421 protein-coding genes, 1 tRNA gene, 1 other RNA gene, 7 pseudogenes and 1 riboswitch (2 of these 431 running past the window's edge) are annotated in these 457828 nt (G+C 72.4%); of the genes and pseudogenes, 275 read left to right on the top strand and 155 right to left on the bottom strand.

Features of this window, described 5'->3' with window-relative positions:
- From HUT06_RS37620 to HUT06_RS37600, 5 genes are all read left to right on the top strand, one after another.
- Positions 1 to 4, top strand: partial view of a glycosyltransferase family 1 protein gene (locus tag HUT06_RS37620; protein WP_254715594.1) — the final stretch only. It extends 2162 nt beyond the left edge of the window; only the last 4 of its 2166 coding nucleotides appear in the window; the start codon falls outside the window, past its left edge; it ends in the stop codon at positions 2 to 4.
- 154 nt (positions 5 to 158) lie between these two features.
- On the top strand, positions 159 to 581 hold the full coding sequence (locus tag HUT06_RS37615) for a hypothetical protein (RefSeq protein WP_176200065.1): 423 nt from the start codon (positions 159 to 161) through the stop codon (positions 579 to 581).
- Between the two features lie 257 nt (positions 582 to 838).
- Positions 839 to 1357: a hypothetical protein gene (locus tag HUT06_RS37610; protein ID WP_176200064.1), complete on the top strand. Its 519-nt coding sequence runs from the start codon at positions 839 to 841 to the stop codon at positions 1355 to 1357.
- A gap of 7 nt (positions 1358 to 1364) precedes the next feature.
- The gene (locus tag HUT06_RS37605; protein ID WP_176200063.1) at positions 1365 to 2516 is read left to right on the top strand and encodes a glycosyltransferase family 4 protein; all 1152 of its coding nucleotides are present in this window, start codon (positions 1365 to 1367) and stop codon (positions 2514 to 2516) included.
- Between the two features lie 176 nt (positions 2517 to 2692).
- The gene (locus HUT06_RS37600; protein ID WP_176200062.1) at positions 2693 to 4273 is read left to right on the top strand and encodes a hypothetical protein; all 1581 of its coding nucleotides are present in this window, start codon (positions 2693 to 2695) and stop codon (positions 4271 to 4273) included.
- Here HUT06_RS37600 and HUT06_RS37595 read toward each other — a convergent pair.
- The 5 genes from HUT06_RS37595 to HUT06_RS37575 all read right to left on the bottom strand — a co-directional run bounded on the left by HUT06_RS37595 (position 4261) and on the right by HUT06_RS37575 (position 12765).
- Entirely contained in the window at positions 4261 to 5265 is a 1005-nt protein-coding gene (locus tag HUT06_RS37595; RefSeq protein WP_176200061.1) for a CDP-alcohol phosphatidyltransferase family protein, read from the bottom strand. The two genes, HUT06_RS37600 and HUT06_RS37595, sit on opposite strands and share 13 nt — an antisense overlap.
- Positions 5266 to 5437: 172 nt before the next feature.
- Positions 5438 to 8938 carry a bifunctional glycosyltransferase/CDP-glycerol:glycerophosphate glycerophosphotransferase gene (locus tag HUT06_RS37590; RefSeq protein WP_176200060.1) on the bottom strand — a complete coding sequence of 1167 codons (3501 nt, stop codon included), beginning with the start codon at positions 8936 to 8938 and terminating at the stop codon, positions 5438 to 5440.
- A gap of 176 nt (positions 8939 to 9114) precedes the next feature.
- Complete coding sequence (locus HUT06_RS37585) at positions 9115 to 10377, bottom strand: acyltransferase family protein (RefSeq protein ID WP_254715593.1); 1263 nt, start codon at positions 10375 to 10377, stop codon at positions 9115 to 9117.
- A gap of 13 nt (positions 10378 to 10390) precedes the next feature.
- Positions 10391 to 11809: an LCP family protein gene (locus HUT06_RS37580; protein WP_176200059.1), complete on the bottom strand. Its 1419-nt coding sequence runs from the start codon at positions 11807 to 11809 to the stop codon at positions 10391 to 10393.
- Positions 11810 to 11925: 116 nt separating this feature from the next.
- Positions 11926 to 12765, bottom strand: a complete 840-nt coding sequence (locus HUT06_RS37575; RefSeq protein ID WP_176200058.1) for a TIGR03089 family protein — start codon at positions 12763 to 12765, stop codon at positions 11926 to 11928.
- Between the two features lie 122 nt (positions 12766 to 12887).
- Between HUT06_RS37575 and HUT06_RS37570 the strand changes: the two genes are divergently transcribed.
- The 3 genes from HUT06_RS37570 to HUT06_RS37560 are packed head-to-tail and all read left to right on the top strand — an operon-like array spanning position 12888 to position 17210.
- Positions 12888 to 14948, top strand: a complete 2061-nt coding sequence (locus HUT06_RS37570; RefSeq protein WP_176200057.1) for a hypothetical protein — start codon at positions 12888 to 12890, stop codon at positions 14946 to 14948.
- A 40-nt stretch (positions 14949 to 14988) separates the two neighbouring features.
- On the top strand, positions 14989 to 16059 hold the full coding sequence (locus HUT06_RS37565) for a glycosyltransferase family 2 protein (RefSeq protein ID WP_302931866.1): 1071 nt from the start codon (positions 14989 to 14991) through the stop codon (positions 16057 to 16059).
- Positions 16060 to 16076: 17 nt separating this feature from the next.
- Complete coding sequence (locus tag HUT06_RS37560; RefSeq protein WP_176200056.1) at positions 16077 to 17210, top strand: glycosyltransferase family 4 protein; 1134 nt, start codon at positions 16077 to 16079, stop codon at positions 17208 to 17210.
- On the opposite strand, the gene trxA is transcribed toward HUT06_RS37560, so the two are convergent.
- Positions 17185 to 17508: a thioredoxin gene (gene trxA, locus HUT06_RS37555; protein WP_176200055.1), complete on the bottom strand. Its 324-nt coding sequence runs from the start codon at positions 17506 to 17508 to the stop codon at positions 17185 to 17187. The two genes, HUT06_RS37560 and trxA, sit on opposite strands and share 26 nt — an antisense overlap.
- Positions 17505 to 18473: a lysylphosphatidylglycerol synthase transmembrane domain-containing protein gene (locus tag HUT06_RS37550; RefSeq protein ID WP_254715831.1), complete on the bottom strand. Its 969-nt coding sequence runs from the start codon at positions 18471 to 18473 to the stop codon at positions 17505 to 17507. Before HUT06_RS37550 ends, trxA begins: the two co-directional genes overlap by 4 nt.
- A 65-nt stretch (positions 18474 to 18538) precedes the next feature.
- On the opposite strand from HUT06_RS37550, the gene HUT06_RS37545 reads away from it, so the two are divergent.
- The 5 genes from HUT06_RS37545 (at position 18539) to HUT06_RS37525 (ending at position 23721) form a co-directional block, all read left to right on the top strand.
- Positions 18539 to 19243, top strand: coding sequence for a class I SAM-dependent methyltransferase (locus HUT06_RS37545; protein WP_176200054.1), 705 nt, complete (start codon positions 18539 to 18541; stop codon positions 19241 to 19243).
- Between the two features lie 165 nt (positions 19244 to 19408).
- Positions 19409 to 20557 carry a glycosyltransferase family 1 protein gene (locus HUT06_RS37540; RefSeq protein ID WP_176200053.1) on the top strand — a complete coding sequence of 383 codons (1149 nt, stop codon included), beginning with the start codon at positions 19409 to 19411 and terminating at the stop codon, positions 20555 to 20557.
- 31 nt (positions 20558 to 20588) lie between these two features.
- Positions 20589 to 21656 (top strand): sugar phosphate nucleotidyltransferase, encoded by a 1068-nt coding sequence (locus HUT06_RS37535; RefSeq protein WP_176200052.1) that lies wholly within the window; start codon positions 20589 to 20591, stop codon positions 21654 to 21656.
- A 50-nt stretch (positions 21657 to 21706) separates the two neighbouring features.
- The gene (locus HUT06_RS37530) at positions 21707 to 23107 is read left to right on the top strand and encodes a serine/threonine-protein kinase (protein ID WP_176200051.1); all 1401 of its coding nucleotides are present in this window, start codon (positions 21707 to 21709) and stop codon (positions 23105 to 23107) included.
- Positions 23108 to 23304: 197 nt separating this feature from the next.
- Positions 23305 to 23721, top strand: a complete 417-nt coding sequence (locus HUT06_RS37525) for a hypothetical protein (protein ID WP_176200050.1) — start codon at positions 23305 to 23307, stop codon at positions 23719 to 23721.
- Between the two features lie 948 nt (positions 23722 to 24669).
- Here the strand turns inward: HUT06_RS37525 and HUT06_RS37520 are convergent.
- On the bottom strand, positions 24670 to 25923 hold the full coding sequence (locus HUT06_RS37520; RefSeq protein ID WP_176200049.1) for an IS4 family transposase: 1254 nt from the start codon (positions 25921 to 25923) through the stop codon (positions 24670 to 24672).
- Positions 25924 to 26316: 393 nt separating this feature from the next.
- On the opposite strand from HUT06_RS37520, the gene HUT06_RS37515 reads away from it, so the two are divergent.
- From HUT06_RS37515 to HUT06_RS44985, 6 genes and pseudogenes are all read left to right on the top strand, one after another.
- Positions 26317 to 27561 (top strand): HNH endonuclease signature motif containing protein, encoded by a 1245-nt coding sequence (locus HUT06_RS37515; RefSeq protein ID WP_176200048.1) that lies wholly within the window; start codon positions 26317 to 26319, stop codon positions 27559 to 27561.
- A gap of 403 nt (positions 27562 to 27964) precedes the next feature.
- The gene (locus HUT06_RS37510) at positions 27965 to 28738 is read left to right on the top strand and encodes a transposase (RefSeq protein WP_302931894.1); all 774 of its coding nucleotides are present in this window, start codon (positions 27965 to 27967) and stop codon (positions 28736 to 28738) included.
- 129 nt (positions 28739 to 28867) lie between these two features.
- Positions 28868 to 29444 (top strand): annotated as a pseudogene (locus tag HUT06_RS44990) (transposase); the annotation flags it as partial.
- 90 nt (positions 29445 to 29534) lie between these two features.
- Positions 29535 to 29954 (top strand): transposase, encoded by a 420-nt coding sequence (locus HUT06_RS44135; protein ID WP_217711149.1) that lies wholly within the window; start codon positions 29535 to 29537, stop codon positions 29952 to 29954.
- Positions 29951 to 30991, top strand: coding sequence for an IS3 family transposase (locus tag HUT06_RS37495; protein WP_176195100.1), 1041 nt, complete (start codon positions 29951 to 29953; stop codon positions 30989 to 30991). Before HUT06_RS44135 ends, HUT06_RS37495 begins: the two co-directional genes overlap by 4 nt.
- An 88-nt stretch (positions 30992 to 31079) precedes the next feature.
- Positions 31080 to 31456, top strand: a pseudogene (locus HUT06_RS44985) (ISL3 family transposase); the annotation flags it as partial.
- Here HUT06_RS44985 and HUT06_RS44130 read toward each other — a convergent pair.
- The 4 genes and pseudogenes from HUT06_RS44130 to HUT06_RS37480 all read right to left on the bottom strand — a co-directional run bounded on the left by HUT06_RS44130 (position 31440) and on the right by HUT06_RS37480 (position 32288).
- Positions 31440 to 31772 (bottom strand): transposase, encoded by a 333-nt coding sequence (locus tag HUT06_RS44130; RefSeq protein ID WP_217711610.1) that lies wholly within the window; start codon positions 31770 to 31772, stop codon positions 31440 to 31442. The pseudogene HUT06_RS44985 and the gene HUT06_RS44130 overlap by 17 nt on opposite strands.
- Positions 31773 to 31846: 74 nt before the next feature.
- Positions 31847 to 31903 (bottom strand): annotated as a pseudogene (locus tag HUT06_RS45725) (hypothetical protein); the annotation flags it as partial.
- A 38-nt stretch (positions 31904 to 31941) separates the two neighbouring features.
- Entirely contained in the window at positions 31942 to 32070 is a 129-nt protein-coding gene (locus HUT06_RS45435; protein WP_302931865.1) for a hypothetical protein, read from the bottom strand.
- A 14-nt stretch (positions 32071 to 32084) separates the two neighbouring features.
- The gene (locus HUT06_RS37480) at positions 32085 to 32288 is read right to left on the bottom strand and encodes a hypothetical protein (protein WP_176200044.1); all 204 of its coding nucleotides are present in this window, start codon (positions 32286 to 32288) and stop codon (positions 32085 to 32087) included.
- On the opposite strand from HUT06_RS37480, the gene HUT06_RS37475 reads away from it, so the two are divergent.
- The gene (locus HUT06_RS37475; protein ID WP_217711868.1) at positions 32199 to 32645 is read left to right on the top strand and encodes a transposase; all 447 of its coding nucleotides are present in this window, start codon (positions 32199 to 32201) and stop codon (positions 32643 to 32645) included. The two genes, HUT06_RS37480 and HUT06_RS37475, sit on opposite strands and share 90 nt — an antisense overlap.
- 79 nt (positions 32646 to 32724) lie before the next feature.
- On the opposite strand, the gene HUT06_RS37470 is transcribed toward HUT06_RS37475, so the two are convergent.
- Positions 32725 to 33306: a hypothetical protein gene (locus HUT06_RS37470; protein WP_176200043.1), complete on the bottom strand. Its 582-nt coding sequence runs from the start codon at positions 33304 to 33306 to the stop codon at positions 32725 to 32727.
- A gap of 79 nt (positions 33307 to 33385) precedes the next feature.
- Here HUT06_RS37470 and HUT06_RS37465 point away from each other — a divergent pair, with 79 nt between their 5' ends.
- Complete coding sequence (locus tag HUT06_RS37465) at positions 33386 to 34330, top strand: DNA-3-methyladenine glycosylase (RefSeq protein ID WP_368407001.1); 945 nt, start codon at positions 33386 to 33388, stop codon at positions 34328 to 34330.
- 315 nt (positions 34331 to 34645) lie between these two features.
- A complete protein-coding gene (locus tag HUT06_RS37460; protein ID WP_254715592.1) occupies positions 34646 to 35566 on the top strand; it encodes a LysR family transcriptional regulator in 921 nt (306 codons plus the stop codon).
- Position 35567: 1 nt separating this feature from the next.
- Here the strand turns inward: HUT06_RS37460 and HUT06_RS37455 are convergent, their stop codons facing one another.
- From HUT06_RS37455 to cofD, 4 genes are all read right to left on the bottom strand, one after another.
- Positions 35568 to 35813, bottom strand: coding sequence for a hypothetical protein (locus HUT06_RS37455; RefSeq protein ID WP_176200041.1), 246 nt, complete (start codon positions 35811 to 35813; stop codon positions 35568 to 35570).
- A 177-nt stretch (positions 35814 to 35990) separates the two neighbouring features.
- A complete protein-coding gene (locus tag HUT06_RS37450; RefSeq protein ID WP_176200040.1) occupies positions 35991 to 38540 on the bottom strand; it encodes a bifunctional FO biosynthesis protein CofGH in 2550 nt (849 codons plus the stop codon).
- Between the two features lie 127 nt (positions 38541 to 38667).
- The gene (locus tag HUT06_RS37445; protein WP_176200039.1) at positions 38668 to 39954 is read right to left on the bottom strand and encodes a coenzyme F420-0:L-glutamate ligase; all 1287 of its coding nucleotides are present in this window, start codon (positions 39952 to 39954) and stop codon (positions 38668 to 38670) included.
- Positions 39951 to 40904 carry a 2-phospho-L-lactate transferase gene (gene cofD, locus HUT06_RS37440; protein WP_176200038.1) on the bottom strand — a complete coding sequence of 318 codons (954 nt, stop codon included), beginning with the start codon at positions 40902 to 40904 and terminating at the stop codon, positions 39951 to 39953. Before cofD ends, HUT06_RS37445 begins: the two co-directional genes overlap by 4 nt.
- 160 nt (positions 40905 to 41064) lie before the next feature.
- On the opposite strand from cofD, the gene HUT06_RS45430 reads away from it, so the two are divergent.
- The 4 genes from HUT06_RS45430 (at position 41065) to HUT06_RS37420 (ending at position 47548) form a co-directional block, all read left to right on the top strand.
- Entirely contained in the window at positions 41065 to 42003 is a 939-nt protein-coding gene (locus HUT06_RS45430; RefSeq protein ID WP_176200037.1) for a hypothetical protein, read from the top strand.
- A gap of 299 nt (positions 42004 to 42302) precedes the next feature.
- On the top strand, positions 42303 to 42518 hold the full coding sequence (locus HUT06_RS37430) for a WhiB family transcriptional regulator (RefSeq protein WP_171064042.1): 216 nt from the start codon (positions 42303 to 42305) through the stop codon (positions 42516 to 42518).
- A 252-nt stretch (positions 42519 to 42770) separates the two neighbouring features.
- Entirely contained in the window at positions 42771 to 46064 is a 3294-nt protein-coding gene (locus tag HUT06_RS37425; RefSeq protein WP_176200036.1) for a glycosyltransferase family 2 protein, read from the top strand.
- Positions 46061 to 47548: a DUF5719 family protein gene (locus HUT06_RS37420; protein ID WP_176200035.1), complete on the top strand. Its 1488-nt coding sequence runs from the start codon at positions 46061 to 46063 to the stop codon at positions 47546 to 47548. Before HUT06_RS37425 ends, HUT06_RS37420 begins: the two co-directional genes overlap by 4 nt.
- An 11-nt stretch (positions 47549 to 47559) precedes the next feature.
- Here the strand turns inward: HUT06_RS37420 and HUT06_RS37415 are convergent, their stop codons facing one another.
- Entirely contained in the window at positions 47560 to 48009 is a 450-nt protein-coding gene (locus HUT06_RS37415; protein ID WP_254715591.1) for a metallopeptidase family protein, read from the bottom strand.
- A gap of 199 nt (positions 48010 to 48208) precedes the next feature.
- Here HUT06_RS37415 and HUT06_RS37410 point away from each other — a divergent pair, with 199 nt between their 5' ends.
- From HUT06_RS37410 to HUT06_RS37380, 7 genes are all read left to right on the top strand, one after another.
- A complete protein-coding gene (locus HUT06_RS37410) occupies positions 48209 to 48586 on the top strand; it encodes a DUF3499 domain-containing protein (protein ID WP_089331018.1) in 378 nt (125 codons plus the stop codon).
- 150 nt (positions 48587 to 48736) lie between these two features.
- Positions 48737 to 50092: a phosphomannomutase/phosphoglucomutase gene (locus HUT06_RS37405; RefSeq protein ID WP_176200034.1), complete on the top strand. Its 1356-nt coding sequence runs from the start codon at positions 48737 to 48739 to the stop codon at positions 50090 to 50092.
- 45 nt (positions 50093 to 50137) lie between these two features.
- Entirely contained in the window at positions 50138 to 50320 is a 183-nt protein-coding gene (locus HUT06_RS37400) for a Trm112 family protein (RefSeq protein WP_138636623.1), read from the top strand.
- Positions 50317 to 51456, top strand: a complete 1140-nt coding sequence (locus HUT06_RS37395; protein ID WP_176200033.1) for an SIS domain-containing protein — start codon at positions 50317 to 50319, stop codon at positions 51454 to 51456. The genes HUT06_RS37400 and HUT06_RS37395 overlap by 4 nt, the downstream gene beginning before the upstream one ends.
- Positions 51457 to 52422, top strand: coding sequence for a cation diffusion facilitator family transporter (locus tag HUT06_RS37390; RefSeq protein ID WP_176200032.1), 966 nt, complete (start codon positions 51457 to 51459; stop codon positions 52420 to 52422).
- A gap of 439 nt (positions 52423 to 52861) precedes the next feature.
- A complete protein-coding gene (locus HUT06_RS37385; protein WP_176200031.1) occupies positions 52862 to 54436 on the top strand; it encodes a sensor histidine kinase in 1575 nt (524 codons plus the stop codon).
- Positions 54437 to 54469: 33 nt separating this feature from the next.
- Complete coding sequence (locus tag HUT06_RS37380) at positions 54470 to 55144, top strand: response regulator transcription factor (protein WP_176200030.1); 675 nt, start codon at positions 54470 to 54472, stop codon at positions 55142 to 55144.
- On the opposite strand, the gene HUT06_RS37375 is transcribed toward HUT06_RS37380, so the two are convergent.
- Positions 55141 to 55692, bottom strand: coding sequence for a hypothetical protein (locus HUT06_RS37375; protein WP_176200029.1), 552 nt, complete (start codon positions 55690 to 55692; stop codon positions 55141 to 55143). The genes HUT06_RS37380 and HUT06_RS37375 overlap by 4 nt on opposite strands.
- 40 nt (positions 55693 to 55732) lie before the next feature.
- The gene (locus tag HUT06_RS37370) at positions 55733 to 56086 is read right to left on the bottom strand and encodes a MerR family DNA-binding transcriptional regulator (protein WP_176200028.1); all 354 of its coding nucleotides are present in this window, start codon (positions 56084 to 56086) and stop codon (positions 55733 to 55735) included.
- Positions 56087 to 56219: 133 nt separating this feature from the next.
- Between HUT06_RS37370 and ahcY (HUT06_RS37365) the strand changes: the two genes are divergently transcribed.
- The 4 genes from ahcY (HUT06_RS37365) to HUT06_RS45425 all read left to right on the top strand — a co-directional run bounded on the left by ahcY (HUT06_RS37365) (position 56220) and on the right by HUT06_RS45425 (position 61063).
- On the top strand, positions 56220 to 57650 hold the full coding sequence (gene ahcY, locus HUT06_RS37365; RefSeq protein ID WP_176200027.1) for an adenosylhomocysteinase: 1431 nt from the start codon (positions 56220 to 56222) through the stop codon (positions 57648 to 57650).
- Positions 57651 to 57944: 294 nt separating this feature from the next.
- Positions 57945 to 59201 carry an adenosylhomocysteinase gene (gene ahcY / locus HUT06_RS37360; RefSeq protein ID WP_176200026.1) on the top strand — a complete coding sequence of 419 codons (1257 nt, stop codon included), beginning with the start codon at positions 57945 to 57947 and terminating at the stop codon, positions 59199 to 59201.
- Positions 59201 to 59779, top strand: coding sequence for a hypothetical protein (locus tag HUT06_RS37355; protein WP_176200025.1), 579 nt, complete (start codon positions 59201 to 59203; stop codon positions 59777 to 59779). Before ahcY (HUT06_RS37360) ends, HUT06_RS37355 begins: the two co-directional genes overlap by 1 nt.
- Before the next feature lie 258 nt (positions 59780 to 60037).
- Positions 60038 to 61063, top strand: a complete 1026-nt coding sequence (locus HUT06_RS45425; protein WP_217711609.1) for a hypothetical protein — start codon at positions 60038 to 60040, stop codon at positions 61061 to 61063.
- On the opposite strand, the gene HUT06_RS37340 is transcribed toward HUT06_RS45425, so the two are convergent.
- Both HUT06_RS37340 and HUT06_RS37330 read right to left on the bottom strand, forming a co-directional pair.
- Complete coding sequence (locus HUT06_RS37340; protein WP_176200023.1) at positions 61060 to 62472, bottom strand: cellulase family glycosylhydrolase; 1413 nt, start codon at positions 62470 to 62472, stop codon at positions 61060 to 61062. The two genes, HUT06_RS45425 and HUT06_RS37340, sit on opposite strands and share 4 nt — an antisense overlap.
- Positions 62473 to 62594: 122 nt before the next feature.
- Complete coding sequence (locus tag HUT06_RS37330; RefSeq protein WP_217711608.1) at positions 62595 to 63713, bottom strand: RDD family protein; 1119 nt, start codon at positions 63711 to 63713, stop codon at positions 62595 to 62597.
- Positions 63714 to 63784: 71 nt separating this feature from the next.
- On the opposite strand from HUT06_RS37330, the gene HUT06_RS37325 reads away from it, so the two are divergent.
- On the top strand, positions 63785 to 64780 hold the full coding sequence (locus tag HUT06_RS37325; protein ID WP_176200022.1) for a stage II sporulation protein M: 996 nt from the start codon (positions 63785 to 63787) through the stop codon (positions 64778 to 64780).
- Between the two features lie 23 nt (positions 64781 to 64803).
- Here the strand turns inward: HUT06_RS37325 and HUT06_RS37320 are convergent, their stop codons facing one another.
- The 5 genes from HUT06_RS37320 to HUT06_RS37300 are packed head-to-tail and all read right to left on the bottom strand — an operon-like array spanning position 64804 to position 70085.
- Positions 64804 to 66096 (bottom strand): DUF58 domain-containing protein, encoded by a 1293-nt coding sequence (locus HUT06_RS37320; RefSeq protein ID WP_176200021.1) that lies wholly within the window; start codon positions 66094 to 66096, stop codon positions 64804 to 64806.
- Positions 66096 to 67067: a MoxR family ATPase gene (locus HUT06_RS37315; RefSeq protein WP_254715828.1), complete on the bottom strand. Its 972-nt coding sequence runs from the start codon at positions 67065 to 67067 to the stop codon at positions 66096 to 66098. The genes HUT06_RS37320 and HUT06_RS37315 overlap by 1 nt, the downstream gene beginning before the upstream one ends.
- A 56-nt stretch (positions 67068 to 67123) precedes the next feature.
- Entirely contained in the window at positions 67124 to 68347 is a 1224-nt protein-coding gene (locus HUT06_RS37310; protein ID WP_254715590.1) for a DUF4350 domain-containing protein, read from the bottom strand.
- A complete protein-coding gene (locus HUT06_RS37305; protein ID WP_176200019.1) occupies positions 68341 to 69018 on the bottom strand; it encodes a DUF4129 domain-containing protein in 678 nt (225 codons plus the stop codon). The genes HUT06_RS37310 and HUT06_RS37305 overlap by 7 nt, the downstream gene beginning before the upstream one ends.
- On the bottom strand, positions 69015 to 70085 hold the full coding sequence (locus HUT06_RS37300) for a hypothetical protein (RefSeq protein WP_176200018.1): 1071 nt from the start codon (positions 70083 to 70085) through the stop codon (positions 69015 to 69017). Before HUT06_RS37300 ends, HUT06_RS37305 begins: the two co-directional genes overlap by 4 nt.
- Before the next feature lie 303 nt (positions 70086 to 70388).
- Between HUT06_RS37300 and mtrA the strand changes: the two genes are divergently transcribed.
- The 7 genes from mtrA to HUT06_RS37265 all read left to right on the top strand — a co-directional run bounded on the left by mtrA (position 70389) and on the right by HUT06_RS37265 (position 79406).
- Positions 70389 to 71066 carry an MtrAB system response regulator MtrA gene (mtrA, locus tag HUT06_RS37295; RefSeq protein WP_021598338.1) on the top strand — a complete coding sequence of 226 codons (678 nt, stop codon included), beginning with the start codon at positions 70389 to 70391 and terminating at the stop codon, positions 71064 to 71066.
- Positions 71067 to 71251: 185 nt separating this feature from the next.
- Positions 71252 to 72877, top strand: coding sequence for an MtrAB system histidine kinase MtrB (mtrB, locus tag HUT06_RS37290; RefSeq protein ID WP_176200017.1), 1626 nt, complete (start codon positions 71252 to 71254; stop codon positions 72875 to 72877).
- Positions 72874 to 74664, top strand: coding sequence for an LpqB family beta-propeller domain-containing protein (locus HUT06_RS37285; RefSeq protein ID WP_176200016.1), 1791 nt, complete (start codon positions 72874 to 72876; stop codon positions 74662 to 74664). Before mtrB ends, HUT06_RS37285 begins: the two co-directional genes overlap by 4 nt.
- A gap of 203 nt (positions 74665 to 74867) precedes the next feature.
- The gene (locus HUT06_RS45420; protein ID WP_176200015.1) at positions 74868 to 75641 is read left to right on the top strand and encodes a ComF family protein; all 774 of its coding nucleotides are present in this window, start codon (positions 74868 to 74870) and stop codon (positions 75639 to 75641) included.
- A 745-nt stretch (positions 75642 to 76386) separates the two neighbouring features.
- The gene (raiA, locus tag HUT06_RS37275; protein ID WP_176200014.1) at positions 76387 to 77049 is read left to right on the top strand and encodes a ribosome-associated translation inhibitor RaiA; all 663 of its coding nucleotides are present in this window, start codon (positions 76387 to 76389) and stop codon (positions 77047 to 77049) included.
- A 373-nt stretch (positions 77050 to 77422) separates the two neighbouring features.
- Complete coding sequence (locus HUT06_RS37270) at positions 77423 to 78079, top strand: response regulator transcription factor (protein ID WP_302931893.1); 657 nt, start codon at positions 77423 to 77425, stop codon at positions 78077 to 78079.
- A 73-nt stretch (positions 78080 to 78152) separates the two neighbouring features.
- A complete protein-coding gene (locus tag HUT06_RS37265; RefSeq protein WP_176201867.1) occupies positions 78153 to 79406 on the top strand; it encodes a winged helix-turn-helix domain-containing protein in 1254 nt (417 codons plus the stop codon).
- 281 nt (positions 79407 to 79687) lie between these two features.
- On the opposite strand, the gene HUT06_RS37260 is transcribed toward HUT06_RS37265, so the two are convergent.
- A complete protein-coding gene (locus tag HUT06_RS37260; RefSeq protein WP_176200012.1) occupies positions 79688 to 80020 on the bottom strand; it encodes an HGxxPAAW family protein in 333 nt (110 codons plus the stop codon).
- Positions 80021 to 80203: 183 nt separating this feature from the next.
- Here HUT06_RS37260 and secA point away from each other — a divergent pair, with 183 nt between their 5' ends.
- Positions 80204 to 83074: a preprotein translocase subunit SecA gene (gene secA, locus HUT06_RS37255; protein WP_176200011.1), complete on the top strand. Its 2871-nt coding sequence runs from the start codon at positions 80204 to 80206 to the stop codon at positions 83072 to 83074.
- 63 nt (positions 83075 to 83137) lie between these two features.
- Here the strand turns inward: secA and HUT06_RS37250 are convergent, their stop codons facing one another.
- From HUT06_RS37250 to HUT06_RS37240, 3 genes are all read right to left on the bottom strand, one after another.
- Complete coding sequence (locus tag HUT06_RS37250) at positions 83138 to 83581, bottom strand: Rv3235 family protein (RefSeq protein ID WP_176200010.1); 444 nt, start codon at positions 83579 to 83581, stop codon at positions 83138 to 83140.
- 402 nt (positions 83582 to 83983) lie between these two features.
- Entirely contained in the window at positions 83984 to 85375 is a 1392-nt protein-coding gene (locus HUT06_RS37245; RefSeq protein ID WP_176200009.1) for a PTS transporter subunit EIIC, read from the bottom strand.
- A gap of 14 nt (positions 85376 to 85389) precedes the next feature.
- Complete coding sequence (locus HUT06_RS37240) at positions 85390 to 86139, bottom strand: GntR family transcriptional regulator (protein ID WP_176200008.1); 750 nt, start codon at positions 86137 to 86139, stop codon at positions 85390 to 85392.
- A 488-nt stretch (positions 86140 to 86627) separates the two neighbouring features.
- On the opposite strand from HUT06_RS37240, the gene nagA reads away from it, so the two are divergent.
- From nagA to ptsP, 7 genes and pseudogenes are all read left to right on the top strand, one after another.
- The gene (gene nagA / locus HUT06_RS37235; RefSeq protein WP_176200007.1) at positions 86628 to 87788 is read left to right on the top strand and encodes an N-acetylglucosamine-6-phosphate deacetylase; all 1161 of its coding nucleotides are present in this window, start codon (positions 86628 to 86630) and stop codon (positions 87786 to 87788) included.
- Complete coding sequence (locus HUT06_RS37230; RefSeq protein WP_254715589.1) at positions 87785 to 88825, top strand: SIS domain-containing protein; 1041 nt, start codon at positions 87785 to 87787, stop codon at positions 88823 to 88825. Before nagA ends, HUT06_RS37230 begins: the two co-directional genes overlap by 4 nt.
- A 22-nt stretch (positions 88826 to 88847) precedes the next feature.
- Positions 88848 to 89084, top strand: a pseudogene (locus HUT06_RS37225) (glucose PTS transporter subunit EIIB); the annotation flags it as partial.
- A gap of 32 nt (positions 89085 to 89116) precedes the next feature.
- On the top strand, positions 89117 to 89566 hold the full coding sequence (locus HUT06_RS37220; RefSeq protein ID WP_176200006.1) for a PTS glucose transporter subunit IIA: 450 nt from the start codon (positions 89117 to 89119) through the stop codon (positions 89564 to 89566).
- A gap of 18 nt (positions 89567 to 89584) precedes the next feature.
- Positions 89585 to 90262: an HAD family phosphatase gene (locus HUT06_RS37215; RefSeq protein WP_176200005.1), complete on the top strand. Its 678-nt coding sequence runs from the start codon at positions 89585 to 89587 to the stop codon at positions 90260 to 90262.
- 13 nt (positions 90263 to 90275) lie between these two features.
- Complete coding sequence (locus HUT06_RS37210; RefSeq protein WP_176200004.1) at positions 90276 to 90548, top strand: HPr family phosphocarrier protein; 273 nt, start codon at positions 90276 to 90278, stop codon at positions 90546 to 90548.
- Between the two features lie 2 nt (positions 90549 to 90550).
- Positions 90551 to 92233, top strand: a complete 1683-nt coding sequence (gene ptsP / locus HUT06_RS37205; RefSeq protein ID WP_176200003.1) for a phosphoenolpyruvate--protein phosphotransferase — start codon at positions 90551 to 90553, stop codon at positions 92231 to 92233.
- Positions 92234 to 92316: 83 nt separating this feature from the next.
- Here ptsP and HUT06_RS37200 read toward each other — a convergent pair whose 3' ends face one another.
- From HUT06_RS37200 to HUT06_RS37190, 3 genes are all read right to left on the bottom strand, one after another.
- The gene (locus HUT06_RS37200) at positions 92317 to 92832 is read right to left on the bottom strand and encodes a hypothetical protein (RefSeq protein WP_176200002.1); all 516 of its coding nucleotides are present in this window, start codon (positions 92830 to 92832) and stop codon (positions 92317 to 92319) included.
- A 70-nt stretch (positions 92833 to 92902) separates the two neighbouring features.
- The gene (locus HUT06_RS37195) at positions 92903 to 94549 is read right to left on the bottom strand and encodes a glycoside hydrolase family 3 protein (protein WP_176200001.1); all 1647 of its coding nucleotides are present in this window, start codon (positions 94547 to 94549) and stop codon (positions 92903 to 92905) included.
- A 355-nt stretch (positions 94550 to 94904) separates the two neighbouring features.
- The gene (locus HUT06_RS37190) at positions 94905 to 96194 is read right to left on the bottom strand and encodes an N-acetylglucosamine kinase (protein WP_254715588.1); all 1290 of its coding nucleotides are present in this window, start codon (positions 96192 to 96194) and stop codon (positions 94905 to 94907) included.
- Positions 96195 to 96255: 61 nt separating this feature from the next.
- Between HUT06_RS37190 and HUT06_RS37185 the strand changes: the two genes are divergently transcribed.
- Both HUT06_RS37185 and murQ read left to right on the top strand, forming a co-directional pair.
- Positions 96256 to 97233, top strand: a complete 978-nt coding sequence (locus HUT06_RS37185) for a MurR/RpiR family transcriptional regulator (RefSeq protein WP_240808349.1) — start codon at positions 96256 to 96258, stop codon at positions 97231 to 97233.
- Positions 97230 to 98126 (top strand): N-acetylmuramic acid 6-phosphate etherase, encoded by an 897-nt coding sequence (gene murQ / locus HUT06_RS37180; RefSeq protein ID WP_176200000.1) that lies wholly within the window; start codon positions 97230 to 97232, stop codon positions 98124 to 98126. Before HUT06_RS37185 ends, murQ begins: the two co-directional genes overlap by 4 nt.
- A gap of 145 nt (positions 98127 to 98271) precedes the next feature.
- Here the strand turns inward: murQ and HUT06_RS37175 are convergent, their stop codons facing one another.
- Positions 98272 to 99468, bottom strand: coding sequence for an acyl-CoA dehydrogenase family protein (locus tag HUT06_RS37175; RefSeq protein WP_176199999.1), 1197 nt, complete (start codon positions 99466 to 99468; stop codon positions 98272 to 98274).
- A gap of 60 nt (positions 99469 to 99528) precedes the next feature.
- On the opposite strand from HUT06_RS37175, the gene HUT06_RS37170 reads away from it, so the two are divergent.
- From HUT06_RS37170 to HUT06_RS37150, 5 genes are all read left to right on the top strand, one after another.
- A complete protein-coding gene (locus tag HUT06_RS37170) occupies positions 99529 to 100176 on the top strand; it encodes an HAD family phosphatase (protein WP_176199998.1) in 648 nt (215 codons plus the stop codon).
- A gap of 23 nt (positions 100177 to 100199) precedes the next feature.
- Positions 100200 to 100709: a hypothetical protein gene (locus HUT06_RS37165; protein ID WP_176199997.1), complete on the top strand. Its 510-nt coding sequence runs from the start codon at positions 100200 to 100202 to the stop codon at positions 100707 to 100709.
- Between the two features lie 244 nt (positions 100710 to 100953).
- The gene (pruA, locus tag HUT06_RS37160) at positions 100954 to 102585 is read left to right on the top strand and encodes an L-glutamate gamma-semialdehyde dehydrogenase (RefSeq protein WP_176199996.1); all 1632 of its coding nucleotides are present in this window, start codon (positions 100954 to 100956) and stop codon (positions 102583 to 102585) included.
- A 109-nt stretch (positions 102586 to 102694) separates the two neighbouring features.
- Positions 102695 to 103405, top strand: coding sequence for an HAD family hydrolase (locus tag HUT06_RS37155; protein ID WP_176199995.1), 711 nt, complete (start codon positions 102695 to 102697; stop codon positions 103403 to 103405).
- A gap of 296 nt (positions 103406 to 103701) precedes the next feature.
- The gene (locus tag HUT06_RS37150; protein ID WP_176199994.1) at positions 103702 to 105657 is read left to right on the top strand and encodes an acetoacetate--CoA ligase; all 1956 of its coding nucleotides are present in this window, start codon (positions 103702 to 103704) and stop codon (positions 105655 to 105657) included.
- Positions 105658 to 105660: 3 nt separating this feature from the next.
- Here HUT06_RS37150 and HUT06_RS37145 read toward each other — a convergent pair whose 3' ends face one another.
- Complete coding sequence (locus HUT06_RS37145; protein WP_176199993.1) at positions 105661 to 106317, bottom strand: Uma2 family endonuclease; 657 nt, start codon at positions 106315 to 106317, stop codon at positions 105661 to 105663.
- Between the two features lie 78 nt (positions 106318 to 106395).
- Positions 106396 to 106992 (bottom strand): hypothetical protein, encoded by a 597-nt coding sequence (locus HUT06_RS37140; RefSeq protein WP_176199992.1) that lies wholly within the window; start codon positions 106990 to 106992, stop codon positions 106396 to 106398.
- Between the two features lie 180 nt (positions 106993 to 107172).
- On the opposite strand from HUT06_RS37140, the gene HUT06_RS37135 reads away from it, so the two are divergent.
- Together HUT06_RS37135 and HUT06_RS37130 are read left to right on the top strand one after the other, a co-directional pair.
- Positions 107173 to 108768 carry a serine/threonine-protein kinase gene (locus tag HUT06_RS37135; RefSeq protein ID WP_176199991.1) on the top strand — a complete coding sequence of 532 codons (1596 nt, stop codon included), beginning with the start codon at positions 107173 to 107175 and terminating at the stop codon, positions 108766 to 108768.
- Positions 108769 to 108948: 180 nt separating this feature from the next.
- Positions 108949 to 113790 carry an NAD-glutamate dehydrogenase gene (locus tag HUT06_RS37130; protein ID WP_176199990.1) on the top strand — a complete coding sequence of 1614 codons (4842 nt, stop codon included), beginning with the start codon at positions 108949 to 108951 and terminating at the stop codon, positions 113788 to 113790.
- A 370-nt stretch (positions 113791 to 114160) separates the two neighbouring features.
- Here the strand turns inward: HUT06_RS37130 and HUT06_RS37125 are convergent, their stop codons facing one another.
- Together HUT06_RS37125 and prfB are read right to left on the bottom strand one after the other, a co-directional pair.
- Entirely contained in the window at positions 114161 to 115162 is a 1002-nt protein-coding gene (locus HUT06_RS37125) for a hypothetical protein (protein ID WP_176199989.1), read from the bottom strand.
- Positions 115163 to 115272: 110 nt separating this feature from the next.
- Positions 115273 to 116382, bottom strand: coding sequence for a peptide chain release factor 2 (gene prfB / locus HUT06_RS37120; protein WP_176199988.1), 1110 nt, complete (start codon positions 116380 to 116382; stop codon positions 115273 to 115275).
- Between the two features lie 249 nt (positions 116383 to 116631).
- Between prfB and HUT06_RS37115 the strand changes: the two genes are divergently transcribed.
- Positions 116632 to 117681, top strand: coding sequence for a hypothetical protein (locus tag HUT06_RS37115; RefSeq protein ID WP_176199987.1), 1050 nt, complete (start codon positions 116632 to 116634; stop codon positions 117679 to 117681).
- 34 nt (positions 117682 to 117715) lie between these two features.
- Here the strand turns inward: HUT06_RS37115 and HUT06_RS37110 are convergent, their stop codons facing one another.
- Complete coding sequence (locus HUT06_RS37110; RefSeq protein WP_176199986.1) at positions 117716 to 117901, bottom strand: hypothetical protein; 186 nt, start codon at positions 117899 to 117901, stop codon at positions 117716 to 117718.
- A gap of 410 nt (positions 117902 to 118311) precedes the next feature.
- Here HUT06_RS37110 and ftsE point away from each other — a divergent pair, with 410 nt between their 5' ends.
- From ftsE to HUT06_RS36965, 29 genes are all read left to right on the top strand, one after another.
- Positions 118312 to 119001 (top strand): cell division ATP-binding protein FtsE, encoded by a 690-nt coding sequence (ftsE, locus tag HUT06_RS37105; protein ID WP_021597771.1) that lies wholly within the window; start codon positions 118312 to 118314, stop codon positions 118999 to 119001.
- Between the two features lie 132 nt (positions 119002 to 119133).
- Positions 119134 to 120039, top strand: a complete 906-nt coding sequence (gene ftsX, locus HUT06_RS37100; protein WP_138638241.1) for a permease-like cell division protein FtsX — start codon at positions 119134 to 119136, stop codon at positions 120037 to 120039.
- A gap of 63 nt (positions 120040 to 120102) precedes the next feature.
- Complete coding sequence (locus HUT06_RS37095) at positions 120103 to 121314, top strand: S41 family peptidase (protein ID WP_254715587.1); 1212 nt, start codon at positions 120103 to 120105, stop codon at positions 121312 to 121314.
- Between the two features lie 25 nt (positions 121315 to 121339).
- A complete protein-coding gene (smpB, locus tag HUT06_RS37090; RefSeq protein WP_138638240.1) occupies positions 121340 to 121840 on the top strand; it encodes an SsrA-binding protein SmpB in 501 nt (166 codons plus the stop codon).
- Positions 121841 to 121849: 9 nt separating this feature from the next.
- Positions 121850 to 123781 (top strand): penicillin-binding transpeptidase domain-containing protein, encoded by a 1932-nt coding sequence (locus tag HUT06_RS37085; protein WP_254715586.1) that lies wholly within the window; start codon positions 121850 to 121852, stop codon positions 123779 to 123781.
- Between the two features lie 314 nt (positions 123782 to 124095).
- Positions 124096 to 124468: a transfer-messenger RNA gene (gene ssrA / locus HUT06_RS37080) on the top strand.
- A gap of 270 nt (positions 124469 to 124738) precedes the next feature.
- Positions 124739 to 125320 (top strand): TetR/AcrR family transcriptional regulator, encoded by a 582-nt coding sequence (locus HUT06_RS37075; protein WP_176199985.1) that lies wholly within the window; start codon positions 124739 to 124741, stop codon positions 125318 to 125320.
- A gap of 41 nt (positions 125321 to 125361) precedes the next feature.
- A complete protein-coding gene (locus tag HUT06_RS37070; RefSeq protein ID WP_176199984.1) occupies positions 125362 to 126528 on the top strand; it encodes an NAD(P)/FAD-dependent oxidoreductase in 1167 nt (388 codons plus the stop codon).
- A 186-nt stretch (positions 126529 to 126714) separates the two neighbouring features.
- Positions 126715 to 127728 (top strand): class I SAM-dependent methyltransferase, encoded by a 1014-nt coding sequence (locus HUT06_RS37065; protein ID WP_176199983.1) that lies wholly within the window; start codon positions 126715 to 126717, stop codon positions 127726 to 127728.
- Positions 127725 to 127997, top strand: a complete 273-nt coding sequence (locus HUT06_RS37060) for a hypothetical protein (protein ID WP_176199982.1) — start codon at positions 127725 to 127727, stop codon at positions 127995 to 127997. The genes HUT06_RS37065 and HUT06_RS37060 overlap by 4 nt, the downstream gene beginning before the upstream one ends.
- On the top strand, positions 127994 to 128734 hold the full coding sequence (locus HUT06_RS37055) for a hypothetical protein (RefSeq protein ID WP_176199981.1): 741 nt from the start codon (positions 127994 to 127996) through the stop codon (positions 128732 to 128734). Before HUT06_RS37060 ends, HUT06_RS37055 begins: the two co-directional genes overlap by 4 nt.
- Positions 128731 to 129936, top strand: a complete 1206-nt coding sequence (locus HUT06_RS37050; protein ID WP_176199980.1) for an NAD(P)/FAD-dependent oxidoreductase — start codon at positions 128731 to 128733, stop codon at positions 129934 to 129936. The genes HUT06_RS37055 and HUT06_RS37050 overlap by 4 nt, the downstream gene beginning before the upstream one ends.
- Positions 129933 to 131354, top strand: a complete 1422-nt coding sequence (locus tag HUT06_RS37045) for an aldehyde dehydrogenase family protein (protein ID WP_176199979.1) — start codon at positions 129933 to 129935, stop codon at positions 131352 to 131354. Before HUT06_RS37050 ends, HUT06_RS37045 begins: the two co-directional genes overlap by 4 nt.
- Position 131355: 1 nt before the next feature.
- Positions 131356 to 132837 (top strand): aldehyde dehydrogenase family protein, encoded by a 1482-nt coding sequence (locus HUT06_RS37040; RefSeq protein ID WP_176199978.1) that lies wholly within the window; start codon positions 131356 to 131358, stop codon positions 132835 to 132837.
- A gap of 4 nt (positions 132838 to 132841) precedes the next feature.
- Positions 132842 to 133714, top strand: a complete 873-nt coding sequence (locus HUT06_RS37035; protein ID WP_176199977.1) for an IclR family transcriptional regulator — start codon at positions 132842 to 132844, stop codon at positions 133712 to 133714.
- A complete protein-coding gene (locus HUT06_RS37030) occupies positions 133711 to 134499 on the top strand; it encodes a VOC family protein (protein ID WP_176199976.1) in 789 nt (262 codons plus the stop codon). Before HUT06_RS37035 ends, HUT06_RS37030 begins: the two co-directional genes overlap by 4 nt.
- A gap of 192 nt (positions 134500 to 134691) precedes the next feature.
- Complete coding sequence (locus HUT06_RS37025) at positions 134692 to 136206, top strand: ABC transporter substrate-binding protein (RefSeq protein ID WP_176199975.1); 1515 nt, start codon at positions 134692 to 134694, stop codon at positions 136204 to 136206.
- A gap of 14 nt (positions 136207 to 136220) precedes the next feature.
- On the top strand, positions 136221 to 137234 hold the full coding sequence (locus HUT06_RS37020; RefSeq protein WP_176199974.1) for an ABC transporter permease: 1014 nt from the start codon (positions 136221 to 136223) through the stop codon (positions 137232 to 137234).
- Entirely contained in the window at positions 137231 to 138118 is an 888-nt protein-coding gene (locus HUT06_RS37015) for an ABC transporter permease (RefSeq protein WP_176199973.1), read from the top strand. Before HUT06_RS37020 ends, HUT06_RS37015 begins: the two co-directional genes overlap by 4 nt.
- 32 nt (positions 138119 to 138150) lie before the next feature.
- The gene (locus tag HUT06_RS37010) at positions 138151 to 139101 is read left to right on the top strand and encodes an ABC transporter ATP-binding protein (protein ID WP_217711607.1); all 951 of its coding nucleotides are present in this window, start codon (positions 138151 to 138153) and stop codon (positions 139099 to 139101) included.
- Entirely contained in the window at positions 139094 to 140080 is a 987-nt protein-coding gene (locus HUT06_RS37005; protein ID WP_176199971.1) for an ABC transporter ATP-binding protein, read from the top strand. The genes HUT06_RS37010 and HUT06_RS37005 overlap by 8 nt, the downstream gene beginning before the upstream one ends.
- Entirely contained in the window at positions 140077 to 141084 is a 1008-nt protein-coding gene (locus HUT06_RS37000) for a class I SAM-dependent methyltransferase (protein ID WP_176199970.1), read from the top strand. The genes HUT06_RS37005 and HUT06_RS37000 overlap by 4 nt, the downstream gene beginning before the upstream one ends.
- A complete protein-coding gene (locus tag HUT06_RS36995) occupies positions 141077 to 141361 on the top strand; it encodes a hypothetical protein (RefSeq protein WP_176199969.1) in 285 nt (94 codons plus the stop codon). The genes HUT06_RS37000 and HUT06_RS36995 overlap by 8 nt, the downstream gene beginning before the upstream one ends.
- A 2-nt stretch (positions 141362 to 141363) precedes the next feature.
- Positions 141364 to 142212, top strand: coding sequence for a DUF4437 domain-containing protein (locus tag HUT06_RS36990; protein ID WP_176199968.1), 849 nt, complete (start codon positions 141364 to 141366; stop codon positions 142210 to 142212).
- 50 nt (positions 142213 to 142262) lie between these two features.
- Positions 142263 to 143006, top strand: a complete 744-nt coding sequence (locus tag HUT06_RS36985) for an alpha/beta fold hydrolase (RefSeq protein WP_176199967.1) — start codon at positions 142263 to 142265, stop codon at positions 143004 to 143006.
- Positions 143003 to 144469 carry an FAD-dependent oxidoreductase gene (locus HUT06_RS36980; RefSeq protein ID WP_176199966.1) on the top strand — a complete coding sequence of 489 codons (1467 nt, stop codon included), beginning with the start codon at positions 143003 to 143005 and terminating at the stop codon, positions 144467 to 144469. Before HUT06_RS36985 ends, HUT06_RS36980 begins: the two co-directional genes overlap by 4 nt.
- Positions 144466 to 144798, top strand: a complete 333-nt coding sequence (locus tag HUT06_RS36975) for a DUF3140 domain-containing protein (RefSeq protein ID WP_176199965.1) — start codon at positions 144466 to 144468, stop codon at positions 144796 to 144798. Before HUT06_RS36980 ends, HUT06_RS36975 begins: the two co-directional genes overlap by 4 nt.
- A gap of 43 nt (positions 144799 to 144841) precedes the next feature.
- Entirely contained in the window at positions 144842 to 145357 is a 516-nt protein-coding gene (locus HUT06_RS36970) for a GNAT family N-acetyltransferase (RefSeq protein ID WP_176199964.1), read from the top strand.
- Between the two features lie 71 nt (positions 145358 to 145428).
- Positions 145429 to 146652 (top strand): FxsB family cyclophane-forming radical SAM/SPASM peptide maturase, encoded by a 1224-nt coding sequence (locus HUT06_RS36965; protein ID WP_254715585.1) that lies wholly within the window; start codon positions 145429 to 145431, stop codon positions 146650 to 146652.
- On the opposite strand, the gene fxsT (HUT06_RS36960) is transcribed toward HUT06_RS36965, so the two are convergent.
- Positions 146649 to 149168, bottom strand: coding sequence for an FxSxx-COOH system tetratricopeptide repeat protein (gene fxsT / locus HUT06_RS36960; protein WP_254715584.1), 2520 nt, complete (start codon positions 149166 to 149168; stop codon positions 146649 to 146651). The genes HUT06_RS36965 and fxsT (HUT06_RS36960) overlap by 4 nt on opposite strands.
- A 650-nt stretch (positions 149169 to 149818) precedes the next feature.
- Here fxsT (HUT06_RS36960) and HUT06_RS36955 point away from each other — a divergent pair.
- From HUT06_RS36955 to fxsT (HUT06_RS36935), 5 genes are all read left to right on the top strand, one after another.
- Positions 149819 to 151474 carry a hypothetical protein gene (locus tag HUT06_RS36955; protein ID WP_368407000.1) on the top strand — a complete coding sequence of 552 codons (1656 nt, stop codon included), beginning with the start codon at positions 149819 to 149821 and terminating at the stop codon, positions 151472 to 151474.
- A gap of 352 nt (positions 151475 to 151826) precedes the next feature.
- Complete coding sequence (locus HUT06_RS36950) at positions 151827 to 153200, top strand: MFS transporter (RefSeq protein ID WP_176199962.1); 1374 nt, start codon at positions 151827 to 151829, stop codon at positions 153198 to 153200.
- Positions 153201 to 153364: 164 nt separating this feature from the next.
- Positions 153365 to 154858, top strand: a complete 1494-nt coding sequence (locus HUT06_RS36945; protein WP_176199961.1) for a hypothetical protein — start codon at positions 153365 to 153367, stop codon at positions 154856 to 154858.
- A gap of 18 nt (positions 154859 to 154876) precedes the next feature.
- Positions 154877 to 155899 (top strand): MoxR family ATPase, encoded by a 1023-nt coding sequence (locus HUT06_RS36940; RefSeq protein WP_176199960.1) that lies wholly within the window; start codon positions 154877 to 154879, stop codon positions 155897 to 155899.
- Positions 155896 to 160080 (top strand): FxSxx-COOH system tetratricopeptide repeat protein, encoded by a 4185-nt coding sequence (gene fxsT, locus HUT06_RS36935; protein ID WP_176199959.1) that lies wholly within the window; start codon positions 155896 to 155898, stop codon positions 160078 to 160080. Before HUT06_RS36940 ends, fxsT (HUT06_RS36935) begins: the two co-directional genes overlap by 4 nt.
- A 21-nt stretch (positions 160081 to 160101) precedes the next feature.
- Here fxsT (HUT06_RS36935) and HUT06_RS36930 read toward each other — a convergent pair whose 3' ends face one another.
- Both HUT06_RS36930 and HUT06_RS36925 read right to left on the bottom strand, forming a co-directional pair.
- Positions 160102 to 161313 (bottom strand): FxsB family cyclophane-forming radical SAM/SPASM peptide maturase, encoded by a 1212-nt coding sequence (locus HUT06_RS36930; protein ID WP_176199958.1) that lies wholly within the window; start codon positions 161311 to 161313, stop codon positions 160102 to 160104.
- A gap of 100 nt (positions 161314 to 161413) precedes the next feature.
- Positions 161414 to 161635, bottom strand: a complete 222-nt coding sequence (locus tag HUT06_RS36925) for a hypothetical protein (RefSeq protein WP_176199957.1) — start codon at positions 161633 to 161635, stop codon at positions 161414 to 161416.
- A gap of 380 nt (positions 161636 to 162015) precedes the next feature.
- On the opposite strand from HUT06_RS36925, the gene HUT06_RS36920 reads away from it, so the two are divergent.
- Positions 162016 to 163038 carry a hypothetical protein gene (locus tag HUT06_RS36920; protein ID WP_176199956.1) on the top strand — a complete coding sequence of 341 codons (1023 nt, stop codon included), beginning with the start codon at positions 162016 to 162018 and terminating at the stop codon, positions 163036 to 163038.
- Between the two features lie 17 nt (positions 163039 to 163055).
- Here the strand turns inward: HUT06_RS36920 and HUT06_RS36915 are convergent, their stop codons facing one another.
- Together HUT06_RS36915 and HUT06_RS36910 are read right to left on the bottom strand one after the other, a co-directional pair.
- Positions 163056 to 163493 (bottom strand): nuclear transport factor 2 family protein, encoded by a 438-nt coding sequence (locus HUT06_RS36915; RefSeq protein WP_176199955.1) that lies wholly within the window; start codon positions 163491 to 163493, stop codon positions 163056 to 163058.
- A gap of 25 nt (positions 163494 to 163518) precedes the next feature.
- On the bottom strand, positions 163519 to 164382 hold the full coding sequence (locus HUT06_RS36910; RefSeq protein ID WP_176199954.1) for a TIGR03619 family F420-dependent LLM class oxidoreductase: 864 nt from the start codon (positions 164380 to 164382) through the stop codon (positions 163519 to 163521).
- Between the two features lie 49 nt (positions 164383 to 164431).
- Here HUT06_RS36910 and HUT06_RS36905 point away from each other — a divergent pair, with 49 nt between their 5' ends.
- From HUT06_RS36905 to HUT06_RS44960, 12 genes and pseudogenes are all read left to right on the top strand, one after another.
- Positions 164432 to 165070: a Crp/Fnr family transcriptional regulator gene (locus HUT06_RS36905; protein ID WP_176199953.1), complete on the top strand. Its 639-nt coding sequence runs from the start codon at positions 164432 to 164434 to the stop codon at positions 165068 to 165070.
- A 66-nt stretch (positions 165071 to 165136) separates the two neighbouring features.
- Positions 165137 to 165886 carry a hypothetical protein gene (locus tag HUT06_RS36900; protein WP_176199952.1) on the top strand — a complete coding sequence of 250 codons (750 nt, stop codon included), beginning with the start codon at positions 165137 to 165139 and terminating at the stop codon, positions 165884 to 165886.
- Positions 165886 to 168045 (top strand): hypothetical protein, encoded by a 2160-nt coding sequence (locus HUT06_RS36895; protein WP_176199951.1) that lies wholly within the window; start codon positions 165886 to 165888, stop codon positions 168043 to 168045. The genes HUT06_RS36900 and HUT06_RS36895 overlap by 1 nt, the downstream gene beginning before the upstream one ends.
- A 43-nt stretch (positions 168046 to 168088) precedes the next feature.
- Entirely contained in the window at positions 168089 to 168955 is an 867-nt protein-coding gene (locus HUT06_RS36890; RefSeq protein ID WP_176199950.1) for an SDR family NAD(P)-dependent oxidoreductase, read from the top strand.
- Between the two features lie 11 nt (positions 168956 to 168966).
- Positions 168967 to 169809, top strand: coding sequence for an EI24 domain-containing protein (locus HUT06_RS36885; RefSeq protein WP_176199949.1), 843 nt, complete (start codon positions 168967 to 168969; stop codon positions 169807 to 169809).
- Between the two features lie 75 nt (positions 169810 to 169884).
- Entirely contained in the window at positions 169885 to 171243 is a 1359-nt protein-coding gene (locus HUT06_RS36880) for a hypothetical protein (RefSeq protein WP_176199948.1), read from the top strand.
- Between the two features lie 72 nt (positions 171244 to 171315).
- A complete protein-coding gene (locus HUT06_RS36875) occupies positions 171316 to 173442 on the top strand; it encodes an acyl-CoA dehydrogenase (protein ID WP_176199947.1) in 2127 nt (708 codons plus the stop codon).
- An 88-nt stretch (positions 173443 to 173530) separates the two neighbouring features.
- Positions 173531 to 175213: a hypothetical protein gene (locus HUT06_RS36870; protein ID WP_254715583.1), complete on the top strand. Its 1683-nt coding sequence runs from the start codon at positions 173531 to 173533 to the stop codon at positions 175211 to 175213.
- Complete coding sequence (locus tag HUT06_RS45415) at positions 175213 to 175344, top strand: hypothetical protein (RefSeq protein ID WP_274704639.1); 132 nt, start codon at positions 175213 to 175215, stop codon at positions 175342 to 175344. The genes HUT06_RS36870 and HUT06_RS45415 overlap by 1 nt, the downstream gene beginning before the upstream one ends.
- Positions 175345 to 175357: 13 nt before the next feature.
- Positions 175358 to 176221, top strand: coding sequence for a glycosyltransferase (locus tag HUT06_RS36865; RefSeq protein WP_176199946.1), 864 nt, complete (start codon positions 175358 to 175360; stop codon positions 176219 to 176221).
- Entirely contained in the window at positions 176218 to 177396 is a 1179-nt protein-coding gene (locus HUT06_RS36860) for a glycosyltransferase family 4 protein (protein ID WP_176199945.1), read from the top strand. Before HUT06_RS36865 ends, HUT06_RS36860 begins: the two co-directional genes overlap by 4 nt.
- Before the next feature lie 68 nt (positions 177397 to 177464).
- Positions 177465 to 179621: pseudogene (locus tag HUT06_RS44960) on the top strand (alpha-(1->3)-arabinofuranosyltransferase family protein); the annotation flags it as partial.
- A gap of 2254 nt (positions 179622 to 181875) precedes the next feature.
- Here HUT06_RS44960 and HUT06_RS44955 read toward each other — a convergent pair.
- Entirely contained in the window at positions 181876 to 183099 is a 1224-nt protein-coding gene (locus tag HUT06_RS44955; protein ID WP_254715582.1) for an acyltransferase, read from the bottom strand.
- Positions 183096 to 183872, bottom strand: coding sequence for a class I SAM-dependent methyltransferase (locus tag HUT06_RS36850; protein ID WP_254715581.1), 777 nt, complete (start codon positions 183870 to 183872; stop codon positions 183096 to 183098). Before HUT06_RS36850 ends, HUT06_RS44955 begins: the two co-directional genes overlap by 4 nt.
- 212 nt (positions 183873 to 184084) lie before the next feature.
- On the opposite strand from HUT06_RS36850, the gene HUT06_RS36845 reads away from it, so the two are divergent.
- Both HUT06_RS36845 and HUT06_RS36840 read left to right on the top strand, forming a co-directional pair.
- Entirely contained in the window at positions 184085 to 185215 is a 1131-nt protein-coding gene (locus tag HUT06_RS36845; RefSeq protein ID WP_176199943.1) for a DUF3068 domain-containing protein, read from the top strand.
- Positions 185216 to 185697: 482 nt separating this feature from the next.
- Entirely contained in the window at positions 185698 to 186807 is a 1110-nt protein-coding gene (locus HUT06_RS36840) for a nitronate monooxygenase family protein (RefSeq protein ID WP_176199942.1), read from the top strand.
- Positions 186808 to 186867: 60 nt separating this feature from the next.
- Here HUT06_RS36840 and HUT06_RS36835 read toward each other — a convergent pair whose 3' ends face one another.
- On the bottom strand, positions 186868 to 187266 hold the full coding sequence (locus HUT06_RS36835) for a hypothetical protein (protein ID WP_176199941.1): 399 nt from the start codon (positions 187264 to 187266) through the stop codon (positions 186868 to 186870).
- A 203-nt stretch (positions 187267 to 187469) separates the two neighbouring features.
- Between HUT06_RS36835 and HUT06_RS36830 the strand changes: the two genes are divergently transcribed.
- Positions 187470 to 188603 (top strand): hypothetical protein, encoded by a 1134-nt coding sequence (locus HUT06_RS36830; protein WP_176199940.1) that lies wholly within the window; start codon positions 187470 to 187472, stop codon positions 188601 to 188603.
- Positions 188604 to 188690: 87 nt separating this feature from the next.
- Here the strand turns inward: HUT06_RS36830 and HUT06_RS36825 are convergent, their stop codons facing one another.
- Positions 188691 to 189503 (bottom strand): crotonase/enoyl-CoA hydratase family protein, encoded by an 813-nt coding sequence (locus HUT06_RS36825; RefSeq protein WP_176199939.1) that lies wholly within the window; start codon positions 189501 to 189503, stop codon positions 188691 to 188693.
- 153 nt (positions 189504 to 189656) lie between these two features.
- On the opposite strand from HUT06_RS36825, the gene HUT06_RS36820 reads away from it, so the two are divergent.
- The 6 genes from HUT06_RS36820 (at position 189657) to HUT06_RS36795 (ending at position 196764) form a co-directional block, all read left to right on the top strand.
- Positions 189657 to 191216: an acyl-CoA synthetase gene (locus HUT06_RS36820; RefSeq protein WP_176199938.1), complete on the top strand. Its 1560-nt coding sequence runs from the start codon at positions 189657 to 189659 to the stop codon at positions 191214 to 191216.
- Positions 191206 to 192168, top strand: coding sequence for a Zn-ribbon domain-containing OB-fold protein (locus HUT06_RS36815; RefSeq protein ID WP_176199937.1), 963 nt, complete (start codon positions 191206 to 191208; stop codon positions 192166 to 192168). Before HUT06_RS36820 ends, HUT06_RS36815 begins: the two co-directional genes overlap by 11 nt.
- On the top strand, positions 192168 to 193205 hold the full coding sequence (locus HUT06_RS36810; RefSeq protein WP_176199936.1) for a thiolase domain-containing protein: 1038 nt from the start codon (positions 192168 to 192170) through the stop codon (positions 193203 to 193205). Before HUT06_RS36815 ends, HUT06_RS36810 begins: the two co-directional genes overlap by 1 nt.
- Positions 193198 to 194355, top strand: a complete 1158-nt coding sequence (locus tag HUT06_RS36805; RefSeq protein WP_176199935.1) for a thiolase domain-containing protein — start codon at positions 193198 to 193200, stop codon at positions 194353 to 194355. The genes HUT06_RS36810 and HUT06_RS36805 overlap by 8 nt, the downstream gene beginning before the upstream one ends.
- An 88-nt stretch (positions 194356 to 194443) precedes the next feature.
- On the top strand, positions 194444 to 196015 hold the full coding sequence (locus tag HUT06_RS36800; protein ID WP_176199934.1) for an acyl-CoA synthetase: 1572 nt from the start codon (positions 194444 to 194446) through the stop codon (positions 196013 to 196015).
- A 281-nt stretch (positions 196016 to 196296) separates the two neighbouring features.
- The gene (locus HUT06_RS36795) at positions 196297 to 196764 is read left to right on the top strand and encodes a MarR family winged helix-turn-helix transcriptional regulator (protein ID WP_217711606.1); all 468 of its coding nucleotides are present in this window, start codon (positions 196297 to 196299) and stop codon (positions 196762 to 196764) included.
- 25 nt (positions 196765 to 196789) lie between these two features.
- On the opposite strand, the gene HUT06_RS36790 is transcribed toward HUT06_RS36795, so the two are convergent.
- Positions 196790 to 197689 carry a LysR family transcriptional regulator gene (locus HUT06_RS36790; protein ID WP_176199933.1) on the bottom strand — a complete coding sequence of 300 codons (900 nt, stop codon included), beginning with the start codon at positions 197687 to 197689 and terminating at the stop codon, positions 196790 to 196792.
- Positions 197690 to 197809: 120 nt separating this feature from the next.
- On the opposite strand from HUT06_RS36790, the gene HUT06_RS36785 reads away from it, so the two are divergent.
- Positions 197810 to 198877: a YncE family protein gene (locus HUT06_RS36785; RefSeq protein WP_176199932.1), complete on the top strand. Its 1068-nt coding sequence runs from the start codon at positions 197810 to 197812 to the stop codon at positions 198875 to 198877.
- Between the two features lie 17 nt (positions 198878 to 198894).
- Here HUT06_RS36785 and HUT06_RS36780 read toward each other — a convergent pair whose 3' ends face one another.
- The 3 genes from HUT06_RS36780 to HUT06_RS36770 are packed head-to-tail and all read right to left on the bottom strand — an operon-like array spanning position 198895 to position 202276.
- Positions 198895 to 199470: a TetR/AcrR family transcriptional regulator gene (locus HUT06_RS36780; RefSeq protein WP_176199931.1), complete on the bottom strand. Its 576-nt coding sequence runs from the start codon at positions 199468 to 199470 to the stop codon at positions 198895 to 198897.
- Positions 199471 to 199514: 44 nt separating this feature from the next.
- On the bottom strand, positions 199515 to 201632 hold the full coding sequence (locus HUT06_RS36775) for a YhgE/Pip domain-containing protein (protein ID WP_176199930.1): 2118 nt from the start codon (positions 201630 to 201632) through the stop codon (positions 199515 to 199517).
- Positions 201633 to 201655: 23 nt separating this feature from the next.
- Positions 201656 to 202276, bottom strand: coding sequence for an ATP-binding cassette domain-containing protein (locus tag HUT06_RS36770; protein WP_254715580.1), 621 nt, complete (start codon positions 202274 to 202276; stop codon positions 201656 to 201658).
- Positions 202277 to 202614: 338 nt separating this feature from the next.
- On the opposite strand from HUT06_RS36770, the gene HUT06_RS36765 reads away from it, so the two are divergent.
- Positions 202615 to 202986, top strand: coding sequence for a hypothetical protein (locus HUT06_RS36765; RefSeq protein ID WP_176199928.1), 372 nt, complete (start codon positions 202615 to 202617; stop codon positions 202984 to 202986).
- A gap of 78 nt (positions 202987 to 203064) precedes the next feature.
- Entirely contained in the window at positions 203065 to 204690 is a 1626-nt protein-coding gene (locus tag HUT06_RS36760; RefSeq protein WP_217711605.1) for a serine/threonine-protein kinase, read from the top strand.
- Between the two features lie 39 nt (positions 204691 to 204729).
- Here HUT06_RS36760 and HUT06_RS36755 read toward each other — a convergent pair whose 3' ends face one another.
- On the bottom strand, positions 204730 to 205920 hold the full coding sequence (locus HUT06_RS36755; RefSeq protein ID WP_176199927.1) for a lipid-transfer protein: 1191 nt from the start codon (positions 205918 to 205920) through the stop codon (positions 204730 to 204732).
- On the bottom strand, positions 205917 to 206366 hold the full coding sequence (locus tag HUT06_RS36750) for a Zn-ribbon domain-containing OB-fold protein (RefSeq protein WP_176199926.1): 450 nt from the start codon (positions 206364 to 206366) through the stop codon (positions 205917 to 205919). Before HUT06_RS36750 ends, HUT06_RS36755 begins: the two co-directional genes overlap by 4 nt.
- 206 nt (positions 206367 to 206572) lie before the next feature.
- Here HUT06_RS36750 and HUT06_RS36745 point away from each other — a divergent pair, with 206 nt between their 5' ends.
- The 3 genes from HUT06_RS36745 (at position 206573) to HUT06_RS36735 (ending at position 208702) form a co-directional block, all read left to right on the top strand.
- Positions 206573 to 207340, top strand: a complete 768-nt coding sequence (locus HUT06_RS36745) for an SDR family oxidoreductase (RefSeq protein ID WP_176199925.1) — start codon at positions 206573 to 206575, stop codon at positions 207338 to 207340.
- Positions 207341 to 207349: 9 nt separating this feature from the next.
- Positions 207350 to 208309, top strand: a complete 960-nt coding sequence (locus HUT06_RS36740; protein WP_176199924.1) for an LLM class F420-dependent oxidoreductase — start codon at positions 207350 to 207352, stop codon at positions 208307 to 208309.
- Positions 208310 to 208402: 93 nt separating this feature from the next.
- Positions 208403 to 208702: a Fe-S cluster assembly protein HesB gene (locus tag HUT06_RS36735; protein ID WP_138641067.1), complete on the top strand. Its 300-nt coding sequence runs from the start codon at positions 208403 to 208405 to the stop codon at positions 208700 to 208702.
- A gap of 60 nt (positions 208703 to 208762) precedes the next feature.
- On the opposite strand, the gene HUT06_RS45410 is transcribed toward HUT06_RS36735, so the two are convergent.
- The 3 genes from HUT06_RS45410 to HUT06_RS36725 all read right to left on the bottom strand — a co-directional run bounded on the left by HUT06_RS45410 (position 208763) and on the right by HUT06_RS36725 (position 211243).
- Positions 208763 to 208894, bottom strand: a complete 132-nt coding sequence (locus HUT06_RS45410) for a hypothetical protein (protein ID WP_302931864.1) — start codon at positions 208892 to 208894, stop codon at positions 208763 to 208765.
- Positions 208895 to 209081: 187 nt separating this feature from the next.
- On the bottom strand, positions 209082 to 210182 hold the full coding sequence (locus HUT06_RS36730) for a hypothetical protein (protein ID WP_176199923.1): 1101 nt from the start codon (positions 210180 to 210182) through the stop codon (positions 209082 to 209084).
- The gene (locus HUT06_RS36725) at positions 210179 to 211243 is read right to left on the bottom strand and encodes a phosphotransferase family protein (protein WP_176199922.1); all 1065 of its coding nucleotides are present in this window, start codon (positions 211241 to 211243) and stop codon (positions 210179 to 210181) included. The genes HUT06_RS36730 and HUT06_RS36725 overlap by 4 nt, the downstream gene beginning before the upstream one ends.
- A 98-nt stretch (positions 211244 to 211341) precedes the next feature.
- Between HUT06_RS36725 and HUT06_RS36720 the strand changes: the two genes are divergently transcribed.
- From HUT06_RS36720 to HUT06_RS36690, 7 genes are all read left to right on the top strand, one after another.
- A complete protein-coding gene (locus HUT06_RS36720; RefSeq protein ID WP_176199921.1) occupies positions 211342 to 211995 on the top strand; it encodes an MBL fold metallo-hydrolase in 654 nt (217 codons plus the stop codon).
- A gap of 59 nt (positions 211996 to 212054) precedes the next feature.
- Positions 212055 to 212693: an HAD family hydrolase gene (locus HUT06_RS36715; protein WP_254715579.1), complete on the top strand. Its 639-nt coding sequence runs from the start codon at positions 212055 to 212057 to the stop codon at positions 212691 to 212693.
- Positions 212694 to 212870: 177 nt separating this feature from the next.
- On the top strand, positions 212871 to 213074 hold the full coding sequence (locus HUT06_RS36710; protein ID WP_176199919.1) for a PspC domain-containing protein: 204 nt from the start codon (positions 212871 to 212873) through the stop codon (positions 213072 to 213074).
- Positions 213075 to 213217: 143 nt separating this feature from the next.
- Entirely contained in the window at positions 213218 to 217297 is a 4080-nt protein-coding gene (locus HUT06_RS36705; protein WP_176199918.1) for a hypothetical protein, read from the top strand.
- A 142-nt stretch (positions 217298 to 217439) separates the two neighbouring features.
- Positions 217440 to 218036 (top strand): GNAT family N-acetyltransferase, encoded by a 597-nt coding sequence (locus HUT06_RS36700; RefSeq protein WP_254715578.1) that lies wholly within the window; start codon positions 217440 to 217442, stop codon positions 218034 to 218036.
- A gap of 41 nt (positions 218037 to 218077) precedes the next feature.
- Positions 218078 to 218458: a hypothetical protein gene (locus HUT06_RS36695; RefSeq protein ID WP_176199916.1), complete on the top strand. Its 381-nt coding sequence runs from the start codon at positions 218078 to 218080 to the stop codon at positions 218456 to 218458.
- Between the two features lie 44 nt (positions 218459 to 218502).
- Positions 218503 to 219000 (top strand): hypothetical protein, encoded by a 498-nt coding sequence (locus tag HUT06_RS36690; protein ID WP_176199915.1) that lies wholly within the window; start codon positions 218503 to 218505, stop codon positions 218998 to 219000.
- On the opposite strand, the gene lysX is transcribed toward HUT06_RS36690, so the two are convergent.
- The gene (gene lysX / locus HUT06_RS36685; protein ID WP_176199914.1) at positions 218997 to 222302 is read right to left on the bottom strand and encodes a bifunctional lysylphosphatidylglycerol synthetase/lysine--tRNA ligase LysX; all 3306 of its coding nucleotides are present in this window, start codon (positions 222300 to 222302) and stop codon (positions 218997 to 218999) included. The two genes, HUT06_RS36690 and lysX, sit on opposite strands and share 4 nt — an antisense overlap.
- Positions 222303 to 222487: 185 nt before the next feature.
- Between lysX and HUT06_RS44950 the strand changes: the two genes are divergently transcribed.
- From HUT06_RS44950 to HUT06_RS36670, 3 genes are read left to right on the top strand one after another with little or no spacing between them, the layout of a single operon-like run.
- Positions 222488 to 224554: a serine/threonine protein kinase gene (locus tag HUT06_RS44950; RefSeq protein WP_254715577.1), complete on the top strand. Its 2067-nt coding sequence runs from the start codon at positions 222488 to 222490 to the stop codon at positions 224552 to 224554.
- The gene (locus HUT06_RS36675; RefSeq protein ID WP_176199913.1) at positions 224554 to 226284 is read left to right on the top strand and encodes a serine/threonine-protein kinase; all 1731 of its coding nucleotides are present in this window, start codon (positions 224554 to 224556) and stop codon (positions 226282 to 226284) included. The genes HUT06_RS44950 and HUT06_RS36675 overlap by 1 nt, the downstream gene beginning before the upstream one ends.
- Positions 226285 to 226306: 22 nt before the next feature.
- Complete coding sequence (locus HUT06_RS36670) at positions 226307 to 227746, top strand: serine/threonine-protein kinase (RefSeq protein WP_176199912.1); 1440 nt, start codon at positions 226307 to 226309, stop codon at positions 227744 to 227746.
- Here the strand turns inward: HUT06_RS36670 and HUT06_RS45405 are convergent.
- The 8 genes from HUT06_RS45405 to HUT06_RS36630 all read right to left on the bottom strand — a co-directional run bounded on the left by HUT06_RS45405 (position 227656) and on the right by HUT06_RS36630 (position 235123).
- Positions 227656 to 228816: a DUF6114 domain-containing protein gene (locus HUT06_RS45405; RefSeq protein ID WP_176199911.1), complete on the bottom strand. Its 1161-nt coding sequence runs from the start codon at positions 228814 to 228816 to the stop codon at positions 227656 to 227658. The two genes, HUT06_RS36670 and HUT06_RS45405, sit on opposite strands and share 91 nt — an antisense overlap.
- 5 nt (positions 228817 to 228821) lie before the next feature.
- A complete protein-coding gene (locus HUT06_RS36660; protein WP_176199910.1) occupies positions 228822 to 229436 on the bottom strand; it encodes a DUF6230 family protein in 615 nt (204 codons plus the stop codon).
- A gap of 296 nt (positions 229437 to 229732) precedes the next feature.
- Positions 229733 to 230350, bottom strand: coding sequence for a two-component system response regulator (locus tag HUT06_RS36655; protein ID WP_176199909.1), 618 nt, complete (start codon positions 230348 to 230350; stop codon positions 229733 to 229735).
- Between the two features lie 88 nt (positions 230351 to 230438).
- On the bottom strand, positions 230439 to 231104 hold the full coding sequence (locus tag HUT06_RS36650) for a response regulator transcription factor (protein WP_138642147.1): 666 nt from the start codon (positions 231102 to 231104) through the stop codon (positions 230439 to 230441).
- Complete coding sequence (locus tag HUT06_RS36645; RefSeq protein WP_176199908.1) at positions 231101 to 232435, bottom strand: sensor histidine kinase; 1335 nt, start codon at positions 232433 to 232435, stop codon at positions 231101 to 231103. Before HUT06_RS36645 ends, HUT06_RS36650 begins: the two co-directional genes overlap by 4 nt.
- Positions 232436 to 232539: 104 nt before the next feature.
- On the bottom strand, positions 232540 to 233469 hold the full coding sequence (locus HUT06_RS36640; protein ID WP_176199907.1) for a cytochrome P450: 930 nt from the start codon (positions 233467 to 233469) through the stop codon (positions 232540 to 232542).
- 113 nt (positions 233470 to 233582) lie between these two features.
- Positions 233583 to 234230, bottom strand: coding sequence for a response regulator transcription factor (locus tag HUT06_RS36635; protein ID WP_176199906.1), 648 nt, complete (start codon positions 234228 to 234230; stop codon positions 233583 to 233585).
- Positions 234227 to 235123: an ATP-binding protein gene (locus HUT06_RS36630; protein WP_176199905.1), complete on the bottom strand. Its 897-nt coding sequence runs from the start codon at positions 235121 to 235123 to the stop codon at positions 234227 to 234229. Before HUT06_RS36630 ends, HUT06_RS36635 begins: the two co-directional genes overlap by 4 nt.
- Before the next feature lie 649 nt (positions 235124 to 235772).
- Here HUT06_RS36630 and HUT06_RS36625 point away from each other — a divergent pair.
- The gene (locus tag HUT06_RS36625) at positions 235773 to 236948 is read left to right on the top strand and encodes a Rieske 2Fe-2S domain-containing protein (RefSeq protein ID WP_254715576.1); all 1176 of its coding nucleotides are present in this window, start codon (positions 235773 to 235775) and stop codon (positions 236946 to 236948) included.
- Between the two features lie 174 nt (positions 236949 to 237122).
- On the top strand, positions 237123 to 237275 hold the full coding sequence (locus HUT06_RS36620; protein ID WP_176199903.1) for a hypothetical protein: 153 nt from the start codon (positions 237123 to 237125) through the stop codon (positions 237273 to 237275).
- Here the strand turns inward: HUT06_RS36620 and HUT06_RS36615 are convergent, their stop codons facing one another.
- The 9 genes from HUT06_RS36615 to HUT06_RS36575 all read right to left on the bottom strand — a co-directional run bounded on the left by HUT06_RS36615 (position 237276) and on the right by HUT06_RS36575 (position 247413).
- Entirely contained in the window at positions 237276 to 238196 is a 921-nt protein-coding gene (locus HUT06_RS36615) for a hypothetical protein (RefSeq protein WP_176199902.1), read from the bottom strand.
- 23 nt (positions 238197 to 238219) lie between these two features.
- On the bottom strand, positions 238220 to 238960 hold the full coding sequence (locus HUT06_RS36610; protein WP_176199901.1) for a sugar transferase: 741 nt from the start codon (positions 238958 to 238960) through the stop codon (positions 238220 to 238222).
- 2 nt (positions 238961 to 238962) lie between these two features.
- Positions 238963 to 240312 (bottom strand): lipopolysaccharide biosynthesis protein, encoded by a 1350-nt coding sequence (locus HUT06_RS36605; protein ID WP_176199900.1) that lies wholly within the window; start codon positions 240310 to 240312, stop codon positions 238963 to 238965.
- Complete coding sequence (locus HUT06_RS36600) at positions 240309 to 241655, bottom strand: O-antigen ligase (RefSeq protein WP_176199899.1); 1347 nt, start codon at positions 241653 to 241655, stop codon at positions 240309 to 240311. The genes HUT06_RS36605 and HUT06_RS36600 overlap by 4 nt, the downstream gene beginning before the upstream one ends.
- On the bottom strand, positions 241652 to 242887 hold the full coding sequence (locus HUT06_RS36595; protein ID WP_176199898.1) for a glycosyltransferase: 1236 nt from the start codon (positions 242885 to 242887) through the stop codon (positions 241652 to 241654). Before HUT06_RS36595 ends, HUT06_RS36600 begins: the two co-directional genes overlap by 4 nt.
- A gap of 7 nt (positions 242888 to 242894) precedes the next feature.
- On the bottom strand, positions 242895 to 244079 hold the full coding sequence (locus HUT06_RS36590) for a polysaccharide biosynthesis protein (protein ID WP_176199897.1): 1185 nt from the start codon (positions 244077 to 244079) through the stop codon (positions 242895 to 242897).
- Between the two features lie 2 nt (positions 244080 to 244081).
- Positions 244082 to 245227: a DegT/DnrJ/EryC1/StrS aminotransferase family protein gene (locus HUT06_RS36585; RefSeq protein WP_176199896.1), complete on the bottom strand. Its 1146-nt coding sequence runs from the start codon at positions 245225 to 245227 to the stop codon at positions 244082 to 244084.
- Positions 245228 to 245229: 2 nt separating this feature from the next.
- Positions 245230 to 246627: a hypothetical protein gene (locus HUT06_RS36580; RefSeq protein WP_176199895.1), complete on the bottom strand. Its 1398-nt coding sequence runs from the start codon at positions 246625 to 246627 to the stop codon at positions 245230 to 245232.
- A gap of 132 nt (positions 246628 to 246759) precedes the next feature.
- Complete coding sequence (locus tag HUT06_RS36575) at positions 246760 to 247413, bottom strand: response regulator transcription factor (protein ID WP_176199894.1); 654 nt, start codon at positions 247411 to 247413, stop codon at positions 246760 to 246762.
- Positions 247414 to 247638: 225 nt separating this feature from the next.
- Here HUT06_RS36575 and galE point away from each other — a divergent pair, with 225 nt between their 5' ends.
- The gene (galE, locus tag HUT06_RS36570; RefSeq protein WP_176199893.1) at positions 247639 to 248643 is read left to right on the top strand and encodes a UDP-glucose 4-epimerase GalE; all 1005 of its coding nucleotides are present in this window, start codon (positions 247639 to 247641) and stop codon (positions 248641 to 248643) included.
- 1442 nt (positions 248644 to 250085) lie between these two features.
- Positions 250086 to 251054 (top strand): hypothetical protein, encoded by a 969-nt coding sequence (locus HUT06_RS36565; RefSeq protein WP_176199892.1) that lies wholly within the window; start codon positions 250086 to 250088, stop codon positions 251052 to 251054.
- 301 nt (positions 251055 to 251355) lie between these two features.
- On the opposite strand, the gene HUT06_RS36560 is transcribed toward HUT06_RS36565, so the two are convergent.
- Positions 251356 to 253128, bottom strand: coding sequence for a serine/threonine-protein kinase (locus HUT06_RS36560; protein ID WP_176199891.1), 1773 nt, complete (start codon positions 253126 to 253128; stop codon positions 251356 to 251358).
- A 132-nt stretch (positions 253129 to 253260) separates the two neighbouring features.
- Here HUT06_RS36560 and HUT06_RS36555 point away from each other — a divergent pair, with 132 nt between their 5' ends.
- A complete protein-coding gene (locus HUT06_RS36555) occupies positions 253261 to 253626 on the top strand; it encodes a hypothetical protein (protein ID WP_176199890.1) in 366 nt (121 codons plus the stop codon).
- Between the two features lie 11 nt (positions 253627 to 253637).
- A complete protein-coding gene (locus HUT06_RS36550; RefSeq protein ID WP_176199889.1) occupies positions 253638 to 253940 on the top strand; it encodes a hypothetical protein in 303 nt (100 codons plus the stop codon).
- A gap of 6 nt (positions 253941 to 253946) precedes the next feature.
- On the opposite strand, the gene HUT06_RS36545 is transcribed toward HUT06_RS36550, so the two are convergent.
- Positions 253947 to 254324 carry a hypothetical protein gene (locus HUT06_RS36545; RefSeq protein ID WP_176199888.1) on the bottom strand — a complete coding sequence of 126 codons (378 nt, stop codon included), beginning with the start codon at positions 254322 to 254324 and terminating at the stop codon, positions 253947 to 253949.
- Complete coding sequence (locus HUT06_RS36540; RefSeq protein WP_176199887.1) at positions 254303 to 254689, bottom strand: ATP-binding protein; 387 nt, start codon at positions 254687 to 254689, stop codon at positions 254303 to 254305. The genes HUT06_RS36545 and HUT06_RS36540 overlap by 22 nt, the downstream gene beginning before the upstream one ends.
- Before the next feature lie 217 nt (positions 254690 to 254906).
- Between HUT06_RS36540 and HUT06_RS36535 the strand changes: the two genes are divergently transcribed.
- From HUT06_RS36535 to HUT06_RS36505, 8 genes and pseudogenes are all read left to right on the top strand, one after another.
- Positions 254907 to 255692: a helix-turn-helix transcriptional regulator gene (locus HUT06_RS36535; protein WP_176199886.1), complete on the top strand. Its 786-nt coding sequence runs from the start codon at positions 254907 to 254909 to the stop codon at positions 255690 to 255692.
- Positions 255683 to 255868: a DUF397 domain-containing protein gene (locus HUT06_RS36530; RefSeq protein ID WP_176199885.1), complete on the top strand. Its 186-nt coding sequence runs from the start codon at positions 255683 to 255685 to the stop codon at positions 255866 to 255868. Before HUT06_RS36535 ends, HUT06_RS36530 begins: the two co-directional genes overlap by 10 nt.
- 316 nt (positions 255869 to 256184) lie before the next feature.
- Entirely contained in the window at positions 256185 to 256370 is a 186-nt protein-coding gene (locus HUT06_RS36525; RefSeq protein ID WP_176199884.1) for a DUF397 domain-containing protein, read from the top strand.
- Positions 256371 to 256401: 31 nt separating this feature from the next.
- A complete protein-coding gene (locus tag HUT06_RS36520; protein WP_368406999.1) occupies positions 256402 to 256596 on the top strand; it encodes a DUF397 domain-containing protein in 195 nt (64 codons plus the stop codon).
- A gap of 30 nt (positions 256597 to 256626) precedes the next feature.
- Positions 256627 to 256818, top strand: a complete 192-nt coding sequence (locus tag HUT06_RS36515) for a DUF397 domain-containing protein (protein ID WP_176199882.1) — start codon at positions 256627 to 256629, stop codon at positions 256816 to 256818.
- A gap of 65 nt (positions 256819 to 256883) precedes the next feature.
- Complete coding sequence (locus HUT06_RS36510; RefSeq protein WP_176199881.1) at positions 256884 to 257303, top strand: DUF2809 domain-containing protein; 420 nt, start codon at positions 256884 to 256886, stop codon at positions 257301 to 257303.
- A 264-nt stretch (positions 257304 to 257567) separates the two neighbouring features.
- Positions 257568 to 257787: pseudogene (locus HUT06_RS44940) on the top strand (hypothetical protein); the annotation flags it as partial.
- Between the two features lie 11 nt (positions 257788 to 257798).
- Positions 257799 to 258113, top strand: coding sequence for a hypothetical protein (locus HUT06_RS36505; RefSeq protein WP_176199880.1), 315 nt, complete (start codon positions 257799 to 257801; stop codon positions 258111 to 258113).
- A 98-nt stretch (positions 258114 to 258211) separates the two neighbouring features.
- Here HUT06_RS36505 and HUT06_RS36500 read toward each other — a convergent pair whose 3' ends face one another.
- Complete coding sequence (locus tag HUT06_RS36500) at positions 258212 to 258775, bottom strand: hypothetical protein (RefSeq protein ID WP_176199879.1); 564 nt, start codon at positions 258773 to 258775, stop codon at positions 258212 to 258214.
- A 102-nt stretch (positions 258776 to 258877) separates the two neighbouring features.
- Between HUT06_RS36500 and HUT06_RS36495 the strand changes: the two genes are divergently transcribed.
- Positions 258878 to 259378 carry a GNAT family N-acetyltransferase gene (locus tag HUT06_RS36495; RefSeq protein WP_176199878.1) on the top strand — a complete coding sequence of 167 codons (501 nt, stop codon included), beginning with the start codon at positions 258878 to 258880 and terminating at the stop codon, positions 259376 to 259378.
- Between the two features lie 449 nt (positions 259379 to 259827).
- Here HUT06_RS36495 and HUT06_RS36490 read toward each other — a convergent pair whose 3' ends face one another.
- The 3 genes from HUT06_RS36490 to HUT06_RS36480 form a co-directional block, all read right to left on the bottom strand.
- The gene (locus HUT06_RS36490) at positions 259828 to 260406 is read right to left on the bottom strand and encodes an aminotransferase class IV (RefSeq protein WP_254715575.1); all 579 of its coding nucleotides are present in this window, start codon (positions 260404 to 260406) and stop codon (positions 259828 to 259830) included.
- 98 nt (positions 260407 to 260504) lie between these two features.
- Entirely contained in the window at positions 260505 to 261122 is a 618-nt protein-coding gene (locus tag HUT06_RS36485; protein ID WP_217711603.1) for a hypothetical protein, read from the bottom strand.
- An 8-nt stretch (positions 261123 to 261130) separates the two neighbouring features.
- Positions 261131 to 261655: a WHG domain-containing protein gene (locus HUT06_RS36480; RefSeq protein ID WP_217711602.1), complete on the bottom strand. Its 525-nt coding sequence runs from the start codon at positions 261653 to 261655 to the stop codon at positions 261131 to 261133.
- 549 nt (positions 261656 to 262204) lie between these two features.
- On the opposite strand from HUT06_RS36480, the gene HUT06_RS36475 reads away from it, so the two are divergent.
- Entirely contained in the window at positions 262205 to 262420 is a 216-nt protein-coding gene (locus tag HUT06_RS36475) for a MerR family DNA-binding protein (RefSeq protein WP_176199876.1), read from the top strand.
- Between the two features lie 7 nt (positions 262421 to 262427).
- On the opposite strand, the gene HUT06_RS36470 is transcribed toward HUT06_RS36475, so the two are convergent.
- A complete protein-coding gene (locus tag HUT06_RS36470) occupies positions 262428 to 263024 on the bottom strand; it encodes a TetR/AcrR family transcriptional regulator (protein ID WP_176199875.1) in 597 nt (198 codons plus the stop codon).
- Between the two features lie 134 nt (positions 263025 to 263158).
- Between HUT06_RS36470 and HUT06_RS36465 the strand changes: the two genes are divergently transcribed.
- The 3 genes from HUT06_RS36465 to HUT06_RS36455 all read left to right on the top strand — a co-directional run bounded on the left by HUT06_RS36465 (position 263159) and on the right by HUT06_RS36455 (position 265652).
- On the top strand, positions 263159 to 264643 hold the full coding sequence (locus HUT06_RS36465) for an NAD(P)/FAD-dependent oxidoreductase (protein ID WP_176199874.1): 1485 nt from the start codon (positions 263159 to 263161) through the stop codon (positions 264641 to 264643).
- 14 nt (positions 264644 to 264657) lie between these two features.
- Complete coding sequence (locus HUT06_RS36460) at positions 264658 to 264918, top strand: hypothetical protein (protein ID WP_176199873.1); 261 nt, start codon at positions 264658 to 264660, stop codon at positions 264916 to 264918.
- A 104-nt stretch (positions 264919 to 265022) separates the two neighbouring features.
- Positions 265023 to 265652 (top strand): dienelactone hydrolase family protein, encoded by a 630-nt coding sequence (locus HUT06_RS36455; RefSeq protein ID WP_176199872.1) that lies wholly within the window; start codon positions 265023 to 265025, stop codon positions 265650 to 265652.
- On the opposite strand, the gene HUT06_RS36450 is transcribed toward HUT06_RS36455, so the two are convergent.
- Both HUT06_RS36450 and HUT06_RS36445 read right to left on the bottom strand, forming a co-directional pair.
- Positions 265610 to 266542 carry an NAD(P)-dependent oxidoreductase gene (locus HUT06_RS36450; RefSeq protein WP_176199871.1) on the bottom strand — a complete coding sequence of 311 codons (933 nt, stop codon included), beginning with the start codon at positions 266540 to 266542 and terminating at the stop codon, positions 265610 to 265612. The two genes, HUT06_RS36455 and HUT06_RS36450, sit on opposite strands and share 43 nt — an antisense overlap.
- Before the next feature lie 86 nt (positions 266543 to 266628).
- Positions 266629 to 267723: a pyridoxamine 5'-phosphate oxidase family protein gene (locus tag HUT06_RS36445; RefSeq protein ID WP_176199870.1), complete on the bottom strand. Its 1095-nt coding sequence runs from the start codon at positions 267721 to 267723 to the stop codon at positions 266629 to 266631.
- A gap of 125 nt (positions 267724 to 267848) precedes the next feature.
- Here HUT06_RS36445 and HUT06_RS36440 point away from each other — a divergent pair, with 125 nt between their 5' ends.
- Both HUT06_RS36440 and HUT06_RS36435 read left to right on the top strand, forming a co-directional pair.
- Positions 267849 to 268607, top strand: coding sequence for an AraC family transcriptional regulator (locus HUT06_RS36440; protein WP_176199869.1), 759 nt, complete (start codon positions 267849 to 267851; stop codon positions 268605 to 268607).
- A gap of 182 nt (positions 268608 to 268789) precedes the next feature.
- Positions 268790 to 269848 carry a hypothetical protein gene (locus tag HUT06_RS36435; protein WP_176199868.1) on the top strand — a complete coding sequence of 353 codons (1059 nt, stop codon included), beginning with the start codon at positions 268790 to 268792 and terminating at the stop codon, positions 269846 to 269848.
- Between the two features lie 33 nt (positions 269849 to 269881).
- Here the strand turns inward: HUT06_RS36435 and HUT06_RS36430 are convergent, their stop codons facing one another.
- Together HUT06_RS36430 and HUT06_RS36425 are read right to left on the bottom strand one after the other, a co-directional pair.
- Positions 269882 to 270223, bottom strand: coding sequence for a hypothetical protein (locus HUT06_RS36430; protein WP_176199867.1), 342 nt, complete (start codon positions 270221 to 270223; stop codon positions 269882 to 269884).
- A 94-nt stretch (positions 270224 to 270317) separates the two neighbouring features.
- Positions 270318 to 271481 (bottom strand): cytochrome P450, encoded by a 1164-nt coding sequence (locus HUT06_RS36425; protein ID WP_176199866.1) that lies wholly within the window; start codon positions 271479 to 271481, stop codon positions 270318 to 270320.
- A 220-nt stretch (positions 271482 to 271701) separates the two neighbouring features.
- On the opposite strand from HUT06_RS36425, the gene HUT06_RS36420 reads away from it, so the two are divergent.
- The 6 genes from HUT06_RS36420 to HUT06_RS36395 all read left to right on the top strand — a co-directional run bounded on the left by HUT06_RS36420 (position 271702) and on the right by HUT06_RS36395 (position 277879).
- Entirely contained in the window at positions 271702 to 272310 is a 609-nt protein-coding gene (locus HUT06_RS36420) for a TetR/AcrR family transcriptional regulator (protein ID WP_176199865.1), read from the top strand.
- A 67-nt stretch (positions 272311 to 272377) separates the two neighbouring features.
- Entirely contained in the window at positions 272378 to 273007 is a 630-nt protein-coding gene (locus HUT06_RS36415) for a LysE family translocator (RefSeq protein WP_176199864.1), read from the top strand.
- A gap of 205 nt (positions 273008 to 273212) precedes the next feature.
- Positions 273213 to 274433, top strand: coding sequence for a CdaR family transcriptional regulator (locus tag HUT06_RS36410; RefSeq protein WP_254715574.1), 1221 nt, complete (start codon positions 273213 to 273215; stop codon positions 274431 to 274433).
- A gap of 32 nt (positions 274434 to 274465) precedes the next feature.
- The gene (locus HUT06_RS36405; RefSeq protein ID WP_176199862.1) at positions 274466 to 275074 is read left to right on the top strand and encodes a TetR/AcrR family transcriptional regulator; all 609 of its coding nucleotides are present in this window, start codon (positions 274466 to 274468) and stop codon (positions 275072 to 275074) included.
- Positions 275071 to 276465 carry an MFS transporter gene (locus HUT06_RS36400; protein WP_176199861.1) on the top strand — a complete coding sequence of 465 codons (1395 nt, stop codon included), beginning with the start codon at positions 275071 to 275073 and terminating at the stop codon, positions 276463 to 276465. The genes HUT06_RS36405 and HUT06_RS36400 overlap by 4 nt, the downstream gene beginning before the upstream one ends.
- A complete protein-coding gene (locus tag HUT06_RS36395; RefSeq protein ID WP_176199860.1) occupies positions 276455 to 277879 on the top strand; it encodes an aspartate aminotransferase family protein in 1425 nt (474 codons plus the stop codon). Before HUT06_RS36400 ends, HUT06_RS36395 begins: the two co-directional genes overlap by 11 nt.
- Positions 277880 to 277896: 17 nt before the next feature.
- Here the strand turns inward: HUT06_RS36395 and HUT06_RS44935 are convergent, their stop codons facing one another.
- Entirely contained in the window at positions 277897 to 279189 is a 1293-nt protein-coding gene (locus HUT06_RS44935) for a D-alanyl-D-alanine carboxypeptidase family protein (RefSeq protein WP_254715573.1), read from the bottom strand.
- Between the two features lie 441 nt (positions 279190 to 279630).
- Here HUT06_RS44935 and HUT06_RS44930 point away from each other — a divergent pair, with 441 nt between their 5' ends.
- The 4 genes from HUT06_RS44930 (at position 279631) to HUT06_RS36375 (ending at position 283504) form a co-directional block, all read left to right on the top strand.
- The gene (locus HUT06_RS44930; RefSeq protein ID WP_254715572.1) at positions 279631 to 279960 is read left to right on the top strand and encodes a hypothetical protein; all 330 of its coding nucleotides are present in this window, start codon (positions 279631 to 279633) and stop codon (positions 279958 to 279960) included.
- Positions 279961 to 281422: 1462 nt separating this feature from the next.
- The gene (locus HUT06_RS36385) at positions 281423 to 282004 is read left to right on the top strand and encodes an RNA polymerase sigma factor (RefSeq protein WP_176199858.1); all 582 of its coding nucleotides are present in this window, start codon (positions 281423 to 281425) and stop codon (positions 282002 to 282004) included.
- Between the two features lie 2 nt (positions 282005 to 282006).
- The gene (locus HUT06_RS36380) at positions 282007 to 283008 is read left to right on the top strand and encodes an LCP family protein (RefSeq protein ID WP_176199857.1); all 1002 of its coding nucleotides are present in this window, start codon (positions 282007 to 282009) and stop codon (positions 283006 to 283008) included.
- Positions 283009 to 283084: 76 nt separating this feature from the next.
- Entirely contained in the window at positions 283085 to 283504 is a 420-nt protein-coding gene (locus tag HUT06_RS36375) for a CBS domain-containing protein (protein ID WP_176199856.1), read from the top strand.
- A 101-nt stretch (positions 283505 to 283605) separates the two neighbouring features.
- Here HUT06_RS36375 and HUT06_RS36370 read toward each other — a convergent pair whose 3' ends face one another.
- On the bottom strand, positions 283606 to 284763 hold the full coding sequence (locus HUT06_RS36370) for an aminotransferase class V-fold PLP-dependent enzyme (RefSeq protein WP_254715571.1): 1158 nt from the start codon (positions 284761 to 284763) through the stop codon (positions 283606 to 283608).
- A 132-nt stretch (positions 284764 to 284895) separates the two neighbouring features.
- On the opposite strand from HUT06_RS36370, the gene HUT06_RS36365 reads away from it, so the two are divergent.
- The gene (locus HUT06_RS36365) at positions 284896 to 286770 is read left to right on the top strand and encodes an ABC transporter ATP-binding protein (protein ID WP_217711601.1); all 1875 of its coding nucleotides are present in this window, start codon (positions 284896 to 284898) and stop codon (positions 286768 to 286770) included.
- Between the two features lie 228 nt (positions 286771 to 286998).
- Positions 286999 to 287457, top strand: a complete 459-nt coding sequence (locus HUT06_RS36360; RefSeq protein ID WP_176199853.1) for a VOC family protein — start codon at positions 286999 to 287001, stop codon at positions 287455 to 287457.
- Positions 287458 to 287629: 172 nt separating this feature from the next.
- Here the strand turns inward: HUT06_RS36360 and HUT06_RS36355 are convergent, their stop codons facing one another.
- Genes HUT06_RS36355 through HUT06_RS36335 form a run of 5 tightly spaced genes read right to left on the bottom strand, consistent with a single transcriptional unit; the run spans position 287630 to position 290538 of the window.
- Complete coding sequence (locus tag HUT06_RS36355) at positions 287630 to 288064, bottom strand: SRPBCC domain-containing protein (protein WP_254715570.1); 435 nt, start codon at positions 288062 to 288064, stop codon at positions 287630 to 287632.
- Positions 288065 to 288119: 55 nt separating this feature from the next.
- Positions 288120 to 288920: an ABC transporter permease gene (locus tag HUT06_RS36350; RefSeq protein ID WP_176199851.1), complete on the bottom strand. Its 801-nt coding sequence runs from the start codon at positions 288918 to 288920 to the stop codon at positions 288120 to 288122.
- A gap of 6 nt (positions 288921 to 288926) precedes the next feature.
- Complete coding sequence (locus tag HUT06_RS36345) at positions 288927 to 289877, bottom strand: ATP-binding cassette domain-containing protein (protein WP_254715569.1); 951 nt, start codon at positions 289875 to 289877, stop codon at positions 288927 to 288929.
- Positions 289874 to 290185 (bottom strand): helix-turn-helix transcriptional regulator, encoded by a 312-nt coding sequence (locus HUT06_RS36340; protein ID WP_176199849.1) that lies wholly within the window; start codon positions 290183 to 290185, stop codon positions 289874 to 289876. Before HUT06_RS36340 ends, HUT06_RS36345 begins: the two co-directional genes overlap by 4 nt.
- Positions 290182 to 290538, bottom strand: coding sequence for a VOC family protein (locus tag HUT06_RS36335; RefSeq protein WP_176199848.1), 357 nt, complete (start codon positions 290536 to 290538; stop codon positions 290182 to 290184). Before HUT06_RS36335 ends, HUT06_RS36340 begins: the two co-directional genes overlap by 4 nt.
- Before the next feature lie 151 nt (positions 290539 to 290689).
- Here HUT06_RS36335 and HUT06_RS36330 point away from each other — a divergent pair, with 151 nt between their 5' ends.
- Both HUT06_RS36330 and HUT06_RS36325 read left to right on the top strand, forming a co-directional pair.
- The gene (locus tag HUT06_RS36330; RefSeq protein WP_176199847.1) at positions 290690 to 291610 is read left to right on the top strand and encodes an NADP-dependent oxidoreductase; all 921 of its coding nucleotides are present in this window, start codon (positions 290690 to 290692) and stop codon (positions 291608 to 291610) included.
- A gap of 92 nt (positions 291611 to 291702) precedes the next feature.
- Positions 291703 to 292980, top strand: coding sequence for a cytochrome P450 (locus tag HUT06_RS36325; RefSeq protein ID WP_176199846.1), 1278 nt, complete (start codon positions 291703 to 291705; stop codon positions 292978 to 292980).
- Here the strand turns inward: HUT06_RS36325 and HUT06_RS36320 are convergent.
- From HUT06_RS36320 to HUT06_RS36310, 3 genes are all read right to left on the bottom strand, one after another.
- Positions 292977 to 293786 carry a hypothetical protein gene (locus HUT06_RS36320; RefSeq protein ID WP_176199845.1) on the bottom strand — a complete coding sequence of 270 codons (810 nt, stop codon included), beginning with the start codon at positions 293784 to 293786 and terminating at the stop codon, positions 292977 to 292979. The two genes, HUT06_RS36325 and HUT06_RS36320, sit on opposite strands and share 4 nt — an antisense overlap.
- Before the next feature lie 490 nt (positions 293787 to 294276).
- Positions 294277 to 295038 carry an alpha/beta fold hydrolase gene (locus HUT06_RS36315; RefSeq protein ID WP_176199844.1) on the bottom strand — a complete coding sequence of 254 codons (762 nt, stop codon included), beginning with the start codon at positions 295036 to 295038 and terminating at the stop codon, positions 294277 to 294279.
- Between the two features lie 57 nt (positions 295039 to 295095).
- Positions 295096 to 295719 (bottom strand): TetR/AcrR family transcriptional regulator, encoded by a 624-nt coding sequence (locus HUT06_RS36310; protein ID WP_176199843.1) that lies wholly within the window; start codon positions 295717 to 295719, stop codon positions 295096 to 295098.
- 69 nt (positions 295720 to 295788) lie between these two features.
- Here HUT06_RS36310 and HUT06_RS36305 point away from each other — a divergent pair, with 69 nt between their 5' ends.
- Positions 295789 to 296211: a hypothetical protein gene (locus HUT06_RS36305; protein WP_176199842.1), complete on the top strand. Its 423-nt coding sequence runs from the start codon at positions 295789 to 295791 to the stop codon at positions 296209 to 296211.
- Positions 296212 to 296847: 636 nt separating this feature from the next.
- Here the strand turns inward: HUT06_RS36305 and HUT06_RS36300 are convergent.
- From HUT06_RS36300 to HUT06_RS36290, 3 genes are all read right to left on the bottom strand, one after another.
- On the bottom strand, positions 296848 to 298086 hold the full coding sequence (locus HUT06_RS36300; protein ID WP_176199841.1) for an HNH endonuclease signature motif containing protein: 1239 nt from the start codon (positions 298084 to 298086) through the stop codon (positions 296848 to 296850).
- A 1125-nt stretch (positions 298087 to 299211) separates the two neighbouring features.
- The gene (gene mca, locus HUT06_RS36295; protein WP_176201855.1) at positions 299212 to 300054 is read right to left on the bottom strand and encodes a mycothiol conjugate amidase Mca; all 843 of its coding nucleotides are present in this window, start codon (positions 300052 to 300054) and stop codon (positions 299212 to 299214) included.
- Between the two features lie 35 nt (positions 300055 to 300089).
- On the bottom strand, positions 300090 to 300959 hold the full coding sequence (locus HUT06_RS36290) for an alpha/beta hydrolase fold domain-containing protein (RefSeq protein ID WP_254715568.1): 870 nt from the start codon (positions 300957 to 300959) through the stop codon (positions 300090 to 300092).
- Positions 300960 to 302277: 1318 nt separating this feature from the next.
- On the opposite strand from HUT06_RS36290, the gene HUT06_RS36285 reads away from it, so the two are divergent.
- On the top strand, positions 302278 to 302679 hold the full coding sequence (locus HUT06_RS36285) for an NUDIX domain-containing protein (RefSeq protein ID WP_176199840.1): 402 nt from the start codon (positions 302278 to 302280) through the stop codon (positions 302677 to 302679).
- 90 nt (positions 302680 to 302769) lie between these two features.
- On the opposite strand, the gene HUT06_RS36280 is transcribed toward HUT06_RS36285, so the two are convergent.
- From HUT06_RS36280 to HUT06_RS36265, 4 genes are read right to left on the bottom strand one after another with little or no spacing between them, the layout of a single operon-like run.
- On the bottom strand, positions 302770 to 303654 hold the full coding sequence (locus tag HUT06_RS36280) for an ROK family protein (protein ID WP_176199839.1): 885 nt from the start codon (positions 303652 to 303654) through the stop codon (positions 302770 to 302772).
- A complete protein-coding gene (locus HUT06_RS36275) occupies positions 303651 to 304514 on the bottom strand; it encodes a carbohydrate ABC transporter permease (protein WP_176199838.1) in 864 nt (287 codons plus the stop codon). Before HUT06_RS36275 ends, HUT06_RS36280 begins: the two co-directional genes overlap by 4 nt.
- Positions 304511 to 305455, bottom strand: a complete 945-nt coding sequence (locus tag HUT06_RS36270) for a carbohydrate ABC transporter permease (RefSeq protein WP_254715567.1) — start codon at positions 305453 to 305455, stop codon at positions 304511 to 304513. Before HUT06_RS36270 ends, HUT06_RS36275 begins: the two co-directional genes overlap by 4 nt.
- The gene (locus HUT06_RS36265; RefSeq protein ID WP_176199837.1) at positions 305456 to 306703 is read right to left on the bottom strand and encodes an extracellular solute-binding protein; all 1248 of its coding nucleotides are present in this window, start codon (positions 306701 to 306703) and stop codon (positions 305456 to 305458) included.
- A gap of 421 nt (positions 306704 to 307124) precedes the next feature.
- Here HUT06_RS36265 and HUT06_RS36260 point away from each other — a divergent pair, with 421 nt between their 5' ends.
- Together HUT06_RS36260 and HUT06_RS36255 are read left to right on the top strand one after the other, a co-directional pair.
- Positions 307125 to 307952, top strand: coding sequence for an SRPBCC family protein (locus HUT06_RS36260; RefSeq protein ID WP_176199836.1), 828 nt, complete (start codon positions 307125 to 307127; stop codon positions 307950 to 307952).
- A 71-nt stretch (positions 307953 to 308023) separates the two neighbouring features.
- A complete protein-coding gene (locus HUT06_RS36255) occupies positions 308024 to 309175 on the top strand; it encodes an SRPBCC family protein (protein ID WP_176199835.1) in 1152 nt (383 codons plus the stop codon).
- A gap of 75 nt (positions 309176 to 309250) precedes the next feature.
- On the opposite strand, the gene HUT06_RS36250 is transcribed toward HUT06_RS36255, so the two are convergent.
- A complete protein-coding gene (locus tag HUT06_RS36250) occupies positions 309251 to 312274 on the bottom strand; it encodes an AAA family ATPase (RefSeq protein ID WP_176199834.1) in 3024 nt (1007 codons plus the stop codon).
- Between the two features lie 346 nt (positions 312275 to 312620).
- Here HUT06_RS36250 and HUT06_RS36245 point away from each other — a divergent pair, with 346 nt between their 5' ends.
- Entirely contained in the window at positions 312621 to 313970 is a 1350-nt protein-coding gene (locus HUT06_RS36245) for a CdaR family transcriptional regulator (RefSeq protein ID WP_254715566.1), read from the top strand.
- 36 nt (positions 313971 to 314006) lie between these two features.
- Here HUT06_RS36245 and HUT06_RS36240 read toward each other — a convergent pair whose 3' ends face one another.
- Together HUT06_RS36240 and HUT06_RS36235 are read right to left on the bottom strand one after the other, a co-directional pair.
- The gene (locus HUT06_RS36240; RefSeq protein ID WP_254715825.1) at positions 314007 to 314852 is read right to left on the bottom strand and encodes a dienelactone hydrolase family protein; all 846 of its coding nucleotides are present in this window, start codon (positions 314850 to 314852) and stop codon (positions 314007 to 314009) included.
- Positions 314853 to 315030: 178 nt separating this feature from the next.
- A complete protein-coding gene (locus HUT06_RS36235) occupies positions 315031 to 315870 on the bottom strand; it encodes an SAM-dependent methyltransferase (RefSeq protein ID WP_217711600.1) in 840 nt (279 codons plus the stop codon).
- A 207-nt stretch (positions 315871 to 316077) separates the two neighbouring features.
- Between HUT06_RS36235 and HUT06_RS36230 the strand changes: the two genes are divergently transcribed.
- The 4 genes from HUT06_RS36230 (at position 316078) to HUT06_RS36215 (ending at position 320410) form a co-directional block, all read left to right on the top strand.
- On the top strand, positions 316078 to 317532 hold the full coding sequence (locus tag HUT06_RS36230; RefSeq protein ID WP_176199831.1) for an FAD-dependent monooxygenase: 1455 nt from the start codon (positions 316078 to 316080) through the stop codon (positions 317530 to 317532).
- 204 nt (positions 317533 to 317736) lie between these two features.
- Positions 317737 to 318171 carry a helix-turn-helix domain-containing protein gene (locus HUT06_RS36225; RefSeq protein ID WP_176199830.1) on the top strand — a complete coding sequence of 145 codons (435 nt, stop codon included), beginning with the start codon at positions 317737 to 317739 and terminating at the stop codon, positions 318169 to 318171.
- Between the two features lie 36 nt (positions 318172 to 318207).
- The gene (locus HUT06_RS36220; RefSeq protein ID WP_176199829.1) at positions 318208 to 318630 is read left to right on the top strand and encodes a VOC family protein; all 423 of its coding nucleotides are present in this window, start codon (positions 318208 to 318210) and stop codon (positions 318628 to 318630) included.
- 85 nt (positions 318631 to 318715) lie between these two features.
- On the top strand, positions 318716 to 320410 hold the full coding sequence (locus tag HUT06_RS36215; protein WP_176199828.1) for a bis-aminopropyl spermidine synthase family protein: 1695 nt from the start codon (positions 318716 to 318718) through the stop codon (positions 320408 to 320410).
- Between the two features lie 103 nt (positions 320411 to 320513).
- Here the strand turns inward: HUT06_RS36215 and HUT06_RS36210 are convergent, their stop codons facing one another.
- Both HUT06_RS36210 and HUT06_RS36205 read right to left on the bottom strand, forming a co-directional pair.
- Positions 320514 to 321260: an SDR family NAD(P)-dependent oxidoreductase gene (locus tag HUT06_RS36210; protein ID WP_176199827.1), complete on the bottom strand. Its 747-nt coding sequence runs from the start codon at positions 321258 to 321260 to the stop codon at positions 320514 to 320516.
- Complete coding sequence (locus HUT06_RS36205) at positions 321260 to 321955, bottom strand: SDR family NAD(P)-dependent oxidoreductase (protein WP_176199826.1); 696 nt, start codon at positions 321953 to 321955, stop codon at positions 321260 to 321262. Before HUT06_RS36205 ends, HUT06_RS36210 begins: the two co-directional genes overlap by 1 nt.
- Before the next feature lie 192 nt (positions 321956 to 322147).
- On the opposite strand from HUT06_RS36205, the gene HUT06_RS36200 reads away from it, so the two are divergent.
- The 12 genes and pseudogenes from HUT06_RS36200 to HUT06_RS45715 all read left to right on the top strand — a co-directional run bounded on the left by HUT06_RS36200 (position 322148) and on the right by HUT06_RS45715 (position 335637).
- The gene (locus HUT06_RS36200; RefSeq protein ID WP_176199825.1) at positions 322148 to 323191 is read left to right on the top strand and encodes a PucR family transcriptional regulator; all 1044 of its coding nucleotides are present in this window, start codon (positions 322148 to 322150) and stop codon (positions 323189 to 323191) included.
- 691 nt (positions 323192 to 323882) lie between these two features.
- Positions 323883 to 324695, top strand: a complete 813-nt coding sequence (locus HUT06_RS36195; protein ID WP_176199824.1) for an SAM-dependent methyltransferase — start codon at positions 323883 to 323885, stop codon at positions 324693 to 324695.
- Positions 324696 to 324791: 96 nt separating this feature from the next.
- Positions 324792 to 325718 carry a helix-turn-helix transcriptional regulator gene (locus tag HUT06_RS36190; protein WP_254715565.1) on the top strand — a complete coding sequence of 309 codons (927 nt, stop codon included), beginning with the start codon at positions 324792 to 324794 and terminating at the stop codon, positions 325716 to 325718.
- A 432-nt stretch (positions 325719 to 326150) separates the two neighbouring features.
- The gene (gene hpnC, locus HUT06_RS44120; protein WP_217711599.1) at positions 326151 to 327008 is read left to right on the top strand and encodes a squalene synthase HpnC; all 858 of its coding nucleotides are present in this window, start codon (positions 326151 to 326153) and stop codon (positions 327006 to 327008) included.
- 4 nt (positions 327009 to 327012) lie between these two features.
- On the top strand, positions 327013 to 327873 hold the full coding sequence (hpnD, locus tag HUT06_RS44115; RefSeq protein ID WP_217711598.1) for a presqualene diphosphate synthase HpnD: 861 nt from the start codon (positions 327013 to 327015) through the stop codon (positions 327871 to 327873).
- The gene (gene hpnE / locus HUT06_RS36180) at positions 327870 to 329264 is read left to right on the top strand and encodes a hydroxysqualene dehydroxylase HpnE (RefSeq protein WP_176199823.1); all 1395 of its coding nucleotides are present in this window, start codon (positions 327870 to 327872) and stop codon (positions 329262 to 329264) included. Before hpnD ends, hpnE begins: the two co-directional genes overlap by 4 nt.
- Entirely contained in the window at positions 329261 to 330271 is a 1011-nt protein-coding gene (locus HUT06_RS36175) for a polyprenyl synthetase family protein (RefSeq protein WP_176199822.1), read from the top strand. Before hpnE ends, HUT06_RS36175 begins: the two co-directional genes overlap by 4 nt.
- Before the next feature lie 82 nt (positions 330272 to 330353).
- Positions 330354 to 332219 carry a squalene--hopene cyclase gene (gene shc, locus HUT06_RS36170; protein ID WP_176199821.1) on the top strand — a complete coding sequence of 622 codons (1866 nt, stop codon included), beginning with the start codon at positions 330354 to 330356 and terminating at the stop codon, positions 332217 to 332219.
- The gene (ispH, locus tag HUT06_RS36165) at positions 332216 to 333754 is read left to right on the top strand and encodes a 4-hydroxy-3-methylbut-2-enyl diphosphate reductase (protein WP_176199820.1); all 1539 of its coding nucleotides are present in this window, start codon (positions 332216 to 332218) and stop codon (positions 333752 to 333754) included. The genes shc and ispH overlap by 4 nt, the downstream gene beginning before the upstream one ends.
- Positions 333751 to 334755 carry an adenosyl-hopene transferase HpnH gene (gene hpnH, locus HUT06_RS36160; protein WP_176199819.1) on the top strand — a complete coding sequence of 335 codons (1005 nt, stop codon included), beginning with the start codon at positions 333751 to 333753 and terminating at the stop codon, positions 334753 to 334755. The genes ispH and hpnH overlap by 4 nt, the downstream gene beginning before the upstream one ends.
- Positions 334756 to 334829: 74 nt before the next feature.
- Positions 334830 to 335225, top strand: a pseudogene (locus HUT06_RS45720) (SAM-dependent methyltransferase); the annotation flags it as partial.
- Positions 335226 to 335307: 82 nt separating this feature from the next.
- On the top strand, positions 335308 to 335637 hold the full coding sequence (locus HUT06_RS45715) for an SAM-dependent methyltransferase (RefSeq protein ID WP_368406998.1): 330 nt from the start codon (positions 335308 to 335310) through the stop codon (positions 335635 to 335637).
- On the opposite strand, the gene HUT06_RS36150 is transcribed toward HUT06_RS45715, so the two are convergent.
- Positions 335624 to 336361: a C40 family peptidase gene (locus HUT06_RS36150; protein WP_176199818.1), complete on the bottom strand. Its 738-nt coding sequence runs from the start codon at positions 336359 to 336361 to the stop codon at positions 335624 to 335626. The two genes, HUT06_RS45715 and HUT06_RS36150, sit on opposite strands and share 14 nt — an antisense overlap.
- 8 nt (positions 336362 to 336369) lie before the next feature.
- Positions 336370 to 336512: riboswitch (cyclic di-AMP (ydaO/yuaA leader) on the bottom strand.
- A 367-nt stretch (positions 336513 to 336879) separates the two neighbouring features.
- Between HUT06_RS36150 and HUT06_RS36145 the strand changes: the two genes are divergently transcribed.
- Positions 336880 to 337668: a metalloregulator ArsR/SmtB family transcription factor gene (locus HUT06_RS36145; protein ID WP_176199817.1), complete on the top strand. Its 789-nt coding sequence runs from the start codon at positions 336880 to 336882 to the stop codon at positions 337666 to 337668.
- Positions 337669 to 337743: 75 nt separating this feature from the next.
- On the opposite strand, the gene HUT06_RS36140 is transcribed toward HUT06_RS36145, so the two are convergent.
- Positions 337744 to 338064, bottom strand: coding sequence for a hypothetical protein (locus tag HUT06_RS36140; RefSeq protein ID WP_176199816.1), 321 nt, complete (start codon positions 338062 to 338064; stop codon positions 337744 to 337746).
- 355 nt (positions 338065 to 338419) lie between these two features.
- Here HUT06_RS36140 and HUT06_RS36135 point away from each other — a divergent pair, with 355 nt between their 5' ends.
- On the top strand, positions 338420 to 338956 hold the full coding sequence (locus HUT06_RS36135) for a hypothetical protein (RefSeq protein ID WP_176199815.1): 537 nt from the start codon (positions 338420 to 338422) through the stop codon (positions 338954 to 338956).
- Between the two features lie 96 nt (positions 338957 to 339052).
- Here HUT06_RS36135 and HUT06_RS36130 read toward each other — a convergent pair whose 3' ends face one another.
- From HUT06_RS36130 to HUT06_RS36120, 3 genes are all read right to left on the bottom strand, one after another.
- Positions 339053 to 340018, bottom strand: a complete 966-nt coding sequence (locus HUT06_RS36130) for a glycoside hydrolase family 16 protein (RefSeq protein WP_176199814.1) — start codon at positions 340016 to 340018, stop codon at positions 339053 to 339055.
- Positions 340019 to 340173: 155 nt separating this feature from the next.
- Complete coding sequence (locus HUT06_RS36125) at positions 340174 to 340848, bottom strand: response regulator transcription factor (protein ID WP_176199813.1); 675 nt, start codon at positions 340846 to 340848, stop codon at positions 340174 to 340176.
- Entirely contained in the window at positions 340845 to 342140 is a 1296-nt protein-coding gene (locus tag HUT06_RS36120; RefSeq protein ID WP_176199812.1) for a sensor histidine kinase, read from the bottom strand. Before HUT06_RS36120 ends, HUT06_RS36125 begins: the two co-directional genes overlap by 4 nt.
- Before the next feature lie 97 nt (positions 342141 to 342237).
- On the opposite strand from HUT06_RS36120, the gene HUT06_RS36115 reads away from it, so the two are divergent.
- Both HUT06_RS36115 and HUT06_RS36110 read left to right on the top strand, forming a co-directional pair.
- The gene (locus HUT06_RS36115) at positions 342238 to 343335 is read left to right on the top strand and encodes an RICIN domain-containing protein (protein WP_176199811.1); all 1098 of its coding nucleotides are present in this window, start codon (positions 342238 to 342240) and stop codon (positions 343333 to 343335) included.
- Positions 343336 to 343516: 181 nt separating this feature from the next.
- Positions 343517 to 344047, top strand: coding sequence for a hypothetical protein (locus tag HUT06_RS36110; protein WP_176199810.1), 531 nt, complete (start codon positions 343517 to 343519; stop codon positions 344045 to 344047).
- A 76-nt stretch (positions 344048 to 344123) separates the two neighbouring features.
- Here the strand turns inward: HUT06_RS36110 and HUT06_RS36105 are convergent, their stop codons facing one another.
- The gene (locus HUT06_RS36105) at positions 344124 to 344873 is read right to left on the bottom strand and encodes an NAD(P)-dependent oxidoreductase (RefSeq protein WP_302931892.1); all 750 of its coding nucleotides are present in this window, start codon (positions 344871 to 344873) and stop codon (positions 344124 to 344126) included.
- 273 nt (positions 344874 to 345146) lie between these two features.
- Here HUT06_RS36105 and HUT06_RS36100 point away from each other — a divergent pair, with 273 nt between their 5' ends.
- On the top strand, positions 345147 to 345635 hold the full coding sequence (locus tag HUT06_RS36100) for a GNAT family N-acetyltransferase (RefSeq protein WP_176199809.1): 489 nt from the start codon (positions 345147 to 345149) through the stop codon (positions 345633 to 345635).
- Between the two features lie 379 nt (positions 345636 to 346014).
- Here HUT06_RS36100 and HUT06_RS36095 read toward each other — a convergent pair whose 3' ends face one another.
- Positions 346015 to 346176, bottom strand: coding sequence for a hypothetical protein (locus HUT06_RS36095; RefSeq protein ID WP_176199808.1), 162 nt, complete (start codon positions 346174 to 346176; stop codon positions 346015 to 346017).
- Between the two features lie 4 nt (positions 346177 to 346180).
- Complete coding sequence (locus tag HUT06_RS36090; protein ID WP_176199807.1) at positions 346181 to 346429, bottom strand: hypothetical protein; 249 nt, start codon at positions 346427 to 346429, stop codon at positions 346181 to 346183.
- Positions 346430 to 347596: 1167 nt separating this feature from the next.
- Here HUT06_RS36090 and HUT06_RS36085 point away from each other — a divergent pair.
- Positions 347597 to 347869: a hypothetical protein gene (locus tag HUT06_RS36085; protein WP_176199806.1), complete on the top strand. Its 273-nt coding sequence runs from the start codon at positions 347597 to 347599 to the stop codon at positions 347867 to 347869.
- A 36-nt stretch (positions 347870 to 347905) separates the two neighbouring features.
- Positions 347906 to 348814 (top strand): tyrosine-type recombinase/integrase, encoded by a 909-nt coding sequence (locus HUT06_RS36080; RefSeq protein WP_176199805.1) that lies wholly within the window; start codon positions 347906 to 347908, stop codon positions 348812 to 348814.
- A gap of 132 nt (positions 348815 to 348946) precedes the next feature.
- Here the strand turns inward: HUT06_RS36080 and HUT06_RS36075 are convergent.
- Positions 348947 to 349018, bottom strand: a tRNA-Arg gene (locus HUT06_RS36075).
- 125 nt (positions 349019 to 349143) lie between these two features.
- Between HUT06_RS36075 and HUT06_RS36070 the strand changes: the two genes are divergently transcribed.
- The 13 genes from HUT06_RS36070 to HUT06_RS36010 all read left to right on the top strand — a co-directional run bounded on the left by HUT06_RS36070 (position 349144) and on the right by HUT06_RS36010 (position 363374).
- Positions 349144 to 349506 carry a response regulator transcription factor gene (locus tag HUT06_RS36070; RefSeq protein ID WP_138635947.1) on the top strand — a complete coding sequence of 121 codons (363 nt, stop codon included), beginning with the start codon at positions 349144 to 349146 and terminating at the stop codon, positions 349504 to 349506.
- Positions 349507 to 349527: 21 nt separating this feature from the next.
- Positions 349528 to 350154, top strand: coding sequence for a hypothetical protein (locus HUT06_RS36065; protein ID WP_176199804.1), 627 nt, complete (start codon positions 349528 to 349530; stop codon positions 350152 to 350154).
- Positions 350151 to 351542, top strand: coding sequence for a diaminopimelate decarboxylase (gene lysA, locus HUT06_RS36060; protein ID WP_176199803.1), 1392 nt, complete (start codon positions 350151 to 350153; stop codon positions 351540 to 351542). The genes HUT06_RS36065 and lysA overlap by 4 nt, the downstream gene beginning before the upstream one ends.
- Entirely contained in the window at positions 351539 to 352843 is a 1305-nt protein-coding gene (locus HUT06_RS36055; RefSeq protein ID WP_254715563.1) for a homoserine dehydrogenase, read from the top strand. Before lysA ends, HUT06_RS36055 begins: the two co-directional genes overlap by 4 nt.
- A gap of 102 nt (positions 352844 to 352945) precedes the next feature.
- The gene (gene thrC, locus HUT06_RS36050; RefSeq protein ID WP_176199802.1) at positions 352946 to 354013 is read left to right on the top strand and encodes a threonine synthase; all 1068 of its coding nucleotides are present in this window, start codon (positions 352946 to 352948) and stop codon (positions 354011 to 354013) included.
- Between the two features lie 21 nt (positions 354014 to 354034).
- Positions 354035 to 354955, top strand: coding sequence for a homoserine kinase (gene thrB / locus HUT06_RS36045; protein ID WP_254715562.1), 921 nt, complete (start codon positions 354035 to 354037; stop codon positions 354953 to 354955).
- Positions 354956 to 355411: 456 nt separating this feature from the next.
- Entirely contained in the window at positions 355412 to 357511 is a 2100-nt protein-coding gene (gene rho / locus HUT06_RS36040; RefSeq protein ID WP_176199800.1) for a transcription termination factor Rho, read from the top strand.
- Positions 357512 to 357770: 259 nt separating this feature from the next.
- On the top strand, positions 357771 to 359150 hold the full coding sequence (locus HUT06_RS36035; RefSeq protein WP_254715561.1) for a sensor domain-containing protein: 1380 nt from the start codon (positions 357771 to 357773) through the stop codon (positions 359148 to 359150).
- Positions 359151 to 359227: 77 nt separating this feature from the next.
- Positions 359228 to 359881 carry a response regulator transcription factor gene (locus tag HUT06_RS36030; protein ID WP_176199799.1) on the top strand — a complete coding sequence of 218 codons (654 nt, stop codon included), beginning with the start codon at positions 359228 to 359230 and terminating at the stop codon, positions 359879 to 359881.
- A 175-nt stretch (positions 359882 to 360056) separates the two neighbouring features.
- A complete protein-coding gene (gene rpmE, locus HUT06_RS36025; protein WP_021598595.1) occupies positions 360057 to 360275 on the top strand; it encodes a 50S ribosomal protein L31 in 219 nt (72 codons plus the stop codon).
- A 141-nt stretch (positions 360276 to 360416) separates the two neighbouring features.
- The gene (prfA, locus tag HUT06_RS36020) at positions 360417 to 361481 is read left to right on the top strand and encodes a peptide chain release factor 1 (protein WP_176199798.1); all 1065 of its coding nucleotides are present in this window, start codon (positions 360417 to 360419) and stop codon (positions 361479 to 361481) included.
- A 52-nt stretch (positions 361482 to 361533) separates the two neighbouring features.
- Entirely contained in the window at positions 361534 to 362394 is an 861-nt protein-coding gene (prmC, locus tag HUT06_RS36015; protein WP_176199797.1) for a peptide chain release factor N(5)-glutamine methyltransferase, read from the top strand.
- Between the two features lie 116 nt (positions 362395 to 362510).
- The gene (locus tag HUT06_RS36010) at positions 362511 to 363374 is read left to right on the top strand and encodes an L-threonylcarbamoyladenylate synthase (RefSeq protein WP_176199796.1); all 864 of its coding nucleotides are present in this window, start codon (positions 362511 to 362513) and stop codon (positions 363372 to 363374) included.
- A 126-nt stretch (positions 363375 to 363500) separates the two neighbouring features.
- Here HUT06_RS36010 and HUT06_RS36005 read toward each other — a convergent pair whose 3' ends face one another.
- The gene (locus tag HUT06_RS36005) at positions 363501 to 363932 is read right to left on the bottom strand and encodes a hypothetical protein (RefSeq protein ID WP_176199795.1); all 432 of its coding nucleotides are present in this window, start codon (positions 363930 to 363932) and stop codon (positions 363501 to 363503) included.
- Positions 363933 to 364061: 129 nt separating this feature from the next.
- Here HUT06_RS36005 and HUT06_RS36000 point away from each other — a divergent pair, with 129 nt between their 5' ends.
- From HUT06_RS36000 to HUT06_RS35935, 14 genes are all read left to right on the top strand, one after another.
- The gene (locus HUT06_RS36000) at positions 364062 to 365057 is read left to right on the top strand and encodes a DUF2207 domain-containing protein (protein WP_176199794.1); all 996 of its coding nucleotides are present in this window, start codon (positions 364062 to 364064) and stop codon (positions 365055 to 365057) included.
- A 246-nt stretch (positions 365058 to 365303) separates the two neighbouring features.
- Positions 365304 to 366461 (top strand): glycosyltransferase family 4 protein, encoded by a 1158-nt coding sequence (locus tag HUT06_RS35995; RefSeq protein ID WP_176199793.1) that lies wholly within the window; start codon positions 365304 to 365306, stop codon positions 366459 to 366461.
- A 255-nt stretch (positions 366462 to 366716) separates the two neighbouring features.
- Positions 366717 to 367133: a hypothetical protein gene (locus tag HUT06_RS35990; RefSeq protein ID WP_176199792.1), complete on the top strand. Its 417-nt coding sequence runs from the start codon at positions 366717 to 366719 to the stop codon at positions 367131 to 367133.
- 84 nt (positions 367134 to 367217) lie between these two features.
- Entirely contained in the window at positions 367218 to 367442 is a 225-nt protein-coding gene (locus HUT06_RS35985) for a hypothetical protein (protein ID WP_089330863.1), read from the top strand.
- A 70-nt stretch (positions 367443 to 367512) separates the two neighbouring features.
- Positions 367513 to 368307 (top strand): F0F1 ATP synthase subunit A, encoded by a 795-nt coding sequence (gene atpB / locus HUT06_RS35980; RefSeq protein WP_176199791.1) that lies wholly within the window; start codon positions 367513 to 367515, stop codon positions 368305 to 368307.
- Between the two features lie 100 nt (positions 368308 to 368407).
- Positions 368408 to 368644 carry an ATP synthase F0 subunit C gene (gene atpE / locus HUT06_RS35975; protein ID WP_089330861.1) on the top strand — a complete coding sequence of 79 codons (237 nt, stop codon included), beginning with the start codon at positions 368408 to 368410 and terminating at the stop codon, positions 368642 to 368644.
- Between the two features lie 32 nt (positions 368645 to 368676).
- Complete coding sequence (locus HUT06_RS35970; RefSeq protein ID WP_171068786.1) at positions 368677 to 369234, top strand: F0F1 ATP synthase subunit B; 558 nt, start codon at positions 368677 to 368679, stop codon at positions 369232 to 369234.
- Complete coding sequence (locus tag HUT06_RS35965; protein WP_176199790.1) at positions 369231 to 370052, top strand: F0F1 ATP synthase subunit delta; 822 nt, start codon at positions 369231 to 369233, stop codon at positions 370050 to 370052. Before HUT06_RS35970 ends, HUT06_RS35965 begins: the two co-directional genes overlap by 4 nt.
- Positions 370053 to 370120: 68 nt before the next feature.
- Positions 370121 to 371755 carry a F0F1 ATP synthase subunit alpha gene (atpA, locus tag HUT06_RS35960; RefSeq protein WP_176199789.1) on the top strand — a complete coding sequence of 545 codons (1635 nt, stop codon included), beginning with the start codon at positions 370121 to 370123 and terminating at the stop codon, positions 371753 to 371755.
- Between the two features lie 5 nt (positions 371756 to 371760).
- Complete coding sequence (locus HUT06_RS35955) at positions 371761 to 372657, top strand: F0F1 ATP synthase subunit gamma (RefSeq protein WP_176199788.1); 897 nt, start codon at positions 371761 to 371763, stop codon at positions 372655 to 372657.
- Between the two features lie 2 nt (positions 372658 to 372659).
- Entirely contained in the window at positions 372660 to 374090 is a 1431-nt protein-coding gene (atpD, locus tag HUT06_RS35950; RefSeq protein WP_176199787.1) for a F0F1 ATP synthase subunit beta, read from the top strand.
- Positions 374091 to 374172: 82 nt separating this feature from the next.
- Positions 374173 to 374559: a F0F1 ATP synthase subunit epsilon gene (locus HUT06_RS35945; protein ID WP_176199786.1), complete on the top strand. Its 387-nt coding sequence runs from the start codon at positions 374173 to 374175 to the stop codon at positions 374557 to 374559.
- Between the two features lie 149 nt (positions 374560 to 374708).
- Positions 374709 to 375173, top strand: a complete 465-nt coding sequence (locus HUT06_RS35940) for a DUF2550 domain-containing protein (protein WP_176199785.1) — start codon at positions 374709 to 374711, stop codon at positions 375171 to 375173.
- A gap of 127 nt (positions 375174 to 375300) precedes the next feature.
- A complete protein-coding gene (locus HUT06_RS35935) occupies positions 375301 to 376887 on the top strand; it encodes a M28 family peptidase (RefSeq protein WP_254715560.1) in 1587 nt (528 codons plus the stop codon).
- Positions 376888 to 376915: 28 nt separating this feature from the next.
- Here the strand turns inward: HUT06_RS35935 and HUT06_RS35930 are convergent, their stop codons facing one another.
- Positions 376916 to 377857, bottom strand: a complete 942-nt coding sequence (locus HUT06_RS35930) for a DUF4097 family beta strand repeat-containing protein (RefSeq protein WP_176199784.1) — start codon at positions 377855 to 377857, stop codon at positions 376916 to 376918.
- 126 nt (positions 377858 to 377983) lie between these two features.
- The gene (locus tag HUT06_RS35925; RefSeq protein ID WP_176199783.1) at positions 377984 to 378598 is read right to left on the bottom strand and encodes a cob(I)yrinic acid a,c-diamide adenosyltransferase; all 615 of its coding nucleotides are present in this window, start codon (positions 378596 to 378598) and stop codon (positions 377984 to 377986) included.
- 92 nt (positions 378599 to 378690) lie between these two features.
- On the opposite strand from HUT06_RS35925, the gene HUT06_RS35920 reads away from it, so the two are divergent.
- The 7 genes from HUT06_RS35920 to HUT06_RS35890 all read left to right on the top strand — a co-directional run bounded on the left by HUT06_RS35920 (position 378691) and on the right by HUT06_RS35890 (position 385909).
- Positions 378691 to 380283 carry a GMC family oxidoreductase gene (locus tag HUT06_RS35920; RefSeq protein ID WP_176199782.1) on the top strand — a complete coding sequence of 531 codons (1593 nt, stop codon included), beginning with the start codon at positions 378691 to 378693 and terminating at the stop codon, positions 380281 to 380283.
- A gap of 338 nt (positions 380284 to 380621) precedes the next feature.
- Entirely contained in the window at positions 380622 to 380774 is a 153-nt protein-coding gene (locus HUT06_RS35915) for a hypothetical protein (RefSeq protein ID WP_176199781.1), read from the top strand.
- Between the two features lie 49 nt (positions 380775 to 380823).
- Entirely contained in the window at positions 380824 to 381750 is a 927-nt protein-coding gene (locus tag HUT06_RS35910) for a serine hydrolase domain-containing protein (protein WP_254715559.1), read from the top strand.
- Positions 381747 to 382817, top strand: a complete 1071-nt coding sequence (locus HUT06_RS35905) for a DUF6745 domain-containing protein (RefSeq protein WP_176199780.1) — start codon at positions 381747 to 381749, stop codon at positions 382815 to 382817. The genes HUT06_RS35910 and HUT06_RS35905 overlap by 4 nt, the downstream gene beginning before the upstream one ends.
- A 10-nt stretch (positions 382818 to 382827) precedes the next feature.
- On the top strand, positions 382828 to 383271 hold the full coding sequence (locus HUT06_RS35900; protein WP_176199779.1) for a hypothetical protein: 444 nt from the start codon (positions 382828 to 382830) through the stop codon (positions 383269 to 383271).
- A 649-nt stretch (positions 383272 to 383920) separates the two neighbouring features.
- The gene (locus HUT06_RS35895) at positions 383921 to 385300 is read left to right on the top strand and encodes an HNH endonuclease signature motif containing protein (protein ID WP_254715824.1); all 1380 of its coding nucleotides are present in this window, start codon (positions 383921 to 383923) and stop codon (positions 385298 to 385300) included.
- A gap of 147 nt (positions 385301 to 385447) precedes the next feature.
- Entirely contained in the window at positions 385448 to 385909 is a 462-nt protein-coding gene (locus HUT06_RS35890) for a hemerythrin domain-containing protein (RefSeq protein WP_176199777.1), read from the top strand.
- Between the two features lie 13 nt (positions 385910 to 385922).
- Here the strand turns inward: HUT06_RS35890 and HUT06_RS35885 are convergent, their stop codons facing one another.
- The 5 genes from HUT06_RS35885 to HUT06_RS35865 form a co-directional block, all read right to left on the bottom strand.
- The gene (locus tag HUT06_RS35885) at positions 385923 to 386483 is read right to left on the bottom strand and encodes a helix-hairpin-helix domain-containing protein (RefSeq protein WP_176199776.1); all 561 of its coding nucleotides are present in this window, start codon (positions 386481 to 386483) and stop codon (positions 385923 to 385925) included.
- A 151-nt stretch (positions 386484 to 386634) separates the two neighbouring features.
- Entirely contained in the window at positions 386635 to 387126 is a 492-nt protein-coding gene (locus HUT06_RS35880; RefSeq protein ID WP_176199775.1) for a GNAT family N-acetyltransferase, read from the bottom strand.
- Positions 387127 to 387174: 48 nt separating this feature from the next.
- A complete protein-coding gene (locus HUT06_RS35875; RefSeq protein ID WP_176199774.1) occupies positions 387175 to 388674 on the bottom strand; it encodes an aldehyde dehydrogenase family protein in 1500 nt (499 codons plus the stop codon).
- A gap of 64 nt (positions 388675 to 388738) precedes the next feature.
- Positions 388739 to 390094 carry a carotenoid oxygenase family protein gene (locus tag HUT06_RS35870; protein ID WP_176199773.1) on the bottom strand — a complete coding sequence of 452 codons (1356 nt, stop codon included), beginning with the start codon at positions 390092 to 390094 and terminating at the stop codon, positions 388739 to 388741.
- Entirely contained in the window at positions 390091 to 390684 is a 594-nt protein-coding gene (locus tag HUT06_RS35865) for a hypothetical protein (protein ID WP_176199772.1), read from the bottom strand. The genes HUT06_RS35870 and HUT06_RS35865 overlap by 4 nt, the downstream gene beginning before the upstream one ends.
- Before the next feature lie 98 nt (positions 390685 to 390782).
- Between HUT06_RS35865 and HUT06_RS35860 the strand changes: the two genes are divergently transcribed.
- Positions 390783 to 391316: a PadR family transcriptional regulator gene (locus HUT06_RS35860; RefSeq protein ID WP_176199771.1), complete on the top strand. Its 534-nt coding sequence runs from the start codon at positions 390783 to 390785 to the stop codon at positions 391314 to 391316.
- A 45-nt stretch (positions 391317 to 391361) separates the two neighbouring features.
- Here HUT06_RS35860 and HUT06_RS35855 read toward each other — a convergent pair whose 3' ends face one another.
- The gene (locus HUT06_RS35855; protein ID WP_176199770.1) at positions 391362 to 392183 is read right to left on the bottom strand and encodes an NAD(P)H-binding protein; all 822 of its coding nucleotides are present in this window, start codon (positions 392181 to 392183) and stop codon (positions 391362 to 391364) included.
- Positions 392184 to 392267: 84 nt separating this feature from the next.
- Between HUT06_RS35855 and HUT06_RS35850 the strand changes: the two genes are divergently transcribed.
- Positions 392268 to 392897 (top strand): TetR/AcrR family transcriptional regulator, encoded by a 630-nt coding sequence (locus HUT06_RS35850; protein ID WP_254715558.1) that lies wholly within the window; start codon positions 392268 to 392270, stop codon positions 392895 to 392897.
- A gap of 28 nt (positions 392898 to 392925) precedes the next feature.
- On the opposite strand, the gene HUT06_RS35845 is transcribed toward HUT06_RS35850, so the two are convergent.
- From HUT06_RS35845 to HUT06_RS35825, 5 genes are all read right to left on the bottom strand, one after another.
- Positions 392926 to 393747, bottom strand: a complete 822-nt coding sequence (locus HUT06_RS35845) for a site-2 protease family protein (protein ID WP_176199768.1) — start codon at positions 393745 to 393747, stop codon at positions 392926 to 392928.
- 152 nt (positions 393748 to 393899) lie between these two features.
- Complete coding sequence (locus tag HUT06_RS45400; RefSeq protein ID WP_176199767.1) at positions 393900 to 394484, bottom strand: TetR/AcrR family transcriptional regulator; 585 nt, start codon at positions 394482 to 394484, stop codon at positions 393900 to 393902.
- A gap of 30 nt (positions 394485 to 394514) precedes the next feature.
- Entirely contained in the window at positions 394515 to 394922 is a 408-nt protein-coding gene (locus HUT06_RS35835) for a DUF3224 domain-containing protein (RefSeq protein WP_176199766.1), read from the bottom strand.
- Positions 394923 to 395114: 192 nt separating this feature from the next.
- A complete protein-coding gene (nucS, locus tag HUT06_RS35830) occupies positions 395115 to 395795 on the bottom strand; it encodes an endonuclease NucS (protein ID WP_176199765.1) in 681 nt (226 codons plus the stop codon).
- A 33-nt stretch (positions 395796 to 395828) separates the two neighbouring features.
- Positions 395829 to 396836: a HEAT repeat domain-containing protein gene (locus tag HUT06_RS35825; protein WP_176199764.1), complete on the bottom strand. Its 1008-nt coding sequence runs from the start codon at positions 396834 to 396836 to the stop codon at positions 395829 to 395831.
- A gap of 363 nt (positions 396837 to 397199) precedes the next feature.
- Between HUT06_RS35825 and HUT06_RS35820 the strand changes: the two genes are divergently transcribed.
- On the top strand, positions 397200 to 397388 hold the full coding sequence (locus HUT06_RS35820; protein WP_176199763.1) for a hypothetical protein: 189 nt from the start codon (positions 397200 to 397202) through the stop codon (positions 397386 to 397388).
- Between the two features lie 90 nt (positions 397389 to 397478).
- The gene (locus HUT06_RS35815; protein WP_176199762.1) at positions 397479 to 397865 is read left to right on the top strand and encodes an SCO5389 family protein; all 387 of its coding nucleotides are present in this window, start codon (positions 397479 to 397481) and stop codon (positions 397863 to 397865) included.
- 101 nt (positions 397866 to 397966) lie between these two features.
- On the opposite strand, the gene HUT06_RS35810 is transcribed toward HUT06_RS35815, so the two are convergent.
- Complete coding sequence (locus HUT06_RS35810) at positions 397967 to 398950, bottom strand: LLM class flavin-dependent oxidoreductase (protein WP_176199761.1); 984 nt, start codon at positions 398948 to 398950, stop codon at positions 397967 to 397969.
- A 56-nt stretch (positions 398951 to 399006) separates the two neighbouring features.
- Between HUT06_RS35810 and HUT06_RS35805 the strand changes: the two genes are divergently transcribed.
- From HUT06_RS35805 to HUT06_RS35790, 4 genes are all read left to right on the top strand, one after another.
- Positions 399007 to 400578, top strand: coding sequence for a 3-hydroxyacyl-CoA dehydrogenase family protein (locus HUT06_RS35805; RefSeq protein ID WP_176199760.1), 1572 nt, complete (start codon positions 399007 to 399009; stop codon positions 400576 to 400578).
- Between the two features lie 64 nt (positions 400579 to 400642).
- A complete protein-coding gene (locus HUT06_RS35800) occupies positions 400643 to 400954 on the top strand; it encodes an ATP/GTP-binding protein (protein ID WP_176199759.1) in 312 nt (103 codons plus the stop codon).
- Positions 400955 to 401003: 49 nt separating this feature from the next.
- Positions 401004 to 401726 (top strand): alpha/beta hydrolase, encoded by a 723-nt coding sequence (locus HUT06_RS35795; RefSeq protein WP_176199758.1) that lies wholly within the window; start codon positions 401004 to 401006, stop codon positions 401724 to 401726.
- Between the two features lie 90 nt (positions 401727 to 401816).
- Entirely contained in the window at positions 401817 to 402608 is a 792-nt protein-coding gene (locus tag HUT06_RS35790; RefSeq protein WP_176199757.1) for an alpha/beta fold hydrolase, read from the top strand.
- A 37-nt stretch (positions 402609 to 402645) separates the two neighbouring features.
- On the opposite strand, the gene HUT06_RS35785 is transcribed toward HUT06_RS35790, so the two are convergent.
- The 3 genes from HUT06_RS35785 to mce form a co-directional block, all read right to left on the bottom strand.
- Positions 402646 to 404076 carry an AI-2E family transporter gene (locus HUT06_RS35785; RefSeq protein ID WP_254715557.1) on the bottom strand — a complete coding sequence of 477 codons (1431 nt, stop codon included), beginning with the start codon at positions 404074 to 404076 and terminating at the stop codon, positions 402646 to 402648.
- A 178-nt stretch (positions 404077 to 404254) separates the two neighbouring features.
- Positions 404255 to 405580 (bottom strand): DivIVA domain-containing protein, encoded by a 1326-nt coding sequence (locus HUT06_RS35780; protein WP_176199756.1) that lies wholly within the window; start codon positions 405578 to 405580, stop codon positions 404255 to 404257.
- Positions 405581 to 405909: 329 nt separating this feature from the next.
- Positions 405910 to 406344, bottom strand: coding sequence for a methylmalonyl-CoA epimerase (gene mce / locus HUT06_RS35775; RefSeq protein ID WP_138641696.1), 435 nt, complete (start codon positions 406342 to 406344; stop codon positions 405910 to 405912).
- A gap of 107 nt (positions 406345 to 406451) precedes the next feature.
- On the opposite strand from mce, the gene HUT06_RS35770 reads away from it, so the two are divergent.
- Positions 406452 to 407651, top strand: a complete 1200-nt coding sequence (locus tag HUT06_RS35770) for an acetyl-CoA C-acetyltransferase (RefSeq protein WP_176199755.1) — start codon at positions 406452 to 406454, stop codon at positions 407649 to 407651.
- A 163-nt stretch (positions 407652 to 407814) separates the two neighbouring features.
- Here HUT06_RS35770 and HUT06_RS35765 read toward each other — a convergent pair whose 3' ends face one another.
- Complete coding sequence (locus HUT06_RS35765) at positions 407815 to 408504, bottom strand: DUF4230 domain-containing protein (protein ID WP_176199754.1); 690 nt, start codon at positions 408502 to 408504, stop codon at positions 407815 to 407817.
- 142 nt (positions 408505 to 408646) lie between these two features.
- On the opposite strand from HUT06_RS35765, the gene HUT06_RS35760 reads away from it, so the two are divergent.
- A complete protein-coding gene (locus HUT06_RS35760) occupies positions 408647 to 408961 on the top strand; it encodes a DUF3817 domain-containing protein (RefSeq protein WP_176199753.1) in 315 nt (104 codons plus the stop codon).
- An 82-nt stretch (positions 408962 to 409043) separates the two neighbouring features.
- Here HUT06_RS35760 and HUT06_RS35755 read toward each other — a convergent pair whose 3' ends face one another.
- Positions 409044 to 410345, bottom strand: coding sequence for a hypothetical protein (locus HUT06_RS35755; protein ID WP_176199752.1), 1302 nt, complete (start codon positions 410343 to 410345; stop codon positions 409044 to 409046).
- On the bottom strand, positions 410338 to 411330 hold the full coding sequence (locus tag HUT06_RS35750; protein WP_254715556.1) for an ATP-binding cassette domain-containing protein: 993 nt from the start codon (positions 411328 to 411330) through the stop codon (positions 410338 to 410340). The genes HUT06_RS35755 and HUT06_RS35750 overlap by 8 nt, the downstream gene beginning before the upstream one ends.
- A 450-nt stretch (positions 411331 to 411780) precedes the next feature.
- Here HUT06_RS35750 and HUT06_RS35745 point away from each other — a divergent pair, with 450 nt between their 5' ends.
- Together HUT06_RS35745 and HUT06_RS35740 are read left to right on the top strand one after the other, a co-directional pair.
- Complete coding sequence (locus HUT06_RS35745) at positions 411781 to 412719, top strand: tetratricopeptide repeat protein (protein ID WP_217711595.1); 939 nt, start codon at positions 411781 to 411783, stop codon at positions 412717 to 412719.
- A gap of 242 nt (positions 412720 to 412961) precedes the next feature.
- Entirely contained in the window at positions 412962 to 414365 is a 1404-nt protein-coding gene (locus HUT06_RS35740; protein ID WP_176199750.1) for an NAD-dependent malic enzyme, read from the top strand.
- Between the two features lie 19 nt (positions 414366 to 414384).
- Here the strand turns inward: HUT06_RS35740 and HUT06_RS35735 are convergent, their stop codons facing one another.
- Positions 414385 to 415026 (bottom strand): hypothetical protein, encoded by a 642-nt coding sequence (locus tag HUT06_RS35735; protein ID WP_176199749.1) that lies wholly within the window; start codon positions 415024 to 415026, stop codon positions 414385 to 414387.
- A 162-nt stretch (positions 415027 to 415188) separates the two neighbouring features.
- On the opposite strand from HUT06_RS35735, the gene HUT06_RS35730 reads away from it, so the two are divergent.
- The 4 genes from HUT06_RS35730 (at position 415189) to HUT06_RS35715 (ending at position 419032) form a co-directional block, all read left to right on the top strand.
- Positions 415189 to 415764: a YqgE/AlgH family protein gene (locus tag HUT06_RS35730; RefSeq protein ID WP_176199748.1), complete on the top strand. Its 576-nt coding sequence runs from the start codon at positions 415189 to 415191 to the stop codon at positions 415762 to 415764.
- 10 nt (positions 415765 to 415774) lie between these two features.
- Complete coding sequence (locus HUT06_RS35725; protein WP_176199747.1) at positions 415775 to 416041, top strand: DUF3039 domain-containing protein; 267 nt, start codon at positions 415775 to 415777, stop codon at positions 416039 to 416041.
- Between the two features lie 192 nt (positions 416042 to 416233).
- Positions 416234 to 417244 carry a zinc metalloprotease gene (locus HUT06_RS35720; protein ID WP_254715555.1) on the top strand — a complete coding sequence of 337 codons (1011 nt, stop codon included), beginning with the start codon at positions 416234 to 416236 and terminating at the stop codon, positions 417242 to 417244.
- 36 nt (positions 417245 to 417280) lie between these two features.
- A complete protein-coding gene (locus tag HUT06_RS35715) occupies positions 417281 to 419032 on the top strand; it encodes a DEAD/DEAH box helicase (protein WP_176201843.1) in 1752 nt (583 codons plus the stop codon).
- A gap of 43 nt (positions 419033 to 419075) precedes the next feature.
- Here the strand turns inward: HUT06_RS35715 and HUT06_RS35710 are convergent, their stop codons facing one another.
- Complete coding sequence (locus tag HUT06_RS35710; protein ID WP_176199746.1) at positions 419076 to 419474, bottom strand: VOC family protein; 399 nt, start codon at positions 419472 to 419474, stop codon at positions 419076 to 419078.
- Entirely contained in the window at positions 419471 to 420232 is a 762-nt protein-coding gene (locus HUT06_RS45395; protein ID WP_176199745.1) for an ArsR family transcriptional regulator, read from the bottom strand. The genes HUT06_RS35710 and HUT06_RS45395 overlap by 4 nt, the downstream gene beginning before the upstream one ends.
- A 55-nt stretch (positions 420233 to 420287) precedes the next feature.
- Between HUT06_RS45395 and HUT06_RS35700 the strand changes: the two genes are divergently transcribed.
- Positions 420288 to 421592, top strand: a complete 1305-nt coding sequence (locus HUT06_RS35700) for an APC family permease (protein ID WP_302931863.1) — start codon at positions 420288 to 420290, stop codon at positions 421590 to 421592.
- Positions 421593 to 421608: 16 nt separating this feature from the next.
- On the opposite strand, the gene HUT06_RS35695 is transcribed toward HUT06_RS35700, so the two are convergent.
- Complete coding sequence (locus tag HUT06_RS35695) at positions 421609 to 424185, bottom strand: FtsX-like permease family protein (protein ID WP_176199744.1); 2577 nt, start codon at positions 424183 to 424185, stop codon at positions 421609 to 421611.
- Positions 424186 to 424306: 121 nt separating this feature from the next.
- On the opposite strand from HUT06_RS35695, the gene HUT06_RS35690 reads away from it, so the two are divergent.
- Entirely contained in the window at positions 424307 to 425227 is a 921-nt protein-coding gene (locus HUT06_RS35690; protein WP_176199743.1) for a hypothetical protein, read from the top strand.
- A gap of 43 nt (positions 425228 to 425270) precedes the next feature.
- Here the strand turns inward: HUT06_RS35690 and HUT06_RS35685 are convergent, their stop codons facing one another.
- From HUT06_RS35685 to HUT06_RS35675, 3 genes are all read right to left on the bottom strand, one after another.
- Positions 425271 to 425798 (bottom strand): gluconokinase, encoded by a 528-nt coding sequence (locus HUT06_RS35685; protein WP_176199742.1) that lies wholly within the window; start codon positions 425796 to 425798, stop codon positions 425271 to 425273.
- A 2-nt stretch (positions 425799 to 425800) separates the two neighbouring features.
- Positions 425801 to 426382, bottom strand: a complete 582-nt coding sequence (locus HUT06_RS35680; RefSeq protein ID WP_176199741.1) for an isochorismatase family protein — start codon at positions 426380 to 426382, stop codon at positions 425801 to 425803.
- Between the two features lie 62 nt (positions 426383 to 426444).
- Positions 426445 to 427791, bottom strand: a complete 1347-nt coding sequence (locus HUT06_RS35675; protein ID WP_176199740.1) for a nicotinate phosphoribosyltransferase — start codon at positions 427789 to 427791, stop codon at positions 426445 to 426447.
- A gap of 120 nt (positions 427792 to 427911) precedes the next feature.
- Between HUT06_RS35675 and clpS the strand changes: the two genes are divergently transcribed.
- From clpS to HUT06_RS35610, 14 genes are all read left to right on the top strand, one after another.
- Positions 427912 to 428208 carry an ATP-dependent Clp protease adapter ClpS gene (clpS, locus tag HUT06_RS35670; protein ID WP_089326695.1) on the top strand — a complete coding sequence of 99 codons (297 nt, stop codon included), beginning with the start codon at positions 427912 to 427914 and terminating at the stop codon, positions 428206 to 428208.
- Positions 428209 to 428212: 4 nt separating this feature from the next.
- A complete protein-coding gene (locus HUT06_RS35665) occupies positions 428213 to 428752 on the top strand; it encodes a DUF2017 domain-containing protein (RefSeq protein ID WP_176199739.1) in 540 nt (179 codons plus the stop codon).
- A 52-nt stretch (positions 428753 to 428804) separates the two neighbouring features.
- A complete protein-coding gene (locus HUT06_RS35660) occupies positions 428805 to 429224 on the top strand; it encodes a Mov34/MPN/PAD-1 family protein (RefSeq protein ID WP_176199738.1) in 420 nt (139 codons plus the stop codon).
- 43 nt (positions 429225 to 429267) lie between these two features.
- The gene (locus HUT06_RS45390) at positions 429268 to 429399 is read left to right on the top strand and encodes a hypothetical protein (protein ID WP_302931862.1); all 132 of its coding nucleotides are present in this window, start codon (positions 429268 to 429270) and stop codon (positions 429397 to 429399) included.
- 93 nt (positions 429400 to 429492) lie between these two features.
- Positions 429493 to 429765: a MoaD/ThiS family protein gene (locus HUT06_RS35655; RefSeq protein WP_176199737.1), complete on the top strand. Its 273-nt coding sequence runs from the start codon at positions 429493 to 429495 to the stop codon at positions 429763 to 429765.
- Positions 429766 to 429786: 21 nt separating this feature from the next.
- Complete coding sequence (locus HUT06_RS35650) at positions 429787 to 430734, top strand: PLP-dependent cysteine synthase family protein (RefSeq protein ID WP_089326635.1); 948 nt, start codon at positions 429787 to 429789, stop codon at positions 430732 to 430734.
- Positions 430735 to 430887: 153 nt separating this feature from the next.
- Complete coding sequence (locus HUT06_RS35645; protein WP_176199736.1) at positions 430888 to 431679, top strand: thioesterase family protein; 792 nt, start codon at positions 430888 to 430890, stop codon at positions 431677 to 431679.
- A gap of 182 nt (positions 431680 to 431861) precedes the next feature.
- Positions 431862 to 432767 carry a glutamate racemase gene (gene murI, locus HUT06_RS35640; RefSeq protein WP_176199735.1) on the top strand — a complete coding sequence of 302 codons (906 nt, stop codon included), beginning with the start codon at positions 431862 to 431864 and terminating at the stop codon, positions 432765 to 432767.
- Between the two features lie 31 nt (positions 432768 to 432798).
- A complete protein-coding gene (locus HUT06_RS35635; RefSeq protein ID WP_176199734.1) occupies positions 432799 to 433548 on the top strand; it encodes an MBL fold metallo-hydrolase in 750 nt (249 codons plus the stop codon).
- A 74-nt stretch (positions 433549 to 433622) separates the two neighbouring features.
- Positions 433623 to 434342, top strand: a complete 720-nt coding sequence (rph, locus tag HUT06_RS35630; protein ID WP_176199733.1) for a ribonuclease PH — start codon at positions 433623 to 433625, stop codon at positions 434340 to 434342.
- Positions 434339 to 434959, top strand: coding sequence for an RdgB/HAM1 family non-canonical purine NTP pyrophosphatase (rdgB, locus tag HUT06_RS35625; protein WP_176199732.1), 621 nt, complete (start codon positions 434339 to 434341; stop codon positions 434957 to 434959). The genes rph and rdgB overlap by 4 nt, the downstream gene beginning before the upstream one ends.
- A 118-nt stretch (positions 434960 to 435077) precedes the next feature.
- Complete coding sequence (locus HUT06_RS35620) at positions 435078 to 435689, top strand: hypothetical protein (RefSeq protein ID WP_176199731.1); 612 nt, start codon at positions 435078 to 435080, stop codon at positions 435687 to 435689.
- A gap of 16 nt (positions 435690 to 435705) precedes the next feature.
- Positions 435706 to 436218 (top strand): SigE family RNA polymerase sigma factor, encoded by a 513-nt coding sequence (locus HUT06_RS35615; protein WP_176199730.1) that lies wholly within the window; start codon positions 435706 to 435708, stop codon positions 436216 to 436218.
- On the top strand, positions 436215 to 436691 hold the full coding sequence (locus HUT06_RS35610; RefSeq protein WP_176199729.1) for a hypothetical protein: 477 nt from the start codon (positions 436215 to 436217) through the stop codon (positions 436689 to 436691). Before HUT06_RS35615 ends, HUT06_RS35610 begins: the two co-directional genes overlap by 4 nt.
- A gap of 20 nt (positions 436692 to 436711) precedes the next feature.
- Here the strand turns inward: HUT06_RS35610 and HUT06_RS35605 are convergent, their stop codons facing one another.
- The 4 genes from HUT06_RS35605 to HUT06_RS35590 form a co-directional block, all read right to left on the bottom strand.
- Positions 436712 to 437647 carry a sensor histidine kinase gene (locus HUT06_RS35605; RefSeq protein ID WP_176199728.1) on the bottom strand — a complete coding sequence of 312 codons (936 nt, stop codon included), beginning with the start codon at positions 437645 to 437647 and terminating at the stop codon, positions 436712 to 436714.
- Positions 437647 to 438561, bottom strand: coding sequence for an MEDS domain-containing protein (locus HUT06_RS35600; protein ID WP_176199727.1), 915 nt, complete (start codon positions 438559 to 438561; stop codon positions 437647 to 437649). Before HUT06_RS35600 ends, HUT06_RS35605 begins: the two co-directional genes overlap by 1 nt.
- Before the next feature lie 113 nt (positions 438562 to 438674).
- Complete coding sequence (locus tag HUT06_RS35595) at positions 438675 to 439673, bottom strand: sensor histidine kinase (RefSeq protein ID WP_254715554.1); 999 nt, start codon at positions 439671 to 439673, stop codon at positions 438675 to 438677.
- A 156-nt stretch (positions 439674 to 439829) separates the two neighbouring features.
- Positions 439830 to 440501 carry a 1-acyl-sn-glycerol-3-phosphate acyltransferase gene (locus tag HUT06_RS35590; protein ID WP_176199726.1) on the bottom strand — a complete coding sequence of 224 codons (672 nt, stop codon included), beginning with the start codon at positions 440499 to 440501 and terminating at the stop codon, positions 439830 to 439832.
- Positions 440502 to 440692: 191 nt separating this feature from the next.
- Between HUT06_RS35590 and HUT06_RS35585 the strand changes: the two genes are divergently transcribed.
- The 11 genes from HUT06_RS35585 (at position 440693) to HUT06_RS35535 (ending at position 455018) form a co-directional block, all read left to right on the top strand.
- Positions 440693 to 441703, top strand: a complete 1011-nt coding sequence (locus tag HUT06_RS35585; RefSeq protein WP_176199725.1) for an ABC transporter permease — start codon at positions 440693 to 440695, stop codon at positions 441701 to 441703.
- A gap of 35 nt (positions 441704 to 441738) precedes the next feature.
- Positions 441739 to 442437, top strand: a complete 699-nt coding sequence (locus tag HUT06_RS35580) for a TetR/AcrR family transcriptional regulator (RefSeq protein WP_217711594.1) — start codon at positions 441739 to 441741, stop codon at positions 442435 to 442437.
- The gene (locus tag HUT06_RS35575; protein ID WP_176199724.1) at positions 442418 to 443077 is read left to right on the top strand and encodes a DNA-binding response regulator; all 660 of its coding nucleotides are present in this window, start codon (positions 442418 to 442420) and stop codon (positions 443075 to 443077) included. Before HUT06_RS35580 ends, HUT06_RS35575 begins: the two co-directional genes overlap by 20 nt.
- Before the next feature lie 114 nt (positions 443078 to 443191).
- Entirely contained in the window at positions 443192 to 445441 is a 2250-nt protein-coding gene (locus tag HUT06_RS35570) for a LuxR family transcriptional regulator (RefSeq protein ID WP_176199723.1), read from the top strand.
- 109 nt (positions 445442 to 445550) lie between these two features.
- A complete protein-coding gene (locus tag HUT06_RS35565; RefSeq protein WP_176199722.1) occupies positions 445551 to 447548 on the top strand; it encodes a sensor histidine kinase in 1998 nt (665 codons plus the stop codon).
- Positions 447549 to 447617: 69 nt separating this feature from the next.
- On the top strand, positions 447618 to 448031 hold the full coding sequence (locus HUT06_RS35560) for a helix-turn-helix domain-containing protein (RefSeq protein ID WP_176199721.1): 414 nt from the start codon (positions 447618 to 447620) through the stop codon (positions 448029 to 448031).
- A gap of 49 nt (positions 448032 to 448080) precedes the next feature.
- Entirely contained in the window at positions 448081 to 449007 is a 927-nt protein-coding gene (locus HUT06_RS35555) for a ferritin-like domain-containing protein (RefSeq protein WP_176199720.1), read from the top strand.
- A complete protein-coding gene (locus HUT06_RS35550; RefSeq protein WP_217711593.1) occupies positions 449004 to 451307 on the top strand; it encodes an HAD-IB family hydrolase in 2304 nt (767 codons plus the stop codon). Before HUT06_RS35555 ends, HUT06_RS35550 begins: the two co-directional genes overlap by 4 nt.
- Entirely contained in the window at positions 451304 to 452521 is a 1218-nt protein-coding gene (locus HUT06_RS35545; protein WP_176199719.1) for a zinc-binding dehydrogenase, read from the top strand. Before HUT06_RS35550 ends, HUT06_RS35545 begins: the two co-directional genes overlap by 4 nt.
- Entirely contained in the window at positions 452518 to 454095 is a 1578-nt protein-coding gene (locus tag HUT06_RS35540) for a lactate racemase domain-containing protein (RefSeq protein ID WP_176199718.1), read from the top strand. Before HUT06_RS35545 ends, HUT06_RS35540 begins: the two co-directional genes overlap by 4 nt.
- On the top strand, positions 454092 to 455018 hold the full coding sequence (locus HUT06_RS35535) for a lysophospholipid acyltransferase family protein (protein WP_176199717.1): 927 nt from the start codon (positions 454092 to 454094) through the stop codon (positions 455016 to 455018). The genes HUT06_RS35540 and HUT06_RS35535 overlap by 4 nt, the downstream gene beginning before the upstream one ends.
- Positions 455019 to 455091: 73 nt before the next feature.
- Here the strand turns inward: HUT06_RS35535 and HUT06_RS35530 are convergent, their stop codons facing one another.
- The 4 genes in view from HUT06_RS35530 to larE are tightly spaced (each overlapping or abutting the next) and all read right to left on the bottom strand, a layout consistent with a single transcriptional unit that may run on beyond the window.
- Positions 455092 to 455817 (bottom strand): LarC family nickel insertion protein, encoded by a 726-nt coding sequence (locus tag HUT06_RS35530; RefSeq protein WP_176199716.1) that lies wholly within the window; start codon positions 455815 to 455817, stop codon positions 455092 to 455094.
- Positions 455814 to 456413 (bottom strand): nickel pincer cofactor biosynthesis protein LarB, encoded by a 600-nt coding sequence (gene larB / locus HUT06_RS35525; RefSeq protein WP_176199715.1) that lies wholly within the window; start codon positions 456411 to 456413, stop codon positions 455814 to 455816. The genes HUT06_RS35530 and larB (HUT06_RS35525) overlap by 4 nt, the downstream gene beginning before the upstream one ends.
- Positions 456410 to 457066 (bottom strand): nickel pincer cofactor biosynthesis protein LarB, encoded by a 657-nt coding sequence (gene larB, locus HUT06_RS35520; RefSeq protein ID WP_176199714.1) that lies wholly within the window; start codon positions 457064 to 457066, stop codon positions 456410 to 456412. The genes larB (HUT06_RS35525) and larB (HUT06_RS35520) overlap by 4 nt, the downstream gene beginning before the upstream one ends.
- On the bottom strand, positions 457063 to 457828 hold the 3' portion of the coding sequence (gene larE, locus HUT06_RS35515; RefSeq protein ID WP_176199713.1) for an ATP-dependent sacrificial sulfur transferase LarE. It continues 53 nt past the right edge of the window; only the last 766 of its 819 coding nucleotides appear in the window; its start codon lies beyond the right edge, outside the window; the stop codon is at positions 457063 to 457065. Before larE ends, larB (HUT06_RS35520) begins: the two co-directional genes overlap by 4 nt.

The raw sequence follows: 457828 nt of genomic DNA, 5'->3' as shown, positions 1-457828 counted from the left end.
ATAGACCCCGGAAACGACCCGCCTCCCCGGCCGCGCGGCCGGGGGCCGGCCCCGGCTATCTCGCCGACTGGCAGCGATCGACCTTGGTAACGCCGTAGTGTCGTGCCCTGCTCCGGTGTGAGCGCCGAGGACCGGACCGCAGCGACGAGGAGGACGATATGCCGGAATACGTCAGCGTCGGGGTCAAGGACGCGCAGAACCTGCCGCCGGGCAAGTGGGTCACGGTCAGGTGGGACTACGAGTACTCCGACTCGGGCCACCACCACCGCACCGAGGGCGGCCCGTCCGTGGTCGAGGGCCCGGCGCGGTACACCCTCAACGCCAACGTGCGGATCGAGGACGTCCCGCCGGGCACCCGGGTACAGGCGCGCGCCATCGAGCGCGCCGACTCCGACGGCGACGAGGAGAACGGGCCGATCGCCGAGTACGTCGCCGCCGACGGGAGCACCTACATCAACTACTCGCTGCCGGCGGACGCGGTGAGTTCGGGCCGGCGGGTCCGGTTCCAGGTCGTCCAGCACGGCTCCGGCACCGGGCGGCTCGTCGGCGGAAACGCGAAGGCGCTCGCCTGGCGCGTCTGAGCGCCGTCCACGGGACCGGTCAGGCGGTGCCGCCCACGGAAGTCCGTGCGGCGGCACCCCGGCCGGGCCCCCGCCGAGCCCGCCCTGAACTTGCGAAATGCCACTCACTACCCGGACTGAGGTATTTTGCAGCGACTTGTCATTTATTGCGGGTCGTGGGGATTAAGATCTTGATCCCGGGCCATCGGTCGCCGCCCTTCGACGGCGTGACGATGCGACCACGGGGTCGCACCATGTCGGGCGAAGGGGGCGGGACCATGGCGCACGCGGAGATCTCCGAGGTGTGGCCCCGGGACGGCCGCATTCTGATCAAAGGCGAAGTCGTCGAGTCACCGCCCTTGCCCGTGGGAGCGCGCTGGCGGCTGAGGCTCGCGTCCCGGCCGCAGCCGGGCGCCGCACGCCCCTCGCTGGGCAGGCGGGTGCTGGCCAGGGCCCGCGCCACCATCACGCGGGCGGCGCCGTCCCCGTCGGTGCTCACGATCCCGGCGACGACCGACGGCAACGGCTTCGAGGTGGAGATCCCGCTCGGGATGTTCGCCCCGCGCGACGCGCCGCCGAAGCGGCTGTGGGACCTGTACCTCGTCACGGTGGCCGACGAGCGGGACGTGACGCTCCGGCTGGGCCGCCACCTCGACGACATGCCCGGCAAGAAGCGCATCGTCACCTTCCCGCAGCAGACGGTCGAGGGATCCGCGAAGGTCGCCGTCCGTCCCTACTACACCGACGGTGACCACCTCTCGATCCGCTGCGCACGGCGCGACCCGAAGGAGCAGTGAGGGGACCTTGCGAATCATCTACCTGCTCTACAACGCCCACGGGGTCGGCGGGACCGTCCGCACGATCTTCACCCAGGCGAACACGATGGTGGAGCGCGGCCATGAGGTCCACATCGTCACGATGTGGCGGTCGAGCGAGAACGTCCCGTTCCACCTCGACCCGCGGGTGCACCTGCGGCCCCTCGTGGACGGCCGCCCCGGCACCGACCACACGCCGAAGGACCCCGCCGCCGAGGACACCTCCTGGCACGCGCTCTTCCCGGAGAAGATGGCGGCGACGGCCGAGAGCCGCGCCCGCGTCAACGCCCTCATCGAGTACCTGCGGACGGTCGACGACGGCATCCTGGTCTGCACCCGTCCGACGATCACGCTGATCGCCAAGCACTTCAGCGACCCCCGGCTGGTGCGGGTCGTCCAGGAGCACGCGCACCTGTCCTGGCACAACAAGGAGTGGCGGGCCGCGATCGACTCCGCCTACCCCGACTTCGACGCCCTGGTCACCCTGACGGAGGCCGACCACGCCTCCTACTCCGAGGCGTTCCCGGGGATGGGCCGCATCGCGCGGATCCCGAACCCGCTGCACTCGCTGGACGTCCCGCAGTCGGACCTGAGCCGCAAGATGGTGGTCTCCGCCGGCCGGCTGGACCGGGCCAAGGGCTTCGACCACATGATCCGGGCGTTCGCGACCGTCGCCGAGCGGCACCCCGACTGGACGCTGCGCATCTACGGCAGCGGCGCGGAGGAGCAGCGGCTCCGCAAGATGATCCTCGACCTGCACCTCTACAACCACGTGTTCCTGATGGGGCCGACCAGCAAGGTGGACGAGGCGCTGGCCAAGGCGTCGGTCTTCGCGATGAGCTCGCGGTCGGAGGGCTTCGGGATGGTGCTGCTGGAGGCGCTGAACTGCGGCCTGCCCGCGGTGAGCTTCGACTGCCCGGTGGGGCCGCGCGAGATCCTGACGTCCGGCGAGGACGGCCTGCTGGTGCCCACCGGCGACACCGACGCGCTCGCCGAGGGGCTGAACCGCGTGATCGAGGACGCGGACCTGCGCAGCGAACTCGCCCTCGGCGCCCGCAAGACCGCGGCGCGGTACGGGCCCGACGTGATCGGCGACATGTGGGAGCGGCTCTTCGCCGAACTCCAGGCCGCGAAGGGCTGACCGCGAAGGGCTGACCGCGAAGGACTGGAACGGCCCGGCAAGAGGCCGGACGAAAGGCCGGATGGGCCGCCGCGCGTGCGGCGCCCGTCCATTCCGAGGTGATTTTCCGGACCGGACATGGGCGTCCGGGCCGTTGGCATAACGTGGTGCCGCAAGGCCACCCTGGCGGGGAGACGATGGGACAGCGTCCGAAATTGCCCGTGCTGGTGCGAGCCGCCGGAGGAGCACTCCTCGCCCACGGACTCTTCCTGATCGTCCTCGCGGGGGCGTTCGCGGTCCGCTGGGTCACGATGGAGGGCTACCCGTCCCCCCTGTGGTTCGGGGACTCGCACTCCTACCTGGAGGGCGCGCTCAACCCGACGCCCTCGGTGCTCCGGCCGAGCGGGTACTCGCTCTTCCTGTGGGGGCTGGGCCCCTTCCACAGCTTCACCGTCGTGCTGTGGACGCAGCACGCGCTCGGCCTCCTCACCGGCGTGCTCGTCTACGTCCTGGTGTGGCGGGCCATCCGCGCCGGGGCGCGGCGCCGGCGGTGGCCGGCCAGCATCATCGCGACCCTGGTCACCGTGCCGGTCCTGTACGACGCCTACCAGATCCAGCTGGAACACCTGGTGATGGCCGACGGGCTGTTCACGTTCCTGCTGTTCGCCGCCGTCGCGGTCGTCCTGTGGCGGGTGCGGATGCGCTGGTGGACGGGGGCGCTGGCCGGCCTGCTGGTCGCCTGCGGCGCGCTCGTCCGCTCGGTCGGGCTGCCGATGCTGCTGGTCGTGGTGTTCTGCATGGTGGTGCGCCGGGCCGGCTGGCGCGCCGTCACGGCGGCGGTGGCGGCGGCCGCGATCCCGGTCGTGGCCTACATGTCCTGGTTCAACGCCGTCCACGGCGAGTTCACCATGACCAACACCAGCAACGTCTGGCTGTACGGCCGCACCGCCGACTTCGCCGACTGCGCCGTCATCAAGCCGGAGCCGGAGATCGCCGGCTTCTGCCGCGACCACCTGCCGCCGCGCGAGGACGTCGCCCCGGCCTTCACCGCGCTGTGGGGGGCCGACTCGCCCTTCCGCCAGTACCCCGACGGGATCCGCGACCCGCAGGCCAACGAGCTGGCGGGCGAGTTCGCGAAGAAGGCCATCACCGAGCAGCCCGGCGACTACTTCGGCACCGTCCTGCGCGACACCTTCCGCGCGTTCGAGTGGGAGCGGCACGAGTACCCGACGCGCGGCACGGTCGAGGAGTACGAGTTCCCGCTGGGCGCGTCGCTGCGCGACTGGGACGCCCTGGTCGCCTACCCCTACGGCGGCGACACGGCACAGGCGCGCGTTGTCAGCCCGTACAGCGACTGGGTGCGCGACTACCAGGACCGGTACTTCGTGCGCGGTCCGGTGCTCGGCGGGCTGATGGCGATCGGGCTGATCGGGGTGCTGCTGCGGGTCCGCCGGTTCGGCGGTGCCGTCCTGCTGCCCTTCGGCACCGGGCTCGCGCTGCTGGTCGTCCCGGCGGCGACGGCCGACTTCGACTACCGGTACGTGCTGCCCGCGATCCCGTTCGCCGCGCTCGCCGCCGGGCTGGCCTTCGCGCGCCGGCCGCCCGTCCCCGAGGCCGAGGACGCCCCCGAGGAGACGGTGGAGGACGGGGAGCCGGACGCGGCCGGTCCCGACGACGAGCCCGCGAACGAGCCCGAGGCCAGAGAAAAGGAGACGTCCCCCGGGAAGGGCTCCCAGGGGACGTCCGCGGATCCGGAGCTGTCGGGTCAGGCCTGCTGACCGGCGGTCATCGCCGCTCGCTCGGGAAACCGGGCCTCCTGCTCGGCGATGACCGCCTGCACGTCGGCGAGCTTGCGGCCGTAGTCCCGGCTGGACAGCCAGAACTTGTAGATGATCACGAACTCGAAGAAGAGCATGCCGGCCGCGCTGACCGCCACCACCGGGATCACCGCGCCCGAGACGACCGCCGCGATGAGCGGCGCGACGATGAAGACGCCCATCTGGAACTCGATGCCGCTGATCAGGTGCGGGCGGATGCGGCCGCGCATCAGCACGTTGCGGATCCGCGCGTACCACGGGAACCGCTGGTTGAACCCCTGCTGCAGCGCGACGTTCGGGTTCTCCGCGACGACCTGGTCCTCCAGGTCGGCCTCGGAGGGCTCCAGGTCGGCCTGCGCCGAGCGGAGCCGGTCGTCGGCGGCGGCCGCGGACGGCCCGCCGTCCGCCCGCGCGGCCTCGTCCAGCAGTTCCTGCGCCCGCTCCTGCGCGGTGCGCAGCGTCGACCGCATCTGGTTGCGCACCTTGTAGATCTCAAGGGCGTCCATGTAGCGCAGCATGTCGAGGAAGACGACGGCGAGCGCGGTCCAGATGTAGGCGGTGTTCCCGGTGTCGTGGTACAGGCCGGCCATGAGGGCGATCGCGCAGGCGAGGACCCGGATGCGGTCGAAGATGTAGTCCAGCCAGGCGCCGAAGACCGAGCCGGTGCCCTTGAGGCGGGCGATCTTGCCGTCCATGCAGTCGAGCGTGAACGACAGGTGGTAGAGCAGGGCGCCGACGGCGAGCCAGAGCGGGGAGGCAACGGCGAAGCAGGCGCCGGCGGCCAGGCCGAGGATCAGTGCCCCGACGGTGAGCTGGTTGGGAGTGATGCGCGTCCGGTTGGCGGTGAACTTGACCAGCCGCGCGGCGAGGGGGTCGACCAGCAGGACCGTCCACCATGCGTCACGCGCTTTGTACGTCCGTTGCCGGACGTCGTCGAGCGTGAAGTCCGCCATTGAAGAGCCGTCCTTTCGTGATGGGAGAACCGGGCCCCGGCCGCGGGGTGGCAGACGCGGAACCGGCCGCTGACAAGGGACGATGACGCGCCCGGGCCCGCTCCCGAAGGGAGAATCTACTCCTCCCGGCAGCGGGCCCGGCGCGTCGTTGCCGACTTGTCACCGATGATCGTCAACCCAGCAGCCGGTCCGCGATCCGCGCGGCCGCCTGACCGACGTCCATCGCACAGTAGCGGTTCTGGAACGCCGTGTAGGCGCGAAGGTGGGTCGACGTGACGCCGTCGAGGTCGCGCAGCGCGCCGGCGACCTCGTCGACCTCCCGCAGCAGCGGGCCGGGCGCCTCGGCGGTGAGGTCGAAGTAGGTGCCCCGCAGCTCCTCCTGGTAGAACTCCAGGTCCGGGGTGAAGAACAGGATCGGCCGGCCGGTGGCGGCGAAGTCGAACATCACCGAGGAGTAGTCGGTGATCACCACGTCGGCGATCAGGTACAGCTCGGTGATGTCGGGGTGGCGGGTGACGTCGATGACGTCGCCGCCGATGCCGGCCGTCCGGTCGGCGACCATGTGGTGCTGGCGCACCAGGATCGTGTAGTCGTCGCCGACGGCCGCGGCGAGGCGCGCCGTGTCCAGCACCAGCTCGGCCTGCCGCCCGCGGGTGAGCCAGATGTCCTCGCGCCACGTCGGGACGTAGAGGGCGACCCGGCGCCCCGGCGGGACCCCGAGCCGCTCGCGCACCCGCCGCGCCCGCTCCTCCCGGTCGGGGGCGAACAGCAGGTCGTTGCGCGGGTAGCCGACCTCCAGGACGTCGCCCTCGTACCGGAACGCCTGCCGGAGCATGCCGGTGACGTGCGCGGACGGCGAGATGAGGTGGTCCCAGAGGGGGACGTCCTCCTCGTAGCGGCTCAGCTTGGTGGTGTTGCTCGCGATGCGGCCGTTCTTCACCAGGTCGTAGCCGATGTGCTTGTACGGCGTCCCGTGCCAGGTCTGGAGGTAGACCTGCCCGGGGCGCTTGCCGTAGCCCTGCATCTGCAGGCAGTTGTTCACGACGATGCGCGCCGACGCGGACAGCTCGTAGTACTCGCGGGTGCCGCGCAGCACCGTCCGGGCGCCCTCGGGCACGTCGAACTGGCCCTCGGCGGTGAACCAGACGTACTCCAGGCCCGGCTCGCGCCGCTGCATCTCCTCGAAGACGGCCCGCGGGTTGCAGGAGTACTGGCGGCCGAAGTAGCTCTCGAACACCACCAGGTCGCGCAGCGGCGCGGTGTTGGCGGAGGAGTAGTAGTGCCGCTGCAGCCTGCGCTGCGCGTAGGCGCCGCGCTCGTCGTCGCTCAGCGCCGTCCGGATCCAGAGGTGGAGCAGGTCGCCGCGGTGGGACTGCAGCGACAGCTCGTGCACGCCCACGAACCGCGGCTCGGGCAGCGCCCGGCGCGTCGCCCGGTCGATGCCCATGTTGATCTCGCCGTGCGCGCCGGGGACGTACAGGTCCCACCGGCCGGTCGGCAGCGGGAACCCGCTCTCGCGCCGGGCGTTGAGCAGCGCGGTGAAGGCGGGCCCGTCCCAGCTGAGCGGGACCTCGTGGACGTCGGAGGTGCGGCGCCGGCGCATGATCAGCCGGTCCGGCCGGGTGCCCTCGTCGCCGCTGGTGCCGGCCACCCGGATCGTGGTGCCGTCCAGCCACTCCACATGGGTGATCGTGGGCCGGGGGGCGCGCTCCACCAGCGTGAGGTTGCCGTAGTTGGTGGCGATGACGTCGTACTCGCGGCCGGCCACGTCGGCGCGCAGGTCGAGCAGGTCGGCCTCGACGGCGAGCCGCAGCCTGTCCTGGCCGCCGGCGGTGAGGGAGAAGTCCCACTCGATGCTGTCGGTGACGGCCGCGCCGGCGGCGGCCGCGTTCCCGGAGCCCAGCCCCTCGGCGAGCTGCCGGAGGTCGGCGACGGCGGTGAAGCCGAGGTGCCCGGAGGGGGCGTCGTTCGTCGCGGTCATCGGCCACGACACCGTCGTGGTGCCCTGCCGGTAGGCCGCGGTGATCGCGCCCTTGCGCACGAAGGCCGCGTCGGCCTGCCGGACCCGGCCGGACAGCAGCAGCCGCTCCCCGTCCACCTTGACGTCGGTCACCAGGGCGCGGACCGGCTGCACGCCGACGATCAGTTCCTTGGCCGGGGTGTACTTGGGCTTGATCAGCATCCCGGGGGCGACCTCGCGGTCCGGCGGCCACAGCCCCGCGCCGCGCGGCGTGGTGAGCCTGCCCCGGCGCTTGATGCCGTGGGTGGTCACCGTGACGAAGATGTGCCAGGTGCCCTCGTTCGACCCGAGCTGCGCGGGGTCGATCTCCACGGCGAACCCGGACCAGTCGTGGCAGGCGGTGGCCTGGCCGCTCTGCGCGGTGACGTCGGGCCGCCGGATCCGCTCCGGCTTCGGCCGCAGGATCTTCGGGACCAGCACCACCCGCCGCTTGCGGAACTCCAGCTCGATCGTGCTGTCGCCCGGGCCGGGGGCGTCCATCCGGTCGATGTAGGCGTGCCCCTCGATCCGCAGCTTCCCGTTGTGCCACATGATCTCGTCGACGCCGGTCTGGAGCTTCAGCTCGTCCGACAGCGCGTAGAGGTGGTCGGGGAAGCGCGGGTCGCCGAGGTAGGGGTAGTCGCCGTACCAGGTGTCGCCGCCGCCCTGCCGCTGGATCGCGCTGTGCCGCATCGGGTTGCTCTTGGCGAACGAGACGATGTCGATCAGCTCGTCCATCAGCCGCTCGCGGACGGCGTGGAACTTCAGCCGGTCGATGGCGGTGAGGTCGTTGAGCAGCTTCAGGTCGATCTCGTCGAGGAACTCGTTGACGAGCGCGAGGAACGACTCGCGGTAGGCGTCGTCGCCCTGGTCGACGACGTTGACGTAGATCCGGATGTCGTCGGCGAGCGCCGACCGGTCGTAGGCGTCCTTCAGGTCGGGCGCGTTCTTCGCCAGGAAGCTGGAGGCGGCGCGGACCGAGCGGATCCGGTCGGCGAGGTTGCCCGGCTCGGTACGGCGCTGCGTGATCGACCGGGTGCCGGTCTCGCGGATGCGCCAGTGGTAGACGACCTCGCGCAGGACGTCCACCTTGGAGGCGAGGACGTGCGCCGGGATCGTCACCGGGATGTCCTCGTACAGGCCGGCGGGGAACGTGAAGTCGTGCTTGTCCCAGAAGGCGCGGCGGAAGACCTTGTTCCAGGCGGTCCGGTCGCACAGCAGCTCGGGGAAGTCGCGGACGTGCGTCGCCTTGCGGTCGATCGGGAAGATGCGGTCGTGCATGGCCGACCGCTGCAGGCCGTTGATGCCGATCCGCCGCACGGCGCCGCAGGCGATGTCGGAGCCGGTCTCCTCCAGCGAGCCGACCATCAGGTCGAAGGCGTACCGGGGGATGATGTCGTCGCTGTCGATGAACGCGAGGTAGCGGCCCGAGGTGTGCGGCAGCCCCGCGTTGCGGGCCAGGCCGAGGCCCTGGTTCTCCTGGCGGACCAGCCGGAAGCGGGAGTCGCGGGTCTCGAACTCCTTGGCGATCGTCGCGCTCGCGTCGGTGGAGCCGTCATCGATCATGACGACTTCGAGGTCGCTCAGGGTCTGCTGGGCGACGGACTCCAGACAGGCCTCCAGATAGGCCTCGACGTTGTAGAACGGGACGACGATGCTCAGCAGCGGTGACAACCGGTTCTCCCCTGGGGGACGAGCGCCAAAATGTGGCGGGGTGGTGAAATCCGCTTCACTGCGGGATTAAGAGGCGGATAAGGCCGAGTTGATGATATCCGACATGGCACAAGCCGAGATTCGTCTCGGCGGAGAGCGCCGCCCGGTCGGCCGGCGGGTCGGGCTAGCGGGCCGGGCTAGCGGGCCGGGCGTCCGGCCGTCCGCCGGCCGCCCTTGCCGGCCGCTCCGCGCCCGGCGGGGCGGCGCAGGGACGTGAAGGCCCAGGTCATCTTGGGTTCCAGTGCCCAGCTCATGCACCGCACGACCAGCGGGCTGCACAGCACGGTGCCGAGCACGGCGGACGCGCCCAGGAGAATGATCGTCCCCGGAACGGTGTGCATCCAGGCGGAATCCCACCAATCCAGGTAGTCCAGCAGTCGAATGATGAACCCGTGCAAAAGGTACGTGTAGAGCGTGGTGGCACCGAGCGCGCTGAACCAGTGCCGCCCGCGCGGGACGACCGCGAGGAACGCCGCGACCAGCACCGTCGCGCAGCTGAACATCGCCAGCGTCATCACGGTGCCGGTGACGTTGCTGACACCGAGGTCCTCGTAGGGGGTCTTCCAGAAGACCCAGCTCTCCGTCATGCGGTCCTTGGCGAAGTACGCCATGGCCAGCCCGCCGGCCAGCACCGCCGCGCCGATCGGCCGGGCGATCGGCTTCTTGAGCAGCTCGAAGTGCTCGGGCTTCAGCGTGAGGCCGAGCACGTACAGCGGGAGGAGCCCGAGCACCCGGTGGATGTTGAACGTGCCGCCGAGATCGCTCATGTAGGACAGCAGCGCGAAGAGCAGGGCGATGCCCAGCGGCCAGCGGATCTGCTGCCACACCGGCGTGGACAGCCGCCAGAGGAAGAGGGCGCACATGAACCACATCAGCCAGTACGGCTTCAGCAGGCTGATCGTCAGCTCGCCGCCCTCGCCCAGCCAGGCGTAGATCTCGTACGCGACCTCGAACACCACGTACGGCACGCCGACGTGGGTGATGAGCTTGCGCGCCTTGCCGGTGGAGAACGTCCAGTTCCGGGAGAGGTAGCCGGTGATCACGATGAACAGCGGCATGTGGAACATGTAGATGAACAGGTACAGCGCCTTCGCGATCGGGACGTCCGACCGGACGTTGGCGATGACGTGGCCCGCCACCACCAGCAGGATCGCGAAGTACTTGGCGTTGTCGAAGAAGGGGTCCCGCGGCTTACGCGGGCGCTCGCCCTGCCCCGGTGCGGCCGTGCCCGCGCCAGGGCCCGCCGCCGTGCCGGGGGCGGGCGGCGCGGTGCCCGGCGCGGGCGGCGCCATGGCCGCCGTGCCCGGCGCCCGGGGGGCGGGGGGCACCGCCGCGCCGGTGGGCGGCGGCTCGTGGGCGGGCGGCGGCTCGGCTCCGGGGGGCCTGCTGGAGTAGGTCATGAGGCTGTCCGGGTCAGGAGTCCTTGCAGATGTTGTCGCTGGCCCGGATCTCGCCCTCCTGCTTCGGGATACCGGCGCCGGCGCTCTTCAGGACCGTCCAGTTCTTCCCGACGACGAGGTCGACGACGCCCGGCGTGCCGCCCTTGCGCGCGGTCGGCTGGGGCTTGCTCGGGATCAGGGCGGCGAGCGTCTGGGCCTGCTGGTCGGCACCGGCACCGTACATCACCTTGGTGGCCGGGGCGTCGGCCGGCGCGTTCCCGCCGACCGTCACCTGGAAGCCCTGCGACTCCAGGTCGTCGGCGACGCGCCCGGCCTGCCCCTGGACGCCGCTGCCGTTGTAGACGCGCACCCGCACCTGGCTGGGCGCGATCTTCGGCGTCCCGGCCTTCGGCTCCTTCGGGATGGTCTTGTCGTTGCGGACCGCGGCGAAGAACGGCTGCGCGGCGTCCCGGAGCGCGACGCGGTTGATGTCCTGCGGGTCGGGGCCGGACGGGACGGTCACGAACCGGAGCTTGCCGGAGGTCATGCCCTGCATCTCGCGGGCGATGTCCATCATGACGTCCGGGGTCAGCTCCTCGTCGGTGGTGAGCGACTTGGTGACCGCGTTCATCAGCGAGTAGAGCTTCTTGGGGTTGCTGAGCACGCCCGCGCTCATCGCCTGGTTGGCGAGGGAGCCCATGAACTTCTGCTGGCGCTTGATGCGGTCGGTGTCGGAGCCGTCGCCGAGGCCGTGCCGGACGCGCACGTACGCCAGGGCCGTCTCGCCCTTGATCTTGTGCGGGCCCTTGCTCAGCCGGAGCCCGGACTTCGGGTCGTTCACGGCCTTCGGCAGGCACACCGGGACGCCGCCGACCGCCTTGGTGATCGTCTTGAACCCGGTGAAGTCGACCTGCATGAAGTGGTCGATGCGGATGTTGGAGATGCTCTCGATCGTCTTGATGACGCAGGCGGCGCCGCCGTTGGTGAACGCCGAGTTGATCTGGGCGCGGGACTGCGCCGGGATCGTCCCGCCCTTGCGGCCCTTGCAGGACGGCATCGGGATCATCAGGTCGCGGGGGAAGCTGATCCCCATCGCCTGCCCGCCGCCGGGCGACAGGTGCAGCAGGATCATCGTGTCGGAGCGGGGCAGCTCGTTCTTCAGCCCGCGGCCGTACTTGCCGTTGGACCCCGCGCGGGTGTCGGACCCGAGCAGCAGGATGTTCATCGCGCTGTTCAGCTTCTTCGGCCGGTTGGGGCCGAGCTGCGCGTTGACGTCCTCGTGCGAGATGTTCCCGAACGCCTTGCGGTACAGGCCGTAGGCCGTCAGGGAGCCGGCCACCATGACCGCCGACAGCCCGATGCACACCCATCCGAGGATGCGCCAGCCGCGTCGCGGCGCCGGTTGGGGATCGGCGTCGTCGACGTACTCCATGTACATCGGATTGCTGTTCATCGGCTCCGTGGTCCGGGGTCTCAGCGGTTCTTGGAGGCGCGGGGGGTGATGGTCCCCCACACGGGATCGCCCGCTTTCCGGGGTCGGCGTCTGGACGAGGGCAAGGAGAGCGTAGGTCAGGACAGCCGGTACGGGGACCCGGATCCGTCATTCGGGCCCGGCGTTCCGGCCACCACCGTCACATGCTCCACGGTCAGGCGTTGATCTAGGATGGCTTTGTCAAAGTTTCGTTGAATTATGACGGAAGCACCCGAGGCTAGTGGTGCGAGTAGACCCGCCAGTACCCCCTCCAGTGTGGTGAACGGCACGTCAACCAACAGGCGGTCGCGTGCGTCCAGCTCCCATTTCTCGGCGGCCTCGCGGGCGGCGGCGACCAGCTCCCGCTGGCTGAGTGTGGTCTTTGTCACATTGAGCGCGGGGGTCCCGGGCGTCACATCCGGCCCGGCCGCGAAGCGGTCGCCGTGGCCGCGGACCTCGTCGGCGTAGTCGGTCACGCCGGGCGGGCAGTCGGCGAGCGGGCCGCCGAGCGCGTGCAGCGACAGGCCGACGATCTCTTCGGCCTCCGTGTCGCCGACCACGTCGTCCAGCACCTCCTGAGCAGCCGCCAGGATGTACGGCCCGGAGCCGCCGACGGGTTCGCCTGCTCGGCCCTTCACCGTCTCCGGGTCGACCGGTTCGGCGACGACGCCCGCCGACCAGCAGGCCATCAGCCACACCGCCGTCTGCCAGTGCGGCGGCAGCACGAGCACCGCGCGGGTGCCCGGCTCGGCGCCGAGCCCGTCCACGAGGAAGTTCGCCGTCTTGGCGACCCAGTTGTCGAACGTCTTCGCCGACAGCTCGACGCGCTCCCCGGTCGCGTCGTCGTAGAAGGTGACCAGCGGGTTGGCGGGCGCGTCCGCCACCCGCCGCCGCAGCAGCTCGGCGGGCGTGGCCGCGCCCGGGTCGGGTTCGCTCATGGCCCGAGCGTATGCCCGCATGATCGTGAGAGGCCCACCACCCGCCGGGTGGCGCTACGCTCCGCACGGGTGAACGACCACCGCACGCACCAATTCTGTGTAGACCACCACGGGGCGGGACGATGAACGCTGGCCGGCTGCTCGTCCGCGTCACCGTCGCCCCGGCGCTGCTCGTGGTGGCGTGGCTGGCGGTGTCGCTGCCGCTGCTGCTGGCGGGCGTGTTCCGGCCGGTCCCGGCGATCGCGCTGTTCGTGCCGGTCGCGGCCGCGGTGCTGTGGCTCGGCCTCCGGTCCCGTCCCGGCGTGGACGAAGCCGCGAAGCGCGGGAGCCTCAACGTCCCCGGCGGCGTGGAGTCGGTGCCGCGATGGGTCACCTGGAGCGTCCTGGCGATCACCGTCGCGTTCCTGGTGCTCCAGGTGGTGATGTGCGCGGAGCAGATCGTCGTCCGCCGCGACCCGGCGTCCTACGTCCAGTTCGCGACGTGGTTGGCCGGGCACGGGTCGCTGCCCATCCCGGAGTCGGCGGCGGCGTTCGGCGGGCCCGACCCCGTGCTCGGGTTCGCGAGCCCCGCCTTCTACGAGGACGGCGGCGCCGTCGTCCCGCAGTTCATGGCGGGCATGCCGCTGATCCTCGCGCTCGGCGGCTGGCTCGGCGGCACCCACGGCATCCTGCTGATGGCGCCGCTGCTCGGCGCGTGCTGCGTGCTCGCGTTCGCCGGGCTCGTCGCGCGGCTCGCCGGCCCGCGCTGGGCGCCCGCCGGGGCGCTGCTGCTGGCGCTGACGCTGCCGATGCTCTACGTCTCGCGCAGCACGTTCAGCGAACTGCCCGCGATCGTGCTGCTGCTGGGCGGCCTGTCGCTGCTGTACGACATGCGCCGCGAGGAGGGGCGCAGCGCCGACCTCAAGGCGTTCCTGGCGGGCGCCGCGCTCGGGCTGATCGTGCTCGTCCGGATCGACGGGCTGCGGGACGTCCTGCCGGTGCTCGTGTTCGCCGGCCTTCTCATCGGGCGCGGGCGGCGCACCGGCTACTGGGTGGCGGGCGGGCTGCTGCTCGGCACGGCCGCCGGGCTCGTCGAGGGCTTCACGCTGTCGCGGCCCTACCTCTCTTATCTCGGATCGTCGCTGAAGCCGCTGCTGGCCATCAGCGCGGCGATCCTCGTCGCCACCGTCGCCATGGTCGTGCTGCTGCGCGCGGACCGGACGGGCACGCGGCTGCGGCGGCTCGGCGCGGCGGTCGCGCACGGCCGGCTGCCCGGGGCCGCCGCCGTCCTCACCGTGCTGGTGATGGCGGGCTTCGCGGTCCGGCCGCTGGTGCAGACCGTCCGCCGGGTGCCCGCCTCACGCGACGACCAGCTGAACGTCCAGTTCATCGAGACGATCCAGCGGATCCAGCACCTGCCGGTGGACGGCACCCGCCAGTACTCGGAGCTGTCGCTCTACTGGGTCGTCTGGTACATCGGCGTCCCCGCGCTGCTGTTCGCGACGCTCGGCGCGGCGCTGCTGGTCCGGCGGCTGCTGCGCGGCCAGTCGCCCGAGTGGCTGCTGCCCTACGCGATGGTCGTCTGGACGACCGCGCAGGTGCTGCTGCGGCCGGGCATCACGCCCGACCATCCGTGGGCGTCCCGGCGGCTGATCGGCCTGGTCATCCCCGGCCTGCTGCTGTTCACGGTGTTCGCGTGCGCGTGGACGGTGCGGCGCGTCCGCCGTGTCGGGTACGGGCCGAAGATGGTGAACCGGGGCACGGTCATCGGCGTCGCGCTGATGCTGGTGCCGATCGTCCTGACGTCCGGCGGGTTCCTGGTGACCCGGACCGAGCAGCACGAGGTGGGCGCCGTGCGCGGCATGTGCGACGCGCTGAGGCCGGGCAGCTCCGTCGTGGTGGTCGAGCAGTCCACGGCCGACCGGTTCCTCCAGGTCGTGCGCGGCATGTGCGACCTGCCCGCCGCGCGGGTGAGCGGCGGCGCCACGACCGCCGACGTGCGGCGCGTCATCGCCGGCGTCACCGGGGCCGGCCGGCGTCCGGTGGTCATGGCGGCGAAGCGGGAGCAGGTCGCCCCCTACGGCACGCCGGAACGCGTCCTCCAGGTGCGGACGCGGCAGGACGGGCGCACCCTCACCAAGCCCCCCGGCGGGACGTGGGGGCTGTCCATGGAGGTCTGGATCGCGGAGCCGTCCGCGCCTTAGCGGCTGCCGAGGTTCGGCGGGGCGAGTATCCTCGCGCTGCGTGAGCACCCAGTCTGCCGAGCCGACGACCGAGACCGCGCCCGAGGCCGCGACCGCGAGCGCGCCCGCCGCGCAGCCCGCGGCCGAGCCCGTCCAGCCCGAGGCCGCCGCGCAGCCGGAGGCCGCCGCGCCGCCCGGGCCGGAGCCCGCGCCCGAACCCGAACCCGCCGAGCCCGACGCCGAGCCCGTCCACGTCACGATCGTGCTGCCCTGCTACAACGAGCAGGACCACGTGATCGCCGAGGTCGAGCGCATCACCAAGGCGATGGACGCCAGCGGCAAGACCTACGAACTGCTGGCCGTCGACGACTGCTCGACCGACGACACGCTCGCCCGGCTGCGCGAGGCGGAGCCGCGCTTCCCGAACATGCGGGTGATGGCGTTCCAGCACAACAGCGGCTCGGGCACCGTCCGGCGCATCGGCTCCCAGCAGGCCCGCGGCGACATCGTCGTGTGGACGGACGCCGACATGTCCTACCCGAACGAGCGGATCCCCGACCTCGTCGACGCCCTCGACACCGACCCGTCCATCGACCAGGTCGTCGGGGCGCGCACCACCGAGGAGGGCACGCACAAGATGCTGCGGGTGCCCGCCAAGTGGTTCATCCGCAAAATCGCCGAGCGGCTCACCAACTCCAAGATCCCGGACCTGAACTCCGGGCTGCGCGCGTTCCGCCGCGAGGTGTCGCTGCCGTACCTGCGGCTGCTGCCGCCCGGGTTCTCCTGCGTCACCACGATCACGATCGCGTTCCTGTCGAACCAGCACCCGGTCCGGTACATGCCGATCGACTACGCCAAGCGGGCCGGCAAGTCCAAGTTCCACTTCACCAAGGACGCCTACCGCTACATCCTGCAGGTGCTGCGGATGGTGATGTACTTCAACCCGCTCAAGGTGCTGATGCCGCCCGCGCTGTGGCTGATCCTCATCGGGCTCGGCAAGGGCGTGTTCGACATGGTGGTGCACTTCGGCTACTTCGCCAACAACACCATCATGATCTTCGTGACCGGGTTGATCATCGCGTCGCTGGCGCTGCTCGCGGACCTGATCGTCCGGTCCCGCGGCGACGTCTAGCGGTGGCGTCCAGCGGCATGCGCATCGCGATCGTCGGGCCGGCGTTCCCGTACAAGGGCGGCGGCGCCCGGCACACGACCGAACTGGCGCACCGGCTCGCGGCGGCCGGGCACGACGTCGCCATCGAGTCGTGGCGGGCGCAGTACCCGGCGTTCCTGTACCCGGGGCAGCAGACGATCGCCGAGCCGGAGGGCGAGCCGTTCCCCGGCACCCGGCACCGGCTCGACTGGCGGCGCCCGGACGGCTGGTGGCGGACGGGCCGCGCGCTGCGCTCCTGCGATCTGGTCGTCCTGGTGGTGCTGAGCACCGTCCAGGTGCCGTCCTACCTGGGGATCCTCTCGGGCATCAGGCGGGGGACCGCCAAGTCTTCGGGGGGCGTGGGGGGGCGCCCCCCCTCGGGAAGCAGGGTGGTGGCGCTGTGCCACAACGTCCTGCCGCACGAGCGGAAGCCCTACGACGAGCCGCTGATGAAGCGCCTGCTGCGGAAGGTGGACGGCGTCCTCGTCCACACCGAGGCGCAGGCGGAGGTCGCGCGCGGTCTGACGAGCCGTCCCGTGCGGGTGGCGGAGATGGCCGCGCACCTGCCGTCGGGCGGGGCCGCCGCGCCGGGCGACGAGAAGGTGCGCCGGCGGCTGCTGTTCTTCGGGATCGTCCGCCCGTACAAGGGCCTGGACGTCCTGCTGCGCGCGCTCGCCGAGGGCCCGGACGACGTGTCGCTGACCGTCGCGGGCGAGTTCTGGGGCGGGCTCGACGAGACCCGCGAGCTGATCGGCTCGCTCGACCTGGCCTCCCGGGTGGAGCTGCGGCCCGGGTACGTGCCCGCCGCCGACGTCCCGGGGCTGTTCGCCGCCGCCGACGCGCTCGTCCTGCCGTACCGGACGGCGACCGCGTCGCAGAACGTCTGGATGGCCTACGAGCACGGCCTGCCGGTGATCGCCACCGACGTGGGCGGTTTCGCCGGCCAGGTCAGGGACGGCGTCGACGGGCTGATCTGCGCGCCGGACGACGTCGCGTCACTGGCGGGCGCGCTCCGCCGCTTCTACGAGCCGGGGGAGCCGGAGCGCCTGCGCTCCGGCGTCCGCCCGGTCGACCACGGCCCGCTGTGGACCGCCTATGTCGACGCGCTCACAGGTGGGGTTCGATGTCCTTGAGCAGAGCGCGCTTCGGCTTGGCGCCGACGATCTGCTGGACGCTCTTGCCGTCCTTGAAGAGCAGCAGGGTCGGCAGGCCCATCACGCCGTACTCGTTCGGCGTGTGCGGGTTCGCGTCGTAGTCCATCTTCGCGATCTTGATCTTGCCGTCCTGCTCCTCGGCGATCTGCTCCAGGATCGGGGCGATCATGCGGCACGGACCGCACCAGTCGGCCCAGAAGTCGACCAGCACCGGGATGTCGCTCTTGAGGACCTCGTCCTCGAACGTCGCGTCGGTCACGGTAATCGGGGCCGTCACGGTCCCTCCTTCGTAGGCTGCGTACCCGTCACAAGCGCCTCGGTCGGTGGTTCATTCCCGGCCCGTGGAGCCGTACGCCCCAGCAGGAACGCGACCCCGGCGTTGATGAGGTCGGCGGCGGTCAGCAGCACCCGGGACGCGATGGCGACCACGACCGGCGCGCCCGCCGGCAGCACCGGCGTCAGCACCACCGTCAGCGCGGCCTCCCGCGCCCCGATGCCGCCGGGCGCGATGAAGACCAGGAACCCGGCGACGAACGCCAGCGCGTAGGCGCCGGTCGCGACGAACGGCAGGCCCGCGCCGTCGCCGCCCACCGCCATGCACAGCAGCCAGGTGTGCACGCCGAACAGCGCCCAGCCGAGGACCGTCCAGCCGATGGCCTTCAGCGTGGCGGCGAGGCTGACCGGGTGCTCCAGCGGCGGGCGGCGGATGAGCTTGAGCATCGTCCCGAGCGCCCACGTCACGATCTTCGGGTGCAGCAGCACCAGCAGGACGGGCGCCAGCAGGAACAGCCACCAGTACTCGTCCCGCGCGGTCTGCGACGTCAGCGGCAGCGTGACCGCCGCGACGGCCAGCCCGCACGCCGTGGACGTCGCCACCGCCAGCAGCGTCGACCCGAAGCTGCGCTCCGGCGGCACCTTGTGCTCGCGGGTCATCTCGATCTGCGTGACCAGCGCCCACACCTTGCCCGGGACGTACTTCCCGAGCTGGGAGATCCCGGAGATCCGGAAGATGGCGCGCACCGGCAGCGGCGACCCGAGCCCGCCGAGGAACTCGCGCCAGCCGAGCATCCAGACGAAGAGCCCCGCCAGCCCCGCGGCCAGCGCCGCGACGAGCGTCGGCCAGGACATCTGCTGGAACGCGCGGACCGTGTCGTCCCACTGGGACGCCACGCTGTAGCCGCAGAACGCCAGCGCCAGCAGCACCAGCAGCACCCGCAGCGCCCGCACGGCGACGACCTTCATCTTCACGGGCCCAGCGTAGGCGAACGCGGCCTCCCACCCGCGCGCTCGGCCTAGAGTTGGGGGCGATGAAGATTTCGGATGTGGTCGCCTTCATGGGGCACCAGGTGCACGTGTGCCGGTACCGGGAGGCGGGGACGCTGCTCGGCTGGATGGGACGCGACCTGCGCGGCAGGCGCGTCCTCGACGTCGCGGGCGGCGACGGCTACTGGGCCGGCCAGGCGCGCAGGCGCGGCGCCGACGCCGTCTCGATCGACCTCGCCCGCGGCAAGATGGCCTACGGCCGGACGCTCGCGCACGCGCCCGCGCTGATCGAGTGCGACGCCCTCAGGCTCCCGTTCGCCGACGGCTCGTTCGACGCGATCCTGTCGGTCTGCGCGATCGAGCACTTCGACGACGGCGGCAAGTCCCTCGACGAGATGGCGCGAGTGCTGAAGCCCGGCGGCCAGATCTTCATGTCCGCCGACGTCCTCAGCCGCGCCGACGCCTGGCCGAAGCTGCGCGACGCGCACAAGGCCAAATACCACGTGCAGCACACCTACACCCACGACAGCCTGCGCAAGCTGATGGACGAGCGCGGCCTCGACCTCGTCCGGCACAGCTACCAGTTCCGCACGGCCGCCACGGAGCGCCTCTACCTGTCGCTTTCCACCTACGGCGGCAAGGTCGGCTTCAACGCCGCCGCGCCGCTGACCCCGCTCGTCGCCCTCGCCGACCGCAAGGCTCCCAACGAGCAGGGCAGCATTGTGCTGGTTCAGGCGCGTAAGAGGTAGTTGCCGGGGGGTGTGGGGGTCCGCCCCCGCAGATAAAACGTAGCGGTCGGGTAGGGGCCCATCGTGAATCGCGTGGAACGAGGTCACCCGAGCGAGTGCCCGGCGGGCGTAGGCTCGGAACGTAAAGAGTGATCTACGCCACCGCGCTGGATGGGGGAGTGGACCGTGGCGCCTCGAATTCTCCTCGACGCCACCGCCGTGCCTGCCGACCGCGGCGGGCTCGGCCGGTACGTGGACGGGCTCCTGACCGCCCTGCACGCGCAGGGCGCCGACCTCGCCGTCGCGTGCCAGCGGGCGGACGAGAAACGCTATGAGGCCCTCGTCCCGGGGGCCCGGGTCGTCGCCGGCCCCGCGACGCTGGCGCACCGCGCCAGCCGCCTCGCCTGGGAGCAGTCGGGCCTGCCCCGCGTCGCCGAGAGCGTCGGCGCGGACGTCATCCACCTGCCCACCTACACGATGCCGGTGGGCGCGGCCCTGCCGACCGTCGTGACGATCCACGACGTGACCCTGTTCGCCGAGCCCGAGCAGCACGACCCGGTGCGCACGTCCTACATCAAGTCGGCGACCCGCAGCGCCGCCCGCCGCGCGACCCGGCTGATCGTCCCGTCCCGCGCGACCCGCGACGAGTTGGTCAGCGTCCTCGGCGCCGACCCGGCGCACATCGACGTCGCCTACCACGGCGTCGACCACGAGGTGTTCCACCGCCCGTCCGAGGCCGAGGTCAAGCAGGTCTCCGACCGGCTCGGCCTGCACGGCCGCCCGTACGTCGCCTACCTCGGGGCGCTGGAGCCGCGCAAGAACGTCCCGAACCTGATCCGCGGCTGGGCCCGCGCCTGCGCCGGCCGCGACGACCCGCCCGCGCTCGTCCTCGCGGGCAGCGGCGGCTGGGACGACGAGGTCGACGCGGCCCTCGCCACCGTCCCGCTCGGCCTGCGCGTGCTGCGCCCCGGCTACCTGCCGTGGCCGTCCCTGCCGGGCTTCTTCGGCGGCGCCCTCGTCGTCGCGCTGCCGAGCCGCGGCGAGGGGTTCGGCCTGCCCGTCCTCGAGGCGATGGCGTGCGGGGCGCCCGTCCTCACCACCCACCGCGGCCCGCTGCCCGAGGTCGGCGGCGACGCGGTCGCCTACACCGAGCCCGACGCCCCCGGCATCGCCTCGGCCCTGACCGCCCTCATCGACGACCCGTCCCGCCGCACCGACCTGGCCGAGGCCGCGCACGCCCGCGCGCAGGAGTTCTCCTGGGCGGCCTCCGCAACCGCCCACATGGCCTCATACCAGCGCGCAGTCGCCCAATACACCGCCACACGCACCCACTAGGCTCTCTCCTCAACCCGGAGAAAGGAACCGAGTGGAAGCGATCCTCCTGGTGGGCGGCCAGGGCACCCGCCTGCGCCCGCTGACGATCTCCACCCCGAAACCCCTGCTCCCCACCGCAGGGGTCGCGTTCCTGGCCCACCAGCTGGCCCGGGCCCACGCGTCGGGCGTCGAGCGGATCGTCTTCGCGACGTCCTACCGGGCCGAGATGTTCGAGGCGGCCTTCGGCGACCACGCCTACGGCGTCGACCTCGCCTACGTCAGCGAGCGCGAGCCGCTCGGCACCGGCGGCGCCATCCGCAACGCGGCGCGCGCGCTGACCTGCGGCCCGGACGACCCCGTCCTCATCCTGAACGGCGACATCCTCTCCGGCCACGACGTCCGCACCCAGGTGAAACTGCACGAGGAGGCCGGCGCCGCCGTCACCCTCCACCTCACCGAGGTCGACGACCCGTCCCGCTTCGGCTGCGTCCCTACCTCCCCCGACGGCCGCGTCACCGCCTTCCTGGAGAAGACCCAGCACCCGGTGACGAACCAGATCAACGCGGGCTGCTACGTCTTCCGCCGCTCCGCCATCGACACGATCCCCGAGGACGAGGTCGTCTCCGTCGAACGCGAGACGTTCCCGTCCCTGATCTCGTCCGGCGCCCTGGTCATGGGCCACGTGGAGTCGGCCTACTGGCTGGACGTCGGGACCCCCGAAGCCTTCGTCCAGGGCTCCCGTGACCTCGTCCTGGGCGCCCTCGCGTCCCCCGCCATGCCCGGCGACCCGGGCGAACGCCTGACCCTCACCGGCGCCCGCGTGGCCCAGGGCGCCGTAGTGCGCGGCGGCACCACGGTGGGCCGCAACGCCGTGATCGAGTCGGGCGCCACGGTGACCGGCAGCGTCCTCCTGGAGGACGCCTTCGTCGCCGAGGGCGCCACCGTCCGCGACTCCGTCCTGAGCCGAGGCGCCCGAGTCGGCCCCGGCGCCGTCCTGGACGGCGTGGTCCTGGGCGACGCCGCGATCGTGGGCCCGGGCAACGAACTGCGCCCCGGCCTCCGCGTCTGGCCGGGCATAGAACTCCCCCCGACCGCCATCCGCTTCTCCACCGACACCTGAGGAGCCCCGGGCGGGCACTGAGCGGGAACAGGTGAACGACGGGAGCGGCCTTGCCGGAGACGGAACAGTGGGCGGGTGGATTCCGCCTGGTACAAGAGTTGGCCTCGGGCGGGTTCGGCTCGGTATACCTGGGCCAGGACGCCTCCGGACGGCGCGCGGCGGTGAAGTTCCTGCACCCGCACCTGGCCGGCGACCCCCGGGTCCGCCGCTACTTCGCCCAGGAACTCGTCAACGCGCGCCGGGTCCAGGGCTTCTGCCTGGCCGAGATCCTGGACGCCGACGCCGAGGCGGACCGGCCCTGGATCGCCACCGAGTACATCGAGGGCCCCACGCTGACACAGGCGGTGCGCGAGCATGGCCCCCGTACCGGCGGTGACCTGCAGCGCCTCGCGGTGCAGACCATCACCGCGCTCAGCGCCGTCCACGCGGCCGGGGTGGTGCACCGCGACCTCAAGCCCGCCAACATCCTGCTGGGCCCGGACGGGCCGCGGGTGATCGACTTCGGCATCGCCCGCGTGCTGGACGCCGACACCTCCTCGGCCACCCGGATCGGCACCGTCGGCTACATGGCTCCCGAGCAACTGGAGGGGACGACCCTGGGGCCGTCGGCGGACCTGTTCGCCTGGGGAGCGGTCATGATCTACGCGGCGACCGGAGGCGAGGCGTTCGCCGGCCCCACCCAGGCCGCACGTATCAAACGAGTCCTGACCGGCTCGCCCGAGACCGGCGACCTGGCCGCGCCGCTCCTGGACATCGTCCTGGCGTGCATGGCCAAGGACCCGGCAGAGCGTCCCACCGCGCGCCAGGTCCTGGACATGCTGATCACCGGCCGTCCCGTCCCGCCGCCTGAGAACACTCGGTTCGACTACACCGACATCAGCCCCGTCCTGGACCCGGCGTCCTGGAACAACCACGACACCGATTCGACCCCCTTCACCGCGGACGCCCTGCTCGCCCGCAGGTTCACCGATGACAGGGGCGTCGAGTTCACCCTCGTGGGCGCCGGAGCCAGACCGTGCGGCCAGATGGTCACCGGCAACGGCCCTCTCACCGCCAAAGAGGTGTTCGAGGAGATCACCGCCCACGGTTGCACGCAGGTGATGGCAGGGCTCTACGAAGAGCAGGCTCCCCGTGCCGCGACCGGCCGTCCCCTCCGGGTCTCCGTCTCGCTCTTCCCGTTCCCGGACGACGCCACGGCCACGGCCATGTACGACTACCTCAACGGCCCCGCGCGCTGGCACCTCACCACATGGCACCAACCTGAGGGAGCCGACATCAGGCCCCTCATCCCGGGCCGCCAGTACTATCGCCAATCGCGCAACCGGGTGCACTTCCGCTACCTGGTCACCGTCATGGCCTACCGCTCAGACCTCACCACGGACGGCGAACTGGAGCCGTGGCTGACCGCGGCGTCCCTGGGAGCCGCCAACTCCGCCGGCCCACAGAGCTGACCGCTCCCGCGAGCCGCCTGACGGGCGAAGCGGCGCCTTCAGCGACACCGGTCTGTTGCGGAAGCGATCAGTGACAGTACGGTACTGGACGTGATCATGCGCGGCAGCGCGCACGAACGACGGTCTCTCCTCGCGTTCAGCACATCACCGCACGATGCGGCTGATTGGCACGCGCGGAACCAGGCAGAAGGAGCCCCATGCGCAAGTTCAAGCAGGCGGTAACGCTCGCCGTTGGCACCGCGAGCGCGGTCGCGGGAATGGTCGCCCTCGGCGGCCCGGCCTCGGCCGCGTACTCGCCCGCCGGTGTGTGCGGCAGCGGCTACTCGGTGATCGACCAGAAGACGATCTACGGCAGCGTCACCGCCACCACCTACCTTCTCTACAACGGGTCGAACAACTGCGTCACGACGATCACGAAGTCCTCTGACCAGGGCAAGAAGGCCAAGTTGTGTGCGGACCTTCAGCGGCGAAGCGACGGCAAGTACGTCTATGACTGCGGTACTTACGCCTACTACGCCGGCCCGCGTTACCTGTACGCCAAGGGCACCTGCATCAAGTGGGGCGGCTCGGTGGGCGACCTCGGCTTCACCAGCGCCTGGGAGCACTGCGGCTGATCTCAACGATCAGCACGGGCATGACCCGGCCGGGTGAACCGGCCGTGCCGCTGACCGCCGCCATCGGGAGAGATCCCCGGTGACGGCGGTCAACGCGCTTCCAGACCCACACAGCGGCTCCGGCGGCGGGGCCGCCCGCCAGGCCGCCGGAGGTTCGGGCTGTTTGTTTATGCGCGAACGCCGACCGCACGGCGAGTAGTAAGGCGGGAACTGGTAGCCGCGGTCGCACCCCGTCGGCGCCTCAGTTGTGCATGACGGGCTAGTAGGCCAGGTTGGTGCGGCGGAGGTAGCGGTGGGGGTTGGAGCATCAGTAGAAGGTGCGGCGGTGGACCCAGACGTTGAGGGTGGGGCAAGACGAGGACGGAGAGGGCATCGTCGGTGGTGCTGCACTGGCCCTTGAAGCACCAGACCGTCTTGCCGGGGACGAACGTGGTGTCGACCCGCTACCAGGTTTTTTGCGTTACCCGCCGAATGTCTCCGTCGCGATCAAGCTTTGATCGGCGTCTGCCAGAACTGGTGAAAAGGGTCAGTGGTGCAGTCTGAGCGTGCCGTTCCGGCATGCGATCGTTCTTGTCAGGGGCCAGGCCCGTCGACCACTGCAAGCACCTTAGTGTCGCCGGAGTGATCCGAATAGCCTGTTCTGTGTTCGTGGAATTGTGGTGGGGGCGGCGCTGCGTACGGGGCCGCCCCTCCAAAGTCAAGGGCGCCTTCGGTGTCGCTTCGCGATGGGACTCCGTCCCACCCCTTGACTCAATGCCACTTAGTTAGGCTGCGGAACCCAGAATCTTGATGGCGGGTTCTTCCGTGTGATAGGTGCAGCTGTCTGCGGGTCGTTTGACTCGGTAGGACGTGTACCGCTGGCGTTTGGTAACGCGTGGATGGCTTCGTAGACGCCGTGGCGGGTTCGGTCGTTCGACTATCTCGGCGATGGTGTCGGCGGTCGCGCGCTCAAGGTGCGGTGGGGGAAAAATCCGCCGGGCCTCCTACCTGCCGGCGGACGATGCGAAGTGAGCGGATGAACGACAACCGGTCTGGATCCAATTCCGCTTGATCCGCGGCCTCGGCCATGAGGTGCCGGACGCCGTAGTATGTCAGCAGCATCCCCCACAGTTCCTGCTCGACCATCTCGGGTGACTTCGAGCGCAACAACGCTCCGGCGCCCTTCTGGTGCGTTTTCATCTCGCCGATGGCCGCTTCGATCTCCCACCGCTCATGGTAAGCGGCGGCGAGTTCTGTCGCGGGCGCGTCCAGGGGGTCAAGGATGGTGGTGACGAGGGTGAACAGTTCATCCTCTCCACGGTTGGTCACTTCATATTCCACGACCCGGACGTACAGGCCGGGAAGTTCGGTCAGTTCCATAGTCCCGGCCGCCAAGCGTTTGGACGCGGCGGTGCGGGCTCTGCGGTTCGCCGAATATGACAGATAAGACCCATCGGGGAGCCATTTGATGACCGGAAGCAGAACATTGATCTTGGCGCGCAGCAACGCGTCCGCTCCAGCATCTCTGATCCGTTGCAGATGTTCGTTGCTGTACATGCCCCGGTCGCCGATGACCAGCATGTCCTCGGCCACGATCCCCGAGCCCAGCAGCCGGGTCGCCAGCGCGATCTCGGTATCGTGCTGCGCACCGAACTCAGCTCCGACGATGGCGTGGGTGCCGCATTCGGCCAGCCCGACCACCAGCACTTTGGGGAACACGCCTTTCTCGTCCTTTTTCTTCCCCGCATACCCGAAACGTTCGGCGTTCGCGGCGCTGTCGGGCACTTCGATGTCGAAGCCGTCAAGGGCCATCAGCCGCCACCGCCCCAGCCACGCGCCCTGGGTCGACCGCCGGGCACAGGGAACCGCGACACGGAAGAACAGATCACGCATCACCTCGGCCCCAAGCCGCCGACGTGCCTGGGTCAACGCACCGGACGACGGCACCACCCACTCGTTCCGCCAGATCCGCAACCCGCGCAGGCCCTGCACCAGCTTACGTATCACTTCCTCATACGCGTCCGCATGGAACAACGTCATCGCCATGACGAAATAGACCACGACACGCGCAGGCAGCAGCCGCACCCGCTTTTCCCGGCGTCCGGCAGCGGCGATCACCTCATCCACCAGCTCACGCGGCACCAAGCGCGTCAAAACCCCGATACCGATCTGATCTACCAGCACACCAGCCGAACCCGAACCACGCGCAGCAGCCTCATCCATCGTCGCACGGTAGATCGACCGCTACTTCCACGTCCACGAAAACCCAAAAATGAACTAATCCACAAACCACCCTGTGGATATGTGAAGAAGCCGACGCACCAGCACTAACTAAGTGGCATTGACCCTTGACTTCCGAGCCTCTGCGGCCCCTGAGCGCAGCTTTCGTCGGGCAGGCTCCGCCTGCCCTCTGCCCGACGCGCCGCCCCCACCCCAACCAGAACCACCAACCAGAAACACACAACGACAACACCCGGCAGGCCAACGAAATCGAAATGCCCGAAATGAGCCTTTGTAAATAACGGGATACCCGTTGATCGACAAGACCCGAAAAGAATCATGGAAGAATTTCGGCCTGAAGGGTGAAGCGGTGCCCGGCCGGATATCATTGGGGGTATGAGTTCAATCGCGGTCGATCTCGATGCCGCGTCCACCATGGAATTGGTGGACGCGGCATCGGCGATCGCCGCCGAACTCGCCTCCCGTGCTGCGCCCGATTCGGCGGCGGTGTGCATGGACCTCACCGAGACCCTCGCCGCCGCCACCGATCTGCATGAAGCCGCCCTGTCGCGATTGATCGGCACCGTCGACCGGACTCGCGAAGTGCAGCGGTGGGGTTTCCCCTCCACCCGTTCCTGGCTGCGGTCCCGCCTGGGCATGCGCGAAGCCCGCGCCAAGGAGCGCCTCATGCTGGCCCGGCACCGCGACCGCGTCCCCGAGACCACCGCGCGCTGGACCGGCGGCCACCTCTCCCACGGCTACGCCGCCACCATCGCCGACGCCACGGCCCGGCTCGATGACGATGACTGCGGCAGGGCCGAGACGATCCTGCTGGGCATGGTCGACCAGGGCTTCTCCGCCGGGAAGGTCGCCTCGTTCGGTAAGCGGATCGGTGAGGTCATCGCCGAACGGGACGGCACCGAGCAGGCCCCCGAAGACGTGGCGCGGGGGTATGAGCGGTCGTGGATCGACTCGACCCGCTCCCTGGACGGCGGCCGCTACATCAAGGGCTGGCTCAACGCCGAAGACGCCGCCATCTTCGACGGCACCCTCGCGCCCTTGGCCAAACCCGCCGGAACCGACGACCACCGCGACCTGTCCGAACGCACCGCCGCCGCACTCACCACAGTCCTGTCGGGCGGGCACAAGGCCACCCGCGTCACCGTCATCTGCGACCTGGACACCCTCACCGGCGCCACCACCCCCGCCCGTCTCACCGACGGCACCCCGATCCCCGCCGCCCAAGCCCGCCGCATCGCCCTGAACGCCGGAGTCTCACCCCTCCTACTCGGCAACGGCAACACCCCGCTCTACCTGGGCCACCGGGTCCGGTTCGCCACCGCTCCCCAACGCCAGGTCCTGGAAACCCTGTACGCCACCTGCGCCGTCGCGGGATGCGAGGTGCCCGGGACGCTGTGCGAGGTCGACCACGTCCACGGCTGGGCCCTCGGCCGCAGCCCCACCGACATCGACCAACTCGCCCTCACCTGCGGCTGGCACAACCGCTACAAACACACCCACCCCCACCACCTCCACATCACCAAAGCACTCGACGGCCGCTACACCTACCGCCTCCACCCACCCGGAACCAGAACCCTGCCCCAACCCGGCCGCCCACCACCCTGGCCCCAGGCCGCATGAACCCACACCCACACCGCCCGGACCCGCCCGCCCCGTCCGCGCGGGCCGGGTCTGGGTGGGATCCTCCTAAGGTTCGTGTGGGTGGGTGGTGATCCCGAAGGCGAGGGCCGGTGCCCCAGCCGGGAAGGATCACACGTGACCGATCACGATGAGGACGAGCCGCCGGGAAGGTGAGCTGGTCGAGAAGGCCGAGGCCGACGGGTGCTCTGACCGGCGACCACCGCAACGGCAGCTCGTCCGAGACGGTGTCGACCGAGGTCGGTCCCGTCCAGGTCCAGGTCCGGGTGCCGCGAGACAGACGGGTGAGTTCGAGCTGCGGATTGTGCCAAGCACGCCCGCCGGGTCGAGGGGGTCGGCGAGGCCATCGTCTCGCTGTACGCCAAGGGCCTGACCACCCGGGCAGATCCGCGCGCACTTGGCCGAGATCGACGAGGTCGAAGTGTCGCGTGACCTGATCTCGCGGGTCACCGACAAGGTGGTCGAGGAGATGGAGGCCTGGATGGCCCGGCCGCCGGACGGCATCTACCCGGTCGTGCTGATCGACGCCCTGTATGTGAAGATCCGCGAAGGGCACGTCACTGACCGCCCGATCTACGTGGCAGCGGGCATCCACTGCCACGGCGAGCGCGGTGTGCAGGACGTGCGCATCGCCTGCTGCGACGGCCTCAAGCGCCGGCCCGAGGCGATCGAGGAGATTTGGCCGCGGCCCACCATGCAGCCGTGCGTGGTCCACCTGGTCCGCTCGTCGCTGCGGTATGCCTCTCGGCCGCACTGGAGCGCCTCACCCGGACCTGCGGCAGATCTACACCGCCCCGGACCAGGCCGTCGCCGAGCAGCGGTTCGCCGATTTCGAAGCCGAGCGGGCGAGAAGTATCCAGCGGTCATCCGGCTCTGGCGAGACGGCTGGCCGACCTTCACGCCGTTCCCGGCATTCCCGGCCGGGACCCGCAAGATCGTCTGCACCACCAACGCGATCGAGAGCCTGAACGCCCGGTTCCGCCAGACCACCCGCCGGTGCGCGCACTTCCCCCGCCGAGCAGGCCGCCCTCAAGGTCCTCTACCTGGCATCCGCCAACCACTGAAAGGCCGACCCAACGTCACCGGCAATACCTCCGGGCGGAAAGCAGCGCTGAACACGCTGTCGCTGCACCACGGTGACCGCATCACCTTGAACTGAAAGCTGATAACCACCTCGCCCGCAGAATTTCAAGGTCTGTCCCGTAGCCGTTGGTGACGATGGTTGGGCGTCTGTGATCATCGGACGTGTTCGACGTCAGGTCTCTTGCACCAACGGTGTTCTCGGGGTTTGCGGCTGTTGCTGTCGAGGACGGTGTCGGACGGCGCTGACGCGGTGCTTGTCGTGCCGCGCACCAGGGACGATCCAGTGCCCTCTCCGTTGTGCGGGGCGCCGACGGCAGACCTTCCGCGAGCGGATCCCCGGGCTGTTGGAGCGCCATCAGCGTCGGACGGTGCGATTGACCAGCCAACTGTCAGAGGCGACACGGGAGTTATGCGGCCGTCTTGCTCGTGTCCTGGCCATACCGATCTCGCGCAGTACGGCTCAGCGTCTGCTGCGGCGCCTGCCCGTGCTCCAGCAGTCGGTGCCAGCAGTGATCGACGTCGACGATTTCGCGCTACGTCGTCGCCACCGCTACGCCGCGATCATCGATGCCCAGGCCGGCCGGTGCGTCGCGGTGCTGTCCGACCGCGAGGCGGCCACGTCGGCAGCCTGGCTGCGCGAACACCCCGATATTGAAGTGGTGTGTCGGGACGGATCTGCCGCCTACGCCGAGGCCGTACGCCGTGCTCTGCCTGAGGTGGTGCAGATCAGTGGCCGGTGGCATCTGTGGCGCAACCTGTGCGACAAGGGCTTGCTCGAGGTTCCCTCTGTGTCAGGCTCAGATGGGACACGAGGGGATGAAGTTCCCTAGCTGATGTAGACAGGGCGAGAACGGGTACTGAGCAGAGTGACGATGACCAGCCACGATCTTCCTTCCGGTGACGGGCCGCGGACCGGCCGGCCCAAGCGGCGGACCTTCAGTGCCGCCTACAAGTTGCGGATGGTCGAGGAGTACGACGCGGCCGAGCATGGCGACAAGGGCGCACTGCTGCGCCGTGAGGGACTTTATGAGTCCAGCGTTCAACTGTGGCGCCGGCAGCGCGACGCCGGTGAACTGACCGCTGCGGGAACGAGCCGCCCGGCCGCCAAGAAGGAGAAGACGCCGGAGCAGGCCGAGTTGGAGCAGTTGCGCAAGGAGAAGGCGCGGCTGGAGCGGCAGAACGCCGCCATGGCCAGAAAACTCAAGCAGACCGAGGCCGCCCTGGACATCATGGGAAAAGGTATCGCGCTCTTGGAAACAATGTCCGAGAGCGCGGACACCGAGAATTCGTGACCCGCTGCCGCCACGAAACCCTTTCCCTGCTGGTCGAGCATCTGCCGATTCGCTTCGCGTGCGCATTGTCGGGTGTGCCGCGCAGCAGTTTCTACCGACGGCGGAACCCGGCGCCGGGAAACAGTGAGCCGGCGGAGCGGCCGGCGCCGCCGAACGCGCTGAGCGAGAGCGAACGGGCCGAACTGGTCGAGATGCTCAACAGCGACCGGTTCGCCGACAAGGCACCCCGACAGGTGTGGGCTGCGCTGCTGGACGAGGGGGTGTACCTGGCGTCGGTGTCGACGATGTACCGGGAACTACGCAGGCGTGACCAGGTCCGGGAGCGGCGCGCCCACGCCCGGCACCAGGCGCGCACCAAACCGTATCTGGCCGCGCACGCCCCCAACCAGATATGGAGTTGGGATATCACGAAACTGCCAGGTCCGGGGCCACGCCAGTTCTATGACCTGTATGTGATGCTCGACATCTTCTCCCGCTACGTCGTGCACTGGGAGATCCACCTGCGCGAGTCAGGTGAGCTGGCCGAGCAGTTCATGCAGAACTCGTTCGCCGCCAACGGCGGGATCGTGCCCGGCACCATCCATTCCGACAACGGGACCTCGATGACCTCCAAGCCGGTGACGGCACTACTGGCAGACCTGGACATCATCAAGTCCCACTCCCGCCCGAAGGTGAGCAACGACAACCCCTACAGCGAGGCGCAGTTCAAAACCTTGAAGTACTGCCCGGTGTTCCCTGCCAGGTTCACCTCGCTCGACGAGGCCGAGACGTTCTGCCACCATTTCTTCGACTACTACAATCACCGGCATTACCACGCCGGGATCGGGCTCCACACGCCGTTCACCATGCATATCGGCACCGCACAGGCGATCCAGCACAACCGAGCCGCCACGATCGCAGCGTTCCGCGCGGCCAACCCGCGACGGTTCACCCAGCCGCCCACGCTGCCCAAGATCCCCACAGTCGCGCAGATCAACCGACCCGACGAAGACCCCACCGACCCGAGCAGCTCTGACCAGGAGAAACAGGCCGCCTAACGATCACTGGCCCCTGTCCCGTTTGACTTGACACCTACCGGTTCCCGCGCGCACGCCGCCTGCTGGCCACCATCAACCCGCCGCGCCGCAAGGCCGCGCCGAAGACGACCGGCCCGTCACCACCGCGCGCCGCGCCACTCGCCTGCTGCTCACCGGTCCGCAGAATCTGCGCCTCAAGGACACCGCCCTACTGGAGAAGATCGCCGCAGCCTGCCCGGAGATGATCCAACTCGCCACCCTCGTGCTCGACTTCGCCGCCCTGCTCACACCCGCGACCGGAAACGACCGCAAGTTCACATCTGGATCGGCCACCGCACGCAGCACGGCCCTACCTCACCTGCACGGATTCACCAACGGCCTCGAACTCGACCGAGCCGCCGTGAACGCCGGCCCACCCCTTCTGCATCACAACGGCCGCGCCGAAGGCGTCAACACCACACCAAACGACTCATGAGGCAGATGCACGTCTGCACAAGGGCCTGCGGCCAGACGTGGGCGACGGCGTCGGGGCAGGTCGGTCAGTCCGTCGCACACCACCATGCAGGCGTCGGCCACGCCCCCGGTTGCGCAGCTCGGTGAGGACCTGCAGCCAGTACTTGGCGCCCTCGCCGCCGCCGTCCCCGGCCCAGAGCCCGAGGATGTCGCGGGTGCCCTCGACGGTGACGGCCAGCGCCACATGGATCGGGCGGTTGGCGACCTGCGCGTCACGGATCTCGACCTGGATCGCGTCCAGGAAGATGACCGGATAGACGGGGCGGAGTCCAGCGGCCGGTTCTGCCACTCGACCATGCCATCGGTGACCTTGTCCGACCGGTGCCCGTTGCGGACGTTCCCGCCGCCCTCGCCCGTCCGTTCGTGGCGGTCCCGGCCCAGGTGGTCGGTGATCTCGCCCTCAAGGGCGGACTCCAGCACCCGCTTGGTCAGCTGCTGCAGCAGCCCGCCCTCACCGGTCACTCCAGGCCCTGCTCACGGGCCTGGGCCACCAGCCGGCCGACCAGCTCCTGATCGACCCCGGCCGCCTGCGTGGCCGGATTGTCGGACTCGGCCACCCCGGCCTCCGTGCTCACTTCGGTTGTCATGCGTCACTCCTTGATCAGGAGTTACACCAACTTGTTGGCTCGGCGACCGCACTGATCCGCCGGTCCAGGCGCCGGACCTCTGCGACCAGGTCCACGGCCAGCGCCCGCAGCGTGCGTCCCAGGGCGGCCTGCGGGCGCACGCCGCGCAGGGCTCTGGCGGCGATGTCCAGATCTCCGCCGCGGTTGAGGCGCCCGGCACCACGCTCACCGAACTGCACGGCATCGGGGACCTGCTCGCCGCCAAGATCCTGGCTCGCACCGCAGGCGTGGACCGGTTCCGCTCAGCCGCCGCCTTCGCCTCCTACTGCGGCGTCGCGCCGCTGGATGCCTCCTCCGGAGACGTCAAACGGCACCGGCCGTCACGTGCCGGTGATCGCCGGCTCAACTGCGCGTTGCACATCATGGCCATCACCCAGATCCGCCGCCAGACCGCAGGGCGCGACTTCTACCAGCGCAAACGCGCCGAAGGCAAGAGCCACAAGGAAGCCCTGCGCAGTCTGAAACGACGCCTGTGCGATGTCGTCTACCGGACCATGATCCGCGACACGGATACCTCTCTGCTCACCGCCGATTGACACAGAGAGGTGCCGAAACCGTACAGTCCCACGGGACAGAGCCGACTTTCAGACAGTCCCTTGATAGGTGGGCGTTGAGTTACGGCTTGGTCTCTGTGTCTGGTCTGGGGTGGAGTTCGTCCTGGCCGTTATCCGCTTCTCTGGCGGCACTTGTGCGCGGGAGTGGTTCTTCGGGGTCGGGGGGCCACAGCTCTGTTAAGGGTGTTGTGGAGTGGACGGTGGCGCCGGTGGCGGTGATGAAGTCTCGGAGCGCTTGGATTGATCCGGCCGCGTCCTGGGTGGCCTGTTCCAGGGTTTCCGCGTAGTGGATCTGGCCGGTGAGGTCGAATGCGCGTTGCGCCAGCGTCACGGTGTGCGGGTCGGTGTTTGCGATACGCACGCGTAAGAGGCTGAGATGGGCGGTCGAGCGTGCGCGGAAGGACGCCGAGTGTGCGTCGCGGGCGGACTGGGTGCCGGGGTGTTCGATGTGCTGGCGGATGTAGTGGAGTTCGGCGCGACGGTAGTAGGGGAGTGCGTTGGCCAGGGCGTCGTGGGCCGCCTCCCGGTCCTTCTGCTGCTCCCTTTCGCTGCGGCGGGTGTGGAGATAGAGGAACACGGAGGAGGGGATCGGCAGGCTGAGGGCGATGCCGAGTGCGATGGCCAGGGCTTCCGTGCCGCTCATGGGCCCAGTTTGCCCGGCGGTGGCACACTGGGGCGCGGCAGCGCGCAGTGCGGAAGGTCGAGTGGACGGTGGGTGGTCGGTGGCTCTGGTGCCGTCCGGTACGCCGTTCGCCCGTGCGGCCGGGGAGAAGACCGCTGGGCGTCTCCCCGGCCGGGTTCGGGAGTGGCGGCCGCCTTGGCCGCTCGATCTGCACGGGACGGTCTCGCCCCATCAGCGGGGGCCTCATGACCCGGCGTTCCGGGTCGAGGGCGGCGCTGTCTGGCGGGCGTCCCATACGCCGGATGGGGCGGGGACGCTGCGGCTGCGGTGGGTCGGCGACGTCGTCGAGGCGACGGCGTGGGGGCCCGGGGCCGAGTGGCTGCTGGACGGGGTGCCGGAGCTACTCGGGGTCGATGACTCGCCGGACGGGCTCATCGCGCGGCATGACGTCGTGCATGAGCAGGCGCGTCGGCGTGAGGGGCTGCGGATCGGGAAGTCGCGGCGGGTGTTCGAGGCGCTCGTGCCGGCCGTCATGGAGCAGAAGGTGCTCGCGCAGGAGGCGTGGCGCGGGTGGGGGTACCTGCTGCGGCGGTTCGGGGAGCCCGCGCCGGGGGCGCCGCACATGCGGGTCCCGCCGCCGCCCGAGGTGTGGGTCCGGATTCCCTCGTGGGAGTGGCACCGGTCCGGGCTGGAGGCCGTCCGGGCTCGGACGATCATCGGGGCCGCGCGGGTCGCGCAGCGGCTGGAGGAGGACGCCGGGGAGGCGCGGCTCAGGTCGCTGCCCGGGATCGGGGTCTGGACCGCGGCCGAGATCCGGCAGCGGGCGGTCGGGGATCCCGACGCCGTCTCCGTGGGCGACTACAACCTGCCCGGCCTGGTGGGCTGGGCGCTGGCGGGCCGCAAGGTGGACGACGCCGGGATGCTCGAACTGCTGGAGCCCTATGCCGGCCATCGGTACCGGGTCACCCGGCTGCTGGAATCGTCCGGGAGGCGCCCGCCGAGGCGCGGCCCCCGGCTGCCTGTCCGGGACTACCGGTCGTTTTGACCGGGTCCGCCGCTGAGCGGCGGCGCAGCCAGAAGTTGTTCGGGGTCCAGTCGAGGCCGTCGCGGCTGTCGGCGCCGAACAGGGGGCCGAGGACGGCGAGGGCGATGATGATGCCGAGCACGTACAGCATGGTCTTCTTCTTCCAGTGGGATCGCTGAAGGGGCGTTCCCGCGCGGGGCGATCGGTGGGGGCGGGGTGTCCGTCCCTTCCCGTCGCACCTTTAGTTTGACTCCGTCCATCGTTCAGGTCCAGCGACCTTTCCTGGAGGGATTGTGTAAGAATCGCTTCACTATGTTGGATCTGGGGCGGTTGCGGGTGCTTCGGGAGCTCAAGCTGCGCGGGACGCTCGGGGCCGTGGCGGAATCGCTCGGGTACACGCCTTCGGCGGTGTCCCAGCAGCTCGCTCAGTTGCAGAAGGACGTCGGTGTGCCGGTGGTGGAGCGGGCCGGGCGGCGGCTGCGGCTGACCACGGCGGGGGAGGTGCTCGCCGAGCACGCCGAGACGCTGCTGGCGCAGGCCAAGCAGGCCGAGGAGGCGACGGTCGCGGCGAGCGGGCGGGTCGCGGGGGTCGTGCGGCTCGTGGGGTTCCAGACGGCGCTGCTGCACGTGCTGGCGCCCGCCTTGCCGCGGTTGGCGGAGAAGTATCCCGAGCTTGTGGTCGATGTTCTGGACGAGGAGTTCCACCGGGTTCTGCAGGCGCTGGTGCTGCAGGAGATCGACGTGGTGCTGACCGACGAGTACTCGCATCTGCCGCGCCCCAGGCGACCTGAGCTGACGTCCGAGGTACTCGTCACGGAGATGATGCGCGTTGCCCTGCCCGAGGGGCATCGGCTGGCGCTGGACGGGGCTCCCGTGCGGATGGCGGATCTCGCGGATTCGCCCTGGGTGACCGGCCATGTCGGGACGAACCACGCCGATCTGTTGGAGCGGACGTGTGTGGAGCTGGGCGGTTTCCGGCCCGATGTGCGCTACCGGTCGAACGACCTGCTGATCATCTTCGCGATGGTCGCGTCGGGTGGCGCGGTGTGCCTGATCCCCGACCTGGCGCTCGCGGAGCGGGAGGAGGGCATCGTGGTGCGGGACGTGGCCGATGCCCCGGTCGACCGCCGCATGGTCATGTGGACGCGGGTCGGCGCCGAGGTGCGGCCGTCGGTGCGGGCCGTCCTGGAGGAGCTTCGGGAGTCGGCGGACGCGTTGGTGGAGCGGCGCCCGAGTACCGTTCGCGGCGCGCCCTGAGTCAGGTCTTCCAGGACGTGAGCGCCTTGTCGATCTCCTTGCGGGTGGGGAGGCGGAGCGACTTCGGCGGCTTGGGCGGGATCTTGTACTCGCCCGCGTAGGCGGTGTTCAGGGCGCCGTCCGGTGTGCGGAAGCCGGCGCGTTGGAGGGTGCTGCGGGCCGAGCGGGTGCCTAGGGCCGCCTGGAACGCCTCTGCGGCGTCGCGTCGGCGTGCCCTCGGTTGGCAGGAGGCTGTCAGGGTGGCCAAGGTCGCTGTTGAGCCGCCGCACTCGCGGAGGGTCTTGGCCACGTCTGCTTTCGCGTCGATTTTCGGCCCTTGTAGCCGGCCGGTGCGGCCGGGGTGACGGCGGAGAACAGACCGGACGCCCACGCGCCGCCGCCGGCGAGGCGCCACAGCGGGCGTCCGTCTTCGTCCACCCGTCCGTCATACAGGACTGAGCGGCAGCCGCTTCCCGAATTTGCCGATCCCGTCCGTGCGGCGGGCGGCTTCCAGACGTTCGGCCGGGACCTCGCCGTAGAGGGTGGTGCGCTGCCTGGCCGGACGCCCCGCGCGCGCCGCGATCGCCTCCAGTTCGCTGATGGGCTTGAACGAGCCGTTCTCCGACCCGGCCATGCGGCTGATGGTCTCCTCCATCAGCGTCCCGCCTAGGTCGTTCACGCCGCCTTGCAGGACGCGCGTGCACAGTTCGTCCCCGAGCTTCACCCACGACGTCTGGATGTTGGGGATCGCGCCGTGCAGCAGGATGCGCGCCAAGGCGTGGACGGCCACGTTCTCCCGCACCGTGGGCCCGGGGCGTGCCAGCCCGGCGAGGTAGATGGGTGAGTTGTGGTGGACGAACGGAAGCAGCACGAACTCACTGAATCCGCCCGTCCGCTCCTGGATGGACCTCAGCAGCTTGATGTGCGCCACCCAGTGCGACGGCGTGTCCACGTGCCCGTACATCATCGTGGACGTCGTCGGTATGCCGACCTCGTGCGCGGTGGTGACGACCTCGATCCACTGGTCGGTGGGCAGCTTCCCCTTGGTCAGCACCCAGCGGACGTCGTCGTCCAGGATCTCGGCGGCCGTTCCCGGTAGCGAGTCGACCCCGGCCTCCTTCGCGGCCTGCAGCCACTCCCGGATCGACAGGTCCGTCCTGGACGCGCCGTTCACGACCTCCATCGGGCTGTAGGAGTGCAGGTGGATGTCGGGTGCGCGCCGCTTCACCTCCCGCGCGAGGTCGAAGTAGGCGGTGCCGGGCAGGTCGGGGTGGATGCCGCCCTGCATGCAGATCTCGGTGGCGCCCGCCGCCCATGCCTCGTCCACCCGGTCCCCGACCTGCTCCAGGGACAGCGTGTAGGCGTCGGCGTCGGTGCGGCGTTGTGCGAACGCGCAGAACCGGCAGCCGGTGTAGCAGACGTTGGTGAAGTTGATGTTCCGGGTGACGACGTAGGTGACGTCGTCTCCCGCGACCTCGCGTCGCAGGTCGTTGGCGAGGGAGGCGAGGGCGTCCAGTTCGGGGCCCTCGGCGTGCAGGAGGGCGAGCGCCTCGTCGTCCGACAGTCCGGCAGGGTCCTGCTCCGCGCGCGCGAGAGCGGTCTTGACGTCGGCGTCGAAGCGCTGGGGCGCGGACATGCGCTCCTTCAGCGCGTCCCAGTCGCCGTAGACCTCGTCGAAGTCGTCGCGCCGGTCGCTGGTGCGGCCGGTCGTGTCGATCGTCGTGTGCAGGTCGGTGCGCCCGGACGCCTCGAAGCCGCCGTCCGGCTCCTGCCAGGGGCGTCCTTCGAGGACGGCGTCCTCCCGTGCCAGCCCGGTCGCCGGGTCGGCCAGGGCGGCGACGTGCCCGATCAGCCGCGGGTCGAGCCACGGCTCGCCGCGCCGCACGTACTCGGGGTAGATCGTCAGCCGCTCGCGCAGCGCGAAGCCCGACTCGGCGGTGCGCTCCGCCAGCTCGTCGATCTGCGGCCACGGCCGCTCCGGGTTCACGTGGTCGGGGGTCAGCGGCGAGACGCCGCCCCAGTCGTCGATGCCGGCGCGCAGCATCAGCGCGTACTGGTCGGCGACCAGGTTCGGCGGCGCCTGGACGCGCGCCTTCGGCCCGAGAACGAGCCGCGTCACCGCGATCGTCGCGGCCAGCTCCGCCAGTTCGGCGTCCGGCGTGTCCCGCATCTTCGTGTCGGGCTTCGCGCGGAAGTTCTGGACGATGACCTCCTGGATCGCCCCGTACTCCCGCATCGTCCGGCGGATCTCGAAGATCGCGTCCGCGCGCTCCTCGACCGTCTCGCCGATCCCGATCAGGATCCCGGTCGTGAACGGCACGTTCGTGCGGCCGGCGTCCTCAAGGACGCGCAGCCGGACGGCCGGGTCCTTGTCCGGCGACCCGAAGTGCGGGCCGCCGCGCTCGCTGAACAGCCGCGTCGCCGTCGTCTCCAGCATCATGCCCATGGACGGGGCGACCGGCTTGAGCCGCTGGAAGTCGCGCCACGTCAGCACGCCCGGGTTCAGGTGCGGCAGGAGCCCGGTCTCCTCCAGCACGCGGATCGCCATCGCGCGCACGTACGAGAGCGTGTCGTCGTACCCGTGCGCGTCCAGCCATTCGCGGGCCTGCTTCCAGCGGTCCTCGGGACGGTCCCCGAGCGTGAACAGGGCCTCCTTGCAGCCCATCGCGGCGCCCTGCCGCGCGATCTCCAGCACCTCGTCCGGGCTGAGGTAGGGCGCGTCGAGCCGGTGCGGGACGGTCGCGAAGGTGCAGTACCCGCAGCGGTCCCGGCAGAGCCGGGTCAGCGGGATGAAGACCTTGCGGCTGTAGGTGATGACGCCCGGACGGCCCGCGGCGTCCAGACCGGCGTCCCGGGTGCGGGCCGCGTAGGAGAGCAGATCGTCGAGCTGCGCCCCGCGGGCCTGCAGCAGTGTGGTGGCCTCGGATCGGTCGAGTGTCTTGCCGTCACGCGCGCGGGCCAGGGCCCGGCGTAGAGCGGAGCTCGTGGCGTCCATGCGGGCACTCTATGCCAATCGTCATATTTTGCGCCGCGCCGGGGTCCCGCCAAGGCCGGCGTGAGCCGCCCACCCACGCCAGCCCCGGCCGGTCCCGATCTATTCCCGCCCGGCCGCGACGGCCCGGCTACCGGACCTCGATGAACGCCTCGGCGCTGCGCGGCGGGCGCTCGCGCGGCGGCGCCGCGGCGTGCCCGACGCCGACCGCGCCCATCGGGTCCCACTCGTCCGGCAGGTCGAGGACGTCGCGGACGACGTCGCGGCAGAACATCGTGCTCGACACCCAGCACGAGCCGAGCCCCTCGACGGCCAGCGCGACCAGCAGGTTCTCCACCCCGGCGCCGGTCGCCACGACGAACATCTCCCGCTCGGCGCGCGACCGGCGCTCGTCGGGGTAGTCGTGCGAGCCGTCCATGACCAGGCACGGCACGACCAGGTACGGCGCCCGGCGCAGCACCTCGCCGCGCCGCAGCCGCTTGGTGATCGACTCCGCGGAGAAGCCGTCGCGGCGCAGGTCGGCCTCCCACGCGTCGCGCATCGCGTCCAGCAGCCGCGTCCGCGACTCCGCCGACTCCAGCAGGACGAACCGCCAGGGCGTCGTGTGGTGCGGCGCCGGCGCGGTGATCGCGGCGTCGACCGCGCGGCGCACCGCCGCCGGGTCGACCGGCTCGGCGGTGAACTCGCGGATCGTGCGGCGCGCGCGCAGCACGTCCGCCGACCCGAACCGGAACATGTCCTCGTCCGGGGGACGCACCAGCGCCCGCGCGCCCGGCCCGTCCTCGGCCGTGACCAGCCCGGACAGCCCCCGCACGACGGCGATCGGCACCCCGTCGAGCTTGCCCTTGACCAGCTCGCCCGCCGCGGCGATCTCGTCCGCCACGGCGGTGATCGTCGCGTCGAGGCGGTTGCCGTGGGTGTCGTCGCGGCCGCGCAGGTCGGCGAGCGGCTCCAGCCCGGCGACGCCGATGGCGGCGTCGGTCAGCCCGTTGCGCCACGGCCGCCCCAGCGTGTCGGTCACGATCACGGCGACGTCGGCGCCGGTCCGCTGCCGGACCCCGGCCCGGATGCGCCGCGCCGACGCGTCCGGGTCCTCCGGCAGCAGCAGCACCGTGCCGGGCCGGGTGTTGGACGCGTCCACCCCGGCCGCGGCCAGTACGAGCCCTTGGCGCGTCTCCACGATCCGTGTCTCGCCTCGTGCGTGCGCGCGTCGCGCGACCACCCGCACGGTCTCGGCCTCGATGGCCTTCTCCCGGTCGTCGGCGACCAGGACCCGTCCCTCGGCCTTGCTGACGATCTTGGACGTGACGACGAGCACGTCCCCGTCCCGCACCGTCCCCTCCGGGACCAGCGCGGCGATGTCGTCCCCCTCGGCGACCTCCGGCAGCCCCGGAACGCCGAAAACCTCGAGCCTCACTCGGCGTCCTCCGCCCGCTTCAACTCCATCGCCAGGTCGACGGCCGCCCGCGCGATCGCGGCCGTGGCCGCGGCGTCGCTCATCAGCAGCGGCCGGGACCGGACGTCGATGCCCTCGACCCGGACGTCCGCGTCCGCATCGTCGACGAGCCAGCCGTCCAGCAGCCCGAGCCCGTACAACTCGGCGACCGCCCGCGCCGACGTCTCGACGCCGATCGCCGTCAGGCACGCGTCGGCCATGCCCCGCACCGGCGCGCCGCCGATGATCGGGGAGACGCCGACCACGGTCTTCGCGGCCACGGCGTCCCGGATGCCGGGCACCGCCAGGATCGTCCCGATGCTCACCACCGGGTTGGACGGCGGGAACAGCACCGCGTCGGCGGCCTCGATCGCCGCGAGCACGCCGGGCGCCGGCTTCGCGTCCTCCGCGCCGACCGCCGCGATCGACAGCGCCGGGACGGACGCCCGCAGCCGCACCCACCACTCCTGGAAGTGGACGGCCCGCCGCCCTTTGTCGTCCTCGATGACCACATGGGTCTCGACCTGGTCGTCGGTCATCGGAATCAGCCGGACGCCCGGATTCCACCGGTCGCACAGCGCCTCGGTGACCGCCGACAGCTTGTAGCCCGCTTCGAGCATTTGCGTCCGGACGATATGGGTCGCGAAATCGCGGTCGCCGAGCCCGAACCATCCCGGGCCGGCGCCATAGGCGGCCAGTTCCTCCTTGACGGTGAACGTCTCGTCCGTCCGGCCCCAGCCCTGTTCCTCGTTGATGCCGCCGCCGAGCGTGTACATCACGGTGTCCAGGTCAGGACACACCCGCAGCCCGAACAGCGAGATGTCGTCCCCGGTATTGCCGATGACGGTGATCTCCGCCTCCGGAACCGCCTCCCGCAGGCCGCGCAGGAACCGGGCGCCGCCGATCCCGCCCGCCAGACACACGATCTTCATAATCCAACCCTACGGGGCGCCGTCCGCGCACGGAGATCTGCACCGAAGAGGCGCCGCGCGGACCGCGCGGTCCGCGACGCGGGTGCGGAGGTCGCCGCTCCGGACGAGACTGTGCAAAGCTTTGCCGTGTAATGGATTGCCTCAGTCTGGAGAATTCACCGTGAACAAGGAAGCCGTCCAGCGCCTGCGCGAACCGGCCGCCTGGGTACTGCTCGCCGCGGCGGGACTGCACTTGCTCGCGGGGCTGATCTCCCTTCTGGGCGGCGACGGCACGTTCACCGGCCGCGCGCTCGGCGAGACGCGGGGCGGGACGTTCCTGCAGATCGTCCTCGTCGGGATCCTCGTCCTCGCGGTGCTCCTGGTCACCTGGGGCGAGACGCAGACCCCGCAGGCCCGGACGATCACCATGGGGGCGCTCGGCGTCCTCGGCGGCATCGCCCTGTTCGGCGTCATCGCCTGGCTCAGCGGGATGCTCGCCGACTCCGAGTACACCTCGGCGGTGACGAAGCTGTCCGCGTTCCTGGAGGGCGCCGGCAAGCTCGCCGTCGTCGGAGCGGGCGGCTGGTTCGTCTTCACCGTGTTCCAGGGGATGCAGCCCGCGCGTCCGAAGGCCCAGCCGCAGATGCAGCCGGGCTACCCCGACTTCGGGTACCAGCAGGGCCAGCCAGGCCAGCCGGGCCAGCAGGGCCAGCAGCAGTTCGGGCAGCCGCAGCAGCAGTACGGCCAGCAGCAGGAGTACCAGCAGCAGGGCTACGAGCAGCAGCAGTACGGGCAGCAGCAGTACCAGCAGTACGGGCAGCAGCCGGGTGCCGAGGGCCAGCAGGCCGCCCAGCAGTACGGGCAGCAGCAGTACGGCCAGCCCCAGCAGTACGGCCAGCAGGACTACCAGCAGTACGGCGCCCAGGGCGGCTACCAGTCCGGCCAGCAGCAGCCCCAGCAGCCCCAGAACCAGCAGCCCGCCGCCGACGAGGAGATGGGCGAGTGGACGCGCGCCTACGGCGGCTCCGGCGGCGACCCCCAGGGCACCCAGCCCGCGCCCCCGCAGGGCGAGCAGGGCGGCGACTGGTACCGCGACAACCGGCCCCCGCCCCCGCAGTGACCCAGCGGGGACCGGGGTCGCCGACCCCGGTCCCCGAGCGCGGCGGTGACCGCCCGATTAACTGATCTTCATCCAAAGGTCAGCGAGCCCATCCCGGCATAAGCCGTTTTGTCGCCCAGGAAAGCTCTCCGGCTTGACGGGGCGGTCGCTACACGCGTGTAATTTCGTCCGTGTAGTTTCAATGCCTTCTCGGGGGAAGGAACCGGAGGGAAGGCATTGACCAGGGGGTTCCACGGGCAGGGAGGTGCGCTGTGAGCGAGGTGGTCATCCCGCTGGCGCACGGCACAGACGGCGAAGAGATGGGCTGGCAGGAGCGCGCCCTGTGCGCGCAGACGGACCCGGAGGCGTTCTTTCCGGAGAAGGGCGGCTCCACTCGCGAGGCCAAGAAGGTGTGCCGGGCATGCGAGGTGCGTACGGAGTGCCTGGAGTACGCGCTGCAGCACGATGAACGTTTCGGCATCTGGGGAGGCCTCTCCGAGCGGGAGCGGCGCAAGCTGAAGCGCCAGGCCGTCTAGGCGGGCGTCCAGGCCGCCCGGGGCCGTTCCGGGGCCGGGCCGTCCACACGGGCGGCCGGGCCGTCAGGGACGCGTTCCGCGGCGGCGGGACGCCCGCGGCCGTCTTGCCCGCCGGGCGTGTGCGCGTCCGGATCTCAGGGGAACCGGAGCGTGCGCCGGGCGGTCGCCGTACAGTTATCAGCCGTGCCGGCCCCGGCCGGCACGGCTGACGTCTTTCACCACGACCCTGTCGTCCCACAGATCGAGCGATCATTGGCCCCCACTCTCGATCGCCACGTCGTCACGGCGGTCCTCGTCGTCCATGACGGCGCCCGGTGGCTTCCGGACACGCTGAAGGCGCTGCTCACGCAGGCGCGGCCCGTGCAGCGCCTCGTGATCGTGGACACCGGCAGCCGGGACCGCGGGCCCGCCGTGCTCGCCGAGGTCGTCGGCGCGGGCACGGTCCTCACCCTGCCGCGCACCACCGGCTACGGGGAGGCGATCGCGGAGGCGCTGCGCCAGGACGCCGCGTCCGCGCCCGTCCCCGACGACGAACCCGGCACGCCGCGCACCGAGTGGCTGTGGCTGCTGCACGACGACTCCGAGCCCGCCCACGACGCGCTCGCCCAGCTGCTGCGCACCGCCGACGCCGACCCGAACGCGGCGGTGCTCGGCCCGAAGGTCCGCGACTGGGACGACCGGCGCGTGCTGCGCGAGCTGGGCGTCACCGTGGACGCCGCCGGGCGCCGCGAGCGCGGCCTCGACCGCGACGAGTTCGACCAGGGGCAGCACGACGGCGTCCGGGACGTCCTCGCCGTCGGCAGCGCCGGGATGCTGGTCCGCCGGGACGCGTGGGAGCGGCTCGGCGGCTTCGACGTCGAGTACGGCATCTTCCGCGAGGACCTCGACTTCTGCTGGCGGGCGCACGCCGCCGGGCACCGGGTCGTCACGGCCAGCGACGCCGTCGTCTACCACGCGGAGGCGGCCCGGCGCGGGCTCCGCGAGATCGGCATGACCGCCGAGCACCCGGCCCGCCGCGACCGCCGCAACGCGCTGTTCACGCTGCTCGCCAACCAGCCGTTCCGGGCGATGCTGCGGGCCCTGGCCCGCAACGTGTGGGCGTCCCTCGCGCACGCGCTCTTCCTGCTGGTCACCAAGCGGCCGGGCGCGGCCCGCGAGGAGCTGCGCGCGCTCGCCGACGTGCTGCGCGACCCCGGCCGGCTGCGGCGGGCCCGCGCCGCCCGCGCGGACGGCCGCACCCGCGTGCACCGCACCGTGCGGCGCTTCCAGCCGCGGTGGGTGGTGCTGCGCCGGGCCGCCGAGGCGGTCTCGGAGCGTCTCGCCGCCCAGGAGCGGGCCCGCGAGCAGCGCGAGGACGACGTCACGGTGGACGAGCCGGGCCCGGTCCGCCGGTTCCTCGCCCGCCCCGGCGTGCTGCTCGTCCTCGCGCTGACCGCCGTCGCGGTCGCCGCCGAACGGTCCCTGCTGACCGCCGCCGGGCGGCTCGGCGGGGGCGCGCTCGTGCCCGCCTGGGGCGGCGCGAGCGACCTGTGGGAGCAGTACCTGACCGGCTGGCACCCGGTCGGGCTCGGCAGCGACGCGGGCAGCCCGCCCTACGTCGGCGTCCTCGCGGCGCTGTCGACGGTGCTGTTCGGCAAGCCGTGGCTGGCCGTGTCGGTCCTGCTGCTGGGCAGCGTGCCGCTCGCCGGGCTCACCGCCTACCGCGCGTCCCGGCTGCTGATCACCGAGTCGCCGCTGACCGGGCGCCGGGCCCGCGCCGCCGGGCGCCGCGTCCCGGTCGCCGCCGTCCGCGCCTGGTTCGCGGCCGTGTACGCGCTGCTGCCCGCCGCGACCGGCGCCATCGCGGGCGGACGCCTCGGAACCGCCGTCGTCCTCGTCCTGCTCCCGCTGATCGGCCTGTACGCCGCTCGCCTCTACGGGGTGCCGCGTTCGGAGGCCGCCCGCTTCAACGCCGCTACCCGGCGCAAGCGCGCCGGGCGGGCCGCCTGGACGGTCGCACTGCTGCTGACCGTCGCGATGGCCTTCGTCCCGCTCGTCTGGCTTCTCGCCGTGCTGGCGGCCGTGATGGTGTTCGCGCTTCTCGACCGGCCGGGCCCCCGGCAGGGCCGCCGCAACCTCGGCATCGCGCTGGGCGTGCCGCCGCTGCTGATGCTCCCGTGGACGTTCGGCCTGCTGCTGCACCCGTCCCGCTTCCTGACCGAGGCGGGCCTGCACCGCCCGTTCGAGCCCGCGACGGCGGCCGACCTGCTGGCGCTCAACCCGGGCGGGCCGGGCACGCCCGAGCGGTGGGCGCTCGCGGGCCTGCTCGCCGTCGCCGTGCTGGCACTGCCGCTGCGCAGCCGCCGGGGCGGCGTGCTCGCGGGCTGGCTGCTGGCGGTGTTCGGGCTCCTCCTCGCCGTGCTGATCAGCGCCGTCACCGTCACCAAGGGCGCGGACGCCGCCCCGGCCTGGCCCGGCGCGGTGCTGCTGTTCGCGGGGGCGGGGGTGCTGCTCGCCGCGACCGCCGCCGTCCAGCGCGCCACCGAGGTCCTCGCGGGCAAGGACGTGATCTACCGGACGGGCGGCGCCGTCGTGGTGCTCGCCGCGCTGAGCGCGCCCGTCCTGTCCGCCTCGCTGTGGGTGGTCGCCGGTGCGGGCGGGCCGCTCGGCAAGGTCGACCCAGACACGGTGCCCGTGTTCCTGCGTGCGCCGGGCGGGCCCAGGACCCTCGTCCTGCACCGGGAGCCCACCGGACGGGTCTCCTACACGATTCTCCGGGACGAGCGTCCGAGACTGGGTGAAGCAGAGGTCCCGGTGGGCGGCGAGGCCCAGGAACGCTTGGACGACCTCGTAGCGGGCCTTGCCGTGGGACGCGAGGGCGACGACGGGCCCGCACTGACCCGTATGGGCGTCCAGTACATCCTCGTGCCGCACCCTCAGAAGGACCCGGTCACCAAGGTCCTGGACGCGTCACCGGAACTGACCCGCCTCAGCCGTACCGAGACGTTCGCCGTGTGGCGCCTCCAGGGGGCGTCCGCCCGGATGATGCTTCTGCAAGGCTCCACGGTCACGCCCCTGCCGGCCGGGCGGATCAACGCCCGCGTGCAAATCCCTCCGGGGACGGGGAAGCGCACCCTGCTGCTGGCCGAATCCGGTGACGGCGGCTGGCACGCCACCCTGAACGGGGAGGAGATCCGCGAATCGCACACCGTGGACGGCTGGGCGCAGGGCTATGACATCCCTCCGAGCGGAGGCGAGTTCAAGCTGACGCGCTCGGACAAGATGCGGCACACCTGGGTGGTCGTCCAGGGCGTCGCCGTCCTGGCGGTGGTCGTCCTGGCCCTGCCGGGCGCGCAGATCGACGGCCTGACGGCCAGCGGGGACCGGGAGCGGCGCCACCACGGACGGCGCGCGCGCCGCCGTGGACGCCGCCGCGCAAGCCGCTCCAACCGCGCCCAGATCAAGCATGAGACGCCCCCAGAGTCGCCTCTAGAGCCGCCCTCAGAGCCGCCCTCAGAGCCGCCCCCAGGGCTGGCCAAGGAGCCGAGCCCGGAGGAGGTGCCGTGACCCCCGTGAAGAAGGCTCTGCTGGAGAAGGCGGTGCTAGAGAAAGCCGTGCGCCTCCTCGGCATGCGCTATGCCACCGCCGCGCTGATGCTCGTCGCCGTCGCCGCTCTGTACGGGGCCGCGACCCTGTCGCGTCCGGGCGAGGCGTCCGAGAAGGGCCGTACGGTGCCCATCGGCCATGCCGTGATGGTCTGCCCAGGGCACGAGGGCGGGCGGCTGGCCGTCCAGTCCCTCTCCCAGAGAGGCGGCGGGACCGTGGAGATGGTGCCGTCGAAGGGCGGCTCCCCGCTCGGATCCATGTCGTCGCCGGGCCAGGGCTGGAACGCCGACACCAAGCCCAGCGGGGACGCCTACACCGTCCGGGCCACCGGCGCCATCGCCGCCGGCCTGGAGGCCGAGCAGACCACGTACTGGCCGGGCGGCCCCGACCGCGGCCTCGCCGGTGCGCGCTGCGCCGTCCCCGGCACCGACCTGTGGTTCATGGGGCCCGGCCCCGCCGCCGCCGACGAACTCGACCTGTACCTGACCAACGTCGACGCGCAGCCCGCGTCCGTGAACCTCACCGCCCTGTCCGGCGAGGGGCCCCTCGATACCCCGGACGGACGCGCCACCCCCGTCGCGCCCTACACCACCCGGGTCGTGCGCATCGGCGGGTCGCCGGAGGGCCTCGGCGACATCGTGAAGACCGCCTCCGACCTCACGCTGCGCGTGCGGACCACCAGCGGGCGCGTCGCCGCGTCGGTGCGCGCCCGGATCGGCGAGAAGCGCGGCATCGAGTGGCTGCCGCGGTCGCCCCGGCCCGCGACGTCCGTCCTCGTGCCCGGCGTGCCGGGCGGCGCCGGCAAGCGCCGCCTGCTGGTCTCCGTCCCCGGCGACGCCGACGCCCGGATCCGGGTGCAGGTGATCACGCCGGGCGGCGCGTTCGCCCCGCAGGGCCAGGACGTCCTGGACGCCCCCGCCGAGACCGTGACGTCCGTCCCGCTCGACGGCGCGCTGTCGGGGAAGGCCGCCGCCGTCCGGCTCACCGCGGACCGGCCGATCCTCGCGGGCTTCGCCGCCGACCGCGGCGCCGACATCGCCTACGGCGCGGCGACGGCGCCGCTCGCCGCGGCCGGCCCCGGCGTCGTCGCCGACAACCGGTTCGACTCCTCGCTCGTCCTCACCGCCCCAGGCGGCGCGGCGACCGTCGAGGTCAGGACCGTCAGGGCGGGCGTGTGGAGCGGCCCGCGGCGGATCAGCGTCCCGGCCGGGCGCACGGTCGAGACGAAGCTCACCGCCCCGAGCAAGGCCGGCGACGGCACCACCGCCACCGCCTACGGCGCCATGATCGTTCCGAAGCCGGGGTCGGGGCCCGTCTACGCGTCCCGCGTGCTCGCCACGGGCAAGGGCGGCGGCTACCTGTTCACCATTCTGCCGATCACCCCGGCCCGGACGGCGATCCACCTGCCCGGCACCGGCGACTCGCAGACCGCCCTGACCCCCTAGGCGAGCGGGCCTCAGTCGTCGGGCGAGTCGTAGCTCGGGTCGACGGACTCGGGGGACAGGCCGAGCAGCTCGGCCACCTCCTCGACGAGCAGGTCGCGGATCAGCCGGGACTGCTCCGCCTCACCGGAGGCGCGGGCCTCGACGGGCCGCCGGAACACCATGATCCGGACCGCCGGCTCGCCGGTGGGGACGGCGGTGGGCGGGGGCTGGAGGACGGTCTGGCCCAGCGGGACGGGGCCGTCGAAGCCGGGTTCGACGATCGGCACGTCGTCGACCGCGAACTCCACCTCGGCCAGTTCCGGGCCCCAGCGCTGGACGAGCCGCCGGACCTCGTCGTCGACGAGGTCGTCGAACCGCTCGGCGCGGGTCCGCGAGACCGGCGCCTGCGGGGGCGTCAGAGGCCCACGGATGCCGCGACCATGACGGTCGCGACGCCGTGCGCCTGCCACACGGGGTCGCACGCGTCCAGACTACCTCCGCCGTCGCCGCCGACTCGCGGGGAGACGCGGAGAACCATCAGCGCTCGCCTCGCCAGTTGTCGCACGGTGAGAGTTCGGCTCCGTACGGAATGTAGTTCTTACCCCGGAAATCGCCCGGTAACGGCGACACGTGCGCCGGGGTGGTGGCGGAGCCGGTGGGAGGGGGGTACGGTCAGCCATCGTGAGCCCCGTCCGCACCTGCTCCCGCACCGCCTGCAAGGCGCCCGCAGTGTTCACGCTCACGTACGTCTACCGCGACTCCACCGCGGTCCTGGGCCCGCTCGCCACGTACGCGGAGCCGCACTGCTACGACCTCTGCGCCGAGCATTCCGAGCGGCTCACCGCCCCGATGGGGTGGGAACTGGTGCGGCTCCCCGTCGAGGAGGAGACCGAGCCCAGCGCCGACGACCTGGAGGCCCTCGCCGACGCCGTCCGGGAGGCCGCCAAGCCCGCCCCCGGGCCCGGCCAGGAACCGGTCGGCCAGGGCACGGAGGTCGGCCGCCGCGGCCACCTGCGCGTGCTGCGCTCCGAGCCCGCGGGCACGCAGGGCCAGGAGTAGCCCGCTCCCGGCTCCCCGTCCGCCCGGCCCGCTCGCGGTCATGTCGGGGCCGGTGGCGTCCGCCCGTCCCGGTAGGCTCGTGAACCCGGTTTCCCGGGGCACAGGGTCTCTTGGCACATTCGGGCAGCGTTTCTCGAACAGGGAGCAGGAGTGGGCGACCTCGGCAAGATCTTCAAGGCGTACGACATCCGCGGCGTCGTCCCGGACGAGCTCGACCCCGCGATCGCCGAGGCGGCCGGGGCGGCGTTCGTGCGGGTCACCGGGGCGAGCGCGGTGGTCACCGCGCACGACATGCGCGAGTCGTCGGTCCCGCTGGCGGAGGCGTTCGCGCGCGGCGCGACGTCCCAGGGCGCGGACGTGATCGAGGCCGGGCTCGGCTCCACCGACCTGCTCTACTACGCCAGCGGCAGCCTCGACCTGCCCGGCGCCATGTTCACCGCGAGCCACAACCCGGCCCGCTACAACGGACTGAAGCTGTGCCGCTCCGGTGCCCGCCCGGTCGGCCGCGACACCGGCCTCGCCGAGATCCGCGAGATGATCGAGAACGGCGTCCCCGCCTACGACGGCAAGCCCGGCACGGTGCAGCGGCGGGACGTCCTGAAGGGCTACGCCGAGCACCTGAAGACGCTCGTCGACCTGTCGTCGATCCGGCCGCTGAAGGTCGTCGTCGACGCGGGCAACGGCATGGGCGGGCACACCGTCCCGTCGGTCTTCGAAGGCCTGCCGATCGAGCTGGTCCCGATGTACTTCGAGCTGGACGGCACCTTCCCCAACCACGAGGCCAACCCGATCGAGCCGGAGAACCTGCGCGACCTGCAGGCCAAGGTCCGCGAGACCGGCGCCGACATCGGGCTCGCCTTCGACGGCGACGCCGACCGCTGCTTCGTGGTCGACGAGCGCGGCGAGATCGTCGCCCCGTCCGCGATCACCGCGCTGGTCGCGACCCGGGAGCTGGCCAAGCACCCGGGGTCCTCGATCGTGCACAACCTGATCACGTCCAAGGCCGTCCCGGAGATCGTCGCCGAGCACGGCGGGACGCCGGTCCGCACCCGCGTCGGGCATTCGTTCATCAAGCAGACGATGGCCGAGACGGGCGCGGTGTTCGGCGGCGAGCACTCGGCCCACTTCTACTTCCGCGACTTCTGGTTCGCCGACTCCGGCATGCTGGCGGCCCTGCACGTCCTCGCCGCCCTGGGCGAGCAGGACGGGCCGCTGTCGGAGCTGCTCGCCGAGTACACCCGCTACGTCGCGTCCGGCGAGATCAACAGCGAGGTCGCCGACCAGGACGCCGCCGCTGCGAAGGTCAAGGACGCCTTCGCCGGCCGCCCCGGCGTCGGGATCGACGAGCTGGACGGGCTCACCGTGGCCGACGAGTCCGCCGGCTGGTGGTTCAACCTGCGGCCGTCCAACACCGAGCCGCTGCTGCGCCTGAACGCCGAGGCCGGCGACGAGGCGACCATGGCGGCGATCCGCGACGAGGTCCTGGCGCTGGTCAGGGAGAAGTGACGACCGGGCCGGGGAACACCGACTGGAGAGAGAAGTGACGCTGCCATGACGATGAAGCTGGACTCCTGGCTGCTGGAGATCCTCGCCTGCCCGAACTGCGGCGGCGACCTGCGCGCCGACGAGGGCGCCGACGAGCTGGTGTGCACCGGTTCGTGCGGCTACGCCTACCCGGTGCGCGACGACATCCCCGTCCTGCTGGTCGACGAGGCCAGGACGCCCGCCCCGTGAGTGAAGGGCTGGACCCTTCACGGCTGGAGGACGCCGAGGCGGTGGAGGCCGCCGACCCGGGCGGGATGCTGCGGCAGGTCGCCTCGTCGGCGGCGCAGGTGCGGGAGGCGCAGCGGGCGGCGGCCGAGGCGGGCGTCGCGGCGCTGGCCGAGGACGGCCGGCCGCGCGCGGTCGTGGTCGCCGGCGTCGGCGGGTCCGGCATCGCGGGCGACGTGCTCGCGGCGGTGTGCGGCGCGGGCTGCGCGGTCCCGGTGTTCACGGTCCGGGGCCACCGGCTGCCCGGCTGGGTCGGCGCGGCCGATCTGGTCATCGCGGTGTCGTGCTCCGGGAGCACGGCGGAGACCCTGGAGGTCGCCGCCGAGGCGGCCCGGCGCGGCTGCCGGCTGCTGTTCGTCGGCGCCCCCGAGTCGCCGCTCGCCGACCTGGCCGACCGTAGCCGCGCGGTGTTCGTCCCCGTGCGGTCGGCGGGGCAGCCACGTTCCACACTGTGGGGCCTGACGGTCCCCTTGGTCGTTGCCGCGCGCACACTGCGGCTCGTGGACGTCCCCGACGCGGTGCTGGAGTCGACGGCCGTGCTGCTGGAGGACGTCGCGCACCGGTGCCGTCCGTCCAGCGAGCCGTTCGTGAACCCGGCGAAGCGGATCGCGCTCGACCTCGCCGGGGACGTCCCGCTGGTGTGGGGCACGTCCGCCGTCGCGGCGACGGCGGCGTACCGGACGGCCTGCCAGCTCAACGAGAACGCCAAGTACCCGGCGGTCTTCGGGGAGGTGCCGGAGGCCGGCCACAACCAGGTGGCGGTCTTCGACGGCCGCTTCGCGGGCGGCGGCTCCCCGGCCGACCCCGATGACTTCTTCCGCGACCGCGCCGACGACCCCGAGCACGGCCTGCACCTCCTCGTCCTGCGGGACGTGGACGAGCATCCCCGGGTGCGCGCGCGGGCCGAGGCTGCCGCCGCGCTGGCCCGCGACCGGGGCGTGGCGGTCACCGAGATCCGCGCCGAGGGCGAGCATCCGCTGGAGAGAATCGCCTCACTCATCGCGTCGACGGACTATGTCACGGTTTACTTGGCTATCGCGCTGGGCGTGGATCCGGCGCCGGTGCCTGCCATTGATGAGCTCAAAGCGAGGATTACCTAGATGAGTGCTGAGGGTGGAACAAAGGCCATCGTCGCCGCGCTGGCCGCCAACCTCGGGATCGCGGCGTCCAAGGCCGTCGCGTTCGCGTTCACCGGTTCGTCGTCGATGCTGGCGGAGTCGATCCACTCGGTGGCCGACTCGGGCAACCAGGGCCTGCTGCTGCTCGGCCGCAAGCGGTCCGAGCGCGACCGGACGCCCGAGCACCCGTTCGGCTACGGCCGCGAACGCTACTTCTACGCGTTCGTCGTCGCGGTCGTGCTGTTCACGGTCGGCTCGGCGTTCTCGCTGTACGAGGGCTACCACAAGATCTCCCACCCCGAGGAGGTCAAGGCCCCGGCGTGGGCGTTCGGGGTGCTGACCGTCGCGATCATCCTGGAGGCGTTCTCCTTCCGCACCGCGATCCAGGAGTCGAACCTGGTCCGCGGCGGCCAGTCCTGGTGGTCGTTCATCCGCCGCGCGAAGGCCCCCGAACTGCCGGTCGTCCTGCTGGAGGACCTCGCCGCCCTCGTCGGCCTGTTCCTCGCCCTGTTCGGCGTCACGATGGCCGTGGTCACCGGCGACGGCGTCTGGGACGGCGTCGGCACCGTCGCGATCGGCGTGCTGCTCGGCGCGGTCGCCACGATCCTCGCGATCGAGACCAAGAGCCTGCTGATCGGCGAGGGCGTCGACCCCGACACCGAGCGGCAGATCGTCGAGGCGCTGGAGTCGGTGCCGGAGGTCGCGCGCCTGATCCACATCCGCACCGAGTACCTCGGCCCGGACGCGCTGCTGATCGCCGCGAAGATCGCCGTGCACCACGACGACACGGCGGCGGAGGTGGCGCGGGGCATCGACGCGGCCGAGGGCAAGATCCGGGCGCAGTTCCCCGTGGCGAAGCTGATCTACCTGGAGCCCGCGCTGGACGAGGCGTCCCGTACCGGGTCGGCGGACGCGGAGTCGGCTCCGGAGGCGCCCGCGTCGTCCTGACGTCCGTGGGGCGTCCTCAGGGCGCCCCACGCGTCCCATGGCTCGCACGCGTCCATGGCGGGCGTTCGTGATGGGCCTTCATCGGGCAAGGGACCCCTCGCCGGGCGGCCGCCGCACTGCCGGCCGTACCCCAGCCCAGGCGAGACCGGCGGACGCCTCCGTGGAGGCGGACCGCGGCCGTCCGGCGAGGTGCTTCCCTTGCCTCCCCGCCCGGACCCCTGAAAACCGGGCGGTTCTGGTGTGACCGCGGCGGCCCCGCCGAACCCCCTACGTCGGCGATGGCCACCGTCGCGGTCACGGTTAAGACACTACGTTCGCCGGTCGTGCCGGGACGTCCCCCTCAAGGAGGGAACCGGCGTGGTACTCCAGGTGGATCCGACTCCTCCCTATACATCCGCTCGGTGAGGTGGCCACCCCCCATAGCGGTCAGTATTGAGGGGTGACCTCCGATGACAAGGCCCGGACCGGACCCGACCCCGCGGGGTTCGGCCCAGCCGTCGCGCACCACGCGTGGCGGCTGTCCGGCCGGATCGTGGCGGGCGTCGGCCAACTGCTCCTGTGGATCCTCACCGGCATCGGCACCCTGCTGCGCCCGCTCGCGGCGCGGCTCGGCGCGCGGCTGAACGGCGGCGCATCACGTGCCCCCGGCGGGCCCGGCGCCCCGGGCGCTCCGGGCGCGCCCGCCGGTGCGACGGCGCCGCTGCCGCGCTGGATCAACGCCTGGCGGGAGGTCGCGGGCTCCTGGTACTTCGCCCCGCTGACCGGGCTCGCGCTGACGATCGCGGCGCTGGCCGAGCTGGCACCCCAGGTCGACTCGCCGCTCAGCCTCGCCGGCGGGTTCGCGGTCGCGGCGACGCTGCCGCTCGTCTGGCGCCGGGAGAACCTGCGCCCGGTCGCCGCCGTCGTGCTCAGCGCGGTCGCGGCGAGCCTGCTCACCGGCCAGATCCTGCTCATCACCACCGGCTTCGCCGCCCTCTACACGCTGTACGCGCTGGGCCGGCAGCTGCCCCGCCAGTCGACCGGCGTCCTCGCGCTCGGCAGCGTCGCCACGGTCGCCGTCGTCTACCTCGCCACCGGCACGCTCGACGACGTCCCGTGGCCCGCGACGGTCGTCGCCGTCCTCGCCGCCATCGGGCTCGGGGACGCGCGGCGCGTCGTGGAGTCCGCCGGGCGGACGGAGGCGGCCGCCGCCGAGCGCACCAACGAGACCCTCACCCGGCTCACCGCCGTCCAGCGGGAGCAGGCCGTCATGCGCGAGCGCGCCCGCATCGCCCGCGAGCTGCACGACGTCGTCGCGCACTCCGTCTCCATGATCGCGGTGCAGGCGGAGACGGCCCCGTACACGATGGACGACCTGTCGCCCGAGGCCCGCGCCGGCTACACCGAGATCGCCAAGACGGCCCGCGAGGCGCTGGTGGAGATGCGCCGGCTGCTCAGCGTGCTGCGCGCCGACGCCAAGCCCGAGCCGGACGCGGCGAACTCCCCGCAGCCGCGGCTGGACCGGCTGCCCGACCTGATCGAGCAGCACCGCGGCGCCGGCGGGCGGGTCGACCTCGCCGTGCACGGCGACGCGCGGGGGCTGTCCACGACGGTCGAGCTGTCGGCGTACCGGATCGTCCAAGAGGCGCTGACCAACGCGCGGCGGCACGCGCCCGGCGCCGGCGTGCACGTCGACCTGATGTTCCTCGCCGACCGGCTCGCGGTCCGCGTCCGCGACGACGGCGCGTCCGCGCCGACGCAGGTACTGAACCGGGACGCGGTCAATCCCCGTACCGCCGTATTGGACCCCGCGGGCCCGACCTCCGTGGACGGACGCACCGGACCGCCGCCGCCGGAGTCCGGTGGCGGACACGGGCTCGTCGGGATGCGGGAACGTGCGACCATGCTGGGCGGACGGTTCTCCGCCGGGCCGGCCGCCGAGGGCGGGTTCCTGGTGGAGGCCGAGCTTCCGCTGACGAGGGAGGGGAATTCCACCCGTGGACACGGCTCGCAGGCGCCCGGCGACCACCCCTGACGCGCCCGCCGCACGTCCGAAGGGGCGGCGGCCGTGATCAACGTGCTGATCGTCGACGACCAGACGATCGTGCGGGCCGGGTTCGCCGCCCTGCTCGCCGCGCAGGACGACATCACCGTCATCGGCGAGGCCGGCGACGGCCGCGAGGCGGTCCGGATCGCCGAGCGCACCCGTCCCGACGTCGTCGTCATGGACATCCGGATGCCCGGCATGGACGGCATCGAGGCGACCCGCCGCATCCTCGCCCTGCCGGGCGCCGAGAGCGTCCGGGTACTGGTCCTGACGACGTTCGACGTGGACGAGTACGTCTACGACGCGCTCGCCGTCGGCGCCAGCGGCTTCCTGCTGAAGGACGCGACCGCCGACGAGCTGGTGTCGGCCGTCCGGGTGGTGGCGCGCGGCGACTCGCTGCTGGCCCCGCAGGTGACCGGGCGCCTCATCCGCGAGTTCACCAAGCAGCGCCGCAACCGCCCGCAGGCCCCGGCGGAGCTGGCGACGCTGACCGCGCGGGAGACCGAGGTGCTGGTGCTGATCGCGGGCGGCCTGTCCAACGGGGAGATCGCTCAGCGCCTCGTCGTCAGCGAGCACACGGTGAAGACGCACGTGGCGCGCGTGTTCACCAAGCTGGGCCTGCGCGACCGCGCGCAGGCCGTGATGCTCGCGTACGAGTCCGGCGTGGTGGTGCCGGGGGAGAACGCCCCGAACTAGCCGCGGTAGGGCGGGTGGCCGCCGTGCGGCGGGTAGCCGGGCTGCGCGGGCGGGTAGCCCGGCTGAGCAGGCGGATACCCCGGCTGCGCGGGCGGGTAGCCGGGCTGCGGCGCATAGCCGGGCTGTGCGGGCGGCGCGTACCCGGGCTGGGCGGCGGGCGGCGCCGGCGGGTAGCCGGGTTGTGCGGGCGGGTACGCCGGCTGCGCGGGCGGATATCCGGGTTGCGGGTAGCCCGGCTGCGGGGCCTGGTAGGCGGGCTGGTGGACGCGCCGCCGCCCCCGTCCGGCCCCCGCGAGGAACACCACGCCGCCGAGCGCCACGAGCGGCCCGACGATCATCATGATGACGTTCTCGCGGCCGTTCTTGGACTTCTGCTCGTCATAGGTCCGCTCGGTGGAACTGCCGTTGCGGACGGTGGTGCACGTGTCGCCCGGCGACATCGTCCGGCTCCCGCATTTGACCCCGGAATCGCCGCTGGACGCGATGCCCCCGATGAAGAGGCCGATGCCCAGGACGATGCCGACGATCCCGTAGACAATGGATCGCAATTGCCCGCCTTCCCTCTGGTTAGGGCGGGAATGGTAGCGGTCAGCGCCGACGCAGCAGGCGCATTGCCTTCTCTTTCTCGAAATCGAGGGCGCGGGTCGGCGGGGCGGAGACGCGTCCGATCCGCTCGCCCAGTTCCCGGACGTGCGCCTGCACCTGCGGCTCGGCCAGGACGCGCAGTCCGAACGCCAGCTCCGCCGGGCCGATGTCGTAGCGCTTCTCCAGCGCGAGGGCGAGCGCCACGGCGCGCAGTTCGGCCTCGCCGAACCGCCGGTGGCCGCCGCCGGACCGGGCCGCCGACGCCTCCCGCGTGGCGGGCAGCAGGCCGAGGGCCTCCCGGTAGCGGAGCATGCGGGGCGAGGTGCCGAGCCGCCGGGCGGCCTCCGTGATGCGCATGGGGGTGATTCTGACAAATCTCTGTTAGAAAGTCGCGTCCGGCCGTGCCTTCCGGCGCCGCGCGCCCGTAGACTCGCGGCGTTGACCGGGTCCCACGGGTCCGTCAAGCCCACACCGAGGGAGCAACGAAAGCATGGACTACAAGGTCGCCGACCTGTCGCTGGCCGACTTCGGGCGCCGGGAGATCCGGCTCGCCGAGCACGAGATGCCGGGCCTGATGGCGGTGCGCGAGGAGTACTCCGCCGCCAAGCCGCTGCGCGGCGCGAAGATCATGGGCTCGCTGCACATGACGATCCAGACGGCCGTGCTGATCGAGACGCTGGTGGAGCTCGGCGCCGACGTCCGCTGGGTCTCCTGCAACATCTTCTCCACCCAGGACCACGCCGCCGCCGCGATCGTCGTCGGCAAGGACGGCACCGCCGAGGAGCCGAAGGGCGTCCCGGTGTTCGCCTGGAAGGGCGAGACGCTCGAAGAGTACTGGTGGTGCACCGACCAGGCCCTGCAGTGGCCGGACGGCACCGGCCCGAACATGATCCTGGACGACGGCGGCGACGCCACCATGCTCGTCCTCAAGGGCGTCGAGTACGAGAAGGCGGGCGCCGTCCCCACCGCGACCGAGGACGACCCCGAGGAGTGGGGCATCATCCTCGACACCCTGCGCCGCACCATCGCCGAGAAGCCCGGCCGCTGGACCGAGACCGCCGCCGCGATCAGGGGCGTCACCGAGGAGACCACCACCGGCGTCCACCGCCTCTACGAGATGGCGAAGGCCGGCACGCTCGCGTTCCCGGCGATCAACGTCAACGACTCGGTCACCAAGTCGAAGTTCGACAACAAGTACGGCTGCCGCCACTCGGTCATCGACGGCCTGAACCGCGCCACCGACGTGCTGATCGGCGGCAAGGTCGCCGTGGTCTGCGGCTACGGCGACGTCGGCAAGGGCTGCGCGGAGGCGCTGAAGGGCCAGGGCGCCCGCGTCATCGTCACCGAGATCGACCCGATCTGCGCGCTGCAGGCCGCGATGGACGGCTTCCAGGTCTCCGTCCTGGACGACGTCGTCGACAAGGCCGACATCTTCGTGACGACCACCGGCAACTTCAACATCATCACGGCCGCGCACATGGGCCGGATGAAGCACCAGGCGATCGTCTCCAACATCGGCCACTTCGACAACGAGATCGACATGGCCGGCCTCGCCAAGACCGACGGCATCGAGAAGATCGAGATCAAGCCGCAGGTGCACGAGTGGCGCTTCGCCGACGGCCACTCCATCATCGTCCTCGCCGAGGGCCGCCTGATGAACCTCGGCTGCGCCACCGGCCACCCGTCGTTCGTGATGTCCAACTCCTTCACGAACCAGGTCATCGCGCAGATCGAGCTGTTCACCAAGACCGACGAGTACCCGATCGGCGTCTACGTCCTGCCCAAGCACCTGGACGAGAAGGTCGCCCGCCTCCACCTCGACGCCCTCGGCGTCAAGCTCACCACCCTCACCAAGGAGCAGGCCGCCTACATCGGCGTCCACGTGGAGGGCCCCTACAAGCCCGACCACTACCGGTATTAAGAATTCGGGACCGGGGAGGGCGAAGCCCTCCCCGGTTGACCACTACCGGTAACCGGCTACCCGCCCGAAACGGCGGGTTCGCAGCTCTGTGCCCGACTGGCGGTCGGGATGCGGTCCGCATCTGCGGATCATGATCCGCAAGGGCTGGCCGGTGACAGCCCACGCCATCTCTGGCGACGCGGCGATGTCGATAACAGGCCCAGAACCGTTTGCCGGGCTGTGCCGGTGCCTTCAGCCCCGCCATCGCGGCGAGTAGTCTAACGGTAGCGCATTGTCGTGATGAAGATGAGGTCAATGAGCGATATCGCGGATGGTTCGCTGGCCTATGAGGGGGTCAAGCGGATCGGGTGGGCCGAGCGGAGCATGCCCGTGCTGCGGCAGATCCGGGAGCGGTTCGCTGAGGAGCGGCCGCTGGAGGGGTTCAAGGTCGCGGCGTGCATGCACGTGACGACCGAGACGGCCGGGCTGATCCGCACGCTCCAGGCCGGCGGGGCCAGTGTGGCGCTGGCGGCGTCGAATCCGCTCTCCACCCAGGACGACACTGCGGCGGCGCTCGTCCATGAGTACGGGGCGGAGGTCTTCGCGCGCGCGGGGACCGACCGTGAGGGCTACTACGCCCACATCCACCAGGCTCTGGAGACGGGGCCCGACTTCGTGCTGGACGACGGCTGCGATCTCGTCAACACGCTGCACATCGACCGGACGGATCTGCTCGGCACGGTGAAGGCGGGGTGCGAGCAGACGACGACCGGTGTCATCAGGCTGCACCAGATGGCGCTTGAAGGCGCGCTGAAGTTCCCCATGGTCGCGGTCAACGACACCGACACCAAGCACATGTTCGACAACCGCTATGGAACGGGCCAGTCCACCCTGGACGGGATCGTGCGCGCGACGAACACGCTGCTGGCCGGCAAGACCATCGTCATCGCGGGCTTCGGGTACTGCGGGCGCGGCCTCGCCGAGCGGGCCCGGGGCCTGGGCGCGCGTGTGGTCGTCACCGAGATCGACCCCGTCAAGGCGCTGGACGCGGCGTTGCAGGGTTTCGCCGTCCAGCCCATGGCGGAGGCCGCACCGGACGGCGACGTCTTCATCACCGTCACCGGGAACCGCGACGTCGTGAACGGCGAACACCTCGCGGTGATGAAGGACGGCGCCATCCTCGCGAACTCCGGGCACTTCGACGTCGAGATCGACGTGCGGGCGCTGAGCGAGATGGCGGTCGAGGTGCACCGCGGGATCCGGCCCCAGACGGACGAGTACGTGCTGGCGGACGGCCGGCGCCTCGTCCTGCTCGCCGAGGGCCGCCTGGTGAACCTGGCCGCCGCGGAGGGGCATCCGGCCGCCGTGATGGACATGTCGTTCGCCGACCAGGCGCTCACGTGCGCGTGGCTGGCGAGGTCCCACGCGACGCTGGCGCCGGCCGTCCACGAGGTGCCGAAGGAGATCGACACGGAGGTGGCCCGGCTCAAGCTGGCGTCGATGTCCATCTCCATCGACCTGCTCACCCCGGACCAGGAGGACTACCTGCACTCCTGGCGCATCGGGTCCTGATGCCGGCCGGGACGTACCTGCATCTCGGCGAGGGGCTCGCGGAGCGCTTCCAGTGCGCGCCGGGCCCCGGCGGGTGGCGGTACACCTCCCGGCGGGACGACGGCGTCCGCGTCGACCTGGTCGTGGACGCCCGGTGGCGGCAGATCCGCGTCGAGCTCGTCACGCCCGGCTGGTGGCTGCGCGGCGGGCTGACCGGGCCCGAGCTGGCGTGGGTGCGCGCGGCCGGCGAGGAGGGCACCGAGCACGCCGAGCGCGCGGCGGGGTTCCTCACCGACTCGCCGGGCTTCCTGGTCGCGGTCGCCCGCTCGCTGGACCTGGCCGACGGCGGCCGCGCCGACGTGCCGCTCGTCCGGGTGAGCGGTCCGTCCCTGGCGGCGCTGACCGGGCGGTGGCGCTGGCACCTGGCCGGGACGACCGAGCACGAGACCGACACCGGGCCGCTGCCCGTCCGCGAGTACGAGATCACCGACCTGGCCACGGGCGAGACCGAGGCCGTCCACCTGGCCGGGGACGTCGTCCTCGCCGCGCCCGGCATCGAGCTGTCGGACCTGGAGTCCCCGCCCAACCTCCGCGTCTGATCCCGTAATCGGCGAATTGCGGGATGGGAAATGACAATGCCATCCGGTCGCACTTTTTCGTGATGGCTCAGTCAAGGCGCAAAAACGTGAATTACCCCTTACCGGATTCGGTGGATCGGCTCGGGGTGGGGCGTTGGCGCTGGGTATCGCGCCGGGGGGCGGGCTGGTGGAGTCGTGCCAGGTGGGCGAGCGGGGCCGGGCGTTGCGATATGTTCCTAGCTCGTCAACCAAGATCGTGATGTTGTAGGAGTGTCGGACATGCACGGACAGGCGCCGGAAGGCCAGGGGCAGCGGCCGCCGGGGCAGCCGCCCGTTCCGCCGGGGCAGCCGCCCATGCCGCCGGGGCAGCAGGCTGTTCCGCCGGGGCGGCCGCCGTTCGGGCCGGGCGGGCAGCCGCCGTTCCCGCCGCCGGGGCCGCAGTTCGGGGCGCCGCCGGCGAAGAAGCCGTCGCCGCTCGTGTGGGTGGGCGTCGCCGCCGCGGCCGTCCTCATCGTGGGCTGCCTCGGCTTCATGCTCGTCAAGGGCACCGGGGCGCCGAGCGGGCCGGTGAAGGCGGGCGACTGCGTCGACACCGGGTTCGAGGCGGACGGCGGGAACCGCATCCCGGCGAGCCTGCGGGTGCGGTGCGAGGGCTCGGACGCCAAGGCCAAGGTCCTCAAGGTCACCGATGAGGGCAAGGCGACCGGCCTGCGCGTCACCTCGCGGTCCGAGCCGGACTGCCCGGCCGGGACGGACGGCGTCACCAACGTCCGCGGCGAGAAGACCGACGAGAACTACTTCGAGGCGTGCGTCCGCAACGTCAAGGGCCCGCACCCGGGCGACCCGGGCGCCGGTGGCGCGTTCCTGACCGTCGGCGACTGCGTGAGCAGCGGCTCGATCGGCTTCGGCAAGGAGCAGCCGTGCGCGAAGCAGGGCTGGTACGGCAAGATCATCGCGCGGGTCGACGCGGAGAAGTCGTGCCCGGCGCAGACGCTCGAGGTCATGAAGATGCGGTCGTTCAGCGGCTCCCTCGCCAAGCCGGTGCTGTGCCTCGGCCCAGGCGGCGGTGTGCTGTCCCCAGGCGAGTGCATCGACGACCCCTCCTTCAAGGTCGGTGACCTGGACAAGGCCGACTGCGGTTCCAGCCAGGCCGTCGCCAAGGTCGTCGGACGCGTCGCGACGCAGCAGGAGTGCCCCGCTGAGGCGACGCACTACATGACCAGTGAGGGCGCCTACCGTCCGGTGCTCTGCCTGAAGAAGATGCGCCCGACGCTGACCGAGAAGCTCCGCTCCCTGCCCGGCTAAGGCCGCACGGTGACGGTGTGGGCCGGCGTCTCTGGGTCGGCCCACACCGAGAGGACGCGGCGGGCGGGGTCCCACTGCGTCCGCCATGTTCCGTCAGGGTCGGACGAGGTGACCTTCGGCGCGGCGGGGAACCAGATCTCCGTGGGCCCGGTCACGCCGGCCTTGTTGCGCCAGCTGACGGTCAGCGTGCCCGAGCTCAGGGAGATGCCCGTGAGGGTGCCCGCGATGGCTCGCGGGTAGGGGCGGGCGAGGAGCTTGGAGAAGAGGGTCGGCGTTCCGTCTCCGTCGATGACGCCGGACGAGCCAGGGTCGTTCGACCAGTACGCCCAGCCGATGCCGAGCCCGTCCGCCATGGAGAGCCAGTCGCCGGTGAAGGCGGCCGCACCGGGGGCGTCCTGCCCCATGCCGCCGACCTCGCCGAGCCACATCGGGGTGCCGAGGCGGCGCGCGGCGGCCGGCATGTTCCGCTTCCACAAGGCGAACTGCGCTTGGACGAGCATCTTCGCCAGTCCGTCGTAGGAACCGCCGAGGTCGACCCCGCCGGGATAGAAGTGCGGTGCCAGGACGATGCGCGGGCCGCCCGCCCTGGGGTCGTGGACGGCGCCGAGCGATGTTTCCGCCCCTTCGTTGGGGCCGAGGGCCTGCGGCTCCACGAACACCCAGTTGTCGCCGTCCACCTCACGGATCGCGTTGACGATGCCCTGGTAGAAGGGCGTCAGGATGGGGCCTTCGAAGAAGCCGAACTGCCTCGTGCCGCCGAACGGCTCGTTCATGAGGTCGTAGCCCAGGACGGCGGGGTCGTCCGCGAAGCGCTGTGCGACGTGCTTCCACATCGCGGCGTAGCGCTGCATCAGTTCCGGATGCTTGCCGGTGTTGTTCCAGAAGTTGTCGTAGGCGCGCAGGACGGCGGGTTGCAGGTATGTCAGCACCCAGGGGTCCTGCGGGGTGCAGGGCAGGCCGTCGGTGTAGGTGGCCCAGGCCGGGGCGCCGTTGCCCGAGCCCTTGCAGGCGGCGGGGCCGTAGATGTCCTGGTGCATGTCGAGGATGACGTGCATCCCCTGCTCGCGGTACCAGGCCAAGCGTTCGGCGACGTCGTCCAGATACGCGTCGTCGTACCGGCCGGGCTCGGGTTCGACGTTCTTCCACTGGATCAGGTAGCGGACGGAGTTCGTCCCGAGGTCGCGCGCTTCGCGGGCGATGTCGTCCCGGGTCACCCAGGGCAGCCCGTTCGGGCCTTTGGCGCTGCCGGCCGTATTGAGGCCGTGCAGGACGAGCGTCCGGCCCTGGTCGTCGGTGATGGCGGGGAGCGGTGCCGTGTCCGCGCGCGCGGGCGTCGCGGTGAGGATGGCGGGGGTCACCGTGAGGGCGGACGCCAGGGCGATCCGGCCGAGGGCAGTACGGACGCGCATCCCGCCTCCTAAAACCCGAAACTTATTCGGATATTAGAAGGCGGTCGCGGCCCCGGATAGGCACACAAGTCCACAACGAACGGCCCCGGAGACGGCCGTGGTTGACAAACCCCGGCAGCCGCTCAGCGCCCTGTCGGGTACTGCCCGGTCGGAGGCTGCCCCGTGGGGTACTGGCCCGTGGGGTACTGGCCTGTCGGGTACTGGCCCGTCGGATACTGGCCGGTCGGATACTGGCCGGTCGGATAAGGCGGCCCTGCGGGCGGCGGGCCGGGCGCGTTCAGGACCTGCTGGTACGGCCCCGCGCCGTAGTTGGACGGCGGCAGGAACTGCGGCTGCCCCGGCAGCGGCGGCCGGAACGGCGGCGGCACCGGCGGCCCCGGCCGGACGGGGCCCGCCACGGGCGGCCCGGCCATCGCCATCACCGGTACCGGGCCCGCCACCGGCCCCGGGCCCCACACCGGCAGGCCGAGGCGGCGCATCCGGCGGGCGCGGCGCTCGGCGAGCCGCAGCTCTTCCCGGTGCCGGCGCTCGGCGAGCACCGCCGACAGCAGGATCTCCGGCCGCACCCCCGGCGGCGGGGGCGGGCTGATCACCGCGACGACCTGCCCGGCGATGCGCTGGCCCAGCGAGTCGCGCACCGCGGGCAGCAGCTCCCAGAACCGGGACAGGTACTGCCGGGCCGTCATCGCCAGCTCGTCCGACAGCATCGAGATCTCCAGCGACCGGGCCCACCAGGCGAGCTGCGGCGGCATCACCGCGACCGGGCCGAACAGGGCCGCCGCGGGGGCGCGCTCCTGGATGACGATCGTGCCCGCGAACAGGTCGCCGAGCCGCTTGCCGCGCCGGTTGCAGAACGAGGTGATCAGCGCGGGGGAGCCGTAGAACGTCCAGAACTCGATCACGCCGGCCAGCGCCCGGACGAGCGCCTGCCGGAACCGGATCGGCCCGCCGTCGTCGCCGACGACGCGCAGGCCCACGCCCATCTTGCCCAGCGTCCGGCCGCGCAGCAGCGTCTCGGACACGCACGGGTAGCCGACCAGGACGGCGACCGTGCCGAGCAGCGTCAGCCCGACCGTCCACGCGTCGTCCGCGACGAGCGACGTCATCGCCGTGACGTAGACGACGAGGTAGAGCAGCACGATCTGGAAGATCAGGTCGAGCAGGAAGGCGCAGCCACGGCTGGCCAGCCGCGCGACGCGGATGTCGAGCGCGACGGCCTCGCCGGTGACGAGTTCGGCCATGTCCTGCTCCTCCAATGCCGGGGACGCGTTCATTGTGCCGGTTCGGTAATGCGACACGTTAGTCTCGCCGGGTGGACGTCGACGCCTATGTGGCCGCGCACAACGCCGACTGGCTGCGCCTGGAGCAACTCATCAACCGCGGCCGCAGGCTGAGCGGCACCGAAGTGGACGAACTGGTCGAGCTCTACCAGCGCACCGCCACGCACCTCTCCGTCGTCCGCTCCAGCTCGCCCGACCCCCAGCTGGTGGGCCGGCTCTCGTCGCTCGTAGCGCGCGGCAGGGCCGCCGTGGCGGGCGCCCAGGCGCCGCTCTGGCGGGACGTCACCCGCTTCGCGACGGTGTCGTTCCCGGCCGCCGCCTACCGGATGAAGTGGTGGTGGCTCGGCGCCGCCGTCCTCGGCAACCTGCTCTCGCTCGCCCTCGCGCTCTGGATCGTCCACAGCCCGGACGTGCAGGCGAGCATCGCGACGCCGGACGAGATCCGCGAACTCGTCGACCACGACTTCGCGAACTACTACACGGAGCACTCCGCCGCGTCCTTCGCGTTCCAGGTCTGGGTGAACAACGCGTGGGTGTCGGCGGTCGCGCTCATCTTCGGGATCCTGCTCGGCATCCCCACCGTGTACGTCCTGCTGATGAACCAGCTCAACCTCGGGCTGACCGCCGGGCTGATGTTCGCCTACGGCAAGGGCGACATCTTCTTCGGCCTGATCCTGCCGCACGGCCTGCTGGAGCTCACGGCCGTGTACCTCGCGTGCGCGGGCGGCATGCGGCTCGGCTGGACGATCATCGACCCGGGGCCGCGCCGCCGCGGCCAGGCCCTCGCCGAGGAGGGCCGCGCGGCCGTCAGCATCGCCATCGGCCTCGTCGCGGTGCTGCTCGTGTCCGGCCTCATCGAGGGCTTCGTGACCGGCTGGGTGCACGTCACCTGGCTGCGCATCGGGATCGGCGTGGTCGCGGAGGTCGCCTTCCTCAGCTACGTGCTCGTCCTCGGCCGCCGCGCCACCCGCGCGGGCGAGACCGGCGACGCCGACCTCCGCCCCGACCTGGCCCCCGTCTCCGGCTGACCGGCCCTCAGCCCCCGCGCGCGTCAAAGGCGTCCGGCGGACTTCAGGGCGAGGTAGGCGTCGGCGAGGGCCGGGGCGATCTCGTCCGGCGGGGCGTCCACCACCTCGACGCCGTGGCCGCGCAGCTCGGCGGTGAGGCGGCGCCGCTCGGCGCGGGCGCGCTCGGCGGCGGCCGCGTCGTACACGGCGGCGAGGTCGCCGCGGGACCCGGCCATCTCGCCGACCCGCGGATCCGACACCGCCGCGATCATGACCAGGTGCCGCGCGGTGAGCTGCGGCAGCAGCGGCAGCAGCCCCTCCTCGATCGCGGCCGTGTTCAGCTCGGTCAGCAGCACGACCAGGCACCGCTGCCGGACCCGCGCCATCAGCGTCGACACCATCCCGGCGGCGTCGCATTCGAGCAGCTCCGGCTCCAGCGGCGCCATCGCGTGCACCATCGCGGGCAGCAGATCGGTGCGGGACGCGCCCTCCACGCGGGCGCGCACGCGCCGGTCGTAGGCGAGCAGGTCGACCCGGTCCCCGGCCCGGGACGCGAGCGCGCCGAGCAGCATCGCCGCGTCCATCGAGCAGTCCAGCCGGGGGATGTCGCCGACCCGGCCCGCGGACGTCCGGCCGGTGTCGAGCACCAGGTAGATGCGCCGGTCGCGCTCGGGCCGCCACGTCCGGACGACGACGTCGCCGCGCCGCGCGGTGGCCCGCCAGTCGATGGACCGGACGTCGTCGCCGTCCACGTACTCGCGCAGCGAGTCGAACTCGGTGCCCTGCCCGCGGATCAGCGCCACGTGCGCGCCGGTCAGCTCCCGCAGCCGCGCGAGCTTGGCGGGCAGGTGGCGGCGCGACGGGAACGCCGGCAGCGCCCGCACCGTCCACGGCGCGGAGCGCGACAGCTGCCGCGCGGCGAGCCCGAGGGGCCCGGCCGAGCGGACGACGACCGTGACGGCCTTCCGGTCGCCGCGCCGGGTCGGCGTCAGCGCCATCTCGACGCGGCGGCGCTCGCCCGCGGGCACGTCCACCCGGACCGTGCGGGGCGTGGCGCCCGCGCTCGGCGGCCACACGTCCCGCAGGCGGGCCTTCAGGCGCCGCCGGCCCTGGTTCTCGACGATCAGCGCCACCCGGGCGGTCTCGCCGAGCCGCACGTTGGTGTCGCCGTCCCGGTGGAAGCGCAGGGCGCGCACGTTCCCGGCGAGCACCAGGTCGGCGACGACGCCGAGCAGCAGGACGCCCCACACCGCGAACAGCGCCCACCAGCTCGGCACGACCAGCGGGACGAGCGCGCCGAGCAGGGCCAGCAGCCCCAGGCGCCCGGTCAGCGCCATCAGCGCGGCGCGGGGACGTGGGCGAGGATGCCCTCCAGCACGCCGTCGGCGGTCGCGCCCTCCAGCTCCGCCTCGGGACGGAGCTGCACGCGGTGCCGGAGCGTCGGCCTGGCCAGCGCCTTCACGTCGTCCGGGGTCACGTAGTCGCGGCCCGACAGCCACGCCCACGCGCGGGACGTCGCCAGCAGCGCCGTCGCACCGCGCGGCGAGACGCCGAGCTGCAGGGACGGGGACTGCCGGGTCGCGCGGCACAGGTCCACGACGTAGGCGGCGACCTTGGGGTCCAGGTGGACGGTCATGACGGCGGCGCGTCCGGCTGCGAGTTCGTCCGCGCCGGCGACCGCCTGCACCTCGGACAGGTCGCGCGGGTCGAACCCGCCTGCGTGCCGCTGCAGCATGGCGATCTCTTCGTCCCGGGTGGGGACGGGCACGGTGAGCTTGACGAGGAACCGGTCGAGCTGGGCCTCGGGCAGGGGGTAGGTGCCCTCGTACTCGATCGGGTTCTGGGTCGCGCAGACCACGAACGGGTCGGGCAGAGCGCGCGCGGAGCCCTCCACCGAGACCTGCCGCTCCTCCATGGCCTCCAGGAGGGACGCCTGGGTCTTCGGCGGCGTCCGGTTGATCTCGTCCGCGAGCAGGAGGTTGGTGAAGACGGGGCCTTCACGGAACTCGAACTCCGCCGTCCGGTTGTCGTACACCAGCGAGCCGGTGACGTCGCCGGGCATCAGGTCGGGGGTGAACTGGACGCGCTTGAAGTCCAGGTCGAGGGCCCGCGACAGCGTCTTGATGAGCAGCGTCTTGGCCGTGCCCGGGACGCCTTCGAGCAGCACGTGGCCGCGGCACAGCAGCGCGATGACGAGGCCCGTCACCACGGAGTCCTGGCCGACGACCGTCTTGGCGACCTCGCCGCGCAGCGCCGTCAGCGCCGCGCGGGCGGTGTCGGCCTGCCGCCGGGCCTCCTCGGACAGCACGACCTGCCCCGCGCTTCCGCCGGGCACGTCGTCCTTCCCGAGCTCTACAGGGGTGTTCAAGACTGCCGTACCTGCCTTTCCAGGTCGTCGAGGACGTTCGTGAGCGCGATGAGCCCGGCGTCGTCCAAGGGTTCGGGACCGTACAGGGCCGCCCCGACGTACGTCTCGTCGTAGGGCGTGCGGCGCGCCACCGCCGTGATGATCTCCTGCGCGGCGGACCGGTCCTGCGCGCTGCCGCGCGGCAGCCCGAGCAGCGGGACGAGCCGCTCCCGGGCGCCGGAGCGCAGCGCGTCCGAGGCGCGGTCGCGGGCGCGTCCGGCCCGGTACAGGCGGGCGCGGCCCTCCACCGTCTCCGCCGAGCGGACCACGACCGGCAGCGCCTCCGCCACCACCGGGCCGAGCCGCCGGCCCCGCCACAGCGCCACCAGCAGCACCGCGACCAGGAGTTGCAGGAAGAACAGCTTGACGCCGAACGGGAGCAGGTCGCCGAGGGACTGCTGCCCGGCGCCCTCGCCCGCCTCCGGCATGGCGGGGAAGAGCCACACCGTCGAGGCCCCCGTCCCCGCCCCCGCCAGGTTCATGGCGAGCGCGGCGTTGCCCTCCTCGGTGAGCCGCTGGTTCGTCAGCGGCGCGGCCGACCCCAGCACGGTCACCGTGTGCGCGTTCTCCCGCACCTGGACGACCCTGGCGCCGCCGTACTCGGCCGGGTAGCACGCCGTCCCCCGGCCGTTGATCTCGTAGGTGTCCGACTCGTGGAAGGCGACCTTGCCGGCGAGGGACGCGGCGGGCAGCGCGCAGCCCGGCGCGGCGGTCTCCTCGAAGCTCGGGCCGACCCGCCGCACCTCGGGCGCCAGGATGTCCAGCGCCGCCGCAGTCGGCCGGACGAGCAGCAGGTCCAGCGGCGAGGCGGTCAGCAGCCGCAGGTCGTCCTCGGTGAGCCGCTCGGTGCGCGTGACCACCAGGACGCCGCTGATTCCGGGCTCCATGGGGATGTCCGCGTAGTCGCGCGTGACGGTCACGGTCGTGTCCCGCTGGCGCAGGATCTCCGTGAGCGCCAGCGCGCCGTCCCGCTTCGGCGACTGCGGGTCGAGCGCGCCCGCCGACGTCGACGGGCGCAGCGCCGCCAGGATCACCGCGATCACCACCAGCGCGAGCAGCACCGCGAGCACGCCGCGCGCCGACCGCCAGCGGCGGCCCGCGACCTGCCGCGCGGACGGCTCCGCCGGCGCGCCCGCGGGGGCGCCGGAGGCCGCGGCTCCGGGCGGGGCCTGCATCACCATCGCGGGCCCCCTTCGTCGCCGGCCCCGGCCGGTGCGAGGTCATCGGCCTCCAGCGGCTTCGGCTTCGTCGCGCGCAGCCGCTCGTCCAGTGCCGTCATCCGCGCGTACCCCTCGGCCGTGCCGGGACGGTCGCCGTACCAGACGTCATCGAAGATCCGCACCCCGGCGGCCAGCTCGCCGGCCAGTTCCGGCACGGCCTCGCCCGCCTCCGCCGCCAGCTCGTCCGCCGTGCGGCCCGGCCGCGCCGACAGCACCGCCCGCTCCTCCAGGTCGCGCGCGATCGCGCGGAGCCGCTCCCGGATCGCCTCGGCCCACTCCCCGGCCTCCGCGTGCCGCTCGGCGGCCTGCCGGTGGTCGAGCGCCGTGGACGGCACGTCGTCCAGCAGGGCCTTGTCGCGGGAGCGCAGGTTGCGGCGCCCCCGCATCAGCCAGGCGATCAGCCCGATCGCGATCGCCAGCACCACGACGATGATCAGGATGGACACCCAGCCGCCGCCGGTGCCCTGCGCGTTCGGGTCCGGCGCCCGGTTGAACAGGCTGCCCAGCCACTCGGAGAAGTCGGCCCACGCGCGCTCCAGCCAGGACGGCTTGTCGCGCTGGTACACCTGTTTCTCCAGCTCGCGGCGGGCCAGCTCGCGGGCCTCGTCGCGGCCGATCGGGTCGAGGATCACGGGTTCGCTCCCGTCCACGGCCGGGCGGGCACCGGATCGGTCCGCCAGAGATCGATGAACCCGTCCTCCCGGGCCGCGTCGTCCGCGGGCCCGCTCGCGACGACCGCCGCGGCGGAGCGGCCCCGGCTGCGCAGCTCCAGGTCGAAGCCCTCGCGGCGCATCCGCCGGTCCATGTACAGCAGCGCGATCACCCCCGCGTCGAACGGCAGCACCACCGACCAGCTCACGATCCGGCCCAGCGTGTCGACCGCGAGCGCGCCCATCGTCGCCCCGTCGCCCGAGGCGTCGCCGAAGAAGACCAGCTGCACGAACAGGAACGGGATGCGCAGCGCGAAGAAGCCCATGAACACGGTCACGAGCAGCGCCAGCAGCAGCGTCCCGCACGTCCGGAACCACCGGCCCTTGGACAGCGTGACCGCCCGGCGCAGCGCGCCCGTGACCGTCCGCCGCTCCAGGACGACCGCCGGGACCGCCTGGACGAGCAGGATGTAGAGCCACACCATCAGGCCGATCCCGACCGGGAACCCGATCAGCCCGGCGACCACCCCGAAGGCCGGGTGCGCGTCCACGGCGATCAGCGCGAAGAACGGCACCACCGGCAGCGCCAGCGCGCCCAGCGAGACGCCCATGACGGCCGCGACGGTGCCGACCAGCCGGCCGAGCCGCGGCCGGGAGTCCCGCCACGCCTGCCTGGGCGCGATCGGCATGCCCACCAGTTCGCGGCCGAGGATCGGCGCCATCAGCCCCGCCATCAGCAGGATCCCGCCGGCCGACAGCACCAGCCCCAGCACCGTCAGCGTGACCTGCGCGCCGAGCGACTCCAGCAGCACGTCCGGGGTGACCTCGTCGCGGGCCTCGTTGCCGATGAAGAAGTACGCGGCGACGGAGCTCGTCACCTGGATCACCGTGCTGATCGCCACCGACAGGCCCAGCGTGGTGCGGGGGCGGCGCCGGATGCCGGCGATCGCGCCGTCCAGCATCTCCGAGATGGACATGGGACGGAACGGGACGCCCCGCACCACATCGGTGGCGCCGGCGTCGTCGTCCCAGCCGTCCGGTCCCGGCATACTCGGCTCCCTGCGGTCCCTGGTTCCCTGCGGTCTGCGTGCGGGGGTCTGCGGCGCTGCCGGGAGGGCCCGCCGGGCCCCGCGGCGATCGCCGGTAGGCCATCCTGTCACGGGCGGGATGTCAACCTTGCGCCGCTTTCGGGAGTCACCTCTACAATCCGAGCCGCCCACCCGATGCGGGGGAGCCATGTACGGCGCAAACGCGGGTAACCTTGCACGCCAAGGTATATCTCTCCCTGGCAAGGTGGCGCCGGAGCATCGCGCACCACTCCACCGAACCCCGACTTTGCGACGATGAGGGCCATGAGAGGACGTGTACTGGTCGTCGACGACGACCTCGCGCTCGCCGAAATGCTCGGCATCGTGCTGAGGGGCGAGGGTTTCGAGCCCTCGTTCGTCCACGACGGCGACAAGGCGCTCGAGGCGTTCCGGGAGACCCGGCCCGACCTCGTGCTGCTCGACCTGATGCTGCCCGGGGCCGACGGCATCGACGTGTGCCGGCAGATCCGCGCCGAGTCGGGCGTGCCGATCGTCATGCTGACCGCCAAGAGCGACACAGTGGACGTCGTGCTCGGCCTGGAGTCGGGCGCCGACGACTACATCGTCAAGCCGTTCAAGCCCAAGGAGCTGGTGGCGCGGGTGCGCGCCCGCCTGCGCCGCACCGACGAGCCCGCCCCCGAGACCCTGCAGATCGGCGACATCACCATCGACGTCGCCGGCCACTCGGTCAAGCGCGGCGACCGGCACATCCCGCTGACCCCGCTGGAGTTCGACCTGCTGGTCGCCCTGGCCCGCAAGCCCCGCCAGGTCTTCACCCGCGAGGTGCTGCTGGAGCAGGTGTGGGGCTACCGGCACGCCGCCGACACCCGGCTCGTCAACGTGCACGTCCAGCGGCTCCGCGCCAAGATCGAGAAGGACCCCGAACGCCCCGAGATCGTCGTCACCGTGCGCGGTGTCGGCTACAAGGCCGGGCCCGCCTGAAGGGCCCGACCCGCCCGCGGGCCCCGCGGCGCCGGCCCCCGCACGACGACTCCCCGAGGCGGCGCCCCCGCCCCGTCCCATCGCAGCGCTCCGTCACAGCGCCCCGTCCCCCGTGACACGCCGATGACCGTCCAGTACCAGCGCGGCCCCCTGCGCCGCCTCGCGGACCCCTCATGAAAGCGGACATGAGGCGGGCGAAGCGGTACGTCCGTCGTGCCCTGGGCAGGCTGCGGCGCCTGCTGAGCGGCGCCGTCGGCGCCGCCTACTTGCGCTGGCGCCGGTCGATCCAGGTCCGCGTCGTCACGTCCACGCTGTTCATCTCGGCGATCGTGGTGGCGATCCTGGGCGCGTTCCTGATGCAGCAGGTCTCGTCGGCGCTCATGGACGGCAAGGTAAAGGCGGCCCGGCTCCAGCTGGACGACGGCCTGGCGCAGGTCCAGCGCGATCTGGGCAACTCCGCCGGGGACGGCAGCAGGCTCAACTCGACCATCGACCGCCTGAAGTCGCGCAGCGGCCCGTCCGGCCTCTACGAGGTCTACATCCGCGACACCAACGAGCAGTACTTCGACGGGTACACGACGAACGAGCTGCGGCCTGAGAGCGTCCCGAAGCGGCTCCGCGAGGAGCTGAAGACCGCGCCCGCCGGTTCACGTGCCTACACCTACGGCAAGCTGTCCTACCTCGGGGGCAGGGCGGATGAACGCGGCCTCATCGTCGGCGGCCGCACCGGCCAGTTCGAGCTGTACTACCTGTTCCCCCTGACGCAGGAACAGCAGACCCTCACTACCGTCAGCCGCTCCCTGTCCGGAGTGGGCATCGTCCTGGTGCTGCTCTTGGCCGCGATCGCCTCACTGGTCACCCGCCAGGTCGTCATACCGGTGCGGTTGGCCGCGCAAGGGGCGCAGCGGCTCGCCGCAGGCCGTCTGGAAGAACGCATGAGGGTCCGCGGTGAGGACGACCTGGCGCGCCTCGCCCGCTCCTTCAACGAGATGGCCGCGAACCTCCAGGAGAAGATCGGCGAACTGGAGGACCTGTCGCAGGTGCAGCGCCAGTTCGTCTCCGACGTCTCCCACGAGCTCCGCACGCCCCTGACCACCATCAGGATCGCCGCGGACATGCTCTACGAATACCGCGACACCTTCGACGACCCCGCCGTCGGACGGTCCGCCGAGCTGCTGCAGAGCCAGCTCGAACGCTTCGAGTCCCTGCTCGCCGACCTCCTGGAGATCAGCCGCCACGACGCCGGCGCCGCCACGCTCGACGCCGAATCCCTCGACATGCGCGACCTCGTGCTGCGCGTCGTCGGCGACATCCAGGGCCTCGCCGAGCGCAAGGGCAGCAAGGTCGTCCTGCAGCTGCCCGGCGAACCCTGCATGGCGGAGGTCGACCGGCGCCGCGTCGAGCGCATCCTGCGCAACCTCGTCGTCAACGCCGTCGAGCACGGCGAGGGCGAGGACATCGTCATCTCCGTCGCCGCCGACCGCGACGCCGTCGCCGTCGCCGTCCGCGACCACGGCGTCGGCCTCAAACCCGGGGAAGGGCAGATGGTCTTCGACCGCTTCTGGCGCGCCGACCCGGCCCGCGCCCGCACCACCGGCGGCACCGGGCTCGGCCTGGCGATCTCCCGCGAGGACGCGCAGCTGCACGGCGGCTGGCTGCAGGCGTGGGGCGAGCCCGGCGCGGGCTCCCAGTTCCGCCTGTCGCTGCCCCGCGTCGCCGGAGCCGAGCTGCGCGGCTCGCCGCTCCCGCTCGTCCCGCCCGGCGCCGGCGACGCGCGGCCCCTGTTCGCGGAGTTGGAGGCGAGCGAATGAGCGCGTGCACCGGGCGCATCACCAGCCTGCTGACGCTCGCCGTGCTCGTCCTCGGCGGCGCCGGCTGCGCGAACGTGCCGAGCGGCGGGCAGGTCGTCAGCGGCAGGCCCGCCGAGCGCGCCGAGCGCGTCGACGACCCCTACGTCCGGCTCATCCCCGTCAAACCGCGGCCCGACTGGGGGCCCGCCGAGATCGTCTCGGGGTTCCTCGCCGCGTCCGCCAGCTTCGACGACGGCCACAAGGTCGCCAAGATGTACCTCGGCGGCCGGACATCATGGAACCCCGGCCTGCGCCCCTCGGTGACCGTCCTCGCGAGCCGCGTCACCGACCCGCACGTGATCAAGTCGGCCGGGAACCAGGCCGCCGTGCGGGTCACCGGCGAGGAGCTCGGCACCATCACCGCCGACGGCCAGTACACGGCGTCCCCGAAGGAGTTCGAGGCCGTCTACCAGCTCAGCAAGACCCCGCAGGGCGTCTGGCGCATCACCGGTCTGCCCGGCGACGAGAAGTCCGGCCTCCTGCTCACCAAGGACGACGTCGAGCGCGCCATGCGCACCGTCAACCTGTTCTTCTTCGCGCCCGACCGGCACACCCTCGTCCCCAACGGGGTCTTCCTCCCGGTCGCGAACCGGCAGGCGCTGCCGACCCAGCTCGTCCAGGCCCTGCTCGCCGGGCCCACGTCCTGGCTCGCCGGCGCCGTCGACAGCGCCTTCCCGGAGGGCACCCGGCTGCGCCGCGGCGTCCAGATCGAGAAGGAGGTCGCGACCGTCGACCTCACCAAGGAGGCCCGCGGCGGCGACGTCGACCGCATGTCCGCCCAGCTCAGCTGGACGATGCGGCAGCTGTCCGAGATCAAGCAGTGGCGCCTGCAGATCGACGGGGAGACCGTCGCCCCCGACGACATGGACGCCACCCAGCCCATGAACGGCTGGCAGGAGAACTCGCCCGACGGCGCCGCCTCGCAGGAGGGCGCCCACCAGAACGCCTACGTCGTCGGGCCGTCCGGCTTCATCGGCACCCTGGAGGGCGACCGCGCCCAGCCCCTCGTGACCGGCGCCGCCGGATACCTGTCCCACCCCGCCGTCGCCCCCGGCTACCAGGAGTTCGCCGGCCTCAGCAGCGACGGCACCCAACTGCTGGTCGCCGCCCCCGTCACCGGTGCGCCCAGCCCCCGCGTCCTGCTCACCGCCCACCGGGGCGCCCGCTTCACGGCGCCGTCCTGGAGCGGCGACGGCACCCTGTGGGCCGTGGAGAGCACGAAGGACGCGTCCTGGCTGTGGGTGCGCCGCCCCGGCAAACCGCCCGTGCGCGCCGCCCACTGGGGCCTTGGCGGCCGCCAGGTCCTGGCCTTCCACGTGGCCCGCGACGGCGTCCGCGCCGCCGTCATAGCCCGCATCGACGGCCGCCCCCAGGTGCAGTTGGGCCGCATAGCCCACGACCCGGACGGCTCCCTGGACGTCGGCTCGTTCCTCCCGGTGAGCTCCGAACTCCAGGACGCCGTCGACCTGTCCTGGCGCGACTACAACACCTTGGCCGTGTTGGGCCGCGCCAAGCGGGACTCCCAAACCCTGCCGTTCCTGATGCCGATCAGCGGCAGCGCCATCATCCCCCTGGGCGTCGGCTCTTTGGGCGAGCCCCGCACCATCGCCGCCGCCCCCGGCGCTCCGATCCTGATCGGCACCCGCTCGTCCGGCAAGGACCAGATCTGCCGCCAGAGCGCCCCAAGCAACTCCTACAGCCCCTGGCTATGCCCGACCCCCGCCAAGGACCCCAGCTACCCGCGCTGAACCACCCCAACTCCCGCTGAGGGAGCGGACTGCCGGCCCCATCGGTCAAGCCGCCCCCAACAGCGGGAACACCACGTTCCCCGCCGTCACCACCTGCCGTGAGGCGCCTGGGGCCGGATGCTCGAAGCCCTCGGCTCGCCGGAGTTATCCACAGTTACGGGAGTGCGGGGCGCCCAGCGGCCCGGAGCGGCACTGTCGACCGCATGAGATTCCTGCGCGACCTGATCGATCTGCTGCTGCCCGAGCAGTGCGCGGGCTGCGGGCAGGAGCCCGTGCTGCTGTGCGACACGTGCGCAAGGCCCCTACGAGCCTCTGCACGGCCCGTCAGAGCCGCGACGGCCGGCATCCCGCCCCCTTGGACGGTCGCCGCCTACGAAGGCCCCCTGCGCACGATCCTGGCCGCCTACAAGGAACGAGGCCGCACCGCCTTAGCCGCCCCCTTAGGCGAAGCTCTGGCAACAGCCGTCCAGGCAACCCTGACCGGCCCCTCGAAGGGCACGGCGGTCCCGCAGAAGGGCGCGGCGGTATCCCCGAAGGGCGCGGCGGTCCCCTCGAAAGGCGCGTCGACGGCGGGGGATGCGCGCTTGGAGGACGTTCAAGCGGGGCCGGTGGTGGTGTGGGTGCCATCGGGGCGGGGGGCGGTGCGGCGGCGAGGCCATGATCCGCTGCGCGGGTTGGTCGAGATCGCGGTGCGCCGTCTGTGGGCGGAGGGCGTGCCGGTGTCCATGATGGACGCGCTGCGGCAGCGCGGCCGGGTCGCCGACCAGGTCGGGCTCACGGCACGGCAGCGGGCGGCCAACGTGCAAGGGGCCGTGGAGGCGCGGCCATGCGTCGCCGGGCGGCGAGTGGTGCTGGTGGACGACGTGGTCACAACGGGCGCGTCCCTGGCGGAGGCGGCTCGCGCCCTACGCGCGGCAGGCGCCGAAGTGACCGCCACGGCCACCATCGCAGCCACCCCCCGCCACCGCCCCTGGTAACCCCTAACCCCCTGTGTGGCGACGGCGGCGGTTGTGTGGTGGTGAGGAGATCGGGCGAACGGTGACTTTCTTCACTTTTTGGGCGTGGGGCGGTGGTGAGCAACGGTGTGTAGCCGGGGGCGTCTGGCTTGTCCTGGATTGAGGGGGTGTATGGGGGCGTGCGGGTCACATCTCGCCATGAAGGAAGTAGAGATTTCTCAAACTCACCGCGAGGCCAGTGGTGCCTGACCTGGGCGGGCGCCGGCGGCGGGATCGCCGAGCCCGTCGGGGTTCCGGGGAGGTGGAGGGGCGTCAGGGGAACCCGCTGCGGCAGTCATCGATGACGGTCCGTGAGTTTTTCCTCCGTCCACCCCCCTGACATTCGTCGCGTAAGGGGTTAGCGTTCCTGACATGGCACCCGCCCGGGTCCGTGGTTGCGTTGGATCGCAGTGCTCGTCAGGAGCACGGCAGACGGTCCGGCTAGCCGATGCCAGGCGCAGGCGAAACGGCCCACGTAAGGCGACTTCTCGTCGACCGATCACGGTGCGCCTTAGAGGTAAGTCCTGCCCCAACGGGGGATCCGACATCCCCCGAACCGGGAGAAGGGCAGTAGTGGCGAGAGCGCCGCGAGCCCCTCAGCAGGCGGATGTGGGGACGAAGACCAGGTCGGCCGGGCGGGTGCGACCCACCGTCCTGTGGTGCCCGTTCGGGGCCGGCAGGTCCCCGGGCAGGGCGACAAGCGCAACCGGGAGAAGGGGGGTCCCGCGTGAACATCACCGTGAGGGGCCGGCACACCGACGTCAACGACAGGTTCCGTCGGCATGTCGACAACAAGCTGGCGAAGATCGAACGGCTCGACCAGAAGGTCATCCGCGTGGATGTGGAGGTGTCCGAGGAACGAAACCCACGGCTGGCCGACCAGCGTGAACGAGTGGAGCTGACGATCCGCTCCCGCGGCCCGGTGATCCGGGCCGAAGCCGCCGCCGACGACCGCTACGGCGCCCTCGACCTCGCGCTCGACAAGCTGGAGTCGCGGCTGCGCCGCGACGCCGAGCGGCGCAAGGGCCACGGTCTGAAGAACCACGGCAAGAACGGCAAGGGCCGCGCCAAGCTCGCGACGATGGAACCGCTCCCCGAGGCGCTGCCGGAGCCCGTCCCCGAACCCGTGGAGACCGCGCCGCCGGTCGAGCCCGAGCCCCTGTCCCGTGACGAGAGCCTCGTGCCGATCCCGATGGACGGCGACGGCCCCCTCGTCGTCCGCGAGAAATTCCACAAGGCCGAGCCGATGGGCATTGAGCAGGCACTGTTCGAGATGGAGCTCGTCGGCCACGATTTCTTCCTTTACCGCGACAAGGCCACCGGGCACCCCTCGGTCGTATACCGGAGAAGAGGCTGGGACTACGGCGTCATCAGGCTCGTCGAGGAGTGACTCTCCGCATCGGTGATGCGGCGGACGCGTCACGTCACCACCTGAACCGTGCCATGATCTGAAAAGGCGCATCAGCCGATCCGGCGCGTCCCGGGAACCTCCCGGGGCGCGCGGCGGTTGACCGGGAGACACCCCGGTCCGAAATCCCCCGGGTTCGTCCCCGGACCCCGTAAGTTCCCGAGGACGACCCGATGGACCACAACCCTCCGGTAGTTCCAGATCGCTGAATAGTGAAGGGGGGAAGCGGCGTCTCCTCCACGCCGCGACTCTGGTGAGCGAGAAGCCCGAGACTCGCGACGCCGCGGCGGTACCTCGTCAGACCGGCGCCCCCGCCGGCCGTGACGCCGCGCCGCCGGCCGGAGCGGCCGACCCCATCCGCGTGCTCATCGTCGACGACCATGCGCTGTTCCGCAGAGGCCTGGAGATGGTCCTCCAGGGTGAGGACGACATCGAGGTCATCGGCGAGGGCGGGGACGGGCACGAGGCCGTCGAGATGGCCGGCGACCTGCTGCCCGACATCGTCCTGATGGACATCCGGATGCCGCGCCGCAGCGGCATCGAGGCCTGCACCGCCATCAAGGACGCCGCGCCCAGCGCCAAGATCGTCATGCTGACCATCAGCGACGAGGAGGAGGACCTCTTCGAGGCGATCAAGGCCGGGGCCAGCGGCTACCTGCTCAAGGAGATCTCCATCGACGAGGTCCCGCAGGCCGTCCGCGCGGTGCACGGCGGTCAGTCGCTGATCAGCCCGTCGATGGCGTCCAAGCTCATCACCGAGTTCGCCGCGCTGGCCAAGCGCAGCGAGGAGCGGACGCAGCAGGTCCCCGCGCCGCGCCTCACCGACCGCGAGATGGAGGTCCTGCGCCTCGTCGCCCGCGGCCTCGGCAACCGCGAGATCGCCCGCGAGCTGTTCATCTCCGAGAACACCGTGAAGAACCACGTCCGCAACATCCTGGAGAAGCTCCAGCTCCACTCCCGCATGGAGGCCGTCGTCTACGCCGTCCGCGAGAAACTCCTAGAGATCACCTGACCCCCGCCCCCGGTCGGAGACCGGCAATCCGGTTTTGTCGGTGTTGTGACGTAGCATCGCGGGCGTGGTGGAGATGGCAGGCGGGACACAGGCCGGTGGCGAGGTCGGGCTCGGGGCGGACGAGGCGCGGCGGCTCCAGCTGCGTGCGCAAGGGTTTCTGGGCGCGCGTCCGAAAGGCGGGGTTCCGGCCATGCTGGAGCGGCTCGGCGCCGTCCAGCTCGACACGATCTCAGTCCTGGCGCGGTCTCATGAACTGGTGCCCTACGCGCGCCTGGGGACGGTGAGCCGCAGCGCCATTGAGGCCGCCTACTGGGGTGCGAGCGGACGTGGCTCCGGCGGAAACGGTTCAGGGCGGGCTCCGCGCGGCGGGTACGGGGCGTTCGAGTACTGGGCGCATGCGGCGTCCGTGATCCCGATGGCCGACTGGCCGCTGTTCGCGTTCCGGCGGCGCGCGTACCTGCGGCGCGGGTGGCGCTGGCACAAGGTGCCGGAGGGCGTCTGCGACGAGATCCGCGCCCGGCTCAAGGCGGACGGCCCGCTCACCACCAAGGAGCTCGGCGGCGCCAAGGCGAGCGCCGAGTGGTGGGACTGGAGCGACCACAAGATCGGCATCGAGTGGCTGCTGGACATCGGCGAGGTCGTCTGCGTCGAGCGGGTCGGCTGGCGCCGCGTCTACGACCTGGCCGAGCGCGCCGTCCCCTCCGAACTGCTCGCCCAGGACCTGGACGACGACGCCTGCCTGACCGCACTGGTCGCCCGCGCCGGACGTGCCCTGGGCGTGGCCACCCGCGGCGACCTCGCCGACTACTACCGGATCAAGCAGGACCAGGTCGACCGCGTGATCGAGGCGACCGGGCTCGTCCCCGCCGCGGTCGCCGGGTGGTCGCAGCGCGCCTGGGCCGACCCCGACGCGCTGGCGGCCCCGCCCAAGGGCAGGCACGCCACCACCCTGCTCTCGCCCTTCGACTCCCTCGTCTGGGACCGCGCCCGCGCGTCCCGCGTCTTCGGGTTCGACCACCGCCTGGAGGCGTACGTCCCGAAGGGCAAGCGCGTCCACGGATACTTCGCGATGCCGCTCCTCGCCGGCGGCCGCCTCATCGGACGGGTCGACCCGGCCCGGGAGGGACGCACCCTCATCGCCCGCCAGGCGTCCCTGGAGCCCTGGGCCACCCGCACCGCCGCGCGCACCGAGACCTCGGCGGCGGCCCTCGCCACCGCCCTCTGGCGCGCCGCGGCCTGGGTCGGCTGCGACGACGTCCGCGTGGAGCGCACCGCCCTCCCGCCCACCCTCGTGAAAGCCGCCCTGGCCACCGCCACCCCCCATTGAGCCCCCGCCGCCGTCGCCATACCTCGTTGAGCCCCGCCGCCACACTCCGTCCGGGCCGCGTCGCCGCATCTTGGGGGATGTCGCTGTGGCTGTAGGGGTGTGCCGTCGTAGTCCTTGGGGCGCCGGAGTGTGGGGTGGGGAATCGGGTTGGTGGGGTGGGGTGTTGTACGTCGTGTGAGGGTTTGTGTTGGCCGTTGTGTGGTTGACCGGGTGTCTGCCTGAGGGTTTTGGGCGGGCATGGCTGAGGCCGGCCACGTAGGGCCGGCCTCGGGCAGGGTGGGTCAGCCGTGGGGGGTTTGCTGGGTGTCGGTCGCCACCGGGGCCTCGATGGACTCGCCCTGGTCGCCGCCGCGGCGCTTGGCCGAGCGGGAGCCGAACAGGGAGTAGTCGACGATCTCGGGGATCACGCGGGGCGCGTCCACGACGACGTCCGCGAAGAGGTGGACCATCCAGCTGACGAGGAAGCCGGCGACCACGATGCCGACGCCGACCCAGAACATGATCCAGGCCGGGCCGAGGCAGAGCGCCACGCCGCCGACGACGAAGCCGATGAAGATCACGCCGACGGCGAGCCAGGAACTCGGCCGGCCGGCGTGCGAACCCTCTGAGGACATTGGGCCTCCCTCCCGTGAGGTGTGAGAGATCCTCTCCGGGACCCGGAAAGTCAAACGGAACGCACTGTGGATTGCGCTGCGGAGTGACCTAGACCATTCTGGGTCTCGCCTACGATGGCATCGTACGTGTGGTGTGCGTGCCGCCTTGAGCGGTGAACCACGATCTGCAAGGAGCCTTCGAGAGTGCCGCCAGTCATCGACAAGATCCTTCGTGCGGGCGAGGGAAAAACCCTGCGCAAGCTCAAGAAGCTCGCGGATCAGGTCAACTCGATCGAGGAGGACTTCCTCGAGATGAGCGACGCCGAGTTGCGCGAGCTGACCGACAAGTACCGGGAACGCATCGCCGACGGCGAGTCCCTGGACGACCTGCTTCCGGAGGCCTTCGCGACCGCACGCGAAGCCGCCAAGCGCGTCCTCGGCCAGCGGCACTACGACGTCCAGATCATGGGCGGCGCGGCGCTTCACCTCGGGAACATCGCCGAGATGAAGACGGGTGAGGGCAAGACCCTGACCTGCGTGCTCCCCGCGTACCTGAACGCCCTGTCCGGCGACGGCGTGCACGTGGTCACGGTGAACGACTACCTGGCCAAGCGCGACGCCGAGTGGATGGGCCGCGTCCACCAGTTCCTCGGGCTGGACGTCGGCGTGATCCTCCCGCAGATGACCCCGGACGAGCGCCGCGCGGCCTACAACTGCGACATCACCTACGGGACGAACAACGAGTTCGGGTTCGACTACCTGCGCGACAACATGGCGTGGAGCCTGGACGAGTGCGTCCAGCGCGGGCACAACTTCTCGATCGTGGACGAGGTCGACTCGATCCTCATCGACGAGGCCCGCACCCCGCTGATCATCTCGGGCCCGGCCGAGCAGAACTCCAAGTGGTACTCGGAGTTCGCCAAGATCGTCCCCCGGCTGAAGCGGGCCGAGCTGGTCAGCACCGCCGGGCAGGTCGACGAGTACGGCCCCGGCGACTACGAGGTGAACGAGAAGAAGCGCACGGTCGGCGTGACCGAGTCCGGTGTCGAGAAGGTCGAGGACTGGCTCGGCATCGACAACCTGTACGACTCGGTGAACACCCCGCTGGTCAGCTTCCTGAACAACGCCCTGAAGGCCAAGGAGCTCTACAAGCGCGACAAGGACTACGTCGTCATGAACGGCGAGGTCCTGATCGTGGACGAGTTCACCGGCCGCATCCTCCACGGCCGCCGCTACAACGAGGGCATGCACCAGGCCATCGAGGCCAAGGAGGGCGTGGCGATCAAGGACGAGAACCAGACGCTCGCCACGATCACCCTGCAGAACTACTTCCGCCTCTACAACAAGCTGTCCGGCATGACCGGCACCGCCGAGACCGAGGCGGCGGAGTTCAACAAGACCTACAAGATCGGCGTCGTGCCGATCCCGACGAACAAGCCGATGATCCGCGAGGACGTGGCCGATGTCGTCTACAAGACCGAGCAGGCCAAGTTCGAGGCCGTCGTCGACGACATCGCCGAGCGGCACGAGAAGGGCCAGCCGGTGCTGGTCGGCACCACCTCGGTGGAGAAGTCCGAGAAGCTGAGCAAGATGCTCAAGCGCCGCGGCGTCCCGCACCAGGTGCTGAACGCCAAGCACCACGAGCAGGAGTCGGCGATCGTCGCGGAGGCGGGCCGCAAGGGCAGCGTCACCGTCGCGACGAACATGGCGGGCCGCGGCACCGACATCATGCTCGGCGGCAACCCCGACTTCCGCGCCGACCTGGCGCTGCACCAGCGCGGCCTGTCCCCGCTGGAGACGCCCGAGGAGTACGAGGCGGCCTGGCCGGAGGCGCTGGACAAGGCCAAGGAGGACGTCAAGGGCGAGCACGAGGAGGTCGTCGACGCCGGCGGCCTGTACGTGCTCGCGACGGAGCGGCACGAGTCGCGGCGCATCGACAACCAGCTGCGCGGCCGCTCCGGCCGGCAGGGCGACCCGGGCGAGTCCCGGTTCTACCTGTCGCTGGAGGACGACCTGATGCGGCTGTTCAACTCGGCCCGCGTCGAGTCGATCATGACGCGGCTGAACATCCCGGACGACACCCCGATCGAGTCCAAGATCGTCACGAACGCGATCAAGTCGGCGCAGAGCCAGGTCGAGCAGCAGAACTTCGAGATGCGCAAGAACGTCTTGAAGTACGACGAGGTGCTGAACCGGCAGCGCAAGGTCATCTACGCCGAGCGCCGCCAGGTGCTGGAGGGCGCCGACCTGCACGAGCAGGTCGTCCGGATGATCGACGAGGTCGTGGCCGGCTACGTCGCGGGCGCCACCGGCGAGGGCTTCGCCGAGGAGTGGGACCTCGACAAGCTGTGGAAGGCGTTCAAGCAGCTGTACCCGATCTCGATCACGGTCGAGGACCTGACCGAGGACGAGGACGGCGACCTGTCCGGGCTGGACGCGGAGACGCTCGCGGAGAAGATCCGCGACGACGCCCAGGCGGCCTACGCCAAGCGCGAGGAGGAGCTCGGCTCGGAGGTCATGCGCGAGCTGGAGCGCCGCGTGGTCCTGTCGGTGCTCGACCGCAAGTGGCGCGAGCACCTCTACGAGATGGACTACCTCCAGGAGGGCATCGGCCTGCGGGCCATGGCGCAGCGCGACCCGCTGGTGGAGTACCAGCGCGAGGGCTACGACATGTTCAACGCGATGCTCGACGGCATCAAGGAGGAGTCGGTCGGCTACCTGTTCAACCTCGAGGTCGAGGTGGAGGAGCAGCCGGAGGCCCCGACCGTCGGCGCCGCGCCGGTGTCGGTCGCGAAGTCGGCCCCCGCGGCGGAGGCGGACGCCGAAGAGGACGAGGCCGAGGTCGAGGAGGCCGAGGAGGCCCCCGCGATCAAGGCGAAGGGGCTGGAGAAGCCGTCCCGTCCGAAGAAGCTGGAGTACTCGGCCCCGACCGTCGACGGCGAGGGCGGCGTCGAGCTGCACAGCGAGGAGACCGAGGACGAGTACGCGGGCGTGAACCGCAACGACCCGTGCCCCTGCGGCTCGGGCAAGAAGTTCAAGCGCTGCCACGGCGACCCGCGCAACAAGAACAAGTAGCACCGCTACAAGCAGCACCGCGCGAGGCGGCCTCCCGGACGTCCGGGAGGCCGCTTCCGCATGTCAGGGGGCGGTCGTCTCCAGGGCGGTGCAGCGCCACCGGCCCCGCGTCAGCTCCAGCCGCAGCGCCAACGCGTGGACGCGCCCGGCCACGGCCACCACGGCCGTCGCCTCCGCAACGGCCGGTGAGGGCCGCTGCATCCTGCTGGACAGCACCTTCGGCGGGACGATCCGTCTCCCACGCGTCCCCGCGCCCGTGTGCGGGGCGAACGCTCGGCACACCGCAGGGACGGCGACGAGCGACAGCTGGTGCGCGGGCCGCATCCCTGCCAGCACCTCCACGACGAGCCGTACGGCGGTGTCGGCGACCGCCCGCACCTCGGCCTCAACCCCGTCCCCGGGCCGTACGACCCGCAGCCCCGGCCCGGCCGGCGCCTTCCGGGCGCCCGACGCCGGCCCGTACCGAATGACGCGAACCGCCGAAGACGCCACCGGACGACCACTCATGAGAACCTCCCGACTCGTTTAGAAACAGGAGTCAGAAGAGCCGCAGAAAATACATCGTGACCACGTTCGGCCGCTCCTGTAACGCCCGCGTCACCGCGTGGGCACCGCCCGGAAAGAGCGAAAGGGCCATGAAGGACGGGCCCCGGATAACGGGGGCACGGCCAAGGCCGGGGCACGGTCGCGATGGAACGGAAGCAGGCGGACCGGACGGGCCGTGGTCGTGGGAGCCGGGGGACGTGCGAAGGCGGCGGGACGCTGGAGAACGTCCCGCCGCCTTCTGGGAGCGGTTCCGGGCGGTGCGGGCGTCCGGAACCTCTGGGGAGCGGGGCCGGTGGGCTGGCCGGCCCCCGGGTGGGGGCGCCGCGAACGGGGCGAGGGGCTCGCGGCGCCCCGGGGGGAGGGTCAGCCGCCGGCAGGGGAGTCCTGCGGTTCGGCGGTGCCCTTGCGGTCGCGCTTCTTCTTCGCGCCCTTCTCGCTCTTCTCGCCGCCGGCGAGCTCCGGGCTGGCGGCCGGGTCGGCGGCGGTCGACTCCTCGCCCTCGGGCTCGCGGCCCGGGGTCGCGAAGTTGAACTTCGTGATCAGGAATCTGAAGATGAAGTAGTAGAGGAAGAAGTACAGGACGCCCATGCCGAGGATCAGCAGGAGCCCCGAGGTGTTGTCCTTGCGGGCGTTCAGCAGCAGGTCGATGCCGCCCGCGGAGAAGCCGAAGCCGAGCTTGGCGCCGGCCGCCTCCAGCACGGCCATCGAGATGCCGGTGAGGACGACGTGCACGCCGTACAGGACGGGCGCGACGAACATGAACGCGAACTCGATCGGCTCGGTGACGCCGGTGACGAACGCGGTCAGCGCGGCGGAGATCATGATGCCGCCGACCGCGGGCCGCCGGTGCTTGGGCGCGGCGTGCCACATCGCGAGGGCCGCGCCGGGCAGGCCGAACATCAGCACGGGGAAGAACCCGGCGAGGAAGCCGCCCGCGTCGGGGTCGCCGGCCAGGTAGCGGTTGATCTCACCGTGGACGACGCCGCCGGGGGTGTTGTAGTCGCCGAACACGAACCAGATGAGCGAGTTCGGGATGTGGTGCAGGCCGAAGGGCAGCAGCAGCCGGTTGATGACGCCGTAGATGCCGGCGCCGGCCGCGCCCGCCCCGGTGATCCACTCACCGGCGTCGGTGAGCCAGCTGCCGAACAGCGGCCAGATGAAGCCGATCAGGATGCCGAGCGCGAGGCCGGCCACCGCGGTGACGATCGGCACGAACCGGCGGCCGCCGAAGAACGCCAGCCAGGTCGGCAGCTTGATCCGGTGGTAGCGCTGGTAGAGCAGGGCCGCGATGACGCCCATCAGGATGCCGCCGAGCACGTCCGTCGGGTTCTTGGCGCCCCAGTCGATGACCTGCGCCTGCGCCCCGTCCGTCACCTTGGTGATGAGGACGTTGCCCTTGAGCTCGTCGGTGTGCGAGAACATGATCTTGGAAACCCGGTCGAAGACCAGGTAGCCGACCACGGCGGCGAGCGCGGTGGAGCCGTCGGACTTCTTGGCGAAGCCGATCGCCACGCCGACGGCGAAGAGCAGGGGGAGCGCGGCGAACAGCGCGTTGCCGGCCTCGCCGACGATCTCGGCGACCCGGTCCCAGCCGAGTCCGTCGGCGCCGAGCATGTCGGCCTGGCCGAAGCGCAGCAGCAGCGCGGCGGCGGGCAGCACGGCGATCGGCAGCATGAGGCTGCGGCCGATCCGCTGCAGCACCGCGAGGGTGCTGGACCCGCGCCGCGGCGCGGAGTCCACTGTTGTCGCAGTCATCGCGAGGTTCCTCCTCAGGGGTGTTCGGAGTGCGGCGGGGGGTTTCCGAGGGCCGTGTGGATCTGGTAGCGGTCCGCCCGGTAGGTCGACACGCCCAGCTCGGCGCACACCCCTCCGGTGTACGAGCGGCGTTGCAGGAGCAGCACGGCGCTGCCCCGGGCGATCTGCAGGTGCCTGGCGTCGGTCGCGTCGGCCAGGCTGGCGTCGATGGTCTGGTCGCCCGCGTCGAAGACCAGCCCGTACACCGCTTCGAGGACGCCGTACAGGGAGCGGTCGGCGAGCCGGCGGTCGAGCAGGTCGGGGGCGAGCGAGGCCAGGATGTGCGCGCGTTCGAGGGCCATGGGCTCCCCGTCGGCGGTGCGCAGGCGCTCGATGACGTGGATCTGGGTGCCGGGTTCGACGTCGAAGATGCGGGCGAGCCGGGCGTCGGCCGGGGCGGTCCGCCGGTCGAGGTCGATCGCGCCCGGCCGCAGCCCGCGGGCCAGCATGTCCTCGGTGAAGGAGACGAGCCGCAGCGGCATCTCGATCTTGGGCCGGGCGACGAAGGTGCCCTTGCCGGGGACGCGGTAGAGGCGCCCCTCGGAGACGAGCTGGTCGACGCCCTGCCGGACGGTCATGCGGGAGAGCTCGTACCGGCCGCACAGCTCGCGCTCCGAGGGGATCGGGGCGTCGACGGGCAGCTCCGCGCTCTCGATGAGGTCGAGCAGGATCGCCCGGAGCTGGAAGTACTTCGGTACGGGACTGTGCGGATCGATGGTGGTCACGGGGGTCCTCGATGGCCGGGGGCCGGATCGACGGGGTTCGCCGGGTTTCGACGGAAGAGTGGACTGGCGGTGATTTAGACGGTATGCGATTTGGTTCGTACTGGTCTAGGCCGGACTAGACCACATGACCGAAAGGCATGTCAATGCACGAATTTATAACGACCTGGTCACGCCGCGACGGCGCCAAGATCAAAGAATCCGCAGGTCAGGGCGCCCTCGCGGACGCGGCGTCCGCTTCGCCCGGACCGTCCTGACCTCTTCGGGCCGCCGCCGCGCCGCCCGCCCCCCTGGCCGCCACGCCGACCGCCACGCCGCCCGCCGTCCGGCCCTCGCGCGGAGCGGTACTGCCCGCCGGACGAGTTTCGCCCCGCATCTTCATCTCCATCCGATTCGTGGAGTATGGTGCGTACTGGTCTAGTCCGGACTAGACCAGTTGAACCCGGAGGAACCGGCCCCCGCGACCGGTCGCGTCACAGAGAGCGCGCACCATGGCATCACTACTGATCACGGCCTCCCGCATGATCATGACCCCCGCCGAGGGTCCTACCCGCGTGGTCTCCCCGGGATACGTCCGAGTGGCGGACGGGGTCATCGCCGAGGCCGGCGAAGGCCGCCCCCCGGGCGCTCCCGACGTCGACCTGCCCGACGGCCTGCTCGCGCCCGGTCTGGTCGACCTCCAGGTCAACGGCTACTACGGCCACGACATGGTCGACGCGGACGAAGCCGGCTGGCGCACCGTCGTCTCCCGGCTCCCCGAGACGGGCGTCACCGCGTTCCTCCCCACCTTCATCACCGCCCCGGTCGAGACGCAGGCCGCCGCGCTCCGCCGCACCCGCGACCTCCTGCCGGACCTCCCGGACGGGACGCGCGTCCTCGGCGTCCACCTCGAAGGCCCGTTCCTGTCGGAGAAGCGCAAGGGCGCGCACAACGCCGCCCACCTCACCGACCCGACGCCCGAGGCGCTCAAGCCGCTGCTGGAGACGGGCCTGGTCAAGCTGGTCACGCTCGCGCCCGAGCGCGACGGCGCGCTGGCGGCGATCCGCGCGCTGACCGCCGCCGGGGTCCTGGTCAGCGTCGGGCACAGTGCCGCGACCGCCGACCAGACCGCCGCCGCGGCCGACGCCGGCGCCCGCATGGTGACCCACATCTTCAACGCGCAGACCGGCGTCCACCACCGCGACCCGGGCGTCGCCGTGCAGGCGCTGATCGACGACCGGCTCAGCCCCGGCCTCATCCTCGACCTGCACCACGTGTCGGGGAAGGTCGCGCAGCTGGTGTTCCACGCCGCGCCGGGCCGGGTCGTGCTCGTCACCGACGCCGCGTCCGCCGCCGGGATGCCGCCCGGCACCTACGAGCTGGGCGGCGAGCCCATCACGATGCCCGAGCAGGGCCCGCCGCTGCGCGCCGACGGCACCATCGCCGGGTCCGGCCTGCGGCTGGACGAGGCCGTCGGCAACGCGATCGGCCTCGGCATCGGCACGGCCGCGGCGGTGGACGCCGCGACACGGATTCCGGCCGACCTCATCGGCCGTCCCGACCTGGGCCGGATCGCGCCCGGTGCAACCGCCGACCTCGTGTGGCTGGGGCCGGACCACCGGGCGCGTACCACGTGGGTGGGCGGGCAGAAACTCTTCGGAGGGGGATCATGACCAGTCAGATGCGCGCCGAGATCGGCGAGCAGCCGGACGCGCTGCGCCGGACGATCGACGCGCTCCTCCCGCGCACCGCGGACCTCGCGGCGCTCGCGCGGGAGACCCGGCAGGTGCTGTTCATCGCGCGCGGCTCGTCCGACAACGCCGCGGTGTACGGGCGGTACCTGGTGGAGTCGCAGGCGGGCCGGCTGGCCACCCTCGCGGCGCCGTCCATCGCCACCGCCTACAAGCGCAAGGTGGACCTGGACGGCGTGCTCGCCGTCGCGATCAGCCAGTCCGGCAAGACCGAGGAGATCGTCGAGACCCTCGACTGGGCGAAGGACTGCGGCGCCCGGACGGTCGCGGTCACCAACGGCGCTGGCTCGCCGCTGGCCGAGGCCGCCGAGGTCGCGCTGGTCACGGACGCGGGCGACGAGATCGCCGTCCCGGCCACCAAGACCTACACCACGCAGCTCGCCGCGCTGGCGGTGTTCGGGCTCGGGCTCGGCGCGGACGTCGCCGCCGGCGACCTGCGCCGCGTCCCCGACGAGGTCGCCCGGATGATCGAGCTGACCGAGGCGTCGCCGGCGCTGCCGGAGATCGTCGCGGAGCTGGCGCAGGTCCCGGGCGCGGTGGTGTCCGGGCGCGGCATCGCGTTCGGCACCGCGCTGGAGCTGGCGCTGAAGATCAAGGAGGCGTGCTACCTGCACGCCATGGGCCTGTCCTACGCCGACCTGCTGCACGGCCCGATCGCCGTCGTGGACGCGCAGACCCCCGCGCTGCTGGTCGCCGCCGACTCCGGGCCGACGCTGCCCGGCACCGTCGCGCTGGCCCGCCGCGTCGAGGGCGCCGGCGCCCGCGCGTTCGGCGTCGGCGGCGGCGCGGAGCTGGCCGCCGCGTGCTCGGCCGCGCTGCCGGGTCCCGCGCTGCCCGAGTGGGTGGCGCCGCTCGGCCTCATCGTGCCCGGCCAGATCATGGTCGAGAACCTCGCCCGCGGGCTCGGCGTCGACCCCGACGTCCCCCGCGGGCTCAACAAGGTCACCCAGACCGACTGACCCCCGAGCGAGAGAAGAGAAGGACATGGACAAGGCCGAGGCCATCATCGCGGCGCTGGGCGGCGCGGACAACATCATCGAGATCGAGCCCTGCGCGACCCGGCTGCGCACCGAGGTCGAGGACGGCGACAAGGTCGACGAGGCCGGCCTGAAGAAGGCGGGCGCGTACGGCGTGATGCGCAGCGGCGGCGTCGTGCAGGTCGTCGTGGGCCCGGACGCCGACACCATCGCCAGCGACATCGAGGACATCCTCGACTGACCCCAGCCACAGGAGCAAGGGAAGGCCCTCCCATGACCCGAGTACTGTCCCCGGTCACCGGCCGGGTCGTCGGCCTCGCCGGCGTCCCGGACCCGGTCTTCGCCCAGGCCATGGTGGGCCCGGGCACGGCCGTCGACCCCGAGCGCGCGCCGAGCCGGGCCATCGCGCCCGTCACGGGCAAGATCGTCAAGCTGCATCCGCACGCCTACGTCGTGGTGGACGCCGAGGGCCACGGCGTCCTCGTCCACCTCGGCATCGACACCGTCAAGCTGAAGGGCGAGGGCTTCGAGCTGCTCGCCGCCGAGGGCGACGAGGTGACCGCCGGGCAGCCGGTCGTCGGCTGGAACCCCGCGGTGATCGAGGCGGGCGGCCGCTCGCCGATCTGCGCGGTGGTGGCGCTGGACGCGAACGCCGACGCCCTGTCGGACGTCGCCGAGTCGGGCGAGGTGACGAAAGGGGCCGAGCTCTTCACATGGAGCTGAGCACATGGAGCTGACCGGATGGCGGTGATCGGGCTCGGCGCGGCGGTGTTCGACCTCGACGGCACCCTCATCGACACCGAGCCGCGCAACCGCGTGATGTGGTCGCGGCTGTTCGACGCGCACGGCGTCCCGTGGGACGACGCGCTGATCGCCTCGTTCGCGGGGCGGCGGGGGCTGGAGGTGCTGCGCGACCTCGCGCACCTGTTCCCCGGCCGGGCGGTCGAGGAGCTGTTCGAGCAGGCGGTGTCCTACGAGTCGCTGCCGGGGATGCCGGCGGTCGCGCCCGTCCCCGGCGCCGTCGACCTCGTGCGGTCGCTGGCGGACGCGGGGGTGCCGCTGGCGGTGGTGACCTCCGGGCAGCGCCCGTACGCCGAGCGGCTGCTGGCCGAACTCGGCATCCGCGACCTGCTGGACCTGGTGCTGACCGCCGGGGACGTCGTCACCGGCAAGCCGCACCCGGAGGGCTACCTGGCCGCCGCGCGCGACCTGGACGTCCCGCCGCAGGAGGCGGTCGGGTTCGAGGACGCCCCCGCGGGCGTGGCGGCCGTGAAGGCCGCGGGCATGACCTGCGTGGGCGTCATCACCACGCAGCCGGCGGGCGCGCTCGCCGAGGCCGACCACGTGGTGGCCGATTTTCAGGAAGTGGACGTCGTGCCGGGCCCCGCGCTGCGGGTGCGGGGCCTGGCACTGAACTAGGTAGGAGTGTGCCGTGACCGAGCGCAACGTCAAGATCGAGTCCAGGGTGGGGCTGCACGCGCGGCCGGCCGCGCTGTTCGTCCAGACCGCGGCCAAGGCCCCGATGGACGTGACCGTGGCCAAGCGCGGCGGCGACCCGGTGAACGCCAAGAGCATCCTCGCGGTGCTGGGGCTGGACGCCCGGCACGGCGAGGAGGTCGTCCTGTCCGCGGACGGCGAGGGCGCCGACGAACTGCTGGACGGCCTGGAGAAACTGCTGTCCACGCCGGAGCCCGAGGAGGCCTAGGGGTGGCCGGCGTACTGCAGGGCGCGGGAGTCAGCCCGGGGGTCGGCGCCGGTCCGGTGCTGCGCGTCGCCGGGGACGTCCCGGAGCCGCCGGCCGGTGACCGGCACGGCGGGGACGCGGCGGCGGAGCGGGCCGCGGCGCTGGCCGCGCTGGAGGCCGTCGCGGCCGACCTGGAGGCGCGCGGTGAGCGCGCCGCCGCGGCCGGCAACACCGACGGCCGGGACGTGCTGAACGCGCAGGCGCTGATGGCCCGCGACCCGGGCCTCGCCGACGGCGTCGGCGCCAAGGTCGGCGAGGGCGTCGCGGCGGCGCGCGCGGTGTTCGAGGCGTTCGGCGTCTACCGGGAGATGCTCGCCGGGGCGGGCGAGTATCTCGCGGCGCGCGTCGCCGACCTGGACGACATCCGCGACCGCGCGGTCGCCCGGCTGCTCGGCCTGCCGGTGCCGGGCGTCCCGGAGTCCGCCGAGCCGTTCGTGCTCGTCGCCCGGGACCTGGCCCCGGCCGACACGGCCGTCCTCGACCCGGCGCAGGTCGTCGCGTTCGTCACCGAGGAGGGCGGGCCGACCAGCCACACCGCGATCATCGCCCGGACGATGGGCGTGCCCGCGGTCGTGGCGCTGCCGGGCGCGGCCTCGCTCGCCGACGGCACCCGCGTGCTCGTCGACGGCGCCGCCGGGACGGTGCGGCTCGACCCGTCCGAGGAGGAGGTGCGGTCGGCGCGCGCCGCGGCCGCCGCCCGGGGGGCGGCGCTCGCGGAGTTCACCGGGCCGGGCGCGACCGCCGACGGCCACGGGGTCCCGCTGCTCGCCAACATCGGCGGGCCGAAGGACCTGGAGTCGGCGCTGGCGAACGGCGCCGAGGGCGTCGGCCTGTACCGCACCGAGTTCCTGTTCCTGGACCGCGCGACCCCGCCGTCGGACGCGGAGCAGGAGGAGGCGTACCGCAAGGTGCTGGAGGCGTTCCCGGGGGGCCGCGTGGTCGTCCGGACGCTCGACGCCGGCGCCGACAAGCCGCTGGCGTTCCTGCCCGCGCCCGGCGAGGAGCCGAACCCGGCGCTCGGCGAGCGGGGCGTGCGGATGTCGGTGCGGCACCCGGACGTGCTGGCCGCGCAGCTGGCCGCGCTGGCCCGCGCCGCCGCCGGGCTGAGCGCCAAGCTCCAGGTCATGGCCCCGATGGTGACGGACGCGGCGGACGCCTCCTGGTTCGCGGAGCGGTGCCGGGAGGCCGGCATCGCCCATCCCGGCGTCATGATCGAGGTGCCGGCGGCCGCGCTGCGCGCCCGCGACATCGCCGCCGAGGTGGAGTTCTTCAGCATCGGCACCAACGACCTGACGCAGTACGCGTGCGCGGCGGACCGGCAGGTCGGCGGCCTCGCCCACCTCCAGGACCCGTGGCAGCCCGCCGTCCTCGACCTGGTCGCCCCGGCGGCCGGCGCGGGCGTCCCGTGCGGGGTCTGCGGGGAGGCGGCCGGCGACCCGGCGCTCGCGTGCGTGCTGGTCGGGCTCGGGGTGACGTCGCTGTCGATGAGCGCCCCGTCGCTGCCGCTGGTGCGGGCCGCGCTCGCCAAGCACACCCTGGAGCAGTGCCGGGAGGCCGCCGCGGCGGCGCGCGGGGCCCGCACGGCCGAGGAGGCCCGTGGCGCCGCGCGCGTCCACCTGCCCGGTCTCGCCGAACTGGGGCTGTGACGGTCAGACGGTGATCTGCCGGGTCAGACGGTGATCTGCCAGGTCAGACGGTGATCGGCCAGGTCAGACGGTGATCTGCCAGGTCAGACGGTGATCTGCCAGTAGGCGCCGGTCTTGCGGAGGGTGAAGCTCGCCGCCAGCGGCCCGCCCGCGCGGGCGGGCTCACCCTTCCAGGCCAGGTCCTCGAAGCGGACCGTGTACTCGCCGTCGCCCGGCCCCGGCTCGCAGGTGGGGACGGTCACGCCGCGCAGCGCCGCGATGTCCTGCGGGCGCAGCTTCGCGCGGGCCGCCGCGAGGCCGGAGCGGCACGCGGCGGGCCCGCCGAACGCCTCCCGCTGGTAGGCGGGCGTCAGGTAGGCGCACACCTTGGCGTTGCCCGCCGCGAGGCCGCGCAGGTACTTGTAGAGGACGAGCCGCGCCGGGAAGGTCTGCTTCGCGGACGCCGTCGCCGCCGTGGACGCGGGCGCGTCGAAGAACTGCGAGTCGCCGGGCTCCGGGGTGAGCGGCGGCATCGTGACCTCGTCCTGCCCGCCGCAGGCGCCGAGGCCCAGCAGCGGGAGGACGAGCAGCGCGGCGGTGAGCAGCGGACGGGCGTGCACGGCGACCTCCCGGGGGGAAGAAGGCGGCCCGATCCTCCCAGGAAGCGGCCCCCGCGTCCATCGCCCCCGGTTACGGGTAGCCGAGGCCGTACCCGGCGCGCTGCCCGCCGGCGGGGACCGGGAGCTTCCCGGTCGGCTTCACCGCGCCGCTCAGCACCCCGGCCAGGGCGTTCACCGACACGGCGCTGGAGGAGTAGGCGGCGAGCGACGCCTGCGCGCCGCCTGCCGCGTCGAGGTCGTAGGGGCGGCCGAGCGCGGCGACGACGACGGGCTTCGGGCCGAGCGCGCGGACCCGGGCCGCGGTCGCCGATCCGGCGTTCTGCGTGGTCAGGACGGTGACGTCGGCGGCGCCGGGGGCGGCGGTCGCGACGCCCCGGCGGCGCAGCGCCGCCTGGAGCCGGTCGGCGCCCGGCCCGGTCACGGCGACCTTCTTCCCCTTGAGCGGCAGCAGGCCGCCCTTGTTGCGGACGAGCGTGATCGAATGCTCGGCGACCCGCCGGGCCGCGGCCTTGTTCGCGGCCGTGCCGATCGCCGCGCCCGCCTTCGCCGGGTCGGCGGCCGTCCCGCCGAACAGGCCGCGCCGCTGCTTGAGCCGCAGGATGCGGGTGACCGACTCGTCCAGCCGCTTCTCGCTGATCTTCCCGGCGCGGACGGCCTTCAGCACCGCGTTGTAGGCGCGCGGCAGGCTCGGCGGCATCAGCAGCTGGTCGGCGCCCGCGCTGATCGCCCGCACCGGGACGGCGGCGTCGCCGTACTTCTCCCGGACGCCCGCCATCTCCAGCGAGTCGGTCGTGATGACGCCCTGGTAGCCGAGCTTGCCGCGCAGCAGCCCGGTCAGCACCGTCTTCGACAGCGTGGACGGGTCGCCCGACCGGTCGAGCCTCGGGACGACGAGGTGCGCCGTCATGATCATGTCGACGCCGGCCGTGACCGCCGCCTTGAACGGGGGCGCGTCGATCCGCTCCCACTCGCTCGGCGAGTGCTTGATGACCGGCAGCCCGGTGTGGCTGTCGACGGCGGTGTCGCCGTGCCCGGGGAAGTGCTTGGCGGCGGCGGCGACCCCGGCGTCCTGGTAGCCGCCGACCGCGCCGGTGACCATCCGGGCCGCGAGCGCCGGTTCGGAGCCGAACGAGCGCAGGCCGATCACCGGGTTGCGCGGGTTCACGTTGACGTCGGCGTCGGGCGCGTAGTCGAGGTTGATGCCGACCGCGCGCAACTCGGCGCCGGTGACGCGGGCGGCGGCGCGGGCGTCCGCCGGGTTCCGGGTGGCGCCGAGCGCCATGTTGCCGGGGAAGCGGGTGATGAACGGGGTGCGCGAGACGATGCCCTGCTCCTCGTCCACGCCGAGCAGCAGCGGGATCTCCGACGCCTTCTGCAGCGCGTTGGACTGCGCGGCCGTCTTCGCCGGGGAGCCGAAGTTGCGCGGGAAGTAGATGAGCCCGCCGACGTGGTATTTGCGGATCTTGGCGAGGGCGTCGGCGCGGCTGGCGAAGGTCGGCACGAACAGCTGCCCGACCTTCTCCTGCACGCTCATCTTCGCGACGTGGCCGGGGATCCACGCGTCCGGGGCGGGCGACGCGGCGTTCGGTGCGCCGGACGGCGTGCCGGACCCGGCGGACGGCGTCCGCCCGCCCTTGCCGCTCCCGCCGCCGCAGCCCGCGATCCCGCCGATCAGCAGGGCCGCCGCCGCGACCGCGAGGGGACGTGAAGCACGCACCTGACCAGGCCCCCCGACGTGGTCTCGGTTCCTCGCTCGCATCGGACGCCCGCGACGCTAGCCGCTCCCCGGCGCGCTGTCGACTCGATCTCCGGGCGCGCCCGCGCATGCCGCGGCGGGCGGGCGAGCGGGATGCCGGAACCTCACAGCGGGTGCTCGCGGCGACTGCCGCCCCACCGGCCACAGCGTGATCACGATGGACCCCTGACTCACCGGAGTCGGGCGGATCGTGTGGGGGTCCATCGCGATGAACCGGACGGCCGCGGTGCCGTCCATCCGTGCACCGGCCGGGCTGGGTCGGGGAGCAGCCGGACCGGGGGCCGGGCTTCAGCGGGTTCCGCCGTGGGCGGACCGCTCAGCCGGGCAGGGGGTGGCCGAGGCGGCGCAGCGCCATCCCGGCCGCGCCGACGGCTCCGTCGCCGGCGCAGCGCGGCGCCTCGTCGAAGCGGTCGCGCAACCCGGTGCGGACCGCCTCGGCGACGGGGCCTGCGCGGAGCACCGAGCCGTGCATCACAACGGGTGCCCCTGGGTCGGACAGGGCCGGGCGCACCGCGTCGACGTCGCGCAGCAGCCACTGCGCGGCCTCCTCGGTGATGCGCCTGGCCACGGGATCGCCGGCGGCCGCGGCGGCGGCGACCACCGGGCCGAGCCGGCCGAGGGCCGCGGGCGGGCGGCCGTAGACCTCCTTGATGATCGCCTGGGCGAGCCGGGGGTTCGGCGGCGTGCCGGGCAGTTCGGGGTGCCCGGACGGACCGGGGGCCGCCGGGTTGCCCGGCGGCCCCAGTGAACCGGGTGGCCCGGCTCCGGTGTGCCCGGGGCCCGGTGGCGCGCCGCCGGGCGGGGGATAGGGGACGGGGGGATGGGGCGAATCGTGGAGCAGCACGGCGGTGCCCGTGCCGCCCCCGCCGGGGGGTACCGCTCCGGAGCCGAGCGACGCGGCCTGCGCCGGCACCGGACCGCCCGGTGCGGGCGGTGCCGGTGAAGACGACGAAGGGGCGCCGGCCATGGCCAGCGCCCGGGGAAGGCGGGGTCTTCGCCGTTCCGCGTCGATCTCCGCGACGACGGTGGCGCCGAGCAGCGCCCGGGGGACCGAATCGGTGAGCAGCGTCGGGGAGCCGCGGCCGTCGTAGGCGGCGAGCGCCGCGCGGACGGCCTCCTTCCCGAGCCAGACCGCCGAACCCTCGTCCCCGACGAGCCAGCCGTAGCCGTCGGCGCGCTGCACGATCGTCCCGTCGCTGATGACCGCCGCGCCGGCGCCCGTGCCGGAGAACACCACGATGCCCTTGGGCTCGCTGGTTCCGGCGGCGAACGCCACCGCGATATCGGTCACCACCGCGGGCGAGCCGCGCAGCCCGACGCCCTGCCAGGCCTGCCGGGCCGCCGCGACGGCGGCGGGCCGGCCGGCCGAGCCGGCGCCGGCGATGCCGAACACGCCGGTGAGGATGTGGGTTCGGTCCAGGTCCCCGAGCGCCTCCCGCAGGGCGGTGGTCAGCGCCCCCGCGGTGTCGCCTCCGGAGTTGGGGTTGGCCCCCGGGCCGGTGCCGGAACCGGCCAGGGCACCCCCTAGCGTCAGCACGACGCAGCGGGTCTTCGTGCCACCCGCGTCGATACCGACCACGTAAGGACCGGCCAAATGGGTCAACACATGGCGACCGTAGCCTTTTCTACCGTTGACGTGACATCCTGTGCGTAAGAAAATTTCCTCCATGAGGAAACCCATCGGCCCTGAACAGGGCCCCGAGCGGGGGATCACGGGGGAGCCCGGCGCACCGCCGGAGACGGCGGCGCCGGGCCGGGACGCCACGCCGCTGAGCACGGTCGTGCGGGTCCGCTCCCTGCTGCCCTCGCTGCCCCCCGCCGAGCGAAGAGTGGCGCAACGCGTCATCGACGACCCCGAAGGGGTCGCCAACTCCACCATCACCGAACTGGCCCAGGCCTGCGGAACGTCCGAGACCACCGTCATCAGGTTCTGCCGCGCGATCGGGTTCCACGGCTACCCGGAGCTGCGGCTGACCCTCGCCACCGAGGCCGGGCGCGCGCAGAGCGCCAGCGGCGGACGGGTGATCGGCAGCGACATCAGCCCCGACGACTCCCTAGAGCAGATCGTGGAGAAGGTCACCTTCGCCGACGCCCGCGCCGTCGAGGAGACCGCCTCCCAGCTCGACATCAAGATGCTCGAACAGGTCGTGGACGCGGTCGTCGCCGCCGACCGGGTCGACGTCTACGGCGTCGGCGCCAGTGCGTTCGTCGCGGCCGACTTCCAGCAGAAGCTGCACCGCATCGGCCGCGTCTGCTCCGCCTGGGCGGACGCGCACATCATGCTGACCAGCGCCGCCGTCCTCGGCAACGGCGACGTGGCGATCGGCATCTCGCACACCGGCGCGACGGTGGAGACCATCGACGCGCTGGAGGTCGCGAAGACCCGGGGCGCCCGCACCGTGGCGCTCACCAACTTCCCGAAGTCCCCGATAGCGGAGGTGGCCGACCTCATCCTGACGACGGCCGCCCGGGAGACGACCTTCCGCTCCGGCGCCACCGCCAGCCGGCTGGCGCAGCTCACGGTGGTCGACTGCGTCTTCGTCGGAGTGGCGCAGCGCACCTACGGGCCGACCCGCAAGGCCCTGGAAGCCACGTTCGAGGCGGTCCGCGGGCGGACCGTGCGACCCGACCGGAGGCGTCGGTGATCGATTGCGAGCTCCCCACCGAGGGCCGGAACCCCCGCACCCTCGACGTCGACACGCTGCCGACCATGGAGGTGCTGCGCCTGATCAACTCCGAGGACGCGACCGTGCCGACGGTCGTCGCCTCCGTCCTGCCCGAGATCGCCCGGCTGGTGGACCTCGCGGTCGAGTCGCTGCGCGCCGGGGGCCGCGTGCACTACTTCGGCGCCGGCACGTCCGGCCGGCTCGCGGTGATCGACGCCGCCGAGCTGCCCCCGACGTTCGGCATCTGGGGCCGGGTGGTCGCGCACCACGCCGGCGGGCCGGGCGCGCTGTCGCAGGCGGTCTCCGACGTCGAGGACGACGCCGAACTCGGCCGCCGGGACGCCCGCGACGTCCGGCCCGGTGACGTCGCGGTCGGCATCGCGGCGAGCGGCCGCACCCCGTACGTGGTGGGGGCGCTGCGCGCCGCCGCCGCGGTCGGGGCGCGGACCGCGCTGATCAGCTGCAACCCGCACACCCCCTACGGGGACGAGGTGGAGGTGCACATCGGGCTCGCCACCGGGCCCGAGGTGATCAGCGGGTCCACCCGGATGAAGGCGGGCACGGCCACCAAGCTCGTGCTCAACTCCTTCTCCACCACGCTGATGATCAGGATGGGCCGTACCTACTCCAACCTGATGATCAGCGTGAACGCGCTCAACTCCAAGCTGCGGGCGCGGCTGGTGCGCATCCTCACCGAGGCCACCGGGATGGACGCCCGCACCTGCGAGAACGCGCTCGCCGAAGCCGGGGGCAACACCCGCGTCGCGCTGGTCTCGCTGCTCGGCGAGGTCCCCGCGGCGCGGGCGACGACGGTGCTGGAGGAGGCGGACGGCGGCGTCCGCGAGGCCCTCCAGCGGCTGAGGTCCGCCTGAGCGGGCCGGACATGTAAAGGGGACCGGTGCGGCGACGGCGCAGGGCCGTGCGCACCGGGAGGGACGGACCGGCGGGGGAGACGCCGGCCGATCAGGGGGGTCCGCGCCGTGCGAGCCGCGGCCGCGGTCGAGCACCCATGGCGGATCAGCTCTCGTAGCGGCGCAGTTCCTGCCGGGCGACGGTGCGCACGTGCACCTCGTCCGGACCGTCGAAGATCCGCATGGCGCGGACCCACGCGTACATCGCCGCGAGCGGCGTGTCGTCGGAGACCCCGGCGCCGCCGTGCACCTGGATCGCCCGGTCGAGCACCTCGTGGGCGATGCGGGGCACCACGACCTTGATCGCGGCGATCTCGGTCCGGGCGCCCTTGGAGCCGTGCCGGTCGATCAGCCAGGCCGTCTTCAGGGTGAGCAGCCGGGCCTGCTCGATGGCCATCCGCGACTCGGCGATCTGCTCGCGCACCACCCCCTGCTTCGCGAGCGGACCGCCGAACGCGACCCGCTCGACGGCGCGGCGGCACATCAGCTCCAGCGCCCGCTCCGCCATGCCGAGCGCCCGCATGGCGTGGTGGATGCGGCCCGGCCCGAGCCGCGCCTGCGCGATCATGAAGCCGTCGCCCTCGCCCGCGACCAGGTTCGACACCGGCACCCGGACGTCCTCGAACACGATCTCGGAGTGGCCGTGCTGGTCCTGGTAGCCGAACACGGGCAGCTGCCGGACGATCGTCAGCCCGGGAGTGTCGCGGGGCACCAGCACCTGCGACTGCTGCCGGTGGACGGGCCCGTCCGGGTCGGTCTTGCCCATCACGATGAAGATCTTGCAGCGCTCGTCGGCGGCGCCGGTGATGAACCACTTGCGGCCGTTGATCACGTACTCGTCGCCGTCCCGGACGATCGAGGTCTGGATGTTGGTGGCGTCCGAGCTCGCCACCTCCGGCTCGGTCATCGCGAACGCGGACCGGATCTCGCCGTTCAGCAGCGGCTCCAGCCACCGGCGCTTCTGCTCGTCCGTGCCGAACATGTGCAGGACTTCCATGTTCCCGGTATCGGGCGCGGCGCAGTTGACCGCCTCCGGCGCGAGGTCGGGCGACCGGCCGGTCAGCTCCGCGAGCGTCGCGTACTCCAGGTTCGTCAGCCCGGACACGTCCGGCAGGAACAGGTTCCACAGGCCGCGCCCGCGCGCCTCGGCCTTCAGCTCCTCGACGACCGGCGGCAGCGCGTGCGGGTCGTTCTCCGCCCGCCACGCCGCGTACACCGGCTCGGCCGGGTAGACGAACTCGTCCATGAACTCCTGGAGGCGGTCCTGGTACTCGCGTGCCTTCGGGCTGAGTTCGAAGTCCATGCGCGCATTCTGGCAGAACGGGATTCGGTTGAAGTGTCCGGGATCGCCTACCATCGGGGCGTGCCCTCAGAACGACCCGTGAAAGCCGTCATCACCGACTGGGGCGGCGTCCTCACCTCCCCGCTCAACGACGCCGTCGCCCTCTGGATCGCCGCCGACCGCATCGACGCCGACCACTACAGGAACGTCATGCGCGCCTGGGTGAAGCAGGCCTACGACGGCGCCGGGACCAACCCGATCCACGGGCTGGAGGACGGCTCGCTCCCGGTGGCCGAGTTCGAGCGCCGGCTCGCCGCCGAACTGCTCACCGTGGACGGCGGCCCCGTCGAGGCGCCGGGCCTGATCTCCCGCATGTTCGCCGCGTTCAGCCCCGTCGAGCCGATGTACGACGCGCTCCGCGCGGCCCGCGCCGCCGGGGCCCGCACCGCGCTGCTGTCCAACTCCTGGGGCAACGAGTACCCGCGCGACCTGTTCGCGGACCTGTTCGACGCGGTCGTGATCTCCGCCGAGGTCGGCATGCGCAAACCGGACGAGCGGATCTTCCGGCACGCCCTCGACCTGCTCGGCCTGGACGCCGCCGAGTGCGTGTTCATCGACGACATCGAGCACAACATCCGCGCCGCCGAGGCGCTCGGGATCCGCGGCATCCTGCACACCGACTCCGACACCACCATCGCCGAACTGCGCGCCATGGAGCTGCTGCCCTGACCGTCTGGCAGACTGCTGCCGTCATGCGCGTCTATCTGCCGTCCACGCTCACGCTCCTCGCCGGCGTCCACGCCGCGCGGGAGATCGGCCCCGCGCCGCTCGCCGCCCACGCCGTCACGCCCGCGCTGCGCGAGTGGTACGCGAGCGGCGACCTGGAGGAGCTGGAGTACGCGGCGATGACCGCCGCCGCCCGCGCCTCCCTCCGGCTGCTCGCCGCCGACCCGTCCGCCCCGCGCCGCCGCGTCGTGCTGGCCGCCGAGGTCCCCGACGCCGCCGTCACCTGGCCGCGCGGCGACGCCGCCCCCGCGGGCGGCGACCGCGCCCTGGTGGAGATCACCGCCGCCGTCCCGTGGAAGAAGATCGCCTCCGCCCACGTGGACGACCCCGGCGCCGCCGCCGACATCGCCGCCGCCGTCGAGGCCCTCCCCGCCGCCGACACCGGCGACGACGACGCCCGCTTCACCGTCGACGGCGCCGAAGGCCACGAACTCCTCTGGTACGCCACCCAAGAACTCCAACACCTCCTCGACTGACCAGCACCCAAAACGCCTTAGAGCAACGCCGGTGGTGTGCAGGGCCGGTGGTGTGCAGGGCCGGTGGTGTGCAGGGCCGGTGGTGTGCAGGGCCGGTGGTGTGCAGGGCCAGGGGGCAGTCGCTTGTGTGGGTCTGGGGGCTTCCCCCACATGGGGTCCTGTGGTGCGGCGGGCGGTATTCGGGCGGTCGGGCGGGTAGGTCCCGGCACATCGACACTGCCGTCGGAGTGCAGGGAGCCGCGAGATGGACGCCGTCACCACCGTGCCGGTACCGGCGAACGAGCCGGTGAAGGGATACGCGCCGGGCAGCCCGGAGCGGGCCGCGCTGGAGGCCCGGATCAAGGAGCTCGGCGGGACGCAGACCGAGCTGACGATGACGATCGCCGGTGAGCACCGCATGGGCGCGGGCACCCCGGTCGACGTCGTGGAGCCGCACAACCGCGCGCACGTCCTCGGCCGGATGGGCGACGCCACCGAGGCGGACGTGACCGAGGCGGTCGTCGCGGCGCACGAGGCGGCGCCCGCCTGGCGGGCCATGGCCTTCGAGGACCGGGCCGCCATCTTCCTGCGCGCCGCCGAGCTGCTCGCCGGGCCGTGGCGCGCCACGGTGAACGCCGCGACGATCCTCGGCCAGTCCAAGTCGGTGCAGCAGGCCGAGATCGACGCCGCCTGCGAGCTGATCGACTTCTGGCGGTTCAACGTCGGGTACGCGCAGCAGATCCACGAGCAGCAGCCGCTGTCGCCGCCCGGCGTGTGGAACCGGCTGGAGTACCGGCCGCTGGAGGGGTTCGTCCTCGCGATCACCCCGTTCAACTTCACCGCGATCGCCGGGAACCTGCCGACGTCGGCGGCGCTGATGGGCAACGTCGTGGTGTGGAAGCCGTCCCCGACCCAGCAGCTCGCCGCGCACTTCACCATGCGGGTGCTGGAGGCCGCGGGCCTGCCGCCCGGCGTGATCAACATGGTCACGGGCAACGGCCGCGCCGTCTCCAACGTCGCGCTGCGCCACCCCGACCTCGCCGGCCTGCACTTCACCGGCTCCGTCGCCACCTTCCAGAACCTCTGGCGGACGATCGGCGAGAACATCGCCGGCTACAAGGGCTACCCGCGGATCGTCGGCGAGACCGGCGGCAAGGACTTCGTCGTCGCGCACCCGTCCGCAGACCCGGCCATCCTCAAGACCGCGCTCGTCCGCGGCGCGTTCGAGTACCAGGGGCAGAAGTGCTCCGCCGCGTCCCGCGCCTACATCCCGCGCTCGGTCTGGGACCGCATGCGGGACGACTTCCTCGCCGAGACCGAGTCGCTCACCATGGGCAACGTCGCCGAGGACCTGTCGGCGTTCATGGGCGCCGTCATCGACGACCGCGCGTTCGCCAAGCACCGCGCCGCCATCGACCGCGCCCGCGGCATCGACACCATGAGGATCCTCGTCGGCGGCGAGCTGGACGACTCGCGCGGCTACTTCGTCCGCCCGACGGTCCTGGAGTCGTCCGACCCGACCGACGAGATCTTCACCCGCGAGTACTTCGGCCCGATCCTCGGCGTGCACGTCTACGACGACGGCGACTACGACACCGTCCTCAACCAGATGGAGGGCAGCTCGGAGTACGGCCTCACCGGCGCCGTCATCGCCGAGGACCGCGCCGCCATCGCCGAGGCCACCGCCAAGCTCCGCTTCGCCGCCGGCAACTTCTACATCAACGACAAGCCGACCGGCTCGATCGTCGGCCAGCAGCCGTTCGGCGGCGCCCGCGCGTCCGGCACCAACGACAAGGCGGGCTCGGTCTTCAACCTCACCCGCTGGACGAGCGTCCGCTCGATCAAGGAGACGTTCGTCGCGCCGACCGACTACCGCTACCCCCACATGGGCCCCTGACAGGGCGGTTGCGGTCGGGGGCGGCAAGGCCGGACGATAAGGTCGCCCACCGTGGCGGGTACCGGCTCCGGCGCCCGCCCGTGCTCCTTCGACCGCGCATGGGAACGGGATGTCGACGCTGAACCGTCTGGTGCTGTGGAACATCGATCACACGCTGGTCGACGTCGGGCGGGTCACCCGGGACGCCTACGCCGAGGCGTTCCAGCGGACCATCGGGCGGCCGCTGGTCCGGCTCGCGCCCACCCCCGGCCGCACCGAGTCCGAGATCATCTTCGAGACGCTCGCGTTCAACGACGTCGTCACCACCGACGACCACCTGCCCGCGTTCTTCGACGCGCTCGCCGAGGCGTTCGCGTCCCGCCGCGCCGATCTGCGCGCCCACGGGCGGGTGCTGGCCGGGGCCGCGGAGGCCGTCGAGGCGCTCGCCCACGTCCCCGGCGTCGTCCAGTCGGTGCTGACCGGCTCGATCCAGCCGAACGCCATGCTGAAGGCCACCGAACTGGGCCTCGCCGCCCGCCTCGACCTCGCCGCGGGCGGCTACGAGAACGGCGTCTACAGCAAGGCCGCCCTCCTCGAACTGGCCCGCACCCGCGCCGGCGAGCGGCACGGCACCGCCTACTCCGAGGCCGCGACCGTCTACATCGCCGACTCGCCCCGCGACGTGCAGGCCGCGCACATCGCCGGCTCCCCGATCATCGCCGTCGCCACCGGCAGCGCCACCGAGGCCGAACTCCGCGCCGCCGGCGCCGACACCGTCCTCGCGACGCTCGCCGACACCGACGCCGTCGTCACCGCCGTGGCCGACCTGACCCGCCTCTGACCCCATCCGATCCGTTCCCTTCCGCCGGCTTGCCCCCGTGACAGCAGTGTCGAGGGCGGCGGGCGCCGGCGGAACGGGAATGCGATCCTGTGGAAAACCAGGCCGTGTGGACGGTGAGGATGTCCCGGCCGGGTGCTGTGTGGACGACCCGGGTTGCCCGCGGACGCGGTTTCGCCTGAGATGTGGCGGGGCTTCGAGCGCGTAGCGGCGGGCGGACCGGGCAGGTTGCGCGGTGTGCGGAGCCGGGCCGATATTGGGGAGGGCCGCGCGCCGTGGCGCGGCAGGGAGGGAGCGAGATGGCCGGTGGGGTATCCGAGGGTTCGGCGCTGTGGGAGCCGTCGGAGGAGGTCGTCGCGAACGCGCGGGTGACCCGTTTCGTCCACTGGCTGTGGGAGCGGGGCGTCCGCACCGAGTCCTACGACGAGCTCTGGCGCTGGTCGGTCACCGAGGTCGACGCGTTCTGGGACGCGATCTGGTCGTACTTCGACGTCGTCGGCGAGCGCGGCGGCGGCCCCGTCCGGTCGGGCGGGCCGATGCCGGTGGACGGCCTGAAGTGGTTCCCCGGCGCGACCCTCAACTACGCCGCGAACGCGCTGCGCCGGGCGGACGAGACCCCCGACGAGACCGCGGTGATCTTCCGGTCGGAGGCGGGCGGGCACCGCGTGCTGACGTACCGGGAGCTGGCGCTGCACGTGGCGGAGGTCCGCGCGGGACTGGCCGGCCTCGGCGTCGGCAAGGGCGACCGGGTCGCCGCCTACGTCCCGAACATCCCCGAGGCGCTGATCTGCTTCCTGGCGACGGCGTCGCTCGGCGCGATCTGGTCGTCGTGCTCGCCCGACTTCGGGTCGTCCTCGGTCATCGACCGGTTCGCGCAGATCGAGCCGAAGGTGCTGATCGCCGTGGACGGCTACGCCTACAACGGCAAGCACTTCGACCGGCGGGAGACCGTCGCCGAGATCGAGGCCGAGCTGCCGAGCCTGGCCGCCACCGTCCTGATCCCCTACCTCGACCCCGCCGCGACCCCCGAGGGCCTGCGGGTCGGCATGCACTACGGCGAACTGCCGCGCGCCGACCGCGACACGCTGGAGTTCGAGGACGTCCCCTTCGACCACCCGCTGTGGGTCGTGTACTCGTCCGGCACCACGGGGCTGCCGAAGCCCATCGTGCACGGGCACGGCGGCGTGGTGCTCGAACACCTCAAGGCCCTGTCGTTCCACCAGGACATCGGCCCCGACGACGTGTTCTTCTGGTTCACCACCACCGGCTGGATGATGTGGAACTACCTCATCGGCGGCCTGCTGGTGGGCTCCACCATCGTCATGTACGACGGCGCCCCGCTCGACCTGTGGTCGCTGGCCGCCGACAGCGGCGTCACCTACATGGGCGTTGGCGCGCCCTACATCACGGCGTCCGCGAAGGAAGGCCGCCGCCCCGGCGAGGAGCACGACCTGTCCGGCCTGCGCGGCATCGGCTCGACCGGCTCCCCGCTGCCGCCCGAGGGCTTCGCCTGGGTGTACGACGCGGTCGGCCGGGACCTGCTGCTCGGCTCGTTCTCCGGCGGCACCGACCTGTGCACCGGCTTCGTCGGCCCGTCACCGCTGCTGCCGCTGCGCGCCGGCGTCATCCAGTGCCGCGGCCTCGGCGCCAAGGTCGAGGCCTTCGCCGAGGACGGCAAGCCCGTCATCGACGAGGTCGGCGAGCTGGTCATCACCGAGCCCATGCCGTCCATGCCGGTGTCCTTCTGGAACGACGAGAACGGCGACCGGTACCGCGACTCCTACTTCGACATGTACCCGGGCGTGTGGCGGCACGGCGACTGGATCAAGATCCTGCCGGACGGCGGCTGCGTCATCTACGGCCGCTCCGACTCCACCCTCAACCGCGGCGGCGTCCGCATGGGCACCTCCGACTTCTACCGCGTCGTCGAGGCGTTCGACGAGATCACCGACAGCCTCGTCATCGACACCGGCCGCCTCGGCCAGGAGGGTCGCCTGCTCCTGTACGTCCAGCTCGCCGAGGGCGCGTCCCTCACCGAGGAGCTGGTGCAGAACCTGCGGCGCGAGATCCGGTCGTCGCTGTCGCCCCGGCACGTCCCGGACGAGATCACCGCCGTCCCCGGCATCCCGCGCACCCTGTCGGGCAAGAAGCTGGAGGTCCCCGTCCGCAAGATCCTCCAGGGCACCCCGGTGGACAAGGCCGCCAACCGCGACTCCATGGCCAACCCGGAGGTCCTCACCCACTTCACCCCGTAGGGGCTACTCCGTCCAGGGCTTCCACCGCTCGGTGTCGATCTCGAAGCCGAGCGGCGCCGGAAGCTTGACGACCTCGCCGAACTTCCAGGTGTGGAGGGGCTCGTACGTTCCCGCCTGGACGTCCGGCTCGCCGTAGAGGGTGACGCCGGGCATCCGGGGGTCGCGGTCGACGAGCAGGTAGAACGGGACGGCCGACTTGGCGTAGGCGCTCCGCTTGGTACCGAGCACCTGCACAAGCCGCGGCGGGCGGTCGTTTCCCGCATTGGTCGGCGAGGTGATCTCGACGACCGCCGCTACTTCCTCGGGCAGTACCTGCCTGCGGTCCTCATCATCCACCTTTTCGGCGACATCCCTGTCGATGATGATGAGGTCGGGGATGCACCCGTCCTTGACCGGCACCAGGTTGAGTTCGTTGGCCTGTACGAACACCCAACGGAAGCCGGGATCGGCCACAGTCGCCACGGACATGGCATGGCCGATGGCCGTGGCGATGCGATTGTGGCGAAAGACGGGAGCGGGTGACACGACGATCTCTCCTCTGATGACCTCGACCCGGCTGCCGTCCTTCGGGAGGTTGATCTCGTCGGCGAGTTCTCCCCGCACCCACAGGGCATATGGGATGTCCGACAGCGTGTAATGCACGATGGCCGCGACTGCCATGACACTGAGCTCCCTTTTGACGACAGACGGTGACATCGTACGGGCGAGATACCCGCAGCGTACCGAGAATTCGGGAGATCAGCGGGTGCGGGAGGCGGCGTAGGCGAGGATGTCGCGGCGGCGGTAGAGGCGGCGGACGCGGCCGCCGCGCAGCGGCTCGACCTGGGCGGGTTCCGGCCAGCCGGCGGGCGGGCGCCTGGCGTAGACGGTGACGCTCGTCTGGGCGAGGCCGAGGATGCGAGCCGCGTCGGCCAGCGTCACGAGGTCGTCGGGGTCCTCTTCGGCGGGACGGTCGCCGAGGGTGCGGTACCAGGACGTCCAGGCGGCCTCGTCCCAGTACATCGCCTTGCCGGAGCGGTGCGCGACGTCGGGATGGCCGTTGGACGCGCGGTCGGCCCACAGCTGCTTGAGGCGGTGGCGGCTGACGCCGTGCCGTTCGGCCAGCTCGTCGCGCGTCGCCAGGCCCGGCGGGACGTCCCGGGCGCGGTGCGCGGCGTACCAGCGGTCCCAGTCGGCGGCGTCCCAGGCGAGCTGGGAGCCGACCGTCCCGGCCGGCTCGGGATGGCCGTTGGACGCGCGCTCGCGGTGCCATTTCTCCAGCGTGCTGCGTCCGAGCCCGTGCTCGGCCATGAGGTCGGCGCGCGTGTGGACGCGGCGCCCGTCGAGCATTGCCATGCCACCAGTGTCGCCGGTGTGACATCGTGCTCGTCGGTATCGCTGTGAGAAGAGACGCCATTAGGGTGGGTACCCCGCCGGATCGGGTGAACTTCCCTCGGGGTTCGGGCGTCACACAGTCGGAGGGGTGATCCGGGCCGGGAGCACGGCCCGTCGATCCAGAGAGGGACGGTTCCACGCATGGAGATTGGGGCGCTGCGGTCCGGTGATCCGGATCGGCTGGGGTCGTACGCCCTGATCGGCCGGGTGGGCGAGGGCGGGCAGGGCACGGTGTTCCTCGGCGCCGCCGAGGACGGCCGGCAGGTCGCGATCAAGCTGCTGCACGCCGAGCTGACGTCCGACGACAAGGCGCGCGCCCGGTTCCTGCGCGAGCTGGAGGTCGCCAAGCAGGTCGCGCCGTTCTGCACCGCGCAGGTGATCGACGCCGACGCGGACGGCGACCGGCCCTACATCGTCAGCGAGTACGTGCGCGGCCCGTCGCTGAACCAGCAGGTCCTGGACGAGGGCCCGCTGAGCGGCGCGGCGCTCGACCGGCTCGCCGTCGGCACCGCGACGGCGCTCGCCGCGATCCACCAGGCGAAGATCGTGCACCGCGACTTCAAGCCGCACAACGTGCTGATCGGCCCGGACGGCCCGCGCGTCATCGACTTCGGCGTCGCCCGCGCGATCAGCGGCGCCACCACGCTGACCAGCCGGGTGATCGGCACCCCGTCCTACATGGCGCCCGAGCAGATCAGCGGCGACGAGGTCGGCACGCCCGCGGACGTGTTCTGCTGGGCCGCGACGCTGGTGTTCGCCGCGACCGGGGAGCCCCCGTTCGGGCAGGACACCATCCCCGCCGTGATCAACCGGATCCTGCACGAGGAGCCCGACCTCGGCGGCCTCGACGGCGCGCTGGGCGATCTGGTCCTCGACTGCCTGGAGAAGGACCCCGAGCTGCGCCCCGGCGCCCGGCAGGTGCTGATGCGGCTGCTCGGGCACGAGGAGGCCGCGAGCACGGGACGTCCCGCGCCCCGGTCCGGCGGCACCGACGAGACCGCGATGCTCGCGGCCGGGTCCGTGCGCGCCGCCGAGGCCGGCGACGAGGACTTCGAGCCCCTCCCGGCCGCCGCCGCCGAGCACGAGCCCGTGGAGACGGTCGCCGCCTTCCACGACGCGGACGCCCCGGCCGGCACCGACCCGGGCGTGGACGACTACGGCCTTCCGCCCACCCCGGCCGGGTGGGCCGCCGGCAACACGCTGCCCCCCGAACTCGTCATGGTCGGCGAGCCGGACGGCGACGGGCACGGCGCGCACGGCGGACGGAACGGCCGCGGCGGGCTGCGGTACGCGCTCGCCGGCTCCGGACGCTCCGCCCTGCTGGCCGGCGCCGCGGCGCTGTTCGTCGCGATCGTGGTGGTCTCGTCCGTGCTGATGCTCGGCTCCGGCGACAAGGGCAAGGCCGGCCAGAAGGTCAGCGACCCGAGCGCTCCGCCCGCGTCGACCGACGTCCTGCCGAGTTCGGCGCCGCCGACGTCGCAGCGGCCCGTCCAGCAGTCGACGGCGCCGTCCTACACGTCCTCCCCGACCGGCAGCCCGACGCCGACGCAGAGCCCGACGCCGTCCGATACGCCGACGCCGTCGATCACCCCGACCGACCCGGCGCCCACGAAGTCGACGACGAAGCCGACCGACGTGCCGACCGAGCCGACCGACAAGCCGACCGACCCGGGCACCCCGCCGACCGAGCCCACCAATCCCGGGGGCGGCGGCACCGAAGCCAACACCGGGGGCTGACGTCCCCCGGTACCCCTCGGCATGGGAAACCGTCCGGGGGCGGGCCGGGCTGGCAAGGTGGCATAGGCCACGCTGACCTTGCGCCAGAGCAGGTCGGCTTTGCGGCGATTCCTGGCTACGCTCATGCAGTGAGCGGCGCCACAACGAGGTGGCGAAGGGTCTCAAGGGGAGTTGTTGTTGATGGGCGGCATGCTCGATCAAGCGAAGGACGACCTGCTCCGGCGGGCCGCCGAAACGTGCGCGCAGCGTCCGGGGGCGCGCGGCGGGGACGTCGAGGAGGTCTTCGACTACCTGCGGCTCTACTACCGGCAGGTCGACCATGAGGACCTCATGGCCCGCGACCCTGCCGACATCTGCGGCCCGGCGATGGCGCACCGGGCGCTCGGCGAGGAGCGCCCGCAGGGGCGTGCCAAGGTGCGCGTCTTCACGCCGACGCTGGAGGAGTACGGCTGGGACCCCGGCCACACGGTCGTCCAGGTCGTGACCGACGACATGCCGTTCATCGTCGACTCGGTGACGATGGAGCTGACCCGGCACCAGCTCACCACGCACCTGATCGTCCACCCGCTGCTCGGCGTGGACCGCGACGTCGCGGGCCACATGAAGGCGTTCCGCCACAAGCTCGACAGCGACACCGACGTGGACGAGTCGTGGATCCACATCGAGGTGGACCGTACCAGCGACCGCGCCGTCCTCGACGCGGTGGAGAAGGACCTGCTGCGCGTCCTCCAGGACGTCCGGGTCGCCTTCGAGGACGAGCCGAAGATGCGCGCCCGCGCGGGCCAGGTCGCCGCCGCGATCCAGGAGACGCGGCCCCCGCTGCCCGACAAGGAGATCGCCGAGGGCGTCGAGCTGCTCGACTGGCTCGCCGACGGGCACTTCACCTTCCTCGGCTACCGCGACTACACGCTCACCGACGACGGCACGGCGCTGCGGCCCGAGCCGGGCACGGGGCTCGGGATCCTGCGGAGCGACAAGCGCGAGTCCGACAGCTTCGCGGCGCTGCCGCCCGAGGTCCGCAAGCGCGCCGCGGAGAAGCGCCTGCTGATCCTGACGAAGGCGAACTCGCGCGCCACCGTCCACCGGCCGCTGTACCTCGACTACATCGGGGTGAAGAAGTTCGGCGAGTCCGGCGAGGTCGTCGGCGAGCGCCGCTTCCTCGGCCTGTTCACGCACGTCGCCTACAGCGAGTCGATCGCGCACGTGCCCGTCCTCAAGCGCAAGCTGGACGAGGTGCTGGAGCGCGCCGGGTTCACCGCCGACAGCTACGACGGCCAGGACCTCATCGAGGTGCTGGAGAGCTACCCGCGCGACGAGCTGTTCCAGATCACCGTCGACGACCTGCTGAAGATCTCCCTCGGCGTGCTGCGGCTGCGCGAGCGCCGCCAGCTGAAGCTGTTCCTCCGCCAGGACCTGTACGGCCGCTACATGTCGTGCATGGTGTACCTCCCGCGCGACCGCTACACCACCAAGGTGCGGCTGCGCATCCAGGACCTGCTGAAGCAGGCGTTCGACGGCGTCAGCGTCGACTACAGCGCCAACGTGACCGAGTCGCTGCTGGCCCGCCTGCACGTCGTGGTGCGCGGCGAGCGGGGCCGCCCGCTGCCGATCGTCGACGTCGCCGAGCTGGAGGAGCGGCTCGCCAACGCCACCCGCTCCTGGGAGGACGACCTCGCCGACGCCGTCGTCGAGCAGTGCGGCGAGGAGCGCTCCGGCACCCTCGGCCGCGCGTTCGGGGAGGCGTTCCCCGAGGGCTACAAGGCCGACTTCCCGGCCCGCACCGCCGTCGCCGACCTGCGCCGCCTCGACGAGCTGGGCGAGGACGGCGCCACCTCGATCAACCTGTACGAGCCATACAACGCGGAGCCGGGCGAGCGGCGGCTGAAGATCTACCGGCTGGGCGAGCCGATCTCGCTGTCGCGGGTGCTGCCGCTGCTGCAGAACATGGGCGTCGAGGTGATAGACGAGCGCCCGTACGAGATCCGCACCGCCGACGGCCGCCGGTTCTGGATCTACGACCTCGGCCTGCGCTACGTCCCGCCGGCGGACGTCGCCGAGGAGGCCATCAAGGACCTCTTCCAGGACGCGTTCACCGCGCTGTGGCGCGGCGAGATCGAGAACGACGGGTTCAACGCGCTCGTCCTGCACGTCGGGCTGACCTGGCGCGAGGCGATGGTGCTGCGCGCCTACGCGCTGTACCTGCGGCAGACCGGCATGACGTTCTCCAAGCGGTACGTCGAGCAGGTGCTGCTGCGCAACTCCTCCATCACCCGGCTGCTGGTGCGCCTCTGGGAGAGCCGCCTCGACCCGTCCCTGCAGGGCGGCGAGGAGGAGCGCAGCGCCGGCATCAACGAGGAGCTCCAGGGCAAGCTGGACGAGGTCGCGAGCCTCGACGAGGACCGCATCCTCCGCGCCTACGTGGCGCTCGTCCAGGCGACGCTCCGCACGAACCACTACCAGGGCAAGCCGTACCTGGCGATGAAGTTCGACCCGGAGGGCATCCCCGACCTGCCGCAGCCGCGGCCGATGTACGAGGTCTTCGTGTACTCGCCCAAGGTCGAGGGCGTCCACCTGCGGTTCGGGTCGGTGGCGCGCGGCGGGCTCCGCTGGTCCGACCGGCGCGAGGACTTCCGCACCGAGATCCTGGGCCTGGTCAAGGCGCAGGCCGTGAAGAACACCGTCATCGTCCCGGCGGGCGCGAAGGGCGGCTTCGTCGGCAAGCAGCTGCCCGACCCGTCCGTGGACCGCGAGGCCTGGCTGAAGGCCGGCATCGCCTGCTACAAGGACTTCATCTCCGGGCTGCTCGACCTGACCGACAACCTCGTGGACGGCAAGGTCGTCCCGCCGCCGAACGTCGTCCGGCACGACGGCGACGACACCTACATGGTCGTCGCCGCCGACAAGGGCACCGCGACGTTCTCCGACATCGCCAACGGCGTCGCCGCCGAGTACGGGTTCTGGCTCGGCGACGCGTTCGCCTCCGGCGGGTCCGTCGGCTACGACCACAAGGCGATGGGCATCACCGCCCGCGGCGGCTGGGAGTCGGTCAAGTACCACTTCCGCTCGCTCGGCAAGGACGTCCAGAGCGAGGACTTCACCGCCGTCGGCATCGGCGACATGTCCGGGGACGTGTTCGGCAACGGCATGCTCCTGTCGGAGCACACCCGGCTCGTCGCCGCCTTCGACCACCGGCACGTCTTCGTCGACCCCGACCCGGACGCGGCCGCCTCGTTCGCCGAGCGCCGCCGGCTGTTCGAGCTGCCGCGCAGCAGCTGGGCCGACTACGACGCCGCGCTGATCTCCAAGGGCGGCGGCGTCTTCCCCCGCACCGCCAAGTCGATCCAGATCACCCCGCAGATGCGGGCCGCGCTCGGCATCGAGGACGGGGTCAAGGCGCTCACCCCGTACGAGCTGATCCGGGCCGTCCTGCGGGCCCCGGTCGACCTGCTGTGGAACGGCGGCATCGGCACCTACGTCAAGTCGTCCGCCGAGAACAACGCCGACGTCGGCGACAAGGCCAACGACCCGGTCCGGGTGGACGGCGCCGAGCTGCGCTGCAAGGTCCTCGGCGAGGGCGGCAACCTCGGCGTGACCCAGCTCGGCCGCATCGAGTTCGCGCTCAACGGCGGCATCGTCAACACCGACTTCATCGACAACTCCGCCGGCGTCGACACCTCCGACCATGAGGTCAACATCAAGATCCTGCTCGACCAGGTCGTGCGGGACGGGGAGCTGACCGGCAAGCAGCGCGAGGGCCTGCTCTACGAGATGACCGACGAGGTCGGGCGGCTCGTCCTGCGCGACAACTACGCGCAGAACGTGGTGCTCGCCGCGGCCCGCGCGCAGGCGCCCGCGATGCTGCACGTCCACGCCCGCTACATGCGCAAGCTCGAACGCGACGGACGCCTCAAGCGCCGCCTGGAGTTCCTGCCGGACGACAAGGCGCTCGCGGAGCGCCGCCAGGCCGGGCTCGGGCTCACCGGCCCCGAGTTCTCCGTCCTGCTCGCCTACGCCAAGCTCGCGCTGGACGCCCAGATCGTCGCGTCCGACCTGCCCGACGACCCCTACCTGGAGTCGTGGCTGGTCGACTACTTCCCGACCCCGCTGCGCGAGCGGTTCCGCCGCTTCATGGACCGGCACCCGCTGCGCCGCGAGATCATCACGACCGCCGTGGTGAACGACGTGGTCAACGCGAGCGGCTCCACGTTCGTGTTCCGCATGAACGAGGAGACGGGCGCCTCGGCGTCCGACATCGCCCGCGCCTACCTCGTCGCCCGCGAGGTGTTCGAGATGCCGCGGTTCTGGCGGGACGTGGAGAGCCTCTCCCACCAGGTGCAGGAGTCGACGCAGATAGCGATGCGGCTGGAGGCGCGCAAGCTCACCGAGCGCGCCGCCCGGTGGCTGCTGCACAACCGGCGGCCCCCGTTCGACATCCGGGAGAGCATCGACTTCTTCAGCGGCGGCGCGGCGACGCTCGGCGCGCACGTGTCCAAGCTCCTGGTGGGCCTGGACCTGTCGGCCTTCGAGCAGCGCCGCGACGGCTTCGCCGAACTCGGCGTGCCGGACGACCTGGCCGAGCGCTGCGCCGCGTTCGTCCCCGCCTACTCCACCTTCGACCTGGTCGGCGTCGCGCACGACACGGGCCGCCCGGTGGAGGAGGTCGCCGAGGTCTACTTCGACCTCGCCGACCGGCTGCAGCTGTCCCGGCTCCGCGAGCGCATCATCGCCCTGCCGCGCGACGACAAGTGGCGCACGCTGGCCCGCTCCGCGCTCCGCGACGACCTCTACACGGCCCACGCCGCGCTCACCCGCGACGTCCTCGTCACCAGCGAGCCCGGCGGCCAGCCCGAGGAGCGCATGATCCACTGGGCGGAGAAGAACAAGCCGGCCGTCCAGCGCGCCCAGCAGACGCTCAGCGAGATCTGGGAGAGCGACAGCTTCGACCTGGCGACCCTCTCGGTGGCCCTGGGCGCGATCCGCACCCTGGTGACCGCGAGCTCCCTCCCGTCCAGCGAGGCGTAAGGCCATGGCGCCCGTCCCACCCAGGGACGGGCGCCATCACCGCGCGGACGGCAGGCCACGAACGCGCGCACCTCAACCACCACCGCAACCAGGCACGGACGCCAAGGCACACGTCCGTAAGCTCAGGTTGCGACAAGGCCCACGTTGCGATCGCGTGCGAAGCCAGGTTTCGAGCGAAGCAAGAAACCTGATCGCGAAGCGAGCCGCAAGGCGAGCCGGAGCGATGCAGCGATCGCCGTTTTTCTCGTGGAAGGGAGGGCCGCCAAGGCCCGACCGCCGAGAGAAAAACAATAAACACAACCCGTCGGATGCCGGGACGGTCCTGCTGCAGCGGTCAGAAGAAGCTGGACCGCCCGGCATCCGACGGAGTTCAGGAGCCGTGGGCGAGGACGGCTTTGCGGTACATGCCGTTGACCGTGGCGCGGCCCTTGGGTGGAACGGTGGCCAGGTACTGCACGAGGACGGTGGTGTCCATGCGCGTCCTGGCGGACTTGGCCGGGGCGAGCCCGACAAGATCCCCGCTCACCGACAGCCTGCCCCGTTTCGTGGCGGAGTACGCCTCATTCTGCTTCAGGACATACCAGACGATCGCCCCGCGGTCCTTGGTACGCAGCGCGTAGATCTTGTAGGGCGCGGGGGAGAAGCGGGACGACAGCGTGACGCCGCGTCCGGCGAGGGCCCGTTCGCCCTGCTTGAGCGCCTTGTAGGTCTCGCTGGTGCGCGCCCCGTCCGCCAGCAGGGCGGCGCCGGACGCGCTCGGGCCGTTGGTGAGCAGGGCGGCGTGCGCCTGCGGGAGTTTCGCGGGTGCGACGGCGAGGTGGTCCTGCGCCGCGGGGTCGACCGGGGTGGCGAAGCCCTCCGGGTCGAGGGCGACCTTGGGCAGGGCCGGTTCGGCGATGTAGGGGTCGGCGGCGAGCAGCCACGGCGCGCCCGCCTTGTCCTGCGTGAACAGCAGCGCGTGCCGGATCGCCCGGTCGCCCTTGCCGGTGGTGGTGTCGGCCGCGAACCAGCGCGGGTAGCCGGTGAGGCGCGGGATGTAGAACGCGCTGCTGGTGAACGCCAGCTTCCCGGGCGGCTTGCGGACGGCGCGCCGGAGTTTCAGCGCCGCGACGTCCATCGTCAGCTGCGGGTCGGTCTCGACGGTGCGCAGCGCCTTGGCGCTGAGCCGCTTCCCCGCGAGGTTCAGCCCCTCGGTGAAGGAGACGAGCACCTGCTCGGCCTGCGCCTTGGTGAGCGCGGGCGTCCCCTTGGCCTTCGCCGCCTCGGCGGACGAGCCGGAGCCGGAGCAGCCGGCGGTCAGCGCCGCGACGAGCAGGCAGCCGCCGAGCGCGCCGGCGAGTGGTGTGATCGGAACATGTGTGCGTGCGGCCATGAGGCCCCCCGAATGGCGACGGTTGATCCGCGCGCCATCTTCGCAGAGTGACCGCGCAGTCACGCTGTGAATGGGGGAAGTCCGCTACGCCCCGCCTCGGCGGGACGGGGTCAGGCCGTCTCCTGCTGGCGCATCCAGCGGATCTCGGCCTCGATGAACTCGTCGAGGTCGCCGTCCAGCACCGCGGAGGGGTTGCCCGCCTCGATGCCGGTGCGCAGGTCCTTGACGATCTGGTACGGGTGCAGCACGTAGTTGCGGATCTGCGTGCCCCAGCTGCTGGTGCCCTCGCCGCGCAGCTCGGACATCCTCTCCGCCTCCTCCTGGCGCTTGCGCTCCAGGAGCTTGGCCTGCAGGACGTTCATGGCCGTGGCCTTGTTCTGCAGCTGGCTGCGCTCGTTCTGGCAGGACACGACGATCCCGGTCGGGAGGTGGGTGATCCGCACCGCCGAGTCGGTGGTGTTGACGCCCTGGCCGCCCGGCCCGGACGACCGGTACACGTCCACGCGCAGGTCGTTCTCGTCGATGTCGACGTGGTCGCTCTGCTCCACGACGGGGACGACGTCCAGGCCGGCGAACGAGGTCTGCCGGCGGCCCTGGTTGTCGAACGGCGAGATCCGCACCAGGCGGTGCGTGCCGTGCTCGCCGCGCAGCGTCCCGTAGGCGTAGGGGGCCTTCACCGTGAACGTGGTCGACTTGATCCCGGCCTCTTCGGCGTAGGACGTCTCGTAGACCTCGGTGGGGTAGCCGTGCCGCTCGGCCCAGCGCAGGTACATCCGCTGGAGCTGCTCGGCCCAGTCGGCCGCGTCCACGCCGCCGGCCTGCGCGTTGATGGTGACCAGCGCCTCCCGGGCGTCGTACTCGCCCGACATGAGCGTGCGCACTTCCAGCTGCTGGACGGCCTTGTGCAGCGCCGCGAGCTCCTCGTCGGCCTCGGCGCGCGTGTCGGCGTCGTCCATCTCGCGGGCCAGCTCGTACAGCGTGGCGGCGTCGTCGGCCCGCTGCCGCAGGCCCTCGACCCGGCCGAGCTCGCTCTCCAGGTGCGACAGGCGGCGCGTGACCGACTGGGCGCGCTCCTGGTCGCTCCACAGGTCGGGGTCGGCGGACTGCTCGCGCAGCTCGGCGATGTCGCGGCGCATGGCGTCGAGGTCCAGCACCTGCTCGATACTGGACAGTGTCGCGCCGAGCTCCTTGAGCTGCTCTTCCGGTTCGATGCCTGCCACGGTCCGAGCTTATCGCCGTCCCGGCACTGCTTATCGCGTCCCCGCACGGCTCGGCACGCGGCCGCCGCCTCGCCCGCCGCGCCGTCCCCCGCGCATCTTCCGCGCCGTGCCGATCGCGTCGCCCGCCGGGCGCCCTGGTCGTAGGGTCAATATCATGTGGATGGCAGAATCACGGGCCGAGGAGGCCGGCCGACGACGGCCGGCCGGGAGTCCGGTCCGGGGGACGGGTCCTTGCACAGCTTCCTGAGGATGATCGCGGCCGCGGTGCCGCTCGTCCTGGCGCTCGCGGTCGCGGGCTGCGCGCAGGAGAAGGCGGTCGCGCGGCCGGAGGCCGCCGTGCCCGAGACCTCCCCGCCCGCCCCGGTCCCGCTGACCCCGCAGGTCGCCGGGCAGGCGTTCCGCACCTATGTCACCGACGAGGATGTGGCGCGCTCCGCCGGTGACGAGCGGCTCGCGCTGACGTGGACGTCCGACGGCCAGTCCCAGCTCACCGCGGCCGAGTTCCGCAAGGCCGCCTACGACGGCGACCCGGTGCGGCGTTTCGTTTACGGCAAGCCCAAGCTGTATGTGCCGAAGCTGAAGGACGGCGCCTTCCCGCAGTGGTTCCTGGTGTCGGTCGACAGGTCCGTCCTGGGCGAGTCCAAGAGCAAGAGCAGGCGCAGGGTGCTGATGGCTTTCATCTTGCGCGGGCCGTCCGACCACTGGAAGCTCACGCTCGCGGCCCCGCTGCAGAAGAAGGTCAAGGAGCCGAAGGTCGCGATCGGCGAGGACGGCTACGCGGAGGCGCTGAGCAGCGAAGACGAGTCGCTGCTGATCCGGCCCCGCGACGTCGGCGGGATCCAGGCGACGATCGCCGCGGAGGGCGGCGGCAGCGTCGCCGCCAAGGTGATGGCCTCCAACGCCGTGACGACCGGGTTCTACAAGGACGCCAAGCGTGCGAAGAAGAAGGCCAAGAAGAACGACCTGACGCTCCAGACCGTCTACACCGCGACGCCGTTCCCCTACTTCGCGCTGCGGACGAAGAACGGCGGCGGCCTGGTCGTGTACTCGCTGTTCCGCAACACCTCGCTGGTCGCCGAGGAGCCGGGCGCCCCCAAGCCGGAGATCCCCGAGAACGCCGAGCACCTGCTCGACGGGACGGTCGAGGGCAACGAGGTCGACACCACCGCGACGCTGCACTTCGCGGCGTTCGACCCGCCCAAGGTCAAGGAGAAGGACGACCCGCAGCCGAAGGCGCACATGGTCGCCGACGACGGCGCTGTGACGAAGGCCGCAACCCCGCCCCTCAAGAAGCCGTAGCCGCGGCGGGCCCTAGCCGTAGCCGCGGCGGGCCCTAGCCGTAGACGCGCTGCAGGACGAGGGCTGCGAACAGCAGGCCGATCAGGATCGCCAGGACGAGCGCGGGCGGGAGGGACGGCCCGTGCCGGTGCAGCTCCGACCTGGCCTCCCGGCAGGTGGGGCAGCGCCCTTCCACCACCGGGTTCGAGCACCGAGCGCAGATGAGATGGTCGCAGCTCATGTCGTGGCCCCAATCTCCGGGATCGGTACGCGGGTCCGTGCAGGCGAAGCGTCCGCTTCTTCGGTGTCCGTCCACTTATTAGGTATCTTTCGCCATCATCCAGCGTAGCCGGACTGTAGGGTCGTTCCCGCAAGTCCGGGAGCTTGATGGTAGGAAACGGCCGGACGTCGGGAGACGGTTCACATGGCACTGATCGGACGGAACGCACCGATCGGATGGAGTGACGCCCCCGGATGCCCGTACCGTGCCGAGTGGGCCGAGGTAGTTCCCGGTCCCCTCTACACTGCTCGAAGGCTCCGCGTCCCACCCGGTCGTGAAGCCGGGCGGCGCAGGCAAGTGCTCACGGACGCGTCCGTGGCCGCGGGCCGGGCCGCTCCCCAACCCCTACAGCGAACCGCCGTGATGCAGCCGTGATCCATTTCGACAACGTCACCAAGGTCTACCCGAGCCAGAACCGGCCCGCCCTGCAGCATGTGAACGTCGCCATCGAGAAGGGCGAGTTCCTGTTCCTGGTGGGGCCGTCCGGCTCCGGCAAGTCGACCTTCCTGCGCCTCATCCTGAAGGAGGAGCGTCCTTCCCAGGGTCACGTGCACGTGGCGGGCAAGGACCTGAGCCGGCTGAGCAACTGGAAGGTGCCGCACCTGCGCCGCAGGATCGGCTGCGTCTTCCAGGACTTCCGCCTCCTGCCCAACAAGAACGTCTTCGAGAACGTCGCGTTCGCCCTCGAGGTGATCGGCAAGCCGCGGCGCTTCATCGGCAAGGTCGTCCCCGAGGTCATCGATCTCGTCGGCCTGGAGGGCAAGGCCCACCGGATGCCGGACGAGCTGTCCGGCGGCGAGCAGCAGCGCGTCGCCATCGCGCGGGCGTTCGTCAACCGGCCGATGATCCTGCTGGCGGACGAGCCCACGGGGAACATCGACCCCGCCACCTCGATCGGCATCATGAAGGTGCTGGACCGCATCAACCGGACCGGCACCACCGTCGTCATGGCCACCCACGATGCCGCTATCGTCGACGCGTTCCGCAAGCGCGTCGTCGAGCTGGAGGACGGCAGGGTCGTCCGCGACCAGTCGCGCGGCGTGTACGGCCAGGCGTACTGACCATCTGAACCAACGATTCCCGCCGGGGCGTACGACAGCCCGTAGGCGGGGACCGCCCGCTTCGGGCCGCGTTCCCTCATGGCGCCGTCCCGGGCGCCCGGGCGGACCAAAGGCGATCAAGGACAGCGAGGCATGCGCGTACAGTTCGTTCTCCAGGAGATCTGGATCGGTCTCCGCCGGAACATGACGATGACGATCTCCCTCGTCATCACCGTCGCCATCGCCATGGCGCTCTTCGGCACCGGGCTGCTCCTGCGTCAGCAGGTCGACGCGTCCAAGAGCTACTGGTACGACAAGATCGAGGTCTCGATCTTCCTGTGCGCCAAGACGAGCTCCAACCCCAGCTGCCAGAAGCAGGACGTCACCGACCAGCAGCGGCAGACGCTCAAGGGCAGCCTGGAGAAGATGCCGCAGGTCTCTGCCGTCGAGTACGAGAACAAGCAGCAGGCGTACGAGCGGTTCAAGGACCGCTTCGCCGGGTCGCCGGGGTTCGTCGAGAGCACCCGTGAGGGCGACATCCCCGACTCGTTCCGGGTCAAGCTGAAGAACCCGGAGGAGTACAAGGCGGTCGCGCAGGCGATGCTCGGCCAGCCCGGCGTCGACACGGTCATCAACGAGCAGGAGATCCTGAAGCGGTTCTTCCGGATCCTGAACGGCCTGCAGGTGGCCGCGCTGACGATCGCGCTGATCCAGGTGATCGCGGCGGTGATGCTGGTCGGCAACACCGTGCGGCTGTCGGCGTTCAACCGGCGCCGCGAGACCGGCATCATGCGGCTGGTCGGCGCGTCCAACACCTACATCCAGATGCCGTTCATCCTGGAGGGCGCGATCGCCGGCCTGATCGGCGGCGTGTTCGCCTCGATCCTGCTGGTCTTCAGCAAGAAACTGCTGATCGACAGACTCGCCGGGCAGGTGCAGCTCGTCAGCCAGCTGGGCTGGAGCCAGGTGATCGCGGTCATTGTGGTGTCGATCTGCTTCGGTGTCCTGCTGTGTGCCGTGGCGTCGTTCCTGACGCTGCGCAGATACCTGCGGATCTGACATGCCGTCCGGATCCGGGGGAAGTGCCGGATCCGGGCCGCCCGGCCGCCCTAGACTTGCCGCATGTCTCGGTCCGTGCCGTTTCTGAGGAGGCGGCCAGGCCACGTGCTGCGCGGCATGGCCGTCGCGGCGGCGATCGTCTGCGCCTACGGCGCCGGAGTCGTGAGCGGCTCCGGCGCGGACCGGCACGCGGCCGTCGCGGGCGGCGGCTCCGTGCTGGACGAGGCCGCCACGAAGATCGGCCGCCGCGCGGCGGAGCCGGTCGGGCGCGGCGAACTCGACCGCGCCGCCATCGAGGGCATGCTGCGCGGCCTCGGCGACCGGTGGGCGCACTACTACCCGGCCCGCGAGTACGACGACGTCGAAGGCCGGCTGACCGGCCGCTACAGCGGTGTCGGCCTGTGGCTCGGCGGCACGGGCGGCGACGGTGCGGGGGGCAACGCCCGCACGGTGGTCGCGAGCGTCCAGCCGGGCACGCCCGCCGCGCGCGCCGGTGTCCGCGCGGGCGACGTCGTCACCGCCGTGGGAGGCGCGCCGGTGGACGGCTGGGACATCTCCCGGGTCGCCGAGGCCCTGCGCGGACGTCCGGACGAAGCGGTCGAACTAACCGTCGAGCGCGACCGTCGAACCGAGCGGTTCCATCTCGTCCGCACACCGGTCCCTGGAGGAAACGTCACCGTGACCGATCTTCCGGACCACGCGCGCCGCATCCGCGTCGGCGCCTTCAGCCGCGGCACGGGCCGCGAGGTCCGGGACGCCGTGACCGGGCGGTCGCCGTACGGCCGGCCGACCGGCGGCGTGCTGCTGGACCTGCGCGGCAACCCCGGCGGCCTGGTGGACGAGGCGGTCGAGACGGCGTCGGCGTTCCTGGCCGGCGGCCCGGTGGTGACCTACCAGCCGCGCGGCAGGCCCGTCCAGCGGCGCACGGTCACCGCGCCCGGCGACGCCGACACCCCGCTCGTGGTGCTGGTCGACGCGGGCACCGCGAGCGCCGCGGAGATCGTCGCGGGCTCCCTGCGCGACCGCGACCGCGCGGTGATCGTAGGATCGCGTACATACGGGAAGGGCTCGGTCCAGGAACCGATCGGGCTCGCCGACGGGTCGGTGATCGAGCTGACCGTCGGTCGGTACCGCACCCCGGGCGGCCGCAACCTCGACGGGGTCGGGATCGAACCCGACGTGGCGGTGTCCGCCGACCGCCCGCCGGACGTGGCCGAGCGGCGCGCCCGGACGGTGCTGCACGGCCTGCGCGCGACGATGCCGGGCAAAGACTGACGAGGGCCGGACAAGGACTGATGACGTGGCACGGGACACCGGGCGCAAGAAGGATAAGAAGGACACCGGGCGGAAGATCATCGCCCAGAACAAGCGGGCCCGCTACGACTACCACATAGACGACACGTGGGAGGCGGGCATGGTGCTCATGGGCACCGAGGTGAAGGCGCTGCGCGCCGGCCGCGCCTCCCTCGTGGACGGCTACGCCCACGTCATGGACGGGGAGGTGTGGCTGGAGCACGTCCACATCCCCGAGTACACGCAGGGCACCTGGACCAACCACGCGCCGCGCCGGCGCCGCAAGCTGCTGCTGCACAAGCGCGAGATCCAGAAGATCATCGCCAAGTCGTCCGAACCGGGGTGGACGCTGATCCCGCTCTCCCTGTACTTCAAGGACGGTAAGGCCAAGGTCGAGATCGGCCTGGCCCGTGGTAAGAAGTCCTACGACAAGCGCCAGGCCATCGCCAAGCGGGAAGCCGACCGCGAGATGCAGAAGGCGGCGGCGGCCCGGTTCAGGAGACGGTGAAAGGTGTCGATGAAGAGCCAGGACCATCGGAAACGGCGCCGGATACCGCTGCGTCCGATCGCGATGGGGCTGGGCGGCCTGACCGTCTGCGGCGCGATCGTCGCGACCATGATGCCGGGCGCCCGCGCCGAGCCGTCCGCGATGCCCGCCGTCCGCGACTTCCTGATCGCCTGGCAGGTCGGCAACTACGAGGCCGCCGCCGCCCAGACCGTGGGCGCCGACAAGAAGGAGGTCGAGGAGGCGCTCAGCCGCGTCCGGCAGCAGCTCGACGCGGCCTCGCTGCGGCTGTCCCTCGGCACCGAGGTGGAGGACGGCGGCGTCGACCAGATCGTCAAGAGGGGCGACGAGGCCGACGCGCGCTTCACCGTCAAGATCGACCTGGGTGAGAACGGCCAGCCGTGGGAGTACCCCGGGCTGATGCATCTGCGGCGCGACGGCGGCAAGTGGAAGGTCGCCTGGAGCCCGTCCATCATCAACACCAAGCTGAAGCCGGGGCAGCGGCTCGCCGTGGTGACCGAGGTACCGAAGCGGGCCCCCATCACCGACACGCGGGGCCGCTCCGTGCTGCGCCAGGTCCGCGCCTACAACTTCGGCGTCTACCCCGGCCAGCTCGCCGACCCGGCGAAGACGCTGGAGCAGCTCGCCAAGCAGACCAAGATCGACGGCGGCCGCCGGCTGGACGCCGAGCGCCTGCTCGGCCGCGTCCGCTCCGCCCCGCCGCAGACGTTCCTGCCCCTGCTGACGCTCCAGTCTCCGACGCACAACGCGCTGATCAAGCGGCTGGCCGCCATCCCCGGGCTCCAGTACCAGGAGGTCAGGGAGCCGATCGCCCCCGCGTACGCCCCGGAGCTGGTCGGCAGCCTCGGCCCGGCCACCGCCGACCGGCTGCAGCAGGTCGGCGCCCCCTACCAGCCCGGTGACACGATCGGCGTCAGCGGCATCCAGCTGCTCCAGCAGCGCCGCCTCGCCGGCACGCCCACCATCCGCGTCGTCGCGCAGGACGAGTCGGGCAAGAACACCGAGGAGCTGCGGTCCTGGGAGGGCCAGCAGCCGGAAACGGTCCAGACGACGCTCGACCCGAACTACCAGCGGCGCGCCGACCGCACGCTCCGCGGCCTGCGGTACCCGGCGTCCATGGTCGTGGTGCGGCCGAGCACCGGTGAGGTCCTCGCCGTGGCCAACCACGGGACGAACGGCGAGAACCGCGCGTTCGAGGGCCACTACCCGCCCGGCCTGGCGTTCGGCATCGTGTCCGCCGAGGCCCTGTTCTCCCAGGCCCGGCTCGACCCGTCCACCGAGACCACCTGCCCCGGCTCCCTCACCGTCGGCGGCAGGACCTTCACCAACAAGGCCCGCGGCGAGACCACCTTCTCCAACGCGTTCGCCGGGTCCTGCAAGACGAGCCTCGCGCAGCTCAGCGGCAAGCTGGACGCGCAGGCCCTCGTCCGGGAGGCCGGCCAGTTCGGCCTCGGCAAGGACTGGGGCCTCTCGGTCCCCGCGTTCACCGGCTCCGTGCCCACCCCCGCCAACGAGGGCGAGAAGGCCGCCACCATGGTCGGCGAGGGCAACGTCGAGGTGAGCCCCCTGTCCATGGCGCTCGTCGCGTCCGCCGCGTACACCGGCACCTGGAAGCCGCCGTACATCCTCAGGGACATCCCGAAGACCGTCCAGGCGCCGCCCGCGCAGAGCCTGCCGCCCGAAGCGGTCGCCAGCCTCAAGCGCGTCCTCACCCGGACCGCCACCCACGGCAACGCCCACCGCGCCCGCGTCACCGGAGACGTCACCGGCGTCGCCGCCTACACCGCCTACGAGCGCGGCGGCGGCAAGAAGGGCGTCTCCTGGTTCGTCGGCTCCAGCAGCGACCGCGCCTTCGCGATCGCCGTCGAGGGCCCCGTCAACACCGCCAAGCTCGCCGCCAAGTTCCTCCGCCCGGGGTCCTGAGCCGGTTTTGGCATCTCTTTACGGACGGGACGCAACCATCCCCCCGCCCGCGGGCGTCTTTCCGGGTGACTGAGACTCCGCTTGGGGGGTTGCGGACTCAGTCGCCGTGATGAGACCAGAGCCTCGTCTCGGGGGAGGCTCTGCCGTCCGGACCGGCCCGACCCTGCCGGTCGGCCCCGGTGGGCGCGGCACATCCCGCGCCCACCGGGGCTCACGGCTGTCCTGCCGGGGAATGGGATTGCCCGCGCACGCGTTACCCTAGTAACGTCATCGTGCGGACGTCCCCCGGGACGCCTGCTTTGACAACTCAACATGGGGGTGACCGGCTTCGACTTCGGTCGTTCGAGCCAGGGGAAGCGGGTCGAGGGTTGCTGTCGTGACCTCGTTAATCCTGTGACAGCAAACCAATAACTGCCAACAAGAAGCAGTCCGAGTTCGCCCTCGCCGCCTGAGCGAGGAGCGAACTCTGTCAGCCCGGTAGCGTCTCCGAGCCGGGGTCTGGCATCGTAAGGAGACTCCACCTATCGACCCGGTCGCGGGGCCGGTAGGGAAACCAAACAGCGACTGAGTCCGTCGGCGACACGCCTGCGTGAGCGCCGGGACTGAGAAAGCGACAAGCAGGCTGCACCCGGAGAAGCCCTGACCCATCACCGAAGGACGCGGGTTCGATTCCCGCCACCTCCACGAGTATCGGGAGTGGTGTGCCTGCCGAAAGCGCAGGCCGCCACTCCTCGTCATTTCTGCCTGGGGGCGCCCCCCAGACCCCCGATGTGGGGGCTCCGCCCCCACGCCCCCTCCCAGTTGATCTTCGCTGACAGGAGCGGCGGTTCGCGCTGATGCGGGCCGCCGCTCCTTTGTCATGTGCGCTCGAAGGCCGGCCGCCCCTTGCACCTCTAATTCCCCGCGCGTAGAATAAAAATTCCTCACGTGGGGAACTGTCGTCGTCGAGGAGGCGTGATGGCCGGACGCAGGCCGGGGCCGAGTGATACCCGGGCGCTGATCCTCGGCGCCGCGACGGCGCGGTTCACCTCGCGGGGGTACGAGGCCACGAGCATGCGGCAGATCGCCGCTGACGTGGACGTGGATCCCGCGCTCGTGCGGTACTTCTTCGGCACCAAGGAGAAGCTGTTCGCCGAGATGGCGGCCGCGGTGATCCGCCCCGACGAGGCCGTCTCGATGCTGGCGGCCGGGCCGCGGGATGAACTCGGCGAGCGGCTCGTCCGCTACTTCCTCGGCCTGCTCGGCGGCGTCGACGCGCCCGGCCCGCTGCTCGGGCTGATCCGCTCGGCGGTCACCCTGGAGCGGGCCGCCGCGCTGCTGCGGGAGTTCCTCGCCGACCGGGTGCTCGGCCCGATCGCCGAGCTGGTCGGCGAGGACGAGGCCGAGCTGCGCGCGGCGCTGGCCGCCAGCCAGCTCGTCGGGCTGGCGATCACCCGCTACGCCCTGGCCCTGCCGGCGCTCACCGCCGCCGAGGCCGAGCACCTGGTCGCCTGGGTGGCTCCCACCCTGCAGCGCTACTACACGGGCGACGCTCCGTAACCCGGAACGCGCCCGGCGGTGACGTCCCAGAGAGGTGTGTCATGACCGGACTCCCGAAGACGACCGATGTCCTGATCGCCGGTGCCGGGCCCACCGGGCTCGCCCTGGCCGCGACGCTGTGCGCGGCGGGCATCGAATGCTGCGTGATCGACGGTGTCGAGGAGGGCGGCAACTACTCGCGCGCGGTCGGCACCCTGCCCCGGTCGCTGGAGATGCTGCAGCGGATCGAGGTCGGCGAACGGCTGGCGAAGGCCGGCAACCATGCCGAGCGGATCCGGATCTTCTCCGGCGAACGCGACCGCAACATCGCCACGCTGCGGTTGGACCGGCTGGACACCGCGTTCCCCTACGCCGTCCTGCTGCCGCAGCACACCACCGAGGAGATCATCCTCACCCGGCTCCGGGAGCTGGGCGGCGCCGTCCACCGGCCCCTGACGCTGAGCGGCATGGAACAGGCCGACGACCAGGTCGTCGCGGCGGTGACGGACGCCGAGGGGGAGGAGCGCACCATCCGCGCGAAGTACCTCGTCGGCGCGGACGGCACGCGCAGCGGCGTCCGAAAGATGGCCGGGATCCCCTTCCCCGGGGAGACGTTCCATCAGACGTTCATCCTCGCCGACATGGAGCTGAGCGGTGGATCTCCCGCGGATGAGATCCACCTGTTCTTCTCCCGCCCCGGTGCCGTGATCATGGGCCGCATGCCGGGGATGCTGCACCGGGTCTGCCTGTCGGTCGACCGGCTGCCCGACGAGATGACCGCCGCCACCGCGGAGACGCTGCTGCGGCGGCGCGCCCCGGCGCAGCGGGCCATCCGGGTGCTGCGTGTGGCGCACGACTCCCACACCAGGATCCACCACCGGGTGGCGCAGCGGTTCCGCGCCGGGCGGGTCTTCCTGGCCGGCGACGCCGCCCACGTCAACAGCCCCATCATCGGCCAGGGCATGAACCTGGGAATCCAGGACGGGATCACCCTCGGCGACGTCCTGGTGAAGGCCATGAACGGGGAGGAGAGCGCCCTCGACTCCTATGAACGCGTCCGCCGCCCGATCGCCGTGGACGCCGTCGGCACCACGCGGCGCCTCAACGCCCTCGCCACCCAGCGCGCGCCATGGAAGGGCGCCCTCCGGGACATGGTCCTCCCCCTCACCGCGTTCCCCCCGGTGAACCGCAAAATGATCTACCGGATCAGCCGCCTCGTCGACCGCTGATCCGGCGGCCGGCCGAGCGCCCCCCGCAGAGGGATGTACAGGGCGGCTCAGGTGTTGTTAAGGTCACGTTCCACGTGAGCGGAACGCCTGTTCCGCTGGGCGGATCAATTCGACGGACAAGGGGATTGGTTCATGCGTCCAGGTTCAGGATCGAGCGGGGCGGCGCCGCGCGGGCGGGTCGGCACGATGACGGCCATACCGGAGTTCGACGATGAGAGCCGTCTCGACTTCGTCGAGGGGCTGCGCCGCTTCACGTTGAGGGAGATCAACCCCGTGGCGGCGGGCGCGGTCCGGGAGCGGGCCGCCGAGCGGCGGCCGGGGAACCTGGACGAGCTGCGGGCCGCCGCGGAGTCCGTGCCGCTGGTGGGGCTGCGGAACCGGTTGCTGCGCTCCACCCAGGACCTGAACTGGGCGCAGGTGGTGGCGGCCTACGAGCCGCTGCGGCCGGCGCTGGAGGCGGAGCTGGACGAGGCCGCCGGGCGCGGGCCCGGCCGCCTGGAGCTCGCGGCGGACTGGGAGCACCCCGGCTACTCCGCCGACGTGCACTTCCACCGCCAGCCGGGCGGTTACCACGACGAGCCGCTCGCCGGCTACATCTACCACTACGGCACGAAGGTCTTCCACCTCGGGACCAACGACCGCGACGAGGCCAAGATCGCCCGCGCCCGGGAGGTGCCCGCGCCCGCGGACGGGTCCGTCGCGCGCGTCCTGGACATCGCCTGCTCCATCGGGGCCATGACCGTGGCCTTCAAGGAGCGCTGGCCGGACGCCGAGGTGTGGGGGATCGACGCGGCCGCGCCACTGCTGCGGTACGCGCACGCGCGCGCCGTCCGGCTGGACGCCGACGTCGTCTTCTCCCAGCGGCTGGCCGAGGACCTGCGCTTCCCCGACGGCACCTTCGACGTCGCCTATCTCGGCACGATCCTGCACGAGGTCCCCTGGGACGTCGCGCTGCGGGCGGTCGCCGAGGCGCGGCGCGTGCTGCGGCCCGGCGGCGTCCTCATCGTCCACGAGATGCGCCAGCCCGACGACCCGCCGGACCCGTGGGCGACCTACGACCGCGACTTCGACACCCGCTTCAACGGCGAGCCGTTCGCGTTCCGGTTCGTGCACGGCGGGATCGGCGCCGAACTGGAGCGGCTGTTCGCCGCGGTCGAGTTCACCAACGGCCGGACCGCGACGTGGGTGTGCACGGCATGAGCGAGCACACCGGGAACTGGCGGGTGGACGGCCCGCAGCCGCTCGGCGCCTTCGTCGGCGAGGGCGTCAACGACCAGCTCATGCAGATCAGCGTTCAGCTCGCCGCCGAGCTGTGGGCGACGCGGCGCCGACTGGCCGCGCTGGAGTCCCAGCTCGTGGCCGGGGGCGCGGTCGTGTCGCCGGACGCGATCGACGCGGACGGCGGGATCGGCGACCGGGCGGACCGGGACGCCTTCATCCAGCGCGTCTTCGGCGGGCTGGCCACGTGACGGTCCGCGTCGGGATCGTGGTGCCGTCCGCGAACCCCACCGTCGAACCGGAGACGCGGCGGCTGCTGCCGCCGGGCGTCGAACCGTACGTGGCGCGGATGGCGGCGCCGCCGGGCCTGGACCTGCCCGCCCGCCTCGACTGGTACGGCGCCAACGCGGGCGAGGCGATCGCGACGCTGGCCGGGCTGGACCTGGCGGCGGTGCTGGTCGCCTGCACCGGCGCGACGTACCGGCTCGGTCCGGACGGCGACCGGCGGTGGTCGGACGCGCTCGCGGAGCGGTACGGCGTCCCCGTCGTCACCTCGGCGGGCGGCCTGCTCAGCGCGCTGCGCGCCGCCGGCGTGGACCGCGTGTCGGTCGTGTCGCCCTACCCGTCCTGGCTCACGGGTCAGTGCGAACGGTTCTGGCGCGCGGCCGGGATGCGGGTGGACGTCCACGAAGTGCGGGGCGGCCGCCCCATCTACGCCACCGGAGACGACGACGTGCGTGACGCGGTGCGGGGCGCGCTGGGCACCGCCGGGTCCGGGCACGCCGTCGTGGTCGCGGGCACCGGTGCGGCCAGCCTCGGCGTGCTCGACGAACTGACCCCGTCCGGTTCGCTGCTGCTGTCGTCCAACCTCGCCGGGACGTGGGCCCTGTTGCACGCGGCGGGCGCGTCGTCGACGCTCGCGGCGTCGACCGGAGCGCTCGCCCGGCTGGCCGAGGAGGCCCTCGTTCAGGAAGGCGGGGTCCGATGACCGCGTCCGTGATCGTCGTCGGGGCGGGACCCGTCGGCCTGGCCGCCGCGCTGGCGCTGGCCGCCGAGCGGGTGCCCGTCACCGTGCTGGAGGCCGAGCAGGCCGGGGTCCGCAAGGAGTGGCGCGGTTCGACGCTGCACCCGCCGACACTGGCACTGCTCGACCGCGTCGGCGTCGCGGCCGACGCCGTCGCCCACGGCGTCCGTGTGGACCGCCTACAGTTCCGCGACCTGCAACTGCCCGACCGCGCGATCTTCTCCTACAGCGTGCTGGAGGGACGGACGCCGTTCCCGTTCCGCGTCCAGTACGAGCAGTACAAGCTGCTGCGGCGGTTGCGCGACCTCGCCGAGGCGTCCCCGGAGGTGGACCTGCGCCAAGAGCACCGCGTCGTCGGTCTGACCGGTGCGGAGGACGGCGCGACGGACGCCACCGTGACGCTGGCCGATGGCTCGCGCCTGACCGCGCCGTACGTCATCGCCGCCGACGGGGCGCACAGCGCGCTGCGCAAGCTCGCCGGGATCGGCTTCCCCGGCGACACCTACCCGTCGCAGAGCCTGGTCGCCGCCACGCCGTTCCCGTTCGAGGAGGCGGTGGACGACCTCGGCCCCGTCTCCTACTGGAGCGGCCCCCGCGGCCGGCTGTCCCTCATCCGCACCCCGGACGTGTGGCGCGTCGCGATCAGCACCACCGCCGGGACCGACACGGCCGCCGGTTCCGAGGGGCCGCACCCCGAGCTGGCGGACGCCCTCGACCTGCTGGTCGGGGACCGGAGCTGGGCCCGCGACCCGCTCCAGCAGCACCAGTTCTACCGGAGCCACCAGCGGGTCGCCGACCGGTTCCGCGCCGGCCGGCTGCTGCTGGCGGGCGACGCCGCGCACCTGTCCAGCACGACCGGCGGCATGGGGCTGAACTCCGGCGTCCACGACGCGTTCGACCTCGCCGCCCGGCTCGGCCCGGCGCTGCGGGCGGGCGGCGACGGCGGCGCCGAGGCGGACGCGTACGCGGCCGCCCGCCGGGACGCCGCCGTCCGCGTCGTCCAGCCGGCGACCCGGACCGTGCGCGCGGGCGTCGACGCCACCGCCCGGGATGCCCGGCTCGCCCGGCTCCGCGACCTCGCCGCGACCGCCGCCGACCCGGCCGCCGGCACCCGCCACCTGAGCGCCCTGAGCATGCTCGACGCAGTCGAAGGAGTGAGCCGTTGACCGCCGTCCTGTCGCCCATCACGGGCGAGGTGATCGAGGACGTCGCCGCGACGACGCCGAGCGGGCTGGAGGCGGTGCTGCGCGCCGCCGAGGCCGCCGCGCCGCACTGGCGGGCCGTCCCGGCGTCCGAGCGGGGCCGGCTGCTGGTGGAGATCGGCCGCCGGATGCGGGCGCGCGCCGCCGAGATCGCCGAGCTGGAGACGCTGAACACCGGCAAGCTCCCGGCGGACACGCGCCGCGAGGCCGACCGGGCCGCCGCGTGCTTCGAGTACTACGGCGGCTGGGCGGACAAGGCGCACGGCACGGTCGTGCCGGTCCCGGGCGCGTTCCACACCTACACGACGCGGGAGCCGTACGGGGTCGTCGCGGGCATCATCCCGTGGAACGTTCCGTACTTCTTCGCCGCGAAGAAGATCGCGCCCGCGCTCGCGTTCGGCAACGCCGTCGTGCTCAAGCCCGCCGCCGAGACCCCGCTCACCGCCCTGCTGCTCGGCCGGATCGTCGGCGAGGTCCTCGCCGAGGCCGGGCATCCGGCGGGCGTCGCGCAGGTCGTGCACGGCGGCGGCGACCTCGGCCGCGCGCTCGTCGAGGACCCCCGCGTCCGGCTGGTGGTGTTCACCGGCTCGGACGCCACCGGCGCCCGCGTCGGCGCCGCCGCGGCCGCGCACTTCGCCCCGTCCGCGCTGGAGCTCGGCGGCAAGTCCCCGCAGCTGGTGTTCGCCGACGCCGACCTGGACGCCGCAGCGGCCGGGATCGTCGAGGGCTTCACCGGGTCGTGCGGGCAGATGTGCATCGCCGGCTCGCGCCTGTACGTGCAGCGCGAGGTGTTCCCCGACGTCCTGGACCGCGTCGCGCGGCGGGTCGGGGAGCTGCGCGTCGGCGACCCGCGCGAGGCCGGAACCGAGGTCGGGCCGCAGGTGACCGCCGACCAGGCCGCAAAGACCCGCGCGTTCGTGGACGGCGGCACCGCCCGCGGCGCACGCGTCGTCGCGCAGGCCGGGACGCCCGCCGGGCCGGAGCTGGCGGGCGGCAACTGGGTGGCGCCGACCGTGTTCACCGGCGTCCCCGCCGGCGACCCGCTGCTCACCGAGGAGGTCTTCGGCCCGGTGCTGTGCGCCGCGCCGTTCGACGACGAGGACGACGCCGTCCGCCTCGCCCACGACACCCGGTTCGGGCTCGGCGCGGGGGTGTGGACCGGCGATCCCGGCCGCGCCCACCGTCTCGCCGACGCCCTCCGGGTCGGGACGGTCTGGGTGAACACCTACCGGATCCTGTCCGACATGGTGCCGTTCGGCGGCGTCGGCGCGTCCGGATACGGGCGCGAGGGCGGAACGGACGCCGTCCACCTCTACACCTGGACCAAGAGCGTGTGGCTCGCCACCTCGCCCGGCGTCCCCGCCGGCTACCGGAAGGACTGAGATGCGCCCCGCGCTCGCCCCCGAGATCGCGCACCGCGCCGGACCGTTCGTGGACGGGCGGGTCGTCCCGGCCCGGTCCCGCGCGGTCGTCGAGATCGTCTCCCCGTCCGACGGGACGGTCGTCGGCAGCGTCCCGGACGGGTCGGCCGCCGACGTGGACGCGGCCGTCGCGTCCGCCCGCGCCGCCTTCGCCGACCCGCGCGGCTGGCGGACCTGGGAGCCCGCCGACCGGGCCGCCGCGCTGGAGCGGCTCGCCGACCTGCTCCAGGAGCGCGACGCCGAGCTGACCGTGCTGCTCGCCCATGAGATCGGGCGGCCGGTCGGCGGCGGGCCCGCCCGCGCGAACCGCGCCGCGGAACTGCTGCGCTACTACGCGGGGATCGCCCGCTCGCTCGTCGTCGACGAGCTGCGCCCGGTGCCGGAACGGCGGGGCCCGGGCAGCGTCCGGCGCTCGATCGTGCGCCGCGGCCCGCGCGGCGTCACGGCGGCGATCGTGCCCTACAACGGGACGCTGCCGATGGGCATGTACAAGATCGGGCCGACCCTCGCGCTGGGCGGTACGGTGGTGCTGAAACCGCCCCCTCAGGCACCGCTGGAGGCATTCCTGTTCGCCGAATGCGCCGCCGAGGCCGGGGTGCCCCCAGGGGTGGTCAACGTGGTCACCGGGGGGCGGGAGACCGGTGCGGCGCTCGTCGGCCATCCGGGCGTCGACATCGTCGGCTTCACCGGGTCGTCGGAGGCGGGCCGGCACATCGCGGCCCGCTGCGCCGCCGCGCTCACCCCCGTAATCCTCGAACTCGGCGGCAAGTCCGCCGCGGTCCTGCTGGAGGACGCCGACCTCGACCGGTTCGCCGCGGCGCTGCCGTTCCTGGCCTACACCTTCAGCGGGCAGAACTGCTTCATCCAGAGCCGCGTGATCGTCCCGCGCCCCCTGCTGGCGGAGGTCACCGAGCGGGTCGCGGAGGTGTCGGCGTCGCTGCCCGTCGGCGACCCGTTCGACCCCGCCACCCGGCTCGGCCCGCTCATCTCGGCCGCGCACCGCGACCGCGTCGAGGGGCTGATCGCCGCGGGCCGGGCCGAGGGCGCCCGGCTGGTGTCCGGCGGCGAGCGCCCGAAGGGCCTGGACGACGGCTTCTACCTGACGCCCGCCGTGTTCACCGACGCGAGCAGCGGGATGCGGATCTGCCAGGAGGAGGTCTTCGGCCCCGTCGTGACGGTCATTCCGGCATCCGACGAGGACGAGGCCGTCGCCATCGCCAACGACACCGACTTCGGCCTGGCCGGGTCGGTGTGGAGCGCCGACGAGGCCCGCGCCCTGCGGGTGGCGGCGCGGCTGGACACCGGGACGGTCGGCGTCAACGGGTTCGGTTTCAACACGGCCGCGCCGTTCGCGGGGCGCCGGTCGAGCGGGCTCGGCACCGAACTGGGTCCGGAGGGCTTCGAGGCGTATGTCCAGTACCAGAGCTTCCACCTGGTCGGGTGATGGGATGTCCACTGTGAGCGTCAGCGGAAGCGTCAACGAGGGCGCGCAGAGCGCCGAACCGGTCAAGGGCCAGACGGTCACGGGGGTCGACCGGGTCCTCGACATCCTCATCTACCTCGGCGAGGCGGGGCGGCCCACGCTCGGCGTCACCGAGATCGCCGACGGGCTCGGGCTGTCCAAGGCGGTCGTCCACCGCAGCCTGACGAGCTGCCGGGCCAAGGGCTTCATCACCTTCCACCCGTCCACCCGCCGCTACAGCCTCGGCCCCCGCATCGTCAGCCTCGCGCTCGGCTACCTCGACCGGATCGACATCCGCGCCGAGGCGCGCCCGGTCCTCACCGAGCTGTCGCGGGCGACCCAGGAGACGACGACGCTGTCCACGCGCTCGGGCTGGCACCGCGTCTACGTCGACCAGGTCACCCCCGACCGCGACGTGAAGATGATGGTGCAGCTCGGCGCCGCGTTCCCGCTGCACGCGGGCGCGTCGTCCAAGGCGTTCCTGGCGTTCCTGGACCCGGCCGAACGCGAGCAGTACCTGGCGTCGCAGCCCATGAGCAAGCTGACCGGCAACACCATCACCCAGCGCCCCACCCTGCGCGAGGAGCTGGCGCACATCGCCGAGGTCGGTTACGCGATCTCCTACGGCGAGCGCGATCCGAGCGCGGGCTCGGTGGCCGCGCCGGTGTTCGGGCCCACCGGGACGCCGCTCGCGGTGATCTCGATCGCCGGGCCGCTGGAGCGGTTCCGCGGCGAGGTCGACCGGCTCGCGGACCTGGTGCAGCAGGCCGCCGCCGACCTGACGGCCCAGGTCGGCGGGCAGGCCGGCGGGCCGGGTGGCGGGCAAGGCGGCGGGTCGGCCGGGGAGCGGCCGCAATGATCGACTCCGTCACCGTCGTCACCGCCGATCTGGACGCCGCCGTCGCGGCCTACCGGGAGGGCGTGGGGCTGGAACCGGGCGCGGAGCACCGGGTGAGCGGCGGGCCGGTGCCCGAGCTGGAGGGCCGCCGCTCGGTCGTGCTGTCCGGCACCGGCGCCGGCGGCGCGGTCCGGGCCGTGGAGATCCCGGGGGCGCGGGCGCCGGAGCCGCTGACGACGCTCGGCTGGGCCGCCGCCGAGATCCTGGTGGCCGACGCCGACGAGGCGACGGCGCGGGCCCGCGCCGCCGGGCTGCGCGTCCTGGTCGAGCCGCGGCCGGTCGGGGCCGGGGGAGGGCTGCGGGCCGCGCAGGTCGCGGGGCCGGCCGGGGAGGGGGTCTACCTGACGCAGGTCGACCGGGCCCCGGAGGGGTTCACCCTGCCGCGCCCCAGCGGGCCGGTGGGCCCGGTGTTCATCGCGGTGCTCGCGTCCGGCGACCTGGAGACGTCGCGCGCGGCGCTGGAGGAGCGCCTGCCCGCACGGAGGGTGACGGACCACCGGTTGCCGGTGCGCGTGCTGAACGCCCAACTCGGCCGCCCGGACGGGACGCTGCACCGCATCAGCACCCTGCAGCTCCCGGAGCGCTGCGCGGTGGAGGTCGACCAGTACCCCGCCGACGTGGCGGCGGCCCCGGGCCGGCGGTCGCCGCGCGACGGCGGGATCGTCCTCGTGACGCTGCGCGGCGGTGGGCCGAGCGGGGTCTGGAACGTTTCCGGCGCCGGCGGCGCTTTGATGGCGTCCATCTGATCCACCCGTGTCCGGGGGAGTGCGGACTGTTGTGTCCGCGCGCTCGACAATTGTCGAAACAGCTGTGTTACCTGCGTGTTTCGTTTTCGATGACCCTTGACACTGTGGCGTATCTCATCCTACCGTTCCACTGAGCGAGTTAAGTGTTCCGCTCAGAGGAACAATGGAGGGCTTGTGGCTAGAGGCATTGCAGTGCGGGGCGGAATGGCCCTCGTCCTCGGAACAGCGCTCGCCGCGTGCGGCGGCGGCTCGGGAAGCGGTGGCGGCCAGACCCTGCGGGTCGGCGTCGACTCGCTCCCCGCCTCCCAGGGAAACCCGTTCAACTCCGCCGTCTCGCCGGGCGTCTACACCTACGCCGCGATCTACGACCCGCTCACGTTCGTGAACGAGGCCGGCGAGGTGAAGCCGTGGCTGGCGACCGAATGGAAGACCACGTCCGACACCGCATGGAGTTTCACGCTCCGTGACAACGTCACGTTCTCCAACGGCGAGAAGCTGACCGCCCAGGGCGTCGCGGACGTGGTGAACTTCCTCAAGCAGAACCCCGAGGTCAAGCAGTCGGTGGTCGCCAACGACCTCGCGACGATCAAGTCCGCCAAGGCGGCCGACGCCAAGACCGTCGAGATCACCACGTCCGTCCCGGACCCGGTGCTGCCCAACAAGCTGACCGAGCTGATGATCCCGGCGCCGAAGGCCCTGACCGAGGGCGGCGTGAAGGGCATCGCCGCCACCCCGGTCGGCACGGGACCGTTCCAGGTCGAGAACTGGGGCGGCAACAAGATCACCCTCAGCGCGTTCGAGAAGTCCTGGCGCGCGCCGAAGGCCGCGAACCTGGAGATCCAGGCGATGCAGGACCCCGCCTCCCGGCTGCAGGCCCTGCAGTCCGGTCAGGTCGACCTCATCACCGGCGTCTCGCCCGACCAGGTCGACCAGATGAAGGGCTCGATCCAGGCCGAGGCCAACCTCGGCAACCAGGTGATGTCGCTGGCGTTCCGCAACGTCAAGGGCGACGAGAAGATCGACTCGCCGCTCACCGACAAGAAGGTCCGGCAGGCCCTCAACTACGCGGTGAACAAGCAGGCCATCGCCGACAACCTGCTGCTCGGCAAGGCCGAGCCCATCGGCCAGGGCCCGACCGAGAAGGTCGTCGGCCACAACCCGGACGTGCGGGCCTACCCCCACGACCCGGCGAAGGCCAAGGCGCTGCTCGCCGAGGCGGGCCACCCGAACGGCTTCAAGATGAGCGCCGACGTCGTCGTCGGCTCCTTCCCCGCCGACGCCGACATCTACCAGGCCGTCAAGCAGGACCTCGCCAAGGTCGGCGTCGACCTCACGCTCAACCAGATGAACTTCCCGACCTGGATGCAGCGCTACACGGGCAACTCCTGGAAGACCGAGGCGTTCGGGCTCTCCTGGAACGCGCTGCCCACCATGGACCCGACCCGGGCCATGAGCAACTTCACCTGCCTGCGCGCGGCGACGTTCTTCTGCGACGAGCCGACCGCCGGCCACCTCAAGTCCGCGCTCACCAACATGGACGCCGACAAGCGCGCCGAGCAGCTGCGCGCGGTCGTCGCCGAGATGCACGACAACCCGCCCGCGCTGTTCCTGGTGCACCAGATCACGATCGTCGGCAAGTCCGCCGACCTGCAGGGCGCCAAGGACGACAACCGCTTCTTCCGCTACGACCAGATGGCCAAGAAGTGAAGGACACCGCGCCGGTGGCGGCGGCCACGGACACCCCCGTGGCCGCCGGGCGGCCCGGCCGGGCCTCCGGCCGGGCCTCCGGCCGGGCCCCCGGCCGGGCCCGCGGGCTCGCCCTGATGCTCGCCTCGCGGGCGTCCCAGCTGGTCGTGCTGCTGTTCGCGGTGTCCACCCTGCTGTTCTTCCTGCTGCGGCTGACCGGCGACCCCGCGACGACGCTGGCGGGCCAGGACGCCACCCCCGACCAGGTCGCGGCCGTCCGCGAGCAGTACGGCCTGGACGACCCGCTCGCCCAGCAGTACGCCACGTTCATCGTCCGGGCCGCCCAGCTCGACTTCGGCACCTCCGTCCAGTCCGGCGCGAACGCGTTCACCGAGGTGGCGGACCGGCTGCCGGCCACGCTCCAGCTCGCGCTGCTCGCGGTGCTGCTCAACATGCTGATCGCGATCCCGCTCGGCGCGTGGATCGGGTCGCGCCCCGACGGCCGGGCCCAGTCGGCCGCCTCCGGCCTGGTCTTCATCGGCCAGGGCATGCCCGGCTACGTCGTCGGGCTGGTGCTCATCCAGATCTTCGCCGTCAAGCTCGGGCTGCTGCCGAGCATCGGCAACGGCTCGGCCTCGGCGGCGATCCTGCCCGCGGTGTCGCTCGCGGCGTTCCTCGTCCCGCGGCTGACCCGCGTGGTGTCGGCCAACGTCGCCGAGACCATGGACGAGGACTTCGTCCGCACGGCGCGCGCCGCGGGGGCGTCCCGCCGCACCGTCATCGTGCGGCACGTCCTCCCGAACGCCCTGCTCGGCGCCGCCGCCCTCGTCGGCACCCAGCTGGCGATCCTGGTCTCCGGCGCGCTGATCATCGAGGTCGTGTTCGCCTGGCCCGGCCTCGGCGCCCTGATGATCGACTCGGTGCGGCAGCTGGACTTCCCGATCGTGCAGGCCGCCGTGTTCACGATCGCCGGCCTGGTCTTCCTGACGAACACGGCCACCGACGCCCTGCTCGGCATCCTCGACCCCCGCCTCCGGAGGCAGCGATGACAGCGGTCCAGGAGGGGGCCCCGCGCGGGCTCGTGCGGCGCCGGCTCGTGCCCCGGCGGCCGGGAGTGGAGTCGGCGCGGCTGATCGCGGGCGTCGGCATCGCGGTCCTGCTCATCGGCGTGACGGTCGTCGCCGTGCTGTTCGGCGACATCACCGATGACGGGGGCGGTGTCCAGTCGCGGCTGCTGTCGCCCGGCGAGGACGGTCACCTGCTCGGCACCGACGGCGTCGGCCGCGACCTGCTGACCTGGACGATCGCCGGGTTCGGCTGGACGGCCTCGGTCGCCGCCACGTCCGCGTGCATCGTCGCCGCCATCGGCGTGACGCTCGGCGTCCTCGCCGGGTCGACCACCGGCTACGTCCAGGCCGCGATCTCCCGCGTCATCGACGTGTGCCTGTCGCTGCCCTACCTCGTCATCGCCGTCGCGCTGATGGCGGCGGTCGGCCGCGGCTTCGTGCCGCTGGCGATCACGCTCGGGGTGGTGAGCTGGCCCGTGTTCGCCCGCGTGGTCTACGCCGAGACGCGCGGCCTCATGCAGCGCGAGTACGTCCGCGCGGCGCGGCTGCTCGGCGTCACCCGCCCCCGCATCCTGATCGCGCACGTCCTGCCCGGACTGCGGCACACGATCATGGTGATGTGGGCGTTCGTGTTCGCCGACCTGCTGGTCGCCGAGAGCGGGCTCTCCTTCCTCGGCATCGGCGCGCCGCTCGGCTCGCCCTCGCTCGGCAACATGCTGTCCGAGGGCCGCCAGCACCTGGTCGGGGCGCCGCTGCTGGTGCTCGTGCCCGCGGCGGTCATCGTCCTCGCGGTGACGGCCGCCAACCTCATCGGCGACGGCATGGCCGCCCGCAGCCGGGCCCGCCTGAAGTCGGTGCGCCCGTGACCGCCGCGACCGCCGAACCCAGGGAGCAGACGATGGACGAAGCCGTCCTCGACGTCGACGGCCTCTCGGTCGTCCACGGCGGCGACACCCGGATCGTGCAGGACGTGTCGTTCCGCCTCGGCCGCGGCGAGATCCTCGGACTCGTCGGCGAGTCCGGGTCGGGCAAGTCCCTCACCGCGCTCAGCCTGATCGGGCTGCTGCCCCCGGGCCTGTCGCGCACCGGTGACGTCCGGCTGCGCGGCGAGGACATCACGGGGTACTCCGAGAAGCAGTGGGAACGCGTCCGCGGCGCGCAGATCGGCATGGTGTTCCAGGATCCGATGACCGGGCTGAACCCGGTGCGGCGGATCGGGTCCGTGCTGGCGGAGGCGGTCCTGCGGCACCAGGACGTGTCCCGGGCCGATGCCCGTGAGAAGGCCGTCGAGGCGCTCGCCGCGGTCGGCATCCCCTCGCCGCGCGACCGCGTCCGGGCCTACCCGCACCAGCTGTCGGGCGGGCTCCGGCAGCGCGTGATGATCGCGCTGGCGCTGATCAACGAGCCGTCGGTCATCCTCGCCGACGAGCCGACCACCGCGCTCGACACGACCATCCAGGCGCAGATCACGCGGCTCATGCGGGACCAGATCCAGGCGCGCGACGCGTCCATGGTGCTCATCACGCACGATCTCGGCGTCGCCGCCGAGCTGTGCGACCGCGTCGCCGTCATGTACAGCGGCGGCATCGTGGAGGAGGGCCCGACCCGGGAGCTGCTGCGCGACCCGCGCCATCCGTACACGGCGGCGCTGCTGGCGGCGGCGCCGAACTTCGACCGGTCGCGGACGCTCGCCGCGATCGCCGGCGCCCCGCCGTCGCCGTTCGCCCGCCCGGACGGCTGCCCCTTCCATCCGCGGTGCGGCCGCGCGCAGGACGACTGCTCCACCAGGGAGCCCGTCCTGACCGTCTCCGGCCCCGCCCGCCTGGCCTGCTGGAACCCCCATGACTGACACGCAGCCGCCCATCATGGAGATGACCGGCGTCTCCGTCCGGTTCCCGGTCGGCGGGCGGACGCTCACCGCGGTCGACGACGTCTCGCTGACGCTGCGCCGCGGGCAGACGCTCGCGCTCGTCGGCGAGTCCGGGTCGGGCAAGTCCACGGCCGCGTCCGCGCTGATGCGCGCCACGACCCCGCAGTCGGGCCGCATCACCTTCGACGGCCGCGACATCACGCACATGCCCGAGCGGCGGCTGCGGCCGCTGCGCCGCCACTTCCAGATGATCCTCCAGGACCCGTACGCCAGCCTGGACCCGCGCATGACCGTGGCCCGCATCGTCGCCGAGCCCCTGCGGGCCCACGGCTTCGGGACGCGGGAGCAGATCGCCGCCCGCGTCGCGGAGGTGCTCGGCCAGGTCGGGCTGCCGGAGTCGGCCGCCGGCCGCTACCCGGCGCAGTTCTCCGGCGGGCAGCGGCAGCGGATCTCGATCGCCCGCGCGCTGGCCGCCCGCCCCTCGGTGATCGTCGCGGACGAGCCCGTCTCCGCCCTCGACGTCTCGATCCAGGCGCAGATCGTCAACCTGCTCGGCGAGGTGCAGCGGGCCGACGACCTGGCGTTCCTGCTGATCGCGCACGACCTGTCGCTCGTCCACCACATCTCCGACCGCGTCGTCGTGCTGTACCTCGGGCGCGTGCTGGAGGAGGGGCCGACGACGTCGGTCGTGGCGGCCCCGCAGCACCCCTACACGGCGGCGCTGCTGTCGGCGACGCCGACGACCGACGAGCGGCCCCGGGAGCGGATCGTGCTGACGGGCGACCCGCCGTCGCCCATCGACCGGCCGCCCGGCTGCGTCTTCCACACCCGGTGCCCGGTCGCGCGCGACGTGTGCGCGGCCGACGCGCCGCCGCTGACGGTGTCCGGGGACCGTTCGGTGGCCTGCTTCTTCCCCGGCGAGGTGGATTCCGGACTCGGTCTTCAGGAGGTTCGATGAACGACGTCGCACGCCGGGCGCGGGTGGACTTCGCGCTCGCGCTGCGCCAGCAGTGGGCGCGGTCGCTGTACCCGGTGCTCGTCGAGCAGGCGGGGCCGGAGCCCGACCGCGCGGCCGTCCACGGCGCGCCGGTGTACCCGTGGTTCGCGTGGCTGGAACGGTCCGCGCAGAAGATGCTGTGGCGGGCGGTCGCGGACGCGGTCGACGCCGACGAGCTGCCCGAGGCCGCGCCCGGCCTGGAGCTGGACCCCGACCTGGAACTGCCCGCCTGGTACACCGACGTGGACATCCACGTCCAGCCCGGCGGCGTGTGGAGCACCGACCGCGCCGCCCTGGTCTACGAGGCCGGCGCCAAGCTCGTGATGCTGGGCGAGAACGACGACTTCGCGTTCCACACCCTGTTCACCGAGACCGCCGTCCCCGACCGGCCGTACCGGCGCATCGTCGACCTCGGCTGCGGGTTCGGCAAGAGCACCCGCCCGTTCAAGCGGCGCTGGCCGGACGCCGAGGTGATCGGCGTCGACCTGTCCGCGCCGGTGCTGCGGCTGGCCGCCCACCGCACCGAGGGGCCCGGCATCCGGTACGTCCAGGCCGACGCCTCCGCGACGGGGCTGCCCGCCGGATCGGCGGACCTGGTCACCGCGACGATGCTGATCCACGAGCTGCCGCCGCCGGTGCTCGCCGACCTGATCGCCGACGCCGCGCGGACGCTCGCGCCGGGCGGAGTGTTGCGCATCCTGGACTTCCATCCGACCGGCGACACCGTCCGCGACCTCGCGCTCGTCGAGCACGGCGACCGCAACAACGAGCCGTACCTGCCGATGCTGTTCGACACCGACTGCCTCGCCCTGTGCGAGAAGGCCGGCCTCGCCGACGCGCGCTGGGTCGCGTTCGACGAGCGCGGTGCCGGACGGCTGGAGACGACGCGGTGGCCCGACCGTGCCGAATGGCACTTCCCCTGGGCCGTCCTGGAAGCACGCAAGCCGGAGGAAGCCCGTGCCTGACATCGCCCCCCTGCCCCCCGCGCCGGAACTCCGCGCGCTCGGCTCCGCCCAGGTGGACCAGCTCGCGGCCATGGTCTTCGAGCTGGCGAGCCAGCTGCACGAGGAGCGCGCCCGGGTGCGCGAGCTGGAGCGGCGGCTGGGGATGCCGTCCGACGGCGACCCGGCCGGCGAGCTGAACCGGTCGATCGCCCGGCTGCTCGCCGTCGCCGCCGAGCGCGACGACGCCCGCGCCCCGCTGCCGGCCGACGAACCCCCCACCGACGAGAAGAGGAAGTGACGATGGGACGCCCGTTCATCGAGTTCATCCAGTCCCAGGCCCTGCCCTGGCAGGACGGCCTGTACGGGCGCGACGGCGCGAAGGTCGAGAGCAAGCTGCTCAGCCTGGACGAGGGGTCCGGCGCGTCCAGCCTCCTCGTCCGCTACCCGGCCGGGTTCGCGCGCGGGGAGGGCGTCCACCACATGGACGTGGACGAGGAGTTCCTCGTCCTGCACGGCGCGCTGACCATCTCCGGCGTCGAGTACGGCAGGTACTCCTACGGGCACTTCCCCGCCGGGACGGCCACGTCCGGGGTCGAGTCCCGGTCCGGCGCCGTGGTGCTGACGTTCTTCTCCGGCGAGCCGCGGCTGCGCGAAGGGGACGCCCCCGCCGGGATGCTCGACGAGCGGCGGCTGGTCACCAAGGTCGACGGGTTCGCCGGCGAGTGGGGCGGCAACTTCCATCCGACGTTCCCGCCCGGCGCCGGGCGCAAGTTCCTGCGCCGCGACCCGGTGGACGGCGAGGAGACGTGGCTGCTCGGCACGATGCCGCTGCGGTCGGGCCGCAAGCCCGAGAAGCACCCGGTCGTGGAGGAGATGTACCTGCTGGCCGGGGAGCTGGCCGGGCCGCTCGGCCTGATGCGCGCCGGCTGCTACTTCTGGCGCCCGCCGGAGGAGTGGCACGGCCCGTTCGGGTCGCCCACCGGCAACCTCATGCTGTTCCGCACCAAGGGCGGCCCGCTCAGCACCGTCTACACCGAGCACGACGTCGACTTCACCTGGACGCCCGAGCACCGGCCGATCCTGCCGCCCGACCTGGCGGTCCACGGTGCCGACCCGCTCCCGGAGCAGCCCGGCTGCCTGTGCTTTTGACGGCCGAACCGAGAGTGGAGCGCCGTCTCGTCCCCACACCGGAAGGCTACGTGCACCTGCGCGCGACCCCCGGTGACGGCCCGGACGTCCTGCTGCTGCACCAGGTGCCCGCGTCGGGCCGGCTGTGGCTGCCGGTGATGCGGAGCCTGGCGCCGCTGCCGTGCGTCGCGCCCGACATGCTGAACCTCGGCGAGTCCGACGCCACCTCCCGGCCGCTGAGCCTCGCCGAACACGCCGGCCTGCTGTGGGACGCCGTCCAGGAGGCGCGTCCGGGGCCGAAGGTCGTCGTCGGCCACCACACCGGCGCGGCGCTGGCGGCGGTCATGGCCGCCGAGCACCCCGGCGACGTCGCCGGGCTCGGGCTCATCGGCTACCCGGCGTACTTCGACTGGCGGACGCGGCTGTCGAAGTTCGAGCGGCTGAACCCGGTCCCCGGCACCCCCGACGGCGTCGCGGACGTGTGGCGGTTCATCGCGCGGGCGTTCGCCGACGACGCCGACCCCGACCTGGTGTTCGACGCCTTCGCCGACCGCGTCCGGGCGGGGCGCGTCTGGTACGAGGGCTACGCGGCGCTGTGGAACGCCGACCTGGCCGCCGTCCTGGCCGCGGCACGGCGCCCGGGGCGGCCGACGGTCGTCATCGCGCCCGACCGCGACCCCCTCTCGGAGCCGGCGGGCGAGGTCGCCGAGGTCCTGGACGCGCCGGTCGCGCGCATACCCGGCGGCACGTTCGTGCTCACTGAGGACCCGGCGCCGCTCGCGGCCGCCGTGACCGACCTGCGGAGGAACCTGTGACACCGACACCGACACCGACAGAGATCATCGTCGGCGCGGGATCGGCCGGCATGATGGCCGCGCTCACCGCCGCCGAGCGCGGGGTACCGGTCCTCGTCCTGGACGCCGCCGGCGCGGTGGGCGGCACGCTGAACGTCGCGACCGGGCAGCTCAGCGCCGCCGGGACGCTGCTCCAGCGGCGCCGCGGCATCACCGACTCCCCGGACGCGCACTATGCCGACATCATGCGCATCAGCCGGAACACCGCCGACCCGGCACTCGTCCGGCTCGCCGTCGACAACGCCGCCCGGACGCTGGACTGGCTGACCGAGAACGGCATGGAGTTCCTGCCGGACCACCCCGTCGAGGGGTTCGCGCACGAACCGTACACGGCGGCGCGCTACTACTGGGGCCCCGAGTTCGGCCGCTCCATCCTGCGGGTGCTGCGCAAGGCGTTCGACGCCCAGGTCGAGGCGGGGCGCATCACGCTGTCGCTGGACACCGCGCTCACCGGGCTCGTCCTGTCCGGCCGCCGGGTGACGGCCGTGACGGCGACCGGTCCCGAGGGGGAGCGCGTCTACCCGGCGACGTCGGTCCTGCTGGCGACCGGCGGCTACAACTCCAACCCCGACCTGTTCCGCGAACTGAGCGGGCACCCGGCCTACGGCGGCAACTCCTACCCGCACAACACCGGCGGCGGGCTGGAGGCCGCCCGCCGGGCGGGGGCGGCGCTGCGCGGCCACGAGAACTACCTCTGCTCCTTCGGCGTGGTGATGGACCGCCTCGGGCTCGGCGCGAAGATGGAGTTCCGCCACGTCCACCACCCGCAGGACCGCGCGCCGTGGGAGATCTACGTCAACACCGAGGGCCGCCGGTTCGTGGCCGAGGACGAGCCGAGCGTCGACGCCCGCGAGCACGCCCTGCTGGAGCAGCCCGAACTGCGCCGCTACGTCGTGTTCGACGCCCGGGTCCTCCGGGAGTCGCCACCGATGATCACCGGGCGGACGAACGCCGAGCTGCTGGACCTGTTCGGCGTCCACCCCATGTTCACCGCCGCCCCCACGCTCGCGGACCTCGCCGCGAAGACGGGGCTTCCGGCCGGCGCGCTCGCCGAGACCGTCGCCGGCTACAACGCGGCGCTCGACTCCGGCGGGCCCGACCCGTTCGGGCGGCGGCACCGGCCCGTCCGGCTGGAGGAGGGGCCGTTCTACGCGATCCGCGTCCAGGGCGCGTCGGTGACGAGCACCGTCGGCCTCGCCGTCGACGCCGGCCTGCGGGTCCTGGACGCCGAGGGCGAGCCGTTCGAGAACCTCAGCGCCGCGGGCGAGCTGCTGGGCTCCGGCCAGCTCATGGGCAAGTCCTTCTGCGGCGGGATGATGGCGACCCCCGCGATGACCTTCGGACTCCTCTACGGCGAGGCGCTGGCGGGGAGCCGCGCGAGGATGGGACTATCCGGCCGGGCAGCGGGTACCGGCGGCGCATGACCGGTGATGACCGCGAGAGGGCGGCGGCCGAGTTCGGCGAGGCCGTGAACATGACGCCGAAGGAGCTGGAGCGCTGGCTGGAGACCGAGGAGTCGCGGTCGGTCGGCCAGAAGGACGGCGGCGGCGAGTCGACGGGCCACGCGTCCGGCCGCCGGATCGTCGAGCTGCTGCGCACCGGCAGGTCGGACCTGACCGAGGACGACTACGCGCACATGCGCAAGGTGACGGGGTACGTCCACCGGCACCTCGCCCAGCGCCCGTCCGGCGACGTCGCCGGCACCCCGTGGCGCTACTCGCTGATGAACTGGGGCCACGACCCGCTCAAGTGAGGGCTCGCGCGGGCGCTTCGGGGGCGGGAGGTAGATTTCGGGCGTGGAGTTGGGGGTGGGCGCCCGGGTGCTCGTGCGGCGGGTGCGGGCGGACGACGAGGCGCGGTTCCTGGAGCTGGCGAAGGCGAGCGCCGACTTCCACCGGCCGTGGGTCGCCCTGCCCGCGTCGCCGGAGGAGTTCGCGACCTACCTCGGGCGGTTCGACGGCGTCACCGCGGTGGGGATGGTGATCTGCCTGCGCGAAGGCGGGGACCTAGTCGGCACCGTGAACATCAACGGGATCGTCCGCGAGTGCTACCAGCGGGGCATGCTCGGCTACGCGGCCTTCCTGCCCTACGCGGGCCTGGGGTACCTGGCCGAGGGCGTCGGGCTCGCCGTCGACTACGCCTTCGGCGGGCTGGGACTGCACCGGGTGGAGGCCGACATCCAGCCCGGTAACACCGCGTCCATCCGGCTGGTGCGGCGGCTCGGGTTCCGCAAGGAGGGGTTCTCGCCGGAGTTCATCAAGATCGGCGGGGTGTGGCGAGATCACGAACGTTGGGCCCGGCAGGTTTATTGATCTTGCAAACTAGACATACAGCACAAAACATCAAGCGCAGCGCCGTGTCTTGATCTCTTGGGGGTCAGCAGGTGGGCGTCCGCAGCGGCGAGCCCGGCATCGAGTGGCCGGACGCGTTGGACGTCCGCGCCCTTCTTGAGGACGGTTGGCGGCCCACGCCGATCCGCGACTTCATCCTCAAGGTGCACAGCAGGTGCAATCTCGCCTGCGACTACTGCTACATGTACGAGATGGCCGACCAGGGCTGGCGGCGGCAGCCGCGGCGCATGTCGCGCCAGGTCCTGGAGTGGACGGCGCAGCGCATCGCCGAGCACGCCCGGACGAACCTGTTACCGGAGGTCCAGGTCGTCCTGCACGGCGGTGAGCCCCTGCTGGCGGGCGCCCAGCATCTGCGCCATGCGATCGAGACCGTCCTCGCGGCCGTCGGGCCGGACGTCCGCGTCGACTTCAGCGTCCAGACCAACGGCGTGCTGCTCGACGAGGTGTTCCTTGACCTGTTCGCCGAGTACGGCGTCATGGTCGGCGTCAGCGTGGACGGCGACGAGGAGGGCCACGACCGGCACCGGCGGCGGGCCGACGGGCGCGGCAGCTACCAGGCGGTGCGGGCCGGGCTGGAACGGCTCACCGGGCCGCGGCACCGGCACCTGTTCGGCGGGCTGCTGAGCACCATCGAACTGCGCAACGACCCGATCGCCACCTACGAGTCCCTGCTCGACTTCGCGCCGCCCGAGATGGACTTCCTGCTCCCGCACGGGAACTGGGACACGCCCCCGCCGGGACGCCCGCCGGACGAGTCGACGCCCTACGGGGACTGGCTCACCGCCATCTTCGACCGCTGGTACGCCGTGGAGGCCGCCGACGTGCGCATCCGGCTGTTCAGCGAGATCATCCGGCTGCTGTTCGGCCGGATGTCGGGCAGCGAGGCGGTCGGGCTGTCCCCGGTGTCGGTCGTCGTGGTGGAGACCAACGGCGAGATCGAGCAGGTCGACTCGCTGAAGTCGGCCTACGAGGGCGCCGCCCACACCCGGCTGCACGTCTCCCGCGACCCGTTCGACACCGTGCTGGCGCTGCCGTCGGTCGCCGCGCGGCAGATCGGCAAGGGCGCGCTGTCGGCGCAGTGCCTGGCCTGCCCGGCGCACGAGGTCTGCGGCGCCGGCCTCTACCCGCACCGGTACCGGTCGGGAACCGGCTTCCGCAACCCCTCGGTCTACTGCCGGGACCTGTTCAAGCTGATCACCCACATCCGGGACGTGGTCGGCCGCGAACTGGCCGCCGAGCCGGTGGCCGCGGGCTAGATCGGCGGCGGGTCGAAGTCGGCGTCCAGCCGGCGCCCCTCCAGGAAGACCTGGGCGTCGGGATGCTCCAGCGTCAGGGTGCGGCGGTAGCGCTCCTCGGTGTCGCGGTACAGCGCGTCGGCCTCGTCGTCCCTGCCGAGGACGCGCAGGTTGGCGATGGTGTTCGCGGCCGCCGACAGCGTCGTCGGGTGGTTGTCGCCCAGCAGCGCCCGGAGCCGCCGCAGCGTACCGGAGCACAGCCGGTACGCCGGTTCGGCCTCGCCGAGGTCGGCCAGGTCGCTGGCCAGGTTGACGGCCACCGTGAGCGAGTAGTGGTGGTCGCGGCCGAGCTTCAGCTCCAGGCCCTTCAGCGACTCCTCGTTGGTCTTCCTGGCGACGCCGGGGTCGCCGGTGGTCCGCCGCAGGATGGCCAGGTTCCCGGCGCAGGCGTGGTAGTAGGGGTGCTCGACGGTGTAGACGCGCGGGTAGCGGCGGACGGTGTCGTCCGCGAGCACCAGCGCCTCCGGCAACTGGCCGATCGTGCGCCGGATGTTCGCCAGGCAGATCGCGGCCGCCAGCGTGTCGGGATGGTCGAGCCCGAAGCTGCGCACGTACCGCTGGTGGATCTCCTCGGCGAGTTCGAGGGCGCGGTCGTAGTCGCCCGCCCGGCGCCAGGCGATGGACAGGTCCTTGCCGGTGCGCAGCGTCCACGCGTGTTCGGGGCCCAGCCGCTCGACGCCGTAGGCGTAGGCGTCCTCGCCGAGGTCGCACGCCTCGGAGAAGTCGCCGCTGAGCCGGACCGCCCGCGCCAGCCCCGTGTAGATGTTGAGGTAGGAGGCCGGGTTGGGGGACGGGTCGCTCGCGCGGATGTCGCGGATCACCTCCTCCAGGAGCGCCCTGGCGTTGGCGTAGTCGCTCTTGAGGCCGTGGTCCAGCGCCACGCTGTTGACGGCGCGCCAGGTGTCCCAGTGCTGCTTGCCGTGCTTCGCCTCGAACCGGCGCGCCGCCTCCTCGTCGATCTCGTGCGCCGGCTGGAAGTCGCCGCTCGCTCGGAGGTCCGCGGCTCGCCCGCGCAGCGCGCGCAGTGTCGTGCCGTGGTCCCGGCCGAGGGACTTCTCCGCCGCCTGGTACGTCTCCGTGTTCAGCGCGGCCGCGTCGTCGTACCGGCCGAGCTCGCGCAGGAGGTTGCCGAGCTGCACCTTCAGTTCCAGGACGTCCTCGTGGTCGGCTCCGGAGGCCGCGGACCACTGCTCGATGAACGACTGCACGAACGACTGCGCCGACAGGTAGTCGGACGAGGCGTACAGGAAGGTGATCATGTTGCGGGCGAGTTCGCGGACCACCGGCGCCCGGCATTGCGCCACACGGGCCGGTCCTACGTGCCCGAGAGCGTTGAGAAAGGTGTCCCAGTTGCCCGCGTCGCCCGGGTCCGCGGGAGTGTAGTTCGCCAGCAGCAGGTGCACCTCATGGCGGAGCCGCTCCTGCTCCGCCTCAGCCAGCTCGTCGCGGACCAGGGCCTGGATCAGCCGGTGCACCTGGATCGTCCGGGCGGGAAGGTCCAGCCTGGCGAGGGCGAACCGGCCGAGTTCGCCGATGGCCCGGCCCAGCCGGATCGGGTCGGCGATGAGGTTCGACAGCGCCGGGCTCAACCCGGGGACGACCTTGCTGAACGCGTCGCGCGGGATCGGCTCCGGCCCGAAGAACGCGCAGTACCGAAGGAGCACCAGCGCCTCGGGCAGCTTCTCCTCCAGGCTGGCGACGGAGAGCGCCCAGGCGGCCGTCATCGACGCGGGGTACTCGCTCGGCTTCCCCTGGGACAGCAACTGGCTGGTGCGGTCCGACAGGAGCCGCAGGTACTCCGATACCGCGATGCCGGTCTCGACGTGGAGCGCGCCCGCCTGCTCCAGGGCGAGCGGCAGGTCGCCGAGTTCCTCGGCGAGCCGGTCCGCGTCCTCGGTGGTGATCCCCCGTTGCACCCGGCTGGTGAGGAACTCCACGCTCTCCGCACGGGTGAACACGTCGATCGGGACGGCGTCGACGACGCCCGCCCAGCGGTGGTTGCGCGACGTGATCAGTACGTGTCCGGGGCCCTGCGGAAGGATGTCGGTCAGTTCCTCGGGCTCGTCGGCGTTGTCGAAGATCAGCAGCCAGTCGGTGTAGGGGTCGCCCCGGCGCAGCGCCTCCAGCACGGAGTTGGCCGCCTCCTCGACGCCGCTCACCGAGGCCGACGGGAGACCGAGGCGCGGCGCCAGGCTCGCGAGTGAGGAGCGCACGAGGACCGGCTGGTCCGCCGGGATCCACCAGACCAGGTCGTAGTCGGCCTGGTAGCGATAGGCGTACTCCACCGCCATGTGCGTCTTTCCCACCCCGCCGAGGCCGTGCAGCGCGTGCGGCAGCACCGCGGTCGCCCGGCCGCCCATGCCTTCGCGCAGGCGGGCGAGCAGATCCGTGCGGCCGGTGAAGTTCTTGTTCCGGGGCGGGACCTTGCCCCAGACCTGGGGAATCCTTGGCGATGGCTCGGGTTGGGTACTGATCACTCGATCCCCTTGCGTCACGCTGAACCCCTGTGGAGCAAGCTGTATCACGTCGTAGTCAAGCAAATGCGCCAACTCGGACAGTATATTGATGTCGCCGATTTAGATATGTGTCAGATGACACTGAGGAGCTCGGCAGTTTTCGGTCGTTCCCGCTCCTTCTCAACTGCTGGACCGAATCAGCGTGACAGATTGTGTCTGGCGCCGGCGCCCGCAGTTTGAAATCATGCTGGTGGCGACTCGTCGCGATCAGCGCGGAAGTCGCCGTGCCGCCCAGATCCAGGGAGAGGTCGATGTTGAAGGTCACCTTCCTACTGTCCAGCGAGGACGTCCCGACGGGAGCAGCGGTCGCCCAGAGTCCCGGGCTCCGGCGCACGCGAATGGAGTTGGCGAGGCGCGGTACGCTGGGCCGCTCTTTCGACAACAACAGCGGCGGCGGCGTGGTCTCGGCCTCCGCGCCCGGTCGGACGCGGGGCGCGGGGGCTGATCTCGCGTTGGCCGGCAGCGATTAACGGCCGACCCGTTCACGTCTTTCGGCTGTTCGAAGCGGATGTTCCGCTGTCGCATTCCCCGGCCGTTTCGAGTGAGCGTGCGCTACGCTCGGGTGAACCGGTCGGCGTCATCTGCCAACGGGTGCCCGTTCTTGGGACGGAATGATGATCGCGCAGTCTCCGCTCGGCCCCCGGGGCCCGTATGTGGGCCTGCGCGCCCTTGACGAGGCCGATCAGGAATTGTTCCGCGGCAGGGACCGGGAGAGCCGCGAACTCGCCGATCTGTGGTTGACGAATCGGCTTGTGGTGCTGCACGGAAGCGCCGGCGTGGGAAAGACGTCGTTGTTGCGCGCGGGTACCGTCCCCTTGCTGCGGGCCGGGGGCGCGCACGTCCTTCCCGTGGCGCACATGGCGTACCGGCCGGCGTTCCCCGTGGCGGCGCTCGCCGAGCACGATCCGTTCCGGCTCGCCGTGCTCGCCTCGTGGTACGAGCGCGAGTCGCCCGTCCGCATCTCCGAGGTGACGTTGGCCACGTTCCTGCGCAGGCGGCTGCGTGCGGGCGGGGCCGATCACCGGCCGCCGATGCTCGGGGCCATCGACGGGGCCGAGGTCCTGCTGTGCGGATCCGACCGGTTCGAACGGCATCGCCGGAGCTTTCTCGACGAGCTGGCGACGGCCCTGGAGGAGGTACCCGAACTGCACCTGCTGCTCGTCGTGCGCGATGACGCGCTCGGTGAGGCGCTGGAGCCGGCCGGCGGGCTCGTCCAGGCGCCGCCCGCCGCGTACGCGCTCGAACCGCTGAGGCCCAAAGCGGCGCGGGAGGTCGTCGAGGCGCCGCTTCACCGCGCCGGGCGTCCAGCTTCGGGCGCCGAGGCGCTGGTCCGCGAACTGCGGACGGTACGGACGGGGAACGGTGTGCAGACCACCGCGCGCGTACAGCCGGTGTTGCTGCAACTCGCGTTCGGCCGGCTGTGGGAGCGGCTGTCCGGCGAGTCGGAGATCTCCGCGGCCCGGCTTCGCATCGAGGTGGACAACGCCCTCAAGGATTTCTGCGCCCACAGCCTCTCCACGATCGCCGCCGACCACAGCCTCTTGGCGACCGCCCTCTGCTCCTGGTTCCGGTCCGTGTTCGGCGGGCCGCAGGGGCGCGCGGGAGTGCCCGCCGTCCGCGCGTACGAGGACGTGCCCAAGGCGGTCGTCCACGCGCTCCAGGACGCCCACCTCATCCGGGCCCGGATCGGGGACGGGGGCCTGTTCTACGAGATCCTGCATCCGCGGCTGATCGAGCCAGTCCGCCAACTCGGTGCTGGGCCGGTCCCCATTCGCCGGCCAGGATCGTCGGCACGGCTGCACCAGGCGCGCCGGGCGTTGGCCGATGGCGATCCCGAACTCGCGCGGCGCCACGCGGAGGCGGTCGTCCGGGGATACGGGGACGACGATCTGCGGGGCCTCGCGGCCACCACGACCTTCCTCGGTGACATCGCCTACGAGTGCGGAGACGCGGAGACGGCGGTGGCGCGCTACCGGGACGCCGCGGCGATCTTCGAAGCCGTTCCGGACAATGCCGCCGTCGGCTGGCTGCTGACCGGAATCGGCCGGATCCTGCTGGCGGACGATCCGGGGCAGGCGGTGCGGCAACTCCGGGCGGCGGCGGGCCGGCTGCCGCATGAGCTCTCCATCCAGACCGCGCTCGGACGGGCGCTCTGCCAGGCCGGGCGGACGCGCGCCGCTCGCGCGGTGTTCGAGGACGTCCTAGGCCGGGATGGGGCCAACCGTGAGGCCCTCATCGCCAAGCGGGCGCTTTCCGGCATCGCATAACCCGACGGCCGTTCCGTGCACATATCGCCGCATGCACCTTCTGCGGCAAGTCTCCTTACATGCACGAACTTCGCCCTCAATAGGCAGAAGTCGCTCTTTGTCCGATTCTAGCGAAGTCGATCGGCGCGGGTCGGTGGACGCGCAATTATACGCTAGGATTCCTGCGCTGCCGGGCCCGTCTTCTCGATGGTCGTGAAAGGGGTGGGCGGACGGGTGCTTTTGGCGACTCCTGGTGGAATTTTGTGCCTGGCGCGACCTTGTGCTCCCGCTCACCGGGGCACGTCAATAGTGAACTGCCGAGGTCGATGCGGCCGGGGTGTGACCGCGGTCTGGGACGAGGAGAAGTCGGAAGGTGACCGCCGCCGCGCCGGGAATGGCCTCTGAGGATAGCGGCGAAGCCGGGGCTAATGGTGCGGATGACGATTACTGGCGGCGGGATTTCCGGCTGCTGCTGAGCGGGTCGGTGCTGTCGCAACTCGGCACGCTCGGCGCCGCTGCGGCCAACCCGCTGCTGGCTCTGGCGCTGACGGGCTCACCGATCGTGGCGGGCTGGGTCGCGGCCGCGAGCACGCTTCCGGGACTGCTTCTCCACCTACCGGTCGGGCTGCTCGTCGATCGCTCCGACCGCTGGCGGATCATGCTGTACAGCCAGGTGATCAGAGTGATCAACTCGGTTGTCCTGGTCGTCGTCCTCTGCACGCTCCCCACGCCCTGGCCCATGCTGGTGGCGGCGGCGGTGATCGACGGGTCGTGCGCCGTCTTCTTCCGGATGGCCGAACTGGCCACGGTGCGGTACGTGGTACCGGACGGCAAGGCCGAGAACGCGATGGGAACGAGCGAGGCCCGGCATCACCTGGCCATTGTCCTCGGCCGTCCGGTGGGCGGCATGATGTTCACTCTCGGACGTGCCGCTCCGTATGTCCTGGACGGACTCACATCGCTTGTATCCGTTTTCTCCCTGCTGGCGCTGAAATCCCGACTGAAACTCCTCGGAGCGCCGCCCCGGAAGTTGCCGAAACTGTCCGAGGTCTCGGCGAAAAGAATCTTAGACTCCTTCAAAGAAGGGTTTCGCTGGATCTACCGCGACAGGTTCCTTTCCGTGTCGCTCGGTGCCTGCGCGATCGCGAACATCGGTTTCCAGGTCGTCATTCTGCTGCTGGTGGTCGAGGCCGAGCGGCGCGATTTCTCCGGATCGGTCATCGGAACGATGCTCGCGACGTCCGGCGTCGCCGGATTCCTCGGTGCGGCCACCGCTCCGGCGATGGTGCGGTTCCTCACCCCCGGCGTTACGGTCAAGTGCGGTGTTGTGCTCTGGCTCCCGTGCCTGGTGGTCGTCGCCGGTGTGAACGATCCGCTGGTCGGCCTGTGCGCCTGGGGCGCCTGCAGTTTCATGGGAGCCCACGTCAACGTCGCTCTGGCGGTGTACCAGGGCAGGGTCATTCCGCGGCGAGTTCTGGGCCGAGTTGAGGGCATCCACCGCTTCATCACGACCGGTGCGGTGACGTTCGGTGCTCTTTCCGGCGGATATGTGATCGCCGCACTCGGAACCCGGCTGACGGCGGCTCTCGTGAGCGTCGCATTCGGTGTGATCGGGGTCGCGGCGGCCGTTCTCATCAGGACGCCCGATCGCCGTGCCTGGCGGCAGGCCACGCCGGTGTCCGCGCGTCGGACGGAGGAAACCGTGCCCGCCGGGAGGATGGCGGTGCCGGTCGGCGGGGACACCTAGGCGCCGCTCGGCCACTGTGTAAGGCGACACATTGCCGGCGGCCTATTCCGGTCGCCTTGGATTGCGGGTAACGGCCGCCTTCCGGAGCGTGGTGCGGGGGTACGCTTCCAGCGTCGAACTTGGCGGCGCTCTCCGCCGCCATCCTTCGGTCGGAGGCGGAGCGTTTGATCACGTCGCTGAACGTCGATGATCAGCATCGGCTGGTCGAGGCGATCCGTCGCATCGACGCGATGAGCGTCCAGCGCGAGCGTGTCGTCCATGTGCAGGCGCTGGAGCGCGACCTCGGGCACCGGCTGCACTACGACCACCACGACAAGGACATGCTCGACGTGTGGGCGCTGGTCGACGCGCTGCTCACCTATCCCGGCGCCGCGCAGGCCCTGGTGCGGATCCTGCAGACGTTCTACCCGGCCAGTCTGTCGGTGCGGGCGCTCGGCGACCTCGTCGCCGAACTGCTGCCGGAGCCGTGGCTCGACCAGGCGGAGCGGCGCGAACTCCACGAGCTGATCACGTCGCTGGAGCGGACCGACTCGGTGCTGACGCATCTCGGCCGGTTCCCGATGCTCTACCGGCGGGCGGTCGGGCCGGCCTGGCCGTCGCTGGAGCGCGAGGTCCGCAGCCTGCACGACGTCGTCGCCCTGCTGGAGGAGATGCCCGACGGGCCGGACGGCACCCCGCCGCTGCTGGTGTTCGTGAACGATGTGGCCGAGTACGCGGGGTATCCGACGGCGGGCGCCTTCCGCGACTGGGTGCGCCGCCAGGTCGAGGCGCAGGGCCTCGACCACGCCGCGCTGCAGCGGGGCGGCGGCGGTTCCGGCGGGCCCGCGGCGGTGCGCGGCGGGCCGCCGGAACCGCCGGAGAACTACCTGGTCATCGAATGCGCGCCCGACGCGCTGGAGGCCGACCGGTACCTGGTCACCGCGTGGCTCCAGGTGGGCCGCGAGCCCGGCAGCACGCTGTACGGCAGCGACGAGGCGCTGCCGCTCAGCCGGATCCCCGAGCTGCTCGAACGGCTGCTCACCGCGGAGAGCTCGGTGATCGGGCGGCGCGGCCCCGACCTCACCATCGAGTTCATCCTGCCCCGCGCCCTGCTGGACCACCCGGTCGAGCAGGCCAAGATCAACATCGCCGGGTTCGAGCACCGCGTCGGCATCCGGTACCCGGTGGTCGTGCGGAGCCTCGACCGGATGCGGCACGCCGCCGTCCACCACGACTGGCGGCACAAGTGGGACTGGCTGTCCGGCCATTCGGTCGACCCGCCGGTCTGCCTCGTGGCGCGGGCCGGCGAGTACGACAAGGAGGAGCTGTTCTCCCGGCTCTCCACGGAGTCCACGGCCGTCCTCGCGCTGGCGTTCCCGCCGTGGGGCGGCGAGAGCGGCGAGGCGGACGAGCACTGGGTCGGGCTGGTCGCCGGCATCCCCGTCGTCGCCTGGTGCCGGGACGGGCGCTACCCCGCCCAGTTCGCCCGGGAGGTCAAGGAACTGATGGCGGCGGACCTGATGAAGCTTCCGCGCCGGACGATGGAGCTGCGCCGGCAGGCGCTGGCGGGCGGCGCCGAGGGCGGCGGCTCCGGCCATCTCGGCCTGCACCTGACGCTCGTGTTCGACGATGCCGACCGCATCCCGGAGCCGTACGTGCGGCTCCGGCCACCCGCATAGCACCCCCGGAAGGCGTCCATGACGACAGAACCAGAGACCAGCGGCCTCGACGGTGACTGGCGCATCTACCGGGGCGACAGCCGGCCGCACGACCGGGTGCGGCGGCTCCCGCCGCCCCCGCCGTGGCGCCGCTTCGGCCCGGAGGACGCGGCCGGCGGGCGGCGGCAGCGCGACCTGCAGCAGGCGGTCTCCTACCGGCCGGACGAGTCGGTGGTCGACAAGGTCAACGCGGCCGTCCTGCTGCGGCGCCCGCTGCTGGTGACGGGCAAGCCCGGGTCGGGCAAGTCGACGCTCGCCTACAACGTCGCCTACGAGCTCGGGCTCGGCTCCGTCCTGTACTGGTCGATCACCAGTACCACCACGCTGCAGACCGGGCTGTACGACTACGACGCGATCGGCCGGCTGCACGAGAGCAGCCTGCGCGGCGCGGGCGGCCGCGACGACGCCGCCGAGCCGCCCGACATCGGCCGCTACATCCGGCTCGGGCCGCTCGGCACCGCGCTGCTGCCGGGCGACCTGCCCCGCGTCCTGCTCATCGACGAGCTGGACAAGAGCAACATCGACCTGCCGAACGACCTGCTCAACGTCTTCGAGGAGGGCCGGTTCAGCATCCTGGAGCTGCAGCGGCTGCCCGAGGAGCAGGCCCGTATCCACGTGATGACGGCCGACGGCGGCGAGCGGGTGCCGATCGACCGCGGCGAGGTGCGGTGCGGGCACTTCCCCATCGTGATCATCACCAGCAACGGGGAGCGCGAGTTCCCGCCCGCGTTCCTGCGCCGGTGCGTCCGGCTGGGGATCGAGCCGCCCGACCGGGACCGGCTCGCGGAGATCATCGAGGCGCATCTGGGCACCGAGGTGCGGGACGCGAGCGACGGGCTCATCGAGGAGTTCCTCGCCCGCCGCGCCGACGGGGCGCTCGCCACCGACCAGCTCCTCAACGCCGTCTACCTCGCCACGTCCGGGAGCCGGCCGCCCGAGACCAAGCTGAAGGAGATCCTCGATACCGTGCTGCGGCCGATCGAGAGGCCCGGCGCGGGATGATCGAGCGGCTCGTCGAGGCCCTGGCCGGGCTCGACCCGCCGCCCACGGCGGAGGAGGCGGCGGACGCGCTGTGGCTCGCCGACTGGTTCCGGACGCACGAGGGCACCACCCATCTCGCGGCGGACGGGTCCGGTGAGCCGGACGGGGGCGCACAACCCGGTCCCGTGCCGCCGCCCGGCCCGCCGCCGGAGCCGCCCGCGCCGCCCGGCCGGGAGCCGGCGCCGCCGCGCGCTGCCGAGGCCGGCCTCTACCTCGCCGGGCAGGACGTCCCGGCGACCGCGTTCCCCGTCCGCATGCCCGCCATGCCCGCCATCGCGGGCACGCTGCCGCTGTCGCGCGCCCTGCGCCCGCTCCGCGCGACCGTGCCGTCGCTGACCCGCCGGCATCTCGACGAGGCCGCGACCGCGCAGCGCATCGCCGAGACCGGGGTGTGCGAGCCCGTCATGGTGCCGGCGCAGGAGCGGCGGCACGACCTGGCCCTGGTCGCGGACGTCGGCCCGTCGATGGTCGTGTGGGGGCAGACGGTGGACGAGCTGAGGCTGCTGCTCCAGCAGCTCGGCGCGTTCCGCGACATGCGGACCTGGTACCTCGACACGGGTGCGCCGCGGCTGTCGCTGCGCACCGGCTCCGCCTTCGGGCCGGGCGCCGAGCGCGACCCGGACGAGCTGGTCGACCCGACGCACCGCCGCCTCATCCTGGTCGTCAGCGACTGCATCGGCGCGGCCTGGCAGGACGGCCGGGCCGCCGCGCTGCTCGACCGGTGGGGGCGCGCGGGCACCGTCGCGATCGTCCAGCCGCTGCCGCAGCGGCTCTGGTGGCGGACGGCGGCGGCCATCGAGCCGGTGCGGTTCGGCGCGTCCGGTCCGGCGGTCGCCAACGAGCGGCTCACCGTGGCGCTGCCGCCGCTGCGGCCGTCCGACGACCGGCCGCTCGGTATCGCGGTCCCGGTGGTGGAGCTGAGCGAGCGGTGGCTGCGGTCGTGGGCGGGCATGGTCGCCCGCGGCGGCCGGAACGTCATGGGCGCCGCCGTGTTCACCGGCCGGGCGGTGGCGCATCCGCCGCCCGCCGAGGCCGGCGGCGACGCCCTGTCCCCGGAGATGCGGGTCAAGCAGTTCCGGGCGTCGTCCTCCCCGGCGGCGTTCCGGCTGGCGACGTTCCTCGCGGCGGCCCCGCTGCGGCTGCCCGTGATGCGGCTCGTCCAGCGGGCGATGCTGCCGGAGTCCACGTCCGCCGACCTGGCCGAGGTGTTCCTCAGCGGCCTGCTGCGGATGGTCGGCCGCCCGTCCGGCGGCGGCGAGGAGGAGATCGCCTACGAGTTCCACGACGGGGTCCGGGAGATCCTGCTGCAAGGGCTGCGCAGGCGCGAGGTGTACCAGGTGCTGCGCGCGGTGTGGGGCGTCGTCCGCGACCGCATCGGCTCCTCCCTGGACTTCCCCGCGCTGCTCGCGGCGGTCGGCCGGGGCGAGGCGCAGCTCCCGCCGGAGCTGCCCTTCGCGCAGGTGGCGGCGCAGGCGTTGGCGGGGCTCGGCGGGCCGTACCGGCAGATGGCGAAGCAGCTGGCGAGCGGCGGTGCCGCGCCCGACGCGCTCACCGCCCCGGGCCCGGACGCCGGTGCCGCGCCGCCCGGCGCGGTCTCGGGCGCGCCGGCGGGCGCCGAGCCCGCGCCGGCGCCGCGCCGCTGGCTGCCCGGCCGCAACCCCGACTTCGTCGGACGCGACCGGCTGCTCTCGTCGGTGCGGACCGCGCTGCGCGACGGCGTCGCCGCCCTCCTGCCGCAGTCGGAGTTCGCCATGGGCGGCGAGGGCAAGTCGAACCTCGCGGTGGAGTACGCCTACCGCCACGACGGCGACTACGACCTGGTGTGGTGGATCCCGGCCGAGCAGACGACGTCGGCGCGCGCGGCGCTCGCGCTGCTGGCCCGCCAGCTCGACATGCCGATGAGCGACGACATCAAGGAGACCGTCGACGACGTCCTGCGGGCGCTGCGCGACGGCCGGCCCTACGGCCGCTGGCTGCTGATCTACGACAACGCGCAGGACCCGGAGCAGGTCGTCCCGCTGACCCCGGCGGCGCTCGGCGAGCCCGGGCAGGTCCTCGGCCCCGGCCGCCACGTGCTGGTGACCTCGCGGGACCGCCGCTGGGAGCGGCACGCGACCGTGGTGGACGTCGACGTCTTCGAGCGGCCGGAGAGCATCGCGCTGCTCCGGCGCCTGGTGCCGCGCCTGACCGAGGCGGAGGCCGACCTGCTCTCCGAGCGCGTCGACGACCTTCCCCTCGCCGTGCACCAGGCCGCGGCGTGGCAGGCCGTCACCGACGGCACCGTGGAGGACTACCTGCGGCTGTTCGACCGCCGCCTCACCGAGATCGTCGCGGCGGCCCCGTCCGGCGACGACTTCCCGGTGTCGCTGGCGGCCGGGGTGAGCCTGAACCTCGACCTCCTGCGGGAGAAGGCGCCCGTCGCGTGGGCGCTGCTGGAGCTGTGGGCCGTCTTCGGCCCCGAGCCGGTGCCCTGCGGGCTGCTGGCCGCGGGCGGGTCGGCGGCGCTGGACGGGTCGGCGGCGCTGCCCGCCGAACTCGCCGGGCTGCTGGCGGACGAGACCCGGCTGCGCGAGGCGATGCGCGCGATCGCGCGGTTCTCCCTCGCCCGCTTCGACGAGGAGTCGGCGGCGCTCCAGGTGCACCGGCTCGTCCGCGCCATCCTGAACGACCGGCTCGGCGAGGACGGGCGGCGCCGCGTCCGGGACCAGGTGCACGCGGTGCTGGCGGCGGCGACGCCCGACGAGCCGCCGGAGGTGGAGTCCACCTGGGAGCGCCGGGCCGAGATCACGCCGCATGTCGTCCCGTCCGGGGTGTTCGAGGCCGACGAGTACGGCATCCGCGTCGTCGGCATCGACCAGGCGAAGTTCCTCAACATGTCGGGGGAGTACGAGGGCAGCCGGCGGCTGGCGGAGATCGCGCTGGACCGCTGGCTGGAGCGGTACGGCGCCGACGACGACGCGGTCCTGGACGTGTCCCGGGTCCTCGCCAACGCCCTGCGCGGCCTGGGCGACAACCGGGCGGCCGCCGACCTCAGCGAGGAGAACCTCGCCCGGACGCGGCTCAAGTTCGGGGCCGACCACATCCAGACCCTGTTCGCCGCCGCCGGGTTCGGCGCCGACCTGCGCTTCCGCGGCGAGTTCCGCCGCGCCTACGAGGTCGACCTCGACGCCTGGCGGCGGATGGGCCGGCTGTTCGCGCAGGACAACCCCAACACGCAGCTGTCCGCCACGAACCTCGCCATCGACCTGCGGATCCTGGGCGAGTTCCAGCAGGCGTACGAGATCGACCTGGAGGTGTGGCAGGGGCAGCGGAAGCCGGGGCAGCCGTACCGGCAGAAGTTCCGCATCAACCACCATCTCGCCATGGACCTGCAAGCGCTGGGACGGTACGGCGAGGCCTACGACATGCAGGCCGACAACCTCGCCAACCCGCGGCCGGTCCTCGGCCCTGGGCACGCGATGGTGCTGCAGGCGAAGATTACGCACGCGGGCACCCTGCGGAGGCTCGGCCGGTACGAGGAGGCCCACCGGCTGGCCGCCGAGACGCTCGCCGCCCACGTGCGCCGGTTCCGTGAGGAGCATCCGAGCACGCTGGCGAGCAAGGTCTGCCTGGCGCTCACCACCAGCGCGATCGGCCGTCCCGCCGAGGCGCTGCCGCTCATCGACGAGGCGCTGGACGGATACCGCCGGCAGATGGGGGAGACCCACCCGTTCGCCCTGGTCTGCGCGATCGACCGGGCGGTCGTCCTGCGGCGGCTGGCCGAGGTGTACGCGGCGCAGGAGGCCGACCGGGCGGCGCTGTCGAGCCTGGAGGCCGGGATCCTCGGGCCCCACCACTACTACGCGCTGTGCGCCACGGTCGGGCTGGCCAACGACTACTACCTGCTCGGCGAACTGGAGGCCGCGGCCCGGCTGCTGGCCGACGTGCGGGGCAAGATGATCGCCTCCCTCGGCGAGCGGCACCCCTACGCGCTCGCCGCCGCGCTGAACCTCGAACGCGCGCGGGCCGCCATGGGGGAGGACCACGACGTCGGCCCGCCCTTGGCGCTGCTGGCGCGGGTGCTCGGCGCGGGCCACCCGGAGGTGCGCGCGGCCGAGCGCGGCGAACTGCTCGAATGCGACATCGAGCCCACCGCCCTGTGAAGCCGGGCGGGGCGGGCGCGGTCAGCGGCTGCCGACGAGGGCGAGGTCGCGCTGGACGGTCCGCCCGATGTGGCCGATCAGTTTCATCAGGTCGGGGCAGTACACCGACGGGTTGAGGTAGCCGCGGCCCTCCCGGTAGCGGTGCGCGTAGGCGCCGCCGCCGCAGACGTCGCGGATCGCGCACGCCGCGCAGGTGGCGGGCAGCGCCGCGCGGCCGATCTGCCGGGCGACCACGCCGGGATGCCACAGCGCGTCGTCGAGGGGGTGGTCGAAGACGGTGAGGCCCGTCTCGGGCGCGCCCGCGTAGGAGGTCTTGAGCGAGTCGACCTGCTGGAGCGTCCCGTCGGTGTCGACGACGAGCATGGCGACCGGGGACAGCCCGACGTTCTCGCTCCGGCTCTGCCCGCCGAGCAGCACGTTCATGATCTCTTCGAACAGCCGGACGCCGGTCTCCTTGCGTGGCGCCCGGTACCAGCGGTCGAACACCGCGATGAGCCAGTCGGCGTAGGGGGTGCCGCCGCCGTCCACAGGGCGGCGCGGCGGCGGGGCGGCCCACGTCCCGTGCGGGAGCAGGAAGTCGATGCGCGGCGGGCCCGTCTCGAGCAGGGCCTCGTACGTCCGGATCGGGTCGTTGTCGAGGTCGACCGTGCAGAGGAGCCCCCGGTAGAGCCTCCGGTGCGCGCCCGCGAGCCGGTTCAGCCCGCGCATCACCTCGGCGTGGCTGCCGCGCCCGTTGGCGCGGAGCCGGTGCCGGTCGTGCCCCTCGCGGTCGCCGTCGAGGCTGACCGAGACGCCGACGTCGTGCTCGTCGAGCATCGCCAGCATCGCGTCGGTGAGGAGCACTCCGTTCGTCTGGATGCTCGCCTCGACGTCGCAGGACGCCGGCACCGCCGCGCGGAACCGCGCCACCGCCGCCGCGAGAGCCGCCCGCCCCGCCAGCAGCGGCTCGCCGCCGTGCAGGACGATCGCCACATCGGTGAGGGCGTGGCTCCGGACATGCTCGGCCACCCTGGCCGCCGCGGCGTCCAGCACCTCGGACGGCATCGCGGCGGGACGGCTGCGCCACGACTGGTCCGCGCCCTCGTAGACGTAGCAGTAATCGCAGGCGAGATTGCAGCGACCGTGGATCTTGAGGACGAATTCCGAGAACGGCACGGGCCGCCATCCGCGCGCCGCGAGCGCGGGAACGTCGAGGCCGTGCGACGGCCATTCACCGGACCCTGCCGGCGACATCAGCGGCTTGTGGATTCTGGCGCGCTGCGATGAGTGACGGGCACGGCCCTCTCCCTCTCGACCCGCGACTCGGAGGTGTGCGTCCTGCTCGCCCGTGGGGTCAGTGCTTCGCGCCATCGGCGGCGACGGGGGCCAGCCTGTTGTCGAAGCCCGCCCGGACGGGGCGCGGGTCGTCCAGTTCGTCGCGGACGCGCTGGACCGCGGAACTCAGGACCGTGCCCTCGGACGCCGCCGAGGCGTCGAGTTCGCGGCGGGTGGGAGGCGTCCAGAAAGGGCCCGCGAGGCCGCCGGACTCTGATGCCCTGCCATGAGTGACCCGCACGGCCGTCTCCCCTTCTTTTCCCGCTTGTCCCGCGAATCGGAAATGCGTCGCGCTCCCTCTGTGGGCTCAGGAGCACCAGACTAGCCGCGACGCGACGATCATATGGACCCGGCGGCGTCCCGCGCGCGAATCTCGCGGAAGACGCGCCGTGGATTTCTTTGTGCCGCCCGGCCGGACGGCGGTTCTTCGGAGGTGCGGGCCGGAACTCCTTGCCGAAAAGCGTCCCGGCGGCGCGCGTTCTCCCGCCCATCACCGCATGCGCCGAATATGAGGCTCTTCCTGGGACGATGGGCCGAGTGTGACGGTTGACGCACTTTCCTTGCCGGATCCGGCCGAGGGTTGCACAGTGGGATCGCAGCGACCAGTGGTGTGAGGTGCCCGTGACGGAGACCCTGCGCCCGGCCCCGAAGGAATGGCGGCCCGGGGGGATGTGCTCGTTCTTCCTCTGCGACATCGCCGGGTTCAGCGCCGCGTCCCGCGCCGATCCGGTGCGGGTGCGGGTGCGCAGGGCGATGTACGAGGGGCTCGACCGGAGCCTGGCGGGCGCCGGGCTGCGGCTCGACGACTGCTACCACGAGGACCGCGGGGACGGGGTGATGATCGTCCTGCCCGCGCACGTCCGGACGGAGCTGCTGCTGACGGCGGTGGTCGACCGGCTGCGCGCGGAGGTCCGGCACCACAACGCGGCGGCGAGCGAGGCCGCGTGGATGCGGCTGCGGGTGGCGGTCAACGTGGGCGAGGCCGAGTCGGACGGGCGCGGCATCGTCAGCACGGCGTTGACGCACACGTTCCGGCTGCTGGACGCGCCGCCGCTGAAGGAGGCGGTGGCCGCGGCCGAGACCGGGATCGCGCTGATCGTCTCCCGGCGGGTGTACGACGACGTGGTGCGCCACGGGCGGGGCCTGGTCGATCCGGGCGACTACTACCCGGTCGAGGTGCGGGTGAAGGAGACGTCGGACGAGGCGTGGGTGAGGGTGCCGGGCGGGCGTCCCGCTCGTCCGGCCGAACGGGTTCCGGCGGTGCCCGAGCCGGTGCCCGAGCCGGTGCCCGAGCCGGTGTTCGGGTTCCGGGAGCCGCCGCCGGGCCCGGCGGACGTGCCGCTGCCCGCCCTGTTCCGCGTCGTGGACGGCCTCCTGGAGATCCCCCGGATGCGCGCCGAGCGCGGCCGTGACCAGGTGGTCGCGGCGCTGTCGCTGGAGATCGCCGGGGCGGTGCCGCGGTCGGCGGAGGCGCGGGCCGACCTGTTCGCCATCGTGCAGACGTGCCTCGACTACTCGGGCGGGCTGCAGCAGCTCCTCCAGGCGGTCCAGGGGTTCGTCGGGGAGTCGATGGCGGTGCGGCGCCTGGAGCGGACGATCGCCCAGTCCCTGCTGCCGCCCGCCGACGACGCCTGGCCCGGCTGAATCAGGGCCCGGCTGGATCAGGGCTTGGTGAGGGTGGCCATCGCGCGGTCCGGTTCCCAGTGGGCGCGCAGCGAGGTGATCTTGCCCGCCCCGTCCACCGTGTAGATCAGGACGCAGTCGATCGTCATGGTGGAGCCGTCGGGCGTCGTGGTGGTGATCGTGGCGACGTTCGCGCAGCACGGCCCGTTGGCGAAGGAGTCGGCGACGGTGAACCGGAACCCGGCGATCGTCGACACGAAGTCGTCCCAGAAGGCCGTGATGCCCTCCGGGCCTCGATGGCCGTCGCCGGTGGGGTCCAGGAAGGACGGCCCGACGGGGTCCTCGATGAGGGCGTCCTCGGTGAACAGGCCCAGCCAGTCGTCCTTGCGGCCCTCGATGACGGCGGCCATCGAGGCACGGGCGGCGCGGCGCGCCGGATGGTCGGCCTCGGGGGCGTTCCAGGTGATCGCGTCCATGGCCGAATTGTAACGTGTTCTCGTTTTACTGGACCTTGGCGATCACGCCCTCGGCGAACCGCTCCAGCGCCTCGATCTTCTTGTCCAGCGGCTGGGTGTCGGGGCCCTTGGCGTAGGGCATCCGGAAACCGACGATCACATCGGTGACGCCCTTGTCCGCCAGCCGCTTCACGCCGTCGGGCGTGTAGGCGTCCATGGAGATCACGTGCACCTCGAAGGGCCCGTCGGCCTTGCCCTCCTGCTCCCGGATGCTCCGCAGCCTGGCCAGCAGCCCGTCCAGGTCGTCGCCGCCGGCGTGCATCCAGCCGTCCCCGCGCACGACCGCCCGCCGCAGCGCGGGCTCGCTGTGCCCGCCGACGAGGATCGGGTACGACTGCGCGGGCGCCATCTTGATCGCGGGGACGTCGTAGTGCTCGCCGTGGAACTCGAAGTACTCCCCGGTGCTGAGGCCGCGCAGGATGTCGATGGCCTCGTCCATCCGCTTCCCGCGCCGCTCCCACGGCACGCCCATCACCTGGAAGTCCTCGGGCCAGGGGCTGATCCCGACGCCCAGCCCGAGCCGCCCGCCGGTCAGCGCCGCGATCGACATGGCCTGCTTGGCCACCAGCACCGGCGGCCGGATCGGCAGCTTGAGCACGAACGGCGTGAACCGCAGCGTGCTGGTCACCGCCCCCAGCGCCGCGATGAGCGTGAACGTCTCGATGAAGGGCTTGCCCTCCAGGAACTCCCGGTTGCCGTCCGCGGTGTAGGGATAGGTCGAGTCGGACTCCTTCGGATAGACCAGCGAGTCGGCGACCGACATGCTCGCGTACCCGGCCGCCTCCGCGGCCCTGGCCAGCGGCACGTAGTACGAGGGGTCGGTCATGGCCTCGGCGTAGGTGAACCTCATGCCCAGATACTAGAACCCGTTCTAATCCGGTGCCAGGCATGATGGACCCATGATTCCCGCCGGCGTCTCGCCCCGCACGTGGGAGTCGCTCGTCGCGGCGGGCAGGGAACGCCGGTTCCGCGCGGGCGACGTCCTGCTCCGCCAGGGCGACCCGCCGTCCCACGTGCTCCTCCTGCTGGCGGGCAGGATCAAGGCGCTGCTCGCCCTCCCGGACGGCGAGGTTCTGCTGCTCGCCGTGCGCGGCCCGGGCGAACTCCTCGGGGAGATCGCCGTCCTCGGCGGCGACGGCCGCTCGGCGACCGTCGTCGCGATGGACGCGTGCGTCACCCGCGCCCTGCCCGCGGACCGCTTCCGCGCGCTGGTCCGCGCCGCCGGCGCGGAGGCCGACCTGCTGCGCCATGCGATGCGGCGGCTGCGCGAGGGAGAGGAGTGGCGCGCGGAGACGGCCGCGCTGCCGGCCGGGCCCCGCGTCGTGCGGGCCCTGCTGCGCCTCGCCGTGACCGGCGGCGAGGTCGGGCTCGGCCAGCAGGAGATCGGGCAGGCGGTCGGCCTGTCCCGCGGCGTCGTCGCCGCCGAGCTGGCGCGGCTGCGGGAACTCGGCATCGTGTCGACCGAACGCGGCCGCACCGTCATCACCGACCGCCCCGGCCTCCGCGCCTTGGCCGCATCAGGCCGGGACTCTGTCTGATATCTGACAGAGTCTTCGGCGCGACGTCGTCAGTGTTGTGGCCATCCGCACTCTTGGGGAGGCCGCATGGAGGAGTTCCGCGCCGTCCTGGTCGTGGACGCCGAGAAGTTCAGCGCCCACCGCGATTCCGAGTTGCCGGACGTCCACCTGGAGATCCGGCGAGTCCTGGCCGCCGCCTTCGAGGCGAGCGGGCTGGGGGAGACATGGCGTAAGGCCCGGTTCGTCGAGAGCACGGGGGACGGGATTCTCGCCGTCCTGCCGCATGAGGCGGTGCCCGCGCTCGTCGACCCCTTCGCGCGCAGGCTCCAGGACGAGCTGGCCGCGAGCGCGCCGGGCCTGCGGGCGCGCGGACTGCGGTTGCGGCTGCGGGCCGCGCTGCACGTGGGCCTTGTGGACGACGAACGCGCCGCCGCCCCCGCGATCTCCACCGCCGTCATCGACACGTGCCGGCTGCTCGACAGCCGTCCGCTGCGCGACGCCCTCGAACACAGCGACCCGGAGGTCACCTTCGCGGTCTACGCGTTCTCGCGGGAACTGTTCACCGCCTACGTCGAAGGCGGGCGCACCACCCTTCGCGCGAGCCAGGTCACGGAGGTGGAGGCGAAGGTCAAGCAGTACGCCAAGCCCGCCTACCTGTACGTGCCGGTGCCGTCGGGGAAGGGGCGGCCGGACGGCGGCGAGAAACCGGCCGCCCCCGTTCCGGCCCCGGCGCCGCCGCCGTCCGGGACGTCGATCAGCGGCGTCACGATCGACGGGAACGAGGCGCAGATCGGGTTCGGCAACACGGTCGGCGGCGACTTCCGGCAGGAGCGGTGATGACGGCGGTCGAAGACGTCACGATCAGCGGGGACGAGGCGCAGATCGCGTTCGGGAACACGGTCTCCCGCGACCTGGTCATGCACTACCACCAGGGGCGCGGGCGCTCCCCGATGGGCCTGTCGGAGAGCGAGATCGGCCAGCGCGTCGCGGGCTACGTGCCCGCCGTGAACCACGATGCGATCGTGGCCGAATTGCGGAGCGCCCGCCAGGTCGCGCTCGCCGGGGACGAGGGCGCCGGGGTGACGACCACGGCGATCGCGGCGGCGCGGGAAGTCCGCCCGGACCTGCCGATCCGCCCGTTCTCGTCGGCGGAGGACGACGCGGAGGAGGACTGGAGCGCGGACTGCGCGTACCTGGTGCGCGCGGCCGACGAGGACGACGCGTCGCGCCTGGAGCAGCGCCTGGAGGTGGTCCGTGACAAGACCCGGGGCATCGTCCTCGTGCTGGGGACCGCGGCGGAACTGCGCCGGTTGGAGTTCCTCACGCCGGTGCCGGTGCAGCCGCCGCCCGCCGAGGCCGTCTACCGGCGCCGGCTCGACGTGTGCGGCCTCGGCGGCACGCAGTGGCCGCACTGGGAGCGCGCGGCCGAACTGCTGAAGGGCGGCTCGCCCGCCGACGGGCGCCGGCTCGCCGACCTCGTCCGGGAGAGCGGCGACGCCCGGGAGGTCGAGCGCGCCTACGGCAGGTGGGAGGAGCAGTTACGCGGCTGGTTCGCCGAGTACCCGGACCTCAAGGACCGGACGCTGCTTCTCGCCGCCGCCGCGGTCACGCCTGCGGGCGAGACGAGCGTGTACGGGGCCGCGCTGTCGCTGGCCAGGCATCTGCACATCAACGTGGAGGGCGGCGGGCTGGCCTGGTGCCCGTCCACCGGGCTCAACGACCTGCTCGGCGCGGACCGCGAGGACGACCGGATCCTCTTCCGCCGGCACGGCTACGCGTCCTCGGTGCTGAGCCACGCCTGCCACGACTACCCGCTGGTGCGGACCGACCTGCTCGCGTGGCTGTCGGAGCTGCCGACCGACGGCGCCGTGGGCCTGGACGAACCGCTCCAGCGCAAGGTCGCCACCGTCTTCGCCCACTTGGCCGCGGAGAACGGCATGCCCGGCTGGATCCGGCGGACGGCCTACGGCTGGGCCCGGGACGGGCAGCAGGACCTCGCCTACCTGGCGCTGGTCGAGACTTGCCTGCACCCCGTCGCCGGCGGGCGGGTGCGCAGGTTCCTCTACGAGTGGTCCCAGGACCGGGGGACGCCGCAGACGCTGAAGCTGACGATCGTCCGGGTGTGCCAGGTGCTCGGCGGGACGTATCCGTCGATCGCGCTGACCCGGCTCAAGCATCTCGCGACGTTCGGCAACGCCCAGGTCGGCGACGAGGTCGTGGACGCGGCCATCAAGCTGGAGGCAAGGCACGGCGACGAGGTCGCCAAGGCGGCACTGGCCTGGTGCGGCGCCGCGAGCGGGTTCGGGTCGGAGCGGGACGCCGCCCGTCTCGCGGACGTGGCGCTGCGGATCCTGCTCGCCGAGCCGGACCGCGTCGACCCGTCCAAGGCCCGCGCCGTTCTGGACGCCATCGGTCGGCTGGCGGTGTGCGGGGAGAGCGTCCGCACCGTGGCGATGGACGCGGCGCTGCGGCTGGCGGACGTCCATCCGGCCGAGGTGCTCCGCAGGGCTCTGTTCTGGGCGGACCCCGACGCCGAGCTGTCCGGGGCCGGAGGGCGGCTCCCGTGGTTCGGCGCGTCGCTGTTCCTGCAACTGGCGGGCAAGCGCGACGCGGATGGGCTCGCGGTCGTCCTGACCGGGCCCGGCGCGGTCGAGCCCGCGGCGTGCGCCGCCGCGTGGTGGCTGCTGCTGGCCATGGAGACGGGCGCCGCGACGGGGCTGGACGGCGTCCTGGAGGCGATCGAACTCTGGCTCGACACGGCGGAGGCGCGCCCGGACCTGCGGCCGCGGATCGTCGCGCTGTTCACGTCCGTCGCCGTCGGCGACCCGGCGAGCCGGATGCTGATGGTCGACCTCGCGCGAGCCTGGGCCGGGATACTTCGCAGCCGTCGGAGTATTCGCGAGGACGTCCTGATGGCGTTGCTGATGCCCGAGTGGAAGCGCCTGCTGCTGGTGCTCTGGGTGACGCTCCGGCGGCGGGTGCTGGGAGAGGGGTAGGAGGTCCCTTGCCGGGCGCCGGGCGGGGTGGTTCTGTGGGGGCATGGGGAAGATCGCGGTTGTGACCGGCGGGACGTCCGGGATCGGGAAGGAGATCGCCCGGGGGCTGGCGCGGGCGGGGTTCCTGGTCGGGATCGTCTGCCGGAACGAGCTGCGGGCCGCCGCGACGGCGGAGGAACTGGTGCGGGACGTGCCCGGCGCGCGGGTCGAGACCTTCCTCGGGGACCTGTCGGTGCGGATGGACGTGGAGCGGGTCGCGGCGTCGCTGGAGGAGCGCTTCGACCGGCTGGACGTGCTGGTCGACAACGCGGGCGTCCATCTGCTGCGGGCCAAGGTCAGCGCGGACGGGTACGACCGCATGATCGCGACGAACCATCTGGGGCCGTTCCTGCTGACGAACCGGCTGCTGGGGCTGCTGGAGAAGGGCGCGCCGTCGCGCGTGGTGGTCGTGGCGTCGGAGGCGCACCGCCAGGCCGACCGGTTCGAGGTGGAGCGGCTGGCGGAGCCGGGGTCGTACGGGCCGGCGGGCTCGGTCCGGGTGTACGGGCGGTCGAAGCTGCTGAACATCCTGTTCGCACAGGAGCTGGCGCGGCGGATGGAGGGCAGCGGGGTCGCCGTGAACGCGGTGTGCCCCGGAGTCGTGGCGACCGGGCTGCTCCGGGACGTGCCCGGCACCGGACGGGCCGGGGCGTTGCTGTCGCACACCCCGTTCATGCGGACGCCCGCCCAGGGGGCGCGGATGGCGCTGAAGGTCGCGCTGGACGAGGAGTTCGAGGCGCGCAGCGGCGGTTTCCACAGTTCGACGCCCGGCGCCGGGCTGCTGCCGACGGTCGAGGCGCTGAAGGACCAGGAGCTGCGGCGGGCGGTCTGGGAGTGTTCGGCCCGGCTTGTGGGGCTCCCTTCCCTATAGGGTCTGGGTGCGTGAGCCAACCGCACCCTTCACCGCCCGCGCCGGCGCCGCCCCCGGCGAAACCGTCCGCGATCAAGGATCTGTTCGGCGGCGCGAGCTACCTGCTGCGCGGCCTCGGCTGGACCGCCCGGCACCCGGCGCAGTGGCTGTTCGGGCTGATCCCGGCGCTGATCGTGCTCGCGGTCTACATGGCCGCGCTGGTCTTCCTCGCGATCAAGGTCGACGATCTGGCCGGCTGGGTGACGGGGTTCGCCGACGGCTGGGCGGACGCCGCCCGCACGTCCGCCCGGATCATCGCGGGCGTCGCGATCTACGGTGCCGCGCTGTTCCTGGCGCTGATCACGTTCACCGCGGTGACGCTGCTGGTCGGCGACCCCTTCTACGAGGCCATCGCGGTCCGGGTGGAGGAGTCGCAGGGCGGCGCGCCGCCGGAGCCGGACGTCCCGCTGCTCACCCAGATCGGACGGGCGATCAAGGACACCTTGATCATCGGGGGGATCGCGCTGGTGTTCGCGGTCGTGTTCTTCGCGTGCGGGTTCCTGCCGGTGGTGGGGCAGACCGTCGTCCCGGTGGTCGCGGCGCTGGTGTCGGGGTACTTCCTCGCCGGGGAGCTGACGTCCGTCGCACTGGAGCGGCGGGGGATCCTGCGCAAGGAGCGGTTCGCCCGGATGCGGGCCGACCGCCCGCTCATCGTCGGGTTCGGCGTCGCGACTTTTGTGGTGTTCCTCATCCCGCTGGGCGCGGTGCTCGCGATGCCGGGCGCGGTGGCCGGGGCCACGCTGATGGTGCGGGAGCGGCTGGCGGATGACCCACTGGTCACAGTGGGTGACGCGGGCATGGCGGAGCATCACTGAGCCGATGGGAAGATGTGTCCGGAGCGTGATGGGTGCCCGGAATCCGACCGCTGATCTTCGCGTAACGTGTGCCGCATGTCCGATCAGGGGGAGCGCGGCGTGCGCTGGACCGACATGAGCGAGAACGAGTCGCGGGACGGATTCCCGCAGGCCGGCGCCGAGGAGGCGACCGGTCCGCGAACGGCCTTCCCCGAGCGCGAGGAGTTCGCGCCCGCGCCTGCGCCCGCCGGTCCCGCCGACTTCGGCGCGGGTGACTTCGGTACGGGTGACTTCGGTACGGGCGACTTCGGCACGGGCGCGGCGTCGCACGACGTGTGGGGCCGGGTCGAGGAGTCCCCGGCGGTCGAGCAGGCCCCGGTGGCCGAGGAGTTCCCGGCGCAGGAGCCCGCCGACCGCGACGCCGACGACATCAAGGTCGCCCCGGTCGCGGAGCCCGCCTCGGGCCGGGCCGAGGAGGACGCGCCCCAGTGGGAGGGGTCGCTGTTCGACGAGGGCTCGGGCGACTCCGACTCGGGCGCCTCCAACTATGTTCCGGCCGTCCCCACGGGGAGCGGCCAGCCCGCCAAGCCGGGCAAGCCGAGCAGCGGCAACTGGCAGATGCCGGACTGGATGGCGGACGAGGAGTCGGCCGACGCCAAGCTCGGCGGCTCCCCGAAGCCGTCCCGGGGCGACCGGGACGCCCTGGACGACGGCGGCGGCCGGTCCCGGCTGGTGCTGTTCGGCGGGGTCGGGCTGCTGGTGGTCGCGCTCGTCGCGGCCGGCGCCGTGTACTTCGTCAAGAGCGGCGGCGACGAGCCCGAGACCCCGGCCGGCAACGTCGACAAGCGGGCCGCGGCGGAGCAGTCCCAGGGGACGCAGGTGCAACTGCCGCCGGACAAGCCGCTCGTCACGTTCAAGGGCCGGGCGACCCGGATGCTCGGGCGGGTGAACGACACCCACTCGGGGCTGTCGTACCCGCGCTTCGCCGCCCCCTGGCAGGTGCCCACGAAGAAGAACAAGCTGGGCACGCCGGGATGGTCCGGGCAGCAGATCATGGTGACCGAGCGGCACGCCCAGCAGCTCTGGTACGGGCAGCTGCTCACCGGCACGCTCACTCCGAGCCTGCTGACCGCCTACCAGGGCCCGGAGAGCGTGAAGAACGTCGCGGCCCTGGTCGCGCAGGGGCATGAGGCGCAGTACTACGCGTTCCCGCACAAGACGGCGCCGCTGGCGTCGCAGGCGCTGACGGTGGGCGGGCGCAAGGGCTGGCTGATCGCCTCCTACCTCACCTACCAGCGGGACGGCGTGAGGGCGACCGGCGAGGTCGTCGCCACCGCGGTGATCGACACCGGCCGGGACGCCCCGGCGGTGGTGTTCGCCTCGCTGCCGAACACCCACAAGAAGAAGTGGGCCGACCTCAACGCGTTCCTCACCCACCTGAAGCTCGCCCGCTGACGGACGGTTCGGCACTGACAACCCGAATGGCGTTCTAATAGGCTGTGGCCACGTCCGAGGAGGGGTGTGGCCATGGCGATCGGGTTGACCGAGGAGCACGAGGCGCTGGCGGCGTCGGTGCGCGGGTTCGCGGAGCGGAGCATCGCCCCGGCGGCGGCGCGGGAGGCCGACGCCGGGTTCTGGCCGGCGCTCGCCGCCCAAGGGCTGCCCGGCCTGCACCTTCCGGAGGCGGCCGGCGGGCAGGGCTTCGGGCTCCTGGAGCAGGCCGTCGCGCTGGAGGAGCTGGGCCGGGTGCTGGCGCCGGGCCCGTACACGCCGACCGTGCTGGCATCGGCGATCCTGCATGCGTCCGGGGCGGATGTGTCCGGTCTGGCGGACGGCTCCCGGACGGCGGCCGTGGCACTGTCCGGCAGCCTGGACGTGGACGGTTCCACGGTCTCCGGCACAGTGCAGCCCGTGCTGGGCGCCCTGCTGGCCGATCTGTTCGTGCTTCCGGCCGGTGACCGCTGGGTCGTCCTAGGGAAGGACGACGTCACCGTAGGGGCGCTGGAGTCGCTCGACATCACGCGCCCTGTCGGATCGGTCGCCGTTGATAGCGTGACCGTCGATGCCTTCCTGGACGGGGTCGACGCACACGCCCTCGCCGTCGTCCTGCTGGGGGCCGAGGCATGCGGTGTCGCGGGGCGCGCACTGGACGACGCCGTCGCCTACGCCAAGCTCCGCGAGCAGTTCGGCCGTCCGATCGGGCAGTTCCAGGGCGTCAAGCACCTGTGCGCCCGAATGCTCATCGCCGTGGAGCGCGCAAGGGCCGCCGTATGGGACGCGGCGCGCGCGCTGAGCGAACCCGAAGAACAGCGTGCGTATGCGGTCGGAGTCGCCGCGGTCCTGGCGGCGGACGCCGCCGTCACCTGCGCCGAGGGCAACATCCAGATCCACGGTGGGATCGGCTACACCTACGAGCACGACGCCCACCTCGTCTACCGGCGGGCCCTGACGCTCCGCGCGCTGCTGGGGCGGGCCAGTGAGCACCGCGCCGGTGTCGCCGCGCTGGCGGTGCGGGGCGTCCGGCGGCCGATGAGCATCGACCTGGACGAGGACGCCGAACCGGTCCGCGAGGAGATCCGCGCCCGCGTCGCCGAACTGGCCGCGATGGAGCCGCTCGAACAGCGGGCGGCCATGGCGGCGGGCGGCTGGGTGACGCCGCACCTGCCGGAGCCGTGGGGGCGCGGCGCCGGGCCGCTGGAGCAGATCGTCATCCAGCAGGAACTGAAGGCCGCGAAGGTGCGCCCGGTGCCGCTGATGATCGCGGCGTGGGTCGTCCCGTCGCTGGTCCAGTACGGGACGCCGGAGCAGCAGGAGCGCTTCCTGCCGCCGACGCTGCGCGGCGAGATCATCTGGTGCCAGCTGTTCTCCGAGCCGGGCGCGGGCTCCGACCTCGCCGGGCTGCGCACCCGCGCCGAGCGCGCCGAAGGCGGCTGGACGATCACCGGCCAGAAGATCTGGACGTCCCTCGCCCGAGAGGCGAAGTGGGGCATCTGCATCGCCCGGACCGACCCCGACCGGCCCAAGCACGACGGCATCACCTACTTCCTGGTCGACATGAAATCGCCAGGCATCGAGATCCGGCCGCTGCGCGAGTGCACCGGCGACGCCGTGTTCAACGAGGTGTTCCTGGACGGCGTGTTCGTCCCCGACGACCTGGTCGTCGGCCCGGTCAACGCGGGCTGGCGCGTCGCCCGGACCACCCTCGCGAACGAGCGCGTCGGCCTGACCAGCAGCTTCCAGCTCGGCGGCGACCTGCCGAAGCTGCTCGACCTCACCGCCGGGCTCGGCCTGGACGGGGACCCGGTCGTCCGCGACGGCCTGGGGCGGCTCGCGTGCGACGAGCACTCGTTCAACCTGCTCGGCCTCCGCGCCACGCTGAAGCAGCTCTCGGGCACGGACCCGGGCGCGACGGCGAACGTCCGGAAACTGGTGGCGATGGAGCACGGCCAGCAGGTCACCGAGTTCGGCTTCACCCTGCTCGGCGAGGAGGGCGCGCTCACCGGCTGCTGGAAGGACGATCTGCGCGCGCGCTGGACCCGTTACCTGCTCGCGTCCCGCGCGATGACGATCGGGGGCGGCACGACCGAGGTCAACCTCAACGTCATCGGCGAGCGCATCCTCGGGCTGCCCCGCGACCCCGAGCCGGTGAGGTAGCGTCCAGGCCCACAGGGGAGAACGGACGCTTTGAAGGCGCGCACGCTTTGAAGGCACGGACGCTTTGAAGGCACGGACGCGGCATCTGGTGGCCGCACTGACCGGGCTGGGGCTCGGGCTTGCGGCACTGGGGCCGGGGCTCGCGCCCGGGTTCGTGCTGTCGTACGACATGGTGTTCGTGCCCGACCCCGCGTTCACGCATCTGACGTTCGGGCTGACGGGGATCGTGCCCCGGCACGTTCCGAGCGACGCGTTCGTCACGGCGCTCGCCGCCGTCATCCCTGCGGACGTCGTGCAGAAGCTCGTGCTGCTGGCGGTCTTCGTCATGGCGTGCACGTCGGCGGCGTCGCTGGTGCCGTCGCGCCGCCTCCTGCCACGGCTCGCCGCAGGGGTCTGCTACGCGTGGAACCCGTTCGTCGCAGAGCGGCTGCTGCTCGGCCAGTGGGCGCTGCTGCTCGGCTACGCGGCGCTGCCGTGGGTGGTGGGCGCCGCCGTCCGCACGGACGAGCGGGGCGGTACGCGCCGCTTGGTCCGCACGATGTTGCCCGCCGCCATCGGCGGGTTCGCCGCACTGACCGTCACCGCCATCACCGCCCTGGCGGTTGCGTTGGTGAGTGGTCGCGGCCCCGCGCGCGCTGGTGGCAGGGTCATCGCGTCAGCGGCGGTGCTGAGCCTGCCGTGGCTGGTCCCAGGGCTGCTGAGGCCGGCGGGCCTGCCGGGGGACGGAGCGGCCGTCGACTTGTTCGCGGCCAGGGCGGACACGCCGTTCGGGACGCTCGGAAGCCTGCTCCTGCTCGGCGGTGTGTGGAACGGCGAGACGGTACCGAGCGGCTACGGCGCGCCAGTGACGGCGACGCTCTGGCTGCTCGTGGTGGTCGGTGCACTCATCGCGTACGGCGCGTGGGGGAGAGAGGCGGCGTGGTGGCGCGGGGCGGCGGTCGCGGCGGCGGCCGGGTTCGTGATCGCGGCGCTGGGCGCGGTCGCCGCTCCCGTCCTCGAAGGGCTCATCGGCCTGTGGCCGGGGTTCGCCGTCCTGCGGGACGGGCAGCAGTACGCGGCGCCGCTCGCCGTCGTGGTCGCGGTGGGGCTCGGTGTGGCCGCCGACAAGGCGGCCGAGGCGAGATGGCCGGGAGTGGCCGCCGGGGCGCTGGCCGTGCCGGTGATCCTGCTGCCGACGCTGGCGTGGGGTGCGGCGGGCGACCTGCGAGCCGTCCACTACCCGGACGATTGGGCGCGCGCGCGGAACATCATCGACAGCGACCCAGCGCAAGGCGACGTGCTGGTGCTGCCGTGGGCGTCGTACAGGAGCTACCCCTGGAACCACGGGCGTCGCGTGCTCGACCCATTGCCGCGCTACCTGCACCGACGCGTCATCGTGGACGACGCCGTCACCGTGGGCGACACGACCGTCCCGCAAGAGGACCCGAGGGCGGTGCGGCTCGCGCCGGTCGCGAAGACCGGGGCGCCGCCGGCCGACACGCTCCGTGACATGGGCGTACGGTACGTCGTGGTCGACGCGGAGATCGGGTCCGTCCGTCCGTCCGGCGCGGCCGTTGAGGTATTGCGTGGCGCTGACCTCGCCGTTTACCGGATCGACGGGGCCGCGGGCGGGGGCGGGACGGCGGTGCCGGTGCCGCCGGTGGCCGCCGCCTGGGGCATTGTCAGTCTGGTCGTTTTCTGGTCATTCCTGGCCCCAGGTACTACTCTGAGCTTTCCATTACTCGGCAGTATCAAGCCCCGCAGCCCCCATCACCGACGAAGGACCCCCTGATGCGCATCGCCATCGCCGCGTTGGTCGGCGTACTGCTGGCCGCCGGAGTGTCGTTCAGCACGGTCCAGCTCGTGAACGCCTCTCAGAAGGACCCGGTCATCGAGCCGCTGTACAACTACGGCTCCCGGTGACCTGTAGGCCCTGATGGGGACCTGGCGTGACGGCCCCGCCCTCCTGGAGATCGTCGTTCCCGCCCACAACGAGGCCGACCGGCTTCCGGCGGGACTGGCGCTGCTGTGCGACAAGCTCGCCGGCCTCCCGCTGCGCGCGGAGGTCATCGTCGTCGACAACGCCAGCACCGACGGGACGGCCGGGATCGTCCGGTCGTTCGAGGGCCCGGTGCCGGTGCGCCTGGTGCGGTGCGACGTGCGGGGCAAGGGTGCGGCGGTCCGGGCAGGGCTGCTGGAGACGCGGGCCCCGTACGTGGGGTTCATGGACGCCGATATGGCAACAGACCTCGCCGCGCTGGACGAAGCCATCGTCCTGCTGCGCGAGGGCCGCCCGGTCGTGGTCGGGTCAAGGCGCCACGGTCGGTCGGTCGTCCAAGGTTACGCGCTTCCTGTCAGGCGGCTCGGCGCCATCACGTTCAACCGGATCGTCCGCGATCTGGTGGGCGGCATCCAGGACACCCAGTGCGGGTTCAAGTTCTTCGACGGGCCGCTCGGCCGGACGGCGGCGAAGCAGCTGCGCACCACCGGGTTCTCGTTCGACGTCGAGCTGCTGGCCCACTGCGTGCGGCGGGGGGCGTCCGTCACGGCCATCCCGGTCATCTGGCGTGACCGTCCCGGCTCCACCTTCTCTGTATGGCGCCACTCGTTCCAATGCATGGTGGACCTGACGCTCATCCGCGCGCGCGCCGGTTTCCGCATGCCCGGTCTCCCCGCGACGCCGATCATTCCGGTTGTGCCGGTCCGGACGATCCTCGCCGAGCCGAAGCTCCCCGAGCCGCGCCCGGGGGCCATCGCCATCCCCGAGCAGGCGCCGGCGCCGAGCGCAAAGTCAGGATGAGCGCGGATCTGCGACTGGCGGTCGTCAACTGGCGGGACCCCTGGCACCCCGCCGCGGGCGGTGCCGAACGGTACGCCTGGGAGTTGGCGCGCAGGTTCGCCCTTGAGGGCGCCCGTGTCCACTACGTGACGTGCCGGGCGCCCGGCCAGCGGCGCAGGGAGCGGGTCGAGGGCGTGGAGTTCGTCCGCCTGGGCGGACGCTTCACCGTCTACCCACTCGTCCTGCTCTGGATGCTGCTGCACCGCCGCCGCTTCGACGCGGTCATCGACTGCCAGAACGGCATCCCGTTCTTCACACCGTGGGTGCTGCCCCGCCGCGTACCGGTGTTCTGCGTCGTCCACCATGTGCACGACGCCCAGTTCGGCTTGTACTTCCCCAGATGGCTCGCCTGGCTCGGGCAAGTGCTGGAGGGGCCGGTGAGCCGCTGGACGTATCGGCGGCATGCGTTCGTTGTCGTCTCGCCGTCCACGTTGCGCGCCGTAAGGGAACGTCTGGGCTGGACGGGGCCCGCCCACGTCGTCCACAACGGGTCGTCTGTCGCCGAACCCGATGGCGAGGTGGCCGAGGCCCCAGGCGACCCGGAACTGGTGTCCGTGACGCGACTCGTCCCGCACAAGCGCCTCAACCTCCTGCTGGACCTCACGCAGAGCCTCGCCGGTAGCCACCCCGCCCTCAAGCTCCACATCGTGGGGGACGGCCCTGAAGCACCCGCGCTGAAAGCCGCCATCGGCGAGCGCGGCCTGGAGGGCGTCGTCATCGCGCACGGATACGTCCCGGAGAACGTCAAGGCGGCCCTGGTCGCCCGCGCCGACCTGCACCTCAGCACGTCCCAGGGCGAAGGGTGGGGTCTCAGCGTGATCGAGGCCGCGGCGCTCGGCGTCCCGACCGTCGCCTTCGACGTGGACGGGCTCCGCGACGCCGTCCGCGACGGGGCCACCGGGTGGCTCGTCCGCGAGGGCGACGACCTGGCCGGAGTCGTCGAGCGCGCCCTCAAGGAGCTGGCCGATCCCACGCTCCGCGAGCGGACGGCCACGGAATGTCAGAGGCGTGCGGCAGAGTTCGACTGGTCGCGCACCGCCGACCGGATGCGCGACCTCGTGACCGCCGCCGTACGCGACGGCGCCCCCGCCCGGCGGGTGGGCGGCCGCCGGTACGGTGGCGGACACTCAGGCTGATATCCCGGGCGAACCGGGCACCCCGGGTGACTCCCGGAGCACAGGCGGAAGAGAGGCAGAGGGCGAGCATGGCCGTGGGAGAGGCGAATCCGCCCCGCGCCGGCGCGTCCCGCGGGCCCGGCCCCGGCGGGCCGGGCGGGCCGGCCGGCCCGGACGCCGCCGCGCGGCTGCGGGAGCGGCTGCGCGTGCTCGCGTGCTGCCTGGCGCTGACCGCGCTCGCGTTCGCCACCCGGCCCGGCGCCATCCTCGCCGACACCAAGATCGACATGGCGGTGAACCCGCTCGGGTTCCTCGGCCGCGCCGTCCACCTGTGGGACCCGGAGCAGTTCGGCCAGCTGCAGAACCAGGCCGTCGGCTACCTGTTCCCGATGGGGCCGTTCTTCGCGCTGGGCGACGTGATCGGCATGCCCGCCTGGATCACCCAGCGGTGCTGGCTGTCGCTGCTGATGTGCCTGGCCTTCATCGGCATGTGGCGGCTGGCCGGGCGGCTCGGCATCGGCGGATCGGGCCCGGACGGCGACGGCCAGGGCACCCGGCTGTTCGCCGCGATGGCGTACGCGCTCGCCCCGAACGGGCTGGCCACGCTCGGCCAGATCTCCTCGGAGTACCTGCCGGTCGCGATGCTGCCGTGGATCGTCCTGCCGCTGGCCGCCGCCGCGTCCGGGGAGACCGGGCGGCTGAAGGCCGCGGCCCGGTCCGGGCTCGCGATCGCCTGCTGCGGCGGCATCAACGCGACCGCCACCGTCGCCGTGCTGCTCGTCCCGTTCCTCTACATCCTGACGCGGCCGCGCGGGTCGTTCCGCGTCCGGATGCTCGCGTGGTGGTCGGCGGCCACCGCCGCCGCGACCGCGTGGTGGCTGGTCCCGCTGCTGCTCACCGGCACCTACGGGTTCTCCTGGCTGACCTACACCGAGAAGGCGGCGACGACGACCGGGCCGACCGGCCTGGTCAACGTGCTGCGCGGCGCCGAGCGCTGGGTCAACTACCTGATCGTCGACGGGCAGGTCTGGTGGCCGGTCGGGCACGGCCTCTCGCTCAGCCCGGTCCCGATCGTCTGTACGGGCGTCGTCGCCGCGCTCGGGCTGGCCGGGCTGCTCGCCCGGCTCCTTCCCGAGCGGACGTTCCTGCTGGTCACGCTGCTGGCCGGGGTGGCGATCGCGTCGCTCGGCCACCTCAGCGACATCCCCGGCCCGTTCGCGGCGCAGCTCCGCGACCTGCTGGACGGCCCGCTCGCGCCGATGCGCAACCTGCACAAGTTCGACGCGGTCGTCCGGCTGCCGCTCGCGCTCGGCCTCGCCCACCTGCTCGCCGCGGCCGGCCGGCACGTCCGCAACTCCCGCGACGCCCGGAACGCCCGTGCCGCGCGGCGGCCCGACGGCGGCGTGCGCAGCCTGAGCGGCGGGTCCGGCCCCGCGTTCGGCCCGGCCGCGCGGTCGCTGCTCAGCCTGCCGGTCGCCGCCGCCGTCGCGCTCGGCGGCATCGGCCTCACCGCCGTCTCGCACGGCCTGTCCGGCCCCGGCGAGTTCAAGGACGTCCCCAAGTACTGGCGTGACGCGGCCTCGTGGATCAACGCGCGCGCCGGGCAGCAGGGCGTCCTCGCCGTCCCCGGCGCGCCGTTCGGCGAGTACCTGTGGGGCCGCCCGATGGACGACATCGTCCAGCCGCTGCTGACGGCGCGGTGGGGCGTCCGCCAGCTCGTCCCGGCCGGGTCGCCCGGCTACACGCGGGCGCTCGACGCCATCGACCAGCAGGTCCGCTCCGGGCAGGGCTCGCCGGGCCTGGGCGACTTCCTCGGCCGGATGGGCGTCCGGTACGTCCTGGTCCGCAATGACCTGCGGCGGGAGGCGCTGCGCGGCGCCTGGCCCGCCCGCCTCCACCAGGCGCTGGACGACTCGCCCGGCCTGCGCCGGGTCGCCGCGTTCGGCGCGCCCGTCGGCGGCGGCAACGACGACGCGGTCACGGCCGTCGACCAGCGGTACCCGCCGCTGGAGGTCTACGAGGTCGAGGGCGCCGCCGACGTCGCGAGCCTGACCGGCGCGGCCGACCCCGTCCGCGTCTACGGCGGGCCCGAGTCGCTGCTCGCCATGGCCGACGACAAGGCCCTCCCGGACGCGCCCGTCCTGCTGGACGACGACGCCGCCGACCTGGGCGGCACCCCGGTCGTGACCGACTCGCCCCGGCTGATCCGCCGCAACTTCGGCGAACTGCACCAGACCTCCTTGACGATGTCCGCCGCGCACCGGGGCGAGGCCTCCGACGTCCTCGACAAAGGCTGGGCGCGGTACGCCACCCACGTCACCTACGGCGGCGGGGTCCGCGACATCACGGCGTCCACCTCGGCGGGCGGCGACGACGCGATCCCGCAGGCCCGCAAGCCCGAGGCGGTCCCGTACGCCGCCTTCGACGGCAACCCGCTCTCCGCGTGGGAGACCGCCGGCTACGACGGGCCGGTCGGGCAGTGGCTCCGCGCCGACTTCGACAAGGCCCGCGACGTACGGAACATGACCGTCGCGTTCCCGCAGAACAGCGCGCTCGGGCCGCCGGTGTCGCGCGTCGCCGTCGAGACCGAGAACGGCACGCTGGAGCAGGGCGTCCGGCAGACCGCCGCCCCGCAGGCGCTGCGCGTACCGGAGGGCCCGACCCGCTGGCTGCGGCTGCGGATCACCGCCCTCGCCTCGAAGCCGGCCGTCCCCGCGTTCGCGCGCGCGGCGGTCTCCGAGGTGGCGATCGGCGGCGTCACCCCGACCCGCACCTACACGCTGCCCGCGCCCGCCGGCGTCGACGGCCCGGCCACCTACGTGATGAGCCGCGCGCCCGGCGCGACGAGCGAATGCATGAAGGGCAGCGCCCGCTGGGTGTGCTCGCCGTCCCTCGGCTCCGGCGACGAGGAGGGCGACGGCTTCGACCGGACGTTCACCTCGGCGGTCGCGGGCAGGGCGCCCGTCACGGGCACGGCCGTCCTCACCGACCAGCGGCTCATCGACCGGTACACGACCGTGCACGGGCAGCCGTCCGTCGCCGCGACCTCGACGCTGTCCCGCCACCCGGCCGACCAGGCCAGATCCGGCTTCGACGGCGACCCAGCGACGTCCTGGATCGCGGGGGAGAGCGACGATCAGCCCGTCTACAGCGTCCGGTGGAAGGGCCGCGAGCGGGTGTCCACGGTGACGGTCACCCGCCCGCCCGGCGCGGCGGGCCCGGTCCGGCTGCGGGTCGAGGGCGCGAACGGCCAGTCCCGCGAGGGCCTGACCGACACCGCGGGCAAGCTGTCGTTCGCGCCGATGACCACCGACCGGCTGAAGATCACCTTCTTCCGGGACGGCCGCACCCAGCCCATCCAGCTCGCCGAGCTGAAGATCCCCGGCGTGAAGCCGTTCCCCGACGTGCGCGCCTACCCGCTGGAACTGCCGTGCGGCTTCGGCCCGAAACTCCGGATCGGCGCACCCGGCACGCAGACCGCCACCTCCGGCGCCGGCACGTCCGGCAGCGGCAACGGCGAGGCCCGCGGCGGCGGCAGGGCCGGCAACGCCAACGGCACCTCCGGCAGCGGCCGGAGCGCCGCCGGTCAGAAGCGGAGCGGGGCCGTCCAGACCAAGGCGACCGGCACGCTCGGCGATCTGCTCGCCGGTCGGCCGCTCCAGTTCAGCGCCTGCAAGCAGGCCGTCCTCGCCAAGGGCCGCAACCACCTGACGGCGGCGCCGCTCGACAACTACCGCATCGACACCGTCACGGTCGGGGCCAAGCCGCGGCCCGCCGCCGACGCCGAGCCGCCGCAGCAGGTCAAGGTCCTCAGCTGGGGCTCCAGCTCCCGCGAACTGAGCGTGGACGCCCCCGCCGACTCGTTCCTCACCGTGAACGAGAACTTCAACACCGGCTGGCGCGCCACCGCCGGCGGCACCGAGCTGCGCGCCGTCCGGCTGGACGGCTGGAAGCAGGGCTGGCTCGTCCCCGCCGGCACCAGCGGCGTCATCAAGCTGGTTTACACCCCCGACCGGGCGCAGCGGATCGCCGTCGTCACCGGCCTCAACCTGCTCCTCGTCCTGCTGATCGCCGCGGTCTGGCCGGGCGGCTCCGCCCGCCGGCGGCGGCCCGACCCGCGCGCCATGGTCGCCGGAACGGGCTGGCCCGCGTGGGCCGCGATCGGGCTCGCCGCCGCGCTCGGCGGCTGGATCGCCGGGGCCCCCGGCGTCGCCGTCACGCTGGGCGTCGCGGCCCTGTGCGGCTGGGCCCGCACCCGCCGCTCCGCCGTCCTGCGCGCGCTCGCCTCCCCGTGGGCGATCGCGGTCCCCATGCTCGCGGGCACCGGCTGCCTCGCCGCCGCGCGGTGGCTGGACGTGCCCGGCAACCCCGCCGCCCCGTCCGGCGCGCTCGGCGACATCGTGCCGCAGCTGCTCGGGCTCGCCGTCGTCGGACGCCTCGCGGCCGAGCTGTGGCGGCCGAAGCCGCCCGGCGGCGACCCGGGCGCCGGGCGGATCTCGCTCAGCTGGACGGCACCGGGGCAGGGGCCGGGCGGGCCCGGTCCCGGCGCCGGGCCAGCCGCTGCACCGGCCACTCCACCAGGTAGTAGCTCAGGGTCCCCGCTGCGATGGTCGCCGCCGCCATCAGGGGCAGGTCCGTCGCCACGTCCCCCCGGAAGGTCCGATCCGCCGCGTCGTACCAGGAGACGATGATCAGCAGCTGCCACAGGAACACGCCGTAGGAGATCCGGCCGAGGAACCGCATCACCGGGTTGCCGAGGATCGCGCCGAGCACGGGCTGCCCCGGCGGCGCAAGCACGACCGGCGCCACGAACGCCGCCGCGCACAGCCCGAACACCACCACATGCAGGACGGACGTCCAGAACGTGTCGGCGTCCCGCAGACTCAGCGGGCCCGCCGCGGGCGTCGCCGCGACCACGTACAGCATGGCCGCCGCCGTCCAGCACGCCGCCCACGAGTCCGACACGGCCCGGCACAGCGCCGCGACCGGGCGCCGCTCGTCCAGCCGCGCCCAGACCGTCACCACCGCGAGCGCCATCCCGATCGCGAACCAGGCGAAGTACCGCGGCAGGAACAGCCCCATCTGCGTCTGCCGCTCCGGGACGAACATGACGGCCGTCCAGGGCAGCGACAGCGCCGCGTACACGCCGATGCCGATCAGCAGCCGCTTGGCCCGCACGCCGACGTCGTCGGTCCGTGTCCGGCGCGCGTACCAGGCGAGGACGGCCGCGGTGACCGGCAGCGTCACGTACCAGGCGACCTCGACGACGAGGCTCCAGCACTGCCCGAGATGCGACGGCCCGAGGTCGGTGGGCCACCACGCGCCCGGCAGGTAGGTCTGCGTGAGCGTCATCAGCGACGCCCAGGTGACCGGGTCGCCGATGTGGTCCCGGCCGGCCGTGACCATGTAGACCACGACCACGGCCCAGTAGGCCGGCATGATGCGGAAGACGCGCCGGCGCAGATAGGTCGCCGTGCGCGGAGCGGATCGCCCGTCCAGAGCCGCCGCCGCCCACGGCCGGTACAGCAGCAGGCCCGACAGCGCGAAGAAGATCGGCACCCCGATCTGACCGCCGTTGAACAGCCACCGCGGCCCGTCCGGGTTGGTGATGGACCCCGCCGAACTCGCGACGTGGAAGACGAGGACGGCGAGCGCCGCGACCGCCCGCAGGCCGTCGATCGTGTTCTGGTGACCGGAGATCGGCGGCGGCGCGGCAGGTCTCACGACTCCCTCTTCCTGAGCACGAGGACGAGGTTCCACGTCGCGACCTCCCGCAGCCCCGGGACGCGCACCACGGCCTCGGCCCAGCGCGGATGATAGCGCGGCAGCGCGTCCAGGACCCGCACGTCGTCCCGTCCCCGGGCCCATGCCAGCGCCGACGCCACCGACACGGGGTGCAGGTTGTGCCCGTACCGGTTCTTGGGCGGACGCCCCGTCCGGCGCTCGTACCAGCGGGCGGCCCGGTCGCCGCCGAGGTAGTGCCAGGGCGAGGTCTCGTGCCCGCCCCACGGCGACAGCCAGTTGGTGAACGACAGGAACACCGTCCCGCCGGGCCGCGTCACGCGGACCATCTCCCCGGCCATGCGCCACGGGTCGGAAACATGCTCCAGGACATTGGACGAGAAGCACACGTCGGCGGCGTCCGCCCTGAACGGCAGCGCCAGCGCACTCGCGACAAGCCGGCTCGACCGACCCGGGCCATGCGCGACCAGCTCACCAAAATCATGATCGATCCCGGCGCAGCGCGCACCAGCCGCGGTCAGCGCGCGCGCAAAGAACCCGAAGCCCGTCCCCACATCGATCACAGTCGCGCCCCGCACCTCGGTGTAGCACCCGAGCAGGGCGACGGCATCGCGCGCCATGAGGTCGTAGAAGTGCTCCGGCTCCCGCCGTTCGCGCCGGAACGCGCTGAGCAGCCGCACCGACCGCGCCAGCGTCGCACAGTGCCGGGGAACGAGCCCGTCCTGCGCCGCCGGGCGCCCATGCGCCGAGGTCAAGGCCCACCTCACCGGGTCGGGACGTCCGAAGGTAACGCGGAGCCTACCGGTCAGTACACTCCCACGGGACAGCCCACCCGGCGGCACCGGCCTTATTGGACTCCCGGTTTCGGGGGTCCTGTAGTGTGATCCGGGCATGCCGGACCCGGCCTCTCGGCCGTTGACGATGACGCGGCCGTTGGCGATGACCACGGCACCCCTCGGAGGTGTTCATGCGGCGACCGGTCGGCCTGGTCCTGATCGGCCTCGGTGCCTTCTTCCTCGCGCTCGCGCCGCTGATCCGCTTCTACATCGCCGACCAGGTGGTCGTCGCGCCGCTGAACCGCTACCAGGTGACGTCCCTGGAGTCGAAGGACGCGACGTACTTCGACCAGGCGGACCTCAAGGTCAAGACCGGTGTCACCCTGCTGGCGAAGAACACCGTCCGCGGCGACGTCCGCGCCAACGAGGGCAACGACGACATCGCGGTCTGGGACTCCACGACCAACATCTACGACCAGGCCAAACCGGACAAGCCCGTCCAGATCCAGGGCTTCCGCATCGCCTTCGACCGCCGGACGGGCGTCCTGGTCAACTGCTGCGGCGTCAACGTCGACGGCGACAACGCCGTCCGCATGTCGGGCTACGGACTGCTGTTCCCGATCGCGAACGTCCACAAGCGCGACTACCCGTTCTTCGACATGACCACCAAGCAGGCGGCGCCGATGCAGTTCAACGCCGTCGAGAAGGTCCACGGGCTCACCACGTACCGCTTCACCCAGACCATCCCCCTGACGAAGACGGCCGCGCTCGACACCAAGCTGCCCGCCAAGATGCTGGGCCTGCCCGAGGACGCCGGCAACCAGAAGGTGGACCGCTACACCGAGGCGTACAACACCGTCTGGGTCGACCCGCGCACCGGCATTCCGGTCAAGCACCGCAAGAACATCCGCAGCACCGTCCAGACGGCGGACGGCAAGGGCAAGATGATCGTCGCCCAGGCCGACCTCATCAGCACCGACAAAGACCAGAAGGCCATGGTCGACATGGCCAACAGCAACGCGCTGCAGATCGACCTGGTCCGCAGCTACCTCCCGGCCGCCGCCATCTTCTTCGGCCTGATCCTGCTGTTCACCGGCGGCTACATGGGCCTGGCCCGCCGCGACCCCCCGCCCATCGAAACCCCCCGCCGCGCCGACGGCAAGTTCGGCGACATGACCCCGGCGGCCCCGCCCCGCGCCCCGTCCCCCCAACCCCACCAGGCCGCCGCCCCGCCGCCCCCACCGTCCCAACCCCGCCGCCAGGCCCCCCAAAGCCAACGCCAACAACGCAAGGCCACCGGCGGCCCCTCCCGCCGCCCCTAGCCTCCGCCGGCCCGCCGCCCCTAGCCTCCGCCGGCCCGGCACCCCGCAAGGCCACAGGCCGTGCCCGCGCCAGCGGCCGACCTTGCCGGCCCAAGACGCCAGGCCGCACCGCCTGACGGCGCCGACGTCTCATTGATGTGCGTCGGCGCCTGCGGTGTTGCGGGGGCGTTCTCGCGCTGGTGGGCGGATACGGGGGGCGCGGGTGTTGGGCCCTCGGCTGGCGCTGGGCTCTCAGCGGATGCCGACGCCTCGTGCGGGCTCCCGCGTTGCGAGTGCGTGGTGGGAAAAGGGTGGGTGATACGTGTTCTAGTGCGGTCCTCATACGGCGGGTGGGGGCGGTGGGCCGGGGTGCGGGAGCGGGGGTTTGTGGGTGGCAATTGGGCTAGGGCGGGATGAAGCGACGGGGACGTGGCGGTGCGAGGTCTGAGATTTGTAAGTAGAACCTGTTGCAGTTTCGTGGGAGCGCGCTTAGGGTCGAGGCTGTGCGGACACGAGTCACCGAACTATTCGGCATCGAGTACCCGATCTTTGCGTTCAGTCACTGCCGCGATGTGGTCGCGGCGGTGAGCCGCGCCGGCGGCATGGGCGTCCTTGGCGCCCTGCACTTCACTCCCGAGGAACTCGAACTCGAGCTCAAGTGGCTCGACGAGAACGTCGGCGGCAAACCCTACGGCGTGGACGTGGTCATGCCCGCCAAGTACGAGGGCGCCGACATGGGCGACGCCGAGGAGCTGCTCGGCAAGCTGCAGGGCATGATCCCGGCCGAGCACAAGCAGTTCCTCGAGGGCCTGCTCGCCGAGCACGGCGTCGACCCGCCCTCGGAGCAGGCGGGCAAGGCGCTGCTCGGCTGGACGGACGTGACCGCCCGGCCGCAGGTCGAGGTGGCGCTCAAGCACCCGATCGCGCTGCTGGCGAACGCGCTCGGCCCGCCCCCGGCGGACGTCGTCGCGCAGGCGCACGAGCACGGCGTGAAGGTCGCGGGGCTCGCCTCCAACGCCCGGCACGCCCGCAAGCAGGTCGAGGTCGGCGTGGACATCATCGTCGCCCAGGGCACCGAGGCCGGCGGCCACACCGGCGACGTGGCGACCATGGTGCTGATCCCCGAGGTCGTGGACGCGGTCGGCGAGGACACGATCGTGCTGGCCGCGGGCGGCATCGGCCGGGGCCGGCAGATGGCCGCGGGCATGGCGCTCGGCGCCGACGGCGTCTGGACGGGCTCCATCTGGCTGACCGTCGACGAGGCCGACACCCCGGAGCGGGCCCTGCCCAAGCTGCTGGAGGCCACCTCGCGCGACACCGTCCGGTCCCGGGCGTGGACGGGCAAGCCCGCCCGCTTCCTCAAGACCGCGTGGACGGAGGCGTGGGAGAGCGAGCAGTCGCCCGGCTACCTGCCGATGCCCATGCAGTTCATGCTGATCGCGGACGCGCTGCCGCGCATCCAGCGGTCCGGCGACGGCGAGCTGGTGACGTTCCCGGTCGGCCAGATCGTCGGGTCGATGAACCAGGTCAAGCCGGCCGCCCAGGTCGTCTACGACCTGATCGAGGAGTACGTCGAGGCCATCGAGCGCCTCAACACGATCACCGAAGGCTGATCCCCCGAGAAGGCCCCGGCCGCGCGCCATCCCTCCGCGCCGGCCGGGGCCTTTCGGTGGTCAGAACCGGGTCATCCAGGACAGCGCCCGGGCGAGGACGTAGTAGACGACGCCGGCGAGGGTCCAGTTGATGTAGAGCTGCTCTTGCGGGTCGGTCCGCGTGAAGACGTCGTGGAACGGGGTGGCGAGCCAGCCGCCCGTGTCGAGTACGGCGTCCACGAGGACGTTGGCCGGGTTCGCATCGCCCCAGGTCAGCAGCATCCCGAGGGCGAGGACGGCGGCGGCGGCCCAGCCGGCCATCATGATCATCGCGCTGACCGGGTTGGGCCTGGTGCGCCGCCGGCGGGGCGGCTTGCGCTCGACCGCTCCGGTGCCCGTGCCGCGCCGGTGCCACGTCCAGCGCCGGGGCGGCGCCTCTTGCGTCGTCGTCGGCCGTCTGCGTCGCAGTTGCAAGGCCATGGCCTGCTCAGTCCTTCCGTGACTCGCTTGCCTGAGCGGTGCCACGCGAGAGGTCCGGCAAACTCCGGGCGATTTACGGACAGCCGGTAATAAGCCTCAATGGCGGGCCGAGACATGATGTTCCTAAAAATCGGGCGAACTGACTTTCGGCCCTGCTACGTTCCACTGCTTCTGCAAGATCGTTTTCAGTGGACGGGGATCGAGTGAAGAGCAGCAGGAAACTGGGGGTCGCGGGGATGGCCGTCGCCGTGGGCGCGGTGGCCACCACGGTCGCGGTCGCCATGGCGGACTCCGCGGAGCAGCGCTCAGTGTCGTCCGTCGCCGCGGCCGCGGCGACGACGTGGCCGATCGTCCAGAGCGACGCCAAAGCCGACCAGGGAACCTCTCTCAGCGACATCGCCACGGCACCGGACGGCACGGTCTGGGCCGTCGGCGGCCAGCAGAACGTCACGACGCACAGGCCGATCCTCCAGCGGCTGACGGGCGGCACCTGGAAGGACGTGCCGCTGCCCGCGTCGCTCGCCCCCTACCGGTTCCAGGCCGCCTCGGCCACGTCGGCGTCGAACGTCTGGGTGGCCGCCCAGCTCAACGCCTCGGGCGACTCGCACGCCCTGCTGCGCTGGACCGGCTCCTCCTGGATCCCGTTCGGCGTTCCGCTGGGCTTCCAGCCGACCGACATCGCGACGGCCGGTCCCGACCGCACGTGGGCGGTCAGCGCCATGGCGGCCAAGTACTGGAACGGCGCGGGCTGGGCCGACACCCCCATCGGGATCAAGCCGCGCGCGGTCGCGGCCGTCTCGTCCGCCAGCGCGTGGGCGGTCGGCTGGGCGATCGCGCCGGACGGCACCGCGCGGCCCGCCACCACGCGTTGGAACGGCACCTCGTGGACCAGCGTCCCGTTCCCCGACATCGGTGAGACCGTCAAGGGCGAGGTCGCGTCGACCTTGCAGGACGTGTACGCGGCCTCCGACGACGACGTGTGGGCGGTCGGCACGGCGCGGATGCCGGACGGGACGGGCAAGTCGGTCTCCCGGTCGCTGCTGGCGCACTGGAACGGCACCAAGTGGACCAACGTCCTCGGCGCTCCCGGCACCTCTCTGAGCAAGGTCGCCTCGGACGGGGCGGGCGGCATCTGGGTCGTCTCGGGGGGCAGCACCATGCGCCACCGCACCGCCGCCGGCGTCTGGAGCGACGAGACCCTGACCCGGCCCGCGGGGACGACCGTCCGGGCCCACTCCGTGGCGGTCGCGCCCGGGACCGGGACCATGTGGGCGGTCGGCATCACCACCACCGACGCGACCCGGTGGGCCGACCTGGCGCACTGGACCCGCGACTGACCGCGTCCCGGCGATAGCCCGCACAGCGGGAACCGGCATCCCGCCTCGCGCACCTCGCGCGGGGCGGGATGCCCGTCTCCGTAGCCGTTACTTGCCCTGGTAGACGGCGGGGCGCTTCTCCTTGAAGGCGCGGGAGCCCTCCTTGGCGTCCTCGGAGGCGAAGACGGGCCAGCCGATCTCGTCGGAGATCTTGAGGGCCTCCTCCTCGGGGAGGTGCTCGGTCTCGCGGACGGCGCGCAGGATCGCCTGGACGGACAGCGGCGCGCACGCGGCGATCTGGTCGGCCATCTCGCGGGCGGCGGCGAGGGCCTCGCCGTCCGGGACGACCTTGTTGATCAGCCCCATGGCGAGGGCCTCCTGCGGGGTCACCTCGCGGGCGGTGAGCAGGATGTCGAGCGCGGCGGCGTAGCCGATCTGGCGGGGCAGGCGGACGGCGCTGCCGCCCATGGGGAACAGGCCGCGCTTGGCCTCGAACAGTCCGAGGGTGGCGCCCTCGGCGACGACCCGCAGGTCGGTGCCGGTGAGCAGTTCGGTGCCGCCGGCGACGGCGTAGCCCTCGATGGCGCAGATGAGCGGCTTGGTGGGGCGGCCGTCGCGCAGCAGGCCCTTCCAGTGGTAGTCGGTGATCTGCGCGGCCCGCTCCTGCACGCGCGGGTCCGAGGACGGCTGGCTCATCGCCTTCAGATCGGCGCCGGCGCAGAACGTCCCGTCGGCTCCGGTGAGGATGCCGACGCGGACCTCGGGCGTGTCCGAGATGTAGGCCCAGGCGTCGGCGAGGCCGACCAGCATCGCGGTGCTGAGCGCGTTGCGCGCCTCCGGCCGGTTCATCGTGACGATGACCACGTGGCCGTCCCGCTCGACGATGCAGTGCTCGGTGCTGATCGGCAGCCGTTCCGCCATGGTTCCTCCAGCTTAGATGTCAAACGAGAACAGATTCTAGTTAAGCCACTGCCCTACCGGTAGGGGTTGAACTGCAAAACGAGAACGTGATCTACTTTGGCTGCCGGGCGCCGTGGTGTGTCGGTGCTCACTGTGGTCACTTAGGGAGATCCGATGGGGTCATTGGGCTTCTGGCGGTTGGCGCAGGCGGATCCCGAGTGGATCGCCGCCGTCGATCCGGACGGAACCGAGTACGCCGCGGGCGACTTGCTCGCCCGCTCGAACCGGCTGGTGCACGGCCTGCGCGCGCTGGGACTGGAGAAGGGCGACGGCATCTGCGGGCTCGTCCCGAACGGTGTCGAGGGCGTCGTGCTGTACCTCGCCGCGCTGCAGGCCGGCTGGTACTACACGCCGATCAACTGGCACCTGACCGGGCCGGAGATCGGCTACATCGTCGCCGACAGCGAGGCCAAGGCGTTCTTCGTGCACGAGCGCTACGCCCGGGAGGGCGCGCGCGCCGGCGAGGAGATCGAGGCGCACCGGCGGTTCGCGTTCGGTGACGTGGAGGGCTTCCGCCCGTACGCGGAACTGGTCGAGGGGCAGCCCGACACGCTTCCGGGCGACCGCAGCAACGGCGCCACGATGCACTACACGTCCGGGACGACCGGGCGGCCGAAGGGCGTCAAGCGGGCGCTGATGGGGATCGACCCCGATGACAGCGCGGAACTGATGACGTTCCTGCTCGGTCTGTTCGGCATCCCGCCGGGGCGCCCCGCGGGGGGCGAGCACCAGGCCCATCTGATCACCTCGCCGAACTACCACACGGCCGTCACCCAGTTCGGCGGCACCGCCCTGCAGATGGGCCACACGCTCGTCTACATGGACAAGTGGGACGCCGAAGACACCCTCAGGGTGATCGAGAAGTACCGCGTCAGCAATACCCACATGGTGCCGACGCACTTCAAGCGGCTCCTGGGGCTGCCCGAGGACGTCCGGTCCCGGTACGACGTGTCGAGCATGAAGTGGGCGATCCACGCGGCGGCGCCGTGCCCGGTGCCGATCAAGCAGCAGATGCTCGAGTGGTGGGGCGACTGCATCTGGGAGTACTACGCGGCGACCGAGGGCGGCGGGACGATCGCGAGCCCGGCGGACTGGCGCGCGCACCCCGGCACGGTCGGCAACGCCTGGCCGATCAGCGAGCTGCTGGTCGTGGACGACGACGGCGAGCCCGTCCCGGCCGGGACGCACGGCACGATCTACATGAAGATGGCCGGCGTCGAGTTCGAGTACAAGGGCGACAAGGAGAAGACGGAGAAGAACCGCCTCAAGGACTTCTTCACCGTCGGCGACATCGGCTACCTCACCGAGGACGGGTTCCTGTTCCTGTCCGACCGCAAGGCCGACATGATCATCTCGGGCGGCGCGAACATCTACCCGGCCGAGATCGAGAACGAGATCACCCTGCACCCGAAGGTCGCGGACGTCGCCGTGTTCGGCATCCCCGACGAGGAGTGGGGCGAGCAGATCAAGGCCGTCGTCGAGCCCGCGGAGGGCGCCGCGCCCGGTGACGCGCTCGCGGCCGAGATCCTCGCGTCGCTGGAGGGCCGGCTCGCCAAGATGAAGTGGCCGAAGTCCATCGACTTCATCGAGACGATGCCGCGCGAGCCCAACGGCAAGCTCCTCAAGCGCAAGCTGCGGGATCCGTACTGGAAGGACCGCGACAGTGCCATCTAACACAGGGCCGTCCAACTCGGCGCCATCGGAGACCCCCAACCACGTCGTCGAGTTCCCCGGCGGGTACACCCGCTCGGTCGGGCCGGTGATCGGGCGCTTCCTCAGCGAGCTGCGCGACGGCCGGCTGGTCGGCGTCCGCACGGCGGGCGGCCGGGTGCTCGTCCCGCCGGCGGAGTGCGACCCGGACACCGGCGAGGACGTGACGGACGAGTTCGTCGAGGTCGGCCCGGCCGGGACGGTCACGACCTGGTCGTGGGTGCCGGACCCGGCGAAGGAGCACCCGTTCGACCGCCCGTTCGCGTGGGCGCTGATCCGGCCGGACGGCGCCGACACCGCGCTGCTGCACGCCCTCGACCTCGGCGTCTTCGAGACCGGCGCGAAGCCGCCGAAGATCCTCAAGACCGGGATGCGGGTGCGGCCGAAGTACCGTGCGGAGCGGACGGGGACGATCGGCGACATCGAGTGCTTCCTGCCCGAGGTCACCATGATCAACCCGCGGGCGAGCCTGGAGTACCGGCTGAAGGGCGGGCGGGCGCTCGGCCGGTTCCTGGAGGGGATCTCCGAGGGCCGCATCATCGGGCACCGCTGCCCGGTGTGCGAGAAGGTCATCGTGCCGATGAAGGGGTTCTGCCCGCGCGACGGCGTCCCCACGTCCGAGGAGGTGGAGCTGCCCGACACCGGCACCGTCACCACCTTCGCGGTCAACAACATCCCCGACCCGCGCGCCCCCGAGGTGCCGTTCGTGTCCGGCTACGTCCTGCTGGACGGCGCCGGCCTGACGATGCTCACGCTGGTGGCGGGGATCCCGGCCGACCAGGTGCGGATGGGGATGCGGGTGAAGGCGGCGTGGCGGCCCCGCGATGAGTGGACCCACTCGATGTCCAACATCAAGTGGTTCGAGCCCATCGACGAGCCCGACGTCCCCTTCGAAGAGATCAAGGACTTCATGTAATGCGTGATGTCGCAGTCGTCGCCTTCGCACAGAGCCATCACAGCGGCGAGGACCAGGGGATCGCCGAGACCGAGATGGTGCTCCCCGTGATCACCGAGATCAAGGAGCGGACGGGCCTGTCCCGGTTCGGCTTCACCTGCTCGGGCTCGTGCGACTACCTGCAGGGCGCGCCGTTCGCGTTCGTGTCCGCGCTCGACACGCTGGGCGCCTGGCCGCCGATCTCGGAGAGCCACGTCGAGATGGACGGCGCGTGGGCGCTGTACGAGGCGTGGGTGAAGCTCCAGATCGGCGCGATCGACACCGCGCTGGTGTACGGGTTCGGCAAGACGTCCCAGGGCGACCTCCGCGCGATCATGAACCAGCAGCTCGACCCGTACACGCTGGCGCCGCTCGGCGTCGACCAGGTGTCGATGGCCGCCATGCAGGCCCGCGCGTACATGGACAGGTCGGGCGTGAAGGAGGACGACCTGCGCGCGGTCGCCGCGCGGTCCCGGGCGTCCGGCCGCGAGAACCCGTTCGCGCTGCACCTGCCGGACCCCGAAGGGGACGGCTACGACGTCGCGCCGCTGCACCCCTGCGACGTCGCGCCCGTCACCGACGGCGCCGCCGCGATCGTGCTGGCGGCGGGCGACAGGGCGCGCGAGCTGTGCGAGCGGCCCGCGTGGATCACCGGCATCGACCACCGCGTCGAGCCGCACGCGCTCGGCGTCCGCGACCTGACCCGCTCGGCGTCCGCCCGGCTCGCGGGGGAGAAGGCCGGCGCGGCGGGGATCGAGGTCGCGGAGCTGCACGCGCAGTTCAGCCATGAGGAGCTGATCCTGCGCGAGGCCCTCGGCCTGGACGACGGCGTGAGCGTCAACCCCTCCGGCGGGGCGCTGTCGGCGAACCCGGTGATGGCGGCGGGCCTCATCCGGATCGGCGAGGCCGCGTCCCGCATCCACGACGGGACGGCGTCCCGGACGCTCGGGCACGCCGCGTCCGGCCCCTGCCTCCAGCAGAACCTCGTCTGCGTGCTGTCGGGAGAGAACAATGGCTAAATCCTGTGCGGTCATCGGCATCGGGCAGACCCAGTACAAGACCAAGCGGCTGGACGTCTCGATGGCGGGCCTGCTGCGCGAGGCGGCCCGCCGCGCCCTCGACGACGCCGGGCTGACCTGGAAGGACATCGACGCCATCGTGGTCGGCAAGGCGCCCGACCTGTTCGAGGGCGTCGTGATGCCGGAGCTGTTCCTGGCGGACGCGCTCGGCGCCACCGGCAAGCCGCTGCTGCGGGTGCACACGGCGGGCTCGGTCGGCGGGTCGACGGCGATCGTCGCGGCGAACCTGATCCAGTCCGGGGTGCACGAGCGGGTCCTCACGCTCGCGTGGGAGAAGCAGTCGGAGTCGAACGCGACGTGGGCGCTGACCGTGAACGGGCCGTTCACGACGTCGCTCGTGGTCGGCGCGGGCGGCTACTTCGCCCCGCACATCCGCGCCTACATGCGGCGGTCCGGCGCGCCCGACCACATCGGGACGCTCGTCGCGGTCAAGGACCGGCAGAACGCGCTGCGCAACCCGTACGCGCACCTGAAGATCCCCGGCATCTCCCGCGAGATGGTCGAGTCGACGCCGATGCTGTGGGAGCCGATCCGCTACCTGGAGACCTGCCCGTCGTCGGACGGCGCCTGCGCGATGGTGCTGGCCTCGGAGGACGCGGCGAAGAAGGCCCCGAACCCGCCCGCCTGGGTGCACGGCACGGCGATGCGGTCCGAGCCGATGCAGTTCGCGGGCCGCGACAGCGTCAGCCCGCAGGGCGGCAAGGACGCGGCGGCCGACGTGTACCGGCAGGCCGGCATCACCGACCCGCGCCGCGAACTCGACTGCGCCGAGGTGTACGTCCCGTTCTCCTGGTACGAGCCGATGTGGCTGGAGAACCTCGGGTTCTGCGGCGACAGCGAGGGCTGGAAGCTCACCGAGGCGGGCGCGACGGCGTTCGACGGCGACATCCCGTGGAACCCGTCCGGCGGCGTGCTGTCGTCCAACCCGATCGGCGCGTCCGGGATGATCCGGTTCGCGGAGGCGGCGCTGCAGGTGCGCGGCCGGGCCGGGGAGCACCAGGTGGACGGCGCGCGGCGCGCGCTCGGCCACGCCTACGGCGGCGGCGCCCAGTTCTTCGCCATGTGGATCGTCGGCAGCGACAAGCCCTGATCCGACCCTGACCCTTCCGAGGCGCGAATACGACCCACACCCCTGTTCCCCCTGGGGGCGACCCCAGACCCCGAAAGAGGGACGTCCGATGGAGTTCAACCACGCTGACCTGTTCGAGGGGATCGCGGACGCGATCGGGGACCGTGTCGCCCTGGTGTGCGGCGATCAGCGGCTCACGTTCGCCGAGCTGGACGAGCACGCGAACCGGCTCGCGCACCACCTGCTGGACGCGGGTGTCCGGCCCGGGCAGCACATCGCGGTCCAGCTCTACAACGGCGTGGAGTACGCGGCCGCGCTGCTGGCCGCGATCAAGATCCGGGCCGTGCCGATCAACATCAACTACCGGTACGTGGAGAGCGAGCTGCTCTACGTCTACCGGGACTCCGACAGCGTCGCGCTGCTGTACGACGTGGAGTTCGAGGACCGGGTCGCGGCGACCGTCCCGGAGGTGCCGGAGCTGAGGCACCTCATCGCGGTGGGCGGCGCGCCGTCCGTCCCGGGGGCGGTCGCCTACGACGAGGCGCTGAAGGACGCCGACGGCACGCGCGCGGGCTTCCCCGCGCGGACCGGCGAGGACGCCTACATCATCTACACGGGCGGGACGACCGGGATGCCGAAGGGCGTCATCTGGTCGACCGAGCAGATCATCTTCGCGTTCTGGAACCCGACGGTGCCGCGCCCGTCGCGTCCCGAGGACATCGTGGAGAACGCCCGCAACGGCGGCCCGCTGATCATGATGCCGGTGGCGCCGCTGATGCACGGCGCCGCGCAGGTCGCGACGTGGATCGCCTGGTTCATGGGCGCGACGCTCGTCTACACGCGCAAGTTCGACGCGGCCGACGTGTGGCGGACGATCGAGCGGGAGAAGGTCAACTCGCTGACGATCACCGGGGACGCGATGGCGATCCCGATGGCGGAGGAGCTGGCGCGCGGCGACTACGACACCTCCTCGCTGTTCGCCTACGTCTCCACGGGCGCGATCTTCACCGGGACGGTCCGGGACCGCATCCAGGAACTGCTGCCGAACGTGATGATCCTGGACCGGTTCGGGTCGACGGAGTCGGGCTCGACGGCCGAGGCGGTCGCCGGCTCCACCCCGGAGAAGGGCCTGCGGTTCGCGCCGGACGTGGAGAACGTCACCGTGCTGGACGACGCGCTCCAGCCCGTCAAGCCCGGATCGGGCGTCATCGGCCAGGTCGCCCGCACGGGGCACATCGCGCAGGGCTACTACAACGACCCGGAGAAGACGGCGAAGACGTTCCCGGTGGTGGACGGCAAGCGCTGGCTGCTCACCGGCGACATCGCCACCGTCGAGGAGGACGGGTCGATCGCCGTGTACGGGCGCGGCTCGCAGGCCATCAACACCGGCGGCGAGAAGGTGTTCCCGGAGGAGGTCGAGGCCGTTCTCAAGGGGCATCCGGCGGTGTACGACGCGGTCGTGACCGGCATCCCGGACGAGCGCTGGGGCAACCGCGTCGCCGCGGTGGTCCAGGCGTCGGGCGACGCGCCGTCGTCGGAGGACCTGGACGCGCACTGCCGGCGCGAGCTGTCGGGCTACAAGGTGCCGCGCGTCTACGCGTTCGTCGCGGAGATGAAGCGCTCCCCGGCGGGCAAGGCCGACTACCGGTGGGCGAAGCAGGTGGCGGAGGACGCCCAGTAAGGCGGGAAACGGAGGCTCGTAGAGGTCGGCCCCGAACCTTCGTGGGATTCGGGGCCAGGAGCGGACCTCTGTTAGTGGTCCTAACAACAACCATGGTAAGGGTGACCTGGAGGTGCCCCGCTCGGCGGAGCGTGAGTCCTGCGCCACACGCCGCGTCCCACGCCGTGCCGTACACCGTCCGCACGCCTGCCGCCCCGGGGTGGTTCTGACCGGATGCGGCCACTAGGCTCTCTCTAAAACAGAGCTATCTCCAGTGCGGAGACGTAGCGGAAGAGGTGGGCGTGGCGACCCGGGACCCGGACCGGTTGGACGAACTCCAGCGGGCGATGCAGCGCAGCACCATGTTCACCGTGCTGCTGCACCACGCCACCGCGAGCAAGGCGGGGCTGAACGTCACCGACGCGCAGTGCGTGAGCGCGCTGGTGCTGGACGGCCCGCAGACCCCGGGTCAGCTCGCGCAGCTCATGGGCATCACGACCGGCGGCGCCATCACCGCGGTCATCGACCGGCTGGAGCGCGCCGGCTACGTCAAGCGCACCCGCGACCCCGACGACCGCCGGCGCGTGATCGTCGAGCTGGTCGAGGAGAACGTCGCCGAGTTCGGCCGCTACTTCGAGCCGATCGCCCGCGCCTTCCACGACCGCCTCTCCACCTACAGCGACGCGGAGCTCGCCGTCCTGCGGCGCTGGATCTACGACAACAACGAGGCGATGCCCGGCATCATCGAGGAGATCCGCAACCTGCCCTGACCGCGGCCGGCCCCACCTGCAACAGTCATTTCCCCGGCTGGGGCGCATGGGCCCGGACGGTCTCGCGGATGTGGTCGCGCAGCCATTGGTGGCCCCGGTCCGCTGAGTGGCGCGGATGCCACGCCATGCCGATCTCGACCGGCGGCGTGGGGACGGGGATCGGGAAGGTCCGCAGCCCGAGGGCGGTGATGGCGTCCGGCAGCCAGCCGTCGAGGGTCAGGCAGACCAGGTCGGTGGTCCGGGCCATGAAGAGCGCGGCGGTGTGGCTCGGGACGACGACGGCGACGCGCCGGTTGAGTCCCTGCCGCTCCAGGGCGGCGTCGATGGGGCCCCGCCGCCTGCCCTTCCGGGAGATGCCGACATGGTCGGCGGCGGCGAAGGCGCGGACGTCGGCGGGCCCGTCGAACAGCGGATGGCCGGCCCTCGCGACGGCGACCAGCGGGACGGCCGCCAGCGGCTCGGTGAGGATCTCGGGGTCCGGGTGGTTCAGCACGCCCAGCTCCACGTCGACCGCGCTCTGCCGGAGCGCCGGCGTCCCCTCGATCGCCTCGGGGAGGAAGACCAGGTCGGCTTGAGGCGCCTCGGCCCGGACGCGCTCGCTCAGCCGCCCGGCGAAAAGGCCCAGGAGCAGGTCGCCGACCTGGAGCGTGAACGTCCGGTCCAGGTCGGGAAGCCCGGGCGCGGGGGCCAGCACGGTGCCGGCGTGCTCCAGCAGCGCGCGGACCTCCTCCCGAAGCTCAATCGCCCGGGGCGTCGGGACCATCTGCTGCCCCGCCCGGACGAGCAGCGGGTCGCCGAGGGCGCGGCGCAGCCGGCCGAGGGCGCGGCTGACGCTGGCCGGCGACGTGCCGAGCCGCTCGGCGGCCAGCGTGATGCTGTTCTCCTGCAGCAGGGCGTCCAGGATCGGCAGCAGGTTGAGGTCCACGGCTCCACGGCTCCTCCCTCATTGCAGATGCTGAAACTATCCCATGCTCATCTTTGCATTGCCCGCGATGGCGGCCGCGATCGACACTCGGATGGTCACGCACCGAAGCAAGGAGTGAACATGCGAACGTCCGTCCGCACAGGCCGTGCAGGCCGCGCAGAGAGGGAAGGCGACGTGCTGGCGGTGGTGAGCCAGAGCGGCCCCACCGTCGCGTTCTACGACGCCGCCGACGACCGCCTTCTCGACACCATCGAGATCCTCGCCGAACCCCACGAGCTGTGCTTCGACCCGGTGCACCGGCTGCTGTGGTGCTCCAGCGCCTACCGCTCGGGGTACTACCACGCCAACAGCGGCCCCCGCACCGAGGTCACCGTGATCGACCCCGACGCCCGGAAGGTCGTCGACGTCGTCGACCTGGCGCCCGAGCACGGGCCGCACGGGCTCGCGCTCGACACCCGGCGCGGCCTGCTGTACGTCAGCGTCGAGGGAACCGCCGACCGGAGCGGCGGCGTGGTGGTCGTCGACACCGCCACCCGGCGCTCCCTCGGGCGCATCGACACCGGCGCGCCCGGCCCCCACTGGTTCGTCATCTCCCCGGACGGATCCACCGGTTACGCCAGCAACAAGGAGGCGCCGTTCGTCTCGGTGGTCGACCTGGACGAGGGGACGCTCACCGAGAAGATCGAAGTGCCGGGCAGCGAGGGGCTGGACGTCTCGGCGGACGGCTCACGCGTGTTCGTCGCGGCGCCCTACGCCTCGTTCTCGGGGAGCGGGGACGGCCCGTCCCCGGGCATCCGGGTGATCGACACCTCGACCGCGGCGGTGACCGGCGTGCTCCCGGTCGACAACGTCGTGTTCCCCGTGCACGCGACCGCCACCGGAAAGGTCCTGGTGGGCGAGCTGCGCATGGTCCCCGACGGCGCGACCGGGCTGGGCCGCCACGGTCCCGGCCGCCTGACGGTGTTCTCGGCCGCCACCGGTGACAAGCTGGGCGAGGCCGAGGTCGGGCAGTTCCCGCTCACCATCACCTCGTCGCCGGACGGTGCGCTCGGCTACGTCGCCTGCGTCACGTCCTCGACCGTCGACATCATCGACCTGGAGTCGATGACCCGGCTCGGCAGCCTGGACGTCGCACGCAAGGGCGAGCCCGGAGCGCACGGCCTGGCCTACATCCCCAAAGCCGACTGACCGCGAGGCCAAGGGCTCTACGGGGTCAGGCGGCCGCGCAGGAGGGCCATCAGGGTCGCCTGGACGTCGGTCAGCGGGCGGGCGGGCTGGAGGGCCCGCCAGTCCAGGGCCACGGTCAGCACCATCCCGAAGACGGCGGACGCGGCGGTGCCCGTGTCGAGGTCGCGGCGCAGGTCCCCGGCCGTGACCGCGTCGCGCAGGACGTCGGCGACGACCTCGATGGCGCGCTCGCGGATCAGCCGGGCCGCGTGCTGCCAGTCGCCGCCCGCCCGCCACGTCTCCGCGATGAGCACGCGCGCGAACGGCTCGTGCTCGCCGATGAAGGCGAGTTCGGCGGCGACGACCGCCTCCAGGGCGTCCAGCGGGGCCTTGCCGGACGCCGCGTCGCGCAGCGCGGTCGCGAGCCGCTCGACGCCGTACTCCAGCAGCGCCGAGAACAGCGCGGCCTTGCTGCCGAAGTTGTAGTAGACGGTGCCCTTGGCGACCCCGGCCCGTTCGGCGATCTGGTCGACGGTGGTCGCGGCGAGGCCGCTCTCGGCGATCAGCTCGATCGCCGAGGCGAACAGCTTCTCCCGCGTCGCGCTGCGCGCCACGTTCGCGCCTCCTAGAGCTTCGGGGCCCCTAGAGCGTCAGGGCCCTAGAGCTTCAGGGCGGGGTGGAGCCGCTTCAGCGTCCAGACCCGGTTGTGCCGGACGGCCAGGGCGGTGAGCGCGAGCCCGCCGGCCAGGAACGCCGCCAGCACCGCACAACCCTGCCATACCGCCGTCATCGGCCCGCCGCCGATCAGGTGCCGGACACCGTCCACCACCCACGACATCGGCAGGTACGGCCGGATCACCTGGAAGAACCGGGGGCTCGTCTCGATGGGGTAGGTGCCCGCGGCCGAGGTCAGTTGCAGCATGAGCAGCGCCAGCGCGACGATCCGGCCGATCGGCCCGAACCGCGCGTTCACCCACTGGATGACGGCGAGGAACGCGGCGGACGCGAGCGCGAGGAACGCCACGAGCCCCGGCCAGTGCTCGGCGCGCAGCCCGAGCGCGAACCGCAGCACCGCGAGGACGACCACGGCCTGCGCCGCCCCGATCGCCGCCGCCGGCAGCCAGCCGGCGAGCGCGACGCGGCGGCCGGGCGCGGTGCCCGCCATCGCGCGCGGGTTCAGCGGCCGCAGCAGCATGTAGATGATCATGCCGCCGACCCAGAGCGACAGCGGGACGAAGAAGGGCGCGAACCCGGTCCCGTAGTTCGGCACCTGGTTGTCGGTGGTGCTGGCCAGCCGCACCGGGTCGCTCATCATGCCGCCTCGCGCGGCGCGCTCGCCGTCGCCGTAGGCGGGGATCTGCCGGACGCCGTCGTCCAGCCCGGTCGCGAGCTCGCCGCTGCCGTCCGCGAGCTGGGCGAGCGCCGTCTCCAGAGTCACCGCCCCGCCGGAGAGCCGCCCGAGGCCGCCCCGCAGCTCTCCGGCGCCGCCGGAGAGCGCGGTGAGGCCGGTCGTGAGCTTGGACGATCCGAGGAGCAGCTGCCCCGCGCCCGCGTTGACCTGCCGCGTCCCGGCGTCGAGGCGGTCGATGTCGCGGCGGGCCTTGTCGACCTTGGCGGCGAGCGCGGGCGCGTCCTGGGCGATCTTGCGGGCGGCGCGCTCGACGGTTCGCGCGTCGGCCGCGATCTTGCGCAGGTCGCCGGTGTGCCCGCGCACGTACCCGTCCACCTGCTTCGCCACGGCCGCGACTTGCGCGGCGGACCGGGTGAGGTCCTGGCGGACGTTCGCGGGGATCTCGGGATGCGCGGCCAGGTGCGTCTCCAGCTCCGCCTGCGCGCTCTCGGCCTGCCGCACGGCGGCACCGGTCCGCGCGGGCAGCCGTCCGGCGCCGTCGGCGAGGGCGTCCGCGCCCCGCGCGACCGCCAGCGCGGCCGACCGGATCTCCGGAGCGTTCTCGCGCAGCAGCGGGACGAGCGTGCCGCCCGCGCGGTCGACGGTGGCGGTGAGCCGGGCCATCCCGGCGGCGACCTGCTCGGTCCCGTCGTGCAGGTCGCCCAGCCCGGACGTCAGCTGCGCGCTGCCGGAGCGGGCCTCGTCGATGCCGCCCTTGAGCCGGCCCGCGCCCGCCTCCGCCTCGCCCGCGCCGGCGGCGAGCTTGCCGGCCCCGTCCTCGGCCCGCCCGGAGCCCTCGGCGAGCTTCCCGGCGCCGTCGGCGGCCTCGCCCAGCTCGCCGTGCAGCTTGCCGAACGACAGGAAGACCTGGTCGAAGTACCCGCGCACGGCCTCGGTCCCGGCGGCGGCGCTGATCTCCTTGAACGCGGCCTGCGCGAGCGTCCCCATGACGTAGTTGTTCGCGTCGTTCATCCGGAGCCGCAGCCCGGCCGGACGGGGCGTGCCGTCCCCGGACGGCGACGCGATCCGGGCGCTGAAGTCGGACGGGATCGTCAGCGACAGGTAGTACTTGCCCGACCGCACGCCCTTGTCGGCCTCCTGCGCCGACACCGTCCGCCAGTCGAACACCTCGCGCTTCTCAAGCTCGTCCGCGAGATCGGCCCCCGCGTGGACGGTCTTGCCGCCCGCCTTGGCCGGCTGGTCCTGGACGACCAGCGCCACCGGCACATGCCGGAGCCGGGCATAGGGATCCCAGAACGACCACAGGTACAAACCGGCATAGAGGAGCGGCAGGAGGACGAGACCGGCGAGGGCGATGCGGGTCAGCCGGTTGCGCTGGAAGCGCCGCAGTTCGAGGGTGCCCGGCGTCAGCGCGGGAAGTCTCATGGGGGGATCTCCTGGCTAGCTGGTCAGAGCGAGAGTCCGTGGGTGGCCAGGCCCTCGGCGGGCGCGGCGTCATGGCACGCGGCGACGACCGTGACGCCGCCGGACGCGATCGCGGCGAGCCGCTGCCACAGCGCGCGCTGCCCTTCGGCGTCCAGCCCCTCGCCGACGTCGTCGAGCAGGAGGAGTCCGGGGTCGCCCACCAGGCCGAGGGCGGCTCCCAGGAGCTGCTCCTCGTCGGGCGCGAGGTCGGCGGCGAGCGTCCGGGGATCGAGGTCGAGGCCGGCGCGGTCCAGGGCGCGGCGCCTGCGGGCGTCCCGTCCCCGGAACCTGCCGAAGACGCCCTCGCGCAGGGCGAGGGCCTCGTCCAGGTGCTCGCGGACGGTCAGCGCCGGGTCGAGTTCGGTGACGCCGGGGACGATACCGAGCGCCGCGACGCGCTGGATCTCGGAGAGGCCGGTGAGGCCGCCGACCTCGACCGTGCCCTCGGTGGGGCGCATGCGGCCGCCGAGGGTGAGGAGGAGCGCGGTGCGTCCCGTCCCGGCGATGCCGCTCACGGCGACCAGCGAGCCGGCCGGGACGTCGAGGTCCGCGCCGCGGAACGCCCATCCTCGGGGGCCGCGCACGCCGAGCCGCCGGGCCCGCACCGCGACTCCGGCGGCTCCGGCGGCTCCGGGACGGCCCCCGCCAGTCCCGGAGCCGCTCGGGCGGGGTCCGGGGACGGTCGCGGCGGTCCCCCCGGCCGCGGCAGCCGTCCCCGGAGTCTGGTGCGCGGGCGTCATCGCGGAGCCTCCCAGGTTTGAACTGACCGGTCAGTTCAAATCTAACCCCGCCATGAACTTCGCGAATCCACCGGAACGGTGACATCAGACACGTGACCGCTACGCCCCAGGTCACACGGTCACGGCAGGGTGACTTCAGTCACACCGTCCTGCCCGGCCGGACGCCTATTGGACGGCCCGTCCGATCTGCCAGACTGCGGGACATGACCGATTCGTCACCAGCGTCCCGGCGGCTGGCCGTCCTGATGGCCGGCATGGGCACCCTGCACATGGTCGCGCCGAAGCCGTTCGACGCGCTCATCCCCGAGCGGCTGCCCGGCGGCGCGCGGACCTGGACCTACCTCAGCGGCGCCGCCGAGCTGGGCTGCGCGGCCGCGATCGCCGTCCCGCGCACCCGGAAGGCGGGCGCGCTCGCGACGGCGGCGCTGATGGCGGCGGTCTTCCCGGCCAACGTCAAGATGGCGCGCGACTGGCGCCGCCGCCCGCTGCCGCTGCGCGCCGCCGCCTACGGCCGCCTCCCGCTCCAGGCCCCGCTGATCGCCTGGGCCCTGCACGTGGCGCGCAGGGCGAACTGACCCGGGCCGCCGCCACGGCCGCGCCGCCGCCCATATGATCATTTCTTCGCAGAGGCGACGACGAGGGGCCGGTGAACCGTGGAACCGCTGCGTCCGGAGGATCCCGCGCGGATCGGTGGCTACCCGCTGCTGGGCCGGCTCGGCGCCGGCGGCATGGGGCAGGTCTACCTGGGCCTGACCGGCGGCGGGCGGCACATCGCGGTCAAGGTGATCCGGGAGGACTTCGAGGACCCGCAGGCGCTCGCGCGCTTCCGCCGCGAGGTCGCGACGGTCGAGCGGGTGCGGTCGCGGTCCGCCGCCGCGATGGTCGGCGCCGGGCTGGACGCGCCGCCGTACTGGCTGGCCACCGAGTACGTCCCCGGCCCGACGCTCCGGCAGGCCGTCGCCCAGCACGGGCCCGTGCCCGCGGCCACCTGCCTGCGGCTGCTCGCCGCGCTCGCGCAGGGCCTGCTGGAGATCCACCGGCAGGGCGTCCAGCACCGCGACCTCAAGCCGGGCAACGTGATCCTCGCCCCGGACGGCCCGCGCCTGATCGACTTCGGCATCGCGCGCGGCGAGGGCCAGACGCAGATCACCCAGACGGGCGCGTGGAACGGCACCCCGGGTTACGTCGCCCCGGAGGTCGTCCGCGAGCAGCAGCCGCTCCCCGCGTCGGACGTGTTCTCGCTCGCCGGCACCGTCGCCTACGCGGCCACGGGACGCTCGCCGTTCGGCGGCGGCCGCATCGAGGCCGTCCTGCACCGTACGCTCAGCGGCGACATCGACGTGGACGGCGTCGAGCCGCGGCTCGCCGACCTGATCCGCCGCTGCGCCGCCAAGGAGACGGAGCAGCGCATCGGCCTGGAGCAGCTGCTCCAGGAGATCGGGCCGGTCGAGCACCTCGCCGCCGACCCCGCCTACCGGGGGATCGTCGGGCCCGTCCAGGCGCCGCCGCTCAGCATCGCCGACGCCGCCGCGTCCGGCCTCGTGCCACTGGACCGCACCCGGACCGTGCCCGGCGCGGGGCCCGCGCGCTCGCGCGCCGCCGTCATCGCCGCCGGGGCCGCGGTGGTCGCCGTCGTCCTCGGCGGCGCCGTCGCGGCCCGCTTCGTCCTCAACGGCGACGACGGCGGGAACGGCCAGAACACGGCACAGGCGGGCCAGAACGCGAACGGCGGGCAGAAGACGGACGGCGACCCGGCCACGACCGGCGCGACCCCGCAGGGCCCACCGACCGGACGCACCCCGTCCGCCGACGGCCGCCCGCCGGACGAAATCTTCGTCAAGGAGCCCACCGGCGACTTCCAGAGCACCCGCTTCTCCCAGAAGGACTACACCTGCCTCCCGGCGGTCCGTCCGGAGGACCAAGCGCTGGCCAGGGACCTGCAGAGGTCGGCGCCGCGTCAGCCGGTCACCGCGTCGTCTATCGAGCTGAGCATGCGCTTCAAGTACGCGGAGCCGTCCGGCTACTACGTGGCCGCGCAGATCCGCCCGCCCGCGGAGCAGCAGGGCAACGGCGTGACCGGCGTGGTCGTGAGCAAGCCGCACCTGGTACCGAAGGGAAACCAGGACGTGAAGCTCCAGTACCCGGCGGACTTCAAGTGGAAGGGCGCCGGGAACGGCACGTATCCGCTGATGAAGGGCGTCTGGACCGTCATCTGGATGCACGTCCACCCGAACGGCGACGCGTACTTCATGGCCTGCGACGGCTTCACGGTCGCGTGAAGCCGTCGCCGTTCCGGTCGTCTCGGCGGGGCCGTCCGGTCAGCGGACGGCGATGACGGCGGAACCGTGGCCGAACAGGCCCTGGTTCACCGCGATGCCGGCCCGCGCGTCCTCGACCTGGCGGCCCTCGGCCCGCCCGCGCAGCTGCCAGGTCAGCTCGCACACCTGCGCGATCGCCTGCGCCGGGATCGCCTCGCCGAACGAGGCGAGGCCGCCGCTCGGGTTCACCGGGATCCGGCCGCCGAGCGCCGTCGCGCCCGAGCGCAGCAGCTCCTCGGCGCCGCCCTGCTCGCACAGGCCGATGTCCTCGTACCAGTCGAGTTCGAGGGCGGTGGACAGGTCGTACACCTCGGCGAGCGACAGGTCCTCGGGGCCGAGGCCCGCCTCCTCGTAGGCGGCGTGCGCGATCGCGGAGCGGAACGGCCGCTCCGGGACGGCGGCGGTCATCGCCGAGTCCGTCGCGAAGTCGGGCAGGTCCAGGACGGTCTTCGGGAACGTCGGCGTCACCGTCGAGACCGCCGGGATGCGCACCGGGTCGGCCACGCCGTGCCGCCGCGCGAACTCCATCGAGGTCAGGACGAGCGCGGCGCCGCCGTCGCTGGTGGCGCAGATGTCCAGCAGCCGCAGCGGGTCGGCGACCACGGCGGACTCGCGGACGTCCTCGACGGTCACCTCCTTGCGGTACCGGGCGTTCGGGTTGCCGAGGCCGTGCCGCGCGTTCTTCACCTTCACGGCGGCGAAGTCGTCGAGCGTGGCGCCGTACATGGCCATCCGGCGGCGCGCGTACAGCGCGAAGTAGATGGGGTTGGTCGCGCCCAGCAGGCGGAACCGGAGCCAGTCGGGGTCGTCCGGGCGGTCGCCGCCGACGGGCTTGAAGAAGCCCTTCGGGGCGGCGTCGGCGCCCACGACCAGCGCGACGTCGCACAGGCCCGCGAGGATCTGCGCGCGCGCCGTGTTGATGGCCTGCGCCCCGGACGCGCATGCCGCGTAGCAGCTCGACACCCGCGCGCCCGACCAGCCGAGCGCCTGCGCGAACGTGGCGCCCGCGATGAACCCCGGGTACCCGTTGCGGATGGTGTCGGCGCCGGACACGTACTGGACGTCCGTCCACGACAGCCCGGCGTCGGCGAGCGCCTCCCGCGCCGCCGCGAGCCCGTACTCGACGAAGTTGCGGCCCCACTTGCCCCACGGGTGCATCCCCGCGCCCAGGACGGCGATGTCGCGACTCACTTGACGGGCCTCCACATCCAGACGGTGTACTCGGCTTCGTCGTCCTCGTAGAGGGTGCCCTCGGTCAGCTCGACCTCCATGCCGACCTCCAGGTCGTCCACGGTGACGCCGGGGACGACCTGGCCCAGGACGACCATGCGCTCGGCGTCCAGCTCGACGGCGGCGACCGTGTAGGGGACGAACGGGTCGGGGGAGACGTACGGCGGCGGCGGCTTGTAGCGCGCGTCGGCGTACGACCACACGCGGCCGCGTGCGGACAGGGCGTACGGCTCCAGCTCCGAGCCGTCCTTCGGTCCCGTGCAGCCGGGGTTGCGGCACGCCAGCTCGTTGCGCGGGAAGTACGGCGTGCCGCACGACGAGCATCGGGTACCGAGCAGGCGGACGTCGCCGTCCGCGGTGGTGTACCAGCCCTCGACGGCCGGACGGCGCTCCTTGGTCGTGGTCACGCGGCCCTCCTCGTGTCTTCTCGGCGAGAGTACCAATCAAACAATCGTTAGAAAGAATGCCGCGTCCGGTCAGCGGGATGAACCCCGGGGCCGGGCGGGGCAAATCGCCGGGGCGAGGTAACTGACTCGTCAGTCACTTCGCTACAGTGAACCGAGCCGGATTCTGTCCTAGTGAGCAGCAGTGAGCAGCAGTAGGGAGCGCGCGGATGCGGACTGGTCTTGACGGAAGAACCGCCCTGGTCACCGGGGCTTCCCGGGGCATCGGGAAGGCGATCGCGGCGGCGTTCGCGGCCGAGGGCGCCAACGTGGTCATCTCCTCCCGCAAGCAGGAGGCCCTCGACGAGGTCGCCAAGGAGATCGGCGCGGCGAGCCCCGGCGCCAAGGTGCTCGCCAAGGCGGCGCACGTCGGCCACGCCGACGAGGCCGCCGCCTGCGTGGAGGCCGCCGCCGCCGAGTTCGGCGGCATCGACATCCTGGTCAACAACGCCGGGACGAACCCCTACTACGGCCCGATGGCCGACATCGAGCCCGCCGCCGCGGCCAAGACCGTCGAGGTCAACCAGTTCGCGATCGTCCAGTGGACGCAGCTCGCGCTGAGGGCGGGCCTGGCCGAGCGCGGCGGGGCCGTCATCAACATCGCCTCCGTCGGCGGCATGATCACCGAGCACGGCATCGGCTACTACAACGCCACCAAGGCCGCCGTGATCCACCTCAGCCGCCAGTTCGCGATGGAGCTGGCACCCAAGGTGCGGGTGAACTGCATCGCCCCCGGCCTGGTCAAGACCCACCTCGCCCGCGCGCTCTGGGAGCCGAACGAGGCGGAGATCAGCGAGCACATGCCGCTCAAGCGGCTCGGCGAGCCCGAGGACATCGCGAACGCGGCCGTGTTCCTCGCGGGCGACGCCTCGTCCTGGATGACCGGGCAGACCCTCGTCGTGGACGGCGGCGCCACCATCCGCGCCTCGATCGCCTAGGAGGTCCGCATGTCACGCTGGGGACTGACCATTCCGCTCACCGGGCTCGCGCTGGCCGAGCACCGCGAGCTCGTCGCCGAGCTGTCCGGGCTCGGCTACACCGACGCCTGGTCCGCCGAGACCAACGGCACCGACGCGTTCACCCCGCTGGCGCTCGCCTCCCAGTGGGGCCCCGAGCTGCGCCTCGGCCCCGCGATCGTCCCGGTCTACACGCGCGGGCCGGCACTGCTGGCCCAGCACGCCGCGACCCTCGCCGACCTCGCGCCCGGACGGTTCGTGCTCGGCATCGGCACCTCGTCCGACACGATCGTGCAGCGCTGGAACGGGATCGCGTTCGACGAGCCGTACAAGCGCGTCCGCGACACGCTCCGCTTCCTGCGCAAGGCCCTCGCCGGGGAGAAGGTGAAGGAGGAGTACGACACCTTCGCCGTCAAGGGCTTCAAGCTGGACAACGTCCCGGCCGCGGCGCCGCCGATCGTCCTCGCGGCGCTGCGCCCCGGCATGCTGCGGCTCGCCGCGCGGGAGGCCGACGGCGCGATCACCAACTGGCTCGCGCCGAAGGACGTCCGGACGGTCCGCGGCGTGCTGGGCGACGGGCCCGAGCTGATCGCGCGGCTGTTCGTGTGCCCGACCGCCGACGCCGCGGAGGCGCGCGCGATCGGCCGCTGGATGATCGCCGCGTACATGACGGTCCCGGTGTACCGGGCGTTCCACGAGTGGCTCGGCCGGGGCGAGGCGCTGCGGCCGATGAACGAGGCGTGGGCGGCCGGCGACCGGAAGAAGGCCCTGGAGGTCATCCCGGACGAGGTCGTCGACGACCTGATCGTGCACGGGTCGCCCGAGGCGTGCCGGGCCCGTGTCCGCGAGTACGTGGACAGCGGCCTGACCACGCCCGTGCTCGCGGTCGTCCCGGGCGGCGGGCTCTCCCCGGTCGAGGCGGTGCGGGCGCTCGCGCCGAACGCGGACTGACACCCGGCGATCACGTCTCGATGTTTGCCCCCACCCTTCGCTGGGGAGGGTGGGGCAGATCCGACAGACAGCCAGAGACGTGAGGAGCTGATCGTGCTCACGCTGACCAGCGGTGCCGTCCAGGTCATTCGTACAGTGACCGCGAACCCGGAGCTTCCGCCGGAGACCGGCATCCGCATCGAGTCCGGGCTCGACGGCTCGGACGCGCTGCGGCTCTCGGTCGCCCCCGCGCCCGAGGCCGGCGACCAGGTCGTCGAGGAGGAGGGCGCCAAGGTGTACCTGGAGCCCACCGTCGCCGAGATGCTCGACGACAAGACCCTCGACGCCCAGGTCGACCCGCAGGGGGACGTGGCGTTCACCATCGCGGAGGGAACCGAGGGGACCCCTACCTGACTCGACCCCGACGACGTGCGAGGGCCGGGGCCGCCGCGGGCGGCCCCGGCCCGCACGCGTTCAGCGCATCGCCGCGACGACGGCGACCACGGCGAACACGAACGCCACCGTGGTGAGGACCATGAAGGCGGCGATCACGGCGCAGGCCAGCCCGCGTGGCTGGTCGCGCCAGGTGCCGTAGCGGTCGCGCACTTGCTGATCCAGTTCCTGGAGTGGAGCGCCAGCGGAGCGGAAGGAGCTGGACCAGCGGTCCTTCCCGGGGGGTCTGGGGGGTCGTCCCCCCAGAGGAGGCCCGTCCAAGTCTTCCCGGGACGGCCGTTCCGCGTCGGGGGAGTCGGGCGAGGACGGGGGCGTCACGTCCGCCAGTCTCCCAGATCCACTACTCGGGGAAGGACGGGTGCGGGCCGAGCGCCCAGTACTCGTACAGGCCGTAGCCGGTGACGGCGTCGGTGGGCTGCGCGCCGTCCAGGTACTCGTACCGGCCGACCGCGTCGACCATGCCCCACATGCGGGCGGCGTCGTCCGGCTTGCGGACGTCGTGGGTGACGCCCTCCACCTTGAGGTCGGGCCCCTGGTACATGCCGTGCTTCCAGCCGGGCTCCAGCCCGTAGCCGGTGCCGACCATCATGTGGACGGGCAGGATCGGTGTGGCCCTCACCTCGAACGGCTCCCCGCCGGGCGGTGCGAAGCGCAGCGTGGCGGTGACCACGTCGCGCGTGCCCTCGGCGTACACGGGACGGTATTCGGGACGTCCCAGATACTCCGCCTCACGGTCGGGCCAGACGCGGGTGGCCTCTTCCAGGACGCGGCGGCCCTTCTCGTCCTCCTGCACGATGCAGAGGATCGAATGGTCCTCGAACTGGATCGGCGTGTACAGCCAGTAGAACGTGCCGGCGTTCTTTACCTGGATGCCGGGCGGCTCCGGCTCGCCCACGGGACGGATGCCCCAGGACCGGTCCCGCGAGCCCCACCAGTGGTCGGGCGTGACGTCGATGGTCTCGCCGTCGACCGTGATGGTGCCGGTCCAGCGTCCGGTCTGCGCGAGGCGCCGCGAGTCGAACATGACGCGCTCCTGCCAGCGCAGGTAGTGCGGGGGCTCCAGCGTGGCGGGGATCGCCCCTTCCCAGGTCAGGTCGAACGCGAGACCGTGCTCGTTCTCGTCCAGGACGACCCTGAGCCGCTTCAGCCCCTCGATGACCTCGACGCGGAACGGGCCGACCGTGGTGTCCATGCGGTCGTTCCCCAGCTCGCGGGACGCCCGGACCACCTTGTGGATCGGGCCGCGCCGCACGACGGCGAACGCGTCCATCACCCCGAGGTTCGGGTACTGCCCGACCCCGATGATCAGCATCAGCTCGTCCGAGCAGGGGTGGACGTTGAAGTAGTACCGGTCGTAGAAGTTGCGGTCGGACGTGGTGACGTGCCGCATCACCTCGGGCGCCTGGTGGATCGGGTAGTCGTCGAGCGGCGACGGCGTCACTGGTCCCCTCCGAGGATGCGGGCGAGCAACTGCGTGCAGTTGTTGTTGTAGGGGAAGTCGGCGGCCTGGTCGATCCAGCCGAAGTCGATCATCGCCTGCCCGATCCGCGCCATGATCACCGAGAACTTGAAGCCGGACAGGATCTCGTAGTACGCCAGGTGCCGCATCGGGCGGCCGAGCAGCTCCTCGTACCGGGCGACGGTCTCGGCGTAGGAGGGGAAGCCGTCCAGCCGGGCCGCGCCGACGCCCTCGCTGTGGTGCCGGTCGAGGAACATGAACCAGGCGAGGTCCTCCTCGGGCGCGCCGAGTGCGGCGGTCTCCCAGTCCAGGACGGCGGCGGGCGCCCCCTCCTGGAAGATCACGTTGCCGATGCGGGCGTCGCCCCACAGCGCGACCGGCTCGTCCGGCTCCTCCGGGCGGTTCGCCTTCAGCCACTCCAGGGCCTTGAGCGCCGTCTCCTGCGGCCCCTGGTAGGCCCAGTGCAGGTAGTGCTCGTAGTAGTTCAGCCGCTGGTCGAGGCCGGGCTTGCCCCACTGCGGCTGGTCGAGGAAGCCCAGCTCCAGTTCCTGGACGTCCAGCCGGTGCAGGACGGCGAGGATCTCCAGCGTCGACCACCACATCGCGGCCCGCTCCGCCTGCGGGACCTCGGTCACCCAGCCGTCCATGTGGTACGGCGGCATGTCGGTGGGGACGCGGCCGTCGACCCGTCCCATCACGAAGAACGGGGCGCCCAGCACGTCCGGGGACGGCTCGTACCAGCGGATCGGCGGCACCGGGACGGCCGTGCGCTCGTCCAGGATCCGCATCAGCCGGTACTCCTCGGCGAACCGGGGCTCGGGGAAGACCTGGTACTTCGCGGGGGCGACCCGCGCGACGAGCGGTTCCCGGCGGGTGTGGCCGCCGTCCGTCCACTCGGCCTCGAACAGCAGGGTCTCGTTGGAGAAGCCGCTCGTCTGCGGGGTCTGCACGGCGGGGATCGCGGCACCGGGCAGGTGCCCGGCCAGCCAGCTCCCCAGGGCGCGCCGGGTGATCTCGGGATCGCGTTGGTCGGGAACGGGCATGCCGCCTCCTTGCGCCGCACCAAAAGTAGAACGTGTTCTATCAATGAGCCGGGGGGCGGTCAATGGGGGCGGCGGCCCCGTCGTGAAAACATGGCCGGATGCAGCTGACTAAGCACGGGCACGCCTGCGTCCAGATCACCGACGGCGACCGCACGATCGTCATCGACCCCGGCGCCTTCAGCGACGGCGCGGGCGGCGCGCTCGCCGCCGCCGACGCGGTGCTGATCACCCATGAGCACTTCGACCATTTCGACGCCGACGCGCTGCGCGCCGCGATGGCCGAGCGCCCCAAACTGGAGGTGTGGACGTCCCGCGTCGTCGCCGAGAACCTCGCCGACCTGGGCGGGCGCGTCCACCAGGTGGGCCATGGCGACGCCGTCACCGTCGCCGGGTTCGACGTCCACGTGTACGGCGAGGAGCACGAGATCCTGCACCCGGACGTGCCGCCCATCCCGAACGTCGGCTTCCTGGTGAACGGCGAGGTCTTCCACCCGGGCGACGCGTTCACCGTCCCGTCCGAGCCCGTCCCGACGCTGTGCCTGCCCGGCAACGCGCCGTGGATGAAGGTCCCGGAGCTGTTCGAGTACGCCCGCGCGGTCCGCCCCGAGCGCGCCTTCGTCATCCACGACGGCCTGCTGAACGACGTCGGCCTGAAGGTGATGGAGACCGCCGTCACCAACGCGGGCAAGGAGCAGGACAAGGAGTTCCGCCGCCTCGCCCCGGGCACCACGGTGGACCTGGCCACCAAATGACCGATTCCCCCCACCTTCATCCCCCCGCACCCCGAACCGCGCCGCCGCTCATTCAGGCGGTGTTCTTCGACATCGGCGAGACCCTCATCAACGAGGGGGAGATCTACGGGCGCTGGGCCGACTGGCTGGGCGTGCCCAGGCACACGTTCCTCACCAAGCTGGGCGCGCTGCTCGCCACGGGCGGCAGCCACATGGACCTCCTGGAGTACTTCCGGCCGGGGTTCGACCTGGCGGAGGAGGAGCGGCGCCGCGCCGAGGCGGGCGTCCCGAACGGGTTCGGCCCGGACGACCTGTACCCGGACGCGCGGGCCTGCCTGTCCGGGCTGCGCGACCAGGGCCTCTACGTCGGGATCGCGGGCAACCAGCCGGTCGAGGCGGCGGCGCACATGGCGGAGATCGCCCTGGACGCCGACGTCGTCGGCATCTCGGACGTGTGGGGCGTCAGCAAGCCGTCCCCCGAGTTCTTCGAGCGCTGCGCCCAGCTCGCCGACGTGCTCCCCGACCGCGTCCTGTACGTGGGGGACCGGATCGACAACGACGTCCGTCCCGCGCTGGAGTTCGGGATGCGGGCGGCGTTCCTGCGGCGCGGCCCGTGGGGGCACATCCAGGAGGACGACGCCGCGCTCCGCGACTGCCTGTTCGTCCTGGACGACCTGGCCGGCCTGCCGAAGCTCGTCGCCGAGTACAACGCCCCGTAGCCCTGCGGCGCGTCCGATCGGGCCCTTAGGGGATGTCCCCTAATCCCCGGGTATGGCGCGGGAACGGGCCCTGCGGCCGATGTGGGACACCCCGCCCGGTCCGTAGCTTGGGGGATGTGGCCGCGAGAAACCGCGCGGCCGTGTTCACCGCTCGACTAATCGGGGAGAGAAGAACCCATGAACGGTCTCTACCGTCCGCGCAACGGCCGGATGATCGCGGGCGTCTGCGCCGGGCTCGCGCGCCGGTTCGGCATGACTCCCGGGATGGTCCGCCTGCTCTTCGTGCTGTCGTGCCTGCTGCCGGGTCCGCAGTTCGTGGTCTACCTGGTCCTGTGGGTGATGATGCCGAACGAGGACCGGCACATGGCGGGCGCCCGCTAGCTCAAGATCATCGATAGCGCTCGACCAGGCCCGCCCATGGGTGTTAGATCGGGGCACCACCATCGGACCCCTCCCGCCGCCCGGCCGCCCGGGCGGGGAACGCCGGAAGGGGCCCGTCCCTCCGTGGGAAGGGGAGGAGCCAGGTGCCTGAGGAGGCCGCCGCCGCGCGCGAGGCGGAGTACGCGGCCCGGCTGCTGGGGTTCCTGCGCGACCTGGCGCGGGCCCGGCGGCGCCCGTCCCGCGACCTCGCCGGCCACGACCACGTCGAGTGGCTGGCCGACCTGCCCGGCGACGTCTACGTGGAGGCGGACGCCGGGCCCGGCGACGTGCTGTTCAGCGTCCCGGTCATCCCGCTCACGCCGCCCGTCGTGCTGGAGGAGTTCGACGGCTGGCTGGGGCTGCGCAACTGGTACCGGGTCCTGCGCGAGCTGGCCGGGCAGGAGGTCGTGCTCGCGACCGGCCTGCTGTCGTGGCGCCCGGCCGTCCACGACCACCTGCTGAGCACGCCCGTCCGCATCGTGGTGGACGAGCGCACCGAGCGCGTCGACGTCGTCCTCACCGGGCACACGAGCCTGCGCGACCGGGAGCTGCTCGCCGGGCATCCCGGGTTCCGGCCCGCCGGCTGGATCGCGGACGCCGTCCAGCACGGCCAGGGCTTCGGGCTGAACCCCTCGGTCGGGGACGTCCTGCGCAAGTGGTCCCAGACGGCGCTCACCGGCCCCGCCGAGTACCGGGAGGACTGGACGCCCGGCGGCGACGCCGGGCCGCCCGCTCCGCGCATCCGCCTCGCGCCCGCGCTGGTCGTCCGGCCGCCGGGGCGCGGCGGTGTCGCCGAGCACCACGCCCGGCTGCTCGGCCTGCTGCCGAGGCGCGTCCCGGACGGGCTGGCGCGGCTGGTGTCGGGCCGCGGACCGCAGGTCATGCACATCCCGGAGCGGGCGCCGGAGACCGTCCCCGACCTGCTCGCCGGGATGCTGGCGCGCGGCCACCGGGTGCTCGTCGCAACCTCCGGGCCCGGCGCGTCCGCCGCGCTGCGCGCCGCCCTCCCGCCCGGCCTGGCCGAACTCACCGCGACCGACGCGGCCACCGGCGCGCAGGTGCGGGACGCCATCGGCGCCGCCCGCCCCGACGAGGCCGCCGCGGCGGAACGCGAGAAGGCCGCCGCCCGCCGGGTCACCGAACTCACCGAGCGGCTGGACGGCGAACCCCCGCCGGACCGCCGCGACGAGGCACCGGAGCTGTCCTGGCTGCCCGTCCGGCCCGACCTGCCGCCGACCCCGCCGATCTCCCGGTCCGAGGCGGCGGAGCTGGTCGTGCTGCTCGCCGAGGAGAGCGCCGAGCGCAAGGCCCGCACCCGGCAGCGCGACGTCGACCCGGGCGCGCTGCCGAGCGCCGCCTACGTGCGCACCCTGATCGACGCGGAGCAGGCCGCCGCCGAACGCGCCGAACGCGCCCGGACCGACCTGTCCCAGCGCCTCCGCGACAGCGACGTCACCCTCCTCGCCCGCCTCGACGGCGACGCGTCCGTCGTCCACGCCGCGCTCCGCGACCTCGGCCTGGACGGCCACCCGGGCGGCTGGAACCCCGCCGACCTCGCCGTCCGCGCGTTCAGCGACGCCCTCGCCGAGCGCCGCCCCCTCATCTGGGCCCGCGTCGTGGAGATGACGTCCCGCGCCCAGTGGGCCGAGCGCGCCCTCGCCGGGCTCGGCGGCCACCGCGTCGAGCTGCCCGCCGACGCCGACCTGCGCGGCCTCGCCGCCGCCGCCCAGGACCTGCGCGGCTACCTCGCCGGCGGCGGCACCCTCAAGCGCGGCCCCCTCCGCTCCGCCGCCCAGCGCCAGGCCGAGACGCTGCTCGCCACCGTCACCGTGGACGGCGCCGCGCCCACCACGGCCGAGCTGCTCCACCTCGTCCACACCGACCTCATGGTGCGGATCACCTGCCGCGAACTCCAGTACGTGTGGGAGGCCGCGGGCATCTCCTTCCCCGCCGACCTCCCACCCGGCGAGCGCATCGCCCGGTTCGTCCGCGCGCACGCCCGCCTCGCCCGCGTCCGGGACGCGATGCCCGCCGTCGACTCGACGCGCACGCTCCTCGACCGGAACGGCTTCGGCGTGTCCCTCGGCCACCCGGCCCAGTGGCACGCCTACGCCACCGCCCTCCGCAACGCCCTCGAAGGGCTCGGCGTCAACCGCGCCACCGCCGACCTCGACGCCCTCCGCGACTCGATCGGCCCCCCGCACGCCGACGATCCCCCCGAGCTGGGCGCCGCCGTCGCCGCCATCGAGGCCCGCGACCCCGCCGCCTACGGCCGCGCCCTCGGCGCCCTCGCCGAGGCCCGCCACGAACGCTCCCTGCAGATCCGCTGCACCGACCTCCTCGACCGCGTCCGCGCCGTCCACCCCGACCTCGCCAACCTGCTGATCGCCACCGACGGCGACGAGGCCTGGCACGACCGCACCCGCCGCTGGGACGACGCCTGGGCCTGGGCCCACCGCGCCGCCACCACCCCACCGCCCGCCCGCACCGAACTGGCCGCCGCCGAAGAAGAACTCAGCGAGGCCCGCGCCGCCCTCACCACCGCCCAAGCGTGGACGGCCGCCGCCGCCCTCGCCGACGTCCCCGCCTGGATCCTCCCGCTCTGGCGCATCCCGGACGTCCTCCCACCCGAACCCGACTCGTTCGACGCCGTCATCGTGGACGGCGAACACGAGGCCGGCGCCGAGGCCCTCTTCGTCCTGTGGCTGGCCCCCCGAGCCATCCTGGTCGGCCCCGCCGGCCCGGACCTCCAGCCCCCCGAGGGCCCCCTCCCCGCCACCCGCCTCCCACCCCACCTCCACGAGACGATCACCCCCACCACAACCCTCTTCACGGCCCTCACGACCCCCCGCACCGAGGCCGAAGCCAACCCGCCGACAGCGCACACCCCACCCCGCCGCCTGGACGCCCCGTCCCTGCCCCCCCGCGACACCCGTCCCACCCCACCGAACATCCCCGCCCTCTGGGGAACCCCGGGCCCCCACCCACCAAAGCGCCGCCCTCAGGAGCCACCGCCGCCCTCAGAGCCCCAAGAACCCCCAGAAACCCGCCGCCCACCGAGCCAGCCACCCGCACCGAGCCGTCCCGAACCAAAGGGCCCGCCCGGACCGCGCCCACCAGAACCGCCCCGCCCACCGGCCGCACCTCAACGCCACGGCTTGCCGCAGCCTTCAACGGCGCAGGGCCCGCCGGACGCGCCCCAACGGCAAGGCTCGCCGCGCCCACCCGCGTCACCGCAGCCCGCAGAGGCACAGGGACGGCCGCAAGCACACCGCCCGTCCGACCAGCGGCCCACCCCGCGCCCGCCGGAACCAGCGGACCGGCCCGGACCGCGCCCGCCAGAGCCGCCACGCTCGCAGGACGCGCCCCAACGCCACGGCTCGCCGCAGCCCTCAACGGCGCAGGGACCTCCGGAGACCCGCCGCCCGCCTTCGCCGCGCCCGCCGGCTTCCGCGCGCTCGCCGGAGTCGCAACGTCCGGCGGAACCGCGCCGCCCACCCGCGCCGCCCCGTCGGCCGCTCCCGCCGCGTTCGCTGGAGCGGCAGGGGCCGGTGGAGTCGCAGGGGCCCGAGGAGTCGCGCCGTCCGCCCGCGCCGCCAGGTCGGCCCGTCCCGCCGCGTTCGTTGGAGCGGCGGGGGCCGGTGGAGCCGCCCGGTCCGCCGCGCCCGCAGGATGCGCCGCGTCGGCCGGCGCCGCCGCGCCGGCTGGACTCACTGCGCTCACCGGAGTCGCCGGGCTCACCGCGGTCGCCGGAGAGGCCGGGGGCGGAGTCGCGTCGTCCGCCTGCGCCGCCGCGCCGGCTGGATTCACCGCTGCGGTCGGAGACACCGCGTCCTTCAGGGGAGCAGGGGCCGGTGGAGTCGCGTCGCCCGGCTGTGCCGCCGCGTCGCTCGGATTCGCCGCGCTCGCCGGAGACGCGGGATGTGGCGGAGTCCCGCCGTCCATCGGGGGAGGAGCACGGGGCGCAGGCGAAGGTGCGGCGCGGGCAGTCGATCGTGGGTTACAAGCGGCCCGAGCTGGTCGAGATCGTCGGGCGGATCGCGGAGCGGGAGCCGGAGCTCACCGATGACCAGCTCGTCGAGCTGGTCGCGCGGCTGCTCGGGTGCCCGGAGGACGAGGCGCTCCTCGTCGGGGCGCGGCTCCGGTACGCCGTGGAGACGTACCGGCAGCAGTCGGATGGCTGACGATGTCGTGCGGGCCGTGCAGGAGAGGGCGGCGCGCGGTCAGCCTGCGGAGCGTGTCGAGGACGCCGGCGGGTGGTGGTTGCGGGTCGCGCCCGAGGGTTCGTGGTGGGTGGGGACGGTGCTTCCCCACGGCGGTGTGGGGATGGACGAGGTGGAGCGCCGGGTCGCCGGGGCGGAAGAGTTCTATGCCGTGCACGAGGCGGTGCCTCGATTCCAAATCACGCCGGGGGTGTGTCCTGATGGGCTCGATGCACTTCTGGACGGGCGAGGGTATCGACGCCACAGTCCCGTGTCGGTGCGGGGCGCCGCCACTGCTCGTGTCCTTGGGTTGGAAAGGACGCTGAAAATCAGGGTGGACGAGCGTCCGACGCGGGCGTGGTTCGACACCTGGCAGGCGGTGAACGGGGAGTCCCGGGCCGAATGGGAGATGCTCGCCCGGGTGGATCTGCCGTCCGTCTACGTGTCCGCGCTGGTCGGTGACGACACGGTCGCGGTCGGTCGGGCGGTGGCCGATGGCGGGTGGGCGGGGGTTTTCAGTATGGCGACCCTTCCCGAGGCGCGGGGGAAAGGCGCGGCTCGGAATGTGCTGTCCGCGCTGGCGGGCTGGGCGGACGCGAACAATGCCGACCGCATGTACCTCCAGGTCGAATGCGGGAATGAGGCGGCGGCGCGGCTCTACGAGCGGGCGGGCTTCGCTGAAATGTGCGTCTACCACTACCGGAGCGCCGGGCCGCGGTAATGGTGTGCGAAGTGTCGGTGGCGACCGGCAGAATCGCGTGCATGGTGGCCGACGAACTGGTTCAGGTGTGGCGGGACGTCATTCAGGGCGACGAGAAGTCGTGGGTCCTGTTCGAGAACGGGACCTGCGTGATCCTGATGGAGCCCGAGGACGATCTGGGCGCGCAGGCGGTGGCGCTGCTGCGCGAGTACGGGCCCGTCCACGCGGGCGGTCCGGCCGGTGACTTCGGGACGATCGATCTCGAGGCGGCGCCCGGATGGGCGGTGTACGGGCACCACGGCGACATCCTCACCTATGTCGCTCCGGACGAGGTCAAGGAAGGCGCGGACGATCTGGCCGTGGGCCTGTTGGGGCGGGCGAAACGGGATCAGGACGGCCGGGAACTCGCCGTGGTCCATGTGGAGGACAAGCGGCCTCGGTGAATCGGCGCGCCGATGTCAGCGGATGTCTGTACAAATGTCGTGTGATGGAGTGGGACGCGGAGGCGCTGGCGCGGTTGCGGGCCGCCGCCCATCGGGGCGATGGCGATACCGGGGTGCTGCGGGGGCGTCCGCTCGAACCGGTGCTCCAGTACGCGGGTGACGTGCTGCTCGCCGCGCTGGCCCGCAATGGCGCCGACGAAGCGCCGGCCCGCGCGTGCGTGGACGGGCTGAAGGCGCGCGGTCTGCCGGGTGACGCGGAACTGGCCGCCGCGCTCACCGCCGCGCTCGACGGCTCCGGCGATCCGCTCGACCCGCTGCCGGTCGACCTCGGCGCCGTGGCGGCCGCCCTGGACGACGGCGGTCACGTCCTCGACCTGGAGCGCGGCGACGTGCTGCCCGGCGACGAGGAGCTCATGGAGATCCCCGGGCGCTGGCTGCCGATCCCGCCGGGCGTCCTGCCCGAAGGCGAGGACGCCCGGCGGGGCGCGGCGCGCCAGTGGCTCGCGGCGCAGGGCTACCGGCCCGTCCCGCGCACCCTCTAACTACCGGGGCGCACGAGCGGGAACGGGATCGTCTCCCGGATGCTGCGGCCCGTGAGGGTGATCAGCAGCCGGTCGATGCCCATGCCCATGCCGCCGGCGGGCGGCATCGCGTACTCCAGGGCGCGCAGGAAGTCCTCGTCCAGCTCCATGGCCTCCGGGTCGCCGCCCGCGGCCTGCAGCGACTGCTCGGTGAGCCGCTTGCGCTGCAGGATCGGGTCGATCAGCTCGGAGTAGGCGGTGCCCAGTTCCAGGCCGAAGACGATCAGGTCCCATTTCTCGGCGAGCCGCGGGTCGTCGCGGTGGGGGCGGGTCAGCGGGGAGGTCTCGGCCGGGTAGTCGCGGACGAACGTCGGCGCCGTCAGGTGCTCCTCGACGAGCGCCTCGAACAGCTCCTGGACGACCTTCCCCTGCCCCCACTGCGGGTCGTAGTTGAACCCGCGCCGCTCGGCGTACTTCCGCACGACGTCCGGCGGCGTGCCGGGGACGACCTCTTCGCCGAGGGCCTTCGACACCGACTCGTAGACGGTGATCTCGTCCCAGGGCTCGGCGAGGTCGTACTCGACGCCGTCCCGGACGACGACGGTGGTGCCGAGGGCGGCGCGGGCGGCGTCCACGACGAGGGAGCGGGTCAGCTCCGCCATCGTGTCGTAGTCGCCGTACGGCTCGTACGCCTCCAGCATCGTGAACTCGGGGTTGTGCTTCTGCGACACGCCCTCGTTGCGGAAGTTGCGGTTCAGTTCGAAGACGCGCCCGACGCCGCCGACCAGCAGCCGCTTCAGATACAGCTCGGGCGCGATCCGCAGGTAGAGCTGCATGTTGTAGGCGTTGATGCGGGTGGTGAAGGGCCGCGCGGTGGCGCCGCCGTGCACGGGCTGCAGCATCGGCGTCTCGACTTCGAGGTAGCCGCGGGTGCGCAGGCCCTCGCGGACGGCGGCGATGGCGTCGCCGCGCATCCGCAGCATCCGGCGGGACTCGTCGTTGACGATGAAGTCGACGTACCGCTGCCGGACGCGGGCCTCGGGGTCCGAGAGGCCGGTGCTCTTGTTCGGCAGCGGGCGCAGGCACTTGGCGGCGAGCGTCCAGGACGCGGCGAGCACCGACAGCTCCCCGCGCCGGGACGTGACGACCTCGCCGCGCACCCCGACCTGGTCGCCGAGGTCGATGAGCGTCTTCCAGTGGCGCAGCGACTCCTCGCCGAGGGCGTCGGCGGTCAGCATGACCTGGAGGTCGGCGGTCTCGTCCCGCAGCGTGACGAAGATCAGCCGGCCGTGCTCGCGGGCCAGCACGACGCGCCCGGCGATGGCGACCTCGGTTCCGGTGTGCGCGTCGGGGCCGAGGCCGGGGAAGCGGGCGCGGATGTCGGCGGCGAAGTCGGTGCGCTCGCAGCCGAGCGCGTACGGCTCCATCCCGGCCGCGCGGATCTGGTCGAGCTTGGCGTGCCGCACCCGCTCCTGCTCCGACAGCCGCCGCTGCGGTGCGCGCGCCGCCTCCGCCGCCTCCTCGATCTCGTGGATCTTGTCGACGAGGTCGGTGGAGGGGACCATCGCGGCGGCCCGGTCGAGCTTCGGCCGGTTGAAGCTCGGCAGGAACCCCTCGGCCCGCGCGTAGGCGAGGCCGAGCCGGATCAGGTGCCGGCCCTGCGTGTAGCAGATGAAGCGCGGCCGCCAGTGCGGCATGTACTTGGCGTTCGACAGGTACAGCGATTCGAGCTGCCAGAACTTCGACGCGAACGACAGGAACTTGTAGTAGAGCCGCGCGACCGGCCCGGCGCCTATCTGCGAGCCGCGCTCGAACGCCGAGCGCAGCATCGCGAAGTTCAACGAGAGCTGCTGCGCGCCGATCGCGGCGGCCTTCTCCGCGAGCTTGGCGACCATGTACTCGTTGAGGCCGTTCTCGGCGAGCCGGTCGCGGCGCATCAGGTCGAGCGACAGCCCGGCCCGCCCCCACGGGACGAAGCTGAGCAGGCCGCGCAGCTCGCCGTGCGCGTCGAACGCCTCGACCATGACGCAGCGCCCGTCGGTGGGGTCGCCGAGCCGGCCGAGCGCCATCGAGAAGCCGCGCTCGGTCTCCTCGCCGCGCCAGGCGTCGGCGCTGCGGATGAGCTTGGCCATCTCCCAGCCGGGGATCTGCGCGTGCCGCCGGATCCGGACCGTGTACCCGGCCCGCTCGACGCGCCGGACGGCCTGCCGCACCTGCCGCATCTCGCGTCCGTCGAGGTTGAAGTCGGCGAGGTCGATGACGGCCTCGTCGCCGAGCTCCAGCGCGTCGAACCCGTGCCGCTTGTAGATGTGGGCGGCGCGCTCGCCGACGCTGACCGCGCCGGGGATCCACGCGTGCGCGCGGCACTCGTCCAGCCACGCCTCGATCGCCTGGTCCCAGGACTCGGGGTCGCCGAGCGGGTCGCCGCTGGCGAGGGAGACCGAACCTTCGACCCGGTAGGCGATGGCCGCCTTACCGTTCGGCGCGACGATGACGTCCTTGTCGCGGCGCAGCGCGAAGTAGCCGAGCGAGTCCTGGTCGCCGTACTCGGCGAGAAGAGCACGCGCCGAGAGCTCCTCCCCGGCGGACAGGACGGGGTCGCGCCGTCCCGGTTTGAACAGCGCCCAGAACGTGACGATCATCAGCCCGGTGCCGAGGCTCCACAGGATCGCGTCGACCCAGAACGGCACGGCGACGTCGATCGGCTTGCCGGTGACGCGCGGCCCGAGGACGGTCTGCGCGATCGCGTAGAGCGGGTGCGTCCACAGGTCGCCGCTGTGGTTGCGGTCGGTCACGGTGACGAGGAACGTGCCGATCCCGCAGGTCACGATCAGCAGGCTGGTGAAGACGATGGTCGCGAGCCGCCGGTTGGCGCGGTCCGGGAGGGTGGTGAACTGGCCGCGCGCGGAGATCAGCAGGCCGAGCACGGCGAGGTACACGGCGGCCGTGACGATCAGCCCGACCGGGGTGGGCCGCTCGGGGTTGATCAGCGTGGTCAGCACGGCGGTGACGCCGAGCGCGGTGGGCAGGCAGAAGATCAGGACGAGCATCCGCCAGGCGGCCTTCTTGCGCCGCCGGATGCCCATCGACAGCAGGATCCACAGCAGCCCGATGGGCACGCTGGGGAACCAGCCGAGGTACCCGATCCAGCGCAGCGCCCAGATATCGGCTATCTCAAGGATGAGACCATAGGAGACCCACGCGAGCAGCGACAGGATCCCGGAGAGACGGGTGTACCAGAAGAAGATCGTGGGCGCGGCCTGGATGAGCCGTCCCCACTCGCCCCGCAGGCCCCCCGTGCCTCGCGGTTCCCTCTCCGGCATGCCCCCCCAGTCGCCGCGCGATGTGGCCTTGTTCTTTTTACCGGGTGTCACGTCCATCACGCTTTCGTCCGCGGGCGCCCGTCCGGCGGCGAACCTCGGGGTGGTGCCGGACGTCGTACGGATAGGGGGATGTGGCTTGCAAGCTCGGTCCAAGGTTGTCAGCAAAAGTCGATATGGTCGCGGATATGCCAAATGAACCCACCGGTGAGCGGTTGCTCGCCCGCCGCTACCGCCTGGTGACCCAGGTCGGCCGGGGCGGCATGGGGACGGTCTGGCAGGCGCACGATGAGGTCCTCGGTCGTGACGTTGCGGTGAAGGAGGTCATCCTCCCGCATGGTCTCACCGATGAGGAACGCGCCGTGCACCACAAGCGCACGTTCCGTGAGGCCCGTACCGCCGCGCGGCTCGGCCACCCCGGCGTCGTGACGGTCTACGACGTCGTCGAGGAGGACGACCGCCCCTGGATCATCATGGAGCTGATCAAGGCCCGCTCCCTGGACCAGGTGATCAAGCAGGACGGCCCGCTGGAGCCGCGCCGGGCCGCCGAGATCGGCCGGCAGATGCTCGCCGCGCTGCACGCCGCGCACGGCGCCGGCGTGCTGCACCGCGACGTCAAGCCGAGCAACGTGCTGATCACCGGCACCGGCCGGATGGGCGAGCGCGCCGTGCTCACCGACTTCGGCATCGCGACCGCCGCCGGGGACGCGACCCTCACCCAGACCGGTCTGGTGATGGGCTCGCCCGCCTACATCGCGCCCGAGCGCGCGCGGGGCCGCGTCGCCGGCCCGGCGTCCGACCTGTGGTCGCTCGGCGTCACGCTGTTCGCGATGCTGCACGGCCGGTCCCCGTTCGAGCGGCCCGAGCCGATGGCCGCGCTGGTCGCGGTGATCTCCGAGGAGCCCGACCCGCCGGAGAAGGGCGGCCGGCTCGTCCCGGTGATCGAGGGGCTGCTGCGCAAGAACCCCGACCAGCGGATGGACGCGATCGAGGCCGGTGCGCTGCTGGACGCCATCGTCCGGCAGGAGAGCATCGACACGCAGCGCACCATGGCCGTCGAGTTCTCCGCGGACGACCTCGCCGACCCGCAGGGCACCGTCCAGGACACCGCCTACCGGTCGCGGCCGTACGCGGAGGCCTACGCCGAGCCGTACCCGGAGACGTACGCGCCCGACCAGCCGCTCCCGGAGGAGATGGAGGAGTCGGGCGGCCGCCCGGAGGCTCCCGAGTCGGCTCCGTCCGCGTCGGCCCCGCAGGCGCCCGCGTCCGAGCAGGCCCAGGAGGCGCGCCCAGACCAGCTGACCAGCCTCGACCTCCCCTCCGCCGCGACCCGCGCGGCGAAGAAGGGCGGCCCGGGGACCCCGCCGCCACCGCCGACCCACGCGACCCGGGCGAGCGCGGAGAACCCCGGCGAGACCGCGCCCGACCCGGACCGGGTCACCTCCTGGCGCTCCGGGCCGCGCACCCAGCCCGCCGGCGCCGTCCGCGCCGGCCAGGGCCCGCCCGAGCAGCCCGGCCCGGCCACGCACTTCCCGCCGACGACGCACCATCCGTCCGCGCGGCCCGCGCTGGCCGCCAACCGGAACGTGCTGATCGTCGCCGCGATCGTGCTGGTCATCATCGTGGTCGTCGCGAGCATCGCCCTCGCCAGCGGCGGCGGGGAGGACACGCCCGCCCGCAAGGAGGGCGCCACCACTCCCTCCAGCGCCGGTGCGACGCCGTCGACGCTCGCCACGTCCGCGTCGTCGAGCGTGTCACCGAGCACCCCGACGAGCGCCTCGCCGAGCGGCGGGCTGCCCGCCGGGTTCACCCTGCACGAGGACGGCAGCGGCTACGCCGTCCCCGTCCCGAAGGGGTGGAGCGGCCCGGAGCGCAAGCAGGGCGGCGACTACTTCTACTCGCCCGACCGCAAGGTCTACCTCCAGATCGACCAGACCGACGACCCGGGCGACAGTGCGATCGACGACTGGCGGCGGCAGGAGCGCGGCGGTGCCGGGTTCCCCGGCTACAAGCAGATCAAGATCGCTCCCACCGGCGACCAGCCGCCCGTGCCCGACACCGGCGACGGCGACGACTCGGCCGACTGGGAGTTCACCTACAACGGCGACGGGGGCCGGGTGCACATCCTGAACCGCGGGTTCGTGGCGAACGGGCACGGCTACGCCATCCTCCTGCGCGCGCCGGACGCCGCCTGGGCCAAGGTGTTCGCCGAGCTGCAGCCGGTCTACGCGTACTTCAAGCCCGCGGACGACTGATGGACGGCCGCCTCCTCGCCGGTCGGTACCGGCTCGAATCCGTGGTCGGACGCGGCGGCATGGGCACCGTGTGGCGCGCCCGCGACGAGACCCTCGACCGCGACGTCGCGGTCAAGGAGGTCGTGCTGCCCGCCGGGCTGAGCGACGGGGACCGGGAGAACCGGCACCGCCGGACGCTCCGCGAGGCCCGCGCGTCGGCCCGGTTGAACCATCCGGGCGTCGTGACCGTACACGACGTCGTGGACGAGGACGACCGGCCGTGGATCGTCATGGAGCTGGTGCGGGCCCGCTCGCTCCAGGAGATCGTGGACGAGGACGGGCCGCTGCCGCCCGGCCGCGTCGCGGCGATCGGCCGGCAGATCGCGGGGGCGCTGCGCGCGGCGCACGCGATCGGCATCCTGCACCGCGACGTCAAGCCCGCGAACGTGCTGGTCGCGGGCGACGACCGGGCCGTCCTGACCGACTTCGGCATCGCCCAGCTCGCGGGCGACGCCACCCTCACCGGCACCGGGCTGATCATGGGGTCGCCGGCCTACATGTCGCCGGAGCGGGTGAACGGCGACCCGGCGATCCCCGCGTCCGACCTGTGGGCGCTCGGCGCCACCCTCTACGCGGCGACCGAGGGACGGGCGCCGCACCACCGCAGCGACGCGATGGCCGTCCTCGCGGCCGTGATGACGCAGGACGTCCCGCCGCCGCGCAACGCCGGGCCGCTCGCGCCCGTCCTCACCGCGCTGCTGGAGCGCGACCCGGTGCGCCGGCTGAGCGGCGACCGGGCGGAGGAGGCCCTCAGGGCGGTCGAGGCGGGCCACGCCGCCGATCTGGCCGCCGCGGACCCGACGACCGCGCAGCAGCCCGTGCCGTTCCAGGCCCCGGCCCCCGTCCCCGCCCCGGCCCCCGTTCCGGCCCCGGCCCCCGTTCCGGCCGCGCCGGGCATGACCGCGCCGTTCCCGCCCGGCCCCGGGGGGCCGCAGGGCACGGCGGCCGGGTACGCGCCCGTACCGCCGCCGATGCCGCCCGCCCCGCAGGTCCCCGCCCCGCCGCGCAAGCGGTCGGCGTTCCTGCCGGTCCTCGGGGGCATCGCCGCGGCGGCGGTGATCTTGTCGGTCGCCGGGGTCGTGCTGTGGATGAACCGCCCCTCGTCGCCGGGCGACTCGGACCTGACGCCGAAGCCGCCCGCCGCCGAGGGCGGGCCGTCCGGCACGCAGAGCCCGCGGAGCACGCAGAACCCGCAGGACCCGCAGACCGGCGCGCCGCCGTCGCGGCCCGCCGCGGGCTCGACGGCCCTGCCGCCCGGGTTCGTCCGGTCGGTCGGCAACGGCTTCACGATCGGCGTCCCGCGCGGCTGGGTGCGGGCGACGCGCGGCAACAGCACCGTCTGGACCGACCCCGCGTCCTCCGCCTACATCCAGGTCGACCAGACGATCTGGACCGGGAACCCTTACGACCACTGGGTCGTCTGGGAACGAGAGGCCATCGCCGACGGCAAGCTGAAGGACTTCCGGCGGGTCGGGGAGATCACCCGCACGACCGTCGCGGGCCACCCCGCCGCCGACATCGAGTTCACCTGGACCCGGAGCACCGGCCTCACCCGCGCCCGCGACCGGGGCGTGATCATCGACGGCCGGCCGTACGCGGTGGTGGTGGCGGTTCCCGCGTCCCAGTGGAACGGGAGAGAGCCGTTCGTGAAGAATGTGCTCGACACGTTCCGTCCCTCCGGGGTGGGATGACCGATGGGGGGACTCTTCAGACATGGCACAGGCACGTCTGCTCGGTAACCGCTACCGGCTGGACTCGGTGGTCGGCCAGGGCGGCATGGGCACCGTGTGGCGCGCCTTCGACGTCATGCTGGACCGCGAGGTCGCGGTCAAGGAGGTCGTGTTCCCGCCGGGCCTGACCGAGGACGAGCGCGCCATCCTGTACGAGCGGACGTTCCGGGAGGCGCGGGCGTCGGCGCGGCTCAACCACCCCGGCGTCGTGACCGTCCACGACGTGGTGCAGGAGGGCGACCGGCCCTGGATCGTGATGGAGCTGGTCTCCGCCCCGTCGCTGCAGGACGTCATCGAGCGCGGCACGCTCGACCCGCGCCGCGTCGCCGACATCGGCCTGCAGATGCTCGGCGCGCTGCGGCACGCCCACGAGAAGGGCATCCTGCACCGCGACATCAAGCCCAGCAACGTGCTGGTCACCGATTCCGGCCGGGTGGTGCTCACCGACTTCGGCATCGCGCAGATGGAGGGCGACGCGACGCTCACGCAGACGGGCCTCGTCATGGGCTCGCCCGCCTACATCCCGCCGGAGCGGGCGCAGGGCGAGCGGGCCGTGCCCGCGTCGGACCTGTGGGCGCTCGGCGCGACCCTGTACGCGGCGGTCGAGGGCCGGTCCCCCTACGAGCGGTCGGACGCGATGTCGTCGCTGCAGGCCGTGCTGACCGAGCCGGTCCCGGTGGCGCGGCACGCGGGGCCGCTCGCCCGGGTGCTGGACGGGCTGCTGGCGCGCGAACCCGTGCACCGGATGACCGCCGCGCAGGCGCAGCCGCTGCTCACCAGGGTCGCGGCGATGCCCGCCCCGTCCCGTCCGGCGCCGTCCCGTCCGGCCCGGCCGCCGGCGCCGCCGCAGCCGCGCCCGCAGCCGCAGCCGCCGAGCGAGACGGTGATGGACGAGCCGTCCACGCGGCGCCGCCCGGCCGCCCGAGTCGAGGACGCGGCCGAGACCGTCCTGGACCCGGCCGGCTTCAACGAGCCGGTGACCCGCCTCGATCCCCCCGAGCCCGATCCGGTGACCCGCCGCGATCCCGGCCCGGGCCCCGCCGGTGCCGGTGAGCGGAACGCGCAGACTTTACTGCAGACGGAGTGGGCGCCGCCGCCGTCCAGGCCGAACGCGCCGTCCAGGTCGAACGACCCGCCGCAGACGCCTCCGCCGTGGGAGCAGCCGCAGCAGTACTCGAACTGGCAGCAGCCGCAGCCCCCGGCGCGCCCGGCCGCCGCACCGGGCGGTGAGCGCCACAGGACGGTGCTGGTCGTCACGGTCGCGGTGATCCTCGTCGTGGCCGCGGTGCTGCTGGGGGCCTTCATCCTGCGCGGCAAGCTGCGCTCGAACGCTCAGGCGGAGCCGATGCCGAGGCCGGTGAGCTGTGCCCCGTTCGCGGTGACCGACGGCTGCTCGGACACCACGTCCGTCATCACCATGTAGGGGAGCGTCAGCGGCGGCGGGCTCTCCGGGGTGAAGGTCAGCGGGATCCCGAGCAGCTTGGACGACATCTTCGTCGTGTACATCACGACGTCGCCGGTCAGCGTGAGGCTGGGCGTGCGCGTCCGCGACGCGGCCCCGCCGCGCGCGGACGTCGTCTGCTTCACGTTCTTCAGGACGGCCTTGGACATGCTGAACTTCAGCGCCTTCACCGTCCCGCCCGCCGAGGGCAGCGACGCGACCCCGTCGTAGCTGAGGCCCGACATCGTCAGCGAGTCGGCCCGCAGCGTCGACGCGCCGGTGTAGACGCGCGTCCCGGAGCCGGCGGCCGGCTTGGAGGCGGCCTGCCCGCCCTTCGCCCGGCAGGCCGGGTCCTTGCTCGACCGCAGGTCCTGGAGCAGCTTGCGGAGTTTCTCCTGGGACAGCCCGGCGCCGTTCGCGGGGACGTCCGGGCAGGCCGCCGCACCACCACTGGTCGACGGGGCGCTCGTCTTCGGATCCGGGGTCGGAGCGGGCTTCGCGGTGGGGGCGGTGCTGGGAGCGGCCGGACTGGGCGTCGTGGCGGGGGCCGTGGGCGCCGACCCGAAGGGCGGCGTGGGCCAGGGGGCGAGCAGCGGGAGGCCCAGCACGGCGGGGAGCGCGATGGCGGTCAGCCGCCCGCCGTGCCGAGCCGTCCGGTGCGCCGGGGCGGCGGGCCGCGCGGGTGCGGCGGGGGACCAGGCGAAGCCGAGGGCGCCGCCGACCAGGCCGAGCAGCAGCCCGACGAAGAACCCGCCGAAGTTGGACGTCAGGAACGACGCCAGCGCCAGCAGCACGGCGAGGACGCCGTAGAAGGTGCGCTGGGCGGGCTGCACCCACATCAGCACGCCGGCCGTGACGAGCAGCGCGCCGATCAGCCAGCTCGCCACCCCGGCCATGCCCTGGTGGATGACGAGCGGCAGCGGCGCGAGCGGGATCGCGATCAGCTCCAGCCCGCCGAGGACGGCGAACAGGCCGCCCCAGAAGGGCCGCGTCCGCCGCCAGCGGCGGAATCCGTGCCGGGCCGGCGGCTGGTGGGTTCCGGCGGAGTCCATGGCGCTCAGAAGCACTCGTCGCCGAGCTTCATGCTGAGGTCGCTCAGCTTGAAGGTGCCGGCGGTGGTGGCCCACGCGACCTGCTTGACGTTGCGCAGCTCGATGCTGGACGCCTGCTGGCCGAACATGCCCGCCGGGCCCTTGGCGCCGTCCGGGCCCCGGTCCAGGGTGCTGGCGTCCCGGCCGATCTCGATGTCGGAGAACGTGGCGTCGGCGTTGAGCTGCTCCACGTCCAGCACGAGGTCGGACGCCTCGACGGGCGTGTCGCCGGTGCCGGCGGTCAGCCGCAGCGTGAACGGGCCGACCTTCACCGACTGGCACATGTTGCGGATCTGCGCGGTCTTGATCCCGGAGATCTGCACCGGGTGCTTCGCGCCGTCCTTGCCCGAGTCGACCCCGCCGTACTGGACGAAGCCCTGCCCGGTGAGGGAGTCGGCGCTGACCTTGAAGCTGCCGCCGGAGACGGCGAAGGAGGAGGCGATCGCGCCCTGCGCGGTCATGAAGGCGAGGGCGCCGGCGCCGATCGCGGCGGGGACGGCGAGGGCGGCGAACCGCTTCCAGCGCACGCGGCCGACCGGGGCCGCACCGGCGGCGTCGGCGGAGTCGGGGGATTCGGTCATGGGGGTTGCTCCTGGGGGTCTCGGCGGGCCGGGCAGGGGGTCCCGGCGGCACCGGTCGATCTCGTGACGGTGAGTGCAAGTTACTACCAAGTACTTACTTGCGGCAAACCTCAGAAGGGTGCCGGAAGGTAAAGGATCGGGTCCTTTACCTGCGAAGTCTCTTGAACTCGATGTCAATAGGGCCGGTGGCGATCAACCACTACCAACTACCAAGCGTGATCGTCACGGGCCATAGATCCCGGGCCGCACGGGCCGAAAGTCCCGAATCGGCGGGAGGAACCGGAGGAATCGGCGGGTCAGCTACCCGCGGTGAAGGCGTCCACGGCGAGGCGCAGCTCGCGGACGTGGCGTTCGAGGGCGTCCACCGGCGCGTCGCCGTCCGCCCGCACCGCGGCGAGCTCGCCCTCCACCTTGGCGAGCCGCTCGTCCAGCGCCGCCAGCAGCCGCTCGCAGCCCGCGAAAGCGCTCTCGGCGTCGTCGCCGCCGAGCGTGCTGCGCAGCAGCCGCGCCTGCTGCTTGAGCTCCAGGTTGCGGCGGTGCAGGTCGACGAAGACCGACACCTTCGCGCGCAGCAGCCACGGGTCGAACGGCTTGGTCAGGTAGTCGACGGCGCCGGCCGCGTAGCCCCGGTACGCCTGCTCGCCGGCGCCGCCGCCCGCGGTCAGGAAGATGATCGGGATGTCGCGGGTGCGCGGCCGCGACTTGATGTGCTCGGCCGTCTCGAAGCCGTCCATCTCCGGCATCACGACGTCCAGCAGGATGAGCGCGAAGTCCTCGTTGAGCAGTTCCTTCAGGGCCGCCTGCCCGGACGTGACGGGCACGACCTCCACCGGCAGCGCGTCGAGCACGGCCGCGAGGGCGGTCAGATTCTCCTCGCGGTCGTCGACGGCCAGGATCCTCGTGTCGCTCGGCACTGGACTCCTCAACGTCGGTGGTGGCCTGTGCCGTCCAGCCTGTCATGCTCCCGCCGACGGCAACAGTGAATCGATGCAGAGTAAATTTCTATGGCAGCCAGCCCGGTTTGACCAACCCGGACTCGTAGGCGAACACCACCAGCTGCGCCCGGTCGCGGGCGCCGAGCTTCACCATCGTGCGGCTGACGTGCGTCTTCGCGGTCGCCGGGCTCACCACGAGGCGGGCCGCGATCTCCTCGTTGGACAGTCCCTCCCCGACCAGCGCCATGACCTCGCGCTCCCGGTCGGTCAGGGCGTTCAGCCGCGGCGACGGCGCGGGCTCCTTGGCCCGCGCGGCGAACTCGGCGATCAGCCGCCGGGTCACGCTCGGCGACAGCAGCGCGTCCCCGGCCGCGACGGCCCGGACGGCGTGGATCAGCTCCACCGGCTCGGTGTCCTTCACCAGGAAGCCGCTCGCGCCGCCGCGCAGCGCCTCGAACACGTACTCGTCCAGCTCGAACGTGGTCAGGATCACGATCTTCACGCCGTCGAGCCGCTCGTCGGCGGCGATCCGGCGGGTCGCCGCGAGCCCGTCCAGGCCCGGCATGCGGATGTCCATCAGGATGACGTCGGGCCGCAGCCGGCGCGCCCCCGCGACCGCCTCCTCGCCGTCGCTCGCCTCGCCGACCACCTCGATGCCCGGCTGCGCGTCCAGCAGCGCGCGGAACCCGGCCCGGACGAGCACCTGGTCGTCGGCCAGCATCACCTTGATCACCGCACACTCCCTCCGGCCCCGCCCGCGTCCCCTCCGGCCGCGTCTCCTTGGGCCGCGCCGTCCTCCTCCAGGGGAAGCTCGGCCCGCACCCGGAACCCGCCGCCCGGCCGCGGCCCCGCGTCGAACGTCCCGCCGAGCGCGGCGGCGCGCTCGCGCATCCCGCGCAGGCCGCTGCCGCCCGGCCGGTCGTCCAGCAGCGGCGCGCCGCGCCCGTCGTCGTCGACCCGGACCACGATCTCGTGTTCACCGTAGGCGATCCGGACCCGCGCCGTCACCGGCCCGGGACCGGCATGCCGGGTCACGTTCGTCAGCGCCTCCTGGACGATCCGGAACGCGGCGAGGTCGGTGTTCGCGTGCAGCGGCCGCCGGTCCCCGGTGATCTCGGCGTCGACCGCGAGCCCGGCGGACCGGGCCCGGTCCAACAGCTCGTCCAGCCGGTCCAGCCCGGCGGTGGGCGCGCGCGGCGCGGTCTCGCCCTCGGCGCGCAGCGCGCCGATCACGCCGCGCATCTCGGTGAGCGCCTCCTTGCTCGCGTCCTTGATCGCGGCGAGCGCCGTCCGCGCCTGCTCGGGGTGCTGGTCGATGAGGTGCAGCGCCACCCCCGCCTGGACGTTGATCATCGAGATGTTGTGCGCCAGGACGTCGTGCAGCTCGCGGGCCATCCGCAGCCGCTCCTCGCTGGCCTGGCGGCGCTCCTCCTCGGCCCGGGTCCGCGCGGTCTCGGCGGCGCGCTGCGCCCGCATCCGGATGAGCTCGCCGCCGATCAGCACCACCAGCGCCCAGCCGACGACGAAGCTCGACCCGCCGAGCGTCGGCTCCTCCACCGGGAAGGGCCCGTCCTGCCCGCGCTCGGCGGCGGGCACCCCGATCAGCGCGGTGAGGGAGAAGAACGCGGCGAGCCCGAGGCCCGTGCCGGCCCAGGTCAGCAGCCGGTGCCCGGCGGCGATCGCGGCGATCATCGCGACGGCCAGCGCGAGCGGCGCCGGGCCGTAGGTATAGGCGCGCAGGAAGTACAGCGCGGTCACGCCCGCGACCGCGCAGACGGTGAACACCGGGTTGCGGCGCCGCAGCAGCAGGAGCGCGGGGCCGCCGAGCAGCAGCGCGAAGCCGAGCGCGTCGAGGTCGGTGTGCCCCAGCTCGGACGTCCCGCCGCCGTGGTCCCAGGGCGGGCCGCCGCCGGAGCGCTCGCCGCCGGACGGGCCGCCGCGCTGCGCGCCGAGCGACCCGGCGAGCTGGATGAGGGCCACCAGGACCGGGATCACCCAGACCGGCCAGGTGCCGGGGCGCGGCCAGCCGGCGTGGCCCGGCGGGCGCGGCGGTGAGGTGCTCATGCCTGCACGGTAAGTCATCGAGGTCGGGCGGCACGTCGGCCGCCGGGAGTGCGCGCCGCTACTCCCCGGGAGGTACCCGGCGGAGCCGGACGCCACCGGAGGTCTCAGCCGGTCCAGCGGACGGGCAGATGGGCGAAGCCGTGCCGGGCGCTGGACCGCAGCGGCACCGGCTCGCCCGCCAGGCGCGGCAGCCCGGGGCGTTCGAGCAGCGCGACGAGCATGGCGCGCAGGTGCACCCGCGCCAGCCGCGCCCCCAGGCAGGCGCGGTGCCCGAACCCGAAGCACAGGTGCGGCCGGGGGGACTGGACGAACCGGTCCGCGGCGAACCGCCCGGGGTCGGGGAACTTCTCGCCGTCGTGGTTGGCCGAGACCAGCCACAGCGCGACCTGCTCGCCGGGCAGCAGCGGCACGCCGCCGACGGTCGTCGCGCGCAGGACCGTCCGCCACACCTGGAGCACCGGCGTCCACCAGCGCAGCATCTCCTCGACGGCGCTGTCGACCAGCGCGTCGTCGTGCTGCTCTTCCTGGAGCCGGACGTACTCGGCGGGGTGGCGCAGCAGCGCGTACAGGCCACCTGCGAGGGTGTTGCGCAACGTCTCGGGCAGCTCGCACGCGACCTCGCAGACGAAGTCGACCGGCTCCTGGGGCGGGATGCGGGCGAGCATGGCGCGCGCGGGCGGGTCCATGTCGATGTGCGCCGCGCTGTCGATGTTCACCGCGCTGTGCGCGCTCCCAGAAGGGACGTCGGCCGGAGGCGCGTCGGTGCCGCTCTCGGTGCCGCTCACGGGGCCGTGCAGCGGGCCGTCCATCTGCGGTGCGAAGAGTTCGGGGTGCGTCAGGGCGTGGTGGACGTCGGAGTAGCGCAGCACCGCCCAGGCGCCGGGCTGCCCGGCGGTGCGCTCGTCCAGCCAGACCACCGGCGTCCGCGCCCTGAGCCGTTCGAGCCGGTCGTGCGGGATCCCGCCGGCGTGGGCGTCCGCGCGGCCGAGGGCTCCGGCGGCGGAGATCGGCGGCGCGCCGCGCCGTTGCGGCATGGGGTACCTCCTCTCCGAGGCAGACGCTAACGCGTCACGGCCGAGCCCTGAAAGGGCCGGATTCGGCCGTCCCCCATGCGCGGGGGGCTGCTGCGCCGCGCGGGGCGTGCGGGTCAGCCCGCGAGCCACTCCCCGGTCTCGACGCTGACCAGCCCGTGCCGGGCCGCCTCGATCACCGCCTCCCGCTGCGAGTGGACGCCCAGCTTGGACAGCACGCTCTGCACGTGGCTGCGCGCGGTGCTGCGGGTGACCCCCATGGCCTTGGCCAGCGCCTGCGTGGACTCGCCGCGGGCCAGCCGGGTCAGCACCTCGCGCTCGCGCGGGGTGAGGAACCGCGCGACCTTCTGCGCGCGGCTGCTCGGGCGGGCGCCGCCGCGCAGCGCCGCCTGGTCGATCACGACCTCGCCGGCCGCGACGCGGCGCAGCACGGCGAGGATGTCGCCGGCCTGCTGGCCCTTGTGCGCGAACCCCCGCACGCCCGCCGCGACGCCCTCCTCCAGCACCGGCTGCTCCAGGAAGCCGGTCAGCACGACGAACTTGGTGTGCGGGGACGCGGCGCGCAGCCGCGGCATCCAGTCGAGCGCGGTGCCGGACGGGAACCGCAGGTCGATCAGGCAGACGTCGGGCTGCCGGGAGCGCAGCACCGGCAGCACGTCGGCGGGGGAGTAGGCGACCCCGACGACGCTGTGCCCGGCGTCGGCCAGCACGAGCGAGAGCGACTCGGCGAAGACCGCGTGGTCGTCGCAGATGATCATTCTCATGGGTGCGGCCGCCAGTCGTCGACGAACGCGTCGGCGGCGCCGCCGGACGCGACCGGCTCGGGGGGCGGCGCCGCCGGCAGCAGCATCCGCACCCGCGCCCCGCCCATCTCGCAGGTGCGGATCTCCAGGCTGCCGCCGTAGCCGGAGATGAGGTCGTGCACGATGCCGAGCCCGAGCGAGGCCAGACCGGGCCGGGCCCGCCCGCGCCCCGGGCGGCCGGGGGCGCCGGGGCGCCCGCCCGCGCCCGCGCCGAAGCCGGGGCCGTCGTCGTCGACCTGGATGACGACCCACCCCTGGTCGGCCTCGACGCGCACGTCGACGCGGCCCGCCGCGACGCGGCACGCGTTGTCGAGGACGTTGCGGACCGCGCGCCACAGGGCGACCGGGTCCATGTGGGCCCAGGCCTCGCCGCCGGCGAAGTACACCTCGTGCCGCGTCGCGAGCCGCATGCCGGTGACGACCTCGGCGGTCAGCTCATCGACCCGGAGCCGCTCGGGGCCGGGCAGCGGGCGGCCGTCCGCCCCGTCGCCGGTGTCGTCCTCGTCGAGCCGGCGCAGCAGGTGGTCGAGCCAGCGGGTCTCGCCGAGCAGCTGCTCGATGCGGGCCCGGCTGGTGTCGCCGACGTCCTCCGCGACGACGACGGCCGAGGCCAGCATGATGATGGTGCCCAGCTCGTGCCGGATGTCGTGGCGGAGCCGGCGCCGCCACAGCACCTGCTCGCCCCGCCCGGCGGGGTGGCCGCCGTCCGGCGTGCCCGCGAGCGTCCCCGCGCCCGCGAGCGTGCCCGCCCCCGCGAGCGTGCCCGCCCCCGCGAGCGTGCCCGTTCCCGCGCCCGCGCCCGCGGGCCCCGCGGAGGCGTCCGCCGGGGAGGACCGCGCCCGTCCGTTGTCCATGGAAATCCCCCGTCCGCTATTCCAGCACCCCATAGACGGTCACCCGGCCTCCCGGTACATGTCCAGTCAATTGGCCGCAACAGACCGGTGCCTGTCCAGAAGTGGACATGTGCCCCACCAGGGCAAACTCAGTGCTTTGTTGGAACGTCTCAGTCAGGTTTGTCAGTTCGTCCCGTGACTTTTCTTTCATACCGGTGGCGTAGCCGCTTTGCGCATTCCGGTGGGTGCGCCGGCGGGCGCGCGGCGGGACAGTCGGACCATGCCGACGGTCACATTTCTCGGACATGCGGGGGTGGCGGTGGACGCGCAGGCGTTCCACCTGCTCGCGGACCCGTGGCTCGCCCCGACCGGGGCCTTTCTCGGAGCCTGGCACCAGTATCCGAGAAACGATCATCTGAATCCGGACGCGGTGCTCGACGCCGACTGGGTCGCCGTCTCGCACGAGCATCTAGATCATTTCGACCCGTGGGTCATCGCCCGCCTTCCAGTGCGAACCCGGATCCTCATTCCGCGTTATCCCGGACCCGCCTTCCGGGAACGCATGGCGGCCGCCGCCGGTGGCCGCCAGGTAATCGAGATCGAGCCCTGGGGGAAATACCCGCTTGACAATCGCGGGTCCTGGATCACGGTGATTCCTGAACTGTCGCCTATGTGCCACGATGCCGCCTTTCTCATCGTGGCGGACGGGCGCGGGATCCTGCACTGCAACGACGCCCGGCTCACCGCCGCGCAGGCCCGCCGCGCCAAGCACCTCGCCGGCGACCGGCTCGACCTGATGGCGCTGCAGACGTCGGGGGCGTCCTGGCACCCGATCTGCTACGAGTACCCGGCCGCCGAGATGGCCGAGCTGTCCATGGCCAAGCGGATCTCCAAGCTGCGCGCGACGCAGCGGCTCGTCCGGCAGACCGAGCCGGAGCTGGCCGTCCCGTTCGCGGGCCCGCCGTGCTTCCTGGACGCCGAGGTCGAGCACCTCAACTGGGTGCTCGGCCAGGTGGACGGCGCGTTCTGCGACCCGGAGGTCTCGACGGCGTGGCTGCGCGAGCACCTGCCGCGGCAGCGCTGGGAGCACTTCCTGCCCGGCGACGCGATCGACCTGGACACCGGCGAGATCACCCGCGACCCGGTCTCGGCGGAGTTCTCCTTCGCCGACGCCGACCGCGGCGACTACCTCAAGCGCTACGCCGCCGACCGCGCGCCCGCCCTCGCCGAGGTGCTCGCCGAGTACCCCGAGCCGGGCTCCGGCCTGTTCGACCGGTTCGCCGCCCACTTCACCTACCTGGGCGGCCTCAGCGACTACTTCCGCCGCCGCATCGCGATGATCGTCCGCTTCGAGATCACCGGGCCCAACGGCGGGACGTGGGACGTCGACTTCGGCGAGGACGGCGTCACCGTGGCGGCCGCGGCCCCGGACGTCCGCCCGCACTACCGGATCACCACCGCCGGGCGCTGGCTGGACGCCGTCCTCAGCGGCCGGATGGCCTGGGAGGACCTGCTCATCTCGTTCCGGCTCAGCCTCTACCGCGACCCGGACGTCTACAACGACCACCTGGTCGGCCTGCTCAAGCACGCCAACGCGCCCGCGCTGGAGGCCGTCGAGGAGTACGAGACGGGGCGGGACGAGTCCGAGCGCATCACCGTCGCCTGCGACGGCGCCCGCTACGACATCCCGCGCTACTGCCCGCACGCCGGCGAGGACCTCTCCGTCGGCGCCGTCGTCCGCGACGGCCGGATCCACTGCCTGGCCCACAACTTCGCCTTCGACCTGGCCACCGGCGAATGCCTCAACGCCCGAGCCGCCAACCTGACCAGCCGCGAAATCCCCTAGACCCCACGTCCCAAGGGCCGGGCGCTCCCGCGCCGCCCGGCCCTTAACGCTGGACGGGCAGTCCGTAACAAGGGGATTACGTCTTGTGTGCGGGGAAGCGTTCTGGTCCAGGACGTAGATCATCGTGTGTTACGTTTGACCTGCGTTTCTGGGGGTTTTGAAGGGGTGCGGGACTTGAACCGCAAGAAGCTCGGCCTGCTGGCCGTCGCGTTCGTTCTGGTCGTCGGTGCGATGGAGATGGCGGCCTTGAAGATCGGGTCGTTCGACTTCCCGGTGCCGTCCGGCGCACAGCATCCGGCCGTCGCCGACAACCCGGGCGGGAGCTAGTCAGCTTCCGAGATTGCGGGCCCGCATGATGCTCTGCAGGTCGGGGTGCTTCCCGCCGGTCGCGTCGGCGAGCGTGGGGCAGGCCCACTCGTCCTGGCGGCCCCAGGAGTAGGAGATCTCCAGCGGCGGGCGCGGCGCGAGCCGGTCCCAGCGGGCGAGGATCTCGCGGAACTGGGTCCGCGTCGGCAGCCAGTACTGCTTGTCGCCCTTGGCGCAGCCCTGCCCGAAGGCCTGGAAAACGGGCGCGACCCTGTCGCGCGGGATGCCGGCGGCGTCCGCCATCCGAACCATCCGGTCGATGGCCCCGATGTCGCAGCGCTCGCGGGTGTCGGCCGACCCCTTGCACGGGTACGGGTCGAGGCCGACCAGGTCGACGCCGACGCGCTTCGGCGCGAGCTGCTTCATCGGCCAGTCGGTCAGCGAGATGAACGAGACCTGGCCGGACGCGTGGCGCTCGATGTACTCGGCGCGGCGGCGGATCTCCCCGGCGACCTCGGGGCAGTCGCCGGCGTTCGGCTCGTCCGACAGGTACCAGCCGTACACCTTCGGGTCGCGCCCGAACCGCTGCACGGCCTGCTGGAACGCGTCCCAGCCGAGCTCGAAGTCGCCGCAGGTGAAGTTGCCGACCCACAGCAGCGCCTGCATCCCGGCGGGGACGCCGGCGACGAGGGCCGGGTCGGCCTTCACATCAACCAGGTCGTAGCCGAGCGCCTTCAGCCGCGGGTAGTCGGCGGGCTGGGTGTTCAGCGCGATCCGCCGCGTCGGCGGGGGATGGGCGGCGGGCGTGCCGGGCGAGGCGAGCGGCCCCCGGTAGGGCTGGTAGCCGGCCCTCCGGTGCCCGACGTAGAAGAGGAACCCGGCGACCAGGACGACCGCGGTCACGATGGCCCAGATCCGGAACCGGACGTCCCGGATGTCCATGCTTCCTCCCCGATGGCTGCTGGTCAGGCGGCGGAGCCGGGCTCCTCCGCGGGACGGACGGGCTGCTCGGCGCCGGACCCGGCCGCGCCCGCGTCCCGCCGGAGCGGCGGCAGCGGCGGCAGCGGGATGCCGAGGATGTGCTTGACCGTGTCCCACAGCGCGCCGAACGTGGCGCGCATCGACGGGTCGCGCAGGTAGACGGCGTCCACCGCGACCCGCGCGGGCACGATCCGCCCGATGTAGTTGGCGAGGTCGACCTCCTCGTCCGGCCCGAGGACGTCGAAGTCGCGCAGCCGCACCTCCGACACCCCGGTCAGTCCGGGCCGGTGGTCGAAGACCCAGCGGCAGTCGGCGGCGTAGTGGACGGCGAGGTCGTAGGTCTCCGGGCGCGGCCCGACGAGCGTCATCTGGCCGCGCAGCACGTTCACCAGCTGCGGCAGCTCGTCCAGCGACCACTGCCGCAGCAGCTTGCCGACCTTCGTGAGGCGCGGGTCGCAGTTGGCCGTGACGGTGAGGCCGCCGACGCCCTGCCGCATGGTCCGGAACTTGTACATGGTGAACGGCCGGCCGCCCTGCCCGACCCGCGTCTGCCGGAACACGCCGGGACCGGGGCTGGACAGCCGCACCAGCACGTAGATCAGCAGCAGCGGGACGCTCAGCAGCAGCAGCCCGGTGAGCGCGCCGGCGACGTCCAGCACGCGCCGCGGCCTGGACGGCGGGACCCCGCCGGACGGTTCGAGGGGACGGCTCGCGAGCTCGGACATGATCACCCCTTGGTCTCGGATACGGAGGGTCGAGAGGGCGCGGGGTCCTCGTGTGCGGGATCCTCGGGTGCGGGCTTCTTGACGCGCTGGAACCAGACCAGCAGCGCGGCCGTGGTGGCGACGAACGACACGGACGTGGCGACGGCCGCGCCGATCGCGCCGTGCGTCGGGATCAGGACGGCGCCGAGGACGACGACCACCAGCAGCCCGATGCCCTGCCCGGTGGACGCGGCGCCGGGCCGTCCCACCCCGTACAGATAGGCCATGATTAGCCCGGTCACGCCGAACGTGACGACGCCGGCGAGCCGGATGTAGGTGGGCACGACCGCGTCGTCGAACACGTCCCCGAACACCCAGGGCAGCGCGGTCCCGGCGATCAGCGCGAGCGGCAGCGCGGCGAGCGCCGACACCGCCAGTGCGGGCAGGATCAGGCGGGACGTCCGCTTCGTCGCCGTCTCCCGGTCCTCCTTGGCGAAGTCGGGGTACAGGACGTAGTTGACCGCGAGCCCCGGCAGCTGCACCAGCTCGGCGAACTTGCTCGCGACCGTGTACACGCCGAGCACCTTCGGCCCGGCGAGCGCGCCGAGCAGCGCCATGTCGAAGCGCAGCTGCAGCAGGTCGATGAGCTGGCCGAGGTAGCCGCGGAACCCGTACCCGGCGATGGAGCGGCCGAGCCGCCGGTCGGCGCGCCCCCAGCCCCGGAAGAAGCCGCGCCGGGCGAGCCGCCGGGCGATCCACGCGGCGGCGGCGACGTCGGCGAGCACCAGCCCGGTGATCAGCGCGCCGGGCCCGTACCAGCCGGTCAGGATCACCAGGTAGATGGGCAGGAACACGAACTCCTCGACGGCGATGGCGAGGCTCGCGCCGTGCTGGTCGTCCGTCCCCTGGAGCAGGCCCTTGCCGACCGACACGAAGCCCTGCGTGAAGGACGGCGCGGCGGCGGCGACCGCGATCCACATCCCGAACGACTTGAAGAACACCAGGTAGAACAGGGGGCTGAGGGCCAACCACCCGATTCCAGAGATGGTCGCGCCGATGACGGTCAGCCAGGCGAGGGTGGGCCGCACCCGGCGCTGGTCGTAGTCGCCGCGGGCGAGGAAGAACGGCGCGGCGCCGGGCAGGCCCGCGCTGGACAGCTGGCACAGCAGCCCCGGCAGGATCCGGACGAGCGTGAACGCGCCGACGAGCTTCGGCCCGCCGACCCGCGCGACGAGGATCGTCGCGATGCCGAGCGACCCGAGCGCCCCGATCCGCCCCGCCATGTTCCCCGCGACGAGCGCCAGCAACCGCCCCCGCAGCCGTCCGGCCTCCGCGGCGGGCGCGGCGACGGCCCGAGACTGGGTGTCGGTCATGGCCCCTCCTGGGTTTCGTCCAGCCGGCGGTTGGCGGGGGTTCCAGGGGGTCGCCCCCCTGGGCGGTACAGATCAAGCGCGGCGATGAGGCCGAAGATCGCCCAGCCGTGGCGGTAGTGGAGGGTCTCGTAGAAGAGTCCGGAGATGAGGAAGACGGCGATCAGCGCGCCGAACAGTTCGGGGCGGGGGACGAGTCGCGCGTACTCGCCGGTCAGCGCGTCCCGGCGGGCGATCCGCACGCACTTCAGCAGCAGGACGAACACCAGCGTGATGAGCGCGATCCCGCCGAGGAAGCCGCGCTCCAGGACGGCGGCGACGTAGTCGTTGTGCGCCTCCCGCACGTACGTCTCCTGCCGCACCAGCATCTGCTTCTCGGTCTGGCCGGGTCCGATGCCCCACGGGTGCGGCTGGGCGTCGATCATTTGGAGGGTGGTGGCGAGGACGGTGCTGCGCGAGTTGGTGCTCTCCCCGGTCGTCCGGCCGATGGAGTCGCGCAGGATCGGGGACGCCTGGCTCGCCTGGTCCAGGAGCGGCTGGACGTTCACCGCCGACACGACCGTGGCGGCGCCGCCGCCGACGACCACGGCGAGCGCGCCGACCGCGATGGCGTGGTGCGCCTTGCCCTCGCGGAACAGCCGGAACAGGTAGCCGAGCAGGATCGCGATGGTCAGCGCGAGCAGCCCGCCGTTGGAGCCGGTCAGGATCTCGGCGGTGAGCAGGGCGCCGCAGACCGTCCACCGCTTCCAGGCCGTCTCGGGGAAGCGGCTCGCGCGGGCGATGAAGAAGACGCAGATGAACCAGTTGGACGCGTAGTTGGCGTCGCCGAAGGTGAACATCGCGCGCTCACCGTCGACCTGCTTGCCCGACAGCGCCTCGATCCCCAGCACGAAGCCGACGATCATCACGATGGCGTAGCACGTCCCGATCCAGACGAAGGCGCGGAGGGCGAGCCTCATGAGGGACGTGTCGCGGCCGAAGTTCGCGATCGCGACCGCCCACAGCAGCACGAACAGGTCCTTGACGAGCGTCAGCGCGCCCGCGTCGTTGACGATCGCGGCGATGCCGCCCGCGATGATCGTCAGCAGGGTGGGGATGAGGAACGGCCAGTAGACCGGCAGTTTCCGGGTGCCCGCCCACAGCAGCAGGGTCCCGGTGACGGCGACGAGCGCGAGGTCGGGCAGTCCCGTGTTGCCCGGCCCCGGCGGCAGGCCGGCCGGCATCAGCATCGGCAGTGAGGCGATGCCCGCGACGAGCGTCACGGCCGTCAGCCGCGTGCCGCGCTTCAGCGGCGCGGCCGCGGTCGCGGTCGGTGCGGCGGGCGGTGCCTCGATGGTCGCGGTCATGGGCGCGCGGAGTTCCCTCGGTAGGTCTCGTCGAGGACGGTCCCGAGGTGCTCCGGCGAGAACCACGCGCCGACGCGGGCGCGGGCGCGCTCGGCCATCCGCGCGGCGGCGGACGGGTCGTCCAGCAGCGCCGCCACCGCCGACGCGAGGCCCTCCGGGTCCTCGGGGCGCACGAGCATCCCGGTCTCACCGGCGAGCACCAGGTCCTGGTTGGACGGGACGGCCGTCGCGACCAGCGGGATCCCCGCCGCGATCGCCTCGACCAGCACGCACGGGAGCCCCTCCCAGCGGCTCGCCATCGCCATCACGTCGAACGCGGGCAGCACGCCGGCGACGTCGTCGCGGTGCCCGAGCCAGCGCATCCGCTCGGCGATGCCGAGCTTGGCCGTCAGCCTCGCCAGCTCCTCGGCCATCGGCCCGCCGCCGACCCACAGCCCGAACACGTCGTCCGGCAGCCGCGCGATCGCCTTCGCGAAGACCTCCGGGCCCTTCTGGTACGTCAGCCGCCCGACGGACCCGACGACCTTCACGCCGAGCGGCAGGTCGAGGCGGCGGCGGGCCTGCGCGCGGGAGCCGGGCGCGGCGGCGTAGGCGTCCACGTCCACCGCCGGCCACGACAGCCGCACCCGCTCCGGTGTCGTCAGCCCGAGCCGCAGCGCCGTCGTCACCGTCTCCGACCCGATCGCGAGGAACGCGTCGGTGCGCTTGGCGGCGATCCGCTCGAGACCTATATATACGCGTCGCCGTGCCCACGACTGGAACTCGTTGAACGGGAACCCGTGCCAGGTGTGCACGATGCGCGGGACCCCGGCGCGGGCCGCCGCCACCCGGCCGATCACGCCGCCCTTCGCGCTGTGCGTGTGGACGACGTCGTACCGCCCCTCCGCCAGCACCCGGGTCAGCGTGCGCAGCGCGGCCAGGTCGTCGCGCGGCGAGATCTGCGGCACCAGCGGCCCCACCTGGACGATCTCCATCCCGGCCGCGTGCGCCGCGGGAGTGAGGTCACCGGCGGCGGCGTTCGCGACGGCGTCGTCCCCGTAGAGGACGCTGTTTCCCGTGGACGCTGCCGTGCTGTCCATGCCGACGCCGCCGGTGACGATCGCGCGCTCGTAGCCGCCGTCCGGGAGGGCGAGCGCGCCGTTCAGCGCGACCTGCCCGGCCCCGCCGTTGAAGCGGGTGATCACCGTGGCGACTCTGAGCTTGTTCGTGCTGGGCTTCCTCGTGCTGGTCATGCGCACCTCACAGGCCGGGCGGGGCGGGGTCGCACCCCGCGCCGCAGAGGCAGTTCGGTCCGGGCGGCGGCGGGTCGCCGGACGGCTCCGCCCGCCGGACCGGGTGGTACTCGGGGAGCAGCCGGCGCAGCAGCAGCCGGACCGCGTCGCAGTCGCCGGCGCCGGCCGCCGCCTCCAGCTCGTCCAGCAGCTGCGGGAGCCCGGCGGGCGGCGCCGCGGGACGGGTCGCCCAGATCTTCGGGTGCGCGGTGCGGATCCGGCGCTCGGAGTCGGCGAACGCCTTCTCCGCGAGCTTCTCGCCCGGCCCGAGCCCGCTGAAGCGGATCGTCACCTCCGGCAGCCGCAGCTGCTCGGCGTACCGGTGCACGAGCTCCACCACCGGGACGGGGCGGCCCATGTCGAGGACGAACGTCTCCGCCTCCTCCGCCATCGCCGCCGCCTCGATCAGCAGCCCCGCCGCCTCCTCCACGGTCATGAAGTGCCGCGCCACCTCCGGGTGGCCGATCGTGACGACCTCGCCGGAGGAGATGCGGTGCGCGAGCACGGTCAGCAGCCGGCCCGCGCCGCCGATCACGTTGCCGACGCGGACGGCGGCGAAGCACGTCGGGCCGGGCGTCGCCGTCCGCAGCAGCAGCTCGCCGAGCCGCATCGTCGCGCCGAGCACCGAGGTCGGGTCGGCGGCCTTGTCGGACGAGACGAACACCAGCCGCTCCGCGCCGTGCCGCACCGCCGCGTCGATCACGTGCCGGGTGCCGAGGACGTTGTGCGCGGCGCCCCGGCACGGGTCCCGTTCGAGGTCGGCCAGCTCGTTGCGGCCCGCGGTGTGGAACACCAGGTCGGGGCGGGCCGCCGCGACGACCTCGCCGACCCGGTCGGCGTCCCGCACGTCGGCCTCGGCGAGCGTGACGCCCTCCACGCCGTGCCGGGCGAGGTCCCTCCCGACGTCGGCGAGGCCGCCGCCGTCGCGGTCGAGCAGGCACAGCGCGGCCGGTTCGAGCAGCCCGACCTGGTGGCACAGCGCCCGGCCGACCGTCCCGCACGCCCCGGTGACCAGCACCCGCCGGCCGCGGACCAGCCGCCGCCCGCGATGCGGCGCCATGGCCACCTCGTCCCGCCCCATCAGCAGGGCGAGCGGGCTGGCCGGGGCCGGCGCGGGGGCCTGCGGGCCGCGGCGCGGCAGGAACCTCCGCACGGTCAGCTCCGGGTCCGCAGTGCCTCGGTGAGCGCGGTGACGACGCGTTCCAGGCCGTCGCCGGTCAGCCCCGGATACAGCGGCAGCGACAGCAGCTCCTCGCCGACCCGGTCGGTCACCGGCACCTGCGCGCACTCCTCGGCGCCGAGGATCTCCAGGTAGGCCGTCATCTGGTTCGCCGGGATGAAGTGGACGGACGTCGCGACGCCCGCCGCCTCCAGCTCGGCGCTGATCGCGTCCCGGTCCCGCACGCGGACCTGGTAGAGGTGCCACGCGTGCTGGACCCCGTCCAGGTTCCGCTGCGGGAGGACGAGCCCCGGCAGGTCCCGCAGCGCCGCGTCGTAGCGGGCGACGATCTCGGCGCGCCGCTCCTGCCAGGCCGGCAGCGCCGCGAGCTGCGCCCGCCCGATCGCCGCCTGGACGTCGGTCATGTTGGCCTTCAGCCCGACCGTCTTCACGTCGTAGCGCCAGCTGCCGCCCGGCAGGTACCGCTTCCAGGAGTCCTTGCTCATCCCGTGCATCCGCATCGCGCGGACCCGGTCGGCGAACTCCTGGTCGCTGGACGCCACCGCGCCGCCCTCGCCGATCGGCATGTTCTTCGTCGCGTAGAAGGAGAAGCACGCCGCGAACGAGTCCGCCCCGACCGGCCTCCCGCCGCGCGCCGCGCCCGGCCCGTGCGCGGCGTCCTCGACCACCCGCGTCCGGTCGAGCCCGGCCGCCGCCGCGAGCGCCGGCACGTCCACCGGGTACCCGCCCTGGTTCTGGACGATCATCGCCGCCGGGTCGCAGCGCCGGGCCGCCGCCGCGACCGTCTCCGCGCTCGGGACCAGCGTGTCCTCGTCGATGTCGACCAGCACCGGCCGGTGCCCCGCGTGCAGGATCGCGTTGATCGCGCCGCAGAACGTCAGGCTCGGCGTCAGCACCGCCGAGCCCGGCGGCAGGTCGAGCGCGCGCAGGCACAGCTCCAGCGCGGTCGTGCAGGAGGCCACCGCGACGACGTGCGCGGCGCCGAGGTGGTCGGCGAACTCCTGCTCGAACGCGGCCGTCTGCGGGCCCGTGGTGATCCAGCCCGAGTCGAGCACCTTGACGACCGCGTCGGACACCTCGCCGGACACCGACGGGATCGTGAACGGGACGGACGAACTCATGGTTACCCCCTGCTCCTGCGGGACGGGATCTTCCGGGTCGCGCCGACGACGCCGAGCAGCGGCCAGCCGGACGCGGCGACCAGGTCGCGGACCGTCTCCAGGCCCGCCACCCGCGTCACCGGGCCGACCAGCACGACCACGCCGACCTCCTCGTCCGACCCCGGGTCGATGTCCTCGAACGCGTGCACATGACAGAGCCGGCGCACCGGGACCGGCTGCGTGATCTCCGAAGGGGACACCTGCGCGGACTTCTTCGCCATGACCGCGGTGCCCCCGCCGGCGCGGACCACCGACGTGCTCTTGCCGCCGCCCGGCCCGCTGCTGTTGGACGACGGCTCGCCGCCGCTGCCGCCGCTGCCGCCGCTGCCGCCTTTGCCGCCGGGTTCGTCGTCGCCGTCGTCCTCGGCGCGGGCCGTGACGAGCTTCGTGTCGTCCCCGTACACGGCGGACGCGACGGCCGATACCAGGTCCGCAGGCAGGGGGCCGGACGCGCCGACCAGGGCGACCCGCCCGACCCCCTCCTTGCGCGCCGCCAGCCGGATCCGCCGGCCGAGGTCGGCGAGCGAGCCCGGCCCCCGGTCGGCCCACCCGAGCAGCGGCACCCCGAGCCGCCGCGCCACCCGCCGCTGCCCCGGGACGGTGGGACGGGCCATCTCCGTCACCACCGCGATCAGGATCCCGCCGATCAGCCCGACCAGGCCCGCGATCGACGCCATCATGACCACCGGGTTCGTGCGCGGCGCCAGCACCGCCGGCTGCACGACCGACGCCGTGCCCGCCGTCGACAGCTGCGTCTGCAGGTCCGAGCGGTTCGCGCGCAGGTTGGTCAGCTCCGCCTGCACCCGCTCCCGCTCGTTCATCGCGTCGATGTCGGGGTTCGGCTGCGCGTTCGCCCGCCGCGACAGCGGCCCGAGCCGCCGCTCCAGCTCCCGGACGCGCTTGTCGATCTCGTCCATCTGGCGCTGGATCGAGCCCTGGTTGGAGTCGTTGATCTCCTTGACGACGGCGGCGCCGATCGCGTCCGCCAGCCGCCGCGCCACGTCCGGGTCCTGGTCCTTGACGGACAGCTCGACGATCGTGGACGTGCCGAGCCCGGTGACCTCGATCGCCTTGGCGGTCTTCGCGGTCGACCGGTCCACCCGCTGGCTGCGCAGCACCTCGCTCAGCAGGTTCTCCGTGGTCGCGAACGCCTTCACCTGGCTGACCACGATCGACACGCCCGCGTCGCCGGGCGCCGCGTCGGTGGCGCGGCTGCTCGCCTGCAGCCGCGACTTCGCGACCGACGGCGGCTCCTGCCCGCTCATCACCACGCCCACCAGCACCAGCGGGACGACCGTCATGACCAGCAGCAGCGCCCAGTAGCTGCGCATGACCCGCGCCGCGACCTCATCGATCTCCACGATCTTCCCCTCCGGCTCGTCACGGCGAGCGTAGGAAGGGGGCAGGTCGGGGCAATCGCGCAAAAGACGACCCTGAACTACGCCTTTTGCACCAGTGGGGCGCGGGGCGGGCCGGCGGGGGCGCGGCGCGGGTCAGCCGCCGGGGCGCATGCCGGCCCGCATCGCCAGCGTGATCGCCTCCAGCGCCGAGTGCAGCCCGAGCTTCGCCAGCAGGTTCTGCGTGTGCGTCCGGACGGTGTTGGCCGACAGCCCGAGCCGATCGGCGATCTCGCCGCGGCCGAGCCCGTCCACCATGCACTGCAGGACCTCGCGCTCCCGCGGCGTCAGCTCCGCCAGCGGCTCCCCGCCCGGCTCCCCGCCGTCCCGGACGAGCGTGCGCAGCAGGTCGCCGAGCAGGTCCGGCGGGATCCACCCGCCGCGCCGCGCCGCCGACCGGATCACCCGCGCGACCAGCTCGGCGCTCTCGGTCTTCTCCAGCCACCCCACCGCGCCGAGCCGGACGGCCCGCACCATCGCGTCCAGGTCGCTCACCGCGGTCAGCACGACGACCCGCACGTCCGGGTGGTCCGCGCGGAGCCGGTCCAGCACGTCCAGCCCGCTCTCGTGGCCGAGCATCAGGTCGAGGACGAGCACCCGGGGGCGCTCGGTGGCGGTCAGCGCGAGCGCGCGCCGCACGTCGTCGGCGATCGGCAGGATCACCAGGTCGGGTTCGCGCCCCAGCCGGGCCGCGAGGGCCTCGGCGAACAGCGCGTGATCGTCCACGATGAGGACGCGGATCGGTTCCATCCACCGACGATGACCGCTGCGCGCGCCCGGCGGATCCTGCAAACGCTGTACTCGCGGCGGGCGGGACGCGGGGCGGAGGGACCGCGCGCGGACGCGACGGCGGGCCGCCCGGTTCACCCGCGTCCGGACCCGGTCACCTCGCGTGCGGGACATTGACCGTCCGCGACCGCCTGCGGATCCTGTGCGTGTCATTTCAGGGGACGCACTGGCCGCAGGGGAAGCCACATGAAAGTGCTGATCACTGGGGGAGCCGGGTTCATCGGCAGCACGATCGCCTCCGCCTTCGCCGAGCGCGGCATCACGCCCGTGGTGCTCGACAGCCTGGTCACGGGCCGCTCGGAGTTCACCGCCGGGAAGATCTTCTACCAGGGCGACATCGGTGACGGGGACCTGGTCGACCGGATCTTCCGCGACCACCCCGACATCATCGCGACCGTCCACTGCGCCGCGCTGATCGTGGTGCCCGACTCGATGGCCGACCCGCTGCGCTACTACCGGGTCAACCTGTCCAAGACCCTCGACCTCGCCGGCCACCTGGTGCGCAACGGCCGGGACCGGATGATCTTCGCGTCCACCGCCGGGATGTACCGTCCCGAACCCGACCTGTCGGTCACCGAGACCTCGTTCCTCGACCCGCAGAACCCCTACACCCGCTCGAAGATGATGGCGGAGCTCCTCCTGCAGGACTTCTGCAAGGCCTACGACTTCCGCGTCATCTCGCTGCGCTACCTCAACCCGATCGGCGCCGACCCGCGGCTGCGCACCGGCCTGCAGAACAGCAAGCCGACGCACGCCCTCGGCAAGATGATCGAGTGCTACGCGCAGGGCGTCCCGTTCAAGATCACCGGGGTGGACTGGGAGACCCGGGACGGCACCGCGATCCGCGACTACATCCACGTCTGGGACATCGCCCGCGCCTTCTACGAGGCCGCCACCCGCTTCGACGCGATCATCCCGCCGGTCGGCGACCACGCCCGCTACGAGGTGATCAACCTCGGCACGGGCGACGGCACCACCGTCCGCGAACTGGTCGCCGCCTTCCGCGAGGTCGTCGGCGACGGCTTCGCCGCCGAGGACGCCCCGGCCCGCCCCGGCGACGTCGTCGGCGCCTATGTCAACCCGGCCAAGGCGTGGGACGTCCTCTCCTGGAAGCCCGACTACACCATCGAGGACGCCATCCGGCACTCCCTCCAGTGGGCCGAACGCCGCCGCGACCTCGACGTGGCCTGACCCGCCGCCCCGCCGGCCCCGGGCCCTCCTCCTTCCGCCGGAGGGTCCGGCCGGCGGGACCGGCGGCCATGGCGGCGCCCGCCGGTATGTCCCGGTGGACGCCGCCATGGCTGCTTAAAGATGGCGATAGTCACTTTATGTATTCATTTGCCTACACACCGTTATGATGCTTCTGTTCTGTGCGGGTGAATCAGGTGTGGGCTGAGGAATCATGGAGCAGGCATGGCGGAGCGGGCATGTCCGGATCGTCACGGTGTCCGCGGTGGTCCTGGCGGCCGCGGCGATGGCGATCGTCCTAGGGGCGCGAGCGGGGCCCGGCGGCGCCTGCGGCTGCGACGCCGACTCGTCCTGCGCCTGGATGACGGACGGCCCCGGGCCGGAGCGGGCTCCGTTCGCCGGCAGGCGGCCGGCAACGCAGGCGGGCCGGGACGCCGACGACCGGGACGACGCCCGGCACCACGCCTTTTCCATACCCCTGGACGGGGACGGCTTCGTTCTCAAGGTCAGCCTTTACCGCGGCCTTGGCGGCGGCGTGGCGAGTTCATTCACGCGAGACGGCCTGGCTTTCACCTTTGAAGGCGGAGCCGGTGTGGGCGGCTCCTTTTCGGTGGGCTCGGCAGTGGGGCGACCCGACGCAGGACTCACATTCGAGGCGCGGGCCTCCATGAGCGGCAGGCTGCACGTCCTCAGACCGCCCGATTTCGGCCTCACGCTCTCCCGGAATGGCGTGGTGCGGGGCTACATGGACGCCAAGACGGGCAACTTCCGTACCCGATTCAAGTCCAGGCCCATATCGCTGACCGGGGGACGCGTCCAGGGGCATGCCGGGGCGCCGGTGACCCGGCGGTCCTGGAGCCTGGGCACCGAGTTCAAGGTCGCCGCCGGCTACACGGTGGTGATCCCCTGGGGAGGTCTCCTCACCGTGTGGACGGGGGTGTTCGGCACCGTCCCCGGCCGGGCCCCGCCCGCGCGACCGGCGGACCTCCTCGGCTGCCTTGGAACGCCGACGCAGGCCGCGGTCAGGCCCTCGCAGGGCGTTGACCTGCGCAGAGTCAAGCCGCAGGCAGCACTCGTGAGACCGAGTGCATGGCACGGCCACGGGGTGTCGGCGCGAGACCGGAGCACTCGTCTCACACGCCCGCGCGCATCGGCGAGGCCACCGCGGAGCGGCCCGCGCAGGGGCCCGTCCTCTGCCGCGCCGGACGACCTGGACCCCGCCGGAAACACGGGCCCCGCGCGGCGTCCCGCCGTCCGACATCGGGCCCGGTGACATGAAAGTCCGTCATAACGGCCGATCTGCAAACTGACGGAAAGTCGGTTTTGCGGGTGACGAGTGGCCGAGAATTACCGGCCGCCCGTATTCAGTTCCGCGTAATCGCCTTGTTATGATCAACAAGCGTTCGCGGTGCGCGAACCACGTGCACAAAAAAGGGGGAAATGGAATGAAACGCATAGCTCGTGCGGCGACAGTCGTCGCGCTGGCCGTCGGGGGCAGCCTGCTGGCCGTTCCCGCGGCTTCGGCGGAGACCGGGCCGTCGCCGCAGCCGCAGGTGGTCCACATCTACATCAAGCCGCGCTACATCGTGGAGAACGGTCCCGGCGACCTGAACTACGCCGAGATCGAGAAGTCCCCGCACGCCTCGCCGAAGAACGGGAACAAGCCCGTCAAGACCGGCGACATCAAGCCGAAGGTCCACGGGAAGAAGACCGGCCCCGTGGTCATCGAGGTCGAGGGCCCGGAGCAGGACGCCGTGAAGGTGGAGGGCGCGGACGCCGGGAAGGCCGACGCGCTGGAGGCCACCGCCAAGCCCGAGGCCGCGCAGGCGGAGGCTCCGGAGCAGGGCGAGGCCGCCAAGCCGGAGGCTGCGCAGGCGGAGGCTCCGGAGCAGGGCGAGGCCGCCAAGCCGGAGGCTGCGCAGGCGGAGGCTCCGGAGCAGGGCGAGGCCGCCAAGCCGGAGGCTGCGCAGGCGGAGGCTCCGGAGCAGGGCGAGGCCGCGAAGCCGGAGGCCGCGCAGGCGGAGGCTCCGGAGCAGGCGGAGGCCGCGAAGCCGGAGGCCGCGCAGGCGGAGGCTCCGGAGCAGGCGGAGGCCGCGAAGCCGGAGGCCGCGCAGGCGGAGGCTCCGGAGCAGGCGGAGGCCGCGAAGCCGGAGGCCGCGCAGGCGGAGGCTCCGGAGCAGGCGGAGGCCGCCAAGCCGGAGGCAGCGAAGCCGGAGGCCGCCGAGCAGGCTGAGGCCGCGCCGCTGGAGCAGGCCAAGCCGGAGCAGCAGAACGCCGCCCCGGAGGCCCCGCAGGCCCCGGAGCAGAACCAGGCCGCACAGCCGACGGTCCCGCAGGACCAGGCGGCACCGCAGGACGCGGCCGCACAGCCGGCGGCCCCGCAGGACCAGGCCGCGCCGCCGGTCCAGCCGTAACCCGTTCCACGAGGCCTTCCTGAGGCCGCGGAGCCGCCTGATCGGCCCATCTCGACGGCGTCGCGGCGGCGACGAACACCAGAGCCAAGGTCATGCCCCGCTGATGGACGTCAGCGGGGCATGACTTTCGTCGCGCCACGTCCGGCACAGGCCCCCCGAAACCCTCCTCCACGACGTGGCCTAATCTGATCGCGGCGCGCCGCCCGTCATGGGCGGCACGTCCGAAGATCAGCCCGTCCGGCCTTCCACCCTTCCGCCGGAAGCCCGGACGGGCTGTACCCGCGCCCCGGCGGTCGCCGCCTCACCGCGTCGAGCGGACGCTCCGCAGGATCTTCTCGACCACGTCCGGCTCGGCGAACCGGATGTCCGGCCCGGTGAGGACGGAGAACGCGAACGGCCCGCCGTCGCGCCCCGGAACCCGCGAGGCGGCCGTCAGGACATGCACGCGCGCCCCGCTCCTGGTCGCGTTGCACGAGTCGGCGCCGGCCACCGACCGGACCGTGAACGAATGGACCTGAGCCCGGACGCCGCCGGTCAGAGTCAGTGTGCGGGACGTCCCCGCGTCCAGCACCGGCGGCGCGCCTCGCACGCTGAACGCGCCCACGGCCCACTGGCGCGCCTGCCTGCCCGCCTCCTGTGCCAGCGCCCCGGCCTGCCCCGGCGCGGCGTCGACGATCCCGCCCCTGCCGCCGCGGACACCGGCGAGGGCGAGGTAGCAGCCGTTCCCGTCCCCGGTCTCCTGCCGGATGAAGGCGACGCTCGCCGCTCCGATGATCGGCTTGTCCGTCGCGTCGTCGAAGTACGCCATCTCGTAGCCCGCGGCCCCCGGCGTCCAGGTCGGAGGCACGTCGTAGGCCACCCCGCGCTCGGCGGAGGTGATCACATGCCAGCCGTCGACGGTCGGCACGGTCGCGGCGCGGTTCTCCACAGCGGGAGGCAATGCGGACTTCCCGGGGTTCCCGTCGGGCCCGCCGCTCACCAAGAGGGCGAACACGACCCCCGCCACCGCCACCAGCACGGCGCCCCCGGCGGCGACCGCGACCTTCAGACCCCGCCCCCCGCCACGAACATCAACCTGAGTAACCACACCACCCGCCACACCCGACCCCTGCCACCCCGCCGCCGAACTCTGCCGCGCCACCGGGTCCTGCTGCGGCGAGTTCGATCGCAGCGATGAGTTCAGCTGCGGTGCGGTGGATGGCGCGATGAGCGGCGGACCCACCGTCCGGTCACCGCCGGCGCCCAACCGCCGGACCACGGTCGCGGCGTCGGACGGACGGTCCGCCGCGTCCTTGGCGAGCAGTTCGGCGACCAGGGCGCGCAGGTCGGCGGGCACCGAATCGGGCAGGGGCGCGGGCGCCGTGTTCAGGTGCTGGTACATCAGCCTGGCCATGCCGCCCTCGGCGCTGAACGGCGGGGCGCCGGTCAGGAGCTCGTACAGGACGCAGCCCAGCGAGTACAGGTCGGCGCGGGAGTCGGCCTCACCGGCGAACTGCTCGGGCGCCATGTAGTGGGGCGTCCCGATCGTGCTGCCGTCGATGGTCAGCCGGGTGCCGTCGACGAGCCGGGCGATGCCGAAGTCGCAGATCTTGACCCGTCCGTCGGGCAGCACGAACAGGTTGGCGGGCTTGACGTCGCGGTGCACCACCCCGCGCGCGTGCGCGGCGGCGAGCCCTTCGGCGACCTGCGCGGCCAGCGAAACCGCCTGCGGGACGGGCAGTCCGCCGGGCGCGACGCCGAGGATCGTGCGCAGGTCCCGCCCGTCCAGGAGCTCCATCACCAGGTAGACCAGGCGACCGCCGGGGACGTCCGGGAGCGGTTCCTCGCCGACGTCGAACACGACGGTGATGGCCGGATGCTGCAGTGTGCCCGCCGCCTCCGCCTCGCGGCGCAGCCGCGCCACCGCGGTGTCGCCCGCCGCCGCGTCCGGGGAGAGGACCTTCACCGCCACTGGGCGCCGCAGACGCCGGTCGGTCCCCTGCCAGACCTCGCCCATGCCGCCCCGGCCGATGAGCCTCTCCAGCAGGTACCGGCCGCCCAGCTCCATGCCGCTCAGCGCGATGGCGTTACTCATGAGAACGATCAGCATAGTGCCGCACTTCCGGCGAACCCCAGGGACGGAACCGCCGTCCGAACCCCGCCCGCCTCATGATCGTCATAGGGGTCCGAGCACGTTCCGGAACCGAGCGGGGAACAGGAGGCGATCGTGGAACCGGCGTTCCTTGGGGCAGTGGGACTCGTCTGGATACTCGTCCACTGCGTACTGGCAGTGGCGGGCCTGGTGGTGGCGCTGAAACTGCGCCGCACCGCTCCGCGCGCCGGGGCCCTGCTGGCGTGCGGTTTCGCCTGCAAGATCGCGGCGGGGGCCCTCTCGGTCTGCGCGCCCATAGCCGGATGGCTGACCCTCGACGCGGCCGACTCGTCAACGGCGATCGCGGTGAGCGGCGCGGTGGACGTCCTCAGCACTCTGACGAGGGTCGCCGCCCTCGGACTGATCTTCGCCGGCTTCCTCGGATGGCTCCGCCGTCCCCACCCGGTACCCCACGCCGCCGACCTGACGGGAGCACGGTGATGGAGGGTCTCATGCTCCTGGCCGACACCGTCGTGGGCGTCCTCTGCGGCATCGCGATCCTCGCGGGCGGGATCGTGCTGCTCACAGTCGGCCGGGGCGAGGGCAGGATGTCCGGCGCCGGGTTCGTCGTCCTCGCCGCCGGAACTCTCACCGGCTCCCTGACGACTTTGATCCTGAACGTCCTGCAAGGGACGGGGAGATCGTTCGCGGCCTTCAGCATCCACACGATCCTCCAGTTGTTGTGCGAAGCAGCCGGCTGGACCCTTCTGCTCCTCGCCACGAACCGCCTGCGCAGAACAACACCCACCCCCTGACAGCAGTCACCAGGTGGACGGGAACATGCGGTGCTTGAGCAGCCCATCGACCTGATCGGCGGCGCGCTTGGTGTCACCGCAGGGCGAGAGGTAGCCGCGCCCCCCGCGTCCGGCCTCGTGATAGGCCCTGGCACCGCCAGGCATGGCGTGGACGGTCACCGCCACACGGACATGGTGGTCCGGGCTGAACGCGAAGACCCACAGCACCGGTGGACGGCCGGGGAATTCGTCGGCCTGGTAGAGCTTGACGAAGCGGTAGCTCCTGGCCTGGAGGGTGACGGCGAGCAGGTCGAGGTTGCGGATGGCGGTGGAGCGTCCGAGGCGGGTCCGCCACCGCAGCAGGTGGCGGCCCGCCGGGGTGTTCAGCGGGCGCAGCGGGCCCATACGACCTTGCCTTCCTCGTTGAGCGGCCGGACGCCCCAGTCGTGGACGAGTTCGGCCATCAGCAGCAGACCGCGCCCGCACTCGGAGTAGTGGTCCTCGCCCTGGACGACCGGGAGGGACCTGCTTTCGTCCCAGACTTCGATGACGGTGAGCGGCTCGCGCACGTCCGCGAAGACCCGCACGACGATGTGCCCGGTCCCGACGTGCTTGTAGCTGTTGGTAACCAGCTCGGTAACCACGAGCCGCCCGACGAAGTCGTCGGCGTGCCCCAGGTCGTGGAACCGGTCGGTGAGGTAGCGCCGTGCTTTCGCGGGCGCCTCGTCACAAGGCTCCAGAACGAGCGGCGGCGTCTCTGGCACAAGCATGACCGCTGGCATCGGTAATCCCCTCCAGCCTGGACGAAGGCTGATCGCGAGCGGGCCAATCCACCAAACCGGAAGAACCCACAGCAATCACCCCGTGTAATCGAACAATCACCATCCAGCCATGGAGCGGCGTACGATTCCTAGGCAGCAGCCGAGCAGTACCAAAACACTCACATGTGGTGCCGCTATGGTGCCAGTGGGCCTAAGGGGCGTATCGATGCAGAGAATTAAGCCCGAGTTCCAGAGCTTCGGTGCCGAAGTGCGGCGTCTTCGCAAGGCCGCAGGGCTCAATCAGCAGCGTCTCGCTGACCTGGTGAATGTGACGCGCAGTTACATCACGCAGATCGAGTCCGGCCGGACGCGCTGCCGTCGAGAGACGGCTCTGCGCCTCGACCGCGCACTCAAGTCCGGCACGGTCCTCGTCGAGGCATGGGACGAGCTACTAGAATCGATCAAGTCCGACAAGTACCCCGAGTTCTTCGCCAACTTCCCCAAGGCCGAGCAGTCGGCAAGCATGATCCGCGCCTACGAAGAGAGGGTCGTCCACGGTCTGTTCCAGATAGAGGATTATGCGCGAGCCCTGCTGAACGATGAAGATGCCGTAAAGAACAGGATGCGCCGCCAAGAGATACTTGACCGAAACCCTGCCCCTGCGGTGACAGTCGTTATGGACGAGAGCGTTCTCTCTCGTGAGGTTGGCGGTAAGGAGGTGATGAGGAGGCAACTTGAACACCTTATCGAGTTGTCTTGTCGAGAAAAGGTCAATATACAAGTCACGCCGATCAAATATATTCGGAACGTCTGGGCCACCTTCGTGATCGCCACCCTGCCGGACCAGCGGCAAGTCGTCTACACGGCGAAAGCGTACGGAGGCGAAACCTCTACCTCCCCCGCTGAAATAGCTCTGGTGAACGAAACCATGGCCACGCTCCAAGCTGAAGCGCTGAACGCATCGGACACGAGAGCCCTGATCAGAAAGGTGATTTCAGAAAGATGGACCTGAGTGCGGCTGTATGGAAGAAGGCTTCTCGCAGCAACGAGTCTGGGGATGCTTGTATCGAGGTGGCGGCCAAGGGGGACATGGTTGCAATCCGCGACAGCAGAGACACTGCCGGCCCTAAGATCGTGGTAAGTCGTGGCGACTTCCGAGGGCTTGCTGAGGCGCTCAAGAGGTCGTAAGCCGGGCCGTCTCTGCAATGGAAAAAGTCCATGAGGACATGTTCGGCCGGAGCTGCGTGGCGCAAGGCGTCCCAAAGCACGGCCGAAGGCGATAACCGTGTCAAAGGCGCAGGACCTGGCAGGGAGTGATGTTACGTTATGGCAGGGACCCGAATTGCCCCAGAATCCTTGTAGGTCGCAGCAACTTTCGACGTCTGGCTGAGACGATCAAGGGTTTGTAGGTCCAGCGCTGGCTGTGGGGCGGTTATGTCTGCGTTGAATGTGAAGTGCCCAACGTGAAGGCTCGCGCTCATATTTGGGAAGTGGTGTAGGGGGGATGGTGTTAAGAAAGGTGATCTGGCGCAAAGTCGCGAGAAGTCATGAAGAGGGTGATGCGTGCGTCGAGGTCGCATCGATCCCGGATGTGGTTTTCATTCGGGACAGCAAAGACCCGAGCGGTCTCAAGATTCTTCTGAGTCACAGCGAATTCCGGGAGCTTGCTGAGGCGATCAAGAGCTTGTGAGCCCGGCTGTCTCTCTACTGGAGAGCAATCAATGAGGAATATGCCCTCGAGTGCAGCGGTATGGCGCAAGGCATCCCGCAGTCACGATGACGGGGACCAGTGCATCGAGGTACCATCCACCTGGGGCTGTGTAGTCGTCCGAGACGGCAAGGATCCGAGCGGGCCCAAGATCGCCATGAGTCGTGACGACTTCCGGGGCCTTACTGAGGTGCTCAAGAGATCGTAAGCCTGGCCATCTCTGCAACGGAGAAGAGTCATGAGGACGTCTTCGGTCGGGACGGCGTGGCGCCGAGCTTCTCGAAGTAAGGAAGATGGCTCTAACTGCATCGAGGTTGCCGAGTTGTCGGACGCCGTGGCGATTCGTGACAGCAAGGACCCTGGTGGGCCGGAGCTGATCATCGGCCGTGGTGACTTTCGTGACCTTGCCGAGGCTCTCAAGAAAGCTTGAGTGCATCAGGGGCAGTTCTACCTGAGGCGCGTTGATGTGCTCTGCGTCGGCGTTATGATTGCGCGATGTCGCTGACAGCGCGCTGGACTCGGCTGCTGATGGTTGTATCGGCGGTCGGCCTTGCAGGCGCGGCCTACCTGATCCGGGCCGTGATGGACGGGCCCATCGAGCAGTACTCCGGCGCCGCCTTGTCCGCCGCCATCGTCTACACGATAGTGATCTTCGTCAGGCCGTCGATCCTGCCGCTGACCGCTGGTGGCATCGTGGTCGCATACTGCTGGTTCATCGAGTTCTCGCAGCTCACCCCCATACCCGGGGCTGTGTCCGAACGCAGTTGGTTCGCACGCCAGTTGCTAGGAGCCCAGTTCGACCTCACCGACGTCGCCTGGTACCCGGTCGGCGTCGTCCCACTGCTCGTCGCGCATTGGCTCCTCCGCGCCCGCACAAGTTCTCAAGCAGACCCAGCACACGCTCTTACATCATGATCCTGGAACGGCCGTGGAGAACGCTCATCTTGAGGCAGCGTTGAAATTCCGCGCCGTTGCATGCCGTAACAGCAATGACCAAGCGATCCGAAGCTGATTGCTAGCTGTGGTGACTTTGGTGGGCTCGTTATCTGCCGACCGATTCGGGCCGCGGCAGACGTCCACGGGCACCTTCCACGGGAGCCGCCGGACGGAACCAGTGCCGAGCCGGTAGATCATGTGCTCGGCCGGTCCCGTGGCGGGTGGGCCACCAAGATCCATCCAGCGGCGGGCGGACGCCCTCCAGCGTTCGACACTGAGTTACAAGGCAAGGCACGCCGTCGAATGCGGCATCGACCGGCTCAAGCGGAACCGAGCGGTGGCCACCCGATACGACAAGTTGGCGGCCCGCTTCGAAGCCAGTGTGCGCGCTGTGATCCGCGAGCGGCTGAGGCCAGGGCCGGCCTGTGCCATGCTGACCGTGCCGATCAAGCACCTCAGGTGACAGGACTCGCCATGGCCCTCCGCTTTGCCGTCGAGAACGCCTCCCACCGCGCCGAAACCGAGAACGGCGACTTCATCGACGAGCCGTCCGAAGATGCGATCTTCATGCTGATCGGCGACCTCAACCTCAGCGACAACACCTTCATCACCATCGAACCACTCGTAGACGACCCCGCCTGGTACGCCTCGATCTCCCGGCTGGACGAAGGCGGCTACGAAGTCGAATACCGAGATGCCCGCCGCAGCGACCACCAACTGACCACCGAAACCGACCCGGACAAGATCGCCAGAGACACCATCATCTGGCTGGCTCACCGATACCGATAGCGCAGCCCACCGGCGCACCGAACGGCTTCTGAAACACGGCCTAGTATTCCTGCCGCACCTGGAGTTCTCGGTCTGGTCGAGGCCGGAGCGTTAGGCGGTCACCGCTCTGATCGTGTGGATGTGTTGGGGCCAGACGGTCGGCGGTGGCTGTGTCGCTCGCCGGATTGGGCGTCTTCTGGTGGGGCGCGTAGTGTGATCCGGCCTTCTGGGGTTCCGTAGTACCAGGTTTGCCCAGGCGGGGCGGGTGGGAGAGTGCCGGCGGCCAGGGCGACCAGAGCTTCTGCCAGGTCAACGAGCGGCGCTGGGTTGATGTGCTCTGCACCGCGCAGGAAATTGTCCGCGCTCTCCTCCAACTCGGGCCAGGTTGAGACTTCGGCTTTGTGCACGCCGCCGCGGGCCTTGAGCCGACGTGCCGCCTCCACAACGCAGTGCAGGAGCATCTGTCGCCGGTCCTCGTCGAAGTCGTCCAACAGGACTGCGAAACTGCTGCCCGCCACTGCATGTGTGCGGAGATCCCGCTCCAACTCCGGCCACCACGAGGGCCGGACGTCCGTTGGTGCATCCGCCCCGACACGCGTCGCCTCGATGAAGAGAACCCCGAGTGCGACGTCATAAGCCCAGAACATCGCGTCACCGAAGATCACCGCCACTGACTTGCTCAACGGCACTCCTCCGACATCCGATCGTCCCAGTGCCAATCATGGGCCATCGATCCGGTTGAAAATCGGGTGGCCTCAATGTTTCGGCTGGGTACAGTCGGGCGGGTGGGCGAGTTGCAGCGGCTGCATGTTGACCATGCCTCGGCGGTCCTCGCCTTCGAGGTGGAGAACCGCGCCTACTTCGCTGCCTCGATCACCGACCGTGGTGACGCGTTCTTCGACCAGTTCGCCGAGCAGCACAGTGCCTTGTTGGCTGAGCAAGACGCCGGCTATGGCGCCTTCTACGTGCTCGTTTCCGAGGACGGCTCGGTTCTGGGCCGGTTCAACCTGTATCGCTTCGAGGACGGCACCGCTGAACTCGGTTACCGGGTAGCGCAGGATGCTGCCGGACGCGGTGTGGCGACTGCGGCCGTCCGGGAGTTGTGCGGGCTGGCGGCGGAGCGGCACGGGCTGCGGACACTGCGGGCGGCGACCTCCCATGACAATGTCGCGTCCCAGAAGGTGCTGGCCAAGGCCGGGTTCGTCCCGGTGGGGCCAGCGGTCCCGGCCGACCTCGGTGGTAAGGCGGGCACCTGGTATCAGCTCGACCTGGTGGCCCAGCTGTAGCTCACGCATGTCGGACCGGTCGCGTTGCGGCTGGTGGCCTGGTTATTGCCTGTTCAGCGAACTGATTACCGATGGGACCACCAGGCCGAGGTATACGACGGCGGCGGGTGTGATGGTGGCCAGGAATATCCATAGGCCGTCGAGGAGGCGTGGGCGGCCGGTTCTTTTAGCGCGGCCCTTCAGGCTCAGGGAAACCCATGTTGCGAGGAGGCAGCCAAGGATTGTCGGGCCGAGGGCGAGGTAGTACAGGAACGGGGCTGTGGAGAAAAAGGCCGCGATTGCGCCCAGTAGCGTCCATAGCACGGGGTGGGTTTCGTGTTCGCTGCCCGCTTCTCCACTAGACCCTGGTTCCATGAATTCGCCCCTATGTGTTGTCGATGCCGGGTGCCTGACCGTGGCAGCGGGTGCATAGGTCATCGAAACCTGTTGGTGCGCGGCCGTCAACGGTTTCAGGGCGTGGTGAGGGGTTCTGCCTCGTATGCCTGGTGAAGTAGTTGCAGGAAGCGCGGTGCTTCGGGTACGGGAACGGAGTTGATCTGGTGGACCGCTATGCCTGGTGTCCACGAGTTCATGACTACGGCGCCTGCCAGAGTCGGCAGGTCGGCGGGGGTGATTTCCTGCGTGCGCTGGGGGACGCCGAGGCGGGTCAGTTGGCGGCGGACGATGCCCATCGTCGTTCCGGTCAGCATTTCGGCATCGGGCCATAGGACCGAGTCGCCGTCCCAGAAGGCCAGGTTCCAGATCGTCGCCTCGCTGAACCGGCCCCGGCGGTCGATGAATGCGGCGTCGTCGAAGCCGTCCCGGACGGGTGCCGTCGCTGGCGAGCGCCCCGCACAAGGATCCGGCCAGCCGGGCGCTGTTCCGGATTGGGGACATCGCGCTGGAGATCGCGCCGATGCTGTCTCGCGGCGGCGCGCATCCGGCCTGGGGGAGGACCCGTTCGAGGTGCTGGGCATGTTCGCCGCCGTGCACAAGAACCTGGCGCGGGTGCGGGCTTCGGCCGATTGGGTGGAGGCGGCCGTGGACACCGGCAACACCCGCGTGCCCCGCAGAACCTCGTGCCGATCGGTGGTCTGGAACGGCAGCGCGGCACCGCCTCGGCGGTGCCGCGCTGTTCTACCGGGCGCTACGTGGTGCTCTGGCTGCTTAGCCTCTGCGTTGTCGTGGCTGGCCGGTTGACCGGCGCGGCCGCGATCGCCAGCCACACCAGGCCGACCAGCATCAGCACCCCGTGCGCGATGCGAACCGGCCCCGGCGTGAAGAATTGCGGGAGGAACAGGACGAACCCGGCCGCGAACGCCAACGCGCCGTACTTGTTGACGTCGGCGGACCGCCACACCGCCACCGCGACGAGAACCGCCCCGACCGCGAGCGTGAGCAGACCGACGGCGAAGCTCGTGATCGCGACCGGGTTGTAGCGGACGGCATCGGCGACCGCGAGCAGGTTGGTGCCCTCGGTGGCGGCGGCGTGCAGGCCGAAGTCCTCGGCGCCGTAATAGGGGAGGGTGAGCCCCGCGCCGACCCACATGACGGCCACGGGCCGGATGCCGACGATGTGCCGGAGCCCGAGCAAAGCGAGCGGCACCAGAACCAAGCCCACCATCGCGAAGAAGTGCGAGACGACCCAGGCGCTGGAGCCCATCGCCTCGAGGGCGCCCGCAGTGGTGGTCTCGTCGGCCCATGGCCGGAAAACGGGGTAGAGCAGGAAGAGGACGCCGGCAACGGCCAACGCGGATCTGGACACGGTTTCTCCTAGTTGTCTGCCAGGCCGCGCAGGACGGCGACGATCAGCTGGTCGTAGGTGTGGTCAAGGTCTTCCGGCAGGCCGAATCCGCCGCCCGCCTCGAGCGAGGCGAACCCGTGCGCGACGGCACGCAGGCGGCGGACGGCATGGATGGCGTCCGATGGCGAGAGGTCGTAGGCGCGGAAGGCCCCGAGCGCGACCTCGATCAACTTGCCGCCGGCCTCCGCGAGCGCGGGATCGTGCAGGGGGTCGAGCGGCACGGCGGCATACCGTGCGGGGTGTTCCTTCACGTAGGCGCGGTAGGCGTGCATGAGCGCGGTGACGGCGTCGTCGCCGCTCCGGCCCAGCACAGACCGGGTGAAGTGTTCGGTCATGTCCTCCAGCACCCGGACGCCGAGGAGCGTGCGCAACTCACCGAGTCCGGCAATGTGCTTGTACAGCGACGGAGTCGCCACCCCCGCCCGTTGTGCCACGGCGGCGAGGGTGAGCGCTCCGTTCCCTTGCTCGTCGACAACACCGAGGGCCACGTCCACCACGGCGGCCGCGGAAAGTCCGGCCCTAGGCATGCTGGCTATCTCTCATAGCCATAAAGATAATGTAGTTAGCTTCCTGGGGCAAGCCGGACCCAGCGGCCGCCATGCTCAGCGGGCCAGGGCGGCAGCCGCCGCCGCGTCGACGAGTTGCCGTGCTGCTGCGGGATCCGCTGAACAGTTCCGCCCTTCAGCGGGGGCGTTAGCTGGTGCTCTGGCGCAGCTCTCGCTTTTCGCATGGACGTAGGCGAGCTCGCCGGATCCTGACGGCTACGCCCGCGACAACGCACTGTTCCTCACCCGCGCCGCCGACGCCCACCTGGCCCTCGGCCACATCGATGAAGCGTGCGGCATCGCCCGCCAACCCTGCGAGCAGAACGGCAGCATCGACTCCGCCCGCCCCTCCAGCGCACTGGCCGACTACCGCCGCCACCTCGCACCCACCGGACAGTGCCCGCAGCCGCCGAGTTCCTCGCACTCACCGCCTGACGCACCGCTCAGCGGCCCGGTGTACCGCCGTAGGCGGCGGCTTCGTCATCACTCAAGAACACCGTGCGGAAGATCCGCGTTCTGCTGGACGCGGGACTGTCCACCGAGGTCATCCGCGCGGTGCTCCCGTGCACCCGGGGCGACGGGTCGGAGTTCGACTGGTGCGCGGACATCCGCGACCTTCTCGACCGGGAGCTCGCCGCCCTGGACGGACGTATCGGCGGCCTCCAGCGCAATCGCGAGGCACTCGCCTCGTTCCTCCTCGACGACGATCGCTAGACCGCGGCTACGTCGGGTGGGCGAGCAGTAGACGGATCATGTTCGTCAGGGCGTGCGGGGAGAGGGCCGGGTCGACCGCGCGGCGCAGGCCGAGGCCGATGCCGAGGCTGAGGAGGGCGTCGGCCAGTTCGGCGGCGGGCAGGGGGAGCGGGCGGTCGCGGCGGCCGGCCTCCTCTTCCAGCAGGAGGCGGAGGGCCCCGGCCCAGCTGCGGCCGCCGGCGGCGACCTCGGCGCGCAGTTCGGGGTCGCGGCGGGTGGCGTGGATGGCGAACTCGGCCTCCAGCAACGTCCAGCCGGGGTCGCCGATCGTGCGTTCGGCCCAGGCCTCGAAGACGGCGAGGCGGTCCTCGTCGGAGCCCTCGCCGAGGAAGGCGTCCATGATGGCCTGCACCTGCTCGGCCCTGATGGCGTCGATGACCGTCCGGCACAGCTCGTCCTTGGTGCCGAAGTTGGAGTAGACGGCGCCCTTGGAAAAGGACGCGGCCTCGGCGACCTTCTCCAGCGTGGTCGCGTGATACCCGTCACGCAGGAACAGCCGCCGGGCCGTGGCGATCAGCAGTTCGCGGGTGCGCGCCTGGCTCTCCGCCCTGGTCAGTCGTGCCATTCCGCCATCGTAGGGGCGTGAGCGTTCGGATACCGACGGTATCTGCCCGGCCGCGGCGGGGGCCGGCGGATGTATTGACACCTCGTCCAACTTCTAAATACCGTCGGTATCTCGGCTGGGGGAGGTGGCGCCGGATGGAGCCCGACCATGAGGTGGTCATCGTCGGCGCCGGTTTCTCCGGGCTGTGCGTCGCCATCCGGCTGCGGCAGAAGGGCGTGCGCGACTTCGTCGTCCTGGACGCGGCGGACAGCGTCGGCGGCGTGTGGCGGCACAACACCTATCCCGGGGTCGCCGTCGACATCCCGTCCACCACGTACTGCTATTCGTTCGAGCCGAACCCGTCCTGGACGCGGGCATTCGCGCCCGGTGCGGAAGTGCGCGCCTATGCCGAGCACTGCGCCGACAAGTACCGGCTGCGGCCGCATTTGCGGCTCGGCACCAAGGTCGAGCGGGCGGTCTTCGACGAGGACGCCGACGTATGGCGGGTCCGCACCGATCGGGGCGAGATCGTCGCGCGGTTCCTGATCGGCGCCGTCGGGCCGCTCGACCAGCCCAAGAACCCGGACATCCCCGGCATCGAGGCGTTCGCCGGGAAGGTGATCCACACCGCCCGCTGGGACCACGGCCACGACCTGCGCGGGGAGCGGGTCGCGGTGATCGGCACCGGTGCGTCCGGCCTCCAGGTCATCCCCGAGATCGCGCCCGTCGCCGCGCATCTGGACGTCTACCAGCGCACGCCGATCTGGGTGTTCCCGAAGATCGACTTCACCGTGCCGCGCGGGGTGCGGGCGCTGTTCCGGGCGGCGCCGCCGGTCCAGACGCTCGCCCGGCTGGTCACCACGGTCGCGTCCGAGGTGATCATGGTGCTGGGCATCGTGCACTACGGCAAGGCGCCGTTCCTGGTACGCGGCACCGAGCTGATCTGCCGCGCGCACCTGCGCCGCCAGGTGCCCGACCGCCGGCTCCGGCGCGCCCTGACGCCGCGCTACGGCTTCGGGTGCAAGCGGCCCTCGTTCTCCAACCGCTACTTCCCCACGTTCATGCGCGACGACGTCGACCTGGTCACCGACCCGATCGAGCGCGTCACCGAGCACGGGATCGTGACACGGGACGGGCGCGAGCGGCCGGTCGACACGCTCGTGCTGGCCACGGGCTTCAAGACCCTGGAGATCGGTGCGATGCCCGCGTTCCCGGTCGTCGGCCTGGGCGGCACCGAGCTGGGCGCCCACTGGGACGAGCACCGCTACCAGACCTACGAGGGCGTCGCCTCGCCCCTCGCCCCCAACTTCTGGCTCATGAACGGCCCGTACACCGTGACCGGCGCGTCCTGGTTCTCGATCATCGAGGCGGGCAGCACCCACATCGTGCGGTGCGTCGCGGAGGCGCGCCGGCGCCGGGCGGCCCGCATGGTGATCAGGCGCCGCCCGCACGACGACTTCACCGCCCGGATGCGCGACCGCATGAAGGGCACCATCCTCGCCCAGCCGAGCTGCGCGCGGGCCAATTCCTATTACTTCGACCGGCACGGCGACGCGCCTTACGTCCGTCCGCAGTCCGGGTTCCACGTGCTGCGCCGCAGCCGGACGTTCGATCTCGACGACTACGAATTCACCGGGTGAAAGGAAATCCCCTCATGGCCCTTCTCCGCACCGCCGGCATCGTCCTCGCCGCCACGGGAGTCGCGCATTTCGCCGCGCCCAAGGCGTTCGAGCCGATCTCCCGGCTGCCGTTCCCCCAGGACACCCAGGCCTGGATCAAGCGGAACGGCGCCACCGAACTGGCCCTGGGCGTGGCCCTGGCCGTCGACAAGACGCGCAAGGCCGGCCTCGTCGGCACCGCCGTCTATGCCGCCTGGCTGGGGGCGCGCACCGTATCCAAGAGCCGTTCCGCCTGAACGGCGCCCGGTTCGGCTTGGACGGCGACCGCCGTTCGAGCCGAACCGGGGAAAGGCCGCTTCCGCCGTGGTGAGGACGCGCCGTCAATGGCATGATGCGGCGGATGGCCGAAGTTCTGTTGTTCCATCACGCGCACGGGCTGACGGACGGTGTCGAGGCGTTCGCCGACAGGCTCCGGACGGCGGGGCATACCGTCCACGTTCCCGACCTCTATGAGGGACGGGTCTTCGAGGGCCTCGCGGACGGCATGGCATACGCGCAGGACGCCGGGTTCTTCGACTGGTTCGCCGAACGAGCCAACGCCATTGCCGACGAACTTTCCCGCGAACTCGTCTATGCGGGTTTCTCGCTCGGCGTCCTGCCGGCGCAGATGCTGGCGCAGACGCGAGCGGGGGCCGAAGGCGCGCTGCTGTTCCATTCGTGCGTGCCGGTCTCCGAGTTCGGCGGCTCGTGGCCGGCGGGCGTCCCGGTGCAGGTCCACGCGATGGAGGCTGACGAGATCTTCGTCGAGGACGGCGACCTGGACGCGGCCCGCGCGCTCGCCGAGACGGCCGACGACGCCGAACTCTTCCGCTATCCCGGCGCCGAGCACATTTTCGCCGACAACGGCCTGCCGTCCTATGACGAGCCCTCCGCCGCGCTGCTCACCGAGCGCGTCCTGGCCTTTCTCGACGGCGTGCGGCCGGAGAATCAGGCCAGTTCCTCCTTGAAGCCCTGGCGCCAGGACGGGTAGCGCAGTTCCCAGCCGAGTTCCCGCTTGGCCTTGGCGTTGGAGAAGCCGCGCCCCTCGGTCATCACCATGACCGCCACGTCGCCCGCGAGCGGCCGGGCCAGCCAGGCGGGGACCCGCATCGGCCGCTTCGCCCCCGCGCATTCGGCCAGGTAGGGCAGCCACTCGGCGGCCGGGGCCGGTTCGTCGTCCACGATGGCGAACACGCCGCGGGCCTGCTGCTCGACGGCCAGCACGGTCGCGCTCGCCGCGTCGTCCAGATGCAGCCAGGAGCAGTGCCCGCGCCCGCCGCCGACGACCGGGAACTGCCGCTTGCGGACCGGCCCGACCAGGTCGTCCATGGCCCCCGGCCCGTAGAACCAGCCGTAGCGCAGGACGGCGCCGCCGACCTTGCCGACCGCCTCCTCAACGTGGCGGATCGCCGCCATGCCCGGCTCGGCGGGCGTCCCGGTCATCGGGTCCAGCGGGTCCTCCTCGGTCTTCACCCAGCCGCCCTGGTGGACGCCGTTCCAGGCGCCGTAACTCTGCGCGACGAAATGAGGGACGCCGGACGCCTCGGCGGCGGCCAGCAGGTTGTCCGTGCCCACGGTGCGGAGCCGGTTCGTCCCGGCGAACCAGCGGTCCATGTGCTTCATGTCGGCCTTGCCGGCGTGCGCCACGGAGATCGCGGTCATCTGGTGGACGATCACGTCCGGCCGCGCCCCGGCCACCGCCGCGCTGACGGACCCGGCGTCGAGGCCGTCCATCACGACGCCCTCGGCCCCCATCTCCGCCAGCATCCCCAGTTTGGCGGCGCTCGTCGCCGTGCCCGTCACCTGGTGGCCGCGCTCCAGCAGCTGCGGCACCAGCCGCCGGCCGAGGACACCCGTTCCCCCTGCCACGAAAACGCGCATGACCATCACTCTCCTTATCGGGTTCCGCTTCCACGAAGAGTGACGAGATGCCCGGCCCGTTTGTGACAGAACCTCTCCGGACGCTCTCAGTAGCCCTCGTCCTTGAGCTCCTTCCGGTAGCCGGCGTCAATGGCGCGGCGGACGAGCCCGGGCGACGCGGCGAGTCCCTTGGAGACGGCCCGGGTCATCGATGCCGACGCGCCCTGGCCCTTGTTATGGGCGAGGTGCTGGGCGGCCACATGCATCAGGTCGGGTGCTCGCGTGCGGTCGACGTGGCTCGATCGGTCCCACATGCCCGACATGCGGACCGCCTCGTTGGGGCTGATCACGGCCTGATCGACGCGGACGACCAGGGCCGCGTGCGGCGGCTTGCCCTTGAGCGCCATCGTCGCCAGCAGCGACGGGTCGTCAGTCACGTGGGCGCCGCCGCTCATGTGCAGGACGTCCTCGCCGCCGGGGACGAGCGCGGCCAGCGAGACCTCGTCGCAGGTCATGAGGTTGCGGAAGGTGTCGGCCCGCTTGTTGCCCCTCCTGTCCGGAATGGCCAGCGTGTGGCCGTCCAGGATCCGGACGAAGCCGGGCGGGTCGCCCTTGGGGCTGGTGTCGCCGCGTCCTTCGGCATCGCGCGAGGAGACCAGGAGGAACGGCGTCCTCGACAGGAACTCGGCCACCGCCGGCTGACCGAGAGGCCCCGGCACATCGCCGTTCCGGCTCGGCGGCGTCGGCGGCGTCGGCGCTGGCGAGGGAGTCGAGGACGCCTCCTTCCACAATCCCGACCGCAGGACGCATCTCGCGCAGTGCACCCACGTCTCGTGCACGTCAACGGCGACCCGGCCTCCCGACACCTCCGCCGCCGAGCCGTTGAGGCGCAGCGTCTCCCCGATTCCGGGCAGGAGAAAGATCATCGACAGGCCGGTGCCCAACACCGGCTGCGGAGAACCGGCGGGAATCGCGAAAGAAAGCCGGCTGGACGATTCCACCCGCGCGAATCCCGGGGCCCCGCCGACGAGCGTCGTATGCGGAACTCCCGCGTCGTCGCGGAAACCGATGCCCGCGATCGGTGAATGGGCCAGGACGCTCCTGCATCCGTCATCGAGGGCGTCGGCCACCTTCAGCAGGACCATCTGCGGCGTCCGGCCTATGAGTGCCTCGACGGCTTCCACCGTCGTCACCTTGCGCATTAGTACTCCCGTGCGGAGGGGCGTTGAATGAAAAGCAACGCTTGGTAAAAGCAACGCTAGGGTGGCCGGAGAGCGGCATGTGGCCAACCATGTCCGCGAACCGGCCAAGTGCGAAGGGAGGGCGGATGGCGGACGTCCAGGCGCCGCCGCCGCTGCTGGTCATCGGCGGCGCGTACTTCGACCAGGGCGCCCTCGCCGAGCAGCACCAGCACCCCGACGAGCACCTGATCACGTGGTCGGCCACGGCCACCGTCTCCCTGCGCACCGGCGAGCGCGACTGGCTGGTGCCGCCGACCCACGCGCTCTGGATCCCCGCCGGTTGCCCCCACCGGTTCGAGGTCAGCCGCGCGGGATACGGCTACGCCGTCGTGCTGAGCAGGAACGGCTGCCCGATCACCTGGGCCGAGCCCACCGGCGTCCTGGTCACGCCCTTGCTCCGCGAACTGATCGTCCACCTCGACGGCGGCGCCGCCCGGGCGCGCGCCGCCGCCGAGTCGCTGCTGCTCGCGCTGCTCGAACCCGTGCCCAGCACCGCCTTCCACGTGCCGATCCCCGAGGACCCGCGCGTCCGGACGATCGCCGAAGCGCTCCTCGCCGACCCGGCCGATCCGCGCGACCTCGCCGCCTGGGCCCACGCGACCAGCACCGGCGTCCGGACGATCACGCGGCTGTTCGACCGGGAGACCGGCATGACGTTCGCGCAGTGGCGCACCCTCGTCCGGGTCCGGGCCGCGCTCACCCATCTCGCGCGGGGCAAGTCCGTCGGCGCGACCGCCCGCGCCGTCGGATACCGCAAACCCGGTGCCTTCGCCGAGGCGTTCCACCGCGTCACCGGCCAGCATCCGAGCATCTACCAAGGTGCCGGCGCGCCGCCAAAGGAATGAGCATTTAGTCGGCATATTTCGCTTTTGTGGTTTGTCTCTCGGGGGTAAGCCTCCGCACTCCGCACTTCTCCGCACACGCGAACGCGCCCATCCGCCCGAAGTCCCGATTAATCGAACGCGCGCCCTGTGTCCCGATACCCTTGTGGCTTTCCGCCGCAGGAACGGACAGGTTCTGGAGACCCATGGACGAGGTGGCGTCGGCGATAAGGCGCGGGCTGCTCTGGCTCGAACGCGATCAAGAACGGGACGGGCACTGGTCGGACGCCGAGGGCCTTTCCCGCCTCTCGGCCACCGCCCACGGGGCCCGCGCGTTCGCGGCCTGCGGTTTCGAGGGCGACCACGCCGTGATCCGGCGCGCCATGGCCTGGCTCATGCGCCCCGAACTCGCGGCCGGTTCCAGCCATTACTTCTGGCGGCTCGGCCCCCTTTCGGAGCTCTACCGCTCCGGTGTCCCCGAAGCCCTGATCGAGCACGACCTGCGGGCCGTCCGGACGGCGATCGACGACGGCGTCCGGCTGGACCGCCGCCTCAACTACCCCGCGTTCCTCCTCGACTGCCTGGCCAACCTCGGCCAGGGGACCGACGGCGACGAGCGGTACGTCGACCAGGTCCGCGACCTGCTGGCCATGGGCGACGTCGACGTCACCCCGGCGGTGTGGGCGTTCGCCGCGCTGGAGCGGGCCGGCGCCGCCGACCCGGCGATGCTGGACCGCGAGAAGGTCGCCCGCTCCCTCCGCGAGAACAACGGCTGCCACCATCTCAACGGCTCGGTCGCCGAGACGAGCTACTTCGTCCTGAACTGCTCCCGGTCGGACGTGCTCAGCAACGACCCAGAGCTGCGGCCGGTCGTCCACGGCGCGGTGCGCTGGCTGATGTCGCGGCAGGTCACCCGCACCGGGAGCTGGCCCACCGAGCAGCCCCTCTACAACGGCTCGCAGCAGGCCCAGGCGTACTACACGGCCCTGGCCTGCCGGGCGCTCGCGGCCTACCTGCAGCGCTACCGGCCGCGGTCGCTGGCGCAGGTCTCCCTGCCGGACTGGAGCTTCCGCAGCCGCGTCACCGCGATCGCGAAGTACGCGTCCGCGACGATCCTGGTCTGCCTGACCGTGACCGCCGCCGGTCTGTTCCTCCCGTCTGGGGGCCCCGGACGGCTGCTGACCGCCTCCGGCATCCTCGGCACGGCGCTCAGCGCGATCGTCTTCTCCTGGGAGGTCCGCGACCGCTTCACCCGCCGCCGCTGACCCCGGCGAACGATCACCGACCGCCGGCCGGGGTCAGTCGCCGAGGCGGGAGAAGAGCGTCCGGTATTCGATCTCGTGCTCGGCCAGCAGGCCGTAGACGTCGGCGCCCGGCCCCGTGGGCAGCAGGTCGAGGACGTCGTCGCCCGGCCCGCCGCCGAGAGCGCGCAGGAGCCGGGCCGCGTCGGGGGCCGCGACGAGATGCTCCCACTCGTACTCGGTGATGTCCGGGCCGAAGACCTCGCTGACGCCCTTGCCCAGGTCCTGGCCTTTCAGGACGATCTCGCCCGCGGCGTTGCGGGTGGCGGACAGGTGCCGGAGCCCCTTCTCGTCCCGGACGCTCCGCAACGTGACGGTCCGAGGGCTCGATTCGCTCATGGGCGACCTTAACCCGCGCCACCGACAGAACCCGCGCCACCGACAGACCGCCCGGCACCGACAGACCGTCCAGCACCCGCAGACCGCCCCGGGCTCACCGCGCCGTGAGGGTCACGGGGAACTCGGTGACGCCGCGGACGAAGGCGTTGCGGAGGATCCGGGGGCCCTCGTCGTCGGCCCATTCGGCGGTGGCGACGCGGGCGATGAACTCCTCGAAGAAGATCTGCAGCTCCAGCCGGGCCAGGGACGCGCCCAGGCAGAAGTGGGGGCCGAGGCCGAAGGCGATGTGGTCGCCGGGGCGGCGGGTCACGTCGAAGACGTCCGGATCGTCGAAGACGGCCTCGTCGCGGTTCGCCGACCCGTACATCAGCAGGATCTGCTCGCCCGCCGGGATCTTCACGCCGGCGATCTCGGCGTCCGTCGCGGCGACCCGGCACATGTTGAGGATCGGGGTCGTCCAGCGGACGAACTCCTCGACGGCGTTCGGGATGAGGGACGGGTCGTCCCGCAGCCTCCGCCACTGGTCCGGATGCCGGATCAGTGCGTCCAGCGCGGTCGCGATGACGGTGCGGGTCGTCTCGGCGCCGCCGACCAACAGGAGCAGCGCCTCGTGGGCGAGGTGCTCGTCGTCGTAGGCGGGCTGGTCCGGGCCCGCGTTCGACCAGATGGACAGCAGGTCGTCGGTCGGGCAGGCGCGCCGGTCCTTGGCCATGTCGAGGACGGCGAGCGCGTACTCCCCGGCGGCGATCGTCGCGTCGTCGGTGATGTAGCGCTGCCCGCCGCCCGCGTAGACGGCCGTCGCCGACCAGTGGACGAGCTGCGGCCACGCGTCCTCCGGGAAGCCGAGGAGCCAGCCGATGACGCGGGCGGGCAGGGGAGCGGCCAGCGCCGGGACGGCGTCCACGGTGCCCGCGTCCAGCGCCGTGGTGACGCAGTCGACGGCGGTGGCGCGGATCCGCTCCTCGTAGCGGGCGACGCCGCGCGGCGTGAAGCGCTGGTAGACCATGCGGCGGCGGTGTGCGTGCTCCGGGTCGTCCTGCCCGATCATGGACGGGTCGGACGGCAGCTGCGGCCGGTACCCGCCGGAGTTCGTCCAGACGCGGGGGTTGCGTTCGGCGGCGAACACGTCGGCGTGGCGGGACACGCCCCAGAGGCCGTTCTCCGCGTCGTGGTAGACCGGGGACTCGGCGCGCAGGCGCGCGTAGACGGACCAGGGGTCGGTGGCGTACATCTCGCCGTCGAGAAGGTCGATGTCCATGGCTCACTCCTCGGAAAACGCTGCGGACAGGGGCTCGTGGGGAGTGCGGCATGCGGCCGGCAGCAGGAAAGACGCGAATCTAGACTAACGTCTCACCCAAGCAAGTGCTAGGTCTATGGTGACCCGGCGGGCGCGGGCGGTAAAGGGAACGAAGGGCCTCGGTGCACGCGTTCGGGACCAATGTGCGGAACAATGGGGGCGGCCACAGCGAGGAGGCGTTTTGAGCGGCGACGTGCGGTTCACCGTGACGCGGACGCTGAGCAAGGACCAGCAGGCACGGCGCGAGCGGCTGATCGACTCGGCGAGGGAGCTCGCGCTCGAGGGCGGCTATCCCGCCGTCACCATGCACGACGTGGCGGACCGGGCCGGGGTCGCCCGCGCCACCGTCTACCGCTACTTCGCCACCAAGGACCACCTGCTCACCGAGGTCGCGGCGGCCTGGGCGCACCATGTCACCGACGACATCGACGCGCTCGCGGTCGGCGACACCCAGCTGGAGCGGCTCACCGCGCTGCTGGAGCGCATCGTGTACGTCGCGGCGCAGGAGCCGACCCTCACGTCCGCCATCATCCAGGCGGTGACCTCGGACGACTCCAGCGTCGACGACGCCCGCACCATCCTGTTCCAGTACCTGCGCGACCGGCTGTCGGCCGCGATCGGCGACCCGGTGCCCGAGCGCGAGGACGTCGAGCTCGTCCTCGGGCACATCCTGCTCGCCGGGCTGATCAGCCTCGCGTCGCTGCGGCAGCCCGTCGAGGACGTCGCCACCATGGTCCGGACGGCCGGACGCCTCGTGCTGGCCGGCGCGCTCTCCGCCACGCCCGGCTGATTGGTCCACACTTTCCCGGGCTGATTGGATCTGGAGGCAGGACCATCGCGCCTCCTAGCGTGCTGCCGTGACCAATCTGCCGCTGTTCCTGCTGGCCGCGCTGGCGCTGGTCGCCATCCCCGGCCCGAACCACCTCTACATCACCGCGCGCAGCATCGGTGAGGGCCGCCGCGCCGGGGTCGCGTCCGCGCTCGGCGTCGAGACCGGGACGCTCGTCCACATCGCCGCCGCCGCGGCCGGGCTGTCCGCGGTCGTCGCCGCCTCCGCGACCGCCTTCGGCTTCCTGCGCTACGCGGGCGCCGCCTACCTGCTCTACCTCGCCTACCGGACGTTCCGCGGCGGCGACGACCTGGCCGAGACGCGGCTCCGGCCGCGCCCGATCCGCCGCGTCTACCTGGACGGCGCGCTGGTGAACGTCCTGAACCCGAAGGTCGTGCTGTTCTTCCTGGCCTTCCTGCCCCAGTTCGTCGACCGGGACGCGGGCGCCGTGCCGCTGCAGATCGCCGTGATGGGCCTGGTCCTCGTGCTGATCGGCCTCGTCGTCGACCTCGGGTACGCGGTCGCCGCCGGGTCGATCGGCGGCTGGCTGCGGACCCGTCCCGCGTTCCGGCGGCGCCAGCGGTACGCGACCAGCCTGATCTACCTGGGCCTGGGCGCGGGCGCCGTCCTGACCGGACCGACCACCCGCCGCGCATGAGCCGCCGCGCCTGAGCCGCCCGGCCGGGGTCGCCAGGCTGAGTTGTCGGCCCGAGTTGTGACCTGAGTCGTCAGGCCGAGCTTCCGGCCCGAGCCGCCGCGCCGGGATTGTCAATCCGCTGATAAGCGCGGCCCCGCAATGCGTAGCCGGTCGTGCAGCCCGCGCGGCCGGCCGTCTGTAGCTTCCGAGTCGGGAGGTGCGAACGGTGACCACGACGCTTGAGGACCGCTCCCCGCTGAAGCCCTGGGCCGGCGTGCCGAGCGAGCTGTCCACCGTCTTCCGGCCCCATCTGGAGGCGCTCGCCGAGGAGATGATCGAGGAGATCCTCGCCGGGATCCCCGAGTACTCCCGCCCGCAGGACGAGGAGTACGCGCGGCTGGTCCGGCTCGCCGTCGAGGGCGCGCTCCGCCAGTTCGTCGATCTGATCATGGACCCGGCCAGTTCCTGGGAGCCGGTCGCCGCCGTCTACCGGGAGATCGGCTGGGCCGAGGCCCGCGAGGGCCGCAGCCTGGACATCCTGCAGACCTCGCTGCGGCTCGGCGCCCGGGTCGCCTGGCGGCGGCTCGCCGCCGAGTCCGAGCGGTACAACATCTCCCGCCGCACCCTCGCCAGCATCGCCGAGGCGATCTTCGCGTTCCTGGACGAGATCGCCCGCGCCGCCACCGAGGGCTACACCAGGGCCCGCGCGCAGGAGGCCGGCGAGCTGGAGCACCGCCGCCGCCGGCTGCTGGACCTGCTGCTCGCCGAGCCGCCCGCCGCCGCGCAGGCCGTCGCCGACCTCGCCCGGCTCGCGCAGTGGCGGGTGCCCCGCACCGTCGCCGCGGTCGTCCTGTACGAGCGGGGCCGGCAGCCGTTCTCGCACCCGTCGCTGCCGCCGGACGTGCTCGCCGACGTCAACCGCCGCGAGCCGTGCCTGCTCGTCCCCGACCCGGAGGGCCCCGGCCGGGGCCGCATGCTGGAGTCGGCGCTGCGCGACTGGGTCGCCGCGCTCGGCCCGACCGTCCGCACCGAGGACGCGGCGAAGTCGCTGCGCTGGGCGCGGGACGCGCTGCCGCTCGCGCGCCGCGGCGTCCTGCCGTCCGACCGGCTGATCCGCTGCGCCGACCACATGCCGGCGCTGGTGGTGTTCAAGGACGAGGAGCTGGTGCGGGCGGTCGCCGACTTACGGCTCGCGCCGCTGCGCGAGGTCCGGCCCCGGCACCGGGAGCGGCTGATGCGGACGCTGCTGTCGTGCCTGCAGAACGGGTTCAACGCCACCGAGGTCGCGCACCGCCTGCACGTCCACCCGCAGACCGTCCGGTACCGGCTGCACCAGCTGGAGGAGCTCTTCGGCGAGAAGCTGTACGACCCGGAGGCGCGGCTGGAAATGGAGATGGTGCTGACCGTGTGGCTCACCGAGCCGCCGAGCGATCAATCAAACGATTGACGGGGATCGAGGGCAGCGCCTAGCTTGAGGCTATGGCCAGTAGCGAATCGGGTCGAGAACGGATCCTGGAGGCCGCCACCCGGCTGTTCGCCGCGCTCGGCTACGACGGGACGTCCACCCGGATGATCGCCGAGGCGGCCGGGCTCAACGTCGCCACCGTCGCCTACCACGTCGGCGGCAAGCGCGACCTGTACCTCGCCGTGATGGAACGTGCCCACGAGGTCGAGCGAACCGCCCTGGAAGGGGCCCTCACCCAGATCACACCCGACGCCGAGGGGCTGCTCTCCCTCGTCGACGCCTACGTCGAGTTCTGCATGGAGCGGCCGGAGATCCCCGCGCTGTGGATGCACCGCTGGCTGTCGGACGCGAGCGACGTCGTCCACCTTGAGGAGCAGTACGTCCGGCCGCTGATGCAGATGGTCACCGAGGCCGCCCGCAAGGTCGTCCCCGACGACGTCGACGTCGACTACGTCGTGTGGACGGTCGTCTGGTGCACCCACGGGTTCGGCAACGGCGGCGTCCTGGACACCGACGGGCACCGCCACGGCATCGACGACCCGCAGGCCGTCGCCCGGTTCCGCCGCCACATGCGCCGCACCGTCGCGCTGGCGATCGGCGTCCCGGACCGGGTCGGCGGATGACGGACCTCCCCCCGGCGGCCGTCCCCCCTGCCGCGCACCCCCCGTCCGGCGATCCCGCGGCCGCGCTCTCCCGGCGGCGGCTCTTCGGCTACGGCGTCGGCTCGGTCGGCACCGGCGTCTTCTCCGCCGTCCCCGGGCTGCTGCTCTTGTACTACCTCACCGACGTCCTGGGCGTCTCGGCGGCGATCGCCGGGGCCGTGCTGGTCGTCCCCAAGGCGTGGGACGTGCTGCTCAACCCGGTCGTCGGCGCCGCGAGCGACCGCGAGGCCGTCCGCACCGGCCGCCGCACCCGGCTGCTGCTGCTCGGCGCCGTCACCCTGCCGCTCCTGTTCGCCGCCATGTTCGCCGTGCCGGGCGACTCGCCGAATCTCGCCGCCGTCTGGGCCGGCGTCGCGTTCCTGCTGGCCGCGACCGCGTTCGCCTGTTTCCAGGTCCCGTACGTGGCGCTGCCCGCCGAGATCTCCGCCGACCCGTCCGAGCGTGGCCGCGCGATGGCGTGGCGGGTCGTCTGCCTGACGCTCGGCATCCTCATCGCGGGCGGCCTCGCCCCCGCCCTCACCGACGCGGCCGGCGGCGGACGCGCCGGATACGCGCTGATGGGCGCCGTCGTCGGGCTCGCCATGGGCGCCGCGATGATCGCGAGCGCGCTGGCGAACCGGTGGATCCCGTCCCGGCCCGGGCCGCGCCCGCTCGGGCTGGTGGCCGCGCTGCGCACCGCGCGCGGCAACCGGCCGTTCTTCCTGCTGCTCAGCGCGTCCGTCGCGCAGATCCTCGCCGTCGGGATCATGCTGGCCGGCGCCCCGTACGTCGCGACCTACCGGCTGGACGACTACGGGCTGACGTCCGCGATGTTCGTCTGCATGGTCGGGCCCAGCGCGTTCGCGGTGCCGCTGTGGCGGTGGCTGTCCCGCAAGTACGGCGTCGTCGAGTGCTACATCGCGGGCGTGCTGATGTTCGCGGCGACGGCCGCCGCGATGTACCCCGCCCTCGGCTCCACCGCGGCCCTGCTCCCGTTCGCCTGCATGGTCGGCGTCTGCTACGCGGCCATGCAGTTGCTGTCGCTGGTGCTGCTGCCGGAGACCGTCCACGCCGACACCGGACGAACCGGGCACGCCCAGTCCGGAGCGTTCACCGGCCTCTACACCGCCGCCGAGACCGGCGCGCTCGCCCTCGGGCCCGGCGTGTTCGCGCTGATCCTCGCCGCGACGTCGTTCCGCTCCGCCGACCTGGACACGCCGGTCGTCCAGCCGGACTCGGCCCTCACCGGGCTGAGCGCCGGGTTCTCCCTCGTCCCCGCCCTGCTGCTGCTGATCAGCGTTCCGCCCCTGCTCGCGTTCCGGCGGGCGACCGGGCGCCGACCCCTAGAGGAAACACCCGAACATGCCGTCTGAGCACCTCCCCGAGGCGGGCCGCCCCGCCGCCGACCTGCTCGCCGAACTCGCCCGGCTGCGGGACGCGGACCTGCCCGTCCGCGGCGGCAAGGTCACCGCCTACGTCTACGACACCGGGCGCGAGCCCGTGCACGACCTCGCCGCCACCGCCTACCAGGAGATGCTGGAGGTCAACTGCCTCGACCCGACGGCGTTCCCCAGCATCGTCGCGCTGGAGCGGCAGGTCGTCGGGTTCGTCGCGGCCAAGCTCGGCGGCGGCTCGGGCGTCTTCACCAGCGGCGGCACCGAGTCGATCATGCTGGCGGTGAAGGCGGCGCGGGACGCGCACCCGGTCGGGGGACGGCCGCAGATCGTCCTGCCGGCGACGGCGCACCCCGCGTTCCACAAGGCCGCGCACTACCTCGGCATGGAGGTCGTGCACGTGCCGGTGGACGCCGAGTACCGCGCCGACCCCGCCGCGACCGCCGCCGCGCTGACGCCCCGCACCGCGCTCGTCGTCGCGTCGGCGCCGTCCTACCCGCACGGGACCATGGACCCGGTCCCGGAGATCGCGGCGATCGCCGCGCAGGCCGGCGTCCCCTGCCATGTGGACGCGTGCGTCGGCGGCTGGGTGCTGCCCTGGCTGCGGGACGCGGGCCGTGACGTCCCGCCGTTCGACCTGTCCGTGCCCGGCGTGACGTCCATCTCCTGCGATCTGCACAAATACGGGTACACGCCGAAGGGCGCCTCGGTCGTCCTGTTCGCGGACGAGTCGCACCGCCGCGCCGCCTACTTCGCGTCCGCCGAATGGCCGGGATACACCGTCATCAACGCGACCGTCCAGAGCAGCAAGAGCGCCGGACCGCTCGGCGCCGCCTGGGCCACCCTCAACGCGGTCGGCGCGCAGGGCTACCGCGACCTCGCCGAGAATGCCATGAAGTCGGCGGAACGCCTCAGCGCGGGCGTCGCCGGCATTCCGGGCCTGCGCGTCCTCGGCGACCCGGTCGCGCCACTCGTCGCGGTCGCCTCGACCGACCCCGGGCTGGACGTCTTCACCATCGCCGACGAGGCCCGCCGGCGCGGCTGGTTCTTCCAGCCGCAGCTCTCCTACCAGGGCATCCCGCCGAACCTGCACTTCACCGTCACCGGCGTCAGCGACGTCGACGCGCTCCTCGGCGCGCTCACCGCCGCCACCGACGCCGCCCGCGCCGCCGGACCGCCGGACGTCCCCGCCGAACTGGTCGACGCCCTCGCCGACCTCGACCTCGACAGCCTCGACGACGCAGGCTTCGCCGGCCTCCTCGCCTCCGTCGGCGTCGACCTGTCGGGCGGCGGCGACCCGGAGATGGCCGTGGTCAACGCCATCCTGGACGCCCTGCCGCCCGCGACCCGCGAGTCCCTGCTGATCCGCTTCCTGTCAGCCCTGTACGCGTGACCCTGTACGTGTGACGCCTAGCCGAGCCGGATGAGGCGCTTCAGATAGGACGGCTCGTCCAGCACCTGACCGAGCCGGAGCGGAACCGTCCCCGCCCCGGCGGTCACGGTGCCGACCTGCTCGCCCGCGGCGCCCCGGTGCGGCGGCTCGCCCTCCACGCCGACCTGCACGGTCAGGCCGGGCCAGCCGACCACCGTGACCGGCGCCGCGGCGTGCAGCGGTGTCGTCCCGCCGAGCCCGTCGTCGACCCGCGCGACCCGCGCCCCCTTCTTCGCCAGCGTCACCGCGGTCAGCGCGCCCTCGGCCGCGGCGACGAGCCGTCCCGCCGCGCTCACGGCACCCGCCGCACTCGGCGACCGCTGCCCCATCACCGCGCCGACGATCAGCGTCTCCACACCCTGGACGGTCTTGCGCGCGACGAACACGAAGTTGCCGCCCGCAGCATCGGTGTAGCCGGTCTTGCCGCCGACGATGCCGTACTGCCCGAGCAGGAAATTGCCGCCCTCCCGCACCTGGCCGGCGCCGTCCGGCACGTACGTCCGGTTGTTCACGATCTCCGCGAACTCCGGCAGGCCCATCGCCGCCTTCAGCAGCTTCACCTGGTCCGCGGCCGTGCTCACGGTGCCGGAGTCGTAGCCGCTCGGATCGGTGTAGTGCGTCGCCGTCATGCCGAGCTGCGCCGCCGCCGCGTTCATCTTCGCCACGAACGCCTGCTCGTCGCCCGAATCCCAGCGCGCCAGCTCGTGCGCGACGTCGTTCGCCGAGATGATCAGCAGCGCCTCCAGGGCCTTGCGCTGCGTCAGCTTCTGGTACGCGGTGACGCCGAGCAGCGACTCCTCCCGCTTGCGGCGCATCGGGATCTGCGCCGCCGCCTCCGGCGACACCGTCAGCACCGGCCCCGGCTCACCCGCCTTCAGCGGATGGTCGCGCAGGTACACGTACGCCGTCATCACCTTCGCGACGCTCGCCGTCGGCGTCGGCGCGGACCCGCCCGACGCCCCCATGCTCCCGAGGCCGTCCACATAGACGGCGGACTGCCCCGCCGAAGGCCACGGCAGCCGCGGCGCCTGCCCCGGAAACGCGTGGCTGGACGCGATCGCCAGCTCGATCGTCGGCTCCGGCACCGGCCGCACCAGCTGCCCGGTGGCGACCCCGGCGACCAGCACGACCACCGCCACGAGCACGATGAGCCAGCGCCGCCCCCGCCGCGTCTTCGCGGGCGCCTCCGGTGCCTCCGGCGGACTCCCGTCCCACGGCACGCTCCACTGCCCCGACGACCGCGCCGCCGGATACTCTCCGGACTCCCGCACCGGCAGCCGCTCGGCCCGAGTGACCGAAGCCTCCTGCCCCCACTGAGGCTCACCGGGCCGCTCCCGCACCCCGGCCCCACCATGCGGCGCCCGCCCGACCTCAGAGCCCCACTCCCCGGACCCCCGCGCCTCACCCCACGACGGCAGAGCCTCGACCCGCGTGGCATTCGCATCACTCTGAGGCGGCCAACCCCTACCTTCGGCAGAAGGAGCCTCACCCGGCTGACCACGCCAAGCCTCGCCCTGCCGCCCGTCGTCTTCCGTCCACCAACCCGCACCAGGCAACGGCCGAGCCGCCGACGACTCACCCTCTCCCGGCCGCGCTTCCCCATGAGGACGCACCGGCCGCGCCCCTCCCTGAGGACCACGCTGCGGCGCACGCGCTTCACCTGGAACCGCCCGCCCCGGTACCGACTCGCCACGCACCGGCCGCACTTCCCCATGGGGCGACCACACCTCACCCTGTGGCCGCGCTGGCCGCTCCTGCGACGCGCGCGGGTCGCCTTGCGGCGGCTGCGCTTCAGTCTGCGGCGGCGGTACTTCTCCCTGCGGGCGACGTTGTCCGCGCTGTGGTGCGCGCGTTTCACCTTGGGACGGCGGCGCCGGTGGCGGCGCGCCGTGGACCGGACGGGCTTCGGGACGGGCCGGACGTGCCTCGCCCTGGGGACGTACCGGCCGCTCCTGCGATGCGCGCACGTCGTCTCGGGCCGGTCGCGCTTCGGCCTGCGGCGCCTGCGCTTCTCTTTGCGGGCGGTGCTGCCCGCGCTGTGATGCGCGCGGGTCGTCTTGCGGCGGCTGCGTTGGTTGCGGCTCGCCGTGGACGGGACGGGCTTGGGAGCGGGCCGGACGTGCTTCTCCCTGGGGACGTGCCGGCCGCTCCTGCGATGCGCGCACGTCGTCTTGCGGTGGCCGCGCTTGCGTCTGCGGCGGCGGTACTTCTCCCTGCGGGCGACGTTGTCCGCGCTGCGGTGCGCGTGTTTCGTCTTGGGACGGCGGCGCCGGTGTCTGCTCGCCTTGTGCTGAGCGCGCTTCCGCGTGGGGCGGACGTGCTTCACCCTGGGGACGTGCCGGCCGCTCCTGTGATGCGCGCGGGGCGTCTTGGGGCGGCTGCGCCTCGGTCTGTGGCGGACGCGCCTCACCCTGCGGGCGGTGTTCTTGGCGCTGGGCCGTGCGCGTTTCGGCTTGAGTTGGCCGCGCCGGTGGCGGCTCGACGTGGGTTGGTTCTGCTTCCGCGCCTGGTGAGCCTGCTTCGCCCTGGGGACGGGCCGGTCGTTCTTGCGACGCGCGTGGGGCGTCTTGGGGCGACCGCGCCTCGGTCTGCGGCGGGCGTGCCTCTGCCTGTGGGCGGCGTTCGTGCTGCGGCGTGCGCGTTTCGGCTTGTGGGGGCTCGCTGGGGGACGGGCTTGACTCTGCGGCGGGCTTGCGTTCTTCGGCTTGGGGGCGTGCCGGTTGCTCTTGTGTCACGCGCCGGTCGTGTGGGATCGGCTGCGTCTCGGCCTGGCTCGCGTCGTCTTCGGACGGGCGTGCTTCGCTCTGGGCCGGCCGTGTCTCTTTCTGTGGTGGCTGCGGCTGGGCGGGACGGTCCTCGTCCTGTGGGGGAGATGCCTCGTCGGAGGGTTGTTGCGTTCCCGTCTGGGGCGGACGTGCCTCGGTCTGAGCGGAGTGCTGTTCGTCGGGGGTGGAGGGCGGCTCGGGCTGGTGTTCCTCGACGGCCGGTTCCTCGTCTGCCTCGTCAGAGGGTGCTTCAGGGGTGGGCGTGGCGCGGGGTTCCTGTGGGCTGCCCTTCGGGGAGGACGGCTCGTCTTCCTCGGCGGACGGCTCGTCCTCGGTCGGCTGAGGGGTCGGGAACTGGACGTACCAGACGGGCGGCTTCTCTCCGGGGCGGGGAAGCGCGATCTCCGGCTGGGTCAGGTCGGCCTTCGCGGGGACGGGGAACTCTGCCGTGGCGGTGCGGGACGGGTCCTGCTCGTCCCCGGTGCCGGATGCGTCCGGTTCCCGCTCGGCGTCGTCGTCCACGTCCCGGCCCTCCTCGACTCGAACCCCCGGCAGGCAGGCGGAGCCGTCCCCCCGACAACGCCGCGCATAGTGAAGGACGCGCAGTTTACCGGGAAGGTTCGGGGTGGTTCGCGTCCTTGGCCGCCGTGTCCGTGAACCCGGACGGGGCCTCGCGGAGATACATCTCCGACAACGTCCCCACACGGGAAGGCCCGGTGCGCATGCCATGGTGGTGGCGATGACCGTACCCCCGACGGCTCAGGACAGCGATGCCGCCCTCATCGAGGGTTCGCTCGCCGATCCCGAGGCGTTCGCCGCGCTGTTCGACCGGTATTCCGCGATGCTGTACCGGTACGTCTCGCGCAGGCTGGGGCCCGAGGCCGCCGAGGACGTCGTCGGAGAGACGTTCCTCGTCGCGTTCAGCAAGCGGCAGCGCTACGACCTGGCGCAGCAGGACGCGCGGCCGTGGCTGTTCGGCATCGCGACGAAGCTGGTGGCGCGGCACCACCGGGCGGAGGCCGCGCGCTACCGGGCGCTGCGGCGCAGCCCTGTGGACGGTCCGGTCGAGGGGCCCGCTGAGCGGGTCGCGGCGGGGGTGACGGCGTCGGCGACGCGGCCCGCGCTGGCGGCGGCGCTGTCCGGGCTGCCGCGGCGGGACCTGGACGTCCTGCTGCTGGTGGCGTGGGGCGATCTGGCCTACGAGGAGGTGGCGCGGGCGCTCGGCGTCCCGGTCGGGACGGTCCGCTCCCGGCTCAACCGCGCCCGGCGCAAGGTGCGCGCCGCGCTGGGCGACACCGACCCGACGCGTGAGGAGGCGTGAGCATGGACGACCTGGATCTGATCCGCGACCTCGGCCGGGACCTGGAGCACGAGCCGCCCGCGTCGCTGGCCCGGCAGCGGAACCGGCTGCTGGAGGAGGCCAAGCCGCGGCGGCGCGGCCTCGGAAGGTGGACGCTGCTCGGCCTGGTCGCGGCCGTGACGGCGGCGGCGATCCTCGTCCCGGCGGTGGTCTTCCACGGGCGGGACGCGAAGCCGGTGGCGGCGAAGTCGGCCCCGCCGGGGAGCGGGTTCAACGTGCTGCTCCTCGGAGTGGACGGGCGCCGGGCCGCGCATCCGCGTTCGGACACGATGATGGTGGTGCACGTCGCGGCCGACCGGAAGCGCGTCCGCGCGGTGAGCGTCCCGCGCGACTCCCTGGTGCGGATTCCGGCGTGCAAGACGGCCGACGGGGCGGTCCTCCCGGCGCGCCGGGGGCTGATCAACTCGGTGTTCCCGGCGGGCGGGACCGGGTGCGTCGTGAAGACGCTGGAGTCGCTGGCGAACGTCCGGATCGACCGGACGGTGCTGCTCGACTTCAACGGGTTCAAGGGCATCGTGGACGCGCTCGGCGGCGTCGAGCTGACGCTGCCCGCGCCGGTCGCCGACGTGAAGGCGGGGCTGAAGCTGCGGGCGGGCAGGCACCGGCTGAGCGGGCGGACGGCCCTGGCCTACGTCCGGTCGAGGTACGGCCTCGGGGACGGGTCCGATCTCGCGCGCATCGAGCGGCAGCACCAGTTCCTGGAGGCGCTGGTGCGGCAGGTGCGGGAGCGCGCGACCGGGAATCCGGTGCGGCTGGCGCGGTTCCTCTCGGCGGTCGCCGGCTCGGTCGAGGCGACGCCGGGGCTGAAGCCCGGGGAGTTGCGGCTGCTCGCCGAGAGCTTCGGCAAGGGCGGTTCGATCACGTTCGACACGGTTCCGGTGCATCCCGCGCGGCAGGACCCGAACCGGCTGGAGTGGGACCGGGCGGGCGCCGAGCGGATGTTCGCCGCGTTCCGGACGTCATGAGTGATCCCGTTCCTGTCGGGTAGGCCCGAGTCATCCCGGGCCCCCAGGAACGAATCACGAGGTCAAGGAGTGATCGATGGCCACGAAGATCCGCGAAATCATGACGGGCTCGCCGACGTCGGTGTCCCCGGAACTCGACATCGTGACGGTGGCGCGGGCGATGCGCGATGAGGACATCGGCGCGGTGCTGGTCGCGGAGGGCGACGACCTGCAGGGCGTGGTCACCGACCGGGATCTGGTCATCCGCGGCCTCGCCGCCGGCGGCGACCCGTCCCAGGCGAAGATCGGCGGCATCGCCAGCCGGGTGACGGCGACCGTCGGCCCCGACGACTCCCTGGACAAGGCCGCGCAGATCATGCGGGAGCGGTCGGTGCGCCGGCTGCCCGTCATGGAGGACGGCCGCCCCGTGGGCATCGTGTCCATCGGCGATTTGGCGATCGAGAACGACTCCCGGTCGGCGCTCGCGGACATCAGCGCCGCCCGCTCCAACACGTGACGCGGTTCAACACGTGACCCGGTCCAAGACGTGACCAGTGGGCGTGCCCGGAGGCCGCTACCGGTGCCCATGCTCCGGCCTTGGGCGCGCCCACGCCTCCACTAGGGAAGGACGGACAACAACCGGTCCAGCTCCTCCTCGGTGTTGTAGTAGTGCACGGAGGCCCGCACTGCCGTAGGACGGACGTGCGGGTCGTATCCGTGCGACGCGGGGTTCGTGACGTTGATGTTCACGCCGTGCGCCCTTGCGGCCGCCTTGATGGCGGCGGGTTCGTGGCCGTCCACGCTGAACGTGACGATCCCGGAGGGCCGCGTCCCCTTGTCGTGGACGGTGACACCAGGGCGGTCGGCCAGTTCTTCACGGAGTGTGGTGCCGAGCGTGGACACGCGGGACTCGATCTCCGCCATGCCTAGGCGGGCCGCGTAGTCGGCGGCGACGCCCAGGCCGATCTGCCCGGCGACGTACCGCTCCCATGTCTCGAAGCGCTGGGCGTCGCCGCGCATGGCGAAACCGTCCGGTGCCTTCCACTCGGCGGCGTGCAGGTCGAGGAAGGGCGGGACGAGCGTCTGTACGATTTCGCGACGCACGTACAGGAACCCGGTGCCGCGGGGGCCGCGCAGGTACTTGCGGCCGGTCGCCGAGAGCATGTCGCAGCCGATCTCGCCGACGTCGACCGCCAGGTGGCCGACCGACTGGCACGCGTCCAGGAGGTAGAGGACGCCATGCTCGCGGCACAGCCGCCCCACCTCGGCCGCCGGGTTGACGAGCCCGTTCTGGGTGGGGATGTGGTTGAGCGACACCAGGCGGACGTCGCCCTTGGCGAGTTCGGCCTCCAGCGCGTCCAGTGAGAGGGTGCCGTCGGCTTCGTCGGGGACGACGTCAACCCTCGCGCCCTTCGCCGCCGCCACCTGCTGGTAGGCGATCGCGTTGCTGGAGTACTCGGAGGTCGTCGTCAGGATGCGGTCGCCGTCCGCGAAGGGGATCGAGTAGAACGCCATGTCCCAGGCCCGGGTGGCGTTCTCCACGTAGGCGATCTCGTCTGCGCGCGCGCCGATCAGCTCTGCCACGGCGTTATAGAAGTGCTGGACGGCCTCCGCGTTCTGTTCGGCGGCCTCGTATCCGCCTATCTCCGATTCCAGCGTGAAATGCCCGTTGACGGCCTCGATGACCGGACGGGGCGGCAGCGCCGCGCCCGCGTTGTTGAGATGGGCCACCTTCGCGCAGCCGGGGGTGTCGGTCCGGAGACTCTCGATGTCCACGTGGTGCGCGTCCCTCCGTGAAATGTCGTACCCCCGCGGGATGCTGACCGCAGGCGACGACTTGACCTCAACCATTGTTGAGGTCCCATGCTGGCTGTTCCAGGCTAACGATCACCAGGGGGATCCGTGGACATGGAGGTCACGGCGTGGATGTCGCTGCACCACGCCATGAACGCGCAGGACGGCAGGCCCTTCTCCAAGGCCACCCTGCGCCGCATCGGCGGCTTCGCCCGCCCGCACCGGCGGCCGCTGGCCGCCTTCCTCATCCTCAGCGTGGTGATGGCGGTCATCGCGGTCGCGACGCCCGTCCTCGCCGGCTGGGTCGTCAACGCGATCGTCGACCGTGACGCGACGTCCACCGTCGTCGCGCTGGCCGTGGTCATCGCCGTCCTCGCCGTGGCCGAAGGCGGCCTCGGGCTCGCCAACCGGTGGCTGTCGGCGCGCATCGGCGAGGGGCTGATCCTCGACCTGCGCACCGCCGTGTTCGACCACGTCCAGCGGATGCCCGTCGCGTTCTTCACCCGCACCCGCACCGGCGCCCTGGTCAGCCGCCTCAACAACGACGTGATCGGCGCCCAGCGCGCCTTCAGCGACACCCTCTCCGGCGTCGTCAGCAACCTGGTCACGGTGCTGCTCACCTTCGCCGTGATGGTCCGCATCTCGTGGCAGATCACCCTGCTCGCCCTGGTCCTGCTGCCCGTCTTCGTCCTCCCGGCCCGGCGCATGGGCACCCGCCTGGCGCGGCTCGAACGCGAGGCCGCCGCGCACGACGCCGCGATGAGCACGCAGATGACCGAGCGCTTCTCCGCGCCCGGCGCGACCCTGGTGAAGCTGTTCGGGCGCCCGGCCCGCGAGTCCGCCGAGTTCGCCGCCCGCGCCCGCCGCGTCCGCGACATCGGCGTCCGCACCGCGATGGTGCAGCACGTCTTCATCACCGCGCTGACCATGGTCTCCGCCCTGGCCCTCGCGCTCGTCTACGGCCTCGGCGGCTTCCTGTCCCTGCGCGACCACCTCGACGCCGGCGCCGTCGTCGCGCTCGCGCTCCTGCTCACCCGCCTGTACGCGCCGCTGACCGCCCTCGCCAGCTCCCGCGTCGAGGTGATGAGCGCCCTCGTCAGCTTCGAGCGGGTCTTCGAGATCCTCGACCTGGACCCCCTCGTCGCCGAGAAGCCCGAGCCCCGCACCGTGCCGGACGGCCCGGTCGCCGTCGAGTTCGACGACGTCCGCTTCGGCTACCCGTCCGCCGACAAGGTGTCCCTCGCCTCCCTCGAAGAGGTCGCGACCCTCGACACGCGCGGCGGCGTCGAGGTCCTGCACGGCATCTCGTTCCGCGCCGAACCCGGGCAGACGGTCGCGCTGGTCGGCTCGTCCGGCGCGGGCAAGTCGACGATCGCGCAGCTCCTGCCGCGCCTCTACGACGTCGACTCCGGCGCCGTCCGCCTCGGCGGCGTGGACGTCCGCGACCTGTCCTTCCAGGGCATCCGCGACACCCTCGGCATGGTCACGCAGGACGGCCACCTGTTCCACGAGTCGATCCGCGAGAACCTCCTGCTGGCCCGCCCCGAGGCCGCCGAGGACGACCTGTGGGACGTGCTGCGCCGCGCCCGCCTCGACGCCCTCATCAGGGGCCTGCCGGACGGTCTCGACACCATCGTCGGCGAGCGCGGCTACCGCCTCTCCGGCGGCGAGCGCCAGCGCCTCACCATCGCCCGCCTCCTGCTGGCCCGCCAGCGGGTCGTGATCCTGGACGAGGCCACCGCCCACCTCGACTCGACCTCCGAGGCCGCCGTCCAGGAGGCCCTCGCCGAGGCCCTCGACGGCCGCACCGCCGTCGTCATCGCCCACCGCCTGAGCACGATCCGCGCCGCCGACCAGATCCTGGTCATCGAGGAGGGCCGCATCGTCGAACGCGGAACCCACGACGACCTCCTCACCGCAGGCGGCCGCTACGCCGACCTCTACAACACCCAGTTCGCCAACGACCCACCCCTGGAAACCGTCAGCTGACCCCGTCCCCCCCGGCCCCCCGTACCCGCACCCCCGGCCCGCCCACGGCCGGGGGCTGCGCGTCCGAACGTCCGAAACGGACACCACGGGTTCAGGGCCGGGGAGATGGGCCGGAACCAGGGAGATGACCAGGGGTTTCAAGGGGGTGCTTCAGGGGTCGGGACGCGGTGCTCCGGGTATTGGGAGACGACCTGAGACCCGGACGACGTCGATCAACGGGAGGCAGACATGGCGGAACGGGATCGGTTGCCCGCGCCCGTGGAAGGGCTCGTGCTGACGCATTTCCTCACCGTCCGCGACGTGGTGCGTTCGCGCGCGTTCTACGCGGACGTCTTCGGCGGTGAGGTCGTCCTGGCGGAGAACCCCGCCATCGTGAAGGTCGCCAACACCTGGATCATCATGAACCCCGGCGGCGGGCCCACTCCGGACAAACCCGACGTCACGCTGTCGGCGCCGGAACCGGGCGACTCCGTCTCGTCCTTCATGAACGTGCGCGTCGCCGACATCGCCGCGTTCTACGAGTACGCCAAGGAGCGGGGCGCCCGGTTCCTGACCGAGCCCATCGACCGCAAGGCCGAGATCCGCTGCTACATGCGCGACCCGGACGACTACCTGATCGAGGTCGGTCAGGCCACCGGCATGCTGCACGGCGTCTACGCCGACCCACCAGCCACCCCAGAAAGCTGACTCGGGCCAACGGGGAGCGAGCCGGCCGATCCGGCCCCCACCGGGAGCGGGCTGAGAGGGACGGCGGCCGATCTTGAGGACTGGCTGGGGGCAGGGTGATCGCTCTCGCCGTCGGGGAGTGGCTCGGGCCGGCTGGGGCGAGTGCGCCCGCTCTGGGGGCTGACGGGGACGGTCAGGCGATCTCGGCGAGGACCTTCTGGAGGGCGCGGAGGATGCCGGAGCGCCAGCCGCTGCCCATGCCGCGGAAGGCGTAGGCGTTGACGGGGTCGTCCAGGTCGAAGCCCGCGTGCTCGATGAACAGGCGGGTGCCGCGGCCTTCGGGGACGAGTCGCCAGGTCACCGTGGTGTCGAGGCCGCCGCCGTTCCAGCTGATGCGCAGCAGCCGCTCGTCCTCGATATCGAGGACCCGGCATGCGATCCTGCCGTCGAACTCGATGTTGGGCATCGGTGTGGTGGTGAAGGTGAAGCGGTGCCCGACGACGGGTTCGAAGTCGTTCGGCATCATCCAGCGGGCCAGCAGGTCCCGCTCGGTGAGTGCCCGCCACACCTTGCGCGGCGGATGCGGCAGGAACTCGTCCACCTCGATCGACGCGCGCTCACCGCTCACACCGTCCACCTTACGGCGCGTTCCCGGGGTGCGCCGGGGGCCTGGCGCCGCCATGTCACGTCCGGCGGACACGGGCGACGGCGACGACGCCGGAGACCACGATGATCCCGGCCGTCCAAGCCAGCGAGCGCGTCACGTAGTGGGCGGCGCCGTGGCCGAGCAGCGCGGCGGCCGCATCGCCCTGCGTGAGCACCCGGACGGCGTCCATCATGACCGTGACCGGCTGGTTCTCGGCGAAGCCCCGCAGCCATCCGGGCATCGACTCCACCGGGACGTACGCGCTGGACACGAAGCTCAGCGGCAGTGCCAGGAACCCCGCACCCTGCGCCGCCTGCGCGTTGGCGCTGAGCAGTCCCAGCGCCACGAACACCCACACGAACGCGAACCCGAACAGGACGCACAACCCGAATCCGGCCAGCGCGGATGGCCAGCCCGCGTGGACGCGGAAACCGACGGCGAAGGCCAGCGCGGCGCTCACCGCGAGGATCAGCGTGACGCGTGCCGTGTCCGCCGCGACCTGGCCGGCGATGACGGCGGTGCGCGGCATCGGCAGCGACTTCAGCTGGTCGAGATAGCCGGACGCGACGTCCTCGGCGACCGCGACCGCCGCGCTCATCCCGGCGAACAGCCCGCTCACGGTCAGCAGCCCGGGGATCATGTAGTCGACGTAGTCGACGCTCCCCGTGCCGATCGCCCCGCCGAACACGTACCGGAAGATCAGCAGGAACGCGACGCTCTGGACGAGCCCCATCACGATGATCTGCGGCGTCCGGAACGTCCGCCGCATCCCGCGCCGGGCGATGACCCAACTCGCCGCCCCGACACCGGCCCCACCGGGAGCCTGCATTACCGCCATGCCACCTCACTCCTTCTCACGTGGTCGTTCTGGGGTGCTGGTCAGGGAGAGGAAGACCTCGTCGAGGGTCGGGCGGCGGAGGGTCATGTCCGCTACCGGGATCTGGTGGTCGGCCAGGGCGCGGACGGCTCTCGTGAGGTCGTCGGGGCCGTCCTCGGCCGTCGCGGTGACGAGGAGGGTGCGCGGGTCGGTGCGGACGGGCCCGATGGCGTCCAGTGCACGGGCGGCCAAGTCCAGCGAGGCGTGGTCGTGGACGTGGACTTCGATCAGGTCGCCGCCCGTCCGGGCCTTCAGCTCGCGGGGCGTGCCCTCGGCGACGACGCGGCCGTGGTCGATGATCGCGACGCGGTCGGCGAGGCGGTCGGCCTCGTCCAGGTACTGGGTGGTCAGCAGGACGTTCGTGCCGTCGGACACCAGGTCGCCGATGGCGTCCCAGAGCTCGATGCGGCTGCGCGGGTCGAGCCCGGTGGTGGGCTCGTCCAGCAGCAGGAGGCGGGGCGCGCCGACGAGGCTCGCGCCGAGGTCGAGGCGGCGGCGCATCCCGCCCGAGTAGGTGCGGACGAGGCGGTCGGCGACGTCGCCGAGCGAGAGGCGTTCGAGCACGCCGGACGCGCCGGCGCGGGCGTCCCGGCGGCTCCGGCCGAACAGGCGGGCGATCATCTCCAGGTTCTCGCGGCCGGTCAGCGCCCCCTCGACGGCCGCGTACTGGCCGGCCAGGCCGATGGCCCGCCGGACCCGGGCGGGGTCGCGGGCGGCGTCGGTCCCGTCCACGAGCAGCGTGCCGCCGTCGGGACGGACGAGGGTCGCGACGCAGCGCACGAAGGTGGTCTTGCCGGCGCCGTTCGGCCCGAGCAGGGCCGTCACCCGGCCGGGGGACACGGCGAGGTCGAGGCCGGCGAGGGCCGCCACGTCGCCGAACCGCCTGACCAGCCCGGCGGCCTCGACGACGGGCGTCACAGATCCTCCTCGTCCAGCAGTTCGCGCAGGTTGGAGAGCTTCTCGCGCCAGAACCGCTCGTACGGGGTCAGCCATTCGGACAGTTCGCGCAGCGGTCCCGGCTCCAGCCGGTAGATGCGCCGGCGGCCGTCCCGCTGCTCGGTGACGAGCCCGGCCTCGCGGAGCACCTTGAGGTGCTCGGAGACGCTCGGACGGCTCATCGTGAAGTGCGCGGCGAGGTCGTTGACCGGGCGCGGGCCGTCCAGCAGGAGCGCGGTGAGCTCCCGCCGGACGGGGCTGGCCAGCGCCGCGAACACGTCGGCGGTCACTGCCCGGCCAGGACGAGGCCGTTGCCGTCGGGGTCGGTGACCACGGCCTGCCGGCCCCACGGGAGGTCCTGCGGGCCGTCGACGTCCACGCCGGCCGCGCGCAGCGCCGCGCAGTCGCCGTCGAGGTCGGCCGTCGCCAGGATCAGCCCCTGCAGGCTCCCGGGCGCGGCCGGGGTGTGGTTGGCGAGGACGACGCTCGTCTCCGCTCCCTTGGGGGCGAGCTGCAGCCAGCGGACCGGGCCGTTCTGCTGGTCCGCGACGACGTCGAAGCCGAGCTTGCCGGCGTAGAAGTCCTTGGCCGCGTCCAGGTCGGAGACGGGAACGGTCAGCAGGCGCACATGTGTGATGGTCATGCGGCCGACAATAGGTAGGGACATTCCTACGTGTCAAGCGTAGGAGATCTCCTACGCATCGCGCGCTCCGGTGGCCGTGGGCGGTGGCCGTGGGCGGTGGCCGTGGCCGGCGGACGGGTTTAGTGGACGGGTGCGGAGGCAGGCTGGAGGAATGCGTGCCGTCACCTATGACTCGTATGCGTCCGACAACGCGCGGCTGAAGGTCGGGGACGCGCCGGATCCCAAGGTCGGCCCCGGCCAGGTGCTGATCGAGGTCCGCGCCGCCGGGCTGAACCCCGTCGACTGGAAGGTCATGGCCGGGGGACTCGACGGGATGATGGACGCGGTGTTCCCGGTCATCCCCGGGTGGGACGTCGCCGGGGTCGTCCGCGGGCTCGGCCCCGACACGCCGGAGTTCGCCGTCGGCGACGAGGTCATGGCGTACGCGCGCAAGGACGTCGTCGGCGCCGGGACGTTCGCGCAGTACGTCGCCGTCGCGGCCGACCACGTGGCGCACAAGCCCGAGGCGCTCGACTGGAACCAGGCGGGCGGCCTGCCGCTCGCCGGGATGACCGCCCAGCGCTCCCTGGACCGGCTCGCGGTCGGCAAGGACGACGTCCTGCTCATTCACGCGGCGTCCGGCGGCGTCGGGGGCCTCGCCGTCCAGATCGCGCGCGACCGCGGTGCCCGGGTGATCGGTACGGCGTCCGAGAAGAACCATGACTACCTGCGGGAACTGGGCGCGGAACCGGTCTCCTACGGGGACGGGCTGGTGGAGCGCGTCCGCGAGCTGGCGCCCGGCGGGGTGACCGCCGTCGCCGACTTCGTGGGCGGGCAGCTGGACGCCACCCTCGCCGTCCTGGCCACGGGTGGACGGCACGTGTCCATCGCCGACAACACCGTGGACGAGCACGGCGGCCACTGGATCTGGGTCCGCCCGGACGGCGCGAAGCTCGCCGAGCTGGCCCGCCTCGCCGACCGCGGCGCGCTCGGCGTCCAGGTCGCGGACACGTTCCCGCTGGAGGGGACGGGCGCCGCGTTCGACGCCAGCCGCAGCGGGCACACGCGCGGCAAGCTCGTCATCATCCCCTGACGGGATCCCGTGGTGACATCCCCCGACGGGATCCCCTGGCGAGGTCCCTGACCAGCTTGTCGCGGAGCGCCGTCCCCCAACGAAGGAGCGTCATGCCCGTCCTGGACGACACGTTGCCGCTGCTGTCACGGCCTTACGGGCTGCTGTCCGCCCGCGCCCGTCACCTGGACACCGACGTCTACGACACGCGGCTGCTCTTCCGGAAGACCACCTGCATGACCGGGGCGGACGCCGCGCGCGTGTTCTACGACCCGGACCGCTTCGTCCGCGAGGGCGCCGCGCCCCGGCGGCTGCGCGTCACGCTGTTCGGCGAGAACGGCGTGCAGGGGCTGGACGGGCGGCGGCACGCCGCGCGCAAGCGGATGTTCATGTCCCTGATGACGCCCGAGGCGCGGGACGAGCTGCGCGATCTCACCGAGCGGGCCTGGCGGGAGCGCATCGGCGCCTGGCGGGACGAGCCGCGTGTCGTCCTGTTCGACGAGGTCAGCGAGCTGCTGTGCAGCGCGGTGTGCGCGTGGGCGGGGGTGCCGCTGGCCGCGCGCCAGGTTCCGCAGATCACCCGGACGCTCGTCGCGCTGATCGAGGCTCCGGCGGCGGTCGGCCCCCGCTACCTGCGCGGACGCGCCGCACGCATGCTCGCCGACCGCTGGGCCGCCGCCCACATCACGCGCGCCCGGGAGCGGCACGGCCTCGATACCGTACCCGGCCGTGTTGCAGCACCCGCCGGAGTCGAGGCACCAGGCCGCGGTACGGCCCTCACCGAGATCGCCACCTACCGCGACACGGACGGGAGCCTCCTGCCGCCGGACGTGGCCGGTGTCGAGCTGCTCAACGTCCTGCGGCCCACGGTGGCGGTGGCGCGCTTCGTGGTGTTCGCCGCCATGGCGCTGCACGACCATCCCGAGTGGCGCCGCCGGCTCGCGACGGACGACGATCCGGAACTCCTCGAAGCGTTCGTCCAGGAAGTGCGCCGGTTCTACCCGTTCTTCCCGCTCGTCGCGGCGCGCGCCGCCCGCGACTTCGCATGGCGCGGCCACCACTTCCCGAAGGGACGGCGCGTACTGCTCGACCTGCACGGGACGGACCACGACCCGCGCCTTTGGGACCGTCCCGAACAGTTCAGGCCGGAACGGTTCATCGACCGTCCACCGGACGCCTACAGCCTCATCCCGCAGGGCGGCGGCGACCATTTCGAGGGCCACCGCTGCGCCGGAGAATGGGTCACCAAGGACGTGATGAAGACGTCGGTGACCGCCCTCACCCGCTGGATCTCCTACTCTGTCCCGCCACAGGACCTGAGCATCCATCCGTGGCGGGCCCCGGCCATACCGAAGAGCCGTTTCGTCATCACCGAGGTGGCGGAACTCTAGACGGACCTGCGCGTCAGCCCGGCCCGCTCCGCCTTGTCCAGGCGCTCCGCTCCCGCCCGCTGCCGCGCATTCTCGTGGACGGCCCAGTTCTCCGGCTGCGCGAACATCAACTCCCCCGTGCCGGGGGCGAGCAGCACGCCGCCGAAGACGTCGTCACCGGCGAACCAGGCCCCGCCGTCGATCTCCTCGGGCCACCGGTCGGAGTAGAGCGGTTCGCGCGCCGACATCCGCGGGGAGCCGCCGGTGCCCAGGGTCAAGGAACGCCGGCCCTGGTTCTGCAGGTTCGACTTCTGCACCGGCGAGCGGAACTCGAAGTCGTACACCTTCAGCACGCGGGCGCATTTCCGCACCCAGCCGATCTGGGGGAGCCAGAACCGCGTGCCCAGCGAAAGCATCATCAGGCCAACGGCGATGAACGGGCCGAGATAGCGAAGCCCCAGCGCGAGCGGCAAGACGGTCATCGCGATGCCGGGCACCACGATGAGCAGCAGATACCGACGCACCAGGATTCTGTAGTGGTATTTCACCGGGCCTTGGCGGTCGGTGCCGTCTGTGGCGAACGGCACGGCGCCGCTGAACGAGCGGTACAGCAGCAGGTGCACGGCCAGCAGCACCACGGTGACGAGCCCGAGCATTCCGGGTATCGCGAACCAGAAGAAGGTCTCGCTAAGGATCGTGAGGACGAGCCCATACGACACGGCGAACCCGACACCGAGCACTGCCACACGCCGCAGCGGACCACGTCCTCCACCCGCCGTCCGGCGCTCGTCACCCGCCCGGCCGACTTCAACCGAAGGCTCCGCCATACCGCCCTTTCCGCGATGTCGTGATGCAACGCCCCGGTGAAACGCCTCGATGCGACGTCCTGATGCGACGTCCCGGCGACGCGCCGGTCTGCCCGGCACTACCCGAAACAGGGCACCACCGCCCCCGGCCACTCGTCAACCCACGAAGGCTCGACACTCAAGAGCCAGACCCCGCCAGCCCGCAAGCCCCAAACGGCGCCCACAACCTCACGAAGCTAGACGCATGTCCACCGCTTGAGCCGTCCTGAGATTCAAACAAGACGACCAGACCAAAGCCCTCCTCAACGGCTTGGACCCCGCAACGGTCTAACGCGGATCGGCAACAGACTCCCGCACGTCCTCCTACAACGAAATCAAAGGCAAGTACCCGACCGGCGAGATGCAGCACCCGGCTAGAAGAAGCGCACTCCCACTTCAGCGCGTCCCTCGCACGTGGCCCCACCCCACTCTCACCACCCTGGAAACCAGAGACACCCAAGCCGCCGACGCCTCAACCGCACAAGAACCGCTGGACAACGGGCAGCACAAGATCGGTCCGGACAAAGGCGTCCAAGTGGCCACAGCCAGGCAACTCCACCAACTCGGCGCCGGGAATTTCCGCAGCGGTTCGGCGGATGGCCGCAATCCGAGCATCCCTCTCGCCGGCCACCAGCAGTACCGGCACGGAAGTCAGCGCCAGCGCGTCCAAGACCTCCTCCTGCTCGGCGAGCGCGGTGGTCAGCGCCGCCAGTGCATGCGGGTCGGCCGCCTTCACGAGATCCCGGAACCACGAGGGCACCACCCCCTGCCGCTCCAGCCACCCGACGAACGGCGCGGTGCCTTCAGTACGGAGAACCTCCGTCTCCCGCGCCACCTCCTCAGGATCGGCACTGGCGCGCAGAGCATGAGCGCCGCCCGCGATGAGCTTCGTCAGCCGGGACGGGTGGCGCCCGAGTAGCCGCAGCCCGATAGTGCCGCCCATGGAAGCGCCCCACATCGCCGCCCGGTCGATCTCAAGAGAATCGAGGACCGCGATGACGTCGTCCACCTGGCGTTCAATGCGGTAGCTGCCGGCGTCGAAGGGCGCGTCGCTCTCACCATGGCCGCGCGCATCGATCAGGACAAGGCGATGCGAGGCGGCCAGGGCCTCGACATGACCGCCCAGACGCCAGGTGGTGCGGTCACCGAAGAATCCGTGCAGCAGCACCAACGGATCTCCGCGGCCGACGACCTCGAAGGCGATGCGCACCCCATCACGGCCGGCCGTCCACATGTCCCGATTCTGACGCCCTCACCCCGCCCACGCATCGCGTTTTCCGGGCAGCGCCCGTCAGGACGGGCCCGCGTCGTGCTCGACAAGGGGCATCCCAGTGGCGAGCGCCCGAGCGGCGTCGACGAAGAACTGCTCGTCCGCGCCGGGGGCGAGGCCGAGGATGACCCCCTGGTTGAGGCCGACGAACAGCGCTCGCAGCGCCGTGACCAGTCGCTCCGCCTGGCCGGACGTGACGATTCCTCCTTCGTGCGGCCGCCCGGTGAACACCGCGATCAGCTGCTCCTCCTGCCGCCGGATGGACGCGGCGAGCTGCACCGCCAGCTCCCGGTCGTGCAAGGCCATGTCCAGCAGGGTGATCTGGAGCGACAGGACGGACAGCGCGTCCGGCGCGTCGAAGCTGCGCCGGTAGTACCGGGCGAAGACCTCGACCGCGTCAAGGAACTCCAGCCCGGCCGGGACCGCCTGCTGGATCTCCTCGTAGTGCGGCCGCAGGTAGTCCGTGACGAGAGCGAGCACCAGACCGTTCTTGCTGCCGAACAGGGAGTAGACGGCGCCGGTGGTCAGACCGGCCCGCTCGGCGATCTCGTCGAGCTTGGCCCGGTACCCGTCCCGGGCGACGACCTCGAACGCCGCATCGAGCAAGGCACGGCGGTTGCGCTCCTTGGCCTCCGCTCTCGTCATACGCATAATCGTATTATTGCGATAATTTGGTTACGGAACAAGTCGTGGACGAGCTCGGGAGGACCTCTCATGCCCCAGACCACAGCACCGCCGGACGCACGCCAGAGGATCGGGATCATCGCCGACAGCGCCGTCAAGATGCTCCTGGCCGCCGCCTTCGTCATCGCCGTGGCCCCACTCGGCCGCCTGCTGGGTGTGCCGACCTGGCTCATGGCCGCCGCAGGAGTGGCCCTGCTGACCTGCGGCGGAATCGAGCTCAAACACCTCCGCCACCGCCCGGCGCGTACTTACGTCCGCCTCATGGTCGCCTACGACGCCGGCTGGGTGCTGGCAACACTCGCCGCCCTTCCACCCGTGTTGGGAAGCAGCGGCGCCGGCGGCGAGGTATGGATCGGCTACCAGACGGCCGCCCCCCTCATCTTCGCCACCCTGCTGCTGGCCGCCTCACCGCAACCGTCCTCAAAACCCGCCACAACAGACCCCACCCACTAACGCACGCAACAACCAACGAGAGCCCAGGCTCCCGCCCCTTGAGCCACACGCCCAAGCCGCCACCCGCCCTGTGACTTCGACGTCCGCCACAGAACGAGCCCGCCACCAGCCAAGACTCCCGTGAACGCGTCGCCCCCGACAGACGGTGCCACAAGAGCAAGCCCCATCCCGAGCCGCACCAACGACGCGAACCAGCCTGAGCGCGAGCCGGCCCGAGCCCGAGCCGCACCAACGACGCAAGCTGGCCTGAGTGCGAGCTGGCCCGAGCCCGAGCCGCAGCAACGACGCGAACCGGCCCGAGCGCGAACCGGCTCCCAGGCAAGAACGGGCGTGGCCAGGAATCGCTCCCGATGCAGACCGCCGAGTATGGACCGCTCCCGGACAGGTGAGGACCGACTGCGTGCTTGTACCAGTCCCGGATGCGGGTGCAAGCCGGCGCACCCCCGGTCCCGGGCAAGGACCGGCCCCGCACCTTGTGGCAACCTTGGGCACGGACCGGTCCGGCACGTGTGGGGCCCGAGTACGGGTCAAGCTGTGCGGCCTGGGAGCACGGGCCGTGGGCCAGCGCGGTGGGTGACCAGGTTGGGACGGGTAGTTCCATGCCCGTGGTGGGGATGGCAGGCGTGGGCCTGCCGGTCATGCGGCCATAGTGAGCCAGGGTGGTGGGCGGCCGGGTTGGGGCAGGGTTCTGATTCCGGGTAAGTGGAGGCGGTAGGTGTAGCGGCCGTCCGGCGCCTTGGTGATGTGGAGCCGGTGGGGGTGGGTGTGTTTGTAGCGGTTGTGCCAGCCGCAGGTGAGGGTGAGTTGGTCGATGTCGGTGGGGCTGTGGCCGAGGGCCCAGCCGTGGACGTGGTCGACCTCGCACAGCGTCCCGGGCACTTCGCATCCCGCGACGGCGCAGGTGGCGTAGAGGGTTTCCAGGACTTGGCGTTGGGGAGCGGTGGCGAACCGGACCCGGTGGCCCAGGTAGAGGGGCAGGTTTCCGCGTCCCAGGAGGAGCGGTGAGACTCCGGCGTTCAGGGCGATGCGGCGGGCTTGGGCGGCCGGGATGGGGGTGCCGTCGGTCAGCCGCGCCGGGGTGGTGCCGCCGGTGAGGGTGTCCAGGTCGCAGATCACGGTGACGCGGGTGGCCTTGTGCCCGCCCGACAGCACCGAGGTCAGGGCCGCTGCGGTGCGTTCGGACAGGTCGCGGTGGTCGTCGGTTCCGGCGGGCTTGGCCAAGGGCGCGAGGGTGCCGTCGAAGATCGCGGCGTCTTCGGCGTTGAGCCAGCCCTTGATGTAGCGGCCGCCGTCCAGGGAGCGGGTCGAGTCGATCCACGACCGCTCATACCCGCGCGTCACGTCTTCGGGGGCCTGCTCGGTGCCGTCGCGTTCGGCGATGACCTCACCGATCCGCTTTCCGAAGCCGGCGATCTTCCCGGCGGAGAAGCCCTGGTCGACCATGCCCAGCAGGATCGTCTCGGCCCGGCCGCAGTCGTGGTCGTCGAGGCGGGTGACTGCGTCGGCGATGGTGGCGGCGTACCCGGCCGACAGCTCACCAGAAGCCCACCGCCCGGCCACCTCCGGCAGGCGGTGGCGCTGGCGAGCCAGGGTAAGGCGCTCCTTGGCGCGGGCTTCACGCATACCGAGGCGGGACCGCAACCAGGAACGGGTGGAGGGGAAACCCCACCGCTGCACCTCCCGCGCACCGTCCACCACCGTGATGAACCCGGCCAGGGCGGCCTCCTGCAGATCACCTGCGGCGGCGAGAGTCTCGACGAGATCCACGCAGGCCGTCGGAGAGTCTGGGGCCGGTCGGGCGGCGAGTTCGGCGGCGATCTTTGACAGAGCATCCACCAGTTCTTCGGTGGACGCGCCATCCAGATTGATCGCCATCGAATGCATGTTCTAATGGTACAGGAAGTCGAGCGGACATATCTCCCATGTCCTCAAAGTTGCACCCCGCATTTTCAGTTCGCGAGCAGGGGGTCGCCTTGGGCGTCATTTGTCAGGGTCGAGGTGATTCTGTGTGATGGCGAGAAGGTGCATGTTTGTCGGAGTTGATGGAGTTGGCTGGTATTCATCTTGAAGTCGGAGGCTTTGGCGGGTGCAGCTTTCGTTGCTGGGGTTTGTTGGTGCGGGGTTCGGTGGCGCTCTGCGGCAGGGGGCGGTCGGGCTTGGGGTATCGCGTGCGAGGGCTGGTCGCTGGCAGGGCAAGTGAGGTTCGGGGACTGCTGGAGTGGGTCGGTGCGGTTCGGGGGTAGCCAGTGGTCTCCCTCAGGATGAAGGTGAATTCTCAGCAGGTCGGCTTTTGCGAGAAAGGTGGCGTGGTTGCTTTTACCTACCTGCGCGGTCATGTTGGCGTCGGTGGCGTGTTCCGGCGAGGTGGCGGATGAACGGGCGACGCAAGCCGCGGCGCCGTCGGGCCGCCGAGTTGGTCCACTGAGCGGTCCTGGCCCCCGGACGTGCACGTCAACGAAGCGGCCTGTCGGTGAAAGGACCTGAAGCCGTGGCGGACGTCCAGTGATCCCTCTGCCCGGCTGGGCCCGCATTACGTCCGAATGGTCGGTGTAGAGAGATCCCGAGGAACTGGAGTATGCGATGGACGGCAAGGGTCTGTCCACGGTGCCCGGTGATATGCGGATACCTTCGGGGCAGATTCCGGATGGATGGCAACTCATCGCATGCATCTACCATGGCCATCCCAGCCGCCGGTCGGGTGCGGTGAGGCGCTACTTCAAAAATGTGGGAAAGCCGAAGCGGTTCCCGTTCTATAGATCCCGCTACGGGGTGATCGTGCGGGAGGCGCGGCGCGTACCGGCAAGAAGGTGACCACGCTGAGTGTGTCGTCGGGCGTCCAGCCGCAATGGCGGCTGTCCCAATGTCATTGTGGACGCGAGTGACACCATCATCTTGAAGCCGCTGGACAGACGCGCTCTCGGTGAGAAGCTCCGGTCTGTCTTCAGCGCTCGAAAGCCGTACTGATAAGGGGCGGGGCGGCCTGTGGAGGCTGAGTCTGCTTCATCGGCTCGGACGTATCCCGGCGAAGAGGTCGTCCTCCGGCAAGGAGACCTCTATGTGGGATCGTGCCAGGTGGTAGTCCTCGGTAGGCCATACATCGCGTTCGGTATCGCGGTCGTGGAGCATGAATCCGGCGTTCGGGTCGATCTGCGTGGCGTGTGCCAGCAGCGCCCGGTCTCGGGCCGGGAAGTATTCAGCGCAGGGCACTCGGGTGGTGAATGCCGGTGCGGGCGCACTGTCGCCGAACTCGGCTAGGACGTCCTCCATGCCGGACGGGATTCCGCGTGCCGTCATACCGTCGTGCAATGCCTGGAACCATGCCTTCGATAGGGCGCCGTGGTAGTAGAGCTTGAGCGGCTGCCACGGCCGTCCTGTCCCGGGGAATCTGCCGGGGATGCCGGCTGCCTGGAAGGCCACGACGGTCACCTCATGGGTTCTGATGTGATCGGGGTGCGGGTAGCCGCCGGTCTCGTCGTAGGTGATCAGCACGTGCGGCCGGAAACGGCGGATCACCGCCACGAGGGCTTCGGTCGCCTCTTCCAGTGGCGCGGCGGCGAAGCAGCCGTCCGGTAGCGACTCGTCGGCGGCGGGCAGGCCGGAGTCGACGAAGCCCAGGAACTGCTGGCGGACGCCGAGGATTTCGCGAGCGGCAGCCATCTCGGCGCGCCGGATCCTGGTGAGGTTGTCGCGCACGTCGGTGCGGTCCATGGCGGGGTTGAGCACGTCGCCGCGCTCGCCACCGGTGCAGGTGACCACCAGTACGTCTGCTCCTTCGGCGGCGTACTTGGCCAGCGTCGCTGCGCCCTTGCTCGACTCGTCGTCGGGATGGGCGTGCACGCTCATCAGGCGCAATGGCCGTTCTCGGGTGGCGCGCAGGTTCACGCGCACCTCCTTTCCGTCCAGTCCGCCAGGCGGCGGAGGAACGTGGTCGTGGTGGACGTCGGGGTGCCGGACAGCATCGCCAGGTGGAAGACGTGCGGCATGCCTTCGTAGACGTCGAGATCGACGGTTGTTCCAACTGCGGTGGCCGCCGCGGCCAGTCGGCGGGCGTCATCGACGAGGATCTCCGCTGCGCCCGCTACCACCAGCAGATCGGGTAGGCCCGCCAGGTCGCCGTGGAGGGGTGACGCCGGCGCCAGGTCCGGGCGCGCTCCGGCTAGGTAGTTCGCGCAGACCTGCTCCAGCACCGCTTTGCTGATGAGGTCCCAGCCGTCGTTGGCGGTCAACGACGGACTGGACAGTGTGAGGTCGGTGAGCGGCGAGACCACGACCGCCGTCGCGGGTAGTGGGGCTCTGGTCTCCTTGAGAGTTAGTAGGGCGGATAGGACGAGAGTGGCGCCGGCCGACTCGCCGAACAGCGCGATCCGCGAGGTGGGCACGCCCTGGTCGATCAGGCTCTGATAGACGGTGGTCACGTCGTCCAGTGCAGCGGGGTAGGGGTGTTCTGGGACGAGCCGGTAGTCCACGCCGAACACTGGACGTTGTGTTGTGCTGGACAACTGGTAGGCGAGCGCTCGTTCCGCCCGAGGATCGGTGTGGGCGAAGCCGCCGCCGTGCAGGTAGAGCGTGACTCCCGCCTCCGTGGCCGTTCGGGTTGAGGCGTTCATCCACTGCCCCGGCACCCCGCCGGTTCCGGGGAGCGCGGGCGTCAGGTCGGCGTCTGCGGGCGGCTCCGGCGTCCCGTCCGTTAGCAGCCGCAATCGCTGACGGATGTCCGCGACCTCCGCGACGCTGCACTGGATCTCCAAGTGTGTCCTCCTCTTCACTGCTGGCATGAGGCAAAAAATAGGTCGAACCTAAATCTATGTCAAGTATTACTTTGTGGAGTGGCTGTGCACATGTGGGCAGTGGGGCAGGGAGCCGGGAGCCGGGAGGTGTGGCCGGGAGCCGGGTGGGGGGCGACCGGTGTTAGGTAGACGGCGATGTCTTGGGGGTGCCCTGTGGGCCCACGGACGGGGTGGTTGTCTGGCGTAGGCCTTCTCGGCTGACCCGAGAGGGCGATCTGGGACGGCGGCTGGACGACCGTCCGTGGGTGCTTGGTGCTGCCGGTTGTGCTGGTGGTGGGCCGCCGATGGCCTGCTCGATGCAGTCTTGACGCTTGCGAAGGTGCACTGCGACGGGCGGCGTCGTCGAAGGTCCCTTCAGGACTGTGTGCGCGTATCGCAAGTCAGGCGTCTGGAAGGTCACGGGCTTGCGTGGGCGGCGAGAACCGCTTGGTGGTTGACGGATGTGACCTGGTCTGCCGCCTGCACCCACTTCGCCTGAGTGTTGGGAACGGACAGGGGCTGCAGTCCGAAGTCGGGACGTCTGGTGTCGGCTGGTCGGTTGACGTCGGGAGCCTGCGGTTCGGTCGGGATCAGCCTGCGCAGCGGAATCCGGCCGGGGAGGAGACCTCGACGACGGCTCGGACGACGTCGATTACACACTCTAGGTGCAGGACCCATGCGTCCTTGGCCGGCGCTGGTAGGGCCATGAATGTCTGTGCGGTGCCTGGCCGGTTCTTCGCAGCGGTCTCGTCGTCGTTCGCGCTCACGGTGCCTTCTTACTCCGGCGTCGGGAAGTGAGCGACCAGAGCTACTAGAGCCACCAGAGCTGCTGGGAGTGGTGTGTGGTTGGAGCAATGCTTGGGGCGGATCTGTGGAGCGGTCCGGAAGGCACACCCATCGCTCACCGTAGTTCCAGACCCTGCGACAGCCGCCGTTCTGAGGTGGGAGGCTTGGGTTCGGCACCGTTGGTCGACGAGATCGTCTGGGAGGGCGCCCGCCGGATGCCGGGCCGAAGCGCATCGACGAGGTCATGGGTGAAGGGCGGCGGTTCTTCTCGGCGATCTTGCCGACCGGTGGTGCCGCAAGGCCACCGAGGTTACCGAGGGGCCGGGTTCGTGGGCCGTTGGCCTGGCCATGGCGTTCAGGCTCATCGCATCCGACCAGACCCGTTGGCCGGGGGGCGAATGTATCCCACGTGGCCGTCCTCGTCCACGCCGGCGCAACGTTTACCAGCGGCGAGCCGTTGAACCGGCCCGACGATCAAGCAGCCTGATTCATCTTCCTTCGGAGGGGCTTAACGATGACCGCGACCATTGACAAGATCGCCTGGATCCACCTGGACAGCGGCAAGATCCTCAGTACCCGTTCACAGGGCAAGGACGTCTACTACATCCCCGGCGGCAAGCGCGAAGAAGGCGAAACCGACCTTGACACTCTGATCCGAGAAATCGACGAAGAGCTCGCCATCGCCATCGTCCCGGACACCGCCACGCACGTGGGGACCTTCCGGGCGCAAGCACACGGCCACGCGGCCGGCGTCACCGTGCAGATGACCTGCTACACCGCCGACCACCGTGGTGAGCCGACCCCCAGCAGTGAAATCGCAGAACTCGTCTGGCTCACCTACGCCGACCGCGACCAGGTATCTCCCGTCGACCAGGTCATCTTCGACCACCTACATCAAGCCGGCCAACTCCACTGACACGAAAGACCCGATCCGCAGGTATTGACTATTCCTGGTGGTCGGTGTGGGGGCCCGGCTCGGGGAGGCGCGTGACACGGGTGCGTTCGGCTAGTGAGGTGTCAGGAGGCGGGCGGCGAGGATCGTTGCGCCTTTTACGGCTGCCTGGTCGTCCAACTCGGACAATGTCAGGCGGGGTGCTTCGCGGAAGGTCAGGCGGTCCGCGAGCCGGGTGGTCAACGGGGCCAGGAGCGAGTCGCCGGCTTTGGCCAGGCCGCCGCCGATGACGAGTAGGGACGGGTCCAGGAGGAGCGTCGTGGCGGCCAGGCCGTCGGCTAGGCAGTCGAGTGCTTCGGACCAGACCTCGGCGGCCTTCTCGTCGTTCTGCTCGGCGCGGGCTATCACTTCCTCTGCGGGGACGGAGGCGCCGTGGCGGCGGGAGATCGCGGCGGCCGAGGCGTATCTCTCCAGGCAGCCTTTGTTGCCGCAGGCGCAGTCCTCGCCGTTCGGGCGGACGACCACGTGCCCTATCTCCCCGCTCCAGCCGACCGTGCCGGGATATGGGGTGCCGTTCAGGATCAGGGCGGCGGCAATTCCGGTGCCTATGGCCATGAAGACGAAGTCGCCGGCGTCGCGTCCGGCGCCCAGTACCGCTTCCGCCAGGCCGCCCGTGCGGACGTCGTGGCCGACGGCGACCGGGATTCCGAGGCGTTCGCCGGCCAGGTGGAGCATGGGGACGTCGCGCCAGGCGAGGTTCGCGGAATGGACGGCCGTGCCCGTGGATTCGTCCACGATGCCGGGCAGGGCGATGCCGGCGGCCTCGGCGGGGGAGCCGAGTGCGGCCGCGCGGGACGCGAGGTGGGCGGCGAAGTCGAGAATGCCGCCCACCGGGTCTTCGCGGTCGGTGGGCCATGAGCCGGTGAGGAGTATCTCCGAGTCTTGTGTCAGCGCCGCCTTCATGAAGGTGCCGCCCACGTCCAGGCCGATCAGGCTCATTTGATGGAGCCCGCGGTCAGGCCGCCGATCAGGTAGCGCTCGACGAAGATGAACAGGATGACGACCGGGATGATCGCGATCAGGGAGGCGGCGAAAAGGTACTGCCAGTGCGCTTGGTACTGGGTGACGAAGGACGGGATGCCGACCGTGAGCGGGCGGCGGTCCGGGGACGCGGTGACGGTCAGGGCGACGATGTACTCGTTCCACGCCGCGATGAACGTGTAGACGATCGCGGTGACCACGCCGGGCATGGAAATGGGGAGGGTGACGCGGGTGAGGGCGCCCATGCGGCCCGCGCCGTCAAGGAAGGCGGCCTCTTCCAGTTCCTTCGGGATGCTGGAGAAGTAGCCGTGCAGGATCCAGATGCAGAACGGCAGGTTGAACGCCGCGTTCACCAGGATGAGCGACATCAGGGTGTCGGTCAGGTTCAGCGCGACCATTTCCCGGTAGATGCCGATGACGAGGGCGGTCGGCGCGAACATCTGCGTGACCAGGACGAGCAGCAGGAACGCGCCGCGGCCCCGGAAACGGTTCCGGGCCGTGTAGTAGGCGGCGGGCAGGGCGCACGCGAGGGTGACCAGGGTGGCGGCGGCCGCGACGGTCAGGGAGACCCGCAGGTACGTCCAGACGGGGGCCGCCGACCAGACGTCGACGAAGTTCGACCACGTCCAGTGGGACGGCAGGTAGGTGCCCGGGGATTTCGTCAGTTCGCGTTCTGGCTTGAGCGCGGTGAAGAACATCTGCAGGTAGGGCACCAGGAAGGCCAGCGCCACCAGCCAGCCGACGCCCGCGAGAATGATCTTTCGCGTTCGCCGGGGGGCGCGGGAGAGCGTCCCCTCGGGTGCGGAACGGGTGGTCATCGGACCTCCTCACGCCAGCGGGCGGCCCGCAGGTACAGCAGCACCATCACCAGGATCAGGATGAAGTTGACGACCGCCATCGCGCCGGACTCGCCGACGTTCTGGTCGTAGAACGCGAGTTTGTACATGTATGTGGTGGTGGTGTCGGTCTTGTGACCGGGCCCGCCGCCGGTCATCGCCCAGATGATCGGGAAGCTGTTGAACACGTTGATCACGTTGATGATCGAGGCGATGAGGATGGCCGGGCGCAGGAGGGGGAGGGTGATGCCGAAGTAGGTGCGGACGTGGCCGGCGCCGTCGACGCGGGCCGCCTCGTACACGTCGCCGGGGATCGTCTGCAGGCCGGCGAGGATGACGAAGGACGTGAACGGCAGCGACACGAACACCGCGACCCACATCATCCAGAACATCGCCTGGGTGGGGTGGGCCAGCCAGTTCACCGGCTTGTCGATCAGGTGCAGGTCGAGCAGGACGCGGTTGACGATGCCGGAGTAGTTGTCCAGCATCCACTTCCAGATCAGCGCCGTCATCAGCACCGACGCCGCCCACGGGACGATCACGGCCCAGCGGACGACGCGGCGGCCGGGGAAGCGGGCGTTCAGCAGCTGGCCGAGCGCGAGGGACAGCACCATCGTGACGATCACGATGCCGCCGACCCACAGCAGCGTCCGCAGCACGACGGGGATCAGGTCGTCCTCGCCGAACAGGTCGGTGTAGTTGCCGCCGCCCCGGTAGCCGAGCGTGACGCCGGACGAGCTGATCTTCTGCAGCGACGTCCGGACCATCTCGATCACCGGCCAGAGGACGACGACCGTGATGAGGACGAGCGCCGGGCCGAGCCACAGCAGCGGGGTCAGCGCGCGGCCGATCCGCTGGGCGAGGGAGGGGCGGGGGGCCGGGGAGGTGACGGCCCCCCGCTCCTTGGCCTTGAGGTCCTGCACTCAGCCGGCCTTCTCGGCGGTTTCCTGGATCTTGTCCAGGACCTTCTTCGGGTCCTCGTTCGCGGCGGCGGTGCCGAGGTCCTGCTTCACCGCGCCGGCGACCGCCGACCACGCCGGGTTGGACGTCGGGGCGAACTTGGACGTGGGCAGCGCGTCCACGAACTGCTTCATGTACGGGTCGGCGCTGAGCGCGTCACCGGCCGACTTCGTCACCGGGAGGAAGCCCTCGGTGGTGAGGAACTTCGAGGTGTTCTCCTTCTGGTAGAAGAAGTCGAGGAACTTCTTGATGGCCTCCTTGTTCTTGCCGTCGTCCTTCTTGAACGCGGCGAGGACGTCCATGACGCCGAGCGTGTTGTGCTCGGAGCCGCTCTTGCTCGGCAGCGGCGCGACGCCGAAGTTCAGGTCCTTGTTCACCGGGTCGATGAACCCGGCCTTGGTGAACGGCCCGCCGATGGCCATGCCGACCTTGCCCTGCGCGAACTGGTTGAACACCGTCTTGCGGTCGGTGGTCTCCGGGTTCGGCTGGGTCAGCCCGGACTTGTTGAGGTCCTTGAGGAAGGTGAGCGTGTCGATGTTGGCCTTCTGGTTGATCGCCCACTTGCCGGACGCGTCGACCCAGCCGCCGCCGTTGTTCATCGCCCACGAGTAGAACTCGGCCTGCGACTCCTCGGGGCCGAGCGGCAGCCCGTAGCCGATCGCGCCCGCCTTCTTCACCTTCTCCGCGCCGGACTTGACCTCGGCCCAGGTGGCGGGCGGGTCGGTGATGCCGGCCTTCTTGAACAGGTCCTTGTTGTAGAAGAGGAGGCGCGCGCTGGAGATGAACGGCAGGCCGTACTGGGTGCCGTTGTACTGCGCCTGCTGGACGAAGGTGGGCGTGAAGTCGCCGAGCGTCGCCGGCGACAGCACCTCGGACGCCTTGTAGATGAGGCCGTCGCGGGCGAAGTCGGAGAACGCGTTGTAGTTCAGGATGTCGGGGACCTGCTTGGTCTGGACGTAGGTCTTGACCTTGGCGTCCATCTGGGTCCAGTCGACCATCTCCAGGTTGACCTTGTAGCCCGAGTTCTTGGCCTCGAAGTCCTTGATCAGTGCGTCCCAGTAGGGCTTGGTGTTGTCGTCGTAGATCGCGGCGACGAACTTGATGGTCTTGCCGTCGGAGTCTCCGCCCGACGAGCTGCCCTTGCCGCATCCGCTGACGCCGAGCGCCACGGTCAGGCCCGCCGCGACGACGCCCATGAGGTGCCGTTTCATCTGTCCCCGCCTCTCCGGCTTTCGCGCGTGCAAAATAGTGCTCGATGGGGTGGCCCACCGAGCACAATCGCGCGTGGTGTGGTCGAAGATAAACACTGGTCCGTACCAGTTCAAGAGGCGCATTACTCACGAGTCTTAACCGTTACGCGGCACCGGGTTAAGGCTGTTCTGGTCTGGTGTTCACGCTGGGGTGGTCTGTGCGGGCCGCCAGGAGCGTCGGGGATGTTCACTCTGAGCGGATCGCCGCCCCGTCCCGATGCGGCCGCTCGCGGGGCGACGACGGGGGCGGCAACGCGATCGGCGGTGCCGGTGGTGGTGCGAGCTTCTTGGCCCTGGCCTGCGGTCTGTTTTGCCCGGTATTGACCGGGTAACCCGGCGCCTATCCGAGTGGACGGCGAGGCAGAGGCGAGGTGGACACGACATGAAGACCCGGACCGGCGCGGGCACCGGCGCCGCCACCGGCACCGCCGTCGGCGTCGCGGCGGGTGCCGGTGCGGCCGTGGCCGCGCTGTCGGCCCGGCGTCTCGGCCGCCGCGCCGTGCGGGGGGTCGTGCGCGGGGTCGAGCGGCGGCTGGAGCGCGAGACCCGGCGCCTCGTCGCGCGGGCCGAGCAGGCGGGCCCGCTCGGCAAGGCGGCGGTGGCCGGGGTCGCGGCGCTGCGCGACGGCAAGTCCCCGTTCCGCGCGCTGCTGAGCTTCGGCTGGACGGCCTTGAAGGAGACCCTCGCCCGCCTCTTCGGGCGCGGGCGCGGACGGAAGCCGACCAACATCATCGAGCAGATCGACATCGGTGCGCCGCGCCGCCTGGTCTACGACCAGTGGACGCGGTTCCAGGACTACCCGTCCTTCATGAAGAAGGTCATCAGCGTCGAGCAGGCCGACGAGGCCAAGCTGAACTGGAAGGCGAAGATCTTCTGGTCGGCGCGGACGTGGGAGTCCACGATCGTCGAGCAGGTCCCGGACGAGCACATCGTCTGGCGATCGAAGGGGCCGAAGGGCCATGCGGACGGGGCCGTCAGCTTCCACGAACTGACCCCGGACCTGACCCGCGTCCTGCTCGTCCTGGAGTACCGCCCCGCCGGCCTGTTCGAACGGACCGGCAACCTCTGGCGCGCGCAGGGCCGCCGGGCGCGCCTGGAGCTCAAGCACTTCCGCCGGCACGTGATGACGCAGTCGCTCACCCGGCCCGACGAGGTCGAGGGGTGGCGCGGCGAGATCCGCGACGGCGAGACCGTCTCATCCCCCAGATGACCGACACCCCCACATGCGCATGACCGACCACATGACCGACACCAAGTGATCAACCCGAGTGAGGTAACACCATGGCACGCGGAATCCTGACGGGCCGGTCGCCCGTCGGACAGATCGCCAAACGGCTTCCGGGCGGGCGGCGCGGCAGCCGCGTCCCGGGCCTGGGCCGTATCGGCAAGAGCGTCCCGAAGGCCTTTCCCAAGGGCCTTCCCAAGAACGTGCCCGGCGGGCGGACCGCCGGCACCGCGGGCGGCGTCCTGCTCGGCGCCGGCGCGGCCGTCGCGGCGAGCCGCGCCCTCGCCGGACGCCGCGGCGAGCAGAGCGGGAACACGTCCGGCACCGAGGAGAAGAAGGGCACGGCCAAGGCGACGAAGGACGCGGTGAAGAGCGCGGCGAAGGGCAAGGGCCCCGAGACGTCCGAGAAGCCTGAGAAGAGCGGCGGCGCCGGTGAGAGCAGCAACGGGCAGGGCGTGCTCGGCCGGCTCAAGGACACCGTCGGCAGCGCCCTCCCCGGCGGCCAGGGCGAGGACGACGCCAAGGACGACGCCAAGAAGGTCGGCGGTGGCGGCGGTGGCGGTAAGAAGGTGAAGGTCACCAACATCGTCGAGCACATCGACGTCGGTGCGCCGCGCCGTCTCGTCTACGACCAGTGGACGCGGTTCCAGGACTACCCGTCCTTCATGAAGAAGGTCATCAGCGTCGAGCAGGCCGACGAGGCCAAGCTGAACTGGAAGGCGAAGATCTTCTGGTCGGCGCGGACCTGGGAGTCCACGATCGTCGAGCAGGTCCCGGACGAGCACGTCGTGTGGCGTTCGAAGGGGCCGAAGGGGCACGTGGACGGGACGGTCAGCTTCCATGAGCTGTCCCCGAACCTGACCCGCGTCCTGGTCGTCCTCGAATACCACCCGCAGGGCTTCATGGAGCGGACCGGCAACCTCTGGCGCGCGCAGGGCCGCCGGGCGCGGCTGGAGCTCAAGCACTTCCGCCGGTACGTGATGACGCAGTCGCTCACCCGCGCCGACGAGGTCGAGGGCTGGCGCGGTGAGATCCGCGACGGCGAGGTCGTCCGGACGCACGAGGACGCCATCGAGGACGAGAAGTCCGACAAGCCCAAGAAGTCCCAGAGTGCCGAGAGCACGGAGAAGAAGCCGGCCAAGGGCAGGAACGGCTCCGGCGCCAAGGCCAAGAACGAGGACGCCGAGAAGGAGTACGAGGAGGTCTGACCCCGGGACACGGACCCCCGGGACACGGACCCCCGGGACACGGACCTCCGGGACACGGGCCCCCGCGGCCGCCGCTCAGCGGATGAGCCGGGCCAGCTCGACGCGCGACCGGATCCCGAGCCGGGTGAAGACGTTGCGGAGATGGTGGTCGATCGTCCGCGGGCTGAGCAGCAGCCGCGCCGCGATCTCCCGGTTGGTGGCGCCCTCGGCCGCCATCCGGGCGATGTGCGCCTGCTGCGCGGTGAGCTTGCCGAATCCGCTCGCCGCGCGCGGGGGCGCGGAACCGGGGGCCCGCGTGCCGCCCGTCCCCACCGTCCCCCGCTCGGGGACGGGCGGCACGGCCGGCGGGGGCGGCGTGATCGTCTCTCCGGCGGCGCGCAGCTCCGCGCGGGCCTGCGCGGTCCACGGGGCGGCGCCGTACCGCTCGAAGATCCGCAGCGCGGCGCGCAGGTGGGCGCGAGCGGCGCGGGGCCGCCGGCCGCGCCGCAGCCGGTGCCCGAACAGCAGCTCCGTGCGGGCGAGGTCGAACACGGCGCCGGCGGCCTCGTGCAGCCGCAGCGCCTCGGTGAAGTGCTCCTCGGCGTCGGCGTCCCGCTCGGCGAGCAGGGCCTGGCAGCGCCGCTTGAGCGCGTCCCGTCCAGGAGCCCCATGCGGACCGGTGGTGCCGATCCCCTCCGTCCAGGCGCGGAAGCGTTCGTAGGCTCGGGCCGCCTCCTCGTGCTCGCCGGTGCGGACCAGCGCCTCGACCAGGTGCGGGACGGCGAACAGCCGCGCCGGGAGGTGGGCGAGCCCGGCGCCGCCCGGTAGCCGGAGCCGTGCGGCGGCGTCGGCGGGACGGTCCGCGGCGAGGTCCAGGCAGGCGGGCGCCCACGAGCCGAACGCGGCGGCGCGGGTGCGGCCGCGCAGGTCCGCGGTGTCGGTGAGCAGCGCCAGCCGCGCGTTCGCGGCGGCGGTGTCGCCGTTGAACGCGGCGGTGAGCGCGAGCGTGGCGAGCTGCTCGGTGGCGTGGCCGTGCAGCCGGGTCGCGCGGGCGAGGCGCAGCCCGTCGTGGCAGGCGGCGATCGGCCCCGGCGGGTGCCCGAGGAGCGCCTCGCACCGTCCGGCGACGAGGAGCGCGTACGACTCGGCGGGCGCGTCGCCGAGCCGCCGGGCGGACGTGACGGCCTCGGCGGTGAGGGCGCGGGTGCGCGGGGCGTCCCCCAGTGCGAACGCGGCCAGCGCCGCCCACACCAGCGTGGGCGGGTCGGTGGTCACGGCGCCGAGCCGGACGGCGGTGCTGAGCCGGTCCACCGCCTCCCGGTAGCGGCCGCGCACCATCGCCGCCATGCCGCCGAGGTGCGCCAGCATCAACTCGCCCCGTACGTCCCCGGAGCGCGGCGGGGTCGGCAGCGACGCCGGCGGGGACGGTAGCGACGCCGCGCGGTCGGCGATCTCCAGGTAGCCGTGGGTGTCCCCGGCGGCGTCGGCGGCCTCGGCGGCCCACATCAGCGCGTCCAGTGCCGCCTCGGCGTCGGAGCCGGCGAGCCGTTCGGCGGCGTCCCGCAGCGCGGGCACCGCCGCCGCCGGGGTGCCCGCCGCGACCTCGATCTCGCCGCGCAGCAGGGCGGCGCGGGCGGCGCCCGTCCCGTCCCAGGCGGGCGGCCGGACCTGCCGGAGCATCGCGCGGGCCCGCCGGGACCGGCCGCTCGCCCAGGCGTCCCCGGCGGCGGCGAGGAACCGGTCGGTCCGGACGCCCTGCTCGACGGTGAGCGTCGCGGCCCGCTGCCAGAGCCGCCACGAGTCGGCGTAGCGGCCCGCGCGCCGGCAGGCCGCCGCCGCGTCCGCCAGCTCGGCGGCGAGCGCGTCGTCGGGTTCGCCGGCGACGGCCGCGCGGTGCCACTGCCGCCGGGGCCGCTGCCAGTCCTGGACGAGGACCCCGGCGAGCAGCGCGTGCGCGTCCTGCCGCTCCGCGCGGGACGCGTCCGCCCACAGCGAGGACCGGACGAGCCGGTTGCGGACCGCGACGCCCTCGCCCTCGAACCGCAGCAGCCCCGAATCGCGGGCGGCGTCCAGGTCGGCCGGTTCGATGCCGTCCAGCCGGGTCGCCCGCGCCAGGGTCGCGGCGCCGATCCACTCCTCGGCCACCGCCATCAGCACGAGCCGCCGCGCGCCGGCGGGCAGCCCCAGGTGGCGGCGCCGGTAGCGGCCGCGCAGCGAGCCGGCGGCGGGGAGCGCGCGGGGCGGCGGCGCCGCGCCCGACAGCTGCCCGGGCGTCAGCGCGGCGGCCAGCTCCCGGATCGCGAGCGGACGCCCGCACGCCAGGTCGACGATCTCCTCGGCGAGGTCGCCGTCCCCGGCGCCCGCCCCGCCCGCCCCGCATGCCGGGCCGGTTTCGCTCGCGGCGCGGTCGCCGCCGCCCCCGGCGTCGGCGCTCAGCGCGTCCTGGAGGACGCGGCGGCTCGCCTCCTCGGCGAGGGGTGCGAGCCGCAGCCGCGGGATTCCGGCCAGCGTGCCCGCCGCCTCGGCTGCGTTTCCGTCCGCGCCCCCGGCCGGGCCGGGGCGGTCGTCGCGGACGGCGAACAGCACCGCGACCGGCTCGTCCTGGACGCGGCGCGCCGCGAACGCCAGCACCTCCAGCGAGCCGCGGTCGAGCCGGTGCGCGTCGTCCGCCCAGCACAGCACCGGGCCCTTCCGCGCGGCCAGGCTCAGCAGCTCGCACACCGCCGTGTAGAGGACGAACGGCGCGGCGCTCGGCGCCCCGTCCATGATCGTGCCGAGCGCGCCGCGCTGCGCGGGCGGGAGCTGGGCGATCTCCGCCGCGAGCGGGCGCAGCAGCCGGTGCAGGCCCGCGTAGCGGACGTCCGTCTCCCCGGGGACGCCCGTGGTCCCGAACGTCCGGAAGCCGTCCGCGGCCCTGCGGACGGCGGCCTCCAGCAGCGCCGTCCGGCCGATGCCGGCGTCCCCGGCGATGGTCAGGGCGCCGCCCTGGCCGCCGCGGGCCCGGTCGAGCACCGCCTCGATCGTCTGGATCTCGCGGTCGCGCCCATGCAGTCCGGGCTGGGAGTGGGGGCGGGAGTGGGAGTGGGGGCGGGAGTGGGGCTCGGGCTGGGGGTGGGTCATGCCGGTCCCTCCTCATCGGGGAACTGACCTCGGCCGGGCGCCGTAGGCGGCTCCTCTATTGGACGGGGTCTCAAAAGGGAAGGGGACCATAGGTGAGCACGGCCGCCCGCCGGCGGTCCAGAGCCCGCCTCCGTTTCGTGGCCACGGCGCAATCCGGACGGGCCCCCGTTGTGAGCCCGCACAGTCTGGGCGTCCCGCGATGGCCCGCAGGCGCCACCGATGGCACGATGAGGCCCCCGCGTTGTGCTGGAGGTGGCCCGCGATGACGGCAGGACGGTCCGCGACAGTGAACGGGAGAGCGAACGGGACGGCGGCCGGGACCGTAGAAGGAACCGCAGCCGGGCCCGTGGACGGGACCGCAGACGGGACGTCCACCGGGACCGCAGGCGGAACTGCGGCCAGGACGGCCGGCGGGGCGTCGGAGCGGCGGCCCGAGCCGGCTCGCCCGCTGGACGCCGACCGGACCATCATGCGCAAGGCCGTGCTCCGCCTGTCGGACCGGCTGCCCGACCTCGCCGACCGGCTGACCGCCGAGATCCTGTCCGGCGACCGGGGCGATCGCGACGACGCGTTCCGGCACGACGTGTGGGAGATGTGCCACACCGGGCTCGGGCACGGCTTCAAGACGATCCTCGAACCGAGCCGGGGCCGCGCCGACCTCGACTGGGCGCGCCGGCTCGGGCAGCGCCGGGCGCACCAGGGTCAGCCCCTCGACCAGCTGCTGCGCTCCTACCGGCTCGCCGGGCGGGTGTTCTGGGAGGCGGTCGTCGAGGTCGTCGGGCAGCACGACTCGGAGAACGTCCCGGCGCTGATCCGGCAGGCGACCCGCACCTGGGACACCATCGACCAGCAGTCCGGCGCCGCCGCGGCCGCCTACCACCGCACCGAGCTGGCGCTCGCGCGGCGCAGCGAGGAGCGCGTCCAGGCGATCGTGGACGCGCTGCTGGACGGGCAGGGCGCCGACGGCGGGCTGCTCGCGACCGCGACGTCCGTCCTCGGGCTGCCCGTGACCGGCCGGTACGCGGTCGTGATGCTGGGCGCCGAGTGCGGCTTCGGGGACGGCGTCGACCGGCGCCCCGCCGACACCGGCGGGATGCGGTTCATCTGGCGGCTGCGCACCGATGCGCAGGTGGCGCTGGTCGCGCTCGGCGCCGCCGAACTCGACGACCTCGTCGCCGCCGTCCGCCCGTACGCGCGCTCGCACGCCGGGGTGAGCCCGGTCGTCGGGTCGCTCGCCGAGCTGGGCGGCGCCCGCTGGTTCGCCGAGCTGGCGCTGCGGACGTGCCGCGGCCCCGGCAACCAGATCGCCCGGCTGGACCGCCGCCTCCCGGACGCGCTCGTGCTGTCCCAGCCGCGCCTCGCCGGCCGGCTCGGGCATGTCGCGCTCGGCGGCCTCGGCGACGTGGATCCCGGGTTCCGCGACGTCCTGCTGACGACGCTGGAGACCTGGCTGGAGTGCGACGGCTCCGCGGCCCGCGCGGCGGACCGGCTGTTCTGCCACCGCAACACCGTCCTCAACCGGCTCCGCAAGATCGAGCAGCTCACCGGGCGGACGCTCACCCGCCCCGGCGACCTCGTCGAGCTGGCCCTCGCGCTCAGCGCGCTGCGGCTGCACGGCGCGGAGGACGGCGCGGCGGCCGACGGCGGCATGGCCGGGCCGCCCGTGCGGGGAGGCAACGGGCGGCCCGGCCGGTAGGGGAGCCCCGGGTCAGGGGCGGGACGGGGGGCGGGGCTAGGAGTTCGGGCAGGTGTCCCGGTACTCGGAGATGTTCAGGTCACGGCCGGGACCGGGGCACAGGAACTGGTCGTAGCGGGTGTCGTTGTCGATGTACCGCTTGAGCCAGGAGATGCTGTACTTCGCGATCGTCGTGTTCGCGATGTTCGGCGCGAAGTGGCTGGCGCCGTTCAGCTCCAGGTACGCCTTCTCCGACGACGCCGGGATGCTGGTGTAGAACGGCTCGGAGTGCTGGGCGACGGGCGCGATCGTGTCCGCCTCGGCGCCGATGATCATCGTGGGGACGCGCACGTCCGAGAAGTTCTTCTGCAGGTCCCACGGGGTCAGCGGGATCGCGGCCTGCAGCTGCGGGCGCTCCTCGGCGGCCTCCAGCGTCCCGCCGCCGCCCATCGAGTGGCCCATCACGCCGAGCCGGGTCGCGTCGATCCGGGACCGGACGCCGCTGCGCTGCGTGAGGTAGTCGAGCGCGGCCTCCAGCTGCCGGGCGCGGCTGCTCGGCTGGTCGAGCCGGGTGTTGGTGTCGATCGTGAAGATCACGAAGCCCTGGGAGGCCAGCCGCGGGCCGAGCCAGGCCATGCTGCTCTGGTCGGCGGTGAAGCCGGGCGCGACCGCGACCGCGCCGAACGTCCCCTCGGCGGTGCTGGTCGGGTAGTAGATCGTCCCGCCGCCGAAGCCGGTCACGCTCAGCGACGACACGCTCGTCTGGGACGTCGCGAACGGGCCGCGCAGCGCCTCGATGCTGCTCTCGGACGGCGCGGGGCCGCGCTCGTAGGGGTTGTCGGCCGCCTGCGCGGCGGCCTGCGGGACGGCGAGTGCGCCGGCGGTGAGGGCCGCGGCGAGCAGCGTCTTCGCCGCGCGGCCGGGGGCGCGCCTGGGGATGGATCGCACGTCGGATCGCTCCTGTTCGGGGGGAGGAGCCGGAGAGCCGGCTCCCCGGAACGGGGCGGAGCCGGGGGACCGGCTCCAGGATGCGCACATTCTCGGCACGCCGCCCGGCCCCCGGCATCGGCGAAATCGCCGGTCATCCCGGGACGACGGCCCTGGCCAGCCGGAAGAGGTCGAACGGGCGCAGCGCGTCCGTCCGCCGCCAGGTCTCCGGTGGGACGGCGCGCTCCAGCGGGACGTTCTCGGTGACGTCGAGGCCGTGGGCCTTGAGCAGGGCGTCCATCTCTTCGGGCGCGAAGTGCGACCGGTACGGCTCGGCGTTCTCCCCGACGACCTGCGCGGCGATCCGCGCGTAGGCGTCCCCTTCGGCGTCGCGGAGGCCGTCGGGAAGGGCGTAGTCCAGGACGAGTTCGGTGCCGGGCGCGAGCCGGGCGATGCCGTCGAGGGTGCTCGCGACGGCGTCCCGGGTGAGGAAGAAGCTGACGCCGAGCCAGCTGACTAGCGCGGTCTCCGCCGGGGCGAACCCGGGTCCGATTCCGGTTCCGGTTCCGGTTCCGGCGAGTTTCTGGAAAGGGTCGTCGGTTTCGAAATCCACGGGCACGAATGAGACCTGCTCCGGCACCGGGATGCCGGCCGCCGCCAGCAGGCCCCTTTTCCATTCCTGCGTCGCCGGATGATCGACCTCGAACACGCGGATTCCCGGATCGCCGCGGTAGGCGTAGGTGTCGAGGCCCGCGCCGAGGACCACGTACTGCCCGTGCGCGGCTAGACGCTGCTCGGCGTAGCGGGCCCGGACGGTCGTGATCGCCCTGGTCCCGGCCAGGATGATGTGGTCGCCCCGCGTGCGGTGGTAGCCGATCATCTCGTCCGCGCGGCCGCCGAGCAGCCGCGCCGCGACCGTGTCCGTGAAGATCACCGGCGTGCCGTCCGCCACCGGATGCGCCGCCCGCGCCGCCGCCGCGGAAAGCGCGGTCATGCTGGGCCGTCCCTCGTCCATCGACCTGTTCCCCTTTCGTCCCCAGGGAACATACCGGCCGATTTCTTCAGCATAACAGAGCGAAATAAATTGCCGATAAATGCACCATCACAATATCGGTACCGCGCGGGCGGCAGTCGCTGTCAGCGCGCTGGCAGCGTTCTGCCAGGTCGCCGCCGCAGACTCGGTTCCGGAAGGGAGAACACCATGATCGACGTCCTCATCATCGGAGCCGGCCCGACCGGCCTCACCCTCGCGGTCGACCTCGCCCGGCGCGGCGTCCGGCACCGGATCATCGACCCCGGCATCCGCACCGGCTCGCGCGGCAAGGGCCTCCAGCCGCGCACGCTGGAGGTCTTCGACGACCTCGGGGTGATCGGCGCGATCCGCGCGGCGGGCGCCGTGTATCCGCCGATCCGCGCCTACGCGGGCGGCGAGGTCGTGTGGGAGGGGCGGATGAGCGAGACGAAGGCCGCGACGGCCGCCGTCCCGTACCCGAACGTGCTGGGGGTGCCGCAGTGGCGCACCGAGGAGATCCTCCGCGACCGCCTGGCGGAGCTGGGCGGTCGGGTGGAGCAGGGCGAACTGGCCGCGTTCGCCCAGGACGCGGACGGGGTCACCGCCACGCTCGCGGACGGGACCACCGTGCGCGCCGCCTACCTCGTCGGGGCCGACGGCGGCCGGAGCACCGTCCGCAGGACCCTCGGGATCGCCTTCGACGGCGAGACCCGCGACGAGGAGCGCATGCTCATCGGCGACGTCCGGACCCCCGACCTCGACCGGGACCACTGGCACACCTGGGCCGACCTGGCGACGCAGTCCGTCCGCGTCGGCCTGTTCCCGCTCGCGGGGACGGACGACTTCCAGATCACCGCCCCGATCGCGCCGGACGCGGACCCCGAGCTCACCCTCGCCACCTACCAGAAGGCCCTGGAGGAGGCGTCCGGCCGCAGCGACATCCGCCTGGCGGACCTGACCTGGAGCTCCGTCTACCGGGTCAACATCCGGATGGCCGAACGCTTCCGCTCCGGCCGCGCCTTCCTGGCCGGCGACGCCGCCCACGTCCACTCCCCGGCGGGCGGGCAGGGCCTCAACACCGGCGTCCAGGACGCCTACAACCTCGGCTGGAAGCTGGCCGCGGTCGTGGACGGCGCGCCTGCGTCCCTGCTCGACACCTACGAGGAGGAGCGGCTGCCCATCGCCGCCGGTGTCCTCGGCATCAGCACGGCCCTCTACCAGAAGGCCGTCGAGGGCCAGGCGGACGCGCACCAGCGCGGCGAGGAGACGCGGCAGCTTTCCCTCGGCTACCCCGACAGCTCACTATCGTCCGGCCCGCTCGGCGGCACCCGCGCCCCGGACGGCGTCCTGCACGGCAAGGACGGCGCCCAGCACCGCGTACACGACCTGCTCCGCGGCCCCCACCTGACCGTCCTCGCCTTCGACCCGGGTTCGTCCGACACAGACTTCGAAAACCCCGGCGTCCGCCTCGTCACGATCGGCGAGATGGGCGACTACCAGGACCGTAACGGCGAAGTCCGCGCCGCTTTCGCGTCCGACGGCGCGGCCCTGACCTTGATCCGCCCGGACGGCTACATCGCCTGCACAGGCGACGCCAACACAATCCGCGCCCACCTAACCCGCCTCACCAGCACCACGGCGTGACACCACCGGCCGGGAGCGCAGTCGGTCGAGAGTGCGTTCGGCTTAGCGCAGGGTCGGTGAGGCGCGGTTTGTCGGAGTCGCGTCCTACGGGTGAGTCCGCCGACGCCGTTGTGATCGTCGGTCCGGTCGGGCGTTGACGGGAGCAGTGTTGGCGGTGCCCCGCGCGCTGTAGGTGGGGGAGGGCGGCTGGGCATACTGGTGGGCATGGCGTCCGTTCCTCCCGCCCGTCACCTGCTGCGGGCCAGGGAGCTTGCCGATGCGCGGTACTTCGAGCCGCTCACCGTGGCGGATCTCGCGAGCGCCGCCGGGCTGTCGCGGGCGCACTTCAGCGAGCAGTTCCGGCGGGCGTTCGGCGAGTCGCCGCACGCCTACCTGCTGACGCGGCGGCTGGAGCGCGCGGCGGCGCTGCTGCGGACGACCGACCGGTCCGTGGCCGACGTCTGCGTGAGCGTGGGCCTGCAGAGCATCGGCTCCTTCACGACCAGCTTCACCCGGATGTTCGGCATGCCGCCCACCGCCTACCGCGCGTCGTTCCCGCCGGCGGCCGTGTACGCGCGCATCCCGCCGTGCGTGCTGCGCGTATACGGACGTCCGAAACTCCGGACGTTTCGAGAAGACGGCGCCGCGTCCTCCACCTAGCGTGATGGTCCACCGACGAGAGGCGCGGAGGAACCGATGATCACGCTTGCCAGCACCCAGCTGTGGGTCCACGACCAGGACGAGGCGCTCGCCTTCTACACCGGGAAGCTCGGGATGGAGGTCCGCATCGACGTGAGCCTGCCGGAGATGGGCGGGTTCCGGTGGTTGGCGGTCGGCCCGGTGGGGCAGCCCGACGTGTCGATCGTGCTGATGCTCGTCCCGGGTGAGCCCGTGATGGACGAGGCGACCGCCGGGCAGGTGCGGGAGCTGATGGGCAAGGGGTTCGCCGGGACGATCTTCCTCGGCACGGACGACTGCCATGCGTCCTACCGGGAGCTGACCGCGCGCGGCGTCGAGTTCGTGGAGAAGCCCGAGGAGGCGCCCTACGGCATCGACTCCTCGTTCCGGGACCCGTCCGGCAACCACATCCGGCTGACCGAGATGTTCCCCATGGGCTGACGGCGGGCGGCGGGGCGGGCGCGGCCTCGCGCGGCTCATAGGATCGTGGCCCGAGCGTCCCCGCCGAGCGGAGCAGATCCGATCCATGACGAATGCCGAGCAGCAGCAGCAAGACCCGCTGGAGGCCGTCCGCGCGCTGCGGGCCGAGTTCGGCATCGACGCCCGGCGCATCGACCAGGCCGGTCGGCTGCTGGCCGCCGGCGACTTCCGCACCGTCGAGGACGTCGTCGCCGCCACCGGGACGTCGCGCCGGACGGTCGAAGCGGTCTTCCGGGCCCTGGAACCGGACCTCGAAACGTCCGGGGACGGGAAGCGCATCGCGAAGCGGTGCGCCGAGAGGTACCGCGACGCGTTCGACGAGCGGGAGCCGTTCGTCGCCCTCGACCCGTGGGCGGAGTCCGCGCGCCGCGACCCGGCGGCCGTCGCCGCGGCGGAGGCGCTGATCGGCGCGGCGCCGCCACCTGTGCAGGCGCTCGACCACGTCCCCGCCACCGCCGAGACCGTGGTCAAGCGGGCCCGTTTCATGCTGGACGGCTTCGACCTGACCGGCGCGCACGTCCTCCTCGTCGGCGACCACGACCTGACCTCGCTCGGCCTCTTCCTTGCGGGCGGGGCGCCGGGCCTGCGGGCGAGCGTCGTGGACGTCGACGAGCGGCTGCTGGAGTTCGTCGACACGGAGGCGGCGCGGCGCGGCTGGGACGTTCGCTGCCACTTCGCCGACCTGCGGCTCGGGCTGCCCGCGGTGCTGCGCGAGTCCGCCGACCTGGTGTTCACCGACCCGCCGTACACGCCGGACGGCGTCCAGCTGTTCGCGGCGCGCGGGCTGCAGGGGCTCCGGGACCACCGCAACGGCCGGGTGCTGCTGGCCTACGGGTACGGGGAGCGGCAGCCGGCGCTGGGGCTCGCCGTCCAGAAGGCGCTGAACCCGCTCCACCTCGCCTACGAGGCGATGCTGCCGAACTTCAACCGGTACGTGGGTGCCCAGGCGGTCGGCAGCGCCGCCGCGCTGTACGTCCTGCGCCCCACCCGGCGGACCGAAGCCGCCGCGAGGACCATCGCGGACGATCCCCGCACCGCCATGTACACCCACGGCTCCCAGTCGGTGGAGGCGGGCGGCGGCCTGGACGGCGAGTCGGCCGCCCGCGCCCTCGAACTCGGCGCGGACCCGGCCGAGAAGACGCTCCTGGCCGGTGCCGACTGGCCGAAGGACGCCCCCGGCCGCCGGATCGGGCTGCCCGCCCTCCTCGGCGCGCCGCTGCCCAGGAACCTTCAGGACCACGGCACCGTCCTGGTCAACCTGTTTCCGGGGTTCGGCGCGTCGGCGGTGCGGGCGCTGCTGGCCGCCAACGCGCGCAAGGCCACGCTCGTCTGCCGCGACGACCTGCCCTTCCTCAGGGACGAGGCGGGGCAGCGGGAGTTCGCCCGCCTCATCGCGCCCAAGTACCGGATCGTCCGGTGGCTGCGCGGCACGCCCGCCCCCGGACAGGCCCTCGTCCTCGCGGAACGGACCCGGCCGGAGGAGCAGTCCGGCACCGAGCGCGTCCTCGGCTTCATGTACGCGCGGGCGCACGGAAAGCTCGGCAACGGGTGGCGCGAAGGGCTCATCGCGCTCCGCAAGACCACCGGCGGCACGCTCACCAAGAGCGAGGCCCGCACCGCCATCGAATCGTCCACCAGCCGCCCGGAACTACTGGACCGATCGCTGATGGACCTCCCCCTGCACCTCTTCCCCGTCCTCGAACAGGACGTCGCCCGCTCAATCGCAGCCCTACCCACATGACCCTGTAGACCCGACCTTGCGCTGCCCGGCTGACGCTGGCCCTGCTGGGCTGAGCCAACCCCATGCACGGTCGGCCTTGCCGGGATGACGCCGCCTTGGTGGGTCAGGCGCGGGTTCGGACGGTTCCGCCGTTGGTGAGGAGGACTTGGCCGACGAGCATGGGGAGGCGTTCGTCGGCGAGGAAGGCGACCGCCGCGGCGATCTCGTCGGGGGTCGCGATGCGGCCCAGCGGCACGCGTGCCTGCTCCCCGGCGCGGTACTCGTCGTCCGCCACCTCGGTGCTCTCCGCGATGTCCAGCAGCCACGGCGTGTCGATCACGCTCGGCGCGACCGCGTTCACCGCGATGCCGAGCGGCGCCAGCTCCCGGCCGAGCGCCTTGGTGAGCGCGATGATGCCGGCCTTGGCGGCGGAGCAGGCGGTCGCCTCCGCCCGTCCGACCAGGCCGCTCTCGGCTCCGATCAGCACCATCCGGCCGCCGCCGCGCTCCACCATCCCCGGCATGACGGCCTGCGCGCACGCGAACGTCCCGCCGAGGTCGACGTCGATCACCCGCCACCAGTCGTCCGGGTCGTGGTCGGCGAGCAGGCCGGTGGTGATGTGCGCGGCGCCGGTGACGAGGATCCCGATGTCGGTGCCGGTCTGCCGCTCCACGTCCCCGACCATCGCGGCGACCGCGTCCGGGTCGGCGACGTCGGCGGGCACGGCGATGCCGTCCAGCTCGGCGGCGAGGGCCCCCAGGTCCCGCTCGGGGCGGTCGTTGAGCGCGACCCGGTGGCCGTCCGCCGCGAGCCGCCGCGCGACCGCCGTGCCGAGCCCGCCCGCCGCCCCCGTCACCAGTGCGACCGCCATCAGATCACCGCCCCCGAGTTGGGCGAGAGGACCTCCCCGGCGCAGAACGTCCCCTCCTCGACCAGGTACGCGCCGGCGAACGCGACCTCCTCCGCCGTCGCGAGCCGCCCGGTGGGCAGCGTCTGCAGGTAGGCGGCCCGCCGCCACGGCGAGTCGGGCCGCAGCAGCGGCGTGTCCGTCGGGCCGGGCGCCAGCGCGTTCACCCGCACCCCGGCCGACGCCAGCTCCGCGGCCAGCGACCGGACGAGCCCGATCATCGCGCCCTTGGCCGCGATGTAGTGCGCCTCGCCGTCCCCGCCGCCGATGGCCAGCGCGGACGAGACCGCGACCACGGCCCCCCGTCCCCGCTCCACCATTCCCGGGGTCACCGCCCGGCACATGTTCACCAGGCCGCCGAGGTGGACCCGCAGCATCCGCTGCCAGTCCGGCCAGGCGATGTCGGACACCGGGACGATCGTGTAGTGCCCGGCCGCGAACACCGCGGCCTCGATCGGGCCCAGCTCCCGCTCGATCCGCCGGACGGCGGCGTGCACCTGCTCCGGGACCGCCACGTCCACGCCCACGCTGTGGTCGGCGTCGGCCGCCGGGACGAGGTCCAGGCCCGCCGTCCGCCAGCCGCGGCCGGCCAGCTCCCGCACCATCGCGGAGCCGATCCCCCCGGCCGCGCCGGCGACGAGTGCGACGCGCTCGCGCATCAGATCACCTCGAATCGGTCCGAAGTTTCCAGGCAAACCCGACATAGGCGCAGGTGGCAAGGGTGTCGCGGTTTTGTTGGCCGAACGCACGACGGCGCGCCCGGACCGTCGTGCCCTTGTCCAACGCACGGTCTTCCCCAAATCACGGTCAGGTGCCTCGGCGACTCCGCGCCGGAGTGAGAAGGTGAAGCTGTGACCAGCGATTCCGCAGTGCCGTACGGGACCGTCCGGCAGCTCCTGGAAGTGCCGAGGTTCCGGCTGCGCCTGGTCGCCGGCGAGGGCGGCCTGGACCGGCCGGTCCGCTGGGCGCACTCCACCGAGCTGCTCGACCCCGGGCCCTACCTGCGCGGCGGCGAGATCGTCCTGACCGCCGGCGCGTCGCTGCGGGACGAGGGTGCCTGCGCCGCGTTCGCCGAGTCCGTCAAGGCGGGGCGGGCGAGCGTGATCGGCTACGGCGTCGGCGACGTGACCGACGACGTCCCGGCGGCGCTGCGGGACGCCTGCGCCCGGCTCGGCCTGCCGCTGGTCGAGGTGCCCGCCGAGGTGCCGTTCGTCAGCTTCACCGAGTGGTTCGCCGAGCGGGACGCCTCCACCCGCGACGAGCGGTACGAGCGGGAGGAGACGGGCCGGCTGCTGCGCATGATCCGGCAGGGCCACGCGTCCGCCGAGGTGCTGCGCGAGCGGATCGACGACGCGGGCCTCGACCCGGCCGCGCTGCTGGTGATCGCGATGGACGGCGCCGACGAGGAGCTGCCCGGCGTCCTCGGCCTGGACGACGACACCTCGCTGCTCATCACCAACGACGCGCACGCCTGGTCCGAGCCCGCCGGGATCGGCAGCCCCGGCCCGCTCGACCACCTGCCGGTGTCGCTCGCCGAGAGCCTCGCCGCGCTGGACGCCGCGCGCCGCAGCGGCGGCGTGGTGCAGGCCGCCGACCTCGCCACGTTCCGGGCGCTGCTCGGCCGGCTCGAACACGACCAGCTGACCCCGTTCGTCGAGCAGATCGCCCGGCCGCTGAAGGAGTACGACACCGCGCACGGCACCCGGCTGATCGAGTCGCTGCGCACCTTCCTCGACATGGGCGGCGCGGTCGGCGCCACGTCCCGCGCCCTCTTCCTCCATCCGAACACGCTCCGCCACCGGCTGGCCCGCATCGAGTCCCTCACCGGCCGCGACCCCCTCCAGTTCGAGGACCGCGTCGCCCTGGCGATAGCCATCTGGGCCACCACCCGCTGACCCGGTCAGGCCGCCCGCCCGGCCCCCGTCCCGCCATCCGCCGGCGTGCGTGAGCGGGGTGCGTGGACGGGGTGCGTGGATGGGGGTGTGCGGTTTGCTCGGGATGGGTTTTCTGGTGGGCGGTCGCGTTTTGCGGTGCCATTTCGTGGGCGGGTATGCGGTTGCTGGAGGGCTTGGATGCGGTGGGCTTTTCGGGCACGGGATTTGCGAGGTCGGGTAGGGGCGTTCGAATGAGATGTCCGTCGCGAAGGTGGGCTGGATCCGGGTCTCGGTGGGTGCGGTTTTGAGGCTCGGCGCATTGGACGTGCGGGGGCGTGGGCGAGGCCGTGATCTTCGCGGGGAGGGCGAAAGTCGATAAAAGGTGCATATCGCTCCCAATTGGGTGGCCGGCGGGTGCGGGCGGCGTTCGGTGCGGACAGGGGAGGGTGGCGGTCGCGTCGGCGATCAGCGGGGTGGGAGGGGGTGCGGGGATTGCGGCGGGGGAGTTCCCCTGGCTCACTTCAGTCCCGTCCGTCTGTTCTGGCACGCCTACCTCGCGGTCCTGTCCTGAGCGGGTCGTCAATAATGTCCTGAATGCGAATGCGGACAGGACCGAATTTCGCGTTTCTGGCCGCCCCGGGACGGACGGGTCTAGGTTTGCACCAGGCGTTTGCAGCGCACGGAGCCGTCGCCCCCGAAGGAGCGTCTGACGATGACGGATGCGACCAGCGGCCCGGACCAGGGGTCGGAGACGAAGATCAACACCGATGTTCCGCAGTCCGCCCGGATCTGGAACTACTGGCTCGGCGGCACCGACAACTACGAGATCGACCGGGTCGCCGGCGACCAGTACGTCGAGCTGTATCCGGGGATCGTGCCGATCGCCCGCGCCGGCCGCTACTTCATGGACCGCGCGATCAGGTTCCTCGCCCTCGAGCGCGGCATCCGCCAGTTCATGGACTGCGGCACCGGGCTCCCGACCGTCGACAACACCCACGAGATGGCCCAGCGCGCCGCCCCGGACGCGCTGGTCGTCTACGTCGACAACGACCCGCTCGTCCTCGCGCACGCCCGCGCGCTGCTGACCGGCACGGCCGAGGGCCGCACGTCCTACATCGACTGCGACCTGCACGACCCGAAGACGATCATGGCCAAGGCGGCGGAGATCCTCGACCTGTCGCAGCCGGTCGGGCTGCTGCTGATCGGGGTGATGGGGCACATCGTCGACCCCGAGGAGGCGTACGGGGTGGTCCGCGGGCTGGTGGAGCCGCTGGCGTCCGGCAGCTACCTGATCCTGCACGACTCCACCGACCAGAACGAGGCGTTCAACGCCGCCCAGCGCGCCTACGACGAGACCGGCGCCATCCCGTTCCGGCTGCGCAGCCCGGACTTCATCCGCGCCTACTTCGAGGGCCTGGAGATCGACGAGCCGGGGCTCGTGACGAGCGGCGCGTGGCGGCCCGAGGTGCCGGGGATGGACGTCGAAGATCTTCCGACCCTGTGCGCGGTGGCGCGGAAACCCTGACGCCGAGGGGAGGTCGCACACCGTCTCCTTCCTGCCGCGCTGCGTGAAGCTATAGTGAGGGCGGTCGTCAAGCCGATCCCCCCGATGGGAGTCCCGTTGGCCTCCTTCACGAGCAGCGACATCATGAGCAAGGGCGTCACCAATACCGGCAGGCAGTCGGCGCGTGCGCGGGCGGCACGGCCCTGCGGGGACCCGCTCGTCCCCCGGATGCTGCTCGGCAAGCGGCTGCGCGAGCTGCGCGACCGGTCCGGGCTCTCGCGGCGGGAGGCGGGCCGGCTGCTGCACGCGTCCGAATCGAAGATCGCCCGCCTGGAGGTGGGCAAGACCGGCAGCAGGCCGCGCGAGGTCGCCCGGCTGCTGGCCGGCTACGGCGCCGAGGAGGACGAGCGCACGACCCTGCTCGCCCTCGCCGAGCAGACGACGGCGCGCGCCTGGTGGCAGGACGACGCCGACATCCTCCCGCCCTGGGTGCGGCCGTACCTGAGCGCCGAGCAGGCCGCCAAGCTGGTGCGCACCTTCGAGGCCCAGTACGTGCCCGGCCTGCTCCAGACCGAGGAGTACGCCCGCGCGCTGTTCGGCCGCGAGGCCCCTGAAGACGAGGTCGAGCGGCGGGTGGAGTTCCGGATGCGGCGGCAGCGCGTGCTGCGCCGCCGCCCGCGGCCGCTGAACCTGTGGATCGTCCTCGACGAGCAAGCGCTGTGGCGCCCGATCGGCGGCCGGGAGATCATGCGCGGCCAGATCCGGCACATCATCGAGCTGTGCCGGCGGCCGAACGTCACCGTGCAGATCGCGCCGCTCGGCATCAGCGGCCGGATCAAGGGCGAAGGGCCGCTCACCCTCGTCCGGTTCCCGCAGCAGGGCCTGCAGGACATGGTCTACCTCGAACGCGCCGACCGCGCCCTGTACCCGACGCGGCGCGCGGAGATCGAGCAGCACTGGCACGACTTCAACACGCTGGTGACCGAGGCGGCGCCGCCCGAGCGGACGCCGTGGCGGCTCGCCGAGCTGCTCACCACCTTCTGACCCGATTAGCCCGATGACCCCGATGGCCCCGATTCCGGCCGGGGCCGCACCGGCTCGGCGGGGTCTCCGGCGCCGTGGCGCGCGCGGGCGCGCGCATTGAACCGGCCGCCATGGGCTCGCGCTGTCATGAAGTTACGCGAACATGAACATCCCGAGTTGAGTCTCCGGGATAGACGCATGACTCAACTCAAGTCCAACATAACGGAATGGGAAAAAGCGCTGACCAGGGGTGATCTCCCGGTCGGGCGCGCATATATTCCCGGGTGACCACTTCCGGCCCCTCTTCACGAATCCCGCATATTCGCGGGTCGCCCGGGGCGGTTCGGGGACGTACGTCACAGGGGCCTCACGATGGTCCATGTTTACCGGGCCATCGCCCGGATATCGGGCATCGATGAACGCCCCGCGCCGCCGCCGCCCCGAAGGAACGCCATGTCCGTCAGCGAGCGTTTGTGGAACGAGACCGAGGAACGCCGCACCCGGCTCGAACTCCAATCCCGGGAGAACTTCCCGGTCGCCACCCGGCTGCTCCCCGCGCGCCACCGCGAGCATCTGCTGAACGTGTACGGCTACGCCCGGCTGGTCGACGACATCGGGGACGAGGCGCCGCCGGGCGACCGCGCCGGGCTGCTCGACCTCGTCGAACGCGACCTCGACCGCGTCTACGCGGGCGGGCGGGCGGAGCTGCCCGTGCTGCGCGACCTGTCCCGCACCATCACCGCGTGCCGGATCCCCGCGGAGCCGTTCCGCCGCCTCCTGGAGGCCAACCGCCGCGACCAGGAGGTCACCCGGTACGCGACGTTCGACGACCTGCTCGGCTACTGCGCCTACTCCGCCGACCCCGTCGGGCGCATCGTCCTGCACGTGTTCGGCGCCGCCACCCCGGACCGGATCCGGCTGTCGGACAAGGTCTGCACCGCGCTGCAGGTCATCGAGCACTGCCAGGACGTCGGCGAGGACCACCGCAACGGCCGGATCTACCTGCCGGGGGACGACCTCCGGCGGTTCGGCTGCACCGAGGACGACCTCACCGCCGCGGTCACGCCCACCCGGCTGCGCGGCGTCGTCGCCCTCCAGGCCGGGCGCGCGGCGGGCCTGCTGGACGAGGGCGCCGCCCTCACCGGCCGGCTCCGCGGGTTCGCGCGCGTCGCCGTCGCCGGATACGTCGCGGGCGGTCTCGCCGCCCTCGCCGCGCTGGAGCGCGGCGCCTACGACGTGCTGGGGAGCGCCTCACGGCCGAGGAAGGCGCGACTGCTGGCCGAGTGGTCGCGGACATTGGGAAGGAGATAGGCAGATGGACGCACCGAGCGCCTATCGGCACTGCGAGAACATCGTGCGCACCCAGGCGCGCAACTTCTCGTACGGGATCCGGCTGCTTCCCCCGCCGAAGCGCCGCGCGCTGAGCGCCGTGTACGCGTTCGCCCGCCGCATCGACGACATCGGCGACGACCACGACGCGCCGCCCGCCGCGCGGCTGGCGCGGCTCACCGAGGAGCGCGAGCGCCTCGCCGACGCCGCCGCGCACCCGTCCGACCCGGTGCTGGTCGCGCTGTCGGACGCCGCGCGCCACCACCCGATCCCGCTGGAGGCGTTCGGGGAGCTGATCGACGGCTGCGAGGCCGACGTCCGCGGCGAGACCTATGACACCTTCGACGACCTGCTCTGGTACTGCCGGTGCGTCGCGGGGGCCATCGGCCGGCTGTCGCTCGGCGTGTTCGGCACGTCCGATCCGGACACGGCGGTGCCGCGCGCCGACGCGCTCGGCGTCGCGCTGCAGCTGACGAACATCCTGCGGGACGTCCGCGAGGACGGGTTGAGCGGCCGCGTCTACCTGCCCGCCAAGGACCTCGTCCGGTTCGGCTGCACGCTGGAGCGGGACGGGGCGGGCCGGTTGACCGACGACCCGGAGCGGCTGGCGGGCCTCATCCGGTTCGAGGCGAACCGCGCGGAGGAGTGGTACGCGACCGGGCTGCAACTGCTGCCGATGCTGGACCGGCGCAGCTCCGCGTGCGCCGGGGCGATGGCGGGCATCTACCGGCACCTGCTGCGCCGCATCAAGGCCGATCCGCTGACCGCGCTCGACACCCGCACCTCGCTGCCGACCTGGGAGAAGGCCGCCGTGTCGGCGATGGCGATGTCGGGAGTGCACCGATGAGCACGGCCGGGGGGCAGGGGGAGGTCGCCATCGTCGGCGGCGGCCTCGCCGGGATCACGACCGCGCTGGCGCTCCAAGAGACCGGTATAAGGACGACCATCTATGAGGCGCGCCCGAGGCTGGGCGGCGCCACGCACTCCTTCACGCGCGGCGGGCTGACGGTCGACAACGGGCAGCACATCTTCCTGAAGTGCTGCTCGGCGTACCAGGGGCTGCTCGGCCGGCTCGGCGCGACCGACCGCGTCCGCGTCCAGGACCGGCTCGACATCCCGGTCCTCACCCCCGGCGGCGCGGGCGGGCGGCTGCGCCGCGCCAAGGCGCCGGGGCCGCTGCACCTGGTGCCCGCGCTCGCCGGGTACCGGCTGCTGCCGCCCGCCGACCGGCTCCGCGCCGTCCGGGCCTCGCTCGCGCTCGACCGGCTCGACCCGGACGACCCGGCGCACGACCGCGTCACCATGGGCGCCTGGCTCGCCCGCCACGGCCAGCGGCCCCAGGCCCGCGACGCGCTCTGGGACCTGTTCGTCACCGCCGCGCTCAACATCCGGCTGGACGAGGCCGCGCTCGGCTCCGCCGCGATGGTGTGCAAGACCGGGCTGCTCGGCCGCTCCGACGCCGCCGACATCGGGGTCCCGACCGTCCCGCTGGGCGACCTGCACGGCACGATCCCGGCGGCGAAGATCGAGCGGGGCGGCGGCCGGATCGAGCTGGGCGCCAAGGTCACGGCCGTCGACGCCGGGCCGAAGCTGGTGGTGGACGGCTCCCCGGTGAGCGCGGACGCCGTCGTCATGGCGGTGCCGCACCGGGTGGCGTCGTCGCTCGTCCCGGCGGAGGCGTCCCCGGAACGGGCGGAGTGGGACGGCCTCGGCTCCAGCCCCATCGTCAACGTCCACGTCGTCTACGACCGGCCCGTGCTGCGCGCCGGCGGGGGCGTGCCGCGCGCCGGCGGCCGGGACGCGCCGTTCGTCGCGGCGGTCGGCTCGCCCGTGCAGTGGGTGTTCGACCGCACCGCGATCAGCGGCCTGACCGGCGGCGGCGAGTACCTCGCGGTGTCGGTCTCGGCCGCCGACCGCTGGATCGACATCCCCACCGCCGAGATCCGCGCGGTGTACCTCGCCGAGCTGGAGCGGCTGTTCCCGGCCGCCCGCCGGGCCCGCGTCACCGACTTCTTCGTGACGCGGGAACGGCACGCCACATTCCGTCAGAGCCCCGGCACCGGCGCGCTGCGTCCCGCGTCCGCGACCCGGCTGCCGTGGCTCTTCCTCGCCGGCGCGTGGACGGACACGGGCTGGCCCGACACGATGGAGGGAGCCGTGCGAAGCGGCCTCACCGCCGCCCGCCTCGTCCGGCGGCACCTGAACCGGGTGCGCAGCGACGGGGTGAGCGGCCGATGACCACCGTCCCGACCTCGATCACCGGCGGGCGGGCGCTCGTCGACGACGCGATGCGCGCCGCCGCGGAACGGCTCGACCCCTGGACCCGCCGCGTCGTCGCCTACCACCTCGGCTGGACCGACGAGCACGGCCGCCCGGCCGCGGCGGGCGGCAAGGCGCTGCGCCCCGCGCTGGCGCTGCTGTCCGCGCGGGCCGCCGGGGCACCCCCCGAGACGGCGCTGCCCGGCGCGGTCGCCGTGGAGTTCGTGCACGCCTTCTCGCTGCTGCACGACGACATCATGGACGGCGACCGGACCCGCCGGCACCGGCCCGCCGCGTGGACGGTGTTCGGCCCGTCCGCCGCCATCCTCGGCGGGGACGCGCTGCTCGCGCTGTCGGAGGAGCTGCTGCTCGACCAGCAGACGCGGGGCGCGCACTGGGCGGCGCGCGCCCTGACCGCCGCCACGCAGCGGCTCATCTCCGGGCAGGCGTTCGACCTCGGCTTCGAGCAGCGCGCCGACGTCGCGCTCGACGAGGTGGTCGCGATGGCCGCCGACAAGACGGGCGCGCTGCTGGCCTGCGCCTGCTCGATCGGCGCGATGCTCGGCGAGGGGCCGACGCCGCTCGTCACCGGGCTGACCGGGTTCGGCGCCGAGATGGGCCTGGCGTTCCAGCTCGTGGACGACCTGCTCGGCATCTGGGGCAGCCCGGAGACGACCGGCAAGCCCGTCCTGTCGGACCTGCGGGCGCGCAAGAAGTCGCTGCCGGTGGTGTACGCGCTGAACGCCGGGACGCCGGAGTCCGCCCGGCTCGCCGAGCTGTACGGGAAGCCGGACGAGCCGTCCGAGGACGCCCTGCGCGAGATGGCGCGGCTGGTCGAGGCCGCCGGCGGCCGGGACTGGGCGTCCGCCGAGGCCGACCGGCGCATCGCCGCCGCCGAGCGGCACCTCGACGAGTCCGGGGTGGACGGGCTCGCCGCCGCCGAGTTCCGCGACATCGCCCTGTTCGTCACCTCCCGGGACCACTGAGCCCGCCGGGAGCGACCCGACGGGGCCACAGCCCGGCCGTCCCGGCGCGGACGGCCACCCGCGCGAGAAGGAGATCGCCGAAATGACCACGACGGAAGCCCCGGGGCTCACCGGCGCGGCGGCCGCGGCCGTCGACGCGGCCCGCGGCCACCTGCTCGGCCTGCAGTCGCCCGAGGGCTGGTGGAAGGCCGAGCTGGAGACGAACGTCACCATGGACGCCGAGGACCTGCTGCTCCGCCAGTTCCTCGGCATCCGCTCCGAGGCGGAGACGAAGGACGCGGCGCGCTGGATCCGTGCGCAGCAGCGCGAGGACGGCACGTGGGCGAACTTCCACGGCGGGCCCGCCGACCTGTCCACCACGATCGAGGCGTACATCGCGCTGCGGCTCGCCGGCGATCCCGTCGACGCCGACCACATGCGCCGCGCCGCCAAGTTCGCCCGGGACGCGGGCGGCATCGAGGGCAGCCGCGTTTTCACCCGGATCTGGCTGGCGCTGTTCGGCCAGTGGTCGTGGGACGACCTGCCGGTCATGCCGCCGGAGCTGATGTTCCTGCCGAGCCGGGTCCCGCTGAACGTCTACGACTGGGCGTGCTGGGCACGGCAGACGATCGTCCCGCTGACGATCCTCGGGTCGCTGCGGCCCGTCCGGGACCTGCCGCTCGACCTCGCCGAGCTGCGCGCCGGGACCATGCCCGCCAAGAAGGAGAAGGGGTGGGGCCGGGCGTTCAACGCGCTCGACCGCGTCCTGCACGTCTACGAGAAGCGGCCGGTGCGGCCGCTGCGCACCGCCGCGATGCGCCGCGCCGCCGACTGGATCATCGCCCGGCAGGAGGCCGACGGCTGCTGGGGCGGGATCCAGCCGCCCTGGGTCTACTCGCTGATGGCGCTGAACGTCCTCGGCTACGACCTCGACCACCCGGTCATCAAGCGGGGCCTGGACGGCCTGGAACGCTTCACGATCCGGGACGAGAAGGGCCGCCGGCTGGAGGCGTGCCAGTCGCCGGTCTGGGACACCGTTCTCGCGATGAACGCGCTCGGCGACGCCGGCGCCGCGCCCGACGACCCGGCGCTGGTGCGCGCGGCGCACTGGGTGCTCGGCGAGGAGGTCCGCGGGCCGGGGGACTGGTCGGTGCGCCGGCCGGGCCTGCCGCCGGGCGGGTGGGCGTTCGAGTTCGACAACGACGTCTACCCCGACACCGACGACACCGCCGAGGCGATCCTCGCGCTGCGCCGCACGTCGCTGCCGGAGGCGGACGCGCCGATCGAGCGGGCCGTCCGGTGGCTGAACGGCATGGCGTCGCGGGACGGCGGCTACGGCGCGTTCGACGCCGACAACACCCGCGAGCTGTGCACGAAGCTGCCGTTCTGCGACTTCGGCGCCGTCATCGACCCGCCGTCCGCCGACGTCACCGCCCATGTCGTCGAGGCGCTCGCCAAGGAGGGCCTCGCCGAGACGGCCGTGGCGAAGCGCGCGGTGGTGTGGCTGCTGAAGGCCCAGGAGGAGGACGGCTCCTGGTTCGGGCGCTGGGGCGCCAACCACGTCTACGGGACGGGCGGCGTGGTGCCCGCGCTCATCGCCGCCGGCGTCCGCCCGGAGAAGCCCGCGATCCGCCGGGCGGTGGCCTGGCTGGAGCAGCACCAGAACGAGGACGGCGGCTGGGGCGAGGACCTGCGCTCCTACGACGACCCGTCCTGGATCGGGCGCGGCGAGTCGACCCCGTCGCAGACGGCGTGGGCGCTGCTGGCACTGCTCGCCGCCGGCGAGCGCTCCGCGGCGGTGGACGCCGGCGTCCGGTGGCTGGTGGAGAACCAGCGGCCGGACGGCAACTGGGACGAGGACAACTTCACCGGCACCGGATTCCCCGGCGACTTCTACATCAACTACCACCTGTACCGGCTGGTGTTCCCGATCAGCGCACTCGGCCGGTACCTGGACGGCTCCTCATGACACGGCTCCTCGTGTGCGCGGCGCTGGGCATCGAGGCGCGCGCGCTCAAGGGGGACAACGGCGGAGGGGACAACGGCGGAGGGAGCGACGGCGAAGGGGACGACGGCCTGCGCGTGGTCCGGACGGGGATGGGGCCCGCCAAGGCGCGGGCCGCCGCCCGGGGGCTGCCGGAGCACGACGCGCTCGCCGTCGTCGGCTGCGGCGGCGCCCTCGACGACCGGCTCCGCCCCGGCGACCTGTTTGTGGCCACCGAGGTCAGGGGCCCGTCCGGGACGGCGCCGGTGCCGTGCCCGACGGCGGAGCCGCTCGCCGGGCTGCTGGAGCGGACGACCGGCGCGACCGTCCACCGCGGGCCGCTCGTCACCCTCGACCACATCGCGACCGGCGCCGAGCGCGCCGACCTCGCGGCCGACGGGGCGCTCGTCGCCGACATGGAGTCGGCGGCGCTGGCCGAGGCGGCGGGCGACCGGCCCTTCGCGGTGGTCCGCGCGATCGTCGACACGCCGGGCCGCCCGCTGGTCGGCCCGGCCACGCTCACCGGCGGGACCGCCGCGCTGCGCCGGCTCCGGGCCGTGGCCCCCGCGCTGCGCGCATGGGCCGCCGCGGCCGGTCCGCGCCGGCTGCTGCTCGCCGGTCCGCGCTCGTTCTGCGCCGGTGTGGAACGGGCCATCGAGATCGTGGAGCGGGCGCTCGACATGCACGGCCCGCCCGTCTACGTGCGCAAGCAGATCGTCCACAACACCCACGTCGTGGACGAGCTGAGCGCGCGCGGCGCCGTGTTCGTCGACGAGCTGGACGAGGTCCCGCCCGGCGCGGTCACGGTGTTCTCCGCGCACGGCGTCGCGCCCGCCGTCCGGGACGAGGCCGGGCGGCTCGGGCTGCGGGTCGTCGACGCGACCTGCCCGCTGGTGGCGAAGGTGCACGCGGAGGCCCGCCGGTTCGCCGCGTCCGGCCACCTGGTCGCGCTGATCGGGCACGCCGGGCACGAGGAGGTCGAGGGCACGCTCGGCGAGGTGCCGTCCTCGACGGTCCTGGTCGAGACGCCGGCGGACGCCCGGTCGCTGCCCGCGGACCGGCCCGTCGCCTACCTCACCCAGACCACCCTCGCCGCCGACGAGGCCGGCGAGGTGGCGGCCGCCATCACCGGCCGGTTCCCGGACGCGGTCGGCCCGCACACCGACGACATCTGCTACGCCACCACCAACCGGCAGCGGGCCGTCGCCGGCGTCGCCCGCGACAGCGACCTCGTCCTCGTCGTCGGGTCGGCCAACTCGTCCAACTCGCTCCGCCTCGTGGAGGTCGCCGAGGCGCACGGCACGCCGGCGGTCCTGGTCGACGGGCCCGCCGACATCCCGCTGGAGCGGCTCCGAGGCGCCCGTGCCATCGGCCTGACCGCCGGGGCGTCGGCGCCGCCGTCCGTCCTGGACGCGGTGGTCGACGCGCTGCGCGGCCTTGGGCCGGTCGGCGTCGAGGAGCGCACGGTCACGGTGGAGACGACCGAGTTCACCCTGCCAAAGGAGGTCCGGACACAATGAGCATGCCGCTTCGCCAGAGTCTTCGCATCGGGGGCTACATCCTCCGCAACAAGCTGCGCGGCAGGGACAAGTTCCCGCTGATCGTGGAGCTGGAACCGTTGTTCGCCTGCAACCTCGCCTGCGCCGGCTGCGGGAAGATCCAGCATCCCGCCGACACGCTCAAGCGGCGGATGCCGGTCGAGCAGGCCGTCGCCGCCATCGAGGAGTGCGGGGCGCCGATGGTGTCCATCGCGGGCGGCGAGCCGCTCATGCACCCGCAGATCGACGAGCTGGTCGGCGAGCTCGTGAAGCGCAAGAAGTTCGTCTTCCTGTGCACCAACGCGCTGCTGATCCCGCGCAAGCTCGACAAGTTCAAGCCGTCGCCGTACTTCGCGTGGGCCGTGCACATCGACGGCTTGCAGGAGCGGCACGACGCGTCGGTCTGCAAGGACGGCGTCTTCGAGGACGCTGTGGCCGCCATCAAGGAGTGCAAGCGGCGCGGGTTCCGCGTCACGACGAACACGACGTTCTTCAACACCGACACCCCGCAGACCGTCATCGAGGTGATGAACTACCTCAACGACGACCTCAAGGTCGACGAGATGATGATCTCGCCGGGGTACGCCTACGACAAGGCGCCCGACCAGGAGCACTTCCTGGGCGTCCAGGAGACCCGCGAGCTGTTCCGCAAGGCGTTCGCGGACGGCAACCGCAAGCGCTGGCGGCTCAACCACTCGCCGCTGTTCCTGGACTTCCTGGAGGGCAAGGTCGACTTCCCGTGCACGGCCTGGGCGATCCCGTCCTACTCGCTGTTCGGGTGGCAGCGCCCCTGCTACCTGATGTCGGACGGCTACGCGCAGAGCTACAAGGAGCTGCTGGACGAGACCGACTGGGACTCCTACGGCCGGGGACGCGACCCGCGCTGCGCGAACTGCATGGCCCACTGCGGCTACGAGCCGACGGCGGTGATGGCGACGGTCGGTTCGCTGAAGGAGTCGATCAGGGCGATGCGCGACACCTGACCGACCTGAGTGAAACGCCCGGAGAGTGGGGATTGGCCCCAACTCTCCGGGCGTAACGATCTACCATTGCGGCCATGGCGGACGAGTGGCCTCCGGCCGAGCTGGACTTCGACAAGCCCACCATCGCGCGCGCGTACGACGCGCTCCTCGGTGGCAAGGACAACTTCGCCGCCGACCGCGCGCTGGCCGACCAGACGGCCGCGCTGATCCCCGGCCTGCGCGAATCCGCGGTCGAGAACCGCAAGGTGCTCGTCCGGGGCGTCCGCTACCTGGCCGGAGAGGTCGGCATGGACCAGTTCCTCGACCTCGGCAGCGGACTGCCCACGCTCGAGAACACCCACGAGGTCGCCCAGCGCGAGAACCCGGACGCCCGCGTCGTCTACGTCGACATCGACCCGCTGGTCTCCGTCCACGGGCGGGCGATCCTGGCGAACGACGACGTCACGCGGGTGATGGTCGGCGACGTCCGCGACCCGGCGGCCGTCCTGTCGGACCCCGCCGTCGACGGCTTCATCGACTTCTCCCGCCCGGCCGTCCGTCATGATGGTCGGGATGCTGCACTACCTGTCGCCGGACGTAGTGGACGGCGTCGTCGCCGCCTACCGCGACGTCCTGGCTCCGGGCAGCCACCTGTTCATGACGTCCCTCGTGGACACGGGCCTGCCCCAGCAACAGGAGCTGGCCCGCATCACACGAGAGAACCTGGAAGAGGGCTGGGCGCGCACGCCCGCCGAGATCGAGGCCCAGTTCGGTGACTTCGAACTGGTCGAACCCGGCGTGACCTACACGGCCCTGTGGCGTCCCGAAGGCCCGGTCGACCCGGACCACCTCGCTCCAGGGGAGCAGCTCGGGATGGCCGGCGTCGCCATCAAGCGTCGCTGAGCTTCTTCGGCCGGTAGGCCTTGTACTCGCTGCCCGAGTCGAGCCCGTAGTCGCGCGTCCGGTAGTCGGTGCCGTACCGGCCGCGCTGCTCGAACGCCCAGTAGGACGTGTGGGCCTTGTTGGCCCACTTCTCGAAGATGACGACATGGCGCGTCGTGTTGGTGCCCTCGGCGTCCATCACGAGGTCGCCCTTCTTGAGCTCCGACATCTTGATGCGCTCGGTGAAGCGCGAGGACGTCAGGCCGACGGTGTTCGGCCCCGGCTTCGCCAGCCCGAGGGTCATCGCCACGAAGCCGGAGCAGTCGGTGCGGTAGCCCTTGTGGTAGTCGGTCTGGCTGTAGGGCACGCGGTCGCCGCTGTGCGGGTTCCAGGTCTTGGCCCGCGCGATGACCTTCGACCGCTCGTCGGTGGTGTCCGTCTTGGCGGACGTCGCGGAGCCCTTCTCCGGGTCCTTGCCCGGCTCCGGGTCGGCGGCGCGCTGCTTGGGGATGCTCTGGACGGAGGCGACGGACGTGCCCGACTCGGACGAACCGGCCGTCGCCTGGAGGGTCGTGGCGGCCACGCCGATCGCGGCCAGGCCGAGGATCGCGCCGTTGGCGCGCGGGCTCAGCCCGAAAAGCCCCGACTTCTTCTTGTTCCTGCCCGTGCTGTGCTTTCCCGTGCTGTTGTTTCCCGGGCCGTGATCGCCCGCGTTGTGATTGCCCGTGCTGTGCTTGCCTGTCAAGGGGGACTCCTTGCTTCCATTGGCCGCCTACCGGGTTAGCTGACGGGTTCGGGCGTGGAAGTCGCCCTACGGCCTGCGGACAGGCCGATTCACCCCAGTGCGAGGGTGGGTCCCCGGCTCCGCGCTGCGGCGGACTCGGCGGGTGCCGCTACGAGAATGTAGAGAGCGGCGCTGCTGTTGTAGGGCCCGTTCAAGGGCGCGGGCGGCGTGCATGGGAGGTGCCGCCGGACGACGCGTGGGGCGCGCCGCCCCCACCGGCTCGGTGCCAGGTGGGACAAGAACGCCTGGTGAGCGCCTTGGCGGGGGCCAAGCTACTCGTATCACCAAGCGAAGGCAAACTCCAGCAAAATCAAACTCCCAGCTCAGCGCCCCGAAGGCGGTTGCGGCAAGGCAATGCGCGCGTCCGGGGCGGCCGCCGCGGGACGCTGTCCTCGACAGGTCGAGCGCAGCCCTTGAAGTGCAACCAGATGGTTGCCTATCCTGGTGCCGAGTCGACCGGGAACGAGGAGTCGCCGAGCATGGACGAGGTCTTCCGGGCGCTGGCCGATCCCACCCGGCGCAAGCTGCTGGACCGGCTGAACGAGCGCAACGGGCAGAGCCTGCGCGAGCTGTGCTCGGGCCTCGGCACCAGCCGGCAGGCGGTCAGCAAGCACCTGTCCGTGCTGGAGGCCGCCCAGCTGGTGGTGGCGGCGCGGCGCGGCCGGGAGAAGCTCCACTACCTCAACGCCGCGCCGATCAACGCCATCGCCGAGCGCTGGATCAGGCGCTACGACCAGGAGCGCGCCAACGCGCTCACCGATCTCAGAACGGCATTGGAGCAGCAGCCGATGGACGGCAACGACGCTTTCGTGTACACGACCTACATCAAGTCCACGCCCGAACGGCTCTGGGAGGCCCTGACCGACCCGGCCTTCACGCGCCGCTACTGGGGCGTCGGCTTCGAGACCGACTGGAAACCGGGCTCGGAGATGACCTGGGAGGAGGGCGGCCGGCGCACCGGCGACCCCGAGCAGGTCGTCCTGGAGTGCGAGCCCGGCCGCCGGCTGTCCTACACCTGGCACACCTTCACCCCGGAATGGGCGGAGGGCGCCGGAGTGGGCGAGGACGTGCTGGCCGAGCTGCAGGCCGAGTCCCGCTCCAGGGTGACCTTCGAGATCGAGCCGCTCGGCGAGATGGTGAAGCTCACCGTCGTCCACGACGGCCTCGACGCCGGAGGCGCCCTGCGCGGCATGATCGGCCAGGGCTGGCCCGCGATCGCGGCGAGCCTGAAGTCGCTGCTGGAGACCGGCGCCCCCCTGCCCGCGTAGCGGGACGCGCCGCATGGGAGAGGGCCCGCGACCGGGCGAATCGGGTCGCGGGCCTTTGCCGTCGGGCAGGGCGTCCTATGCCTGGGAGAGCGCGTAGAGAATGAACAGGACGCAACAGAGGGTCACCGCGGCCATCGCGGCGAAGTAGGCGCCCGCCTTGCGCCGTCGTCCGACCGCCGCCGCGACGAGACCGGCGACCGGCGCGAGCGCGGCGCCCCCCAACCCGGCCCAGAACAGCGCCACGGCGGCCGACCTCCCGACGACGTTGCCCGAGGCTCCGTCGACCAGCGCGAACCCGACTCCGAGAGCCAGCGGGAAGGCGAGCCACCAGGAGGTCATGCCGACCACCACCCAGGACACGACCCGGCCCGAACCGGAGTGATCAGCAGTCGACATGCTCGCATCCTAAGCGGCCGATGGGGCCGGGGCCGAGCTACTCGATCACCAGGGGACCGACCAGGGACGGAAGCCGGGGGGACGGAAACCGGGCGGGGACGGAAGTCAGGGCGGGGACGGAAGTCAGGGCGGGGCGGAAAACGGGTGGACCGAAACCGGGGGCGGGGCTGAAACCGGTGGACGGAAAGCGCCGGGGAGTAAGTCCGCACTTCTGCTCGTTGGGCCCCGGTACGGCGGCTCACGATGTGCGGCGCGGTCATCGCAGATGATCAGCAGACCATTCTGGACGCCATGGCCTAATTGCGATATGTCAGAGTATGATCACCCGGCGGATCCCGGGTTCAGGGAGCATTCGATGACACATCGGAAAGCGGCCGTCCGCGGCCTTCTTCTCATCGCGACCGCGATGCTGGGCGCCGCGGCCTGCGGCGGCGGTGCGGACGACGACGGCGAGGTCGGCGCCGCCCCGGCCGCGACGCGGCCCGTGCCGCCGAGCCCGGCGGAGACGACCGAGCCGCCCGACACCGATCCCGGCGCCGAGCCCGGCATCCGCGGCGCCCGCGCCGCGCTGCAGGCGTTCCTGCGGGGGCAGGCGGCGGGCGACACGTCCGTGTGCCGGTACGTGGTCGAGGACGGCGACTTCGTGAACGGCCCCGCGCTGAGAGGCGACTGCCGCAAAGGGGTGAAGGACACCCCCCATCTGCTGCGGCCCCGGGAACGGCTCGCGCTGCGCCGGGTCCTGGCCACCGGCGGCAAGATCACCGAGCGCGACGAGGCGGTGCTGCCCTTCTCCGGGCTGCGCTGGACGGACGGCCACCTGGCGGAGTCGGCGCTCCAGCCCGAGTTCGTCCTGCGCCGCAACGGCGAGGGGATGTGGCAGATCGTCCGCTGACGCACCGGCGGGCCGGCCTTCCGGAGACCCCGTGGCCGGAAGGCCGTGCCCGGCCGGCGGCCTTCGCCGCGTCCCGTCGCCCCGAGGGCGCCGGGATCAGGCGCCGTACATGCGGATCCAGTCGATCTCGAGGGTCGCGTCGCGGCCGGTGTCGATGCCGCGCGCGGTCAGCTTCTTCAGCTCGGGCATCCAGTCGAGCTGGATCGCCTGGCCCATCGCGCGCGGGGGCTGCACGTCCTGCCTGGTGGTGTGGAAGTGGCGGCGCCCGTCCACATACCCGTTGATTTCCTTGGGGGTCCACTCGAGCGCGAACGTGTGCCACGTGGTGAGGTCGACGTCGGCCCGGCCGTCCAGGCGGCCCGAGTTGCCCTCGCGGCCCTTCTGCTCCGCCCCCTTCCGCTGGTCGAAGTGCAGGAAGAAGTTGGCGCCCTTCCGGAGCCCGTCGTCTCCGTAGGTCTCCATGTAGTCGATCTCGCCGCCGCCGCCCTCCGGCGCCGTGCCGCCGCCGCCGTTGACGGGCCACAGCAGCACGTTCGCGTTGTAGCAGGCGCAGGCGCGGTTCATCCGCAGCCGCGCCTCCCAGCGGCCGTACTTGCGGTCGCCGTTGCGCCAGCCGAGCCCGCCGGTCGTCCCGTCCGGTGTGCCGGTGATCCGCAGCGCCCCGTTCCGCACGGTGACCGCCTCGGGGCTGCGCCGCCCGTTGCCGGCGTGCCCCTCGCCGTCGTACAGCTCCCACGCCTCCCGGTCGAGGCGCCCGTTGAACTCGTCGCGCGCCAGCGGACGCCCCCAGCCGTACCGCTGCGCCGCCGTCGCCGCGCCGGCGGCGCCGCCGGTCTTCTCGGCGGCGCGGTCGGCCTCGGCGGAGGCGCGGGGGGTCGGCCGAGCGCTCCGGGGGGCCGCGGAGGGACCCGGCTCCCCGGCGGGAACCGGGTGGAACTCGGCCGCCGCGCCCGTGCGGCCGATGTCGGCGGAGCTCTCGTGCAGGGCGGCGAACGCCGAGACCCCGACCGTCACCGCCGTGACCGTCACGACGACGGCGCGTCTACGGAATGAGAAGGACACGGTTCAACCTCCGCACCGGACGAATTGTGCCGACAGCCGATTCAGCCGTTCCGCACTCCATTGATTCGTCCGAAACCTACTCGGCCGCGCCACGGGGCCCTAGGGCCCTACGGCCCTAGCGGCGGGACGGGGGGACCTCAATAACGCGCCGCAGGTCAATCCCGCGGCGGCATTCCGAGCCAGGTCACGATTGCCGTGGAGCGGTTGGGCGCCCCGAGCTTGGCGTAAAGCCGGTTGATGTAATTCTTGACGGTCTTCTCGGTGAGAAATAGCTTGGCGGCGATCACCGAGTTCGGATGTCCCTGAGTGATCAGATCCATGACCTCGGCCTCGCGTTCGGAGAGCCCGAAACGCGAGCGCTGCTCGGCCGGGTCGGCCGCCGCGGGCGCGGTGCCCGGGTCGGTCCGCGCGGCGTCGATCAGTGCGGCCGACGCCGCCTGGGAAAGGGGGTGGGCCCGATGCCTCGCGGTGTCCAGCACCGCCGCGGCCAGCTCCTCCGGGGTGAAGGTGTTGTGCACCAGGTAGCCCACCGCCCCGTTCCGGACGGCCGCCAGCACCACCTCGGGGTCCTCGACCTGGGTGAGCATGATGACCCGGCTGATCGCGCTCAGCGCGGCCGAGGCGGAGATCCCGTCGACGTGCGGCATCCGGACGTCCAGCAGGATCACGTCCGGGGCCAGCTCGCGCGCCAGCTCCACGGCCTCGCGGCCGTCCCCCGCCTCGCCGACGACCTCGATCTCGCCGGACGCGTCCAGCGCCAGCGCCAGCCCGGAGCGGATGAACGGGTTGTCGTCCACCACCAGCACCCGGCACCGCACACCCGCGTTCATTCGCTTCCCTCCATCGGCGCCTTCCCGCTCGCGGCCGGGGCCCTCCCCGCCGTCCCGTCCCCTGCCGACCCGCCGCCGGCCGGCCCGGCGGGGAACCGGACGGTGACGCTCGTGCCACCGCCCGGGACCGAGTCGACGGTGAGCTCTCCTCCGCCGCGCCGGGCCCGCTCGTGCATGCCGAGGAGGCCGTAGTGTCCGCCGCCGGCGAGCTCGTCCAGCCAGCCCGCCCCGCCGGGGCGCCCGGGCATGCCGCGGCCGTCGTCGCGCACCACCGCCCGGAGACCGTCCGGCCCGCCGGACACGGTGAGCTCCACGACCGAGGCATCGGCGTGCCGGCGGACGTTCTCCAGCGCCTCCGAGATGATCGCCACGGTCTCGTGCCGGGGATGCAGCGGCAGGTCGGCGCCCTCCTGGATGCGCGTGACCACCCGCAGCCCCGTCGCCCGTCCCCATTCCGCCGCGAGCTCGGCGGCCACGACGTGCAGCGGGCGCTGCGCGGTGTCGGACCGCAGTTCGGAGATGAGCGATCGCGCCTGCCGGGTGGCGATCTGCGCGGCGGTGGCGATGCGCTGGGCCTCCTTCTCCGCCCGCTCCGGAGACCTGCGCACGAAGGCGGGCAGGCTGCTCGCCGCCAGCGCGATCCCGGACAGGGTGCCGCTCAGCGAATCATGCATCTCCCGGGCGAGCCGGGAGCGCTCCTCGGCGGCCATCGCCAGCGCCTCCGAGCGCCACAGCGCCTCCTCCGCCGCGGCCTGCTCGTCGAGCAGCCGCCGGATCACGGTGCCGACCAGGGCGCCGATCCCGTAGAAGGCGGGCATCGCGAGCAGCAGCGGGAGCGTCGTGCTCTGCCCGATGCCGTCCGTCCCGTCGCCCTGGAAGAGCGCCACGTAGTACAGCACGGCCTGCTGGAGGCACAGCGCCGCCGTCGTCGGCCACCGGTACAGCAGCCCCGCCAGACCGGCCGCGATCACCGTGACCAGGAAGTACGGGCCGAGGATCCCGCCGGCCTCCAGCACCGCGTAGCCGACGAGGACATCGCAGGCCAGCAGGGCCGGCTGCGCGTACAGCCGGGAGACGACCTGCTCCCAGCCGAGCAGCATCAGCCCGGAGAGCAGCGCCACCCCCGCCAGCACGCCCAAGGCCCAGAAGTCGCCCCGGACCTGCCGGTCGATGAGCACCGTCACCCCGACGACCAGCACCCGCACCTGGATGAGCAGCACGAATGCCGTGCCGATGCGGGATTCGGCGGATCCGCGCAGCGACCCGGGAGCGTGCTTGGCGAGATCGGACATCGGCGGCCCTCCGCGAGTTCGTACCGTCGGCCCGGAACCGGAAGCGCAGGCGTTTGCAAAGGGAACACTAGCCACATCTCCAATGGAGGTCGCTACGATGCCCACGACTAACAGTATTTCAACGCAAGAAGGGGCAAAAGTGCCAGGCCGCAGGGCGGTCCCGCAGCCTGACGGCGTCCGTGACGCCGCCGGGTTCCTCGCCTTGATGCGCAGGCTTCAGCGCTGGTCGGGACTCAGCCTCGCGGAACTCGAAGCCAGGATGGGCTCCGCGCATGTGCTCCTTCCGGAAGGCCTGGCCGGAATGCTCGGCGGAAGCAAGCTTCCGCGACGGGAAGTTGTGGCGGCATTCATCAGCGCTTGCGGATGCGTGCCCGAAGTGCAGGCCGATTGGATGCGCGCGTACGCGAGGGTCAGCGGGACGGCACCGGCGTCCTCCCCGGAGACCGCCTTCGCCCCGCCCCCCGCGCAGGAGGCGCCACCGGAAGAACCGGAAAAGCGAGCGCGCCCCCGCCACCGGAAGGCGGGAGGAAAACGCCGCCATAAGCGGACGCGCCGTTCACTGTCCCCGCTGGCGGCCGCTCCGGCGTTCGTTACCGTCGCGGTCATCGCGGTGGCCATGCTGACCGGGACGGACGACGACTCCGGCAAGGCCGACGACGGTCACGGGGGGAAACGGCCGGCCGCGGCCCCGCCCGGCACAGGCTGGTACGCCGTCCAGCCGGAAACGGCCACGTCGGTCGGCGACTGCCTGTCGATCTTCCCCGACAACCAGTTCGAGCCGACCCTTTCCCAGGAGCAGTGCGACGAGGAGGACGCGCTGCAGCGGTTCTGGCTGGAACCCGATGCCGGCGGCATCTACGTGATCAAGGCCTATACGGTCAAAGAGCAACTCTGGTGCCTCACGCTGGACGCCCCCAGCGACGGCGCACGCCTCCACCTGAAGGCGTGCGACAAGGCCAGCAAGTGGCAGAGGTTCGCCCTGCAGGCAGCCGAGGCGCCCAGTTCCGGGAAGGCCGGCGACGGCACCTCGCAACCCGCGCCCCTCTTCGAACTGCGGCCGGGCGAGACTCGCGAGAAGGGAATGTGCGTGGGGATCGACTCCTCGCATTCGGGCACCGTCCAGGCGGTCCACACCGCCTGCTCGAAGTCGGCGGTCTGGGGCTACAGCTTCATCCAGACCGCAGCACCCGCCTAGCGCCGCGTCCAAGCCTTTACTCGCAATTCCACCCGTATGGACCGGGCATCCCAATGGGGCCCCTAATCAAAAGTAAGAGGCCCTAGGGCCCTGACTCCAGACCGTTTCACATCGCTACCTTCATTGAAGTCAACGGCGGCCGGCAAAGAAAGGCCCCGATCCTTCAGGAAAGGCTTCAGCGATGAAGAAGACGAACGCTCTGGTCGCGACGGGCGCACTGGGACTCACGCTGGCCGGCGGCGCGGTGGTCGCCGGCCTCACGTCCGAACCGGCCAAGCCCGCGTCCCCCGTCGCCGGCACCGGCACGCAGTCCTTCTCGGGCGGGTCGCTCCCGGGGCGGTCCCTCTCGCAGCAGTCCGCCGCGAAGGTGGTCAAGAAGTCCGACTACGGCCCCTGGAGCAGCCACTTCGCCAACGCGAGGCTGAAGTGCCGGACGTACGCCAGCAGCGGCACGTCCGGCGGTCGCGTCTGGCACTACGGCAAGATCGAGTGCAACAAGAAGGTCGCGCTGATCGACGTCTACTCCGGCATCAACTGGGGACGGCCGGAGGTCTCCAGGAAGGTCTGCAAGTACACCAAGACCTGCGCGGTCGAGGGCTGGGTGAAGAACCCGTCCGGCAAGCAGTCCTGGTCGGTGACCACCACCGGCAGCGTCGGAGTGCTCCTGCTCTCGGGCAACCGCCTCTCCGCCCACGTCACGTTCCGCGCCTAGAAGCCCGCCCCGGCGCCCAGACCACCCCGGCCTGGGCGTCGGGGCCCACGAACGCCCTAACCAGTGCCTCGATCGTTCACGTGAGGTGCCGCAGTGTGTATGCGGGAGAGGCGTAGTCGCCGCCCTGCGGACCGTCCTCGCGGAAGAAGTCCTCGGGCAGGCCGTCCGCTGCATCGACCGGCTCGTAACCGTCCGTGAGACTCCAGAAGCGCCGCGGGTTGGCGGAGACCGCGTACATGACACTGAAACCGGCCTGGGAAGAAGTCAGCGCATCGAGGAAGAACCCCTGGCAATCACGGGGACTGAGCCACGTGGCCAGGTGCCGCGACTCGAACGGCTCACGCTCCAGACTGCCGATCCGCACGCACACGACTTCAAGGCCGAACTTGTCGGCATAAAGTCTGCCCAGCGCTTCGATCGCGACCTTGCTGACGCCGTACAGCCCGTCCGGGCGAGGCGGGGCATCGGGGGACACCGTTTGCGAGATCGGATAAAACCCGGTCAGCCGATTGCTGCTGGCCAGCACGACCCGCCGCACTCCGGCGCGACGCGACGCCTCCAGCACGTGATGGGCCACCAGCACACTGCCGTTCAGCAGTGTGGCGAACGGTGCCTCGTCGGCGACGCCTGCAAGGTGCACAACAGAATCGGCACCCTCAACGGCACGCATGGCCGCCTCAACGCTCTCCAGATCAAGCGCACGGACCTCCTCTCCCGCATAGTTCGCCGGCAAAGGCGACCGGTCGACTGACACAAGCCGGTCGGCCGCGGCGCTCAACGGTTCACGGAGCACGCTCCCAACCAGGCCGGCAGCCCCCGTCAACACAACAGTTCCCAACGACACACGCCACACCCTGCCAGCCACCACCGCCACACCCCAGGCCCCGACAACCCCGAACAGGTGCCCACCGCAGGATTCGAACCTGCGCACACGACTCCGGAGAGGTCGCGCGAACAAGGCCCTGACAAGTAGGAATGCTGTCCCTGGCGTCGTGCTGAGAGTCGGCGGTCCACCCACTTGATCGCGCTGAAGACGTCCGGCATTAGCGTTAGCCGGCCCCGCCATCGCTGGGTCACCGGAGAGCGAGAGGCAGTGCTCATGGCCGACATCACGGTGTCGCTGACCGTCCGCGACCTGATCCACGAGGATCTTCCCTCCTGCGCTTGGTCCGGGTCGGCCGCGCATCTGGTGAGCATGGCCAAGGCTCTGGATCGGGCCGCGCGTGGCGAGGTGGACTACCTCGCCGTCTGCCCTCCGTCCGGTCTGCCGGTGGCGGTCGGCGGGGTCGACTACGCCGAGAAGCCCGGTGCGGGGACCCTCTGGCAGTTGGCCGTTCACCCGGCGCTGCAGTCGTGCGGAATCGGCGCCATTCTGGTCCAGGCCGCCGAGCAGCGGATCCGTGCTCGCGGCTTGGACCGCGCTGAGTTGGGCGTCGAAGAGAGCAACCCGCGGGCCCGGGCCTTGTATGAGCGGCTCGGCTATGCCGCCTACGGGAGCGCGCCCGACTCGTGGCAGGTAGGGGGCCCGGACGGAACCACCATCCGGTACGAGACGGTCTGCACGCTGATGCGCAAGCACCTGGAGTAGCGCGGAGCGGACGGCTGTCGTCCAGTGCGGCATTTGTGACGACGTTCTGTACGGGCTGCCTGGCGGCGGCCGGAGGGCGGTCGCCCACGTGAGCACGTTCACCTGAGTGGACGCTCCGGCGCTGACTCGTCCTCGGCGGACCGGGTCGGCGACCGGCAAGCGCGGCCACGCAGCGATGCGCGGCCGGGGACCGGCGCCCACGCCGCACGCCCCGGACGCGCAGGCGGCGGGCCGCGCCAGCGGCGCGAGCGCCGCCGCACCTTGGCCGGCAAGGTAGAGCCCCGGGTTCCGCGCAGGAGCTCTTCTGCTAGGGGTGACCTGCACCGCCGGGACGCATCCGTGCAGAGGGTATGCGGGTGTATTGCCTGTTCGACATTCGTCAGTGGACGCCTTGGGGCTGCTCGATCCCTTGAAGCATGTCGATCCAGCCGTCATGTTGGACGACGATGACGCGTCCCGTGATCGGGGAGACCACTACGGTGTCGCCGGCTACGAGCGGCTCACCGATCAGGTCGGGGTAGGTCGCTGCGAACTCGTCCAAGCGCTCATCGGCCACGAAGAAGGGGCCCGCGCCGGTGCTGAAGCGTGACGATGATCAGGAGGCCGGTCACGCGGGGCCGGCAGTACTCCAGGAACGCGGCGGTGACCTCGTCGGGATCGCGGTCGTCGATCCGGAAGCTCTGCCATCGGTTCACGGAAAGGCCGGGTATCTGATCTGGTGTGAAGTCGGTCGCGCCAGCGATGACGCGGCTCAGCACGGCGGTGGCCAGGCTCCAGTTCGGGTGGCGTCGCACGCTCCTGATCTTCCCCGCTTGCCGGACCGCTGCGTTCCGCCGGCCCCTTGACCGACGCTTGGTTGCAAGCACCTCGCGCATTGCTTGGGTGACCTGGGCGGACGGGCTCAATCCCGTCCCGCGTACGCCCCGTGAACGGCGGCAAACAGCGGCTGCCGGTGACATACGGCTGCATACACAAAATCCCAGGGGCGGGCGTTGTGCCTGGTCACCGGGTTTTAGTCGATCGTTCCACGTGCCCCTGCAGGATTCGAACCTGCGCACACGGCTCGGAGGGCGCTGACCCGTCCTGGTTGGATCTAGGCGCTGACCTGCGCCTGAACAGTGCCTCCTGGCTACTGTGCCATGCGCCGTTCCGCGCATGTTCCGTACCTTGAGTCCTGAGCTTCTATGGGCCGGGCTGTGGTCGCTAGCCTGCGGCAGGTGACGCAAAGCAACATGCTTGACCGCATGGGGGATCTTCCAAGCCGTTGGGTGCGAATCGTTGATGACGCTGAGCGGCGTAGGTTGGAAGAAGAGTTGATCAGGGAGTGCGGGAGCGCGAAACATCCGTTGTACGGCGTTGAGGCCCAGGCCGTTGCCCGTTGCGGTGTTTGTGACGACGTTCTGTACGGGTTGCCTGGCGCTGACCGCTGGGCGGCCGTCCACCTGACGTGGGCACGTTCACCTGAGACTGACCCAAGCTGGCCTTCGTGCGATTTGCTCGATGACTGGATGGCCGTAACTGATGAACTCCTCGGCAGGGGCCACTGACTGAGGGGTTCGAACCCCGCGCGACGCGCACGCTGCCTGAGCTTCCCGTCTCCTGTCGTCCCGCGCTCCGCAACAGACGAACGGACCTGTCCGGAGGGTGCTCCCGCGCGAACGGCGCGCAACCCCTGACAGACCGATCCGTGCGGGAGTGCCCTCCGGCTCCAGGAGGGGTCTGGGGAACCACGGGGTTCCCCAGTAGCACACGCTCAACTGATCTTCCGGCAACCTCTCCTGACGACTCCAACGGCGCTCGGCCACAGTCACGCCCCTGCGGTGAGCGGTCGGGGCGGGGCGGGCGTGCGTGGCACGGTGCGGCCGTCCGGTGACCGGCGCCCACGCCGTACGCTCCGGGCTCGTTCGACCTTCGGGCAACTGCCCCTTCATGCCGCACCTACGAACTGCGAGTCTCGGGGGATGTATGACTGGAACAACGTCGGTGACCCCATCCCTGCCCTGGATGGCTTTGCCGTAGACGACAGGGCGGCGGGGGAGGACTCCACGGTGGTATCCGTAGGTACCGTCATCGGACGCGACATGATCCAGATTGCAGCCTGGGACGATGGTGTTTGCCTCGACGTGGCCCTACTGCTTGACCTTCCGAACGCGCGGGCGCTTCGTGATCGACTGACTCAAGCGATCCAGGCCATAGAAGCCGGGAGCATGCATGGCGGCGGCGCGACCAGGTGACCGCCGGCGACTGGCGGACGGGGCGGCGGTGGCAGGATGCGCGGCCCGGCGCGGCCGTCCGATGACCGGCGCCCACGCCGCACGCTCCGGGCGGCCTGGCGCGGGGCCGCGCAGCGGCCTGAGCGCCGCCGCCCCTTGAAGCCGGAGTACTACCGGCGTCGCTGGCGCGGCTTCTACGGTGCGCTCAAGTATGCCGCCCGTGAGAAACAGCTTTCAGCAGATCCCCTCGATGGGGCCAGCGATCGCGACTGGAAACCGCCCGAAGTGGTCCACGCGGTCGACCGGCGGCGCGTCCCCAACCCGAAGCAAGTCGGCGCGCTTCTGGAGGCCGTCCGCAAAGTCGGCAGGACGCAGGGCCCTCGCCTCGTCGCCGTCTTCGGCTGCATGTACTACGGCATGCTCCGGCCGTCCGAAGCGGTCAACGTCCGTAAGGACGACTGCACCTTGCCCGCGTCCGGCTGGGGTCTGCTGGAGGTCCGCGAGGTGAAGTCGGCGGCCGGTAAGCAGTGGACGGACGATGGCGACGTTCACGAGACGCGCGGGCTCAAGGGGCGGCCGGTCGACACTGTTCGTCCCGTCCCGATTCCGCCGGAACTGGTCGAGCTGCTCCGCGCGCACTTGGACGAGTACGGCCCAAGGCCGGACGGCTGGCTGTTCCGCACCTACAAGGACGGCGTCTATCAACCCTCCACGCTCTGGCGGGTCCTGGACATGGCGCGCGGCAAGGCATTCACGGCGACACAGGCCAAGACTCCACTCGCGCGCAAGCCGTACGACTTCCGGCACGCGGGGGTCTCGTGGCGGCTCAACTCCGGCGTCCCGCCTACGCAGGTCGCCGAGTGGGCCGGACACAGTGTCGAGGTGGTCTTGAAGATCTACGCCAAGGTCATAGCCGGTCAGGACCGCGTATGGGAGGGGCTCATAGACGACGCCCTCGGCGACTGACGCCCGGAACACAAATGGAACGCGCGCTGTGGCATACGGCGTCCCACGGTGGCATCTGATGTCACATGGCCCATGAACGACAGAAGCCGGTTTCCGCTGGTCAAGGGCGGGAACCGGCTGATCGTTTGTAGGTGCCCCCTGCAGGATTCGAACCTGCGCACACGGCTCCGGAGGCCGTTGCTCTATCCCCTGAGCTAAGGGGGCCCTGCGCCGTTGGTGGCGCGGTAGAAGGTTACCAGGGTTGGCGGGGTGGCGCGCACGTGGGATTTCGCCGTGCGTGCGGGGGAGGAGTGGGCTAACTTCGAGCCGTGACCGAGCCACTGGGACGCGTGCTGGTCGTCGATGATGACGAGGTGATCCGCCAGCTCATCGCCGTGAACCTGCAACTGGAGGGGTTCGAGGTGTCGACCGCGGTGGACGGTCAGGACTGCCTGGAGAAGGTGGGCGAGGTCCGGCCGGACGTGATCACGCTGGATGTGATGATGCCGCGGCTGGACGGGTGGGTGACCGCGGTGAAGCTGCGGGAGGACCCCGGGACCGCGCACATCCGGGTCGTGATGATCACGGCGCGGGCGCAGGAGCACGATGTGCGGCGGGGGCATGAGATCGGTGTCGACGCGTACGTGACCAAGCCGTTCGACCCGAACCAGCTGATCCAGACGGTGCGGAAACTCGCGGCTGTGTCCAGATAGTGGTCGGATAGTCTCACCAGGGTGACTCCAGGCGATGCCCTCGTGCGTGCGGTGCGGGACGCCGTGGCGGACGGGGAGATCGATGTCGCCGTGCCGGAGAGCGTGGTGGTCTTCGGGCGCGGGCGCGGGGTGTTCGAGAGCCCGGTGGCGCTGCGGCTCGGTGTTGATCCCGAGGTGATCGCGCGGCGGGTCGGGGGCACTGTTCGCGGCGGGTTTGTCAGGGTTGTCCTGACGGCGGGGGAGCTGGTGGAGCGGATTCTGCGTGATCCTCGTTACGGCGTCGCGCGGGTGCCGGGGGGTGTGTGGGACGAGTGGCCCCGGACGTGGGAGAACCCTGGGTTTTCGGTCCGTCTTGCCTATGCGCGGGCCTGTTGGGTGGAGCGGTGGGGTGAGAGCGCGCCGTTTCAGGGCGGGGAGTTGGAGTCCGAGCTCGTGTGGGCCATGGGGGACGTGCCGGGGCGGGCGGAACAGGCGGAGCGGGAACGGGATGCCAGGCCGCTGATGTTGTGTTTGGAGAGAGTGGCCGAGGCGTACCACGAGGTGCACGAGCACCGTCCTGAGAAACGGGCGGGCTTGGCGCGGGCGGTGAAGGTCGTCCTCGGCAACGGGCTGAACATGATCGGTGAAACCCCTAGAGAGCGGATATGAGTCGAGTACACCCTGCTGGGCCGAGGCATGCCGATGTGCTGCCGGAGGACCATCCTGCCGGGCCGGCGGAGGATCTGAACGCCCTGGAGGCCGCGGTGTGGCCGCGCGGCGCTCGCCGGGAGGACGGCGTCCTGACGGTGGGCGGCGTCGATGTGCGGGACCTGGCCAAGGAGTACGGGACGCCTCTGTACGTCTATGACGAGGAGGACGTGCGGAGCCGGGCCAGGGAGTATGCGGCGGCGTTCCATGACGGGGAGGTCCACTACGCGGGCAAGGCCTTCCTGTGCACTGCGGTCGCGCGGTGGCTGAAGGAGGAGGGCCTGGGGCTCGACGTGTGCAGCGGGGGTGAGCTTGCCGTGGCTCTTGCGGCGGACTTCCCTACCGAGCGCATCACCCTGCACGGGAGCAACAAGGCCAAGTGGGAGCTGCGGGAGGCCCTTGAGGCCGGCGTCGGACGGATCGTGCTGGATTCGTTCGAGGAGATAGCGCGGCTGGGGTATCTCGCCCAGCAGATGGGTGTCCGGCCCAAGGTGATGGTGCGCGTCACCACGGGTGTTGAGGCGCACACCCATGAGTTCATCGCGACCGCTCATGACGACCAGAAGTTCGGGTTCTCAAGGAGTTCTGGGGCCGCGCTGGAGGCCGTCCGGCGGGTCCTGGAGCTGAAGCAGCTGGAGCTGGTCGGGCTGCACAGTCATATCGGGTCGCAGATCTTCGAGGTGGACGGGTTCGAGGTCGCCGCGCACCGGCTGGCGGAGCTGCTGGTGGCGATCCGGGACGAGCACGGGATCGAGCTTCCGGAGCTCGACCTGGGCGGCGGTTACGGGATCGCGTACGTGCCGGGCGAGGAGCCGCACGACCCCAAGTCGATCGCGGACGGGCTCCGCGACATCGTGGCGAGGGAGTGCAAGGCGTACGACCTGGCGATGCCGCGGCTGACCGTGGAGCCGGGACGGGCGATCATCGGGCCGGGCGGCGTCACGGTGTACGAGGTCGGCACGGTGAAGGACGTCGAGGGCCTGCGCACCTATGTCTCGGTGGACGGCGGCATGAGCGACAACCTGCGCACGGCGCTGTACGGCGCCGAGTACACCGGCGTGCTGGCGAGCAGGTCGTCGGATGCGGCGCCCATGCTCAGTAGGCTTGTCGGCAAGCACTGCGAGAGCGGCGACATTGTGGTGCGGGACCTGTGGTTCCCCGAAGATCTTGCGGCGGGGGACCTGGTGGCGGTGGCGGCGACCGGTGCGTACTGTCGGTCGATGGCCAGCAACTACAACCACGTCCCGAAGCCCGCCGTCGTGGCGGTGAGGGACGGCAGGTCGCGCGTGATCGTCCGCCGGGAGAGCGCGGCGGACCTGCTGCGGCTCGATGCGGAGGTCGAAGCGTGAAACCCGGACTGCGCGTGGCGCTGCTCGGCTGCGGGGTGGTCGGCACGGAGGTCGTCCGGCTGCTGATCGAGCAGGCCGACGATCTGGCCGCGCGGGTGGGAGCGCCGCTGGAACTCGCCGGGATCGCCGTGCGCAGGCCGGACCGGGTGCGCGAGGGCGTGCCCAGGCAGCTGCTGACGACGGACGCCCAGGCCCTGGTGACCAGGGACGACGTCGACATCGTCATCGAGGTCATCGGCGGCATAGAGCCGGCCAGGACGCTGATGCTGGAGGCGATGAAGTCCGGCAAGTCGGTGATCACGGCGAACAAGGCGCTGCTGGCCGAGGACGGCGCGACGCTGTTCGCGGCGGCCCGCGAGTACGGCGCCGACCTGTACTACGAGGCGTCGGTGGCGGGCGCGATCCCGCTGCTGCGGCCGCTGCGCGACTCGCTGGTCGGCGACCACGTGCACCGGGTCCTCGGCATCGTGAACGGCACCACGAACTACGTCCTCGACCAGATGGACACGCACGGCGCCGGTTTCAACGAGGCGCTGGAGGAGGCGCAGGCGCTCGGCTACGCGGAGGCCGATCCGACGGCCGATGTGGAGGGTTTCGACGCCGCGGCCAAGGCGGCGATCCTGGCGCAGCTGGCGTTCCATACGCCCGTGACGGCGGCGGACGTCCATCGTGAGGGCATCACTGAGGTGAGTGCCGCCGATGTAGCGGGCGCCAAGGGAATGGACTGCGTCGTCAAGCTCCTGGCCATCTGCGAGCGCATTCCTTCGACGGACGGCCGGAACGGTCGCGGTGTGTCCGTTCGCGTGTATCCGGCGATGATTCCCAGGTCCCATCCATTGGCGAGTGTGCGCGAGGCGTACAACGCGGTGTTCGTAGAGGCCCAGTCCGCCGGATCGCTCATGTTCTATGGCGCGGGTGCGGGTGGTGCTCCGACGGCGTCCGCGATCCTGGGCGACCTTGTCGCGGTGGCGCGGAACGTGGCCGGCGGTACACCGGGCCCTGTCGAGGTGACGTACGCGAAGCTTCCCGTACTGCCGATGGGCGAGACCGTCACGCGCTACTACATCCAGGTGGACGTGACCGACGAGGCCGGTGTCCTCGCCACGGTCGCGGAGGAGTTCGCCAGGCACGGGGTGTCGATCCAGGCCGTCCGGCAGGTCGGGCTGGGTGAGGAGGCCCAGCTCGTCGTGGTGACGCACCGCGCGCCGGACGCCGCCCTCACCGCGACGGTGGAGGGCCTGCGCGGGCTTGAGATCGTCCGGGCCGTGACCAGCGTGATGCGGGTCGAAGGCGAGGAGTGACGCCCCGGTCACCGGGCCGGTGGCACCCGCCCCGGGCCGCGAAGCGGTACGGGCGATCCCGGTAGACTCCGGGCAACATCCCAGGTCATTCAGGAGACCGACGTGAATCCGAACGCCCGCGCGTGGCGTGGCCTTATCGAGGAGTACCGCGACCGGCTGCCGGTGTCGGACCGGACCCCGGTCGTGACGCTGCTGGAGGGCGGCACCCCGCTGGTGCCCGCCCACCGGCTGTCCCAGCTGACCGGCTGCGAGGTGTTCCTCAAGGTCGAGGGCGCCAACCCGACCGGTTCGTTCAAGGACCGCGGCATGACGATGGCGATCAGCAAGGCCGCCGAGGACGGCGCCAAGGCGGTGATCTGCGCGTCCACCGGCAACACCTCGGCGTCCGCCGCCGCGTACGCGGTGCGGGCCGGGATGACCTGCGCGGTCCTCGTCCCGCAGGGCAAGATCGCGATGGGCAAGCTGGCCCAGGCGCTGGTGCACGGCGCGCGGCTCCTGCAGGTGGACGGCAACTTCGACGACTGCCTCGAACTGGCGCGCAAGCTGTCGGTCGACTACCCGGTGGCGCTGGTCAACTCGGTCAACAAGTACCGGCTGCAGGGCCAGAAGACGGCGGCGTTCGAGATCGTGGACGCGCTCGGCGACGCCCCCGACGTGCACTGCCTGCCCGTCGGCAACGCCGGCAACATCTCCGCGTACTGGATGGGCTACCAGGAGTACGCCGCCGGCGGGGAGGCGTCGAGGACGCCGCGCATGCTGGGCTTCCAGGCCAGCGGGGCGGCGCCGTTCGTGAAGGGCGAGCCCGTCCTGAAGCCGCAGACGATCGCGACCGCGATCCGCATCGGCAACCCCGCCTCCTGGGACCTGGCCGTCGCCGCGCGCGACGAGTCGGGCGGTGCGATCGACTCGGTCACCGACCGCCAGATCCTCGCCGCGTACCGGCTGCTCGCCCGCGAGGAGGGCGTCTTCGTCGAGCCCGCCTCCGCGGCGAGCGTCGCGGGCCTGCTGCAGGCGACCGAGCAGGGCGTCGTCGCCCCGGGCGCGAAGGTCGTCTGCACGGTGACCGGCAACGGCCTCAAGGACCCCGACTGGGCCATCTCCGGCGCCCCCGCGCCGACCACCATCAAGGTGGACGCGCACTCCGCCGCCTCCGAACTCGGCCTCACCTAAGTGGGGTGGACGGAGGGCCCGGTGCTGGTGCGGACGCCCGCGACCAGCGCGAACCTGGGCCCCGGCTTCGACACGCTCGGCCTCGCGCTCACCCTGCACGACGAGGTCGAGGTCGAGTTGACCGGCGGCGGGGTGGCCATCGAGGTGGACGGCGAGGGCGCGGAGGTCGCCGACCGCGGCGAGCGGCACCTCATCGTGAAGGTGCTGCGCCGCGCCTTCGACGTCCTCGATGACCTGGCCGGATCCGGCCCGTCCCGGCCGCCGGGGGTCCGGCTGCGCTGCCGCAACGCGATCCCGCACAGCCGCGGGCTCGGCTCGTCGTCGGCCGCGATCGTGGCGGCGATCGTCGCGGCCCGCGCGCTGCACCCGGCGGGGGCGCTGCTCGACGAGGGCGCCGCGCTGCGCCTCGCCACCGAGATCGAGGGGCATCCCGACAACGTCGCGCCGTGCCTCGCGGGCGGCCTGACCGTCGCCTGGACGACGCCGGCCGGGCCGCGGCTGGTCCGGCTGGAATCACAGGTCACCGAGGTCGTCGCGGTCGTTCCCGAGCAGCGGCTGGCGACCGAGCGGGCGCGCGGGCTGCTGCCGGAGGCCGTCCCGCACGGGGACGCCGCCGCGAACGCCGGGCGGGCCGCGCTGCTGGTCGCCGCGCTCACCGCGGGAATGGCGGAGGACGTCCTGCTGGACGCGACCGAGGACCGTCTCCACCAGGACTACCGCGCGCCGGCCATGCCCGAGTCCGCCGCACTGGTCAAGACCTTGCGGGACGCGGGCGTCCCGGCGGTGATTTCCGGGGCGGGTCCGACTGTCCTGGCCTTCACAAACGCATCCCGAGTTGATTCAGTAGTCCCCGAAGTGGGTAAAGGCTGGCACATACACCCGTTGGACGTCGCGACCCGCGGCGCACGCGTCATGACCGGAGAACACGAGGTCCGGGCCTGATCGCGGCGCCGGGGGCGGGGCCTTCGCGGCGCTCCGGCCGGTGCAGGTTCCGGCACGATCCCGCTAGGTAAAATGCGAAGACATCGACCTCTGGGGAATAGCAGTGTGCCCTGGTGATGTTAGGCTGAATGCCGCACCAGATGCCCCGTTCGGGGCAGCGTGCTCGTCAGCCGCGCGTCGCCTGTTCGGCCCTCCGGTCGTTTCGGTCCCGCGTACCAGGCTCCCCGACACCGTGATATCCCGTTGTCAGGCATTCCAGCGCAACAACTCAGGACGTGGCGGTACCGGGGACACGCACGAGCGGAACGTCCCGTCCATCATCTGGCTGTGCCCAGAACACGCCGATCCCGGTTCCATCGTGATCAGCGGAGCCCGTCCCGGCGCCCCCGCCGGGCCGCACCACCGGGTCGACTGGCCGAACGCCGGCCAACGCCCGCTCCCTGGGAAGGACCCTTAGTGAGCGAATCCAGCGAACTCCTTACGGACGCATCAAGCACGGGAACCGTGGCCGACGCCGCTCCGGCCGCCGCGGAGTCCGCCACCCCCCGGCGCCGCCGCTCGGGCACCGGCCTGTCGGCCATGGTGCTGCCCGAGCTCAAGGCGCTCGCGTCCAGCCTCGGCATCACCGGCGTGACCGGGATGCGCAAGAGCCAGCTCATCGCCGCCATCCAGGAGAAGCAGGGCGGCGGGGAGCAGGGCTCGGCGGGGGGCGAGCAGGGAGCCGCTGCCCCGGCGAAGACCGAGCGCCCCCGGCGGACCCGCACCGCGGCCGCCAAGCGCGAGGTCTCCGACGACCAGGTCACGATCTCCGACGCCGCGCCCGCGACCGAGCAGGCCCCGTCCGACAAGCAGGCCGACAAGCAGTCGGACAAGCAGAGCGACAAGCCGGCCGGCGAGGCCCCCGAGCGGGCCGCCGACAAGCCGGAGAAGGCCGAGAAGGCGGACCGGCAGGGCGGCCGCCAGCGCGGTGAGCGGCAGGACCGGGGGGCCGGTGAGGGACGCGGCGAGCGGCAGCACCGCGACCAGAACCGTGATCAGGGGCGCGAGCAGGGCCGCGACCAGAACGCCGAGGACGGCGAGTCCCAGGGCGGCCGCGACGGCGGGCGCGACCAGGGCCGCGACGGCCGCGAGGGCGGCGGACGCCAGCGGCAGCGCGGCGGCCGGGACCGCGGCGAGGGCCGCGACCGGGGCGAGCGCGGCGAGCGCGGTGACCGGGGCGAGCGGGGCGACCGCAATGACCGCGGCGAGCGGGGCGACCGCGGCGACCAGGGCGGCGGACGGCAGCGCGGCGGCCAGAACCAGGGCGGCGGCCAGCACGACGATGACGACGGCAGCGGCCGGGGCCGGCGCGGGCGCCGGTTCCGCGAGCGCAACCGGGGCCGCGGCCGCGAGCGCTACGAGGAGCCGGTGATCACCGAGGACGACGTCCTCATCCCGGTCGCGGGCATCCTCGACATCCTCGACAACTACGCCTTCGTCCGGACGACCGGCTACCTGCCCGGTCCGAACGACGTGTACGTGTCGCTGGCGCAGGTCCGCAAGAACGGCCTCCGCAAGGGCGACGTGATCACCGGTGCCGTCCGGCAGGCGCGCGAGGGCGAGCGGCGCGAGAAGTTCAACGCGCTGGTCCGCCTCGACACCGTCAACGGGATGGAGCCGGAGCAGGCCAAGGGCCGCGTCGACTTCACCAAGCTGACCCCGCTGTACCCGCAGGAGCGGCTGCGGCTGGAGTCCGACCCCGGCGTCCTGACCACGCGGATCATCGACCTGGTGTCGCCGATCGGCAAGGGCCAGCGCGGGCTGATCGTGTCGCCGCCGAAGGCCGGCAAGACCATGGTGCTCCAGGCGATCGCGAACGCGATCACCAAGAACAACCCGGAGTGCCACCTGATGGTCGTCCTGGTGGACGAGCGTCCGGAAGAGGTCACCGACATGCAGCGGACGGTGAAGGGCGAGGTCATCCACTCGACCTTCGACCGTCCCGCCGAGGACCACACCACGGTCGCGGAGCTGGCGATCGAGCGCGCCAAGCGGCTCGTCGAGCTGGGCCACGACGTCGTCGTGCTGCTCGACTCGATCACCCGCCTGGGCCGGGCCTACAACCTGGCGGCGCCGGCGTCCGGCCGGATCCTGTCCGGTGGTGTCGACTCGACGGCCCTGTACCCGCCGAAGCGGTTCTTCGGCGCGGCGCGCAACATCGAGAACGGCGGCTCGCTGACGATCCTCGCCACCGCGCTGGTGGAGACCGGGTCCCGCATGGACGAGGTCATCTTCGAGGAGTTCAAGGGCACCGGCAACATGGAGCTGAAGCTCAACCGGAGCCTGGCCGACAAGCGGATCTTCCCGGCGGTGGACGTCGACCAGTCCTCCACCCGCAAGGAGGAGATCCTGATGGCTCCGGAGGAGCTGCGGGTCGTCTGGCAGCTGCGCCGGGTGCTGCACGCGCTCGACACGCAGCAGGCGCTGGAGCTCCTCATCGAGAAGATGAAGGAGACCAAGTCCAACGCCGAGTTCCTGCTCCAGGTGCAGAAGACCACGGTCTCCGACGACCGCTGATCGCGCCCGGCGCGGGCCTGAGCGGGGCCTGATCGGGGCCTGATCCGGGGTCTGATCCGGGTCTGAGCACGCGTGGAACGCCCCCGTCCGGGAAACCGGGCGGGGGCGTTCCACGTTCGTCCGAGAAGCAGGCCAGGGCCCGTGGCGGCCGGCGTGGTGGGGTTAGCCCCACCCCCCATCCGCCGGTGCGCGTCATGGTCGCCGCGGCTCCGTCCCGGCACGCTGGGATCGTAGGTTGGGAACGGGCACGGAGGACGATGTGGGCGAGCTGAGCAGAGACCCCGGCGGCGGCGCCGTGGGATGGGCCGCGACACGGTGGGCCGCGGCGACGCGCGGCGGCGGGGACGCGCCGTCCGTCCTGAACCGCTCCTGGGCGCCGCTGGCGATGGCGCGGTCGTCGGTGACCTGGCGCTCCGCGCTCTACCTGGGCGTGAGCATGGCGTTCGGCCTCGGCTGGTTCATCACGCTCGTCGTCGGGCTGTCGCTGTCCCTCGGGCTGCTGATCATCTGGGTCGGGGTGCCGCTGCTGGCGCTGCTGATGGTCGCGTGGCGGTTCGGCGCGATGCTGGAGCGCCGCCTCGTCCGGGCGGCGTTCGGCGTCCGCGTCCCGGATCCGTACCGGCGGCTGCCGGAGACCCGCAATCCGCTGGCCAAGCTCAAGAGCATGGCGGGCGACCCGTGCACCTGGAAGGACCTCCTCTACCTCGGCCTCCTGTTCCCGGTCACGCTGGTGGAGTTCGTCGTGTCCGCGGCGGTCTGGGGCTCGACGGCGACGACGCTGGGGCTGCCGCTGATCGTGGCGGTGGACGGCGGCGCCGAGATCAACCTCGGGTTCGTCTCGTACTGGGCGGGCAACCCGCTGGAGGCCGTCCCGGTGATGGTCATCGGGCTGGTGTTCCTCACCCTGGCGATGTACGTGACGCGGGCGCTCGCGATCGGCCACACGGTGTTCGCCGCGCTGCTGCTCGGCCCGAGCCCCGCGCAGGCCGAGAACGTCGAGCTGCGCAGGCGTACCGAGCACCTCCAGGCCAGCCGTGCCCGCGGGGTGGACGCCGCCGAGTTCGAGCGGCGCCGCATCGAGCGCGACCTGCACGACGGCGCGCAGCAGCGGCTGCTGGCCGTCGCGATGGACATCGGGCGCGCCCGCGCCAAGCTCGACGAGGACCCCGAGGGCGCGCGGGCGCTGATCGAGCAGGCGCACGCCGGCACCAAGGAGGCCATCACCGAGCTGCGCGACCTGGCCCGCGGCATCTACCCGGCGATCCTCACCGACCGCGGCCTGGACCCGGCGCTGTCGGGCCTCGCGGCCCGCGCCCCGGTGCCCGTCCAGGTGACCGTCGACCTGCCGGAGCGCCCGCCGGCGGCGGTCGAGAGCATCGCCTACTTCATCGTCGCCGAGTCGCTGGCGAACGTCGCGAAGTACGCCCGCGCGACGCAGGTGTCGGTCCGGGTGGCCCGCGACGACCGCTGGGTGGTCGTCGAGGTGATCGACAACGGGGTGGGCGGCGCGACCGCCCGCCGCGGCGGCGGCCTCGCCGGGCTCGCCGACCGGGCCGCGACGATCGACGGGATGCTCATCGTGGACAGCCCGCCCGGCGGCCCCACGATCATCCGCGCGGACCTGCCCTGCACCTGGTGACGGCGCCCCCGGCGACCGCCGGCTCCTGGCTCGGCCCGCGGATCGGCGAGCCGGGCCGGGGGCACGATAATGGGGCGATGCGGGTAGTGATCGCCGAGGATTCGGTGCTGTTGCGGGAAGGGCTCGTCCGGCTGCTCGGCGACGCCGGGATCGAGACGGCGGCGACCGTCGGGGACGGCCCGGGGCTGCTCGGCATCGTCGAGGAGCACGCCCCCGACCTCGCCATCGTGGACGTCCGGATGCCGCCATCGTTCACCGACGAGGGGCTGCGCGCGGCGCTCGCCGTCCGGGAGCGGCGGCCGGGCACGCCGATCCTCGTCCTGTCGCAGTACGTGGAGGAGCGGTACGCGACGGACCTGATCGGCGGCGGCGCCGAGGGCGTCGGCTACCTGCTGAAGGAGCGGGTCGCGGACGTCGCCGAGTTCATCGACGCGGTACGCCGCATCGCGGCCGGCGGGACGGTGATCGACCCGGAGGTGATCGGCCAGCTGCTCGGCCGGCGCCGCAGCGACGACCCGCTGGAGTCGCTGACGCCGCGCGAGCGGGAGGTGCTCGGGCTGATGGCGCAGGGGCGCTCCAACGGGGCGATCGCGGCGGACCTCGTCGTCACCGAGGGCGCCGTGGAGAAGCACATTTCCAACATCTTCATGAAGCTGCACCTGCAGCCGGCGCAGGGCGGCCACCGCAGGGTGATGGCGGTCCTGGCCTATCTGGGACGCGCCGCCGGGTGACCGGGCCGCGCCTCCCGTCCAAGATCGGGAATGCCCGGTGACCTCGCCACGTTCGGGTATCTGGCACACTTGAGGTGCAACCGCTGCGGTACCGGTTCACGCCCCTCACATCTCCCATGGCCCGGCCATGCGAGCATGACGGGCGCCCGGCGACCGCCCGAGGCGAGGAGAACCCATGAAGCCCGACATCCACCCGAACTACGTCGTCACGACCGTGACGTGCACGTGCGGCAACACCTTCGAGACCCGCAGCACCGCCGAGAACGGCGTGATCCACGCGGACGTCTGCTCGAACTGCCACCCGTTCTACACGGGCAAGCAGAAGATCCTCGACACCGGCGGCCGGGTGGCGCGCTTCGAGCAGCGCTTCGGCAAGAAGAAGGCCGGCAAGTAGGGCGCCGCGCACATACCAGGAACGGCCCGGGGACACTCGCGGTCCCCGGGCCTTTCGAAGTCGGCAACCGGGGACGGCCGCCGTCTGCGGGCCGGGATCGGCCGCGGCGGCCACGCCGGCCGGAACGGGTCAGGACACAGCGTGAATCTCGACGATCTGATCAGCGAATACGCGGGCATCGAGGAACGGCTCGCCGACCCGTCCGTCCATGCCGACCAGGCGCTGGCGCGCAAGCTCGGCAAGCGGTACGCGGAGCTGCGGCCGATCGTCGAGACCCGGCGCGAGTTGGCGGCCACGCAGGACGACCTGGCCACCGCCCGCGAACTCGCCGGTGAGGACCCGGCGTTCGCCGCCGAGGCCGACGACCTCGACAAGCGTCGCGAAGACCTGGAGGAGCGGCTGCGCAGGCTGCTCGTCCCGCGCGACCCGAGCGACTCCAAGGACGTCATCCTGCAGGTGAAGGCCGGGGAGGGCGGCGAGGAGTCCGCGCTGTTCGCCGGCGACCTGCTGCGCATGTACCTGCGGTACGCCGAGCGCATCGGCTGGAAGACCGAGGTCATCGACTCGCACCCGTCCGACCTCGGCGGCTACAAGGACGTCACCGTCGCGGTGAAGGCCAAGGGCAACGCCGAGGAAGGCGTCTGGACGCGGCTGAAGTACGAGGGCGGCGTGCACCGCGTGCAGCGCGTGCCCGCGACCGAGTCGCAGGGCCGCATCCACACCAGCGCGGTCGGCGTCCTGGTGACCCCCGAGGCCGAGGACGTCGACGTCCAGATCGACCCGAACGACCTGCGCATCGACGTGTACCGGTCGTCCGGGCCGGGCGGGCAGAGCGTCAACACGACCGACTCCGCCGTCCGCATCACGCACCTGCCGACCGGCGTCGTCGTGTCCTGCCAGAACGAGAAGAGCCAGCTCCAGAACAAGGAGCAGGCACTGCGCATCCTGCGGTCGCGGCTGCTGGCGATGGCGCAGGAGGAGGCCGACGCCGCCGCGGCGGCCGAGCGCAAGAGCCAGGTCCGCACCGTCGACCGCTCCGAGCGGGTGCGCACCTACAACTACCCCGAGAACCGCATCTCCGACCACCGCGTCGGCTACAAGGCCTACAACCTCGACCAGGTGCTGGACGGGGACCTCCACAACGTCACGCAGGCGCTGGTCGACGCCGACATGGAACGACGACTGGCCGAAGCCCAAAAATCATGAGCGGAGCGAATCGGGGGGCGTGGGGGGTCGTCCCCCCTCGGAAGACGGAGTCATGAACCTGCTGCTCGACGAGATCGCCAGGGCGACCGCGCGCCTCGCCGACGCGGGCGCCGCCTCGCCGCGCGCCGATGCCGAGGAGCTCGCGGCGGCCGTGCACGAGGTGCGGCGCTCGGAGCTGCACGGCGTCCCCGACAGCGCGTTCGACGCCCGGTTCTGGGAGTTCGTCGCGCGCCGCGAGGCGGGGGAGCCGCTGCAGCACATCACCGGCCGCGCCTACTTCCGCTACCTGGAGCTGAAGGTCGGGCCGGGGGTGTTCGTCCCGCGCCCGGAGACCGAGGTGATGGCCGGCTGGGCGCTGGAGACGCTGCGCGACATGGACGTCCGCGACCCCCTCGTCGTCGACCTCGGCACCGGCTCGGCGGCGATCGCGCTGTCGATCGCGCTGGAGGCGCCTCGCGCGCGCGTGCACGCGGTGGAAAAGGACCCGACCGCGTTCGTGCACGCCACCCGCAACATCGAGGAGCTGGACGAGCGGGGCCGCGTCCGGCTGCACCTGGACGACTTCGCCACCGCGCTGCCCGAGCTGGACGGCACCGTCGACCTGGTCGTCAGCAACCCCCCGTACATCCCGATGAGCGAGTGGGAGTACGTTCCGCCGGACGTCCGCGACCACGACCCGGCGGACGCGCTGTGGGGCGGCGGCGACGACGGCCTGGACGCGATCCGGGTGGTCGAGCGCACCGCCCGGCGGCTGCTGCGCCCCGGCGGCTACGTCGCGGTCGAGCACAGCGACCTGCAGGGCAACGCGGTCTACTGGGTGTTCGCCGAGGAGAACGGCTGGCGGGACGTCCGCAACCGCCGCGACCTCACCAACCGGGACCGCTTCGTCACCGCCCGCCTCGCCACCGACTAGCCCCGTCCCGCACCCGGTCAGCCCCGCCTCGCGACCGGCCGGGCCTGCGCGGACCCCCGCTATCCTGGGCGGTGCCAATCCGATGAGCGCCGCGCGAGATGGGAAGACGGGCGATCGTGAGCCGACGTTATGACTGCTCAGAGCCGATGGAGCGCACGCGCGGGATCGCGGAGGCCGTGTCGGCCGTCCGGCGCGGCGAGCTGATCGTCCTGCCGACCGACACCGTGTACGGGGTGGGCGCGGACGCGTTCGTGGCGCCCGCCGTGACGAAGCTGCTGGAGGCCAAGGGCCGCGGCCGGGAGATGCCCCCGCCGGTCCTGGTCGGCTCGGTGCGGGCCGCGACCGCCCTGGTGGACGACCTCGGCGTCTACGGGCAGGACCTCATCGACGAGTTCTGGCCGGGCGCCCTGACGCTGGTGTGCCGCGCGAACCCGAACCTCATGTGGGACCTCGGCGAGACCAAGGGCACCGTCGCCGTCCGGATGCCGATGCACGAGCTGGCGGTGGAGCTGCTGAAGGAGACCGGCCCGCTGGCCGTGAGCAGCGCGAACCTGAGCGGGCAGCCCGCGGCCCGCAACATCGACGAGGCCGAGAAGATGCTCGGCGACTCCATCTCCGTCTACCTGGACGGCGGCGTGTCGGGCCATGCCGACCCCTCCACGATCCTCGACCTGACCGGCCCCGTCCCGCGCCTGCTGCGGGCCGGCGCCGTGCCCGTCGACAAGATCCGCGCCGTGGTCGGCGTCCTCCTCACCGACGACGACGAGCCGGACGAGCCGGACGAGGCGGGAGAGTCCGCAACGGCCGCCTCCGACGCCGATCAGGCCAAGCTCTCCCTCACCAAGGAGACGGCTCCCGCGACGCAGGACGAGCCCGCTGAGGCCCCTGCGGACCCCACTGAGGCCCCCGCCGCCCCGGCCGAGCCCGCCCCCAAGCCGTCCCTCACGAAGAACGACTCGGACGCCGCCCAGAACGACTGACACCGGAGGGCCGGGCGCCCCGGGCCTCCTGGCCGAAAACGGCCGCTCCGCACCGGCGGGCCCGGAGAAAGCGCGAAGGCCCCGCCGGGCCGGGCGGGGCCTGTGTCGGCAGGCAGAGCGAGCGGCTCAGAAGAGCTTCTTGCCCTTGCCGTAGTAGTACTTGCCGGTCTTCTTGTTCCGGCCGCACTCCTGCACCCACAGGTGGCTGCTGTAGCTGGAGCTGACGCTGATCTTGACGGTCGCCTTGCCGTCGTAGTTGTACTTCGCGCCGCCGGACGTCACGCCGATGATCTTGAAGCGCGACCAGTACTTCTTGTTGCCCTCGGTGAACAGGAACCGCACGCAGGCGGTCCAGCCGTTCTTCTTGGTGTCGCGGAGGTAGCCCTTGACGTAGGTCTTGCCGCCGCTGCGGGTGTAGGTGCCCCAGGCGTCGATGCTGCCGTAGGAGTTGATGGGCTTCCAGCTCTTGGCGGCGGCCGCCTCGGCGGGGGCGCCCACGGCGGCCATGCCGGCCATCAGGGTGCCGGCGGTCAGGGCTACTGCAGCGAATCGCCGCATAGGTCCCTCCAGGCTCAGTTCTTCGGGGGGTTAGCGAGCGATAACTTAGCAGTGACCGGACGTTCATCTCCCGGTGCGCCTCGCCGTTGTGCCGACACGATCATGAGCACCCGTGGAACCATGCCTGACGTGCGTGGCCGTGTCCGGGGGCGCGTGATCTTCGCGGGCCTCCTGCTGCTGATCCTCGTGCTCGTGCTGCCCGCCCCCGCCCGCGCCGCCGGGGAGCGCATCCCGACCTACGACGTGGTGCTGCGGATCGGCGCCGACGGGGTCCTGCACGTCCGGGAGACGATCACCTACGACTTCGACCGGAGCGAGCACGGGATCGTCCGGCATGTGCCGTTCCGGCGCGGCGACCGGGTCTACGACGTGCGGAACGTGCGCACCAGCTCCTCCACCGGCGCGCCGTCCCGCGTTCGGATGACGCGGTTCCTGCGCGACGTGCGGATCAGCGTCGGGGACCGGCACCGCGAGGTCCGCGGGCGGCAGGCGTACGTGCTGGAGTACGAGGTCAGGTGGGCGTTCACCCCGCGCCCCGGCCACGACGAGCTGGAGTGGGACGCGATCGGGACGGCCTGGGACGTCCCGATCGGGAACGCGGCGGTGCGCGTCGAGGCGCCGGTCCCGCTGCGGCGCGTGGGCTGCCGGGCGGGCGCCCCCGACGCGTCGACCCGGTGCCTGCGCGACCGCGACGGGCCGTACGCCGTCGACTTCGTCCAGACCGGGCTCGCCCCGCACGAGGGCATGCGGATCCGGGTCCGGCTGCCCAAGCACGCGATCACCGTCCCGGCGCCGCACCGCGTCCCGCCGCGCTGGGCGGGCGGCTGGCCGGGGACCGCGGTGCTCGCCCTGGCCCTCGGCGCCCTGGCGCTGATCCCGCGCCTGCCGGTGCCGCGCCGGCGGGCCGGCGTGGCGCTGGTCGCGGCCGGTCTGCCGGTCGTCGCCGCCGACGCCGGGGAGGAGGTCGCGGCCCGCGGGCTGTGGGCGTTCTCGCTGGGGGACGGCTGCCTCGCCGGGCTCGCGCTGCTGATCGTCGGCGCCGGGATGCTCTGCGCGCACCGCCGCACCCCGCACAGCCCGCACCGCCTCACCCCGCACCGGCTCAATCCGCGGGCGCCGCGATGACTCGCGCGGGCCGATCGGCAGCGCGTGGCGGCCGGGTGGGTCTACAGTTGGTCGGTCGCGGCGCGAACACATCCGCCGGATCGTTCGTCTAACGAAGACGAACGGGCCGTACTGGCCAAGTGCACGGTCTTGTGGACAGATCTTCTGGACAGGTCACGTGGACAGGTCATGTGGACGGCTCACGTGGATGGGGCGCGCCGGACGGGGTACCACGGCGGCGGCGATCGGTGAAGGGGGCGCAGGCGAGTGCGGGAGTACCTGCTCACGATCCTTGTCGCCGCCCTCGTCGCCTACCTGCTGACCCCCTCGGTACGCCGGTTCGCCGTCTGGTTCGGGGCGCAGGCCGTCCCGCGCGACCGCGACGTGCACGTGATCCCGACGCCCCGCCTCGGCGGCCTGGCGATGTTCGGCGGGATGGTGTCGGCGCTGGTGGTGGCGACCGGGCTGCCGGAGATGCGCAAGGTCCTCTCGGACGGCGACATCAGCGTGGCGAAGGCGCTGCTGCTGTCCGGCGGGCTGATCGTGCTGATCGGCATCGCCGACGACCGGTGGGAGGTGGACGCGCTCACCAAGTTCGCCGGGCAGGTCGCGGCCGCCGGGATCTTCATCATGCAGGGCATCCAGATCTACGTGATCCCGCTGCCGACCGGCGAGTCGCTGTCGCTGCCGCCCGCCTACGGGGTGCCGCTGACCGTCTTCGTCGTGGTCGCCACGATCAACGCGGTGAACTTCATCGACGGCCTGGACGGCCTGGCCGCGGGCGTCGTCGGGATCGCCGCGCTGGCCCTGTTCTCCTACGCCTACCTGCTGTCGAAGTCCAACGGGCTGACCACGCTGACCGGCGCGACGCTCACCGCCGCGGTCCTGGTCGGGATGTGCGCGGGGTTCCTGCCGCACAACTTCAGCCCCGCCAAGATCTTCATGGGCGACACCGGCTCGATGCTGATCGGGCTGCTGCTCAGCGCGTCCACGATCATGCTGACCGGGCAGTTCGACCCGGCGATCCTCGCCAACGGGCTGTTCCCGTTCTTCGTCCCGGTGCTGCTGATCCCGGCGGTGGCCGCGGTCCCGTTCATGGACATGCTGCTCGCGGTGCTGCGCCGCACGAGCCAGGGCCGGTCGCCGTTCTCCCCGGACAAGCAGCACCTGCACCACCGGCTGCTGCAGCTCGGCCACTCCACCCGCCGGGCCGTGCTGATCATGTACTTCTGGGTCGGGCTGCTGGCCTCCGGGCTGGTCGGGCTGGCGCTGTTCGACGCCGCGTGGATCACCCTCGGGGTGACGCTGCTGGTCGCGGTCGCCGGCGTCGTGCTGATGCTGCGCAAGCCGGGCCGCGGGAAGCCGGCCGCGGACGACGCGGGCACCGGCGACCAGCCGGTCCGGCGCCCGCCGATGCGGGTCTGATCCCGGTCACGCCCCGTTCCCGGCGGGGCCGCGCCGGCCGCGCCCGCCGCCCGGACACCGGTCCCGGCACGGCGTTGCGCGATGTGGTAAAAGCAAGCCCTGAGCTGGGCTAAAGTCCAGGTGCGAGCGTGACCGGCGGGGGCCTCCGCGGCCCCCCATTCGCATTACCTCTAGGGTAATTGTGGACAATCCGGACGCTTGTGATACCTTTCACGAACAAGAAACGACCACTGACCGTGACCAGCCGGAGCCCTCATGCAAACCTCCGACGCTCGGATGCTCCGCGGCGCAGCGATCCCGACATCGGTCGTCGGGGTGGGCGCCGTGCTGATCGGCCTGCTGACCGCCGGCGCCAAGGGCGCCCTGGCGGCGGCACTGGCCTCCGTCGTGGTGATCGCCTTCTTCTCGATCAGCGCCCTGGTGGTCTCCTGGGCCGCCCGGTACTCCGCGCAGACGATGATGCTGGCCGCGCTGGCCAGCTACATGGTGAAGATCCTCGCGGTGATGGTGCTGGTCACGACGATGGACGGCGTCTCGATCTGGGACACCAAGGTGTTCGGCTGGACGGTCATCGGGCTCGCGCTGCTCTGGATCGCCGCCGAGTTCCGGGTCGTGCTGCAGCGGAGGCCCTACATTGACGAACCCGAGAACGTCCTGGACCGGAGTCCGTGATGCACCCCTCGCGGACGGTGCCGGGCCCCTGGGACTACTCCAATATGACCACCGCACGGGTGGCCTGCTATCGTCCGGAGCGCGATGAGCGAGCAGAAGCCCCGGCCGGAGGACGGCCAGCGGGAATTCGCCGACGTCGCCTGGTCCGTGCCCAGCTACCTTCTCTCCGGGATGATCATCTGGGGCGGCATCGGGTGGCTGCTGTCCGCATGGACGCACCAGACCTGGCTGATCCCCATCGGCCTGATCATCGGTGCCGGGCTCGCCATCTACCTGGTCTACCTGAAGTACGGCAGCCACTCCTCCTGAGCGGCCCCGCCGAGGAAGCCGCCGAGGAAGCCTTCGTGAAACATCACCACATTGATGAAGGGAACGCCGCGTGAACGCGCTGACGGTCCTCGCCACCGGGGGAGACGAGTTCAAAGCCCCGGGCCCGGAGCTGTTCGACTTCCCGCCCCTGTTCGCCGGCGGCCCCGAGTGGCTGACCAAGCCCGTCGTCTTCGCGGTCGTCGGCGCTCTGCTGGTCTGCGGCCTGTTCTGGATGGCGTTCGCCAAGCCGAAGCTCGTGCCGCGCGGCATGCAGAACATCGGTGAGATCGGCTACATGTTCGTGCGGGACGAGATCGCCCGCCCGTTCCTCGGCAAGAACACCGACCGGTGGATGCCGATGCTGATGTCGCTGTTCTTCCTGATCTGGTTCTGGAACATCTTCGCGGTCATTCCGATCATCCAGTTCCCGGTCGCGTCGCACATCGCGTTCCCGATCGTCCTCGCGGTGTTCGTCTACATCGTCAAGGTCTACCTGGGCTTCAAGCACCAGGGCCCGGTGAAGTACTTCACCAACCTGATCCCCAAGGGCCTGCCGCTGCCGGTCTACTTCCTGCTGGTGCCGATCGAGTACCTCTCGACGTTCATCCTGGCGCCCTTCACCCACGCGGTCCGGCTCTTCGCCAACATGTTCGCGGGCCACACGATCCTGGCGTTCTTCAGCCTCGTCGGCTTCTGGTTCCTCTTCGAGAAGCCCACCGCGCTCGGCTTCGGCGTCGGCATCGTCGGCGTCATCGTCACGATCCTGCTGACGGCACTGGAGTTGCTGATCCAGTTCCTGCAGGCGTTCCTGTTCGCGATGCTCGCCGCGATGTACATCCAGAGCGGCCTCGAAGCGGACCACTAAGCCACCGGGTCCGCGCGCTTCCGGTGCCGGGCCTTCCCAGACACCCTCGTTAGCCCAGACCGGCGGAGCCTCCGCCGGCCGACAGAAAAGGAATGAACCCATGACGGGAGCCGTCCTCGCCGCAGTCGAAGGCAACGTCACCTCGATCGGCTACGGCCTCGCGGCCATCGGCCCGGGCATCGGCATCGGCATCATCTTCGGTCAGGGCGTGAACGCCATCGCCCGCCAGCCGGAGCTCACCGGCGTCATCCGCACCAACATGCTGCTGGGCTTCGTCCTCACCGAGGCGCTGGCCCTCATCGGTCTGGTCGCGCCCTTCATCTTCCAGGGCATCTGACCACGGGTTCCAACTGAGGAAGGGCTGCAGACATGATCACGGCAGCTTCCGTCCTAGCGGCGGAGGAGAACAACCCTCTCGTCCCGCACCCGTACGAGCTGGTCGTCGGCATCTTCTCGTTCCTCGTCGTCATGATCGTGCTGGGCCGCATCCTCGTCCCGCGTCTGCAGAAGACGCTGGAGGAGCGGACCCAGGCGATCGAGGGCGGCCTGGAGCGGGCCGAGCAGGCGCAGAAAGAGGCCCAGCAGGTCCTCGATCAGTACAAGTCCCAGCAGAAGGCGGCCGCGGTCGAGGCGTCCAACGAGCGGCGCAAGGCCGAGGAGCAGGGCGCGCAGATCATCGCCGAGGCCAAGGAGAAGGCCCAGGCGGAGGCTCGCAAGATCGTCGAGGACGCGAAGAAGCAGATCGAGGCCGAGCGGCAGCAGGCGCTGCAGTCGCTGCGCGCCGAGATCGGCGCCATGTCGGTCGACCTCGCCGGGCGCGTCGTGGGTGAGTCCCTTGAGGACAGCGCACGGCAGAGCCGGGTCGTCGACCGGTTCCTCGAGGAGCTGGAGAGCCGCGCTCGCACGCAGGAGCAGATCACATCATGACCATCACGGGAGCGGTGAGCAGGGCGTCGCTCGCCGAGGCCAAGACCCGGCTGGAGGCCGTCATTCCCTCCGCCGACCTGGCCTCGCTGGGCGCCGACCTGTTCGCGGTGCTGCACCTGATCGACCGCGAGCACGGCCTGCGCCGGGCGGTTTCCGACCCGGCGCGGGACGGTGCCGACAAGGCGCAGCTCGTCCAGATCCTGCTGGAGGGCAAGGTGTCGCCGGCCGCTCTCGGGCTGGTCGCCGACGTCGTCCGGCTGCGCTGGTCCAAGCCGTCGGAGCTGGCGGACGCGGTGGAGACCCTCGCGGTCACCGCCGAGGCCGCCCGCGCCGAGGCCGACCGGCAGATCGACGACCTGGAGGACGAGCTGTTCCGGTTCTCCCGGGTCATCGAGGGGGAGGTCGCGCTGCGCGCCGCCCTCGCCGGTCCGGGCCTGCCGGACGACCGCAAGCTCGGCCTGGTCAACGCGCTGCTGGAGGGCAAGGTCACGCCTGCCACGCTGACGCTGGTCACCGAGCTCGTGCTGCGTCCGCGAGGACGTAGCCTGGAAGGCGGGCTGGCCGAGTTCGGCAAGCTCGTCGCCCAGCGCCGGCAGCGGCTCGTCGCCCTGGTGCGGACGCCGACCGAGCTGTCGGCGCAGCAGCGGACGCGGCTCGCCGCGGTGCTCGCCGCCGCGTACGGACACGAAGTACACCTGAACATCGAGATCGACCCGGGCACGATCGGCGGACTGTCGATCGAGATCGGGGACGAGATCATCGACGGCACGATCGCCGGACGGCTGGACGACGTCCGCCGGAGGCTCGGTGCCGGCTGACGCCGGTAGACCTGGCTCCATTGCCGAGTGCCGGTAAAGCCGACCCTTAAGGGAGCAAGAGAGGAATCATGGCGGAGCTGACGATCCGTCCGGACGAGATCCGGAACGCGCTGGAGCGCTTCGTCCAGTCGTACGAGCCCGAGGCCGCCGCGCGCGAGGAGGTCGGCACCGTCGTCGATGCCGGCGACGGCATCGCCCACATCGAGGGCCTGCCCTCCGCGATGGCGAACGAACTCCTGGAGTTCGAGGACGGTACCCGTGGCCTGGCTCTGAACCTGGACGTGCGTGAGATCGGCGCCGTTGTCCTGGGTGACTTCAGCGGAATCGAGGAGGGCCAGAAGGTCCGGCGGACGGGCGAGGTCCTGTCGGCGCCGGTCGGCGACGCCTTCCTCGGTCGCGTCGTGGACGCGCTGGGCAACCCGCTGGACGGCCTCGGCCCGGTCGAGTCGACCGAGCGCCGTGCGCTGGAACTGCAGGCCCCCACGGTCGTGCAGCGGCAGTCGGTGAAGGAGCCGCTGCAGACCGGCATCAAGGCGATCGACGCGATGACGCCGATCGGCCGGGGCCAGCGGCAGCTGATCATCGGTGACCGGCAGACCGGCAAGACGACGGTCTGCGTGGACACCATCATCAACCAGAAGGAAGCCTGGGACACCGGCGACCCGGCCAAGCAGGTGCGCTGCATCTACGTGGCGGTCGGCCAGAAGGGCTCCACGATCGCCAACGTCCGCCGCTCCCTGGAGGAGGCCGGCGCGCTGGAGTACACCACGATCGTGGCGGCTCCGGCGTCCGACCCGGCGGGCTACAAGTACATCGCCCCCTACACCGGGTCCGCGATCGGGCAGCACTGGATGTACCAGGGCAAGCACGTCCTGATCGTGTTCGACGACCTGTCGAAGCAGGCCGAGGCCTACCGCGCGGTGTCGCTGCTGCTGCGCCGCCCGCCGGGCCGCGAGGCCTACCCGGGTGACGTCTTCTACCTGCACTCGCGCCTGCTGGAGCGCTGCGCGAAGCTGTCGGACGACCTGGGCGGCGGCTCGATGACCGGCCTGCCGATCATCGAGACCAAGGGCAACGACGTGTCGGCCTACATCCCGACGAACGTCATCTCGATCACCGACGGCCAGTGCTTTCTGGAGACGGACCTGTTCAACCAGGGCGTCCGGCCGGCGATCAACGTCGGCATCTCGGTCTCCCGGGTCGGCGGCTCCGCGCAGATCAAGGCGATGCGCAAGGTCGCCGGCACGCTGCGCCTGGCGCTGTCGCAGTTCCGCGACCTGGAGGCGTTCGCCGCCTTCGCGTCCGACCTGGACGCGGCGTCCCGCGCCCAGCTGGAGCGCGGCGCCCGCCTGGTCGAGCTGCTGAAGCAGCCGCAGGGCGCGCCGTTCCCGGCCGAGCAGGAGGTCGTGTCCGTGTGGGCGGGCACCTCCGGCGAGCTGGACGACGTCCCGGTCGCCGACGTCCGCCGCTTCGAGCGCGAGTTCCTCGACTACATCGAGCGGGAAGAGGGCGGCATGCTGACCGCCATCCGCGAGACGGGGCAGCTCTCCGACGACGGCCTCACCAGCCTCAAGAACGCCATCACGGAGTTCAAGAAGGGCTTCCAGACCAGCGAGGGCGAGATGCTGGCCGAGGAGCCCGTGGAACCGATCGAGGCCGAGGACGTCGAGCAGGAGACCATCACCCGCGTCAAGAAGGACTGACGCCGATGGCCGCACAGCTTCGCCAACTCCGGCAGCAGATCAAGACGGTCAAGTCGACCGCCAAGATCACGCGTGCCCAGGAGATGATCGCCACGTCGCGGATCGTCAAGGCCCAGCAGGCGGTGGCGGCGTCCAAGCCGTACGCCGACCAGATCACGCAGGCCCTGACCGCGCTGGTGAGCCACCATGTGGGGATCGACCACCCGCTCCTTCAGGAGCAGCCGGCCGACACCCGCAGCGCCGTCCTGATCGTCACGAGCGATCGCGGGTTCTGCGGCGCCTACAACGCCAACGTGATCCGCGAGGCCGAGTCGCTGATCCGGGCGCTGCGGGACGAGGGCCGCGAGCCGGTTCCGTACGTGGTGGGCAACAAGGGCATCACCTGGTACCGGTTCCGGGGCCGGGAGGTCGCGCAGACCTGGCACGGGTTCAGCGACCGCCCGCACTTCGCGAACGCGGAGGAGATCGGCCGCCGGCTCACCCAGGACTTCCTCAAGACCGACGCCGAGGGCGGCGTCGGCGAGATCCACGTGGTCTACACCGAGTTCGTCTCGATGCTGACCCAGGCCGTCCAGGTCAAGCGGCTGATGCCGCTGGAGATCGAGGAGAGCGAGTCCGCCAAGGTCCCGCCGGCGTACGAGTTCGAGCCGTCCGCGCAGGCGGCGCTCGACCTGCTGCTGCCCAACTACATCGAGAGCCGCATCTTCCACATGCTGCTCCAGTCGGCGGCGTCGTTCCAGGCGTCGGTCCGGCGGGCGATGAAGTCGGCGACCGACAATGCCAACGAACTGCTCGGGGTCTACACGCGCCAGATGAACCAGGCGCGGCAGGCCGCGATCACCCAGGAAATCAGCGAGATCGTCGGTGGCGCTGACGCGCTCGCCGAATCTGGCGGGGAGTGATAATGACTGCACAGGTAGAGACGGCGACCGCGACCGGGCGCGTCGCGCGCGTCATCGGCCCGGTCGTCGACGTGGAGTTCCCCGCCGACGCCCTCCCGGACATCTACAACGCCCTGAACGTGCAGGTCACGCTCGGCGGCGAGGAGAAGACCCTGACCTTCGAGGTCGCCCAGCACCTGGGCGACAACATGATCCGGGCCATCTCCATGCAGCCGACGGACGGCCTGGTCCGCGGCGCCCCGGTGACCGACAGCGGCGAGTCCATCGCCGTCCCGGTCGGCGACATCACCAAGGGCCACGTGTGGAACGCCCTCGGCGAGGCGCTGGACGCCCCGACCGCGTCGCTGGAGATCAACGAGCGCTGGGGCATCCACCGCAAGGCCCCGCCGTTCGACCAGCTGGAGTCCAAGACCGAGATGCTGGAGACCGGCATCAAGGTCATCGACCTGCTCGCCCCGTACGTCAAGGGCGGGAAGATCGGCCTGTTCGGCGGCGCGGGTGTGGGCAAGACCGTCCTCATCCAGGAGATGATCCGCCGTGTCGCCCGCAACTTCGGCGGCACCTCGGTGTTCGCCGGCGTCGGCGAGCGCACCCGTGAGGGCAACGACCTCTGGGTGGAGATGGACGAGGCGGACGTCCTCAAGGACACCGCCCTCGTGTTCGGCCAGATGGACGAGCCGCCGGGCACCCGGCTGCGCGTCGCGCTGTCCGCGCTGACGATGGCGGAGTACTTCCGCGACGTCCAGAACCAGGACGTGCTGCTGTTCATCGACAACATCTTCCGGTTCACGCAGGCCGGTTCGGAGGTCTCCACGCTGCTCGGGCGCATGCCGTCCGCGGTGGGGTACCAGCCGACGCTGGCCGACGAGATGGGCGTGCTGCAGGAGCGGATCACCTCGACGCGCGGTCACTCGATCACCTCGATGCAGGCGATCTACGTGCCCGCCGACGACATCACCGACCCGGCGCCGCACACCACGTTCGCGCACCTGGACGCCACCACGACGCTCTCCCGGAGCATCTCCGAGAAGGGCATCTTCCCGGCGGTCGACCCGCTCGACTCCACCTCGCGGATCATGGACCCGCAGATCCTGGGGAACGAGCACTACGAGGTCGCGCAGGAGGTCGTGCGGATCCTGCAGAAGTACAAGGAGCTGCAGGACATCATCGCGATCCTCGGTATCGACGAGCTGTCCGAGGAGGACAAGGTCACCGTCCAGCGGGCGCGGCGCATCGAGCGCTTCCTGTCGCACCCGATGTACGTGGCCGAGCAGTTCACCGGGCAGCCCGGTGTGACGGTCTCCAAGGACGAGACGGTCGCCTCGTTCAAGGCGCTGGCCGAGGGCAAGTACGACCACCTGCCCGAGCAGGCGTTCTTCATGTGCGGTGGCATCGAGGACGTCGAGAAGAAGGCCAAGGAGCTGGAGAAGTAGTCCGCGCCGGCGGGGCCGCGCCCGGGCCGTGCGCCCGGGGGCGGCCCTGCCGGTACCGCTCCAGTATTCGGAGGAAACAGACGTGGCAACCCTACGGGTCGGGCTCGTCTCGCCGGAGCGCGAGATCTGGTCCGGCGAGGCCAAGATGGTGGTCGCCCAGACCATCGAGGGGTCGCTCGGCATCCTGCCGGGCCACGCCCCGGTGCTGGGCGTCCTGCTGGACGGCAGTGTGGTGAAGATCGAGCCGGCGAACGGCGGCGAGCCGATCACGGCGGCGGTCGGCAGCGGCTTCTTCTCGGTCGCGGCCGACGAGGTGTCGGTGCTGGCGGAGCAGGCCGAGCTGGGCGGCGAGATCGACGTCGACGAGGCCCGGCGGTCGCTGGACGCGGCGCTCGAACTGGCGGGCGAGGACGCGGTGCCGGAGCGGCGCGCCCGCGCTCGGCTGCGCGCGGCGGGCATCGAGGCCTAACATCAGGCTGAGATCGGATTCGGCATCGGGGCCCGGCATCGTGGTCTGGCACCGGGGCCCGGGATCCGAGCTCGGCCTCGTGGTTCGCGGCCGTGGTCTGAGATCGTGGTCTGACATCGAGGTCCGGAGTTCGACGGACGGCGGGGGACTTGGGCGAGCAGCTGGCACTGGAGGTGGGCGGTGCGCTCACCGCGCTCGTCCTGCTGGCTGCCCTGCTGTTCGTCTGCATGGCGGTGCGCCGCTGGTTGTTCACGCGCGGCGGCGGCACCGTGGAGTGCAGCCTGCGTGACCTGTCCCGGGAGGGCGGAGCTCCGGGGGTATGGCGGCTCGGCATCGGCCGGTACAAGGGCGATGAGCTCCACTGGCACCGCGTGTTCGGTTTCCGCAGACGGCCCCGGCAGGTGATCCACCGCCGGGGCCTAGTCGTGTCCAACCGGCGCCTGCCGGGCCCGGAGGAGGCCGAGGGCCTGCTGCCGGACGTGAGCGTCATCGAGGTGCGGGACGGGGAGCTGACCGTCGAGCTGGCGATGGGCGCGGCGGCGCTGACCGGCTTCCTGTCGTGGCTGGAGGCGGCCCCGCCCGGCCTTCCAGTGGATCTGCGCCCACCGGAGTGAGTCCGGGCATGACCTGGTAAGGCGCCGGTATCGAATCGTCCTGGCGGTGGCGCTGCCGCTTGAGGCGGCCGGGGCGCGGGGTGAGGATCGCTCCTGGTCCGCTCGGTCCTCGTCCGCTGGAGTGCACGTGCGCAAGCTGATCACCGGCCGCAATCTCCTCACTGGTACCGCTGTGGCGCTGCCCGCGCTGTTCCTGCCGGCGGCGCTCCCGGCGGGCGCCGCGCCGGCCCGCCCGGATCTGGCCAAGCTGGTGACGCTGAAGGACGTCCAGGCGCACCTGGCGGCGTTCCAGGAGATCGCCGACTACAACGGCGGCAACCGCGCGGCGGGCACCTCGGGCTACGGGGTGTCGGTGAAGTACGTGGTCGGACGCCTCCGGAAGGCCGGCCTGTCCCCGAAGGTGCAGAAGTTCACCTTCCCGTACTGGGCGGAGAAGTCCGACCCGGTGTTCGCGCGGACGGCGCCGTCCAAGAAGACCTACGAGCGGGAGAAGGACTTCCTGACGTTCGCCTACTCGGGGGACGGGGACGTGACCGCCGCCGCGGTGGCCGTCGACTATCCGGCCAAGGGTGACGGGACGAGCGGCTGCGAGAAGAGCGACTTCAAGGGCTTCGCGAAGGGCTCGATCGCGCTCGTCCAGCGCGGTACGTGCACGTTCGCGGTGAAGGCGGCGCGGGCGCGGGCGGCGGGCGCGTCCGCCTTGGTCGTCGCGAACACGGCGGGGGAGAAGGGGCCGGTGAACGGGACGGTGTCCAAGCCCGTCGCGATTCCGGTCATCGGCGTCACGCATGAGCTGGGCGCCGCCCTGGTGAAGGCCGCGAAGGGCGCGAAAACCGCGAAGGGCAAGAAGGGCGCTAAGCAGGGCGCTAATAAGGGCGTCAAGAAGGCCGGTCTGAAGCTGCGGGTGAAGACCGACACCGTGCACGGGAAGCGGTCGTCGTCCAACGTCATCGCCGACACCGAGCGCGGCGACCCCGACAACGTGGTGGTCGCCGGGGCGCACCTCGACAGCGTCCCGGAAGGGGCGGGGATCAACGACAACGGCACCGGCGCCGCCGCGCTGCTCGCCATCGCCGGGAGGATCAAGGACCTCGGCAAGGGCGGGCTGCGCAACCGGGTGCGGTTCGCCTGGTGGGGCGCCGAGGAGGAGGGCCTGCAGGGGTCCGCGCACTACGTGAAGTCGCTGCGGGCGTCCGAGCGGGAGAAGATCGCGCTGAACCTCAACTTCGACATGCTGGGCTCGCCCAACGGCGTCCGCGGCGTGTACGACGGCGACGGCTCCACGGGCACCGGGACGCGGGCGCCCGCCGGGTCCGGGGCGATCGAGAAGATGTTCCGCGACTACTTCAAGAGCCGCAAGCTGCCGACCACGGAGGGCGCGTTCAACGGGCGCTCCGACTACGGCCCGTTCATCGCGAAGGGCATCCCGGCCGGCGGCATCGCGACCGGCGCCGAGGGCGTGAAGACCGCCGCCGAGGCGAAGAAGTTCGGCGGCCGGGCCGGCAAGGCGTACGACCCCTGCTACCACGCCCGCTGCGACCGGGTGAAGAACGTGAACCTCAAGCTCCTCGACACCAACACCGACGGTGTCGCGCACGTCCTGCAGCATCTCGCCCGGACGACGGTCGCGGTGAACGGCGGCGCCCGGGTGGCCCTGCCGCTCGTCCCGTCCGGCCACGCGCCGGTCTGGCAGGGGCCGTACCAGGTCCGCTGAGCCGGTCTGATCATCTAGTAGGGCAGACCTAGTTGGGCGCGACGAGGATTCCGCCGTCCCGGGTGGCCAGCTTGATCTTGCGGTCGGAGCGGGAGTCCTCGTGGATGCCGGGGTCGATCTCCTTGCCGCCGTTGTCGGTGGCCGCGGTGATGGCGTAGCTCTCGCCGGTGGGCGGCAGGCAGAGCTTGATGGAGCCGTTGGCGGTGTCGGCGTCGACGCTCGCGGGCGGCGCGGCGAGCCGCAGGTCGATGCCGCCGTCCTTGGTGCGTGCGGTGAGCCGCTCGGTGGTCAGCCCCTGCGCGTCGATGCCGCCGTTCTCGCTGCGGAGGTCGGCGACGGTGGCGGTCCCGCTGAGCCGGATGCTTCCGTCGGCGGAGCGGACCGTCAGCTTCCCGGCGGTGAGCCCGGTCGCGTCCACGGAGCCGTTCTGGCTGCGCACATCGGCGGTGGTGACGCGGCCGGCGACGCGCACCGACCCGTCCTCGGAGCTGAGGGAGACGTTGGACGCGCGCAGGTCCGTCGCCTTGATCGAGCCGTTCTCGGTGTGCAGCCGCACCGTCCCGCCGAGCCCGGACGCGTCGATCCGGCCGTCCCGGCTCTCGATCTCCACCGGCAGCGAGCGCGGGACCCGGATGCGGTAGGAGATGCCGCACGAGGAGAACCCGAGCCCGACCGCCTGGCCGCCGCACTCGGACGTGAGCTTCAGCGTGCCGCCCTCGGTGACGTGCCTCGCCTTCGGCTTGTTCTTCTCGTTGGACCAGCGCAGCCGTTCGCTGACCTCGATGCCGGGGGAGTCGGACGCGGTCACCACGACCCGGTTCCCGCTCCCCCCGATCTTCAGCTTGGTGACGCCGGCCGGCGCGGTGTAGGAGCGGTCCTCGTGGCCGGTGCCGAAGCTCACGTTGCCGCAGGCGGTCAGCGTCGCCGCCGCCACCGCCGCCAGCGCGGCCGTGGCCGTCAGGGTCCTCACGTGGTCACTCCCGTTGTCGCCGTGCCCTTACATGACCAGCCTGTCCGGTACGGGGCGGCGGTACCAGGTGGGGAGCCGGTGAGCCGGTGGTGGGGTTAGCCCCACCCCCGGCGCCGCTCGGGCGTGTCAGCGCTCCCCGCCCGGCTTCCACAGGACGTCGCCGTGCCCGGCGTTCGCCACCCGGCACAGGATGAACAGCAGGTCGGACAGCCGGTTGAGGTACTTGGCGGTGAGCGGGTTCACGCCGCCCTCGGCGACCTCGCCGGCGCTGCCGTGCGCCTCGATCGCCGCCCAGGTGGTGCGTTCGGCGCGCCGCGCCACCGTCCGCGCGACGTGCAGCAGCGCCGCGCCCGGCGTCCCGCCCGGGAGGATGAAGCTGCGCAGCGCCGGCAGGTCGGCGTTGTGCTCGTCGCACGCCGCCTCCAGCCGCTCGATGTAGGACGGCTCGACGCGCAGCGGCGGGTACTGCGGGTCCGTGACGACCGGCGCGCACAGGTCGGCGCCCACGTCGAACAGGTCGTTCTGGACGCGGACCAGCAGCGTCGCGACGTTGTCCGGCAGCGCGCCGAGCGCGAGGGCCGCGCCGATCGCGGCATTGGCCTCCTCGACGTCGGCGTAGGCGGCGAGGCGCGGATCGGTCTTGCCGGTCCGCGACGCGTCGCCGAGCGCGGTGGTGCCGTCGTCGCCCGTCCGGGTGTAGATGCGCGAGAGCACGACGGGGTTGTCCCTGTTCTTCGCCATGTCCCGCAGCCTAGCCCCGCCGCTTTCCGAACTGGCCCTGACGTTCCCCGAAGCCCGTTCGGTAGGGTTCCGGAAAGACCCCGGAGGCCGCCGTGTACGACTACATCATCGTGGGAGCGGGGAGCGCGGGCTGCGTCCTCGCCGCCCGACTGACCGAGGACCCCTCCGCGAAGGTCCTGCTGCTGGAGGCCGGCCCGCCCGACGACGCGCCGGAGATCCATATCCCGGCAGCCGTGGCGGCGCTCATCAAGGGCCCCTACGACTGGGACTACGCGACCGTCCCGCAGGAGCACGCGGCGAGCCGCAGCGTCTACTGGCCGCGCGGGCGGACGCTCGGCGGCAGCTCGTCCACCAACGCGATGATCTACATCCGCGGCGCCCGGTACGACTACGACACCTGGCGCGACGCGCACGGCTGCGACGGCTGGGGCTATGAGGACCTGCTGCCCTACTTCCGTCGCGCCGAGGACCAGCAGCGCGGCGACCTCCCCTACCACGGCGTCGGCGGCCCGCTCCGCGTCGAGGACCTGCGCTACAAGCACCCGCTGACCCGCGCCTGGGTGCAGTCGGCGAAGGCGTACGGCCTCGCCGCGAACCCCGACTTCAACGGCGCCGACCAGGACGGCGTGGGCTTCTACCAGGTCACCCACAAGCGGGGCCGGCGCTGGTCGACCGCCGCCGGGTACCTGCACCCGATCGAGAACCGGCCGAACCTCACCGTCGTCACCGACGCCCTCGCCACCCGCGTGGTGATCGAGGACGGGCGGGCCGTCGGCGTCCGCTACGAGGCGCGCGGCGAGACGCACTCGGCGCGCGCCGAGGCGGAGGTCATCCTGTCCGGCGGCGCGGTGAACAGCCCGCAGCTGCTCATGCTGTCGGGCGTCGGCCCCGCCGACCACCTGCGCTCGCTCGGCATCGACGTCCTGGTCGACTCGCCGGTCGGGCAGGGCCTCCAGGACCATCCGTTCGTGAACGTCATGTTCGCCACGCCGCGCACCAAGGTGCTGTGGGAGCAGGCCAACGCGCGTGCGTTCGCCCTGTACCAGGCGCTGGCGCGCGGCCCTTACGCGTCCAATGTGGCCGAGGCGGGCGGGTTCGTCCGGACGGTCGAGGGGCTGCCCGCGCCCGACCTCCAATACCACGTCCTGCCGACGCCGTTCGTGAACCAGGGGCTCGTCGACGTCACCGAGCGGCTGCTGTCGGTCATGGTCACCGCGATCGCGGTGGAGAGCCGCGGCGCGCTGACCCTGCGGTCGGCCAGCCCGTACGCCAAGCCGCTGATCGACCCGGCCTACCTGGCCGCCAAGGCCGACCTGGACATCCTGGTCGCGGGCGTCCGGCAGGCCCGCGAGATCGCCGCGTCCGGGCCGCTCGCGTCGCTGGTCGGCGGCGAGTGGGCGCCGGGCGAGCAGGCCGACTCCGACGAGGCCGTCACCGAGTTCGTCCGCCGCGAGGTCGCGACGCTGTTCCACCCGACCAGCACGTGCGCGATGGGCGGGGACGACGCCGTCTGCGATGCGGAGCTGCGGGTGCGGGGTGTGGAGGGGCTGCGTGTGGTGGACGCGTCGGTCATGCCGACGGTTCCTCGGGGCAACACCAACGCGCCGACCATCGCGATCGCGGAGCGCGCTGCTGATCTGATCCGCGGGCGCACGCCGCTGGCGCCCGCCAACGCGGGGTCGTAGCCCGGGTCGGAGACGCCCGGGAAAGAAGAACGCCCCCGTCCGGAGAGGACGGGGGCGTGCGCTGCGCACAGGCGGCGGGCGTCACCGCTTCAGGGCCTTCGCAATCCGGACGCGGCGGGCGTCCTTGGCCTCGTTGCGCAGTACGCGTACGCGGTCGTTGATGATGACCTTGTCGATCTCCGGGCGGATCATGTCTGACTCCTCGTTCCCGCCGGGCCCTTGTGGCCTGACATGTACAAGGTTCGTCCTAAGCCACCACCCCCCACATGGGGACGACGCCTTATATCCGCCGCCTCAGACCGCCTTAGTCCGCGGTCTGCGAGCCGGAAGGACCTGAGTTGGACGCTCAGTCACGTATCCAGGAGCTCGCCGACCGCCTTATCGCGCCCGGTGGGGAGGTCGGCCTCCAGGTCGCCGCCTACCTCGACGGCGAACTCGTGGTGAACGTGTGCGCCGGAGCAGCGGACGCGACCACCGGCCGACCCGGTTGACGAGCGGACCCTCTTCCCCGCGGCCGGCCTGATCTCCACCCTCGTCCATGTGCTCGCCGATCGCGGGCTGCTCGACTACGGCGTCCCGGTCGCCGCTTATTGGCCGGAGTTCGCCGCCCAAGGGAAGGTCGGCATCACCCTCGCCCACGTCCTCGCCCACGTCCTCGCGCACACCGCCGGGGTCCCGCAGACGCCGCCCGGCGTCGGGCCGGAGGATCTCGCGGACTGGGACGGGATGTGCGCGCGGATCGCGGACCTGCGGCCCCTCTGGCGTCCCGGCATCGCGACCGGATGGCACGCGCTGACCTACGGTTTCATTCTCGGTGAGGTCGTGCGGCGGGTCACCGGGCAGCCACTGCCGGTGGTGCTGCGGGATGTGATCGCCGCCCCGCTCGGCGTTCACGGTGATCTGCTCTTCGGTGTCCCCGCCGCTGACCTGCCACGGGTGGTGCGGCTGGAGGAGGGGGAGCCGCCGGACCCGCCGGCCGACTTCCCGCCTGGTTCGCTGTACCACGAGGCCATGCCGGCGTGGCTGCGCGCGGGTGCCGAGCTGGGCAACCGGCCCGAAACCTGGATGCCGCCGGGCCCGGTCGGAAGCGCGGCGACGGCCGAGGCCCTCGCCCGCATGTTCGCCGCCCTCATCGGTGCGGTGGACGGTGTACGCCTCATCGGCCCCGCGACGGCCGGCCGGCTCTCGGAGACCCTCACGACCAGGGAGGACAGGGTGGTGAGGATGCCCCTGCGCAAGGGACTCGGCTACATGGTCGGTGTCGCGGCGATGGGGAACTCCGTCGCCTTCGGGTGGTACGGCACCGACGGCCTGGTGTACGCCGGTGCGCCGCGTCCGCAGACGCGCCCGCCAACGCGCCCGCAGTCGCGTCACCAGGGGGCGGAAAGGGGTGGACGGATGGGCGCGGGATCTGCCATCATCCGGCACATGATCAATGAAAGGGGCGTCGCCGCCCTCGTCCGGTGAGCGGTTACGCGCAGCGGGAAGCTGCGAACGTCCGCTCGGAATGGCTCGGGCACCTGCTGTCCACCGAGCCCGCCGACCGTCCGGCCGCCGAAGCGGCCATCTCCGAGTTCTACCGCCTGATCGGCCTCGGCCCGCCCCGTTTCCACTGGGTGGCCTCACCGGTGGCCGCGCTGGAGACCGTCCCGCCCGGTGTACGGGCGTGCGAGGCCCCGGACCGATTCCCTGACTGGCCGCTGCCGCCGCGTTTCCGCCGCCTGCTCGGCGAACTGACCGTGGGGCTCGACACCGCGGCCCTGCGCGGCCATCCGCTGATGGACCGGATCGTGGGCCAGGTGGTGAGAGATCCCCTCATGGCGTCCGTGCGCACCACGCTTCGGCCGGCGCTCGGGGGACACGAGAGGGCCGGACGGGTGCTCGACTGGTACTCGGCCTGGAGTCTGTCCAGGGTCGCCCACTACGACGCCATCCGCCGGACGTCCGGTGTGGTGTTCACGCCTGAGCAGGACCGATTGCTCGACCTGTGGGCGGCGCTGGCCAGATCCTGCGTCTGGTGGTGGCCGCGCGAGCACGTGTGCGTCGTCTCCGAGCGGCCCGTCGAGTTGCACACCGAGGTCTGGGACGACGACGGGCGGGTGCGGCTGCACCGCTCGGACGGCCCCGCGCTCCGGTACGGCGACGGGTGGGACGTCCACGCCTGGCACGGCACGCGGGTGCCCGCATGGGTGATCGACGACCCGGACGTCGGGCGGATCGAGCGGGAGGCCAACGTCGAGGTCCGGCGGTGCGCGATCGAGAACATGGGGTGGGGCGACTACATCGACCGGGCCGGGCTGCGGCTCGTCGCCGTCGCGCCCGACCCCGGCAACCCCGGCTCCGAACTGCGCCTCTACGACCTGCGCGAGCAGACCAGGGTGCTGCTCGCCGTCAACGGTTCCGTCGAGCGCGACGGGCGCCGCCGCCGCTACGGGCTGACCGTGCCGGCCGCCATCGGGGATCCGGTCGCCGCCGCCGGCTGGACCTACGGGCTGTCCGCCGACCAGTACTCACGTCTCGTCCGCCGAACCTGAAGGTGATCTCATGACCGTGACTCTCGCGTCCCTCTCCCGGCAGACCGGTCTCGCCGTGCTCGACCATCTCGAGCAGTCGGTGAGCATCCCCGTCGTCGACGGGCTCCAGGCCCAGGGCGACCTGATCATCATCCCCTTCGCCGAAGTCTCCGCCTCCCTGTCGCTGCGGCCGAACCCTGTGTGGACGGACGTCCCGTCTGAGGGTGTCGAACTGCTGCGGGGCCAGGCGGGTGGCAATCCCCACACCCTTGTCGCCGACCCCGGCACCTGCCGTTGGACGACGCAGGTCTCTGATTCCGGCTTTCTGACGATCGGCGTCTTCGAGGCGTCCGCCACCGTGTACTTGCTGCACCCCGAGCACGGCGCCTCCGGCTGCACGGCCGGTCGTTATGTCGTGCGGCGTCAGCGCGAGTACACAGTCGGCGGGTGGGGATCGCGGCTCGTCGCCGACTAGGTCAGTTCCGGCCGTAAGGAACCGGCCGCCGTAGCGAAAAGCGCCTCCGTCCGCATGGGCGGGGGCGCTGCCGTTCACCGGTCATGGGTGATGGGTGATGGGTGATGGTGCGGCGGGATGCCTGTGTGAGTTGGTGTTAATCTTTCGCTTTTGTCGGCTTGTGTTTGTCGTGTTCGCTTGGGCGGGGTGCGTGGCTGAGGTCGCTTTTTATCGGTTTTATGTGGTTCCAGTGAGTGGGCGGTTGCGGTGAGGTGTTTGATCTGCGGGTTGGTGCGGGGTGCTGTCGGTGCCGCGCTACGCGCGGAAAAGCGATCGGCGAGGGCCTTCCTACTTGCACATCTGCGTCCTGTCTGTGACCGCAACCAACGTGGCAGCAACCGGTGACGTGGTGTGCGGTGTGCATCTTTGCTTCGGGAGGCACCTCGGCCGTCCGCCTGCCGCAGCCACCCCAACCCGATAAAGCCGTGCTCAGCCCGCGCCTGCCGTTGGATGACCGGCGGCCGTAAGGAGCGTCCTTTATTGCGGGCGGTGAGCGGGTTGAAAAAGATGAAGATCGAATGTTGAGTGTCTGAATTGTCCAGTGGTAATGGGGGTGTGTCGCGGTATAATTGAGGTGGCAATTCGGGTTGGGAGGTGAATCCCCGTGTCGATGTCCGCTCAGGTCGCCGAGATTGGTGGCGGGCAGCGTGAATGGGAAGACCGGGTGTGGTTCCCGCCCGGCCCGCAATTGGCGGTCTGCCTGTCGGGTTCGAAAGAGCGCCTGGCGGATCTGACCGATGACGAACTCCTCCAGGTCGCGGCGGCCGCTCGTCGGCAGACCTCCTGGGCCCAGGCGCGGGAGCTGGCCGCGATCGCGGAGCTCACCCGCCGCCGCACCTCCGACGAAGACTGCGGTGCCGAGGAATCTGGTGACCCCGAGTACCGGGTCTTGTCGGCCCGTGAGTCGGTCGCCGAAGAGGTCGCCGTTGCTCTCAGCGTCACTGGGAACGCCGCCGCCACACTGGTCCATCTGGCCGAACAACTGACCGGCCCGCTCGCTCGAACTGGAGAGGCACTGGGCGCCGGACGCGTCGACATGGCGAAGGCCCGCGTGATCTGTGACGTCACCGAGGGTCTCCCCGGTGATGTGGCCGGGAAGGTCCAGTGCGTTGCCCTGGAGAAGGCGTCGGAGCAGACCACCGGGCAGCTCCGCCGCCGGATCAAGCGGATCGCGCAGCGACTGGCGCCCCAGGCGATCGAAGAGCGTAAGCGTGGAGCGGTACGGCACCGGCGGCTGGAGCTGTGGGACACCCCGTCCGGCACCTCGGATCTCGCGCTGTGCGATCTGGCGGCCGAGGACGCGCATGCCATCTTCAACAAGATCACCGCTGCGGCCAACGGCATCAAGGCCGATGGTGACCCTCGTCCCTTGAGCACCCTCCGCGCTGATCTTGCCACTGCGCTGCTGCATGGTGTTGAGCTTCCCGAGGCCGTTCGCACCCTTCTTTCCCGGACGGGCGACGAGAGTGATGTTGCCTCTCCGTCGGCGGACGGGGGCGAAGCGGTCTGTGCTCGGCTCGACGATGATGTCGATGAGCGCCTTGGGGGCCTTGCCGGCGAGGTGGAACGGCGCCTGAACCATGTGCGCGGGCGTGTCCGCCCTCGCGAGTTGCCGCATGCCATCCGGCAGGCGGCGCGGCACATTGACGACCAGCTCGCGGACGCTCGTGACACCGCCTGCCAAGGTGACGAGGAGTGCCACGGAAGCCCCGACTATCGGCCGCCCGCCGCCATGCGCCGGGAGATCGAGGCGCGGCACAGCAGGTGCGTGTTCCCCACCTGCAACCAGCCCTCGCGGCGCTGCGACCTCGACCACACGATCCCGTGGCGGCCCGGCCTCACCTGCCGCTGCAACCTCGCCCCACTCTGCAGACGCCACCACCGGCTGAAACAGACCGCCGGTTGGAGACTTCACCAGATCTGGCCCGGGTTGCTCATCTGGATCACGCCGTCCGGCGGCTGGTACATCGTCCGGCCCGACCGGCAGTGAGTCCGCGCCTCATCCGATCGACCCGATGCCCTGGTGGCTGATTTCTCACAACTTGGACGATATTTACAAGCAGTATGTGTATTAATATCGGGCTCACGTTGGGCGGGCTGAGTACCGTCCTGGTGCGCGGCATTGGGGTTGTGGGACATGGAGATCGAGTCACTGGCGGCGGCTCTGGAGCGGGAGCACCACGAGATCGATGAGGGGATCGAGGCGTTCACCGCTGAGCCGGTGGGCGGGAAACGGGAGCGGGAGCCGCTCGTGCGTGCCGTGCGGGCGCTGCGTCGTCACATCTACCTCGAAGAGGAGTTCCTGTTCCCGGCCCTGCACGCGGCGGGGCTGATGGCGCCGGTCATGGTGATGCTCCGGGAGCACGCGGAGATGTGGGGGACGCTCGACGCGCTCGACGAGGCGGCGGACGACGATGCCGCGCTCACGCTGTGCCGGCGGCTGAACGTCCAGCTCCTGCACCACAACATGAAGGAAGAGAAGATCCTCTACCCGGAGCTGGAGCGGGTCGTGCCCGCGCCGCAGGAGGAGCGGCTGAGGGCCTTCCTGCGGACCGGGGAGATGCCTGCCGACTGGGTGTGCGTGCGGGTCCGCGGCTGACCGTCCCGCGGTGTCAGGGGAGGAAGACCGCGTGCTCCTTGAGGACCGGGGTGAGGTGCGGGGGGAGGTCGGTCATGGCCGCCACCTCTTCCGCGGAGGTGAAGCCGCCCAGGTCCTGCCGCATGCGGACGATCAGCTCCGCGTGGGCCGGGCGGATGCCCGGGATCGTCGCCAGTGCGGAGGCGGGGGCGTGGTTGACGTCGACTATGCCGCCGTCGTCGAAGGTCCTGGGCAGGTCGGGGCGGCCGATGGCCAGTTCGAGCGCCAGTTGCGGGTCGGTTCTGGCTATCTCGGCGGCGTGGGCTCGTAGTTCGCGGCGGCGTTTCGTCTCCAGCACGGCGTGCTGGAGGCTGCTGGGCGGGATGGACCGGGAGGAGAACACGCGGTGCCTGACGGCCAGGGTGTGGAGCGTTCCGCCGAGCCATGACAGAACCCACGTCAAGACGAAGACGGAGTCGGCGGTGCTGCCGCGCTCACTGTCCGCCGTCGCCAGCATCGCGGCGACCAAAGCGGCGTAGGGGATCGTCGCGATCCATAGGCCGACGCTTCTCGTGCGGGCCGCCGCGAAGCCCATGGTGATGGGCGTGGCATAGCCGAGAGTGAAGAGCGGGCTCAGAGCCCATAGGTAACTTGCCGCGGTTCTGCCGGCCCTCGCCATGGCCCCCTCAATCGTCGCTGATCTGACGTGCCGTGGAAGATTTCGGTTGCCGGAACCCGACAGGGGATCAGGCGATTTCGACGAAGCCGAGGTGGCCGTAGAGGCGGCGGGCGCGGCGGTTGCGGCGGGTGACGGCCAGGGAGAGGGTGGCGTGGTCCGGGGCCAGGGCGTGCATGGCCGCCTTGACCAGGGTTCGGCCGATGCCCTGCCCAGCGTGGGACGGGGCGGTGAAGAGGAACGCCAGGAGGGGTTCCTGCTTGTAGAGGGTGACCAGGGCCGCGCCTATCGGACGGTCGTCGTGGTCGGTGACGAATGAGGCTTCCGGGAGGAAGCTTCCGTACTCGCCGTACAGAGTGAGCTGGATCTCGCGGACGGCGCCCTGGAGGTCGCCGACGTCGGTCTCGTCGGGGGTGCCTCGGTAGGCGTCCCACATGGCGGCGGCGAGGGCGGGGAGGTCGGCCTCGGTGAACGGGCGGACCCCCGGCGGGGGCGGGGGCGTGGCGTCCAGGGTCGCCTGGAGGCGGCTGCGCACGGGTGCGCCGAATGTCCCGGATGTCATGGTTTCGAGTCTAGGCGGGCGCCCCCGGCCGGGGGCGCCCGGCTTCGGTCAGCGCTTGTAGCGGCGGCCGTGGATCATGTTGATCAGGCCGAGGACGCGGGCCATCTCCTTCTCGGTGCGCGCGAACGTGGTGAGGTTCATCGTCGCGAACCGCTGCCGGGTGATGGCCTTCGGGCGGGTGAACTCGCGCAGCCCGTCCGCGCCGTGGATGCGGCCGAAGCCGGACTCGCCGACGCCGCCGAACGGCAGCGCGGCGACCTGGGCGAACGCGGCGAAGGCGTTGATGGACGTCATGCCGGAGCGCATCCGCCGGGCGACGTCCAGCGCGCGGGACTTGTCGCCGGAGAAGATCGTCCCGGCGAGGCCGTAGCTGGTGCGGTTGGCCTTGTCCACCGCCTCGTCGAGGTCCTTGACGCGGTGGACGGTGATCGTCGGGCCGAACGTCTCCTCGCAGACGGCGGACGAGTCGTCCGGCACGTTGGTCAGCACGACCGGCTCCACATAGGGCTTGCGCACGGACTCGGCGCCGCCGACGACCGCCTTGCCGCCCTTGTCGAGGGCGTCCTTGATATGCCGCTCGATGATGTCGAGTTGCCCGGGCATCGTGATCGGGCCGTAGGCCGCCTCGCGGTCGAAGCCGGGGCGCAGGTCCTTGGCCTTCTCGGTGAGCTTGCCGAGGAACTTGTCGTAGGCGTCGTCCACGACGTAGATGCGCTCGACGCCGATGCAGGTCTGGCCCGCGTTCGACATGGCGCCCCACAGCGCGGCGTCGGCGGCGGCGTCGAGGTCGGCGTCGGAGTCGACGATGCAGGCGTCCTTGCCGCCGCACTCGGCGACGATCGGGGTGAGGTTCTCGGCGCAGGCCGCCATCACGCGCTTGGCGGTGCGGGTCGAGCCGGTGAAGGCGACCTTGTCGACGTGCGGGGACGAGGCGAGCGCCGCGCCGGTCGCGCCGAGCCCGGTGACCGTCTGCAGCACGGGGTGCTCGGGGATCACCGCGTCGAACAGCTCGGCGAGGAACACGCCGACGCCCGGGGTGAACTCCGACGGCTTGAACACGACGGCGTTGCCGGCGGCGAGCGCGTAGCCGATCGAGCCCATCGGGGTGAAGATCGGGTAGTTCCACGGGCCGATGACGCCGACGACGCCGAGCGCCTGGTACTCCAGCACGCACTTCTGGTTGACCGCCATCAGGCCCGGGAAGACGCTGCGGGGCCCGAGGACCTTCTGCGCGTTGCGGGCGGCCCAGTCCAGGTGGGTGATCGCCATGATCGTCTCAAGCTGGGCGTCCTGCACCGGCTTGCCGGTCTCCTGGTGGATGAGTTCGGCCATCCGGTTCAGGTTGCGGGCGAGCGACCCCTTGACGTTGAGCAGCCGGAGCCGCCGCTCCTTCCAGCCGAGGGCCCGCCACCACTCGGCCGCCTCCCGGGCGCGCTCGATCGCCGCCGCCACCGCGGCACCGTCCTGGACGGGGTGCTCGGCGACGACCTCGCCGGTGGCCGGATTCAGGGACGCGAACGTCTCGGCGCTCTCCGTGGCCACGGACATGGGGAACCTCCCGGGAGGGGCCGTAAGTGACTACTTGCATTGTGGTACCGGCTAGTAAACCACCCTAGGCGCCCGACGGGGAGTCCGGGATCCAGCTGCCGTGGAATCCGGCCGGGACCCGGCGCGGCAGCTCGACGGTCGCCGTGTGCGACAGGTCGGCGGCGTCCAGTACCAGCAGTTCGGAGCCGGACCCGGCGGACACGATCGACAGCAGCCAGCCCTCGTCCTCGGCGCGGGCGCCCTCGGCCGGGACGAACACCGCCTCACCGACGTGCGCGTCCTCCCCGCAGTCGCGGACCGACGCGCCGCCGCGCAGGTCGTACTTCACGATCGAGCTGCCGGCGACCGTGTAGAGGTAGCGGTGCTCATGGCCCGTCCTGGTGTCGTCGTGGGTCGGGAACTCCACGTTGCGGTCGTCGAGCCGCTCCTCGGACGCCTTGCCGGTGGCGGGGTCGAGCACCCAGCGGTGCAGGTGCGCGCTCAACGCGGTCACCGCCTCGGTCGCCGGGTCGACGGTGCCGCCGATCCCGGCCCAGAGCGCGGTGAAGGTCTGCGGGGTGTAGCGCGCGCCGTCCAGCACCACGCGTCCGGCGGCGTCCTCGTGCGCGTTGCCGACGTGGAAGACGTAGCACGGGTCGACGTCGAACCAGCGGACGCCGCCGGACCCGTCGCGCGGCATCACGCCGAGCCGCGCGCCGTACCCGTCGTCCCACCGGTAGGGCAGGGCGGACGTGCCGGACAGCGCCAGGTCCACGTCGAACACCATCGGCAGGTCGAGCCAGACGACATGGTGCTCGGTGATCGCGAAGTCGTGCATCATCGTCGGGCCGGGCACCTCGACCTCGCGGCTCTCCACCAGCGTCCCGTCCGCCGACAGCCGGTGGAAGACGAGGTGGGGCGGGAACACGCCGTAGCCGAAGAACAGCAGGTCGCCGGTGACCGGGTCCTCCTTGGGATGCGCGGTCATCGCGGAGGTGAGCCGCCCGCCGAAGTCGCACGGCCCGGCCGTCTCCAGCTCCGGGGTGACTTCGTAGGGGAACCCGGCCTCCACCAGCGCCCAGATCTTGCCCGCGTGCGGGACGACGTGCGTGTTGGCCTGCACGGCGCACCGGTCGAAGGTGAGGTCCTCGCGGACGAAGGGCGCGTCCTTGGTGAACGCGTCCGTCCGGACCCAGCGGTTGCGGTACCACTCGGCCCGGCCGTCGCGCAGCCGCATGCCGTGGATCATGCCGTGCCCGGTGAACCAGTGCCGGCTCGGCTCGCCCGGCTTCGGGTTCGGGCCGTTGCGGAAGTACCGGCCGGTCAGCTCGGCGGGCAGCGCGCCGGTGACCGGCAGGTCGTAGGCGTCGGTCTCGTCGGGGACGGGGGCCAGCGGCCCGTCCATCCAGGCGGCGGGGCGTTCTCCGGTGTGCTCGCTCATACGGTGTGCTCCTCGGGAAGCGGGCGGCCGAGCCCGGCGGTGTGGCGCTTGCGGGCCGTCTCGGGATAGCGGGCGGTGAACACGGCCGGAGCCGTGAACCCGACGACCTTGACCGCGATGAGCAGAGCGGTGTCGTCGGGAGTCCAGTACTGGACGCAGGCGAGGGCGGCGGCGGTCGCCGTGAACCCGGCGGCCCAGCCCAGCGTGAGGATGCGGTTGATCTTCCGGAACAGGTCCGTCGCGGCGATCTCGGCCGGCACGGTGCGGCGCGCGATGCCCGCGGTGAAGGGGCGTCCGGCCAGGAGGGTCGCCCAGGCGGTGACCGCCAGCCAGCCGATCGCGAGGGACGCGCCGTAGTCGAGTGCGGCGGAGCCGGGGACGGTGAACGCGAGCGCGGTCAGCAGCGCCATGTAGACCAGCGTGGACGACTCCAGGACCAGCGAGTCGGCGCGGTGCCCGCGGCGGACGTCCTGGACGATCAGCGCCAGCGCCGCCACCAGGCCGCTGACCGCGCCGGCCCGGGTGTGGAACCCGCTCACGACCGCGAGCAGGATCCAGGGGAGGAAGGTTCTGGCGTAGTACTTCGGCATGGCCCGGGGAGCCCCTCGCTCTGACATTCCAGTTTTGACATGTCGAAACTAGACGTTCCAACTTAGACATGTCAATAGTGAGTGGTAGGCTCCCCGGCATGAGTTTGCGACACGCGATGCTCGGGCTCATCGCCGAGATGGACGGTGCCAGCGGGTACGACCTGCTGCGGATGTTCGAGATCTCGCTCGGGAACGTCTGGCCGGCCCGGCAGAGCCAGCTCTACGGCGAACTCGGCAAGCTCACCGGGGCCGGGCTCATCGAGGTCGCCGAGGAGGGGCCGCGCGGGCGCAAGGAGTACCGGATCACCAAGGCGGGGCGGGCGGAGCTGCACGACTGGATCGTCGACGTGCCAGCCAAGTCCAGCAAGCGCGACGACGCGCTGCTGCGCGTCTTCTTCCTCGGGCTCGTCGATCCGGCGGAGGCGCAGCGGTACATGCGGCGGCACTCCGAGGGGCTGGGCGACTACCTGGCGGAACTGCTCGACCTGGAGGGCCGGGTGGAGTGGGACGACGACAACCTGTCCGTCTACGGGCGGCTGGTCATCGAGTACGGCAAGCGGTTCGCCGCGATGCGGCGCGACTGGTTCGACTGGGCCCTTCAGGAGATCGAGGCCCTGGAGAGGCGCGAGTAGGGCGCGGCGTGCCTGCGCCGCGCCCTACCCGGAGTGCTCCGCCGGTCAGCAGAAGTCGTCGGCGTGGTCGGCGGCCCACTCGGCGAACGTGCGGGCCGGGCGGCCGGTGATGCGCTCGACCTCGGGGGAGATCTCGGTCGGATCGTCGACGGCGCTCGCGCGCCGCCCGAGCAGGACGTCCACGATGCTCTCGCGCATGTAGGGGCGCGCGAGCATCTCCTTGCGCGCCTCCTCCGGGCCGATCTCCTCGAAGCGCACCGGACGGCCGATCGCCGCGCCGATGAGCGCGACCTTCTCCGGCTGCGTGAGCTGCTCGGGCCCGCTCAGCACCGGCCGGGCCCCGACGAGGGCGTCGGTGAGCAGCGCCTTCGCGGCGACGGCCGCGATGTCGCGTTCGTGGATGGGGGCGAAGCGCGCCGCCGCGTACGCCTCGCGGACGGGCTCGCCCGCGCGGATCTCCTCCCGCCAGCCGAGCGCGTTGGACGCGAACTCGCCGGGGCGCAGGAACGTCCACTCCAGGCCGGACGCCTCGATCGCCCGCTCGATCTCCAGATGGTGCACCGCGAGGTCGTTCGACGGATCGTCGTCCAGCGCGGCGGAGGACGACAGCATGACGACGCGCCGCACGCCGTGGTCGGCGGCGCGGGGGAGCAGGTCGTCCAGGCCGTGCCAGAACACGGCGGGGTTGAGGAAGAGCGACGCTATGCCGTCCAGCGGCATGTCTTCGGTGCGGGCGACCTCCGCTTCGCTGGGCAGCCGGGCGGTCGCGGGTTCGCGGGTCAGCGCGCGGACCTTCGCGCCGGCGGTGAGCAGTTCGGCGACGAGGTGCCGTCCGACGTTTCCGGTGGCTCCGGTGACGAGAATCATGCGGCACATGCTTCAACCAAACGGATGAACTTGTCAAACAGCTGGATGGTTGACGGCGTCAGCAGGGCGGTTACGATGGGCGCCGTGACGGACACGACGAAACGGCCGCGCCGCGCCCCCGCGCCGGACGAGCGCACGCTCGACGCCGACCGGTCGCGGCGCCTGCTGCTGGACGCCGCGCTGGACGAGTTCGCCGCCAAGGGCTACGCCGGCGCCCGCGTCCAGGACATCGCGGACCGCGCCGGGCTGAACAAGCAGCTGATCAACTACTACTTCGGCGGCAAGGCGGGGCTGTACCGCGAACTGCTCGCGCTCTGGGGCACGCGCAAGGGCGAGATCAACGACCCGTCCCTCCCCATGGAGGAGGTCGCGGTCGGGTACCTGCACCACATCCTGGACGATCCGCGCGGGACGCGGCTGAGCGCCTGGCGCGGCCTGGACGCGGCCGGCGGCGCGTCCGACCCCGGGGACGACGACCCGTGCGGCCTCGCGGAGGACCTGTCCGACGTCGAGCGGCGCCGGCAGGAGGGCGAACTGGCCGCCGACCTGGACCCGGCCGCGGTGCGGCTGGTGCTGATGGCGATGACCGCGGCGCCCGTCACGATGCCGCACGCCGTCCGGCGCGTGTTCGGCCTCGACCCGGAGTCACCGGAGTTCCGGGAGCGCTACGCCGAGCAGCTGCGCCGGATCGTCCGGCACCTGGCCGGGCCCTGAGGGCCGCTTCGCGGGCCGGCTCGCCGGGTCAGTTCCGCCAGAACTGGAACAGGTAGTGGCCGAGTTCGATCGGGAAGTTGTCGACCGAGCCGGTCACCTTGAACGGGAACCCGTCCAGGCCGATCGCGTCGGTGAGGTAGAAGATGACGTTGAAGAAGCCCTCGTTGATCGGGCCCAGCCACAGCAGCGCGATCAGGATGAGGAACGCGTAGCCGCCGTACGCGCCCGCCTGCGCGGCGAACCGGCGCGGCAGGTACGGCTCGATGATCCCCCAGCCGTCCAGGCCGGGGATCGGCAGCAGGTTCAGCACCGCGGCGGTGACCTGGAGGAACGCCAGGAACGCCAGGCCCGACCAGAACAGCGCGTGGTCCTTGTCGGCGAAGTTCTTGAAGATCACCGCGAGCATCACCGCGAACAGCGCGTTCGACAGCGGGCCCGCCGCCGAGATCAGGCTGTGCCGCAGCCGGCCCTGGATCGCGTGCCGGTCGATCCAGACCGCGCCGCCGGGCAGGCCGATGCCGCCCAGCACGATGAACACGACCGGGATGAGGAAGCTCAGCGTGACGTCGGAGTACTTCAGCGGGTTCAGCGTCAGGTAGCCCTTGGCGGCGACGCTCCGGTCACCCGACCGGAAGGCCATGTACGCGTGCCCGAACTCGTGCAGGCACAGCGACAGGATCCACGCCGAGATCACGAATCCGAACACCGCGATGCGGCCGGGCTTCTCCAGGATCGTCCCGTACCGCCAGGCGATCAGGCCGCACAGCACGGTCGCCGCCACGACCGCGAGGAACACCGGGCTCGGCCGGACGGCCGCGCTCCCCCGCGCCTCGTGTGCAGTCCCGTTCATTCCCGGCCCCTCTCACCGCGCCGCCGTTCCCCCGGCGCGCCGTCCCGCCCGATCGTCCCTCGGAAGCTACCTGCTCAACGGAGTTCCCGCGCACCGGAGTTCCGGGCGCCGGGATCGCGCTGCCCCGTCACGCCGCCCGTCCCGCCGCCCGCTCATGGCGCCGCGATCACCGGGACGACGTAGGTGCGCAGGAAGCGGCGCAGCCCGTCGGCGTCCCGGTCCCGGTCCATCACGATCAGCGAGGTGATGATCCGGAAGAGGAACTCGACCGTCCCCTCCACCTCGATGTCGGCCCGCAGCATCCGCTGCCGCTGCGCCTGCTCGAAGTACGGGCGGACGTAGTCGCAGCACAGCGCGAGGACGTGCTCGGCCGCGCCCGCGACCGCCGCCTGCATGTGCCCCGCCGCCTCCGGCACCAGGAAGTGCGCGATGGTCGGCTCGCTCCGCACGTACGCGACCGCGTCCATGGTGCCCTCGATGATCGCCTCCGGCACCGACCGCTCGCGGCGCAGCCGCTCGGCGAGCCGGTCCAGGAAGCGGTGCAGGTCGCGCACCACCACGGCGAGGATCAGCTCGTCCCGCCCGCCGGTGACGCTCCGGTACACGGTGGCGCGGGACAGCCGCGCGGCGGCGGCGATGTCCTCGACCGTCGTCTTCGCGACGCCGAAGCGGCCGAAGCACTCCTCGGCCGCGTCGATGATCCGCTCGCGCGTCGTGTCGGTGGTGACCGGGGGCATGGCAGCACATTACCGGCCGCCCGCGGCCCGTCAGTCCAGGGTGTACTCCAGGGTCCAGGTGTGCCCGCCGTCCGCGGTGACGGTGATCTGGCCGAGGCCGCGGATGCCCGCGAGCTCCCCGGTGCCGGACGTGGGGACGATCAGCCAGCGCAGCCACTGGGTGTCGGGCGTCCCGTCCTCGCTGCCCGCGCTGTGCTGGAGCACGAACGTCCCCTCGCGGCCGTGCAGGATGCCCTGGACCCGCTCGATCCCGACGTAGGCGGCGGGGCCGGCGGGCGTCTCCACGGTGATCAGCTCGGTGGTGCTCGTGCCGACCAGGTCGCCGTGGAACTGCTTGCCGACGTGGACGCGGGTCAGCTTGCCGCCGTCCTGCTCCTCGTAGGGCTTCTCGGCGTCCCATGCCTCGATGTCGAAGCTGCCGCTCGCTTGGAAGGTCATCCCGCCATGATGCACGTCACATCCGACAGGACGGAACGGTCGGCGGGACGGAACGGTCGGCGGGACGGAACGGTCGGCGGGACGGAACGGTCGGCGGGACGGAACGGTCGGCGGGACGGAACGGTCGGCGGGACGGAACGGTCGGCGGGACGGAACGGTCGGCGGTGTGCGACGGGTCGGAAGGCGGACGGGTCAGAACAGCGTGCCCTCGTGTTCGATGCCGCGCAGCGCGTCGTAGTCGAGGGTGACGCAGTCGATGCCGCGGTCGGTGGCGAGGACGCGGGCCTGCGGCTTGATCTCCTGAGCCGCGAACACGCCGCGGACGGGCGCGAGATGCGGGTCCCGGTTGAGCAGCTCCAGGTAGCGGGTGAGCTGCTCGACGCCGTCGATCTCGCCGCGCCGCTTGATCTCGATCGCGACGGTGGCGCTGTCGGAGTCCCGGCACAGGATGTCGACGGGGCCGATCGCGGTGGGGAACTCGCGGCGGATCAGCGTGTAGCCGTCGCCGAGCGTGGTGATGTGCTCGGCGAGCAGTTCCTGGAGGTGCGCCTCGACGCCGTCCTTCTGCAGGCCGGGGTCGATGCCCAGCTCGTGGCTGGTGTCGTGCAGGACCTCCTCGATGGTGAGGATGAGCCGCTCGCCCGACTTGCCGTGCGTGACCGTCCAGCGCGCGGTGGCGCCGTTGTCGGTGTAGCTCTCCTCCCGCAGCGAGCAGGGCGGATTCATCCAGTTGAGGGGCTTGTAGGCGCGGTCGTCGGCATGGATGCTCACGCTCCCGTCCGCCTTGATGAGGATCAGGCGGGGGGCCATCGGCAGATGGGCGGTGAGCTTGCCGGCGTAGTCGACGCTGCAGCGGGCGATAACGAGACGCACGCTGCCTCACCTTAGTGCGGCGTCACGCCTGCTTCAGGCCAGACCGGCGTACCGGCGGCAGTCGTCGTGGTCGGTGGGGACGCCCCAGGCGTCGAGGATCTCCATCAGGTTGGTCCAGCGCCAGCTGTCGGGCGGCAGCTCGGCGATCGTCCGTACGGCCTGCCGCTGGACGGGTGTGAGGTCGGCGAACGGCGGCAGCGGGCGGACGGGGGTACCGAACGTCAGCCTGAGCACGACCTCGGCCATCGAGAAGGACTCGGCGTCGGACGTCCTGGCCAGCCCTTCGATGACGGCCTGGACCGCGTCGGGCGGGGTCTCGTCCAGCGCGGCCAGGCTCAGGGCCGAGTAGAGGCGGACCTCGCCGTTCAGGAAGTCGGCCTCCAGTTCGGGCGGGGACGTGCAGGAGGCCGCCAGTCGCGCGATGACCGGTGCGTCCGCCTCGTCCAGCCGGGCGAGCGCGATCGCCGCGGCCCAGCGCGGGCCCGGCTCGGTGCCGGCCAAGTGCTCGCGGATCCGGTGGAGGAGGTCCCGGCCGTCGAGGAGCCCGGCGGAGATCAGCGCGTTGGTGATGACGGCCGGGTCGCGCTCGGTGCCGAGCAGTGCGCTCAGGGCGGCGAGCGAGTCGGCGGACTCCTCCGGGAACCAGCCGACCGCGTACGCGGCGGTGGCGCGCACGCCGGCGTCGGTGTCGCCGAGCAGTGCCCGCAGGGTCGGCAGCCCGGCGCGGACGGCGTCGTAGGCGGCGAGTTCCGCCGTGGCGGTGCGCTGCGCCCAGCCGAAGTCGAACATCTTCCGGGCGCGCTCGCGGCTGCGGCGTTCCCGGTCGTCGCTCGCCTCGGCGACCCACGCGTCCAGCCTGCGCGCCTCCGCTTCGGCGTCCGTCGCGAGGAGCCGCGCCGTCTCGGCCCGCCACTCGGCGATGGCGACGCCGGACGGCAGGTGCGTCTCGTCGAAGCCGAGCGCGAGCGCCGTCGCCAGGTAGAGCGGCCAGGTGCGCTCGGGCGCGCCGGGGTCGGCCGCGAGCGCCAGCAGGAACGGCACCGTCTCCGCCGACGCCGGGTACCGGCTGCCCTGGTGGTAAATGTTCGTGAACAGCTCGCTGAACGCCTCGCCGCGCTCGTCCTCGTCCGGCGAGCGCAGTGCGCGGAGCAGGGCGGTGGACGTCCTCCGCCGAGCCGTAGGCGTGGTCGAGGCCCGCCCAGTCGATGCCGTCCAGTCCTGCCAGCGGGTCGCTCATGCCGCGATCATGCCCGATCGGCGGGTCTAAGGCGCTGTCATCGGCACAGATAAGGCGTGGTCATCGGCACAGATAAGGCGTGCTGCCGATGTTCGGGCGGGGTCCTTAGGACGAGTCTCTTGGATGTCGGGTCGTGCCGAGCGGCCCGGGACATAGGGGGAGGGGCCGTGTTCCACCACGACATCATGCGGTCGGTCATGACCGACCGGAGCCGCGAGCTGCGGACCCGGGCCGCGGCCGAGCGGGACGCGCGGCTCGCGCGCCGGGCCCGCGAGTTCTGGGCCGAGCGCGCCGAGCGGTTCGGCACCCGGCGGGAGGCGCGGCGCGACGTCCCGAAGTGGCGCCTAGCGGAATGAAAATCTTTGTCAAGCCTGGAATTCTCCGGGGGCCGTGATTAGCGTCGGCGGGTGGGTGTTCATCCACCACCGGCGAAAGGAACCCCCGCAATGTCTCTCGACGTGACTCCGGAACTGCTCGAGACGGCGCAGCAGGGCGAGGTCGGCGACGCCGCCTTCGTCGAGTGCATCAAGACGTCCCTGCCCTACGCGTGGGACATGATCAGCGGCCTGGTGGCGCGGCTCCAGGTGGACGGCGGCGACTACGCCGACAACCTCACCCCGCCCCCGGACGAGCAGGCCCGCGGCCAGCTGCTCCGCGTCCTCGCGAGCGACGCCATGCGCGGTGCGATGGAGCGCCACTTCGGCATGAAGCTGGCCTTCCAGAACTGCCACCGGGTCGCCGTCTTCCCGACCGGCGACTCCAGCGCCTACCGGACGTTCGTGACGGCCCGCGAACAGATCCTCAACCAGTCTCCCGAACTCCGCGACTGCTGACCCGCCCGCCTCCGCCGTGACGTGCGGCGCGCCGAACCTCTCGGTGCGCCGCACGTTCTCATAGGGCCGCGCGGACCCTGCTCATAGCGGCTCATAGGGGCTCATAGGGCCGCGCGGACCTTGGGGAGGACGTCGGTGCCCAGGCGGGCGATGTTCTCCAAGGTGGCGGTGCGGGAACCGGTCGCCTCCACCAGCATGATCAGGTGCCCGATCCCCGTCTTCTCGGCCGTGGTCACGAGCGACTCGACGCAGTCGTCCGGCGAGCCGACGGGGTGGATGCCGCACATGCGGCGCGCGTAGCCGACGGGGTCGGGGGAGGGGCGCGGACGGTCGTCCACGGCGACGTATCCGGCCAGGCCGGGGCCGAGCCAGCGGGGCATCTCCGCCATGAGCGTGCTGACGGCCTCTTCGCGGGTGTCCGCCACCTGGGCGACATGGGTGGAGATGTGCGGGAGGCCGGGGTCGCCGTGCCGGGCGACGGCGGCGGCCTTCTCATCCGCGTCCACGTGCATGCCGAGGAGCATCGGCAGGCCGCGCTCGGCGGCGAGCGCCTCGGTCTCGGGGGACGTGCAGGCGACCGTCACCGGGGGCGGGGCAAGCGCGCGCGGGACGACCGGTACCTCACGGAAGCGGAAGTGTTCCCCCTCCCAGGAGACACGGTCGGATCGCAGCCAGGTAAGGAGCAGGTCCAGGGACTCGGCGAAGCCGTGCTCGTAGCGGGGGAGCCCGGTGCCGAAGACCTCCAGGTCCCGCCAAGGGCCGCCGCGCCCGACGCCGAGGCGGAAGCGGCCGTCCGACAGCAGTGCCAGCATCGCCGCCTCCTCCGCCAGCGCGACCGGATGCCGGGTGGAGAGCACGCTCACCGCCGTCCCCACGTGGATCCGCTCGGTGACCGCCAGCAGATGGCCCGCCAGCAGCGTCGCGGACGGGACGACCCCGTACGACATGAAGTGGTGCTCGGCCAGCCACACGTCGTCGAAACCGGCGCGTTCGGCGGCGACGGCGGCTTCGACGGTACGGGTCAGCGCGGCGTGGTGGTCCTGTCCGGGGGCACGGGTCGCGAGGAGGAAGATTCCTAGGCGCACGTCCCCTGTCGTACCCGGGAGCGCGGCCGCCCGCGCCCTCTGCAAGACTGCGAATCATGAGTGAGGGTTCGTTCAGCAGGGTCGGGGTCGTCGGACTGGGCACGATGGGCGCGGGCATCGCCGAGGTGCTGGCGCGCGGCGGCCTCGCGGTCGTGGGCGTCGAGGTGAACCAGGACGCGCTGGAACGCGGGCGCGGGCACCTGGAGCGCTCGACCGGGCGGGCCGTGAAGCGCGGCAAGCTCACCGCGGACGCGCAGCGCGAGATCCTCGGCCGGGTCGCGCTGACCACCGACTTCGCCGACCTCGGCGCGTGCGACCTGGTGATCGAGGCGGTGCCGGAGCGGCTCGACCTCAAGCGCAGGGTCTTCGCCGAGCTGGACAAGGTCTGCCGCGAGGACGCCGTCCTCGCCACGAACACCTCCTCGCTGTCGGTCACCGACATCGCGGTCACCACCGGCCGGCCCAGCAAGATCGTCGGCGTGCACTTCTTCAACCCGGCGCCGGTGATGAAGCTGGTCGAGGTCATCGCGACCGTGCTGACCGAGCCGGACGCCGTCGCCCGCGTCGCCGCCCTGGTCAAGGGCCTCGGCAAGACCCCGGTGACGATCGGCGACCGGGCCGGGTTCGTCGCCAACCGGCTGCTGTTCGGATACCTGAACCAGGCCGCCGGGATGCTGGAGTCCGGGCACGCGACCCGCGACGACATCGACACCGCGATGACGGCCGGCGCCGGGCTGCCGATGGGCCCCTTCACCCTCATGGACCTGATCGGCCTCGACACCTGCCTGGAGGTGCTCGACGCGATCTACGCCGAGTCGCGCGACCGCCGCCACGCCGCGTCCCCGGTGCTGCGCGAACTCGTCACCGCCGGGCTGCTCGGCCGCAAGACCGGCCGCGGCTTCTACTCCTACGACACGTCCGGGAGCGAGGAGCCCGCGGCGGCGGCCGGGGAGCCGCCGGTCGTCGGGATCGTCGGCGTCGGGCCGCTCGCCGACGCGCTCGCCGCGCTGTGCGACCGGGCGGGCGCGTCCGTCCGCGACTCCGCCGCCGACCTCGCCGGCTGCGACCTGGTCATCGAGGCCGCGGAGGACACCGAGGCCGCGCGGGCGCTGCTGTCCGCCGCCGCGCAGGCCGCCAAGCCGGACGCCGTGCTGGTCGTCACGTCGGTGGGCGGGTCGGTGATCGAGCAGGCCATGGCCACCGGACGTCCCGCCGACGTCGTCGGGGTGCACCTGCCCGACCCCGCCGGGACGCTCGCCGAGATCGCCGCGACGGTCGCGACCGGCCCGGACGTCGCCGACCGCGCCGCCGCCCTGCTCGCGGGCCTCGGGCTCACGACCGTCCGCTGCCGCGACCGCGCCGGGTTCATCGTGGACGCGCTGCGCTTCCCGTACCTGAACGACGCCGCCGCCATGCTCGGCGCCGGATACGCCGACCCCGACTCCATCGACGCCGCGATGACGCTCGGCTGCGGCTACCCGACCGGCCCGATCGCCGACCTCGACCGCCTCGGCCTGGACCGCGCCGTGACCGTCCTGCGCGCCCTGCACGCCGAGACGCGCGAGCCGGCGCTGGCCCCGGTACCGCTCCTCGTCGAGCACGTGACGGCCGGCAGCCCGCTGCGGTAACCGTCCTCCGGCCCCCGCCCGCCACCATTCAAAGGAATGGCTCCCGTCCGAATATCCTCGAAGCATGAGCCCCCGCAAGAACCGCCGTGCCGTTTCCGGACCCTCCCAGAAGGGCGGCGGCGGGTCGTGGGCGCAGGAGACCGAAGAGGGGCCGGACGGCGAGTGGATCGTCCGGACGATCGCGGGTGCCGGTTCGGGCAAGGCGTACCGGTGCCCCGGCTGCGACCAGGAGATCCCGCCGGGCGTCGGGCATCTCGTCGCCTGGCGGGCCGGCGAGGGCGGCGACGACCGGCGGCACTGGCACCGCCCGTGCTGGCAGGCCCGCACCCGGCGCGGCCCCCGCGTCCAGCGGTCGCGCAACGCCCCGCGCTACTGAGCCTTGCGCGACTGCCTTGCGTAACCGAGCCTTGCGACTAAGGAGACCGATGGCGGAGATCAGGGCGACGACGGTGCTGCCGGCGCGGCGCGAGGACATCGTGCTGCACACGTCCGACGGGCTGGAACTGGTCGGTGAGCTGGCGCTGCCGCCGGAGCGGCCGCCGGTCGCGACGCTGGTGTGCCTGCACCCGCTGCCGACGGCCGAGGGCATGATGGACAGCCACGTCCTGCGCAAGGCGTCCTACCGGCTGCCCGCCCTCGCCGACCTCGCCGTGCTGCGGTTCAACACGCGGGGGACGACGTCGGCGCGCGGCACGAGCGAGGGCGCGTTCGGCGAGGGCGAGACCGAGCGGTTCGACGTCGCGGCGGCGCTGGAGTACACCGAGTACCACGACCTGCCGCGGCCGTGGCTGCTCGGCTGGTCGTTCGGCACCGAGCTGGCGCTGAAGTGGGGCCGCGACCCGCTGGTGGAGGGCGCGATCCTGCTGTCCCCGCCGCTGAAGCGGGCGGACGACGCCGACCTGGACGCCTGGGCCGAGTTCGGCCGGCCCCTGGTCGCGCTCGTGCCGGAGTTCGACGACTACCTGCGCCCGGCCGAGGCGCGGGAGCGGTTCAAGCGCGTCCCGCAGGCCGAGGTCGTCGCGGTGGACAAGGCCAAGCACCTGTGGGTGGGCGAACCGTACGTCCGGGTCGTGCTGAACGAGATCGTCAAGCGGGTCGCGCCGGCCGCTCACCCGCTCCCCACCGAATGGGACGAACCGGACAGTTAGCCACATGCGGCCAGTCGCGGCCACTCCCGTCCCACCGGCTCCAGAGCGGGTAAGGATTCCCTTCGTGGACGCCGACCGGGAGGACCGCCCGTGACCGTGCAGCTGTACGCCAGGGACGTCGGCACCGGAACCCCGCTCGTCCTGCTGCACGCCTTCCCGCTCTCGTCGGCGATGTGGCTCGCCCAGCGGGAGGGGCTCGCCGGCCGCTTCCGCGTCATCACCCCCGACCTGCGCGGCTTCGGCGGGTCCGTGCTCGGCGACGACGAGCCCTCGGTCGACGCGATGGCCGACGACGTCGCCCGCGCCTGCCGCGCCGCCGGCGTGCGGCGCGCCGTCATCGGCGGCCTGTCCATGGGCGGGTACGTCGCGATGGCGCTGTGCCGCCGCTACCCCGACCTCGTCCTCGGGCTGGTGCTCGCCGCGACCCGCGCCGCCGCCGACACCGAGCAGGTCCGCGCGAACCGGCTCCGGCAGGCCGAGCGGCTCGACCTCGACGGCGGCCCGCAGGTGCTCGTGGACGAGGTGCTCCCCGGCCTCGTCGGGCCCACCACCTACCGGCAGCGCGCCCTCGTCTACGGGCGGGTGCGCGGCCTTGTCCAGGCGACGCCGCCGCGCGCCGCCGCGTGGGCGCAGCGCGCCATGGCCGGACGCCCCGACGCGTTCGACACGCTGCGCGGCGTGCGGGTGCCCGCCCTCGTCATGATCGGGGACGAGGACGCGCTCGCCACCGAGGCGGAGGCCCGCGCCATGGCGGACGCGCTGCCGAACGCCGAGCTGATGGTGGTCCCGCGCGCCGGGCACCTGTGCGCGATCGAGCAGCCGGACCTGTTCAACCAGGCGGTGGCCGAGTTCGCCGCCGCCCTGGCCCGCACCGCCCGCTGAACCGTCCCGCCGCGGGCCCGGCCGCGTTGCGGCGGCCCTACAGCGTCTCCTGGCGCGGCATGACGACCTCGCGGACCAGCAGCGAGATCGCCGCCGCCGTCGGGATCGCCAGCAGCGCGCCGACCACGCCGAGCAGCGCCGCGCCGACCAGCGCCGCCACGATCGTCACCGCCGGCTGCACGTCCACCGTCCGCTTCATCACGCGCGGGTAGACCAGGTAGTTCTCCACCTGCTGGTAGATCACGTAGAAGATCACGCAGGCGATCAGGTCGGTGGTGTCCCCGGTGAGGAACGCGACCAGGCACACGATCACCGCGCCGATCGTGGCGCCGATCAGCGGGATCAGGTCGGTCACCGCGACGATCAGCGCCAGCGCGAGCGCGTACTTCACCCCGAGGATCGACAGGAAGATGTACGAGCAGACGCCCGCGATGAACGCGATCGTGAACTGCCCGGCGACATAGCCGCCGATCCGGTCCAGGATCTCGTCGCCGAGCAGGGCGACGCGGGCGCGGCGGGAGCGCGGCGCGAGCTTGTAGAAGAACGTCTTGATCTGCGGCAGCGAGCTGAGGAAGTACAGCGTCAGGATCAGGATCGTGATCGTCTGGAAGATGCCGCTGATCGCGACCTTGCCGATGCCGGTGGCGGTGTCGGTGAGGCCCTTCTGGAAGCCCTCGCTGTTCACCGCCTTCTCGGCCCGGTCGAGCAGCCCGTAGCGCTTGTCCCACTCGGCGAGGGTCTTGTTGTCCTGGAGCTGCTCGACGTACTCGGGGATGTTGTGGCGCAGCTCGGTGACCTGCTCCGACACCGGCTGGACGAGCGAGGCGACGAACCCCGCGACGAACATGATCACGACGAGGAACACCGTCGCGACCGCGGCGCCGCGCGGGAACCCGAACTTGCGCAGCCGCTCGACCGCCGGATTCAGGCCGACCGCGAGGAACATCGCGACGAGGAGCATCACGAGGGTGGACTTGACGTTCGTGGCCGCCCGCACCAGCAGCCAGGCGGTGATGACGCCGAGCGCGGCGGTGAACCCGAACACGAACGGGTGGGCGCGGCCGAGCGGCTCCCCGGGCCGGCCGAACGGGAACCGGTGGTCGACGCCGGCCTCGCGGCGGCGCTGCTCGACGTCGTGCGCGGGGTCGGGCGCGTCCGGCCCGGCCGGGGCCTGCTCGGCGACCGTCACCGGCGCGGGCAGGTTGACCGGGGCGCCGGTCGCGGGGTCGCGCTCACCCACGGGCTCCGCGGCCTCCTCGGGCGTCAGCGCACCACTCGGGGCAACGCTGTCGCTGTCGTCGCTCTCCCGGTTCCCGCTCTCCCGGTTCTCGCTCTCGCTGTCGACGCTTTCGCTGTCGACGCTGTCGTCGGGGGGTGGGGTGGGGGCGGGGACGCGGGGGTCGCTCGCCGGCCGTCCCGTGCCGGGCGCCGCCTCCGGCTCGTCTTCGCGGGAGGTCTCGTCGGGCACGCCGCTCTCCTCTTTGTCCTCTGCCTCGCCGATGCGACGTGGTCACGCGGGGGTCATGGTTCAGGGCCGTCGGACCGACGTCCCACGGTGGTAAGACGGTCCCACGGTGGTAAGACGAAGGAAAGCCTAGAGGCGTTCTCTCCGCCTCTAGGCTTTCCTCGACGCCGTGCTCAGGAACTCACTCCTGCCACCAGTCCTCGTCGTCCTCCTCGGACTTCTTGGCCTGGGCCTGCTTGGCGGGCGCGGCCTTCGCGGCGGCCGGCTGCTGCTGCTTCGGCTGCTGCGCCGGGGCCGGCTTGGGCTCGGCCGCCGGGATCGCGGCCTTCTCCGGAGGCGCGGCCAGCTCGGGCTCGCCGCCCATCGTCGGCGCGACGCCGCCGATGAGCTGGCGCAGCTGGTTGAGGTGGCTGGTGATGCTGTCGCGCTGCCGGGTGAGCTCGTCGACCTGGCGCTGCGCCGCCGTCCGGACGCGGTCGGCCTCGGCCTTGGTCTCGGCGAGCAGCTGCTCGGCCTGCGCCTTGGCCTCGGCGATCACGTTGTCGGAGTTCTTGCGCGCGTTGGCCATCAGCTGCTTGGCGTGCGAGTCGGCCTCGCGCCGGGTCTGCTCGGCCTGCTGGGTCGCCTTCCCGGCCCGCTGCTCGGCGGACGCGGCCCGCTGCTCGGCCTCGGCGACCAGCTTCTGGGTGGCGGCCTGCGCGGCGGAGTGCCGCTCGGCGTCCTGCCGGTCGGCCTCCTCGCGGCGGGCGGCCAGCTGGATCTCGAACTCGGCCTCGGCCTGGGCGCGCTGGGCCTCGCTCTCCTCCAGGATGCGCTGGGCCTGCGCGCGCATCTCGTCGGCCTGCCGCTTGGCCGTGGTGAGGATCTCGTCGCGCTCGCGCTTGGTGGACGCGCGCAGCTGCGCGACCTCGCGCTCGGTGGTGGTGCGCAGCTTGGCGATCTCGCGCTCGGCGCCCGCCCGCTTCTCGGCGACCTCGTGGTCGGCGGTGGCGCGCAGCTTGGCGACCTCGCGCTCGGTGGTCGAGGTCAGCTCGTCGGCCTCGCGGTGGGCGGAGGTGCGCACCTCCTCGGCCTCGCGCTCGGCCGCGTTGCGCATGTCGTCGCCCTCGCGCTGGGCGTTGGCGCGCAGCTCGGCGGCGTCGTTCTCGGCGGTGGCGCGCTGCTCGGCGGCGTCGACCTTGGCCGCGGCCTTGATCTCGTTCGCCTCGGAGCGGGCGGCCTGCACGAGCTCGGTGGCCTGCTCCTCGGCGAGCCGGAGCAGCTGCTCGATGCGGGCGCCGAGACCGGAGTAGGTGGGACGTTCCTGCTCCTGCAGCTGGCGATGCGCGTCCGACAGCTCCCGCTGCAGGGCCTGGGTCTGCTCGCGGGTCTGCCGCACCTCGTTGTCGAGCTGCTTGATGTGCTCGTCGACCTGGTGCCGGTCGTAGCCGCGAAGCACCACGTCGAACTCGCGCGGGGGCGTGTCTTCAAAGAAGTTGCTGAGCTGGGCGTCGATGTCGGACTGCATGTGGCTCAATCCTGATGTGACGGGGCTACGGGTGGTTCCGGGGACCGGTTGAACGCCTGGCATGGACGGCGCAGTGCCCCAGGACCTCTTCCGGCGAATGAAGCGTACTCCGGACACTGCCGTGTTGGGGGCTCATCTTGACGCGCTGCGTGGAATGTCCGGTTTGTTGCTGTGTTCGGGCGTGGCGAGGGTGCCCAGGTACCTGGGGGGCAAATGCACCAGATGTGTCCGAACGGCTACAGAGCGGCGGTCAAGGGCCCGCCGCCGCCCGTGGTGATATCGAACACGTCACGATCCGATCGCGCCCCCGCCGCGCCCGGCCCGCGTGATCATTCGGCGTCGCGGCGCTTCTGCACGAGCTCCGTCAGCACGCCGTGGCAGTCCTTCGGGTGCAAAAAGTTGATCAAGGATCCCATGGAACCGTTGCGCGGCGCGTCGTACAGCACGCGCACGCCCTTGCCCGCGATGCCGGCCGCCTCGTCGGCGACGGTCCCGTCCGTCCCGAACGCGATGTGGTGGACGCCCTCGCCGTTCTTCGCCAGCCACTTGGCGACCGCCGAGTCCTCCCGGATCGGCTCGATCAGCTGCAGGTAGCTCGCCGCCCCGTCGCCGGTCTCGTTGATCTTGAGCATGCACTCCCGGACGCCCTGCTCCTCGTTCACCTCGAAGTGCGCGTCGGTGAAGCCGTAGGTGGCCTTGTAGAACTCCACGGTCGCGTCCAGGTCGTGACAGGCGATACCGATGTGGTCGATACGGGTCAGCATGGGCTTTCTCCCTACTAGGACGGCCAGGCGGGGGCGAACCGAACCGGTCGGCGTTCCCCTGGGTATGGTGGCAAACGTCGGCGCAGCACCACCTGGAGGGCCCCCACATGACCGCTACGTCCGTGATCGTCGCCGGTGCGCGCACCCCCGTCGGGCGCCTGCTGGGCTCGCTGAAGGACTTCTCCGCGGCCGACCTCGGCGCGCACGCGATCAAGGCGGCGCTGGAGCGGGCCGGGGTGGCCGGCGACCAGGTGCAGTACGTGATCCTCGGCCAGGTGCTCCAGGCCGGCGCGGGGCAGATCCCGTCCCGGCAGGCGGCGGTCAAGGCGGGCATCCCGATGAGCGTCCCGTCGATCACGATCAACAAGGTGTGCCTGTCCGGGCTGGACGCGATCGCGCTCGCCGACCAGCTCATCCGGGCCGGCGAGTTCGACATCGTCGTCGCGGGCGGCATGGAGTCGATGACCCAGGCCCCGCACCTGCTGCCGAAGTCGCGCGGCGGCTACAAGTACGGCTCCGTCGAGGTCCTCGACCACATGGCCTACGACGCGCTCACCGACGCCTTCGACGGCATCGCGATGGGCGAGTCGACCGAGCACCACAACGCCAAGCTCGGCATCTCCCGCGAGGAGCAGGACGAGTTCTCCGCGCGCTCCCACCAGCGCGCCGCCGCCGCCATCAAGAACGGCGTGTTCGACGACGAGATCGCGCCGGTCGAGATCCCGCAGCGCAAGGGCGACCCGATCGTGTTCGCCAAGGACGAGGGCGTCCGCGCCGACACCACCGCCGAGGGCCTGGCCCGGCTGCGCCCCGCCTTCAGCAAGGACGGCACGATCACCGCCGGCTCGTCCTCGCAGATCTCCGACGGCGCCGCCGCCGTCGTCGTGATGTCCAAGGCCAAGGCCGAGGAGCTGGGCCTGTCCTGGATCGCCGAGATCGGCGCGCACGGCAACGTCGCGGGCCCCGACAACTCGCTCCAGTCGCAGCCGTCCAACGCCATCAAGCACGCGCTCGGCAAGGCGGGCCTCACCGTCGACGACCTCGACCTCATCGAGATCAACGAGGCGTTCGCGTCCGTGGGCATCCAGTCGATGCGCGACCTCGGCGTCTCCGCCGAGAAGGTCAACGTCAACGGCGGCGCCATCGCGCTCGGCCACCCGGTCGGCATGTCCGGCGCCCGGATCGTCCTGCACCTCGCCTACGAGCTGAAGCGGCGCGGCGGCGGCACCGGCGCCGCGGGCCTCTGCGGCGGCGGCGGCCAGGGCGACGCGCTGCTCATTCGTGTTCCGACCCGAACCCTCGCCTAGCGGCTCGGAACCGGTCGGAACACTGGCGATCGCTGGCATCGCTCCGGCTCGCCTGGCGGCTCACTGCGCGATCAGTTCCTCGCAGGCTCGGAACTGCCTTCGGACGCGATCGCGATGGCCCGGCTTGTTGCGTGGCGAGGCCGGTGGCTGATGTTGGCTCCGCTCACTGTGCTTCGGGCGTGACGGTCACCGTCGTGAAGCCCAGCGCCTTGAGCATGTTCTCCAGCATGGTCTTGGTGTTGGCGTCCGCACGCTGCGCCAGGCCGCTCTGGCCTGCGGCGGTCTGGATCTTCTGGGCCGCGAGGACGTAGAGCTGCTGCTGGTTGTTCGGGTTGCTGCTGAAGAAGTCGCCGAAGCGGTCGATGAGGCCGCGTTCGGTGGCGTAGACGTAGCTGGTCTTCGGGTCGAGGTTCGTCTTCTCCAGTTGCGCGCGCGGGAGCGTGATGGTGGCGGCCGTCCGGTCCTCGTTGACCTTGACGGCGCCCGAGGCGAGCTTGGAGAAGTCGACGTAGGCGTCGACCGTGCCGTTCCCGACGAACAGCGTCCGCTTGCCGCGCAGCGAGCCGGGCAGGAACCTGGCGTCCTTCTCCAGGTCGACGATGACCTGGAAGCTCCCGCTCGCCGCCTCGTAGCGGTGCAGGTCGCGGATCGACTTCAGCAGGACGGGCCCGCTGCGGTCCTTCGTCTCCGTGCCGAACGGGTTCAGCCACCCCGGCAGGCCGCGCAGCGCCTGCTGCGCCAGCAGCACCAGGGCGACGGTCGCGACGACCAGCACGAGGGGGGTCACCAGGCCGCGCCGGGGAGCGCGGGACGGCGTGGGGGGTGCGTCGTTCTTCGGTTCCGCGTCGGCCATGCCCCTCACATTCCCGGCATTCCGTCCCTCCTATCCGGCGGCGCGGTGACGTCGGCGTGCTCCCCTGTGACGGCGGGTGTGATCAAGGCCATAGGAGCGGCCGAAACCCCGCGGCGCGATCGACCGTTGACGGGGCGTGGACATGATTCGTGTTTTCCGGTTCGTCTCCGTCGCGGAGGCGATCTCGTTCCTTCTCCTGCTGCTGGTCGCGATGCCGCTGAAGTACGGCGCGGACGCGCCGGTGGGCGTCCAGGTGATGGGGCCGCTGCACGGAGTCCTGTTCATCGCCTACGTGGGGCTGGTCTTCCTCGTCCGGGAGCAGCTCCAGTGGGACATCAAGCGCACGGTCCTGGCCTTGGGCGCCGCCGTACTGCCGGTCGCCCCGTTCTTCGTGGAACGCCACTGGGCCCGGCCCGTGACGCCCGCCGCCGAGCCGCAGCCGGCCGGGCGGGCCTGAAAGCTCCTGCGTGGCCGCGGCAGGCTGGGGGTGGCCGCCGCGGTCACGCAGGGGACGTCTCGCCTTCATGTGCGGTTGAGCTTCATGTGCGGTCGAGCGCGCGGCGGGACATCTCCGGCGCGCGGTGCTTCTTGGGCCGGGACGGGCGGAAGTCGTCCGGGCCGAGGGCGCAGTTCCGGTACTCGGTGAAGTGGCGGCGCAGCCACGCGCGGCGCCCGCGCTCGCTCAAGGACGCGAACCGGCGGGCCGCGCCGGTGTCGTCGATGGCCGGGAGATCGTCGCCGAGCAGCCACGCGTCGACCAGCGCCCGGTAGCCGCCGGGTGAGCCGGCCGTGCACAGGCCCGGGGCCCTGAGGGCGTGGCTGATCTGGCGGACGGCGCGCGCCGCGTATCCGGGGGAGAGGTCCTCGTCGAGGTGGACGAAGGCCGTGCCGCCCGCGACCTCGACCGGCGCCCAGCCGGGACGCTGCCGGACCGCCGTGAACGCGCCGGGGGTCCCGTTCAGCCGCGCGGCGAGGGGAACGGCCTCCGCGGTCAGCCGGGGAAGCGCGTCCCGCAGCGCCGGGTGCACGCAGACGACCAGCGGCCACCGCCGGCACACCGGCTCGGCGGGGGCCGCCCGGACCGCCGCGCTCCCGGAGTCGTGCAGGCCGAGCGTGGCGACGCCGGTCGCGGCGAGCGCGGCGGCCAGCGGCAGGACGAGCAGGTAGCGCCGCGTCGCCCACAGCACGTAGCCGAGGATCAGCGCGGCCGTCAGCCCCGCCGTCCAGCCGACCTGGTCGGCGAACACGCGGGGGCGCATGGCGGTGAACAGGTCGATGCGGGGGAACGCGGCCGGGGGGAGCAGGCTCCACCACGACACGCCGGGGATGCGCAGCGCCGCCCACATCGCCGTCGCGCCGAACGCCAGCGGCGCCGTCGCGCGGTGCGGGACGACGCGGCCCGTCAGGTAGCCGACGACGACGTGCAGGACGAGCGCGGTCGCGCCCGCGGCGACGCCCAGCGGCTGCGGGTGCCCGGCGCCGTCCCGCGCCAGCGTGACGGCGGCGGCGAGGCCCGCGATCGCGGCGTAGGAGACGAGGGCCGCCGAGGACAGCAGCAGCAGGTCGAACAGCACGCCCGTGGCGGGCGAGCGCGCGGTGAGGTCGCGCAGGTAGTCGAGCGGGCGCTCGCGGACCGCCGCCCACGCCGCCAGCGCGGCGGCGACGGGCCCGAGGAAGCGGACGGCGTTGACCAGTGCCACGACCGTGTTGTCCCAGTACGCGGCGGACGGCCGGAGCGCCGGAAGCGCCGCCGCCGTCCCGACCAGGGTGAGGACCGGCACCGCGACCAGCAGTGCCGTGCGACGGGCGTCCAGCCGGAGCACCCGCCCGAGGTCAGACACCGGTGGCGCTCCCTCCCGCCGGTGACGGGGCGGGCGGCCGCCGCGCCCGCAGGCCGGTGAACTGCGGCAGCGGGAGCCGCGGCAGCGGCGACCGGCCGGGCCGGCGCGCCGGCGGGCCCGGCCGCGCGCCGCGCGGGGCGGGCCGGGCGTCGCGGCGCCGGGTCATCGCGCCGACCGCCGGGCGCGGCGGCCGGTCGGCGCCCTGCCGCCCGGGGCCGCCCGCGTCCTGCGGGTCGGCCGCGTCCTGCGGGCCGGCCGGGCCGGCCGGGCCGGCCGCGCGCCGGTCGGCGGCGGACCGGCCGCGCCGCGCGCCGGCCGAGTGCGTGGGGTGCTCGGTCAGCCGGCCGCGGGCCAGCGTGAAGAGGCGGTCGCACCAGCCGTTGAGCGTGTCGGTGGCGTCGGCGGTGACCACCACCGCCGGGGCCAGCGAGCGCAGCACCGGGATCAGCTCGGCCATCGCGGCGGTCAGCACGGACCGGCCGGGGCCGTCGGCGCCGGTGGGCCACGGCTCGGCGGCGGCGCACAGCGTGCCGAACGGGTCGTCCAGCAGCACGACCGGGGGCTCGTGGACGCACGCGGCGGCGAGCCCGGCGCGCAGCCGGACGTCCGGCGGCAGCAGGGCCAGCTCCGTCCCGGCGGCGTCGGCGAGGTCGAGCCGCTTCAGCATGGAGCGCGCGGCGGACGCGCTCGTGCGCTTGTAGTACGCCGCGTAGGCGACGAACTCGCCGGCCGTCATGTTCTCGGCGCGGGAGAAGCGGGCCGGCAGGTAGCCGATCCCGGCCCGCGCGGCCCGCAGCCCGGCGGCGTTCGATATGTCATGTCCCAGAATGCGCAGCAGGCCGGCATTCGGCCTGCGCAAGGTCGCGAACGTGGCCAGCAGAGTGGATTTACCGGCACCAGGTGGACCGGCAAGGCCGACCACGCCTTCGGACACGCCGAAGGTCACCGGGCGCAGGAGCCACCGCCCCCCGCGGCGGACACCCATTCCTCGGGCCACGATCACGGAATGCTCCGCGATCACAAGTGTTTCCCCCCGTAGCTCGCCATGCGGTCGCGGCGGCGGCACGGGCGCTCCGGTGGCCACGGGTCCCCCAACCCGCCACGCGGTGCCCGCCGAGACCGGCCCCGCCGTCCGGCGGGTCCGGCCGCTTTTGCCGAGCCGCGATGCATCGACATCGTGACTATAACCGGGCTTGGTGATGCCTGTCAGCAATCTTTTTGCCTTTACAGCAGCACGCCTGGATTCTTTGCCCGCCGCGTCGAACTGGCGAATTCCAGAAAGGCGGACAATTGCCGATTTACCCCATCGGGCGGGACGGGCGGGGCGGCCGTGGGCGGTGCCGCGCGGCGGGGGCCGCTCCGCTCAGGGCGTACGGGCGCACAGCCGGGTGCGCTCATGGGGCAGGATGGACCCATGCCTTCTCGGGACTTTTCGTTGCACGGGGCCATCGACCTGGGGGCGCGCCAGGCGGCCACAAGGAAGCAGCAGGAACGCCGCGCCCAGGGCGGCGGCGCGCCGGCGGACCCGGGCGGCGCCGCCGGGCAGTACGTCGTGGACGTCACCGACCAGACGTTCAACACCGAGGTCGTGGAGCGGTCGCAGTCCGTCCCCGTCCTCGTCGACTTCTGGGCCGAGTGGTGCGGCCCCTGCAAGCAGCTCGGGCCGATCCTGGAGAAGCTCGCCGCCGAGGCGGCCGGCACGTGGGTGCTCGCGAAGGTCGACATCGACGCCAACCCGCAGCTCGCCGCCTACATGCAGCAGATGGGCGTGCGCGGCATCCCGTTCGTGGCGGCCGTCGTCGCCGGGCAGCTGCTGCCGTTCCTGAACGGCGCCGCGCCCGAGCCGCAGGTGCGCCAGGCCATCGACCAGCTCTTCGACGCGCTGCGCAAGGAGGGCATCCTGCCGGACGCCCCGGAGGGCGAGCAGCAGCCCGCCGCCGACGCGGGCGAGGCCCCGGCCGGCGACCCGGTGTACGCCGAGGCCGAGGACGCCCTGCAGCGCGGCGACCTGCCCACCGCCAAGGCCGCGTTCGAGCGGATCCTGGCCGACGACCCCAGGGACGGCCAGGCCAAGCAGGGCCTCGCCCTGGTCGAGCTGAGCCTGCGGGTCGGCTCGCTGGACCCCGACCGCGTCCTCCAGGAGGCCGCCGAGAAGCCCGGCGACGTCCAGGCCCAGATCAGCGCGTCCGACGTGGAGATGATGTCCGGCCGCATCGACGCGGCGTTCGACCGGCTCGTGGCCGCGGTGCGCGTCAGCGCGGGCGACGACCGCGACGCGGTGCGCAAGCACCTGCTGTCGCTGTTCGACCTGCTGCCGCCGGAGGACCCGCGCATCGGCAAGGCCCGCCGCGGCCTCCAGTCGGCCCTGTTCTAGGTAGTGCCGTTCTGAGCAGCCCTGTTGGGTGCTGGTCGGGGAGGGAACGAGCCGGGGCGATCGGGACACCGCGCCGTGATGTTGCGCGTATGCTCGATGCGTCGACCGCGCCCGGACGGCCCGGGTGCACCACTTCCACGGGCCGCCCCCGCCGATCCGCGCCCCCTCGGGCATGCCGTCCCGGGCGATCGGGCGGCGCGCGCGGGACGAGAACAACCCAGAGCAGCTAGGGAGCAGTCGTCGTGGCGAGCGTGCCGAGCGTGTCGTACTCCATCACCGTCCGGCTGGAGGTCCCGGCCGGCGGCCGGGCCGTCAGCCAGATCACCCACGTGGTCGAGAACGCCGGCGGCATCGTCACGGCCCTCGACGTCAACACCGCCGGCCACGAGACGCTGCGCATCGACGTGACGATCGCCACCCGCGACACCCAGCACGCCGAGGCGATCGCCGGGGCGCTGGAGGGCATCGAGTCCGTCAAGATCCACAAGGTCAGCGACCGGACCTTCCTCATGCACCTCGGCGGCAAGATAGAGATGCAGTCGAAGGTGCCGCTGCGCAACCGCGACGAGCTGTCGATGGCCTACACGCCGGGCGTCGCGCGGGTGTCGCTCGCCATCGCCCGCAACCCCGAGGACGTCCGCCGGCTGACCATAAAGCGCAACAGCGTCGCCGTCGTCACCGACGGGTCGGCGGTGCTCGGCCTCGGCAACATCGGGCCGGAGGCCGCGCTGCCGGTCATGGAGGGCAAGGCGGCGCTGTTCAAGCGGTTCGCCGGGATCGACGCGTGGCCGATCTGCCTCGACACGCAGGACACCGACGAGATCGTCCGGACCGTCCAGATCCTCGCCCCCGCGTTCGGCGGCATCAACCTGGAGGACATCTCCGCGCCGCGCTGCTTCGAGGTCGAGGCCCGGCTGCGCGAGCTGCTCGACATCCCCGTCTTCCACGACGACCAGCACGGCACGGCGATCTGCGTGCTGGCCGCGCTGCGCAACGCGCTGCGCGTCGTCGGCAAGGAGATCGGCTCGGTGCGCATCACGATGGCGGGCGCGGGCGCGGCCGGCACCGCGATCCTGAAACTGCTGATGCACGCGGGGGCCCGCGACCTGATCGTGTGCGACTACCGCGGCGCCGTCCACAAGGGCCGCGACGACCTGGACGACTCGCTCCGCTGGATCGCCGAGCACACCAACGCGGCGGGCTACGCGGGCGACCTGCGCGGCGCCGTCAAGGACGCCGACGTCTTCATCGGCGTCTCCGCCCCCGGCATCCTGACCGGCGACGACATCGCCACGATGAACGACGGCGCGATCGTGTTCGCGCTCGCCAACCCCGAGCCCGAGGTCTCCCCGGACGAGGCGCGCGAGCACGCCGCCGTCGTCGCGACCGGGCGCAGCGACTACCCGAACCAGATCAACAACGTGCTGGCGTTCCCCGGCGTCTTCCGCGGCCTGCTGGACGCCCAGGCCGACGGCGTCACGCTCGACATGCTGGCCGCCGCGGCCGCGGCGCTCGCCGAGGTCGTCACGCCGGAGGAGATCGGCCCCAACTACATCGTGCCGAGCGTCTTCCACCCGGACGTGGCCACCCGCGTCGCGGGCGCCGTCCGGGAGGCGGCCGGCGGCCGTCCCCGCACCGAGGCGTAGGGCCCGGCCGGGCGCCGGGTCAGGAGTCCTTCTTACCGGCGAAGATCCGCTCCCGGCGGCGGGGCCAGATGCCGCCGTACCAGAAGATGATCGCGCCGGTGAGGATGATGCCGACGCCGGTCGCGGCCCGTGCCCACAGCACGGTGTCGGGGCCGGTGTGCGGCAGGTTGCCCGGCGGCGTCTCGGACGGCGCGGCACCCGCCTTCTTGCAGTTCGCCCGCACGGCCTTGGTCTCGATGCGCTTGTTGGCCCAGGTGACGGCGAGGTCGGTGCGGCGGTCCTCGCGCAGCTTCACCGAGATCGTCCGGGTGTTGCCGGGCGCGATCTGGCCGGGGACCGCGGCGCCGCCGTCGTCACGCTCGACGGAGAAGTCCTCGGTCTTCGTCCCGGCGTTGCGGACCTTGACGTGCACGGTCCGCGCCGGGCAGGAGACCGCGCCGATGTCGGCGGTCACCGGCCGGGCGGGCTGCTTCGCCGTCCCTGACCTGGTGGGCTTCGGCGTGCCCGGCGACGACGAGGACGACGCGGACGGGCTGGGGCTCGCGGACGCGCTGGACGCCGAGGGCGACGCCGAGCCGTCCGACTTGAACACCGCCTGGATGGTGATCAGTGCTCCGAGGACGGCGAACACGGCCGCGATGATGACCCTGGGCAACTGCATGTCGCTGTCCTCCCGGCGCGCACCAAGCGGATGGCCGATGATCCTAGATCATTCTTAACCCAGGACCTTGTGGTGCCGATATCCCCATCGATAGGAATGCGTAACAGGCTAACGAGCGGGGAGGCGTGCCGCCGGAGGTCCGGGCAACGCATGATGGAACCCATGGAAGACGGCATCAGGGTGGGGCTCCTGCTGGTGGCGACGCCTCAGCTGGAGGATCCGAACTTCAGGCGGAGCGTCGTCCTGCTGGTCGAGCACGACATCGGCGGAGGTACGCTCGGCGTTGTCCTCAACCGGCCGACCGAGGTTCCCCTGGACCGCGTCCTCCCGCCGTGGGCCGGGCTCGCCACCGGTCCCGCCGTGGTGTTCCAGGGCGGTCCCGTCGCGCTGGAGCACCCGCTCGCCCTCGCCCGTCTTCCCGGTGAGGACGAGCCGCTCGGCTGGCGGGCGCTCGACGGCGGCACCGAGGTCGCGCGGGTCGGGGTGGTCGACCTGGAGGCCCCGCCCGGGCTGCTGGCGGCCGAGCTGCTGCAGCTGCGGGTGTTCGCCGGCTACGCGGGGTGGTCGGCGGGGCAGCTGCGCGGGGAGGTCGAGGACGGCTCCTGGTACCTGGTGCCGGCGGAGGCGGGGGACGTGTTCGCCGGCCGTCCCGACCGGCTCTGGCAGGACGTTCTTCGCAGGCAGGGCGGCGATCTCGCGTTCGTCTCCACTTTTCCCGACGACCCCACACTGAACTAAGGTGAACGACGTGAGTACGAAGATCCTTCCCGAGAGCGACACCCAGCAGGACGTACGGCCGGACCTCTCGCACGGTGACGGCGACCACGAGCGGTTCGCCCACTACGTGAAGAAGCAGAAGATCACCGAGAGCGCGGTGACCGGCACGCCGGTGATCGCGCTGTGCGGCAAGGTCTGGGTGCCGAACCGGGATCCGAAGAAGTACCCCGTCTGCCCGGAGTGCAAGGAGATCTACGAGTCGATGAAGCCGGGCGGCGAGGGCGGCAAGGGCGAGTGACCCGCCGCTGAGACGCGGCGGCCGCGCACCGCCCATGCCGGGCTGCGCGCTTTCCGGGTCCCGCGGCGGGGGATGCCGCGGGGCCCGACGCATGTGACATACGGGGTTTCGACCTACGGGGGATGAATGCGGCGGATGGCCGGGGTTTCGCTGTGCGCACTGTCGATTACGGTGTGCGCCGTTCCGGGTGCGGTGGGTGAGCGGGGGCGGGCCGCGCCGGTCGCCGCTCGTGGCGGCGGGGGAACGGTACGCGCCGACGGGGCGGCGGCGCGCGATGACGGGGCGGCGGCGCGCGATGACGGGTGCGTCCGCCGCTCGAACGCCCGGACGGCGCGCCCCCGCGACCGGGCCGACCTCGGCCGCGACCAGGTGGTGGCCATGCTCACCGATCTGCGCCGCACGCTCCTCGACCGGTTCGGGACGTCCGACGAGCGGCGCCTCGACGCGTCCCGGCGCGCGGCGAAGCGGCTCGTCGTCCCGGTGCGGTTCCACGTCGTCCACAGCGGGCCGTACGGGCGGCTCTCGAAGAGCACGGCCCGGCGGCAGGTCGCGACGCTGAACGCCGCGTACGGCGGCAAGACGGGCGGCGCCGACACGCGCGTGCGGTTCCGCCTGGCCTCCTTCGACCGCGTCGACAGCGCCGCCTGGTTCCAGCACCCCGACCGCTACGAGCAGCCGATGAAGAAGCGCCTGCACAAGGGCGGTCGCGGCACCCTCAACGTCTACACGGCGGCCGTCGGGTCGGAGGTCCTCGGCTTCTCGACGTTCCCCCAGTGGTACCGGCGCGCCCCGCGCATGGACGGCGTCGTCATCGACTACCGCAGCATGCCCGGCGGGTCGTACCAGGGCTTCGACCGCGGGTACACGGCCGTCCACGAGATCGGGCACTGGCTCGGCCTGCTGCACACGTTCGAGGGCGGCTGCGTCCCGCCGGGCGACGGGGTGGCCGACACCCCGTACGAGGCGGAGCCGGCGAACGGCTGCCCGCACTACCGCGACACCTGCCCGCAGCGCGGCCGCGATCCGGTCCACAATTTCATGGACTACGCCCAGGACGCCTGCATGCGCGCCTTCACCGCAGGTCAGGGCCGCCGTATCCGGTCCTCGTGGGCCGCCTACCGGTCGAAGCGGCACGGCCGCCACCGTGTGGATCTCGGCACACGTGCGGCGGGCGCGGCACGATCTGTCGGTGGTCCTCGGTAGCCTTCAGAGACCGTGAGCACCTTCGCCGCATCGAGCATGCCCCCCGCGTTCCCCGAACGGGCCGCCTGGGGGACGGCGTCGTCCCTGCGCGCCTGGCAGCAGCAGGCGCTGGAGGCCTACTTCGGCACGGACGGCGCCCAGCCCGGCCCGCGCGACTTCCTCACCGTCGCGACGCCCGGCGCCGGGAAGACCACGTTCGCGCTCCGCCTCGCCCGCGAGCTGATGGAGCGCCGGATCGTGCAGTCGATCACGGTGGTGTGCCCGACCGAGCACCTCAAGCGGCAGTGGGCGGAGTCCGCGGCCCGCGTCGGCATCAAGATCGACCCGGAGTGGCAGAACAGCGACGGCCCCGTCGGCAAGGACTTCGACGGCGTCGCCGTCACCTACGCCACGGTCGCGGCCCGGCCCGCGCTGCACCGCAACCGCACCGAGTCGCGCAAGTACCTCGTCATCTTCGACGAGGTGCACCACGCGGGCGACGGCCTGTCCTGGGGCGACGCGGTGCGGGAGGCGTTCGAGCCCGCGACGCGGCGGCTGGCGCTGTCGGGCACGCCGTTCCGCACCGACATCAACCCGATCCCGTTCGTCCAGTACGAGGAGGGGCCGGACGGCGTCCGGCGCAGCCAGGCCGACTACACCTACGGCTACGGGCCCGCCCTCGCCGACGGCGTCGTCCGCCCGGTGATCTTCCTGGCGTACGCGGGGGAGATGCGCTGGCGCACCCGCGCCGGCGACGAGATCACCGCGACCCTCGGCGAGCCCCTCACCCAGGACCAGATGGCCCAGGCGTGGCGCGCCGCGCTTGACCCGAAGGGCGACTGGATCAAGCAGGTGCTGGCCGCCGCCGACCGGCGGCTCACCGAGCTGCGCCGCGTCATCCCCGACGCCGGCGGGCTGGTGATCGCCACCGACCACGAGACCGCGCGCGCCTACGCCGGGATGCTGAAGGCGGTCACCGGCCAGAGCGCCACGATCGTGCTGTCGGACGACCCGACCGCGTCCAAGAAGATCAAGAAGTTCGCCGGCACCGAGGACCGCTGGATGGTCGCGGTCCGGATGGTGTCCGAGGGCGTCGACATCCCGCGCCTGTCCGTCGGGGTCTACGCCACGTCGACGAGCACGCCGCTGTTCTTCGCGCAGGCGATCGGGCGCTTCGTCCGCGCCCGCAAGCGCGGCGAGACGGCGTCGGTGTTCCTGCCCTCGGTGCCGACGCTGATGGGCCATGCCTCCGAGATGGAGGAGGAGCGCGACCACGTCCTCGACCGGCCCGTCCGCGAGGACGGCCTCGACGACGACCTGATCGCCGAGGCCAACCGCAAGGAGGACACCCCCGACGTCGGCGAGGAGCTGCCGTTCGAGACGGTCGAGGCGTCCGCGACGTTCGACCGCGTCCTCTACGACGGCGGCGAGTTCGGGATGCACGCCCAGCCCGGCTCCGCCGAGGAGGAGGAGTACCTCGGCATCCCCGGCCTGCTGGAGCCCGACCAGGTGTCGGCGCTGCTGCGCAAGCGCCAGGCCGACCAGCTCGCCGGCGAGCGCCGCCGCAAGACCGGCGACCCGCGCGCCGACCGCGCCGATCGCACCGCCGCCGAGGACATCGCCGCCCTGCGCCGCGAGCTGAACGGCCTCGTCAACGCCTGGAACCACCGCACCGGCCAGCCCCAGGGCGTCATCCACAACGAGCTGCGCCGCGCCTGCGGCGGCCCGCCCGTCCCGCAGGCCAGCGCCGCCGAGATCCGCGACCGCATCGCCAAGATCCGCGACTGGGCCGCCAAGCGCCGCCACTGACGCCCGGCGCCCGCCTCCTCGGCCGCCTCCGGGGGCGGCGAGGTCAGGCGCGCTCTCGGGCGGGCTGCGCGGGCTGGAAGAGTTCGATCAGGTTGCCGGCCGGGTCGGTGAGCAGGATCTGCCGCCCGCCCGGTCCGCTGACCACGTCGCCGCGGAACGCCAGGCCGGCGGCGCGCAGCCGCGCGATCTCGGCGTCCAGGTCGTCGACGGTGAGGTGGACGCGGTTGCGGCCCGGGGCGGCGGCGTCGGCCGGAGTGGCGCGGGCGCCGGAGCTGGCGGGGCCGGACAGCAGCAGCCGCAGCGGCCCGCGCCGGACGTCGGCGAAGGCCGGGCCGGCGGCGGTGTCGAGGGTGAAGCCGAGGTGGGCGGTGTAGAAGTCGACGGCCGCCTGGACGTCGTCGACGAGGTAGCGGACGCCGGCGTACTGGTCGGGCGTGTTCATGGGTGAGCCTCCGTTGTCTCAGCGAGGACGGGGAGCAGTTGGCGGACGCGGGCGTCGATGTCGGCCGCCGCGCGCTCGAACGCGCCGCGGTCGCCGTCGCGAGCCGCGGACGGATCGGGGACGCTCCAGTGGACGCGCCGGGACCGGTCGCCGAACTCCGGGCAGACCTCGCGGGCCTTGTCGCAGAGCGTGATCGCGTAGTCGAACCGTCGGCCGCGCAGGGTCTTCAGGTCGCGGGGGCGCCGGCCGGCGAGGTCGATGCCGTAGCGGTCGCGCAGGACGTCCACCGCCCGCGGGTCGAGGTCCGGCTTCGGTCGGCTGCCCGCACTGGTCACGGTCACGCGTCCGGCGGTGCGGTGGCGCAGGAGCGCTTCGGCGATCGGTGAGCGGGCACTGTTGCCGGTGCAGACGAACAGCACGTCCAGCCGGGGCCAGTCCTGCGGGGCGTCCGGCGCTGCGGTGCGGCGCAGTGCCGGGTGCAGGGCGGTCCCGGTGTCGGCGAGGGCGTGGGCGCAGCGGTCGAGGTCGAGCCGGTAGTAGCTGTCGCGTCCGTCGAAGCTGCTGCGAGTGGCGGTGACCAGGCCGCCGTCGCGCAGCAGCCGCAGGTGGTAGGAGACGAGGTTCTGCGGGGCCCGCACCAGCGCCGTGAGCTCGCGGACCCGCAGATCCCCGATCGCGAGCTCGGTCAGCAACCGCCACCGCAGCGGGTGCGCGGCGAGGCGCAGGAACGCCGGGGTGGCTTGACTCGGCGAGGCCATGCCCCGCACGATACATCAAGACAGTTTGATGGAATAGTGCGGCGGGAGATGAGCGGTGCCGCCTCGTTCAGGCCCCGCGGACGCGCCCGGACGGCTCGCGCGGCGGCTCGGGACCGGCGACGCGGTGATGATCGGGCTCGGGTCGATGATCGGCGCGGGCGTGTTCGCCGCGTTCGGCCCCGCCGCGCGCGCCGCCGGGGCGGGCCTGCTGGTCGGGCTGGTGATCGCCGCGGTGATCGCGTACTGCAACGCGGTCGCCTCCGCGCAGCTCGCGGCGGCCTACCCGACCTCCGGCGGTACCTACGTCTACGGCCGCGAGCGCCTCGGCCCGTGGTGGGGCTTCACGGCCGGGTGGGGTTTCGTGGTGGGCAAGACGGCCTCCTGCGCCGCGATGGCGCTCACCTTCGCCACCTACGCCGTGCCGGGCCCCGGCTGGGCGCAGCGCCTCGTCGCGGTCGCGGGCGTGCTGGGGCCGGCCGCGCTCAACTACCGCGGCGTCACCAAGACCGCCCTGCTCACCCGCGTGCTCGTCGGCACCAGCCTCACCGCGCTGGCCGTGCTCGTCGCGGGCATCGTGGCGGGCGTCGCGTCCGGCGGCGGCGCGGGGACCGAGGGCTGGACGGATCTCGGGTCGGGCGGCGCCTACGGCATCCTTCAGGCCGCCGGGCTGCTGTTCTTCGCGTTCGCCGGGTACGCCCGCATCGCCACCATGGGCGAGGAGGTGCGCGACCCCCGCCGCACGATCCCGCGCGCGATCCTGATCGCGCTGTTCATCGCCGTCGTGGTCTACCTGGCGGTCGGGGCCGCCGTGCTGCTGGCCGCCGGCCCGCAGCGGCTCGCCGGGGCGGCCGCGCCGCTGGCCGCCGCGGTCGAGGCGGCGGGCGCCGGCGGGCTGGCGCCGGTGGTGCGAGCGGGTGGAGCGCTGGCGGCGCTCGGCGCGCTGCTCGCCCTGATCGCCGGGGTCGGACGCACCGCCCTGGCGATGGCCCGCCAGGGCGACCTGCCGCGCGGGCTCGCCGCCGTCCACCCCCGGCACCGGGTTCCGCACCGCGCCGAGGTCGCGCTGGCGGTCGTGGTCGGCGTCCTGGCCGCCACCGTCGACCTGCGCGGTGTGATCGGGTTCTCCTCGTTCGGCGTCCTGGTCTACTACGCGATCGCGAACGTCTCCGCGTTCACCCAGCCCGCGTCCGACCGGCGCCGGCCGCGCGCCCTCAACGTGCTCGGCGCCGCCGGATGCCTGACCTTGGTCGCCACCCTTCCGTGGACGTCCGTCCTCGCGGGCGTGGCCATGTTCGCCGCCGGCCTGGCGGGCCGGTGGCTGGTGCTGCGCCACCGGTCGCGCGCCGTCCGTTCCGGCTGAGCCGGGCCTGCGGGGGTCAGTCGGCCTTGGCGGCTTCCAGGACGGGGACCGCGGCGGCCCGGCGGGCGGGGAGTGCCGAGGTCGCCAGCGTCGCCGCCGTTGCGCCCGCCGCCACGATCGGGAACAGCCACCACGGCGGGTCCGGGCGCAGGAAGGAGCTGCCGGTGGTCACGTGCAGCAGGGTCAGCGTGCCCAGGGCGATCGCGAGGCCGAGGGCGGTCCCGAGGACGACGACGGTGGCCGCCTCCCAGCGGACGATCGCGCGGATCTGCCGCACCGTGGCGCCGACGGCGCCGAGCAGCCCGAACTCGCGGGTGCGTTCCGCGACGCCCATCGACACCGTGGTCGCCATCCCGAACAGCGCCAGCAGCAGGGCCATGCCGATGAAGGTGTAGGTCGCCCGCAGCGGCCGGGTGAGGGAGGACGACGCGGCGTCCACGTACGCGTCGCGGTCGAGGACCCGGACGCCGGGCACGTCCGCCACGGCCCGCGCCAGTGCCTCGGACGAGCCGCCCCGCACCAGGACGGCCCGGGTCGCCGCGTTGGGGTCGAGCCCGTCCATCGTCGCCGGAGCGACGAGCGCCTGTTCGGCGAACAGGTGGGAGGGGTCGTGGTAGGCGTCCGCCACCGTGAGCGCGACCCGGCCGCGGGCGGCCCGCACGGTGATCTCCTGGCCGGGCCGCAGCCCCCGCTCCTTCATGACGGTCGACGCGACGGCGATCTCCCCGGGGCCCAGCGCGGGCGGGGCGCCGCCGAGGCGCAGCAGGTCGCGCAGCCCGGTCTGCTCGGCGCCGCTGACCAGGAAGCGGAACGGTTCGGGGTCGTCGTCGGGGGACGGTGGTGACACGAGACCGACCTCGGTCTGGGTGAGGGCGGTCGCGCGGGTCGCGCCTGGTGCGTCCGCCACCTTGTCCGCCACGTCGCGGGCGAGCGGCGCGGGCGCGCCCTCGGCCGTCCTGGCGGTGGCGGTGACGGCGTGCTCGGCCGCCATGACCTGCCGTCCCGCCTCCGCGAACCGGTCGTTCACCGACTGCGCGACCAGCGCCACCGAGGCGACCAGCGCGACGCCCAGCGTCAGCGACGACGCGGCGGCCGAGACCCGGCGGGGGCTGCGGGTGATGGTGGCGTGCGCGAGCCGCGCGGTCTCGCCGCCGAGCAGCCTCCCGGCGCGTCCGACCAGCCCGCCCAGGGGTGCGACGAAGAGCGGGGTGAGGACGGTCAGGGCGGTCATGGCGAGCATCGAGCCGAACAGGACCATCAAGGCGACGCCGAACGTGCGGTCCTGGCCGGGGGGATCGCTGACGCGGATCGCGGTCGCCACCGCCCACCAGAAGCCCGCGCCGGCGAAGAGGGCGAGCGCTGCGAGGAGGCGGGGCCGGTGCCGTTCCGGGGGCTCGGTGGCGGTGCCGCGCAGCGCCTGGACGGGGGAGACGCCGGCGGCGCGGCGCGCCGCCCGCCACGCGGCCAGCTGGGTGACCAGGAGGCCGGCGGCGGCCGGGACGCCCAGCGCGACCCAGCCGAACCGGGGACCGGTGGCGGAGACGTCGAAGCCGTCCCGGGCGAACAACCGGATGATGACCGCGGCCAGCGGGAAGCCCGCGGCCACGCCGCCCACCGCCGCGACCGCGCCCAGCGCCAGCGCCTCCAGCCGGATCAGCAGTCCGAGTTGCCGTGGTGTGGCGCCGATCGCGCCGAGCAGCGCCAGCCGCCGCGTCCGCTGCCGCACCAGCGTGCCGAACGTGTTGGCCACCGTGAACAGGCCGACGAAGACCGCCACCAGGGAGAGCCCGCCGATGACGCCGGCGACCGAGGCGCCCTCGCCCGCCGCGGCGGCGGCCTGCGCGTCCCGGACGGACGCGGCGGTGCGCACGGTGGCGCCGTTGCCGAGGTCCCGGGCCAGCTCGCCGCGCAGCCGCTCGCCGGACATGCCCGGGGCGGCCTTCAGCCAGACGCTCTGCCACGTGCCCGGAGGCAGCATCGCGGCGCGCCGCACGGTCTCGGGCGGGGCCAGCACGAGGTTCCCGGCCGCCACCGCGTCCCGGCCTTGGACGGTGACGACCCCGGTGACCTTCACCCGGCGCGTCTCGCGGGGCAGCGTCAGGGTCAGGGTGTCGCCGACGCCGGCCTTGCCTGCGCGGGTCATGTACTGGACGACCGCCACCTCGCCGTCGGTGGTCGGAGCGCGCCCCTTCTCCAGCTTGTAGGGGGCCAGTTTCGGATCGGACACCCAGGGGCGCAGCAGCGTCCGGCCCTCGGCCGCCGCTGCGATCGCCCGTCCGTCGGAACCGGTGGCAGTGACCGCCACCGAGGCGTCGCCCGCGGCGGCCGCCACACCGGGCCGGGACGCGACCCGGTCCAGCCGGACGCGGCCGTCCGGCGGCGCGTTCGGGTCGCCGGGGTCCGGCGTCCCGCCCTGTACGAGCACGTCGGCGCGGAAGTACTCGCTGGCGTCGCTGCCCGCGACCGCCTCCTGGGCGCGCAGCGCGAACTGCAGCGAGCCCGCGATGAGCGCGATCGACCCCAGCGCCGCCAGCAGGGTCGCGGCCAGCCGCAACCGCCCCTCGGCGAGCGAACGGCGCGCGATGAGCCACATGCCGCCTCCTCCCGTTTGTTCAGGCGAGATAATCTCAACTGAGACTATATCTTGCCGGGAGCGGTCTTCTGCCTAGACTTTCTCCGGAAGCCGGAACGCCTCCGGCGGGCGGGAGCTCCTGATGGACCGGCCGATCGACCGCAGGACGCTCGCCGCGCACATCGCCGCCGACGTCGACCGGGCGGCGCCGCTGCTCGCACGGATGCTGCTGGTCCGCGCGGTCTGGAACCTCCACCACCATTACGGCGACCATGCCCTCTGGGTGGCGCAGGACATGGCCGCCGACTGCCGGGAGGACATCGAGGAGGCCGGGGTGGCCGCGCGGGAACTGGCCCGCGCCCTGGTCCCCGACCACGACGCCGACCGCGACCTCACCGACGCCGTCGACGCGACCAGGAGCCTGAGCGTCGCCATCAGGCGCGAGAACGACGCGTACGCGCGGTACTCGATGGCCACCGACCCCGACATCCCCATCGACGAGGAGCGGGCCGGGAGGCTCAGCACGGAGTGGGACGAGGAGCGGAGCAACGCCCGTGCCGCGTCCATCGGGCTGCCCGCCGACCTGGGCAGCGGTGAGGCCGGATCGCGGCTGCTGGACCGCGCCCTCAGCCGTGTCTTCAAACGGGGGCTGTACTACCACGCCCGCCACTACCTGTTGAGCGCCGAGCCTGAACGCGCGTGGCGCCGCAGGGTCGCGGACGTCCTGCACGGCGCGGCATGCGTCCGGCTCGCACGCGGCAACGCGGCCGCCACCGGCGACCTGACCCGCAACGTCCGCGAAGGACGCCGGGTGCTCGACGGCACGTCCCCGAGCGCGTGGGCGCGGCAGGCGGTGAGCCGCCTGGAGGAGACGGCGGTCCCGGTCCTCACCGAACGGGCGCCCGCCACGGCGAACAGGATCACGGCGATCCGGCTGGCCGCGCTGTGCCTGGCCTACGAGGCGGACGTCGCCCGCGCCCCCGCCGCCGGCGACCCGTTCCGCGGCCTCGTCCTCGGCATCACCCTGCTGGAGCGGGACGGCGCCTTCGAGGGCCCGCACTGAGCCTGGGGCGGCGGCCCGAGGCGGCGGACGTCCCCGGGCCGGGTCAGCGGGGAGCGGTGTTCAGGCTCAGCGCCTTGATGATGTGCTCGACCGTTTCTTCCGGGGTGCCGGTGATCGGCGCAGTGAAGACGTCCTCGTCGGGAGCGGGGAGTTCGAGGTCGGCGAACTGTGTGTCGAGGAGGGTCGCCTTGAAGAAGTGGCCCTTGCGCGCCTTCATGCGGGCGGCGATGAGGTCGCGGTCGCCGTCCAGCAGGACCATCGCCACGTCGGGGTTCCCGGCCGTGAGCACGTCGCGGTACCTGCGCTTCAGGGCGGAGCAGGTGACGACGCCGGGGCGGCCGGTGTCGAGGCGGTCGGTGATCCAGGCGGCGATGGTGCGCAGCCAGGGGGCGCGGTCGGCGTCCGTCAGGGGGTGGCCCGCGCGCATCTTGGCGATGTTGGCCTCGGAGTGGAAGGCGTCGGCCTCGGCGTACTCCCAGCCGAGGCGCTCGGCGAGGAGGGTTCCGATGGTGGTCTTGCCGCTGCCGGACACACCGGCGATGACGATCACAGTGGGGGGTGCGGTGCTCATGGTCAGGCGGTCACCACCGGGTCTCCGATCAGGGCGGCGCCCTCGGCGCGCAGCTCGTCGAGGGCTCGGTCGACGGTCGTCTTGCCGACCCCCGCGGTGAGGCCGAGGAGGACGGTGGTGCGCAGGCCCGCGCGGACGGCGTCGACGGCGGTGGCGCGGACGCAGTGGTCGGTGGCGATGCCGGCGACGTCCACGGTGTCGACGCCGCGGGCGGCGAGCCAGTCGGCGAGCGGCGTCTCATCGTCGGAGACGCCCTCGAAGCCGCTGTAGGCGGCGGTCTCGCGGCCCTTGCTGAACACGGCCTCGATGGGGGCGAGCGCCAGGTTGGGGTGGAAGTCGGCGCCGGGGGTGCCGATCACGCAGTGCGGCGGCCAGGAGTCGACGAAGTCGGGGTCGGCGGAGAAGTGGGCGCCGGGGTCGAGATGGAAGTCGCGGGTCGCCACGATGTGCGCGTACTCGGACCGGTGCCCGGCCACGTGCGCGGAGATGGCGGTGGCGACGTCCGCGCCGCCGGCCACGGCCAGCGACCCGCCCTCGCAGAAGTCGTTCTGCACGTCCACGATGATCAGAGCCTTCTTGCCCATGACCGCTCCCTGTTACCGGTTGCCCCGAACCGACCGTACCCCAGCCGTGCGCCGGCGCACCGTCACGGGCCCCCGTGGACGAACTCGGTGGGGACGGCGGGCTCGCCCTTGGAGAGCTGGAGCGCGGTCGCGGGCAGCTCGGCGACGGCGCGGGCGTGGCGGTCGCGGGCCTCCTGGAGCGCCTCGCGCCCGACGATCTCGCCGTCCCGGACGAGCGGGACGTGCAGCAGCCGGTCGCGCGGCCCGGGGGCCGGCTCGCCGGTGGACACGGCCTCGGCGAACGCGACGCCGTGCCCGTCGACGCGGCGGACGGCGGACTTGCGCCCGCCCCGGCTCGGCTTGCCGACCGAGCGCTTGGCGACCGGGCGCATGGGCGCGTCGCCGGCCGGGCCGTCCGAGCGCGCGACGAGCTTGTAGACCAGGGACGCGGTCGGCGCGCCGGAGCCGGTGACGAGGGACGTCCCGACCCCGTACCCGTCCACGGGGGCGGCGGCCAGGGCGGCGATGCCGTACTCGTCGAGGTCGCCGGTCACCACGACGCGGGTGTCGTGCGCGCCGAGCGAGTCGAGCTGGTCGCGGACGCGGCGCGCCATCACGCCGAGGTCGCCGCTGTCGATGCGGACGGCGCCGAGCGACGGCCCGGCCAGCTCGACCGCCGTCCGGACGGCCCGCTCCACGTCGTAGGTGTCGACCAGCAGCGTGGTGCCGCCGCCGAGCGAGGCGAGCTGCGCCTCGAACGCGTGCCGCTCGCTGTCGTGCAGGAGGGTGAACGAGTGCGCGCTCGTCCCGGCCGTGGGCACGCCGTACAGGCGGCCCGCCTCCAGGTTGGACGTGGTGGTGAACCCGGAGATGTAGGCGGCGCGGGCGGCGGCCACGGCGGCGCGCTCGTGGGTGCGGCGCGACCCCATCTCGATGATGGGGCGGCCCTGCGCGGCCTGCACCATCCGGGACGCGGCGGACGCGATCGCGCAGTCGTGGTTCAGGATCGACAGCGCGACCGTTTCGAGCAGGACCGCCTCGCCGAACGTCCCCTCGACCACCAGGACCGGCGAGTCGGGGAAGTAGCAGTCGCCCTCGGCGTAACCCCAGACGTTCCCGCTGAAGCGGTACTTCTCCAGCCACTGCGCGGTCGCCTCGTCCACGATGCCGTTGGACGTGAGGAAGTCCAGCTCGGCGGCGTCGAACCGGAACGCCTCGATCGCGTCCAGCAGCCGCCCGGTGCCCGCGACGACCCCGTACCGGCGGCCGGCTGGCAGGCTCCGCGCGAACACCTCGAAGACCGCGCGGCGGTCCGCGGTCCCGCTGCGGAGCGCGGCCTGCAGCATGGTCAGCTCGTACTGGTCGGTCAGCAGGGCGGTGCCGTCACCAAGGTCCACAAGTGGAACCCTAAGCCCGACTGCGGGCACCATGGATGTGCGGGCTCGCGCACCCGGCGGGGGGACCGGCGCATAGCATCGGGTGCGGCGGGCGGACGGACAGCGCGCGAGGAGTCACGGAGAGAGAGGGGGCGAACCGGGCAGATGAGCGCCATGAGCACGGCGCCCGCACCGGTCGAGCTGGAGCGGCCGGACGCCGAGGAGGACGTGAGCGCAGACCGGCCCTGGCTGGCGATCGTCTGGAACGACCCGATCAATCTGATGTCGTACGTCACCTACGTGTTCCAGACCGTGTTCGGCTACCCGAAGACCAAGGCGGAGAAGCTGATGCTCGACGTGCACCACAAGGGCCGCGCGGTCGTGGCGAACGGCACCCGCGAGGAGATGGAGCGGGACGTGGAGATCCTGCACTCCTACGGGCTGTGGGCGACCGTGAAACGGGACGACTGAGCCGATGACCGATGTGAGCAGGTCCGGGGGCGGCGTCGAGGTGCGGCTGGAGGCCGAGGAGACGGCGCTGCTGCGCGCCCTGATGGAGCAGCTGCTGGCGCTGATCGGCGACGCCCCCGGCGGCGACGACGAGCTGGCCGCGATGGGCATCGCCGAGAACGCCACCAAGCCGGACGACCCCGTCCTCGCGCGGCTGTTCCCCGACGCCTACCGCGACGACGGCGAGGCCGCGGGGGAGTTCCGCCGCTACACCGAGATGGGGCTGCGGGACGGCAAGCGCGAGGCGGCCGGGGCGGTGCTGGCGGCGCTCGGCGAGGAGGGCACCGACGCCGTCCTCGACGAGGAGCAGGCGCAGTGCTGGCTGCGGGCGCTGAACGACATCCGGCTGGCGCTCGGCACCCGGCTCGACGTGACCGAGGAGTGGTACGAGGAGGCGAACCGGATGGACCCGCTCGACCCGCGCGCCTCGCTGTTCGCCGTCTACGACTGGCTGACGATGCTCCAGGAGAGCCTCGTCCGCGTCCTGTGGGAGCCGCTGCGGTAAGCCCGGGAGCCCTTGCGAGAAGCCCGGGAGCCGTTGCCATAGGCTCGGGGCCATGCTGACGATCGAGCGCGCCCTCGTGGAGAAGATCATCGCGCACGCGCGCGCCGACCACCCGGACGAGGCGTGCGGCGTCATCGCCGGGCCGGCCGGTTCGGACCGCCCGGTCCGGTACATCGCCATGGCCAACGCCGAGCGGTCGCCGACGTTCTACCGGTTCGACTCCCAGGAGCAGCTGAAGGTGTGGCGGGAGATGGACGACCGGGACGAGGAGCCGGTGGTGATCTACCACTCGCACACCTCCACCGAGGCGTACCCGTCCCGCACGGACATCTCCTACGCGTCCGAGCCGAACGCCCACTACGTGCTCGTGTCGACCCGCGCGGACGACGACACCGAGTTCCGGTCGTACCGGATCGTGGACGGGGAAGTGACCGAAGAAGAGGTCTCCGTCGTCGACTCCTACGCGGGCTGAGCCGGAGCTGATCGGGATGGTCGCGGCCGGTAAACTGGTCGACATGTGGACGAGCGGGCACGAGACGGGCGGCGCGCGGCGCCGGGCCGGTTCCGCCGCTGCCGCCGCCGTGCCACCCGTGCAGAGCTTCCTGTTCGGGCACTCGCGCGCCGAGGTCGTCTACGACTGTCGCTGACGCGCTGATCACGCCTGGAATCATCCCGCTGCCCGCCCGGTTGAGACGCGAGAGGGCGGGGAGCCCCGTACGAGGTAGAAGGAGATCACCGCGATGGCGATCGAGGTCCGGATCCCGACGATCCTGCGCAACCTGACCGACGGCGAGAAGGCCGTGGAGGGCAAGGGCGCCACGCTGGACGAGCTGTTCAGCGACCTGGACAGCCGGCACGCCGGCCTGCGCGACCGGCTGGTGGACGACAAGGGCCTGCGCAAGTTCGTCAACGTCTACCTGAACGACGAGGACGTGCGCTTCCTCAGCGGGCTGGAGACGCAGGTTGCCGACGGCGACAACGTCACCATCCTGCCCGCCGTGGCCGGCGGCTGAGCCGGGCTGGACGGGCGGCACATGCGCTTCGACTCGCTACTGGACTCGCTCGGCCGCACGCCGCTGGTCGGCCTGCCGCGGCTGTCGCCGAGCGAGGACGTCCGGATCTGGGCCAAGCTGGAGGATCGCAACCCCACCGGCTCGGTGAAGGACCGCCCCGCCTTCTACATGATCGAGAAGGCGGAGAAGGACGGGCTGCTGACCCCCGGCTGCACGATCCTGGAGCCGACGTCCGGCAACACCGGGATCTCGCTCGCCATGGTCGCGAAGCTGCGCGGCTACCGGATGGTGTGCGTGATGCCGGAGAACACCTCGGCCGAGCGGCGCCAGCTGCTGGAGATGTGGGGCGCGGAGATCATCTCCTCCCCGGCGGCGGGCGGCTCGAACGAGGCCGTCCGGGTCGCGAAGGGGCTGGCGGCCGAGAACCCCGACTGGGTGATGCTCTACCAGTACGGCAACGAGGCCAACGCGCTCGCGCACTACGAGACGACCGGTCCGGAGATCCTCGAGGACCTGCCGACGGTCACGCACTTCGTCGCCGGGCTCGGCACGACGGGCACGCTGATGGGCGTCGGCCGGTTCCTGCGCGAGCGGGTGCCGGACGTGAAGATCGTCGCGGCGGAGCCCCGGTACGGCGACCTCGTGTACGGGCTGCGCAACATCGACGAGGGCTTCATCCCCGAGCTGTACGACGACTCGGTGCTGACCACCCGCTTCTCCGTCACCTCCGGGGACGCGCTGCGCCGCACCCGCGAGCTGCTGGAGCAGGAGGGCATCTTCGCGGGCATCTCGACCGGCGGCGCGCTGCACGCGGCGATCGGCATGGCGAAGAAGGCGGTGAAGGCCGGTGAGCGGGCCGACATCGCGTTCGTCGTCGCGGACGGGGGCTGGAAGTACCTGTCCACCGGCGCCTACGGCGGCACGCTGGAGGAGGCCGAGGCCCGCCTCGAAGGCCAGCTCTGGGCCTGACGCGGGCCGGGTCCGGGCCTGATCCGGTGCGGCCCCGGGCGTGACCTGGTCCGCGTGGCATCCCGTCCGGCACGGTAGAGTTCGTTTTCGAACGTGATTCTAGAACCGGGCCGGCGGGACGTCCGCCGGCCCGGGTGACGCGGGAGTGTGCGGATGAGCGGGTTCGGCGAGGCGACGGCCGTCGCGCGGGTCGGCGACGGCCGGTACGAGGCCGTCCTGGACGGGGACTACGGGTTCGCCGAGGCCCTCAACGGCGGCTACCTGATGGCCGTGCTCGCCCGCGCCGCCGTGGACGCCTCCCCGCACGCGCACCCCGTCTCGACGGCGACCAACTTCCACCGGGTCGCCAAGCCGGGGCCGGCGCAGATCATCGTCGACACCCGCAAGCAGGGCAGGACGGCGGCGTCGGCGCTGGTCACCCTCGTCCAGGACGACCGTCCCATCGTGGACGCGCTGATCACCACCGGCACCATCGACCCGGCCGCCGAGCCCGTCTACGCGGGCGCGGCGCCCGCGCCCGTCCCGCCGGTGGAGGAGTGCACCGACTTCCGGCCGCCCACCGGCGAGGGCTTCGCCGACGTGGTCGACATGCGCTTCGACCGCCGGACGATGGGCTGGCTCGACGGCCAGCCGAGCGGCGACCCCGAGATCCGCGCCTGGTTCCGGCACCGCGACGGCTACTCCGCCGACGGGTTCTCCCTCGCCCTGGCCGTGGACGCGCTGCCGCCCGTCGCGCTGAACCTCGGCGCGCAGGGCTGGGCGCCGACCGTCGAGCTGACCTGGCACATGCGGGCCGTCCCCGAGCCGGGCTGGCTCGCCGTGCACGGCACCGGCCGGCTCCTCGCCGACGGCTGGTTCGACGAGGAGGTCGAGGTGTGGGACGGCGCCGGCCGGCTCGTCGCGCAGAGCCGGCAGATCGCCCGCGTCCCCCGCACCCGCTCCTGACCACCCGCCCCTGACCACCCGTCCCGTCGCCGCCGCGCGGGGAGAAAGCCCGGCGTTTCGTCCGCGCGGACGTCCGGATCGCGCGCGCGACCTCTGACCTGGACGGTTTTCCGGCGCGTTACGGTGTGATGTCCGACGCATGACGCACTCGCGCGGGGCGGTGTCGCTTAGCCTTGTGCACCATGTCAGATCCATCCCGGGGGGACCGCCTCCCAGACGCTCCCATCGGGATCTTCGACAGCGGTTTCGGTGGGCTGACGGTGGCACGGGCCATCCTCGACCAGCTGCCCAACGAGCCGATCGTCTACCTGGGCGACTCCGCCCGCCAGCCGTACGGCCCGCGGCCGATCGCCGAGGTCCGCGCCTTCGCCCTGGAGATGCTGGACCGGCTCGTCGACGAGGGCGTGAAGATGCTGGTGATCGCCTGCAACAGCGCCAGCTCGGCGATGCTGCGGGACGCCCGCGAGCGCTACGACGTGCCGGTGGTCGAGGTCATCAACCCCGCCACCCGGCGGGCCGCGCGCGCCACGTCCAACGGCCGGGTCGGGCTGATCGCCACGCAGGCGACCGTGACCAGCCGCGCCTACGAGGACGCGTTCGCCGCCGCGCCGCACATCGAGCTGGTCAGCGCCGCCTGCCCGCGCTTCGTCGAGTTCGTGGAGGCGGGCGTGACGATGGGCGGCGAGCTGCTGGAGGCCGCCCGCGGCTACCTGCGGCCGATCGTGGACGAGGGCTGCGACACGCTCATCCTCGGCTGCACGCACTACCCCCTTTTGACGGGCGTCATCTCGTATGTCGTCGGGGACGGGGTCACACTGGTGTCAAGCGCCGACGAGACCGCCAAGGACGTGTACCGAGTGCTGCACGATCGGGGGCTGGCCCGCGCCGAGGACTCGCCCCGGCCGCGGCACCGGTTCCGCGCCACCGGGGACCCCGCCGTGTTCGCCGAGCTCGGCCGCCGCTTCCTCGGGCCGGAGATCGGCTCGGTGGAGACCACGCCGGCCGGGGCGGCACCGGACGCGACGGCGGACGGGACGGCGCCGGACGCGGCGGCGGGGACGGCGTCGACCAAGGCTCTGGCCACCTGATTCCTCGGGGACTCTAAGAGGAGGAGTGAGCGTGCGGGTCACTGTGATCGGCTGCTCCGGCAGTTTCCCTGGGCCGGACAGCCCCGCGTCCAGCTACCTGGTCGAGGCGGACGGGTTCTCCCTGCTCCTCGACATCGGCAACGGTGCGATCGGCAGCCTCCAGCGGTTCCACGACGTGCTGGACATCGACGCCATCTGCATCTCGCACCTGCATCCCGACCACTGCCTCGACCTCACGGTCTACTGGATCGCGCGGACGTACTGCCCGGGCGGGCCCGCCCCGCGCATCCCCGTCTACGGCCCGCACGGCACCGCCGAGCACATGATCAAGGCGTACGAGCTCGATCCGAACCCGGAGATGACCGACACCTTCGACTTCCGGACGCTGGAGCCGGGGCCGGTGGCCATCGGCCCGTTCACGGTGACCACCACGCTGGTGAACCACCCGGTGGAGGCGTACGCGCTGCGGATCGAGCACGGCGGCGGCGTCCTCACCTACTCCGGTGACACCGGGCACAGCGACGCCCTGGTGCGGCTCGCGGAGGGCTCCGACCTGTTCCTGTGCGAGGCGGCGTTCGCCGACCGCCCCGAACTGCCGCCGGACATGCACCTGACGGGCCGCGAGGCGGGCGAGCACGCCGAGCGCGCCGGGGCCGGCCGGCTCGTCCTGACCCACCTGCTGCCGTGGAACGACCCGTCCGAGACGCTCGCCGAGGCGAAGGCCAGCGGCTTCCAGGGCCCGATCGAACTGGCCGAGGTCGGCGCCGTCTACGACCTCTGACCGGACGCGCCGCCGGTGTGCGGGGCCCGTGCCGCCGGGCCGCCGGGTGCCGCCCGGCCGCTAGGGTTGGATCCATGGCCCGCCCCGATGATCGCGCATCAGACCAGCTCCGCCCCGTCCGCATCCAGCGCGGATGGCTCGACCACGCGGAGGGCTCGGTGCTCGTCGAGTTCGGCCGGACGCGGGTGCTGTGCGCCGCGTCCGTGCAGGCGTCGGTGCCCCGCTGGCGGCGCGACAGCGGCCTCGGCTGGGTGACCGCCGAGTACGCGATGCTGCCGCGCGCCACCAACACCCGCAACGACCGCGAGTCCATCAAGGGCCGGGTCGGCGGGCGCACCCACGAGATCTCCCGGCTGATCGGCCGCTCGATCCGCGCCTGCCTGGACCTGAAGGCGCTCGGCGAGAACACCGTCCAGCTCGACTGCGACGTGCTGCAGGCCGACGGCGGCACTCGCACCGCCGCGATCACCGGCGCCTACGTGGCGCTCGCCGACGCGGTGTCCTGGATGCGCGAGCGCAAGCTGCTGAAGGGCGACCCGCTGATCACCTCGGTGTCGGCGGTGAGCGTCGGCGTCGTGGACGGCGAGGCCCGCCTCGACCTCTGCTACGAGGAGGACTCGGCGGCCGGCACCGACATGAACGTCGTCTGCACCGGCGACGGCCGGTTCGTCGAGGTGCAGGGGACCGCCGAGGGCGCCCCCTTCGACCGCGCCGAGCTGGACGCGCTGCTCGACCTCGCCGCCGGCGGCTGCGCCGACCTCACCCGCGTCCAGAAGGAGGCGCTCGGCCGATGAGCCGGATCGTCCTCGCCACCCACAACCGCGGCAAGATCGCCGAGCTGCACCGCATCCTCGGCGACCTCGACGTCGTCGGCCTGGACGAGTTCCCGGGCGCGCCCGACGTCGCCGAGACCGAGCCGACCTTCGAGGGCAACGCGTTCCTGAAGGCCCGCGCGATCGCCGCGTTCACCGGCCTGCCCGCCGTCGCCGATGACTCCGGCCTGTCGGTGGACGCGCTGAACGGCATGCCGGGCGTGCTGTCGGCCCGCTGGTCGGGCCGGTTCGGCGCGGCCACCGGCGACCGCGACACCGCCAACCTCCAGCTGCTGCTCGACCAGGTCGCCGACGTCGCCGACGACCGGCGCGGCGGCGCCTTCGTGTGCGCGGCCGTGCTGGTGGTGCCGGGCGGCGCCGAGCACGCCGTGGAGGGCCGGCTGCGCGGCACGGTGATCCGCGAGCCGCGCGGCACCGGCGGCTTCGGCTACGACCCGGTCTTCGTCCCGGACGGCGAGACCCGCACCGCCGCCGAGCTGTCCCCGGCCGAGAAGGACGCGATCAGCCACCGCGGCCGGGCGTTCCGCGAACTCGCGGGCCTCATCCCGCCCGCGCTGGCGGCCGCCGGCCTCGCCTGACGCGCGCCGAGCGCCCGGCGCCGCGAAGAACCGGAAAGAAAACGCGGCGGCATGACAACCCGGCGGCGCCGGGCGGGGGTTATTCGGGGGTGTACGGACATCTCCCCCGAGGAGCAACATGATCGACAAGGGTCGCATCCGCCGCGGGCCGCTGCTCGCGCTGGCCGGGGTCGGCGCGGCGGCCGTCGTCGCCGCGGGCGCCTGGCTCGCCACCGGGCCGGGCTCGTCCCCGGCCGCGGCGCCCGCCGCCCACGAGGCGACGATCCACGCGTCACCGCCGTCCCCCGCCGCCGTCACGCCGTGCCCCTCGGAGCCGGCGCCCACGGAGCCCACGCCACCTCCGGAAAGGCCGGTACCGTCCCCATCGGCGCCGCCCCAGCGCGCGACGCCCGCCCCGGCCCCGCCGGCGGAGCCCACGGCGCCTCCGGGGAGGCCGGTGCCGGTGCCGTCTGCGCCGCCTCAGCGCGCGACGCCCGCCCCGGCCCCGCCGGCGGAGCCCACGGCGCCTCCGGGGAGGCCGGTGCCGGTGCCGTCTGCGCCGCCTCAGCGCGCGACGCCCGCCCCGGCCCCGCCGGCGGAGTCCACGGCGTCCCCGACGCCGGTGCCGTCCGTCCCGCCGGGGAAGGCGGAGCCCGCGGTCTCGGCCTCTCCGGTGCCGTCGGAGTGCGCGGAGGCGCCGCCGGGCGCGCCGGCGCAGACGCCGGTGCCCGTGCCGTCCAGCGGCGGGTAGGTGCGGGCTGTCCACGTTGAGCGCCCGGCAGGTCCGCGGGGCGGAGACCGCGTTCGATGAGTTCGTGGCCGCCACCGCGGGCCGGCTCCTGCGCACCGCCGTGTTCCTCGTCTACGACCGGCACCTCGCCGAGGACCTGCTCCAGACCGCCTACGAGCGGGTCGCGCGACGCTGGGGGCGGCTCGCGGACGGGGACCCGGAGGCGTACGCGCGCCGGGTCCTGGTGAACCTCGCCATCGACGAGAAGCGGCGGTGGGCCCGGCGGCGCGACACCCCGGTCGGGTCCGTCGCCGACGTGGAGCGGCTCGCGGGCGCGCCCCCGGCGGCGGGGGCCGCCGGGGGCGACCTCGACGAGGTGCTCCGCGCGCTGCCGGCCAAGCAGCGCGCGGTGGTCGTGCTGCGGTACTGGTGCGACCTGAGCGAGCAGGAGATCGCCGCGACGCTCGGGATCTCCCGGGGAACGGTGAAGAGCCACACCGCGCGGGCCATGGCCGCGCTGCGGAAGCACATGAGGGAGGACCGGGCGTGAACGACGACCTGGACGCCCTGCTGCGCGAGCACTACCGCGCCGCCGCCGACGGGATCCGCCCGGACCCCGCCGCCGTCCGCCGGTTCCAGGACGCGGGCCGCGCCGCCGCGCCCGCGCGGGCGGGTGCCGCGCGCCGCTGGACGCTGCCGACGCTGGCGGCCGCGGTCACCGCCGCCGTGCTGGTGGCGGTCGCGGTGCTGTTCTGGCCGGGCGCGCGGGACCCGGAGCCGCCCCGTCCGATGGCGCCGCCCGTGTCGCCGGTGTCGCCCGTGTCACCGGCGTCGCCCGAGCCGTCCGAGTCGTGGCCCGCCGCGCAGCCGCCCACGCCGACGCCGAGCGCTCCCGTGCCCGGCCAGACCGCGGCGCCGGAGGCCACGCGTCCGGGAAGCACTCGCCCGGGGAGCACGGGTGTCCCTTCGAGCCCCGCGCCGACGGCGAGCCCGACGCCCGACGCCGGAGGCCGCACGGGCTAGCGGCGGGGCCGGCAGGGCGGCTAGCCGTGCTTGCGGAGGCGCACGAACGTGCCGTCCCAGCCGGCGCGCAGCTCCATCAGGTCGACCAGCAGGCGGACGGTCCACAGGCCGAACCCGCTCTGCAGGGCCGAGTCGGGCGGGACGAAACCGGTCAGCGGGCCGGGGCCGGGACGCCAGAACCCGTGGTCGCCGACCTCGCAGACCAGGTCGGAGCCGTCCCGCCACGTCCACAGGCCGATCGGCGGGGTGCCGTGCTGCAGCGCGTTCGCCGCGACCTCGTTGACGGCCGTGACGAGGTTCTGCTCCGCCTGCTCGTCGAGGCCGTACGCGCGCGCCCGGACGGTGACGAACGACCGGAGGCCGTGCAGGTCGTCGCCGTCGATCGGCAGGTACTCGGCGTCGCTCGGGCGGTCGGAGCGCAGCCCGCCGCCGGCGCGCAGGTCGCGGTCGCAGTCGGACCCGAAGGCCACCGGGTCGATGTAGGCGTCGTTCGCGCCGTCGTGGCCGGGGGCGAGCAGCAGCGGGTGGGTGCGCCGCGCCTCCGCGAGGACGCGCGGCGGCAGCCCCTCGGCGTCGTACGGGCACAGCGCGCTGGCGTCGGCGTCCTCGAACACCACGTTGATGAGGGACTCGTAGCGGATCCACTCCAGGGTCTGCCGCTCGTCCCAGCCGTCCCAGACGGGTTCGGCGAGCGCGCAGACGCCGCGGGGCGCGCTGTCCTTCATGATGGCCTGGTAGTCCCGCAGGGTCCGGACGGGATGCTCGTAGAAGCCGGCGGAGTCGACGTAGTTGATCTCGCCGTCGCCGAGCGCGTCGCGCAGCGCGGAGAGGTTGGGCTCGCGCGCCACCGCCACGACGGCCTGGCCGCGCTCCAGTCCGGCTCTCAGGTACGGCACCGTGACCGACAGGAAGTCGTCGGCGCCGCGGTACAGGAAGGCCCTGTGCTCCAGTGCCATCAGGCGAAGTCCTCCGTTTCGGGGACGCCCTGCCGCGCGCCGCGGGTCAGGCCGGGCAGCCGGTTCCAGCCGACGGCGTCGATCACGCCCTCCACGTTCGGCCGCAGGTGGTCCAGGACGAGCGCCCGGTCGGCGGGCAGCCGGGTGGCGTGCCGCGCCAGCAGGTTGAGCCCGCCGATGTCGATGAAGCCGAGCCGGGACAGGTCGAGGTGGACGCTGCCGCGCTGCGCGACCAGCTGCGCCAGGTTCTCGGCGACCACGGTGTGCCGGGCGGCGTCCAGCTCGCCCTCGATCCGCAGCCCGGCCGGTTCGAAGGTGCGCACGATCTTCAGGATCCCGTCGTCGAACTCGGGGTTCACTTCCACGAGGACCTCGTGTGTGTCGCGGAGGGCGATGAGCTGGTCGGGCGGGCACGCGCGCCGGTCGAGCTGGCAGACCGCCATCGCCATCGTGCTCGGCGCGACGGCGCCGTCGACCTCGTGCTCGCAGCCCAGCATCGGGCCGAGGCCGGCGGGTTCCGGCTCCTGGAACAGCCAGCTGTAGTCGGTGGTGAGGCGGACCGCGCGGAACCCCTGATCGAACGCGCCGTCGACCTCCCGCCCGATGGTGTCGAGCATCATCGCGGGGGCGAAGGCGCCGCCGCGGTCGAGGCAGGCGTCCTGCCGTGAGAGGACCCGCAGGCCGCCCCTGCGCACGCACTCGGCCACGTCGATCCCGTCGGCGCCGGCGAGGCCGGGCAGCCGCTCGGCGGGCACGTCGGTGACGTACACGACCTTCTCTCCGGTCAGCAGGCCCTCGCGGAGGAAGGGCCCGATGACGCGGTCGCGCTCCTCGGGAGTGCTGTAGGCCAGCCAGCCGTGGTCTCCGGGCCGGACGGCGCTGACGGGGCGCTTGGCGAACCAGGGTGTCGTCATGGCCTGCCCATCGGGTTCGGGGCGGATCTGTTCAGGGTACGCCGCCCGGGAGCTTTGGGAAGCCCAACGCAGGGAATCCCTCACGCTCCGTTGATCAGGCGGCGTCCGGTCGGCTACCCGCTGCCGCCCGCGCGGGGGAGCGCGAGCCGGAGCCGGACGGTGGTGCCCTCCTCTCCTGTCCGGATCTGGACGGTGGAGCACAGCAGGCGCACGGCCCACAGGCCGAACCGCCCGCCGGCGGGGGTGCCCTCCGGGCGCGGCGGGAGCAGCCCGTACCCGGTGCCGGGCGGCCACCGCCCCGCGTCGGCGACCTCGCAGACGAGGGAGGCCTCCCCGCCGGGGGCGTCGGCCCACATCCGCAGGACGACGGGCGGCGCGCCGTGCCGGAGCGCGTTGGTGACGACCTCGGTGGCCGCGACCAGCAGCCGCTGCACGCCCTCCTCGGGCAGCGGCGTCTGCCGCGCGCAGTCGGTGACCCAGGCGCGCAGCCAGTACAGGTCGGGGTGGTCGTCGAGGGGCAGCGCGTCGGCTTCGGGCGGCGGCGGGGGCAGCGGGTCGGCGTCGCAGCGGGCGCAGAACGTCCACGGGTCGACGAAGCCGGGGTTGGGCCGGGCGCTGGTGCCGCGCACCGTCTCGGGGTGGGTCTTGCGGCCGGCCGCGACGACGGCGGCGGGCAGGCTGGCGGCGTACGGGCACAGGACGGACGCGCCGGTGCCGCGCAGCGCGATGTTGACCAGCGCTTCGGCCCGCTCCCATTCGACGACCTCCAGCGGCGGCCGCGTCGCCCACGCCGGCTCGCCGAGCAGCCGCAGCCGGCGGCCCTGGCGGGCGCTCTCGGCGGCGTCGCCCAGGCAGTCGGCGAGGGTCCGGGACGGGTGGGCGTACCAGTCGGCGGCGGCGGTGAACCGGACCGCGCCCGCGGCGTCGCCGAGGGCGTCGCGCAGCAGCATCTCGCGCGCGGTGCCGCAGACGGCGAGGACGCGGTCGCCCGCCGCGACGCCGTCCCGCAGGAACGGCACGGCGCCGCCGAGGTACTCGTCCACCCCGTCGTAGGGCAGCACACGGTGCGTCAACTCGTCGCTCACGGCGGCCCCCGCCGGTTCTGTGCTCATGGTGTCGGGTTCTGCGGGACGGACGCGACCAGCCTAGGCCGCCCGTCCCCGCCCTGCCGAGGGCCGTTTTTCAAATGTCACCACGCGCCGCACACCGGTCTGTCCGCAACCTTGCCGAGGTCACGTCCCTAACCGGCGTCCGAGGGGCGCCGGGGGTCAGGGTTCGGCGCGCGGGTTGTACTCGCCCGCGTACTCCTGCCCGGAGAGCTTGCGGACGGCGTTCATGATCTCGTCGGTGACGACGCGGCGCAGCCGTCCCGGCGGGAGGTCGGCGCCGGCGTAGCGGGAGAAGTCCATCGGCTCGCCGAAGCGGATCCGGGGGCGGGTGCCGAGCCGGGGGCGCCACGTGCCGAGCGGGATGATCCGCTCGGCGCCCTCGATGGCCACCGGGACGACCTGGGCGCCGGTCGCCAGCGCCAGCCACGCGACGCCCGTGCGGCCGCGGTAGAGCCGCCCGTCGGGGGAGCGGCTGCCCTCCGGGAAGATCGCCACCGCGCCCTCGTCCAGCAGCACGGCGCCGGCGCGTTCCAGCGCGCGGACGGCCTCGCGGGTCGGGCCGCGCCTGATCGGCACGTTCCCGAGCGCGAGCAGCGCCCGCCGCAGCAGGCGCCCGCCCAGCCCGGGGACCTCGAAGTACTCGGCCTTGGCCAGGTAGGCGACGCGGCGGCTGACGACGGGCGACAGCACGAACGTGTCGACGAACGACAGGTGGTTGCAGGCCAGGATGATCCGGCCCTCGGCGGGGATGTTGGCCCGCCCCTCGACGCGCGGCCGGAGCAGCAACCGGAGCAGGGGCCCCGCGGTATGCGACGCCAAACCGTAGAACACGCGGCCTCCTCGCAGCTTCGCCGCACCTGATCGAGGGCGGCGAAGCCGACTCTAGAGCCGCCCGGCGCGGGGCGGATCCGCCATGTGACGGGCGTCATCCCGGCCCGGACTGGAAAATAAACGAACGAGCGATTAGTTTTGAGGCAACGGTTCGCGACACACCAGTACGCGACAGACCAGGAGGTCTGGTGATGAACGCACGCAAGCCCATCGCCGTGCTTGTTGCGGCGACACTGCTCGGGATGCTGTTCGCGGGGTCCTTCCTCGGCGCCCTGCACAGCCCGAAGCCGCACGAGGTGCCGGTGGCGGTCGTCGGCCCGCAGGCCGTCGCCGCCAAGGTCGGCACCACCCTGGACGCCCGCATGGACGGCGCGTTCGACATCGAGCACTACACCGACGAGAAGGCCGCCCGCCAGGCGCTGCTGGACCGCGAGGTGGACGGGGTGTTCGTCCCCGGCCAGGGCGGCGCGCGGCTGATCGTCGCCAGCTCGGCCGGGAAGATCGAGACGACCCTGATCACCGAGGTGTTCCACCAGGTCGGGACCGCGACCGGCCAGCAGGTCCAGGTCCAGGACATCCGGGCGCTGCCCGAGGGCGACAGCAACGGCATCTCCGCGTTCTTCCTCGCGGTCAGCGCCATCATCCCCGGCGTGATCCTCGCCGCGCTGATGGTCTTCCTGGTGCCGCGGGCGGGCGCCGGCCGGCGCATCGGCCTGGCCCTGACCGGGGCGCTGCTGGTCGGCGGCGGCGTCGCCTGGGTCGCGGACGGGATGACGGGCGCGCTCGTCGGCTCGCCCTGGGCGCTGTGGGGGCTCGCCTCCTTCCTGGTGTTCGCCGTCGCGACGGTCACCGGCGGCCTCCTGCGCGTCGTGGGCCCGCCCGCGGCGGCGCTCGCCGTGCTCCTGTTCGTCCCCGTCGGGGCCCCCGCCAGCGGCGGCCCGCTCGGGTCGGAGTTCGTCCCGACCTGGTACGCGGCGGTCGGCGAGTGGCTGCCGCTCGGGGCGTTCGCCGAGGCCGTCCGCAACGTCGTCTACTTCGACGGCAACGCGATCGGCCGGCCGCTCCTGGTGCTCACGCTGTGGGCGGTCGCCGGGATCGCGCTCGTCCTGTCGCCGAAGGTCGTCCGGCACGGGGCCCGCGCGGCGGAGGAGACGGCCGGGGAGCGCGCGGAAACGGAGGCCGCCCACCCCGCCGGCGCCTAGCCGACCGGTGCTTTGATGGGAGCAGGAGGTGCGGAGTGACGAAGACGGGGGACCGGGCGGTCCGGCGGCGGCCGGGCCGCCCGCCCAAGGCGGAGGCGGGCGACACCAAGGCGGCGCTGGTCGACGCCGCGCTGCGGCTCTTCGCGCAGAAGGGCTACGCGGGCACGTCGATCCGCGCGATCGCCCGCGAGGTCGGGCTCAGCGAGAGCGTGCTGTACGCGCACTTCCCCAGCAAGCAGGCCATCTTCGACGCCGCGGTGTCCGGGCTCGGGCCGCAGCGGCTGATGGCCGGACGCGACGGCCTGGACCCGGAGCTGGCCGACCGGGACCCGGCGCGGTACCTGCGCGCCCTGGTGACCAGCGTGCTGGACGCCTGGGACTCGCCGAACGGCCGGCTGTTCATCAGCCTGATGGTCCGCGACGGCCTCGTCCACGAGATGGACCTCGGCAGCACGATCGCCAGGTCGATGGAGGAGGCGGGCGGGCTGTTCCAGCACTGGATCGACACCGGGCGGATCCCCGCCGGCCTTGGCCGCCCCGCCGACCTCGCCTGGGCGCTGTTCGGGCCCGTCGGGCAGGCCCGGCTGCTGTGGCTGCACGCCGACGCCGACACCGAGTCGCGGCGGGCGGCGCGGGAGCGGTGCATGCGGCACACCGAGCTGTTCATCCGGGCGGTCTTCCGCGAGCCGCCGGAGCCGAAGGATGTGGTCGACCATGACAGGAGCGGACACTGATCTGACCCGGCCGCCGGCGGGCAGGGTGCCCGGGCCGGTCCGGATCCTGCTCGCCGAGGACGTCGCGCTGCTGCGCGGCGCCCTCGCCGGGCTGCTCGGCCTGGAACCCGACCTCGACGTGGTCGCCGAGGTCGGCAGCGGCGACGCGATCGTCGCCGCCGCGCTCGCGCACCGCCCGGACGTCGCGGTGCTGGACATCGACCTGCCCGAGGTGGACGGGGTGACCGCGGCGGCGGAGCTGCACGACCGGCTGCCCGAGTGCCGGGTGCTGATCCTGACCGGTCTCGGCCGTCCCGGGCACCTGCGCCGGGCGCTGGACGCCCACGTGCACGGGTTCGTCCTCAAGGACGTCCCGCCCGCCGACCTGGCCGACGCGATCCGCCGGGTGGCGGCGGGCGAGCAGGTGGTGGACCCGCAGCTCGCGCTGGTGGCGCTGCGGCAGCCCGCGAGCCCGCTCACCGCCCGGGAGACCGAGGTGCTGCGGCTGGCGGCCGAGGGCGCCGGGGTGGACGACATCGCGCTGGTGCTCACGCTGACGACCGGGACCGTCCGCAACTACCTGGCGAGCTGCATCAGCAAGCTCAACGCGCGCAACCGCATCGACGCCGTGCGCATCGCCGCCGAGTTCGGCTGGGTGTGAGGCCGTATATGAGGCCGTATATGAGGAACGCATAGTCGGGCTCCTGCGCGATCCATACACGGATCGGTGCCGCACGCACTGGGCCGGGGGCGGGCCCTTTGCGAGCATTTGAGCATGCTGGGGGAAACGCTGTACGGGCGGTCGGCCGAGCAGGAGGAGATCGGCCTGCTGCTGGAGCGCGCCCGCGCCGGGACGGGCGGCGGCGCGCTGATCGTGCGCGGTGAGGCCGGGATCGGCAAGTCCGCGCTGCTCGACCACGCGGAGTCGGCCGCCGGAGGGATGCGCGTCCTGCGCTGGACCGGGATCGAGGCCGAGGCCGCCCTCCCGTTCGCGGCGCTGCAGCTGCTCCTCGCCGGCCGCGCGGACCTGGTGGAGCGGCTGCCCGCCCCGCACGCGGCGGCCGTGCGGGCCGCGCTCGGCCCGGTCCCGCCCCGCGCGCGGGCCCGCCTGCTCGTCGGGCCCGCACTGCTGGCGCTGCTCACCGAACTGGCGGCGGGCGAGCCGCTGCTGTGCCTGGTCGACGACGCGCACTGGCTCGACCGGGCGTCGGCGGACGCGCTGCTGTTCGCCGCGCGCCGCGCGGCCGGGTCCGGCCTCGCGATCGTCATCGCGGTCCGCGACGGGATCGCGGGCGCGGCCCCGCACGCCTGGTCGCGCACCGGCGTGCCCGAGCTGCCGCTGGCGGGTCTCGCCGACGACGCGGCCGAGCGCCTGCTCGCGGAGCGGGCGCCGGAGCTGCCCGCCGCGCGGCGCGCGGACGCCGCCCGCTGGGCGGGCGGCAACCCGCTGGCCCTGCTCGGCTTCCCGGCCGCCGGGTCCGCCCGGTTCGCGCGGGTGCCGGCGGAGTTCGCGCGGGCCGTCGAGGGCCTGCCCCGGGCCGCGCGGCTGCTGCTGGCCGTCGCGGCGGCCGACGACACCGGCTCGCCCGGCGCCGTCGCGGCGGCGGCGCGGAGCCTGGACGTGCCGTTCGACGCGCTGGACGCGGCAGAAGAGGCGGGCCTCGTCCACCTCACCGAGGACGCGGTCCGCTTCCCCCATCCGCTCGCCCGCGCCGCCGCCTACCAGGGCGTCCCGGCCGCGCGACGCGCTGCGGCGCACCGCGCGCTCGCCGCCGTGGGCCTGGACGAGGCCGTGATCCTGGCCTGGCTGGCCGGCGACCGGGCGACGGCCCGCGACGCGTCCGCCGGGATGGACGAGCCGTCCGCCGGGGCGCGGCTGGCGCTGGCCCTGCTCGACGGCGACGTGGCGACCGCCGGGCGGCTCGCCCCTCACTTCCGGGACGCGGCCGATCCGCGCCGCCGCCTCCTGGCCGCCGAGGGCGCGCTGCTGACCGGCGACGACGCGGCCGCCGCCGAGCTGTCCGCCGCGCTCGCCGCCGACTGCCGCACGGGCGGGCCGGCCGCGCTGCTGCCCCGCGCGCTCATCGCCGAGGCGCGGGCCCGGCTCGTCCTCGGCGACCACGGCGCGGCGCGGGCGCTGGCGGACGAGGCGCGCGAGGCGGCCGAGCGGTCCGGGTCGCGCCGCCTGGTCGCGGCGGCGGCCTCGGTCCGGGCGCGGCAGGCGGCGACCGAGGGCAACGAGGTGCGCTGCCGCGCGCTGTCCGCCGACGGGGCCGCCGGCGCGTGCGTCGGCGACGCGCTCGCACTCCTCTCCCTGGGCCTCGGCCGTCCGGGCGACGCGCTGGAGCGTTTCCGCGAGCTGCACCGGGACCCGGCCGCGTCTCCGCCTGCGGCCTTCCTTTCCCTCGCCGACCACGTGGAGGCTGCGGTCGCGGCGGGCCGTCCCGAGGCCGCCGCCGGACCGATGGAGCGGCTGGAGGCCTTCGCCCGGGAGACCGGACGGCCCTGGGCGGACGGCGCCGCGCGTCGATGCCGGGCGCTGCTGGCGAACGACCCCGCCGCCGTGGAGCGGCACTTCACGCTCGCGCTGCGGGCGCACCACGGGGCCGACCGCCCGTTCGAGCGCGCCCGCACGGAGCTGCTGTACGGCGAATGGCTGCGCCGCGCGCGGCGCCGCACGCGGGCCAGGACGCGGCTGCGCGCCGCGCTGGAGGTCTTCGAGCGGCTCGGCGCGGTCCCGTGGGCGGAGCGGGCGCGCCGCGAGCTGCGCGCGGCGGGGGAGGGCACCGCCCCGCCGGACGCTGCCGGGCACCCGTCCGGCAGCCTCACCGCGCAGGAGCTCCAGGTCGTCCGGATGGCGACGACCGGCGCGACGAACCGGCAGATCGCGGCCCGGCTGGGGCTGAGCCACCGGACCGTCGCCTACCACCTCTACAAGGCGTTCCCGAAGCTCGGCGTGGCGTCCCGCGCGGAGCTGCACCGGTGCCTGCCCGCCGCCGGCGGCCGGGAGCACCGGTCCGCCTGACGCAAACGATTGATCTGCAGCGCCATATGGCCATTCGTCCGATCATTTCCCTTGATCGAGGAGTCCGGGCAACTCATCATCGAAGAGGCGGTGGTGAGGGGGACCGGTGGTGCGGACGTGGCGTGTCGCACGCGTCCTGAACGGCGGCGACGGCGGCGACGACGGCGATGACGACGGCGGGGGCGGCGGGCCCGGCCGGGGCGACCGCACGCCCCTGCTCGTCCGCGCGATCATCGTCCTCTACTTCGGGCTGACCCTCCAGACGCGGCTGCTCAAGCAGGCCGAGACCGGCCCGTCCCGGCTGCTGGTGTCGGCCACGGTCGTGATCGTCCTGGTCTTCGGCGTGCAGCTGCTGTTCGTGCTGTACGGGCCGCGCGCCTTCCGGCCCGGCGCCCGCAGGGCGGTGATCCTGCTGGCGGCGCAGGCCGCGCTGGCGGCGCTGCCGCTGCTGGTGTTCGGCAACGACTGGTACCCGGTGGCGGGCGGGTTCCTCGCCGGGGCGGTGCTGCTGCTGGTGCGCCCGCCGCTGTCATGGCTGCTGGTGGGGCTCATCGCGGGCGCGGAGGGGCTGCTGCGGCACGCGCAGGGGTGGCCGCCCGACAGCGTCTCGTTCTGCGTGATGGCGACCGTCAACGTCGGGGTGTCGATGTACGCGCTCACCCGGCTGGCGGGCCTGATCCGGGAGCTGCACCTCACCCGCGCGCAGTTCGCGGCGGCGGCCGCGGCGCGGGAGCGGATCGCGGCGTCCGGCAGCCTGCGCGCCGTGCTGGACGCGGCGCTCACCCGCATTGAGGCGGCGAGCCGCCGCGCCCTCGCCCGGGGCGCCGCGCCGTCCCGCGCCGACCTGGACGAGGTGGTTCGCACCGCGCGCCGCGCGCTCGGCGACGTCCGCTCGATCATCGGCGCGCTGCAGGCCGCGCCGCCCCCGGCCGCGCGGCCGGGAGTGGTCACGCAGCCGCGCCTGGCCTGGACGATCCTCGCCATCATCACCGCGGGCTTCGGCGTCCAGCAGGTCATGTACGTGCTGGCGGGCGCGGACGGGGACCCGTGGACGATCGGCGCGGCGGTCGTCGTGGCCGGCGCGGTCGCGGCGATCCAGCTCCGGCACTCCGGCACGGTGCTGCGCGGGCGGCGGCCGAAGGGCGCGGCCTGGACGTTCGCCGTCCAGTTCGCGCTGGTCTTCGTCCCGTTCGCGCTGCTCGGCTGGGAGTGGGCGACGATGGCGTGCCTGGTGACCGCCTCGGCGGTGCTGGTCGCGCCCGGCCGCGTCGCGTGGTGGCTGTTCGGCGCGACGGTCGCGGCCTGGTACGCGCCCGCCCTGTGGGCGTCGCACGGCACCTTGTTCCACCTCTACACCTGCGCGGTGTCGGTGCAGATCGGCGTGATCGTGTACGCCCTGGACCGGCTGCCGCGGCTCGCCCGGGAGGTCGCCGCCGCGCGCGAGCGGCTGGCCCGGATGGCGGCGCTGCACGAGCGGCTGCGCATCTCCCGGGACGTCCACGACCTGCTCGGGCTCGGGCTGTCCACGATCACGGTCAAGGCCGAGCTGGCCCGCCGGGTCGCGGGCAGCGACCCGGTGCGCGCCCGCGGCGAGCTGGCCGAGCTGATCGTGCTGGCCGACCGGTCCCGGGCGGAGGCGAACGCCGTCGCGAAGGACGAGCCGGCCCTGGTGCTGCGCGAGGAGGCGGACGCGGCGCGCGTCGCGCTGGCGGCGGCGGGCGCCCGGGTGCGGATGGACCCGGAGCGCTGGCCCACCGCGCCGCCCGCCGTGGACGCCGTGCTGGCCGCCGTGCTCCGGGAGGCGGTCACGAACGTGCTGCGGCACGCGCGGGCCCGGCGCTGCCACATCGCGGTCACCGTCCACAAGGGGGCGTTCCGGCTCACGGTCGGCAACGACGGCGCGGCCCGGCAGGGGGAGGCGGGCCTGGGGAAGGGGTCGGGCCGGGGCCTGGCGAACCTCACCGCGCGGGCCACCGCCGTCGGCGGCTCGCTCTCGGCGGGGGCGGACGGGTACGGCCGGTTCGCCCTTGTCGCCGAGGTCCCGGCGAGCGCCACGAGCGCGGCGGCGCGGGACGCCCTGCTCCTGCGCGAAAGCCTGATCGCTTGACGGATTCGCCCGCTCCCTCCGCTCCCTAGCGTCGGCGGCGTAGGCCGATTAAGGAGCAAGGGGGCCGCCATGTCCGTTCTCGTCTTCGCCAGCGTGCTGCGGTGCGCGCACCAGGAGCCGGGCCGTCCGCCCGCAGGCGCCTATCCGGACCTGCGGCCGTGCCCCGACCCGGCCCCGGACCCGGACTGGCTGGACGACATGCGCCATCTCATCGCGACCGCGCTGCCCGACGGCCCCGTCACCGTGGGCTGGGTGGCGTCCCGGATGGCGGTGAGTTCCCGCACCCTCCAGCGCCGGCTCCATGACGCGGGCACGAGCTGGCGCGACGAACTGGAGTACGTGCGCGGCCGCAGCGCCCGGCTCCTGCTTGAGGACGGCGCCCTGACCCGCGAGGCGGTGGCCCGCCGCCTCGGCTACTCCGACGCCCGCTCGCTGCGGCGCGCGCTGCGCCGCTGGGATTGGCGCACCGGGTCCGCCGCATGACGCACTCCGTCCTTATCCAGACACATCCGACCTTTCTAGCGTGGTGACCATGACGCAGGATTTCGACCTCGACCGCTACGTGCGGAACTCGCGGGCGGTGGACCTGTCGGGAGTCGCGTGGGACCAGATCTCCGCCCACCCGGTCTCCGGTGCGGAGGCGCGCTGCCTGACGTTCATGATGGACATCGAGACCCACACCGTGATGTACGCGCGCGACCTCCTCGCCACCCGGGCCGCGTTCGACCCGGAGATCACGGCGTTCATGAGCTGCTGGATCTACGAGGAGTTCTGGCACGGGGAGGCGTTCTCCCGGTTCCTCGGGGAGGCGGGCTTCACGCTGGCCCCCGACCGGGAGAAGGTCAACGCCGCCTCGCCGTACCCGACCAAGACCGTCCGCAACGAGCGGATCCGGCGGGCGCTGGGCCGCAGCGTCTACACCGGCCACCTCGTCTCGATGCTCGGCTCCGCGCTGACCCGCGACTTCGTCGCGATCCAGATGACCTGGGGCGCGATGAACGAGCTCAGCGCGATCAACAGCTACCAGGCGATGATCGAGCGCAGCGCCAACCCGGTGCTGCGCGACATCCTGCGGCGCGTCATCAAGGACGAGCGCCGCCACTTCGCCTTCTACCGGGCGCAGGCGCGGATGCGGCTCGCGCGGAGCGCCCGCGCGCGGCGGCTGGCGCGCTGGGCCATGCACCGCCTGTGGGCACCGGTCGGCACGGGGCTGCGCCCCCAGGAGGAGAGCGACTTCGCCCTGGTGTGGCTGTTCGGCGACGACGCCGGGCTCGACCGGATGCGCCGCATCGACGCGACGATCGCCGAGCTGCCCGGCTTCGCCGGCGCGACGCTGGCCGAGGACGCCCGGCGCCGCTCGCTGGAGCGCATGCCGCCGGGCCGCGTCCCCGAGCTGTCCACCGACGGGGCCCTGGCCCGCGCCGGCGTCCACCGCGAGCGCCGCGAGGCCGCGGCGTGAGCGCCGGGCCCGCCGGGCGCGGTGTGCGCGGGGAGCCCGCCGGTCTCGCGGGACGCACCGTCCTGCTCACCGGGGCGACCGGCTTCATCGGGCAGGCGCTGCTGGAGCGGCTGCTGTCGGGGCACCCGTCCACGAACGTCGTCGTGCTGGTGCGGGAGCGGCCCGGCGCCACCGCCGGCGACCGGCTCGCCGAGCTGATCGCCAAGCCCGTGTTCGGGCCGTGGCGGGAGCGGGTCGGCGAGGACCGGGCCCGCGAGATCGTCCGCGAGCGGGTGCGGCTCGTCCCCGCCGACCTGTCCCACGCCGCCCCCGACGTGCCGGACGACGTGGACGTGGTCGTGCACGGCGCGTCCGTCGTGTCGTTCGACCCGCCGATCGACGAGGCGTTCCGCACCAACGTCGTCGGCACCGTCAACCTCTACGAGGGCGTCCTGGCCGCCGCGCGCCGCACCGGCCGCCGCCCGCACCTGGTGCACGTCTCCACCGCCTACGTCGCGGGCTCCCGCAAGGGCGTCGTCCGCGAGGACGCCCTGGAGCACGCCATCGACTGGCGCACCGAGCTGGACTGCGCGCTGGAGGCGCGCCGGGCCGCCGAGAGCGACTCGCGCCGCCCCGAGGTGCTCGCCCGGCTCCGCGCCGCCGCGCTCAAGGCGCAGGGCAAGGCGGGCCCGAGCGCGGTCGCCGCCGACACCGAGCGCCGCCGCCGCGACGCCGTCGCCGACCGGCTCGTCGCCTACGGCCGCGAGCGCGCCCGCAGCCTGGGCTGGCCGGACGTCTACACCTTCACCAAGGCGCTCGGGGAGCGGGCGGCGGAGGACACCGCGCGCGAGGCCGGGGTGCCGCTGTCGGTCGTCCGCCCGGCGATCGTGGAGAGCGCGCTGCGCCACCCCTACCCCGGCTGGATCGACGGGTTCAAGATGGCCGACCCGCTGATCCTCGCCTACGGGCAGGGGATGCTGCGCGCGCTCGCCGGGATCCCGGACGGCATCGTCGACATCATCCCGGTCGACCTGGTGGTGAACGCGCTGCTCGCCGCCGCCGTCGTCCCGCCCGAACCCGGCGGGCCCGCCTACTACCACGTCGGCTCCGGCGCCCGGAACCCGCTGACGCTGCAGCGGCTGGTGGAACTCGTCCAGGAGCACTTCGCCGAGCACCCGCTGCCCGCCCCCGACGGCCGCGGCGCCGTCCGCAACCGCGACCTGAGGCTGCTCAGCGAGTCGCAGGCCGAACGCGTCCTCGGCACCGCCGAACGCGCGATGGACGTCGCCGAGCGCGCCCTGCTCGCCCTCCCCGGCGGCGAGCGCACCCGCGCCTGGCAGCGCGACCTGCACCGCAAGGGCCGCGAGGTGCGGATGCTGCGCCGCTACCGCGACCTGTACGGGGCCTACGGCGCCGCCGAGGTCGTCTACGCCGACGGCGCCACCCTCGCGCTGGACCGGACGCTCCCCGACGGCGAGGGCTGCGACTCGGCCGCCATCGACTGGCCGCACTACCTCCGCGACGTGCACTGCCCCGCCGTGACCGCCGCCTTCTACGGCCCGCCGCTGCCCCGCGCGCCCAAGCCCGCCCCGGCCCCCTTCGAGGAGCGCGGCGACGTCGCCGCCGTCTTCGACCTGGACGGGACGATCGTCGCGTCCGACGTCGTCGAGGCGTACCTGTGGGCGCGGCTGCTCGACGCGCCCGTCCGGTCCTGGCCGGGGGCGCTGCTGCCCGTCCTGCGCAACGCGCCGCGCTACCTGCGCGCCGAGCACCGCGACCGCGGCGAGTTCCTGCGCGAGTTCGTCCGCCGCTACGAGGGCGCCGGCGAGGCGGAGCTGCGCGCGCTGGCCCGCGAGCGGCTCGGCGACGTGCTGCTGCGCCGCGCCTGGCCGCAGGCGATCCGCCGCATCCGCGCCCACCGCGCCGCCGGGCACCGCACCGTCCTGCTCACCGGCACCGTCGACTACTTCGTCGAGCCGCTGCGCACCCTGTTCGACGACGTGCTGGCGGCGCGGCTGCGGGTGGTCGACGGGCGCTGCACCGGCCACTTCGAGGCGCCGCCGCTGATCGGCGAGGCGCGCGCCGCGTGGCTGCGCGAATGGGCCCGCGACGAGGGCGTCGACCTCGCCGGGAGCTGGGCCTACGGTGACCACTACTCCGACCGCCCCGTGCTGGAGCAGGTCGGCCACCCCGTCGCGGTCAACCCCGACGCCCACCTCTACCGGCACGCCAAGCGGCTCCGCTGGACGGTCGCCGAGTGGGGCGGCGCCGGCGGCAAGGTGTCCGCCGTGCTCGACGCCGCCCTGGAGGAGGCCCGGTGATCCTCGCCCTCGAATACCACCGCTCGCCCGCCCGCTACCTCGCCGCCGGGCGGCTGCCCGGCCGGCTCCGCCCCGCCGTCGTCCCCTCGCTCGCGCCGCTGCGGCTGTCGCACCGCAAGCCGCCCCCGCCGCCCGGCCCGGACTGGGTGCGGCTGAAGCCCGTCCTGTCCGGCATCTGCGGGTCCGACCTGTCGATGGCGGCCGGGACGGTGTCGCCGTACCTGTCGGCGCTGGTGTCGACGCCGTTCGTCCCCGGGCACGAGATCGTCGCCGAGCTGATGGACGACGCCGGCGACCTGCGCGCCGGGACGCGCGTCGTCGCCGACCCGGTGCTGTCGTGCCGGACGCGCGGCCTCGACCTGTGCGCGTCCTGCGCGGACGGCCACGAGAACCGCTGCGACCGCGTCACCGCCGGCCGCGTCTCCGCCGGCCTCCAGACCGGGTTCTGCGCCGACACCGGCGGGGGCTGGTCCGAGCGGCTGGTCGCGCACCGCGACCGGCTGCACCCCGTGCCCGCGTCGCTGCCGTCCGAGCGGGCGGTGCTGGCCGAGCCGCTCGCCTGCGCGATCCGGTCCGTCCGGCGGATCGACGTGCCGCGCGGCGCGTCCGTCGCCGTCGTCGGCGCCGGCACGGTCGGGCTGCTGACCGTCCTCGCGCTGCGCGAGCTCACCCCGGCCGGGCCGATCACCGTCATCGCCCGGCACCCCGGGCAGCGGCGCCGCGCCACCGCGCTCGGCGCCACCGAGACGATCGACCCGGCGAACGCGCTGCGCGGGCTGCGCCGCATCACCGGCGGCTCCCTCGTGCGGCCCGAACTCGGCCCCGGCTACCTGCTCGGCGGCGCCGACATCGTCGCCGAGTGCACCGGCGGGCAGGGCCTCGACACCGCGCTGCGGATCGTCCGGGCGGGCGGCACCGTGCTGCTGTCGGGCATGCCGTCCAAGCCCGCCGACCTCACCCCCGCCTGGTACCGGGAGCTGACCATCGCCGGCTCCTACGCCAGCCGCGGCGCCGCCGACTTCGCCGCCGCGCTCGACCTGGCCTCGCACGACGCCCTGGAGGGCTTCGTCGACGGGGTCTACCCCCTCAGCCGCTGGCGGGACGCGCTGTCGCACGCGCTGGCCGCCGGGCGCTCGGGCAGCGTCAAGATCGCGTTCGCGCCGCAGCGGCGCGCGGACGAGCCCGCCGAACCGAACGGAGGAGCCGACGGATGAGCAGACCCGGCCTCGTACTGGAGGTGGACGAGCGGACGCCGCCGCTTCTCGTGCACGAGGGGGAGGGGTTCCGGCTGGAGCGGTTCCCGCTCGGCACCCGGGTGGTCTACCCGCCGGACTCGCTGCCCGGCGTGCGCGACCTGACCGGCCGGATCCGGGACGCCCTGCTGCACCCGCTCGGCAGCGAGCCGCTGCCCGAGCTGCTGCGCGCGGGCATGCGGCTGACGATCGTCTTCGACGACCTGTCGCTGCCGCTGCCGCCGATGCGCGCCCCCGACGTCCGGCAGCGGGTCATCGAGCAGGTCCTGGAGCTGGCCGCCGCGGCGGGCGTGGACGACGTCGAGCTGATCGCCGCGAACGCGCTGCACCGCCGGATGACCCCGGCGGAGATCCGGCACATCGTCGGGGAGCGGGTGTTCGCCTCGTTCTGGCCCGACCGGCTCCGCAACCACGACGCCGAGGACCCCGAGAACCTCGTCGCGCTCGGGCAGACCCGGCACGGCGAGGACGTCGAGATCAACCGGCGGGCCGCCGAGAGCGACCTCATCGTGTACGTGAACATCAACCTGGTCGCGATGAACGGGGGCGCGAAGTCCGTCGCGGTGGGCCTCGCGTCCTACAAGAGCCTGCGGCACCACCACAACGTCCACACGCTGCAGAACTCCCGGTCGTTCAACGACCCGCCGAACTCGGCGATGCACCACTCCTACGGCCGCATGCACTCGCTGCTGTCGGAGTCGGTGCGGGTGTTCCACGTCGAGGCCACCCTCAACAACGACCAGTTCCCGTCCCCGTTCGGCTTCCTCAACCGGCGCGAATGGGAGTGGACGCTGCGGGACCAGGCGACGTTCCTGGCCGCCAAGCGCGCCAACGACCTCGCCCCCGCCGGGGCGCGCCGCCGCATGTGGCAGAACCTGCGCGCGCCGTACCAGGTCACGTCCGTGCAGGCGGGCGCCACCGACGAGGTGCACGGCCGGACGCTCGCCGCCGTCCACCGGCAGCAGCTCACCGAGGTGCAGGGCCAGTCGGACGTGCTGATGCTCGGCCTGCCGTACCTGTCGCCCTACAACGTCAACTCGGTGATGAACCCGATCCTGGTGGCGTGCCTGGGGCTCGGCTACTACTTCAACATGTACCGGAACCGTCCGCTGGTGCGCGAGGGCGGGGCGCTCATCATGTACCACCCGATGCCGGCGGAGTTCCATTCGCTGCACCACCCCAGCTACATCGACTTCTACGACGAGGTCCTCCCGCAGACGACGGACCCGGCCACGATCGAGACCAAGTACGAGGAGCAGTACGCCACCGACCCCTGGTACGTCCACCTGTACCGGAACAGCTACGCCTACCACGGCGTCCACCCGTTCTACATGTGGTACTGGGGCGCCCACGCGCGCGAGCACCTGGGCGACGTCATCTGCGTGGGCGCGGACCGCAAGGTCGCGGCGCGGCTCGGCTTCCGCGCCGCCACCACGCTGGCCGACGCGCTGGAGATGGCGGGCGAGACCGTCGGGCACAGCCCGAGCCTCACCTACCTGCACACCCCGCCGATGACGATGGCGGACGTCCGATGAGCGGGCGGCGCAAGAGCGGGCGGCTGTCGCTCGCGCAGGAGGTGAAGCTGCTGCGCCGGGGCCGCGACTGGCGGGGCCGGGCGCCCGCCCCGCGCTCCGCCGCGCCCTGGGCGCGCGTGCCGGAGGCGAGCCCGTTCCCCACCGCGTGGGCGCGCACGCCGCTCGCCGCCGCGGCCCGCACGGTCGCGCTCGACGGCGTCCTGCGCACGCTGACCTGGACCCAGACCCGCCCGGAGATCCACGGCACCGACCTGCTCGACGGCGTGGAGGGGCCGGTGGTGTTCGTCGCCAACCACGCCAGCCACCTGGACACGCCGCTGATCCTCGGCTCGCTGCCGGTCCGGCTGCGCCGCCGCGTCGCGGTCGCGGCGGCGGCCGACTACTTCTTCGACGCCCGCTGGCGCGCCGTCGCCACCGCGCTCGCCTTCAACGCGTTCCCGATCGAGCGGCACGGCTCCGGCGGGTCCCTCGACCTGGCCGCCGAGCTGCTCCAGGACGGCTGGAGCCTGCTCATCTACCCCGAGGGCACCCGCTCCCAGGACGGCTGGGCCCGCCGGTTCCGGATGGGCGCGGCGCTGCTGTGCCGCGAGCAGGGCGTCCCCGCCGTCCCGCTCGCGGTGCGCGGCACGTACCGGGCGATGCCGCGCGGCGGGATGTGGCCGAAGCCGGGCCGCCCGCCCGTGGCCGTCCGCTACGGCAGCCCGCTCGCCCCCGACCCGGACGAGACGACGAGCGCCTTCAACGCCCGCCTGGAGGACGCGGTCGGCCGGCTGTGGATCGAGCACGACGAGAGCTGGTGGGCGTCCCTGCGCGCCGGCGACCGCCGCCAAGCCCCCCGCGGCCCCGAAGTAGCCGAATGGCGCCGCATCTGGGCCGCCACCCGCCCCGACCGCCCACCCAACCGCACCATCTGGCCCCGCTAGGACACGCTGAAACCCGCTGAGGCAGGCGCGACCTCAGCGGGTTTCAGCGGCTTCGCCGGGCTTTCAGCGGGCCTCAGCCGGCTTCGCCGATGGCGACCTGGGTGACGTTCGGGAGGTCGCCGAAGATCTTGGTGCCTGCGCCGAAGCCGTTCGCGGTGACCGTCATGTCCGGGAAGGGGCCGAACGAGCCGGCCAGCGTTACCAGCAGTGCGGTGCCGGTCGGCGTGCTCATCTCGGCGTTCACGGCCCGTCCGGTGATCGGCGCGCGGGCGCGGGCGAGCAGTTCCACGACCGCCGGGCCCGGGTTGGGCAGCAGGCCGTGCCGGGTCGTGATGAGGCCCTGCCCGACGGGGATGGGCAGCGCGGCCACCTCGTCCACGCCGAGGGTCTCCAGCGCGGCGCAGGTGCCGACGACGTCCACGATCGCGTCGTGGCCGCCGACCTCGTGGAAGTGGACGTCGGCCGGGGGCATCCCGTGCACCCGGCCCTCCGCCTCGGCGAGGTTCCGGAACACCGCGAGCGACCGCTCCCGCACCCGGTCCGGCAGCGGCGCCTCCCCGACCAGGGCGGCGATGACCGCGTGCGTGCGCGACACCGCGTCGTCCTCGACGCCCACCACCGCGCGGGTCGCCGCGATGCCGCGCCGCGTGACGCGCTCGGTGTCCAGCGACCAGCCGGGCAGGCCGAGCCCGGCCAGCATCTTGCGCACCGCCTCCAGGTCGGCGCCCGCGTCGAGCAGAGCGCCCAGCGCCATGTCGCCCGCGATGCCGGCGAAGCAGTGGAAGTAGGCGATCCTCATGTCAGCATCCTCCGTGCGGTGATCGCGGCTCCGAGGCCGTCGTCGATGCCGGTCACGGCCAGCCCCGGCGCGCCGGAGGCGAGCATCGCCGCCAGCGCGGCGAGCCCGCCGGACGCGGTGCCGTAGCCGACACTGGTCGGCACCGCGAGCACGGGCCGGGGCACCAGCCGCGCCACGGCCGACGGCAGCGCGCCGTCCATGCCCGCCGCGACGATCAGCACCCGCGCCCGGCTCAGCTCCGCGCGCACGCCGAGCAGGCGGTGCAGTCCCGCGACGCCGATGTCGGCGGTGAGCGCCGGGCTGAGCCCGAGCGCCTCGGCGGCGGTCAGCGCCTCCTCCGCGACGGGCAGGTCCGAGGTTCCCGCCGACACCACGGCTACCGGTAGTGGGCGGCGTGGGCGTGGGCGGGTGAGCACGACGAGCCCGGACCGTTCGTTGTGGGACGCCTCCGGCGCCACATCGCGGGCCGCCGCGAACTGATCCGGGGTGGCGTGCCGCAGGAACGCGGTCTCCGGGCCGCGGGCCAGGAGTTCTTTCACACGGGCGCGGACCTCGTCCGGACGCAGACCGCGCGCTTCGGCGACCCCGACCGTCATGCGCCCGCCCCCGCGTTGATCAGATGGGCGGCGTACCCGGCGCCGAACCCGTTGTCGATGTTGACCGTGACGACGCCGGGCGAGCAGGAGTTCAGCGCCGACAGCAGCGCCGCGCGCCCGGCGAAGTCCCCGCCGGACGAGGTCGGCAGCGCGACGACCGTCTGCTCCACCAGGCCGGACACGAGCGTGGGGAGGGCGCCGCCCGTCCCGTCCGCGACGACGAACGCGCGCGGGCGCTCGTGCTCGTCCAGCCAGCCGGGGAGGGCGGCGGGATCGTCCACCGGCGCCCCGTACCAGCGGGACACGCGGCTGCCCATCGCGTCGGCGACCAGCGCGGCCTCCTCGGCGGCGGGCTCGTCCTCGGGACGCCCGCAGACCACCGCGACGTTGCCCGTCCGGGAGCGGCTGTCCGGGTTCAGCACGGCCAGCCGCGCCCGCTCGTGCACCACCGCGTCGGGGAACGCGTCGGCGAGGGCCGCCAGTGTCGCGGCGGACGCCCGCGTGGCCAGCACGTTCGCGGTGCCCGCGCCGACCAGGCTCGCCGCGATCGCGACGACCTCCGGCACCGTCTTGCCCTCGCAGAACACCGCCTCCGGGTACCCGCGCCGCCGGCCGCGGTCGAGGTCGACGCGGGCGAAGCCCAGTTCGCTCACCGGTTCCGCACCGGGGTGAGGCCGAGGTTGTGGCTGCCCTGCCGGTAGCCCTCCAGGTCCAGCGTCACGTACCGGAAACCGGCCTCCTTGACCAGCCCGGCCAGCTCCGCGCCCCGCGCGGCCGCCGCCGTGACGTCCACCGGCTCCACCTCGATCCGGGCGAGGCCGCCGCCCTGGTCGCGCACCCGCACCCGCCCGCCGAACCCGGCGCCGCGCAGCGCCTCCTCGGCGTCCTCCACGCGGCGCAGCGCGTCCCGCGTGACCGGCACCCCGTAGGCCAGGCGCGACGACAGGCACGCCGACGCCGGCTTGTCCCACGTGCGCAGCCCCAGCTGCTGCGCCGCCGCCCGCACCGCCGCCTTGCCCAGCCCGGCCTCCACCAGCGGGAACCGGGCGCCCAGCTCGCGGGCGGCGCGCTGCCCCGGCCGGTGGTCGTCCAGGTCGTCCAGGTTCACCCCGAGCAGCACCGGACGGCCCCCGGCGGCCTCCGCCACCGCGGACAGCACGTGCATCAGGGCCTCTTTGCAGAACCGGCACCGGTCGGCGCCGTTCGCGGCGTACCGGGCGTCCTCCAGCTCCCGCGTCGTCACCACCCGGTGCGGCATCCCCAGCCGCCGGGCCTCCGCCCGCGCCGCCGCCAGCTCCGACCGGGCCAGCGACGGCGAGTCCGCGGTCACCGCCAGCGCGGCGTCCCCGAGCTCGCGGTGCGCCGCGTAGGCCAGCAGGGAGCTGTCCACCCCGCCCGAGTAGGCGACCACGGCG

Source organism: Actinomadura sp. NAK00032, from assembly GCF_013364275.1.
GTDB lineage: Bacteria > Actinomycetota > Actinomycetes > Streptosporangiales > Streptosporangiaceae > Spirillospora.
This window is presented reverse-complemented; position numbering and strand designations above follow the sequence as displayed.

Bases quoted from the DNA above. Each gene is read 5' to 3' on its own strand.
- HUT06_RS36115 (WP_176199811.1), top strand. From the start codon at position 342,238: ATGCCCACGACTAACAGTATTTCAACGCAAGAAGGGGCAAAAGTGCCA.
- HUT06_RS36895 (WP_176199951.1), top strand. From the start codon at position 165,886: ATGACGGCGGTCGAAGACGTCACGATCAGCGGGGACGAGGCGCAGATC.
- HUT06_RS37085 (WP_254715586.1), top strand. From the start codon at position 121,850: ATGAAGAGCCAGGACCATCGGAAACGGCGCCGGATACCGCTGCGTCCG.
- HUT06_RS35715 (WP_176201843.1), top strand. From the start codon at position 417,281: ATGCCCCCCGCGTTCCCCGAACGGGCCGCCTGGGGGACGGCGTCGTCC.
- mca (WP_176201855.1), bottom strand. From the start codon at position 300,054: ATGAGCGTGCACGCCCATCCCGACGACGAGTCGAGCAAGGGCGCAGCG.
- HUT06_RS36880 (WP_176199948.1), top strand. From the start codon at position 169,885: ATGTCCGATCAGGGGGAGCGCGGCGTGCGCTGGACCGACATGAGCGAG.
- clpS (WP_089326695.1), top strand. From the start codon at position 427,912: ATGAGCACGGCGCCCGCACCGGTCGAGCTGGAGCGGCCGGACGCCGAG.
- mce (WP_138641696.1), bottom strand. From the start codon at position 406,344: ATGCTGACCCGTATCGACCACATCGGTATCGCCTGTCACGACCTGGAC.
- HUT06_RS37050 (WP_176199980.1), top strand. From the start codon at position 128,731: ATGACCGCGTCCGTGATCGTCGTCGGGGCGGGACCCGTCGGCCTGGCC.
- HUT06_RS36625 (WP_254715576.1), top strand. From the start codon at position 235,773: ATGTGCCACGATGCCGCCTTTCTCATCGTGGCGGACGGGCGCGGGATC.
- fxsT (WP_176199959.1), top strand. From the start codon at position 155,896: ATGATCGAGCGGCTCGTCGAGGCCCTGGCCGGGCTCGACCCGCCGCCC.
- HUT06_RS36560 (WP_176199891.1), bottom strand. From the start codon at position 253,128: ATGAGTAACGCCATCGCGCTGAGCGGCATGGAGCTGGGCGGCCGGTAC.
- HUT06_RS36525 (WP_176199884.1), top strand. From the start codon at position 256,185: ATGGTGTTAAGAAAGGTGATCTGGCGCAAAGTCGCGAGAAGTCATGAA.
- HUT06_RS36610 (WP_176199901.1), bottom strand. From the start codon at position 238,960: ATGTCCGAGCTCGCGAGCCGTCCCCTCGAACCGTCCGGCGGGGTCCCG.
- HUT06_RS36465 (WP_176199874.1), top strand. From the start codon at position 263,159: ATGGAGCCCGACCATGAGGTGGTCATCGTCGGCGCCGGTTTCTCCGGG.
- HUT06_RS37310 (WP_254715590.1), bottom strand. From the start codon at position 68,347: ATGGTGATGCAGGCCCCGCCCGGAGCCGCGGCCTCCGGCGCCCCCGCG.
- HUT06_RS36210 (WP_176199827.1), bottom strand. From the start codon at position 321,260: ATGGCGGTCGCACTGGTGACGGGGGCGGCGGGCGGGCTCGGCACGGCG.
- HUT06_RS36695 (WP_176199916.1), top strand. From the start codon at position 218,078: ATGGTGGCCGACGAACTGGTTCAGGTGTGGCGGGACGTCATTCAGGGC.
- HUT06_RS37070 (WP_176199984.1), top strand. From the start codon at position 125,362: ATGACCGGACTCCCGAAGACGACCGATGTCCTGATCGCCGGTGCCGGG.
- HUT06_RS35925 (WP_176199783.1), bottom strand. From the start codon at position 378,598: ATGGCGAAGAACAGGGACAACCCCGTCGTGCTCTCGCGCATCTACACC.
- HUT06_RS36080 (WP_176199805.1), top strand. From the start codon at position 347,906: ATGCGCGGCCCGGCGCGGCCGTCCGATGACCGGCGCCCACGCCGCACG.
- ftsX (WP_138638241.1), top strand. From the start codon at position 119,134: ATGCGCGTACAGTTCGTTCTCCAGGAGATCTGGATCGGTCTCCGCCGG.
- HUT06_RS37470 (WP_176200043.1), bottom strand. From the start codon at position 33,306: ATGAGCGGCACGGAAGCCCTGGCCATCGCACTCGGCATCGCCCTCAGC.
- HUT06_RS36785 (WP_176199932.1), top strand. From the start codon at position 197,810: ATGCGAACGTCCGTCCGCACAGGCCGTGCAGGCCGCGCAGAGAGGGAA.
- HUT06_RS37595 (WP_176200061.1), bottom strand. From the start codon at position 5,265: ATGGCGGACTTCACGCTCGACGACGTCCGGCAACGGACGTACAAAGCG.
- HUT06_RS37515 (WP_176200048.1), top strand. From the start codon at position 26,317: ATGAGTTCAATCGCGGTCGATCTCGATGCCGCGTCCACCATGGAATTG.
- HUT06_RS37040 (WP_176199978.1), top strand. From the start codon at position 131,356: ATGCGCCCCGCGCTCGCCCCCGAGATCGCGCACCGCGCCGGACCGTTC.
- HUT06_RS36235 (WP_217711600.1), bottom strand. From the start codon at position 315,870: ATGACCGCGCTTTCCGCGGCGGCGGCGCGGGCGGCGCATCCGGTGGCG.
- HUT06_RS37230 (WP_254715589.1), top strand. From the start codon at position 87,785: ATGACCAGTCAGATGCGCGCCGAGATCGGCGAGCAGCCGGACGCGCTG.
- HUT06_RS35760 (WP_176199753.1), top strand. From the start codon at position 408,647: ATGATTCGTGTTTTCCGGTTCGTCTCCGTCGCGGAGGCGATCTCGTTC.
- HUT06_RS36005 (WP_176199795.1), bottom strand. From the start codon at position 363,932: ATGCGGCGATTCGCTGCAGTAGCCCTGACCGCCGGCACCCTGATGGCC.
- hpnD (WP_217711598.1), top strand. From the start codon at position 327,013: ATGGACGCACCGAGCGCCTATCGGCACTGCGAGAACATCGTGCGCACC.
- HUT06_RS36635 (WP_176199906.1), bottom strand. From the start codon at position 234,230: ATGAGAATGATCATCTGCGACGACCACGCGGTCTTCGCCGAGTCGCTC.
- HUT06_RS37545 (WP_176200054.1), top strand. From the start codon at position 18,539: ATGAAGATTTCGGATGTGGTCGCCTTCATGGGGCACCAGGTGCACGTG.
- HUT06_RS45395 (WP_176199745.1), bottom strand. From the start codon at position 420,232: ATGGCCTCGCCGAGTCAAGCCACCCCGGCGTTCCTGCGCCTCGCCGCG.
- HUT06_RS36915 (WP_176199955.1), bottom strand. From the start codon at position 163,493: ATGGACGCGATCACCTGGAACGCCCCCGAGGCCGACCATCCGGCGCGC.
- HUT06_RS44135 (WP_217711149.1), top strand. From the start codon at position 29,535: ATGACCAGCCACGATCTTCCTTCCGGTGACGGGCCGCGGACCGGCCGG.
- HUT06_RS37285 (WP_176200016.1), top strand. From the start codon at position 72,874: ATGAGCGCGTGCACCGGGCGCATCACCAGCCTGCTGACGCTCGCCGTG.
- HUT06_RS36360 (WP_176199853.1), top strand. From the start codon at position 286,999: ATGGCGGAACGGGATCGGTTGCCCGCGCCCGTGGAAGGGCTCGTGCTG.
- HUT06_RS36660 (WP_176199910.1), bottom strand. From the start codon at position 229,436: ATGACCGAATCCCCCGACTCCGCCGACGCCGCCGGTGCGGCCCCGGTC.
- HUT06_RS37005 (WP_176199971.1), top strand. From the start codon at position 139,094: ATGACTGACACGCAGCCGCCCATCATGGAGATGACCGGCGTCTCCGTC.
- HUT06_RS36250 (WP_176199834.1), bottom strand. From the start codon at position 312,274: ATGACCCACCCCCAGCCCGAGCCCCACTCCCGCCCCCACTCCCACTCC.
- HUT06_RS35985 (WP_089330863.1), top strand. From the start codon at position 367,218: ATGAGCGAGCAGAAGCCCCGGCCGGAGGACGGCCAGCGGGAATTCGCC.
- HUT06_RS37220 (WP_176200006.1), top strand. From the start codon at position 89,117: ATGACCCGAGTACTGTCCCCGGTCACCGGCCGGGTCGTCGGCCTCGCC.
- mtrB (WP_176200017.1), top strand. From the start codon at position 71,252: ATGAGGCGGGCGAAGCGGTACGTCCGTCGTGCCCTGGGCAGGCTGCGG.
- HUT06_RS45405 (WP_176199911.1), bottom strand. From the start codon at position 228,816: ATGGACTCCGCCGGAACCCACCAGCCGCCGGCCCGGCACGGATTCCGC.
- HUT06_RS37150 (WP_176199994.1), top strand. From the start codon at position 103,702: ATGGCCGGTGGGGTATCCGAGGGTTCGGCGCTGTGGGAGCCGTCGGAG.
- HUT06_RS37320 (WP_176200021.1), bottom strand. From the start codon at position 66,096: ATGGCGCTGACCGGGCGCCTGGGGCTGCTGGCCCTGCTCGGCGCGCTC.
- mtrA (WP_021598338.1), top strand. From the start codon at position 70,389: ATGAGAGGACGTGTACTGGTCGTCGACGACGACCTCGCGCTCGCCGAA.
- ahcY (WP_176200027.1), top strand. From the start codon at position 56,220: ATGGACTACAAGGTCGCCGACCTGTCGCTGGCCGACTTCGGGCGCCGG.
- HUT06_RS36585 (WP_176199896.1), bottom strand. From the start codon at position 245,227: ATGAGTTCGTCCGTCCCGTTCACGATCCCGTCGGTGTCCGGCGAGGTG.
- HUT06_RS44930 (WP_254715572.1), top strand. From the start codon at position 279,631: ATGGGGCGACCACACCTCACCCTGTGGCCGCGCTGGCCGCTCCTGCGA.
- HUT06_RS37130 (WP_176199990.1), top strand. From the start codon at position 108,949: ATGGGCGGCATGCTCGATCAAGCGAAGGACGACCTGCTCCGGCGGGCC.
- HUT06_RS36930 (WP_176199958.1), bottom strand. From the start codon at position 161,313: ATGTCGCCGGCAGGGTCCGGTGAATGGCCGTCGCACGGCCTCGACGTT.
- HUT06_RS37000 (WP_176199970.1), top strand. From the start codon at position 140,077: ATGAACGACGTCGCACGCCGGGCGCGGGTGGACTTCGCGCTCGCGCTG.
- HUT06_RS37575 (WP_176200058.1), bottom strand. From the start codon at position 12,765: ATGAGCGAACCCGACCCGGGCGCGGCCACGCCCGCCGAGCTGCTGCGG.
- HUT06_RS36835 (WP_176199941.1), bottom strand. From the start codon at position 187,266: ATGGCCTTGCAACTGCGACGCAGACGGCCGACGACGACGCAAGAGGCG.
- prmC (WP_176199797.1), top strand. From the start codon at position 361,534: ATGAACCTGCTGCTCGACGAGATCGCCAGGGCGACCGCGCGCCTCGCC.
- HUT06_RS36825 (WP_176199939.1), bottom strand. From the start codon at position 189,503: ATGGCGGAACGGCTGCCGATCAGCACCGAGCACTGCATCGTCGAGCGG.
- HUT06_RS36690 (WP_176199915.1), top strand. From the start codon at position 218,503: ATGGAGTGGGACGCGGAGGCGCTGGCGCGGTTGCGGGCCGCCGCCCAT.
- HUT06_RS37250 (WP_176200010.1), bottom strand. From the start codon at position 83,581: ATGAGTGGTCGTCCGGTGGCGTCTTCGGCGGTTCGCGTCATTCGGTAC.
- HUT06_RS36400 (WP_176199861.1), top strand. From the start codon at position 275,071: ATGACGGACCTCCCCCCGGCGGCCGTCCCCCCTGCCGCGCACCCCCCG.
- HUT06_RS36535 (WP_176199886.1), top strand. From the start codon at position 254,907: ATGCAGAGAATTAAGCCCGAGTTCCAGAGCTTCGGTGCCGAAGTGCGG.
- HUT06_RS36175 (WP_176199822.1), top strand. From the start codon at position 329,261: ATGACCACCGTCCCGACCTCGATCACCGGCGGGCGGGCGCTCGTCGAC.
- HUT06_RS36365 (WP_217711601.1), top strand. From the start codon at position 284,896: ATGGAGGTCACGGCGTGGATGTCGCTGCACCACGCCATGAACGCGCAG.
- HUT06_RS37610 (WP_176200064.1), top strand. From the start codon at position 839: ATGGCGCACGCGGAGATCTCCGAGGTGTGGCCCCGGGACGGCCGCATT.
- HUT06_RS36845 (WP_176199943.1), top strand. From the start codon at position 184,085: ATGCGGCGACCGGTCGGCCTGGTCCTGATCGGCCTCGGTGCCTTCTTC.
- HUT06_RS36575 (WP_176199894.1), bottom strand. From the start codon at position 247,413: ATGGAACCGATCCGCGTCCTCATCGTGGACGATCACGCGCTGTTCGCC.
- HUT06_RS36900 (WP_176199952.1), top strand. From the start codon at position 165,137: ATGGAGGAGTTCCGCGCCGTCCTGGTCGTGGACGCCGAGAAGTTCAGC.
- HUT06_RS36800 (WP_176199934.1), top strand. From the start codon at position 194,444: ATGGAGTTCAACCACGCTGACCTGTTCGAGGGGATCGCGGACGCGATC.
- HUT06_RS35570 (WP_176199723.1), top strand. From the start codon at position 443,192: ATGCTGGGGGAAACGCTGTACGGGCGGTCGGCCGAGCAGGAGGAGATC.
- HUT06_RS35665 (WP_176199739.1), top strand. From the start codon at position 428,213: ATGACCGATGTGAGCAGGTCCGGGGGCGGCGTCGAGGTGCGGCTGGAG.
- lysX (WP_176199914.1), bottom strand. From the start codon at position 222,302: ATGCCGGAGAGGGAACCGCGAGGCACGGGGGGCCTGCGGGGCGAGTGG.
- HUT06_RS36385 (WP_176199858.1), top strand. From the start codon at position 281,423: ATGACCGTACCCCCGACGGCTCAGGACAGCGATGCCGCCCTCATCGAG.
- HUT06_RS36395 (WP_176199860.1), top strand. From the start codon at position 276,455: ATGCCGTCTGAGCACCTCCCCGAGGCGGGCCGCCCCGCCGCCGACCTG.
- HUT06_RS36775 (WP_176199930.1), bottom strand. From the start codon at position 201,632: ATGAGACTTCCCGCGCTGACGCCGGGCACCCTCGAACTGCGGCGCTTC.
- HUT06_RS35870 (WP_176199773.1), bottom strand. From the start codon at position 390,094: ATGAGCGAGCACACCGGAGAACGCCCCGCCGCCTGGATGGACGGGCCG.
- ahcY (WP_176200026.1), top strand. From the start codon at position 57,945: ATGAGCGATATCGCGGATGGTTCGCTGGCCTATGAGGGGGTCAAGCGG.
- HUT06_RS36595 (WP_176199898.1), bottom strand. From the start codon at position 242,887: ATGACCAGCACGAGGAAGCCCAGCACGAACAAGCTCAGAGTCGCCACG.
- HUT06_RS37145 (WP_176199993.1), bottom strand. From the start codon at position 106,317: ATGGCAGTCGCGGCCATCGTGCATTACACGCTGTCGGACATCCCATAT.
- HUT06_RS37155 (WP_176199995.1), top strand. From the start codon at position 102,695: ATGTCGACGCTGAACCGTCTGGTGCTGTGGAACATCGATCACACGCTG.
- rpmE (WP_021598595.1), top strand. From the start codon at position 360,057: ATGAAGCCCGACATCCACCCGAACTACGTCGTCACGACCGTGACGTGC.
- HUT06_RS36455 (WP_176199872.1), top strand. From the start codon at position 265,023: ATGGCCGAAGTTCTGTTGTTCCATCACGCGCACGGGCTGACGGACGGT.
- HUT06_RS36740 (WP_176199924.1), top strand. From the start codon at position 207,350: ATGTCACGCTGGGGACTGACCATTCCGCTCACCGGGCTCGCGCTGGCC.
- hpnC (WP_217711599.1), top strand. From the start codon at position 326,151: ATGTCCGTCAGCGAGCGTTTGTGGAACGAGACCGAGGAACGCCGCACC.
- HUT06_RS45435 (WP_302931865.1), bottom strand. From the start codon at position 32,070: ATGACAACCGAAGTGAGCACGGAGGCCGGGGTGGCCGAGTCCGACAAT.
- HUT06_RS36905 (WP_176199953.1), top strand. From the start codon at position 164,432: ATGATTCCCGCCGGCGTCTCGCCCCGCACGTGGGAGTCGCTCGTCGCG.
- HUT06_RS37010 (WP_217711607.1), top strand. From the start codon at position 138,151: ATGGACGAAGCCGTCCTCGACGTCGACGGCCTCTCGGTCGTCCACGGC.
- HUT06_RS35535 (WP_176199717.1), top strand. From the start codon at position 454,092: ATGAGCGGGCGGCGCAAGAGCGGGCGGCTGTCGCTCGCGCAGGAGGTG.
- HUT06_RS35660 (WP_176199738.1), top strand. From the start codon at position 428,805: ATGCTGACGATCGAGCGCGCCCTCGTGGAGAAGATCATCGCGCACGCG.
- HUT06_RS36445 (WP_176199870.1), bottom strand. From the start codon at position 267,723: ATGCGCAAGGTGACGACGGTGGAAGCCGTCGAGGCACTCATAGGCCGG.
- HUT06_RS36435 (WP_176199868.1), top strand. From the start codon at position 268,790: ATGGACGAGGTGGCGTCGGCGATAAGGCGCGGGCTGCTCTGGCTCGAA.
- HUT06_RS35560 (WP_176199721.1), top strand. From the start codon at position 447,618: ATGTCCGTTCTCGTCTTCGCCAGCGTGCTGCGGTGCGCGCACCAGGAG.
- HUT06_RS35750 (WP_254715556.1), bottom strand. From the start codon at position 411,330: ATGGGTGTCCGCCGCGGGGGGCGGTGGCTCCTGCGCCCGGTGACCTTC.
- HUT06_RS36030 (WP_176199799.1), top strand. From the start codon at position 359,228: ATGCGGGTAGTGATCGCCGAGGATTCGGTGCTGTTGCGGGAAGGGCTC.
- atpD (WP_176199787.1), top strand. From the start codon at position 372,660: ATGACTGCACAGGTAGAGACGGCGACCGCGACCGGGCGCGTCGCGCGC.
- HUT06_RS37135 (WP_176199991.1), top strand. From the start codon at position 107,173: ATGGAGATTGGGGCGCTGCGGTCCGGTGATCCGGATCGGCTGGGGTCG.
- HUT06_RS36350 (WP_176199851.1), bottom strand. From the start codon at position 288,920: ATGGCGGTAATGCAGGCTCCCGGTGGGGCCGGTGTCGGGGCGGCGAGT.
- HUT06_RS35955 (WP_176199788.1), top strand. From the start codon at position 371,761: ATGGCCGCACAGCTTCGCCAACTCCGGCAGCAGATCAAGACGGTCAAG.
- HUT06_RS37265 (WP_176201867.1), top strand. From the start codon at position 78,153: ATGGCAGGCGGGACACAGGCCGGTGGCGAGGTCGGGCTCGGGGCGGAC.
- HUT06_RS35875 (WP_176199774.1), bottom strand. From the start codon at position 388,674: ATGTCCGTGGCCACGGAGAGCGCCGAGACGTTCGCGTCCCTGAATCCG.
- HUT06_RS36145 (WP_176199817.1), top strand. From the start codon at position 336,880: ATGGACGAGGTCTTCCGGGCGCTGGCCGATCCCACCCGGCGCAAGCTG.
- HUT06_RS35620 (WP_176199731.1), top strand. From the start codon at position 435,078: ATGATCGACAAGGGTCGCATCCGCCGCGGGCCGCTGCTCGCGCTGGCC.
- HUT06_RS37175 (WP_176199999.1), bottom strand. From the start codon at position 99,468: ATGGACTTCGAACTCAGCCCGAAGGCACGCGAGTACCAGGACCGCCTC.
- HUT06_RS36975 (WP_176199965.1), top strand. From the start codon at position 144,466: ATGACCGGTGATGACCGCGAGAGGGCGGCGGCCGAGTTCGGCGAGGCC.
- HUT06_RS37110 (WP_176199986.1), bottom strand. From the start codon at position 117,901: ATGAGCTGCGACCATCTCATCTGCGCTCGGTGCTCGAACCCGGTGGTG.
- HUT06_RS36700 (WP_254715578.1), top strand. From the start codon at position 217,440: ATGGACGAGGTGGAGCGCCGGGTCGCCGGGGCGGAAGAGTTCTATGCC.
- HUT06_RS36215 (WP_176199828.1), top strand. From the start codon at position 318,716: ATGACGAATGCCGAGCAGCAGCAGCAAGACCCGCTGGAGGCCGTCCGC.
- HUT06_RS36515 (WP_176199882.1), top strand. From the start codon at position 256,627: ATGAGGACGTCTTCGGTCGGGACGGCGTGGCGCCGAGCTTCTCGAAGT.
- pruA (WP_176199996.1), top strand. From the start codon at position 100,954: ATGGACGCCGTCACCACCGTGCCGGTACCGGCGAACGAGCCGGTGAAG.
- HUT06_RS35845 (WP_176199768.1), bottom strand. From the start codon at position 393,747: ATGAACGGGACTGCACACGAGGCGCGGGGGAGCGCGGCCGTCCGGCCG.
- HUT06_RS36505 (WP_176199880.1), top strand. From the start codon at position 257,799: ATGGCCCTCCGCTTTGCCGTCGAGAACGCCTCCCACCGCGCCGAAACC.
- HUT06_RS35600 (WP_176199727.1), bottom strand. From the start codon at position 438,561: ATGACGACACCCTGGTTCGCCAAGCGCCCCGTCAGCGCCGTCCGGCCC.
- HUT06_RS36110 (WP_176199810.1), top strand. From the start codon at position 343,517: ATGAAGAAGACGAACGCTCTGGTCGCGACGGGCGCACTGGGACTCACG.
- HUT06_RS36430 (WP_176199867.1), bottom strand. From the start codon at position 270,223: ATGAGCGAATCGAGCCCTCGGACCGTCACGTTGCGGAGCGTCCGGGAC.
- HUT06_RS36725 (WP_176199922.1), bottom strand. From the start codon at position 211,243: ATGCCCGTTCCCGACCAACGCGATCCCGAGATCACCCGGCGCGCCCTG.
- atpE (WP_089330861.1), top strand. From the start codon at position 368,408: ATGACGGGAGCCGTCCTCGCCGCAGTCGAAGGCAACGTCACCTCGATC.
- HUT06_RS36205 (WP_176199826.1), bottom strand. From the start codon at position 321,955: ATGCGCGAGCGCGTCGCACTCGTCGCCGGCGCGGCCGGGGGGATCGGC.
- HUT06_RS36550 (WP_176199889.1), top strand. From the start codon at position 253,638: ATGCTCCTGGCCGACACCGTCGTGGGCGTCCTCTGCGGCATCGCGATC.
- HUT06_RS35530 (WP_176199716.1), bottom strand. From the start codon at position 455,817: ATGAGGATCGCCTACTTCCACTGCTTCGCCGGCATCGCGGGCGACATG.
- murI (WP_176199735.1), top strand. From the start codon at position 431,862: ATGTCAGATCCATCCCGGGGGGACCGCCTCCCAGACGCTCCCATCGGG.
- HUT06_RS37525 (WP_176200050.1), top strand. From the start codon at position 23,305: ATGCGCAAGTTCAAGCAGGCGGTAACGCTCGCCGTTGGCACCGCGAGC.
- HUT06_RS36280 (WP_176199839.1), bottom strand. From the start codon at position 303,654: ATGAGCCTGATCGGCCTGGACGTGGGCGGCACCTTCATGAAGGCGGCG.
- HUT06_RS36540 (WP_176199887.1), bottom strand. From the start codon at position 254,689: ATGCTTGTGCCAGAGACGCCGCCGCTCGTTCTGGAGCCTTGTGACGAG.
- HUT06_RS36135 (WP_176199815.1), top strand. From the start codon at position 338,420: ATGACACATCGGAAAGCGGCCGTCCGCGGCCTTCTTCTCATCGCGACC.
- HUT06_RS37245 (WP_176200009.1), bottom strand. From the start codon at position 85,375: ATGACTGCGACAACAGTGGACTCCGCGCCGCGGCGCGGGTCCAGCACC.
- HUT06_RS36225 (WP_176199830.1), top strand. From the start codon at position 317,737: ATGGCGTCCGTTCCTCCCGCCCGTCACCTGCTGCGGGCCAGGGAGCTT.
- HUT06_RS35900 (WP_176199779.1), top strand. From the start codon at position 382,828: ATGACCGTGACTCTCGCGTCCCTCTCCCGGCAGACCGGTCTCGCCGTG.
- HUT06_RS36820 (WP_176199938.1), top strand. From the start codon at position 189,657: ATGGGGTCATTGGGCTTCTGGCGGTTGGCGCAGGCGGATCCCGAGTGG.
- HUT06_RS35595 (WP_254715554.1), bottom strand. From the start codon at position 439,673: ATGAGCACAGAACCGGCGGGGGCCGCCGTGAGCGACGAGTTGACGCAC.
- HUT06_RS36325 (WP_176199846.1), top strand. From the start codon at position 291,703: ATGCCCGTCCTGGACGACACGTTGCCGCTGCTGTCACGGCCTTACGGG.
- HUT06_RS36710 (WP_176199919.1), top strand. From the start codon at position 212,871: ATGAACGGTCTCTACCGTCCGCGCAACGGCCGGATGATCGCGGGCGTC.
- HUT06_RS35680 (WP_176199741.1), bottom strand. From the start codon at position 426,382: ATGGGCAAGAAGGCTCTGATCATCGTGGACGTGCAGAACGACTTCTGC.
- HUT06_RS37390 (WP_176200032.1), top strand. From the start codon at position 51,457: ATGAGTGCTGAGGGTGGAACAAAGGCCATCGTCGCCGCGCTGGCCGCC.
- HUT06_RS36460 (WP_176199873.1), top strand. From the start codon at position 264,658: ATGGCCCTTCTCCGCACCGCCGGCATCGTCCTCGCCGCCACGGGAGTC.
- HUT06_RS45415 (WP_274704639.1), top strand. From the start codon at position 175,213: ATGCGCATCGCCATCGCCGCGTTGGTCGGCGTACTGCTGGCCGCCGGA.
- HUT06_RS36955 (WP_368407000.1), top strand. From the start codon at position 149,819: ATGATGATCGCGCAGTCTCCGCTCGGCCCCCGGGGCCCGTATGTGGGC.
- HUT06_RS36450 (WP_176199871.1), bottom strand. From the start codon at position 266,542: ATGCGCGTTTTCGTGGCAGGGGGAACGGGTGTCCTCGGCCGGCGGCTG.
- HUT06_RS36425 (WP_176199866.1), bottom strand. From the start codon at position 271,481: ATGGACATCGACCTTCTCGACGGCGAGATGTACGCCACCGACCCCTGG.
- HUT06_RS36810 (WP_176199936.1), top strand. From the start codon at position 192,168: ATGCGTGATGTCGCAGTCGTCGCCTTCGCACAGAGCCATCACAGCGGC.
- HUT06_RS35695 (WP_176199744.1), bottom strand. From the start codon at position 424,185: ATGTGGCTCATCGCGCGCCGTTCGCTCGCCGAGGGGCGGTTGCGGCTG.
- HUT06_RS37560 (WP_176200056.1), top strand. From the start codon at position 16,077: ATGCGCATCGCGATCGTCGGGCCGGCGTTCCCGTACAAGGGCGGCGGC.
- HUT06_RS36100 (WP_176199809.1), top strand. From the start codon at position 345,147: ATGGCCGACATCACGGTGTCGCTGACCGTCCGCGACCTGATCCACGAG.
- HUT06_RS35860 (WP_176199771.1), top strand. From the start codon at position 390,783: ATGAGTTTGCGACACGCGATGCTCGGGCTCATCGCCGAGATGGACGGT.
- HUT06_RS35800 (WP_176199759.1), top strand. From the start codon at position 400,643: ATGAGCCCCCGCAAGAACCGCCGTGCCGTTTCCGGACCCTCCCAGAAG.
- HUT06_RS36255 (WP_176199835.1), top strand. From the start codon at position 308,024: ATGGCACGCGGAATCCTGACGGGCCGGTCGCCCGTCGGACAGATCGCC.
- HUT06_RS37400 (WP_138636623.1), top strand. From the start codon at position 50,138: ATGACGATGAAGCTGGACTCCTGGCTGCTGGAGATCCTCGCCTGCCCG.
- HUT06_RS36860 (WP_176199945.1), top strand. From the start codon at position 176,218: ATGAGCGCGGATCTGCGACTGGCGGTCGTCAACTGGCGGGACCCCTGG.
- HUT06_RS37075 (WP_176199985.1), top strand. From the start codon at position 124,739: ATGGCCGGACGCAGGCCGGGGCCGAGTGATACCCGGGCGCTGATCCTC.
- HUT06_RS36890 (WP_176199950.1), top strand. From the start codon at position 168,089: ATGGGGAAGATCGCGGTTGTGACCGGCGGGACGTCCGGGATCGGGAAG.
- HUT06_RS36230 (WP_176199831.1), top strand. From the start codon at position 316,078: ATGATCGACGTCCTCATCATCGGAGCCGGCCCGACCGGCCTCACCCTC.
- HUT06_RS35735 (WP_176199749.1), bottom strand. From the start codon at position 415,026: ATGCAGTTGCCCAGGGTCATCATCGCGGCCGTGTTCGCCGTCCTCGGA.
- HUT06_RS36670 (WP_176199912.1), top strand. From the start codon at position 226,307: ATGGCACAGGCACGTCTGCTCGGTAACCGCTACCGGCTGGACTCGGTG.
- HUT06_RS35890 (WP_176199777.1), top strand. From the start codon at position 385,448: ATGGAGATCGAGTCACTGGCGGCGGCTCTGGAGCGGGAGCACCACGAG.
- HUT06_RS35880 (WP_176199775.1), bottom strand. From the start codon at position 387,126: ATGACATCCGGGACATTCGGCGCACCCGTGCGCAGCCGCCTCCAGGCG.
- HUT06_RS36675 (WP_176199913.1), top strand. From the start codon at position 224,554: ATGGACGGCCGCCTCCTCGCCGGTCGGTACCGGCTCGAATCCGTGGTC.
- HUT06_RS36990 (WP_176199968.1), top strand. From the start codon at position 141,364: ATGGGACGCCCGTTCATCGAGTTCATCCAGTCCCAGGCCCTGCCCTGG.
- HUT06_RS37550 (WP_254715831.1), bottom strand. From the start codon at position 18,473: ATGAAGGTCGTCGCCGTGCGGGCGCTGCGGGTGCTGCTGGTGCTGCTG.
- HUT06_RS36565 (WP_176199892.1), top strand. From the start codon at position 250,086: ATGAAACGCATAGCTCGTGCGGCGACAGTCGTCGCGCTGGCCGTCGGG.
- HUT06_RS36510 (WP_176199881.1), top strand. From the start codon at position 256,884: ATGTCGCTGACAGCGCGCTGGACTCGGCTGCTGATGGTTGTATCGGCG.
- HUT06_RS37060 (WP_176199982.1), top strand. From the start codon at position 127,725: ATGAGCGAGCACACCGGGAACTGGCGGGTGGACGGCCCGCAGCCGCTC.
- HUT06_RS36600 (WP_176199899.1), bottom strand. From the start codon at position 241,655: ATGACCGCGACCATCGAGGCACCGCCCGCCGCACCGACCGCGACCGCG.
- HUT06_RS36720 (WP_176199921.1), top strand. From the start codon at position 211,342: ATGCAGCTGACTAAGCACGGGCACGCCTGCGTCCAGATCACCGACGGC.
- HUT06_RS36530 (WP_176199885.1), top strand. From the start codon at position 255,683: ATGGACCTGAGTGCGGCTGTATGGAAGAAGGCTTCTCGCAGCAACGAG.
- HUT06_RS37355 (WP_176200025.1), top strand. From the start codon at position 59,201: ATGCCGGCCGGGACGTACCTGCATCTCGGCGAGGGGCTCGCGGAGCGC.
- HUT06_RS35835 (WP_176199766.1), bottom strand. From the start codon at position 394,922: ATGACCTTCCAAGCGAGCGGCAGCTTCGACATCGAGGCATGGGACGCC.
- HUT06_RS36765 (WP_176199928.1), top strand. From the start codon at position 202,615: ATGACCGATTCGTCACCAGCGTCCCGGCGGCTGGCCGTCCTGATGGCC.
- HUT06_RS36405 (WP_176199862.1), top strand. From the start codon at position 274,466: ATGGCCAGTAGCGAATCGGGTCGAGAACGGATCCTGGAGGCCGCCACC.
- HUT06_RS35815 (WP_176199762.1), top strand. From the start codon at position 397,479: ATGTCTCTCGACGTGACTCCGGAACTGCTCGAGACGGCGCAGCAGGGC.
- HUT06_RS45420 (WP_176200015.1), top strand. From the start codon at position 74,868: ATGAGATTCCTGCGCGACCTGATCGATCTGCTGCTGCCCGAGCAGTGC.
- HUT06_RS36645 (WP_176199908.1), bottom strand. From the start codon at position 232,435: ATGAGCACCTCACCGCCGCGCCCGCCGGGCCACGCCGGCTGGCCGCGC.
- HUT06_RS36335 (WP_176199848.1), bottom strand. From the start codon at position 290,538: ATGACCATCACACATGTGCGCCTGCTGACCGTTCCCGTCTCCGACCTG.
- atpA (WP_176199789.1), top strand. From the start codon at position 370,121: ATGGCGGAGCTGACGATCCGTCCGGACGAGATCCGGAACGCGCTGGAG.
- HUT06_RS37185 (WP_240808349.1), top strand. From the start codon at position 96,256: ATGAGGAAACCCATCGGCCCTGAACAGGGCCCCGAGCGGGGGATCACG.
- HUT06_RS37030 (WP_176199976.1), top strand. From the start codon at position 133,711: ATGATCGACTCCGTCACCGTCGTCACCGCCGATCTGGACGCCGCCGTC.
- rph (WP_176199733.1), top strand. From the start codon at position 433,623: ATGGCCCGCCCCGATGATCGCGCATCAGACCAGCTCCGCCCCGTCCGC.
- HUT06_RS36305 (WP_176199842.1), top strand. From the start codon at position 295,789: ATGCCCCAGACCACAGCACCGCCGGACGCACGCCAGAGGATCGGGATC.
- HUT06_RS35970 (WP_171068786.1), top strand. From the start codon at position 368,677: ATGATCACGGCAGCTTCCGTCCTAGCGGCGGAGGAGAACAACCCTCTC.
- HUT06_RS35650 (WP_089326635.1), top strand. From the start codon at position 429,787: ATGCGCTTCGACTCGCTACTGGACTCGCTCGGCCGCACGCCGCTGGTC.
- HUT06_RS37035 (WP_176199977.1), top strand. From the start codon at position 132,842: ATGTCCACTGTGAGCGTCAGCGGAAGCGTCAACGAGGGCGCGCAGAGC.
- HUT06_RS35965 (WP_176199790.1), top strand. From the start codon at position 369,231: ATGACCATCACGGGAGCGGTGAGCAGGGCGTCGCTCGCCGAGGCCAAG.
- HUT06_RS36640 (WP_176199907.1), bottom strand. From the start codon at position 233,469: ATGCCGCAACGGCGCGGCGCGCCGCCGATCTCCGCCGCCGGAGCCCTC.
- HUT06_RS35765 (WP_176199754.1), bottom strand. From the start codon at position 408,504: ATGGCCGACGCGGAACCGAAGAACGACGCACCCCCCACGCCGTCCCGC.
- HUT06_RS37600 (WP_176200062.1), top strand. From the start codon at position 2,693: ATGGGACAGCGTCCGAAATTGCCCGTGCTGGTGCGAGCCGCCGGAGGA.
- HUT06_RS36085 (WP_176199806.1), top strand. From the start codon at position 347,597: ATGTATGACTGGAACAACGTCGGTGACCCCATCCCTGCCCTGGATGGC.
- HUT06_RS35605 (WP_176199728.1), bottom strand. From the start codon at position 437,647: ATGGCACTGGAGCACAGGGCCTTCCTGTACCGCGGCGCCGACGACTTC.
- hpnE (WP_176199823.1), top strand. From the start codon at position 327,870: ATGAGCACGGCCGGGGGGCAGGGGGAGGTCGCCATCGTCGGCGGCGGC.
- galE (WP_176199893.1), top strand. From the start codon at position 247,639: ATGAAAGTGCTGATCACTGGGGGAGCCGGGTTCATCGGCAGCACGATC.
- HUT06_RS37125 (WP_176199989.1), bottom strand. From the start codon at position 115,162: ATGGCCGCACGCACACATGTTCCGATCACACCACTCGCCGGCGCGCTC.
- HUT06_RS36865 (WP_176199946.1), top strand. From the start codon at position 175,358: ATGGGGACCTGGCGTGACGGCCCCGCCCTCCTGGAGATCGTCGTTCCC.
- HUT06_RS45425 (WP_217711609.1), top strand. From the start codon at position 60,038: ATGCACGGACAGGCGCCGGAAGGCCAGGGGCAGCGGCCGCCGGGGCAG.
- HUT06_RS45390 (WP_302931862.1), top strand. From the start codon at position 429,268: ATGTGGACGAGCGGGCACGAGACGGGCGGCGCGCGGCGCCGGGCCGGT.
- HUT06_RS36285 (WP_176199840.1), top strand. From the start codon at position 302,278: ATGACCGCGACCATTGACAAGATCGCCTGGATCCACCTGGACAGCGGC.
- HUT06_RS35895 (WP_254715824.1), top strand. From the start codon at position 383,921: ATGTCCGCTCAGGTCGCCGAGATTGGTGGCGGGCAGCGTGAATGGGAA.
- HUT06_RS35795 (WP_176199758.1), top strand. From the start codon at position 401,004: ATGGCGGAGATCAGGGCGACGACGGTGCTGCCGGCGCGGCGCGAGGAC.
- HUT06_RS35710 (WP_176199746.1), bottom strand. From the start codon at position 419,474: ATGAACACGCCCGACCAGTACGCCGGCGTCCGCTACCTCGTCGACGAC.
- larB (WP_176199715.1), bottom strand. From the start codon at position 456,413: ATGACGGTCGGGGTCGCCGAAGCGCGCGGTCTGCGTCCGGACGAGGTC.
- HUT06_RS35780 (WP_176199756.1), bottom strand. From the start codon at position 405,580: ATGCAGTCCGACATCGACGCCCAGCTCAGCAACTTCTTTGAAGACACG.
- HUT06_RS35990 (WP_176199792.1), top strand. From the start codon at position 366,717: ATGCAAACCTCCGACGCTCGGATGCTCCGCGGCGCAGCGATCCCGACA.
- HUT06_RS36520 (WP_368406999.1), top strand. From the start codon at position 256,402: ATGAGGAATATGCCCTCGAGTGCAGCGGTATGGCGCAAGGCATCCCGC.
- HUT06_RS36805 (WP_176199935.1), top strand. From the start codon at position 193,198: ATGGCTAAATCCTGTGCGGTCATCGGCATCGGGCAGACCCAGTACAAG.
- lysA (WP_176199803.1), top strand. From the start codon at position 350,151: ATGAGTCGAGTACACCCTGCTGGGCCGAGGCATGCCGATGTGCTGCCG.
- HUT06_RS36220 (WP_176199829.1), top strand. From the start codon at position 318,208: ATGATCACGCTTGCCAGCACCCAGCTGTGGGTCCACGACCAGGACGAG.
- HUT06_RS45400 (WP_176199767.1), bottom strand. From the start codon at position 394,484: ATGCCCCCGGTCACCACCGACACGACGCGCGAGCGGATCATCGACGCG.
- HUT06_RS37095 (WP_254715587.1), top strand. From the start codon at position 120,103: ATGTCTCGGTCCGTGCCGTTTCTGAGGAGGCGGCCAGGCCACGTGCTG.
- HUT06_RS37615 (WP_176200065.1), top strand. From the start codon at position 159: ATGCCGGAATACGTCAGCGTCGGGGTCAAGGACGCGCAGAACCTGCCG.
- HUT06_RS35645 (WP_176199736.1), top strand. From the start codon at position 430,888: ATGAGCGGGTTCGGCGAGGCGACGGCCGTCGCGCGGGTCGGCGACGGC.
- cofD (WP_176200038.1), bottom strand. From the start codon at position 40,904: ATGAAGATCGTGTGTCTGGCGGGCGGGATCGGCGGCGCCCGGTTCCTG.
- HUT06_RS36745 (WP_176199925.1), top strand. From the start codon at position 206,573: ATGCGGACTGGTCTTGACGGAAGAACCGCCCTGGTCACCGGGGCTTCC.
- HUT06_RS35675 (WP_176199740.1), bottom strand. From the start codon at position 427,791: ATGGTGCCCGCAGTCGGGCTTAGGGTTCCACTTGTGGACCTTGGTGAC.
- HUT06_RS36545 (WP_176199888.1), bottom strand. From the start codon at position 254,324: ATGGGCCCGCTGCGCCCGCTGAACACCCCGGCGGGCCGCCACCTGCTG.
- HUT06_RS35540 (WP_176199718.1), top strand. From the start codon at position 452,518: ATGAGCAGACCCGGCCTCGTACTGGAGGTGGACGAGCGGACGCCGCCG.
- HUT06_RS36605 (WP_176199900.1), bottom strand. From the start codon at position 240,312: ATGACCGACACCCAGTCTCGGGCCGTCGCCGCGCCCGCCGCGGAGGCC.
- HUT06_RS36875 (WP_176199947.1), top strand. From the start codon at position 171,316: ATGGCGATCGGGTTGACCGAGGAGCACGAGGCGCTGGCGGCGTCGGTG.
- HUT06_RS36440 (WP_176199869.1), top strand. From the start codon at position 267,849: ATGGCGGACGTCCAGGCGCCGCCGCCGCTGCTGGTCATCGGCGGCGCG.
- HUT06_RS36630 (WP_176199905.1), bottom strand. From the start codon at position 235,123: ATGGACAACGGACGGGCGCGGTCCTCCCCGGCGGACGCCTCCGCGGGG.
- HUT06_RS37115 (WP_176199987.1), top strand. From the start codon at position 116,632: ATGATCGCGGCCGCGGTGCCGCTCGTCCTGGCGCTCGCGGTCGCGGGC.
- HUT06_RS36195 (WP_176199824.1), top strand. From the start codon at position 323,883: ATGACGGATGCGACCAGCGGCCCGGACCAGGGGTCGGAGACGAAGATC.
- HUT06_RS37570 (WP_176200057.1), top strand. From the start codon at position 12,888: ATGAACGCTGGCCGGCTGCTCGTCCGCGTCACCGTCGCCCCGGCGCTG.
- HUT06_RS36940 (WP_176199960.1), top strand. From the start codon at position 154,877: ATGACGACAGAACCAGAGACCAGCGGCCTCGACGGTGACTGGCGCATC.
- HUT06_RS37585 (WP_254715593.1), bottom strand. From the start codon at position 10,377: ATGACCTACTCCAGCAGGCCCCCCGGAGCCGAGCCGCCGCCCGCCCAC.
- HUT06_RS36910 (WP_176199954.1), bottom strand. From the start codon at position 164,382: ATGAGGTTCACCTACGCCGAGGCCATGACCGACCCCTCGTACTACGTG.
- HUT06_RS36120 (WP_176199812.1), bottom strand. From the start codon at position 342,140: ATGTCCGATCTCGCCAAGCACGCTCCCGGGTCGCTGCGCGGATCCGCC.
- HUT06_RS35655 (WP_176199737.1), top strand. From the start codon at position 429,493: ATGGCGATCGAGGTCCGGATCCCGACGATCCTGCGCAACCTGACCGAC.
- HUT06_RS36275 (WP_176199838.1), bottom strand. From the start codon at position 304,514: ATGACCACCCGTTCCGCACCCGAGGGGACGCTCTCCCGCGCCCCCCGG.
- shc (WP_176199821.1), top strand. From the start codon at position 330,354: ATGACCACGACGGAAGCCCCGGGGCTCACCGGCGCGGCGGCCGCGGCC.
- HUT06_RS36260 (WP_176199836.1), top strand. From the start codon at position 307,125: ATGAAGACCCGGACCGGCGCGGGCACCGGCGCCGCCACCGGCACCGCC.
- HUT06_RS35575 (WP_176199724.1), top strand. From the start codon at position 442,418: ATGACAGGAGCGGACACTGATCTGACCCGGCCGCCGGCGGGCAGGGTG.
- HUT06_RS36140 (WP_176199816.1), bottom strand. From the start codon at position 338,064: ATGTCGACTGCTGATCACTCCGGTTCGGGCCGGGTCGTGTCCTGGGTG.
- HUT06_RS35685 (WP_176199742.1), bottom strand. From the start codon at position 425,798: ATGAGCACCGCACCCCCCACTGTGATCGTCATCGCCGGTGTGTCCGGC.
- HUT06_RS35585 (WP_176199725.1), top strand. From the start codon at position 440,693: ATGAACGCACGCAAGCCCATCGCCGTGCTTGTTGCGGCGACACTGCTC.
- HUT06_RS36265 (WP_176199837.1), bottom strand. From the start codon at position 306,703: ATGAAACGGCACCTCATGGGCGTCGTCGCGGCGGGCCTGACCGTGGCG.
- HUT06_RS36310 (WP_176199843.1), bottom strand. From the start codon at position 295,719: ATGACGAGAGCGGAGGCCAAGGAGCGCAACCGCCGTGCCTTGCTCGAT.
- HUT06_RS35730 (WP_176199748.1), top strand. From the start codon at position 415,189: ATGGAAGACGGCATCAGGGTGGGGCTCCTGCTGGTGGCGACGCCTCAG.
- HUT06_RS37215 (WP_176200005.1), top strand. From the start codon at position 89,585: ATGGCGGTGATCGGGCTCGGCGCGGCGGTGTTCGACCTCGACGGCACC.
- HUT06_RS37330 (WP_217711608.1), bottom strand. From the start codon at position 63,713: ATGGCCGAACTCGTCACCGGCGAGGCCGTCGCGCTCGACATCCGCGTC.
- HUT06_RS36330 (WP_176199847.1), top strand. From the start codon at position 290,690: ATGCGTGCCGTCACCTATGACTCGTATGCGTCCGACAACGCGCGGCTG.
- HUT06_RS37450 (WP_176200040.1), bottom strand. From the start codon at position 38,540: ATGGACGCCACGAGCTCCGCTCTACGCCGGGCCCTGGCCCGCGCGCGT.
- HUT06_RS45715 (WP_368406998.1), top strand. From the start codon at position 335,308: ATGCTGCACTACCTGTCGCCGGACGTAGTGGACGGCGTCGTCGCCGCC.
- HUT06_RS37260 (WP_176200012.1), bottom strand. From the start codon at position 80,020: ATGTCCTCAGAGGGTTCGCACGCCGGCCGGCCGAGTTCCTGGCTCGCC.
- HUT06_RS35690 (WP_176199743.1), top strand. From the start codon at position 424,307: ATGGACCGGCCGATCGACCGCAGGACGCTCGCCGCGCACATCGCCGCC.
- HUT06_RS36380 (WP_176199857.1), top strand. From the start codon at position 282,007: ATGGACGACCTGGATCTGATCCGCGACCTCGGCCGGGACCTGGAGCAC.
- HUT06_RS37520 (WP_176200049.1), bottom strand. From the start codon at position 25,923: ATGGATGAGGCTGCTGCGCGTGGTTCGGGTTCGGCTGGTGTGCTGGTA.
- HUT06_RS36320 (WP_176199845.1), bottom strand. From the start codon at position 293,786: ATGGCGGAGCCTTCGGTTGAAGTCGGCCGGGCGGGTGACGAGCGCCGG.
- HUT06_RS37300 (WP_176200018.1), bottom strand. From the start codon at position 70,085: ATGCCGGGACCGGACGGCTGGGACGACGACGCCGGCGCCACCGATGTG.
- HUT06_RS37065 (WP_176199983.1), top strand. From the start codon at position 126,715: ATGACGGCCATACCGGAGTTCGACGATGAGAGCCGTCTCGACTTCGTC.
- HUT06_RS37015 (WP_176199973.1), top strand. From the start codon at position 137,231: ATGACAGCGGTCCAGGAGGGGGCCCCGCGCGGGCTCGTGCGGCGCCGG.
- ispH (WP_176199820.1), top strand. From the start codon at position 332,216: ATGACACGGCTCCTCGTGTGCGCGGCGCTGGGCATCGAGGCGCGCGCG.
- nagA (WP_176200007.1), top strand. From the start codon at position 86,628: ATGGCATCACTACTGATCACGGCCTCCCGCATGATCATGACCCCCGCC.
- HUT06_RS37430 (WP_171064042.1), top strand. From the start codon at position 42,303: ATGGGCTGGCAGGAGCGCGCCCTGTGCGCGCAGACGGACCCGGAGGCG.
- HUT06_RS36300 (WP_176199841.1), bottom strand. From the start codon at position 298,086: ATGGCGATCAATCTGGATGGCGCGTCCACCGAAGAACTGGTGGATGCT.
- HUT06_RS36470 (WP_176199875.1), bottom strand. From the start codon at position 263,024: ATGGCACGACTGACCAGGGCGGAGAGCCAGGCGCGCACCCGCGAACTG.
- rdgB (WP_176199732.1), top strand. From the start codon at position 434,339: ATGAGCCGGATCGTCCTCGCCACCCACAACCGCGGCAAGATCGCCGAG.
- HUT06_RS35555 (WP_176199720.1), top strand. From the start codon at position 448,081: ATGACGCAGGATTTCGACCTCGACCGCTACGTGCGGAACTCGCGGGCG.
- HUT06_RS37165 (WP_176199997.1), top strand. From the start codon at position 100,200: ATGCGCGTCTATCTGCCGTCCACGCTCACGCTCCTCGCCGGCGTCCAC.
- hpnH (WP_176199819.1), top strand. From the start codon at position 333,751: ATGAGCATGCCGCTTCGCCAGAGTCTTCGCATCGGGGGCTACATCCTC.
- HUT06_RS35855 (WP_176199770.1), bottom strand. From the start codon at position 392,183: ATGATTCTCGTCACCGGAGCCACCGGAAACGTCGGACGGCACCTCGTC.
- HUT06_RS35770 (WP_176199755.1), top strand. From the start codon at position 406,452: ATGACCGCTACGTCCGTGATCGTCGCCGGTGCGCGCACCCCCGTCGGG.
- HUT06_RS37580 (WP_176200059.1), bottom strand. From the start codon at position 11,809: ATGAACAGCAATCCGATGTACATGGAGTACGTCGACGACGCCGATCCC.
- HUT06_RS37370 (WP_176200028.1), bottom strand. From the start codon at position 56,086: ATGCGCATCACGGAGGCCGCCCGGCGGCTCGGCACCTCGCCCCGCATG.
- HUT06_RS37340 (WP_176200023.1), bottom strand. From the start codon at position 62,472: ATGCGCGTCCGTACTGCCCTCGGCCGGATCGCCCTGGCGTCCGCCCTC.
- HUT06_RS37140 (WP_176199992.1), bottom strand. From the start codon at position 106,992: ATGGCAATGCTCGACGGGCGCCGCGTCCACACGCGCGCCGACCTCATG.
- HUT06_RS36375 (WP_176199856.1), top strand. From the start codon at position 283,085: ATGGCCACGAAGATCCGCGAAATCATGACGGGCTCGCCGACGTCGGTG.
- HUT06_RS44950 (WP_254715577.1), top strand. From the start codon at position 222,488: ATGCCAAATGAACCCACCGGTGAGCGGTTGCTCGCCCGCCGCTACCGC.
- HUT06_RS36125 (WP_176199813.1), bottom strand. From the start codon at position 340,848: ATGAACGCGGGTGTGCGGTGCCGGGTGCTGGTGGTGGACGACAACCCG.
- HUT06_RS35805 (WP_176199760.1), top strand. From the start codon at position 399,007: ATGAGTGAGGGTTCGTTCAGCAGGGTCGGGGTCGTCGGACTGGGCACG.
- HUT06_RS36315 (WP_176199844.1), bottom strand. From the start codon at position 295,038: ATGTGGACGGCCGGCCGTGATGGGGTGCGCATCGCCTTCGAGGTCGTC.
- HUT06_RS35865 (WP_176199772.1), bottom strand. From the start codon at position 390,684: ATGCCGAAGTACTACGCCAGAACCTTCCTCCCCTGGATCCTGCTCGCG.
- HUT06_RS35885 (WP_176199776.1), bottom strand. From the start codon at position 386,483: ATGGGCTTCGCGGCGGCCCGCACGAGAAGCGTCGGCCTATGGATCGCG.
- HUT06_RS36615 (WP_176199902.1), bottom strand. From the start codon at position 238,196: ATGGACATCCGGGACGTCCGGTTCCGGATCTGGGCCATCGTGACCGCG.